Origin of the sequence: Pseudomonas sp. B21-053 (genome assembly GCF_026016365.1) — a bacterium.
In the GTDB taxonomy this organism is placed as follows: domain Bacteria; phylum Pseudomonadota; class Gammaproteobacteria; order Pseudomonadales; family Pseudomonadaceae; genus Aquipseudomonas; species Aquipseudomonas nunensis.
Genome location: NZ_CP087205.1, coordinates 285,454 through 746,826, shown reverse-complemented (window position 1 = coordinate 746,826; position 461,373 = coordinate 285,454). Strand labels below are relative to the sequence as shown.

Here is a 461,373-nt window from a genome sequence, read left to right as displayed (position 1 = left end):
GGTGACGCTGGTCGACAGCACCGTCATCGGGCACTTGCCCCACGCTCATCAGTTGGGCGCCGTCGCGGTGGGCGCCAGCCTGTATACCTTTCTGGCCTGGGGCATGGGTTTTCTGCGCATGGGTACGACCGGGTTCGCCGCACAAGCGGCCGGGCGCGGGGATGGTGCGGCGTTGCGGCAGATCTTGTTGCAGGGTCTGTTGCTGGCGATGGGCCTGGCCATCGTGCTCGGGGCGGCGGGGATTCCGTTGAGCGGTGTCGCACTGCACTTCATGCAACCCTCGGCGGAACTGGATCAACTGACCCGGGATTTCTTCCACACCCGGTTATTCGGCCTGCCCGCCGCGCTGGCCAGTTATGCGCTGGTCGGCTGGTTCCTCGGCACCCAGAACGCCCGGGCGCCGTTGGCGATTCTGCTGGGCACCAACCTGGTGAACATCGCGCTGAACCTGTGGTTCGTCCTCGGACTGGACTGGGGCGTGGTCGGCGCGGCCCGGGCATCGGTGATCGCCGAGTGGACCGGCGCCCTGATCGGCCTGTGCATGACCCGCAAAGCCCTGCGCGCCTATCCCGGCCATATCGCCTGGGCCGCCCTGGGCATATGGCAGAGCTGGCGCCCGTTGCTGGCGGTCAATCGCGACATCTTCATTCGCAGCCTGGCGCTGCAATCGGTGTTTTTCCTGATCACCGTGCAAGGCGCGCGACTGGGCGACGCTACGGTCGCCGCCAATGCGCTGCTGCTCAACGGTTTGCTGCTGACCGCACACGCCCTTGATGGTTTGGCCCACGCCGTGGAAGCCCTGTGCGGCCACGCCATCGGCGCGCGGGATCGAGATTCGCTGCGCCGTTCATTGGTGGTGGCCGCCGGTTGGTCATTGATCGCCAGCCTCGGTTTTGCCGCGCTGTTTCTGTTTGCCGGGCACTTGTTTATCGAGATGCAAACCAACATCCAGAGCGTGCGCGACACCGCGTTCATCTACCTGCCCTACCTCGCCGCCCTGCCGCTGATTGCGGTCTGGAGTTACCTGCTCGACGGGCTGTTTATCGGCGCCACCCGCGCCCGGGAAATGCGCAACGGCATGCTGTTGACCGTTGCGCTGTTGCTGCCCTTCGCCTGGGCGCTGCAAGGCCTGGGCAATCATGGGCTGTGGATAATTTTCCCGCTGTTCATGTTGCTGCGCAGCCTGACCCTCGGCGTAATTGCCTGGTATTTGCGCAATAACGACGGCTGGTTTACCGGCCGTGCTCACTGAGTCGGCGTGGCCTTGATGAAGGAAGTGACTTCGTCCAGCACCGGCGCCAAACCGCGCATTGGCCGGGACAGCGTCGCCACCAGCGTGGCGTGGCCGGTGCGCGAATAATACCGATCCTGAACCGGCACCCCGGCCGCGCGCAGTTTGCTCGCCAGACCGCTGGTGTTGCGGGTCGGGTTGACCACCTCATCGTCTCTGGACGCGATCAACAACGCCGGCGGCGCTGCGTGACTGACATGATTGATCGGCTGGGATTGCGGCGGTGAGTCCGGCCAGAAAAACACCGGGCGCACCTCGGGATTCTGGATCGGCAGGAAGTCATAGGGTCCGGCCAGGCCGATCCAGCCACTGAGATCCCCCGGCGACATGCCCACTGCCCCGAGTAACTGTGGGTCCAGCGCCAGCATCGCCACGTTGTAGGCCCCGGAGCTGTGGCCCATCAGGTACAACCGTTTCGGGTCACCAGAAAACTGGCGAATGTGTTCATGGGCCCACGCCACAGCCTTGGCGCCATCCTCAAGAAACAATGGATAACGCACCTGCGGATACAGCCGATAATCCGCCAGCACCGCGACTATCCCTCGGGACGCCAATGCCTCGCCGACAAAGCTGTAGTCGCTGCGAGAACCGCTGTTCCAACTGCCACCGTAGAAAAACACCACCACCGGGGCGTTTTCCGCAGGGTGCAGTGGCACGTACACATCGAGCTTCTGCCGTGGATCACTGCCATAGGCAATGCCTTCGGTTTTGTTGAAGCTGCCGTCGGGTGTCAGGGCATTCAGCATTTTCAGCGACGAGCACGCGCTTATCGCGGCCAGTAAAACCCCGCCGACCAACACACTGAACAACCTGCGAATTGCGCTCGCCATAGGGGTGAATCCTCGTGTTCAGGGTTGATCGCCCTGCCACCGGTTGCGCAGATGATCGAGCCGTTCCTGCTGGGTCAGCCCCGGCCAGGGCTGCGCCGGCAAAGCGCCGGGATGCTGCAAGCGTAGCCACAACCAGCCATCCAGCGCCGGGCGCTCGCTGAAGCCCAGCGCCAGGCCTTCCTGCACATGGGACCACAAGCGGTTGTAATCAGTGCCGGTGGATCGGCTCCAATGCCAGGTGTGTTGCTCCAGCAGACAGGTTTGCAGTTTTTCCCGCTGGCGCAGGCTGAGGGTTTCTTCCACCGCCAACGGACTGACTTCCAGCCCGGGATTGAGCAATCGCTGCCAACCCTGACTGCCGATTGCCCGGTCGGCCCAGGTGCCGCCGAACCAGCGCAACTGGCTGATCGGGCCGAGCCAGCGACTCAATTCCTCGGCATCACAGGCATCAAAGAAGTAGCTGGCGCAATGCGGGTTGTAATAGCTCAGTAATGCCCGGTGATGCAGGCCGAACGTCACTGTAAGCATGCGCCGCAAATGCGCCAGCAAGTGCGCTGCCGGCGCCTCGCTGACCAGCAGCAGGCCTTGCCAGGCATGCGGTTCGCTGTAGCAGAACTCGATCAGCGCCGGACAGTCTCGCAGCTCCACCAGGGCGGGCCCCTGCTCGCGCATCCCGCGCAACTCCGTGCCTTCGAATAACCAGGATGGACGTACATCACGGAATTGCTGCAACAAAGTTGTCGCCGCCAGAGGTGCGCCGGGCACATCCAGCAACAGCCATTGCGAGGTCAGGTCAGGCGTCTGCACGCCGATCATGCGGCACCGCTCTGACCAAACAACGTCGCCGCCCGACAGGCGCAGACCGATTCCCGGCAATGACTGAAACTGCCGCCACCGGGTATCAGGCACAGCAGCACCAAGGGCTCACTCGATTGCAGCAGCGTCAGTAAGCCGTCGGGTGCTTGAGGCTCCGGGGGCGGTACTTCAATGACCTTGACGGCGGGCGGGCGTTGAAGCAGTCCGGTGATCAGCGGTTGATCCGGATCGCCTTCGATGAAACTGACCACCACCTCAGCCCCCGCCAGCCACTGCCCCGCGCCTTTCAACTCAGGGGCCAACGGCAACCAACAATGGCCGGGCGTTGCGCCTTCACCTTGATAAAGCCAGTCGAACTGCACTGCAACCGGTCGCGACGGATCGGGGTGCACCTCTTCGACATCGACAACCCAGGCCCTTTGCAGACTGAGCATTCGCGGTTTCGCCGGCACTTGGGTCGTCATCCAGGGCGCTTCCCATGGCACCGCACGGATGGTGTTGGAATAGGAAAACAGCGGATCCTGGCCGGCCTGATGCTCGACCTCGATCAATCGCCACAGTGCATTCCACTCGCTCACCGGATGTCCGGCCAGTGGCATCAACTGACCACTGCGCAATGTCATCAAGTCCGTACGGGCCTCGGCGACAGGCACCGTCTTCATCCCGACTTGAACTTCGAACCGACACACGGTTTCGTCCTGAAGAACCAACGCTTCAGCGCGGCGCGACACTCCGTGGCCGTCACCGATAACCAGGCAATGCCCGCGACGGGAATGCTCGAAATGGTAGTGAAGGCGTTCCTCGGCGCACAGGCGCTGGAAAAACTGCAAATCCGATTCGCGGTATTGCGTGCAGAAATCCCGGGGCAAGTAGTCGCCACTCAATTCCAGACGCCAATCCTTGCCGGCAATGCCGTGCTCCTTGAGCACCTGGGCAAGAATCTGCGGCACCGATTGCGCGCTGAACATACGCTGGCTGAAACGCTGGGCCAGGCACGCCAGTTTCGGCCGCAGGCGCACACGGCACAGTCGCGACAAGGCGCCGTGCTCGCGCTGGACGAGTTGATGCAATTGCCCGTGGATACCGTTGCCGGCGTCTTCGAATTGCAAGAACGCCGAACGGTACAGCAGGCTGGCAAGGTCCAGGCTCGGGTCATCGATCAGCAGATCCACTTCGAACTCAAACGGCTCGCTAATGGCTTCACTGCCGGTAAAGGCCAGGACCTCAAAGGCGTCGGGCAGGCCCGCTACATCCAGCCGAAAGGACGGCTCGTTGAGTGGATCGAACATCGGCGATTCTCTACAGGAGGGGCGGCTGGGGATTCTCGCTGAGAGACATGGCCGAGTAGAGTGCCGAAATACAACTTAGGAAATGACCTACGCGAAAAGAAGACCACATCGCTTTAATAGCCGTTGATGTCAGTCATTTCGCTTGGAAAGAGAGAAGCGTCTCACCAGGTCATCTGAAATTTCCGCAGTGTACGGAACATTTTCAGACAACCTGATGGGAACGGTGCCTTACCTCAAGAAGACAGGTAAGACGAACGGGTCAGGCCCAGGCGCAGTGCGTCGAGGAACTGGGTCCGCTCGGCCGCGGTGATGCGCGCACTGGCGCACTTGTCACGGTAGTGGGTCATCAACTCTTCCGGCGACAAGTGCACGTAGCGCAGCATGTCTTCGATAGTGTCGTGGGTCTCGATACCGGCGTGGTACACGCTGCCGTCGGCATTCTGGTAGATGTTCACCGAGTCGGTGTCACCGAACAGGTTGTGCATGTCGCCGAGAATTTCCTGGTAGGCGCCGACCAGGAAGATCCCCAGCAGGTAGTCCTCACCTTCATTCAAGCCGTGGACCGGCAGGCTGGTCTCGATGCTTTGCTCGTCGACGTATTGCTTGATCTTGCCGTCGGAGTCGCAGGTCAGGTCTTGCAGTACCGCACGGCGCATCGGCTCTTCGTCGAGACGGTGCAGCGGCAGGATCGGCAGGACCTGGCCGATGGCCCAGGTGTCCGGCAGGCTCTGGAATACCGAGAAGTTGCAGATGTACTTGTCGGCAAGCTTGTCGTTGAGTTCGTCGAGCACTTGGCGATGGGAGCGCTGACGGGCCTTCAACGAGTTGTGCAGGCGACGGCAGACGGCGAAGTAGCATTGCTCGGCCAGGGCTTTTTCCGCCAGGGTCAGCTTGCCATCGGCGTACTGGGTCGCGATGTCACTCATGTAGTGCGTGGCGCGCCAGTAGGTTTCGGTGACCATTTCAATGTCGGTCGGACCCAGCAGGTCAACCAGCCATTGCACGGTTTCCGGCAGCGATTCCTTGTTTTCGATGACTGGCACGTCGTCGTTATGTTTCTCGACGTCAGTCACCTGCACCACCAGCATGGCGTGGTGGGCGGTCAGGGAACGGCCGCTCTCGGAGAAAATGTTCGGGTGCGGCAGGCTCTGCGCGTCGCAGAATTCCTTGAGCATCCCGACCACGACACCGGCGTAATCGTCCATGTCGTAGTTGATCGAGCTGGCGTTACGCGAGTGCGTACCGTCGTAGTCCACGCCCAGACCGCCGCCGACGTCGATATGGTCCACCGGCAGGCCGAGGTTGCGCAGTTCGCCGTAGTAGCGGATCGCTTCCTTGAAACCGTGCTGGTAGTCCGCCAGGTTGGCGATCTGCGAGCCCATGTGGAAGTGCAGCAGGCGAATGCCCTGATCCAGGCCAGCGGCGCGGAAACGCTCGACCACCGACAGCAGTTGCGCCGCCGACAAACCGAACTTGGACTTCTCGCCACCGGTGTCCGCCCACTTGGACGATGCCAGGGACGACAGGCGCACGCGCAGACCGACCTGAGGCTTGACCTTCAGCGAGGCGGCTTCTTCGATCACCAGCTCAACTTCGGATTCTTTCTCGATCACGATGAACACGTTGTGGCCAAGCTTCTGGCCCATCAGCGCCAAACGGATGAACTCACGGTCCTTGTAACCGTTGCAGACGATGGTGCCGCCCTTCGGCGCCAAGGCCAATACGGCCAGCAGCTCAGGCTTGGAGCCAGCTTCCAGGCCGATGGAAACGTCCTGGGTGGCGATGATGTTCTCGATCACCGCTTCTTGCTGGTTGACCTTGATCGGGTACAGCGCGGTGTACTTGCTCTGGTATTCCAGGCGTTCGATGTTGGAATCGAAAGCGCCGGTCAGCTGACGCACGCGGTCTTGCAGGATATCCGGGAAACGCACCAGCAATGGCAAGGACAAACCGCTCTTGCGCAGCTGGTCGACTTGCTCGAACAGGTCGATAGGCGAACTGGTCGGACCGTTCGGACGAACTTCGACGCGACCGGCGTCATTGATCGCGAAATATCCGGCCCCCCAATGGCGAATCCCGTAAACACTGCGGCTGTCCGCAACTGTCCATTGGCTGCCATCGTCTTTGCGTGTGCGTCTTACGGACATCGAAGTCCCCTATAAAGAAGTCATAGAGCGTCGCCTGGGTTCAGGCCGGCGCAGTCTAAAGTATGAAAATGACGGTTCGTCAACGAGGGATAGACCTCGCTGACTGCAGTGAGTTTAGAAACCAGTCAGAACAGGCTCTGTGAAAACCATGTGGGCGACGCCAGGCCTGCTGTCAGGACCGGATCAAGCCGAGGGTGGTTTTCACAGAAGCTGCTAGCCGCCGGACTTCTTCGCCTTGAAACCCAGTTTGATCAGCTCAGCCAAGAGTAGCTCGACATGATCGCCCTGGATTTCGATGATGCCGTCTTTCAACGCACCGCCGGTGCCGCAACGTTTCTTCAACGTGGTGGCGAGAGCCGTGAGCTCGTCGAGGGCCAACGGCACGCCGGTGATGGTGGTCACCGTCTTGCCGCCACGGCCCTTGCTTTCGCGACGTACGCGAGCAATGCCGTCGCCGGCCGGGATCACGGTTTGTTTGCAGATACAGGCGTCCACCGGTTTGCTGCAATCCGGGCAATGACGACCTGCGTCGGTGGAAAATACCAGGCCACCAAGGGCGGCGAAGGATGCGGCTTTTTTGGCCACCGGCAATCCTCTTGGGAGGACAAAGACTGGTCGCGGCAACCTGGGCAGGTGCCATCGACCGCGAAGCCCCACTCAGGCAGGGGCAGCGCTACTGAACCGTTACATCTCTGCGCAGGATCGTAGGATCGTAGGAGCTGACGAGTACAACGAGGCTGCGATCTTTTGATTTTTCTTTTGAATCAAGATCAAAAGATCGCAGCCTCGTTGCACTCGTCAGCTCCTACGGGCCCTACGAGCCCAACAACAAGCCATACCGGTTCAGCTTGAAAAGGTCGCGCAGTGTAACGGCAAAAAGCCGACTTGCTAAGAGCCAATCAGCGCCAATTTATGCCTCTTTTGCGACGCCGGTTTGCTGCGCCTTCAGATAACGCTTCAACGCCGCCAAAGAGTCCGGGCAATAAGGCTTTTGCTGGATTTCCAGCATCACCTGATCGATCGGGATAAACCGCGCTTCGAGCACCTCTTCCGGCTGCAGGATCAATGGACCGTCCCACACCGCCGAAAACGCCGAACACCACAGCCGATTGCCGGTGTCTTCGAAGAAAAAATGATCATGGGCGGTCAATTCCACACCGCTCACACCCAATTCTTCTTCCAGCTCACGGGCGGCGGACTCGGCATAACTCTCGTTAGCCTGAACCATGCCCCCCGCTGCCACGTCCCAATAACCGGGATAAATGGCTTTGCTCAGGGTGCGTCGATGCACGCAAAGCTCACCGGCCGAGTTGAACAGCATGATGTAGGTGCCGCGCCCGATCAGCCCGCGCTCGCGCAAATCGCTGCGCACCAGAGCGCCGAGCAGGTTGTCCTGCTCGTCGACCCAAGCGATCTGTTCGGCATCCGAGGCCGCGCGATGGGCGGCCTCTTTGGCTTTATCGACCATGACTCAGCCCTGATTGAGCAGTTGACGCAGATCGATTACGGCCGCGTTGGCCCGGGAAATATAGTTGGCCATGACCAGCGAGTGGTTGGCCAGCACCCCGAAGCCGCTGCCGTTGAGGATCATCGGGCTCCAGACCGGCTCTTGCGAAGCCTCCAGCTCACGAATGATCTGGCGCACGCTGACCGTGGCGTTTTTCTTCGCCAGTACGTCGGCGAAGTCGACTTCGATGGCGCGCAGCAGGTGGGACAAGGCCCAGGCCTGACCGCGCGCTTCATAGAACACGTTGTCGATCTGCATCCACGGGGTTTCGACGATTTCCTCATCAACCTGCGGCACTTGGCCCGGCACCACCACTTCGGTTTTCAGCGAAGTGTTGAGCTTGACCCGGCCAACACTGGCCGACAGGCGTTGTGACAGCGAACCCAAACGAGTCCCGACGTCACCCAGCCAGTTGTTCAGGTTGTCGGCACGCGCATAGAACAAGGCGTTTTTCTGCGCCGGATCGGACAGGCGCGCCTGGTAGCGACTCAGGGAATTGATGCCTTCCTGATATTCCGACTCACTGGATGGCAACACCCAGCTCTTGTTATCGAAGTTGAAACGCGGCTCGGCCTTGGCCAAATCGGAATCTTCCGCCGACTGCGATTGCGACCGCGCAAAGTCTTTACGCAGGGCGCGGGTCAGGTCGCGGACCTGGACCAGCACGCCATATTCCCAGCTCGGCATGTTGTCCATCCACAGGCCCGGCGGGAAGCGGTCGTTGGAAATGTAGCCGCCCGGTTTGGTCAGCAACGTGCCGGCGACGGTCTTGAGGGTTTCCACCGTGGTGTAGCCGACGACCATTTGCTTGCCTTGTTGCTCAGCAGCCACTTGGGCATTTTGCTGGACCGGAAACAGCGCAGGCTCTTCGCTCCAGTACCAACCCAGGCCAATGGTCACCAACAGGTAAATGACAATCAGAGTGGCCAGCGCCCGGCTGAACAACAGGCCGCTGATATAGCTGCGGGTGGCCGATTTCGGTTCAGCGGCACGTTCAGGTGCGCTGCCCGCGCGGTTCTTCCAGTCCAGCATGGCGATATCCTTTCAATCACTTGAGTTCATCGGTTCGACCACAACCCTACGCCATCGTGCCGCTTTTTACCGCGCCTAAATCCTGCGCGAAACAGCGAGCCATACAATCGCAGTGATCGAGGCGTCACTATAAATGAAGCACAGACTTTGTAGCAGCTGCCGAGCCTGCGAGCCTGCGTTCGGCTGCGCAGCAGTCGTTAAACCTGAGCACTAGGTCTTCCTGGAACACCGAGCGGCCTGATTTCACGACGGCTTCGCCGCCGAACGCAGGCTTCGCCAGCTGCTACAAGGACCTGCGCGACCAGTCGGTCAGGAACTGAATGAGGTCGCTTTGCAGATTATTGACGTACGACACTCATGTTACGGAAAAGAGGTGCTAGCATAGAGCCACCAGTCGATCTCAGCATGCACCCTAACTAGTAGTCAGGATATGACCGAGCCAGAAGACCCCAGCCGTGAGCGCCTCAAGCACCACTTTGCCCAGCGGGTAATTCATCAGGCACGTCAGATTCTTGAGATATGGCAGCGCCTGCAACGCAGCGAGTGGTCCACTACCGATTTGTCCGAGCTGAGCGAGGCCAACCTGCGCCTGCTGCGTTTTGCCGAGCGCTTCGAACAACCGGAACACTCGCAACTGGCGCGCCACATCGGCCAGTCGCTGGAGGCCGTGGACGCCAATCGCGGACGCCTGAGCAGCGGCTTGATCACTGACCTCAATCGTTTGATGCAGCGTTTGTCGCGCACCGGCCTGCGTCACGGCGATCAACTGGACCAGACGTTCCTGCCGCCGCTGCGCAAGCCGATCTACGTGATGCTGCAAGATCACGATCGCGCCGAGCGATTGGCCAAACAACTGGAATTCTTCGGGCTCAGCGCCCAGTCCCTGGACAGCGTGTCGGCGTTTCGCTCCTCGATGGTCGAGCGGTTGCCGGCGGCGATTGTCATGGACGTGGACTTCAGCGGTCCCGGCATCGGCCTGAAACTGGCCGCCGAAGCCCAGGTTGGCCTTGACGAGCCCTTGCCACTGTTGTTTTTCAGCCTGCACGAAACCGACACCCCGACCCGCCTCGCCGCCGTGCGCGCCGGCGGCCAGGAATTCCTCACCGGCACCCTCGAAGCGTCGAGCCTGCTGGAGAAGATCGAAGTCCTGACCTGCGTCGCCCAGTACGAACCGTATAAAGTGCTGATCATCGACGACTCCCGCGCCCAGGCCTTGCACACCGAGCGCCTGCTCAATAGCGCCGGGATCGTCACGCGGACCTTGATCGAGCCGATCCAGGCCATGGCCGAATTGGCAGACTTCCAGCCTGATCTGATCATCCTCGACATGTACATGCCGGCCTGCACCGGGACCGAACTGGCCAAGGTGATCCGCCACAACGACCGTTACGTCAGCGTGCCGATCATTTACCTGTCGGCCGAAGACGATCTGGACAAGCAGCTCGACGCCATGAGCGAGGGCGGCGACGACTTCCTGACCAAACCAATCAAGCCCCGGCACCTGATCACCACCGTGCGCAACCGCGCAGCCCGGGCGCGCAATTTGAAGGCGCGGATGGTCCGTGACAGCCTAACCGGTTTGTACAACCACACTCATATTCTGCAATTGCTCGAAGACTGCTCGTTCCGCGCCCGTCGCGAGAACAAGCCGCTGAGCTTTGCGATGCTCGATATCGATCACTTCAAACGGGTCAACGACAGCCACGGCCACCCCATGGGCGACCGGGTGATCAAGAGCCTGGCGCTGTTTCTCAAGCAGCGGCTGCGCAAGACTGACTTCATTGGTCGTTACGGCGGCGAAGAATTCGCCATCGTCATGCCCGACACCGATGTCGAATCGGCCCACAAGGTGCTGGATGAAATCCGTCAGCGCTTCGCCGAAATTCACTACCCGGCCCAGCCGCAGGACCTTTGGTGCACCTTCAGCGCCGGGGTGGTCGAGCTGCGCGAAGATTCCGACAGCCTGATGATGGCCAGTCAGGCGGACGAGGCGCTGTACCGCGCCAAGGACGCCGGACGCAATCGTGTGCAAGCGGCGCGGGCGTCAAAGCAAAGTGCCACTTTTTCATCGGAATCCACCGAGTCGGTCATAACCCTGTAACACAAACGCAATAAATTCAGGCGCTTACCATTCTGCCGTTGGTAGATCCGCCATGCGCCTGAAGCTGCTGACCAATCTCAATACCCTCCTGCTTGTCGCCGTGTGCGTCGCCCTCGGCGCCACGCTGTGGTGGTCGCAAAAAGCCCTGGAGCGCCCCTATCTGTTGATGGAGCGCTACTTGGGTTTGTCCCAGCAATTTCAAAATGAAGTGGCGCGTAACGTCGAGGATTACCTGTCCAGCGGCGATGCCTTGCGCCTGAGCAGCGCCAGCCAGGCCATCGACGGCTTGCAAAAAGAACTCACCGAACTGCCGCCGGCCTTGGCCGAAACCTTGCGCCCGAGCCTGTCGAGCCTGGAAGAATTCAGCAAGACCGACCTGCTGGCCGCCGGCAAACTTGCGGGCGATCCGCAAGCGCTGTTGCTGCAAGCTGAACGGGAGTTGGGCGCGAGCCTCGATCAACTCAGCCAATACGCCAGCGCCAACGCGACGTATCTGGCGCCGCTGCTCGCCGCCTCCCAGCACTTGGGCAAGCTGTCCCTGGCAAGGGACAAACTGGTCAGCAGCGGTCGCAGCGAACTGGCCGCCGATGTCGAGCGTGAAGTCGCCAACATCCGCACCCAGGCCGAGCAACTGGATGCTTTGCCGCTGCTCGGCGTGACCACCAGCAGCGAATCGAGCACCGATGACTTCGCCTCGCTGATGGGGCTGGAGAATACCGAGAAAGCGGTGGCCGAAGATGCCGGGGTCGGCCTCAAGCGCGAACTCAACAGCCTGCTCACTCGTTACCCGGCGGAACTGGCGCGCACCCGCGATCAGATTCAGAAACGCGCCGACCTGAGCGCCGCGACGCACACGAAAATCACCGCCGTGCAGCAAGCCATCGCCGGCCTCGAACCGGTGGTGCGCGCCCAACACGGGCAGATCCAGGGCGAAGTGCGCTTGATGCAAGGGCTGATGATCGGCCTGATTCTGCTGATCGCGCTGCTGATCGACACCTTGCAACGGCGTCTGGCGCGCACCCTGACCAATCTGGCGCCCGCCCTGTCGACCTGGGCCGAGGGCGACTTCAGCCAAGACATTCAACTGGGCAAGACCAACCGCGAACTGCATGACATCCAGGCTTCGCTCAACCGCTTGCGCGCTTATCTGGTGGATCTGGTGGGGACCATTCGCCTCAATGCCGAACAGGTTGCCGGCAGCAGCCGAACCTTGGCCGAGCTGAGCAACGACCTGCACAGCGGCGCCGAACATCAGGCCGGCGACACCGCGTTGATCCGCGATTCTCTTGGCGAACTTGAAGCCACCATCCAGCAAGTGGCCGGCGATGCCAGCCAGGCCGCCGACGCCAGTCGCAATGCCGGGCTGGCGGTGGAACAAGGGCAGAAAGTCATCGGCCTGAGCCTTACCGGATTGCATGCATTAGTCGGCGAAGTGCAAGGCAACGCGCAGATGATTGAACACCTGGCCGAAGAGTCGGCGACCATCGGCGGCGTGCTGACGGTGATCCGCTCGATTGCCGACCAGACCAACCTGCTGGCGCTGAACGCGGCGATCGAAGCGGCACGCGCCGGGGAGATGGGCCGCGGTTTTGCAGTGGTTGCCGAAGAAGTGCGCTCACTGGCGCAACGCACTGCCGGTGCCACGTCCGAGATCCAGACCTTGATCGCCGGCCTGCAAACCGCCGCGCGGCAATCGGTGGAAGGCATGCGCGCCCAGGTCGAACACGCCGAAGCCACCGCCAACCAGGCGCAAGCGGCGGACGGCGCGCTGGATAAAATCGTCGGGGCGATCCAGACCATTGCCGACACGGCGGTACGCATCGCCGATGTCACGGCACAACAGAGCGGTGCGGTCAGCGAGATCCGCGATCACAGCGAGCGGATTCACCAACTGGGTAGGGATAACTTGCTGAGGATTGGTCAAGGGCGTGAGCAAGGGGAAAATCTGTTGGTGCTGGGCGGGCGACTGCATACCGCCGTCCAAGCCTTCCGCGTCTAACAGAACACCCCATACCCGTAGGAGCGAGGCTTGCCCGCGAACCAGGCGACGCGGTTTTTCAGGCACACCGCGTTATCGTTCTTCGCGGGCAAGCCTCGCTCCTACATTTGGAATGCGTTCCCAATGTGGGAGCGAGCCTGCTCGCGAAGGCGCCAGAACAAGCACCACAACATTCCAGGCCCTGCACACCCGCCGACTGTCCGCTATCATGCCCACACTTTCGATACGCGAGATTGTCATGCGCCGTTTGCTTTGCCTGCTGCTTTTAGTGCTCGCCCTGCCGGCCTCCGCCACCGGGTTGCTGGACAGTCGGCCCAGTTCAACGCTGGGTTCGATCAACAACAGCGCCGATTTCCTGCCGGTACGCGAAGCCTTCCAACTGAGCCTGGTAGACAGCACGCCGCAATCGATCAAGCTGCGTTTCGTCGCCACCGAGGGTTATTACCTCTACCGCCACCGCTTCCAGTTTCGCGCCGATCCGGCCGATGTCACGCTGGGCGCTGCGCAACTTCCCGACGGTGAAAAGAAGCACGATGAGTACTTTGGCGATGTCGAGGTTTACCACCGAATCCTCGACGTAGAGCTGCCACGCACTGATCAACGCGCATTCTCCCTGGCCGTGACTTATCAGGGCTGCGCCGACAAAGGCCTGTGCTATCCGCCGGAAACCGAGCGGTTGAGCATTGACGGCAGTGGTGCGGTGGTCGCCGACAAGGTCGTCAGCACAACCGCGAGCTGGAACTGGCGCGAACTGGCGCTGTTTTTCCTCGCCGGCCTGGGCCTGACGTTTACCCCGTGTGTGCTGCCGATGCTGCCGATTCTTTCCGGCGTGGTGTTGCGTGGCCAGGTCGGCGGGCTGCGTGGTTTCAATCTGTCGTTGGCCTATGTGTTGCCGATGGCCGCGTGTTTCGCCCTGCTCGGTGCGCTGATGGGCATGTTCGGCGCGCAACTCAATCTTCAGGCACGCCTGCAATCGGCCTGGGTGCTGGTGCCGTTCGCGACGTTCTTTGCAGTGTTTGCGCTGGCGATGTTCGGCGTCTTCGAACTGAAACTGCCGCACTTCATCAGCAGCCGACTCGACCGGATTGCCGGACGCACCGAAGGCGGCTCGTTGTGGGGCGCAGCGGTGTTGGGCGTGGTTTCCAGCCTGCTGGTTTCGCCTTGCGTCTCGGCGCCGTTGGCCGGTGCATTGCTGTACATCAGCGCCAGTGGCGATGCCTTGGGCGGCGGTTTGAAACTGTTTGTGCTGGGCCTGGGCATGGGCGCGCCGCTGTTGCTGGTGGCCACCGGCGGCGCGGCGTGGCTGCCGAAAAGCGGGCCATGGTTGATTTACGTAAAAAATGCGATTGGTGTGCTGCTGCTGGGGTTGGCGGTGGGCTTGCTCAGTCGAGTGATACCCGGCCAGATCACCTTGTTGTTGATCGGTTTGTTGGCTGGCGGCGTCGGTTTGTTCATGGGCGCGCTGGAGTTCGTCTACAAACCTCCTCGAAAACGCTTGGGGCAATTGCTGGGGATGTTCCTGGTGTTTTATGCCCTGGCCTGTTGGTACGGCGCCTTCAGCGGCCAGACCGATCCGTTCAATCCCATCGGCCAGCCGCGTACTGTTGTGACCACCGGACAGACGCAAAACACCAGCACCTGGCAAACCGTCAGCACGCCTGGCGACCTTGATCGCGTCCTCGCCGAAGCCAAAACGTCTGGCACCCCGCTGCTGCTGGACTGGTACGCCGACTGGTGCATCAGCTGCAAAGTCATCGAACACGAAGTGCTTAACGACGCCAAAGTCGTCGAAGGCCTCAAGGGTTATCGCCTGATCCGCTTCGACATCACCGCCAGCAACGCCGAGCAACGCGCCCTGCTCGACCGCTATAAATTGTTCGGCCCTCCGGCGCTGATGTTTTTCGGCAAGGACGGCGCCGAACGCGCCGATGTGCGGGTCATTGGCGAGATCAATGCAAAAGACTTCGCCGAACGTGTAGCGAAAGCAAATGACCGGATTTAATAAGCCGGTCACAAATTTCGCGCAAACATCGGCCATCGTGCTGGCTATTGCATAGAACTGGACAGTCACAAAGGCTTTGCGGCATAGTCGCCGGGTTCTGACAATTGCACACAGATAACAAGGAACAGCAGATGGCGACGCTACTGGTTCTGCACGGACCCAACCTGAACTTGCTCGGCACCCGCGAACCGGGCACCTACGGCGCTACGACACTGGCGCAGATCAACCAGGACCTGGAACGCCGTGCCCGCGAAGCCGGCCATCATTTGCTGCACCTGCAAAGCAACGCCGAGTACGAATTGATCGATCGCATCCACGCCGCTCGCGGCGAAGGTGTGGATTTCATCGTGATCAATCCAGCAGCTTTTACACACACAAGCGTCGCATTACGTGACGCGCTGCTGGCGGTGAGCATCCCATTCATCGAAGTGCATTTGTCTAACGTGCACAAACGCGAACCTTTCCGCCATCACTCTTACTTCTCCGATATAGCGGTGGGAGTGATCTGCGGCCTTGGCGCCAGCGGTTATCGACTGGCCCTGGAGGCCGCACTAGAGCAGCTTGAAAGACAGGCAACGGCTTGAACAACAAGCGTTGAACGCCCCTGACCGACCCTTGGGAGTTGATGATTCATGGATATCCGTAAAGTTAAGAAACTGATCGAATTGCTGGAAGAGTCCGGCATCGACGAGCTCGAGATCAAGGAAGGCGAAGAGTCCGTTCGCATCAGCCGTCACAGCAAGACTCCGGCTCAGCAGTACTACGCACCAGCGCCAATGCACGCTCCGGCCCCGGCACCTGTTGCCGCTGCTCCGGTAGCTGCCGCTGCCCCTGCTGCTCCGGCCGCGCCAGTACTGAACGGCACCGTTGCCCGTTCGCCAATGGTCGGCACCTTCTATCGCAAATCTTCGCCAAGCTCGCCGTCCTTCGTTGAAGTCGGCCAGACCGTGAAGAAAGGCGACACCCTGTGCATCGTTGAAGCGATGAAGATGATGAACCACATCGAAGCTGAAACCAGCGGTGTGATCGAATCCATCCTCGTCGAAGACGGCCAGCCGGTTGAGTACGACCAACCGCTGTTCACCATCGTTTGAACCGCGGAGAGACTTTGATGACTGCGAAGTTGGAAAAAGTTCTGATCGCCAACCGCGGTGAGATCGCCCTGCGGATCCTGCGTGCCTGCAAAGAGATGGGCATCAAGACCGTCGCCGTTTATTCCACGGCTGACAAAGAGCTGATGCACCTGGGTCTGGCGGATGAATCCGTCTGCATTGGTCCGGCATCGGCTGCAAAGTCTTACCTGCACATTCCGGCAATCATCGCCGCTGCTGAAGTGACCGGCGCTACCGCCATTCACCCAGGCTACGGTTTCCTCGCGGAAAACGCCGATTTCGCCGAACAGGTCGAGAACTCCGGCTTCGCCTTCATTGGCCCGAAAGCCGACACCATTCGCCTGATGGGCGACAAGGTATCGGCCAAGCACGCCATGATCGCTGCCGGCGTACCGACCGTTCCAGGTTCCGACGGCCCGCTGCCGGAAGACGAAGAAACTGCCCTGCGTATCGGCCGTGAAGTCGGCTACCCGGTGATCATCAAGGCCGCTGGTGGCGGTGGTGGTCGCGGCATGCGCGTTGTGCATAAAGAAGAAGACCTGATCTCCTCGGCCAAACTGACCCGCTCCGAAGCTGGCGCGGCGTTCGGCAACCCGATGGTCTATCTGGAAAAATTCCTGACCAACCCACGTCACGTGGAAGTCCAGGTGCTTTCCGATGGCCAGGGTCACGCGATCCATCTGGGCGACCGCGATTGCTCGCTGCAACGTCGTCACCAGAAAGTGCTCGAAGAAGCGCCGGCACCGGGCATCGACGAGAAGGCTCGTGCCGAAGTCCTCGCTCGCTGCGTCAAGGCGTGCATCGACATCAACTACCGTGGCGCAGGTACTTTCGAGTTCCTGTACGAGAACGGCGCGTTCTATTTCATCGAAATGAACACCCGCGTTCAGGTTGAGCACCCGGTATCGGAAATGGTCACCGGCATCGACATCGTCAAGGAGATGCTCAGCATCGCCGCTGGCAACAAGCTGTCGTACACCCAGGAAGACGTTGTCATCCGCGGTCACGCACTTGAATGCCGGATCAACGCCGAAGACCCGAAAACCTTCATGCCAAGCCCAGGCACGGTCAAGCATTTCCACGCTCCAGGCGGCAACGGCGTTCGCGTCGATTCGCACCTGTACAGTGGCTATGCCGTTCCGCCGAACTACGATTCGTTGATCGGCAAGCTGATCACCTACGGCGCAACCCGTGACGAAGCCCTGGCGCGCATGCGCAATGCGCTGGACGAAATCGTTGTCGACGGGATCAAGACCAACATCCCGCTGCACCGCGACCTGGTCCGCGATGAAGGCTTCTGCAAAGGTGGAATCAACATCCACTACCTGGAACACAAGCTGGCTAACCAGCATTAAGATGTGATCCAGACCAACAAAGCCGCTTTCGAGCGGCTTTGTTGTTTCTGGAGATTACTGACCTCTGTAGGAGCGAGGCTTGCCCGCGAAGAACGATGACGCGCTCTACTTGATAGATCGCGTCGCCTGGTTCGCGGGCAAGCCTCGCTCCTACAAAGAGCACGTCGGCCCGGTATGCACCGACCTTGTCGTCTTCTGCCGCGCGCTCGCGTAAACTTGCGCGCTTCTCGCAGCCCGCTAGGCTGCAATCAATATTTTTCAAAGGTGCCCGCCATGCCTTGGCTGCAAGTCCGTCTCGCCATCAGCCCAGAACAAGCCGAAACCTACGAAGACGCTTTCCTTGAAGTGGGCGCCGTGTCGGTGACCTTCATGGACGCCGAAGATCAGCCGATCTTCGAGCCGGAACTCAACACCACGCCGCTGTGGTCGCATACCCATCTGCTGGCCCTGTTCGAGGATGGCACCGAAGCCGCCAGTGTATTGGCCCACATGGAATTGCTGACCGGCGGCCCACTGCCGGAGCATCACAGCGAAATCATCGAAGATCAGGACTGGGAACGCAGCTGGATGGATGGCTTTCAGCCGATGCGTTTCGGCGAGCGCCTGTGGATCGTGCCGAGCTGGCACGCCGCGCCGGAGCCGGATGCGGTGAATTTGCTGCTCGACCCGGGTCTGGCGTTCGGCACCGGCACCCACCCGACTACCGCGCTATGCCTGGAATGGCTCGACGGCCAGGACCTGAAGGACTGCAATGTGCTGGACTTCGGTTGTGGCTCGGGGATTCTGGCCATCGCCGCCCTGCTGCTGGGCGCCAAGGAAGCTGTCGGTACCGACATCGACGTGCAAGCCCTGGAAGCCTCCCGCGATAACGCCGGGCGCAACAACATTGCAGAAGCGTTGTTCCCGCTGTACCTGCCGGAAGACCTGCCGCAGGTTCAGGCTGACGTACTGGTCGCGAATATTCTCGCCGGCCCGCTGGTTTCACTCGCGCCGCAACTGTCCAGCCTGGTCAAGCCGGGTGGTCGCCTGGCGCTGTCGGGCATCCTTGCCGAGCAAGGTGAAGAAGTCGCCAAGGCCTACGCCCAGGACTTCGATCTGGACCCGATTGCCAATCGTGATGGCTGGGTGCGCATCACTGGCCGTCGGCGCTAGAATGAGCGCCTGCATAATCCGGATCGCCGCATGACCGACAGCTTCGTCACTCAGTGCCCGCATTGCCAAACCAGTTTCCGCGTCAGCCATGCTCAATTGAGCGTGGCCCGTGGGGTGGTTCGCTGTGGCTCCTGCCTGCAAGTGTTCAACGCCGCCAAGCAACTGCTTGAGCAGCGCGCCGGCAAGGACGCGGTCAAACCGGTCGCCCCGGCTGTCGTCGAGCCGCCGGTACGGGCCATCAGCCAAAAGCAGTGGTCAGCCACCGAGATGGATCTGGACAGTCTCGACCTGGATCAGGAGCTCGCCCGACTCGAGCAGCGAGAAATCCAGCCGACCACGGAATTTGGCCGGCACCGCGAAAACGGCCTGAGCGCTCGCCGCGACTCTCTGGAGCACGACGAAGAGCCCTGGTCCGACAGCCTCTTCAGCGAATCGGCGGCGGATCGCGCCCAAGCGGTCGAAGCCGACCAACGGGACACGCAGGCAGAATCGAGCAAGCACTCGCGCACTGAACCTTCGTTCTCGCTGGAACCGGTTGATCTGGACGACGAGCCGCATGTGCCGCAACTGCGCCTGAATGATCCGCTCGATATGCCCCTGCACCACGATCGTCTGTCGGCAACCGATGCACCTGACGACGACCTGCCCCCGATTGCGCCCTTGCGCAAGCGACACGAACGCAGCGAGTCGACGGAACGTGTCGACGCCTTGCAGGACCTGAGCGACGACCCGCTGCAACTCGATTGGCAAAAGCGCCGCTCGCCCTGGGGCCGACGGTTTTTCTGGCTGGTGCTGATCCTGCTGGGCGCCGGCGCGCTGGTCGGTCAGTACGTCGCCTACCATTTCGAAGAACTGGCCCGCCAGGACCAATACCGTCCGTGGTTCCAGCAACTGTGCCCGCAAATCGGCTGCACCGTGCCCTCCAAGGTCGACATCGCCAAAGTCAAAAGCAGCAACCTGGTGGTGCGCAGCCATCCGGACTTCAGCGGCGCGCTGGTAGTGGATGCCATCATTTATAACCGCGCGGCTTTCTCCCAGCCTTTCCCATTGCTGGAACTGCGCTTTGCCGACCTCAACGGCCATCTGATCGCCAGTCGTCGCTTCAAACCCGGCGAGTACCTCAACGGCGACCTCGAAGGGATGGCAGAGATGCCACCACAAACGCCGATCCACATCGCGCTGGATATCCTCGATCCAGGCCCCAAAGCGGTGAACTACAGCCTGAGCTTCCATTCGCCCGAGTGAAACGCTTCAGTGCTCCGGGATTGACGGCGGTTTTCTGACTTTGCCCGCCTGGACCAAACCGCTGGCGATAACAGAATAACTGTTCAGATTTTGTTCAATTCAGCCTTTATCCAGTCATCGAGAGCGGGTATCATGCCAACCCTTTTTCGAACTCTCATGATCCGGCCCCACAACAGGGAAGTCCTATGTCGGCGGTACGCATCGGTCCATATACATTGCACAACGGCTTGATCCTCGCCCCGATGGCGGGGGTCACCGACCAGCCCTTTCGTCAGCTGTGCAAGCGACTGGGCGCAGGACTTGTAGTCTCGGAAATGGTCACCAGCGACATGAGTTTGTGGAACACCCGCAAATCGCGGATGCGCATGATTCACGAAGGTGATCCCGAGCCACGCTCGGTACAGATCGCCGGTGGCGATGCGCAGATGCTGGCGGATGCGGCCCGGGCCAACGTCGAACTGGGCGCACAGATTATTGATATCAACATGGGCTGTCCGGCGAAAAAGGTCTGCAACAAGGCCGCCGGTTCCGCGCTGTTGAAAGATGAAGCACTGGTGACCGAGATCCTGCAGGCCGTGGTGGCTGCGGTTGATGTGCCGGTCACCCTGAAGATCCGCACGGGCTGGGACCGGGACAACAAGAACGGTCTGACCGTGGCGAAGATCGCCGAGCAGGCAGGTATCACGGCGCTGGCGGTCCATGGCCGCACCCGTGCTGACCTGTACACCGGTGAAGCCGAGTACGACACGATTGCCGCGATCAAGCAGGCGGTGTCGATTCCGGTCTTCGCCAATGGCGACATTGATTCACCCGAGAAGGCCCGGTACGTGCTCGACGCGACCGGTGCCGATGGCCTGTTGGTAGGCCGGGCTGCCCAGGGGCGGCCATGGATTTTTCGCGAGATCGACCATTTCCTGCGTACCGGCGAGAAACTCCCGGCGCTGGAACTGATCGAGGTGGAACGCATTCTGCTAGAGCATCTGGCTGCGCTGCACGTCTTCTATGGAGATGTCATGGGCGTACGCATTGCTCGAAAGCATGTGGGCTGGTATCTCGCAACCTTGCCGGGCGCCAGGGAGTTCCGCGCCCACTTCAATCGTTTGGAAGATACGGAAGCACAATGCGCCAACGTTCAGGGCTTCTTCGCCGAACGTTACAAGAGCCTGACAGGGGACGGAGACGAGGTGGCCGCATGACGATGATGACCGAGACTTTAGTGAGTGGAACAACACCCGTGAGCGACAACGTGAATTTGAAACAGCACCTCAATACGCCGAGCGAAGAAGGTCAGACCCTTCGCGGGAGTGTCGAGAAGGCGCTGCACAATTATTTCGCCCACCTTGAGGGCGCTGCCGTCACGGATGTGTACAACCTGGTGCTCTCCGAAGTCGAGGCTCCCCTGCTCGAGTGCGTGATGAACTACGTCAAGGGTAACCAGACCAAGGCCAGCGAGCTGCTCGGACTGAACCGAGGCACGCTGCGCAAGAAACTCAAGCAGTACGATTTGCTGTAAGCATTCAATCAAACCAGAAAGGCGCCCGCGTAAAAACGGTCGCCTTTTTTGCTGACTCCTTTGCTTTTGATGGAAATTGAAATGACCGACCAGACTACCCGCCTGCCGATCCGCCGCGCCTTGATCAGCGTCTCCGACAAGACCGGGATCCTCGAATTCGCCAAGGAGCTTGAAGCCCTGGGTGTCGAGATCCTCTCCACCGGCGGGACGTTCAAGCTGCTGCGCGACAACGGCGTTGCCGCAGTGGAAGTCGCGGATTACACCGGTTTCGCGGAAATGATGGACGGTCGGGTCAAGACCCTGCACCCGAAAATCCACGGCGGGATCCTCGGTCGTCGCGGTATCGACGACGCGATCATGAACGAGCACGGCATCAAGCCGATCGACCTGGTTGCGGTCAACTTGTACCCGTTCGAAGCCACCATCAACAAGCCAGGCTGCGACCTGCCGACCGCCATCGAGAACATCGACATCGGCGGCCCGACCATGGTCCGCTCGGCGGCCAAAAACCATAAAGACGTGGCCATCGTGGTGAATGCCAGCGACTACGCCAATGTCCTGGAAAGCCTCAAGGCCGGCGGCCTGACCTACGCTCAGCGTTTCGACCTGATGCTCAAGGCCTTTGAACACACCGCTGCCTACGACGGCATGATCGCCAACTACATGGGCACCGTGAACCAGGCCGCTGAAACCCTCAGCACCGAAGGTCGCAGCGAGTTCCCGCGCACCTTCAACAGCCAGTTCGTCAAGGCTCAGGAAATGCGCTACGGCGAGAACCCGCACCAGAGCGCGGCGTTCTACGTGGAAGCCAAGCCTGCCGAAGTCGGCATCGCCACCGCGACCCAACTGCAAGGTAAAGAGCTGTCGTACAACAACGTGGCCGACACCGACGCTGCGCTGGAATGCGTCAAGAGCTTCGTCAAGCCAGCCTGCGTGATCGTCAAGCACGCCAACCCGTGCGGCGTTGCCGTCAGCCCGGACGCCGAAGGCGGCATTCGCCAGGCTTACGAACTGGCTTACGCCACTGATACCGAATCCGCATTCGGCGGCATCATCGCCTTCAACCGTGAACTGGATGCCGAGACCGCCAAGGCGATCGTCGAGCGTCAGTTCGTCGAAGTGATCATCGCCCCATCCGTCAGCGAAGAAGCCCGCGCGATCGTGGCCGCCAAAGCCAACGTGCGTCTGCTGGCTTGCGGCGAGTGGTCGGCTGACCGCGCCGCTGCCTGGGACTACAAACGCGTCAACGGCGGCTTGCTGGTCCAGAGCCGCGACATCGGCATGATCGGCAGTGAAGACCTGAAAGTCGTGACCAAGCGTGCCCCGACCGAGCAGGAAATCAACGACCTGATCTTCGCCTGGAAAGTCGCCAAGTACGTCAAATCCAACGCCATCGTCTACGCCAAGAATCGCCAGACCATCGGTGTCGGCGCTGGCCAGATGAGCCGCGTGAACTCCGCGCGTATTGCTGCGATCAAGGCTGAACACGCCGGTTTGCAAGTGGCAGGCTCGGTGATGGCGTCGGATGCGTTCTTCCCGTTCCGCGACGGCCTGGACAACGCAGCCAAGGTTGGCATTACCGCAGTGATCCAGCCAGGCGGCTCGATGCGTGATGCGGAAGTGATTGCAGCAGCTGATGAAGCTGGCATCGCCATGGTATTCACCGGCATGCGCCACTTCCGTCACTGATACACCGCTCCCCCTGTAGGAGCTGCCGCAGGCTGCGATCTTTTGATCTTGATTCTAAAAAACAAAATCAAAAGATCGCAGCCTCGTTTCACTCGACAGCTCCTACGCGGGTTTGCAGCGTCACCCACAGATTTTTGAGGTTTTTGAAATGAATGTTTTGATCATTGGCAGCGGTGGCCGTGAACACGCCCTGGCCTGGAAAGTGGCTCAGGATCCGCGCGTGCAGAAGGTTTTCGTTGCTCCGGGCAACGCCGGCACCGCCATTGAAGCCAAGTGCGAGAACGTCGCCATCGACGTGCTGGCCCTTGAGCAACTGGCTGATTTCGCTGAGAAGAACGTTTCCCTGACCATCGTCGGTCCGGAAGTCCCGCTGGTTGCCGGTGTTGTCGACCTGTTCCGTGCCCGTGGCCTCGATTGCTTCGGTCCGACCGCAGGCGCTGCCCAGCTGGAAGGTTCGAAAGCGTTCACCAAGGATTTCCTGGCTCGCCACAAGATCCCGACCGCCGACTACCAGAACTTCACCGAGATCGAGCCGGCCCTGGCCTACCTGCGCGAAAAAGGCGCACCGATCGTGATCAAGGCCGACGGCCTGGCCGCCGGTAAAGGCGTGATCGTCGCCATGACCCTGGCTGAAGCCGAAGACGCCGTGCGCGACATGCTCGCCGGCAACGCTTTCGGCGACGCCGGTTCCCGCGTGGTGATCGAAGAATTCCTCGACGGCGAAGAAGCCAGCTTCATCGTGATGGTCGACGGCAAGAACGTACTGCCGATGGCCACCAGCCAGGACCACAAACGTGTTGGCGATGGCGACACCGGCCCGAACACCGGCGGCATGGGTGCCTACTCCCCTGCCCCGGTCGTGACCGCTGAAGTTCACAAGCGCGTCATGGACCTGGTGATCTGGCCGACCGTGCGCGGCATGGCCGATGAAGGCAACGTCTATACCGGCTTCCTCTATGCCGGCCTGATGATCGACAAAGCCGGTAACCCAAAAGTTATCGAGTTCAACTGCCGTTTCGGCGACCCTGAGACCCAACCGGTGATGCTGCGTTTGCAGTCGAGCCTGGTGTTGCTGGTTGAAGCGGCCCTGGCGCAAGCCCTGGACAAAGTTGAAGCGCAATGGGATCCACGTCCGAGCGTCGGCATCGTGCTCGCCGCTGGCGGCTATCCTGGCGACTACGCTAAAGGCGTGGCGATCAACGGTCTGGACGCAGCCGCGGCACTGGAAGGCAAAGTCTTCCACGCCGGTACTGCGCTCAAGGACGGTCAGGTTGTAACGGCCGGTGGTCGGGTGCTGTGCGCCACGGCCATGGGCGCCAGCGTTAACGCGGCGCAGCAGCAGGCTTACAAGCTGGCGGCCAAGATCGACTGGGAAGGCAGCTTCTATCGCAAGGACATTGGCTACCGCGCCATTGCCCGCGAGCGTGGCGAAAATCAGGAATAAGGCATCCATTCGGCCAGGCAAGGGCTTGATGCCCTTGCCGGACTATTCCGGCGCCGCGCATAGTTATATTCTGGCATCAACCTACGAAGGGATTTCGCCGTGCGCTGGCTCAGGATTGCCATAGGACTTACCGTCACTCTGTTGACCTTGCTCTGCATGCTCCCGGCCCAGGCCGCGCAAGGCAGTGGCTGGTCGGTATTGCTCGACGAACAGGGCGACCTGGCGTTAAGCGACATCCGCTCCGCACGCTTCATCAATCAATTCAGCCCCATCGAACTCGACCGCCTCACCGCGGCCGAGCCCGACGGAGCGTTATGGCTGCGTTTCAAACTGGCACCCGGCAAACACGAACAATTGCTGCGGGTGTTCGCCCCCGACCTGTCACACCTCAACCTGTATGTGCTGGACGGCGATACGCTGGTCGAGCAACTGAACACTGGCACCCAACAACCTCAGGTTAATCGGCCACTGCCCAGCAGCGACTTCATGTTACCGCTGCCCCTGAGCGACAAAACCCTCGATGTCTACGTCCGGCTGGTTTCGGAGCACCAGTTGCGGCCTTACATCACCCTGCAATCGGCAGTGATGACTGCGGCCAACCAGAACCTCACGCTGATCTACGGCCTGCTGTTCGGCTGCCTCGCCATGCTGATCCTGCACAACATCGTGCGTTACGCCTATACGCGCTCGCGCAGCAGCCTGTGGCTCGCCGCGTGTGAATTCCTGCTGATGCTCAGCCTGATCCTGCTGCTGAACCTGGCCGGGCCGTGGCTGCCGGACTGGCATGCGATCCAGACGCCGGGCGCCTATCTCGCCTTGCTGCTGACCGCACCGTGCGGACTGATGTTCGCCTATCGTTTTTTTGCACCACTGGGCGCGCATCCGCTGAACAAACTACTGCTCGGGGACATTCTGTTCACCGTTGTCGCCGGCCTGCTGTTGTTGTTCGTCAACACCCTGCCGCTGAACATCATCACTTACGCTCTGGTCGCACTCGCCGGCCTGAGCATGTTGTTCGTCAGCGCCTTCCACTGGCAAAAAGGCTATCGCCCGGCCCGGCTGTTCGTCGCGGCGATGGTGGTATTCAACATCGGCGCGCTGATCATATTGCCGGCACTACTGGGGTTGACCCTTGTGGCGCCGCAAGGCCTGATCATTACGCTGCTGGCGTTCATCTGCATCAGTGGCTTGTTGATGAGCATCGCCCTGGGCGAACGTCAGCGCAGCATCACCGAAGACCGTTTCAGCGTCAGCCGCGACCTGGCCGCGAGCAATGCCGAGATCAACGCCAAGGCCGAGTTCCTGGCCAAGATCAGCCACGAAATCCGCACGCCGATGAATGGCGTATTGGGCATGACCGAACTGCTGCTGGGCACACCGCTGTCAGTCAAGCAACGCGACTACGTGCAAACCATCCACAGCGCCGGCAACGAACTGCTCACCCTGATCAACGAGATCCTCGACATCTCCAAGCTCGAGTCCGGGCAGATCGAACTGGACGACGTGCAGTTCGACCTCAATGCCCTGATCGAAGATTGCCTGAGTATCTTCCGCGCCAAGGCCGAACAGCAAAACGTCGAGCTGATCAGCTTTATCCAGCCGCAAGTGCCGCGCGTGATCAGCGGTGACCCGACCCGTCTGCGCCAGACCCTGCTGAGCCTTCTGGAAAACGCCCTGAAGAAAACCGACGAGGGCGAGATCCTGATCGTCGTCGCCCTCGACGACCGCAGCGCCAAACCGCGCCTGCGCATCGCCGTGCAGGACAGCGGCGTGCCGATGGAAGCCGAGGAGCGCGATGCGCTGATGCACGCCGAACTGCACAGCAAGCATTTCCTCTCGGCGACTCGCCTGGGGGGCAACCTGGGGCTGGTGATCGCGCGGCAACTGATTCGCCTGATGCAAGGGGAGTTCGGGATCAAGAGCGGCGCCAACCAGGGCAGCACCCTGTGGCTGACCTTGCCGCTGGACCCGGATCGCCTCGAACACCCGACCTCCGATCTCGATAGTCCGTTGCAAGGTGCGCGCGTGCTGGTGGTGGACGACAACGACACCTGCCGCAAAGTGCTGGTGCAACAGTGCAGCGCCTGGGGCCTGAACGTCAGCGCCGTACCATCCGGCAAGGAAGCCCTGGCCTTGCTGCGCACCAAGGCGCATCTGCGCGATTACTTCGACGTGGTCCTGCTGGACCAGAACATGCCCGGCATGACCGGCATGCAACTTGCGGCCAAGATCAAGGAAGACCCGAGCCTCAATCACGACATCCTGCTGATCATGCTCACGGGCATCAGCAATGCGCCGAGCAAGATCATCGCCCGCAACTCGGGGATCAAGCGCATCCTCGCCAAACCGGTGGCCGGCTACACCCTCAAGACCACCCTGGCGGACGAACTGAACCAGCGCAACAAAGGCCTGGCCGTGTCGCATCACCTGCCGGTCGGCCCTACCCTGCCGGTCAAGGTGCCGAGCGATTTCCGCATCCTGGTGGCCGAAGACAACAGCATCTCGACCAAAGTCATTCGCGGCATGCTGGGCAAACTCAACCTGCAACCGGACACCGCCAGCAATGGCGAAGAAGCCTTGCAGGCGATGAAAGCCCAACGCTACGACCTGGTGCTGATGGACTGCGAAATGCCGATCCTCGACGGTTTCTCCGCGACCCAGCAATTGCGCGCGTGGGAAGTCGGCAATCAGCGGATTCGCACCCCCGTAGTGGCGCTGACCGCGCACATCCTCGCCGAGCATAAAGAGCGCGCACGCCAGGCCGGTATGGACGGACACATGGCCAAACCGGTCGAGCTGTCGCAGTTGCGCGAACTGATCGAACACTGGGTGGCCCAGCGCGATCAGCAGAACCGGGCCGCGGCGCAAACGTCCTGAGCCGACAGACGCTGTAGCGCCTGATAGACTCCCCCTCGACTTCCCCCGCCAGTGAGCTAGCACCCATGCTCCACGTGTTGTTCAGCGTTTACCTGAAGATGCTGGTGCTCTATAGCCCGTTCTTCGTGTTGTCCTGTTTCATCAGCCTGACCCGCGGTTATTCGCGCAAGGAACAACGCCGACTGGCCTGGAAGGTGGCGGTCGCGACACTGGTGTCGAGTGTCTTGCTGTACCTGTTCGGGCGAGTGATTTTCAGCGTGTTCGGGATCACCGTGGACGCGTTCCGCATCGGTGCCGGCAGCGTGTTGTTCATCTCGGCATTGGGCATGGCCCAGGGCAAGTCGGCAGTACAGACCGACAACGTGCAGCAGGACGTCACCATCGTGCCGCTAACCATTCCCCTGACGGTCGGCCCCGGCACCATCGGTGCGCTGCTGGTGATGGGTGTGAGCCAGCCGCACTGGGATGACAAGCTCACCGCGATTCTGAGTATTGCCCTGGCCAGTTTTACCGTGGGGGTGGTGCTTTATCTGTCGAACCGGATCGAGCGGATTCTTGGCGATCAGGGTTTGCAGATTGTCAGCCGCTTGATGGGGTTGTTCGTCTGCGCACTCGCGGCGCAGATTATCTTTACCGGGGTAAAGGGTTATCTGGTGCCCTGAATGCACAAAGCCGAGGAACTTATTGTCCTCGGCCTTGGTTTTATTCTGACTCATCTGAGTGACTTCACATCTTGCGGCGTTGCCCCTTCACACGTCAAAAACCATGCTGTCATACCACAACATCAATTTATGGCCGTCCCTGGCCATGACCTGTTTCCAGACATTGATGTAATCGCGCTGGATCTCCCCGACGCCACCACCGGGCCAGACGAAGTACAGTTTCTTCGGCACTAGCGCTATGGCGCCCTTCAGTGTTTCAACGCTCTGAACCAAGCGGGGGCCGTAGTCGCTGACCTTTTGATGAAGCTCCAGTATCGCCTCGGCAGCGTTGCCGGCAGACCGATCTCCTCGGTGTCCCGACGTTGTCGCACCGGCGGCACCAGCGAACCTAGTGCTTCATTCAGCAATGCCAGTGGGCGAAGCAAGCTCTGGTCATCCCGCGCGTCGATGCCCCCCTGGTAATAACGAAGGATGGCCTCGTACTGGTCAGCCTTCTTGTAGGGCGCCAGTATGCGCTCCAAATCGGAGCGATTTAGAAGTTCGGCAGTGCCGACATATTCACGACTACTAACAACTTCCTGCTGACTCATAGTTAAACATCTATATTTAACAACACGCGGCAGGCGCGACGACTTAAGGCCAAGCTATCGACTCACACCCTCTTATCAAATCGCAAAGATATTCAATTAATGTCTACACAACTTGAAACTCAAGCACCGGAAATCCGGCATTGAATAACCCATACCGGACATAACAGAAGCCCCATAAAAAAACGCCTCAAAAGAGGCGTTTTAATAGTTGGTTAACCGACGGGCTTGTCGCCATACCAGCGCGGCGTATAAACCCACTCGCCCCCCTCTGCACGCGGGAACACGCACGTGGTGGACGAGCCGATCAGCACCATGGTGCGCATGTCCACCTGATCCGGGGTCAACTGCCCCAGCGTGGTCACGCGCAACGTCTGGCCCGGACGGCCAATGTCACGCCCCAACACCACCGGCGTTTCGGCGGTGCGGTGTTGCGCGACGATCTCCAGCGCACGGCCCAATTGCCATGGGCGCGAACGGGAGATCGGATTGTAGAAGGCCAGGGCCAAGTCGGCTTGAGAGGCCAGGTCGAGGCGTTTCTCGATGATCGACCACGGCTTGAGGTTGTCCGACAGCGACATCACGCAGAAGTCATGCCCCAGCGGCGCACCGGCCTGGGCCGCAGTGGCCAGGGACGCGGAAACGCCGGGCAGGATTTGCAGATCGACGTTGTGCCAGTTCGCATCGCTGGATTCGTGCAAGGCTTCGAGCACCGCTGCGGCCATGGCGAACACGCCCGGATCACCGGACGAGACCACCACCACCGAACGCCCTTGAGCCGCGAGTTCGAAGGCGTGGCGGGCACGCTGCATCTCTTCGCGGTTGTCGGTGCAGTGCAGCACCTGATCGGCGCGGAACGGCCCGGCCATGCGCACGTAGGTTTCATAACCCAGCACATCGTTGGCCTGGGCCAGTTCGGCTTTCACCGCCGGCACCATCAGTTCAGCAGCGCCGGGGCCCAGACCGATCACGGCCAGACGACCACGCGGGCGGCCGATCAGCAGTGGATCGAGCGGTTCGGCAGCGACCACGATGGCCATCGAGTCGTTGATTTCGATAGCCGTCAGCAGCGACGGCACAGCATCCCGAGCCTGTTCCAGAGCAGTCCCGGATCGAGCACCAAAACGCAGCGGTACACCCAGCTCCAGCGCCGCTTCGCGCAATGCGCTGCGGGCCATGTCGCGCTCATCGGCCAACAAACAGGCCAGCGATTGCACTGCGATGTTCGCTTCATGCAACGCCGAGCGAATGGCTTCTGCCGTTCCCGTCGTCACCGCCACCAGCACATTGCGCGGGTAGATCAGCAGCTCATTGGCATTCGGCTGACGCTCGGCATGCCCGACATGGATCGCCAGTCGCGCTTGCTGATTCTCCGGCAATTGCGCCTCGGCCAACCACGGCGCCGGACCTTCGATGCGCACCGACTCACCCGCGAGCAAGTCCGACACGAAGCGCTTGCCCAACTCCAGATCGCCGAGGGCATAACCGCTGGGTGGGTTGAGCAGGCAGGTGCCAAAACGCAATTCACCGCTGGTGGTGATCGCTGCGGCGACATCCAGCGCGGCGGCGATTTCCCGCGCCAACACATTCACCCCGCCCAGGCCACCGAGCAGCGGCACCACGGCACTGCCGTCCTCGGCCACGGCCAGCACCGGCGGCTCGGCGCCTTTCTCCAGCAACAATGGCGCCAGGGTGCGGATGACAATGCCAGCCGCGCACAGGGCGATGATCGGTGTGTCCTGCTGATAGAGCTCACGCAGGGTCGCGCCGAACTCGGTATAGGTACGGTCGGCGCCGTCAACCCGCCCGGCCAGACCGTGAATCACGGCGTCCGGGTAACGCTGCTGAATCCTGCGCGCCGTGGCGAGGCTGCCATTGCCAAGGATGACAATCGCTGGTGCAGGACGACCCATCACCCTTGCCACCGTTCACCGGGGACGATGATCAGCGAGAAGTACGGCGAGGACATCGGCTCGACTTCATCCAGCGGGACGATTTTCTGGTTGGCCATGGTTGCGCGTTCGACGTACAGCGCGCGCCCGTCCATGCCGAGTTCTTGCAACACCTGACGCACCTTGGGGAAGTTGCGCCCCAGCTTCATGATCACCGCCGCGTCGGCATCGGCCAGGCGTCGCTTGAGTTCTTCATGAGGCAGCACGCCGGACAACACCGACAAACTCTGATTGCGATACACCAGCGGCGAACCCAGTACCGAGGCGCCGCCGAGCATCGAGCAAACGCCCGGCACCACTTCGGCGACGTAACGCTCGGCCAGGCGATCGTGCAGGTACATGTAGGAGCCGTAGAAGAACGGATCGCCTTCACAGATCACCGCCACATCCCGGCCAGCGTCCAGGTGTTCGGCGAGCTGCTCGGCGGCGGTGTCGTAGAAATCGCTGATCACTTGTTCGTAGGACAACGGCGCCGGCAACGCTTCAGTGGTCACAGGGTAAACCAGCGGCAGCAGGTTTTGCGCTTCTTGCAGGTGCGCTTCGATGATGCCGAACGCGTTGCCCTTTTTGCCTTTGGCCACGAAGTACGCCACCACCGGGGACTCGCGCAGCAGGCGCAAGGCTTTGACGGTAATCAGTTCAGGATCACCGGGGCCCACGCCCAGGCCGATCAAGCGTCCAGGTTGCTGCATCATTCGATCTCCGTGGCGAGGGCGTTGACAGCGGCGGCGGCCATGGCGCTGCCGCCCAGCCGACCTTGCATGATCACGAACGGCACACCGCGACTGTCCGCCGCGAGCATCGCCTTGGATTCGGCGGCACCGACGAAGCCCACCGGGAAGCCGAGGATCAGAGCCGGTTTTGGCGCGCCGGCATCAATCATTTCCAGCAGGTAGAACAGCGCAGTCGGTGCGTTGCCGATCACCACGACACTGCCTTCCAGGTACGGACGCCACAGCTCCAGCGCAGCGGCAGAGCGGGTGTTGCCCAGCTCGCGGGCCAGCTCTGGAACGCTCTCGTCGCGCAAGGTGCAGATCACTTGATTATTAGCCGGCAGGCGCGCACGGGTCACGCCTTCGCTGACCATCCGCGCATCGCACAGGATCGGCGCACCGGCCGCCAGCGCATCGCGCCCGGCCTTGCCGGCGCCTTCGGAGAATTGCAGACCGTCGATGGCCTCGACCATGCCGCAGGCGTGGATCACCCGCACGGCGAGTTTTTCCAGGTCGGCCGGGATGCGCGAGAGGTTGGCCTCGGCGCGAATGATCGCGAAGGAGTTGCGATAGATCTCCTGACCGTCGCGGATGTAATCAAGCATCTAGGGGGCTCCGTGAGCGGGCGTCGAGCAAGGTCGCGACCGCTTCAATAGTAAGGTTGCGTGCGTGCAGCGCGCCGAAACCCGGCAGCGCTGCATCGCGAAAATAGAGGTCGTAATGACCGGGTGACACTGCCAGCAACGTGACTGGCGCAACGTGCGCGGCCGCGCAGGATCGCGGGCAGCCAGACAAATGCACATTCTGGATTTGACCGTGACGTTGCAGCAGTGCCGCCAGTTGCAGGGCATCGCCCTTGGTGTCCGCCAGGCCTTTGCCGCAACCGGCGGAACCGGTGCAAGCGATCAGATGCGCCAAGGCATCGTCGACCGAACAGCGCAGGCCGAGAGTTTCCAGGTTGTGGATAATTTCAGCGGCGTCGCGCTCGTGGATATTGGGCAGTAGCAGACTTTGCCATGGCGTGAAGCGCAGGCTGCCATCGCCATGTAATCGGGCGAGTTTGGCGGCCCCCCGAAGCATGGCGGCGTCGAGTCGGCCCAATGGCGGAACTGCGCCGACATAGACTCGGCCGGGCTCACGCTGTGGATAAGCACCGATCGGCGGCATGCTTGAGGCACGCGGCACGCAGGTGACGGGCACTAGCGGCACACGCTCGGCCAGTTGCGCGATAAACCCGGCCACCGGTTGCTCGGCCAGCAGATGACGCATGCGCGTCTGCTCGGGGCGGGCCAGGTCGAGGAACAGTTCAGGCACCGCAATCACCAGTGCGTGACCATCCTCCAGCCGCACCGCACCGATCGGCATCTCCGTCGGGCATCCGGCCAGACCGAAAGCCAACAGGCACTCGCCATCCTGTTCAACGGCGCTCAGCCACAGGTCATGGTGATGTTCGAGCATCGCCAGCGCTTCGCCGCCATCAAGCTGCACGGCGAACTTGGCGCTCAACTCGTGGAAACGTTCATGGCTCTGCAGGCTGCTGAGGATCTGTTCGGCCAACGGACGCGTATCGATCAGCATCTGCCGGTCTATTCCGGCGCTGGGGCTGAGCATCAGGTTGCGCACATCGTCGCCCGCCGCCGTCCTCGGCCCCAATCCTGCGGCCAACAGTCCCTCGATCAATGCCGTCTCTTCGCTGCCAATCCCGCGAATCTGCAGGTTGGCGCGGTTGGTCGCCTCGATCACGCCGCCAGCGTAGCGCTCGGCTGCATTCGCCACTGCTTCAGCCTGTTCGGCACTGATCGAACCGCCATTCAACTTGATCCGGCAGATCCCGCCATCCAGCGCCTGGACAATACGCAGCAACCCCGGGCAGGCCGAGGGGCGTAAGGCTTGGGACATCGGGCGTTCGTTCAAGGGGGCGGCCGGCTATGTGGGAAAGGCGCTTCGCGGGCGAAGGCGCGGTATTATGCCTGCTTTGTTCGACGGCATGAAAAGCCTGCCCGTCGGAACAGTCCGTTTGCGGACTTTTTTTGAGGACGGTAGATGTCACCCTGGCTGACAGTAGTAGGTATCGGTGAAGACGGCTTCAAGGGCCTGGGCAAGAACGCCCGACGGGCGCTGCTGGGCGCTTCGCGGATCATTGGCGGCCAGCGCCAACTGGATTTGCTGCCGGTGTGCATTCGTGGCGAGCGGCAGTTGTGGCCGAGTCCGTTTTCCCTGGCCCCGGTGCTGGAGCGCCGCGGCGAGCCGGTGTGCGTGCTGGCCAGCGGCGATCCGATGTTCTTTGGCGTCGGCGCCAGCCTGGCGCGGCAAGTGCCTGCGGAGCAGATGCTGATCTTGCCCGCGCCCTCTTCCTGTTCCCTCGCAGCGGCGCGGATGGGCTGGCCATTGCAGGAGGTGGTGACGCTTTCGGTGGTGGCTCGACCGGTTGCGGCGCTCAATGCGCACCTTTTCAGTGGTGTGCGGTTGTTGGTGTTGAGCAATGACGGGCAAAGTCCGGCGGCCATCGCGGCGTTGCTGCGTGAGCGGGGTTTTGGGCCGAGTCGTCTTAGCGTCCTCGAGCATCTGGGCGGTGATGCAGAACGGCGTATCGACGGTGTTGCCAGCGACTGGACCTCCTCCGCCGTTGCCGATCTCAACGTGATCGCCATCGAATGCATCGCCGAACCGCACACATCGCGCCTGTCCCGACTGGCCGGGTTACCCGACTCCGCCTTCCAGCACGACGGTCAACTGACCAAACGCGACATACGCGCCATCACCCTCGCCCGCCTCGCGCCGACACCCGGCGAACTGCTGTGGGACGTTGGCGCCGGCAGCGGCTCGATCGGCATCGAATGGATGCGCGCGCACCCGAGCTGTCGGGCGCTGGCCATCGAGGCAGATGACGGTCGACAATTGTTGATCGAACACAACCGCGATGCCTTGGGCGTTCCGGGCTTGCAACTGATTCGCGGCAGCGCGCCGCAAGCACTCGCCGGGCTCGAACGTCCAGACGCGATTTTCATCGGCGGTGGAGTAACCCGCGAAGGCGTGCTCGACACTTGCTGGGCTGCGCTGGAACCTGGCGGCCGACTGATCGCCAACGCCGTCACCCTGCAAAGCGAAATGACCCTGATGGCCTGGCGCGAACAACATGGCGGCGAGCTGACCCGCATCCACATCGCCCAGGCGCAGCCATTGGGCGAGTTCGATACCTGGCGTCAGGCGCTGCCGATCACCTTGCTCGATGTGACGAAACCGCTCGATGCGTGACGAAACCGCCGAACAACCCGCGCCCCTGCGCAGCGGCCTGACCACCGGCAGTTGCGCCACCGCCACCAGCCTCGCCGCTGCACGCCTGTTGCTCAGCGGCCTATCGGCGGATGCGGTGGAAATCGTCCTGCCCAAGGGCAAACAGGTGCAGATGCGCCTGGAGTTTTGCCGTTTGCGCGACGACGGCGCGGAGGCTGGCACGATCAAGGACGCCGGGGATGACCCGGACGTGACCCATGGCGCGTTGCTGTATTCCCACGTGCGCCTGGGTGCCGAGCCGGGTATTCGTTTTATTGCTGGCCGCGGCGTCGGCACCGTCACCCGGCCGGGTCTGGTGTTGGGCGTCGGCGAACCGGCGATCAATCCCGTGCCGCGCAAGATGATCAGCGATCACCTGACCTTGCTCGCCGAAGAGCTGGGCTACAGCGGCGGTTTCGAAGTCACGGTCAACGTCGAAAACGGCGAAGCCCTGGCACTGAAAACCATGAACCCGCGCCTGGGGATTCTCGGCGGCTTGTCGATCCTCGGCACCAGCGGCATCGTCCGGCCGTTTTCCTGCGCGGCGTACATCGCCTCGATCCACCAGGGCATCGATGTTGCGAAAACCAACGGCTACCTGCACATCGCTGCCTGCACCGGCAACGCCAGCGAAGACACCATGCGCCGGGTCTACGACCTGCCGGAAATCGCCCTGATCGAAATGGGCGACTTTGTCGGCGCGGTGCTCAAACATTTGCGCCGAGTGCCTGTGGATAAACTCAGCCTGTGCGGCGGCTTCGGCAAGATCAGCAAACTGGCGGCCGGGCACATGGACCTGCACAGTCGGCATTCAAGCATCGACCTGCCACAACTGGCGGAATGGGCGGCGGCGATTGGCGCTGATGCGGCGTTGCAGCAGTCGATTCGCGAGGCGAATACCAGTCAGCAGGCGCTGGCCATGGCCAGTGCTGTCGGCATCGCGTTAGGGGATGAAGTGTGTCGGCACGCGCTGGAGTTCGCCCGCAGTGTAGTGCCGGCGCAGGTTCAGGTTGAGGTGTTTGCGATTGATCGCCAGGGCGGGATTGTTGGCCATGCGGGAGCTTTTCAATGAAGCGTGTGTTGCTGCTCGGTGGCGTGACGGAAGCGTTGGCCATCGCCCGGACGTTGGGCCCGGAACATATTTACAGCCTGGCTGGCGTCGGTCGTGTGCCGACGGATTTGACCTGTCAGGTTCGCGTTGGCGGTTACGGCGGCGCGGAAGGTCTGGCGCAATTCATCCGCGATGAAGGTATCGCACTGCTGCTGGACGCCACCCACCCCTACGCCGCGCAAATCAGCCAGAACGCCGCAACCGCAGCGCAGTTGAGCGGCATCCCGTGCTGGGCACTGCGACGTCCGGCCTGGCAACCACAGCCCGGCGATGACTGGCGCGAAGTCAGCGACTGGGCGCAATTGATCGAAGCCCTGAAGCCGTTCCACCGACCGCTGTTCACCCTCGGCCGCGAGCCGCTGCAACACCTGCACGAAATCCCGCCCGAGCAATTCTGGACCCTGCGCGCCCTCGACGTTTACCCCGGCAACGAACGCTGCGAAGTCATCGGCGCACGCGGGCCTTTTGTGATCGAAGATGAACGCGAACTGTTCGAACGTCGGCAGATCGACGTGCTGATCAGCAAAAACAGCGGCAGCACCGCGACTGAGCCGAAACTGGAAGTGGCGCGGGAGCGTGGGGTGCCGGTGTTGGTGTTGAAGCGGCCGGTGTTGGCGGGGGTTGATCGGGAGTTTGGGTCGGTCTCTGAGGTGTTGGACGCATTGAAGTAATCCTTACTGGCCCCAAAAGATCGCAGCCTTCGGCAGCTCCTACAGAGAATCGCGTCCCCCTGTAGGAGCTGCCGAAGGCTGCGATCTTTTGGGGCCAGTAGCTGCGTCGAAGGATCTCTCAATTCAGCCGAGCACTCCGAATCGAAGCCGCTACACTCTTTTGAAAGAGCGCTGCGACACCACACCGCACGCCGCTTTTTTACTTATCGGCCCTGATCAGGCTAAATAGCCGCGCCTGATTGCCCACCCAACCGGATCTGTCCCATGTCCCGACAACGGCTCGCATTTGCCTGGATCGCCTGCTTTGCAGTGCTGTTCAATATGCTCGCCATGCCGATGACGGGTGCGATGGCGCAGTCGGCGAAGTCACCCGCCGAGCAGTTGTTGTGGGGCTCTTTCTGCACGTCCAGCGGCACGAAGATGGTGGCGATTTCCCTGGGCAAAATCGAGCAGAAAGCCCCGCAGAACGACGATCATTCCAACATGCAGCATTGCTGGTGCTGCTCGGGTTCCGCACCGTTGGTAGCTCTGCCTGGGCATGTACCGCAGTTGTATTTCGCGCGGTTCGAGGCCAATCGCAGCCTGCCCGCCGCTTCCCTCGATACACCCACACCGCGCCAGCAATGGCCGAGTCTCAACCCCCGCGCTTCCCCTCTGGTGTGATTCCTTCTCGCAATTGACCTGCGTTTTGAATCGTTCTGGAGAACTGCCATGTTGAACAAACTCATCGTCCTGGCCGCGTTGCTGTTGCCTGCCTGCTTTGCCAATGCCCATGAATACAAGGCCGGCGAACTGGAGATCGCCCATCCGTGGTCGCAAGAGTTGCCTCCCAACGCGCCCACAGTGGCGGCTTACTTCGTGATTCAAAACACCGGCAAAAGCGCTGACCGCTTGCTGAGTGTCGACTCGCCGATTGCCGAAGTCGCCCAGTTGCATGAGCACGTCATGCAGAACGACCTGATGAAAATGCAGCAGGTGCCGAGTGTCGAAATCCCGGCCGGCGGCAACGTCACGTTTGCGCCGATGGCCTATCACGTAATGCTGCTGAACCTGAAGGACCGCAGCCTGTTGAGCGACGGCAAGCGCTTCCCGCTGACCATGCACTTTGAAAAGTCCGGTGACGTCACCGTTGAAGTTTCAGTGCAGAAGAAGCCGCCGGAAGACCTGCAAATGCACGCCCACGCCCAGTAATCGCCTGAGCCGCCAACGCCATGCGCCCGCTTAGCGCCAGGTCCTCCGCACACCGTCGTCAGTCGTCAGGACTGACCCGCGGCAGCTGGATCAGCCTGTTCGCCATGCTGATGATCTTTATCGGTCCACTGATTTCCCAGTCGATGCCGATGGATCAACGCGCCTCAATGTCCATGAGCATGAACATGTCGATGGACATGAGCATGAACATGACCATGGACGGGCACGGTGAACAGGCCAAAGAACACTGCCCACCGCAAGCAGAACACCACGCGCTCTGGGAAAAATGCGGCTATTGCAGCCTGCTATTTAACTGCCCGGCGCTGACTGGAGGGCAGACTTTCGTCGCCTTCGATTCAACGCCTACCAGCACCTTCACCACACCCTCCCCTCGCCTGGGCCACGCCCGGCAAACCTTCTTCCCCGGAGCCCGAACCCGCGCTCCACCCATCGCGTCGTAAACACCCACCCCGATTTCACACGGTTTAGAAGATAGCCCTCGCAACCTGTGGGAGCGGGCTTGCTCGCGAAGAGGGAGTGTCAGTCAGCATCCATGTCGCCTGACACGACGCCTTCGCGAGCAAGCCCGCTCCCACAGGAGATTGCGCAGGCTGTCGGCCGTGTCGTTTACGACTGTTCGATGGAAATTGTCATGTCCAGGTTTTCTGCTGACACACGCTTGAGTTGCACCCACGCCACCGCTGTCCTGTGCGGCGTTTTGCTGTCGCCGATGGTGCTGGCCGATGAACACGCCGGCCACACCGAAGAACTGAGCCCGACGGTGATCACCGCCATCGCCCCAAGTTCGCCGCTGACCATCGTCACCAACCCCAAGGATCCGCGCCAACCGGTGCCGGCCAGCGACGGTGGCGATTATTTGAAGACCATTCCCGGCTTCGCCCTGGTGCGCAACGGCGGCACCAACGGTGATCCGGTGCTGCGCGGCATGTTCGGCTCGCGGCTGAATATCCTCACCAACGGCAGCATGATGCTCGGCGCCTGCCCCGGTCGCATGGACGCGCCGACCTCATACATCTCGCCGGAAACCTACGACAAGCTCACCGTGATCAAAGGCCCGCAAACCGTGCTCTGGGGACCGGGCGCCTCCGCTGGCACGATCCTGTTTGATCGAGAACCGGAACACTTCGGCGAACTCGGCACCCGGGTCAACGCCAGCGTGCTGGCCGGCTCCAACGGTCGCTTCGACAAAGTGGTGGATGCCGCGGCTGGCGGGCCTCTGGGCTATGTGCGGGTGATCGGCAACACCGCGCATTCCGACGACTACAAGGACGGTAACAACGACACCGTGGCGTCGCGCTACGACAAGTGGAACGGCGATGTCGCAGTTGGCTGGACCCCGGACGCCGACACTCTGCTAGAGCTGACCGCCGGCAAGGGCGATGGTGAAGCGCGTTACGCCGGGCGCGGCATGGACGGTTCGCAGTTCAAGCGCGAAAGCCTCGGGCTGCGCTTCGAGAAGTCCAACATCGGCGACGTGCTGGATAAGGTCGAGGCGCAGGTCTATTACAACTACGCCGACCATGTGATGGACAACTACACCCTGCGCACACCATCTGGCACCGGGATGATGGCGGGGCCGATGGCCTCCAACGTCGACCGCCGCACACTAGGCGCACGAATCAAGGCGACCTGGCGCTGGGCCGATATTCAGTTGATCAGCGGCATAGATGCGCAGACCAACGAGCATCGCCAGCGCAGCAGCATGGGCATCGACACCTACAAGGAACTGCCCTACACCAAGGACGCCGACTTCCATAACTACGGCGTGTTCAGCGAACTGACCTGGTACGCCGCCGACCGTGATCGCGTGATCACCGGCGCGCGAGTGGACCGCGCCTCGGCCAAGGATTATCGGCAGACCGTCGATGTCGGGATGATGAGCATGCCGAACCCGACGGCGGACAAGTCCCGCGCCGACACCCTGCCCAGCGGTTTCGTGCGCTACGAGCACGACCTGGCCGACAGCCCGACCACGCTCTACGCCGGCCTCGGTCATGCCCAGCGTTTCCCGGATTACTGGGAGCTGTTTTCACCGGATGCCGGGCCTGCCGGTTCGGTGAATGCCTTCGATTCGATCAAGCCGGAGAAAACCACCCAGCTCGACTTCGGCCTGCAATACAAGACCGAAGACCTCGAAGCCTGGGCCTCGGGTTATGTCGGCCAAGTGCGCGATTACATCCTGTTCAATTACACCCCCGGAATGATGGGCACCACCTCGCAAGCGCAGAACATCGACGCGCGAATCATGGGCGGTGAATTGGGTGCGGCTTACAAACTGACGTCGAACTGGAAGGCCGACGCGACCCTGGCCTACGCCTGGGGCAAGAACAGCAGCGACGGCAAGGCACTGCCACAAATGCCGCCGCTGGATGCGCGTTTCGGCCTGACCTACAGCGAAGACAACTGGAGTGCCGGGGCGCTGTGGCGCGTGGTCGCGGCGCAAAACCGTATCGACCAGAACAAGGGCAACGTGGTCGGCAAGGACTTCGACAAGAGCTCGGGTTTCGGCGTGTTCTCGCTGAACGGCGCGTACCGCATCAACAAGCACTGGAAGGTCAGCAGCGGCGTCGACAACTTGTTCGGCAAGGCGTACGCCGAGCACTTGAACCTGGCGGGGAATGCCGGTTTCGGCTACCCGGCCAATGATCCACAAGCCATCAACGAACCGGGGCGCACGCTCTGGACCAAGGTGGATATGAGTTTCTAAAAAGCTTCGCGGGCAAGCCTCGCTCCTACAGGTTCAACACCGGCCATGTGGGAGCGGGCTTGCTCGCGAAAGCGGTGGGTCAGGCGACATCAATGTTGGCTGTACCGCCGTCTTCGCGAGCAAGCCCGCTCCCACAGGGACAGCGCAAAACTTGAAGGGTGAGCTGGCTCGCGATGGGTTGCGAAGGAACCGCACATCAACAACTAAAACAGATCCATGCCAAAGCGGAGCACAACCGATGAAACAGCCCAAACCGAATTTCTACAACCTGGCCTGGCGCTGGCATTTCTATGCCGGATTATTCGTCGCGCCATTCATGGTCATGCTGGCCCTGACCGGCGTGATCTACCTGTTCAAACCACAACTCGATCCGTTGATGTACGGCAGCCTGATGAACGTTCCGGCCGGGCATCACGCGGTGTCCGCCGATGACCTGCTCAAGCGGGTGAAAGCGGCGTATCCAGAGGGCCAGATCAAACAATACCTGCCGCCGCCTAACGCGGAACGCAGCGCGCAGTTTGTGGTGATCAATGCCGGCCACGAGCTCAACGTCTTTATCGACCCGTACCACGGCGACATCCTTGGCGAGCAAGACGCCAAGAAAAACCTGCAAGCCCTTGCGCGGTCGATTCATGGCGAGTTGATGATCGGCACCGTCGGTGATCGACTGGTGGAACTCGCCGCTGGCTGGGGCGTGGTGCTGGTGGTGTCCGGCGTGTTCCTGTGGTGGCCGCGAGGTCAGTTTGCCGGCGTGCTATGGCCGCGTTTGAACAGTCGCGGTCGTGTGCTGTGGCGTGATTTGCATGCGGTCACCGGGTTCTGGGGTGCGGCATTTCTACTGGTCATGCTGCTCAGCGGCATGACCTGGACCGGCTTCTGGGGCAAGCAATACGCCGAAGTCTGGAACACCTTTCCGGCGGCGATGTGGGACAACGTGCCGAAGTCCGACGTCGAGGCCCGCAGCCTCAACAGCGCTACCCGCCAGACCGTGCCTTGGGCGATGGAAAACACGCCGATGCCGATGTCCGGCGACCACGCCGAACACATGGCCCACGGCGCAGCACCGGCTGGTCCCGCCGCGCCGACCATCAGCCTGCAAGACGTGCAAAACATCGCCGTGCAACGCAAGGTCGAGCCGGGTTACAGCATCACCTTGCCGACCACCGCCACCGGCGTGTTCACCATCGCCGTTTTCGCCGATGACCCGCGCAACGACGCCACCCTGCATGTCGATCAATACACCGGCGACGTCCTCGCCGACGTGCGCTTCGAGCAATACGGCAGCGTCGCCCGCGCCACGGAAATCGGCGTGATGCTGCATGAAGGCAAGATGTTCGGTGTGTTGAATCAGATCATTGTGCTGCTGATCTGCCTGATGATTCTGCTCAGTGCGGTGAGTGGCGTGGTGATCTGGTGGAAGCGTCGTCCACAGGGCAAATTCGGCGTTCCGCCGTTGCGCCATGACCTGCCGAAATGGAAAACAGGCGTGGCAATCATGCTCGCGCTGGCAGTGATTTTTCCGTTGGTAGGCGCTTCGCTGATTGTCGTGTGGGTGCTGGACCGACTGCTGCTGTCGCGTTTCAACCGGCAAACTGAATCCACCTCACCTTCATCATGAATCAGGCGAGATGCGCGCATTAGAGGGATCTGTAGACTTCGCGCGCTTATCTCCCGGTCATTTTTAGTGTTACTGTATAACGCAAATGGACCGCCCTGCCCGCAACAGGATTGTTGCGGGTTTTCTTTGCAGAAGTGATTCACCGCCCCGATGAACAAGTACCTCTTGTCCAGCCTTTGCCTGTTCGCCCTGAATAACAGCAGTGCCCAGGCGCAACCGCTGACCCTGCCCACCGGCACCATCACCGCGCCGGCGGTTGACGATGACAGCGTCAGCCTGAACACGCCGACCACCGCTGGTTCGCGACTCAATCTTACGGCGATGGAAACCCCGGCCAGTGTCGAAAGCCTGACCGGCGAACAGATCCGCGCCCGTGGTGATCGCAGCGTGCAGGATGCGGTGTCGCGCAGCACCGGGATCAGCCGCACCGGCACGCCCGGCGATGGCGGCACGTCGTTGTCGGCGCGGGGGTTTACCGGGCAGGGTTCGGTGATGCAGTTGTATGATGGCAACCGCATGTACTCCGGCATGGGCACGGTGACGTTCCCGGTGGATACCTGGTCGGTGGAGCGCGTCGATGTGCTGCGCGGTCCGGCGTCGGTGTTGTACGGCGAAGGCGCGACCGGCGCGGTGGTCAATGTGATCCCGAAAAAGCCCTTCGACGGCGAAATCGAAAACCACCTGCGGGTCGGCTACGGTTCCTACGACAGTCAGCAGCAAGCCTTCGACAGCGGCGGTTCGCTGACCGACACCCTGAGCTATCGCTTGAACCTCAATCGCCTGCGCAGCAATGGTTGGGTGGATCGCGGTGACTCCTCCAGCGACTTCATCAGCGCCGCCCTGCGCTGGCAGGCGAGCGACGACCTGACGTTCACCCTGGCCCACGATTACGGCGATCAGAACCCGATGAACTACTTCGGCACGCCGCTGATCAACGGCCGTTTCAAGGACAGCCTGCGGAACAAGAACTACAACGTCAGTAACGACAAGCAGCACTACAACGACCAGTGGACGCGCCTGACCAGCGACTGGCAGATCTCCGATAACGTCAGTTCGAGCAACGAACTGTATTACCTCAAGGCCCAGCGCCGTTGGCAGAACGCCGAGAACTACAACTTCGACCGCGACACCCAACAACTGAGCCGCAGCGGTTATTTCGGCATCGGCCACACCCAGGAACAGATCGGTGATCGCCAGACCTTCACCTTCAAACACACCCTGTTCGGCCTCGACAGCCAGACCGTGACCGGCGTCGATTACAACCGCATCCGTTTCCAGCTCGACAGCAACTCGCCGTTCAACGACGTGCTGCCGAACGGGCAACCGGTGGATCTGTATCACCCGCAACCGGGGCGCTTTGAAAGTGCCGATCCGTATCGCAGTCAGTTCCAGTCCACGACCAAACAGATGTCAGTGTTTGCGGAAAACCGCACGCAACTCAGTGAGCGCTGGTCGTTGGTGACCGGTGTGCGCCGCGACTACGTGCATGTGGATCGCGACAACCTGGTGGACGGCAGCCAAAGCGACAAGACCCTGACTGGTAATAACTGGAAGGCCGGGTTGGTGTTTGCCCTGACCCCGGACACCTCGTTCTACGGCCAGTACGCCACCAGCACCGACGGCGTCGGCGGCCTGATTTCCCTGAGCCCGAGCAAGCAGCAATACGATCTCGCCACCGCCAAGCAGACCGAAATCGGTGTGAAGCAATTGTTCTGGGATCAGCGCGGCGAGTTCACGTTGGCGGCGTATCACATCGTCAAAAAGAAACTGCTGACCGATGACCCGGGCAACCCGACGCTCAAGCAACAGGTCGGCCAGCAGTCGTCGAATGGCATCGAAGCCAGCCTCGATCTGCAACTGCCCCATGCCTGGCAACTGCAAGCCAACGCGGCCATCGTCAAGGCCAAGTACGACGATTTTTCGGCGGTGGTGAACGGTGAAACCGTCTCGTACAACGGCAACCGCCCGACGGACGTACCGCGCCGCACCGCCAACCTGTGGCTGAACAAAGCGATCAACCAAGACCTTAAAGCCGGGGCTGGCGTGCGCTATGTCGATGCGCGTTTCGCAGACATGGCCAACCAGAATGAGTTGCCGAGCTACACCGTGGTCGATGCGACGCTGTCCTGGAAAGCGCTGCGCAATACGACGCTGGGGTTGCAGGTGAACAATCTGTTTGACCGGCAGTATGCGCAAAGCCAATACAATGAGGGGCAGCAGTGGATTTTGGGTGAGCCGCGATCTTTTTTTGTCACGGCTGATTACACCTTTTGATTCAATGGCCTCTTCGCGAGCAAGCCCGCTCCCACCTGTGAACGCATTCCAATGTGGGAGCGGGCTTGCTCGCGAAGACGGCATCAGCATCACCGCACCTCTCAGAGTAAATGCATGACCTCGCTCAACCTCACAGACCTCGCCTGGACCCCCCTGGGCCACGGCCACTGCCATCACCAGTTCCGACTGCGTGACGCCTCGCTGCACGTGGCTGCCGGTGAGTTTGTCGGGTTGATCGGCCCCAATGGCAGCGGCAAGACCAGCCTGTTGCGCTGCGCGTATCGCTTCAGCAAACCCGAGAGCGGTGAGGTCCAGCTCGATCACCACAACGTCTGGAAACAATCCTCACGCTGGTGCGCACAACGCATCGCCGTGGTGTTGCAGGAGTTCCCCGACACCTTCGGCCTGACCGTCGAAGAAGTGGTCGCCATGGGCCGCACGCCGCACAAAGGCCTGTTCGACGGTGACACCCTCGAAGATCGAAACCTTGCCAATCAAGCACTGGAATCCGTTGGCTTAAAAGGCTTCGAAGACCATGCCTTCGCCACCCTCTCCGGCGGTGAAAAGCAGCGAGTGATCCTCGCACGCGCCCTGGCCCAGCAACCGCAATTGCTGATCCTCGACGAGCCGACCAACCACCTCGACCCGCGCTATCAGCTTGAGCTTTTGCAACTGGTCAAACGCCTGAACATCGGCACGTTGGCGAGCATTCACGACCTCAACCTGGCCGCTGCTTTCTGCGATCGCTTGTACGTGATCAACCACGGCCGCATCGTCGCCAGCGGCACACCGAAAGAAGTCCTGACCGCCCCGCTGCTGCGCGATGTATTCGGCGTCGAAGCGCTGATCGATGACCACCCCCTCCACGGCTACCCCCGAATCACCTGGATAACCCAACCATGACTGTGCGTTCCCTGCTGTGCGTCGCCCTGTTGCTGGGCGCTGCCCACGCCTCTGCCGAGGCCACGAAATACCCGCTGACCGTCCAGAGCTGCAATCGCGAAGTGACGTTCAAGCAAGCGCCGAAACACGCGGTCAGCCACGACATCAACATGACCCAGATGATGCTCGCCCTCGGCCTCAAGCCGAGCATGGCCGGCTACAGCGGTGTCACGGGATGGAAGTCGGTTACGCCCGAGATGCAGACCATCCTCGACGGTTTGCCAGAACTGGCGGCCAAGTACCCGTCGGTGGAAACCCTGCTCAACGCCAACGTCGATTTCTTCTTCGCCGGTTGGGATTACGGCATGCGCGTAGGCGGTGACCTGACGCCGCAAACCCTGCAACCGCTGGGCATCAATGTCTACGAGCTGACCGAGTCCTGCGCCTTCGTGATGAAGCGCCCGGCGGCCACGCTGGAGGACACTTACAACGACCTGCGCAACCTCGGCAAGATCTTCGACGTGCAGGACCGCGCCAACGCACTGATCGCAGATATGCAGGCGCAAGTCGAAGAGGTGCGCAAGGATCTGCCCGCCGACAAACCTCGCGTCTTCCTATATGACAGCGGCGAAGACCGGGCCATGACCTCTGGCCGTCTCGGCATGCCGCAAGCACTGATCGATGCGGCCGGTGGACAAAACATTCTCGATGACGTCGAGGCCAGTTGGACGCGGGTCAATTGGGAGAACGTGGTCGAGCGCAATCCGCAGGTGATCGTGATCGTCGACTACGGCGAAGTCACCGCCGAGCAGAAAGAACAATTCCTGCTCAACAACAAGGCGCTGCAATCGGTGGACGCGATCAAGAACCAGCGCTTTATCGTCATCCCGTACGTGCAGGCCACGCCGGGGATCGACAACGTGCTCGCGGTTGAAACCCTGGCCAAAGGGTTCCACGGCGAATGATCGAGCGTCGCTATGCCTTGCTGCTGATCGCACTCGGCGCGCTGTTGCTGGTGTCGTGCGTGGTGTCCCTGGGCTTCGGCCCGGCGCGCGTGCCGGTGGACGTGGTGTGGCGGATTTTGCTGCACAAGATCTTCAGTGTCGGCGCGCCAGACTGGGCGGCCGGGCAGGAACACATCGTGTGGCTGATCCGCGTGCCGCGCATGTTGCTCGGGGCATTGGTGGGTGCCGGGTTGGCGTTGATCGGTGCGGTTCTGCAAGCAGTGACGCGCAATCCGCTGGCGGATCCGCACCTGCTCGGCGTGACCTCGGGCGCTACGTTGGGCGCGGTGATTGTGGTGCTGCACGTCGGTGAGATTGTCGGGTTGCTGACCTTGCCGATTGCGGCGTTTATCGGTGCGTTGGCGAGCATGCTGATCGTGCTGATGATCGCCAATCGCAACGGGCGGCTGGACAGTGATCGCCTGCTGTTGTGCGGCGTGGCGGTGTCGTTTGTGATGATGGCGATTGCCAATTTGCTGCTGTTCATGGGCGATCACCGCGCGAGTTCGGCGGTGATGTTCTGGATGCTCGGCGGTCTCGGGTTGGCGCGCTGGGAATTGCTGGCGGTGCCGGCGGCCAGCGTGTTGCTCGGGTTGGTGTTGTTGCTCGGCATGGCGCGGCCGCTGAATGCGTTGATGGCGGGTGAGCAGACGGCAGTGACGCTGGGTTTGAACGCTCGCACGGTGCGGTTGCGGGTGTTCTTGATTGCTTCGCTGATGACTGGGGTGCTGGTGTCGATCAGCGGGTCCATCGGGTTTGTCGGGTTGATGGTGCCGCACATTGCGCGGCGGTTGGTGGGGGCTGAGCATCGCAGGTTGCTGCCTGTCTGCGTCTTGCTCGGCAGTGTTTTCCTGGTCTGGGTCGATGTCGCCGCCCGCACTCTGATCGCCCCGGAAGACCTGCCCATCGGCGTCGCCACCGCAGCCATCGGCGGCCTGTTCTTCATCGGCCTCATGCGCCGCCGCTGATCTTCAGAGCCCCTCATTCCCCTGTAGGAGCTGTCGAGTGAAACGAGGCTGCGATCTTTTGACTTTGATTTTTTAAGATCAAAAGATCGCAGCCTCGTTTCTCTCGACAGCTCCTACACAGTTCATACACAGCACCAACACAGTTCCTGCAGCAGTCTTCGCCCCAATCTGGCGCAAGCAGGCGCACCAGTGCATCCTCGGCGTTCCTTCCTGGTGCGCCGCCATCCCCGCGCAACCGCTCTAACACGACATTTCCTTGCCAAAACCCGACCAGGCACAGCCCTTGCAAAACAGCCTTCAGTAGTCCGCCTCTGCCAATCAAAAAAAATACTAATGTTCATGGAGATCGCACAATGAAGCGTCGCAGCTTGATCAAGGCTTTCACACTCACGGCAAGCATTGCCGCGATGGGCATGACCTGGACTGTCCAGGCCGCCGAGACCATCAAGGTCGGCATCCTGCACTCCCTGTCCGGCACCATGGCGATCTCCGAAACATCCCTCAAAGACATGGCGTTGATGACCATCGACGAAATCAACGCCAAGGGCGGCGTGAACGGCAAGATGCTGGAACCGGTAGTGGTCGACCCGGCGTCGAACTGGCCGCTGTTCGCTGAAAAAGGCCGGCAGTTGCTGACCCAGGACAAAGTGGCCGTGGTGTTCGGTTGCTGGACGTCGGTGTCGCGTAAATCGGTGTTGCCGGTGTTTGAAGAACTCAACGGTCTGCTGTTCTACCCGGTGCAGTACGAAGGCGAAGAGATGTCGCCAAACGTGTTCTACACCGGCGCGGCGCCAAACCAGCAGGCGATCCCGGCAGTGGAATACCTGATGAGCGAAGAAGGCGGCAGCGCCAAGCGTTACTTCCTGCTCGGCACCGACTACGTCTACCCGCGCACCACCAACAAAATCCTGCGCTCGTTCCTGCACTCCAAAGGGGTGGCGGACAAGGACATCGAAGAGGTCTACACCCCGTTCGGCCACAGCGATTACCAAACCATCGTCGCCAACATCAAGAAATTCTCGGCCGGTGGCAAGACGGCGGTCATCTCCACGGTCAACGGCGACTCCAACGTGCCGTTCTATAAAGAACTGGCCAACCAGGGCCTGAAAGCCACCGACGTGCCAGTCGTGGCGTTCTCTGTAGGCGAAGAAGAACTGCGCGGCATCGACACCAAACCTCTGGTGGGCAACCTCGCGGCGTGGAACTACTTCGAATCGGTCGAGAACCCGCAGAACAAAAAATTCGTCGCGGACTGGAAAGCCTACGCCAAGAAACACAACCTGCCGGGCGCCGACAAAGCGGTGACCAACGACCCGATGGAAGCCACCTACGTCGGCATCCACATGTGGGCGCAAGCAGCTGAAAAAGCCAAGTCCACCGACGTCGACAAGGTCCGCGAAGCGTTGGCCGGCCAGACCTTTGCCGCGCCGTCGGGTTACACGCTGACCATGGACAAGACCAACCACCACCTGCACAAGCCCGTGATGATCGGCGAGATTCAGGCCGACGGTCAGTTCAACGTCGTGTGGCAAACCGAAGGCCCGATCCGCGCCCAGCCGTGGAGCCCGTTTATCGATGGCAACGACAAGAAGCCGGATTATGCGGTGAAGAGCAACTAAGCCACTGGGTGTCACGGCCCGGACACGAAGCCCGGGCCTGACGCAAATCCCTGTGGGAGCGGGCTTGCTCGCGAATGCGGAGGGTCAGGCACATTGATGTTGGATGTGCCGCCGTCTTCGCGAGCAAGCCCGCTCCCACATTGTCCGCGCAAGGCCAACGACATGCCGACTGCCCTTTACCGCCTCATCCTCGCCCTCGCGCTGTTACTGCCGATGGCCACCCACGCCGGCGACGCCGAAGACTTCGTCGCGGCCAATCCCGTGCAGCAAGCCAAACTCCTGGAAGCCTGGGCCGCGCAGCCCGATCCGGCCCGTGTCGAACTGATCAACGCCCTGCAACAAGGCGAGTTGACCGTCGACGGCCAACCGAAAACCCTGCGCCTGAATAACCGCCTGCGGGGTCTGATCGACACCGCGCTGGCCAGCCACCAATTGCTCGCCGCCGACGCCAAAATCCGTCTGGCCGCCGCGCAGCAATTGCAGAAAAGCGCCAAACCGGCGCAGCTGAAATTCCTCGACCAGCAACTGGCTGGCGAAAAAGATGAAAGCGTTCACGCCGCCCTCAGCCTCGCACTGGCCAACCTGCAACTGGTGGACACCGACCCCGCCGTGCGCCTCGCCGCCGTGCGTTTGCTCGGTGAAACCGGCGACCCGTTGGCCCGTACGCGCCTCGAAGGTTTGCTCGAACCCGGCGTCGAAGCCGATGCCGGCGTGCGCACCGCCGCCGAAACCAGCCTCGCTCAAGTCAAACGCAAACTGCTGATCGGTGAGTTGCTCGGTCAGGCATTCAGCGGCATGTCCCTAGGTTCGATCCTGCTGCTCGCCGCCCTCGGCCTCGCGATCACTTTCGGCCTGCTCGGCGTGATCAACATGGCCCACGGCGAGATGCTGATGCTCGGCGCCTACTCGACTTATGTGGTGCAGTTGATGTTCCAGCGCTTCGCCCCGCAAGCCATCGAGTTCTACCCGCTGATCGCATTGCCTGTGGCGTTTTTCGTCACCGCCGCCATCGGCATGGCGCTGGAGCGCACGGTGATTCGTCACCTCTACGGCCGCCCGCTGGAAACCCTGCTCGCGACCTGGGGCATCAGCCTGATGCTGATTCAACTGGTGCGTTTGCTGTTCGGCGCACAGAACGTTGAAGTGGCGAACCCGGCGTGGTTGTCCGGTGGGATACAAGTGCTGCCGAATCTCGTGTTGCCCTACAACCGCATCGTGATCATCGCCTTCGCGCTGTTTGTGGTGGTGCTGACCTGGTTGCTGCTGAACAAAACCCGCCTGGGCCTGAACGTGCGCGCCGTCACTCAGAACCGCAACATGGCCGCGTGCTGCGGCGTGCCAACCGGACGCGTGGACATGCTCGCCTTCGGCCTCGGCTCAGGCATCGCCGGCCTCGGTGGCGTGGCGCTGAGCCAGATCGGCAACGTCGGCCCGGACCTTGGCCAGAGCTACATCATCGACTCGTTCCTGGTGGTGGTGCTCGGCGGCGTCGGCCAGCTGGCCGGTAGCGTGTTCGCCGCATTCGGCCTCGGTATCGCCAACAAGATTCTCGAACCACAAATCGGTGCCGTACTCGGCAAGATCCTGATCCTCGCGCTGATCATTCTGTTCATTCAGAAACGTCCGCAAGGCCTCTTCGCACTGAAAGGACGGGTGATCGACTGATGAACCAGCCTCTTATCGTCACAGCCTCACAAAAGGCCGGCCCCAAGGTCACGATGGCCGTGGGTGCGGTGATCCTCGTTTTGCTGTTGGCGTTACCGCTGCTGTCGCTGCTATCGCCGGTCAGTGTCTTCCACGTTTCGGCCTACACGTTGACGCTGGTGGGCAAGATTCTTTGCTACGCCATCGTCGCCCTGGCGCTGGATCTGGTCTGGGGTTACGCCGGCTTGCTGTCCCTCGGTCACGGTTTGTTCTTCGCCCTCGGCGGTTATGCGATGGGCATGTACCTGATGCGCCAGGCCTCGGGCGATGCCTTGCCGGCGTTCATGACCTTCCTGTCGTGGACCGAATTGCCGTGGTACTGGACCGGCACCAGCAGTTTCCTCTGGGCCATGTGCCTGGTGGTTTTGGCACCGGGACTGCTGGCGTTGGTGTTCGGCTTCTTCGCCTTCCGTTCGCGGATCAAAGGCGTGTATTTCTCGATCATGACCCAGGCCCTGACCTTCGCCGGGATGCTGCTGTTTTTCCGCAACGAAACCGGGTTTGGCGGCAACAACGGCTTTACCAATTTCCGCACGATTCTCGGGTTTGGCATTACCGAACCGGGGACGCGCGCGGTGTTGTTTTTCGCCACGGTGGTGTTGCTGGTGACGAGCCTGTTTATCGGCTGGCGCCTGGCGCAGAGCAAGTTCGGCCGCGTGCTGACGGCGCTGCGAGATGCGGAAAACCGCCTGATGTTTTGTGGCTACGACCCGCGCGGTTTCAAGCTGTTCGTGTGGGTGTTGAGCGCGGTGTTGTGCGGTTTGGCCGGTGCGTTGTACGTGCCGCAAGTCGGGATCATCAACCCGAGCGAAATGTCGCCGACCAACTCCATCGAAGCCGCCGTGTGGGTCGCCTTGGGCGGTCGCGGCACGCTGATCGGGCCGTTGCTCGGCGCTGGTGTGGTCAACAGCATGAAGAGCTGGTTCACCGTGGCCTTCCCGGAATACTGGCTGTTCTTCCTCGGGGCCCTGTTCATCGTCGTGACCTTGTATCTGCCTAAAGGCGTGATCGGTCTGCTGAAGAAAAGGGGCGAACAATGAGAGTCACAGCGACGGCGGAATTTATGCTCGAACCCGCGTTTTTCCCGGTGGAACCGAACAAGGACGCGGGCACCAGCCGCGACAGCATCGGCTTCGGCCAACGTGTCGGCCCCGGCCTGGACACGCGCCACGGCACGATCCTGACCCTGGAAGACATCAGCGTCAGCTTCGATGGTTTCAAGGCGTTGAACAGCCTGAACCTGTACATCGGCGTCGGCGAATTGCGCTGCATCATCGGCCCCAACGGCGCGGGCAAGACCACGCTGATGGACGTGATCACCGGTAAGACTCGCCCGAGTCACGGCAAGGCCTGGTTCGGCGAAACCCTGGACCTGACGCAGATGAGCGAAGTGCAAATCGCCCAGGCCGGCATCGGTCGCAAGTTCCAGAAGCCGACGGTGTTCGAAGCCTTGAGCGTGTTCGAAAACCTGGAGCTGGCGCAGAAAACCGACAAATCGGTGTGGGCGAGTTTGCGCGCGCGCCTGACCGGCGAGCAGAAAGATCGCATCAGCGAAGTGCTGGAAACCATTCGCCTGACCACGTCGGTCAATCGCCCGGCCGGGTTGTTGTCCCACGGTCAGAAGCAGTTTCTGGAAATCGGCATGCTGTTGATGCAGGACCCGCAATTGCTGCTGCTCGACGAGCCGGTAGCAGGCATGACCGACGCCGAAACCGAATTCACCGCCGAGCTGTTCAAAAGCCTGGCCGGCAAGCATTCGCTGATGGTGGTGGAACACGACATGGGCTTCGTCGGCTCGATTGCCGACCACGTCACCGTGTTGCACCAGGGCAGCGTGCTGGCGGAAGGGTCGCTGGAACAGGTGCAGGACAATGAGCGCGTGATCGAGGTCTACCTCGGTCGCTAGACCTGCGAATACATCCCACCTGTGGGAGCGGGCTTGCTCGCGAAGACGGCGGCACATCCAACATCTTTGCGACAGATACACCGCATTCGCGGGCAAGCCTCGCTCCTACAGGGGATTTAGGAGAATTTGAAATGCTGCAAGTCGACAAGCTGCACCAGTACTACGGCGGTAGCCACATCCTGCGCGGTCTCTCGTTTGACGTGAAGGTCGGCGAAGTCACTTGCCTGCTCGGGCGCAACGGCGTGGGCAAGACCACCCTGCTCAAATGCCTGATGGGTTTGCTGCCAGCCAAAGAAGGCGCAGTGAACTGGGAAGGCAAGCCGATCACCACGTTCAAGCCGCACCAACGGGTGCATGCCGGGATCGCCTACGTGCCCCAGGGCCGGGAGATTTTCGGGCGGCTGACCGTTGAAGAAAACCTGTTGATGGGCCTGTCGCGGTTTCCCGGCAGTGAAGCCAAGGAAGTCCCGGCATTTATCTACGAGTTGTTCCCGGTGCTGCTGCAAATGAAACAGCGCCGTGGCGGTGACTTGTCCGGCGGCCAGCAACAGCAACTAGCCATCGGCCGCGCACTGGCCAGCCGTCCGCGCCTGCTGATCCTCGACGAACCCACCGAAGGCATCCAGCCGTCGGTGATCAAGGAAATCGGCGCAGTGATCAAGAAGCTTGCCGCTCGCGGCGACATGGCGATTTTGCTGGTGGAACAGTTTTACGATTTCGCCGCCGAACTGGCCGATCAGTACCTGGTGATGTCCCGGGGCGAGATCGTGCAACAGGGTCGCGGTGAAAATATGGAAGCCGAAGGTGTGCGCGGACTGGTTACGATCTAGTCTGTAGCGTCCTAACGATAATAAGACGATATGAATTTACCTGTTCCCACTGTCCTGTTTACCCCGAGCTGGCACGCCGAGCTGGAGCTGGGCTACGCCCGTTTCGGCGACAGCACGCGCCCGGTTCTGCGTCGGCACAAAGGCCCGCTGCGCGTACAAAAACACCTGTACGCCGAAGGGCCCGAGGTGTGCCAGCACATCATCGTCCACCCGCCGGGCGGGATTGCCGGGGGTGATCGGCTGGACATCAGCGCCAGCGTCGGCACCGATGCCTGGGCGCAAATCACCAGCCCCGGCGCCGCCAAGTGGTATCGCGCGGCCGGCCCCGCTTATCAGCAGCTGGACTTGAAGGTGGCGGCCGGTGCGACACTGGAATGGTTGCCCCAGGAGACGATCATCTTCAGCGCCGCTCAGGCCGAACTCAGTACCTCGATCAACCTTGAAGGCGATGCCCGGCTGTTCTACTGGGACGTGGTCGCACTCGGTCGCCCGGCGAGTGGCGAGCGCTTCGACCTTGGGCATTTCCAGGCAAAACTCGATATCCGCCGCGACGGCCAGTTGCTCTGGCACGAACGCCAGCGCATTGTCGGGAACGATGGCTTGCTCGACTCGCCGATTGGCCTCGATGGGCAACCGGTGTTTGCGACGTTGCTGGTGACCGGGGAGATCGACAGTGAACTGCTGGAAACCTGCCGCTCGCTGCCCAATGACGTACGCGGGGATCTGACCCAGTTGCCGGGGCTGTTAGTGGCGCGGTGCCTGGCCAGCGAGGCGTTGTTGGCACGGGGTTGGCTTATAGATTTGTGGCGGTTGCTGAGGCCGGCGTTGCTCGGCCGAGAAGCCCTCCCCCCAAGAATCTGGAGCACCTGAAACACAACTCCCTGTAGGAGCGAGGCTTGCCCGCAAAGGGGACCTCAAGGCCGCCAAAAGCTTCGCGGGCAAGCCTCGCTCCTACAAAAGAATGCGTGACCTTTTAACTGCCGATATGGATTCCCAACGATGGACCTGACCCCACGCGAAAAAGACAAGCTGTTGATCTTCACCGCCGGCCTCGTCGCCGAGCGGCGTTTGGCTCGCGGTGTGAAACTCAACTACCCGGAAGCCATGGCCTACATCTCCGCGGCGCTGCTCGAAGGCGCCCGTGACGGTCGCACCGTGGCCGAGTTGATGCACTTCGGCACCACCCTGTTGAGCCGCGAACAAGTGATGGAAGGCATCCCGGAAATGATCCCGGAGATCCAGGTCGAAGCGACGTTCCCCGACGGCACCAAACTGGTCACCGTCCACCAACCGATCGCTTGAGGCCGCGCCATGACTTATCTCATTCGCGATGCACTGCACGCCGATCTGCCGGCGATCCGCGACATCTACAACGACGCGGTGCTCAACACCACTGCGATCTGGAACGAACAGGCCGTGGACCTGGGCAACCGCCAGGCGTGGTTCAGCGCCCGGCAATCCCAGGGTTATCCGATCCTGGTGATCGTCGACGCTGATAACAGCGTGCTGGGCTACGCTTCATTCGGTGACTGGCGGCCGTTCGACGGTTTCCGCCACACCGTCGAGCATTCGGTCTACGTGCGCAGCGACCAGCGCGGCAACGGCCTCGGCCCGCAATTGATGGCCGAGCTGATCGAACGCGCCAAGGGCTGCGACAAGCATGTGATGGTCGCCGCCATCGAAAGCGGCAACGCCGCTTCTATTCGTCTGCATGAACGCGCCGGTTTCCTGATCACCGGGCAGATGCCCCAAGTGGGCACCAAGTTCGGTCGCTGGCTGGACCTGACCTTCATGCAACTGACCCTCAATCCTGGCGCGGAGCCGCCGAACGCCAACAAGGAGTAACACCGATGAACGCCGCCCAACTGCGTCGCGTCAACGTTGAAAGCTTTGCGCACTATCGCCAGGGTTTGATCGATTTGCTGCTGGACGCCGTGGGTTATGGCGCCAGCGTCGGTTTCATGGCCGACCTCGACGCGACTCAGGCCCGGGCTTATTTCGATGAAGTCCAGGCTAACCTGAACAAGGGCAACGTGCTGCTGTGGGTGGTGGTCAAGGATGAGCAGGTACAGGCCAGCGTCCAGTTGACCCTATGCCAGAAAGCCAACGGCCTGAACCGCGCCGAAGTGCAGAAACTGCTGGTGCGCGAGCATGCGCGCCGTCGCGGCCTCGGCCAGCAATTGATGAGCGCCCTGGAACTCGCCGCCCGCCAGCACAAACGCGGCATGCTTTACCTCGACACCGAGGCCGGCTCCCCCGCCGAAGACTTCTACCAGGCGTTGGGCTACACCCGCGCCGGCCAGATCCCCGACTACGCTTGCGATCCCGCCGGCAACTACCGGCCGACCGCCCTCTACTACAAGATTCTGCAAGGAGTGAATGGATGATTCCCGGTGAATACCAGATCCAGCCCGGCGACATCGAACTCAACGTCGGCCGCCGCACCGTCAGCCTGAAAGTGGCCAACAGCGGCGACCGGCCGATCCAGGTCGGCTCGCATTACCATTTTTTCGAAACCAACGATGCCCTGACCTTCGACCGCGCCGCCAGCCGCGGCATGCGCCTGAACATCCCGGCCGGCACCGCCGTGCGCTTCGAACCTGGGCAGAGCCGCGAGGTCGAGCTGGTCGATTTGGCCGGGCATCGGCGGGTGTTCGGGTTTGCCGGCAGGATCATGGGTGACCTTTAAGTCGTGTGCAGCCCGTACCGGCCTCTTCGCGGGCAAGCCTCGCTCCTACAGAGTTCGTGTTGAATTCCGATTCCGCGAACGACACATGACCTGTAGGAGCGAGGCTTGCCCGCGAATGCGATCTCCCATTCAATTATTTTCCAAGGCAAGCACATGAAAATCTCCAGACAAGCCTACGCCGATATGTTCGGCCCCACCGTCGGTGACAAGGTGCGCCTGGCCGACACCGAGCTGTGGATCGAAGTCGAAAAAGACTTCACCACCTATGGCGAAGAAGTGAAATTCGGCGGCGGCAAAGTCATCCGCGATGGCCAGGGCCAGAGCCAACTGCTCGCCGCTGAAGTGGTCGACACGGTGATCACCAACGCGCTGATCATCGATCACTGGGGCATCGTCAAAGCCGACGTCGGCCTCAAGGACGGGCGCATCGCTGGGATCGGCAAGGCCGGCAACCCGGACGTGCAGCCGGACGTAACCATCGCCATCGGCGCCAGCACCGAAGTCATCGCCGGTGAAGGCATGATCCTCACCGCCGGCGGCATCGATACGCACATTCACTTCATCTGCCCGCAGCAGATCGAAGAAGCGCTGATGAGCGGCGTCACCACCATGATCGGCGGCGGCACCGGCCCGGCCACGGGCACCAACGCCACGACCTGCACCTCCGGGCCGTGGCACCTGGCGCGGATGCTTCAGGCCGCCGATGCGTTCCCGATGAACATCGGCCTCACCGGCAAGGGCAACGCCAGCCTGCCGGAGCCGTTGATCGAGCAGGTCAAGGCTGGCGCCATCGGCCTCAAGTTGCACGAAGACTGGGGCACCACCCCGGCCAGCATCGACAACTGCCTGAGCGTGGCGGATCAGTACGACGTGCAAGTGGCGATCCACACCGACACCCTCAACGAATCCGGTTTCGTCGAAACCACCCTCGCCGCCTTCAAGGGCCGCACCATCCACACCTATCACACCGAAGGCGCGGGCGGCGGTCATGCGCCGGACATCATCAAGGCCTGCGGCTTTGCCAACGTGTTGCCGAGCTCGACCAACCCGACCCGGCCATTTACCCGCAACACCATCGACGAACACCTGGACATGCTGATGGTCTGCCATCACTTGGACCCGAGCATTGCCGAAGACGTGGCCTTCGCCGAAAGCCGCATCCGCCGCGAGACGATTGCCGCTGAAGACATCCTCCACGACCTCGGCGCGTTTTCGATGATCAGCTCCGACAGCCAGGCCATGGGCCGCGTCGGCGAAGTCATCACCCGCACCTGGCAGACCGCCGACAAGATGAAAAAGCAGCGCGGCCCGCTGCCCCAGGACGGTGAAGGCAACGATAACTTCCGCGCCAAACGCTACATCGCCAAGTACACCATCAACCCGGCGATCACCCACGGCATCAGCCATGAAGTGGGCTCCATCGAAATTGGTAAATGGGCCGACCTGGTGCTGTGGCGTCCGGCGTTCTTCGGGGTCAAGCCGACGCTGATCCTCAAGGGTGGCGCGATTGCCGCCAGCCTGATGGGCGATGCCAACGCCTCGATCCCGACGCCACAACCGGTGCACTACCGTCCGATGTTCGCCAGCTACGGCGGCTCGCTGCACGCCACCAGCCTGACCTTTATCAGTCAGGCTGCGCAGGAAGCAGGGTTGCCCGAAGCCTTGGGCCTGAAGAAGAAAATCGCCGTGGTCAAAGGTTGCCGAGAGGTGCAGAAAACCGACCTGATCCACAACGATTATCTGCCCAGCATTGACGTCGATCCGCAGACCTATCAGGTCAAGGCCGACGGTGTGTTGTTGTGGTGCGAGCCAGCGGACGTCCTGCCGATGGCCCAGCGTTATTTCCTGTTTTAAGCCAAAAAAAAAGCCCCGATGCGCACATCGGGGCTTGATCAATAACAAGCTTCATCACGCAAACGGCGCGTCGTCCTTGTCCAGTCGTGCCCAGCCCATGGCGTCCTGAGTCAGTTTTTTCAGTAGCTGATCCATCTCGTCGAGCACGCTCTTGTACTCGCTGTCGAACGCTTCATCGGTCATCACCTGACCCGGTGCGAAGGCGCTTTCCGGCTTGCCCAGTTCAGCGGCCAACACGCGGATTCTTTCCTTCAAACGCTCTCGGGCTTCAGGCGTGAGATCGACTGCGGCAGCCCGTTCGTCCATGGCCATCTTGAAGTCGGTGAGGGCTTCCAGCTTGCGCCGGAATGCGCTGAACAGCCGCCGATTGCTGCCCTCGGTGTAGGCTTTCCAGAAGGGCAGTTCAGCGATCGCATCGCGCAGAAGATCGCCTTCCTCCAGCGCCAATACTCGCTGATAGGCCGTTTCAATCATCGACGGGGTCACGCCGGCTATCTTGCGAAACTGCATGCCCGCGCTTGCCAGGGCAGGTTCAGGCGCTCGGCCAAATCCGTCATGAACGCCAGGTGAACCTCGACTTCATCAATCGTGCCAGTGACCTGACCTTCCGCATTGACCCGTCGGTACGTCTCCCCCGCCGCCAGCCGTTCGGAAATATGCCGACGGGCAATCGCATCGACCTGTTGCAAGCGCGCCTTGCCCTTGGCCAAACGCACCAGTCCGGCCTTGACCAGGTCCGCGTTCTGCAACTGATAAGCCTCGTGGATCATCACCTCGATGCCCATGGCGTTGAACCATTGGGTCAAGCCATCGACGCATTCGGTGGGCGCCACCGCTTCGGCGAAGATCTTGTCGCGCAGCGCAGCATCCTCGGCCATGGCCTCGATCATTCGCCAGACCTTGGCACTAAGGCCGATTCGGTAGGTGCTGTCGGCCGCTTTGAAATCCGCGGTTTTGGTGAGCTGATGGAGCTTTTCGAAAAACGGAAACGAGCTGAACTCGTCTTCCAGGTTGTCCCAGATCGGTTGCAGGGTTTGCCACTGCTGCTCACTCAGGCCCGGGCTCCAACTGATGCTGTCGAGCGGCCCTAACGGCGCAAAAGGGCGTTCCGGGTCCAGCCCCACCGATTCGACGTACAGCTTCAACTGTTCCAGGGTTTGTGCGGACATCCAGCGCGGCTCGAGGCTGATGTGTGTGCGCGCCAGCAGTTCCGCACGGAACGAACCCGGCGCGACCTCGGGGATCAGGTTGATCGGGCATTCGCGCAAATCCAGGAAAAAATGCCGTGGCCGAATTTGCAGGAACAGCCCTGTCGGCCAGGTGTTCACACCGGTATTGCTCATTTGCAGCATGACCAAGTGGCGCATCCGGCTGATATCTGGCAACAGACCCAACGGATTGCCCATCAGCGACATGGAGCGCATTTGCGTCAGGCCCCGCAGGTTATTCACCGCCTCAACGGTCAAGACAATCTGGTTATTACTCAGCAGCAGGTTGGTGAGGTGCCTCATGCCACCGATTACCGATGGCAGGCGGGTCATCCGGTTGTTGCGCAGGTCCAACTGGCGCGCCTGACGGAAGTGATGCAGAAACGTCGCATGGCTGTCGCGCAAGCCATTCCCCGCCAGGTTCACATTCGTCACATGGTCGAAGTTCGCGCTCAGTACCGGCATGCTTTCCAGATGTTTTCCAAGGTCCATGACACTCAGGTCAAGTGCCTGGGAATGCGCTTCACCCATGACCTCGACGCCACGCGGACCGGTACGCTGCCAGCATTGACGCAGGGCCCGGTAGACGTGGTTGCGCGACTCGAACTCGGACAAGCCGCTGCGACTGAAACGAGGCGCCTCGCCGGAGTGGTTGACCCAGCGATTCATGACTCGGTTGAACGCATCGAACTCGTCTTCGAGCGCGCTTATCTGTTGTACGAGCTCGCCCCTTGCAGAAAACCGGCTCATCATCTCGTCAAGATCGGCATCGGTGAATTGGGGATACAAGCAACTGGCACGGTATCGAATCGTGGCCGGAGAAGAATTGAATCGGTATCCCCACATGCCACCGGGGAGCTTCATGTGTTCGGGGTCATAGGCCGGTTTGAACGTGGGGTAATCCTCGAGAATCGAGCTCAGTTCTTCTTGAGCCAGCGGTTGCCTCTGCACCGTTTCCTTGAGCCTGGCGCCTTCGACAATTTCAAAGCCCAACGCCTCGCGTTCGGCATCCGGCAACGCATGCAGCACAGCGCTATAAATATCGTCAGCGCCGTGCAGGTGCTGATCGCGATGATCGCGTGCTTCGAATGCCCCCTCCTCATTGAGTACCAGCACCTTGCGGTTCGCGGCATCCGGCGGTCCGACACTGTCGCGTAGCTTGCCCATGATCGAGAGCTCGCGAACTTCGATGCGCACGGTAGATGACCAGCCGGGCAACGCCGCAATGCTGTGCAGCGCCAGCCGTTCAGTGTCGGCGTTCGCCAGCACCTCCAGGTACAAACCTTCGTAGGCGCGCACCGTCCGCACCTCGGCCATGGCCCGTTTTGCCAGTGCCTTGACCTGCAACGGCAGGCGATCTTTTTGATCGATGAATGCCAGGTCTTCGGGCGAAATCCGTTTCAGCATTTCCCGCGCGACAGCGCTTGGCATCGTCGGATATTCCCGTTGCAGCAGCAGTTGCCGAGCATCCGCCGTCACTTCACCAGCCTTGTACAGCGACTCGAATTTGTTCTGCAGAATCTGCGGCCCCAATGCCTCGGCCTCGCCATAGGCTTTGAACCGCCGCAAAGTGTCGATCAACAACGCTGGCGGACTTTCCTGTTCGACGTGCATCCGGCGCAATCGGGTGTGATCGACGCCACTGACAATCCGCACTTGTTCCTGGCGGGCGCTGGGCAGTTCTTCGAACGCAGTCCCGAAACGCCGCCAGACTTTGGCTTCATCCCAAAGCTGGGGTCGTTCGAGTTCGCTGGTCCAGGCGCCGGCACCGTTGTGGGCCACTTGCGGTTCGTATGCGTTGGCGCGCGAGGGATGGCGGATGCGATGGGCATTGTTGTTCGGGTTTTCTTTGAGTACGTAGTGTTTGCCTTCCAGTGCCAGCACGCTATCGCCGTCGTGCAGCAACAGGCCTATCTCATTCGACCGCGCCTTATTGGGCAGCGGAACCTGGCGTTCGTACGGAATGAGGTCAGGGTTCCACAGGCTTGTCGTGCCGTCGGGCAGCTCCACTGCTTTCAAGTTGTCGACAAACGGCGAGGGCTGTATCGACAGCGCGGCCCCGGTTGGCAGCACATGCCCGGCGCCCATCAGCGCTAGCTGCGCGCCATTGATCAGCACCGAACTGATGTGCCCCGCCGCTTCTTCGCGATCGCCCTTGCTCCAGTCTTCAAAGCCCTCGGCGAGTTCTTCGACCAATTGCGCAACCATGAGAGCGAGCAGCGCTTCGCCCACACCCGGAATCAGCATCCCGGCAAAGTTGAACACGTTCCAGGCGATGTCCAGATAACCGGTCAGGCGCTTCCAGCGTGTTTGCGCATCTTCGTCGCCGGTGGGCACCGCAATACGCCGGGCATCGGCGATGGCTTTGTCCCGTCGGGTGGTGAACAACGCACTCCATACGTTGCCGCTGATGACATGGGTGAGCGGTTCCGGGTTGGCGTTCTCGATGGGTGTCTCACGCCACCAGGGGCCCATGTCCAGAGGTTTGCGTTGCGCCCATTTAAAGGTCTTGAGGCGTTCGTTGACCCGGGCGAAAAATACGCCTTTGTCCTTCTGATCGACGAAACGGCTGAAAAACTGCTGATACTCGACACCGCGCAGTTGACTGACCAGGGTCTGCATAAAGTCGGTGAACGAGTCGTACTCTTTGATCGGGTGTTGCGGGTCGCCGGGTATATAGGCAATCAGCCGTCCCGCCAGGCGGTATTGCCGATGAACATCGTCCTTGCGCGCCAGTTCCTCGGACATGCCCTGGGGACCATTGGCGAAAAACGCCTTGATCAGTTTGAACAGCTCATATTCCTTGCCCGGCAGCACCGGAATGCGATCCGACCATTCGCTTAAGAACTTCAACTCCTCAGGGGTCAGTGCATTAATTGCCTTCTTTAACTGCGATGGTTCGGCCACGGCGCTGAACAGCACGATGCCACCGAGTCTGAAGCCCATCAGCGACAGACGATGGCAGTGCATCGGCGCGCCATACCAAGGATTATCCGGTTCGCCGTCGTGCACCTTGAGCAGTGCGCCGAAACCGTGGGCGCTGACCTCGCCCTTGAGCCGCGCCAACAGTGCGGCCAGTTTGAACGAGGCTTTGTCGCTGGTGACGGACTTCAGTTGCAACTCCATCCGCGCAGCGGCCGACGTCGGGGTCAGGATGCCTTTGAGATGAGTCTGATATTGCGCGCCGAGGTCCAGCGTGCGGCACAGCGTGACAAATTGCGCGACGGTCATGGCGTGGCGCAGGGGCGCGTTTTCCGTATCTCGGGTAAACACGCCAGAGCCGTCGCGGAACGCCGCCGGCTCGGCTTCGTCGGCCTCGAAGTTATGCAGCGCCGCATCGAGCAGGGTCATTTGCTTGAAATGGTCAGCCCCTCGGTCAATGCCGAAGATAATTTTGCTGGGCACATATAAACGCAGTTCGGCCACACGAACATCCAGCTCAACATCCAGCTGATCTTTTAATGCTTTGTTTAATAGTGGCTCGGCGAAGTCTCGAATATCAATTTCAAACTTATCCAACAACTTATCGAGGTATCCCTGAAGCAGCCAGCGCCGGCTGTAAAGATCCTTGAGTGCATCGCGGTCAATCTTTCGAGCCTTGAGATACCACGGCGCAAAGAACTCGGTTACGCCGTCCGCATGCGCCAGCAGGCTATCTGGCGGTGTCATCCCGTGCGAATCCTGGATCGCCTGTTTGATGCGATCGATATGAACACCGAGCGTCATGCTTTCAGTGACGGTCGTTGCTTGCTCCCTGATGTTCCGTATATCAGCCATGTAACAACAACCTTCCATGATTATTGGAGGCATCAGGCTAGCGAACAGGATCCTTTGATAAAAGATCAAAATCCTGCGGACAACAACGTTAAAAACCTGCGGACACTTTAATAAATGAAATACCGGATATATATAAATACCACCTGCCAGGCCATTCACCCTGCACCCACGCATTCAGCAGTGTTTACGCGGCCGTGAAGAGGCTAAGATGCTGCTCCATCAACGGTCATTTTTTGTTCGGAACCATCGTCCATGCGCCTAAGCGAATTCATCGTGGTTGAGGTTGATCGTATCGTCGATGAGTGGGAGCAATTCGCCCGCGTCATCACGCCGGACGAAAACCTTGATCGCATCACCTTGCGCGATCACGCCAGCTCGATTCTTCTGGCGGCCGCGCGGGACATGGACACCGCCCAGACCGCCCAGGAACAAGCCGCCAAGGCCATGGGCGACGGTCCGGAGAAAACCCCCAGCCTGGATCAGGCCGCCGCCAGCCATGGCGAGTTGCGGCACAACGTCGGTTTCGACTTGGTGCAGATGACGTCCGAGTTCCGCCATCTGCGTGCCTGCGTGATTCGCCTGTGGGTCAATAGCCTGCAAGCCCCGGACCTGGCTTATTTCCAGGACATGATCCGCTTTAACGAAGCCATCGACGAAGCCCTGGCCGAATCGACCGCAGCCTATGCCGAGCAGGTCAACCACTCGCGGGACATTTTCCTCGCGATCCTCGGTCATGACCTGCGCGCACCGTTGCAAGCAGTGAGCATGTCCACCGAGTTGCTGCAGCGCAAAGTCAATCTTGAAGGCGACGCCCTGGCCTGTTTGCACCACATCCAGCGTGGCACCCGGCACATGTCGGTGATGGTCGCGGATTTACTGGAATTGGTGCGCAGTCGCCTGGGCAAGAGTCTGCCGATCGAACCTAAACCGATGGACATGGCCGACGCAGCGCATGAAGCGATCGCCCAGGCCTGCGCCGGCAACCCCGAGTGCGATCCCATGCTCACTATCAGCGGCGACACCCGAGGCAACTGGGATGCCGGGCGTATCGCTCAGCTGCTGCAGAACCTGATCGGCAATGCGTTGCAACATGGCACGAACAAGCGCGATGTCACGGTGAACCTCATCGGCGAACCCTACGCAGTGCGCCTCACGGTGCATAACTTTGGCGTACCGATTCCGGAGGATGCGCTCAGCACGATCTTCGACCCGCTGGTGCGCACGGCCAGCGAAGAACTCGGGCAGCCGTCGACCAGCCTTGGCTTGGGATTGTTTATCGTCAAGGAAGTGGTCAACGCTCATCAGGGGACGATAGAAGTCAGTTCCAATGAGGTGGAGGGGACGCTGTTTACGGTGGTGTTGCCGCGCAAGGCTTGAAAGCAATACCCCTGTAGGAGCTGCCGAAGGCTGCGATCTTTTGATCCTGCTTTTGATTTATCGCGCGTTGCCTGTCCTTTGAAAATCAAGATCAAAAGATCGCAGCCTTCGGCAGCTCCTACGCAGGCCCAAGTACAGCCGTCAGTTCAGTGTTATTCGACGACCAACCTTGCGAGCCGCTGCTTGAGCATCCGGTTCTCCGCCCGCAGTTGCTGGACCTCTTCAAGCAGGTCGAGCGCCAGGGCGACGCCTTCCCATTCCAGTTCCAGATCGCGCCGCAGCTTGGCGGCGCGCTTGGCCAGGGCCAGTTCGTAATCGTTGAAACGCCAGTCCTTGGGCGCGGAGCCCTGAGGTTCGAGGATGCCGTGTTCGACGATTTCGATCACGTAGACGTCCGACAGGTCGGTCGCCTCACAGAATTCTGCCATGTCCAGTTGAACGATCAGGGGACTGCTCATAGTCAGTAGCTCCATGGTTCTAGCGGATCAAAAATTTTCTCTCGGGTCGAACGCGGCTTTCTTCGCCAGTTCCTGCCACAACGCCTTGGTTTCATCATCCAGGACTTTAGGCATCACAGCCTTGAGTTGCACGAACAGGAAGCCCCGCTCACCCTTTTTGTTCATCAAACCGTGGCCCTTGGCGCGCATGCGCTGGCCGTTCTGGCTGCCGGCCGGAACCTTGAGGTTGATCTTGCCGGTCAGGGTCGGCACCGCCACTTCCGCGCCCAGCGCCAGTTCCCACGGTGCCAGCGGCAGAGTGATGATCAGGTTTTCGCCTTCGACGTCGAATTTAGGGTGCGGCGCAAAACGGATGATCAGGAACAGGTCGCCATTGGCACCGCCACCGACACCCGGAGCCCCTTGGCCCTTGAGGCGGATACGCTCACCGTCGGTCACTCCGGCCGGGATCTTCACGTTCAGGCTTTTCGGGGTGTTGCTCACATGCTGGCCGGCCGCGTTGTATTGCGGCACCTGAAAGGTGACCTTCTTCGATTCGTTCGAGAGGGTCTCTTCCAGAAAAATCCCAAGTTCCATTTCCACGTCTTGCCCTCGACGTCCGGCACTGCGACGCGACTCACCACCAAAACCAGGACCCCGGTTGCCGAAGATCGAACTGAAGAAGTCCGAGAAATCGCCCGTGTCCTGACCACCACCGAAACCGCCGCCACCGCCACGTCCCTGCCAACCCGGCGGGCCCTGGAACGGCTGGCCATGCTGACCGTACTTGCGCAAGTCGTCGTATTCGGCGCGCTTGTCCGCACTTTTCAGCGCTTCATAGGCTTCCGAGGCGTCCTTGAACTTGGCCTCGGCGTCCTTTTCCTTGCTGACGTCGGGGTGGTATTTGCGAGCCAGCTTGCGATAGGCGGCCTTGATCGTCTTATCGTCAGCGGTCGGTTCCACACCGAGAATCTTGTAATAGTCTTTGAAGTCCATCTAAGGATCACCATCCGTTATCAAAATCGCGCCACTGCCGGCAGCATGCGCGTATTAACAGCCACCGGGTTGACCGATCTCAAGATTGTGACCGGGCAGCGCATCAGAAGTTTACCGGCAGCGGCTGGCGGTTCTTGCGACCGCCAAATGGCTGCCAGGGTCGATGCAGACAAGTTTGGGGCATCCGGCCAGCTTATCAAGGCGCTATTGATGGTGATTTAGCGGATAGTCGGCCTTCGAATCTTCGCCGCACTGACATACACTGCGCGGCCGTTTTTTAACCGGAACTCGAAAGACATGAAAAACGCATCCCCAGCCCGTGCCTGTGGTATCGACTTCGGCACGTCCAACTCCACCGTCGGTTGGCTGCGCCCCGGCATGGAAACGCTGATCGCGCTGGAGGACGACAAGATCACCCTGCCTTCGGTGGTCTTCTTCAACATCGAAGAACGCCGCCCGGTGTACGGCCGGCTGGCGCTGCACGAGTACCTGGAAGGCTACGAAGGCCGGTTGATGCGCTCGCTCAAGAGCCTGCTGGGTTCCAAGCTGATCAAGCACGACACCAGCGTCCTCGGCACGGCGATGCCGTTCAAGGACCTGCTGGGGCTGTTTATCGGCCAGTTGAAGAAGCGCGCCGAAACCGCCGCCGGTCGCGAGTTCGAAGAAGTGGTGCTGGGTCGCCCGGTGTTTTTCGTCGACGACGATGAACTGGCCGACCAGGAAGCGGAAAACACCTTGGTCGACGTGGCCCGGGCCATCGGTTTCAAGGACGTGTCGTTCCAGTACGAGCCGATTGCCGCTGCATTCGACTACGAGTCGACCATCGAAAAAGAAGAGCTGGTGCTGATTGTCGACATCGGCGGTGGTACGTCCGACTTCTCGCTGGTGCGCCTGTCGCCCGAGCGGCGCATGCACGACAACCGCCACGATGACATCCTCGCCACCGGCGGCGTGCACATCGGCGGGACCGATTTCGACAAGCAGTTGAGCCTGCAAGGCCTGATGCCGCTGTTCGGCTACGGCAGCCGCATGAAGAGCGGCGCCTACATGCCGACCAGCCACCACATGAACCTGGCGACCTGGCACACCATCAACTCGGTGTACTCGCAAAAGTCGACCCTGGCCCTGGGCAGCATGCGCTACGACATCGAAGACACCGGCGGTATCGATCGCCTGTTCAAGCTGATCGACCAGCGCGCCGGCCACTGGCTGGCCATGGAAGTGGAAGAAACCAAGATCCAGCTGACCCACGCCGACAGCCGCCACGTACCGTTGGACCGCATCGAGCCGGGCCTGAGCGTCGAACTGACCCGGGCATTATTCGAGTCAGCCATCGACAACCTTCTGGAACGCGTGCGCAACAGCGTCACGCAGTTGTTGAACGATGCCAACGTGCGGGTTGATCAGGTGGATACGGTGTTCTTCACCGGCGGTTCGAGCGGGATTCCGGCGCTGCGCAACAGCGTCTCGGCGATGCTGCCGAACGCGCGGCATGTGGAAGGCAACATCTTTGGCAGCATCGGCAGTGGTTTGGCGATCGAGGCCATGAAGCGTTACGGCTCGATGGACTGATCTGAAACCGCAGTGCGCCCATCGCGAGCAAGCCCGCTCCCACATTTGACCGCATTCCAAATCTGGAACTCGGTCAAATGTGGGAGCGGGCTTGCTCGCGAAGAGGCCAGATCAGGTAACACACCTCTCGAATCAAACCATCCCCGCCAGCTTCAACTCACTCTTCAAATACGCGTAATAAATCGGCCCCGCCACCACCCCAGGCAGGCCGAACGCGGCCTCGAACACCAGCATTGCCAGCAGCAACTCCCACGACTTGGCACTGATCTGCCCGCCAACAATGCGCGCGTTGAGGAAGTATTCGAGCTTGTGGATAAAAATCAGATAACCCAACGCCGCCACGGCGACCCAGATCGACAGCGACAAGCCGACGATGGTGATCAGGGTGTTCGACATCAGGTTGCCGATCACCGGTAGCAGTCCGAGCAGGAACGTCAGCACGATCAGGGTTTTGGTCAGCGGCAGCTTGATGCCGAACATCGGCAGGATCAGTGCAAGGAAGATCGCGGTGAAGAAGGTGTTGAGCAGGGAAATCTTGATCTGCGCAAACACGATGTTACGAAACGCCTGGACCAGCAGGTGCAAGCGGTCGAACAGGGCAGCAGCCAGCGGCTTGCGCTTGGTCACGTCCGGAGCCCGCTGCAAGGCGATGATCGCGCCCAGCACCATCCCGATCAGCAACGTCACGAACATGTGCGCCGCGTCCTTGCCCACCAGTTGCAAGTCGCTGAGGTGCTTGCTCATCCACTCGCCGATGGCCACCCGGAATTCAGCGGCGCTGGCCGGCAGGTAGGCATCGATGAACGGCGGCAGTTGCCCGCGGGCGCGGTCGACCACGTGCATGAATTTGTCGAGGGAAGCGCCGGGGTTTTCCGCTTCGTGCAGCAGGAAGCTGATTGCACCGGCGAAGATCAACGCCAGCACACTGACCACCAACGTGCCGAGCAACGCCACGGCCAGCCAACGGGCGCGGCGACCTTCGATCAGCCGCTGCAATTGCGGCGTGAGCATGTTGACCAGTTCGAACACCAATAGCCCGGCCAGCAGGCTGGGCAACAGGCGCAGAGGGAGGACCAGTAGCAAACCACCGAAGATGATGACCCAACTGATAAACAGCAAGACGTGACGTTGAGAAAACGTTGGCATACAGCCTCAAAACGAACGGCGTAAAAGGATGGGCAGTCTGCCAGCGATCCGGGGCCAGCACTAGGGATTGTGTAGGTCGACCCTGGTCGGGGGACTGACGGCTTTTTTCAGTGCCCTGACTGGCCTCTTCGCGAGCAGGCTCGCTCCCACAGTGGATCGATGTCTGCAGGACTCAATGTGGGAGCGGGCTTGCTCGCGAAAGCGGTGCGTCAGGCGAATAAGGTTCTGAATTGGAGACCGCATTCGCGAGCAAGCCCGCTCCCACAATGGATTGGGTTTAATCCAAAGGCTTACTTTTTCTTCAGGCAATCACTCATGAACGCCTTGCGCGCATCGCCCTTGAGCGCCTGGGTGGCGGCGGTGGCGTTGCAGGTTTTCATCTTCTCTTGCTGCGGGGTCAGGGTTTTCGCGTCATTGGCGGCCGGGGCCGCTTTGAGGCACGTGCTCATGAATGTCTTGCGCTCATCGCCCTTGAGGCTTTTCGCGGTAGCGTCGGCATTGCAGGTGGTCATTTTGTTCTGTTGGGCCGTGGCGGCGAAGCCCTGGGAGCAGAGCAGCAAACCGATCATCAACAAAGGGACACGCAACATCTTCATGGAGTTTTCTCCTTGTTGCCGCACCGATGGATGCGGCCTCGCCCTGAAGTGTAGACAAACCCCGTTACACCTTCACCTTGTCTCAAGATGACTGCGCCGGTACTGCTCCGGTGTGCACCCGGCCTGGCGCTGAAACATCGCGATAAATGCCGAACCGGTGCTGTAACCCATGTCGAAGGCGATGTCCTGAATGCTGCGCTGGCTGTCCAGCGCTTCGATGGCCGCCAGAAACCGCAGGCGTTGCCGCCATTCGCCGAAACTCATGCCCAACTCACGCAAGAACTGCCGGGCGAGCGTGCGTTCACTAACATGAATCTGCGCCGCCCAATCGGCCAATGGCCGGTTATCCCCAGGCTCGGCTTGCAAGGCTTCGAGTATCCCGAGCAAACCCGGATTGCGCGCGTAGGGAAGATAACAGGCGTGTTCGGGCGCCTGTTGCAACTGGTCCACCAGCACTTGGGCCAGGCGCACGTCGGTTTCGTGATCCGGGATTTTCACGTCCCGGGCGGCGAAGTCCTTGAGGATCGCCTTGAGGATGTCGCTGATCGCCAGGGTGCAGGCCTGTTGCGGCAGGTCGCGGCACAGCGACGGCGCCAGGCATACCGCGCGGTAGTTGATCGGCTGGTTACTGTAGAAACTGTGCTCGGTCTGCGGCGGCACCCAGACCGCGTACTGCGGCGGCGACATGAAGCGGCTGTTGCCGATTTCCATGTGCAACACGCCGTTGGCCGAATACTCCAGCGTGCCCCACGGATGGCGGTGGGCCGAGGCGTATTCGTGGGTGTCGAAATCGGCGTAGCGGAAGTACACCGGGGCCGGCAGTTCGCTGAAATCCAGCAGATCAATGTGTTTACTGCTCATGCTGTCCGTCATCCGGGGCCGATTGTCTGGATCGCAGTATAGGCTTGCATCCAGACAAGCGGATAATTGCCCCTCATCAACGTTCTGGTTTTTCCCTCATGCAATACATGTATCCCCTGCTGGCCATTTTTATCTGGGCCGGCAACACCGTGATCACCAAGATGTCGGCCGGCGCGATTTTCCCCGCCGAGATCGGCTTCTATCGCTGGCTGCTGGCCGGGATGCTGTTCACGCCCTTCATGCTCAAATCGGTGATCGCCCACTGGCCGATGATCCGCCCGAACCTGGGCAAGATTTTCATCCTCGGCGTGCTCGGCATGGCGGTTTATCAGAGCCTGGCCTACTTCGCCGCGAGCCTGACCACGGCCACCAACATGGGCATCATTCTGTCGTTGATGCCATTGATGTCCCTGGCGATGGCGATTATCAGCCTCGGCCAACGCCTGACCGCCGGCGCACTGGCTGGTGCGGTGTTGTCGTTCGCCGGTGTGCTGGTGGTGGTGTCATCCGGCAGCCTCGGCGCGCTGCTGGAACATGGGGTGAACCTGGGCGACGCGATGATGCTGATCGCGACCCTGGCCTATGCGATCTACAGCACACTGTTGAAAAAATGGCAGCTACGCCTGCCGCCGTTGGTGTTGTTGTATATGCAGGTGTGGGTGGCGGTGCTGGTGCTGTTTCCGCTGTTTGTGATCTCGCCGAAGACCGGCCTGACCCTGCAGAATATTCCGCTGGTGCTCTACGCCTGCCTGTTGGCTTCGATGATTGCGCCGCTGGCGTGGATGCAAGCCGTGGTACGCCTGGGCCCGAGCCGGACCACGCTGTTCTTCAACCTGCTGCCAGTGATTACCGCGCTGATTGCGGCGGTGGTGCTGCATGAGCAGTTGGCGATGTATCACCTGGTCGGTGGGATGTTGACGTTGGGTGGGGTGATTCTTTCGGAGCGGTGGACCACGGTGTTGGGGCGCAGGATTAGCGTTGCCTGAGCGGACGCCTTCGCGGGCAAGCCTCGCTCCTACAAGGGGTCACCTTACCTGTAGGAGCGAGGCTTGCCCGCGAAGAACGATGACGCGGTCTGAAGGTTAAACCCCGGCGGCCTTCAACCGCGCCGCATGCTCGACAAACAACCGCACCGGATCCGCGCCCTTCCCCACCAGCCCCAGCGACTGGTTGACGATATCGAAGTGGTCCAGCGGATATTCGTCGCCAATCACCGTGCCCAAATGCGAGCTGTAGCGCCCGACCATTCCGTCGCAATGCCCGGCTTCGCGCACGAACGTTGTCGCAAACAACCGGCAAAAACGATTGGTCCCGTCGAACAGATTACCGCCGCGATCGGTCTTGCCCGGCTGCAAGGTGCCGGACCAGGAGTAATAACGCACACCGTTGACCTCTGCCGGCCCCTGTCCGCCCCAGGTTTCAGGCAAGCCCTGTGGATAACGCTGGTTGAACTGCGCCACGCCGTCGGTCGTCAGGGAATGGTGCGAAGCGTTGATGTCCACCGGCAGTTTCGGTCCGCGATAGCCGGTTTCCAGCAGGCTCATCAAGGCGCCGATTATCCGCAGTAAAACGCTGAGCACCCGGCCCTTGGCGCTGTCCGCCGGGTAATGTTTGTGCAGGTAGTCCGCCAGTTCCGAGCCGTGATTGGGCCCGGCCACCGAAGTGACTGAAGCCACGCGGTCCGGGCGTTTGGCGGCGGCGTAGCGCGCGGTCAGCGAGCCCTGGCTGTGGCCGATCAGGTTGACCTTCTCGGCGCCGGTTTCTCGCAAGATCTCGTCGATCCGCGCCAGCAACTGCTCGCCACGCACTTCGGTCGAATTGAGCGGAGACACCTGCACCGCAAACACGCTCGCACCACCCCGGCGCAACGCCGCGACGATCCCGAACCAGTACGGATAAAAAAGCACGCGGATAAACCCGAGCATTCCGGGGACCAGCACCAACGGGTAACGCGTGGCGGAACCTTGCGACATGGGCGGACATCCTTGTGATCGGTGAGGTGACGCAAGGCGGGATGCAAGACATCAGCCAAGCATCGCCAGCGAACATGACCAGTCTATGACATCCGCCAAACACGCTTTACTTCAGCCCCACGACGCCCGTCACGATCAACCCGACCGATATCAGTTTCACCACGGTCAGGGTTTCACCCAACAGCGCAAAGCCGAGAAACACTGTGCCTAGCGAACCAATGGCGGTCCAGATCGGGTAGGCGATGCTCACCGGCAACTCGCGCATGGCCAGGGTCAGGAAGTAAATCCCGGCAATTGCCGCCACGACAGTGATCACCGACGGCCACAGCCGGGTGAAGCCTTCGGCGTACTTCATGCTCATGGCGAAAGTAACTTCGAACCCGGCAGCGATCAGCAAAAAAAACCAGGCCATTTAGAACTCCTCGGCCAAACGCCGGGAATGAACACGCTCGTCACCGCGGCTTACATCAATTACAAGAACTGAACTCATCTGAATCTCCTTAAGAACTACACTTGAATGGCTTGCAGCCTGTCGTGCAAAGCAGTCCCTCTTCAAATGAGCAAAAGTCATTCAGGATGAATCCATTTCATCCATGGAGTATTCAATGTTCGCCTCGCTGCCGCTGACCGCCCTGCGTGCTTTCGAATCGGCTTCGCGCTTGCTGAGTTTTAAGGCGGCCGCCGAGGAACTGTCGGTGACGCCCACGGCGATTTCCCATCAGATTCGCTCGCTGGAGAGCTGGCTCGGCATTGCGCTGTTCGAACGGTTGCCGCGACAGGTGCGCCTCACCGAGGGCGGCGAACGGTTGTTCCAGAGCCTGCACGGGGCTTTGCTGGAAGTGGCTCAAAGCGTCGACACGCTGCGCCCGCAACGCAGCGGCACGAGCCTGACGATCTCCACCATCGCCGCGTTCGCTGCGCTGTGGCTGGTGCCGCGACTGGGGCGCTTCTATGCGCGGTATCCGCATATCAGCTTGCGGCTCGACACCCATTGTGACGTCATCGATTTGCATCAGGACGCCAGTGTCGATCTGGTGGTGCGCTACACCCTCGACGGCTACCCGAATCTCTATGGGCTGTGCCTGTTCGACGAGTCCTTTGGCGTCTATGGCTCCGCCGAACAAGTAGCCCTGGCGGCCAGCCAGGTGCCGACACTCATCAGCGTGCGGTGGTGTCATTCGAAATTTGACGCGTACAGCTGGGAGGCATGGTGTGCACAGTCCGGCGAAACCTGGCTGGCCGGGCATCCGGCGGTGCGTGAATACGACGAAGAGCATTACGCGTTGCAAGCGGCAATTGCCGGGCAAGGGCTGGTACTGGCGAGCAATATCCTGGTGTCCGAGAGCGTCGCCAACGGGTTGCTGGTGCCTTACAAAGGTAAGGTTCAGATCGATGGCGCCGGGTACAGCGCGCTGTGCGTGCCGGGGCGCGAACGGCATCCGCCGGTGCGGGCGTTTTTCGAATGGCTGCGCGAGGAGGCGCGGGCGTCCGGGCATGCCCTGCGTGATCCAGATCAACAAAGGCTGACCGCTGGTTCAATTACATAAAACTTTCTGCAGCGCTCATAACTCACACCTTAAGTAGCGATTACGTCCCCAGAGGCGTGACGCAAACCGGATTAGCCTCCAGGAGATCGAGATGAGCGACATGCATTTGTCTGATGTAACCACCCTGCGTGCACGCGCCCGCCAGAACGTCGAAAACGGTGCCGTGACCGAAAGCTACAGCGCCGACCTAGACGAGGTGCTGCGCCTGCTGAATGAATCGTTGGCCACTGAACTGGTCTGCGTGTTGCGCTACAAGCGCCACTACTTCATGGCCAACGGCCTCAAGGCCCACGTGGCCGCCGACGAATTCCTCGAACACGCGAACCAGGAAGCCGAACACGCCGACCGTCTGGCCGAGCGCATCGTGCAACTGGGCGGTGAGCCGGAGTTCAACCCCGACCTGCTGTCGAAAAACTCCCACGCTCAATACGTGGCCGGCAACAACCTCAAGGAGATGGTCTACGAAGACCTGGTCGCCGAGCGGATTGCCATCGACAGCTACCGCGAGATCATCCAGTACATCGGCGAAAAAGACCCGACCACACGGCGCATCTTCGAAGACATCCTGGCTCAGGAAGAAGAGCATGCCGACGATATGGCCGACATTCTGAAAGATTTGTAACACCTGGTAGATCGCTTTCGCGGGCAAGCCTCGCTCCTACAGGGGATCACCGAACCTGTAGGAGCGAGGCTTGCCCGCGAAGGCGTCTTCACAGACGCCGCCTATTTACTTGGTTGGCTTGACGGTAACCGGCGCCTTGCCCGCCCTCATCTGCTCCAGCAACGGCGCACACTGGTTGGGTTCGCCACCACTCGGCGCCACCAGCGCCAGCAACCCCGCCGCCGGCGCAGCAATCACGCCCAGCGCCACCATCCCCGCACCGCGCAACAGCAAAGGCACGGCTTTCACCCCGGCACTCGGCTTGATGAACTTGCCCTGCACGTACAGCGGCGAGCGCAACGAAATCAAACGCCAGCCCTTGGATTCCGGGGTGATAGTCAAGTCCAGTAGCTCAGTGGCCATGTTCGCGGTGCCATCGATGTAGATGATCGCGTTCTCGGTATCGAAGACAAACAACTGCGTGGTCGCCAGGCCGGTCTTGATGTCGAAGTCCGCCGCGGCGCAGTTGATCTTCACTTCCTTGTCGCCAAAGATCTTGCCGACCACGTAGTTGCCAACGTTGAGCCCAGCCAGCTCCATCAACTCGCGGCTGATCGCACCGTCGTTGATCAACATTTTCAGCTTGCCGTTTGAAGTGCCCAGCAACTTGGCCACCGAGTTACCGCGACCGGAGATATCCGCGTCGCCGTTCAATTCGCCGAAACTGGTTTTCATCGGCTCGAAGGTCGGGAACAACTGCTTCAACTTGAAGCCCCGCGCCGTGAGCTTCGCCTGGCCTTCCAGCGGTTCGGTGCGGCCATTCAGGCGAATCTGCGCATCGAGCTTGCCGCCGGCCACGCCGAAACGCAGGGGCTCCAGGCTCAGCACGCCGTCAGTCAGCACCAAGTGGGTATAGAGATCGGTGAACGGCAGTTTTTCGCTGTGGACGATGCGCTTGCCGGTGAATTCGACATCCGCGTCCATATCCCGCCAGCGCTCGGTCTTGAACTCCTCGACCGGCAGCACTTTGTCCGCTGGCTGCTTGCTTTCACCGCCACGGGCCTTTTGTTTGGCGTTGGAATCGGCGCCGATCAACGGCGCGAGGTCGGCAAACAACAATTGATTGGAGACCAGCGAACCGCTGAGTTTGGGCCGTGGCTGACTGGCGACGTAAGCCAGGTCACCGTGAATGTCGCTATTGCCGATCTTGCCGTTGAAGCCTTCATAGCGGAACTGCGCACCGGCCGGGTCATGCAGCTTGGCGGTCAAGTGACCGTCGGTGGCGTAGGGCGGCGAGTCCGGCAGGGTCACGCCGGTCAGCGGATACAAGTTAGCCAGGCTGCTGCCAGCGAGTTTCAGGCGCAGGTCCAACGCGCCGAGGTTCAGCGGGTCGGTCAGGGTGCCCGCCAGTTCGACGCTGGTGTCGGCGATCTTCACCTGGGCTTGCAGCGGAAACGGCTTGGCCGCGTCTTGCAACGCCAGCAGGCCACCGATCTTGCCTTCACCGGCGAGTTTCTGTTGATGGTATTGGCCCTTCACCTTGATCGCGAACGCGTAGTCCTGAGGCGCACCGCCCTTCTCGACTGCGGTTTTCGCCGCTTTGTCACCGACGATGTCGCTGAACGGAATCGGTTTGCCCAACGGATCAATCAGCACGTCCAGCTGGGTTTTCAGGTTTTGGTCGTCAAGGGTGACGTGGCCCTTGTCGAAGCCGATGGCGCCGATGTCCACCACCCAATTCGACGGTTCGGCGTTCGGGTCTTTGGGGTCGAACTTGAACGTCCAGTTCGCGCGGCCATCGGCCAGGCGCTGGAGGTCGGCGTTCGGCTCGGTCAGGTCAATGCGCGGGATCACTACGCGCTGCGCCAACAAGGCCAGCGGCGAGATGCGCAACTCGACGCGCTTGAGGGTGACCATCTGCGGCTGCTTCGACCAGTCCGGGTTGCCCAGGCTCAAGTCCTCGGCCACCACATGCGGCCACGGCACCCAGGCGCGCCAGCCGCCTTCATCGAGCTCGCGCCGCCACACCACCGCGAGGTTGCCATTAATGGCGAACGGACGATGCAGTTCTTCGGAGACTTTGGCATTGAGCGGCGGTTTGATCCGGTTCCAATCGAAGAACACGATGATCAGAACCAGGATTGCCAGCAGGACAACCAGGCTGGCGAGGGTCCAAGTGATTATTTTTGAAGTGCGCGTCATTGCACAGGGCTCCTGAATACGACTGAGCGCCCTGACTGCGACGCACGTTTGAAACGGTAGGCCAGAACCGGCCTGCCATGAAATCTACGACTGGGAAATGGCTCGCAGGTTTAACTGAAATGCCTCTTAACGCTCAAATAATCGGCCGCGGACACAGTGCGCCCGCTTCTGGCGTTACCGGTCCCGCACTTTTGTGCGGCACGAGTGAGTCGAAAATACCCACCTCAGTGCAAAACGGCCCGCCGGAAACGCCCGTTCTAGAGCCTCTGCGTCAAACAATCAATTCTGTTGATTATTACCATTGCGTTTATGAACTTTTATATCGACTTATCGAGAGTAGCATTGCCCTCGTACCCACTTTATCGCCCTCCCAAGGAGCAACCCATCATGAAACGCCAATTACTGCTTAGCCTGACCCTTTCGATGCTAGCCAGCACTGCTTTTGCTTTGCCAGCTGCTGATCAAGCCACACCACAAGTCAAAGACAGCCACTCGGTGTTCAGCCAAACCGTCGCAGCCGATGGTTCGGATCGCACTCCACAAGGCCAGACCCTTGCCGAAGGTGGTAATGATCGCCTGAAAGAAAAAGGCTTGATCACCCAAGACGGCTACGACAAAACCCCACAAGGTCAAACCCTGGCGGCTGACGGTTCCGACCGCACTCCACAAGGCCAAACCCTTGCTGCTGACGGTTCGGATCGCACTCCACAAGGCCAAACCCTGGCTGCCGACGGTTCCGATCGCACTCCACAGGGCCAAACCCTCGCTGCTGATGGTTCGGACCGCACTCCACAAGGCCAAACCCTCGCTGCTGATGGTTCGGACCGCACCCCACAAGGCCAAACCCTTGCTGAAGGTGGTGGTGACCGTGTAATCGAACGCAACAGCGCTTTGAGCTGAGCCCATGGCGGCCCTGAAAAAAAGCCCAATCCCCGGATTGGGCTTTTGACTTTATATAGAGCCACACTTCTCCTCGCTTGACCCCCCGATCCCCGTTCGACGCCGGCAAAGCCGATTTGCTAGAGTGCGCCGCTGTCCTTTCCAGAAAACACCCTTGCGATGCTGCCCCGCGCCGAACAGAAACAACAGACCCGCAACGCCCTGATGGACGCCGCCCGCCATTTGATGGAATGCGGCCGAGGATTCGGCAGCCTGAGCCTGCGCGAAGTGGCGAAAACCGCCGGGATCGTGCCCACCGGTTTCTACCGGCACTTTGCCGATATGGACGAACTGGGCCTGGTGCTGGTCAGTGAAGTCGGCCAAACCTTCCGCGAAACCATCCGCCTGGTCCGCCACAACGAATTCGTCATGGGCGGCATCATTGATGCGTCGGTGCGGATCTTTCTCGATGTGGTCAGCGCCAACCGTTCGCAATTCCTGTTTCTTGCCCGCGAGCAGTACGGCGGCTCGCTGCCGGTGCGCCAGGCCATTGGCCGCTTGCGCGAAGATATCAGCTCCGACCTCGCGGCGGATTTGTCATTGATGCCCAAGTTGCAGCATCTGGACATTGCCGGCCTGAGCGTGATGGCTGACCTGATCGTTAAAAGTGTGTTTGCGACCTTGCCGGATATCATCGATCCGCCGCTGGAAGCGTTGCCCGAGCACCTGACACCTCAGGCGAAAATCACCCAGCAGCTGCGCTTTATCTTCATCGGCCTCAAACATTGGCAAGGTCTCGGCAGCACGGAGTAATGCCTCAAAAGATCGCAGCCTTCGGCAGCTCCTACATGAATCGCAGTGTTCTGTAGGAGCTGCCGAAGGCTGCGATCTTTTTTTGCGCCGCAAATCAGTGCATGAAGAATCCTTCACGCACCAACATGACTCAAAACCCTGCAACATCCTGCAACAACTACTACGCTCCGACAGGGTTTTCCTACGTATCGCCCGATTGGCAAGCCCCTTGCTCTAGCCTGAGCATTGTCCTTTGCTGGAAGCTTTCCGATGCTGGTGATTCACCGCAGAATCGACCCTCAACCCGTCTGGGCCGCCGAGTTGCACCTGACCTTCGAAGCCCGGAGCAAAAGCCGCTTGCGCTGTTTCAGTGCCGAGCAAGAAGACGTCGGGTTGTTTTTGGAGCGCGGCCAGCCACCGCTGTATGACGGCGAGTGTCTCCAGGCCGAAGACGGGCGCATCGTCCGCGTCTGCGCCCGCCCCGAACAACTGCTGCACGTCACCTGCGCCAATGCGTTCGAACTGACCCGCGCCGCCTATCACCTGGGCAACCGCCACGTCGCCCTGCAAGTTGGTGACGGCTGGTTGCGCCTGCTCGACGATTACGTGCTCAAGGCCATGCTCGAACAGCTGGATGCCAAGGTCGAAAATATCGAAGCGCCGTTCCAGCCGGAACACGGCGCCTACGGAGGCGGCCATCACCACTCGCGCCACGGTGATGAAGACTTCAACTATCCGCCGAAGCTGCACCAGTTCGGCGTACGTCTATGAACCCAGCCTGGGCGCTGCTGCGCCTGGCCAGTCCGCAGTTGCCGATTGGCGGCTACAGCTATTCCCAAGGTTTGGAAATGGCTGTGGATAACGGCCGCGTGACAGATGCCGACAGCGCCCGGCGCTGGATCAGTGATCAGTTGCTGCTCAACCTCGCACGCTTTGAAGCGCCGTTGCTGCTCGCCCATTGCGTGGCCGCCTCGCACGACAACTGGGCCGAACTGCTGCAACGCTGCGAGGAACATCGCGCCAGCCGCGAAACCCGCGAGTTGCATCAGGAAAGTCGGCAGATGGGCTATTCGTTGCAGCAACTGCTCAACGGTTTGCCGGAACTCGATGCGCCGGCCCGGGCCTTTCTCGAACAACGTCCCGAACCGCACCTGGCCCTCGGCTGGGCCCTGGCGGCTCGCGCCTGGGGCATCAGTCCACAAGATGCTTTGGCCGCGTGGCTCTGGAGCTGGCTGGAAAACCAATTGGCGGTGTTGATGAAAACCCTGCCACTGGGCCAGCAAGCCGCACAGCGCCTGACCAGTCAGTTGCTGCCGCTGTTGCAGGAAGCCCAGCACAACGCCACCCGAATCGATCCCGAACACTATGGCAGCGCCGCGTTCGGCCTTTCCCTGGCGTGCATGGCCCATGAGCGCCAGTACAGCCGCCTGTTCCGTTCCTAGGGCCCGTTATTTTGGGCTTTTAATTTTGGAGAAGCTGTATGAACACACAACCTCTGCGCGTCGGCATCGGCGGCCCGGTCGGCTCCGGCAAAACCGCCCTGACCCTGGCCCTGTGCCTGGCCTTGCGCGATCGCTACAACCTGGCGGTCGTGACCAACGACATCTACACCCGCGAAGACGCCGATTTTCTGGTGCGCAATGAAGCCCTGGCGCCAGAACGGATCATCGGCGTGGAAACCGGTGGCTGCCCGCACACGGCGATCCGCGAAGACGCTTCGATCAACCTTGAAGCCGTGGATCAGTTGAACCGGCGCTTTCCGGGACTGGACCTGATCATCGTCGAGTCGGGCGGCGACAACCTCTCGGCGACCTTCAGCCCGGAGCTGTCGGACCTGACGATTTATGTGATCGACGTTTCGGCCGGCGACAAGTTGCCGCGCAAGGGCGGGCCGGGGATCTGCAAATCCGATCTGCTGGTGATCAACAAGGTCGACCTCGCGCCCATGGTAGGTGCCTCGCTGGAACTGATGGACAGCGACACCAAGCGCATGCGCAACGGCAAGCCGTTCGTCTTCAGCAACCAGAAAACCGGCCTGGGCCTGGAAGACATCATCGCCTTCATCGAACGCCAGGGCCTGCTGACCGCAGCCTGATCACGACTTATCAACAAGGAAGCTTATCCATGACACTGAAACACATCCTGGGCGCCCTGGCCCTGCTGCTGACCCCGGCCATCGCCTTCGCCCACCCGGGCCATGGCGATAACGGCTTGATCGCCGGCATCAGCCACCCGATTGGCGGCATCGATCACCTGCTGGCGATGGTCGCCGTGGGATTGTGGGCCGCGCAGCAAAAAGGCGCGGCGCGTTGGGCGCTGCCGTGCACGTTCGTCGGCACCATGCTGATCGGCGGCTTGCTGGGTTTTGAAGGGTTGAACCTGCCGGCGATGGAAAGCGGGATTGCCGCGTCGGTGCTGGCGCTGGGCCTGGCCGTGGCGCTGGCGGTGCGTCCGCCGTTGAGCGTGGCCGTTGGCGCGACGGCGCTGTTTGCGTTGTTCCATGGCGTGGCCCACGGTCTGGAATTGCCGGACATGTCGAGCCCTTGGGCGTATGCCGCAGGATTTGTGGCGGCGACTGCGGCGTTGCATGGTTTGGGTTACGCGGTGGTTCGTGTTCTGCCGCAAGCGGCGGCGCCGTTGATTCGTATGGCGGGTGCGGCTTCGGCGGCGACTGGGGTCTGGTTGTTGGCGGGCTGATTCTTTGTTGGCTGTACTGGCCTCTTCGCGGGCAAGCCTCGCTCCTACATTGGAATGCGTTCCCATGTGAGAGCGAGCCTGCTCGCGAAGGCGGCCTGACAGACACCGCCTCTCTCAGGCTGCTAACATGTCGCGCAATCGCCCCTGCCGTGACGACGCCAGCCAATGCCACCTGTTTCCCGCTCTGCCTCCCAGCCTGAATTGACCGCCCTGTTCGCCTCGGTGCAACAGCACTTCCAGGACGTGATCGTGCCGCTCTGGCAAGGCCCCGGCTGGAATGCCGAGATGGCGCTGCCGTATGAAGCGCTGGACGCCGGGCATCAACCTTTGCCACCGCAACGCTATCGCGCCATGGCCTGCGCCCGTCAGCTGTATCTGTTTTCGAGCCTGATCGGCCAGGTGCCGGCAGCTCAGGAACGTGCGGCGGCGCTGTTCCGTTCCTTGCAGCAGCATTTCCACGACGCCGAGCACGGCGGCTGGTTCTACAGCATCGACCCGCAAGGCGCGCCGCTGGATCAGCGCAAAGACCTCTACACCCACGCCTTCATCCTGTTCGCCTGTGCCCATTACTGGGACAAGGTTCGCGAGCCGCTGGTGGAGTCGGTGCTCAACGCCGCACTGGAAGTCATCTCCCAGCGCTTCGCCACGGACGACGGTCTGTACGAAGCGTGCCTTGAGCGCGACTGGTCCTCGCTCCAGACCGGGCCATTGCAGAACCCGCTGATGCATTTGGCCGAAGCCTTCCTCGCGACCCTTTCCGTTCGCGAAGACGCCGCCGCCCAAGGCGCGCTCGTCGAGTTATGCACAGCCATGCAGAAGCACTTCATCGATCCGCAGACCGGCGTGCTGATGGAAAAACCCCTCGGGGCTGTGGATAACTGGTTCGAACCGGGGCATCAATTCGAATGGTATTTCCTGCTGGAATCCTCGCCATTGCTGCGTGGATCGGCGCTGCATGCTTCTCTGGATCGCGCTTTTGCGCTCACCGAGCAATTGGGTGTCGATCCACAGACCAGCGCGGTTCGGGCGATGCTCGATCTGGATGGCTGCCCGAAGGATGGCACCGAAAGAATCTGGGCTCAGGCCGAGTATCTGCGGGCGCTGACCTTGCGGCCGAGCAGCGAAGTAGCGGTGCTGCGCCAGTTGCAGGCGTTGCAGCAGCAGTTCCTGCATGAGGGTGGCTGGCATGAGTGTCGTGATGCCGTGGGCGAAGTCAGCCGCAAGGACATGCCTTCGACCACGCCTTATCATTTGGCGACTTGTTATCGTGGGTTGGTTGAATATTTGCGCTGAGTTCGAGATCGCTTTCGCGAGCAGGCTCGCTCCCACATTGGAATGCGGTCCCTTGTGGGAGCGAGCCTGCTCGCGAATGACCTCGAAGAGGTCACCGATCTGTCACGCAATCCACTTCCTGTCCCCGGTAAAACTGATGGTCAGCCATCGCGCCGCATCCGCCTGACCCAACTTCGCGGAAATATCCTCGCGCAGCACATCCAGTTGCCCAACGCTTTCTAGTCGGTAATCCGCCGGCAACACCACATGAATCTCGATAAACCGCGCCCGTCCGTGCTTCTGCACGTAAGAGATGTAGTCGTCGAAACCATGCTCGACCTTGGCCGCGTCCATCACTTGGCGCACTTTGTCATTCAGTTGATCCGGCACTATTCCCAACACGTCGCGTAGCGCCGGACGCAGGATCTTGAAGGCCGGTGGCAACATGCTTAGCGCCAACAGAATCAGGATCAATGGGTCGACGTACACCGCCCACTGGCCGTACCCCTGGGACTTGAGCAGCAGCGCGGTGAGGAAACTCACCAGCAGGCCCACCGAAAGCATCGCGTCCACCAGCCAGCTGATGTTATCGAACTGGATCAGCGTGGATTTGAGCTTGCGATTGCGATGGCGCACGTAGAAGAAGTACGCGAACTCGACGACGGTAAATACCGCCGCGTAGATGATCACCAGCCCCAGCTCGATCTCGCGGCCGCCATTGATAATGCCAAACACACCGTTGAGAAAGGCGTAAATCGCGATCAGAAACAGGAAACTGCCTTCGATCAGCAACACCATCGGCTCCAAATGCCAGAAGCCGAACTGGAAGCGGTGGTTGCTTTCCTTGGCGATCAGTTTGGCGGTGATCAGCATCAGGACCTTGATAAAGGTCGCGATCAACGAGAAAAAACCATCGAACAGGATGGACTGGGCACCCGAAATAAAACCGGTAACGATCCCGGCGATCGCCACGGCGAACATCAGGATCGTTGATTGTTTGAGCAGCGACTGCTCACCTCGGTTACTCACGTAGCCTCCTCTGAAAACCTTGAAAACCGCGGGGTGCGGCGGGGTTGTTGGGGGAGGAGTCTACCTTATGCGCTGTTTTGCCAGTTCCGGCCCCTTCGCGAGCAGGCTCGCTCCCACAGGAGAATGCATTCCAATGTGGGAGCGAGCCTGCTCGCGAATAGCCGCTACTCGGTCTTAACCCTTGGCATTACGCTCAATCGAAAAACCCGCCCAGGTCTGGCTCACAGGCATCAGTTCCAGGCTGTTGATGTTGATGTGCGCTGGCGCATTCAAGACCCAGAAAATCGTATCGGCAATGTCCTGCGGCTGGATCGGCTCGGCACCGGCGTAGGTGGCGTTGTAACGCTCCTGGTCACCAGCGAAACGCACCAGCGAAAACTCGCTCTCGCACAGGCCCGGTTCGATGTTGCTGACGCGCACGCCAGTGCCTTGCAGGTCGCAGCGCAGGTTCAGGGAGAACTGTTTGACGAACGCCTTGCTCGCGCCATACACGTGGCTGCCCGGGTACGGATAGTTGCCGGCGATGGAGCCGAGGTTGACGATGCCGGCGCCACGACCATGAGCGATCAGGCGCGGCAGCAGCAGCCGAGTGCTGTACATCAGGCCCTTGATGTTGGTATCGACCATGGTGTCCCAGTCGTCCAGATCGCACTTGGGCGCCGGGTCCACGCCCAGGGCCAGGCCCGCGTTGTTGATCAGCCCGCGCAACTTGGCGAAGGACGGCGGCAGGTTAGCAATCGCCTCCTCCATGGCCTTGCGATCACGCACGTCGAGCACCAGGCCATGCACCTCAGTCTGCTTCGACAACTCGGCGCACAGGGCGTTGAGGCGCTCTTCACGACGGCCAGTCAGCACCAGTTTCCAGCCAGCCTCGGCAAAACGACGGGCACAGGCTTCACCAAAACCGGACGTCGCGCCGGTGATAAACAGGGTGTTGGACATCGTGTTCTCCTTGCTTCGGCTGATCGGCAGCCATTGGAATAGAAAATCAGCAACCAGCATGCCCGGCCTCGCCCGCAGCAGCAACCATCCCGGCGTAGGAGCTGCCGAAGGCTGCGATCTTTTTCCACAGGCCCCACCGAAGCAAAGGCAAGATCAAAAGATCGCAGCCTTCGGCAGCTCCTATATGGATTGTGTTTTCTGGATGAAAAGTGATCAACCGTGGCCACGCCTTATACGCCGTGGCTTGCAGCCATGTGCGCGCACGTTATCCACAGGCCGGTCCACAGTCTTTGGGGGCAAGTGCAAAAGCTGGAAGCCGCTGTGTATAAGGCTTTGCGAGCAGAATAGAAACTTTTTTGCTTGACCCTCAAGAGGCCACCGTGTAGCCCATGGCATTTTGCACGATCCGCCGCACAAACCGACGATGGCGCCAAGCCAGCAACGACGGCCCTCAGCCGAGTCTTTCCAGAGTTTAACCACAGACTTATCCACAGGCTGGCACACCTCGGCTCTGGCACTTTTGACCCACAACAAAAAGGTTGACAACGGCGGCTCATGCCCAGGGAAAAACGCCTGATCAAAAAACAACCACACACCTGCAAGCCACGGTTTTAAAGGCGTGCAGCCAGCTACTCCCACGTTATTCACAGCCAGCTCCACAGCAAACGGGGACAAGTCAAAACTGTGACAAAACAACTATTTGCAGCGGCTTTATGTCGCGGTTTGAGAGCTTGTGAATATTGTTTTCCACAATTTCCCAAAAGCACACCACACACACCTGTGGGAGCGGGCTTGCTCGCGAAGGCGGCGGCACATCCAGCATCAAAGTGGCTGAAACGCCGCCTTCGCGAGCAAGCCCGCTCCCACAGGGGATTTGTAGTGTTCTGAGGATGTAAAAAAGCCCCGGCGATTGCGCGCCGGGGCTTTGTGTTTCTCAGTCGAACTCAGTGCCCGCCGAGATAAGCGTTACGCACTTCCTCATTCACCAGCAGCTCCTTGCCGGTGCCTGTGAGGCGGATCTCGCCGTTGACCATCACGTACGCCCGATCCGAGAGTTTCAGCGCGTGGTTGGCGTTCTGCTCGACCAGGAAGATGGTCATGCCGGTTTTCGCCAGCTCCCGCAGGGTCGCGAAGATCTGTTTCACCACGATCGGTGCCAGGCCCAGGCTTGGTTCGTCGAGCAGCAACAGCTTGGGCCGGCTCATCAGTGCACGCGCGATGGCGAGCATTTGCTGCTCGCCGCCGGACATGGTCATGGCCCGCTGGGTACGCCGCTCTTCAAGGCGCGGAAACAGCTCGAACATGCGCTGCATGTCTTCCTTGGCGTGCTTGTCGCCAATCGGAATCGTGCCCATCAGCAGGTTTTCCTCGACAGTCATGTCGGGGAACACCCGCCGCCCTTCCGGCGATTGCGCAATGCCGTGGGACGCGATGTAGTGGGACGATTTGTGGGTGATGTCCACACCCTGGTAGATGATCTGCCCGTCAGCCGCCCGGGGCTGGCCGAAGATCGACATCAGCAGGGTCGACTTGCCGGCACCGTTGGAGCCGATCAGGCTGACGGTTTCGCCTTCGTTGATGTGCAGCGAGACTTTCTTCAGGGCCTGGATAGGCCCGTAAAACACGTCCAGATCCTTCAGTTCGAGGATGGGTTGGCTCATAGCACCACTTCCTCTTCATCAGCGCCGAGGTAGGCCGCAATCACTTTCGGGTCGTTACGAATGGCGTCAGGCCCACCCTCGGCGATGACGATGCCGTGGTCCAGCACCACGATGTGGTCGGAAATGCTCATTACCATGCCCATGTCGTGTTCGATCAGCACCACGGTCAGATCGTGCTCGTCGCGCAGCAGCCGGATCATCGCGCTCAGCGCTTCGGTTTCCTGAGGGTTGAGGCCGGCGGCCGGTTCGTCGAGGCAGATAATCTGCGGCCGCGTGCACATGGCGCGGGCGATTTCCAGACGGCGTTGCTGGCCGTAAGACAGTTCGCCAGCCAGACGGTTGGCGCAGTCCACCAGATCGACCACTTCCAGCCAGTAGAACGCATGGTCCAGCGCATCGCTTTCGGCCTTGCGGTAACCCTTGGTGTTGAGGATGCCCGCCAGCATGTTGCGGTTGACCCACATGTGTTGGGCCACCAGCAGGTTTTCCAGCACCGACATTTCCTTGAACAGGCGAATGTTCTGGAAGGTCCGCGCCAGGCCGGCCCGGTTCACCAGATGGGTGCCGCCGAACATCTTGTAGTACATACGACTGAAGAAGGATTTCGGCGAAACGAAATCCACCGGTTTGAACGATTCACCCAGCAACTGGATAACATTGGTCTTCTCGCCGCGCACACTGAGTTCGATCTTGCCGCCCGAGGCCTTGTAGAAACCGGTCAGGCAGTTGAACACGGTGGTCTTGCCGGCGCCGTTGGGGCCGATCAAAGCGAAAATCGAGTTGCGGTGGACCTTGAGGCTGACATCGCTCAACGCCTTGATGCCGCCGAAGTGCATCATCAGCTTCTCGACCGAGAGTACGACTTCGCTCATGGCGCTACTCCTTTACGCGGGGTCACACCGGTACGGCTGATCCGAATCAGGCCGCGCGGTCGCCAGATCATCATCAACACCATCAGGATGCCGAACAGCAGCACGCGGTATTCCGCGAAGCCACGCAGCAGCTCCGGGGCAACCGTCAGCACGAACGCCGCGATGACCACACCGATGGTCGAGCCCATGCCGCCGAGTACCACGATGGCGAGGATCAGGGCCGATTCGAAGAAGGTGAACGAGGTCGGGTTGACGAAGCCTTGATAGGTCGCGAAGAACACACCCGCCAAACCGGCAGTCGATGCGCCGATGGTGAACGCCGAGAGCTTGACCAGTACGTGGTTCAGGCCCATGGAGCGACAGGCGATTTCATCTTCACGCAGGGCTTCCCAGGCGCGACCGACCGGCATCTTGACCAGGCGATGCTTGATGTACAGCACGGCCAGAACCACCAGGAACAACACCGCGTAGATGAAGTAATACTTCACGTCCGGGTTGTAGGCGATGCCGAAGAACTCATGGAAAGGCACCCCGCCGTCCTTCGCTCGCTTACCGAACTCCAGGCCGAAGAACGTCGGCAATGGCGCCGGCATGCCGTTCGGGCCGCCGGTCAGGGACAGCCAGTTGTTGAGGACCAAGCGAATGATTTCACCGAAGCCCAGGGTCACGATCGCCAGGTAGTCGCCGTGCAGGCGCAACACCGGGAAACCGAGGATGCAACCGGCCAGGCCAGCGGTGATCGCCGCCAGTGGCAGCACCGTCCAGAAACCCAAACCGAGGTATTGGTAACCGAGCGCCAAGCCATAGGCGCCGATGGCGTAGAACGCCACGTAACCGAGGTCGAGCAGGCCGGCCAGGCCGACCACGATGTTCAGCCCCAGGCCCAACAGCACGTAGATCAACCCGAGGATGACCACTCCCAGCAGGTAGGAGTTGGAGAAGAACGGGAACACCACGGCGATAACGATCACCAGCGGCACGATCCAGCGCAAACGGGTTTTGTAATCGGGCGGCAGTACATGAACCCCGGAGCCGGTGCTTTCAAAGCCTTCGAGGATTCTCAGGCCCTTGGGGGTTTGCAGGAACAGGCTCAAGGCAAAGCGGCCAGCCATGACGATGGCGACAATCCACGCCACCCGTGTCGGTTGCAGGTTGAAGCCGTAGCCGTCGAGGACCACGCCGACAATCGGGCCGAACACAATCAGGGCAACGAGGCCGGCAAGAATCGCGTCAACCAGGCTTCTTTTGAGATCAATGGTTTTTTTAGTGGTTGAAGACATCGCTTACACCTTCGACACAAGAGGACGGCCGAGCAGGCCTTGGGGCCGAAAGACCAGAACGAGAACGAGCAGCGAGAAGCTGAAAACGTCTTTGTAGTCCGAGTTCACCAGACCAGAAAACAGCGACTCGGAAATCCCGAGGATGATCCCGCCGAGCATCGCGCCAGGCAGCGAACCGATGCCACCGAGTACCGCGGCGGTGAACGCCTTGATCCCGATAACGAAGCCTGCGTAGAAGTCGAACGTGCCGTAGTTCATGGTGATCAGCACGCCGGCGAGGGCCGCCATCGCTGCACCGATGATGAACACGTAGGAAATCACGCGGTCGGTGTTGATCCCCAGAATCGAGGCCATCTTGCGGTCTTGCTGGGTGGCGCGGCACATGCGGCCGAGCTTGGTGTACTTGATGACATAGGTCAGCAGGCCCATGCCGACGAACGCTGCCACCAGAATAAAGATCTTGGTGTAGGTCAGCTGGACGAAGCCAGTGCCCACTTCAACGCGCCATGCACCGGTCAGCAGGGTTGGAACACCCTGTTGACGAGCGCCCTGGGCGATCTGTGCGTAGTTTTGCAGGATCAGGGAAATACCGATGGCGCTGATCAGCGGTGCCAGTCGTGTGGAGTTGCGCAGCGGTTTGTAGGCGACGCGCTCGATGACCCAGCCATACACCGCGGTGACGATGATGGTGAAGACCAGTGTGCCGAGCATCAGCAGAGGGAAGGATTCAATACCGAAGTAAGCCAGCAGAGCCAGACTGATTGCCGCGAGGTAAGCGGAAATCATGTAAACCTCGCCGTGGGCGAAGTTGATCATGCCGATGATGCCATAGACCATTGTGTAGCCGATGGCGATCAGGCCATAGACCGACCCGAGGGTCAGGCCGTTGACCAGTTGCTGCAGGAAAATACCATCCATAACGCAATCTCACGCATTTGAGAGACTGCACAGAAGCGGGTTGCAACGGACCGGGGTTCAGCCACCAGTGCAACACGGTTATGTGCAGCTCTACGAGAAAAGACAGGTACTGCACGGACATGTTCTTTGACTGCCCGGCGCACAAGGCGCCGGGCAAATCAGCAGGTCATATCACTTCTGTTTTTCCAGCTGGTGGTATTTGCCGTCCTTGTCCCACTGGTAAACCACGTAGTCGGAGACTTTCAAGTCGCCCTTGCTGTCCCAGGTCTTCTCGCCCATGACGGTCTTGACCGGGTTTTTCTTCAGCCATTCGGCCGCTTTTTCGCCACTGTTGGACTTGGAGCCGTTGAAGGCAGCAGCCAGGGTCTGGACCGAAGCGTAGGCGTACAGGGTGTAGCCTTCAGGCTCGGTGCCGGCTTTGCGGAAAGCGTCTACGACAGTTTTGCTGTCTGGCAGCAGGCGCGGGTCAGCGCCGAAAGTCATCAGCACGCCGTCGACGTATTGCGGGCCGCCAGCGGTGGTCACCAGTTCGTCGGTCACGATGCCGTCATCGGACATGAATTTCACGTCTTTCAGGCCTTCGGTACGCAGCTGTTTAACCAGTGGACCCGCCTCTGGGTGCAGGCCGCCGAAGTAGACCACGTCGGCACCGGCCGCACGGATCTTGGTCACCACGGCGCTGAAGTCTTTCTCGCCGCGGGTCAGGCCTTCGTACAGCACTGGCGTTACGCCGCGCTTGACCAGTTGAGCCTTGGTGGCATCCGCCAGGCCTTGGCCGTAGGTGTCTTTGTCGTGCAGTACGGCAACTTTCTTGCCCTTGAGCACGTCGACGATGTAATCGCCGGCCACGATGCCTTGCTGGTCGTCACGCCCGCACATACGGAACATGGCGCTCAGGCCGCGTTCGGTAACTTGTGGGTTGGTGGAACCTGGAGTGATCGCGATGATGCCCGCTTCGTCGTAGATCTCGGAGGCCGGGATGGTCGACGAGGAGCAGAAGTGACCGACTACGCCAGCGACTTTCTGGTTGGTCAGGTCCTTGGCGACCGTCACAGCCTGTTTCGGTTCGCAGGCGTCATCGCCCTTGACCAGTACGATTTTTTCCCCGTTGACGCCGCCCGATGCGTTGATCGCGTCGGCTGCTGCCTGTGCACCCTTCATGTACTGCTCGCCAAATGCCGCGTTGGCGCCAGTCATTGGACCTGCCACACCGATTTTCACATCAGCTTGTGCAAACGCAGAAACACCCAACGCAGTTGCCACTGCGAGGGCCAGAAAGCCTTTCTTGTAAAACGTCTGGGACATGAGGTGGTGCTCCAAGGTTTTTTTTTAGTTGGCACTGCGACTTCTCTGGTTGCTCAGAGCAAGGGCCGTGCCATCGGTTTTTTATTCTGAAAAAAGTCGCTGCTTTATTGTTATTTCGACTGTTTCGATCCCATTTTCATTGGGCGTGCAACCGTCTAAACCGCGGGAGGTGAAACCATTATTTTAAAAAGGCGCAACCCGCACGCGCCATCATTGCAACCGCGGCACTAAACGACGTGCAACCAGCCTGTAACAACGTGCGTCACCGAAGTGCACACTGCTGGTGCGGTACTGCTACAACCCGCACCATTACAGGCTAGTCGCTACGCGAAAAAGCGCCGCTTCCAGCAACACATTTCAACAATCAAATCACGATCCGCAAGCACTGGCCTGCGTGATACAGCGAAAAACCGGCCTCATACAGACAGCTACGCAAGCCGACACCGGCCAGGGGCTGCATCGGTGCGAACGGAATCGGTAGCGCTTGAGGATTTCCGTTACACAAATAGTCGGCAAAGGCTTTACCGACTACCGTGCCAGTTGTCACGCCCCGGCCGTTGTAACCGGTGACTGCCACTAAACCGGGCGCCGGTTCGAACAGGCGCATCAAGTGATCGGGAGTAAATGCGATGCAACCGGTCCAGGTGCATTCCCACTCCACCGGTTTCAGGTAGGGGAAATAATGCTGCTGGACTCGATCGGCCCAGGCCTTCAGGAACCAGGTCGGCTTCTGATTGCCATTGCCGAGGCTGCCTAGCAGCAGGCGTCCGTCGTTGTCGCGACGGATGCTGCTGAGGACCTGGCGCGTATCCCAGGAGCCCTGGCCACCAGGCAGGATCTGTTGCGCGGCGTCGTCGGTCAGCGGGACCGAGGCCACTTGGTAGTAATAACCGGGGAAGAAATTGCGCCGCAGTTCAGTCCAGTCGCCTTCGGTGTAGGCGTTGGAAGCGATCACGACTTGATCGGCGAGTACCGAGCCTCGCGCAGTCTGCACTGACCACTTTTGGCCCTGACGTTCGAGTCGGGTCACCGGAGAATGATCGAACAGTTGACCGCCGAGGGCGATGGCCGCTTTGGCCAGCCCGGTGGTGTAGGCCATCGGGTTGATCGTGCCAGCACGTCGATCCAGCAACGCGGCAGCGATCTTTTGGTCCCGGTGGCTTGTTCGCAGGCCTGGCCGGTCAACAGTTCGACCGGTGCTCCGCGACGTTTCCATTGTTCTTCACGACTGCGCAGATCCGCTTCGCCACGGCTGTTGTGCGCCATGTGCAGCGTGCCTTCGCGGCGCAATTGGCAATCGATTTTGTACTTGTCCACAAGGCTGAACACCAGGGACGGTGCCGCACCGAGCATGCGGTTGAGCTGACTGCCGACCGCTTCGCCGAACCCGGCTTCGATCTCGTCTGGCGGAATCCACATCCCGGCGTTGACCAGTCCGACGTTGCGTCCGGACCCGCCGTGGCCGGCGCGATGGGCTTCCAGCACGCAGACGCTTTTACCCGCCTCCAACAAATGCACCGCCGCCGACAGCCCGGTAAACCCGGCGCCGATAACGCAGACATCGACCTTCACTTCACCCTTGAGCGCCGCATTGTCGGGCCTTTGTGGCGTCAGTTTTTCCCACAGACACTCTTCGCGTAACGGCATTGCCAGACTCCAATCAGAAACCTAACCAACACACACCTTCCAATGTGGGAGCGAGCCTGCTCGCGAAGACGGCTGCACATCCAACAATGATGTGACTGACAGACCGCATTCGCGAGCAGGCTCGCTCCCACAGGGGGTCACTGTTCGACTTGAGACTTAATCGAACGTAATCCCCTGCGCCAACGGCAACTCCAGCGAATAGTTCACGGTGTTGGTCTGGCGGCGCATGTAGCCGCGCCATGCGTCGGAGCCCGATTCACGGCCACCGCCGGTTTCTTTCTCGCCACCAAACGCGCCGCCGATTTCCGCGCCGCTCGGGCCGATGTTGACGTTGGCGATGCCGCAGTCGCTGCCCACCGCCGACATGAACTGCTCGGCTTCACGCACGTCGGTGGTGAAGATGCACGACGACAGGCCTTGCGGTACAGCGTTGTTCAGGCGCAGGGCCTCAGCGAAATCGGTGTAACCCACCACATAGAGGATCGGCGCGAAGGTTTCATCGCGAACCACGTCGCTTTGCTCTGGCATTTCCACGATCGCCGGGGATACGTAGTAGGCATTCGGGAACTTGTCTTCCAGTTGACGCTTGCCGCCAAACACCCGACCGCCTTCGCTCAAGGCTTGTTCCAGCGCTTCCTGCATGTTCTCGAAGCTGTTTTTGTCGATCAGCGGGCCGATCAGGTTGCCTTCCAGCGGATTGCCGATGCGCACCTTGGAGTACGCAGCCTTCAGGCGAGTGACGATTTCTTCTTTTACCGATTCGTGGGCAATCAGGCGACGCAGGGTGGTGCAACGCTGGCCGGCGGTGCCGACGGCGCTGAACAGGATCGCGCGAACGGCCATGTCCAGGTCGGCGCTTGGGCCGAGGATCATTGCGTTGTTGCCGCCCAGTTCGAGGATGCTGCGAGCAAAGCGCGCGGCGATTTTCGGCGCCACTTCGCGGCCCATACGGGTGCTGCCGGTGGCGCTGATCAGCGCGACACGCGGGTCATCGACCAGCGCTTCGCCGGCATCGCGGCCGCCGATGATCACTTGGCTGAGGTGCGGTGGTGCGTCGGAGAAGTTTTTCAGCACGCGGTCGAACAGTGCCTGACAGGCCAGTGCGGTCAGCGGGGTTTTTTCTGACGGTTTCCAGATCACCGGGTTACCGCAAACCAGCGCCAGCGTGGTGTTCCAGGCCCAGACCGCGACCGGGAAGTTGAACGCGCTGATCACGCCGACAACGCCCAGCGGGTGCCAGGTTTCGCGCATGTGGTGGCCAGGACGCTCGGACGCGATGGTCAAGCCGTACAACTGGCGGGACAGGCCGACGGCGAAGTCGCAGATGTCGATCATTTCCTGAACTTCGCCCAGGCCTTCCTGGGTGATCTTGCCGGCTTCCCAGGAGACCAGCTCACCGAGATCGGCCTTGTATTCACGCAGGATATCGCCCAGTTGGCGCACCAGTTCGCCACGGCGCGGTGCCGGGACCTTGCGCCACAATTCGAACGCATGATCTGCGCGACTGATGTGTTGCTCGACTTCAGCGGCACCTTCCCAGTTCACGGCAGCGATCTGGCTGCCATCGATCGGCGAATGCACGGGCACTTTGCCGTTCTGGTACAGGGCCGGGTTCACACCAAGACGATCAAGCAATGCGGCAACCATGGGTCACTCCTCAAGCAGAAAACGGAAATCGTGCAGCCGGAATTTCACGGCTGATCAGACCTGTAGTTGTAGCGCCCCCGAGACGAGCCAACAAACGACCATTAAGCGAGATATCATTCCGTTTATTCATGCTTCGCATCTGCCGGTTAAGAAAAGCATAGAGATACAAGAAAAAGGACCACCCATGCTGAATAAACGCTACTTGCCGTCGATCACCGCATTGCAGTGTTTCGAGGCCGTGACCCGGCATCTGAGCTTCACCCGGGCCGCCGAAGAGCTGAACCTGACCCAGAGCGCCGTCAGCAAACAGGTCGCGCAACTCGAAGAGCTGCTGCAGCACCTGCTGTTCCGCCGGGTGCGCCGACGCCTGCAAATGACCCCGGCAGGTGATTTGTACCTGGTGGAGGTACGAAAAATCCTCACCCAGGTCGAGATGTCGACCCACTACTTGCGTTCCTACGGCGGTGACACCGAAGTCCTGCGCGTCTCAACGCCACCGACCTTTGGCGCCCGCTGGCTGGTGCCGCGCCTGAAAGGCTGGCGCCTGCGTCATCCGTCGATTCACCTCGATTTGTGCAGCGAGCAGGAAGCCGACGACCTGCTGCAAGGCCGCAGCGACCTGGCGTTCTACTTCGGCCAGGGCTCGCGACCTGGCACCGAAAGCCTGAAGCTGTTCGGCGAAGAGCTGGTGCCGGTCTGTGCGCCGGGCAGCCTGCCGGACACGCCGTTTACCGATCCGACGCAACTCACCGACCTGGTCCTGCTGCAAAACGCCTCCCGGCCCCAGGCCTGGCACGACTGGTTCGACAGCCAGGGCTACCACACCGAACACAGCTACCACGGCCCACGCTTCGAAACCTTTTATATGTGCATCCGCGCCGCGCAAGTGGGCTGCGGCGTGGCGCTGTTGCCACGGTTTCTGGTGGAAGAGGAATTGGCCGACGGCAAACTGGTCATACCCTGGCAGCATGCGATGCCGAGCTCCGACGCGTATTACCTGGCCTACCCCGAACATTCGGCGGAAGTGCCCAAGGTTCGGGACTTTGTGAAGTGGATGCTGGAGCAGATTGATAGCCCGGATACCCCACAAAATTGAGTCCGCACGCGATACCTGTGGCGAGGGGGCTTGCCCCCGTTGGGTCGCGAAGCGGCCCTAAAAAACGACGACTGCTGCGCAGCCGAACGGGGGCAAGCACCCTCGCCACACAAGCCCGCTCCCACAAGGATCTGCTACAGCCAAAAAAATCGCTGGCAATCACCACTGCCGATATGCGCCACTAGCCCCATTCATTGATACAGCTGAAACGTCGCGACCACGGGCCGCGGCCAGCCTGGAGATTCCCTTATGAGCGAGAGCGTATTTGGCGATCGCATCGTGCAGAACCTGCTCGACACCGACTTCTACAAACTGACGATGATGCAGGCGGTGCTGCACAACTACCCTAACGTGGAAGTCGAATGGGAGTTTCGTTGCCGTAACAGTGAGGATCTGCGCCCGTACCTGGCGGAGATCCGTTACCAGATCGAACGCCTGGCCGAGTTGAGCCTGAGCGCCGACCAGTTGAGTTTCCTCGAGCGCATCAGCTTCATGAAGCCGGATTTCCTGCGCTTTCTCGGGTTGTTCCGCTTCAATCTGCGCTACGTCCACACCGGCATCGAAAACGGCGAGTTGTTCATCCGCCTGCGTGGGCCGTGGCTGCATGTGATTTTGTTCGAAGTGCCGATGCTGGCAATCGTCAGCGAAGTGCGTAACCGCTATCGCTACCGCGAAGTCGTCCTCGAGCAGGCGCGCGAGCAGCTCTACCGCAAGTTCGACTGGCTGACCGCCAACGCCAGCAGCGACGAATTATCCGAATTGCAGGTAGCCGATTTCGGCACGCGGCGCAGGTTTTCGTACCGTGTGCAGGAAGAAGTGGTGAACGTGCTCAAGCACGACTTCCCTGGGCGTTTCGTCGGCACCAGCAACGTGCACCTGTCCCGCGAGCTGGACATGAAACCGCTGGGCACCATGGCCCACGAGTGGATCATGGCGCATCAGCAACTTGGTCCACGGTTGATCGACAGCCAGATTGCCGCCCTCGATTGCTGGGTCCGCGAGTATCGCGGTTTGCTGGGGATCGCCCTGACCGACTGCATCACCACCGACGCCTTCCTCGGCGATTTCGACCTGTATTTCGCCAAGCTCTTCGACGGTTTGCGCCATGACTCGGGTGATCCGGTGCTCTGGGCGGAAAAGTCGATTGCCCATTACCACAAGCTCGGCATCGACCCGATGAGCAAGACGCTGGTGTTCTCCGACAGCCTGACGCTGCCCAAGTCGCTGGAAATATTCCGTGCATTACGGGGTCGGATCAATGTCAGCTTCGGCATAGGCACCAACCTGACCTGTGATATTCCGGGTGTTGAACCGATGAGCATCGTGCTTAAAATGACCGCCTGCAACGGCCAACCGGTGGCGAAGATCTCCGACGAGCCAGGCAAGACTCACTGCAAAGACCCGAATTTCGTCGCCTATTTGCGACATGTTTTCAAAGTACCTGCCCTTCCCAGTATTTCTAGCAAGGAGTGAATTCATGCAAGCCGAACAGCGTGAGATTGCTGAACAGCTCAACGTCCAGCCGCCGTTCGCCGACCAGGCCGCCCTCGAGGCTGAAGTCGCCCGGCGGATTACCTTCATTCAGGATTGCCTGGTCAATTCCGGACTCAAGACCCTGGTGCTGGGCATCAGCGGCGGCGTGGATTCCCTGACCGCCGGCCTGCTGGCCCAGCGCGCCATGCGTGAACTGCGCACCCGCACCGGCGATGACAGCTACAAGTTCATCGCCGTGCGCCTGCCGTACGAGACGCAATTCGATGAACACGACGCCCAGGCCTCGGTGGATTTCATCGCCCCGGACGAACGCCACACAGTGAACATCGGCCCGGCGGTCAAATCCCTGGCCGGTGAAGTCGCGGCCTTCGAAGGCCAGCACGCGGTGTCGGTGGATTTCGTGCTCGGCAACACCAAGGCGCGGATGCGCATGGTCGCCCAGTACACCATCGCTGGCGCAGCCCACGGGTTGGTGATCGGTACTGACCACGCGGCGGAAGCGGTAATGGGCTTCTTCACCAAGTTCGGTGACGGTGCCTGCGATTTGGCCCCGTTGAGCGGGCTGGTGAAAAACCAGGTGCGGTCGATTGCTCGCAGCTTCGGCGCGCCGGAATCGCTGGTGGAAAAAATCCCGACTGCCGACCTTGAAGACCTGTCGCCGGGCAAACCGGACGAAGCGTCGCATGGCGTGACCTATGCCGAGATCGATGCGTTCCTGCACGGCGAGCCGGTGCGTGAGGAAGCGTTCAAGATCATCTGTGATACGTACAAAAAGACCCATCACAAGCGCGTGATGCCGTTTGCGCCTTGATTACTGAGGTGTCCGTGCCGACGCCTTCGCGGGCAAGCCTCGCTCCTACAGGGTTTTGTGTCGTTCACAGCCCCCCTGTAGGAGCGAGGCTTGCCCGCGAAGAACGATGACTCGGTCTTTCGGCAGGCACAAAAAAAGCGTCCCAAGTGGACGCTTTTTTTATGCGTGCGATTCGATTACTTCAGGGTAACCGTGCCTTTCATCATCGAGATGTGGCCCGGGAACGAGCAGAAGAAACCGTAGCTTTCGCCAGCCGCCAGTTTCGACACGTCGAAGGTCACCGAATCTTTCTCGCCGGCACCGATGATCTTGGTGTGCGCGATCACACGTGCATCGCCTTCCGGCAGGTAGTTCTTGTCGATGCCGGCGGCCAGGCCTGCGGTGGCGATCGGCTGCATGTCAGCCTCTTTGCTCAGCACCCAGTTATGGCCCATGACGTTTTTCGGCAGGCTGCCCGAATGAGTCAGTTCGACGGTGAAGGTCTTGCAGCTCTTGTCGATTTCAATGGCTTTGGTGTTGAAGGACATCTGGTCAGTGGAGTCGACGGTGGTCTTGCACTCCGCAGCCATCAACTGAGCGCTTGCCAGTGTAAGCAGGGATACCGCAGCAAGTTTTGCAAACATGGTGAATCTCCAAGGCAGGGTTAACAAAATCGCGAATGGACAGAAGACTGCCTGAAAACTTCGCAAGTTCCTATGACCTGAGTCAAAAATTGTATACAACTTTCGGGCTATGACACTCATCGAAACAAACTAACAGCCAGACGTCTGGGTCGGCCCTATCCTCAAGTCTTCATCACTTGGAAGGAGCGCCTGTCATGTCCATCAACAGCTTATTACGCAGTTTGCTCGCCGCCTACGCCTGTGGCGCCAGCGGTACTTACGAAACACCTCAGCGCGAGGTTTAACCCTTGGATCGACGGATTTCTGCCTTTACTCTGTGGCCATTCTGACCACGGAGTAAGGCATGTCTATCGCATCCGTTTGTGTATTTTGCGGTGCCAGTACCGGCACCAACCCGGCTTATCGTGAAGCGGCTGTCGCCCTCGGGCGAGCATTGGCCGAGCGCAAGCTGACGCTGGTCTATGGCGGCGGCGCCGTCGGGCTGATGGGGATTGTTGCCGATGCGGCACTCGCGGCCGGTGGCGAAGTGATCGGGATCATCCCGCAAAGCCTCAAGGACAAGGAAATCGGTCACAGCGGCCTGACGCGTCTTGAAGTCGTGGACGGCATGCATGCGCGCAAGGCGCGGATGGCTGAACTCAGCGACGCGTTTATTGCGCTGCCCGGCGGCCTCGGCACTCTGGAAGAACTGTTCGAAGTCTGGACCTGGGGTCAGCTCGGCTACCACGGAAAACCGCTTGGTTTGCTCGAAGTAAACGGTTTCTATGGCCAATTGACCGCTTTTCTTGATCATATCGTCGGCGAAGGCTTCGTTCGCGCACCACACCGTGACATGCTGCAAGTGAGCGAATCGCCGCAAACCCTGCTCGATGCACTGGACGCCTGGCAACCCTCGATCCTGCCAAAATGGGCCGAGCAAAAACCCAGCTAACGGCTAGGCACCGATACAGGGCAGAATATGCGCCGCTCAACCTCACCTTCGACCCCAGAGGATCGCCCATGGCTAAACCTAATTATTCCTTCGCCAAACGTCAGAGAGACTTGGCCAAGGAGCAGAAGAAAGAGGAAAAGCTTCAGCGCAAGAAAGCTACAGCTGAAGAAGAAGCAGCAGCACTGAACCCGGATGCAGAAGGTGAAGTGGCGGCAGAAGATGATGTTGATGCACCGAAAGATCAGGCGCCCGACGCCTGAGCCCCTCAGGGCCCGATGATCTGATCAGGCTCACCGGATCTGTGTCCAGGGTCAGCAGCCCCGCTGCTGACCCTCACAGGCCCAACGCTTTGTGAATCGAATCGCGATACCCCTTGGGCAAGTTGGCCGGCAGATTCGCCGGATCAAACAGCCCGATCTCTTTATGTTCATGACTGACTTTCGGCACAAAACCGCCCAGCAACTGGCAGCGGTAGGTCGAGATAAATACGTGTTTGCCGGGGATCACCTCGAACAGATACGAATCCAGCGGCTCTCCTACCCCCACTTCGACGTCCAGCTCCTCGGCGATTTCCCGTGCCAGACAGTCCGGCGCCGTCTCACCCAGCTCGATTCGCCCGCCAGGTAATTCCCATTCGTCACGCTCGTTGAGCATCAGCACGATAAGGCCTTCGGGGGATTGCAGGACGCCTTTGATTGAAACCGGGAACATCGGAATTCCTCCTTTTCACTGACACACCATCCAATCCTGTGGGAGCGGGCTTGCTCGCGAATGCGGTGTATCAGTTGATATCAATTTGGCTGACACACCGCATTCGCGAGCAAGCCCGCTCCCACAAGGGGATCTCGGTTAATCCAGTGGCATCACGGTGACTCGAACCTCCGGGTCATGATTGCCGCCCCCCAAGATCACCCCACGCAACGGCGACACATCGGAAAAATCCCGGCCCCAGGCCAAGGTGATGTGTTCCAGCGCCGGTTGCACATTGTTGGTCGGGTCGAAATCCACCCAACCGAGCACCGGGCAAAACACCGACACCCAGGCATGCGACGCATCGGCGCCGATCAGTCGCGGCTGGCCCGGTGGTGGCTGGGTCAGCAGATAACCACTGATGTAGCGCGCCGCCAGACCGCGCGAGCGCACGCACGCGAGCATCAGGTGCGCGAAGTCCTGACAGACGCCACGCCGACGCTCCAGCACTTCCACCAGCGGCGTGGCCACCTGGGTCGCCTCGGCATCGAAGGTGAACTCGCTGAAAATCTTCTCCATTAACGCCTGGACACCCAGCAGCAGCGGCCGTCCCGCAGGAAAACAGCTTTCGGAGAAATCGACGAAGTTGCGCTTCAAATGCACGTACGGAGATTCGAAACGATAACGACAGGCTTCCAGCAGCTCAGGTGAAAGCGGGTGGCTGCTGTAAGTCAGCGCGTTGCGGGTTTCTTCCCAGGCAGGCGACAGATTGAAATCCAGGACCGGCCGGGCCAGTACTTCAACGGTGAGTTCGGCATTCACCAGCAGCTCATCGTGGGGGCGTTCGAAGGCCAGGCGGGTCAGCGGATTGCCGAACACGTCCAGCTCATCACGACGGGTCGTCGGGTCCGGGCTGATCAGCAACGCCTGCGCGGTACAGCGCTGCCAGGTGCAGGGGCGCGGCCACAGGTGTGCCAGTTGCTGGGCCAGGGACACCGGGCTGTCGTAGTGATAATGGGTGTCGTGGAATATCTGGTAACGGGCATTCATCAGACGGACACCGTGCGCTGGCTGACATCATCGACATGGGCAAAATGGCGCAAGGCCAGGCGATCCGAGACCTGGCCGCTGGCATCGGCGATTTCTTGGAGCAAATCGGCCAAGCCCTCGACCGCTGCGTGAACGCTGGCCTCGCCAAACAGCGAGTTCTCCAGGCAGCCCAGATCGAAGTGCATCAAGCGCTCCACCAACCGTGGCAAACCCGCCTCTCGCGGCGCACCGAAATCGTCGTTCAGGCGCTTCAATGTGCGGGTCACCAGTTTCAACTGGAACAACACCGCGTGCGGGTTCTGCTCATCCAGCAGCAACAGGTCGAGCACCGGAATCAACTGCGCCACCGCCAGATAGCGTGAGCGGTAGGTGATGCTGCTGTTGCCCAGTTCCAGCAGCCACTCCAGCCCGGCCTGATCGAAGGCGCCAGCACCGCGCAGGAATGCCGCGAGGCTGCTGCTGAGAAACTGCAAACGCTCGATGCGCCGGCCGATCATCAGGAAACGCCAGCCTTCGTCCCGGGTCATGTCGTCCAGGGCAAACCCGGACAGCGCCGCCAGGGACATCACCAAGCGGTTGAGGAAGTCCAGTAACTCGCCGAAATCCGGCTCTTCGGTTTCCAGTTCCATGGCCTCGCGCTGCAATTCGACCAGCGCCTGCCAGTTTTCCCGGGAGAGCTTGCCGCGCACTTGCGAGGCCGCCCACTGCAGCCGTTGCAGATTGGAACGCAGGCTGAACGGCCAGTCATCGCCGAGCAACGCCGCCAGCAAACGCTCCGGCAACTCACCTTCCTCGGGCAACAGATTCAAGCGTTCGCCGAGGTCCACAGCCGCTTCCAGTGCTTGCGGATCATCGCCATCGACGTAACGCGCCAGCATGACCCGCAGCAACCGCGCACTGTCATCGCAACGCTCACAGTAACGACCAAACCAGAATAGATTCTCTACAACCCGCGACGGCAGATACGGATCGCGCCGCACCAGATCATGAACGCCGATGGTGCGCTGGGTTTTCCATTGTTCGCCGCTTGGCGCCCGTTCACCCAGCACCCAAGTGTCCTTGCTCGCTCCACCGCGCTGCATCGACACCACTTCGGCGTCAGCCTCGGCGGCGACTCGGGTCAGGCCGCCGGGCAATACCCGATAGCCATCACGACTGGCCACCGCGTACACGCGCATGCCGATGGCCCGGGGTTGCAGTTGTCCGTCCTCGGCCTGCCAGATCGGCGCCTGGGACAGCTGCGCCAGTTCTTGCGCGACATAAGCGTAAGGCCGCGCCTGCATGCGCTCAGCCAGCGCCTGACGCTGTTTTTCATTCAGATCACGGCCAAACACCGGGGCGAAGCTCTGGGACGGGAATGCCGGTTTGATCAGCAATTCCGGCAACTTCTCCAAGGCCTGGGCGAGCACCGGCGCTTCACCGCACCACCAGGTCGCAATGGACGGCAGGATCAGTTCTTCGCCGAACAGGAATTGATTGATCCTTGGCAGGAAGCCCAGCAGCCCCGGCGATTCCAGTACGCCGCTGCCCAGGGCATTGGCGACCAGCACCCGACCTTGGCGTACGGCCTCCAGCAAACCCGGTACGCCGAGCGCCGAGTCGGTGCGCAGTTCCAGCGGGTCGCAGAAGTCATCGTCGAGGCGACGCATGATCGCGTGCACTCGGCGCAGGCCGCTCAGGGTTTTCAGATAGACGGTGGCATCGCGCACCGTCAGGTCGCCGCCCTCCACCAGCGGATAACCGAGCTGGCGCGCCAGATACAAATGTTCGAAATAGCTTTCGTTGAACCGCCCCGGCGTCAGCAGCACGATCAGCGGCGCTTCATCGTCACTCGGCGCCTGACGGGCCAAAGTTTCCTGCAACGTACGGAAGAACCCTGCCAGGTGCTGCACCTTCAAATCGCGGTACAACTCGGGAAAGGCCCGGGACACGATGGTGCGGTTTTCCAGCGCATAACCGGCACCGGACGGCGCCTGGGTCCGGTCCGCCGTCACCCACCAGCGACCGTCCGGGGTGCGCGCCAGATCCACGGCGTACAGGTGCAGAAAGGCGCCGTCAGGTGGAGAAATGCCCTGACACGGCCACAGGAAATTGTTGTGCCCGAACACCAGTTCGGCCGGCAGCAGCCCTTCGGCGATCAGACGCTGTGGGCCATACAGGTCCGCCAGTACCGCGTTGAGCAAGCGCGCCCGCTGGGCAATCCCGGCGGACAGTTGCTGCCACTCATCGGCAGCGATCACATGGGGCAACAGGTCCAGTTCCCATGGACGATCGGCGCCCTTGGGGTCGGCGTAGACGTTGTAGGTCACGCCGTTTTCTTGGATTTGCCGGGTCAGCAACGCCTGGCGCTGCACCAGTTGCGTCGGGGTGCTGCGCTGCAATTGGTCAAACAGCCGACGCCAGTGCGGGCGCACCGCGCCGCTGTCGTCGAGCAGTTCGTGATAAGTGCCCGCCGTCAGCGGGTAGCGGTCAAGCAGGTCAGGCATGGAAAGCTCGGCAGACAGCAAAGAACGGTCAGACTAACGCAGGCTCATGACGCTCGGATATACGAAAAATCCGAGCGTCGTGTAGGGCTTAGAAACGTCGCAAATCGAGTGTCATCGGCAGCTCGTCGTTAATCGTCACGTTCGGTATAGGAAGTTTCCCAGGGGTGTGTCCGATTCGGAAGAAACGCGCCATTCGCCGGCTCTCCGCTTCGTTGGCGTTCACCGGCAGGCTGTCGTAGTTGCGCCCGCCCGGATGGGCGACGTGGTACTGACAGCCACCCAGCGATCGCTCCATCCAGGTATCGAGCAGGTCGAACACCAGTGGCGCGTGGACCGGGATGGTCGGTTGCAGGCAGTTGAACGGTTGCCAGGCGCGGAACCGCACGCCCGCGACGAACTCGCCGACCCGACCGGTCGGCTGCAACGGCACCGGAATGCCATTGCAGGTCAGCAGATAACGTTGCGGCGCCAGGCCGGTGACTTTGACCTGCAAGCGCTCCAGGGACGAATCCACATAACGCACCGTGCCACCGACCGCGCCCTCCTCGCCCAGCACATGCCAAGGCTCCAAGGCCTGGCGCACTTCCAGCTCGATGCCACTGACGGCGTAATCGCCGACCTTGGGAAAGCGGAATTCCAGATGCGCGGCAAACCACTCGGCGCGCACCGGGTAACCGGCAGCGTTGAGATCGACGATCACATCGGCGAAATCCTGCTCGATAAAGTGCGGCAACAGGAAACGATCGTGCAGCTCGGTGCCCCAGCGTGCCAGTTTCGGCGGAGCATAAGGCTCGCGCCAGAACCGCGCCACCAACGCCCGCAGCAACAATTGCTGCGCCAGGCTCATGCGCGCATGGGGCGGCATTTCAAAGGCGCGCAGTTCCAGCAGCCCGAGACGCCCGGTGGCGCCGTCCGGCGAATAGAGTTTGTCGACGCAGAATTCGGCGCGATGAGTGTTGCCGGTGACATCGATCAACAGGTTGCGCAACAACCGATCCACCAGCCACGGCGCGCACTCTTCCCCCGGTTTCGGCATCTGTGCGAAGGCGATTTCCAGTTCATACAACGAGTCGTTGCGCGCCTCGTCCACCCGTGGCGCCTGGGACGTCGGGCCGATGAACAGCCCGGAAAACAGGTAGGACAATGACGGGTGGTTATGCCAATAACTGATCAGGCTGCGCAGCAAGTCCGGACGCCGCAGGAACGGTGAATCCGCCGGTGTGGCGCCACCCAGTACGAAATGGTTACCGCCGCCAGTGCCAGTGTGCCGGCCATCGATCATGAATTTTTCAGTGGTCAGGCGAGTCTGGCGCGCTTCTTCGTAGAGAAACTCGGTGCGCTCAACCAGCTCGTCCCACGTGGCGGACGGCTGCACGTTGACCTCGATCACGCCCGGATCCGGGGTGATGCGGAAGTTGCTCAGGCGCGGATCGCTCGGCGGTTCATAGCCTTCAAGCAACACCGGGCAATGCAGTTCCTGCGCGGTGGCCTCGATGGCGGTGACCAGTTCCAGGTAATCCTCGACCCGCTCCAGTGGCGGCATGAACAGGTACAAACGGCCGTCCCGCGCTTCGGCACAAAACGCGGTGCGGGTCAGCCAATCGGCGGATTCGTCGATCTCAATATCCCGTTCAATCGCTTCCGCAGGCGTGCCTGGACTGTTCAGCTGCTGAGTGTCGGGAAGCGCGGGGAACTCCTGGTTCGGGTCGTTAGGGTAGATGAACGGATATTCCGCGGCTTTCACCCAAGGCTGCGACCCTAGCGGCAAGCGATAACCCAGCGCCGAATCCCCCGGCACCAACCGGCAATGTTCATCGCGCAGATACCAGCGACCGCTCTGCCACTGATCACCCTTGGCGGTGCGGGCCAGCGGCAAGACCTGGCCGATGACTTTGTCCAGGCCTTGGCCGAACACTTTGCGCAGACGCGCACGCTCCAACGGTTCTTCCAGCCGTGAGTCTTCGGCGCTGACGTTCAGCGGCAAATTGCCTTCGCGCCAGAGGTAATAGAAATTGTCTTCGTAGGCCGGGAACACAAAGCGTGTCGGAATTTTCAAGCGTTCAGCGACACTCGCTAGAAAACGCCCGGCCAGTTCACCATCGGCGCCGTAGTCTTCCTGCTCATCGGCGATCAGCGCGCTGTTGTGCCAGATCGGCACGCCGTCCCGACGCCAGTAGCAGTTCAGCGACCAACGTGGCAGTTGTTCGCCGGGATACCACTTGCCCTGGCCGAAATGCACCAGCCCTTTGGGCGCGTAGTGCTTGCGCATGCGCTGGAACAGTTCGGCAGACAGCCGACGTTTGTCCGGGCCGAGCGCGGCAGTGTTCCATTCCGCGCCGTCGGGATCATCGATAGAAACAAAGGTCGGTTCGCCGCCCATGGTCAGGCGCACATCGCCTTCCAGCAGGTCGGCATCGATCTGCCGACCCAGCGCCTGGATCGCCAGCCACTGGTCTTCGGTGTAGGGCTTTGTGACCCGTGGCGCCTCCCAAATCCGCTCCACGGACATTTCGTGGGTGAATTCACACTCGCACGGTTCCACCAAGCCACTGATCGGTGCCGCAGAGCCCGGATCGGGACTACAGGCCAACGGAATGTGTCCTTCACCGGCAAACAGCCCTGACGTCGCGTCCAGGCCGATCCAGCCGGCGCCGGGCAAGTAGACCTCGCACCAGGCGTGCAGGTCGGTGAAGTCCACTTCGGTGCCCGAGGGACCGTCGAGGCTTTTGACGTCGGCGGTGAGCTGGATCAGGTAGCCAGAGACGAAACGCGCCGCCAGCCCGAGGTTGCGCAGCAATTGCACCAGCAGCCAGGCTGAATCGCGGCAGGAGCCGGAGGCGTGTTCAAGGGTGTGTTCGGGGGTTTGAACACCGGGCTCCATGCGGATCAGGTAACCGATGTCTTCGCTCAGGCGCTGGTTGAGCGCGACGAGGAAATCCACGCTGGGCAGCGGCGTGCGGTCGATGCCGTCCAGATAGGCCTTGAACTTCGGCGTCAGGGGCAAGGTTTCCAGGTACGGCGCCAGTTCCTTGCGCTCGTCAGCGGCATAGGTGAACGGGATCTTTTCCGCGTAGGGTTCAAGGAAGAAATCGAACGGATTGAACACCGCCATTTCCGCCAGCAGATCGACTTCGATCCGCAGCTCATCGGTTTTCTCCGGGAACACCAGGCGCGCCAGGTAGTTGCCCTGGGGGTCTTGCTGCCAGTTGATGAAATGCTGCTCGGGCGAGACTTTCAGCGCATAGGACAAAATCCGCGTGCGACTGTGGGCTGCCGGGCGCAGGCGAACGATCTGCGGACCGAGCTCGACGGCGCGGTCGTAGCGGTAATGCGTGACGTGATGCAATGCGACATGAATCGACACGGCGTGCCTCCTGCGAGCCTTAAGCGTATTCGACAGCGCGCAAGACTTATGCCATCGCGCAGCGCTGGCGCTTTCATAGATTGCTTAAGGCAGTACAGCACCAAAATCGGGCGACGCGGGAATTTGGTTGGAGGGGATTGCACGCAAATGTCGCAAGGCATGACTGCCGGGGTTCACCGATGGGGTTTCAGGCTGGCTTCAAGACGCTTGATCCGCTGACGGATGCGGGCGCCCACCTGCAACACCAGAATCGCGCGCTGATATCGACGCTTGCTCATCAAGTACAAGCCGATCAGCGACGGAACCGCCGGGATACAGGTAAACCCCACATGGCTTGCTTCGAGCATCGCCAGCAATGTGCTCGACAGGCAGAACACCAGCATGCAGAACAAACCCCAGACCGCTTTGGGGTAACCACGAATCAACGCGATGAAACACCCTGACATCAGCAAACACCCGCCCATCATGCCGATCAGGATGTTCTCCATCATCGGATAATCCCGTGGGAAAAATACCTCGCCGAACACCGTGCCGGTCAACGACATGGCGAAAATCGTCATCATCATGACCGCCACATGAATCCACCCGTAACGCCTCGCATAAGGTTGCCAGGCCAGCCAATGGGCGAATTTCAACTGCATGAGCTTGTCGGCAGTCAGTTGTTGTTGCGATGGGGATTTCTTGCGGCGAGCCATGGATTTCTTCCTTGAAATTGAAAGGCTGGAACGATCAGCAGACAAAAAAACGCCAACCCGAAGGTTGGCGTTTTGTCAGAGCTGGCGAAGCTTAGCGCGGCACAACCGGCTTGCGCGCAGGCTTTGGCCCTTTGCCTTTGGCCGCGTCCTTACGCTCCTTGGCAGCTTGCTGGTTGCGGGCGAACGCCGCAGCCTTGGCTTGTTCACGCTTGTCCCACGGGTTGCCACCATCGCTGGCACGCGGCGGCAGGCCGGTGTGCTGGGTCAGGATCTTGGTGGTCTTCTCGCCTGCCACTTTATGGCTGCCAGCCGGCGTCGAGTTCTTGCGACGGGCGCTCTGGTAGCTGTCGGTCGCCGGCTGATGCAGCGGGATCAACTGGTTCTTGCCCGGCCCGATCAGGTCGGCGCGGCCCATGCGGGTCAGCGCTTCACGCAGCATTGGCCAGCCTTTCGGGTCGTGGTAACGCAAGAACGCCTTGTGCAGGCGACGCTGCTCTTCGCTCTTGACGATGGTCACGGCGTCGCTCTTGTAAGTGACCTTGCGCAGCGGGTTCTTGCCCGAGTGGTACATCGCGGTGGCGGTGGCCATCGGAGACGGGTAGAACGCCTGCACCTGGTCGGCGCGGAAACCGTTGCCCTTGAGCCACAGGGCCAGATTCATCATGTCTTCGTCGGTGGTGCCCGGGTGGGCGGCGATGAAGTACGGAATCAGGTACTGCTCTTTCCCGGCTTCCTTGGAATATTTCTCGAACATGCGCTTGAACTTGTCATAGCTGCCAATGCCCGGTTTCATCATCTGGTTGAGCGGACCTTCCTCGGTGTGTTCCGGGGCGATCTTCAGGTAGCCACCGACGTGGTGGGTCACCAGCTCCTTGACGTATTCCGGCGACTCGACCGCGAGGTCGTAGCGCAGGCCGGAAGCAATCAGGATCTTCTTCACACCCGGCAAGGCACGGGCGCTGCGATACAGCTGGATCAGCGACGAGTGGTCGGTATTCAAATTCGGGCAGATGCCAGGGAACACGCACGATGGCTTGCGGCACGCGGATTCGATTTCCGGGCTCTTGCAGGCGATGCGGTACATGTTTGCGGTCGGGCCGCCGAGGTCGGAAATGACGCCGGTGAAGCCTGGCACCTTGTCGCGGATCTCTTCGATTTCGCGAATGATCGACTCTTCGGAACGGTTCTGGATGATCCGGCCTTCGTGCTCGGTGATCGAGCAGAACGTGCAGCCGCCGAAGCAGCCACGCATGATATTCACCGAGAAACGGATCATGTCGTAGGCCGGGATTTTTTCCTTGCCGTACGCCGGATGCGGAATCCGTGCGTAAGGCATGCCGAACACGTAGTCCATTTCCTCGGTGGTCATCGGAATCGGCGGCGGGTTGAACCAGACGTCGACTTCGCCATGCTTCTGCACCAGCGCACGGGCGTTGCCCGGGTTGGTTTCGAGGTGAAGCACGCGGTTGGCGTGAGCATAAAGAACGGCGTCGCCACGGACTTTCTCAACCGACGGCAGACGAATCACAGTCTTGTCACGCGTCATCTTCGGGCTAGCCAGGATCTGAACGACTTTGGCTTCTTCCGGATCGTCAAGCGGCCCCTTTTCCTGCTCGATGGCGCAGGCCTGGGTGTCCTGGGTATTCACGTACGGGTTGATGATCTTGTCGACCTTGCCCGGACGGTCGATGCGCGTGGAATCGACTTCGTACCAGTCTTTCGGCGTGTCACGACGGATGAACGCGGTGCCGCGCACGTCGGTGATGTCTTCGATCTTGTGACCGTAGGACAGACGCTGGGCGACTTCGACAATCGCACGCTCGGCGTTGCCGTACAGCAGAATGTCGGCGCTGGCGTCGATCAGGATCGAGTTGCGTACCCGGTCCTGCCAGTAATCGTAGTGGGCGATGCGGCGCAGGGAAGCTTCGATGCCACCGAGGACGATCGGCACGTTTTTATAGGCTTCCTTGCAGCGCTGGCTGTAGACCAGGCTCGCGCGATCCGGACGTTTGCCCGCCAGGCCACCAGGGGTGTAGGCGTCATCGGAACGGATTTTCTTGTCAGCGGTGTAGCGGTTGATCATCGAGTCCATGTTGCCGGCCGCGACACCGAAGAACAGGTTCGGCTCGCCGAGCTTCATGAAGTCGTCTTTGGACTGCCAGTTCGGCTGGGCAATGATCCCGACGCGGAAGCCTTGCGACTCCAGCAGCCGGCCGATGATCGCCATGCCGAACGACGGATGGTCAACATACGCATCGCCGGTGACGATGATGATGTCGCAGGAATCCCAGCCGAGCTGATCCATCTCCTCCCTGCTCATGGGCAGGAATGGCGCTGGCCCGAAACATTCGGCCCAGTACTTGGGATAGTCAAATAACGGCTTGGCTGCTTGCATCATGTCGATAACCGGTGTTGGCTTTCATTGAATTTCGCGGGCGCGGAATATAGCACAAAAAATAACCAATTCCGACGGCTATGGTCGGAAATTGCGCGCAACCCCTGTGGGAGCGGGCTTGCTCGCGAAAGCGGTGTGTCATTCAGCAAATAGAGTGAATGTGATACCGCTTTCGCGAGCAAGCCCGCTCCCACAGGTAAATTACTCGTCGTCGAAGTTGTAGCTACCCGGCGCGAGGTTTTCGAATCGGGTGTATTTACCGATAAACGCCAGTCGCGACGTACCGATCGGACCGTTCCGCTGCTTACCGATGATGATCTCGGCGATGCCCTTGTGCTCGGTTTCCGGGTGATACACCTCATCCCGGTACACGAACATGATTACGTCAGCATCCTGCTCGATCGCCCCGGATTCCCGGAGGTCGGAGTTGATCGGGCGTTTGTTCGGCCGTTGCTCCAGGGAGCGGTTGAGCTGCGAGAGCGCCACCACCGGGCAATTGAATTCCTTGGCCAGGGCTTTCAAGGAACGGGAGATTTCGGAAATCTCGTTGGTCCGGTTGTCGCCGCCGGAGCCTGGAATCTGCATCAATTGCAGGTAGTCGATCATGATCAGGGCGACATCGCCATGCTCACGCACCAGGCGCCGGGTCCGCGCGCGCATCTCCGAAGGGCTGATGCCCGCCGTATCGTCGATGAACAACTTGCGATCGTTGAGCAGGTTGACCGCCGAGGTCAGGCGCGGCCAATCGTCGTCGTCGAGGCGACCGGCCCGGACCTTGGTCTGGTCGATACGGCCCAGGGACGACAACATACGCATGATCAGCGATTCACCTGGCATCTCCAGCGAGTAGACCAGGACGCACTTATCGCTGCGCAACACCGCGTTTTCCACCAGGTTCATCGCAAAGGTGGTTTTACCCATGGACGGACGGCCGGCGACGATGATCAGGTCGGACGGCTGCAGGCCGCTGGTCATCCCGTCGAGGTCGGTGTAGCCGGTGGACAGGCCAGTGATGGCGTTGTCGGTGTTGAACAAAGTGTCGATGCGGTCGATGGCCTTGGTCAGCAGGTCATTCACGCTCACCGGGCCGCCGGTTTTTGGCCGGGCCTCGGCGATCTGGAAGATCTGTCGTTCGGCTTCGTCGAGAATTTCTTCAGCGGTGCGGCCTTCCGGGTTGAAGGCGCTGTCGGCAATCTCGCTGGCGATGCCGATCAGTTGGCGCAAGGTCGCCCGCGCACGGACGATCTGGGCATACGCCTTGATGTTGGCGACGGACGGCGTGTTTTTTGCCAGTTCGCCGAGGTAACCGAGGCCACCCACTTGCGAGGTCTGACCTTCCTTGTCCAATTGCTCGGCCAGGGTCACGACGTCGATTGGCGAGTTCATGTCCGCCAGTTTGGCGATCGCACGGAAGATCAGGCGGTGGTCATGTCGATAGAAATCGCCGTCCGATACTTGATCGAGCACGCGTTCCCAGGCGTTGTTGTCCAGCATCAAACCACCGAGCACGGCCTGTTCGGCCTCGATGGAATGCGGCGGCACCTTCAGGGCAGCAGTTTGCAGATCGTATTGCTCAGGAGCGGAGATATCGTTCATGGCCACTTGGTTATTTTATGAAAAGCAGGGATTACAGAAAGACAAAGGGCACGACCTGTAAACAGGATCGTGCCCGATGTTACCGGCAAGCACCCGAGGGTGCCAGCCGACAAGTGCTGCTTAAGCTGCTACCACGACAACGCGTACGGTGGCTTCAACTTCGGCGTGCAGGTGCACGGCTACGTCGAATTCACCTACGTTACGGATAGTGCCGTTCGGCAGACGAACTTCGCTTTTTGCAACTTCAACGCCAGAGGCGGTCAGTGCATCAGCGATGTCGTGAGTACCGATCGAACCGAACAGCTTGCCTTCGTCACCGGCGGTGGCAGTGATAGTCACTTCCAGCTCAGCCAGTTGGGCGGCGCGGTTTTCAGCCGAAGTTTTGCGGTCTGCTGCGGCTTTTTCCAGCTCAGCGCGACGCTCTTCGAACGCAGCCACGTTGGCAGCGGTCGCAGCGGTAGCTTTGCCGTAAGGCAGCAGGTAGTTACGACCGTAACCAGCCTTAACGTTCACTTTGTCACCCAGGTTGCCCAGGTTGGTGACTTTTTCCAGAAGGATCAGTTGCATGTGAAAATCCTCTTAACTTTTAACCTTCACCGTTCGCGTTATCGGCGTCTTTCGACTGCAGACGACCGCGAAAATCAATCAGGCTGTCGACGATGGCCAAGACCACCAGCAACGGATAGATCAGCTGCATGAACAGCAACAGCGTTACGTACAACCCGACCAGCCAGAATCGGCCCAGTCGCTTTTGCGCCACCAGCCCGTGAATCAGGGCCAGCCCGGCGAATACCAGCGGTACACTGCACAACGGCGTCAACATCGCCAACTGGGAACCGAAGTTCGGCCCCAGCAGCATGAACGCCAGCAGTAACATCGCCAGCCCCAGCGGGAATCGGATGGCGCGAAACTCGCGACCAAATCCACCCGGGTTGTACAACAACGCCTGCCAGTAGCGCCCGACAAGCAGGCTCAGCACACTGACGATTTGCAACAAGGCCGCAATCAGGCCGGTCAGGACCGGTGCAATCAGGGACGCGAAACGCGCTTGCTCATCTACCGACAACTTCTGGTAGACATCACCGAGTAGCGACGGCATGACCTTTATCAAGGCCTGCGCCAGCATCTCGATTTGGGGAGCAAAAGCTGTCCCCAGCACCACTGCAAACACCACTCCCATCGCTATGCTGACCAGCAGCACGCGGTTCCAGGACTCGCTTGCGCGCAAAACCAACGCAAGGCTCGAAGACCCCAGCAGCACCAGAAGTGCCCGTGGGTCATCGGAGTAAAGCCACCAGACCAAGGCCGGCAGCAGTCCCAGAGCAAGTACGCCAATGGCGTCCTTCAATCCGCGCCGCAGGAGCACAAGGCATCCAGCGGCAGCACCCAACCAATACAACAACGGCAATGTCGCGCATCCAGCCACTACCAGAGTGGCCTGCACACGGCCGCGCATGATGAACTCAGCTATGGCGCGCATGCATTCAATCCTTTGCTACGTGTCGACTGCCCGGTCTCAGCGGCCGTGGCTGTCGGTGTAGGCCAGCAGGGCCAGGAAGCGGGCGCGCTTGATAGCGGTGGCCAGCTGACGCTGATAACGAGCTTTGGTACCGGTGATACGGCTTGGAACGATTTTGCCGGTCTCGGATACGTATGCTTTCAGGGTGTTGAGATCTTTGTAATCGATCTCTTTCACGTCTTCAGCGGTGAAGCGGCAGAATTTACGACGACGGAAGAAACGTGCCATGTAATAGGCTCCTCAAAAGGTCCGTGGATTACTCGTCAGCGTTATCGCTGTTGTCGCTGTCATCACTGTCAACGCCTTCGGCGTCGGAGTGCTCAGGACGGTCGCGACGCTCACGGCGCTCACTGCGGTTTTCTTCAGCCTTGAGCATCTCGGATTGGCCGGTAACGGCTTCTTCGCGACGGATGACCAGGTTACGGATCACTGCATCGTTGTAGCGGAAGTTGTCTTCCAGCTCGGCCAGGGCCTTGCCAGTGCATTCAACGTTCAGCATCACGTAGTGAGCCTTGTGAACATTGTTGATTGCGTAGGCCAGTTGACGACGGCCCCAATCTTCCAGACGGTGGATTTTGCCGCCGTCTTCTTCGATCAGCTTGGTGTAACGCTCTACCATGCCGCCGACTTGCTCGCTTTGATCCGGGTGGACCAAAAAGATGATTTCGTAATGACGCATGAATGCTCCTTACGGGTTGTAGCCTGCCGCTCAAAAGCGGTCAGACAAGGAGTGAATGACACTTATGGACTTGCTTGCGATAGACACATGCGTGCCTGCCGTCACAGCAAGGGGCGCAATTGTAGAGAAGGGACAGGAGAGGTGCAAGGCAATTGGTGATTATTTGAACAATCACCTGGACTCAATTCCGAACACCTGTAGGAGCTGTAGGAGCTGTCGAGTGAAACGAGGCTGCGATCTTTTGATCTTGCTCTTAAAAAACAACATCAAAAGATCGCAGCCTCGTTTCACTCGACAGCTCCTACGGGTCCCACGGGTCCTGCGTAGTGTCAGGACTTTTTGGTGGCGGCTTTAACGCTGCGCTGGCGCTGGGCTTCGAACAGACAGACGCCAGTCGCCACGGAAACGTTGAGGCTGCTGACGCTGCCGGCCATCGGCAAGTGCACCAGGTAGTCGCACAGATCACGAGTCAGACGACGCATGCCGCTGCCTTCCGCGCCCATGATCAGGATGGTCGGGCCGGTCATGTCATGCTGATACAGGCTCTGCTCAGCCTCGCCCGCCGTACCGACGACCCACAAGCCACGCTGCTTGAGTTTTTCCAGGGTGCGCGCCAGGTTGGTCACGGCAACCAACGGAATCACTTCCGCCGCACCGCAGGCCACTTTACGTACCGTCGGGGTCAGGGTGGCCGACTTGTCTTTCGGCACGATCACCGCCAGCGCGCCGGCCGCATCGGCCGAACGCAGGCAAGCGCCGAGGTTGTGCGGATCGGTCACGCCGTCGAGCACCAGCAGCAGCGGTGCGCCTTCGGAGCGATCGAGCAGCTCGTCGAGCATCGCCTCGCCCCAGACCTGGCTCGGACTCACGTCCGCGACCACGCCTTGGTGCACGCCTTCGACCCAGGCATCCAGCTCGCGACGCTCGGCGTTGCCGACAGGCACACGATTGTCGTTTGCCAGCTGGATCAACGTCTGAACCCGCGGATCGCTGCGGCCTTCAGCTAACCAGATCTGCTTGACGCGTTTTGGGTGGTGACGCAACAACGCTTCTACCGCATGCACGCCGTAGATTTTTTCCAACTGACTCATGACTTGGCCTTAGGTTTACGCGCCCCGCCGCTTTTGGCAGCTGGAGCCGAGCCCGATTTTGGCGGGCCTTTACGGTGTTTGCTCGGCTTGCTGCCGGGAGCCTTGTCAGGCGCCGACCGTCCGGTCTTTCCCCCAGACGCCGCTTTACCGCCGCTTTTCGCTTCAGACAGCAACGCCTGTTTCAGTTCACGACTTTTACGCAGCTCGGCGTTTTTCGCCGCCGCATCGCTCGGGCGATAAGCTTCGGGCGCTTTTTCCTTGGCAGGACGACGACCGGTTTTCGCCGGGGCCGGTTCTGCGGCAGTTTTAGCTGCAGTCCTGGCGGCTGGCTCAGCCCTTTCGTTGCCGCGCTTCTTGCGACCGATCGGCGCGCTGATGGTCTTTTCAGCCATCTCGAAGTCGATCTTGCGTTCGTCGAGGTCGACGCGCATCACGCGCACTTCAACGGTGTCGCCGAGGCGGAAGCTGCGACCGGTACGCTCACCGGCGAGGCGGTGATGCACAGGATCGAAGTGGTAGTAGTCGCCCGGCAGCGCGGTGACATGCACCAGGCCTTCGACGTAGATGTCGGTCAGTTCGACGAACAGGCCGAAACCGGTCACGGCGGTGATCACACCCGGGAACGATTCGCCCACGCGATCTTTCATGAACTCGCACTTGAGCCAGTTCACCACGTCGCGGGTCGCTTCGTCGGCACGGCGCTCGCTCATCGAGCACTGCTCGCCGAGTTGCTCCAGGGCCGCTTCGTCGTACGGATAAATCCGCGCCTTCGGAATGGTCATCGCACCGGCACGGCGAACGTGCGGGGTGTCTTGCTTGGAGTGGATAACGCTGCGGATCGCCCGGTGCGTGAGCAAGTCCGGGTAGCGGCGGATCGGCGAGGTGAAGTGGGTATAGGCTTCGTAATTCAGGCCGAAGTGGCCCTGGTTATCAGCGCTATACACCGCTTGGCTCAACGAACGCAACATGACGGTCTGGATCAGATGGAAATCCGGACGGTCCTTGATGCTCGCCAGCAACGCCTGGTAATCCTTCGGCGACGGGCCGTCCTTGCCTTTGTGCAGGGACAGGCCGAGCTCGCCAAGGAAGGCGCGCAGTTTTTCCAGACGCTCCGGTGGCGGACCGTTGTGCACGCGATACAGCGCAGGAATTTCGTGCTTCTTCAGGAATTCAGCAGTGGCCACGTTGGCCGCCAGCATGCATTCCTCGATCAGCTTGTGCGCATCGTTACGAACGGTCGGACGGATTTCGGCGATCTTGCGCTCGGTGCCGAAGATGATCCGGGTTTCCTGGGTTTCGAAATCGATCGCGCCACGCACGTGACGAGCGCCCAGCAGCACTTTGTACAGTGCGTAAAGCTGCTTGAGGTGTGGCAGAACGTCGGTGTACTCGCCGCGAAGCTGACGTGCTTCGGTAAGTTTCGGCGTTTCGAGCATCGCGCTGACTTTGTTGTAGGTCAGGCGAGCATGGGAGTGAATCACCGCTTCGTAGAAGCAGTAGTCGGTCATCTCGCCGGATTTGGAGATGGTCATCTCGCAAACCATGGCCAGGCGATCGACGTGCGGATTCAGCGAGCACAGGCCATTGGACAACTGCTCAGGGAGCATCGGCACTACGCGCTCGGGGAAGTACACCGAGTTGCCGCGAACCTGGGATTCGTTGTCCAGCGCCGAACCAATCTTCACGTAGCTGGAGACGTCGGCAATCGCCACGTACAACTTCCAGCCACCGGAGAACAGGCGCAGCTTGCCTGGCTTGGATTCGCAGTAAACCGCGTCATCGAAGTCGCGCGCATCTTCACCGTCGATGGTCACGAACGGCAGATGGCGCAGGTCGATGCGCTTCTCTTTGTCTTTCTCTTCGACTTCAGGCTTGAGCTTGGCGGCTTCTTTCAACACCGCCTCAGGCCATACGTGCGGGATATCGTACGCGCGCAGGGCGACATCGATTTCCATGCCCGGCGCCATGTAGTTACCCACGACTTCAACCACGTCGCCTTGCGGCTGGAAGCGTGGCGTCGGCCAGTGAGTGATCTTCACTTCGACGAACTGACCAATCTGCGCGTTGGCGTTGCGGCCCGGGGTGACCAGCACTTCTTGCTGGATCTTCGGGTTATCCGCGACGACGAAGCCGATACCGCCTTCTTCGAAGTAGCGGCCGACGATGGTCTCGTGGGCACGGGACACGACTTCGACGATCATGCCTTCGCGGCGACCGCGACGGTCAAGGCCGGAAACACGCGCCAGGGCACGGTCGCCGTCGAACACCAGACGCATTTGCGCCGGGCTCATGAACAGATCGTCACTGCCGTCGTCCGGGACCAGGAAGCCGAAGCCGTCACGGTGACCGCTGATGCGGCCCAGGATCAGGTCGAGCTTGTCCACCGGCGCATACGTGCCGCGACGGGTATAGATGAGTTGAGCGTCGCGCTCCATGGCGCGCAGGCGGCGACGCAGGGCTTCGATCTGGTCTTCTGTGGTAAGACCAAACTCCTCGACCAGCTGCTCGCGGTTAGCAGGCGAACCTCGATCAGCAAGGTGCTGAAGGATCAGTTCGCGGCTAGGAATAGGGTTTTCATATTTTTCCGCTTCACGAGCGGCCTCGGGATCGAGGGACTGCCAATCGGCCATTAGAGAGTTTTCACCTTGTCTATATGCGGGTTAGTTTGGCATAGGCGTAATGAAACGGGAAATTTCAGACTGTGACAGCCCATCTAAAGCCCTTTATCGACACCGAGAAACCGAATTAAATGCCATTGGCGAAATTTTCCAGGTTTTTTTGGTGGCAGGGGTTTACAGTTAAAAAGACGCTCCGTATAGTGCGCGCCATCGACGACGCACTAGCGTTACCGATACTGCCCAGATGGTGAAATTGGTAGACACGCCAGCTTCAGGTGCTGGTGACCGCAAGGTCGTGGAAGTTCGAGTCTTCTTCTGGGCACCAATTTCGAGCTTGAGATTAGATCAATTTCAAGGCTCACACAAAAACCCGCGAAAGCGGGTTTTTTGCATTCAGGGCTTCTGATTTATTAAAACCAAATCAGGGGTTTACAGATTAAAAAGCTCTCCGTATAGTGCGCCACATCAACAGCGGCAACGTTGCTGATACTGCCCAGATGGTGAAATTGGTAGACACGCCAGCTTCAGGTGCTGGTGACCGCAAGGTCGTGGAAGTTCGAGTCTTCTTCTGGGCACCAATTCAAATTTCAGAGTCGATCTGGAATTTCACAAAAACCCGCGAAAGCGGGTTTTTGCGTTTCTGGCTTTTAAAAACCCCATGGCGCCTATGCCCGCCCCTGTAGGAGCTGCCGAAGGCTGCGATCTTTTGATCTGCAACGATTTCAGCTCCACCAACAATCAAGATCAAAAGATCGCAGCCTTCGGCAGCTCCTACGGGGGTCAGCATTGTGCCCGAGACCGCGCTAGCAGCGCCCTGTCCCTCCCTCAAAGCGCACTTGAGAAACAATATCGTTTATCATTGTTGCAAGTTTTTGCAATGCGACAGTGAGGAACCCTGCGAATGATGTTTCGAAATACCCTGCGCCGAAGCCTGACCTTCACCCTTCTCGGCCTGGCCCTCGCCACTCCCCTCACCCAAGCCGCCGACCCGGTTTCCCTGACGCTGTATAACGGCCAGCACAAGGAAGTCGGCGATGCTGTCGCCAAAGCCTTCGAAGCCAAGACCGGGATTCACGTCAATGTGCGCAAGGGCAGCAGCAACCAGCTCGCCAGCCAGGTCGTCGAAGAAGGTGATCGCTCCCCTGCCGACGTGATCTACACCGAAGAGTCGCCGCCGCTGAACAAACTCGGCGAACAAGGCCTGTTGGCCCAGACCGACGCCGCCACCCTCGCCGTCCTGCCGAAAGATTACGTCGCCGGCAACGGCACCTGGATCGGCATCACTGCCCGGGTCCGCGTGGTCGCTTTCAACCCGAAACTGATCGACGAAAAAGACCTGCCGAAGTCAGTCATGGAATTCTCCGATCCTAAATGGCAAGGCAAGGTCGGCTTCGTGCCTACCAGCGGCGCCTTCCAGGAACAGGCTGTGGCGATCATCAAGACCCATGGCATGGACGCTGCCGAAGAATGGCTGACCGGCCTGCGTGCTTTCGGCAAGGTCTACAGCAACAACATGGTGGCACTGAAAGCCGTGGAAAACGGCGAAGTCGCCACGGTGCTGGTGAACAACTACTACTGGTTTGCCTTGCAGCGTGAAAAAGGCCAGCTCGACTCGAAACTGCATTACTTCACCGGCGGCGACGTCGGCGGCTTGATTACGGTTTCCAGCGCTGCCGTGCTGAAATCCAGCAAACATCCAAAAGAAGCCCAGCAATTTCTCGCCTACATGGCCAGCGAAGAAGGCCAGCGTGTGATCACCCAGACCACCGCCGAATATCCGCTGCACAAAGGCATGGAATCGGATCGCGGGCTCAAGCCGTTCAGCGAACTCGAAGCGCCGAAAGTCACCCCGGCCGATCTCGGCAATGCCGAAGAAGCCCTGGACCTGGAACGTGACGTTGGCTTGAACTGATGAGCGCATCGCTATCCGCCCCCGCCGCGCGCGGGGGTTACGTGCCAAGGCGCAAGCGGCCGTCAATCTGGTTGTTGTTGCCGGTATTACTGCTGGTTGTCCTCAGCCTGTTGCCGCTGGCGTATGTTGGGCTCAAGACCTGGCAAGCAGGCTGGGCGGAAGCATTGCACCTGTTGTGGCGGCCATATGTGTTTGGCCTGCTGCGCAACACGCTGTCGCTGATGGTCGGCGTCACCGTGGCGTGTGGCGTGATCGGTTTGTCGCTGGCTTGGCTGCTGGAGCGCAGCAATCTGAAGGGACGGCGCCTGTGGGGCGTGATCCTGTGCTTGCCGTTCGCTGTGCCGGCGTTTGTCAGCAGCTTCACCTGGGTTTCCTTGAGCGCGCATTTCGAAGGTTTGGGCGGGGCGATTATAGTGATGACCCTGTCCAAGTATCCGCTGGTGTTTCTGCCGGTGGCGGCGACCCTGCGCAATCTTGATCCATCACTGGAAGAGTCCGCCCGCACCCTGGGGCAGAATCGCTGGGGCGTGTTTTTCAGGATCACCCTGCCGTTGCTCTGGCCATCGCTTTTGGCTGGCTCGCTGCTGATTGCGCTGCACATGCTGGTGGAGTTCGGCGCGCTGTCGATCATCGGCCTGCAAACCTTCACTACCGCGATCTATCAACAGTTCGAGCTGGAATTCAGCAACGCCAATGCCGCAATGCTGTCGGCGGTGCTGCTGGCTCTGTGTCTGGTGCTGTTGTGGCTGGAATTGCGCGTGCGCGGCAAAGGTCGGCACGTGCGTACTGGTCAGGGTGCGGCGCGGCATGCAGAACAGGTTCGTCTCGGACCTTGGGCTGCCGCCGGACAGGTTTATTGCCTGGCACTGGCAATCATCGGCAGCGGGATTCCGCTAGGGATGCTGGCGTACTGGTTGGCGGTCGGCTCATCGGCCGCGCTCCCGGTGGCAGCGATCAGCGAGGCTTTGCTGTCGTCACTGGCACTGTCGTTGGGCGGCGCGGCGCTGTGCCTGATTCTGGCAGTGCCGGTTGGGTTGCTGGTGGTGCGCTACAAAGGCCAACTGGCGATCTGGGCCGAGCGTTTGCCGTATCTGCTGCATGCGCTGCCAGGCCTGGTGATTGCGCTGACCCTGGTGTATTTCGCCCTGCACTATGTGCCGGCGCTGTACCAGACGTCGATGTTGTTGCTGATCGCTTACGCACTGTTGTTCCTGCCGCTTGCTCAGGCACCGATTCGCACAGCTCTGAACAAGGCGGCGCCACAGCTGGAAGAGGCGGCTCGCACACTGGGTGCGTCGTCGTTCAGTGCGTTTTGCCGGGTGACCTTGCCGATTATCTTCCCGGCATTGGGCGCGGCGTTTGCGCTGGTGTTTCTGGCTGCGATGAAGGAATTGACGGCGACGTTGCTGCTGAGCCCGACCGGGTTGAATACGCTGGCTACGGAAGTCTGGGCGCATACCGCGAACGTGGAGTTTGCGGCGGCGGCGCCTTATGCGGCGTTGTTGATTTTGGTGTCGGGGTTGCCGGTTTATCTGTTGACGACGCGGATGTATTTGAGCCGCTGAAAAGCTTCGCGGGCAAGCCTCGCTCCTACAGGGGTCGCGTGACCAATGTAGGAGCGAGGCTTGCCCGCGAAGGCGTCAGCCCAACCAATACAAATCCTAAGCCCTGAACTGCCCTAGGCTGGCCTTCAACTGCGCTGCCAACCCATCCAGCACTTTGCCGCTGGCCGTAGTTTCCACCACCGCCTGAGCCGCTTTCTCAGCCTGCGCATGAATCGTCTCAACCCGACCCCGCACCGCTTGCGCGCCCTGCGCCTGATGCGCTGCTGCCTGAGTCGCCAGGCCTATCGCCGCATGCACTTGCTCAACCGAAGCCTGCACCGACTGCTGCAACCGCGCGCTGTCACGCAACACCAGCAACCCTTCGCTGGCCTGGCGTCCGGCCTGACCAATCGCCGCTACCGCCTCACGCGCACCTTGCTGCAAGGCCACGATATGCGCCTGGATGTCGCCGGTAGAACTTTGTGTCTTGCTCGCCAGCGCCCGGACTTCGTCTGCCACCACGGCAAACCCACGACCGGTCTCACCCGCACGTGCCGCTTCGATGGCGGCATTGAGCGCCAACAAGTTGGTTTGCTCGGCAATCCCGTGGATCACCGTCAGCACCACTTCAATCTGCTCGCTCTGCTGCGCCAGACGCTCGATGACTTTCGCACCGGTATCAACCTGCCCGGCCAACGCCTCGATCAGACTGCCGACTTTCGCCGAGGTCCGGGTGTTCTCATCGGTGGCGGAACGAATATCCACCACTTGCTGCAACGCGGCTTGCATCGCGTGGCTTTCCGACTGCGCTTCATCGGCCATTTGCGACAACGCGCGCAGGCTCTCGGCCACTTCATCGCGCTGCATGCCCGCAGCCGCGTCGGCCCCGGCATTGCGCAAGGTCATGGCGCCGATTTCCACACCGGTACGCTGGGCCACATCGCCCGCCTCGCGCACGATCGGCTGCAACTTATCCACAAAGCGATTGACCGCCGAGGCCATGTCGCCGATTTCGTCCTTGCTGTTGATCTGCACACGCTTGGTCAGGTCACCTTCGCCCGCCGCCAGATCATCCATGGCGGCAATCAGCATTTTCAGGCGATTGACTACGCGACGACCCAACACCACGGCCAGCAACAGCAACACGCCGAAACCAACCACCGCCAGGCCCATGCCGATGCGCCAGCGCAAAGTGCCCGCCGCTTGCTGCACGGTGCTAGTCGTGTTGGCCTGCATTTCAGACGCCGTGGACTGCGCCGACTTCAGACGCGCGCCCATCGCCGCTGCGCTATCAGCCGCCGCGCCTTTGAGGCTGTCGCCGACCAGTTGATCACTGCTGGCGATCAGCGCGGTGAAGCGCTTGTCCAGAGCTGCCAGATCGACCTCTACCGAAGCGGTAGAAACGCCCATCAATACCTTGCCGATTTCCACGCCATTGGGGCTGATCGAGGCTTCGAGGTAGTAGACCGATGGATCGTTCTTCGCCGCATCCAGCACTTTGTCCAAGGCGCGCTCGCCCTGGCCTTTCTCCAGCAACGCTTTGTTGATCGGGTTTTCGCGATTCAAATAGCGGGTCAGGTGCTGGCCGGTGGCGTCGTCGTAGATCACGAACAACACATTCGGATTGCGCTGGGCCCGGCGGGCGAATTCGGACAGGGTTGGAACGTCGCTGTCCCACATGGCGCGGGGTGCGACCGAGGCAAGAAGCTGCGCCATATCATTGGCGGAGTCCTTCAGGTCTTTTTCCAATGTCCCACGCAATTGCGCCTGCTCGTCCTTCAGACGCGAGGACAGGCCGGCGGTGAGTCGCTGACGGGTATTGGTCGAAAGGCTGTCCAGGCTCGACGTGACTTCACGCCCCGCCTGCTCCAGTTCACCAGAGAGTTTTTGACTGTCAGCACCCAGGCGCACGCCTAGATCGGCCTCCAGCGCGGTGACTGTGCTCCGGGTCAGGGCGACGGCGACCAGCACTTGCACCAAAAGGGCGATACCAAGGGTAACGAACACGGGCCGCAGGAGACGGCTTTGTAACAGTGAGAGAATGGCTGACACGGGATTATCCCTCTGCTTTGACGCCATTAAATTGATGGCACGCCAGAAGGCATAATTACAGCAAAGGTCGTGCCGCCCAACGGGCATAAACGACAAAGGCCCCGGTTAAGGGGCCTTTGTGTTTTACATCAACGACTTATTAAGCGAACGGGTGACGCAGAACGATGGTTTCGTTGCGGTCCGGGCCCGTCGAAATAATGTCAATCGGCGCACCGACCAACTCTTCAACGCGTTTGATGTAGTTGCGAGCGGCTTGCGGCAGCTCTTCCAGGGTCTTGGCACCGACGGTGGATTCGGTCCAGCCTGGCATCTCTTCGTACACTGGCTCGAGGCCGATGTAGCTGTCGGCGTCGGTCGGTGCGTCGATCACTGCACCATCCTGGTTCTTGTAGCCAACACAGATGTTGATGGTTTCCAGGCCGTCCAGCACGTCCAGCTTGGTCAGGCACAGGCCCGAGATGCTGTTGACGTCGATAGCGCGACGCAGGATGACGGCATCGAACCAGCCGCAACGACGGGCACGGCCGGTAGTAGCGCCGAACTCGTGCCCACGCTTGGCCAGGAACGCACCGACGTCGTCGAACAGCTCAGTCGGGAACGGACCCGAACCAACGCGAGTGGTGTAGGCCTTGGTGATGCCGAGGATGTAATCCAGGTACATCGGACCGAAACCCGAACCGGTGGCGATGCCGCCCGCAGTGGTGTTGGAGCTGGTGACGTACGGGTAGGTCCCGTGGTCGATGTCCAGCAGGGAGCCTTGAGCGCCTTCGAACATGATGTCTTTGCCAGCGCGACGCAGCTCGTGCAGCTCGGCGGTGACGTCGAGCATCATCGGCTTGAGCAGCTCGGCGTATTCCATGCACTCGTCGAGAGTCTTCTGGAAGTCGATCGCTGGCTCTTTGTAGTAATTGACCAGGACGAAGTTGTGGTAATCCAGCAACTCGCCCAGCTTGGCGGCGAAACGCTCACGATGGAACAGGTCACCGATGCGCAGACCGCGACGGGCGACTTTGTCTTCGTAAGCCGGGCCGATACCGCGACCGGTCGTACCGATCTTCAGCTCGCCACGGGCCTTTTCACGCGCCTGGTCCAGCGCTACGTGGTAGGACAGGATCAGCGGGCAGGAAGGGCTGATACGCAGGCGCTCGCGCACCGGTACACCTTTCTCTTCCAGCTTGATGATCTCGCGCAGCAGAGCGTCCGGTGCAACCACCACGCCGTTGCCGATCAGGCACTGCACGCCTTCGCGCAGCACGCCCGACGGGATCAGGTGCAAGACGGTTTTTTCGCCGTCGATCACCAGGGTGTGACCCGCGTTGTGGCCACCTTGGTAGCGCACTACGGCGGCAGCATGTTCGGTCAGCAGATCAACGATCTTGCCTTTGCCCTCATCACCCCATTGGGTGCCCAGGACTACGACATTCTTACCCATAACACTTGTCCTCATTCGCGCAAACTTGGTGCCGGCAGCCGCCGGCAGGAAAACTCAAGAAGCCAGCGGCAATACTTGCCAAAGCCCGTTCTGCTGAATCAATTGCCGGTCGCAGTCCGCTTCACGGGCGGCGGCCAATGGTTGCCCAGGCAAAGCCTGAACGACACGCTGACCCTCACTGCGCAACTGGCAAACCTGCTGCCAGAGTGCCGCATCCGTACTGTCAGGCATCCAGATACCGCCAGACGGTAACTCGATCTCAGCACGCCCCAGGGTCACCAGGGTTTTCAAATCGGTGGAGAAGCCGGTTGCCGGACGAGCACGACCGAAGTCGGCGCCGATGTCGTCGTAACGACCGCCCTGGGCAATGGACTGGCCAACACCCGGGACGAACACCGCGAACACTACACCGGTGTGGTAGTGGTAGCCGCGCAACTCGCCCAGATCGAAGTAAAGCGGTAATTCAGGGAAACGCGTGGACAGTCGGTCGGCAATCGCCAACACGTCTTCCAGAGCCGCCAGTACCGGCGCCGGCGCATTGGCCAGACGCTCACGGGCAGCGCTCAATACTTCACGACCGCCACACAGGTCGACCAACGCGCGCAGCATGCCCGACAGATCGGCAGGCAAACCTTCGGTCAAGGTAATGACCTCGTCGATGGCTTTGCGTTGCAATGCATCGAACAACTGTTGCTCGACTTCACCGGACAAACCGGCGGCGCGGGCCAGGCCGCGGTAGATGCCAACATGACCGAGGTCCATGTGCACGTCCGGCACATCGGCCAGTTGCAGCATGGCCAGCATCAGGCTGATGACTTCGACGTCGCTGCTCGGGCTGGCATCGCCGTACAACTCGGCGCCCAACTGAATCGGGCTGCGAGACGACGACAAGGCGCGCGGCTGAGCATGCAGAACGCTGCCGGCATAGCACAGGCGGCTCGGACCTTCACGGCGCAGGGTGTGCGCATCGATGCGCGCCACTTGCGGCGTGATGTCGGCACGGAAACCCATCTGCCGGCCCGATTGCGGGTCGATGACCTTGAAGGTACGCAGATCCAGGTCCTGGCCCGCGCCGGTCAGCAGGGATTCCAGGTACTCGATATGGGGAGTCACGACAAACTCGTAACCCCAGCTCTGGAACAGATCCAACACCTGGCGGCGCGCTACTTCAATGCGCGCTGCCTCCGGTGGCAGTACTTCTTCGATGCCATCTGGCAGCAGCCAGCGGTCTACCGTTGCCATTACGCCATTCCCCTATGATCCGGGCGGCCAGCCGTTGGGCGAGCCTTGAGTGAAGCAGAAAATGTCCGGCCCATGCGCAAAGCACGCGCATGAACGACGTGGCAAAAAGCCTGAAACCGGCTTCGCCAATCACTTTCCTCGAAAAACCTGTCGAGTCATTCAACTCGGTCGCCTGCGTGAAAACCACAATCAAACGTGCAGACGCAAAAAAGCCGGGAATTTCCCGGCTGCCGCATCATACACACGTTTTCCCAAAGGATCACCCCGCCCGAGGTTTTAGCCGCCGGGCGGGGGATGATTCAGGTCAACGCAGTATCAAGGCTTGGCTTTTTCCAGGTAACGGAAGAAGTCGCTGCTTGGGTCGAGGACCATGACGTCGGTTTTGTTCGCGAAGCTTTCACGGTAGGCACGCAGGCTACGGTAGAAACCGTAGAACTCCTGATCCTGGCCGTAGGCCTTGGAGTAGATCGCAGCAGCCTGGGCGTCACCATCACCGCGAACCTCTTCAGATTCACGATAGGCTTCAGCCAGCAATACGCGGCGTTGACGATCGGCGTCGGCACGGATGCCTTCGGCCAGTTCGTTACCCTTGGCGCGGTGCTCGCGAGCTTCACGCTCACGCTCGGTGCTCATACGTTCGAACACGCTGCGGTTCACTTCTTTCGGCAGGTCGATGGCCTTGACCCGAACATCGACAACTTCGATGCCCAGCTCTTTTTCCGCCATCTTGTTCAGCGAAGCGGTGATATCCGCCATCAACGCGTCACGTTCACCGGAAACCACTTCGTGCAGGGTGCGCTTACCAAACTGGTCACGCAGGCCCGATTCCAGACGACGGGACAGACGCTCGTCGGCAATCTGCTTGAGGCCGGAAGTTGCGGTGTAGAAGCGCTCGGCATCTTTCACGCGCCACTTGGCGAAGGCATCAACCATGACGGCTTTCTTTTCCAGCGTCAGGAAGCGTTGTGTCGGTGCATCCAGCGTCATCAGGCGTGCGTCGAATTTGCGCACCTGGTTAACGTAAGGCACTTTCACATGCAGGCCCGGCTGAACATCAGTCTGGACCACGCGACCGAACTGCAGCATCACCGCACGCTCGGTCTGAGCCACGATGTAGAAGCAGTTCCAGGCTGCGATCGCCACGACGACGCCGACAATAAGGGCGATCAGCGATTTATTGCTCATCAGCGACTCTCCCTGGTACGTGCTTGCTGTTGCTGCAGATCTGCTGCCGCACGCGCATTCGCTTCATTGCTGCTGGCTGCCGCGCCCGTTACCGGTGCGCTGGTGCTGCGGCCACCGTCGATCATCTTGTCCAGCGGCAAGTACAGCAGATTGCTCTGGCCGTTCTTGTTGCCGGTCACGAGAACCTTGCTGGTGTTGGTGAAGACTTCCTGCATGGTGTCCAGGTACAGACGCTCACGAGTCACTTCAGGGGCCTTGCGGTACTCGGCGACCAGTTTGGTAAAGCGATCCGCCTCACCCTTGGCGCGCGATACCGTTTCGTCACGGTAGCCGTTGGCATCTTCAAGGATGCGCTGGGCCTGACCACGGGCTTCCGGCACGACGCCGTTGGCGTAGGTTTCAGCCTGGTTGCGCGAACGCTGCTCGTCTTCACGGGCGCGGATCACGTCATCGAAGGCTTCCTGGACTTCACGCGGTGCGGCTGCGTTCTGTACGTTGACCTGGGTAACGGTGATACCGGTGCGATAGGTGTCGAGGAAACGTTGCAGACGCTCCTTGATTTCGCTGGCCATCAACTCACGACCTTCGGTCAGGACCTGGTCCATGGCGGTGGAACCCACCACATGGCGCAAGGCGCTGTCGGTCGCTTGCTGCAGGCTGATTTCCGGCTGATCGACGTTCAGCACGAAATCCTGCAGGTTGCTGATCTTGTACTGCACGGTCAGCGGCACTTCGACGATGTTCTCGTCTTCGGTCAGCATCTGGCCCTGCTTGGTGTACGAACGCTCACGCGTCACGTTCTCCATGTACTTTTTATCGATCGGAGGGAAATAGATGTTCAGGCCCGGGCCGACCGTTTCGTAGTACTTGCCGAAACGCAGCACAACGGCTTGCTCCTGCTCGTCGACCACGTAGACCGCGCTGTACAGCCACACGGCCGCCAGCACGACGAGGCCGATGCCGAGCAGGCCTCCGAAGCCGCCACTCTTGCCCGAACCTCCGCCGTCGTCACCGCGTTTCTTTCCACCACCGAACAACCCGTTCAGGCTTTCCTGCAGCTTTCGGAAGGCCTCGTCGAGATCCGGTGGTCCCTTGCGGTCGCCGTTATTGCGGCGCTTGCCACCCCAAGGATCCTGATTATTCGAGTTGCCACCCGGCTCATTCCAAGCCATAGCGCTCTCCATCTGATAAAGCAAAGACGCACCCACGGCGCGCCGACCAATGCTACAGAATGCCTGTCACCACGGCACAACCGCTTTCTCAGGCTTTTATTGCAAAGTGTGTTGCTCGATGAAATCCATCGGTTGCAGGCCTTCGCGGCTCACCAGTCGATTCAACTCGACCCGTGGCAAGCGAACGGCCAGCAGGCAGATGCCTTCTTCGTCGTGTTCTTCTTTCTGCACCGCACCAAGCTCGAAAAACTGCGCACGCAGTCGAGCAAAACGCTGCGGCAAGCGCAAGGTCCCCACAAACAAATCACCGCCCAGCAACTCGGCAATGGCTTGTTCAAGCAATTCCAGACCACTGCCATCACGCGCCGACAGCCAGACCCGTTGGGGCTTGCCGTTTTCGTCGCGCTGGATTTGTGGCTCGACGCCTTCAAGCAAATCGAGTTTGTTATAGACCTCGAGTATCGGCAAGTCCTGGGCACCGATCTCGCCCAGCACCACCATCACCTGCTCGATCTGCAACATGCGATCCGGTTCGGCCGCATCGATCACGTGCAACAGCAGGTCCGAGTTACTCGACTCTTCGAGCGTAGACCGAAATGCCTCGACCAGTTTGTGCGGCAAGTGGCGTATGAAACCCACCGTGTCGGCCAGGACAATCGGCCCCAGGTCGTCCAGTTCCAGACGGCGCAAGGTCGGGTCCAGCGTGGCAAACAACTGGTCAGCCGCGTACACGTCGGATTTCGTCACGTTATTGAAGAGCGTGGATTTGCCGGCGTTGGTATAGCCCACCAGAGACACGGTAGGAATATCCGCACGTGTACGGCCGCGTCGCGATTGTTCGCGCTGACTGCGTACTTTTTCGAGTCGGCCCTTGATCTGTCGCAGGCGAACCCGCAGCAAACGGCGGTCGGTTTCAAGCTGGGTTTCACCCGGGCCGCGCATACCGATACCGCCACCCTGACGCTCAAGGTGAGTCCAGCCACGAACCAGCCGGGTGCTCATGTGGTCAAGCTGGGCCAGTTCGACCTGGAGCTTGCCTTCATGGGTACGGGCGCGTTGGGCGAAAATATCGAGAATCAGACCGGTACGGTCAATCACGCGACACTCGAAAACACGTTCGAGGTTACGTTCCTGACTGGGCGTGAGGATGTGATTGAAGATGACCAGATCGGCCTTCTCGGCATGGACCAGGTCGCGCAGTTCCTCGACCTTGCCGCTGCCAATCAGGAATTTGGCGGTTGGCCGATGACGCGGCACGTTAAAAAACGCAACGGTCTCGGCGCCGGCCGAATTAGCCAATTCCTGAAACTCCTGCGGATCTTCGCGCGCCTCAGGGTCCTGTCCATCCAAGTGAACGAGGATTACTCGCTCACCACCACCGTGGCGCTCAAAGAACAAAGGAGACTCCTATCAGGCGTTACCTGGCTCAGCGTCGCCTGCTTCGGATTCGGTTGCGCTAGGCAGACGAATTGGACGAACCGGCACCACTGTAGAGATAGCGTGTTTGTAAACCATCTGGCTAACGGTGTTTTTCAGCAGGATAACGAACTGGTCGAAAGACTCGATCGTGCCTTGCAGTTTGATCCCGTTGACCAGGTAGATGGAAACCCCAACTTTCTCTTTACGTAAAGTATTCAAGTAAGGGTCTTGTAGCGAATGCCCTTTTGACATGTGCCGCACTCCTTTAAGGATTCAATAATAAAAAATAGGTAATTCAGATGGCTCTGGCCGTCACACCCCCAAGGATAGACGGCAATTGCAAGGACTCAGCTCAATATGGAGATGGTCCCGAGGTATTTCAAGGCGCGCGGCAGATTGTCGCAATCGAGGCTGTCCAGCCAGTGTAAATCAGCCCAACTGCGTAGCCAGGTGAACTGGCGCTTTGCCAATTGGCGCGTGGCTATGATTCCACGTTCCTGCATCTCGGCTTGCGTCAGCTTGCCATCCAGGTAATCCCAGACTTGTCGGTACCCAACAGCGCGTATGGATGGCAACCCGGCATGCAGGTCACTTCTCTTACGCAGGGCTACGACCTCGTCGATGAATCCCTGTTCCAACATAATTGTGAATCTTTGTTTAATGCGCTCGTGCAGTACTTGGCGATTTGCCGGAGCGATGGCCAAGTTCGCGACAGTATAGGGCAATTGTTGCAGTCCCGAAGCGGCTGCTTCAGTACTTTGCGCAGATTGTCTGAGCCGCAGCTCGGTCATGCTCTGACCACTCACGCGGTAAACTTCCAGCGCACGACTCAGACGTTGCGGATCGTTCGGGTGAATTCGCGCTGCCGACACCGGATCAATCACCGCCAATTGGTCGTGCAGGGCTTGCCAGCCAAGGCGTTCAGCCTCTTCTTCGATTTGCGCGCGAACCTCGGGATCGGCCGCCGGCATTTCTGCCAGTCCTTCGACCAAAGCCTTGTAGTAGAGCATCGTGCCGCCTACAAGCAGCGGGATTTTTCCACGCGAAGTGATCTCGGCCATCGCCTCAAGGGCATCACGACGAAAATCCGCCGCCGAATAGCTCTCCGCCGGGTCGAGAATATCGATTAACCGGTGTGGGAATTCGGCCAAAATCTCTTTTGAAGGCTTGGCGGTGCCGATGTCCATGCCACGGTAAACCAGCGCCGAATCGACACTGATCAGCTCACACGGCAGAACTTTGGTCAGTTCGATGGCCAGGTCGGTCTTGCCCGCAGCGGTCGGGCCCATCAGGAAAATCGCTGGAGGGAGCTGGCTCATCAACGACCGCGCAAGAACAGTTTGTCCAGATCGTCCAGGCCCAATTGGGTCCAGGTCGGTCGGCCATGGTTGCATTGACCGCTGCGTTCGGTGTTTTCCATGTCCCGCAGCAGACCGTTCATTTCCGGCAGCGCCAGGCGCCGATTAGCCCGGATCGCGCCGTGACAGGCCATGGTGCCGAGCAATTCGTTCAGGTGCGCTTGAATCCGGTCACTTGTGCCGTATTCCATCAGGTCCGCCAGTACGTCGCTGACCAGGCGATTGGCTTCTGCCTGCTTGAGCAGCGCCGGAATTTGCCGGATCGCCAGGGTTTCCGGGCCCAGGCGTTGCAATTCAAAGCCCAGACGCTGGAACCATGCGACGTTCTCTTCGGCGCAATCGGCTTCGCGCTGGCTCACGGCCAGGGATTCCGGCACCAGCAGCGGCTGGCCGCTCAGACCTTCGCTGGCCATGGCGACTTTCAGTCGCTCATACATGATCCGCTCGTGAGCGGCATGCATGTCCACCAGCACCAAGCCTTGGGCGTTTTCCGAAAGGATATAAATGCCCTTCAGCTGCGCGAGCGCATAACCCAACGGCGGAATGTCGTCCTGGCCGGCTGGCAACGCGACCGCATTGGCTTCGGGCAACGGCGCGAAAAATTCGCGGTACGCCGCTTGGGCTTCCGCCACCGGCACACCGGATTGAGGCTTCGGCGTGTATTGATACTGATAACCGGCGCCAGCGCCCGAGCCCGCCACCGTATTGAAGGTCGGTTGCCCTTGAGGCTGTTCCAGCAACGCATTGGCTGCCAGGCGCATTTCGCCCTGCGGGCCGAATTCGCCAGCATCAATGCCGGTAGGTCGAACAATGGCTGTCGCGACCGGCGCTGCCAGATGATCTTCCGGCCGCACATCGCCCAAGGCGCGGTGCAAAGTGCCGTAGAGGAAATCGTGAACCATGCGCCCGTCACGGAAACGCACCTCGTGCTTGGTCGGGTGCACGTTGACGTCGACGCCCGCCGGATCGACTTCGAAAAACAGCACGAACGTCGGGTGCCGGCCGTTGAACAGCACGTCGCGATACGCCTGGCGCACCGCGTGGGCCACCAGTTTGTCGCGCACCGCACGGCCATTCACAAAGAAATACTGCAAGTCCGCCTGGCTGCGGTTGAACGTCGGCAACCCGACCCAACCCCACAAATGCAGGCCATTGCGCTCGATTTCGATCGGCAACGCCTGCTCCAGGAAACCCGAGCCGCAGATCGCCGCCACACGCCGGGCGCGGGCCGCATCATCGCGGGCCTCGTGCAGGCTGAGGATGGTCTTGCCGTTGTGGCGCAAATGGAACGCCACATCGAAACGCGCCAGAGCCAGGCGCTTGATCACTTCTTGCAGGTGATCGAATTCGGTTTTTTCAGTCTTGAGAAACTTGCGCCGGGCCGGGGTGTTGAAGAACAGGTCGCGCACTTCCACCGAGGTGCCCACCGGGTGAGCCGCCGGTTGGACGCGAGGCGCCATGTCCCGGCCTTCGGTTTCGACTTGCCAGGCCTGATCGGCATCCTTGGTACGGGACGTCAACGTCAGGCGCGCCACGGAACTGATCGACGCCAGGGCTTCACCGCGAAACCCGAGGCTCATCACCTGCTCGAGGTCTTCGAGGTTACGAATCTTGCTGGTGGCATGTCGCGCCAAGGCCAGCGGCAGGTCATCGGCAGAAATACCGCTGCCATCGTCACGCACCCGCAGCAGCTTGACGCCGCCCTGTTCGACATCGACATCAATACGCCGGGCACCGGAGTCGAGGCTGTTTTCCAGCAGCTCCTTGATCACCGAGGCCGGACGCTCAACCACCTCACCGGCGGCAATCTGGTTCGCCAGTCGCGGGCTGAGCAGCTCGATGCGAGCAGTATTGGTCAGCGCCTGATTCATTCTTTGGCCGCCAGTTCAGTGCCGGGAATGGTCAGGGTCTGACCAATTTTCAGCTCGTCGCTTTTCAGGTTATTGGCGCTGCGCAGGGTCGCCGGGGACACCTGATAGCGCACGGCAATCATCGCCAGCGTCTCGCCCGGGCTCACGCGATGGTCACGCGGGCCCTGGACAATCTTGCCGGAGTCGCGCAGCCAGGCGATGTAGGTGCCCGGCGGCGGGTTTTGCTGGAAGAACTGACGAACACCGGCGCTGATGGAACGCGCGAGCGCTTGCTGGTGGCTGGCCGCCGACAGTTTCGAGGCTTCGTTGGCGTTGGAGATGAAGCCGGTTTCCACCAGGATCGACGGAATATCCGGGGACTTCAGAACCATGAACCCGGCCTGCTCTACGCGTTGTTTGTGCAACGGCGTGACGCGGCTGATGTTGCTCAAGACTTTTTGGCCAACGTTAAGGCTGGAGGTCAGGGAAGCCGTCATCGACAGGTCGAGCAGCACGCCGGCCAGCATGCGGTCTTTGTCGTCGAGGCTGACGCTGCCGGCACCACCGATCAAGTCGGAACGGTTTTCGCTGTCGGCCAGCCAACGGGCTGTCTCGGAGGTCGCGCCGCGATCAGACAAGGCGAACACCGACGCACCGAAGGCAGCCGCTGACGGCGCGGCGTCGGCGTGGATCGACACGAACAGGTCGGCGCCTTTCTTGCGCGCAATCTCGGTACGGCCACGCAGCGGAATGAAGTAGTCGCCGGTGCGGGTCAGTTCGGCGCGGAAGCCTTTCATGCCGTTGACCTGGCGCTGCAGCTCACGGGCGATGGCCAATACCACGTCTTTCTCATGCTGACCGCGAGAGCCCGAGGCACCCGGGTCTTCGCCGCCGTGACCGGCATCAATCACCACAATAATGTCGCGCTTGCCGGCCGGAGCGGGCGGCAGTTTCACCGGAGGATCGATAGGAGTGACCGGCACCGGGGCCACAGTGGCTACGTTGGTCGGCGGCGGGATCGGCGCGGCGGCGTCGGCGCTGTCGAACAGATCGACCACCAGGCGATTGCCGTACTGGGCGTTCGGCGCCAGGCTGAAACTTTTCGGCGTGACGGCTTTTTTCAGGTCGATGACCACCCGCAGGTCGGTCGGTGTGCGTTGGGCCGAACGCATCGCGGTAATCGGCGTGTTGGACGTGTTGACGTTCAGCGGCGCACCGAGGCTCGCGCCATTGATGTCGATAACCAGCCGATCCGGCGAGGTCAGGGTAAAGACACTGTGCTGCACCGGCCCCGTGAGGTCGAACACCAGTCGTGTGTTATCCGGAGCTCGCCACAGGCGAACGCTGTTGACCTTCGATTCGGCCACAGCGTCGACGGTCACCGCCAAAAACAACAATCCTACGGCAGCTACCATCGCGCGAAAGCGCATACCTGACCCCATCATTTAATTGGATTCCAATGCCAAAGCGGCACACCACGACTCGCCACGCGAGCCCTGGGACAAAATATTCAGCGAACGACCGCTGTCTTGCGGGCTAATGGTAATGGTCAGGTCGGGCTTTGGCAAAAAGCCTGCACCCTTCTGGGGCCATTCGATCAAACACAAAGCATCGTCGTCGAAGTAATCGCGGATGCCGAGGTACTCCAGCTCTTCCGGATCGACCAGTCGATAAAGGTCAAAGTGGAAGGCGCGGATGTCGCCGATCTCGTAGGGTTCGACCAAAGTGAAGGTCGGACTTTTTACCGCGCCCACATGCCCCAAGCCACGGATGATGCCTCGGGACAACGTGGTTTTACCCGCCCCCAGATCGCCTTCGAGAAAAATCAGACCGTGCCCTTGGGTGGTTTGCGCTATGCGAGCACCAAATGCGGTCATCGCCTCTTCATCAGCCAGGTACAGGGTTACTTCAGACACGGTGTTTGCTCCTCCAACAACTGACGAATGGCTGGAATCAGATCACTGGCCGCCAGCCCACGGCCCGATTTACTTTGTTGCGCGCCGGCATTGGCATGGAGCCAGACCGCCAGGCACGCCGCGTCGAACGCTTGCATGCCCTGGGCGAGCAAGGCACCGACCAGACCGGCCAGCACATCACCCAAACCGGCAGTGGCCATCGCCGGATGGCCCTGATGACACACCGCCAGTCGCCCATCGGGGCTGGCAATCAGGCTACCGGCGCCTTTCAGAATCACTACAGCTGTATATTTTTTGCTCAATGCTTGAGCGGCGGCGGGACGATCGGCCTGCACTTCGGCGGTGCTTATCCCCAGCAATCGCGCTGCTTCGCCGGGATGCGGGGTGATGATGCAATCGGCGGGCAGCTTCACCTGCTCTGCGGCCAACAGATTCAACGCATCGGCGTCCCAGACCTGCGGCAGCGGCGCGTTGGCAGCGGCAGACAACAAACTGCGTCCCCATGCGGCCTGACCGAGGCCTGGACCGACCACTAGGACCGAAACCTTTTCCAGCAAGCCCATCAGTTGATTGGCCGACGACGCGCCGAGCACCATGGCTTCGGGGATTCTGGCCAACGCGGCCGGCACATGTTCGCTACGCGTAGCCACGGACACCATGCCGGCGCCACTGCGCAGCGCACTTTGCGTGCTCAGCAGGATTGCACCACCGAAACCACGATCACCTCCGATCAGCAGGACATGACCGAATTGGCCTTTATGTGAAGTCGGAGGCCGAGCCGCCAGTCGCGGCAGGTTACCGGTCGTCAGGCGACGAGCACTGGCGACGGCATTGTTGAACGCTTCGGGATCGGCTTGCAGGTCATTGAAAACCAGCTCACCCACCACATCCGCCGCTTCGCCAATGAACAGACCCAACTTCAAACCAATAAGGGTCACGGTCAAGTCCGCCCGAACCGCCGCGCCGAGCAGACGACCGGTATCGGCGCACAGCCCCGAAGGAATATCCACCGCCGCCACCGGCAAGCCACTGGCATTGAGCGCCGCGATGACGCTGGAATACGGCTCACGCACCTCGCCCGTCAAACCGGTGCCGAGCAAGGCGTCCAGTACGATACCGCGCAACTCGGAATGGGCGTTCCAGGCTTGAATCGCGACGCCTTCGGACACGGCTTCAGCGTGGGCCGATGCAGCATCACCCTGCAAACGCTGGGGATCACCGGCGGCCACCACCCGCACATGCCAACCGGCACGCCGCGCCAGCACCGCCACCAGATAGCCGTCGCCAGCGTTGTTGCCGTGACCGGCCAGCACCGTCAATTCGTTGGCCGTCGGCCATTGCCGGACCAGCGCACGCCAGGTCGCCCGCGCTGCACGATGCATCAATTCGAAGACCGGCGTGCCGGCCGCGATCAGGCTCGCATCGAGCCCTCGCACTTGCGCGGCGCTGTACAGCGCGTCGGGTAAATCATCTTTAGTGTGCGGCATGCGTCTTCGGGCTCCGATGTCTGGCAGAATTATACGCACCTCAGCTCCGGTTTCTCTCGTCTCATGCCCGCTATTACTACAGACCTGCCCGCCCTCGCCCAATCCATCAAGGACTGGGGCCGCGAGTTGGGCTTCCAGCAAGTCGGCATCAGCGGCCTGGACCTCGCCGAGCATGAGCAGCATCTGGAGCGCTGGCTCGCCGCCGGCTACCACGGCGAAATGGAATACATGGGTGCCCACGGCAGCAAACGCTCGCACCCGGAAGAGCTGGTGCCCGGCACTTTGCGTGTAGTGTCCCTGCGCATGGACTACCTGCCCGGCGACACGCAAATGGCGCAATTACTGGCCCAACCGGAAAAAGCCTACGTGTCCCGTTATGCCTTGGGCCGCGATTACCACAAATTGATCCGTAAACGTGTGCAACAACTGGCAGATAAAATTCAGGCCGAGATCGGCCCCTTCGGTTTCCGCGCGTTTGTCGACAGCGCCCCGGTGCTGGAAAAAGCCATCGCCGAGAAGGCTGGTCTTGGCTGGATCGGCAAAAACACCTTGGTCTTGAATCGCAAGGCCGGCAGTTACTTCTTCCTCAGCGAACTGTTTGTCGATCTGCCGCTGCCGGAAGACCCGCCCCACTCCACCGAACATTGCGGTCGCTGCACCGCGTGCCTGGACATCTGTCCGACCAATGCCTTCGTCGGTCCTTACGTGCTGGATGCCCGACGCTGTATTTCCTACCTGACCATCGAACTGAAAAGCGCGATCCCCGAAGACTTGCGGCCATTGATCGGCAATCGGGTGTTTGGTTGCGATGACTGCCAGATCGTCTGCCCGTGGAACCGCTTTGCCCGTCCGTCGGGCGAAAGCGACTTCAAGCCACGGCACAATCTGGACAACGCAGAGTTGGCGGAACTGTTCATGTGGGATGAGGACAAGTTTCTCAGCAGCACCGAGGGCTCGCCGCTACGCCGGGCCGGTTACGAGCGCTGGTTGCGCAATCTGGCGGTGGGGTTGGGCAATGCGCCGTCGAGCATTCCGGTGCTGGAAGCGTTGAAGGCGCGGCGGGAATATCCGTCGGAGTTGGTGCGTGAGCATGTTGAGTGGGCGCTGAAACAGCACGGCTTAGCGTAGAAAATATGTAGGAGCTGTGTAGGAGCTGTGTAGGAGCTGTCGAGTGCAACGAGGCTGCGATCTTTTGACTTTGTTGTTTAGAAGCAAGATCAAAAGATCGCAGCCTTCGGCAGCTCCTACAGGGGACCGCGTGATTTCAGGCTTCGTCGTTGTAGACGAACTTTGGCATTTCCCAATGAAAACGGATCGCCAGCAACCGCAGCAAAAACCCGCCAAACAAGGTGATCAAGATCGCCTGCTCACCCGGTAATTGCAGATAAATGCAGAGCATGTAGCACCACGCCGCCGCGAACGAGACGCTGGCGTAGAGCTCACGGCGGAAGATCAGCGGGATGTCGTTGCAGAAGATGTCGCGCAGGATGCCGCCGAACACCCCGGTGATCACGCCGCTGACCGACGCGACCAACATGCCGTGGCCCATTTCCAGGGCGGTCATGCAGCCGATCAGGGTGAACGCCACCAGGCCGACGGCGTCGAGCACCAGGAACAGCGAGCGCAGGTGACGCATCCAGCGAGCAGTGAAGACCGTGAACATCGCCGCGACCGAGGTCAGCACCAGGTATTCCGGGTGTTTGACCCAAGTCAGCGGGTAGTGCCCGAGCAGCACGTCGCGCACCGAACCGCCGCCCAGGGCCGTGACGCAGGCGATCAGCACCACGCCAAACCAGTCCATGCCACGCCGGCCAGCAGACAAGGCACCGGTCATGGCTTCGGCGGTGATAGCGATCAGGTAGAGCATCAGCAACATGGCGGCGGTCCTGGCAGGAAGGCGCGCAGTCTACTCACTTCGCTGAAGCCCCAAAAGGGGGCAGCCGTTACGCGCGCCATAGGCCGGGCTGCCAGATCAGAACTTGATGAAATGCTTGCGGTAGTGCTGCAACTCGGCAATCGATTCGCGGATATCGTCCAGCGCCAGGTGCGTGCTGCCCTTCTGAAAGCTGTCACGCACGTCCGGTGCCCAGCGTGCGGCCAGCTCTTTGAGCGTCGACACGTCGAGGTTGCGGTAGTGGAAGTAGCTTTCCAGGGATTTCATGTGCGTATAAAGGAAGCGGCGGTCCTGGCAGATGCTGTTGCCACAGATCGGCGACTTGCCCTTTGGCACCCACTTTTCCAGGAAGGCGATGGTTTCGGCTTCGGCTTCGGCCATGCTGATGCGGCTGTCGCGAACCCGTTGGGTCAGGCCCGAACCGCCGTGTTGACGGGTGTTCCACTCGTCCATGCCAGCGAGAATCGCGTCGCTGTGGTGGATCGCGATCACCGGGCCCTCGGCCAAAGTGTTCAGATCACTGTCGGTGACAATGGTCGCCATCTCGATGATGACGTCGGTATCAGGGTTCAGACCGGTCATTTCCAGGTCGATCCAGATCAGATTCTGCGGGTTTTGCATGTGTCGGCTCCTAGGCAATGCTGCGCAGTTTAGCCTAGGGAAGTAGCCGGGCGTGCTAAACTCGCGGCCGTTTTACCTAATCGCTGCATTCTTGATACGGAACACCCATGGCCAAACGCCAACTCAATCGTCGTCAAAACTGGCGCATCGAAAAGATTCAGGGCGAACGCGCTGCCCGCGCCGCCAAACGCGAGTCCTCGGCTGTCGAGGCACTTGAGGGCGGCGACCTGGGTCCGGAACAGACCGGCCTGGTGATCGCCCACTTCGGTGTGCAGGTCGAAGTCGAAGCCCTCGAAGGCGAACTGGCCGGCCAAGTGTTCCGCTGTCACTTGCGCGCTAACCTGCCAGCACTGGTGACCGGCGATCAGGTCGTCTGGCGTGCCGGCAACCAGGGCATCGGTGTGATCGTGGCGCAACTGCCGCGAAAAACCGAACTCTGCCGCCCGGACAGCCGTGGCCAGCTCAAGCCTGTAGCCGCCAACGTCGACATGATCGTCATCGTCTTCGCCCCGCTGCCCGAGCCCCACGCCAACCTGATCGACCGTTACCTGGTCGCTGCTGAACACGCCGGGATTCGTCCGCTGCTGCTGCTCAACAAATTCGACCTGATCGACGAGCAGAACGCCCCGGCGCTGAATGCCTTGCTGGCGGTCTACCGCACGCTAGGTTATCCGGTGCTGGAAGTGTCGGCCCACCACGGCAACGGCATGGAGCAATTGCAGGAACAACTGGACGGACGCATCAGCGTCTTCGTCGGCCAGTCTGGCGTCGGTAAATCCTCGCTGGTCAACAGCCTGCTGCCGGAAGTCGAAACCCGCGTCGGCCCGCTGTCCGAATTGTCCGGCCAGGGCACCCACACCACCACCACCGCGCGGCTGTTCCACTTCCCCGGCGGCGGCGAACTGATCGACTCCCCGGGCATCCGCGAATTCGGCTTGGGCCACGTCAGCCGTGCCGACGTCGAAGCCGGCTTCATCGAATTCAACGACCTGATCGGCACCTGCCGCTTCCGCGACTGCAAACACGACCGCGAACCGGGATGTGCACTGCTCAAGGCGTTGGAAGATGGGCGTGTGCAGCAACAACGGATGAACAGCTATCGCTCGATCATCGCGAGCTTGCCTGAGACCAGCTACTAGACCGCCACAAAACCTGTGGGAGCGAGCCTGTTCGCGAAGGGGTCATCAGCTTCAACATCACTGTTGACTGACATACCGCTTTCGCGAGCAGGCTCGCTCCCACACGGGTTAAGCGCTACAAAAAAAGCCGCGATCATCTCGCGGCTTTCTGCTTTTCAGGCTTCTACCTTTTCCATACAGAACATCACACACCCCAAAACAATCAGGTCGGCTATCAAGCCGCCTTCGCGGGCAAGCCTCGCTCCTACAGAGACCGTGCCCACGCTGAAAATGGACCCGGAAAACACACACCGCAAACAATCAGGCCGGCTATCAGGCCGCCTCGCGGCGCTGTTGCGGTGTACGCCCCCTCGAGAGGCCGAGTGGAGGTTCTGCGCAGTGGGCAACCCGGCATGGATGCCGGGTTAGCCGCCCCCGGCCAGGGATGGCCGATGGCGGCGGGCCCACGGAGCAGGACCGCAACGAGGGCATGCCGAGCCTGGGCGAGGCACCGAACGAAAGGGGCAAAAGCGCTTTGGTTACTTTGGCGCTCTTCCAAAGTGACCCGCTGTAAGAGCGGAACCCAAAGCAGCCGTTACCGCAGAAACGGATATGCACACCATCCTCATATTCCTCGTCGCCTGACACAAAGCCTTCGCGAGCAGGCTCGCTCCCACAATTGATTGATGTACATCTGCAAAAGGTGGGTCGGCTATCAGGCCGCCTTCGCGGGCAAGCCTCGCTCCTACAGAGATCGTGCCCAAGCTGAGCATGGAGTGACCAAATCAAAGTGGCACAAAAAAGCCGACATCGCTGTCGGCTTGATTGTTATGGATCACTGCTTGGGAGGTTCCGTGGGCTTCGGTGCCGCATCTTCAAACAGATTCAATCGCTCACGCAGCTCATGCGCCGGCACCGGTTGCTTGTCCGCAGGCAAAGCATTCGGATCAACCGGCGTAGCTGGCGCATTCGGCGCTTCACCCGGCGCACCCTGCCCCGGTGTCGTGGTTGGATCAGCACCTTGCGCCCCTTCAATGGCCGCTTGAGCCTTCTTGGTCAGCACAACGATGTCGATACGGCGGTTGACCGGATTGAACGGATGCTCCCGATCAAACAACGCCGACGAGGCATAACCCACGACCCGCGCCACTTGCGATTCCGGGTAGCTGCCAGCGACCAGCGCACGGCGAGCCGCGTTGGCACGGTTGGCCGACAATTCCCAGTTACCGAAATCACCAGTGCCGGTGTAAGGCTTGGCATCGGTGTGACCGCTGATGCTGATCTTGTTCGGCACCGCTTTAATGGTGTCGGCCATGGCCAGCAGGATGTCTTCGAAGTAAGGCTTCAAACGCGCCGAACCCGAGTCAAACATCGGCCGGTTGTCGGCATCCATAATCTGAATGCGCAGTCCATTCGGCGTGATTTCAAACAGGATCTGGTCCTTGAACTTCTGCAGTTGCGGGTTCTCTTCAACCTTGTTTTGCAGTTCTTGCAGCAGCAGTTCCAGGCGTTCTTTCTCGACCTGTTCGGCCATGCCTTCGACCTGCTCGGTATCGACAGTCACCTTGTCCGGCTGCGGTTGGGATTTCACCTCGGGGTTGAGGGTGTTCTCCGGCGCCAGGGTCGGTGTGCCGCCCAGATCGATGATGTACGGCGTGCCGCTTTCGGAGAAGCCGACCGGGTCCTTGAAGTAACCGGCGATGGCGATCTTCTGTTCCGGCGTGGCGGTGGACAGCAGCCACAACACCAGGAAGAACGCCATCATCGCCGTCGCGAAGTCAGCGAAGGCGATTTTCCAGGCGCCCCCGTGATGCCCGCCCGCGATGCGCTTGACGCGCTTGATAATAATCGGCTGATTATTTTCCATAACTTAACGACCGCGAACCGCTTGTTCCAGCTCAGCGAAGCTAGGACGGTGCGCCGGGTACAGAACCTTGCGACCGAACTCCACCGCCAACGATGGCGGCATGCCGGAAGCCGACGCCACCAGCGAGGCCTTGATGGCTTCGTAGACGTTCAGTTCTTCCTTGGCATCGTGGGCCAGGGAATGCGCCAGCGGGCCGAAGAAACCGTACGCCGCGAGAATACCGAAGAAGGTACCTACCAGTGCCGCACCCACGTGCAGGCCGATGGACTTCTGGTCGCCTTCGCCAAGGGAAGCCATGGTCACCACGATACCGAGTACCGCCGCGACGATACCGAAACCCGGCATGGCGTCGGCGATGCCGTTCACCGCGTGGGACGGGTGCTCCAGGTCTTCCTTGAGGCTGTAGAGTTCCATGTCGAACAGGCCTTCCAGCTCATGCGGAGCCATGTTGCCGGAGGACATGATGCGCAAGTAATCGCAGATGAACGCGGTCATGCGCTCGTCTTTCAACACTGCGGGGTACTTGGCGAAAATCGGGCTCGCGGAGGCATCTTCGATGTCGCCTTCGATGGCCATCATGCCCTCGCGGCGGCTCTTGTTGAGGATCTCGTAGATCAGGCCCAGCACTTCAAGGTAGAAGGTGTGGGTGAAGCGCGAACTGAACATGCTCAAGGATTTCTTGAGCACGTGCATGGTCATGTAACCGGGGTTGGCCTGCAGGAATGCACCGAGGGCCGCACCACCGATAATCATCACCTCGAAAGGCTGAATCAGGGCGGCAATTTTGCCATGGGAGAGCACGTATCCGCCGAGCACGCTCGCGAATACGACGATGATGCCGATTAATTTAGCCATAGGTAGGAGAGCACTTACTGAGTCGGGTTCAAGGTCATATTCGGAAGTTAAAAAATCTCTTCTTCTACTTATCGGCAAAACTGCGCCAGACTATAGCCAGTTCAGGCGAAAAGCCAATTTAGCCCGCGCCGGGCGTGTTTACAGCCAATGATGATCCCGTCCAGCCATGGCTAATGAAACGAACGTTCCACCTCTAAAACCGACCACTCTTGAAGGCTGGGTCAAGCTTCTCGATGGCGTGCGCCTGCCGGTTCCGCAAGAGAGTCATGACCGTGTCTGCAAAGCCATTCGCAATAACCGCAGCTCGCTGCGCGACATTGCCGAATTGATGCAGGAAAGCCCGGCCCTGGCCTTGAGCGTGATTCGCGAAGCCAACCGCCACACCCACGGCAGCATGACCGAGCCTGCGGAAAACCTTGATGTGGCGCTCAATCGCCTCGGGTTGAAACGCACCGAAGAACTGCTCGCGCGCCTGCCCGCCGAACCACAGTCCGAGATCCCGAAAGCGCTGCGCCAGCTGCAATTGATCAGCCAGCACGCGACGCAACAGGCCAACGGTTTCTTCGCCAATCGCCTGGCGCGACTGTGGCAGGACATTCATTGGGGCAGCCTGCTGTTTCTCTCGCCGTTGTGGCCGATGGCATTGACCCATCCGCACTTGCTCGAAGAATGGGAACTGCGGGTGATTCATAAAGGCGAGTCGGCGCGCAAAGTCGAAAAGCAGTTGTTCGGCGTGCGCCTGCTGGACATCTGCCTGGCACTGGTGGACATCTGGCGATTGCCGATCTGGGTGCAGCAGGGTTATCGCCTGCTATTGAACGAGCAACGAGAGCTGGTGAAGGTCCTGCGTATTGCCCGAGACAGCGATTATCCGCTGCGCCAGCAAAACCGCCTCGACGATGATCCGACTTTGCGCCGCTGGCTCAACCAACCGGCAAACACCGTGCTGCTGGCCAACGGTCTGGCGCTGTCGGCGCAACAGGCCTGGGACTGCCCGCACAGTGAACGCTGGCAGTACCTGACCAGCCTTTACCTGCAAATCCCGATGGATGAAGTGCAACAACAGTTGCACCAACAGGCGGCCAACAGCGCTCGCCAACATGCGATGCCGGACCTCTGGCACCCGGCGGTGTCGTTGCTTTGGCCGTGGGGCATGAACCGGGTCCACGCCGGTCTGCTGCCGGCCCCGGCGCCAACCACTGAAGACCTGACCAACTGGCGCAAGCAATGCGCAGCGCTGCTGGTGGAGCCAAGTCGCTTCACCAACGCGATGCACCTGACCACCTCGGCACGCGACGCCCTGGTTGCCTGCGGCATGCGTCGGGTAATGATCCTGATGGCTGACCGCACCCACGCCAATCTGCGGGTGCACCAGACCGCCGGAGTGCCGAAAGAAGCCGCCGGCCTGAATTTTGTGGTCAGCCAGAGCAGCGTGCTGCAACGTCTGCTCTCGCAACAGGCTCAGGTGCGTATTACGCCGGCCAACAATGCCCAGTTTTCTGCCCTGCTGCCTGCCAGCCTGCGTGCGCAGTTCGGTGGCGAACACCTGCTGCTGCGCTCATTGGTCAACAATGGCCGGGTGATTATGGTCGTAGTGGCGGACCAGGGCGGCGGGCCGTTCTCGGAAATCACCGTGCAAGCCTTTGGCAAAACCGCGCAGTGCATTGAAAAGGCCCTGCATAGCTTTAGCACCCGCGGCCAATAAGGCTGCGCTACAATCCTCCCCTTTGTGCTCTGGAGACCTCACATGTCTGCCTTCTCTGGCTTGCCGCTGGTGATCGAGCCGAGCGACTTGCTCCCGCGTCTCGACGCCCGCGAACTGATTCTGGTGGACCTGACCAGCAGCGCCCGCTATGCCGAAGGGCATCTGCCCGGTGCGCGTTTTGTCGATCCCAAACGCACGCAACTCGGCCAGGCGCCAGCGCCGGGACTGATGCCGCCGCAAGCGGCACTTGAAGCGTTGTTCGGTGAACTGGGGCATAACAAGGATGCGGTCTACGTGGTCTATGATGACGAAGGCGGCGGTTGGGCCGGGCGCTTTATCTGGCTGCTGGATGTCATCGGCCACAAGCACTATCACTACGTCGACGGCGGTCTGCCAGCATGGCTGGCGGAAGGTTTGCCGATGTCGATCCAGATCCCGGCCCCGGTCGGCGGCCCGGTTTCACTGACATTGCACGATGAACCCACGGCCACCCGTGAGTACCTGCAAAGCCGTCTCGGTGCCGCCGACCTGGCGATCTGGGACGCCCGTGGGCCGCTGGAATACTCCGGCGAGAAAGTCCTGGCAGCCAAGGCCGGGCACATCCCCGGCGCCGTGAATTTCGAATGGACCGCTGGCATGGATCAGTCGCGCAACCTGCGCATCCGCACTGACATGCCGCAGATCCTCGACCAGCTCGGCATCACCAAAGACAAGGAAATCATCACCCACTGCCAGACTCACCACCGTTCTGGCTTCACTTATCTAGTGGCCAAGTCCCTCGGTTATCCGCGGGTCAAGGGCTACGCCGGCTCCTGGGGCGAATGGGGCAACCATCCCGACACCCCGTAGAGATTTAAGGTTTTTAAGGACAGTTAATGAATAAGCGTTTGTTTATCCTCAGCCAATACCTGCTGCCCCATCACTTGCTCTCGCGACTGGCCGGCTGCATTGCCGAATGCCGCGTGCGCTGGTTCAAGAACGCCTTTACCGCGTGGTTCGCCAAGCGTTATCAGGTGGACATGTCCCAGGCGCTGGTCGAAGACCTGACTGCCTACGAGCATTTCAATGCGTTCTTCACCCGTGCTCTGAAAGATGGCGCGCGCCCTCTGGACGAAACCCCGGGTGCGATCCTCAGCCCGGCCGACGGTGCGGTCAGCCAACTTGGCCCGATCGAACACGGTCGCGTGTTCCAGGCCAAGGGCCACAGCTTCAGCGTGCTGGAATTGCTGGGTGGCGATGCCGCGAATGCCGCGCCGTTCATGGGCGGTGACTTCGCGACTATCTACCTGTCGCCGAAGGACTACCACCGTGTGCACATGCCGCTGGCCGGCACCCTGCGCGAAATGGTCTACATCCCGGGCCGGATCTTCTCGGTCAACCAGACCACCGCCGAAAACGTCCCGGAACTGTTCGCCCGCAACGAGCGTGTAGCGTGCATTTTCGACACCGAGCGCGGGCCGATGGCCGTGGTGCTGGTGGGCGCGATGATCGTAGCGTCGATTGAAACCGTGTGGGCAGGACTGGTCACGCCGCCGAAACGCGAGCTGAAAACCTTCCGTTACGACGAAGCTGCACGTGCGCCGATCCATCTGGAGAAAGGCGCGGAGCTGGGTCGTTTCAAACTGGGCTCAACCGCTGTCGTGCTGTTCGGGCCGGACCAGGTCAAGTGGGTTGAAGGCCTGGGCGCAACGTCGCCGGTCCAAATGGGCCAGGCGTTGGGTTTGCCGAACGCTTGATTCCCTGAGCCGAACCCCACGGGGTTCGGCGCTTCCGGCCTCATACCCTCTTCTGTAGGAGCACGGCTTGCCGGCGAAGGCGTCCTTGAGATCGCCTTCGCGGGCAAGCCTCGCTCCTACAGGGGTCAGGTCAGCGAAAATACCTCTCACCGCCATAACTGCTACAGTCAGGTCATTCACTGCCCATTTCCCGGTTGGAGTTTTTCCACGGCATGAATGAGACCAGCCCCCCACTGTTGCTTCGCGCGCCGACCCCAGTTGGCTTGCGCCTGTCATTCTGCGAACCCACTCCGCGCGACCTCAAGCGCTGGATCGCCAACCTGCCCAAAGCCAATATCGGCGAAACCGCTCGCCAGTTGTATCAAGGCTTGAGCGAACTCAACCAGCTGCTGACCCCCAGCGACAATCGCCTGCAACTGCTCGAGCTGCTGCGGCCCGAGGTGTATTACGTCTGCAAGCACCTGGAGCGGCATTTCCTGCATCAGGCGATTGTCCTCGACGAACGTTCGCGCAAGATCGCCAACCTTTGCCAGGCGCTGCAAAGCCATTTGGCGATTGGCTATAAACAGATCGTCCTGCGCATCGCCCCACGCTTTACCAAGGATCGCGCGCCGCTGCTCACCCAAGCGTTGCAACGGGCGATCCATTGCCTGAACGGCCCGTTGGTCCGCGCCACCCAGCTCTATTGCCCGGTGCCCGAAGGCGTGTGGCTGGAACTGCATCAGCTGTATCGCATCGCCTGCGAACATCGGCTGCAAAACCTCAGCGTGCGCGATCAACTGGCCAGCCAGACCCAAGACCTGAGTATCGAACAGACCTACGTCGCCGCGCTGCTGTTGGGCGCCTCGCGTTGCAATCAACTGCGCCAGAACCAGATCGCCCGGCTCGCCGAGGTGCTGGAACCCTGGAGCAAATGGATCAAGTTGCAACCCGGCAAACCCGGCAATGAACTGTTTGCGGTCGCACCGGACATTGATACCGGGCCGCGCTATCGGTCCAAGTTTCGTGCCGAACAGCAAGCAACGTTGCTCGGGATCGATCCGCAACCGCTGGTGGCGGCGATTGAGGCTCGCTTGCTCAATCCGGACGACAATGCGTTGTCCATACCGGCCGGGCTGACCCTGGACACTTTGCAACACTTGCACGCGGCTTGGGGTCAGGCCGCGGAGCGCAGTTTCCAGCGCACCGTTGGCCAGGGCACCCTGACCCTGTGCGTGGGCATGAGCGCGTTGCACTTTTATCTGGGCGGGCAACGTTCGTTCAGCGACATCCTGAAAAACCCCGCCGGACGGCTGGCGCAGTTTTCCGCGATGTCCCCGGTCGGTGGTGGCAAAGACAATTGGAGCCATGCCTTTGACGCCGCGCCCAATGGCACCGGCGATGCGCTGCTGCCTTACGAAGAAATCGAATACCCGACCTTGCAGAACGATGACAGCCACGAGGCCGCCGACCGTAATCAGAGTTTCCCGACCTACGCCCTGCCGATCATCAATCACAGCCCAGGCGGTTATTGCCTGGCATGGCCCGGCGCCGTGCCCGCCGAGCTACAGGCTGGCGAAATGGTTGGCATCGAAGATGCGGCCGGCCAAGGCTGGAGCATCGCCGTGGTGCGCTGGATTCGTCAGGTGCGTGGCGGCGGAACGCAGATGGGGATCGAACAGGTTGCGCCGTATGCCGAGCCTTGCGGCTTGCAACTGGTGCGCACGCGGGACGATCACAGTCAGTACCTGCGCGGATTATTGCTACCGGCGATCAGCGCGATTGACTTGCCCGCCACCCTGCTCGCCCCGCGCCTGCCGTTCCAGGAGGGCAACAAGGTGCTGATCAACACCAATGGCCAGGAACGCCGCGCCGGGCTGGATCGACGGGTGTCGAGCACCAACAGCTTTAACCAGTTTGCTTACCGTTCACTGGAGGCGAGTAAAAGCGAAAACGCCGCGGGAAGCGGCGTGATCGGGGCAGAAGAGGATTTTGATTCGTTGTGGAAGTCGTTGTGAGTCTGTGAGACGGCGGCGCGGCCTTCGCGGGCAAGCCTCGCTCCTACAGGGAACGCATTTCAACCGTAGGAGCGAGGCTTGCCCGCGAAGAGGCCCTTTCAGTCAATACAAGACTCAGAGCTGCCCGTCACGATCCCGGAAGCCCAGCAAATACAGGACGCCATCCAGCCCAAGGGTGGAGATCGCCTGTTTCGCCGACTGTTTCACCAATGGCTTGGCCCGAAACGCCACGCCCAGCCCGGCAATCGCCAGCATCGGCAAGTCGTTGGCGCCGTCGCCGACCGCGATGGTCTGCTCCAGACGCAAACCTTCCTTGTGCGCCAGCTCTTTCAGCAGATCCGCTTTGCGCTGGGCGTCGACAATCGGCTCGACCGCTACGCCAGTGACCTTGCCGTCCACCACTTCCAGTTCGTTGGCGAATACGTAGTCGATGCCCAGTTTCGCCTGCAATTGCTTGGCAAAGTAGGTGAAGCCGCCGGACAGGATCGCGGTCTTGTAACCCAGACGCTTGAGTTCGGCGAACAGGGTTTCGGCGCCTTCGGTCAGGCGCAACGACGCGCCAATCGAGTCCAGCACGCTGACGTCCAGCCCTTTGAGCAAGGCCAGACGTTCCTTGAAGCTGGCGCGGAAGTCGAGTTCACCGGCCATCGCCCGTTCGGTGATTTCGGAAACCTGATCACCCACGCCCGCCGCTTTGGCCAGTTCGTCGATGACTTCGGCTTCGATCAGCGTCGAATCCATGTCGAACACCGCCAGACGGCGGTTGCGACGGAACAGCGAATCTTCCTGGAAGGCGATGTCGACGTTCAGTTCCTGGGCCACGCTGAGGAATTCGGCGCGCAGGGCCTGCGGATCCGCCGCCTCGCCACGTACGGAAAACTCGATGCAGCCCTTACCCTTGTCGGCCGGGGTGTCCAGCGGCATGCGTCCGGACAAACGATCGATATGGTCGATGTTCAGCCCGTATTTGGCGGTGATCGAGCTCACAGCCTGCAATTGCCCGGCGGTCACTTTGCGGGTCAACAGGGTGACGATGTGGCGCTTTTTCCCCTGATTGCCGACCCACTGCTGGTAATCCTCTTCGGACACCGGCGTGAAACGCACCTGCTGATCAAGTTCATAGCCCTTGAACAGGATGTCCTTGAGCACCGACTTGCCTTGCTCGGTGTCAGGAATTTCAACCAGGATGCCGAACGACAGGGTGTCGTGGATCACCGCCTGACCAATGTCGAGAATGTTCACACCACCCTGGGCCAGAACGCCGGTAATGGCCGCAGTCAGACCCGGTCGGTCGACTCCCGTGATGTTTATCAGGACGATTTCGCGCAAGGCGCACCCCCGCAGGTGGAAAAAAACCGCATTCTACCCACTTTCAGTGACCATCGGGCACCGTCAGCGCTTTGCCGGTCTAGGGCCTGTCGCTATACTGCGCGTCAACTTCACGGACAAAAGAGCCGAGCTCAGTGAACCGGCCCACGCCAGTAAAAACCGATAACTTCTTCCTGCTGATCTTCCGGGCACTGCGCCACCGCCGTGTACCGATCGCATTACGCATTGCCAGCCATAACGTGATCCTGGTCGCTCTGGCCCTGGTTATCTATGCCTGTGTGATGGGTTTGCAATTCAAGCAGGCCATGCACGAGCAGGCCGATGCGCTGGGCGAAAGCCTGACCACGCAGACCGCCACCTCGGCCACCGAGCTGTTGGTGTCCAACGACATCCTCAGCCTCAACGTGCTGCTCAACAACCTGACCAAAAACAAGTTGGTGGCCCACGCCGCCATCTATAGCGTGGATAACCGCATCCTCGCCGAGTCCGGTCAGCGTCCCAAGCACAGCCTGCTGGGCGAAGCCGAGGGCATGTACGAGAGCAAGATTACGTTCCAGGACGTGACCGCCGGGCAGCTGCGCATCAGCCTGGACATGGATCAGTTCCAGCAGCCGATGACCATCAGCCTGCAAAGCATGGGCATCCTGAGTGCAATTCTGCTCGCGTTGTCCCTGGCCTTGAGCCTGCGCCTGGGCCGACATATCTCCACGCCGCTGATGCAATTGCGGGTGTGGCTGCGCAATATCGACGAATACACCCCGGCCACCGAGCGTCAGGATGAGATCGGCGACCTGGCGCGCCAGCTGCACGCCAACTTCGCCCCGGAGCCGGCCGAGCCTGAGCCAGTGCCGGAGCCTGAGTTCGACGACGCCGATTACGATGAAGAGGCTGATCCGGCCTTCGAAGTGCGCAATCTGCGGGACCCGAGCTTTGACGAGAGCAAACCGGTTGCCGGCCTCAAGCCTGCGCCGAAGCGCATTGTCAGCACCGTCGAAGACGATGACGATGATGACGCTTTCGCCGACCTGCGCGATGAGTCGGCAGACCACGCGCCGATAACGCTGGCCAAACCGGTGATTTCGAACGTGCCGCAGCACAGCGCGGTACTCGCCGTGCAACTGGGCGCCCAGGATCAACTGCGTCGCCTGCCGCGCACGCGCCTTGAGGAATTGCTCAAGCGCTACCGCGACTGCCTCGATCAGGCCGCTTCGCTGTATCAGAGCGAATTACACACCCTGAACGATGGCAGCACGCTGATGCTGTTCCACACCGAAGACAGCGGCGACGACTACCTGACCAACGCCATCTGCTGCGGTGAGTTGCTGCGCGCCCTGGGCCATCAGTTGCAGATCGAAGTCGCCGACAGCGGCATCACCCTGCAATTGCAGCTGGGCCTGACGCTGGGCGACGAGTTGTTCGGCCTGAGTCAGATCGACTTGCTGCTGACCGAGTCGGCCCAGGACGCTTTGGCCCTGTCGCAACACAGCCGCAACCTGCTGCTGGTGGAGCGCAAGATCGGCGACGACGCCCTGATCCGCCAGCGTGCGCGGATCCGGCCGATCGCCAGCCCTGAAGGCGCTTGCTGTGTAGAGCGGTTGATGGAGCCTTATCCGTCGATGCTGGAACGGCAACTGGCGCGGATGCACGAACGCCGGGCGTAACCGCCCTGTAATGAAAAAACCCGCAGACGAGTGATCGTCTGCGGGTTTTTTGTTGCCACCCGAATCTTGTAGCAGCTGCCGAGCCTGCGAGGCTGCGTTCGGCTGCGCAGCAGTCGCAGATCAGCCAGCGTGCGAAGTGACGTTGTAAACCGTATAGACCATTGGCGAGGACTTCGTCCTCGAACGCAGCCTCGCAGGCTCGACAGCTGTTACAGCGAAGAGGCCGCCAGCAACACCGTAGATCCCAACCCGCAGAAACAACAAAGCCCGCATCGCTGCAGGCTTTGGGTTGAATCCATCCAGGCTTTAGAACCTGAACACTTCCATATCGGTCCGAATCGGCGAAGCCATCGGGATCTTCGGTTGCTTGTCCTGCTCCGCTGCCGGCGCGACTGGCTTGGGCGCCGGTTTACGTGGGGCTTCAGCAATCGGCGGCTGGTTGGCCAGTGGCTTCAGCGCCACGGACAATTGCTCGGCCAAACGCTGCAACAACACACCCTGGGCCTGGACCTGAGCCGCTGTTCCGCCTGCGTGTTGCTCTTGCAGGTGGATGATGCGGTTATCGCGAACCTGGCCGCGACGGTCGATCAGACGCCATTGCGCATCCAGGATCGCCGGTTGCGACTCACCCGAGTCCAGGCGAGTAATCGTCAGCAGCACCTGCACATCCGGGGTAAACCCCAATGTTGCCGGTGCCAGCACGACGCGCTGGCTGTCCAGATGACCGGCAACCTGACGCAGCAGCAGCTGATCAATGTCCGAAGACAGGCTACCCGCCCAACGACCATCTTCCGACGCCTGGAGGCTGCCATCCGGCTGACGCTGCAGCAGGGTTTCGCGTTGCAGGTAGTCGGCAATCGTTACCGGGCCCAGCAATACGGCCATGCCAGCGCTTTGCGCAGGCTGAACCGGACTTCCGCTGTCCAGTTGATACAGCGACACCGGTTGGTGAACGCTGCAACCCGCCAGGCCAAGAACGCCAGCGAGCATCAAAATAAAAGGAAGGCGCAGAGCAGTCATCGTCCCATCCAGGTGGTTGCCACAAGGCTAACCACAGTGAAAATACTCAATAAATATGAAGAACGCTCGGCCACGCCGGCGCTTGAAAGGCCATATCATCCGTGAATATGCGTTCCGACTCCAGCGGCAAAGCGTCGATCTACGCGTTAAATCGTAGATCGAGCGCTCTAGGACGCTTAATTGAGGTTTTCGACGAGCAGCGCATCTACCCTCTGGAAGCCACGTGGCAGTTTATTACCACGACGCCCACGCTCACCTTTGTAGTGTTCGAGGTCGTCCGCCTTCAGTGACAAGGTACGTTTTCCGGCCTGTAGCACCAAGGTGGCGCCATCCGGCAGCACGGCGATGTCCGTGACATATTCTTCGCGACTGGCAACCCGCTCACCGGAAATACCGATGATCTTATTGCCTTTACCTTTACCTAATTGTGGCAGGTCGCTGATTTTGAAGATCAGCAGGCGACCTTCGGTCGTGACCGAGGCCAGCCAATTGTTCTCGCGATCGGTTACCGGGCGCGGAAGAATGACTTTCGAATTGTTCGGCAAACTCAGCAGCGCTTTACCGGCCTTGTTCTTGGCCTGGAAGTCTTCGCCTTTCACCACGAAACCGTAACCGGCGTCAGAGGCGATCACGTACAGCGAGTCGTCTTCAGGCATCAGCACGCATTCAAACGTCGCCCCTGGCGGCGGGGTCAGGCGACCGGTCAACGGTTCGCCTTGGCCACGGGCCGATGGCAGCGTGTGGGAAGCCACCGAATAACTGCGACCGGTGGAGTCGATAAACACCGCAAACTGGTTGGAACGACCCGGCGCCAACGCCTTGAATCCGTCCCCGGCCTTGTAAGAGAGCCCGGTGGCGTCGATTTCATGGCCCTTGGCCGAGCGAACCCAGCCTTTTTCCGACAGCACGACCGTCACTTTCTCGTTTGGCAGCAGATCGTGCTCGGTCAGGGCTTTGGCTTCGGTGCGCTCGACGATTGGCGAGCGGCGGTCGTCGCCATAGGTTTCGGCGTCCTTGATCAGCTCGGTGCGCACCAGTTTTTTCAGCTTGGCTTCGCTGCCCAGCAAGGCTTGCAGCTTGGCTTGTTCCTTGAGCAGTTCATCCTGCTCGGAACGCAGCTTCATTTCTTCCAGTCGCGCCAATTGACGCAAACGGGTGTCGAGAATGTAGTCGGCCTGGATTTCGCTCAGGGCGAAACGCGCGATCAGTGCGGCTTTCGGGTGTTCCTCGGTGCGGATGATGTGGATCACTTCATCCAGGTTGAGGTAGGCAATCAACAAACCGTCCAACAGGTGCAGGCGACGCTCAACCTTGTCGAGGCGGAATTGCAGGCGACGACGCACGGTCTGCACCCGGAATTCCAGCCACTCGACCAGCAATGCCCGCAGGTTTTTCAGCTGCGGCTTGCCGTCAAGGCCGATGATGTTGATGTTGACCCGGTAGCTCGACTCCAGCTCGGTGCTGGCGAACAGGTGCTGCATCAACGCATCGTGGTCGAAGTTTTTGCGCGCGCCGGGAATGATCACGATCCGGCACGGGTTTTCGTGGTCGGACTCGTCACGCAGGTCAGCGATCTGTGGGGCCTTGGAGGGCTTGGCCTGCATCATCGCGGCGATCTGTTCCAGCACTTTGGCACCGGACACCTGATGCGGCAGCGCGGTGACGATGATGTCGCCGTCTTCGATGTGGTAAACGGCGCGCATACGCACCGAGCCCTTGCCGGTTTCGTACATTTTCAGCAGGTCGGCGCGGGGCGTGATGATTTCCGCTTCGGTCGGGTAATCCGGGCCCTGGATGTGTTCACAGAGCTGTTCGACCGTGGCTTTCGGCTCATCGAGCAAACGCACGCACGCTGTAGCAACTTCGCGCAGGTTGTGCGGCGGCACGTCGGTGGCCATGCCCACGGCGATACCGGTGGTGCCGTTGAGCAGGATGTTCGGCAAACGTGCCGGCAACACCAGCGGTTCGTCGAGGGTGCCGTCGAAGTTCGGGCCCCAGTCCGCAGTGCCCTGGCCCAGCTCGCTGAGCAGCACTTCGGAATAACGCGACAGCCGCGCCTCGGTGTAACGCATGGCGGCGAAGGACTTGGGATCATCCGGCGCACCCCAGTTACCCTGGCCGTCCACCAGCGTGTAGCGGTAGCTGAACGGCTGGGCCATCAGGACCATGGCTTCGTAGCAGGCCGAATCGCCGTGCGGGTGGAATTTACCGAGCACGTCACCGACGGTACGCGCCGATTTCTTGTGCTTGGAATCGGCGTCCAGCCCCAACTCGCTCATCGCATAGATGATGCGCCGCTGTACCGGTTTCAGGCCGTCGCCGATATGCGGCAAGGCACGGTCCATGATCACGTACATGGAGTAGTTGAGGTAGGCATTTTCGGTGAAGTCAGCCAGTGACCGGCGTTCTACACCGTCCAGGCTGAGATCAAGGGAGTCGCTCATGCGGGCCTCATCATTTCGTTGTCTGGCGCAGCAGCATGGTGCCACCGCGCTGGGTAAATTCAAGTTTGTTCAGTGCGCTCATACCGAGCAGCACTTGATTGCCATCCAGGCCTGGCACGACGATGGCGCGCACATCACGCAGCACAATGTCGCCCAGTTGCAGCCGGTCAACGCGGGTTCGATAACCCTCGGTGCGACCATTTGCAGTGCTCAGGGTCACCCCGAAGCCTTGTTCAAGTTTCAGCCGTTCGGCCATTTCTGCCGGGATCGCCACATCGGTCGCCCCGGTATCGAGCATGAAATTCACCGGCTGACCGTTGATCTGGCCGCTGGCGACGAAATGTCCCTGGGTGTTGCCCACCAGTTTCACTTCGATAAAACCTTCGCCCTGCTCCGACGTGACCACCACGTTGGGATTTTGCTGCCGCTCTTCCAACTGCCCGAAAAACCGCGTCGCCAGAAACAACGCCGCGCACCAGGCCAACACCATAAACACCCGACCGGCGCGTTTGCCCGGCGTTTGCTGGCTCATGGCTTGGCGCTCCAGCCACCTTCAGGCGCCGCGAAGCGCCAGACAATCGGGCGAACCTCGCCGTCGGCGCGGGGGCCAAAGTTATTGTCGACCCCCATCCACGCACCGTCGGCGTCGATGATCAATGCCTCTTCCAAGCCGTAGTTCTGCGCATAACGCCGGTTTTTCTGTAACAGCTCGGCGGCATACGACCAGCAGCGCTCGACCTTGGCGGTCTGCGGGTCGCGACGACATATCTGAAAGGCGTTGCGTTCAAGGGTAAACAGCTTGCCCTCGAACAATGACAAGTCGGAAAAATCCCGGTTGACCGCTTTCGCGTGAGGAAACTGCGGCGGCTGCATTTCCTTGCCGGCTTCGCTCAACAGCACACAGCGACCGTCGCAATCCCAGACCGTCTGTTGGCGCTTGATCAGCAACAAACCACGGCTTTGACGCTCTGCGGCGAGCCACATCTGATCGCCTGCAGGGTTGATCGCCAGGCCTTCGAATATCGCATTGAATTTCAGCAGCATGCCCTTGGCCCGCGCTTCGCGAACCATCATGGGCGAAATTTTCAGCCAGTTTGCCGGGCCCGTTGGCGGTACTTGCAGGACAGCCGCATGGCCTTCGCTGACGATGTAGCGATTGCCGGCGCTGTCGCAGGTGATGCCTTCGAAATCGAGGTCGCCGCCGCGCACGAAAGAGGCCGCCCAGTTCCGCGAACGCAAACCCCAAGGCAAACCGGTGTCCGGCACGGGAGGAACGTCGATGCGCACCACTTCGGCTTGCCAAGTGCTGGCGGTCGTGTCGAGACGGTAGATTTGATCATCGTCGCGATCGGAAACCGTCCACAGGTCCTTGCCGCACTGGGCCAGCCCCGACAGGTTGCCGCCGCGCATGCCATCGACGGCATGCTCGGACACCACGCGCAACTCTGGCAACGGCTCGGCAGACACCGTTAACGAGGTCAGCAGCAACGCACACGCCATGGCAAAGCCAAAGCGCATCAGCCCAGAACCTCGGCCAGGTTGCCCTTGGACTCCAACCAGGACTTACGATCACCGGCGCGTTTCTTCGCCAGCAGCATGTCCATCATTTCCGAGGTCGCTTCGAAATCGTCCAGCGTCAGCTGCACCAGGCGCCGCGTGTTCGGGTCCATGGTGGTTTCGCGCAACTGCGGCGGGTTCATTTCACCCAGGCCTTTGAATCGAGTGACCTGCGGCTTGCCGCGTTTCTTCTCGGCCACCAGGCGATCGAGGATGCCATCGCGCTCGGCTTCGTCGAGGGCGTAGTAAATCTCTTTGCCCAGGTCGATACGGTACAGCGGCGGCATCGCGACGTAGACGTGACCGGCATCCACCAACGGGCGGAAATGCTGGACGAACAACGCGCAGAGCAAGGTTGCGATGTGCAGACCGTCGGAGTCGGCGTCGGCGAGGATGCAGATCTTGCCGTAGCGCAACTGGGCGATGTCCGTCGAGCCTGGATCGACCCCGATGGCCACGGCGATGTTGTGCACTTCCTGGCTGGCCAGCACTTCGCTGCCGTCGACTTCCCAGGTGTTGAGGATCTTGCCGCGCAACGGCAGGATCGCTTGAAACTCTTTGTCCCGCGCCTGCTTGGCCGAACCGCCGGCGGAATCACCTTCCACCAGGAACAGCTCGGAACGCATCGGATCCTGTCCGGCGCAGTCAGCGAGTTTGCCCGGCAACGCCGGCCCTGCTGTGACGCGCTTGCGCTCGACTTTTTTACTGGCCTTCAGACGACGGCCGGCGTTGTTGATCGCCAGCTCCGCCAGCAGCATGCCGGTTTCCGGGTTAGCGTTGAGCCACAGACTGAACGCATCCTTGACCACCCCGGAAACAAACGCCGCCGCTTCACGGGACGACAAGCGTTCCTTGGTCTGGCCGGAGAATTGTGGTTCCTGCATCTTCATCGACAGGACGAAGGCAATACGTTCCCAGACGTCTTCCGGCGCCAGCTTCACGCCGCGCGGCAACAGGCTGCGGAATTCGCAGAACTCGCGCATGGCATCGAGCAAACCCTGGCGCAAACCGTTGACGTGGGTGCCGCCCTGGGCCGTCGGGATCAGGTTGACGTAGCTTTCCTGCACGCTGTCGCCACCTTCCGGCAACCACAGCAGCGCCCAATCGACTGCTTCTTTATTACCGGCCAGGCTGCCGCAGAACGGCTCGTCCGGCAGGCGTTCGAAGCCGTTGACTGCATCGACCAGGTAGGAACGCAGGCCGTCTTCGTAATGCCATTCGACTTTTTCGCCGGTGGCCTTGTCTTCAAAACTGACCAGCAGCCCCGGGCACAACACGGCCTTGGCCTTGAGCACGTGCTTGAGGCGGCTGATGGAGAATTTCGGTGAATCGAAGTATTTCGGGTCAGGCGCGAAGAACACGCTGGTGCCGGTGTTGCGCTTGCCGACGGTGCCAATCACTTCCAGCTCGGTTTTCTTGTAACCGTCAGCGAAAGTCATCTGGTATTCGTTGCCGTCCCGCTTTACGCGCACCCGGACTTCGTTCGACAGGGCGTTAACCACGGAAATACCCACCCCGTGCAGACCGCCGGAGAACTGGTAGTTCTTGTTGGAAAACTTGCCGCCCGCATGCAGCTTGGTGAGGATCAGCTCAACCCCGGAAACACCCTCTTCCGGGTGAATGTCCACCGGCATGCCACGGCCGTCATCGCTGACTTCCAGGGAGTGATCGGCGTGCAGGATGACCTGCACCGACGTCGCGTGCCCGGCCAAGGCTTCGTCGACGCTGTTGTCGATGACTTCCTGGGCAAGGTGGTTCGGCCGACTGGTGTCGGTGTACATGCCGGGGCGTTTGCGCACCGGGTCGAGGCCCGAGAGGACTTCGATGGCGTCTGCGTTATAAGAGCTAGCGCTGGGAGTGGCCATGGGGTCTCGTCGTCAATGTTCTGTGAAATAGGGGCGAGGGTTCACAGTGCTGTGAAATCAATCGCCTGATACAAATCTGCGCCGATGCCGGCAAAACTCAGCATTGCCGGCAATTGCCCGGCAAAGCCCTGAAAACTATGGTCGCCGCCGGCCTGGATGCGCAAGGCACAGGCGCGGTAATACTGCTGGGCGAGGCGGTAGTCCAGCGTTTCGTCGCCGGTCTGCAACCACACCTGATACCGCTGCGGATCCTGGGGCGCCGGCACTTCCAGCTCGGCCAGGGCCGTCACATGGTCGTGGGTCAATTCCCAGGCTTCATCGGTATACAGGTTTTTCTGCATCCCTAGATACCCGTCAAACATCCGGTGCGGACTGACGGCAGGGTTGATCAACAGAGCCTTGAGACCATGCTGCTCGGCCAGGTGAGTCGCATAGTAGCCGCCGAGTGAGCTGCCGACCAGCAGCGGCCGCCCCAGCTCCTCAATCGCCCGATTCAACTGACCGATGGCCTCGCGCGGGTGGTGGTGCAACGCCGGAACCCGCAACTGATCGCTCAAGCCCAGGCGCTCCATCACTGCCATCAACTGAGTCGCCTTTTTTGACGAAGGCGCGCTGTTGAAACCGTGGATATAAAGGATCGAACCGGACATTAGAACTCCCTGAGCGTCGGGTAAAGAGGCGCAGTTTACAGGGAGACGGGGGGATCGGGGATATCCTGGGGATTTGCGGTGCCTGAACTGACGTTTTCGCGAGCAGGCTCGCTCCCACAGTTTTGACCGCGTACAGCCGGGAGAAATGGGTCGGCTGGCAGGGCGCCTTCGCGGGCAAGCCTCGCTCCTACAGTTTGATCGAGTGCATTCGGGAGAGATTGGTCGTCTGGCAGGACGCTTTCGCAGGCAAGCCAGCTCCCACAGTTTTGACCGCGTACAGCCGGAAGAAATGGGTCGGCTGGCAGGGCGCCTTCGCGGGCAAGCCTCGCTCCTACAGTTTGATCGAGTGCATTCGGGAGAGATTGGTCGTCTGGCAGGGCGCCTTCGCAGGCAAGCCAGCTCCCACAGTTTTGACCGAGTACGAGCAGGAAGAAATAGGTCGTCTGGCAGGACGCCTTCGCAGGCAAGCCAGCTCCCACAGTTTTGACCGAGTACAGCCGGAAGAATAGGTCGTCTGTCAGGACGCCTTCGCGGGCAAGCCATGCTCCTACACAAGCGGCCCACCGCACACCGCCCCGCTTCTAACCACTCAAGGCCGAGCGTTAGCTCGCCTGCCCTTGATCTTGCCCTACCCGCCCCTTCGGGAGGCTGAGTGGAGGTGTTCATCTGGGGGGTGGGCGCGTAGCGCCGTGCGGCGCAGCCGCACACATCGAGAGGAGGTCGAAGCGAAGCCGACCGTAGGCGATGCCCCCAGATGGACACCGGAACGAAGGCACGCCGAGCCTAAGCGAGGGGCCGGACGCCGGGGCGAGACCTTTTGGTTCCTTTTGGGGCGTTTGCCAAAAGGGACTCGCCGTAAGGGCGAAACCCTAAGCCGCCGTTACCGCAGGAATGGATATACACACAGTAGAAATCAATAACCGTCAGACCCGTAATCAACCGTGAAGTCAAACCCGGTAACCCGCTCAACACCCGTCTCAAGAACCCCATCAGGCAAAAGCCGCAACCACCGATACCCAGGCGCCTGCTCCCCAACCTTAAAGTCCTCACTCCCAGGCTCAAACTGAATACACGTCGAAGGCGAAGCCATCAACCGCACCCCATTGCGATCCTGATCAAACTCCTGATGCACATGCCCCCACAAAACCGCGCGCACCTGAGGAAACCGATCCAACACCGCAAACAACCCCTCAGGATTACGCAACCCGATCGGCTCCATCCAAGCACATCCAATCGACACCGGATGATGATGGAAGCACACCAGATGATGCCGCTCCGGCGCCTCACTCAAAGAACGCGCCAACAACTGCAACTGCTCATCCTGCAAATACCCCGGCACCGAACCCGGCACCGCCGAATCAAGCAAGGTAATCCGCCAGTTGGCCAGATCCACCACCGACTCCAACAGCGCGCTTTGCACCGCTGCCTCGGCCATGACCATAGGCTCATCGTGATTCCCCGGAATCCAGCGTGCCGGAGCATCAAGCTGTCGGGTCAGATTGCGAAACTGCTGATACGACTCCAACGTCCCGTCCTGGGAAATATCACCGCTCGCAACAATCAGATCGATCTGCGGCTGCTGCCGGCGCACCAGCTCGATGACCTTTTGCAGGCTGTCCCGCGTATTCATGCCCAGCAACGTACCGTCCGCCTCGGCGAACAAGTGGCTGTCGGAGATTTGCACCAGCAACGCCGAATCGGCGGTGGTCAATGTGGATACGCTCGGCAAGGCGTTCTCCCGGGGCTGAATCACGGAATTGGATAGAGGCCGCAATTATGCTGGGGGAAGGTCAAAAGAGGAAACGTATGAACCGGACGCAGTTCACATCTATCGAACGACTGCGTACTCGTGCCCACACGCCAGACAGTGACTCAGCCATTCCCCCAGGAACAGATTGAGCTGGGCCTTTTCATCCGGCTGATGCATCGCGGCATTCGGATAAGGATAGATGCCACGGAAGCGTCTTGCATGTTCGGCGCTGACAACCTCGGCCATGCAGGCGTCGTGGTAGACCTGAACTTCCAGTTGCGGCACCGGCAGCCATGGCAGGCTGTGCTCCTGGCGCACTTGCAGGGTCGTGGTGTACGGGTTGACTTGCAGTACCTCCAGGGCCAGTACGCCGAGCATCTGGTCACCCTGGGTCACGGCGATGCGCCGTGCCTCGGGCTCGCTGCGCATGTCCGGCAGCAGTCGCATCAAACGCGCGTAGTTTGCCTCGCAGGAGGCTTGCAGCCCCACGAGGTCCACCCGATAGCGATCGCGCAGCTTGTTTACGACCATAACCCCCTCACTTCAGCGCGGTTCAAAGCAAGCCATTGCAAAGCAATGATGCTGGCCGCGTTGGCAATTCGTCCGTCGCGTACGGCCTGCAGGGCATCTTCAAAGGCCCAGACCGTGACGCGGATATCTTCCGCTTCTTCTGCCAGTCCATGCAGCCCCCCTACTCCAGTGCTGTCGCAACGCCCCAAGTACAAATGCACGAATTCGTTGCTGCCACCCGGGGACGGGAAATACTTGGTCATTGGCCAAAGTGCCCCGAACACAAGCCCAGCTTCCTCCTGCGCTTCGCGGTGAGCAACTTCTTCCGGTTCTTCGTCTTTATCGATCAGACCGGCGACCAATTCGATCAGCCACGGGTTAGTCGTCTTGCCCATGGCGCCGACGCGGAACTGCTCGATCAACACCACTTCGTCGCGCTGCGGATCGTAAGGCAGCACGCACACCGCATCGTGGCGCACGAACACTTCACGATTGATTTCGCGACTCATGCCGCCAGCGAATAATTCATGGCGCAAATGCAGGCGATCGAGCTTGTAGAAACCCGCGTAGCACTGTTCGCGTCGAACGATCTCAACGTTGGTTGGAATGGCGTTGGCAAAATCAGTCATGACAATCCTCTCTACTGCAATCCGTTACGAGGCTCCTTTTTGTTACGTGCAACCTCGACTTCGCGCCATCCTAACGCGCCCGCGACCTTTGATGCAGCCCCTTTACCTTCAGCGGGATAGACGGTGAGGGCGAAACCAACTCTAATTAGCTTAGTGGCGAACTGACTGCTCCGTTGATAGTCGAAGCGGTAACTTTTCGCCTTTCCCTGTTTTATGAAGGACGCCCATGTCGCTTTTTAAAATCGCCTCCGTGGCCGCTATCGCCCTGACCCTGGGCGCTTGCCAGAGCCTGTTCCAACCCAACTACCGGACGCCGCTGGAAACCACCCGCGATGCTTCGGAAATCCTGAAGCCGGGTTGCACCACGCCTGATTGCCCGTTGGTGAACATCGACACCCTGCGTTTCCCGGACGAGCCTCAGCTGGACGGCATCGTCGAAAAGAACCTGCTGCAATTGACCCGCACCCCGGACGCCCCGGCAGCGCCGACCCTGGCCGCCTATCGCGATCAGTTTTTGCGCACCGCCGCACCGCGTTCCAGCAGCTATTTGCAAGCCAAGGTACGTGAGCAGCATGACGGCTTGGTGATCGTTGAATTTTCCAGCTACCTGGACACCGGCGGCGCGCATGGCACACCGGGCCGCAGCTTTATCAACTATTCGCGCCAGCAGCATAAAGTGCTGAGCCTGTCGGATATGTTGCTGCCGGGTCAGGAAGAAGCGTTCTGGAAAGCCGCGCAAGTGGCGCACAACAGCTGGCTGATCAGCACCAAGCTCGATCAGGAAGCGGACTTCCTGAAAACCTGGCATTTCCAGAAAACCCAGAACGTGGCACTGACCTACGGTGGGGTGATCCTCAAGTACGAAGTGAGCACCATCGCGCCTTACGCGTTGGGCCACATCGAACTGAAGATCCCCTACCCGCGCCTGAATGGCATTCTCAGGCCCGAGCTGTTTCCCGGCCGTAACTGAAGGCTCGACCGAGCACAAGCTGCAGCAGCCCTGCCAGTACCAGCGACGGCAGGGTTGCGCCGACATCCGGATACAGATTAGCCAGCAAATGATAGGTGCTCACCCCGCCCAACCAGGCGAGCAACGCTGGCCAGCGCAATGCGGCTGACGCGACCTGGGCACTGCGTTTGCGCAGGATGAAGTGATCCACCAGCACCACGCCGAACAACGGCGCAAACACCGAACCGATCAACAACAGGAAGTTCTGGTACTGGGCCAACGGCGCCAGGCACGCGATCAGTGTGCAGATCACGCCAATCGCCAACGCCAGATGCTCGACCTTCAGGCGCAACAGAATCCCGCTCGACACCGCCGCCGAGTGAATATCGGCAAAGGCGTTTTCCGACTCGTCCAGCAGAATCAGCAACAGCGGAATCCCCAGGCCGGCACCCGCCAGCGCCAACAGCAAGGCATTCACTTCACCGCTCGGCGCGAACGCCAGGGTGTAGGCCACGCCCAGGCTCATCAGCCAGAAGTTACCGATAAAGAAACCCAGCGCGGTGCCGCCGAACACGTTTTTCGCACGCTTGCCGAAACGCGAGTAGTCGGCAATCAGCGGCAGCCAGGACAGCGGCATCGCGATCGCAATGTCGAAGCCCACGGCGAACGGCATCGAACCATCACCGGCCTGGTGCCACAACGCCGCCAGATCGGCTTTGGTGAACAGGTTCCAGGTCAGCCAGATGCAAGCCGCCAGCAACAGCCAGATGCCCCACTTGCGCAGGATTTGCCGCACGAATGTCAGCGGGCCGCTCACGGCCAACAAGGTCGCCAAGCCACCGAAAAATACGGTCCAGAGCAGCGGATTCGACAGCAGGCTGCCTTCGCTGAACGCCTTGGCGCCAAGCAGGCTGGCGGCGTCGCGCATGACGATGATTTCAAACGAGCCCCAACCGATCAGTTGCAGCAGGTTCAACACCGCCGGCAGGCTTGCACCGCGTTTGCCGAGGCTGAGTTTGAGTGCGGCCATCGACGACAGGCCGGTGTCGCTGCCGATCACGCCGACGGCGGCCAGCAGCAAAACGCCGACCAGGGTGCCGAGGAAAATCGCCAGCAACGAGCCGGACAGACCCAGACCTGGCGCGAGCAAAGCGCCGGTCTGCAAGACCATCAGGCCGATGCCGAGGGAGAACCACAGGGAAAACAGATCGCGGCCGCCAAAGACACGTTTGTCTTTTGGCACCGCGATGTCAGGAGAATAGGTGCTGGGTTGAATGCTCAAGGGTGTTATCTCAGAGGGACATTTGTTGTTGTGTTGATCATCACCAACTCTGTAGGAGCGAGGCTTGCCCGCGAAGGCGGTGTGTCACTCAACATTGATGTTGAATGGGATGACGCCTTCGCGGGCAAGCCTCGCTCCTACAAGAGCAGCGCCAAAATGGCGCTGTGGGTCAGATCAAACCTTCTTGTACAGCTGACTGCCTTCCTGCTTGAACCGCTCTGCCTGGTCCGCCAATCCCTGGGCGACTTCGGCGTCTACTGTTTCGATCCGCTGGTTGGCCGCGTATTCACGGACTTCCTGGGTGATTTTCATCGAGCAGAATTTCGGCCCGCACATGGAGCAGAAGTGCGCGACCTTGGCCGAATCCTTCGGCAGGGTTTCATCGTGATACGAGCGTGCGGTATCCGGGTCGAGGCCCAGGTTGAACTGGTCTTCCCAACGGAATTCGAAACGCGCCTTGCTCAACGCATTGTCACGAATCTGCGCGCCCGGATGGCCCTTCGCAAGGTCGGCGGCGTGCGCGGCGATCTTGTAGGTGATGATCCCGGTCTTCACGTCATCCTTGTTCGGCAGGCCCAAGTGTTCCTTCGGCGTGACGTAGCAAAGCATGGCGCAACCGAACCAGCCGATCATCGCCGCACCGATGCCGGAAGTGATGTGGTCGTAGCCCGGCGCGATGTCGGTGGTCAGCGGGCCGAGGGTGTAGAACGGCGCCTCGTCGCAGCACTCGAGCTGCTTGTCCATGTTCTCTTTGATCAACTGCATCGGCACGTGGCCGGGGCCTTCGATCATGCACTGCACGTCGTGCTTCCAGGCAATCTTGGTCAGCTCGCCGAGGGTTTCCAGCTCACCGAATTGCGCAGCGTCGTTGGCGTCGGCAATCGAGCCCGGACGCAGGCCATCGCCCAGCGAGAAGCTGACGTCGTAGGCCTTCATGATTTCGCAGATGTCTTCGAAATGCGTGTAGAGGAAGTTCTCTTTGTGATGCGCCAGGCACCACTTGGCCATGATCGAACCGCCACGGGACACGATGCCGGTCACGCGCTTGGCGGTCAGCGGCACGTAACGCAGCAACACGCCGGCGTGGATGGTGAAGTAATCGACGCCCTGCTCGGCCTGTTCAATCAGCGTGTCGCGGAACAGCTCCCAGGTCAGGTCTTCGGCAGCGCCGCCGACTTTTTCCAAGGCCTGGTAGATCGGCACAGTACCGATCGGCACCGGCGAGTTGCGGATGATCCACTCGCGGGTTTCGTGAATGTGTTTGCCGGTGGACAAGTCCATGACCGTGTCCGAACCCCAGCGAATGCCCCAGGTCAGTTTCGCCACTTCTTCTTCGATGGACGAACCCAGCGCGCTGTTGCCGATGTTGCCGTTGATCTTCACCAGGAAGTTACGGCCGATGATCATCGGTTCCAGTTCGGTGTGGTTGATGTTGGCCGGAATGATCGCGCGGCCACGAGCGATTTCGTCACGGACAAATTCCGGGGTGATGATTTTCGGCACGCTGGCGCCGAAGCTGTGACCGGCATGTTGCTGGTCCAGCAGCCCGGCGGCACGGGCCACTTCGAGCTTCATGTTTTCACGGATGGCAACGTATTCCATCTCGGCGGTGATAATGCCTTTGCGGGCATAGTGCATCTGGCTGACGTTGGCCCCGGCCTTGGCGCGGCGCGGGTTGTTCACGTGGGCGAAACGCAGCTTGGTCAGTTCGGCATCGGCGAGGCGTTCCTGGCCGAAGTTGGAGCTCAGGCCCGGCAGGCGCTCGGTGTCGCCACGGGATTCGATCCACGGCGAACGCACATCAGCCAGGCCTTTGCGCACGTCGATGATGACGTTGGGATCGGTGTAAGGGCCCGAGGTGTCGTACACAACCACAGGCGCATTGATCTCGCCGCCGAAGTCGGTCGGGGTCACATCAAGGCTGATTTCGCGCATTGGCACGAGGATGTCCGGGCGGGAACCCTGAACATAGATTTTTTGCGAGCGGGTAAACGGTTGAACCGACTGTTGATCGACTTGGGCCGAATCACTCAGGTTCGTCGTATTTTTTAGTTTTATCGTCATCACGGGCTCTCCAGACAGCATCCAGCAGTGGATTTTTGTCGGAGCGAACCTGTAACGAATGGACGCGACCAATCAGCCAAGAAAATGCTGTTGGTGCTGTGCTCTGTGCTCGAGGGCTGTCGACTGTCGATTGTCGAACAACATCCCGGACGAAGCACAAGAGGACTCGCCGGGTGACGAGAAATCTTGTTCCCTACGCAGGCGCTAACCTGATCAGGTTCAACGGGATCCGAAATTATTCGATCTCAGCCTCATAGCAAGGCACCCCGACAAGAACCCGGCCAGTCTAGACACAACTGGCAAAGAACGCCAACACCGCGGTAAACACCATGATGAATGGCGCAATTAGCAGATTGTTGCGGTACGCGCGTACAACTACACTCGCTACGCCGTGCTGCGTCTTGACGCTATGCGGGCCGCGCCTTACCTTTGGCGCTCAAATTATCAGCGTAATTTTTTAGGGATGGCCTCATGCTGCGCAAACTCTCACTGGCCCTTGCCGTGTCTTGTGCGTCCAATGGAATGGCCTGGGCAGCTGAAGCGCCCTTATCCACCAAGACCGACCTTGTCAGCGTCTATCAGGAAGCGGTGGACAACAACGCCGACCTGGCTGCCGCCCGCGCGCAATACGGCGCGCAAAAAGAAGTTGTGCCCCAGGCCCGTGCCGGCCTGCTGCCTAACCTGTCGGGCGGGGCCAACCTGAGTTCCATACGCACCCAGCTCGATCAGCCGTCCGGCACCGCCAATCGCGATGCCCACTCCTATCAGGCGACGTTGGCTCAGCCACTGTTCCGCGCTGATCGCTGGTTCCAGTTCCAGGCCGCCAAGGACGTCAACGAGCAAGCCTCGCTGCAACTGTCGGCCACCGAGCAGAATCTGATCCTGCAATCGGCGGAAAGCTATTTCAACGTGCTGCGCAGCCAGGACAACCTGGCCTCGACCAAGGCTGAAGAAGCAGCGTTCAAACGCCAGCTCGACCAGTCCAACGAGCGCTTCGATGTCGGCCTGTCGGACAAGACCGACGTGCTGCAATCCCAGGCCAGCTACGACACTGCGCGGGCCAACCGGATCCTCGCGCAACGCCAGGTGGACGATGCGTTTGAAGCGCTGATCACCCTGACCAACCGCCAGTACAACTCGATCCAGGGCATCGTCCACACGTTGCCGATCCTTCCGCCAGCGCCGAACGACGCCAAGGCCTGGGTCGACACCGCCGCCAAACAGAACCTGAATCTGCTGGCCAGCAACTACGCGGTCAGCGCCGCCGAAGAAACCCTCAAGCAACGCAAGGCCGGCCACGCGCCGACCCTCGATGCGGTAGCGAAGTACGAAAAGGGTGACAACGACGCGCTGGGCTTCAGCAACCCGAGCGCCTTCGGCCAACCTTACGGTGGCAACGTCGAACAGACTACTGTCGGCCTGCAAGTGAACATCCCGATCTACAGCGGCGGCCTGATCAACTCACAAGTGCGCGAGTCCTACTCACGCCTTGACCAGAGCGAACAACAGCGCGAGCAACTGCGTCGGCAAGTGGTGGAAAACACCCGCAACCTGCACCGCGCGGTGAACACCGACGTCGAGCAGGTGCAGGCTCGCAAGCAGTCGATCATCTCCAACCAGAGCGCGGTGGAAGCGACGGAAATCGGTTATCAGGTGGGGACGCGCAACATCGTCGACGTGCTCGATGCCCAGCGCCAGCTGTACACCTCGGTGCGCAACTACAACAACACCCGCTACGACTACATCCTCGACAACCTGCGCCTGAAGCAAGCGGCCGGCACGTTGAACCCGGGGGATTTGCAGGATTTGTCGCGTTATCTCAAGGCGGACTACAACCCGGATAAAGACTTCCTGCCACCGGATCTGGCCAAGGCTGCGGCTGAGCAACTCAAAGCCCGCCCTTAAAAAGCAAAAGATCGCAGCCTTCGGCAGCTCCTACATTGGGATTGATGTACACCCTGTAGGAGCTGCCGAAGGCTGCGATCTTTTCGTTTCAGCCATCCCGGTCTAACGATCGATCAACCGCCCCAACCCGTCCAGCAACCGCTGCAACGCGCCCTGATTGGTGCGCATCACCTTCAACCCCGCCTCTGCCATCCGTTGCGCATCGCGCGGCAATTCGAACAAGCGCTGCACCGCCACCGCCAATCCTTCCGCATCATCGACTTCAGCCAACGCCCCGGCACTGCGCAATTGCGCGGCGATTTCGAGAAAGTTGAACAAGTGCGGCCCGCTCAAAACCGGCTTGGCCAGCGCCGCCGGTTCCAGCAGGTTATGCCCGCCATTCGGCACCAGACTGCCGCCGACAAACGCGCTGTCGGCCAAGGCATAGAGAAACAGCAACTCACCCATGGTGTCGCCCAGCAGCACCGAAGTATCGGCAGTCACCGGTTCACCCGTGGAGCGCCGAACCGTGGAGAAACCTTGCTGCTTGCACAGCTCGAAAACCGAATTGAAACGCTCCGGGTGACGCGGCACCAGAATCAGCAAGGTATCGGGATGACTGGCCAGCAATTGACGATGGGCCGCCAGCACCACTTCGTCTTCGCCTTCGTGGGTACTGGCGGCGATCCACACCGGACGCTCCAGCGCCTGCCACTGACCGCGTAACTCGGCGGCGCTCTGAAGCAGTTGCGGGTCGATGGTCAGGTCGAATTTGATCGAGCCAGTGACCTCGACGGTTTCCGCACGCGCACCGAGTGAACGGAAGCGCTCGGCCTCGGCTTCGGTCTGCACCGCGAACAGGCTCATCTCGGCCAGCATCGGCCCGGTCAGTTTATGGAAGCGGCCATAGCCCTTGGCCGAGCGCTCGGACAATCGCGCGTTGGCCAACGCCACCGGAATCCCGCGCTTGGCGCACTGGTGAATGTGGTTGGGCCACAGTTCGGTTTCCATGATCACCGCCAGTGTCGGCTGGACCCGATCCAGGAACCGCGCCGCTGCGCACGGCAGGTCGTAAGGCAAATAGCAGTGCTGAATGCGCGGTTCGTTGGCGAACAGGGCGTGGATGCGCTCCGAACCGGTCGGGGTCATGCAGGTCACGGTGATCGGCAGCGTCGGATAGCGCTGCAGCAAGGCACGGATCATCGGCGCCGCCGCGATGCTTTCGCCCACGGACACGGCGTGCACCCAGATGCCGCCCGGCTTCATGACCGGCAACCCGTAGGAGAACCGCTCGCCAATGCGCTTGGCATACGCCGGCGCCTTGCGCGAACGCAGCCACAGTCGAATCGCTACCAGTGGCAGCCCCAGATAAAACAGCGCGGTGTAGAGAGTTCTATTCATGGCGGCGGAGTTTATCGGGTTTTCAGCCGATCGCCTGCAAGTGCACGGCAAAACGTTCGGCCAACCAACGCGCCGCCGGCCCGAGCGGTTCGTCGCGACGCCAGACCAGCTCCACCACCAGCGCCGGTGGCGTCCATTCGCTGACCAGTTCGACCATCTGCCGTTGATACCCCGAGTACTGCACAACGTTGCGCGGCAACCACGCCCAGCCGAGGCCGCGCATCAGCAATTCGGCGATGACATAGAAGCTGTCAGCGCGCCAGACCTGCGGGCTGGCCGGCTCGCTACCGGGATAGACGCTGGACTGAGCGGCCATCAGCAGTTGGCGATGTTGGGCCAGTTGCTGGCAGTTGACCTCATCCAGCGCCGCCAACGGATGGCCGACGCCACACACGGTGACCATTTCGATACTGCCCAATACCCGCCGCTCCAGCGCCTCGGGAATCTGATCGTGGTAGAACAACAAACCGAGGTCGGCGCGGCGCTCCAACAATTTTCTCGCCACATCGCCCTGGGTGCCGTTGGACAATTGCACTTCCAGGCTGGGGAACTGCACCGCGAGCGCGCTGAGACTGTCGACGATCGGCTGAAAAGGCATCGCCTCATCCTGGGCCAGACGGATGCGCGCTTCCTGGCCGCGCATCATTGCCAGCGCCCGGCCGTTCAAACGCTCGCACTGTCGCAGCACCTCCCGCGCTTCTTCGAGCAAGGCACTGCCGGCCTCGGTCAGCTTCGGCTGGCGGCCGCTGCTGCGGTCGAACAGGCTCACGCCGAGGTCTTCCTCCAGCAACGCAATCGAACTGCTGACCGCCGACTGCGCCTTGCGCTGATCCCGCGCCACCGCCGAAAACGAGCGCTGCTCCGCTACGCTGACAAACAGGCGCAGCTGTTCCAGGTTCCATTGCATGTTCATGGCTCGACCTATCTCGATGGCAGATAGGTAATGACTTTACCGCATCTGGGGAATCTCTAGAATGCCGACCTCAGAAAGCAACACTTCACACGAGGATTACCCCATGACCGCTTACTACTACCTGGCCATCGCCATCTGCGCCGAAGTGATCGCCACTGTTTCGATGAAAGCGGTCAAAGGTTTCAGCACGCCCCTGCCGCTGATCCTGGTGATCGTCGGTTATGGCATCGCGTTCTGGATGCTGACCCTGGTGGTGCGCAGCGTGCCGGTGGGTGTGGCCTACGCGGTATGGGCCGGCATGGGGATTGTGATGGTCAGCGTCGCGGCGCTGTTTATCTATGGGCAGAAGCTGGATGTGCCGGCAATGTTGGGGATGGCGTTGATCGTGCTGGGCGTCGTAGTGATCCAGCTCTTCTCCAAAACCGCCGGGCACTAACTGCCGAAATCCAATCAACTGTGGGAGCGGGCTTGCTCGCGAATGCGGTGTATCAGGCAACTTCAATGTCGACTGGTACACCGCTTTCGCGAGCAAGCCCGCTCCCACAGGGGTTTTGCATCCACCCGATTGATCACCGACAAATCCCCTCTTCTTCGAGTCTGTATACTGCGCCCTCGTCTTGAACACTGAGGTCGCTGCATGCCATCCGTTATTTCCACCGACGTTCTGATTGTCGGCGCTGGTGTCGCCGGCCTCTGGCTCAACGCGCGTCTGCGTCGCCAGGGTTTTTCGACCGTGCTGGTGGAAAGCGCCACCCTCGGTGGCGGGCAAAGCGTGAAGTCCCAGGGCATCATCCACGGCGGCGCCAAGTACGCGCTGCATGGCGCCCTGACCGGTGCTTCGGAAGCCATCGCCGACATGCCGCGCCGCTGGCGTGAAGCGCTGGCCGGTGACGGCGAATTGGACCTGAGCGGCGTGCGCCTGCTGTCCGAAGCCCATTACCTATGGTCCCCGGGCACAATCGCCGGCAACCTCACCAGTTTCTTCGCCAGCAAAGCCGTGCGCGGGCGGGTCGATCAGGTCAAGGGCGATCAATTGCCGCCGGCCCTTCAAGACAAGCGCTTCAAGGGCAAGGTGTATCGCCTGGCTGAACTGGTGATCGACGTGCCGAGCCTGATCCAGCGCCTCGCTGACCTGGCCGGTGATGGCTTGCTTGCCGGGCAAAGCATCGAACCGTTGCTGGAAGGTGGCGTTCTGGTGGGCCTGACTGTCGACGGTCGCGACATCCGCGCCCAGCGCATCGTCCTCAGCGCCGGTGCCGGCACCGCCACGCTGCTCGAAGCATTGGGGTTGAGCCAACCCGCGATGCAGCGCCGACCGTTGCACATGATCATCGCCAAAGGCCCGAGCCTGAAACCGCTGTACGCCCACTGCCTGGGCGGCGGGACCAAACCGCGCATCACCGTCACCACCCATCCGGCCGCCGATGGCCAATGGGTCTGGTACTTGGGCGGTGACATTGCCGAAGCCGAAGGCGTGGCCCGCGAACCAGCGGAGCAAATCGCCACGGCGCAGAAAGAGCTCGGCCAGTTGCTGCCGTGGATCGATCTGAGCACGGTGCAATGGGCGACCCTGCGCGTGGATCGTGCCGAGCCGCTGCAAACCGGCCTGACCCGCCCGGACAATGCGTTCCTGGCCGAAGAGGGTCGGCTGCTGGTCGGTTGGCCAACCAAACTGGCGCTGGCGCCGGACTTCGCTGACCGCGTCATCGCCAGCCTGGCCCGCGACGGCATTCAACCCGGCCCGTCGGCACCATTGCCCGATCTGCCAAAACCACCGATGGGCGTTCCTGCCTGGGAGCAACTGCTGCCATGAGCGTAAAAACCTTGCACGACTTGCATCGCCCGCTGGGCAGCACCGGCCTGTTGGTCTCGCCCTTGGGTCTGGGCACGGTAAAACTCGGTCGCGATCAAGGCGTGAAATACCCCAACGGTTTCCAGATTCCTGGCGATGACGAAGCGCGAATGCTGCTCAAGCTCGCCCGCGACATGGGCATCAATCTGATCGACACCGCCCCGGCCTACGGTCGCAGCGAAGAACGACTCGGCCCGTTGCTGCGCGGTCAGCGTCAGGAGTGGGTGATCGTCAGCAAGGTCGGCGAAGAGTTTGCCGATGGCCAGTCCCGCCACGATTTCAGCGCTGCCCACACCCGCCTCTCGGTGGAGCGCAGCCTGCAACGTCTGGAAACGGATTTTATCGACCTGGTGCTGGTGCACTCCGACGGCAACGACCTTGCGATCCTCAACGACTGCGAAGTCTACGAGACACTCGCCGAGCTCAAGGCCGAAGGCAAGATTCGCGGTTTCGGTTTTTCCGGTAAAACCGTCGAAGGCGGCTTGAAGGCTCTGGAACAAGGTGATTGCGCGATGGTCACCTACAATCTCAACGAGCAAAACGAGAAAGCCGTCATTGACTATGCTGCTTCCCACGGCAAAGCGATCCTGGTGAAAAAAGCCCTCGCCAGCGGTCACGTCTGCCTTAGCCCCGGCGTGGACCCGGTGCGCGCCAGCTTCGAGTTGTTGTTTGAACATCCGGGCGTTGCCAGTGCTATTGTCGGGACCATCAATCCGCTGCACCTCGCCCACAACGTCGCGACCGTTGCCCAGGTCCTTCGTAGTAACTGACGCCGCCCACGCGGCCTTAAGCAGGAGCCGACATGCCGCGTACGCTCATTAGAAAGAATCCGAGCAACTTCAAGACCCTGCCGTTGTACGTCGAAGCGACTCCCGAAGGCCTGAGTTATCAAAGCGTCGGGATGCCGCTCAATTTCTCCCAGACCCTGCAACGCCGTCGCCCGGTCGCCGTGGCTGACAGCGAACGGTTCGCCGTGGAACTGGCGAACCTCGGGGTTTCGGTGCGCCTGACCCTGCATTGGCAGAACCGCGATTATTGGGTGCTGGTGCGTCAGCGTCGGCAGGATCGCGGCGACGTGGTGCTCAAGCTGATTTCCGGTTACGTGCCGGCCCACGAGTTGAACCTGCCGCTGCACACGGCGATCCAGGAGATTGCGGAAGAGTGCCTGCTGGAAACCCCGGAAGGCTGGCTGGGTGGGCGTTTCAACGACACTTGGCTGCCGGCGCCCTACTCGTCCGCCCTGCATTATCGCGAAGCCCTGCCGTTTCGCCTGTCGCCACTGTCCGGTTCGGCGCGGCCGGTGCGTTGCGCCAACATGCAGTTGATCGAACGGCCCCGGGCCTACGTGCATCTGCCGACCGCCTCCTTGCAACTGATCTATGACTTACGCCTGGACGTGCCCAAGGAGGCCAAGTCCCTGAGCCTGTTTCATGTGGACGAACGCCTTGAAGGCGATCAGTTAGTGGCACGGCTGGATCGTAAACGGCCGGACTTGTACCTGATGCCATTGCAGGATGGCCAGCCGATGGCTGAGCTCTACACGCTGAAAAAAGATCAACTGTACCCGGCGAGCACCCGTGGTTTGTACCTGGCCGAGAGCTTTGCCCAGCAGGAAGGCTGGCTGGTGCGCGATGAGCGGATTCGCTGGAAGGATTGGGTGCGGCAACAGGGGTTGGCGCCGCCGGGGAAGGACTCAGGGTTGGCGCGGTTGCGGGGGAAGGCGAAGCAGTTGCTGAAGAAAATCGTGCCGCGTAAAAAAGTCGGTTCTTAAAAGCAAAAGATCGCAGCCTTCGGCAGCTCCTACAGGGTTATGAGTACACCTATAGGAGCTGCCGAAGGCTGCGATCTTTTGATCTTGCAATTGATCGTTCCCACGCTCCGCGCGGGAACGATCATCCCGAGTCAGTTATTGCGGATCTTCTCGACAATCGCGGTCGTCGAGCTGTTTTCCACCAGCCCCAACACTTTCACTGTCCCGCCGTAGGCCGAGACGATGTCCGCGCCGACCACCTGGTCGATCCCGTAATCCCCGCCCTTGACCAACACGTCCGGCTTGACCTCGCGCAGCAGGTTTTCCGGGGTGCCTTCAGCGAAGCTGATAACCCAATCCACCGCGCCCAGACCGGCCAGTACCGCCATGCGCCGGTCAACGCTGTTGATCGGACGACCCGGCCCTTTCAGGCGGCTCACCGACGCATCGTCATTGACGGCGACGATCAGGCGATCGCCCTGGGCCCGCGCCTGTTCGAGGTAGGTCACATGGCCGGCATGCAGAATGTCGAAGCAGCCGTTGGTGAAGACGATCCGCTCGTTGTGCGCACGGGCGTCATCGACGGCCAGCAACAGCTGTTCGAGGCCGAGTACACCGCGCTCGGAACCTTCTTCACGCTGGATCGCGCGACGCAGTTCCGGCGCGCTGATGCACGCCGTACCGAGCTTGCCGACCACAATGCCCGCCGCCAGGTTGGCCAGGGCCACCGCGTGGGGCAGTTCTTCGCCAGCGGCAATCGCCGCCGCCAGGGTAGAAATCACCGTGTCGCCGGCGCCGGTCACGTCAAATACTTCACGGGCGCGGGCTGGCAGGTGCAACGCCGGATGATCCGGGCGCAGCAAGGTCATGCCGTGCTCGCCACGGGTCACCAGCAAGGCGCCGAGGTCGAGGTCGTGCATCAGGGTCGCGCCCTTGCTCACGAGTTCGTGCTCATCGGCGCAACCGCCAACGATGGCTTCGAACTCGCTGAGGTTCGGCGTGATCACGGTCGCACCACGGTAGATCGAGAAATCCTTGCCCTTGGGGTCGGCCAGCACCGGAATGCCACGGGCACGAGCGGCCTGGATCAACACCTGATGGTTTTTCAGCGCGCCTTTGCCGTAATCGGACAGCACCAGCACCTTGATGCCTTCGAGCAATTCGTCGACCTGCTCGCCGAGCGCCAAGGCGTCGGTGGCGAACGGTTCTTCGAAGTCGATACGCAGCAATTGCTGGTGACGGCTCATGACCCGCAACTTGACGATGGTCGGCTGGTGCGCAATGCGCTGGAACAACGCGCGCACACCGGCACCCTTGAGGCTATTGGCCAGGCTGTCGGCGGCTTCATCGTCGCCGGTCACGCCGACCAGCGAAGCCGGGGCGCCGAGTGCGGCGATGTTGAGAGCAACGTTGGCGGCACCGCCCGGGCGGTCCTCGATTTGCTCGACCTTGACCACCGGTACCGGCGCCTCAGGGGAAATCCGTGAGGTACCACCATGCCAGTAACGGTCGAGCATGACATCGCCGACCACCAAGACAGGGGCTTGATCGAATCGCGGCATGGACAACTTCATGGAGCAACCCACATACAAAATGAACAGGGGCGCGATATTAACACAGGGTTGGCGCAGGCTTGTGCGGCGGCTGCAACAGGATGAATTGACGGGGTTTTCTGATCATTTATTGAGCAAACAATGTCACTAACCGGGCGCAGGCGTCTTCCAACTGCAGATTCTGGGTATCGATCTCGCACTCGGCCTTCAGCGGCGCCTCGTAAGGGCTGTCGATACCGCTGAAGTCCTTGATCCGCCCTTGCAGGGCCGCCTGATACAGACCTTTGGGGTCTCGTTGCGCGCAAATCGAGAAGGGTGTGCTCACGTAAACCTCGATGAAGTCGCCCTCGGCAAACAATCGCCGCGCGGCCTCCCGCTCGGCGCGGAACGGCGAAATCGCCGCCACGATCACGATCAGCCCGGCATCGACCATCAGCCGCGCGACCTCCGCCATGCGCCGAATGTTTTCCCGGCGACAATCAGCCCCCATGCCCAAGTCGCTGCACAGGCCACCGCGCAGGTTGTCGCCATCAAGGATAAACGTGTGAAAGCCGCGTTGATTGAGTTGCAACTCCAGGGCATTCGCCAGCGTCGACTTGCCCGCCCCGGACAAACCAGTCAACCAGAGGCAGCGCGCACGCTGCGACTTGAGCGCGGCCCGGGCGTCGCTCGACAGCGCCAACGCGTAAGGACGGATCGTTGGCGTCGGCGTGGGCATCGATTGGGCTTTATTCATAACCGAGCATCTCGTAGTCGCGTTGATACACCCGACGCACCAGCCGTCGGGTCCGCACGGAACAGAAATCACGCGCCGGTCTTGGCAGGCGCTGCTGTGAGCTGTTGACATAAGGCAGCGTCACCGGGTGCTTCAACTGCTCGCACACCAGTGCGAAATCCCGCGCCAAGTGCTCCTGGTAGCCGATGAAGTCCAGGGTCAGGTGCCCGAGGGAGTCGGTGAGAAAATCCGTCTGAGCTGCAAAATGCAGCTGGCGGCTGATCGTCTCCGGATGCAGCCAGCGCGCCACGAAGTCGTCGAAATCGCGGTACTGACTCACCAGTTTCTGCGCCGCGTGGTCACGCCGTCCCAGCTCGTTCCCCCTCAGAAAAGCGTAAGCCGAGTAGGCTCGTTCCAGTGGGTCGCGGACGAAAGCGAACTTGAAACTGGCGGCAAACTGTTCGGGAAACTGTTGCTCGTACCAGTACAACGGCAAGTGTCCGGGGCTCCAGTCGTCGAACAACGCCGCGCACACACTGCTGCCGGCGCATTTGGGCACATGGATGAACAGGCAACCATGCTGTGCGAAGGACGAGGGGAATTGCAGATTGGCTGACATCGACTTGTTCACCACCTGACGGTCCACGACCGACAGGCGCCCCAGCAGGAAGGCTCGCTGCTGCTTGGGCAATAGTTTCCAGAGATATCGTTGCAACATTGCGGTACCCGCGCGAGGGGGATGGCCCCTTCGATTGAAGTCAAAAGTTCGTTCAGGAACCTTAACAAGCGCGGTGCGGAGTTTTATTCAGGTTTGGTCAAGAAGGGTAAGGATTCGGACACAAATCACCGGGCGCATTGCACGTCCGGTGAGCGCGAGGGTGAGCCGGGCTCACCCTCGTACCCGATCAGGCGATGTCTTCAGCCGGGGCATCGAGGCCCATGGCGTTCAAGCGAGCGTAGTAACCGTTCTGCGCCAGCAGTTCGGCATGGGTGCCGCGCTCGACGATGCGGCCCTGATCCATGACCAGAATCAGGTCAGCCTTCTCGATGGTCGACAGCCGGTGGGCAATCACCAGGGTGGTCCGGCCTTTCATGACCTGATCCAGCGCTGCCTGGATATGCCGCTCCGATTCGGTATCAAGGGCCGAGGTGGCCTCGTCGAGGATCAGCAGTGGCGCGTTCTTCAGCAGTGCCCGGGCAATCGCCAGACGCTGGCGCTGGCCACCGGACAGCAACACGCCGTTCTCGCCGACCTGAGTGTCCAGGCCTTCCGGCAACTGCGCGATGAAGTCCATGGCGTAAGCGTCTTTCGCCGCTTTCTCGATGTCTTCACGGGGCGCGCCGGCCAGATCGCCATAAGCGATGTTGTTGGCCACGGTATCGCTGAACAGCGTCACATGCTGGGTCACCTGGGCGATGTGCTTGCGCAGGTTCAGCAGTTTGTATTGTTCCACTTCAACGCCATCGATCAGGATCTCGCCCTTGTCGTGGTGATAGAAGCGTGGAATCAGGTTGGCCAGGGTCGATTTGCCACTGCCCGAGCGTCCCACCAGCGCCACCATTTGCCCCGGTTCGACCGAGAAGCTGATGTCGTTGAGCACCTGGCGATCGGTGTCCGGATAGGTGAAGCTCAGGTTGCGCACGTCCAGGCGACCGCTGACCGAGTCGCGCTCGACGGTGCCGTTATCGACTTCCGGCTCGACGTCCAGCTGCTCGAAAATGCTTTCGGCACCGGCCACGCCTTTCTGGATGGTGGAGCTGACTTCAGACAACTGACGGATCGGCTTGGGCAGCAGGCCGGCCAAAGTGATGTAGGCGATCATGTCACCGGCAGAAGCATCACCGCGCAGGTACAGCACCAGGAACATCAGCACCGCCATGGCGCTGTAGATCACCAGTTGCAGCAGCGGCGTGTAGATCGCGCCGGTACGGGTCATGCGCAGTTGCTTGTCTGTGTTGCCCTGGCTCGCTGCCAGGAAACGATTTTGCTCGTAGACTTCGCCGCCGAAACTGCGAACCACGCGATAGCCCTGGATCGTTTCCGAGGACACGTGGGTCACATCGCCCATGGCCGTCTGGATTTTCTTGCTCTGCTTGCGGAATTTCTTGCTGGCGGTGCGCACCATGACGGCGATCAGCGGCAGGATCGCGACCATCACCAGCGTCAGGCGCCAGTTCATGATCAGCAGCGAGCCAAACAGGAAGATCACCGTCATGCCTTCACGGATTACGACCTTGATCGCATCTGTCGCCGCCCCGGTGACCATGGTCACGTTGAAGGTGATACGCGAAATCAGATGACCCGAGTTATGCTTGTCGAAGTAACGGTTCGGCAAGACCAGCAGGTTGTTGAACAGTTGCACCCGCAGGTCGTGGACCAGCCCGAGGGAAACCTTGGCCAGGAAGTAGTTACCCAGGTAAGAACCCAACCCCTGCCACGCCGCGATCAGGATGATCAGCAACGGCACCGCCTGCAGCAGTTGCAGGTCGCGCAGGTAAGGCACCGTCGGAAACAGCACGGCCTCTGGATTGGACAGACCGTCGACGAAGTACTTGAGGATGTAGCCGAGCATTGGCTGCGTCGAAGCGAAAATCAGAAAACCGACAATGCTGATCAGGAAAAGACTGATGTACGGCCGGACATAGCCGAGCAGACGGAAGTAGATTTTCAAGCTCGATGGGCTTGCGGAGAGACTGGAGTCGGTCATATCACGCGAATGTCGATAAAAAGGACGCTGACTTTAGCACAGCTTCTTCAGGGTTCTGGCAAACGCATAAAGGCTGTTATTGTTAGGCACTGCATTCGGCATCAAATAGCCATCACACCGAAATGGCCGATCAACTTCAGGATTGAATCTCTCAGCATGCAACTCAGCGGTTTCAACAATACGTCCAATCGAATCTTCGATTTCATTTGCCTGTGGATTCTTCCACTGGGCTATCTCTTGCTCCTGTGTGCGCTGTTCTTCCTGCCCGGACGCAGCCTTCACCACAAACTGTTTTATGGTCTTTTCAGCATTCCATCGCTGATTGCCCTGTGTCTGCGCCCGCGGGAACTCAAGGAGTTGATACGCGAACCGGTGTTCATTGCACTGCTGATGTTCGCCGCCTGGGCCTTGCTGAGCCTGTGCTGGGGACCGCAAGACAACGAAAGCATTCCCGGCCAGTCCAAGCCAGCACTGCATACGCTGCTGTTGTTTGCCGGCTCCTACCTGCTGGTGCGCTACCGCAGCGAGATCATCCAGCCGTTGCTGTTCAGTGCCGCAATCGTCGGGCTGATCGCTTCGGTCTACAACCTGTACATGTTTGCGCATATCTATGAGCCCGGCATGCGGCTGATTGGTGCCGGCGCGTTTGACAACCCGTTGCTCAGCTCGCATATCTTCGGTTTTTTCTGTGCCTACTGGCTAAGCCTGAGCATGACGTGCAAGCGTCGCCAGGTGCTCTGGCTCAGCCTTCCGGCCATGGGGGTCATGTTCATTGCGGTGATCGCCACGGGGTCCCGAACCCCGCTGGTTGCACTGACGCTGGCCGCGCTCTGGTTGTGTTTCATCTGCTGGAATCGCCGCTCGGTCGTATTGCTCGCAGCGCTGGCAGCCAGCGGGTTAGGCGTCATCGTGCTGTTTTCGCGGATGCTCATCGAGCGAGGCGACTCCTTCCGCCTCGAAATCTGGCAAATGGTCCTGCAGCGGATCGCTGAACACCCTTGGATTGGCCATGGCTACAACGCCAGCCTGGCACTCGACCCCGGCGTCGGCTACAACCTGCAGGAACCCCATAGCTTTGTACTTGGCGTGCTCTATTACGTCGGTATTTTCGGCTTGTTGCCCTGGTTGTTCTTTCAGGCCTGGGGCTTGCTGAGCAGCTGGCGCTATCGCGTCCAGCCGCTGTTTATTATCGCTTCGACCTGGTTGATATTCGGCATCGGCGCCGGCCTGACCGAGGGTGGCGGGATCATTTCGCGCCCCAAAGAGCACTGGTTCCTGTTGTGGATTCCCCTGGCGCTGATCGCCGCGCTAAGCATCAACCAACGCGCCAGACGCCTGCTGACCCTACCGGTCAAAACGCTGAAGCCGGCGGCTTTCGAGCAAATGACCGCCAATGCTCAAATGATCGAAGAAGACGGGCTGGGGCCTAAAGTGCTGCGTTTGGCCGATGGCAGTTTCCTCAAGCTGTTCCGCCGTCGTCGCTGGTACACCTCGGGCAGTTTCAACCCCTATTCCGAACGCTTTGCGGTAAACAGCGAGCAACTGCGCACCCTGGGCATTCCAACACCACTGACCCTGGGCCTTTTCCGCCTCAAAGACGGCAGCAGCGCGGTGCATTACTCGCCACTACCCGGCAACACCCTGCGTCAGGTTCTGCAAGGGATCACCGCGCCAGCGGTGCGTCAGGCACTGGTCGAGCGTTTCGGCAAGTTCATGGCGCAGTTACATGAGCAAGGCGTGTACTTCCGCTCCCTGCACCTGGGTAACGTACTGGTGCTGGAGGACGGCGAGTTCGGCCTGATCGATCTGGCCGATATGCGCATCTACCCGTCCTCATTAAGTCTGTCCTTGCGTCAGCGTAATTTGCGTCACATGCAACGCTACACCGAGGATCGACGCTGGCTGTTCGAGGATCACTTCGAAGCGCTGCTCCAGGGGTACGCCGTGACAGCGTCCAAATCCGCCGTAAGCAACCTGCACAAGCAAGTGCTGGCCGCCAGCCAACCGGCCCGAGCTCACTGATGAACGAAACCAACCCCCTCATTGCGCTGGCAGCCTATCTGCTGGCCATCGTGACCGCCGCACTGCTATTGCGCGCCGTTCCGAAAATCGCCCGGCACCTGCAGCATTCCGGTGAAAGTCGCTATGGCAGCATCGACGGCCTGCGTGGCTATCTGGCGTTTGGTGTGTTCGTGCACCACTCGATCATTACCTGGATCTTTTTACGCACCGGCATCATTGATTTCCCACCGAGCAACTTCTATTCGCAGCTCGGCCAAGGCAGCGTTGCGCTGTTTTTCATGATCACCGGTTTTCTGTTCTGGAGCCGATTGCTCGCCCAAGGGCGCAACCACGACTGGCTGGCCTTTGCGGTATCCCGGCTGTTTCGCCTCTACCCGTTGTATTTGCCACTGATGGTGATCGTGTTCGTCTCAGTCTTCTATCTGCAAAATTGGGAGCTGAAAGATTCCGGCATCAGGCTTGCCGGCCAGATCCTGGCCTGGCTGACCTTCGACCGACCGGACGTCAACCAGTACCACCAGACCGGCATGCTGATCTCCAACGTCACCTGGACTCTGGGTTACGAAGTGTTTTTCTACCTGGCATTGCCGCTGGCCGGCATGGTGTTCATCTATCGCGGCAACTGGCTGCAAGTGGTGTTGTGCCTGATCGGCATTTACGCCCTGTACCAGGTCGTCGGCTGGGAACACTCGCTGAAGAAACACTTCCTGGCCAGCTTCCTCGGGGGTATCGGTGCCGCCTACTGGGTTCGCCGGCCGCAACTGGTGGCCTGGAGTCAAACGCGCTTGGCCGGCATCATCGCGCTGATCGCGCTGGCGATTGCCTTCACCGCCTACAGCCGTGCCTTCAGCCTGATGCCGTTGCTGCTGCTGTCGGTGTTTTTTGTGATCGTGGCATCCGGGCACACGCTATTCGGCGCCCTGAAACCACGCAGCATCCGCTGGCTTGGAGAAATCAGCTACAGCACCTACCTGCTGCATGGTTTCCTGATCTGGGCGATGGTGCAGCGCCTGCCGCATATATTGCCCATCGATACCCGTGAAACCTGGGTCTTCCTGCCGATGATGGCGCTGTGCGCTTGCCTGCTGATCATCATCAGCAGCCTGACCTTCCTGTACATCGAGAAGCCAGGCATCAACGCAGGCAAGAAAGTCTTGCAGTGGCTGCGCCAAGGGCGCGAGGCCGACAAGCGCCTGGCGGAAAAGATCGCCCGCTAGCCGCGAGCGATCCACCCGGCCGGTATCAGTCTTTTTCCAGCGGCGAGAAGTACAGCCGCCCCAGACCACGCCAGGTCTTCTTGTTCCAGGCCTTGAACGGGATCTGCGCCAGCAGCTCCCGCGCCAGCGTGCGGTCACGGTTGGCGGTTTTCAGGAACATCGAGCTGAGGAACTTGTAGCGCACCTCGTCGTACAGCGGGTGATCGCTGAACAGCGCGTAGGAACGCAGGATGTTGTCGATCATGAAGCGGTGGTTCTTGTAGGAATTGGTGGCGTGCTTGCGATAGCGCGCCATCAGCACGTTCAGGCCATCGATGAAATAACCGGCATGGGTCACCTTCAGCTCGATCAGCAAGTCTTCCAGACGAATGTTCGGATCGAACCCGCCCACCTTGTCCAGCGCCTCGCGGCGGATCATCAGGGTCGGCGCCGGCGGGTAAGGCTTGCGCTCCAGAAACATGTCATCGAAGTCCAGGCGACGGAACGGCACGTCCCGGCGCTGGCGCTTCTCCGGGTACAAGTTGCCGTCAGCGTCGATCAGCTCGATATTGCCGGCGCAAATGCCGACCTCTGGCTTGCCGTCCATGTACGCCACCTGAGTGGCTATACGCTCGGGCAACATAATGTCATCTGAACCGAACGGCACAATCAGGCTGCCCTTGGAGCGAGCGATCGCGCCATTGAGCGTGTTGGTCAGCCCCTGGTTTTCCTGCACCCGGAAGTCGAAGCCATGCTGCGCCTGCAACGCCTTGATGCGCTCGACACTGTCGTCCTTGGAACCGTCATCGACCACCAGCAACTCGATGTTCGAGTAGGTCTGGTTGATAACGCTGAGGATGCTTTCCTCGATGTAGGGCGCGTGGTTGTACGACGCAATGATGACGGTGACGATCGGTTGCGCGTCGCTCATTTTGGTTCCTTGCGGGCCTGTTCCAGGCCGGAGTCGATCAGGTTCAGGTATTCCTGGCGGAACACCTCGATGTCATGTTCTTTCTGCAGATAACGGAAGGCCTGTTCGCCCTTGGCCTTGAGTTCGTCATCCGACAGCGCGAGGTAGTTATCCAGCGCCGCGACCAGGCTCGGCACGTCCTTTGGCGTAATCGCCAGACCGCCGGCGCCCTCGATCAGCGGCAGCATGGCCGGTACGTTCGAAGCGATCACCGGCAGATGCCCGCTCATGCCTTCGAGCAGCGCCAGACCCAAACCTTCGGCCAGGGACGGCATGGTCCAGACGTCGAAAGCGCGAATGTACTGCAAGGCAATTTCCCTGAACCCCAACAGGTGTGCACGACCGGTCAGGCCCAGGCGTTCGATCTCCGCCGCCAGTTTCGACTCTTCGCGGCCAGCACCGATGATCGCCAGTTGGGTGTTCGGGTATTTGTCCTTGAGTGCGGCAAACGCCTGCAACAGGTAGGTGTGCCCCTTGACCGGCACCAGCCGGCCCAATGCGCCGATCAAGCGTACCGACGGATCAATGCCCAGCATTTCACGGGCGCGCTCGCGGCTGTGCTGCAAGCCCTCGGCCTGTTCGATGTCGATGGCATTGGTAATCGCGTAGGTGTTCTGGTCGGTAAAGCCGCAGTCGCAGTCCAGCAGGTACTGTTTAACCGCTGGCGAGACACCGACGAAGCGCCAGTGACGATCGATCAGGCGCTGGGTCTGGCGGCGCCGGTAAAACCGGTCGTACTCGCCGAAGCCGTGGGAGATGCCGATGCACAGCGGCACTTTCAGCCAGCGGTTGAGCGTCAGCATCATGTTCACGGGCTTGAAGCGGTTGCAGATCACCACGTCGAATTTTTCAGCACGGCAGAATTTGAACAACTGCCACATGGCGCGCAGGCGCATGCCTTTGAGGGATTTGTCGGAAAACTCGAAATACACCGAACGGTCGGCACGGCTCACTGCCTCGCCAGGCCCTGGCTTGCCACGCAGGAACGCGGCGGTCACCTCGTAGCGATCGCTGGGCAGCGCCTTGACGATCTGCTCTGCCAGGTCGGCAAAATCATGGGCTTTGACGTTGTAGTCAGGCTGCAGTTGCAGAACCTTTGACCGTTGACTCATAACTCTCCCCGTGGAAACCAGTCGCATCGATGACCCAGACCGGTTCGGCGGCGATGCGCCTGACCTCGGCCGGATCGGGTGGGGGCAACCGTGACCACTCGTTGCGCTTCCAGCAAACGAAGTGGAAATACGGAAACCGGCGATCGCCATCGCGATCATTGCTCAAACAGCCATCACGCCAATACCAGCGGCGCGGAAAATCGTCTGTGCCGTCATGCCACTTGATGCAGCCACCCGGCGTGCTGAACGCTTCGGTGAACTCGCTGCGGCGACGCCACGGATTGAGCTTGCCCACCAGGGTGAACAAAGGCTCGGGAAAATTCTTGCGCCAGAGGAAGATGCGGCTGAATGCCCCCTCGTCCAGCGCGTGATGTTCCTGATCGGTAAAACGCTTTTGCCAGCCCCTGATCTGCATGAACAACTCACGCTTGCGCGCGGTGTTGCGCATCAGGCAAAGGTGCCCTGCGACCCGCCGTTCATGAGTGGAAAACAGGTCATAAGCGGCCAGCCGATCCGGGGTGAAATAACTTCGCAGGTCACCATACACCAGATCAATATCGCCGAATGCCCAGAAATCATAGCCTTGCAGGCGGTCAGCGTGAATGTGTCCCAGCGCCGGTTTGATGTCGCACAGCTTGTAAGCCGCACCGGGCGCGAAATCGATGTTCAGGCGCCGGGACACCAGCGCGCAGTAATCGCTGAAGCTCATGCTCTCGACGGAGACATTCGGCGGCAGGTTCTCGGGAATCCCGCAGTCACTGAACAACAACCAGTCGATATCCGGATTACGCCTACAGCTCTCCAGAAAGAACGGCATCCAGAACGGCCAATGGCCGAAATACGGAATCAGAAAAAGAATACGCGGGCTCGGACTCATCACAGAAACTTCACTGCGGCAGGTTAATTTGCCGCCATGCTAAACCGGGTCATGCTTCATTTTTACTGTGCAGATGTATCGTTATGCTTCAAAACCCACAACAATTCATGGCGCCTGACGGCCTTGCGAAAGAACTCGTTCTCGCCATAAGTCGGCGCAACCCGTCTAGCCAGCAGGCGTTGTATGCAGCGGCGCAATCGGCGCTTGAACGGCATGGGCGGTTGCAGGTCATGCATCATGCCCAACGCCATTGCCTTGTCCCGCTGTTGCTCGATGGACATCGGCAGGCAGCACGGCTGCATCGCCAGGGTCGAATCGAACGCCGGGGGCAACGTGATGCCATCGCCCTCGTTGCCCATCGGCCAACGATCGTTGTCGTGCAGGTGATTGGCGTAGCCGAGCAGAGTCGGCTGCCAGTCCAGGCCTTTGAGCGCTTCGAGGACCGCTTCCTGAGCACAGATATGATCAGGGTGAGGATCGAGGGTCGGGTGCGGCAGCACAATCACGTCCGGGCGTGCTCGCAACAGCACTTCGCGAAGGTCGGCCAGCAGGTTGTTCCAGGTCGGTGCGCCGTCGACATCACCGGGCAACATGAACGGGTTCAACTGACGAAACAGGCGGGTGTCGCCCCACTCGGCTTCTCGCGAGCCCATCGGCTGGGAAGGCGCGGCTTTCATCGCCGCCAGTTGCATGCAGAAATAGCCCAGTTGCACGCAATGCGCCTCAGGCACACCGGCCCAACGCGGCACGGCGATGCTGTCCCAGGCGCGCAAGCGACCCTTGAGCCGCGCGGCCTCGGCCTTGTTCAGACCCATACGCTGATAGTGTTCGGCTTCGATTTCGCCGGCGGTCAGGGTGACGATCCAGGCTTCACTGGCCTGGCTGTATAAACCGTAGGCGGCCAATTCGGCATCGTCAGCGTGGGGCGCGATCACCATGACCCGCTGGCGGTGATAGTCCGGTTGTTCGAAAGCCCAGAGCACTGGCTCACCGAACACCTTGCAGAAGCGCCCGCGCAAACGCAGTTGCCCTTGGGATAGAACGTGCACCTGACCGCTGAGGTTCAGGTAACGCAGGCCATTGACGCCGCGCTCAAACGTTTGCCGATCCGGGTGGTTACCACCCTCCAGCTCGACCACCGGGTCGAAAAAGCGCCCCAGCCAGGTACTTTTCACCCGCAGCGCCAGTACCAGCGTAGCGTCGTCGACCAGCATCACACCTTCGTCCAGCCGCAGATGCTCGCCCACCAAATGAACCTTGGGCTGCTGGGTGTAGGGCGGGAAGCTGTACTGGTAATCGTCGCTGGGCGAATAGAACAAATGGTCGGCAAACCAGGCTTCGTGAGCAATCCAGCCCAGCACCGCGAGCACCAACGGCAGCCACCAGGCCACCAGCATGCCGATGACAATCAACAGCGCCAGCGCGATCAGCAGGCCGATGCGCTTGGTGCGACGGTGACGCTTGAGCAGTTGCTGTTTTCGGCTCATGGATGGGCTCATACGGTGAAGACCGGCACAGGATTGCACCAGCGGTCCTTGTATTCACGGTCGGCCCGACCGAAGGAAAACCGCAGGGGTTTATCCAGGGCTCGGGCGTGTTCCCAGGCGCTTTGGGTGTTGAGGAAACTCAGCACGCTGCCAGGGCTGAACTCGCGGGTTTGCGGGTCGACGCCGCCATTGATGTACTCGACGCTGATCCACTGCGGCGCTTCGACGCGGTACACCAGTTGAATTGCAATCGGCGCATCGTTGAGGAAGATCACCGAGCCGATCAGCAGCTCGCGCAGCAACTCGATCACCTCGCCCATGCGCGCCGCACCGGTGGCCGGAAAGCCCCAGCGGCGTTGGAACAGGTCGCAGTAGATCGCTGCCAGCTCGCTGCTGGAAAACTCGCTGACCGACCGCACCACCCCGCCCGCCTCTTCCAGCAAACGCAGTTCGCGGCGCTGGTTGTAGCGAAACTTCTTCGACAGTTCTTCGGGCGTGCGCGCCATGGCCAGCTGCTCGGTCTGCAACTTGATGCCGGTGAAGCGGCCTTCGTTCAGGGCAGACAGGTAACGCCCACGATGCCGCAAAGGAGCCTGGGCATCGGCGGCGGCCGGCAGGATCAGCTCGGCATTGCCGAGATCGAACAGGCCTTTTTTACCGCTGCGCTTGAGCACATCTTTGGACAGAGCGAGGTCGCGGCCCCAGGTCGGGATCGCGGCTTTGACTTCGCCGTTTTGTTCCCAGGCCAGGTAACGCACCGGGATGTCCGCCAGCGCTGCCAGCCGTTCGACGACCATTGGATGAGTCGCGACGCTGCCGCCAAAACGCTGCCAGGCATCGGCATACGTCGAGGCGTCGACAGACGCCCAGCCACGTTCGCGCCAGCCTTGAAATCGGTTGAGCATCAGCCCCTCTGTGCCAGTTCGGTAACGTGTGGCAAATGCCAGAAAGTGTCGCGCACGGCGCGGTCGCTGAAGCGCTCACGCAAGCGATCGAGCATCAGCTCGGCGCACTGGCGACGTTGCTGCTCGTCCATCGCGGCCAAATGCTGCAGCCCTTGCGCCAGGTGTTCGGCATCGCCCAGCGGGAACAGAATGCCCACGCCTTCGACCACTTCCTTCGCCCCGCCGCAGGCAGTCGCCAGCAACGGCACGCCGGCAGCCATGGCTTCAAGCAGCACCATGCCGAACGGTTCGTGATCGGAGCTCAAGGCAAACACATCGAAGGCACGGAAGTAGCGCCGGGCTTCCGGCACCTGGCCGAGGAACAGCACGCGGTCACCGATCCCGAGTTCACGGGCCAGATCCTTGAGGCTTTGCTCGAGGCGACCGGAACCGAGAATCACCAGTTGGCTATTGCCCGGCAACCCCGGCAGTGCTGCGGCAAAACCATGCAGCAACGTGGTCTGATCCTTGTCCGGATGCAGCCGCCCGACGTTGCCGACCACCCACGCATCCGCCGCCAGACCGAGGGTTTCCCGGGCTTCGCGAGCCGACACTTGAGTGACCTGCAAGCCTTGCACATCAATACGGTTGTAGAGCGTCTGAATCCGCGCCGCCGGCCATTTAGGCAAGCACTTGCGCATGTCATCGCGCACCGCATCGGACACGCCGAGCAGGCTCAAGCGCTTGCGGAAAATGTGCGCGAACAGTTTGCGCGTGCCGCGTTTGTAATCATCAAACGCGTGGTGCACACCAATCACCGGCAACGACGTGCCGAGCAAGGCGATGTAAATCGGCTTGAAGCGATGGGCAATGCAGAAACTGAAGTTGCGCGAAGCGGCGATCTTGCGCAGATCGCCGATGGCGCCCAGCTTCAGGCCACGAATGGCCTTGGAGCTGTATTCCATGAACAGCACTTCGTCGGAAGCGCAGCCCGCGGCGACTTCAGCATCGGCGGCCCCGGTCAGAAAGACCGTGGTCACTCGATAACCAGTCCCCGCGAACAGGCTGGCGTACTGCCGGGCGCAGTCCAGGAACGGCCCGTCATAGCCGTGACAGAACTGCAGCACATGGCGTTCAGCCGAGCGTGTCATAAGCGTCCGCGCCTTCTTTGACCACCAGAATGTCTTCCATGATCAGGTATTGCAGGTCGGAGCCGAAGAACATGTTCAGGGCGTCGGTCGGCGAGCAAATCATTGGCTCGCCACGACGGTTGAGCGAGGTGTTCAGCGACACGCCGTTGCCGGTCAGTACTTCCAGCGCTTTCATCATGTCGTAGTAGCGCGGGTTGTATTCGCGCTTGAGCACCTGGGCTCGGGACGTGCCGTCTTCGTGGACGACTTCCGGCACGCGGGTTTTCCACTCTTCAGCCACTTCAAAGGTGAAGGTCATGAAGGGTGCCGGGTGATCGACCTTGATCATCTGCGGGGCCACGGTGTCGAGCATCGACGGGCAGAAAGGCCTCCAGCGCTCGCGGAACTTGATCTGGTGGTTGATGCGGTCAGCCACGCCGGTCGCACTCGGGCAACCAATGATCGAACGACCGCCCAAGGCACGTGGACCGAACTCCATGCGCCCCTGGAACCAGGCCACCGGGTTGCCATCGACCATGATCTTGGCGATGTTTTCCGGCATGTTCTCGAGCTTGCGCCAGGTCGGCTTGCTCGGGTGACGGGCGCACGCAGCGATCACGTCTTCGTTGCTGTAGGACGGGCCGAGGTAGACGTGTTCCATCTTCTCGACCGGTACGCCACGGGCGTGCGACACGTAGGCCGCGGCGCCCACTGCGGTGCCGGCATCGCCGGACGCAGGCTGGACGAACAGTTCTTTCACGTCGTCGCGGGCAATGATTTTCTGGTTCAGCTTGACGTTCAACGCACAGCCGCCGGCGAAGGCCAGCTTGCCGGTTTCCTTGAGCACGTCGCCCAGATAGTGGTCGATCATCTGCAGCGAGATCTTTTCGAACAGCGCTTGCATGCTGGCGGCGTAGTGGATGTACGGCTCGTCGGCGATGTCGCCTTCGCGCTTCGGACCCAGCCACTCGATCAGCTTCGGCGAGAAGTAGAAGCCTTTGCCCTTCTCTTTGTAGCGACGCAGGCCGATGACGTTGGCGTAGTCGGTGTTGATCACCAGCTCGCCGTTTTCAAACGAGGCCAGGCGCGAGAAATCGTACTTGGTCGCGTCGCCATAAGGCGCCATGCCCATGACCTTGAACTCGCCGTCGAGCATCTCGAAACCGAGGAACTCGGTGATCGCGCCGTACAGGCCGCCGAGGGAGTCAGGATCGAAGAATTCCTTGATCTTGTGGATCTTGCCGTTCTCGCCGTAACCGAAGAAGGTCGTGGCGTACTCACCCTTGCCGTCGATCCCGAGGATCGCGGTTTTCTCTTTGAAACCGGAGCAGTGGTAGGCGCTGGAGGCGTGGGCCAGATGATGCTCGACCGGTTCGATCTTGATTTTCTTCGGGTCGAAGCCCAGTTGCTCAAGACAGAACACGATCTTGTTGCGATAGCGCTTGTAGCGACGGTTGCCCATCAGGATCGCGTCGAGGGCGCGGTCCGGGGCGTACCAGTAACGCTTGGCATAGTGCCAGCGCGCTTTACCGAACAGGCTGATCGGGGCGAACGGGATCGCCACCACGTCAACGTCGGACGGCTTGATGCCTGCCTGTTCGAGGCAGAACTTCGCCGATTCGTAGGGCATGCGGTTCTTTGCATGTTTATCGCGTACGAAGCGCTCTTCCTCAGCCGCCGCGACCAGCTTGCCGTCGATGTACAAGGCTGCGGAAGGATCATGGCTAAGGGCGCCGGACAGGCCAAGAATCGTCAATGCCACAGGGGTCTAGCCTCTTTAGTCTGCATTCAGGCGACAAGCGCCTCAAAAATTAATGTGCCCTCGCAGGGGGCGAGAGACAGCTAAAGGGCGGGATTATAGCGTAAACATGGCGGGAATGACCCTGCGGTTATCAGCCGCTGAAGAAGCGACTGGCCAAACGTTGCTGGCGCTGCTTATCCGCGACCCGACCGCCAATAAATATTGATATTGCCGTCCACACCTTGCCGATAAATCGTGTACGGCAAGACCACCGTGTCCAGCACGCCCGACAGGCCCAAATCCAGCAATACCAGCGGTACCAGGACTCCGGTGGGGTCGGGGGGTGCGTTCAATACGCAGAAGTCGTAGGCCAGGCCGCTGTAGATGCGGGGGATGGACTGGCAGTAGGTCTTTTGTTTGCGCAGGCCGCGGGCGGCGTCGGCGTCGTCTTGCAGGACGGTGACCGCGGTGCCGCAGCCGGACAAGGTCAGCGAACAAGCGCCCAGCAGCATGACCATTTTTTTCATCTGAATTTGCCTTTCGGGATCGTCAGGCAAACTAGCATCGGGGTTATTCAGGGCACAGTTCATGGGGTCTGTGGATTGTGTAGGACGGTTCTTAAGAACTTGTCCTCCGATGACCGACCGGGGGATTTTTGCTGAATGTAAGGGCCTCTTCGCGAGCAGGCTCGCTCCCACAATAGTTCTCGGCCATACACAAAACAGGTGTGCGACACAGATCTAATGTGGGAGCGAGCCTGCTCGCGAAGGTGATTCAGGCAGCGCTGGAGATGTCTTTCGGCAAGCGCTGATCGATCACCTGATACAGCGCACTGCTCTCAGGCCAGTTGCGCATAAACCGCGCGCGATCCCGCGCATACGCCGGGGCAAAGCTGCCCAGCGAGCCGTGCTGACACATGGAATCCAGGTCAATCAACGCCCAACGATCCTGCTGCCAGAACAGGTTGTGGCCCTTGAAATCCCCATGACTGATCCGCTCGCGAATCAGTTCGGCGAACAGATGATCCAGGGCCAGCAACTCAGCCTCCGGCGCTTCACCGCTTTCAACGTAGGGCGCAAACCGTTCGATGATGTCCGGTCCCGCCAGGTACTCGGTCACCAGATAAGCCCGGCTGCGCAGCCACAGAAAGCGCTTTTCCAGCACGGCCAACGGCTTCGGTGTAGCGATACCGAGGAACGCCAGGCGATTGCCTTCGCGCCAGGAATGCCAGGCGCGGCTCGGGCGCCAAAAACGCTTGAGCCAATGGGCAAAACCCTTGATGTTGTAGCGCTTGATCACCAGCGGGCGCCCCGCCACTTCGACCTTGCCGACGCTCGCCGCGCCACCGGTCTTGTACAAGTGGCCCCGGTCGAGCAAGTCATCGGCCTGCTCCAGCACCGGCGCCATCGCCGCTTCTTCCTCGCGTCGAATCGCACGCAAACCGAACGCCCCACGCTGGACGCTGAACAGCGTGCATTCACGGCCGCACTTGATCAGGAAGTCCCTCAAGCGCCAGCGGCGCACCTTGTCGATTTGCTTCTGCAGGGCTTCCATCGGCAAGGCGTGCTCGCCGTTGCTCAACAGGTAATACACCAGCAACTCTTCGGTGAACGGCTCCAGCGACTTGGGCAACTGGGCGAAAAACACCCCGAGGTTTTCCAGGACTTTCTGGCGTGACAGCGGCTGGCCAGGGGTTTCGGCACAGACGCCGCCGCCATCGATCAAATACAACCTACCGCGCTGGTGCAGGAGATTGTCCAGATGCAGGTCTTCCTGCCACAGGCCCTTGCGATGCATTTGGCCGATGGCGCCCAACGCCTCGGCCAGCACCGCGCCTTGCATATCCGCCAGCACCGGCAAGTGCTCGACCTGTTTCCAGGTGTCGCCCAGGCTCTCGGCGCCTTCGATGAAATCGAACAACAGCCAACCGCCCTCGCCGTCCTTCAAGCCATCCGCCAACAGTTGCGGCGTGGTCAGGCCCTGATCGGCGAGCAGGCGCACGCCATCGCGCTCACGCTGAAAGTGGCGTGCCGCTTTGCTGCCGACCAACAACTTGGCCAACACCGGTCGGCCGCGCCAGACACCGGCACCGACGTAACGCTGGCCGGGCAATACGCGCAAAAGCGTTAACAGCTGCAAGTCAGCAGGTCCAGCGGCATCCGCCAGTGGAATGCTCAGCGGCAGGCTCGGGCTACGACCGGCATTTTTCAGTTCGGACAAACGCATCAACGCGTCTCCTTGTGACTGCGCCGCGCGGTCAGTCGCGAAACCCAGTTGTCCACCAGCGAACTGTCTTTGGACTGATCCACATAACTCGCCAACAACTCGCGCAATTGGCCTTCGTCCCACTCCGGCGCCCGGCGCACCAACGGTTCCAGATCCTTGATCCGGTCACGCTGGCCGAACAGCAACGGCCGGGTCTTTTCCAGGTCGATCAACTGCGCCTGGTAACCGTCGCCGGTGGCCCGCAGGAAAATGTGCTTGGGATAGAAGCAACCGTGGACCTGGCGCACACCGTGCAGGTGCCGCGCCAGTTGTCCGCAAGCGTGCAGGATCGCCGAATGCTGCGCTTCGCTCAGCTCCGACCAACGCTGCAACAGCGAATCCAGGTCGTCCCAGCCATCCAGCGCCCGAGTCAGCAGAATCGCGCGGACTTCGCCGTCGACTTTACGCTCACCGAAGAACGCCGCTTGCAGCGCCGGGATGCCCATTTTTTGATAGCGGGTGATGTTGCGAAACTCGCGGGCAAAACTCGGCTCGCCGAACGGCGCGTGGAAGGTGCGCGTCAGGTAGTTGCTCTGGCGCTTGAGGTAAAAGCCCTGACCCTCCAGGTCCAGCCGAAACACACTGCTCCAGCCGCCGCGCGCGGTGTTGGGTTCATCCACCGCGTCGAGCTGCTTGGCCCACAGGGCGTCGAAGGTGCCGAGGCCGTGACGCTCAAGCAGCGCACGGTCTTCAGCGGCCAGAAAATCAGTCATTCGCGTCCCTCGAAAAATCTCACCACGTGCCGAATACGCTTCTTGTCGGCGGCATTCAGGCGTTCACGCCCACGGTATTGCAGGTAAAAGCGCAGGCGCTGGGTGGCCGACAGGTGATACTTGGCCACCTTGTCGAGACAGGCCAGGTCCTTGGTGATCCGGTACTTGAGCCAGAAACCGCGCCAGAAATCGCCGTTGGGGCAATCGATCAGGAACAGCTTGTCGTCATCGTCGATCAGCAGGTTGCGCCACTTCAAATCGTTATGGGTGAAGCGATTGTCGTGCATGGTCCGGGTGTAACCCGCCAGTTGCCGACTGATGTTATCGACCCAGGCGCGGTCCGCCAGTTTCGGGTCATGCCGGTCGGCCAGGGCCGACAGGTCTTCGGTATTCGGCAATTCGCGGGTGATCATCGCCCCACGGTCGTACGCCGCGCCGCGACGCTCCAGGCCCCAGGCCACCACTTCGGCGGTCGGGATGCCCCACTTGGCGAAGCGCTTGAGGTTTTGCCACTCGGCTTTCACCCGTGGTTTGCCCAGATAGCGGCGCAGGCCTTTGCCGGCGCCGACGTAACGTTTGACGTAGTAGTTGACGCCGTTGCGCTTGACCCGGATGACCTCGGACAACGGGTCGCGGGTCAGGCGCTCGCCCTGTAGGGCAAACACTGCCTCCAGACTGCCGAAGTCTTCGGCGAGATCACTGTAGGCAGGTTCGAGTTTCCAACCCGGCATCAGAGCGCATCCCCGTATCGCTGTTTACGGTCGTAGAGCTTGTTGGCCTTGCCTTCGAGCCACGAGAGCAGCGCCGCTTCCTCGGCCAGGATCTGGCGCAACGGCTGCTGGAAGTAGCCCTTGAGGAAACGCAGTTTGTCGCGCTGGGTCAGGCCGATGTCCAGGGCCGAAAAGTACAGCGCCGCCAGATCCTTGTTGCGCCAGCGCTGGGTAATCGCCGGGCGGGTCTGGGCACGGTGCAGGTCGATCACCGAGAGCTTGAAGTCTTCAGCCGTCACCGGTTTATCGGTGTGCAGCAGAAAGTGGCAGATATAGCAGTCGCGGTGGTTGACCCCGGCGCGGTGCATCATGCCGGTCATGCGCGCGACTTCGGCGATCAGCGCTCGTTTGAGTTTCGGCTCAGGCGGGCTCTTGACCCAGTCGATGCTGAAATCTTCCAGGCTGACGGTCGGCGCCAGTTCTTCGGTGACGATGAACGAGTGCTGGTCCGCCGGGTTGCTGCCCTTCTCGCCGTAAGCCACGGCGGTCATGGTCGGCACACCGACATCTTGCAGGCGCTGAATGGCCTTCCACTCCTGGCCCGCGCCGAGTACCGGCAGCTTGGCGGTGAGCAGGTTCTTGAAGATTTCGCCCCAGCCGATGCCACGGTGGATCTTCACGAAAAACCCGTTGCCGTTCACTTCGGTGCGCAAGGTCCGGCGTGCTTCGAGCTCGCGGTATACCTCGCCCTGCAAGCCCTCGACTTCGGCGAACGGGTCGCGTCCGGCCCAGAGGCTTTTGAACGGTTCAGCCAGCATCAACTTCATTAAGCGTGCTCCGCCAGAATCACATCGGCCGCGTGTTGCGGCATGCTGTAGAGGTCGGCCGTCTCGGCGAAGGCCAGACCGTTGCGGCTCCAGGCCGCCCGTGCTTGAGCGTCATTCAACATGCCGGTCAGGTATTGCGTGAGCTGCGCCTGATCGAAGGGTTCGTCCAGCACCAGGCCGGCATCGGCCTCGGCGATGTAATGGGCGTAACCACACACCGCGCTCACCAGTACCGGCAACCCGGCGACCAGCGCTTCAAGCAGCACCGTGCCGGTGTTTTCGTTGTAGGCCGGGTGGATCAACAGGTCGGCGCCCAACAGGAAACGCGGGATATCACTGCGGCCCTTGAGGAACGTCACGTTATCGCCGAGCCCCAGTGTGGCGCTCTGCATCTGGAATAATTTGGGGTCGTCCTGGCCAATTACAAATAGCCGGGTGCGTTTTTTCAGTTCCGACGGCAACGCCGCCAGCGATTTGAGGCTGCGATCCACGCCCTTGGTCTTGAACCCGGAGCCGATCTGCACCAGCAGCAAATCGTCATCCTTGAGGTTGAACTCACGGCGGAACTCGGCGCGAATCTCGGCCGCGTTCGCCGGTGCGCGACGGTCCTGGGAGATGCCCGGCGGCAGCAAATGGAAGCGTTCCAGCGGCGTGTCGTAATGCTTGATGAACAGCGGCTGCTGGACTTCGGAAATCATCAGTACTTCGGTCTTGGCGTCCTTGGCGAACACCGCGCGCTCGTACTCGGCGAAGTGCCGGTAGCGGCCCCACCGACGGTACAGCGAGTTGCGCAGGTTCTGCGCCTTGTCTTCGAAGCAGCCGTCGGCGGCGTAGTAGACGTCCAGGCCCGGCATCTTGTTGAAGCCGATCAGGCGATCCACCGGACGCTTAGCCAGGTCGGCCTCCATCCACTCGGTGAGTTTTTCGTTGCGCCGATGATTGAAGAACGCCTTGACCGGCGCCACCAGCACTTCGAAACCCGGCGGCACGTCGCCCTCCCAGATCAGCGTGTAGACGCGGATCTTGTGACCGCGCTGCTGACACTCCAGGGCGATGCGCATGAAATCGCGCTGCAAACCACCAAACGGGAAATACTTATAAAGGACAAAAGCCAATTGCATCAGCGCAGCTCCTCAGCCAGTAACAACGTGCTCAGTCGGCTGGCGACACGCTGGGGATTCAGACGCGTGAAGCACAGGGGCCACTCGCGTTTCAGGTCAAACTGACGGGCGTCTTCGGCCGTCGGTTGATAGGTGCATTTCTTTTGCAGGCACGGCGCGCAGGGGAAGTCGCTGGCGATATGAATCTGCGCCTTGCCGTAGGCGCCGGTCAGGCCCGGATTGGTCGGGCCGAACAGCGACAGCGTCGGCACGTCCAGCGCGGCGGCCAGGTGACCGAGGCCGGTGTCCACCGCCACGCAGGCCTGGGCGCCGGCCAATACCTTGCCGACACCGGCCAGGTTCAGTTTCGGCAGCACTTCGACATGCCGGAACCCGGCGGCGATGCGCTCGGCCCGGGCTTTCTCGATCGGGTTGCCCCACGGCAGTTTTACCGCCACGCCGAGGTGCCCGACGCGTTCGGCCAGTTCACGCCAATAGGCTTCAGGCCAATGCTTGGTGTCCCAAGTGGTGCCGTGCAGGAACAGTACGTACGGATTTTTGCGCGGCAGCTCGACCAGACGCTCGACGCTCAGGCCGTAATCGCCCAAGCCTTTGGGCAAGTCGTAGCCCAGTGCCAACGCGAACAACTGGCGCACGCGCTCGACCGCATGCTGGCCACGACCGACCGCGAGGCGCCGGGAATAGAAGCGTGCAGCCATCGGTTCGCGCGCCGAATCTTTATCCAGGCCGGCCACCGGGGCTTTGACGTAGCGCGTTAGCCAGGCGCTTTTCAGCAAGCCCTGAGCGTCGATCACCAAGTCATATTTGGTGGCGCGAACACTTTGCTTGAAGCGCTTCCACTCGCCACTTTTAATCGTCTGCCAGATGTTTTTGCGCCAGCGACGGATCGCCACCGGGATCACCTTGCCCACGGCCGGGTGCCAGGTCGGAATCTCGGCAAAGCCTTCTTCCACCACCCAGTCGAACGTGATGCCGGGGATCGCCCGCGCCGCGTCGGTCAGCGCCGGCAACGCATGAATCACGTCGCCCAGCGAAGAAGTCTTGATCAACAGTACCCGCAAACTAATTGACCTCGACCACAGTGCCCTGCAACCGCTGCAAGGCTTCATTCACAGGTTGCGGCGCCAACTGACGCAGGCAGTTGTAATGGCCGAAGCGGCAGGTGCGATCAAAGCACGGGCTGCAATCGAGGCCCAGGCGCACGATCTCGACGTGCTCGGCCAGCGGCGGCGTGAAGCCCGGCGAGGTCGAGCCGTAGACGGCAACCAGCGGACGGTTCAGCGCCGCAGCAACGTGCATCAGGCCGGAATCGTTGGAGACCACCGCGTCGGCGCAGGACATCAGGTCGATCGCTTCGGCCAGGGACGTGCCGCCGCTGAGGTTCACCGACTCTTCACGCAAACCGGGAATCAGCCGTGCGCGGATGTCTTCGCCGACTGCGTGATCGTTTTTCGAACCGAACAGCCAGACCTGCCAGCCTTCGCGGATCTTCGTTTCGGCGACCTTGGCGTAGTGCTCGGACGGCCAGCGCTTGGACTCGCCGAACTCGGCGCCAGGGCATAGGGCCAACACCGGGCGATCCAGGGTCAGGCCGAACTTGGCCAGCGCCGCTTCGCGGGTGACCGCGTCGATTTGCAGGCTCGGACGTGGATAAGGTTGTGGCAGATCAGCGCCCGATTCATAGGCCAAGGCCATGAAGCGTTCGATCATCAGCGGGTAACGTTCTTTATCCAGCGTGCGCACGTCATTGAGCAGGCCGTAGCGGAACTCGCCACGCCAGCCGGTGCGTTTCGGGATGCCGGCGAAGAACGGCACCAGCGCCGACTTCAGGGAATTGGGCAGCAGGATCGCCTGGTCGTACTGGCCGGCCAGGGATTTGCCGATGCGCCGACGGGTCGCCAATTCGAGGGCACCGTGGCCGAGCGGAAAGCTCAAGGCCTGACGCACTTCGGGCATACGCTCAAGGATCGGCCGGCTCCACTCGGGGGCCAGGACGTCGATTTCGCATTGCGGGTGGCGTTGCTTGAGACACTGAAACAGTGTCTGCGCCATCACCATGTCACCGACCCAACTGGGCCCAACGATCAGAATTTTCATGTGGTTTCCAAAAACGAACCGGGGAGGCATACGCCTCCCCGCCTCGAGAATCACTGCGCGAGCAAGACGGCTTGCGATGGGTCATCACCTTCAACATTGCTGTCGACTGTCACTCCGCTATCGCGAGCAGGCTCGCTCCCACATTGGGTATTGGTGCACATCCAGTGCGGTGTAGCTTAGCTAATCCAATCTACCAAACACTGCGAATCTACCTGGGATGCTGGTACCTAAATTTCCCAAGCACTGTAGATCTACTGTGGGAGCGGGCTTGCTCGCGAAGGGGCCATAACATTCAACATTGATGTTGACTGCCACTCCGCTTTCGCGAGCAAGCCCGCTCCCACATTTGAATCTCATCGCCTCAACGATCGGGTTTCAGCTTAACCCCATCTCTTTCCAGATTCGCAACACCTGGCGCCGTTCGTCTGCGAACTGGTCGCCCGGTATCACCCCGGGATCCTTCTGCAAGGCCTGCCGGTGTGCGGCGGAGCGGTAGGCTTTATAGGCCTCGCGCAACAGACTGGCGTCCTCGACGGGCATCAGCCCGGCCTGTTCCAACTCTTCCAGAATGCGGATGTTATCGGTCCAGCGCAGCAATGACGGGTGCTGTTCGGACCACGCCAGGGCCGCGTATTGCACCATAAATTCAATATCGACGATACCTCCGGCGTCCTGCTTGAGATCGAACGGCGCCGTGGCCTCGAAGGCGTTTGCCGCAGTGCCGGCGGCGGTGCTCTTGCTGCCAAGGTTATCGCGCATCTTGGCGCGCATCTCGCTGACCTCCTGGCGCAAGGTCGGCAAATCCCGGGGCTTGCCCAAAATCGCCGCGCGGACCTTCTCGAACGCCTGGCCGACATCCTGACTGCCCACCAGCACCCGCGCCCGCACCAGCGCCTGATGTTCCCAGGTCCAGGCTTCGTTTTCCTGATAACGGGCAAACGCCCCCAGGGAACTCACCAGCAACCCGGACGCACCGGACGGTCGCAGACGCATGTCCACTTCATACAACTGGCCGGAGTTGGTCTGCGCCGTGAGCAAGTGAATGATCCGCTGCCCCAACCGCGTGAAGAACTGCGCGCCGTCGATGGGTTTCGCCCCGTCGGTTTCCGCCTGCGGATCGCCGTCGTGGATAAACACCAGGTCCAGGTCGGAACCATGCCCCAATTCCAGGCCACCGACCTTCCCATAACCGACAATCACGAAGCCCGGATCGCACAACGTGCCATCGTTGCGCAGCGGCGTGCCGTATTTGGCCACGGTTTGACGCCAGGCCAGGGCCAGCACTTGTTCGAGGATCGCTTCGGCGAGCCAGGTCAGGTAATCGCTGACTTTCATCAACGGCAGGCTGCCGGAGATTTCCGACGCCGCCACGCGCAAGCGATGCGCCAGTTTGAAATGCCGCAGGGCTTCCATTTGCTGTTCGAGGTCGTCCTCGGGAATTCGCGTCAGGCGTTCGCGCAATTCGGCCGCCAACTCTGGCGCCAGCGGCGGTTTGAACAGTCGGCCTTCGTTGAGCAATTCATCGAGCAACAGCGGGAAACGGGTGATCTGCTCGGCAATCCACGGGCTCGCGGCGCACAAGGTCAGCAAGCGACGCAGGGCGCCGGGGTTTTCCGTCAGCAGCACTAAATAAGCCGAACGCCGGGCCACCGCCTCAACCAGCGGCAGCACCCGCTCCAGCACCAGATCCGGATTGGCGTGTTCTACAGCCTGGGCCAGCAAGCGTGGAATAAAAGCATCGAGACGTTCACGCCCCAAGCGTTGCATGGCCCGCAATTGCGGACTGCCACGCAGGCTGGCCAAGGTTTTCAGGGCCTTGGAAGCATCGGCAAAACCGCCCTGCTCCAACTGCCGGCAAGCGGCCTCTTCGTCCTGGGACTCTTCCCACAACGGCAGCCATTCACCGCCGACCACCACTTCGGCCTCAGTGCCTTCCTCTTCGTCAGGGTCAGCAATCACCTGCGCGAAGTGCCAAGCCACGCGGCCGCGCCAATACATCAGCCGCTCATGGAACGCGTCCCAATCGGCAAAGCCGAGCATGAATGCAATCCGCGCCTGATCCTGGGCGCCGTCCGGCAGCATCTGGGTCTGGCGGTCGGCAATCGCCTGGATCGCGTGTTCGGTGTAACGCAGGAATTCGTAACCGTCGCGCAACTCGCTGATCACCGGCGCCGGCAGGTAACCCTGGCCTTCCAGTGTGCTCAGTACTTTTAATAGCGGACGCTGTTGCAGGCTCAGGTCGCGCCCGCCGTGGATCAACTGGAAGGCCTGGGCGATGAACTCGACTTCACGAATGCCGCCGGAGCCAAGCTTGATGTTGTCGGCCATGCCTTTGCGCCGGACTTCCTGCTGGATCAGCTGCTTCATGGTGCGCAGCGCTTCGATGGCAGAGAAGTCGAGGTAACGCCGGTAAACGAACGGGCGCAGCATTTCCTGCAATTGCGCGCCGGCTACTTGATCGCCGGCCACCACCCGCGACTTGATCATCGCGTAGCGTTCCCAGTCGCGGCCCTGGTCCTGGTAATACTGTTCCAGCGCGTTGAAGCTCAAGACCAGCGCACCGGCCGAGCCGTAAGGACGCAGGCGCATGTCGACGCGGAATACAAAACCGTCGACGGTCATCGGGTCGAGGGCCTTGATCAGGCGCTGGCCGAGGCGAATGAAAAATTCCTGGTTATCCAGCGAGCGTTTCACGCCGACGGTTTCGCCGCCCTCGGGATAGGCGAAGATCAGGTCGATGTCCGACGACAGGTTCAGCTCCACCGCGCCGAGCTTGCCCATGCCGAGGATGACCATTTGCTGCGGCTCGCCGCTGCGCCGGCCGGTGGGCACGCCGAATTGTTGGCAATGCCGCGAGTACAACCACTGATAGGCCTGATCGATGCTGGCATCGGCCATGTCCGAGAGGTCGCGGCAGGTTTGGACCAGATCCGCCTGGCGGGTCAGGTCGCGCCAGATGATCCGCACTTGCTGACGAGTGCGCTGGCGGCGCAGGGCGCGGCCGAGTTCGTCTTCGCTTTCAGCGGCGTTTACCGCTGTGGCGATCTGCGCGCACAACTCGCCGGGGGCGAAGCTGCGATCCAGTTCGCCGGACTGCACCAGCCCCAGCAACATCAAAGGGTCACGAACGCTCTGTTCAATCACGAAGTCGCTGGCCGCAGCGATGCGGGCGAATTGCGCCCAGCGTTCCGGCGTCCAGGCAGACAGGCCATGTTCGTCTTCTAATAAGGCCACCGCCGCACGGAACGACTGCTCGGCACGAGTGACCAACGGCTGGAGAATGGCGGGCAGTTCGGCAAGCGAAGGCAGGGTCATGGTCTATCCTTGATCGGCGTGTGAAGGGCTGCATGTAGTGAATTTTGAAAACACGCTACGTGACCGACTGTCGAACAAAGGTTAGAAATAGCTGAAATTTCTTTTATTTTGGCAGCCAACATCAAGCTTTCACCTTTTCTGGTTGGCAAAAGACCAACCTTAACGATTATTCTCACAACGCAGCCGGAGGCCACAAGCCATTCATCTGTAGTTTTACTACTCGTCTATACATTCGAAAGGCTGAAATGCCCGTTGATTTGTAGTAAAACTACACGCCGCCGGAACAACCTCTCGGCAATCCAAGAATTTATATCGTCTGCCCACAAGGCCAGTCGCAAACTCAGGCAACCGATTCTGGAAGCCTTTCCGCCCTGGAGCAAGCCATGCAAGACCTCGATCCCGTCGAAACCCAGGAATGGCTGGACGCCCTGGAATCGGTTCTCGACAAAGAAGGCGAAGACCGCGCTCATTATCTGATGACCCGTATGGGCGAATTGGCGACCCGCAGCGGTTCGCAATTGCCTTACGCCATCACCACGCCATACCGCAACACCATTCCTGTTACCCACGAAGCACGCATGCCTGGCGACCTGTTCATGGAACGCCGCATTCGCTCGTTGGTACGCTGGAACGCGATGGCCATGGTGATGCGTACGAACCTGAAAGATTCGGACCTGGGCGGTCACATCTCCAGCTTCGCCTCCAGCGCCACCCTGTATGACATCGGCTTCAACTACTTCTTCCAGGCCCCGACCGACGAACACGGCGGCGACCTGATCTACTTCCAGGGCCACACCTCGCCAGGCGTTTACGCCCGTGCGTTCATGGAAGGTCGCATCACCGAAGACCAGATGAACAACTTCCGTCAGGAAGTCGATGGTCACGGCCTGTCGTCCTATCCACACCCGTGGCTGATGCCTGATTTCTGGCAGTTCCCGACCGTATCCATGGGTCTGGGCCCAATCCAGGCGATCTACCAGGCACGTTTCATGAAGTACCTGGAAGCCCGTGGCTTCATTCCTGAAGGCAAGCAGAAAGTCTGGTGCTTCCTGGGCGACGGCGAGTGTGACGAGCCGGAGTCCCTGGGCGCCATCTCGCTGGCTGGCCGCGAGAAACTCGACAACCTGATCTTCGTCATCAACTGCAACCTGCAGCGCCTCGACGGCCCGGTTCGCGGCAACGGCAAGATCATCCAGGAACTCGAAGGCGTGTTCCGCGGTGCTCAGTGGAACGTGACCAAAGTCATCTGGGGCCGTTTCTGGGACCCACTGCTGGCCAAAGACGTCGACGGTATCCTGCAACGTCGCATGGACGAAGTCATCGACGGCGAGTACCAGAACTACAAAGCCAAAGACGGCGCGTTCGTACGTGAACACTTCTTCAACTCGCCAGAACTCAAGGCGATGGTTGCTGATCTGTCCGACGACGAGATCTGGAAACTCAACCGTGGCGGCCACGACCCGTACAAGGTCTACGCGGCGTACCACGAAGCGGTCAACCACAAAGAACAACCCACCGTCATCCTGGCCAAGACCATCAAGGGTTATGGCACCGGTGCCGGCGAAGCGAAGAACACCGCGCACAACACCAAGAAGGTTGATGTTGAAAGCCTGAAGCTGTTCCGCGATCGTTTCGACATCCCGGTCAAAGACGAAGAGCTGGAGAACCTGCCGTTCTTCAAGCCAGAGCCAAACAGCGCCGAAGCCCGTTACCTGAGCGAGCGCCGCACTGCACTGGGCGGTTTCGTGCCTCAGCGCCGCGCGCAGAGCATCAGTGTTCCGACCCCGTCCCTCGACACCCTCAAGGCGATCCTTGACGGCTCGGGCGACCGTGAAATTTCCACCACCATGGCGTTCGTGCGGATCCTCGCGCAACTGGTCAAGGACAAGGAAATCGGCCCGCGCATCGTTCCGATCATCCCGGACGAAGCCCGTACCTTCGGTATGGAAGGCATGTTCCGTCAGTTGGGCATCTACTCGTCCGTCGGCCAGCTCTACGAGCCAGTCGATAAAGACCAGGTGATGTTCTACCGCGAAGACAAGAAGGGCCAGATCCTCGAAGAAGGCATCAACGAAGCGGGCGCCATGAGCTCCTTCATCGCTGCCGGTACTTCGTACTCCAGCCACAACCAGCCAATGCTGCCGTTCTACATCTTCTACTCGATGTTCGGCTTCCAGCGTATCGGCGACCTCGCCTGGGCCGCTGGCGACAGCCGTACCCGTGGCTTCCTGATCGGCGGCACCGCCGGCCGGACCACGCTGAACGGCGAAGGCCTGCAACACGAAGATGGTCACAGCCACATCCTGGCCGGCACCATCCCGAACTGCCGCACCTTTGATCCAACCTACGGCTATGAGCTGGCGGTGATCATCCAGGACGGCATGAAGAAGATGACCGAAGAGCAGCAGGACGTTTTCTACTACATCACCGTGATGAACGAGTCCTACCAGCAGCCAGCCATGCCGGCCGGTGTCGAGGAAGGCATCATCAAGGGCATGTACCTGCTCGAGGAAGATACCCGCGAAGCGGCGCACCACGTTCAGCTGATGGGCTCCGGCACCATCCTGCGTGAAGTCCGTGAAGCGGCGAAGATCCTGCGTGAAGAGTTCAACATCGGTGCTGACGTCTGGAGCGTTACCAGCTTCAACGAACTGCGTCGCGACGGCCTGGCCGTTGAGCGCACCAACCGTCTGCACCCCGGCCAGAAGCCGAAGCTGAGCTACGTCGAAGAGTGCCTGAACGGCCGTAAAGGTCCGGTCATCGCCTCTACCGACTACATGAAGCTGTTCGCCGAACAAATTCGTCAGTGGGTCCCGTCCAAGGAATTCAAAGTCCTGGGCACCGACGGTTTCGGTCGCAGTGACAGCCGTAAAAAGCTGCGTCACTTCTTCGAAGTCGACCGTCATTTCGTGGTGTTGGCAGCCCTGGAAGCCTTGGCTGACCGTGGTGATATCGAACCTAAGGTGGTGGCCGAGGCTATCGTCAAGTTCGGGATCAACCCGGAAAAACTCAACCCACTGGACTGCTGAGGAGACAATCTGTGAGCGAACTCATTCGAGTACCTGACATCGGCAGCGGTGAAGGTGAAGTAATCGAACTATTTGTGAAGGTCGGCGACCGTATCGAAGCCGACCAGAGCATCCTGACGCTTGAGTCGGACAAGGCGAGCATGGAGATTCCTGCTCCCAAGGCCGGTGTCGTCAAAAGCCTGAAAGTGAAAATCGGCGATCGCCTGAAAGAAGGCGACGAACTGCTGGAGCTGGAAGTCGAAGGTGCCGCTGCTGCGGCCCCTGCGCCTGCCGCTGCTGCACCGGCTGCCAAAGCTGAAGCGGCACCGGCGGCTGCACCTGCCGCCGCTGCTGCTCCAGCCGCCGCGCCAGTTGCTGCAACCACCCAGCAAGTACACGTGCCGGACATCGGTTCGTCGGGCAAGGCCCAGATCATCGAGATCCAGGTCAAGGTCGGCGACACCGTCGAGGCTGATCAATCGCTGATCACCCTGGAATCCGACAAGGCAAGCATGGAAATCCCATCGCCTGCCGCTGGCGTGGTCGAAAGCATCAGCGTCAAGTTGAACGACGAAGTCGGCACCGGCGACCTGATCCTGGCGTTGAAAGTGGCGGGTGCTGCGGCTCCTGCTGCTGCCGCGCCGACCCAGGCTGCCGCTCCGGCCGCCGCCGCTGCTCCAGCGCCAGCCGCTGCGGCTCCGGCTCCGGCTGCACCGGTGGCCGACACTGTCCAGGACATTCACGTCCCGGACATCGGCTCGTCGGGCAAGGCCAAGATCATCGAAGTACTGGTCAAGGCTGGCGACACCGTCACCGCCGACCAGTCGCTGATCACCCTGGAATCCGACAAGGCGAGCATGGAAATCCCGTCGCCTGCCGCTGGCGTGGTGGAAAGCGTTTCCATCAAGCTGGATGACGAAGTCGGTACCGGCGACCTGATTCTGAAGCTGAAAGTCAAAGGCGTTGCGCCTGCCGCTGCTCCAGCACCTGCCGCTGCAGCCCCGAGCGCGCCTGCTCCAGCCGCTGCTGCACCGGCTGCTGCCGCTCCGGCTCCGGCGGCACCGGCTGCGGCTCCAGCCAAGCCTGGCGCCAAGGTTCACGCCGGCCCGGCCGTTCGCCAACTGGCCCGTGAATTCGGCGTCGAGCTGAGCGCGGTCAGCCCAAGCGGTCCGCACGGTCGTGTGCTCAAAGAAGACGTGCAGGTTTACGTCAAAGCCATGATGCAGAAGGCCAAGGAAGCACCGGCCGCTGGTGGCGCAACCGGCGGCGCGGGCATCCCGCCGATCCCGGTCGTGGACTTCAGCCGCTTCGGTGAAACCGAAGAAGTGCCGATGACTCGCCTGATGCAAATCGGCGCGTCGAGCCTGCACCGCAGCTGGTTGAACATTCCGCACGTGACTCAGTTCGATTCGGCTGATATCACCGACCTGGAAGCGTTCCGCATCGCGCAGAAAGCCGTCGCAGAGAAGGCTGGCGTCAAGCTGACCATCCTGCCGCTGCTGCTCAAGTCGTGCGCGCATCTGCTCAAGGAACTGCCGGACTTCAACAGTTCGCTGGCCCCAAGCGGCAAGGCGATCATCCGCAAGAAGTACGTGAACATCGGCTTCGCGGTCGACACCCCGGATGGCCTGCTGGTACCGGTCATCAAGAACGTCGACCAGAAGAGCCTGTTGCAACTCGCAGCCGAAGCCGCTGTGCTGGCCGCCAAGGCCCGCGACAAGAAGCTCACCGCTGACGACATGCAAGGCGCCTGCTTCACCATTTCCAGCCTCGGCCACATTGGCGGCACCGGCTTCACGCCGATCGTCAACGCGCCGGAAGTGGCGATCCTCGGTGTTTCCAAGGCAACCATCCAGCCAGTCTGGGACGGCAAAGCCTTCCAGCCGAAACTGATGCTGCCACTGTCGCTGTCCTACGATCACCGTGTGATCAACGGCGCCGCTGCTGCACGCTTCACCAAGCGTCTGAGCGACCTGCTGGCGGACATCCGCACCATCCTGCTGTAAACCCGACGGCCCTCCTTCACCGGAGGGCCTGTCGCGTTCCACGTTTTCCGAGCGCCACGCTCGTACCTCAACCCCGCCAATTTGGCGGGGCTTTTTTTTGCCTGGCGGAAAATGCCCGCCACTTTCCTACAACTGCGGCTTACTTCGCCCACAGCTCAAGTCCACTTCGGCTCGATATTTTTTGCCAGCCAATAACTAGGCTTAGTTCCACGAAGTTCAAGACGAACTTTGACACTCTCAATCGCTTAGTTAGCACTACTTCGAACGGATTCGAATATGTTTAAACCGACTGTCGGCCCGATTATTGGCCACACTACAACTAATCATGTGCGCATTTTTTTGCGCGGTGATATTCAAGATGACGCCCTGGTATTTGCCGGCATCCGTTATCGCCGCCTGGGTGAAGAACGCTGGAGCAAAGGCGTGTTTGCCAAACTGTCGATCTTGCGGGATATGTCTGATGTCATTGGGTTAAATCAGCTGTACGAAAATACCGCGTATGAATACCAGGCGGGATGGTTCAGCCCCATGAGCCCGGTGCATACCGTGGAAACCGTGCAGGAGTTGCCGTTGCAATGGCCACGGGAGATTTATCGTTTTCGCACCCGTTCCAGCAAGGCCACCCTGCCCCGCGCGTACATCGTCGGGTCGTGTCGTTATTTACGCATGACCGCAGGCATCGCGTCGGCTCCGCATCGGGGCGACCGGATCTTCGCGTCGATCACGCAACTGGCGGAACAGGCCATCCCGCCAATCAGCGCCATGCTGATGACCGGCGACCAGATCTACGTCGATGACTTGAACCGCATTGCGCCCGACCGGGAATATAAGGAGATACTCAGCAAGTACCGCGTGGCTTTTTCGCAGCCCAATATCAGCAAGTTGATGTCAGGCACGTCGACTTACATGATCCTCGACGACCATGAAATCGAAGACAACTGGCCCACCAATAAGAGCAAAGGTGACGATTACTTGTATAAAAATGCCATCGCAGCCTATGAACTCTATCAAGCCAGCCACAGCCCGGCACATGAACTACTGGCCAACGGGCAAATAAGTCGCCATGCGGAACAGTATTGGTATCAGTTTGCCGAAGGCGATATTGAATGGTTTGTCACCGATAGCCGGACCCGACGTAATCTGTCCGCTGATGACCGACGAATCCTCGACGATGAACAGGAGCAAGCGCTGCTCAAATGGCTGATTCATAGCCCGGCGCGGGTCAAGTTCGTGGTCACCAGCGTGATGTTCTACCCCGACCGGAAAAAACTCGGCGACGACGCCTGGAAAGCCTTCCCGGAACAACGCCTGCGACTGCTGGAGACAATTCGTACACAACGCATCCACAACGTCATCTTCGTTTCCGGCGATGTCCACGGCTCACTCACCAGCCGTCTGACCCACAGCGAGGATCGGGACTTTGAGGTTCACACCATCGTCTCTTCGCCGCTGTGCAACAGCAAGTTGCTGCCATATGCCAGCGAATCGACGTTCATTCTTGATAAGCCACTGGCGCGGACGGCGACTGGCGAGTATCGGCATGAACTCACCAGTAAGGTAGTGAGCCAGGATAATTTTGCGCATTTGGTGGTGGAGGCGGAGCGGGTTCGCGTCAGTTACCACGATAGGGAGGGCAAGCTGTTGCAGTCGATCAGTATTCCATTACGGTAAAGATCAAAAGATCGCAGCCTTCGGCAGCTCCTACGCGCCTGTGGGCGCTGCCGAAGGCTGCGATCTTTTTAACCAAAACAACCAATTTCAGGCATGCACTGGAGAAATCCTCCCTCCTGCCGACATATTCTTATAGCACTTGGCCTTCATGTCTCTTGTCAGTCGGGGCCGCAATGATGCAACCTTGCCGCAGGCAGCAGTTAAGAGGGCGAGAGCCCGGCGCGATCAGCATATTCGAAGCGAGTTTCCCTCAATGAAAAGCCAACCCGATGCCGCCAGCCGTATGGTGGCCGAGGTAGTGACGCAGTTGCCTGTGCCCTCGCGGCTCGGCATGCTGCGTTTCGAACGGCTGAATGAAGCTAGCTGGGCGCTGCTGTTTCTCGATCCCAATTGCGAACGACAGTTCGGTCTGCCGGCGGTGGAGCTTTGTGCGCTGGTCGGCTCGCCCTACGCGAGCCTGATGGAGCCCGAAGCGCGCTATCAACTGCATGACACGATCCAGCTGCAACTCGCCGACAGCCCGCATTACCAGATCCGCTACACCCTGCACACCGCCGCCGGCACCTTGAGCTTGCTGGAACTCGGCGAAGCCTACAAACAACACAATCGACACCTGCTGCGCGGCTACCTGATGGTAGTGGATGGCCTGTTCGAGAATGAGCCGCTGTTGCCGGCCCTCGACCTGGAAACCCAGAACTCGCGCCTGCAAATTGCCCTGGAACTTAACCAGCGTGCCCAGCAGGAACAACTGCAGCACCTGGACCGGGTGCGCGCCCAGCAAGATTTGATTCTGCTGCTGACCCGTCAGCGCTACAGCACCGGCAACTCCCTGCAAGAAGCTGCCGAACTGATCGCCCGCTGCGCGTGCGATATCTACGAAATCGACTGCGCCAGCTTGTGGAACCTCGAAGGCTCCATGCTGGTGCCGATCTCGGCTTATCACCGCGCGACTCAGGAATACCTGATGCCGGAGCCGATCGACGTCAGCAGCTTCCCCGATTACCTGGAGGCCTTGCACACCAGTCGCGCCATCGATGCCCACAACGCCATCCGCGACCCCCGCACCCGAGACATGGCCGAGAGCCTGCGCCCGCGTGACGTCAACGCCATGCTCGACGCCAGTATCCGCGTCGATGGCCAGGTGGTCGGCGTGTTGTGCCTGGAGCAAACCGGTGCAACCCGCGCCTGGCAGTCCGATGAAATCGCCTTTGCCGGCGAGCTGGCGGATCAGTTCGCCCAAGTCATCAACAACCACAACCGCCGCGCCGCCACCAGCGCCCTGCACTTGTTCCAGCGTGCGGTCGAGCAAAGTGCCAACGCCTTTCTGCTGGTCAATTGCGACGGCGTGGTCGAATACGTCAACCCGAGCTTCACCGCGATCACCCAGTACAGCACCGAAGAAGTCCACGGCCAGCGACTGTCGGAACTGCCGGCGCTGGAAAACCTCAGTGAATTGCTGTTCGACGCGCCCTCGGCGCTGGCCAAGAGCAACAGTTGGCAGGGCGAGTTCAAGAGCCGGCGCAAAAACCTCGAACCCTACTGGGGTCAGTTGTCGATCTCCAAGGTGTATGGCGATAACCGTGAGCTGACGCATTACATCGGCATCTACGAAGACATCACCCAGACCAAGCTCGCGCAGCAGCGCATCGAGCGCCTGGCCTACACCGACAACCTGACCAACCTCGGCAACCGCCCGGCGTTTATCCGTAACCTGGACGAACGTTTCGCCCGGGACACCGACACACCGATCAGCCTGTTGTTGGTGGACATCGACAACTTCAAGCGGATCAACGACAGCCTCGGCCACCAGACCGGCGACAAACTGCTAATCAGCCTGGCCCGGCGCCTGCGCAACAGCCTGAGCCCGAGCGGCAGCCTGGCGCGTTTCGCCAGTAACGAATTCGCCGTGCTGCTGGACAACACCGACCTCGCGGCCGGCCAGCAAGTCGCCAACCAATTGCTGGCGACCCTCGACAAGCCGATGTTCGTCGACAACCAGTTGATCAGCGTCACCGGCTCCGTGGGCTTGGCCTGCGCGCCGCTGCACGGTCGCGATCCGCAAACGCTGATGCGCAACGCCGGTCTGGCGCTGCACAAGGCCAAGGCCAACGGCAAGCATCAGGTCCAGGTGTTCACCGAAGCACTCAATGCTGAAGCCAGTTACAAACTGTTCGTCGAGAACAACCTGCGCCGCGCCCTGACCCAGAACGAACTGGACGTGTTCTACCAGCCCAAGCTGTGCCTGCGCAGCGGTCGCTTGCTGGGGATGGAAGCGTTGCTGCGCTGGAATCATCCGGAAAAAGGCATGATCCGCCCGGACCAGTTCATCAGCGTTGCCGAAGAGACCGGCCTGATCATTCCGATTGGCAAATGGATTGCCCGTCAGGCCTGCCGCATGAGCAAGGAACTGACCGCCGCGGGCCTGGGCAACCTGCAAGTGGCAATCAACCTGTCGCCCAAGCAGTTTTCCGACCCGGACCTGGTGGCGTCCATCGCCAGCATCCTCAAGGAAGAAGCGCTGCCGGCGAACCTGCTGGAGCTTGAGCTGACGGAAGGCCTGCTGCTGGAAGCCACCGAAGACACGCACTTGCAGCTCGACCAGCTCAAGCGCCTGGGCCTGACCCTGGCCATGGATGACTTCGGCACCGGTTATTCATCGCTCAGCTATTTGAAAAAATTCCCGATCGACATCATCAAGATCGATCGCAGTTTCATCCACGAAATCCCGGACAACCAGGACGACATGGAAATCACCTCCGCCGTGATCGCCATGGCCCACAACCTGAAACTCAAGGTCGTGGCGGAAGGCATCGAGACTGCCGAGCAGTTGGCGTTCCTGCGCCGCCATCGTTGCGACGTCGGCCAGGGCTACCTGTTCGACCGCCCTATCCCCGGCTCCGAGCTGATCGAAAAGCTCAAACGCTACCCGCGCGGCCCGATTGCCTGACGGCCCACCGCAAATCCCTTGTGTCCCCCCAATACCTGTGGGAGCGAGCCTGCTCGCGAAAGCGGTGTGTCAGGCAACAATCATGTCGACTGTCACACCGCATTCGCGAGCAGGCTCGCTCCCACAGGGATATTTGGGCAAACTGGCGGTCTGATTTTCTACATTCAAACCTGACTGAGAGGACTGATCATGGTCTTGCGCTCGGAAATTCTGGTGAACAAAAACGTGCTCCCGACTAAAGAACAAGCTCTGCCCGGCCGTGAAACCCCGATGAACCTGCCGGAAAAACACTTCGTTCACGATGCACCGCTGCTGGGCCCTTTCGCCATGGACGTGGATTTCGCAATCTTCGGCCTGGGCTGTTTCTGGGGCGCCGAGCGCAAGTTCTGGCAGCGCGAAGGCGTGGTCAGCACGGTGGTGGGTTACGCCGGCGGCTTTACCCCGAACCCGACCTATGAAGAAGTCTGCTCAGGCCTGACTGGCCACAGCGAAGTGGTTTTGGTGGTCTACGAACCAGCAAAAGTCAGCTACGAAGAACTGCTGAAGATGTTCTGGGAATTGCACAACCCGACCCAGGGCATGCGTCAGGGCAATGACATCGGCACCCAGTACCGCTCGGTGATCTACGCCACCAACCCGACTCAACTGGCAGCCGCCAAACACAGCGAGCAAGTGTTCCAGGCCGAGTTGACCAAGGCTGGCAAAGGCACCATCACCACCGAAATCGAAGAAGCCCCGACGGTCTACTTTGCCGAGGCCTATCACCAGCAGTACCTGGCGAAAAACCCTGAAGGGTATTGCGGGATCGGCGGTACAGGCGTGACTTGCCCGATCTGACGCCATAAAGCAAAAGATCGCAGCCTCGTTGCACTCGACAGCTCCTACGGGTTTACGCATTCCCTTGTAGGAGCTGTCGAGTGAAATGAGGCTGCGATCTTTTGATCCTGCCTATCGATAGACCTTATTCGGCAATCAACCAATCCATCTGCCACCCACCCTGAGTCTGCCCAAGCTTCTTGGACAACCACGGCAGCAGCTCACGCAATTCTTCTTCCAGGCCCCACGGCGGATTCGCGATCGCCAACCCCGAGCCATTCAGGCTGTTCGGCGTATCCAGCGGATGCACCAACAACTCCACGCGCAACAACTTCGGCGCGCCCGTGCCGGCCAGGTCCTGATAGAAACGACGCAACATGCGCTGGTCCTTCACCGGGTACCAGATCGCCGCCACCGTCTGGCGCATCCGCCCAATCGCCTCTTTCAGCGACGCCGCACAACGCTGCATCTCATCCAACTGCTCGAACGGCGGATCAATCAACATCACCGCGCGCTTCTCCTGCACCGGCAACATCGCCCGAGGCACATGCCAGCCTTCGCCCAGGTGAACCTTCACCCGACGATCACCGGCCATGTTGTCCTTGAGCAGCACGCCGTCTTCAGGGTGCTTCTCGTTGAGCATCACCCGATCCTGCGGCCGCGTCAGGCGCCGCGCCAGTTCCGGCGACCCCGGGTAATAGCGCAACTGGCCATCCGGGTTCATGTCGTGCAACACCTTCATGTAATCGGCGGTCAATTCCGGCAGATCCGGCTGATCCCACAACCGCGCGATCCCTTCCAGATACTCACCGGTACGGCTCGCCTGATCACCCTGCAGGTCATACAGACCAATACCGGCGTGAGTGTCGAGATAGGCAAACGGCTGCTCCTTGCGCGACATCAAGGCGATGAGGCGGGTCAAAGTCAGGTGTTTGAACACATCGGCGTGATTGCCGGCATGGAAGGCGTGACGATAATTCATGATTGCTCCTGCGAAGGCCGGGAAGTTTACCTTGTACCGAGCCTAACGTCAGGGGTTGGTGGCTGAGCGGCTATGTCAGGCAACCACACTCCCCCGTAGGAGCTGCCGAAGGCTGCGATCTTTTGATCTTGCTTGGCATTTGTGGCGACTGAACCATCCACCCCTCTCCCTAACCCTCTCCCCAAAGGGGCGAGGGGACTGACCGAGTTGTATGGGTGATCTACGGCGACCTGCGACTGCGCGGCGCTCTTGGCTTGGCTAAGCCTGAGTTCACCTTGATCGTTCAGGTCGACGGCAGCCGGAAGATCACCACAATCAGTCCCCTCGCCCCTTTGGGGAGAGGGTTAGGGTGAAGGGTGGATCTAAACCCCTACCCTATTCCGGCGACCGAGCCCGCAACCGCTTCCCAAGCACATCCAGCACATCACACCCATCGCGCAACGGAATGGCGCAAAGCAAGGCAAAGTCACTGAGAATCATCGAATCACACTCAATCGAGCCGCGCATGGACAGGTTCTCAAGCACTTGGGTAACGGCGCGGATCCGATAACCGGCAGCGTCACACAAAACATCGAGCGGGGCGTGGGTGTCGACGAATAAGGTGGGCATTTCACTGCAATTGCTGGTGAGCGCCATGTAGCGGTTATCGGGATGGGGAACTGGTTTTTCGTAGGGTGGGTCGGGGTGAAGAGTTTTCATTGTTTATAGACCTTGGTGGATAAATTTAAGCTACCAACGGCCTTTCCTACGGGCTTGGGTGGCAGCCGTGCACGGGAGTAGGAAACTGAGGAAATCCACCAAACTCAGCCACACCGAAGCGTGTCCCGCACACAACCGCCGCGAACAATCTTACGGACACGAATTAAGTGCCGCAATCAGACGACAGCGCAGATGCGCGGTGAATATCCAAGGGTTCCTACGCCCTGCCCCTGCTTTCGCAGCGACAGCCAAAGACTATCCATCGATCTCACTGCGCACCAGTTCATGGAAGCCGCCACAGCTTGAAGGAAACTTCCGATGGGCTTGTCCGGAAATTTCGCTTCTCAATCAGAATGCCACATCAATTCTGTCCACCCTGATCTTGACGAATTGCTCATTAAGCGCTGGATAGTCGTAGTGGATTTCCTGATCCGTAAAGTCAACGAAGGATCGGAAAATACTGTCATCCAAATAGCCATATAGAAAGCATGAAAAGCTATCGCTTATCACTTCAATCAGTGAGTCGGCTCGCTTTTCTGCAACAGCAATAAAGTTATTATCAGGAAGGACTATCTCGAACTCAACCTCATAGGATCCCCCCACCTCGATTTTTTCAGGGCAGCAGTTCGCAAAGCATCTAACTTTCACACCATTTACAAGCAATAAAACTTCTTCTTCAACGAAAGGACCTACTGCCATAACAATTACAGCATATTTATCTATCACTCGCCCCCTAAAAAACGCATAAAAAACGGGCAGATTCATTTATTATTTAGCTGAGGCATTAGCGTTTACCAGTTTGAAAAATCCTCTTGACTGGCTTTATATAGATCATCATGCCACGCTTCGGATAGCTTAATATATACATCTTCAAAAAACGCCTTTGGATCTATCATTTCACTCCACCCAATAGGAAGCAAAGAATGAGCCATCGGATCATGGGCAAAGATTTCAGGGAACACACTCGAGTCACCGTCAAGAGCCTCACCCAGCACAAAAACCAAAACAAATTTGTGCCGATAACTCAACCCAGCAAAGCGCCTAACAATAAACCGAGATATTAAAGACCCTCTATCCAAAGGACAGTCTGGATCGTACGCCGACAACTCAACACCAAGACTCTCCTCGCGATCATATATATCAAACCCACCGAGAAAGTGTCCTAAGCTTGGATTATATGGAGCATTCAGATACGGATGCATCAGCATTTAAATTTTCTCTATCGGATACAGCGCTATAGGCTGTAACGTTTCAAAGTCGAATTTCATCTCAAAAGCATTCATCTTAGGAATGAAACGCGGATTAGCGGGATCTAATGGATTAGGCGTATATCCGCTACCTATATTTTCAGCCTCCATTTGCACTAATAGATTTCCTTTGCTGTCCTCCCCGGTAAAGCGCGACATTTTTCTGGCCTCCCTCGTCGTCGCTTCATTATATGCATTCAACTGCGCTCTATAGCTTGAAAATTTAGAGCTATTAACGGCTCTCCATTCTCTACTTCCAAAATCAAGTTCGCGACTGGTGGTTTGTTCCTCAGTTGCAGAGCCCGAATTTCCCGCCTGATGATTATCCGCATTCTTCATCGTAGTCATCCTTTTTTATCGTTACTAAAAATTCGAATCTTTGAAAAACCCGACGGAATTATTTGCTCTCAAGCATATCCGCAACATGCTCCAACCAAGCTTTCCCTGACGGCCACGCATGGGGGTAATAGTAGGAGCATCCAATTTCTTCAAATAAAAACGCCTGTATTTCCTCTTCACCGTTAATAGTGCGCAATACAAATTGCAACTCGTCCTTCACCCGCAAAACGGTTTCTGGAGATGCCTCTGCAATAAACAACCTAATAACGTCGTCCTCAGTGTCATGATCACAATTCCAATCCTGGTGAAAGTAGCCAGCCAAAAATTGAAATAAGTCCGGGAATTTTTCGCTCATTATTCTGCATACCCTGTATGTATTCGATAGCCATCAGGCATTGTGTTGTCCCTCCGTAAAAGCAGATACACACCGGAAACAGGCGTTACGGCAGAGGCATTGCGCCTTAAAACGACGCCAACCGGGTAAGAGACAGTGTCATTAAGAATAATCTGCCTATCTCGGCCCTTCATGAATTTTTCTATCACAGCCTTATTGCTCGCCATCACACTGGAAATTGCTTTTTCCGCGGTTGCTCGATCATAGAAAGTCGACACCCTGCCAAGCCATGGCTCGTCTTTAAGCCTCTGCGCAAGTTGAGCATCAGAACGACCAATGTGTTTTTTAATCAGATGTCCTCCCCGTGCCTCATGCGCATCCAGTCCGCCACCCGGAACAATTTCACTGTACGGCCCTTCAATGTCCCCCGGACATGGCCCACATGCCAACCCCAACGGATCAACCCACCCCGTTGGATTCGGCGTGTACTGATACTGGTTGATCCCACCCGCCAACTTGATCGGATCGGGCGTCAGGTATCGGCCAATATCCGGATCATAGTACCGATGCCGGTTGTAGTGCAGACCGCTCTCGGCGTCGAAGTATTGCCCCTGAAACCGCAAGGGCTGTTCAAGTTGTTCACCCGCGCCATGGGTCAGGCCGGAGACCTTTCCGTAAGCGTTGTACTTCGCCGCCCAGACAATCTCGCCACCAAAATCCGTCAGTTCCTGCGGTGTGCCGAGATGATCAAGTTGGTAGTAGAAGGGACAGGCCTGGCGCGGGCCTTTGCCGTCGAGCATGGCCAGCGGACGGAAGGTGCCAGGTTCATAAACATAGCTGCGGTAATGCTCGCGGCTGCTTTCGGCAACAACTTGATCGCCTTGCCAGAAGAATTCGGTGGTCTTTCCATCGACGGTTTTGGCGATGCGGCGGCCGAAGGCGTCGTAGCGATAATTCGCACAACTTCCATTCGGCGAAGTGACGGCAATCAACCGGTGCTGGCAGTCGTATCGATATTCGGTGACGAGTTTTTGCGCGGTGCCACGCCGTTCGCGGATGAGGTTGCCGAAGACGTCGTAGTCGTAATGGCGGTCGCCCTGCATCAGCAGGCGATTGCCTTTTACGCTGGCCAGACCGGGACGGTCTTGCATCAGCAGGTTGCCCGCCGGGTCGTGGGCGAAGCTTTCCGGTGGGTTGTCGCGGGTGTGGCGGACGCGGGTCAGGCGGTTCAGGGCGTCGTAGACATAGCTGCGCTGGCCGTGTCGGGTGTCCGCGATGCTGTCGAGATTGCCGTTGGCGCTGTAGGCGTAGTCGCGGCGATACAGCGGTTGGCGTTGTTGACTGACAGCGTGAGCCTTCAAACGTCCTTGATCGTCGTAGGCATATTCGCTGAGCAGCAAGCCTTGTTGGCGTTGTTGCTCACGGCCGAATCGGAACTGATGGGTGGTGAGTTGCGCGCCGTTGAGGTCGATGCCGGTGAGTGCGCCGCCCTTGGCGTGGTGGTAATCGAGTTTGCTGTTGTCCGGCAGGCGCAGGCGTTTGAGTTGGCCGCAGGCGTCGTAGCTGTAGTGCAAGGTGCCCCAGCCTTGGTGTTCGATGATGAGGCGGTCCTGCTTGTCGTAGGAAAATTCCAGTGGATGGTCGTGACCATCATCAACGCTGACCAGGCGCCCGAGGCTGTCATAGCGGTATTCGACCTTGATGCCGTCGGGCAGCGTCTTGACCAGCAAGCGCCCGGCCAAGTCTCGCTGGTAACCGGTGATGAGTGTCGAGCCGTCATCGCCGAACTCGGTTTTCTCCAGCAATTGCCCATTGAGGTCGTAGGCATACGCCGTGCGTTGCCCGTCGAATCCGGTTTCCTGTCGGATCAATCCGTTGGGCGTGTAGTCCAGCTGATATTTTTCGCCGGATTCGTTTTCGATCTCGGTCAGAAGTAGCTGCGCATTGTCGTAGCGATACTTCAGCTGAGTGCCGTCGGGGTTGATGCGGCGGCTGACCAGATGCAGGTCGTCGGTATATTCGTAGCGAGTGACGCGACCGAGTTCGTCCTGTTCGGCGGTGATCTGGCTGTAGGCGTTGTAGCTAAAAGCGCGATTGGCGCCTGTAGGTAAAGTCGTCTGAATCAGTCGGCCAATGTCATCCCATTGATACCGCGTAACAGCGCCATGTTCGTCCTGACTGGTAATCCGCCGCCCCAACTCGTCGTAGGAGAACTGCTGTTGGCCGCCGTCCGGCAAGGTCTCTCCGACCAGTTGCCCCAAGCCGTTCCAGACGAACACATGCCGACTGGTGTCCGGGTAGCGGATGGTCAGCAACTGCCCTTGAGCGCCGTAGTAGTAATGGGTGACTTGCCCATCCGGGTCGACAGCCTCGGTGACGTCGCCCTGGGCATTACGCCGATAGGTCCACACCGCCTCCCCGCGATACCGCGCATGCAGGAAACCGTTGCGATACTCGTAGGCCGTTGGTTCGTCTTCCGGCGGAATCAGCGCCACGAGGCGTCCGACTTCGTCATAGCGGTATTGCGTGACCGCACCGAGCGGGTCCTGCTCGACAATCAGGCGACCGCTGTCGTCGTAGGACTTGAGGTGTTCACCACCGTCCAGCTCAACCTTGCGCACCAGCCGCGCCCGGTCGTCGTGGACGTAAACCTCTTCGCTGCCGTCGATGTTTTTAACGGTGACGCTGCCTTTGTCATCCCAGACGTAACGCGTGTCCATCTGCGAAAACGACGCCCAATGTCGGACGCATCGCGCAGCCTTGCCGGACCTTTCCCACTCCCAAAAGAAACTCGCCCCACCGGTCAGTTGCCGCTGCAGGATCACGTGTTGATCGTCGTAGTCGTAACGCTCGCTTTCGCCGGCAGCGTTGATGGCGGCAATCAGTTGATCGCGCTCGTCGTAGTCATAACTGACCAGCGTCTGCTCGGTGTGCCAGGCGTCATCGAGGGTCTGGGCGGGGCGAAAAACCTGGTAATCGACGGCAATCAAATGCCTGCGGACATAGCGCAACAGCAGCGCGCGACCGGCGCCGTTGTCGAGGCGTTTGATCCGGTCCTGGCGGTCGCGGGTAATGCGCAGACGGTTGTCGTATCCGTCGCTGATCGCTGTCAGAAAACCGTTATGAAAGTGATAGAAACGGGTTTCTTCGCCGGCCTGGGCGAGGATCAGTTCGTCAGGTTCTTCGCCAAGATAAATCGCTGCACGCGACAGGCTGTTATGAATCGCCGGGCGTTCGGTATTCGGCAGCGGAAACGTGGTGCGACGGTTTTCGTGGTCAATCCAGACGACGTTTTCGCCATCGATTTCCAGGTGATGCGCGAGGGTGTGGCTCCAGCCGAAACCGAGGCCGCTGTCGATTTCGGCGGCGCTGGTGCGATAGAGCCGGGTGAAATCGAAGGGCAGGATTCCGTCTAGGGTGCCGTCGGTAAGGGTCAGCAGTTCTTCGCCAGTGACCATCGATACCGGGCAGCCATTCTTGCAAGTCGACGGTGCGCAAGTGGCAGCTTCACCGTTGGGGTTTTTCGCCTGGTCGGGGGCGTCGTCGTGGTGTTCGTCTTTCTTCAATGAAGTGTTGCGACGTGCGCTCCAGTTCAACTGCATCCGGCCTTTTTTCATACCGGCGGCGATGCCTCGGGCGGCGACTTTTTTGTAGCGATCGACGTAGCTGATGAAGGTGTCGATGATCGAAAAGATCGCCTTCACCAGACGCAGAACCGCACTGAGCAGCTGCGCGGCCCGGTCCGCCAGACGTATCGTCAGATAAGCGATACCGGCGCCCGCCCCGGCGAACGTAAGAACGATGCCGATCAGGATGTCGATCAACAGCTGCACCACCACCATCGAGACGGCTTCGGCGGTTTTGCCGGCGATTTCGCCCGGTGGCAGCATGTCCAGCCAGAGACTGGCGGAGCGCACCAGCAGGCATAACGCCGCTTCGTCACTTGCCAGCAACTGGGCTTTTTCCATGACGTCCGGTGCAGTCTTCGCAAGCTTCTCCAGCTCCGCGGCACTCTCGCCCAACTGCGTTGTGAACTTGGCCGGATCCTTGAGAATGTCCGAAAGCAGGCTGATGCCGTCCCACACGCCCTCGATCGCTTCCCAACTTCCCGCAAGCAATCCATTGCCTACAGCAGCCGAAGACGATTCCGACCACTTTGGTTTAAACGTCTTCCACTCATCACGCAGCCAGCCTTCAAGCTGCGTCGTCAAACCGTCATAGGAAGAGAAAAGATCATCGACTTGCTGCGGCGTGACCTCACTGTGAACATGAACTCGGTAAAACTTGCCCTCGACCCCTCTGAACGTCCCTTTGCCATGTTCATCCAGCGTGACCGGCGTCACCTCCCCGCTCTCAGACGCAATCACATCGACCTGAATATTTCCCACAGGGATGTCATAAACCGATTCAAACTTGCTCTCGATCTCCAGCGCCCCACCCTTCGGGCACTGCACGACGGTAGAAGAAAAATCGTCATCGCCGCTGCTCACGATGGTGCTGGAATGACCGAACCGAACGATCCGTTCCATCCCCATCAACGAAGGCAAATCAGCGGCATGACTTCCCTTGTCCGCCGCCCTGCTCAACCAGTGCTTCAGCTGTTCACGATAGAGGGAAAGAGTGTTCGGGAAACTGTCGAGCTCCTGCTCGATGCGCACAATCTGGTCCATCAGTTCAGCTCCGCCATCAGGTAATCCACCAGGGCTTGTTTCGATGCCTGGGGCAGGTCCTGCGCTTCAAGAAAACTCGCGACCTTGCGTCGCAATACGCTGTCGGAAAAAGCCTCGAACAGGTCCGGAAGGTCCTCGCTCAGCCACTTCAGCAGGTTGTTGATTCGGGTGACGGAAGACTACGCGGCGAGCTCTTCGAGCAATGTCTCGGGGACGTTCCACCACGGAAAAACCTGGGAGCTTTTCAGGGCACGACCGCCGATTTCCAGCGCTCGGCCATTGACCAGGCAACGCCCAATGACCGGCAGCAGCTTCGCGGTATCGACAGCGGTGGATTGCAACATTGGCAGCAGATAGCGCCCGTCCCAGAAACGAAAAAACACCTTGTCGTTATTGGGCAGCAGGGCTTGCGTAAGACTTCGCAAGTGATCGACCACGGCTTCCAGGCTGGCCGACGAAATAGCCAACCATCCCCAGTCACAAGAATCAGTGGCGGCGACCCACTCCAGAAACTCACCGTCAACGGCGACGATTCCCACGAAAGGCATCACCGCTTCCCACTCGGCATAGGACGTGTCGGCCCAAATCGGACTCGGTGCTTGAGCGGTGAGCGAGCGCTGCCAGGCTTTGAACGGCTCAGCCGCGCTGGCATTGCTGAAGATCGCGAACAGTTGTTCCGAGGGTTTCAGCGGTTGCTGCTCCAACCAGGTGTGAGGCGAAAAGTGATCAGGCTGCACAGACACCGTCCTTGCAACGCTCACACTCTTCACAGAACGGCGCATCACCTTTCAGGCTCTGTATCTGCGCCGCACTGAGCAACGCCGCCGGGGCCGCGGCGAGCTTCAAAGGCACGTCCGGGGAAATCGCCACGGCTGACATGGCCGCCATTGGCGCGCCACCGACCATAATCGGCACGCTGCTGAAAATACCGCCGGGGCCGATGTTGATCCACTGCCCGCCCGCCTGAATGGTCGCGCTGGCACCGCCGTCGATCACCACTTGCTGGCCGGCGCTGACATGGAATTGCTGACTGGCGTTGAGTGCCTGATTGGTCACGCGGATGTGCCGGTCGCCGGTCACCAGCAGGTGATCGTCTTGCCTGATTTCGGTCTGGCGCTGGCCATGGGTGATGCGTTGTTCGTCGGCCTTCAGTTCGTGGCGGGCGATGCCGGAGACTACGATGCTGCGGGCGTTATCGACCTGAACCTGTTGATCATTCAGCACGTGCTGGGTCCAGTTTCGCTGGGCGCGCAGGTAAATTTCCTCTGCGCCTTTGCGATCCTCGATGCGCAACTCGTTGTAGCCACCGCCGCCGGGACTGCTCTGGCTGCGGAAAATGCTGCGGGTCTTGTCGGCGGGCAGGTCCAGCGGAACGGGCGTCGCGGCGTTCGGCAGGCAGCCCATCACCAGCGGTTTGTCAGCATCGGCATCGATGAAACCCACCAGCACTTCCATGCCGACTCGCGGAATCAATACGCTGCCGTAACGGTCGTGTGCCCAACCGGTGGCGACTCGCAACCAGCAACTGGAGTGCTCGTTAAGTTGGCCGTCACGGTCCCAGGCGAGCTGGACTTTGACCCGGCCAAATTCATCGCAGTGGATTTCGCTGTCGCTCGGCCCGGTGACCACGGCGGCTTGGTAGCCGAGCATGCGCGGCTTGTCAGGTCCCAGTGGTGGTCGGAACGAAACGTCCCACGGCGTTGCGAGAAAGGTATTTCGATAACCCTGGAATTCACCGTCGTCGGTGGCGGACTCTTCCAGCACTTGCGGCTGACGACCATGGTGTTCGATTTCAGTGATCAGCCACAGGTCATTCCAGACGTGGCGCGGATGCTCGGCCAGTTGCAGGAAATGTCCGCTGGCCAGTGTCGATTGATCGCTGCGACCTTCAGCCTGGCGGTAATCCGCGCCATGACGTTCCAAGGCTCGCTGGGTCAGTTGCTTGCCGGACTCACGGTCGCTGAATTGACCGGGAAAGTGGTAGTCCTCCAGCACCGGGCGCTGTTCGCTATCGACGCGGCTTTCGAGTGGCAGGCGAGGTTTGCGGAAGTCGTAGTCCCGGCGAGCCACGGCTGTCGTCCGGGTCTCCAGACGCACGTTGAAACGCTTGATCGCCGGGGCGGTGGCGGCCATGCCGCTGCCAGGCAGATACAGCGTGGGCTCGGGCAGACGCGGGAAAACCGTCTGATCGTCGCCGAACACCAGTAGATGGCCGTCGGGGCTGTGCTGGAAATGGAAGTGAATGCCGATCTCGGCGCACAGGCGCTGGATGAACGCCAGATCGCTTTCCGCGTATTGCACGCAGTACTCACGTTCGGGGTAGTCGCTGCCGAGTTGAAATTCAAAGGCATCGCGCTGGATCCCGTGATCCTTGAGGACTTGCGAGATGATCGCCGGCACGCTCTGGTGCTGGAAGATTCTTTGATTGATGCGCTGGCCGAGGTAGGTCAGACGCGGGACAAGGCTGACTTGATAGCGTGTCAGACGTATACCGGAATCCCCTTGGCCGACCCGAAAAATCTGACCGTGAATACCGGAACCCTCTCCGTCAAAACTCAGAAATGCCTGACGATGCAGGAGGCTCTCAAGGTCGAGGTCCGGCTGTTCGCTGACCAGTTCCAGGTCGAAACGAAAGGGTTGGCTGATGGCTTCCTTGCCCGTGAACTCAAGCACCTTGAGCTCATTCTGGACACCGTCGAGGGTCAACGTGAAACGCGGTTGATTGGCTGGCGCGAACATCCGATGTGTCTCTGCAGAATGAAGGCGGGCGATTCTGCATGAGCAACAAGGTGGGTTGAGTGGAGGTCAGGAAAATCAGATTTACCCTACGTTTTTAGGGATTTTTCCTGCAAGAATTAGTTCATTTGGCTACAGACATTTCGCTTTGGAAGAAGTGTGTTGGAGCTGAAGCCGACTTCGCGGGCAAGCCTCGCTCCTACAGGTTTGCGCGAACTGAACCCTGTAGGAGCGAGGCTTGCCCGCGAAGGCGGCTCCGATAACACCCATTTCTTTCCCGCTAGCAAAAAAAACGGCCCGCCTCCAACAGGAGACGGGCCGTTTTTATGTCAGCGAAAGATCAGAGCTTCAGCCCCTCCCCATCACTTGTTCAAGCGGAAATCCGCTTCGGCTGCAGCAAAGCGCATCAGCATGCCTTTGGTCGGCGCGCCCAGCTTGCTGACGATGTAGATCGCCAGGCTAGCAAAGATGAAGCCCGGGATAATTTCGTACAGACCCAGCAGTTCGAAATGTTTCCAGACGATCACGGTGACTGCACCGACCAGGATGCCGGCCAGTGCGCCGTTGCGGGTCATGTCTTTCCAGATTACCGAGATCAGCACAACCGGACCGAACGCGGCACCGAAACCGGCCCAGGCGTAGCTGACCAGACCCAACACGCGGTTGTTCGGGTTAGCGGCCAATGCGATGGCGATCAGAGCAACCAGCAACACCATGGCGCGGCCGACCCAGACCAGTTCAACCTGAGAAGCGGATTTACGCAGGAAGGTTTTGTAGAAGTCTTCGGTCAGGGCGCTGGAGCACACCAGCAACTGGCAGCTCAGGGTGCTCATCACCGCCGCCAGAATGGCCGACAGCAACACACCGGCAATCCACGGGTTGAAGAGGATTTTCGCCAGTTCGATAAATACGCGCTCATGGTTTTCGGTCACAGGACCGGCCACTTCAGGGTGCGCCGAGAAGTAAGCGATACCGAAGAAACCAACAGCAACGGTGCCGCCCAGGCACAGGATCATCCAGGTCATGGAAATGCGGCGAGCGTTAGCGATCGACTTGACCGAGTCCGCCGCCATGAAACGCGCCAGGATGTGCGGTTGGCCGAAGTAACCCAGGCCCCAGCCCATCAGCGAGATGATGCCGATGAAGGTGGTGTTTTTCAGCATGTCGAAGTTGCTTGGGTCTTGCGCTTCGATGGCCAGGAACGTGGTGTCGACGCCGCCGGTGGCCAGCAACACGATGATCGGCGTCAGCAGCAGGGCGAAGATCATCAGGGTGGCTTGTACGGTATCGGTCCAGCTCACTGCCAGGAAACCACCGACGAAGGTGTAGGCAATCGTCGCCGCAGCACCGGCCCACAGCGCAGTCTCGTAGGACATGCCGAAGGTGCTTTCGAACAGACGGGCGCCGGCCACGATGCCGGAGGCACAGTAAATAGTGAAGAACACCAGGATCACGATGGCGGAGATGATCCGCAGCAGACCGCTTTTGTCTTCGAAACGGCTGGAGAAGTAATCCGGCAGGGTCAACGCATCGCCGTTGTGCTCGGTCTGCACGCGCAGACGGCCGGCGACGAACAGCCAGTTCAGATAAGCACCGACGATCAGGCCGATGGCGATCCAGCTTTCAGACAAACCGGACATGTAGATGGCGCCCGGCAGGCCCATCAACAACCAGCCGCTCATATCGGAGGCACCGGCGGACAATGCCGTCACCACGCTGCCGAGGCTGCGACCGCCCAGAATGTAGTCAGAAAGGTTGTTGGTGGAGCGATAGGCCATGAAGCCGATCAGCACCATTGCTGCGATGTAGATCACGAACGTGATCAGTGTTGGATTACTTACGCTCATTCGAGTGGTGCCCTGGCTTTGTTTTTATGTAGCGGCGAAGTGTGAAACGCCGACAAACGACAACGTTTGTTGAAACGATTTCCAGCCCCGCGCATTTATGACTGATGTTTCCCCAGGAAAGCCATCAGCCGGTGCACCTGTCTTTTTTTAACGGTTGCACCTTGGGCGCGAATCCTATTCAACAACGCAAATGAGGTGCAACCTGTTTCTTGAGAATAAGTTGCACCTAGTCCGATTTTCATGAAAAAGCCCTGTTTTTGCTCCCTTTTAGGGCAGTCAGGATCATTTACTAGAAGTAAAAGCACCAAGCAGGAGCGGTACGTTCGTACCGGAATTTAATTCCTGACGAGCCGCTTATTATTCCGACAAAAAAGGGTTGCACCCGGTTGCACCTCGACCAGCGCACAGCTAATCTTGCCGCCAGCTGATGCCACGCGGTCGTGGCAAACATGAGGATAAAAATATGGCTACCACCACCCTTGGGGTCAAACTTGATGACCCAACCCGCGAGCGCCTCAAGGCCGCCGCGACCTCGATTGATCGCACGCCGCACTGGCTGATCAAGCAGGCAATTTTCAATTACCTGGAAAAACTCGAGGGTGGTGCAACCCTGACCGAGCTGAGTGGCTTGACCGGCAAAGACGCCGATGATGCTGGCGAAGTGCATGCCGATCACGCCCACCAGTGCTTCCTCGAATTCGCCGAAAGCATTCTGCCGCAATCGGTCCTGCGCGCTTCGATCACCTCTGCTTACCGTCGCCCGGAACCGGAAGTGGTGCCGATGCTGATGGAACAGGCACGCCTGCCTGCGGCGATGGCCGAAGCCACCAACAAGCTCGCTTCCTCGATTGCCGACAAACTGCGCAATCAGAAAAGCGCCGGCGGCCGTGCCGGGATTGTTCAGGGCCTGTTGCAGGAATTTTCCCTGTCGTCCCAGGAAGGCGTAGCGCTGATGTGCTTGGCCGAAGCGCTGCTGCGCATCCCGGACAAAGGCACCCGTGACGCCCTGATCCGCGACAAAATCAGCACCGGCAACTGGCATCCGCACTTGGGCAACAGCCCGTCGCTGTTCGTCAACGCCGCCACTTGGGGCTTGTTGCTGACTGGCAAACTGGTCGCTACCCATAATGAAGCCGGCCTGACTTCGTCCCTGAGCCGCATCATCGGCAAGAGCGGCGAGCCGATGATCCGCAAGGGCGTCGACATGGCCATGCGCCTGATGGGCGAGCAGTTCGTCACCGGCGAAACCATCGCCGAAGCCCTGGCCAACGCGAGCAAGTTCGAATCCAAGGGTTTCCGCTATTCCTACGACATGCTGGGTGAAGCCGCACTCACCGAGCACGACGCCCAGAAGTACCTGGCCTCGTACGAACAAGCCATTCACTCGATCGGCAAAGCCTCCCACGGTCGTGGGATTTATGAAGGCCCGGGCATTTCCATCAAGTTGTCGGCACTGCACCCGCGTTACAGCCGTGCGCAGTACGAGCGTGTGATGGACGAGTTGTACCCGCGCCTGTTGTCGCTGACCTTGCTGGCCAAGCAATACGACATCGGCCTGAACATCGACGCCGAAGAAGCCGACCGCCTCGAGCTGTCGCTGGACCTGCTGGAACGCCTGTGCTTCGAGCCGCAACTGACGGGCTGGAACGGTATCGGTTTCGTGATCCAGGCGTATCAAAAACGTTGCCCGTATGTGATCGACTACGTGATCGACCTGGCTCGCCGCAGCCGTCATCGCCTGATGATCCGCCTGGTGAAAGGCGCGTACTGGGACAGCGAAATCAAGCGCGCCCAGGTCGAAGGCCTGGAAGGCTATCCGGTCTACACCCGCAAGGTGTACACCGACGTTTCCTACATCGCTTGCGCCCGCAAACTGCTGTCGGTGCCGGAAGTCATCTACCCGCAATTTGCGACGCACAACGCCCACACCCTGTCGGCCATTTACCACATCGCCGGTCAGAACTATTATCCCGGCCAGTACGAGTTCCAGTGCCTGCACGGCATGGGCGAACCGCTGTATGAACAGGTTGTAGGCAAAGTTTCCGACGGCAAGTTGAACCGTCCGTGCCGCGTGTACGCACCGGTCGGGACGCACGAAACACTGCTGGCGTACCTGGTACGTCGCCTGCTGGAAAACGGCGCGAATACCTCGTTCGTCAACCAGATCGCCGATCAGTCCATCTCGATCCAGGCGTTGGTCGCCGATCCAGTGGCCAGCATCGAGCGCATGGCGACGACGGAAGGCGGTTTCGGCTTGCCGCACCCGCGCATCCCGCTGCCGCGCGACCTTTATGGTGCCGAGCGCGCCAACTCCAGCGGCATCGACATGGCCAACGAACATCGTCTGGCGTCGCTGTCCTGCGCATTGTTGGCCACCGCCCACAACAACTGGAAAGCCGCGCCGATGCTCGGTTGCGTCTCCAGCACTGAAACCCCCGCGCCGGTACTGAACCCGTCGGATCTGCGCGACGTGGTCGGTCACGTTCAAGAAGCCACCATCGAAGACGTCGACAACGCGATCCAGTGCGCCCTGAATGCCGGTCCGATCTGGCAGGCCACCCCGCCCGCCGAACGCGCCGCGATCCTGGAACGTGCCGCCGATTTGATGGAAGGCGAGATCCAGCCGCTGATGGGCCTGTTGGCTCGTGAAGCCGGCAAGACCTTTGCCAACGCCATCGCCGAAGTCCGTGAAGCCGTGGATTTCCTGCGCTATTACGCGGTGCAGGCACGCAACGATTTCACCAACGACGCCCACCGCCCATTGGGCCCAGTGGTCTGCATCAGCCCGTGGAACTTCCCGCTGGCAATCTTCAGTGGTCAAGTCGCCGCTGCATTGGCTGCCGGTAACCCGGTACTGGCCAAGCCTGCGGAACAAACTCCGCTGGTAGCCGCTCAAGCCGTGCGTTTGCTGCTCGAAGCCGGGATTCCGGAAGGCGTGCTGCAACTGCTGCCGGGCCGTGGCGAAACCGTTGGCGCTCGCTTGGTCGGTGACGATCGGGTTAAAGGCGTGATGTTCACCGGTTCGACTGAAGTCGCTCGCTTGCTGCAACGCAACGTCGCGGGTCGCCTTGATGCACAAGGTCGTCCGATTCCGCTGATCGCTGAAACTGGCGGCCAGAACGCGATGATCGTCGACTCCTCGGCACTGACCGAACAGGTTGTGATCGACGTGGTTTCGTCCGCGTTCGATAGCGCCGGTCAGCGCTGCTCGGCACTCCGCGTGCTGTGCTTGCAGGAAGATTCCGCCGACCGTGTCATCGAAATGCTCAAGGGCGCCATGGCTGAATGCCGTCTCGGCAACCCAGAGCGCCTGTCCGTGGACATCGGCCCGGTGATCGACGCCGAAGCCAAGGCTGGCATCGAGAAACACATTCAGGCCATGCGCGACAAAGGTCGCAACGTGTATCAGGTGGCTATCGCCGACGGAGAAGAAGTCAAACGCGGCACCTTCGTGATGCCAACCCTGATCGAACTGGAAAGCTTCGACGAACTGCAACGGGAAATCTTCGGCCCGGTGCTGCACGTGGTTCGCTACAAACGCAAAGACATCGATCAACTGATCGGCCAGATCAACGCTTCCGGCTACGGCCTGACCCTGGGCGTGCACACCCGCATCGACGAGACCATCGCCAAGGTGATCGACAACGTCAATGCCGGTAACGTCTATGTGAACCGCAACATCGTTGGCGCCGTGGTTGGCGTGCAACCATTCGGTGGTGAAGGCCTGTCGGGTACCGGTCCGAAGGCGGGTGGTCCGCTGTACTTGTACCGTCTGCTGTCGACCCGTCCTACGGATGCGATCGAACAATCCTTCGCTCGCGGTGATGCCATCGCTGCGCCGGACGTGCGTTTGCGCGATGCCATGAGCAAGTCGCTGACCGCCCTGAAAACCTGGGCCGACAGCAACCAGTTCGCCGACCTGAGCACCCTGTGCGTGCAGTTCGCCGCACAATCGCAAAGCGGGATTACCCGCGTGCTGGCCGGCCCGACCGGCGAGCGCAACAGCTACGCGATCCTGCCGCGTGAACACGTTTTGTGCCTGGCAGAAGTCGAAGGCGACCTGCTGACGCAACTGGCGGCGGTGTTGGCCGTCGGTGGTTCGGCAGTGTGGCCGGAAGCTGACGTGACCAAGGCATTGTTCGCACGTCTGCCGAAGGAAATTCAGGCGAAGATCAAGCTGGTTTCCGACTGGAACAAGGACGAAGTGGTGTTTGATGCGGTTCTGCATCATGGCCATTCCGATCAGCTGCGCGCGGTGTGCCAACAAGTGGCCAAGCGTGCCGGGGCGATTGTCGGGGTTCACGGCTTGTCCCAGGGCGAGACCAACATTGCGCTGGAGCGTCTGGTGATTGAGCGGGCGTTGAGTGTTAACACTGCGGCGGCGGGTGGTAATGCGAGCTTGATGACTATCGGCTAAACCGCAACAAAACAGGCGCCCGCAATGGGCGCCTGGAATGCAAAACCCTTGTGGGAGCGGGCTTGCTCGCGAATGCGGTGTGTCAGTCGACATCAATATTGACTGTTACACCGCATTCACGAGCAAGCCCGCTCCCACATTTGATTAGCGGTGCCCGCACCACACCATCACGCTCATCAATCATCCTGTTCAGCCTTTATTCCCACGCCTAGACTCGGTCCATTCCAAAAAAAGGTAGGCCGACATGTCCGAGACGTTGCTCAGTTCCCGCAATCTGGCTTTCGAGCTGTACGAAGTCCTCGATGCCGAGGGCCTGACCCAGCGTGAGCGGTTCGCCGAGCACAATCGTGAGACCTTCGACGCCGCCATCGGCACCGCCCGCAACATCGCCGAGAAGTTCTTCGCCCCGCATAACCGCAAGAACGACGAGAACGAGCCGCGTTATGAGAACGGTCAGGCGATTCTGATTCCTGAAGTGAAACCGGCGGTTGATGCGTTCCTCGAAGCCGGTTTCCTCAACGCCGCGCGAAGTTTCGACGCCGGCGGCATGCAACTTCCTACATTGTTGTCCCAGGCCTGTTTTGCGCACTTCCAGTCGGCCAACGCGGCGTCGACCTCGTATCCGTTCCTGACCATGGGCGCGGCCAACCTGATCGAGAGCTTCGGCACCGAAGAGCAGAAGCAGCGCTTCCTGCAACCGATGATCGATGGGCGTTTCTTCGGCACCATGGCGTTGACCGAACCTCACGCCGGGTCGTCGCTGTCGGATATTCGTACACGCGCAGAGCCGGCGTCTGACGGCACCTATCGACTCAAGGGCAACAAGATCTTCATCTCCGGTGGCGATCACCCGCTGTCGGAAAACATCGTGCACATGGTGCTGGCCAAGTTGCCGGACGCACCGGCCGGGGTGAAAGGGATTTCGCTGTTTATCGTGCCCAAGTTTCTGGTCAACGATGACGGCAGTCTCGGCCAACGCAACGACGTGTTGCTGGCCGGGTTGTTCCACAAGATGGGCTGGCGCGGCACCACCTCCACCGCGTTGAACTTCGGCGATAACGGCGAGTGTGTCGGCTATCTGGTGGGCAAGCCGCACCACGGTTTGAGCTACATGTTCCAGATGATGAACGAGGCGCGGATCGGCGTCGGCATGGGCGCGGTGATGCTCGGTTACGCCGGGTATCTGTACTCGCTGGAATATGCCCGCGAACGTCCACAAGGCCGGGTGCCGGACAGCAAGGATCCGAACACCGCTCCGGTGGCGATCATTCAACACGCCGACGTTAAACGCATGTTGCTGACGCAAAAGGCCTACGTCGAAGGTTCGTTCGATCTGGGGCTGTACGCAGCGCGGCTGTTCGATGACACCACGACTCTGGAAACCGAAGAGGCGCGCAAACAGGCCCATGAGTTGCTGGATTTGCTCACGCCAATCGTCAAATCCTGGCCATCGGAGTTCTGCCTGAAGGCCAACGAACTGGCGATCCAGATTCTCGGCGGCCATGGTTACACCCGCGAGTATCCGGTGGAGCAGTACTACCGCGACAACCGCTTGAACCCGATTCACGAAGGCACCCACGGCATTCAGTCGCTGGACTTGCTCGGGCGTAAATTGGCGCAGAACGGTGGTGCCGGGCTCAAGCAATTGATTCGGCTGATCGCCAACACCGCCGAACGTGCTCAGGCGTATGAATCGCTGACTGCGTTGCGTGAGCCGTTGGAAAAACTGGTGGCGCGCCTGCAAACGGTGACCATCGGATTGCTGACGGACCTGGGCCAGGGCAAGGTCAACAGCAGCCTGGCGAACTCGGCGCTGTACCTGAAAGTGTTCGGGCACACGGTGATTGGCTGGCGTTGGCTGGAACAGGCGATTCGTGCTGAAGAAGGGTTGGCGAAAGGGAATGCGGCGGATGTGAGCTTCTATAAAGGCAAGCTGCAGGCGGCGCGGTATTTCCTGACCTGGGAAGTGCCGGGGTGCCACCATGAGCTGGCGATTCTGGAGGCGCGGGATGATGTGTGCCTGACCATGCAAGATGAGTGGTTCTGATTAGATCGTAGATCGGTGTAACGGCCACAAAAAGATCGCAGCCTCGTTTCACTCGACAGCTCCTACAAAGGATCCACGTAAACCTGTAGGAGCTGTCGAGTGAAACGAGGCTGCGATCTTTTGATCTTGATTTCTTAACTCAACTTGAACCCACCCATCTGCCGCGCCAAATCATCCGCCAATCGCTGCAACGTCTGGCAATCCTCACGACAAGCCCTGACTTCCCCCGCCGTCGCCCGAGCCAGGTCAGAAATCCCCTGCACGTTGCGGTTGATCTCTTCGGTCACCGCCGACTGCTCTTCCGTCGCGGTCGCCACTTGATGGTTCATGTCACTGATGCGCTCGATCTGTCCGGTAATCGCGGTCAACGACGTCCCGGTGCGCTGGCTCGACTCAACCCCAGTACCCGTCGCCGCCTGCCCCGAATGCATGGACGACACGGCATTTTCCGCGCCCTGCTTGAGGCTGCCGATCATCTGCTGAATCTCGTCGGTAGAAGACTGAGTCCGTCGCGCCAACGTCCGCACTTCATCCGCAACCACCGCAAACCCGCGGCCCATATCACCGGCGCGCGCCGCTTCAATCGCCGCGTTCAGCGCCAACAGGTTGGTCTGCTCGGAAATCCCGCGAATCACTGCGAGTACCTGATCGATCGACGCCACCTGGTGCGCCAACTCCCCCACCGCCGTGGCGGCGACGCCGATTTCGTCGGACATGCTTTCTATATGGCGGATCGAACCACCGACCACTTCCCGGGCCTGCAGCGCTTCATCGCGAGCGGTTTGCGAGGCGACCGCTGCGTTGCCTGCGTTCTGGGCGATTTCCTGTACGGTCAGGCCCATCTCGTGAACGGCGGTGGCGACCATGTCGGTCATTTCCTGCTGACGCCCGGAGCGTTCGGCGGTGTTATCCACCACCTTCGCCACTTGGCCGACGGCGGTGCGCAGACGTTCGCTGGTGGTCAGCACTTCGCCGATCATGTCGCGCTGGCTTTCGAGGAATCGATTGAAGCCCCGCGCCAGGTCGCCCAACTCATCGGCGCGGCTGGAATCTAACCGGTGGGTCAAATCTCCACCACCGCTACCGATAGCTACCAGCGCCGCTGTTACCTGACGGATCGGTCGAACCATCCCACGGGCCAGCAACACCACCAGCAACAGGCACACTATTGCAACGGCGAGACCAATACCGCTGCTCATCCACATCGCTCGGCGGGCTTCGGCGTAGATCTGCGACTGTGGCACTTCGGCCACCAGGGTCCAGCCGAGATCGCGCAGTGGCAGGCTTAGCGCCAGAAAGTCTTCACCATCGCGTGCAAAACCGCTGCTGGTGGCAGCTTTTTGACCCATGACCGCTTGCGCCGCCGGAGCGCCGATTTGCTCGGCCAACGTACGCTTGCCGCTGAATTGCGCTTCGGGGTGAACCTGGATCAAACCGTCGGAACGCACGAGATAGACCTTGCCGCGTTCACCGAAGTTGAAGTTGTGGATCAGCTCCGACAGCTCTTTCATGCTCAGCCCTAGCCCGGCAACGCCCACGACTTTGCCGGCCTGCTCGACCTTGAGGTCGATGAACAGCGCCAATTCTCCGGTCGCGGTGTCATTGTCGATATTGAGGGTGCGCGGCTGGTTGCTGTCGAGAAAGGAATAGAACCAGGCGTCCTTGGGGTTGGAGCGGCTGAGGGTCCGGTCCAGGCCTTTTTCGGTGAGATAGTGATTGGAAGCGGTGCCGACGATCAGCGCGGTAAAGGCTTTGTGCTCGGCGCGAATGCCTTCCAGATACTTCACGAACGTGTCGGTCTGGGCACTGTTTTCACCCCCGGCCAACCAGTCGCGCACCATGCTGTTGCTGGCGATGTCCTTGGCGGCGGTGAGGGGCTGGACGAGGATGCGCTCGATGTCGTTGCGCATCGCTTCGATGCTCGACGGCAGCGCTTGTTCGACCAGATAGCTCTGGGCGAGGCGGTTGACCACCAGGGTATAAACGCCAACCACGATCAGAATACTGACCAGCAGGGCGGTGCCCATACTCAGGATCAACTGCCATTGAATACTGCGTCGCCAGAACTGCATGGAACACCCCCAAAGAATAAGTGGCTGAAACACTGCAACAGCCGTGCCGATTGTATACAACACAGTCGACAAATTTATTCTTTGGTTGTGCTCAAAGCCGATCAGGCCTGATTGATCGTCTTGGCGATCACTTCAACCGTGGCGCTGACTTGCTCTTGGTAACGGTCGAGTTCCTGCTGGTGCTGCTTTTTCATTTCGATCTGCTGGGAGCACAGATTCATTGCTGCCAGTACCAACAAGCGGTCACCGATCAGTGTCGGGTATTTCTTTTTGGTGTCGGCCAGGGCCGCCTTCAACATCATGGCGGCGTCCAGCAGGGTCTGCTCTTCCCCGGCCGGCGCCTTGATCGAATAGTCCTCCCCCAGGATCGAGACGACTTTTACCCCTGCGGCGCCCTGATTCATGCGCTGACAGGGCCGGCGCTGACGCGCTCAACCAAGGCCTGGATACGTGCGGCGGTAGCGCCTTGTTTCTCTTCCTGTTCCATCAGGCTCAGTTGCAGGCTTTCGTTTTCATCCTTGGCCTGGGCCAGTTCGGCGCTCAGGGTCTGGTTGGTGCCGAGCAGGCTCTGGTTCTGTTGCACCAGGTCGCTGACCAGTTGTTCCAATTGACTCAGGGATGCTTCCAACATTTTGATTTTCCAGGCTTTTTCAAAGGGCGCGTACGATAAAGAAAAGTCACCACGGATGCCAGGGTTATTGGGGCGCAAAGCCTTGATTTTCCTGACGGGCGACCTTCCTCGCGAGTTTTAAAGACTGTGATTGGCAGATCTGGTTCCTGCACTTCGTCGCCGGAAAACGCATGCGACAAATACGCGCAGGGGCTCAAGACTTTAGTCGTAGAACCGATAAGCCATGCATACAGCAGTCTCAGCCCCGCACGGATGCGCTTTTCCCGGTAAACACCATGTCCCTCCGTAATATGAATATCGCCCCGCGGGCGTTCCTCGGGTTTGCCCTGATTGGCACTCTGATGCTGATCCTGGGGGTATTTTCCCTGAACCAGATGAGCAAGATTCGCGCAGCCGGTGAAGACATCGCCAACGCCAGCGTGCCGAGCATCAAGAGCCTCGACGAATTCACTCAGTTGACCCTGCGTCTGCGCGTGCTGTCCTACCGTTTGCTGATCAATCGTGAACCGGACGTGCAGCAAAAAACCATGGAGCTGTTCGACCAGCGCAACCAGCAGATCCGTGATGCTCAACGGGTCTACGAACCGTTGATCGACGGCCCGCAGGAACGCGCGGCGTATGACCAGTACGTGCAGTTGCTGGCGCAGTACCGTCAACTCGAAGACCGGATGAAGAGCCTGTCGCGCAACAATCAGGTGGATGAGCTGAGCAAAATGCTCAACACCGAACTGCTGACCAACTCTGAAGCGGTCAACAAGGCCCTCGCGAAGTTGCTGGAGATCAATACCCAGCAAATCGCCGAAACCGATAAAGACGCGAACGATCAATATTCGGCGTCCTTCAACCTGGTCATCACCCTGTTGGTCATCGCCACCGGCCTGACCCTGCTGTTCGCCTGGCTGCTGACCAACAGCATCACCAAGCCGATCGCCAACGCCTTGAGCGCTGCCGAAGACATCGCCGAAGGCAACCTGACCCGCCCGATTACCGTCGATGGCGAAGATGAAGCAGGCCGTTTGCTGCTGGCCATGTCGAAGATGCAGGAAAAGCTGCGCGACACCCTGCAACGGATTTCCGGCTCGGCTACACAATTGGCGTCCGCCGCTGAAGAGCTGAACAGCGTCACCGACGAAAGCGCCCGGGGCCTGACCCAGCAGAACAACGAAATCGAACAGGCCGCCACTGCGGTCAACGAAATGACCAGCGCCGTGGAAGAAGTCGCGCGCAACGCCGTGAGCACCTCCGAAGCCTCGAAAAACGCCACCACCTCCGCCGGTGACGGCCGTGACCTGGTGCAGGAAACCGTCAGCGCCATCGAACGCATGAGCGCCGACGTGCAGAGCACCGCGACGCTGATCGGTGACCTGGCCAACGAATCCCGCGACATCGGCAAGGTGCTGGACGTGATCCGTGGTTTGGCGGATCAAACCAACCTGCTGGCCTTGAACGCAGCGATTGAAGCAGCCCGTGCTGGTGAAGCCGGGCGTGGTTTTGCGGTGGTCGCGGATGAGGTTCGGGCCTTGGCGCACCGTACCCAGCAATCGACCAGCGAAATCGAACGCATGATCGGGAGTATCCAGAGCGGCACCGAGCACGCCGTGGATTCGATGCGCAACAGCACCGAACGCGCGGAATCGACACTGAACATCGCCCGTGGGGCAGGGATGTCGCTGGACACGATCAACAGTGCGATTGTCGAGATCAACGAACGCAACCTGGTGATCGCCAGCGCGGCGGAAGAGCAGGCACAAGTGGCTCGCGAAGTGGACCGCAACCTGGTGAACATCCGCGATCTGTCGGTGCAATCGGCGACCGGCGCCAACCAGACCAGCGCGGCCAGCAGCGAACTGTCGCGCCTGGCGCTGGACCTGAACAATATGGTTGGGCGGTTTAGCCTCTAAACGAAGATCGCATCACTGCCGAAAAGATCGCAGCCTCGTTTCACTCGACAGCTCCTACAGGTTTACGCAGATCCTTTGTAGGAGCTGTCGAGTGAAACGAGGCTGCGATCTTTTGATCTGCAAAAGCTTTTTGACAGCATCACATTTCAACAGGTTAGAATCGCTGGCACGCAGACTGCATGGTCAGTTTGTGCCCGCCTTTCAGCTTTCTGGAGTATTGCCTTTGAATGCGACGACCATCAACAGCCTGTTCTTGATCGGCGCGTTGCTGGTGGGTGCAAGCATTCTGGTGAGTTCCCTTTCGTCCCGCCTCGGTATCCCGATTCTGGTGATTATCCTGGCCGTGGGCATGGCTGCTGGCGTTGACGGCGGCGGCATTATTTTCGATAACTACCCAACGGCCTACCTGGTCGGCAACCTCGCGTTGGCGGTGATCCTGCTCGACGGCGGCTTGCGCACTCGGGTCGCGAGTTTCCGCGTGGCGTTATGGCCGGCGTTGTCGCTGGCCACGGTCGGGGTGCTGATTACCACCGGGCTGACCGGCATGGCGGCAGCGTGGCTGTTCAACCTGAACATCATTCAGGGCTTGCTGATCGGCGCCATCGTCGGCTCCACCGATGCTGCGGCGGTGTTCTCGCTGTTGGGCGGCAAAGGCCTGAACGAGCGGGTGACCGCCAGCCTCGAAATCGAATCCGGCAGCAACGACCCAATGGCGGTGTTCCTCACCGTGACCCTGATCGACATGCTCGCCAGCGGCCAGACCGGCCTGCATTGGAGCCTGCTCGGGCACTTGGTGCGTGAATTCGGTATCGGTGGCGTCGTCGGCCTCGGCGGCGGCTGGGTCATGTTACAACTGGTCAACCGCATCAATCTGGCCAACGGCCTCTATCCAATCCTGGTGATTGCCGGCGGCCTGCTGATCTTCGCCCTGACCAACGCCTTGCACGGCAGCGGTTTCCTCGCCGTTTACCTGTGCGGCCTGGTGATCGGCAACCGCCCGGTGCGCAGCCGTCACGGCATTCTGCACATGCTCGACGGCATGGCCTGGCTGGCGCAGATCGGCATGTTCCTCGTGCTGGGCTTGCTGGTCACGCCGCATGACTTGCTGCCCATCGCCCTGCCCGCCCTAGGTTTGGCGCTGTGGATGATCCTGTTTGCAAGGCCACTGTCGGTGATGGTCGGCCTGCTGCCGTTCAAAGCGTTCCACGGTCGCGAGAAAGCCTTTATTGCCTGGGTCGGCCTGCGCGGCGCGGTACCGATCATTCTGGCGGTGTTCCCGCTGATGGCCGGCCTGCCGCACGCTCAGCTCTATTTCAACCTCGCGTTCTTTATCGTGCTGGTGTCGCTGCTGGTGCAGGGCACGAGCCTGCCGTGGGTCGCCAAGCTTCTGAAGGTCACCGTGCCGCCGGAGCCCGCGCCGATCTCCCGTTCGGCCCTGGAAGTCCACGTCACCAGCGAGTGGGAACTGTTCGTTTATCGCCTCGGTGCCGAGAAATGGTGCATCGGCTCCCCGCTTCGCGAGCTGAAAATGCCCGAAGGCACCCGGATCGCGGCCCTGTTTCGCGGCCAGCAACTGCTCCATCCGTCGGGTAGTACGGTGCTCGAAGTCGACGATTTGCTCTGCGTGATCGGCCATGAACACAACCTGACGGCCCTCGGAAAACTCTTCAGCCAAGCCCCGCAACGGGGTCTCGATCTGCGTTTCTTCGGCGACTTCGTACTCGAAGGAGACGCCCAGCTGGCCGCGGTTGCGGCGCTGTACGGGTTGAAAGTCGAAGGCATCGATCCGGACATGTCCCTGGCCCGCTTCATTGCCCAGAAAGTTGGCGGTGCGCCAGTTGTGGGCGACCAGGTGGAGTGGAACAACACCATTTGGACGGTTGCGGTCATGGACGGGAACAAGATCGGCAAAGTCGGCGTCAGATTCCCCGAAGGAAGTCGCCCGGGTCCCGGCTTGTTCCTCTAAACTGCCATTCTTTTCACCTAGTTCCAGACCGGTATCTATGCCAACCCTGCGCTCTTTGTTCACCATTGCCCTGTTGGGCCTGAGTCTCTCCATTGGTACGTTGCAAGCCGGCGAACCGCCGTCCAGCGAAGCTGTGCAGGGAAGCCTGGACAGGATCGCCGACCGCAAATTGCCGGAAGCCGACCAGAAAGCCCTGCAATCGATTCTGCAGAACACGCTGACTCAGCTCACCAGTAAAAGCGATTACGATCAGAAACTGATCGATCTGAAGCAGCAACTGGCCACCGCGCCCAAGCAGAACATCGAGAATCAGCGTGAACTGGCCCGACTCAAGGCCACCAAGGTTGCGCCGATCGAGCAGCGATACGCCAACTCGTCGATCCAGCAACTCGAGCAGATGCTGACCGAGCGCTCTACCCAGCAAGGCGAGCTGCAAAAAGCCCTGGCCGAGGCCAACAGCCTGATCATCACCGCCCAGACCCGCCCCGAGCGCGCCCAGGCCGAGATCGCCACCAGCCAGACGCGCATCCAGCAGATCAACAACATCCTCAAGGCCGGCAAAGACAACGGCAAGACCTTGAGCATCGAGCAGCGTGACCAGCTCAACGCCGAACTCGCGGCCCTGAATGCCCTGATTCCGCTGCGCCGCCAGGAACTGGCCGGTAACAGCCAGTTGCAAGACCTGGGCAACAGCCAGCACGACTTGCTATCGGAAAAAGTCGCGCGCCAGGATCAGGAAATCCAGGAACTGCAAACCCTGATCAACCAGAAGCGCCTGGCCCAGTCCCAAGAGACCGTGACCCAACAGTCCATCGAAGCCCAGAAGTCCGGCAGCAGCAGCTTGCTGGCCACTGAAAGCGCGATGAACCTGAAACTCTCCGACTACCTGCTCAAAAGCACTGACCGCCTCAACGAAGTCACCCAGCAAAACCTGCAAACCAAGCAGCAGCTGGACAGCGTGACCCAGAGCGATTCGGCCCTGGACGAGCAAATCAACGTGCTCAAGGGCAGCCTGCTGCTGTCCAAGATTCTCTATAAACAGAAACAGGCCCTGCCGCGCCTCAAGCTCGACCGCGACCTGGCGGACCAGATTGCCGACATTCGCCTGTATCAGTTTGAAGTCAGTCAGCAACGGGAACTGCTCAGCAACCCGGCCACGTACGTCGATAACCTGCTGGCGACCCAACCGCCAGAGCAAGTCACCCCGCAGTTGCGCAAGAACCTGCTGGAATTGGCCAACACTCGCGCCGACCTGCTGGAGCGACTGAATCGCGAATTGAGCGCAGTGCTCAACGAATCCATCACGCTGCAACTCAACCAGAAGCAATTGCTCAGCACCGCGCAAAGCCTGCGGGCGACCCTCGACGAGCAGATGTTCTGGATTCCAAGCAACAAGCCGCTGGACCCGGAGTGGATGCGCGGCGTGCCGGAGCGCCTGCAACGTCAGGTCACCACGCTGCCCTGGACCTCAAGCCTGAGCGAATTGAGCGATGGCCTGGTCCAGCGTCCGCTGCTGTTCCTGCCCCTGGTGTTGTTGATCGGTGCCCTGCTGTGGCGGCGCAAGAGTCTGTACGCCCGCCTGAACAAGGTTCACCAGGACATCGGCCACTTCAAGCGTGACAGCCAGTGGCACACGCCGCAGGCGATTCTGATCAATATTCTGCTGGCGATGCCGGTCTCTCTGGGTCTGGCCTTGTGTGGCCTGGCCTTGCAGATCGATGCACGCGGGCAGAACGCCAACATGGGCGCGGCCCTGATACAAATGGGCCAGGCCTGGCTGGTGTTCTACACCGCTTACCGGATCCTCGCGCCGGGTGGCGTGGCCGAACTGCATTTCCGTTGGGAAAAACCTCAGGTCGAGTTCCTGCAGGGTTGGGTTCGACGTCTCGGATTGGTGGTCATGGCGCTGGTTGCCGTGGTGGCGGTCGCTGAATTGCAACCGGCGGCACTGGCTGATGACGTGCTCGGCATGCCGGTGGTGCTGACCTGTTATGCCTTGATGGCCTGGTTGCTCAGTCGCCTGCTGATCAGCAGCCCGACCCATAAAAGCGCTTCGCTGTTCCGCAAGGCCGTGGGGGTCATGTTCACGGTCCTGCCCGTCGCGTTGTTCGTGGCGGTGTGCTTCGGCTATTACTACACCGCGCTGAAACTCAGCGACCGGTTGATCAACACCTTGTACCTGCTGATGTTCTGGCTGGTGATCGAAGCCACGTTCGTCCGTGGTCTCAGCGTTGCGGCACGCCGCCTGGCCTACCAGCGCGCCCTGGCCAAACGCCAGGCGGCCAAAGAGGCCGGCGACGGCGAAGCAGTGATCGAAGAACCGACCCTGGACATCGAGAAGGTCAACGAACAGTCGTTGCGCCTGATCCGCCTGGCACTGCTCGGCGGTTTCATCGCGGCGCTGTACTGGGTCTGGTCGGACCTGATTTCGGTGTTCTCGTACCTCGACAACGTCACCCTCTACGAATACACCAGCGGCACCGGCGCCAACATGAGCATGGTGCCGATCAGCATCGGCGACATGCTCGGTGCGCTGATCATCATCGGCATCACCTTCGCCCTCGCGCGCAACTTGCCGGGTCTGTTGGAAGTATTGGTGCTGTCCAAGCTGAATCTGGCCCAAGGCAGCGCCTACGCGACAACCACGCTGCTGTCCTACGTGATCGCCGGGATCGGTTTCGTCTCAACCCTGTCCACCCTCGGCGTGAGCTGGGACAAGTTGCAATGGCTGGTGGCGGCGCTATCGGTGGGGTTGGGCTTCGGGATGCAGGAGATTTTCGCCAACTTCATCTCCGGCATCATGATCCTGTTCGAACGTCCGGTACGGATCGGCGACACCATCACCATCGGCAACCTGTCGGGCACGGTCAGCAAGATCCGCATCCGCGCCACGACCATTACCGACTTCGACCGCAAGGACATCATCGTCCCGAACAAGACGTTCATCACCGGGCAACTGATCAACTGGTCGCTGACCGACACGATCACCCGGGTGACCCTCAAGCTCGGCGTCGACTACGGTTCGGACCTGGACCTGGTCAAATCCCTGTTGCTGCAAGCCGCACGGGATAACCCGCGAGTGCTCAAGGAACCCGAGCCTCACGTGTACTTCCTGAACTTCGGCGAAAGCACCCTCGACCACGAGTTGCGTATGCATGTGCGCGATCTCGGCGACCGTAACCCGGTGCTCGATGAGGTCAACCGCTTCATCAACCACGAGTTCAAGAAGCAGCACATCAACATCTCGTTCCGGCAGATGGAGGTTTACCTGAAGAACCTGCACGGGCAGGAATACAAGTTGGTGCCGGTCGAGGAAGAGAAAAAAACCATCATCTCCCGCGAAGCGCCCCACGAGGCCCTGCGCGACGACCCGATGCAAGAGCCGCCCGAGACCAAACTCGACTAACCGCCTTATCCCTAGCAGAATGCTCGGACATTCTGCTGGAGATGGCCGTTGAAACCCCTCGACGAACTGACCTTCGATAATCGCTTCGCCCGCCTGGGCGACGCGTTTTCAACCCATGTGCTGCCGGAGCCTATTGCGAATCCGCGACTGGTGGTCGCCAGCCCCGCCGCCATGGCGCTGCTGGACCTGGACCCGGCAGTGGCCGAAACGCCGGTGTTCGCCGAACTGTTCGGCGGCCACAAGCTCTGGGCCGAAGCCGAACCGCGGGCGATGGTCTATTCCGGGCATCAATTCGGTTCCTACAACCCGCAGTTGGGCGATGGTCGCGGCTTGTTACTGGGCGAGGTCTACAACGAGGCTGGCGAGCACTGGGACTTGCACCTCAAGGGTGCCGGCCAGACGCCCTACTCGCGCATGGGCGATGGACGCGCAGTACTGCGCTCCTCGATCCGCGAGTTTCTCGCCTCCGAAGCACTGAATGCGCTGAACATCCCGACCACTCGCGCCCTGTGCGTGATCGGCTCCGACACGCCGGTCTGGCGTGAGAAACAGGAGCGCGCGGCCATGGTCCTGCGCCTGTCGCCGAGCCATGTGCGCTTCGGGCATTTCGAATATTTCTACTACACCAAGCGCCCCGAGCAGCAAAAAGCACTCGGCGAGCACGTGTTGGCCATGCACTTTCCCGAATGCCTGGAACAGCCGGAACCGTATCTCGCGATGTTCCGCGAGATCGTCGAGCGCAACGCCGAACTGATCGCCAAATGGCAGGCTTATGGTTTCTGTCATGGCGTGATGAACACCGACAACATGTCGATTCTGGGCATCACCTTCGACTTCGGCCCGTTCGCGTTCCTCGATGACTTCGACGCCAATTTCATCTGCAACCACTCCGATGATCAGGGCCGCTATTCCTTCAGCAATCAAGTGCCGATCGGCCAATGGAACCTCAGCGCCCTGGCCCAGGCCCTGACGCCGTTCATCAGCGTCGAAGCCCTGCGCGAAACCCTCGGCCTGTACTTGCCGCTGTACCAGGCGCATTACCTCGACCTCATGCGCCGCCGCCTCGGGCTGACCATTGCCGAAGACGACGACCAGAAACTGCTGGAGCGTTTGCTGCAATTGATGCAGAACAGCGGCGTTGATTACACGTTGTTCTTCCGTCGCCTCGGGGATGAATCACCGGAACTGGCCGTCGCCCGTTTGCGCGATGACTTTGTCGACATCAAGGGCTTCGATGCCTGGGGCGAACTGTATATCGCCCGGGTGGCCCGTGAAGGCGCGGTCGATCAGGAACAGCGTCGGAGTCGGATGCACGCGGTCAATCCGCTGTACATCCTGCGTAACTATCTGGCGCAGAAGGCTATCGATGCAGCAGAGAGTGGCGACTATGCGGAGGTTCGCCGTTTGCATGCAGTCTTGAGCAATCCGTTCGAAGAGCAGCCGGGGATGGAGAGCTACGCCGAGCGGCCGCCGGAGTGGGGCAAGCATCTGGAGATCAGTTGTTCGTCGTGAGGTCCGCCAGCTAACCGTTTATCAAATGAACAGGGACGTTCCATGCATTACCAACAGCATCTCAGCGTTGGCGAACTGATCGGTATTCTCAGGAAACAGGAAAAAAACCTGCATTTCTGTGTCTATGGCGCTCAAGACTCCAGCACTATCACCTTGCAAACCTTATGCGTGATCGAAGCCTTTCCCCGGATCACCGACAACGACGAAGAAATCTACCCGGACTTTGTCGTCCGCCAGGGTCTTGAGTTCTGGTTCAGCGACGAGCTTCTGGAAGATGTGGTGATGAGTGCTCTGCATCACAAACCGTCGGTGACGGACCCCGAGTTGCTGGAGGCGATCGGGTATTACGCCGAGCACGATTGCTTCATGAGTTTCGACTGATCCCCTTTCAGAAAACCCGTGAAATTTCACGACAAGGACGTTTCCGTGCATTTCTCTAACACCCAGCGGCAAGACGAGGGATCGGTGTGATCAGCAAAAGCGACTTTGAAGGGCTGCTGATCCTCGGATTTGGAATGCTCGTGCTCTACAAGGTGATTCCCATCGCCTGGAAATATTTCTCCCTGGCCAGATCAACCCGACGCTTTATCAGGAACGCGGTGCCGGTTCGTCAGCTCAGCGACGAGGAGAGGGCCGCGCTCAAATTTCTCGGCGGACCCGCCAGAGGGTTTATTCATCTGGTCGGGGTCACGCAACTGCCGCTGCACAAGCTGGCTAACGTGCAAGGCGCGAAAGCCGCGGTTTATCAACTGCGCGGACCGTTAGGCGGATGGGGCTACCAGATGCATCCGGGAGGAGAGGTGCATTACGCGATCCAGCATGTAGAAGTGTTCATGCCGCTGGAAGACATTACCGCCTGCACGACAACGGACAATCTGGTCGAGGTGGTGTTCTGCAAGAAGATCGGAGTCATCCTCACCTGCAACGACCAGTATTCCCTCGTCGACACCAGCGCTAAATGGCAGACATTGTTGCTGCAGCAAAACGATGAACCCTCGTCGTGATGAGCCCCTCTGAGCACAAGGACTTCGTCGCCCACGAACCGGACTCGATCATGCCCGCACTCATGACCTGGTCGGTCAAGGTGCAGACCCAGCCGGCCGGAGCATGGGATATCGCCATGGCGTTGCTGGTGCTGCCTGGAATCGCCGCCCTGGCCAACGGCCTGTATGAAGATCACTTCGCCCTACCCGGCCATGCGGAAAAATCCGTGCTGTTCAGCAGCATCTTTGGCGTGGTCTGGTTGCTGATCGTGGGCTACATGTGGCTCATGGTGGTTCGCCGCAAGACTGTCCATCACTACGGCATCCACCCCCGTAATGGCTGGCACCTGCATTTATTGGCCGTCCCACAACATGGCCGCCTGATCCTCAATCTGCTGCGGACCGGCGTCCCGCTACTGAGCCTCGTTCTGGTACTCGGCAACCCGCCGCTGGCCTGGTTACTTGCTCCGCCCGTTGCAGCGATAATGTTGGGCCCACGCTCTTGGCTAGGGCTGGACATCGACACGCACACGCAGATCTCGGCGCCCTGGAGTTCATATCAGCAAGTGCTGATCGACCGCCAAAACAACCGGGTTGTCGCCAGTCACTCGGACCTCGGTGACGGGTTCGAGGCGCATCTGCCAGAGCACCTGCTGGACAGCTACCTCAATACCCTGAGGTCGTTATTGCCGGACAATGCGCTGTTCGTGCACAACCGCTGACATCCAGTGCAACTTGAAATGCGCCCACGCGCCACCACTTAACCTACTACTTATCGATTTTTGCGGAGCTGTACGCATGTCCGAGCCAATGCTGATCCCCTGCCCCCACTGCAACGGCCTCAATCGCATCCCAGCCGAACGCCTCAGCGACCATCCGAAATGCGGGCGCTGCAAGGCAGAGGTGTTGCTGAGCAAACCCTTCGAATTGCAGCAGGGCGATTACGCCAGCCAGATCAAGGGCGATCTGCCGCTGCTGGTGGACGTGTGGGCGGAGTGGTGTGGGCCGTGCAAGTCGTTCGCGCCGGTGTTCGAGCAGGCGGCGGGGCAGTTGGCGGGCAAGTGTCGGTTGGCCAAGCTCGATAGCGAGGCGAACCAGCAGTTGTCGGCGCAATTGGGGATTCGCTCGATTCCGAGTTTGATTCTGTTCAAGAACGGCCGGGAAGTGGCGCGCCAGAGCGGGGCGTTTCCGCTGCCGCAGTTGATGAGTTGGTTGCGTAGCCAGGGAATCTAAAGCCACCCCGAATCAAAACTGTGGGAGCGGGCTTGCTCGCGAAGGCGGTGTGTCAGTCGACATCAACTTTGACTGACACGACGCCTTCGCGAGCAAGCCCGCTCCCACATGTGTTCTGTGTTGCCTGTAAGGATCAGGCGTTTTCCAGCAGGTTGTGCAGCTCGACAAACTGCTGAGTCAGTTTGTGTCGCGGATCAAGGTGAATCAGCGGTGTGTTGGCCTGGTGGGATTCGCGCATGCGCACCGAGCTGCCCAGGTACACCGGCAACACCGGCAAGCCTTCGGCAATCAGCTCGTCGAGGATTTGCTGGGGCAAACTCGCGCGAGCCTGGAACTGGTTGACCACGATGCCTTCGACTTCCAGGCCTTCGTTATGGTCTTCCTTCAACTCTTCGATTTCCGCCAGCAGGCCATACAGCGCCTGGCGCGAGAAGCTGTCGCAGTCGAAAGGGATAAGTACCCGATCAGCGGCAATCAACGCCGATACCGCATAGAAGTTCAGCGCTGGCGGGGTATCGAGGTAGATCCGGTCGTAGTCTTCGCTCAACTCGTCGAGCAATTTACGCAGCTTGTTGATCTTGTGTTTCGCCTCAAGCTTGGGCTGCAAGTCGGCCAGCTCGGCGGTGGCGGTGATGACGTGGAGGTTGTCGAACGGGGTTTCGTAGATATCGACCTGGTTTTTCTTCGAGAACGGCCCGGACGACAGGGTCTGCTTGAAGAAGTCGGCGATCCCCATGGGGATGTCATTACCGGTCAGGCCGGTGAGGTACTGAGTGGAGTTGGCCTGGGCATCGAGATCCACCAACAGGGTGCGATAACCCTCACTGGCACTGACCGCAGCCAGATTGCAGGCAATGCTCGACTTACCCACCCCACCTTTCTGATTGAACACCACGCGCCGCATGTCAAAACCTCCGTGTATCAAAGAATGACCGAGTGTAGTAGTCCACGGCGTCGCTTAGCTACCTCGCAGGCATGGGGACTACACAGTCAGGAGCAATCTCCTGATGAAAAAAGCCGCGAACTCACGCGTTGATCGCAGACAGAACCGACAGACTTGCCCGCCCCGACGTGGATAATGGCCATACGACAGCTTTTTCACGGACCAAACGGTACATTTGATTGCGCAAAATGTAACCAGCATTTGCTACACGCCCGTCGCACCGGGATAATGCGCGCCACTCGGCGTTAAGCGCCACGTCAGGTCGGCCGCAGATTTTGCGACTCACCGCGTCAAGGAAAGCCCGCAGGGGCGGGATGAATCTTTGTGATCAACTTCAACATCGCCCAATGGCGCGCATGGGCCCCTGGGCTCGAAAGCGTGGACGATTGGCAGGCCTGGAGCCGACAACCGGTCGTGCTCCCGTGCAGCGATGCCGCCCCCGACGTATCGTTTCTGCCGGCCATGCAGCGCCGGCGACTCAGCCGCCTGGCGCGGATGGCCTTCAGCGTTGGCTGGCCGTTGGCCGATGGTCGGCAGGACCTACCGTTGGTCTTTATTTCCCGTCACGGCGAGACCCCGCGCACCTTCGATATTCTCAGCGACCTGGCGGCCGATCAGCCTCTGTCGCCGACCCAGTTCAGCTTGTCGGTGCACAACGCGATCATTGGCCTGTGGTCGATCATGCGCGGCGAAACCAGCGAAATGACCGCCCTCGCCGCCGCTGGTGACGGGCTTGAACACGGCATGCTTGAGGCTGCGGCGCTGCTTTCGGAAGGTGCGCCCGCCGTGCTGCTGGTGGTCACTGAAGAACAACCGCCAGAAGCCTATTCGGCCTGGATCGACGATGTGCCGTTTCCTTATGCGGTCGGTCTGTTGCTCACCCCCGGCACCGACTGGCGGCTGTCCCTGAACAGCAACCCGGATGAGCTGTCCAACGCTCACTGGCCCCATGCCTTGAATCTATTGCGTACCCTGCTCGGCCAGCAGTCAACCTGCCAACATGCCTGGAAAAATCGTGTATGGACCTGGCAACGCAACCCGTAATCGATAAAAACCGCGACGCCTACTACTGGCGCCTGCTGGCCACCGCCGCGAGCTTCACCCTGTTCGGGTTGGGCGGGCTGTGCCTGCGTCTGCTGGTTTTCCCGCTGCTCGGCTGCCTGCCCGGCGATGCCCAGGCCCATCGGCTGCGCGCGCGGAAAATCGTCAGTCGCTGTTTCTGGTTTTTTGTCCGTTTCATGGCCCGCACCGGCGTGCTGACCTACGACATTCAGGGCGCCGAAAAACTCGGGCGACCGGGGCAGATGATCATCGCCAATCACCCGTCGTTGATCGACGTCGTGTTTTTGATTGGTCTGATGCCGCACACCAATTGCGTCGTCAAAAAGAGCCTGTGGGAGAACCCGTTTACCCGTGGCCCGTTGCGCCGTACCGAATACATCAGCAACGACGGCAGCATGGACATGCTCGACGCCGCTGCCGACGCGCTGAAAAGCGGCCAGTCCTTGATCATTTTCCCAGAAGGCACGCGCACCCAACCGGGCCAGCCGCCGGCCTTTCATCGGGGTGGCGCGGCCATTGCCCTGCGGGGTGCGAAAATCCTCACCCCGGTGATTATCAAGGTCAGCCCGACCACATTGACCAAGGCCGAGCCCTGGTATCGGATCCCAAAACGCCGCGTGCACTTCAGTTTCCGTGTCGGGGCCGATATAGACCCACAGGCCTTTGCCGCACAAGGCCCTGCGCCCCAGGCGTCGCGCAAGCTCAACGATTACCTGCATCACTACTTTATTAAGGAGCTCGCCGAAGATGAGCGATCTGCACCGTGAGATAAAAAACCTGATCATCGAAGCCCTGGGCCTCGAAGACATCAGCGCCGATGACATCGGCGACGACCAGACCCTGTTCGGCGAAGGCCTGGGTCTGGACTCGGTAGACGCTCTGGAACTCGGCCTGGCGATCCAGAAAAAGTACGGCATCAAGATCGATGCCGACGCCAAGGACACCCGTAACCACTTCAGCAACGTGACGAGCCTTGCGGCATTCGTCACTGCAAAACAGGCAGCTTGAGACCGGACCATGCAAACTCGTGACGATATCTTCAACACCCTGCGCGATGCCCTGGTCGAACTCTTCGAGCTGGACCCTGAGCGCGTGAGCCTGGAATCCAACCTGTATCAGGACCTGGAAATCGACAGCATCGACGCCGTCGACCTGATCGATCACATCAAGCGCCAGACCGGCAAGAAAATCGCCGCCGAAGAATTCAAATCGGTGCGTACCGTCAGCGACGTGGTCGAGGCGGTCTACCGTCTGGTTCAACCGGCCGCATGAGCCGAGTGATCGGCCTCGGCCTGCTGCTGGCGGGCCTGCTGTACCCCTTTGCGGTGTATTTCGGCATGGAGCACTTCGCGCCGTGGCAGTTCGGCCTGTTGCTCGGCAGCCTGTGGCTGGCGCGCGCACTGACCGGCGTACGCCGACCAGGCAGCCTGTGGATGGCCATCGTGGCCATCGTGTTTTGCCTGTTGCTGGCGGTGTTCGATAGCCCGGCGCTGCTGCGTTGGTACCCGGTGCTGATCAGCGGTTTCATGCTGGCGCTGTTCGGGCTGAGCCTGAAATACGGCCCGCCGATGGCCGAACGCCTGGCCCGCCTGCGTGAACCGCAGTTGCCGGCCAAGGCAATTGTTTATACGCGCCAGGTCACGCTGGCCTGGAGTGTGTTTTTTTTCTGCAACGGTTTGTGCGCCGCCGCGCTGACCCTTTGGGCGCCGCTGAGTTGGTGGATGTTGTACACCGGCCTGATCTCCTACGGGTTGATCGGCCTGATGTTTGCCATTGAATGGCTAATACGACAACGGGTACGAGGCCACCCATGACTTGGATAACACTTGAGCAATTGTTGCTCAAGGCTCAGCCGGAACGCGCCTTGACGGCCGAGCCGGCGTTGAATCACGCGCAACTCTGCGAACAGGCCCTGAGCCTCGCCGCCGGCCTGCAAGCCCAGGGCGTGCGGCGCATTGCCGTGCACCTGGAAGATGCCGCCGACCTGGCGATCGCGCTGCTGGGCGCCTGGCGTGCCGGGGTCAGCGTGTTGCTGCCCGCCGATTTGCAGCCGCAAACGCGCCAGCGCTGGTCGACGGAAGTCGATCTGTGGCTGACCGATCAGGCTGACGATGCGCATTTGGCCGATTATCAGCATTCGCCGATGCCCGCCGCCGCGCTGGATCTGGATCGCTGTCAGTTGAGCCTATGCACCTCCGGCTCCAGTGGCGAACCCAAGCGCATCGACAAGACCCTGCGGCAACTGGCCAATGAAGTCGAAGCCCTCGAACAGCTGTGGGGCGCGGATCTGGGCCAGGCTTGCATCATCGGCAGCGTCGGCACCCAACACATCTACGGTTTGCTGTTCCGCGTGCTTTGGCCGCTGTGCGCTGGGCGCCCATTCGTGCGCAAGCAACTGGCGTTCCCGGAAGACTTGCAGCGTGCCAGCCGCGAACATCCGGCGTTCGCCTGGGTTGCCAGTCCGGCGCTGCTCAAGCGCATGGGCGACAACCTCGACTGGCCGGCCTTGAGCGCGGTGCGCCGGGTGTTTTCCTCCGGTGGCGCCCTGCCCGCCGAGGCTGCGCAAAGTCTGTTCGAACGCCTGGAACAATGGCCGACGGAAATCCTCGGCAGCTCGGAAACCGGCGGCATCGCCTGGCGCCAAGGGCAAGACCTGTGGCAGCCGTTCGCCGACGTCATGCTGAGCCAGGACAGTGACGGCGCCCTGCTCATCGCCTCGCCGTACCTGCCCGCCGACCACATCGAACACACCGCCGACGCCGCACGGATCGCCGCTGACGGCCGTTTCGAACTGCTGGGACGGCTGGACCGGATCGTCAAACTGGAAGAAAAACGTATCTCGCTACCGATGCTGGAACAGGCACTGATGGCCCACGATTGGGTCGCCGAAGCGCGCCTCGGCGTGGTTCAGGAAAACCGCGCCTCGCTGGGCGCACTGCTGGTGCTCAGCCAACAGGGGCTGCATGCCTTGCGCAATCAGGGGCGACGCACCCTCACTCAAGAATTGCGTCAGCACCTGAGTCAGCATTGCGAAGCCCTGGCCTTGCCTCGGCGCTGGCGCTTGCTGCGACAACTGCCGTTGAACGCCCAGGGCAAACTGCCCCAGGCCGACGTCGAAACCCTGTTGCTGGCCCCGCGCCCCAAAGCGCCGGACGTGCTGCAACAGGTTGAAACCGATGGCGAGTGGAGCCTGCAACTGGCGGTGCCGCCGGACTTGGCCTACTTCAGTGGCCACTTCCCACAAGCACCGGTTTTGCCCGGTGTAGTGCAGGTGGATTGGGCGCTGAGCCTCGGCCAGCAACTGATGGACCTGCCGACCAAATTCGCTGGCATGGAAGTGCTGAAATTCCAGCAACTGGTGCGCCCTGGCGATGAAATCCAGTTGCACCTGCGCTTCGACCCGGTGCGCAGCAAGTTGTATTTCGCCTACCGCAACGACACCGCCACCTGCTCCAGCGGGCGGATCGTGCTGGAGGCAGCGCATGCATAGGTTTGGTGAGTGCTGCGCACTCATTCGCGAGCAAGCCCGCTCCCACATTGGATCCGGGAATGACACAGTCCCCATGTGGGAGCGGGCTTGCTCGCGAAGCAGGCGCCTCGGTCCGTCAGGTGTACGCAACCATGCATAACCCCTGCGCCGTCATCCCGGTCTACAACCACGAAACCGCCATCACCCCCGTGGTCGAGGCCCTCCTCGCCCAAGGTTTGCCGTGCATTCTGGTAGACGACGCCAGCACCCAGGCCTGCGCAAAAGTACTCGATCAACTGGCGCTGCGCGACAACACCCACCTGATCCGCCTCACCGTCAATCAAGGCAAGGGCGGCGCGGTGATGACCGGTTTTCGCGAAGCCGCGCGTTTAGGCTTCAGCCACGCCTTGCAGGTGGATGCCGACGGCCAGCATGACCTCGCCGACGTCGCGACCTTCATCGAACAATCCCGCGCTTATCCCGAAGCGGTCATTTGCGGTTATCCGCTCTACGACGCCAGCGTGCCCAAGGGCCGTTTGTATGCGCGTTACCTGACCCATGTGATGGTGTGGATCAACACCCTGTCGTTGCAGATCCGCGATTCAATGTGCGGCTTTCGCGTCTATCCATTGCCACCGACCCTGGCGCTGATCAGTTCGGCGAAGATCGGCAAACGCATGGACTTCGACTCGGACATTCTGGTGCGGCTGGCCTGGCGCAATCTGCCGATGCAGTGGCTGCAAACCAAGGTTCATTATCCGCTGGACGGCGTCTCGCACTTTCGACTGTTCCGCGACAACGTGCTGATTTCGAGCATGCACACCCGGCTGTTCTTCGGCATGTTGCTGCGCGCTCCGGTGATCCTCTGGCGGCGGTGGCGCACATGACCGTTAACACGGACAAAAAACACTGGGCCGACCGCGAAGAGCGCGGCAGTTTCTGGCTGATGAAATTCACCGCTTTCTGCGCCAAAGTGCTGGGTCGGCGGCTGTTGAGCCCGTTGCTGTATGGCATCGTTTTGTACTTTTTCCTGTTCGGCCGCAGCGCACGCAAAAGTGCCTGGCAATACCAGCAACGCCTCGCCGACTGGAGTGGCAACAGCGAATTGCGTCCGACCCATTGGCGCGTGTTCGGCCAGTTCATGGCCTTCGCCGATTCCATGCTCGACAAGCTCGATGTATGGAACGGCAAGCTGCGCCTCGAACAGATCGAAATCATCGACCCGGCGCTGTTGCGCACTCAACTACGCGGCGCTCGCGGGCAAATGCTGGTGGGCGCGCACCTGGGCAATCTGGAAGTCTGCCGCGCCCTCGCGGAGATCGGTGAAAAGGTCACCATGAACGTGCTGGTGCACACCAAGCACGCGGAGCAGTTCAACCGTTTGCTCGGCGAAGCCGGGGCGACCAACCTGCGGCTGATCCAGGTCAGTGAGCTGGACCCGGTGATCATGCTGCAACTGCACGAACGCCTGGAGCGCGGTGAGTGGCTGGCGATTGCCGGCGACCGCGTGCCCTTGCATGGCGGGCGTAGCGTGACCGTGGATTTCCTCGGGCATCCGGCGGCATTCCCCCAAGGCCCGTGGCTGCTGGCGGGTTTGCTCAAGTGCAAAGTCAATTTGCTGCTGTGCCTGAAGAAACCCACCGGTGATTATCGACTGACCCTCGAACCGTTCACCGAAGCGGTGGTGTGGAAGCGCAGCGACCGCGAACAGGTCATTCATCAGTGGGCCTCCCGCTACGCCGAACGCTTGGGTCACTATTGCCTTGAAGCGCCTCAACAATGGTTCAACTTTTACCCTTTCTGGAAGACCGATGACGACGCCAACGCTTGAGCCGGTAACCTTCGGCGAACTCCCTTTGCGCATCGAAGACGTGCTGGCCCTGGCCAACCGTCAGGCGCCGACCCGGTTGCAGGCTGACCCTGAATACCGCGAGCGCATCGCCAAGGGTGCGCGCTTCCTCGATTCCCTGCTGGACAAGGAAGGCGTGATCTACGGCGTGACCACCGGTTATGGCGATTCCTGCGTGGTCGCGGTGCCGCTGCATCACGTCGAAGCGCTGCCGCGTCATCTGTACACATTCCATGGTTGCGGCCTGGGCAAACTGCTGGATGCCCAAGCGACCCGCGCGGTACTCGCGGCACGTTTGCAGTCGTTGTGCCACGGCGTGTCCGGGGTGCGCGTGGAACTGCTGGAACGCCTGCAAGCGTTCCTTGAACACGACATCCTGCCGCTGATCCCGGAAGAAGGTTCGGTCGGCGCCAGCGGTGATTTGACGCCGCTGTCCTACGTCGCCGCGACCTTGTCCGGCGAGCGCGAAGTGATGTTCCGTGGCGAACGCCGCGAGGCCGCCGATGTGCATCGCGAACTCGGCTGGACGCCGCTGGTGCTACGCCCGAAAGAAGCTTTGGCACTGATGAACGGCACCGCCGTGATGACCGGCATCGCTTGCCTGGCTTTCGCCCGCGCCGATTACTTGCTGCAACTCGCCACGCGCATCACCGCGTTTAACGTGGTCGCGCTGCAAGGCAATCCGGAGCATTTCGACGAACGCCTGTTCGCCACCAAGCCGCACCCGGGGCAGATGCAAGTCGCCGCGTGGTTGCGCAAGGATCTGGCGATCGACGCGCCCACCGCGCCACTGCATCGCCTGCAAGATCGCTATTCCCTGCGCTGCGCACCGCATGTGCTCGGCGTGTTGGCCGACAGCCTGAACTGGTTGCGCTCTTTCATCGAGATCGAGCTCAACAGCGCCAACGACAACCCGATCATCGACGCCGAAGCCGAACGCGTGCTGCACGGCGGGCACTTCTACGGCGGCCACATCGCGTTCGCCATGGACAGCCTGAAAACCCTCGTCGCCAACGTGGCTGATTTGCTCGATCGGCAACTCGCGCTGCTGGTGGACGAGCGTTACAACCACGGCTTGCCGAGCAACCTGTCCGGCGCCAGCGCTGACCGGGCGATGCTCAATCATGGTTTCAAAGCCGTGCAGATCGGCACCAGCGCCTGGACCGCCGAAGCGCTGAAAAACACCATGCCGGCCAGCGTGTTCTCGCGCTCCACCGAGTGCCATAACCAAGACAAAGTCAGCATGGGCACCATCGCTGCTCGTGATGCAGTCCGCGTGCTGGAACTGACCGAACAAGTCGCCGCCGCGACCCTGCTCGCCGCCAATCAAGGCGTCTGGCTGCGCAGCCAGGCCGAAGACGCACGCCCGTTGCCGCCATCACTCGCCGCCATGCACGAAGAACTGGCCAAGGACTTCCCGCCGGTCATCGAAGACCGTGCCCTGGAAGGCGAATTGCGCCTGTGCCTGAAACGGATCGCCGAGCAACACTGGAGGCTGCATGCGTAGCAAGGGAGTGCTTCACGCCGATACGGAAATCCTCGTGCCGTTCTTTGACGTCGACACCATGAACGTGGTGTGGCACGGCCATTACGTCAAATACCTGGAAGTCGCCCGCTGTGCGCTGCTCGACAAGCTCGGCCACAACTACACCGCGATGGTCGAGTCGGGTTTTGCCTGGCCGGTGATCGACCTGCAACTGCGCTACGTGCGCGGTGCGGTGTTCGGCCAGAAGCTCAATGTGCGCGCCAGTCTGGTGGAGTGGGAGAACCGGTTGAAGATCAACTACCTGATCAGCGACCTGCAAACCGGAGAGCGCCTGACCCGCGCCAGCTCGGTGCAGGTTGCGGTCGATATGAGCAGCCGCGAGATGCAATTGGCCTCGCCGAAAGTGTTCACCGACGCTGTTGAAAGGATGCTGCCATGATTTTCCGGATATTCACCTGTAGCAGCTGGCGAAGCCTGCGTTCGGCTGCGAAGCAGTCGCCTCGCGTTTTACCTGATACACCGCACACACAGGTTTTACGACGGCTTCGCCGCCGGACGCAGCCTCGCGGGCTCGGCAGCTGCTACGCGATTGCGGTGCTGTTGATGGTGGGTTTCGCTTCGCAGGCGCAGGCGTTTGATTTGCAACAGTTGAGCGATCAACTGGCCAAGCCGGATGTGATCCACGGCCGCTTCATCCAGGAAAAACACCTGCGCGCCCTGCCCCAGCCGCTGGTCAGCAAAGGCACCTTCGTCCTCGCTAAAAACCACGGCTTGCTGTGGTTGCTGAAAACTCCGCTGCAACAGGATTACCGGATCAACGCCAAGGGCATTGCCCGGCGCGACGCCAACGGCTGGCAATTGCTGCCGGGCAAGAGTGCCGGTGCCGAACAGAACCGTTTGTTCCTCGCCGTACTGCAAGGTGACAGCAGCGGTTTGCAACGGGATTTCGAGCTCGCGCTGAGTGGCGATGCACAGAAATGGAAGCTGACCCTGACCCCGCGTTCGATGCTGCTCAAGCAAGTGTTCAACCAGATCAACATCGACGGTGGTGATTTGGTGAACACCATCGAGCTACTGGAAACCCAGGGCGACAGCACCCTGTTGCGCATGCAGGACAGCACCAGCGCCCAACCGTTGAGCGACGCGGAGCAACATGACTTTGCCGAGTGAACGGAGTCTCCCGCGGCTGTTCGTGATCCTGCTGCTGGCGGTGCTCGCACTCGCCGGTTGGCAATGGCGTGACGGCGCACCTCTGTCGGCCAACCTGATGGAACTGGTGCCGGGCACGGCACCGGACGCGCTGGAACTGCGCGCCGAACAACGCATGCAAGAACCGCTGAACCGCGAAATGCTGGTGCTGGTCGGCCATACCGATCGCCAGCAAGCCGTGGCCATGGCGCAGAAACTCGGCGAGCAGTGGCAGGCCAGCGGCCTGTTCGAAAAAGTCCAATGGACCTTGCAAGCCGACCTCCCGGCCCTGCGTACGCAGTTGCTGCAAGGCCGGTTGGCGATGCTCTCGGACGTGGATCGGCAACAACTCATCGAGCATCCCGACGCGTTCATCCAACAGCGCGTACAAGCGCTGTTCGACCCCTTCACCGGCTTCAGCCTGGTGCCAAGCCAGGACGACTGGCTGGGCCTGACCGGGCGCATCCAGAACAGCCAGCCGCAACACGGCGCGGTGCAACTGGACATCGGCAGCGGCGCGTTGATTGCCGATGCCGACGGCAAGAGTTGGGTGCTGCTGCGCGCGCGCACCACCGGCAACGCCTTCGACATGAACCTGCCACTGCAAGTGGCCGATTTGCTCAAGCACAGTCGCGAAGAAGCGGCCCAAGGCGACGTGCAATTGCTCGCTGCCAGCGGCTTGCTTTACGCGGCCAACGGTCAGCAACAAGCGACCCGGGAAATGACCTGGGTCGGTGGCGGCGCCACCCTCGGCATCCTGTTGTTGCTGTTGCTGGCGTTCCGGCGTTTGCGCGTGTTGCTCGCGTTCGTCCCGGTGCTGGTGGGGATGCTGTTCGGCATGGTGGCGTGCGTGGCGCTGTTCGGCCATATGCATGTGATGACCTTGGTGCTCGGCTCCAGCCTGATCGGCGTCGCCGTGGATTACCCGCTGCATTACCTGTCCAAGAGCTGGAGCCTGAAACCCTGGAAAAGTTGGCCGGCGCTGCGCCTGACCCTGCCGGGGCTGACGCTGAGCCTGATCACCAGTTGCATCGGCTACCTCGCCCTGGCCTGGACACCGTTCCCGGCGCTGACGCAAATCGCCGTGTTCTCCGCCGCTGGGCTGCTCGGTGCTTATCTGTCGGCGGTGTGCCTGTTGCCGGCGTTGCTCAAGGGTGCGGACCTGCGCCCGGCGCAATGGCCGCTGCGAGTCGCCGAGTGTCTGGTGAACCTGCGTGAAACGCTGCTCAAGCATGTCCGCACGCCGGTGTTGCTGGCGCTGTTGATTGCCTTCTGTGTTGGTGGTCTGTTGCAGCTCAGCACCAAGAATGACATTCGCCAATGGGTCGGCATGCCACAACATCTGACCGACGAAGCCCAAGCGATCGCGCGCATCACGGGCTTCCAGCCCACCAGCCAGTTTTTCCTGATCCGGGCCGCCAATCAGCAGGAATTGCTGGAGCGCCAGGGCGCGCTGAATGATCGTCTGGAACAACTGGTCAACCTCGACAAACTACAGGGCTTCTTGTCCCTCAACCAACTGGTCAGCCAGCCGAGCGAACAGCAGCAAGTGCGCGAGGCGTTGAACAAACTGCCGCAGTTCTGGCAGCCATTGCTCGACGTCGGCGTACCGGTTGAAGCACTGCAAGCCGAGCTGACCAAGTTGCAGGCGCTGCCTGTCGAAGACATCGACGCCGCGCTGGTCGGGCCATTGGCCGAACCCTATCGCACCCTGTGGCTGGGGCCGACCGATGACGGCGGCGTGGCGGCCATGGTCAGCCTGCAAGGCTTGAACAACCCGTCGCTGCTGCGGGTCCAGGCCCTAGACTTGCCGGGCGTTGAACTGGTGGATCGCCTCGGCGAACTGAACAATGTCTTCGCCCAGACCCAGATCAGCGCCGCTGAACTGAAACTGGCTTCCTGCGTGCTGATCGTACTGGTGCTGATTCTGCCGTTCGGCCTCGGCGGTGCGCTGCGAATCGTTGCGCTGCCGCTGCTCGCCGCGCTGTGCAGCCTCGCGTGCCTCGGTTGGCTCGGCCAGCCGCTGACGCTGTTCAGCCTGTTCGGCCTGTTGCTGGTGACGGCCATCAGCGTCGATTACGCGATCCTCATGCGCGAACAAGTCGGCGGCGCCGCTGTGAGCCTGCTGGGCACGTTGCTGGCGGCGCTGACCACTTGGCTGTCGTTCGGCTTGCTGGCGGTCTCCAGCACGCCGGCGGTGAGCAACTTCGGGCTGTCGGTGAGCCTGGGTCTGGCGTTCAGCTTCATCCTGGCGCCGTGGGCTGGACGTCACGTCCACGCCATCCCGGCCGCGGAGCAGACGGCATGATGATCGTGCTGTTCTGGGCGATGGCCCTGGGCATGTTTGCCGTCGCAACTCGCGTCGGCCGGTATTTCGGCTTGATCCCGATTGTCAGCCAGTTGCTGCTGGCGACATTCGGATTGCCGCTGCTGATGTACTTCTGGATCGAGCCGGGCTGGCAGCTCAGCGGCGCGGATCTCATCTCGCCGGTGTGGCTGAAAAATCTCTACAGCCTGAGTTTCGCCTTGCTGCTGGGGCACATTCTCAGCGACGTGATCGACCTGCAACTGGATCGCCAGAGCCTGAAAATCGCCCTGCCGAGTTTCTGTCTGCCGTTCGCCTGCGGCTTGGCGACGGCGGTCTGGATACTGCCGCCGCAATCGTGGCTCAGCTCGTTGGCGGTCGGTCTGGTGTTCGCCATCACCGCGATCCCGGTGTTGTACCTGTACCTGCGGCACATCAACTATCCGCCCGACGCCACACGGCGCCTGGTGCAAACCGCGATCCTGATCGACCTCACGTGCTGGACGCTGTTCGGCTTTGCTCAGGGCAGCCTGCACCTCAGCAGTCTTTTGCTGCCATTGGCCGGCGCCTGTTTGCCGGTGCTGTTGCGCTTGCTCGGTCTGCGCCAGCAGTTGTTGTACAGCGGCGGTTTCTTCGCGCTGCTGGTAGTGGCGGAACACTTCAAACTCAATGCACTGATTTTCGGCATCGGTTATCTGCTGTGCATGGCCGCGCTGAAAATCCCGCTGGTATTGCCGCTGCCGGCGATCTGGATGCATCGCTTGCAGACCTGGATCGCCATCCCGCTGATCCTCACGTTCGGCATCGTGCAGATCAACGTGCACAGCGCCATGGCCAGCCTTGGCTGGTTGCAACTGGCGGCGCTGCTGCTGTTCCCAATCCTCAGCAAACTGCTGGGCAATTGGCTCGGTCTGGGTTGGGCCGGTGTCTCGTCTGACGGTGCCAGCCGCTGGCGCGAAAGCGTTTTACTGAATATTCGCGGGTTGAGCGAGATCGTCTTTCTCAACCTGCTGCTGCAACAACAACTCATCAGCCCGCCGCTGTATTTCGCGCTGATGCTGATGGGTCTGATCGCCACACTGCTGCCGGCACTCGCCGGCATGCACCGAATCCCGCTGAATATCGCCGCCCCGGCAAGGAGCCCCCGTGCCAACCGTTGAAATGGAACATCGTCAGGTCGTCATCATCGGTGCCGGTCCTTCGGGCGCCATCGCCGCCGCACTGCTCAAGCGCAAGGGTCACGATGTACTGGTGATAGAGCGCCAGCACTTCCCACGGTTCTCCATCGGTGAAAGCCTGTTGTCCCATTGCCTGGATTTCGTCGAAGAAGCCGGCATGCTCGACGCGGTGAACGCCGCCGGGTTCCAAGTGAAAACCGGTGCCGCGTTCGCCTGGGGCGATGAATACACGGCCTTCGATTTTGGTGACACCTTCAGCAACGGCAAGCCGACGACGTTCCAGGTGCAGCGCGCCGATTTCGACAAACTGCTGGCCGATCAGGCGGCGTTGCAAGGCGTGGAATTGCGCTACGGCGAAGCCATTGTCAGCGCCGATTTCAGCCTGTCGAAACCGCAGCTGAATGTGTTGCGCGAGGACGGTAGCGAGTACCGCGTCGAAGCGGATTTCGTGCTCGACGCCAGCGGCTATGGCCGCGTGCTGCCGCGCTTGCTCGACCTGGAAGCGCCGTCGAATTTTCCGGTGCGCCAAGCGGTGTTCACCCACGTCGAAGACCACATCGACAACCCGACTTTCGACCGCACCAAGATCCTCGTCACCACCCACCCGGTCCATCGCGACATCTGGTTCTGGACCATCCCGTTCAGCAACGGCCGTTGCTCGGTGGGCGTGGTCGCTGCCGCTGAACATTTCGCCGGTCGCACCGATGATCTGGACCAGTGCCTGCGCGGTTTCATCGCCGAAACCCCAAGCCTCGCCGGCGTGCTGAACAACGCCGTATGGGACACCCCGGCGCGCACCATCGGCGGCTATTCGGCCAACGTCAAAACATTGCATGGCCCAGGCTTTGCGCTGTTGGGCAACGCGGCCGAATTCCTCGACCCGGTGTTCTCCTCCGGCGTGACCATCGCGATGCGTTCGGCGAGCATGGCCACCGGCGTACTGCACCGCCAATTGCAGGGTGAAAGCGTCGACTGGCAAACCGAATTCGCCGACCCGCTCAAGCGCGGCGTCGATACGTTCCGTTGCTACGTCGAAGGCTGGTACACCGGGACCTTCCAGGACGTGATTTTCCATAAGGGCAGCTCGCCGGAAATCCGCCGCATGATCGCCTCGATCCTCGCCGGCTACGCCTGGGATGAACGCAACCCGTTCGTCAGCGAAGCCAAGCGCCGCTTGAAGGTGATTTCGGAATTTTGCGCAAGGGATGCCACATGAGTTACTTGAGCGACAACTACGTCGAAGAAACCCGATTCGGTTTCTGGTTCCTGCGCAGCCACACCTGGCAGCACCATGTGTTGCGGGTCGCGATCAATGATCTGCGGGGGTTGTTCAGTGAGTCGCTGCCGAGCAACCCAGTGTTGCTGGATGCCGGTTGCGGCCAGGGCAAGTCGTTCCAGTATCTGCGCCAGACCTTTGCGCCCCAGCGCTTGATCGGGGTCGATGCGGATCCGCAGAGTTTGAATCTCAGCGCCGAAGAAGCGGCGCGTCAGGACATGACGGTTGAGTTGATCGGCAGTGATTGTGCGACGCTCAACGTGCCGGATGCCAGTGTTGATCTGCTGTTCTGCCACCAGACTTTTCATCATCTGGTGGAACAGGATCAGGCCCTCGCCGAGTTCTATCGCGTGCTCAAGCCCGGCGGCTATCTGCTGTTCGCCGAGTCCACCGAGGCTTACATTGATACGTGGGTGATTCGCTGGTTGTTTCGGCATCCGATGCATGTGCAAAAGAGCGCTGCCGGGTATCTGGAAATGATTCGCCAACAGGGTTTCGAGTTCAGCCCGCAGAACGTTTCTTACCCGTACTTGTGGTGGAGCCGCGCCACGGATTTCGGTTTGCTTGAACGCTTCGGTTTGCGTAAGCCCAAACCCTTTGGCCAGCGGGAAGAAACGCTGGTCAATGTGGTGGCGCGCAAGCCGCTTGAAGGTGCTGTTTGATGTCTAGCGCAATTCAACAAACCTGTGCAAACCCCTGTGGGAGCGGGCTTGCTCGCGAAAGCGGTGGGTCAGTCGACAACAGTGCTGGATGTGCCTACGCCTTCGCGAGCAAGCCCGCTCCCACAGGGTTTGTGGTGTTGCGGCACTTTGTATTGGTGGCTTGTGCTTTGCTGTTGAGCGCTTGCGCCAGCCGCGCGCCGTTGCCTGAACACAACCCCACACTGGCATTGCCGCTGCAATTGCACATCCAGCGCCTGATGGCTGACGATCGCCAGGATTGGGTGTTGGTGATCCAGCAGGAAGGCCCGGCGCTGCGTTGGTCGATGATGGATTTGCTCGGCATTCCCCAGGCCCGGCAGAAACTGGTCGGTGGCGACTGGCAGGCCGATGGGCTGCTGCCGCCGAACCCCGAGGCTCGCGAGTTGTTCGCCGCGCTGTTGTTTGCCCTGACGCCCGAAGGCGAGTTGCAAAGCAACTACCCCGCCGCGTGGCAGCATGGCGGGCAGCGCTCGTTGCCAGAGCATTGGGACGTCCGTTATTCACGACCGCTGAGCTTTGAATTGAATCTGCCCAAAGGTCCGATATACCAGGTCACGCCGCTGAGCGGAGACACGCCATGACCGCCTATTTGAACGCCTTGGGGCTGATCTGCGCCCTGGGTCGCGACAAACGGGAAGTCGCCCGCAACCTGTTTGCCGGCGATTGCTCCGGCATGCGCAGCGAGGCGGGTTGGGTAGTGGAACGTTCGCTGCCGGTGGCCGCCGTGCGCGGAGAGCTGGCACCGATTCCGCCAGAGATGACCCAGCAACGCAGCCGCAACAATCAACTGTTGCTGGAAGCAGCGCTGCAAATTCGCCCGGACATCGATCGCGCGATCCAGACCTACGGCCCTGGCCGCGTCGGCGTCGTGCTCGGCACCAGCACGTCGGGCATCGACGAAGCCAGTCGCGGGCTGGCTCATTACGTCCGCGAGCATGCATTTCCCGACGACTACGACTATCAGCAACAGGAACTCGGTGCGCCGGCGAATTTCCTCGCCGACTGGCTGCAATTGAGCGGCCCGGCCTATGTGATTTCCACGGCGTGCACCTCCAGCGCCCGAGCCTTGATGAGCGCCCAGCGGTTGTTGGACCTGGGAATGTGCGACGCGGTGCTGTGCGGCGGGGTCGACAGTTTGTGCAAGCTGACCCTCAACGGTTTCTCGGCGCTGGAAGCGGTGTCCGAGCAGCGCTGCAATCCGTTCTCGGCCAACCGCAACGGCATCAATATCGGCGAAGCGGCGGTGCTGTTTTTGATGAGCAAAAGTGCCAGCGACGGTCAATCGATTGCCCTGCTCGGCAGCGGCGCCAGTTCCGACGCGCACCACATTTCCGCGCCGGAACCGACCGGCCGTGGCGCCCAGCAAGCGATGCATAAAGCCTTGAGCCGCGCGCATCTGCAACCGTCGCAAATCGGCTACCTGAACCTGCACGGCACCGCTACCCAACACAACGACGCCATGGAAAGCCTGGCGGTCTCCGCGCTGTTCCCGGACGGCGTGCCCTGCTCGTCGACCAAACCGATGACCGGCCACACCCTCGGCGCCGCCGGTGCCCTGGAAGCGGCGTTCTGCTGGCTGAGCCTGAGCGCGGACAATCCCGCACACGCCCTGCCGCCCCACGTCTGGGACGGCCAGCCCGACCCGGACCTGCCGCCACTGAACTGGGTGACCCCGGCCCATCGCCTGGCGTCCATTGCACCCCGCTACCTGATGAGCAATTCGTTTGCCTTCGGTGGCAATAACGTCAGCCTGATTATCGGAGACGCCCCATGATTGACTGGCCGCTCGCCGAACTGCTGCCTCACGCTGGCGACATGATCCTCATCGAGCAGATCCTGTCGTTCGATGACGAGCAGATTCACACCCGCCTCACCGTCAAGCCCGGTGGCCTGTTCAATCGGCCCGACGGCAGCCTGCCGGCCTGGGTCGGCATCGAGTTGATGGCGCAAAGCGTCGCCGCTTATGCCGGTTGTCATGCCCGCGCCCGTGGCGATGCAGTGGAGCTGGGCTTCCTGCTCGGCACGCGTAAATTCGAATGCAACGTCGAACACTTCCCCGCCGGCACCGAGCTGACCATCCATGGGCTGCGCTCCCTGGAAGACGACAGCGGCATGGGCGTGTTCGAATGCCACATCAACGCCCCCGGCATCCACGCCACCGCGCGCCTGAACGTGTACCGTCCGCCCCAGGCCGCGCAATATCTTCAAGAAATCCAAGGAGTCGAGTGATGACTGAATCCGTACTGGTCACCGGTTCCAGCCGTGGTATCGGCCGCGCCATCGCGTTGCGTCTGGCCCAGGCCGGGCACGACATCGTGCTGCATTGCCGCAGCGGTCTGGCCGAGGCTGAAGCGGTTAAAACCGAAGTCGAAGCCTTGGGCCGCAATGCCCGCGTCCTGCAATTCGACGTGTCCGACCGCGCCAGTTGCAAAGCCATTCTCGAAGCCGACGTCGAAACCCACGGCGCCTATTACGGCGTGGTGCTCAACGCCGGGCTGACCCGCGACGGTGCTTTTCCGGCGCTGAGCGAGGATGATTGGGATGTGGTGATGCGCACCAACCTCGACGGTTTCTACAACGTGCTGCACCCGGTGATGATGCCGATGATTCGTCGTCGCGCCGCCGGGCGGATTGTGTGCATCACCTCGGTGTCCGGCTTGATCGGCAATCGCGGGCAGGTCAACTACAGCGCTTCCAAGGCCGGGTTGATCGGCGCGGCGAAGGCGTTGGCGATCGAACTGGGCAAGCGCAAGATTACCGTCAACTGTGTCGCACCCGGCCTGATCGACACTGCCATGCTCGACGAAAACGTGCCGGTGGAAGAACTGATGAAAATGATCCCCGCACAACGCATGGGCACCCCTGAAGAGGTGGCCGGCGCGGTGAATTTCCTGATGTCGGCGGAAGCCTCGTACATCACCCGGCAGGTTCTGGCCGTCAATGGAGGCCTGTGCTGATGAAGCGCGTCGTCGTCACCGGCATGGCCGGCATCACCTCACTGGGCAGCGACTGGGCCACCATTGCCGCCAACTTCGCGGCCAACCGCAGCGGCATTCGCCGCATGGACGAGTGGGATCGGTTCACCGAACTCAACACACGTCTGGCCGGGCCGATCGATGACTTCAAGGTCCCGAGCCACTGGACCCGCAAGCAACTGCGCAGCATGGGCCGCGTCTCGCGCCTCGCTGTCGGTGCGGCTGAGCAAGCGCTGGCCGACGCCGGGCTGTTGGGCGATGAATCGATCAAGGACGGGCGCATGGGCGTCGCGTGCGGCTCGTCCACCGGCAGCACCGATGAGATCAAAGCCTTCGGCAACATGCTGCTCAACTCGGTGGCGGAAGGCCTGAACGCCAACTCCTACGTGCGGATGATGCCGCACACCACGGCGGCGAATATCAGCATCTTCTTCGGCCTCACCGGCCGGCTGATCCCGACGTCCAGCGCCTGCACCAGCGGCAGCCAAGGCATCGGCTATGCCTACGAGTCGATCAAATTCGGACGCCTGCCGCTGATGCTCGCCGGCGGCGCCGAAGAGTTGTGCCCGACCGAAGCCATGGTCTTCGACGCGCTCTACGCCACCAGCCTGAAAAACGACGCCCCGCAAACCAGCCCACGCCCGTATGACAAGGGCCGCGATGGCCTGGTGATCGGCGAAGGCGGCGGCATGCTGGTGCTCGAAGAACTCGAACACGCCCTGGCACGTGGCGCGCACATCCACGCCGAACTCGTCGGCTTCGGCAGCAACGCCGACGGCCAACACACCACCCGCCCAGAACAGGCAACCATGCGCCGAGCGATGGAACTGGCGCTGGAAGACGCCGGTTTGCAGCCGTCGGACATCGGCTATGTGAACGGTCACGGCACCGCGACTGAACAAGGCGACATTGCCGAAACACTGGCGACCAGTGCGCTGTTCGGCGAGCACATGCCGATCAGCTCGCAGAAAAGCTTTCTCGGCCACACCCTCGGGGCCTGCGGTGCGCTGGAGTCCTGGTTCAGCATCGAAATGATGAACCGTGACTTGTACGCCCATACGTTCAACCTCGACGAGATCGACCCGCACTGCGGCAAGCTCGACTACCTGCGCGGCGAATTCCGCCAGATGAGCAACCAATACGTGATGAACAACAACTTTGCCTTCGGCGGCGTCAACACTTCGCTGATCTTCCGCCGCTGGTCGTAACCGATTTAATCAGGGTCAAGGAGACCTCCATGCACTTCAAGAAACTCGCTGCCGCCGCCACCCTGCTGATCTGCGCCATCCCGGCGGTCAGCCAGGCCCGTGATACCCCGGTGTACCTGCCCTTCGACAAGGCCGTCGCCGAAGCCACCCGCACCGGCAAAATCGATGGCAGCGTCAAGTTCTACCTGGCCGGCAACAACCCGGCCGGCAACGTCACCGTCCTCACCGCCGGTTCCGTGACCAACAAGAAAACCAACGCTTTCAACAAGACCGACGCAGTCGCCTGCGAATGGGTCGCGCAATCGGCAATCATCAGCTTGTTCCAGGCCGCCAAAAGCGCCGGGGCGAATGCGGTGACCAACATTGTGAGTTTCTATAAGAGCAATGAGCGTAAAGACGCCAAGAACTATGAGTGCCACGCTGGCGCAATCATGGCCGGTGTTGCGTTGAAAGGGGATTTGGTGAAGGTTCAGTAAGGACCTTGCTGCCCATTGAGGCAATCCTGTGGCGAGCGAGCTTGCTCGCGCTGAACTGCGCAGCGGCCCCAAACTCTGACAGTCACTGAAGATTTTGTGAGTGCTGCGCACTCAAGCGGGAGCAAGCTCCCTCGCCACAATGACAAAGGGCGCCTTTTGGGGCGCCCTTTTTGCAAACTGAAATCCACGAAAACGACTTTCACGCCTTTAACGGTTCAACCTTCCTCGTCAACAACTCCACAAACGCCTTCGCCATCGGCGATTTCTGATCTTTGCGCTGCACCAGCCACACCGCCGACACCGCTTCCGGATCAAGCAGCGGTCGATAGACCACGCCGTCAATCCGCATCCGCTGATACGACGCCGGCAGCACCGACACCCCCAACCCCGCCGCCACCAATCCAATGATGGTCATCGCCTCGCCCGCCTCTTGGGCGAAGTGCGGGCTGAAACCGGCATCCCGCGCCAGGCTCAGCAACTGGGCGTACAGACCACTGCCATAACTGCGTGGGAAAAACACGAAAGGTTCGAGGGCCAGGGCTGACAGGAACAGGCCTTCTTCACTGCCATTCACCAGCGGATGCTTGGAGCTAAGCACGGCCACTAGCGGCTCGCGCATCAATTCCACGACGCTGAGGGAATCCGGTAAGCCGAGTGGTCGCATGATCCCGACTTCGATCGATTCATCCACCAGCGCATCGGCGACTTGGGTGCTGCTCATCTCCCGCAGGTTCAGGTGCACCGCCGGGAAGCGCTGGCGAAACGAGAAGATCGCCTGGGGGATGGTCGAGTTGAACGGTGCCGATGAGGTGAAGCCGATCTTCAGTTCGCCCAACTCGCCAAGTTGCGCTCGTCGGGCGACATCCGCCGCTTTGTCGACTTGCGCCAGCACCAGCCGCGCCTCTTCCAGAAACAACCTACCGGCCTCACTGAGCTCGACCCGACGATTGGTACGCTCGAATAACCGTGCGCCGACTTCCGCTTCCAATGCCTGAATCTGCTGGCTCAGGGGCGGTTGGGAAATGCCCAGGCTTTGAGCGGCGCGGCCGAAGTGCAGTTCTTCGGCGACGGCGATGAAGTAGCGCAGGTGGCGCAATTCCATGAAAACTCCATTAGGTCGTAAAAGCTCTTAAACAGGTCGAATAATATATTGGATTGAATCGTTAGGCAGCTATATGCTTTTTTCATTGCCTGACCGGCTGCGCCCTCCGAGGTCCGAAGTGAAAACTGCTGTCGCCCCACTCGCCCATGAAGTTCCGCCCACTGTGCTGGACGATGTCGTCGCCGAGCTGAACGAGATCTACATCGAAAAAGGCACGCCGATGTTCATGCGCACGGTGCTGGCGCTGTTTTCCGGCGGCTTCGCGACGTTCGCCCTGCTGTATTGCGTGCAGCCGATGATGCCGTTGTTGTCCCACGAATATTCGATCAATGCGGCGCAGAGCAGCCTGATCCTGTCGGTGGCCACTGGCATGCTCGCCATTGGCCTGCTGATCACCGGGCCGATTTCTGACCGGGTCGGGCGCAAACCGGTGATGGTGACGGCGTTGTTCGCCGCCGCGCTGTGCACCATGGCGAGCGCGATGATGCCGAGCTGGGAAGGCGTGTTGATCATGCGCGCGTTGATCGGGTTGTCGTTGAGCGGACTGGCGGCGGTGGCCATGACTTATCTGAGCGAAGAGATCCACCCGCAGCACATCGGTCTCGCTATGGGTTTGTACATCGGTGGCAACGCGATTGGCGGCATGAGCGGACGCTTGATCACGGGTGTCCTGATCGACTTCGTCAGTTGGCACACGGCGATGCTGGTGATCGGTGGCTTGGCGCTGATCGCAGCGACGGTGTTCTGGAAAATCCTCCCGGAATCGCGCAACTTCCGCGCTCGCTCGATGCACCCTCGCAGCCTGCTCGACGGCTTCACCATGCACTTTCGCGATGCCGGCCTGCCGTTGCTGTTCGTTGAGGCTTTTGTGCTGATGGGCGCGTTCGTCACGCTGTTCAACTACATCGGCTATCGCCTGCTGGCCGGGCCTTACAACATGGACCAGGCGTTTGTCGGGTTGCTCTCGGTGGTGTACCTGTCGGGGATCTATAGCTCGGCGAAGATTGGTTCGCTGGCGGACAAACTGGGCCGACGCAAAGTGCTGTGGGCGACGATTGTGCTGATGCTCGCGGGCCTGGCGCTGACCATGTTCACGCCGCTGTCGTTGGTGATCATCGGCATGTTGATCTTCACGTTTGGCTTCTTCGGCGCGCATTCGGTGGCGAGTAGCTGGATCGGGCGCCGGGCGATCAAGGCCAAGGGGCAGGCTTCATCGTTGTATCTGTTCAGCTATTACGCCGGGTCGAGCATTGCGGGGACGGCGGGCGGGGTGTTCTGGCACATCGGTGGATGGAACGGGATTGGGTTGTTTATTGGTGGGTTGTTGGTGATTGCGTTGTTGGTGGCGTTGAAATTGGCGAAGCTGCCGCCGTTGGGCGGTGTAAAGGCCTGATTCGGCCAGCCACAAACAACTGTGGGAGCGAGCTTGCTCGCGATGAGGGCTTCACATTCAACATCTCTGTCGAATGATCTGCCGCCATCGCGAGCAAGCTCGCTCCCACATTAAAACCGAGCGTTTATCAGACTACGAAGATCACTCGTGATACTGCGCCGACAGCTCATGCACCGCGCGGAGGAACGCGCCTGCATGCTCCGGATCAACTTCCGGGGTGATGCCATGGCCGAGGTTGAAGACGTGGCCGCTGCCCTTGCCGTAGCTGGCGAGGATGCGGCCCACTTCGGTGCGGATGGCTTCTGGCTTGGCGTAGAGCACCGTCGGGTCCATGTTGCCTTGCAGGGCGACTTTATTGCCGACGCGATCACGGGCGTTGCCGATGTCGCAGGTCCAGTCCAGGCCCAACGCATCAGCGCCAGCATCGGCAATGCTTTCCAGCCACAGCCCACCGTTCTTGGTGAACAGGATGACCGGAACCTTGCGGCCGTCGTGTTCGCGGATCAGGCCGCTGACGATTTTGCGCATGTAGGCCAGGGAGAATTCCTGATACGCCGCCGCCGAGAGGTTGCCGCCCCAGGTGTCGAAGATCTGCACCGCTTGGGCGCCGGCCATGATCTGGCCGTTGAGGTAGCTGGTGACCGACTGCGCGAGCTTGTCGAGCAGCAGGTGCATGGCTTGCGGGTTGTCGTAGAGCATGGCCTTGGTCTTGCGGAAGTCTTTCGACGAGCCGCCTTCGACCATGTAGGTGGCCAGGGTCCATGGGCTGCCGGAGAAGCCGATCAGCGGCACGCGGCCGTTCAGTTCGCGACGGATGGTGCTGACCGCGTCCATCACGTAGCCGAGGTCTTTGTGCGGATCAGGGATCGGCAGGGCTTCGATGTCGGCCAGGGTGCTGACGACTTTCTTGAAGCGCGGACCTTCACCGGTTTCGAAGTACAGGCCTTGGCCCATGGCGTCCGGGATGGTCAGGATGTCGGAGAAGAGGATCGCCGCGTCCAGTTGCGGATAGCGGTCGAGCGGTTGCATCGTGACTTCGCAAGCGAACTCCGGGTTCATGCACAGGCTCATGAAGTCACCGGCCTTGGCACGGCTGGCGCGGTATTCAGGCAGGTAGCGACCGGCCTGACGCATCATCCATACCGGCGTGACGTCTACAGGTTGCTTGAGCAGGGCGCGAAGGAAACGGTCGTTCTTCAGGGCAGTCATGTCGGCATCCGGAAAAAAAGTGCGGGCATTTTCTCAGAGCGCGACGCAAAAGGCACGGCAAGCGCCGCACCTTTTGTCTATCGGGTCAATTTGTCGCGGTGGAATGCGGTGTTTGGCAACACCCGGAAACCAATGTGGGAGCGAGCCTGCTCGCGAAGAGGGCTTCACATTCAACATCTCTGTTGGCTGATCCACCGCTTTCGCGAGCAGGCTCGCTCCCACAATTAATCCCATTCCAATTTTGGAAAGTGATTAGACGCCCAGGTAATCCAGGATCCCTTCAGCGGCATTACGCCCTTCGAAGATCGCTGTCACCACCAGGTCAGAACCGCGAACCATATCGCCACCGGCGAAGATTTTCGGGTTGCTGGTCTGGTGTTTGTACTTGCCTTGTTCCGGGGCCACGACGCGGCCCTGGCTGTCGGTCTGGATCTCGAACTGTTCGAACCACGAGGCCGGGCTTGGACGGAAACCGAACGCGATGACCACGGCGTCAGCCGGGATGATCTCTTCGGAGCCCGGGATCGGCTCGGGGCTGCGACGGCCACGGGCGTCCGGTTCGCCGAGACGGGTCTCGACCACTTTCACGCCTTCGACGCGGTCTTCACCGACGATGGCGATCGGCTGGCGGTTGTAGAGGAATTTCACGCCTTCTTCCTTGGCGTTCTTTACCTCTTTGCGCGAGCCCGGCATGTTCGCTTCGTCGCGACGATAAGCACAGGTCACCGACTTGGCGCCCTGGCGGATCGACGTGCGGTTGCAGTCCATCGCCGTGTCGCCGCCGCCGAGTACCACGACCTTCTTGCCTTTCATGTCGACGAAATCTTCCGGCGACTTTTCAAAGCCCAGGTTGCGGTTGACGTTGGCGATCAGGAAGTCGAGCGCGTCATGCACGCCCGGCAGGTCCTCACCGGCAAAGCCGCCCTTCATGTAGGTGTAGGTGCCCATGCCCATGAACACGGCATCGTATTCTTCGAGCAGTTGCTCGATGGTCACGTCCTTGCCCACTTCGGTGTTCAGGCGGAATTCGATACCCATGCCGGTAAAGACTTCGCGGCGACTGCTCAACACGGTCTTTTCCAGCTTGAACTCGGGGATGCCGAAGGTCAGCAGACCACCGATTTCCGGGTTCTTGTCGAACACCACCGGGGTCACGCCGCCACGCACCAGCACGTCGGCACAGCCCAGACCGGCCGGGCCTGCGCCGATGATCGCGACACGCTTGCCGGTCGGCTTGACCTTGGACATGTCCGGGCGCCAGCCCATGGCGAATGCGGTGTCGGTGATGTACTTCTCGACCGAACCGATGGTCACCGCGCCGAAGCCGTCGTTGAGGGTGCAGGCACCCTCGCACAGACGATCCTGCGGGCACACCCGGCCGCACACTTCCGGCAAGGTGTTGGTCTGGTGCGACAGCTCAGCGGCCTGGAGGATGTTGCCCTCAGCCACCAGTTTCAGCCAGTTCGGAATGAAGTTGTGCACCGGGCACTTCCATTCGCAATACGGGTTACCGCAACCCAGGCAGCGGTGGGCTTGATCGGCCGAGTGCTGGGGTTTGAAGGGTTCGTAGATTTCCACGAACTCTTTCTTGCGTTGACGCAACAGTTTCTTCTTCGGATCTTTGCGCCCGACATCGATGAACTGGAAGTCGTTATTCAGACGTTCAGCCATTGTTAAAACCTCATCAAACTCTTCAGGCGCATATCACTGCGGATTGGCACGGGTGCTGGAAAGCAACGATTTCAAGTTGGCAGCCTTAGGCTTGACCAACCAGAAACGGCGCAGATAGTCGTCGAGGTTTTCAGCGAGGTTACGACCCCATTCGCTGTCGGTTTCCGCGACGTATTCGTCCAGCACGCGTTGCAGGTGGCTGCGATAGGCTTCCATCGCTTCGCCGCTGATCCGCTGGATTTCCACCAGTTCGTGGTTGACCCGGTCAACGAAGGTGTTGTCCTGGTCGAGCACGTAGGCGAAACCGCCGGTCATGCCTGAGCCGAAGTTGTAACCGGTCTTGCCCAAAACGCAGACGAAACCACCGGTCATGTACTCGCAGCAGTGATCGCCGGTGCCTTCAACCACGGTGTGAGCACCGGAGTTACGCACGGCGAAACGCTCGCCCGCGGTGCCAGCGGCGAACAGCTTGCCGCCAGTGGCGCCGTACAGGCAGGTGTTGCCGATAATGGCACTGTCCTGAGTCTTGTAGACGCTGCCCTTGGGCGGCACGATGACCAGTTTGCCGCCGGTCATGCCTTTACCGACGTAATCGTTAGCGTCGCCTTCCAGGTACATGTTCAGGCCGCCGGCGTTCCACACACCGAAGCTCTGACCGGCCGTCCCTTTGAAGCGGAAGGTGATCGGCGCGTTCGCCATGCCTTGGTTGCCGTGCTTGCGGGCGATTTCACCGGAGATCCGCGCGCCGATCGAACGGTCGCAGTTGCAGATATCCAGGGCGAACTCGGCGCCGCTCTTGTCGTTGATGGCAGAAGTGGCCAAGTCGACCATTTTCTCGGCCAGCAGGCCTTTGTCGAACGGCGGGTTGCGGTCCACCTGGCAGAATTGTGGCTTGTCTGCCGGGATGTGATCGCTGCCGAGCAACGGGGTCAGGTCCAGGTGTTGCTGCTTGGCGGTCTGGCCTTCGAGGATTTCCAGCAGATCGGTACGGCCGATCAACTCTTCGAGGGAGCGCACGCCCAGCTTGGCCAGCCACTCACGGGTTTCTTCGGCGACGTAGGTGAAGAAATTCACCACCATGTCGACGGTGCCGATGTAGTGATCCTTGCGCAGCTTCTCGTTCTGAGTCGCAACGCCGGTGGCGCAGTTGTTCAGGTGGCAGATGCGCAGGTATTTGCAGCCTAGGGCGATCATTGGCGCGGTGCCGAAGCCGAAGCTTTCAGCGCCGAGGATCGCAGCCTTGATCACGTCGAGGCCGGTTTTCAGGCCGCCGTCGGTTTGTACCCGGACTTTGCCGCGCAGGTCGTTGCCACGCAGGGTCTGGTGGGTTTCGGCCAGGCCGAGTTCCCACGGTGCGCCCGCGTATTTGATCGAGGTCAGCGGCGATGCACCGGTGCCGCCGTCGTAGCCGGAGATGGTGATCAAGTCCGCGTAGGCCTTGGCCACACCGGCAGCGATGGTGCCAACGCCGGCTTCTGCAACGAGTTTCACCGAGACCAGGGCCTTCGGGTTGACTTGTTTCAGGTCGAAAATCAGCTGCGACAAATCTTCGATCGAATAGATGTCGTGGTGCGGCGGCGGCGAAATCAGGGTCACGCCCGGCACTGCGTAACGCAGCTTGGCGATCAGACCGTTGACCTTGCCACCAGGCAGCTGACCACCTTCGCCGGGCTTCGCGCCCTGAGCGACTTTGATCTGCAGCACTTCAGCGTTGACCAGGTATTCCGGAGTTACACCGAAACGGCCAGTCGCGACTTGCTTGATTTTCGAGCTCTTGATCGTGCCGTAGCGCGCCGGGTCTTCGCCGCCTTCGCCGGAGTTGGAACGCGCACCGAGGCGGTTCATGGCTTCGGCCAGGGCTTCGTGAGCTTCCGGCGACAAGGCGCCGAGGGAGATGCCCGCAGAGTCGAAGCGCTTGAGCACCGATTCCAGGGGTTCGATCTCGCTGATGTCCAGCGCAGTGTCCAAGGTCTTCACTTTGAACAAGTCGCGGATCATCGACACCGGACGGTTGTCCACCAGCGCCGTGTATTCCTTGAACTTGCTGTAGTCGCCCTGCTGCACAGCGGCTTGCAGGGTGCTGACCACGTCCGGGTTGTAGGCGTGATATTCGCCACCGTGGACGAACTTCAGCAAACCGCCCTGCTGGATTGGCTTACGCGGGCTCCAGGCTTCGGCGGCGAGGGCTTTCTGTTCGGCTTCGATGTCGACGAAACGCGCACCCTTGATGCGGCTCGGCACGCCACGGAAGCTCAGTTCGCAAACTTCTTCGGACAGGCCGATGGCTTCGAACAACTGCGCACCGCGGTACGACGTAATGGTCGAGATGCCCATCTTCGACAGGATCTTCAGCAGACCTTTGGTGATGCCTTTGCGGTAGTTCTTGAACACCTCATAGAGGTCGCCCAGCACTTCACCGGTACGGATCAGGTCGCCCAGCACTTCGTAGGCCAGGAACGGATAGACCGCCGAGGCGCCGAAACCGATCAACACCGCAAAGTGATGCGGATCGCGGGCGGTGGCGGTTTCAACCAGGATGTTGGAGTCGCAACGCAGGCCTTTTTCGGTCAGGCGGTGGTGCACCGCACCGGTAGCCAGCGAAGCGTGGATCGGCAACTTGCCCGGAGCAATGTGACGGTCACTCAATACAACCTGAGTACGACCGGAGCGCACGGCTTCTTCAGCCTGATCAGCGACGTTGCGGATGGCCGCTTCGAGGCCGATGCTTTCGTCGTAGTTGAGGTCGATGATCGCGCGCTCGAAGCCCGGACGATCGAGGTTCATCAGCGAGCGCCACTTGGCCGGGGAAATGACCGGCGAGCTGAGGATTACGCGCGAGGCGTGTTCCGGCGACTCCTGGAAAATGTTGCGCTCGGCACCGAGGCAGATTTCCAGCGACATGACGATGGCTTCACGCAGCGGGTCGATCGGCGGGTTGGTGACCTGCGCGAACTGCTGGCGGAAATAGTCGTACGGCGTGCGCACGCGCTGAGACAGCACGGCCATCGGCGTATCGTCGCCCATCGAGCCAACGGCTTCGTAGCCTTGCTCGCCGAGCGGACGCAGCACCTGATCGCGTTCTTCGAACGTGACCTGGTACATCTTCATGTACTGCTTGAGTTGGTCGACGTCATAGAAAGCCGAACCGTGGTCGTTGTCTTCCATGGTCGCCTGGATGCGCAGGGCATTCTTGCGCAGCCATTGCTTGTACGGATGACGGGACTTCAAGCGGTTATCGATCGCGTCGGTATCGAGGATCTGACCGGTTTCGGTGTCCACGGCAAAGATCTGGCCCGGGCCCACGCGGCCCTTGGCAATCACGTCTTCAGGCTGGTAGTTCCAGACACCGATTTCCGAGGCCAGGGTGATGAAGCCGTTCTTGGTGGTGACCCAACGCGCCGGACGCAGACCGTTACGGTCGAGCAGGCACACCGCGTAGCGACCGTCGGTCATTACCACGCCGGCCGGGCCGTCCCACGGTTCCATGTGCATCGAGTTGTATTCGTAGAATGCCCGCAGATCCGGGTCCATGGTTTCGACGTTCTGCCACGCAGGCGGAATGATCATCCGCACGCCGCGGAACAGGTCGATGCCGCCGGTGACCATCAGCTCGAGCATGTTGTCCATGCTGGAGGAGTCGGAACCCACGCGGTTGACCAATGGGCCGAGTTCTTCCAGATCCATCAAGTCGTTGGTGAACTTGGTGCGACGGGCCACGGCCCAGTTACGGTTACCGGTGATGGTGTTGATCTCGCCGTTGTGGGCGAGGAAGCGGAACGGCTGCGCCAACGGCCATTTCGGCAGGGTGTTGGTCGAGAAGCGCTGGTGGAACACGCAGATCGAGGTTTGCAGGCGCTGATCGCTGAGGTCTGGATAGAAGGCGGTCAAATCCGCCGGCATCATCAGGCCTTTATAAATGATGGTCTTGTGCGAAAAGCTGCAGATGTAGTGATCGACGTCGGCGGCGTTGGCCACGGACGAGCGACGACGCGAAGTGAACAGCTTGATCGCCATGTCCTGATCGCTCAGGCCTTCACCGCCGATGTACACCTGTTCGATCTGCGGCAGGCGCTCAAGGGCCAGGCGGCCGAGGACGCTGGTGTCGATTGGCACTTTGCGCCAGCCGACGAGTTGCAGGCCCGCAGCGAGGATCTCGCGGTTCATGTTCTCGCGAGCAGCTTCGGCTTTGACCGGGTCCTGGTTGAAGAAGACCATGCCCACGGCATATTGCTTGGGCAGTGCAACGCCGAAGGTTTCCTGGGCAATGGCTCGCAGGAACACATCCGGCTTTTGAATCAGCAAGCCGCAACCGTCACCGGTCTTGCCGTCGGCGTTGATCCCACCGCGGTGGGTCATGCAGGTCAGGGCCTCAATGGCCGTTTGCAAAAGGGTATGACTGGGCTCGCCCTGCATATGGGCTATCAGGCCAAAACCGCAGTTATCCTTGAATTCATCTGGTTGGTACAGACCTGCTTTCATAGACACTTTCTCACCAGGCTGCCTCTTATCGAGGCAAATTTCTTTTCAATTCAACCACTTGCCATCCACGCCGAACGTACGTCGGCTTTGCGGGGGCAAAAGGGAGGTCATTGTACACACCGACACTTACGCTCACAAATTTGACGACGAAATGTCGCAAATCTATGTCGCATTTGTGAAAGGTTTAAAGCGATATGCTGTGCTAGTCAAAACTTTTTTAATTTTGACCGCAACGACTCAAAGACCACTATGACGCAGACACCACAAGGCACGCGGCCTGTAGAGGCGGCATGCGCTTGTAGAAATTTTGAGGTGCCGAGAGAGGCGGCCTGGGTAAGGCCGCCGAATCTTCAGCGAGCTGTTGCCAGTTCCTGTTGGACGCTGGCGACGGAGCGAGGCCAAGGTTTACCAGCCTGAACCTTCGCTGGCAAGGCCTTGATGGCGCTAACGGCTGCATCGCGGTTAGCGAAGCTGCCGTAGGTGATGACGAAAAGCGGTTTGCCGTTGAGGACTTTCTTGAAATAACGGTACTCGCCGCCCTGCTCCTTGACGAAGGTTTGCGCGGCGGCTTCGGAGCTGGTGCCGAGGATCTGCACCACGTAGTTGCCCGGTGCTTGCCCGGCATACCAGCTGCCACCGGCGGCTTTGGCGACGGTCACCGGCTTCTCGGCCGGTTTGGCCGCGACAACAGGCTTGGCTGGCGCTGGGGCCGGTTTGGCGGCTGGCGCAGGCGCTGGCTTGGCGGTAGCGACCTGAGTCGGTGCTGGTGCAGGTTTGGCGGCCGGCGTTGGTGTTGGCGCAGGGCCAGGCTGGATGCCGGCAGGCGGCGCAACCGTGGTCACGGTTGGCGGTGTAGCGCTGGAGCCTTCGACCGGCACGCCGTCGTCGCCTTCAGTAATACCACCGGCCGCTTCGGCCAGCGGGCTGCGCATGACCGGTTGCGATTGGCCGACCAGCGGCAACGGCATCGGTTGCGTGTTGCCAGCGAACTCTACCGAAGGAGCGCCCCCGGCAGCGTTAGGTTTTGGCGTGCCCAGTGGCAGTTGGGCTTGTTCGTTGGCCGGTGCGCCGGTGGTCGGTGTCTTGCTGCGGCCCGGCATCAACCAGGCGGCGGCTACCGCGACCACGACTACGGCGGAAATCGCCAATACGTGTTTCTTCGGCATGTTGAACCCCATACTTGGACGCTTCACCGCTGTGCGGCTGGCAATCATGGCTTCGATCATCGCATCGCGGGCGACCTGGTTGATGTTGCCAGGCCAACCGTCGGAGCTTTCGTGAATATCAGAGATCTGATCCGCGGTAAAAAGTTCGATACCCCGACCGGCGCCTTCGAGACGCTGATCCAGGTATTCGCGGGTTTCTTCTTCGGTGTACGGCTGCAGTTCGATGACGTGGAAGCGCTCTTCCTCAAGGCTCAGCGCCTCAAGTTGCGCAATCAGCGACGACTCGCCGAACAGGAACACATGCGGGCGACCCTCCGGTGCGCCGGCCGCCAACGCCATCAAGGCTTCGAGGGCGGATTCGTCGAGTTGCTCGGCGTCGTCCACCAGCAAATAGACTTCCTGCCCCGTCAGCGCGAGCTGCACCACTTGGGCCAGAATCGCGTTGATCTCGGGCTGGGCCACGTTCAGCGCCTGGGCGACTTGACGCAACACGCCAGCGGCATCGCCGGCGCCACGGGCGGAAACCACCACGCTTTGCACGGATTGCTTGTTGGTGCTGGCCACCAGGGCCTGACGCAACAGGGTCTTGCCGCTGCCTTGCGGGCCAGTGACTACCAGCAGCAACTGGCTGTAGCGCGCCAGGTGATGCAGTTGCCCCAGCACCGGCTTGCGCTGGGCCGGGAAAAATTTGAAGCCAGGCACCCGTGGAGCAAAAGGGTCATGACTTAACTGGAAATGGCCGAGGAAAGCCTCGTCGGCATGCAAACTAGTCATCGGGATCTTATTAACCTTTAAGCTGAGCCAGGGCGCGGTAATCCGCTCCCAGCGTGGCCTGTAGAACCTCTTTCGGATAATCGTCGGTCACCACCGCTTCGCCCATGTGGCGCAGCAGCACCAGGCGCAAACGACCGTCGATCACTTTCTTGTCAATTGCCATGTGTTCGAGAAAATCGGCTTCAGTCATCTCTTCAGGCGGCACGACCGGCAGGCCGGCGCGCTGGAACAGGCGAATACCGCGATCGCGCTCCTGCTCGCTGATCCAGCCCAGGCGCGCGGACATTTCCAGCGCCATTACGGTGCCAGCAGCGACCGCTTCACCATGTAGCCACACACCATAGCCCATGTGGGTTTCGATGGCGTGGCCGAAGGTGTGCCCCAGGTTCAGCGTGGCGCGCACGCCGGTTTCTTTTTCATCGGCGCCCACCACTTCAGCCTTGGCCTCGCAGGAGCGCTTGATAGCGTACGTCAGGGCGACCTGATCGAGGGCGCGCAGGCGATCGACGTTTTCTTCGAGCCAGGTGAGGAACGGTTCGTCGCAGATCAGCCCGTACTTGATGACTTCAGCCAGGCCCGCAGACAGTTCGCGCGCCGGCAGCGTATTCAGGGTGGCGGTATCGATCAGCACCACATTCGGCTGATAGAAGGCGCCGACCATGTTCTTGCCCAGCGGATGATTGATCCCGGTCTTGCCGCCCACCGATGAGTCGACTTGCGACAGCAATGTGGTCGGCACCTGGATGAAATCGACGCCGCGCTGGTAGCAGGCAGCGGCAAACCCGGCCATGTCACCAATCACGCCGCCGCCGAGGGCGATCACCGTGGTGCGGCGATCGTGGCGGGCGGTCAGCAGACCGTCGAAAATCAGTTGCAGGGTTTCCCAGGTCTTGAAGGCTTCGCCGTCGGGCAGCACCACGGAGACAACCGAGAACTGAGCGAGGCTTTTGGTCAGACGCTCGAGATAGAGCGGCGCAACGGTCTCGTTGGAGATGATTGCCACTTGCCGCCCGCGAATGTGCGGGGCCAGCAACTCGGGCTGATCCAACAAACCTTCGCCAATATGAATCGGGTAGCTGCGCTCGCCTAGATCGACCTTGAGTGTCTGCATGTGTCCCCACAGTGAAGATGGAATCAGGCGTCCTGCCTTGAGTTAACGAAGGTGCGCGGCGCCTGCTGGTGTGACGCCGTTTGATAGCCATCCGCCACAACCTTGAGCGGCCATGACAGGACGCCGAGGATAGCGCATTTCGCGCTGCGCTTTAACGGGGAGGAAGCTGCTGCAAACGTTCGAGAATGTCGAGCACCACCATTCGTGGCGGCCGCTCATCGGTTTCCACCACCAGATCGGCGATTTCCCGATAAAGCGGATCACGGATCGCCAGCAGATCCCGCAGGGTCTTGGCCGGATCGGCGGTGCGCAACAACGGACGATTGCGGTCACGGGAAGTGCGGCCGACTTGCTGCTCGACAGACGCGTGCAGATACACCACGTGTCCCCCGGCATGCAGGGCCCGACGATTGGCTTCGCGCATCACTGCACCTCCACCGGTCGCCAGCACCACGCCGTCGCAGCCGCACAGCTCTTCGATCATCGCTTGCTCGCGATCACGAAAGCCGGGCTCGCCTTCCTTATCGAAGATCCACGGGATATTGGCGCCCGTGCGCAATTCAATTTCCTTGTCGGAATCTTTGAACGGCAGGCGCAGCTCTTTGGCCAGCAAACGGCCGATGGTGCTTTTTCCAGCCCCCATCGGTCCAACAAGAATCAAATTTCGCACAGAATCAACGACTCACAGCAATCGCCTGGTTATTCATGATACGCGGAGTGAGAAATACCAGCAGCTCGGATTTTTTCTCCGAAACCACGTCACGCCGGAAAAGGCGGCCAAGATACGGCACATCGCCGAGAAATGGCACCTTATCTACAACCTTGCTCTGAGTATTTGAGAAAACCCCGCCAATGACGATGGTCTCGCCGTCGTTAACCAGCACCTTGGCGTTGACCTCGTTTTTCTTGATCGGCGGTACATCCTGCACTTTGTTGAGGTAGTCCGGTTCGTCCTTGGTGACCTTGACCTCCATGATGATGCGGTTATCCGGGGTGATTTGCGGCGTCACTTCCAGGGACAGCGAAGCCTCTTTGAACGACACCGACGTCGCACCACTGGAGCTGGCCTCCTGATACGGAATCTCGGTGCCCTTGAGGATTTTCGCGGTTTCCTTATCGGACGTGACCACTTTGGGCTGCGAGACGATTTCGCCGTTGCCGGTTTTTTCCATGGCCGTCAGCTCAAGATCCAGCAGCACATTGTCGGTGATGAAGGCGATGCCGAGCCCCGAGGTGTTAGCCGCCGTGCCCATGTCGACGAACGGCGAGTTGGTGCTGGTGCTGCCGGGCGTGCCGATGGTGTTCGAAGCATTGGCGCCATTACTGACACCCGAGGTGTTCCAGTTGCCCTTGTTCTGGATCGAGCCGCCCCAGCGCACGCCGAGACTCTTGTCGTAATCGACGTTGGCTTCGACGATCCGCGCTTCGATCATCACCTGGCGCACCGGGATATCCAGTTGCGCAACGATGCGGCGAAGCTCGTCGAGGCGATCCTGGGTCTGGTAGGCGATGATGTTGTTGGTGCGCTCATCGACCGTGATCGAACCCCGCTCATCGATTTTCGCCTCGGCACTGGTCACCGAAGTGAACAGCTTGGCGATGTCGGCGGCCTTGGCGTAATTGACCTGCAACAGCTCCCGCCGCAGCGGCGCCAGTTCGGCGATCTGTTTTTGCGACTCCAGTTCCTGACGCTCACGGGCGGCGATTTCATCCGCTGGCGCGACCAGCAAGACGTTGCCGATCTTGCGCTTGTCCAGGCCTTTGGTTTTCAGCACCAGGTCCAGCGCCTGATCCCACGGCACGTTCTGCAGACGCAAGGTGATGCCGCCCTGAACCGTGTCACTGGCCACGAGGTTGAGGTTGGTGAAGTCGGCGATCAGTTGCAGCACCGAGCGCACATCAATGTCCTGGAAGTTCAGCGAGAGCTTTTCGCCGGTGTAGGCAAAGCGCTCGGCGTTGCGCTTCTGCAAGTCATCGACGGTCATCGGACGGATGCTGACGGTCAGCTTGTTGTCGGTCTGGTAGGTCGAGTATTCGAAAGCGCCGCTCGGCTCGATGCTGATCACCGCGCGGTCACCGGTGGCACTGGCGTTGACGAACTGCACCGGAGTCGCGAAATCCTTGACGTCCAGGCGCACCCGTAACGGGTCAGGCAATTGGGTCCTGGCGAAACCGAGGATGATCTTGCCCTCGCGCTCCTGAATATCCGGTGCAATGGATGGATCCGACAAGTCGATCACCACATTGCCTTCACCTTGGGTGCCGCGCTGAAAATCCACGCCGCGAATGGCCTTGCCGACGGGCGCATAGGCCTTGGCGGGCGCCGGTTTTGCGGTAGCTGGGCGGGGTGCGCTGGCGACGGGTTTGGCCGCCGTGCTTTTCGCGCCTTGCCCAACGACCACGAACAGATTGTTGCCCTCAACCCTGGAGCTATAGGGCGTCAGTTGAGTCAGGTTGATGATCAGCCGCGTGCGGTCCTTGGCTTCGACCACCGTGGCGCTGCGGGCATTGCCGCCACCGAGGTCACGGTTTTTGTTGGCCAGTTTGCTGACCACGCCCGGCAGATCCAGCGCGATGCGCGCCGGTGATTCGGTGGTGTAGCCGTGGGGCGGAGGTGGCGGCCCATCGAAGGTCAACTTCAACTCGACGCGATCACCCGGCAGCGCGGCGACATCCAACGCGTTGAGGGTGGCCGCTTGTACCATCGGCGACAGCAGCGCTATCCATAGCGAAATACCGAGGGTTGAGAAAATCCTGTTCATTATTCGAGTTCCACTATGAGTGCTCTTTCAAAGGGATGGTCCGCGGCCGTTCCAGCCAGGCGCCTTCGCCGTCGGGAACGATTTCGACCACATCGACTTGCGAGCCGCTGATGGCGACGATCCGCCCATCGTTACGCCCCAGGTAATCGCCGACTTTCAACCGGTGCACCCCGCCTGCCCCGCGCAGCAGCGCAAAGGAGCCAGAGGCATTCGAGATCGTGCCGACCATTTCAAACTGCTCGATGTTGAAACCTTCGAGGTACTGCTTGACCCGATTGGGGTCGGGCTTGACGTTGCGCGAGCCGTGCTTCTGGCCGGCCAGGTCGTTCCTGACTTGTCGGGAAAACGGGCTGCGCAGGTTGGCGGCGCTGTAGGTGAATGTTGGGTAAGACCGGAATGTCGGCGTTGGTTCAATCTTGCCGGGTGGACGCAGGCGCACTTCGTTCAGGTAAGCGTCCAGATCGCCGAAGCCATTGTCGCCGCCGCAACCGCCCAGTCCGGCCAACAACACGACCATGGGTAAACAACGAATCGGGGTCATTTTTGCAGCCCCTTGTCGTTGTAGCGGTACGTCTTGGCGAGGATGCTCATGCGCAGCTTCGTACCGCCGTCGGGGTTGGCCGGCGCGAGGTCGAAGTCATGCAGGGTGACGATGCGCGGCAGCCCGGCCACGCCACTGACGAAGGTCGCCAAGTCGTGATAGGCGCCGGTGACGGTGATCTGGATCGGCAACTCGATGTAGAACTGCTGGGTGACTTCCGGCAGCAATTTGATCTCTTCGAATTCCAGGCCGCTGCCCAGGCCGGTGCGGGTGATGTCTTCCAGCAGGCCGGGGACTTCGGTGTCGCTGGGCAATTGCCGCAACAGCACGCCGAAGGAGTTCTCCATCTCTTTCATCTGCTGGGTGTAGAGCTCCAGGTTCGCCGCCATGCCGGCCTTGCTGGCAAACTGATCCTTGAGCGTCGATTCTTCCGCACGCTTGAGGTCGAGTTCGTTCTGCATGTCGCTGATGAAAAAGTTGTAGCCCAGCCCCAGCACCAGAACCATCAGCAGAATGCCCGCCAAAGCCTTGATTGCCGGGGGCCAGGAGCCGATGTTGTTGGTGTCCAGATCATTGATGTCGATCTTGCGCAGCCCTTCGAACCATTCGGACGGCCTCATTTAGCGACCTCCAGGGTGGCGGGCTGAGTCTGACGAACGGTCAGCTGAAACACATTGGCCTGATCCAGTTGACCAGCTGTCGTCGCCTTGACCTCGGTCAGGCTTGGCGCGTCGAACCAGTCCGAGGCATCGAGATTGCGCATCAGCTCCGACACCTTGTTGTTCGACTCTGCCGCACCGGTGATCGCCAGGCTCTTGCCCTGCATTTTCACTTCGGTGAAATACACCCCGTCCGGCAGGGTACGCGCCAACTGGTCGAAAATTCGCCCGCTGATCTGCCGGTTGCCTTGCAGGTCCTGGATGATGCGCATGCGCTCCACCAGTTGCTGGCGCCGGGCCTTGAGCTCGCTGATTTGCTTGATGCGCTCATCGACGACGGCAATCTGTTTGCCAAGGTAATCGTTGCGGGCCACTTGCTGACTGATGGCGCCGCTGATGACCTGGTCGACAATCAGCACCAAGCCCACCGAACCGACCAGCACGCCCACCAGCGCCAGCAGAAAGCGCTTGCGACGCTCTTCACGCAGTTCTTCACGCCAGGGTAAAAGGTTGATCCGCGCCATCAGTCGAAACTCCTGAGGGCCAGGCCGCAGGCAATCATCAAGGCCGGGGCATCGCTGGCGAGGGCGCCGGCGTTGACCTTGCTGCTCAGCGCCATGTCCGCGAATGGGTTGGCGACCTGGGTCGGCGTGCCCAGCCGCTGCTCGATCAATCGATCAAGCCCGGGCACCGAGGCGGTGCCGCCGGCCAGCAGGATATGGTCGACCGCGTTGTACTGCCCGGACGCAAAGAAAAACTGCAATGAGCGAGAGACCTGCTGCACCAGCGCATCGCGAAACGGCTGCAACACCTCGCTGACATAGTCGTCCGGCAAACCGCCCTGCTTCTTTGCCAGCCCGGCCTGCTCAGTGGTCAGGCCATAGCGGCGCTGGATTTCTTCAGTGAGTTGGCGACCGCCGAACAATTGTTCGCGGGTGTAGATGATCCGGCCGTTATGCAGCACGCTCAGGGTGGTCATGGTCGCGCCGATGTCCACCACCGCGACGGTCGGGCGTTCTTGATTGGAGGCCAGTTGGGTCGCCAGCAGGCCAAAGGAACGTTCGAGGGCATAAGCTTCGACGTCCACCACCTTGGCGGTCAGCCCGGCGAGAGCCAGCGCCGCCTCGCGAACTTCGACGTTTTCTTTCCGACAGGCGGCCAGCAGCACATTGACCCGCTCGGGGTTGCGCACCGATACACCCTGGACTTCGAAATCGATGGCGACTTCGTCCAATGGATAAGGAATGTATTGGTCGGCTTCGATCTTGAGCTGGTTTTCCATCTCTTCGTCGGACAGCCCGGCGTCCATCTCGATGGTCTTGGTAATCACCGCCGAACCGGCCACCGCAACCGCGACGTTCCGGATACCGGTCCGAGCCTTGAGAAGCACGCGTGACAACGCCTGGCCCACACCTTCAAGCTCGGCGATGTTCTTCTCGATGACCGCGCTGGCCGGCAGCGGTTCGACCGCGTAGGCCTCGACCCGGTATCGGTCGCCCTGGCGGCTGAGCTCCAGAAGCTTCACCGACGTGGAGCTGATGTCGATCCCCAGAAGCGTTCTGGTCTTTTTATTGAAGAGTCCTAGCACTACCAATTCCCTATGACTATCCGTGAGTTACGGACTCTGTAATGTGCATTGCGTTCAATCACCCCGTCTTGACAGAAGCGCAAATGACGCCCATCACGGAAAAATGCTTATAATGCCCAGCGTTTTTTTCCGCTTTTACTGCCAGCGCGGGTCGTTCTCTGTGTAATCGGGACCCTGACGCCAAATTCATTCTTTACCCTGGATGTTCAAACGCCTTGATTCGTCTGCTGAAATTTTTCGGTTGGTCCATCGTCGCCGTTTTCTGCGGACTGCTTTTAGGTCTCAGTGGCGCCTATCTTTACCTTAGTCCGGGTTTGCCGTCCGTGGAGGCGCTGAGAAGCATTCAGTTGCAGATTCCTCTGCGGGTCTACAGCAGCGATAACAAGTTGATCGCAGAATTTGGCGAAATGCGCCGGACTCCGATCCGTTTCGCCGACATTCCGCCCAATTTCATCAATGCGTTACTAAGTGCTGAAGACGACAACTTCGCCAACCACTATGGCGTCGATCCGAGCAGCCTGATGCGTGCCGCGACCCAACTGGTCAAAAGCGGCCACATCCAGTCCGGCGGCAGCACCATCACCATGCAGGTGGCGAAGAACTTCTTCCTGACCAGCGAACGCAGCTTCTCGCGCAAAACCACCGAAATTCTTCTGGCCCTGCAGATCGAACGGCAGCTGACCAAGGACGAAATCCTTGAGCTGTACGTCAACAAGATCTACCTGGGTAACCGCGCCTACGGCATCGAGGCAGCGGCGCAGGTCTACTACGGCAAATCGATTCGAGATGTGAGCCTGGCGCAGATGGCGATGATCGCCGGCCTGCCAAAAGCCCCTTCGCGCTTCAACCCGCTGGCCAACCCGGCCCGTAGCAAGGAACGTCGCGACTGGATCCTGGGGCGCATGTACAAGCTCGGGAAAATCACCGAAGCCGACTACACCACCGCGATCAACGAACCGCTGAACGCCAGCTATCACGTGCCGACCCCGGAAGTGAACGCGCCGTACATCGCTGAAATGGCCCGCGCCGAAATGGTCGGTCGTTATGGCAGCGACGCCTACACCGAAGGTTTCCGCGTCACCACGACCGTGCCGAGCAATCTGCAGGAAATGGCCAACACTGCGGTCCACGAAGGCTTGATGACCTACGACCAGCGTCACGGCTATCGCGGTCCTGAATCGCGCCTGCCGGGCAAGACCCGTGAAGCCTGGGCCACCGAACTGACCAAGCAGCGCACCATCAGCAGCCTGGAGCCGGCCATCGTTACCCAGGTCGACAAAAACGGCCTGCAAGTGATGACCCGCACCGGCGACGAACACGTTAGCTGGGACACCATGAAGTGGGCACGCCCCTTCCTGAACACCAACAGCATGGGCGCCAATCCGAAGCAGCCGGCGGACGTGGCCCAGGTCGGTGACCTGATTCGCGTCCAACGCCAGCCGGACAACTCGCTGAAGTTCAGCCAGATTCCTCAGGCCCAGGGTGCATTGGTCTCCCTGGATCCGCAGAACGGTGCGATCCGTTCGCTGGTCGGCGGCTTCGCGTTCGAGCAGAGCAATTACAACCGTGCCCTGCAAGCCAAGCGTCAGCCGGGCTCGAGCTTCAAGCCGTTCGTCTACAGCGCCGCCCTGGATAACGGCTACACCGCCGCGACCCTGGTGAACGACGCGCCGATCGTGTTTGTCGACGAGTACCTGGACAAGGTATGGCGTCCGAAGAACGACACCAACACCTTCCTCGGCCCGATCCGCTTGCGTGAAGGTCTGTACAAGTCGCGCAACCTGGTGTCGATCCGGTTGGTGCAGGCGTTGGGCGTTGATCGCACCATCGACTACATCAGCAAGTTCGGCTTCAACAAGCAGGACTTGCCGCGCAACCTGTCCCTGGCGCTGGGCACCGCAACCCTGACACCAATGGAGATCGCCACCGGTTGGAGCACCTTCGCCAACGGCGGCTACAAGATCACCCCGTACATCATCGACAAGATCGAAAGCCGCAACGGTGACACGCTGTTCGTCGCCAACCCGCCGAGCGTGCCTCAGGGCGATACGGCGACCGCTGGCCTGGCCGCACCGGTTGCGCAGCCGTTCACGGTCAACGCGACCCCGGGCGAAGCGCCAGCCGCACCTGGCACGCTGCCGCAAACCCCAGCCCTGGCCGAGCGGATTGTCGATGGCCGCACCACGTTCATCCTCAACAGCATGCTTGAGGACGTGATCAAACTGGGCACCGGCCGCCGCGCGCTGGCCCTGGGCCGTCCCGATATCGCGGGCAAGACTGGTACGACCAACGAATCCAAGGATGCCTGGTTCTCCGGCTACAACGCCGATTACGTGACCACGGTCTGGACCGGTTTCGACCAGCCAGAGAGCCTGGGTCGCAAGGAATTCGGCGGCACCGTCGCGCTGCCGATCTGGATGAACTACATGGCCGCCGCGCTCAAAGGCAAGCCGCCACATACGCAAGCGGAGCCGGAAGGCATCCTCAGCCTGCGGGTTGACCCGGTCAGCGGCCGTGCGGCCACGCCAAGCACGCCTGGGGCTTACTTCGAGCTGTTCAAGGCCGAGGACACGCCACCGTCGGTGAACGAGCTGGGCAACGGCACAGCGCCGGGCAGCCCATTGCCAGCGGATGAAGCGGCACCGATCGATTTGTTCTGATCGGCTGACGCAACAAAAAGCCCCGCCTTCGAGAGAAGTGCGGGGCTTTTTGTTGCACGCAAGATCAAAAGATCGCAGCTTTCGGCAGCTCCTACAGGGGAACGCATTCTCATGCAGGAGCTGCCGAAGGCTGCGATCTTTTGATCTTTATCCCCATAAAAAAACCCGGCCAATGGCCGGGTTTTTCATGCGCTACAGCTTAGCCGTTGAACACGTCATCCACGCTTTTCAGCGGGTAGTTCTTCGGATACGGCAGGGTCGCTACGCCGGTCTCGATGGCGGCCTTGGCCACGGCATCGGAGATCACGGTGATCAGGCGGGCATCCATTGGTTTCGGGATGATGTACTCACGACCGAATTCCAGTTTGATACCGCCGTAGGCGTCGCACACTTCCTGAGGAACCGGCAGCTTGGCCAGTTCGCGCAGGGCGTTGGCCGCGGCCACTTTCATTTCTTCGTTGATGCGCTTGGCGCGAACGTCCAGGGCACCGCGGAAGATGAACGGGAAGCCCAGTACGTTGTTGACCTGGTTCGGGTAGTCCGAACGGCCGGTAGCCATGATCACGTCGTCACGGGTGGCGTGAGCCAGTTCCGGGGAGATCTCTGGATCCGGGTTGGAGCACGCGAACACGATCGGGTTGGCCGCCATGGACTTCAGGCCTTCGGCGCTGAGCAGGTTCGGGCCGGACAGGCCGACGAACACGTCTGCACCGGTCAGAGCGTCAGCCAGGGTGCGCTTTTCAGTCGCGTGAGCGAACACAGCCTTGTACTGGTTCAGGTCGTCACGGCCGGAGTGGATCACGCCGGTACGGTCAACCATGAAGATGTTTTCGATGTTGGCGCCCATGCTCACCAGCAATTTCATGCAGGAGATGGCGGCCGCACCAGCGCCCAGGCAGACGATCTTGGCGTCAGCCAGGGTTTTGCCAGCGATTTCCAGGGCGTTGATCATGCCGGCCGCAGTAACGATCGCGGTGCCGTGCTGGTCATCGTGGAATACCGGAATGTCGCACTGCTCGATCAGAGCACGTTCGATCTCAAAGCACTCAGGTGCCTTGATGTCTTCCAGGTTGATGCCACCGAAGGTGATGGAGATACGCTTGACGGTGTCGATGAAGGCTTGCGGGCTTTCGGAGTCGACTTCGATGTCGAAAACGTCGATGCCGGCGAAGCGCTTGAACAGCACGCCTTTACCTTCCATCACTGGCTTGGAAGCCAATGGGCCGAGGTTACCCAGGCCGAGAATCGCGGTGCCATCGGAAATGACTGCAACCAGGTTGCCTTTACCGGTGTATTTGTAGGCCAGTTCAGGATCGCGGGCGATTTCGCGTACTGGTTCGGCTACGCCGGGGCTGTAGGCCAGCGACAGGTCGCGGGCGGTAGCGGTGGCCTTGGTGAGCTCGACACTCAGCTTCCCTGGACGAGGATGGGCGTGATATTCGAGAGCGGCAGTTTTCAAATCAGACATGTGGGCATTCCGCTTTTTACTGTTGGACAGACGGACCGCCGAGGATACGCGTGTCGTAAAGTCCCTACAAGACTGACCGGTCACCCCTGTCAAGCGCCCTGCCCTACGACTTTGGGCCAAGAGCCACGGAACACAAGGGCTCGACTGTTCACAATCCATCAAAAAAATGTCTACAACTTTTTATCACTGCCCTGCTTGAAGCATCGAAGGGTCGCTTAGCGGGAGCAGCCAGCGTGCCTGACCGTCATCGAGTCCACTACGGCGCGAACGGTCAAGCACCCAGCCGCGAGCCTCGATTTGCTTGCCCTTCAGCCGTTCCAGCGATCTGACATCGAACCGCCCGAGCACATTGGGTGCAACGCGCAATACAACCGAATCCTGCAACTCGATCCAAACCCCGCCGCGATTGCGTTGAACCTTGCTCACACGACCACTGAGCACAGCAAAACCGGAGGCCTTGATCTGATCCGCTTTCAGCACAGGTGACTGGCGCCACAGCCCGAGGCCGGCCTGTCGAGCCGTGCGCTCCGCTGATTGCTGGCAACTGACCAAATCGATATTCGGCGCAATCGCGACCTGAAAACCGAGGCCTTCGGCAAGCATCTGCGCTTCCAGGTTGGCGCCATTGGCGCTATAGACATGCGCCAAGGTGCGGCCGTAGCGATCCTTGGCCTCTTTACCCGGCAACAAACCCACCCGGCCATCACTGGCAGCGACCAGCGCTTCGAGGCGTTTGCGCGCCGCCACGGCGAACGGCTCGTCGGTGCGCCCCTGTCGGCCCAGTTCCGGGGTGTTCAAGCCGATCATGCGCACATTGCGGCCATCGCTCAGGCGCAGGGTGTCACCGTCCACCACCCGCTGCACGGTGGCCGGCGTCAAACCGCTAGGCGCCGGGCAAAAGGCCTGGGCACCAGAAAGCCAAATCGCAGACACAAAAAAGGCGCCCGCAAGGGACGCCTTTTTCGTTAGCAAGGTAAAGCCCATAGGGCTTGGGAACCTTACTCTGCTGCAGCAGCAGGTTTCTTGCCGAAGGCACCGAAACGGTCTGCGAAGCGCTGTACACGGCCGCCAGTATCCAGAGTCTTCTGCTTACCGGTGTAGAACGGGTGGCACTCATTGCATACGTCGATCGCCAGAGGCTTGGCCAGGTTCGAACGAGTTTCGAACTTGTTGCCACAGCTGCAGGTAACTGCGGTGACTTCGTATGTTGGATGGATATCGGCTTTCATGGTGTATTCCTCGGGCTAGCGTGCCGCCACTCAACACTATTGTTGAATACCGCACGTAATTAGGCCGCGGATTCTACCAGACAATGACAATCACGCAAGCTGTCCCTTCTACCGACCGTCTGCTAGGCTCCCGACCAAATCGCCGCCCTTGTAGGAGCGAGCCTGCTCGCGAAAGCGTTGTATCAGACACCATAAATGCTGACTGACACTCCCTTTTCGCGAGCAGGCTCGCTCCCACAGGTCATGGCTCTGCTGTTAATTTTTCCGTTTATCGAGATCCCCCCGCGTGCCCGACGCCATTTTGCGCCTCGCCCTGCCCTCGCCGCTGCGCCGCCTGTTCGATTACCGCGCCCCGGCCGGGGTCCTGCGCGCCCAGTTGCAACCGGGTATGCGCCTGCGGGTGCCGTTTGGTCGACGGGAGATGATCGGCATTCTGGTAGAAGTCACCGACACCAGCGAAGTCCCGGTGGAAAAGCTCAAACCGGCCCTGGCCCTGCTCGATGCCACGCCGCCGCTGCCGCCAGCGCTGTTCAAGCTGTGCCTGTGGACGTCCCAGTATTACCAACACAGTCTCGGCGACACCTTGAGCTGGGCGCTGCCGGTGTTGTTGCGCCAGGGCGAACTGGCCGAAGCACGCCAGGAACGGTTCTGGTCGGCAGCGCCCGGCGCCAGCCTGGATGATCCACGCATCGCCCGCGCCCCGCGCCAACGTGAAGCCCTGGCGACATTGGCCCAGCACCCCCATGGCGTCGCTCATCAGTTGCTGAGCAAACTGATGCTGAGCAAGGACAGCCTGGACCTGCTGCTGGCCAAAGACCTGGTGCAAGTCGAAATCCGCAAGCACGCACCCGACGCCCGCCATGAGCATTGGCTGGCCCAACCGGAGTTGCCGCTCAACCCGGAACAACGCGCCGCCTATGAAGCGATCCGCGCCGGGTTCGACAGTTATCACGCGTTCCTGCTCGCGGGCGTCACCGGCAGCGGCAAGACCGAAGTCTATTTGCAACTGATCCGCGAAACCCTTGAGGCCGGCAAGCAAGCGCTGGTGTTGATCCCGGAGATCAACCTCGGCCCGCAAACTCTGGCGCGCTTCGAGCAGCGCTTCAATGCACGCATTGCGCTGATTCACTCGGCGGTCAACGATCGCGAGCGCCTGGAAGCCTGGCTCGCCGCCCGTGACGGCGACGCCGACATTATTATCGGCACCCGTTCGGCACTGTTCACGCCGATGAAAAACCCCGGCCTGATCATCATCGATGAAGAGCACGACGGCTCTTATAAGCAGCAGGAAGGCTTGCGCTATCACGCCCGAGACCTGGCGCTGGTCCGCGCTCGGCAGGAAAACATCCCGATCGTGCTCGGATCCGCCACGCCTTCGCTGGAAAGCCTGCACAACGCCTACACAGGTCGTTACGGCCTCCTACGTCTGAATGAGCGCGCGGGTGGCGCCAAGCAACCGCGTTTCCTGCGCCTGGACGTAAAAAGTCGTCCGCTGGACAGCGGCATTTCCGGGCCGATGCAGCAAGCCATCGGCCAGACCCTGGCGGCCGGCCAGCAAGTCCTGGTGTTCCTGAACCGCCGTGGTTTTGCGCCGACCCTGCTTTGCCACGATTGCGGCTGGATGTCCGAATGCCAGCGTTGCGATGCGCGGATGACCGTGCACCAGCGCTCCGGCGAATTGCGCTGTCACCACTGCGGCTACGTCGAGCGCGTGCCCCGGCATTGCCCGAAATGCGGCAAGGTCGATTTGCGGCCCGTGGGCGCGGGTACCGAGCGCGCCGAGGAACGCTTGGCGATCCTGTTCCCGGATGTACCAGTGCTGCGGGTTGACCGCGACAGCACCTCGCGCAAGGACGCGATGAATCAGCTGTTCGCGACGATCCAGAAAGGCCAGCCGTGCATTCTGGTCGGCACGCAGATGCTTGCCAAAGGGCACCACTTCCCTCGGGTGACGCTGGTGTCGATTCTCGATGCCGACGGCGGGCTGTTCTCCGGCGACTTCCGCGCCAGCGAGCGCATGGCGCAGTTGATCGTGCAGGTCGCAGGCCGCGCGGGCCGGGCCGAAGAGCCGGGTCGAGTGATCATCCAGACCCACCTGGCCGACCATCCATTGCTGGTGCAACTGACCGAACAGGGTTACTTCGCCTTTGCCGAACAGGCTTTGAGCGAGCGTCGCGCCGCCGGTTTGCCGCCGTTTGCGCATCTGGCGCTGCTACGGGCCGAAGCGCATAAACCGGGGCAAGCCGAAGGTTTTCTCGATGAAGCGTGCAGCGAGGCGGAACGATTGCTGGCTGAGCAGAATCTGAGCGGTATCGAGTTGCTCGGGCCGGTGCCGGCACCGATGGAGCGTCGGGCCGGGCGCTATCGCGCGCAGTTGTTGTTGCAGGCGACGGCACGCGCACCGTTGCATCGGTTGCTGAGCAGTTGGTTGCTGGCGCTGGAGCAGATGCCGAGCGGGCGGGCGGTGCGCTGGTCTTTGGATGTTGATCCGGTCGATTTATATTGATTGGGAGATTGCCTTCGCGGGCAAGCCTCGCTCCTACAGGTCATGTGGCGTTCGAAAATGATGCGCACGCCCCATAACCTGTAGGAGCGAGGCTTGCCCGCGAAGAGGCCCTAATTGTCACCACATATCCATAACCTGCCCGCTATAGTTGGCAAGCACGTCTATGCCACGGATAATGCCCAGTTTTTCCACTAGCGCATCCAGGCGCCGCCGCGCTTGCGGTCGAAAGAGAACACCATGAAAGACACCATTCGCCAGCTGATCCAACAAGCCATCACCCAACTCGTCAACGAAGGTGTGTTGCCTGAAGGCCTGTCGCCGGCGATCCAGGTGGAAAACTCCCGCGACAAGAAGAACGGCGACTTCGCCAGCAATATCGCGATGATGCTGGCCAAACCGGCGGGCATGAAGCCCCGCGACCTGGCCGAGAAAATCATCGCCGCCCTGCCGGCTGACGAAAACGTCACCAAGACCGAAATCGCCGGCCCGGGCTTCCTGAACTTCTTCCAGAACACCCAAGCCCTGGCCGCGCGCCTGGACGCCGCCCTGGCCGACGACCACGTCGGTGTGCGCAAGGCTGGCCCGGTGCAGCGCACCGTGGTTGACCTGTCCGCACCCAACCTGGCCAAAGAGATGCACGTCGGCCACTTGCGCTCGACCATCATCGGCGATGGCGTGGCGCGGGTCCTGGAGTTCCTCGGCGACACCGTGATCCGTCAGAACCATGTCGGCGACTGGGGCACCCAGTTCGGCATGCTAATGGCGTACCTGCAAGAAAACCCGATCACCAGCGACGAGCTGTCGGACCTGGAAAACTTCTACCGCGCCGCCAAGCAGCGCTTCGACGGCTCCGAAGAGTTTGCCGACCGTGCCCGTGGCCTGGTGGTCAAGTTGCAGGCCGGCGACGCCGAGTGCCTGGCGCTGTGGTCGCGCTTCCGCGATATCTCGCTGTCCCACTGCCAGGCAATCTACGAACAACTGAACGTCAAACTGACCATGGCCGACGTGATGGGCGAAAGCGCCTACAACGACGACCTGATCAACGTGGTCAACGACCTCAAGGCTGCCGGCCTGCTGGTCGAGAGCAACGGCGCCCAGTGCGTGTTCCTCGACGAATTCAAGAACGCCGACGGCGATCCGCTGCCGGTGATCATCGTCAAGGCTGACGGCGGTTACCTCTACGCCACCACCGACCTGGCGGCCGTGCGTTATCGCAGCGGCAAACTGAAGGCTGATCGCGCGCTGTACTTCGTCGACCAGCGTCAGGCCCTGCACTTCCAGCAAGTGTTCCAGGTCGCGCGCCTGGCCGGTTTCGTCACGCACCCGATGGAAATGGAACACATGGGCTTCGGCACCATGAACGGTGCCGATGGCCGTCCGTTCAAGACCCGTGATGGCGGCACCGTGAAACTGGTGGACCTGCTGAACGAAGCCAAGGACCGCGCCTACACCCTGGTGAAAGAGAAGAACCCGGAGCTGGCCGAAGACGATCTGCGCAACATCGCCAAGGTCGTGGGCATTGGCGCGGTGAAATACGCCGACCTGTCGAAGCACCGCACCAGCGATTACAGCTTCAACTTCGACCTGATGCTGAACTTCGAAGGCAACACCGCGCCGTACCTGCTGTACGCCTACACCCGCGTGGCCGGCGTGTTCCGCAAGCTCGGCAAGGACTTCAGCGAAGTCGAAGGCCAGATCGTTCTCGAAGCCGCGCACGAACATGAACTGGCGGCCAAACTGGCGCAGTTCGGCGAAGTGCTGAACAACGTTTCCGACAAAGGAACGCCGCACATCCTGTGCACCTACCTGTACGATGTCGCCGGCCTGTTCTCCAGCTTCTACGAGAACTGCCCGATCCTCACTGCCGATACCCCGGCGCAAATGCAAAGCCGTCTGCGCCTTGCCGCGCTGACCGGTCGCACACTCAAGCAAGGCCTGGAACTCTTGGGTCTGGAAACTCTGGAGCGTATGTAAGTTGGCTGCCAAGAAAAAACCTGCACCCAAGCGTGGCGCCAGTCGTTACACCGCTCCTGCCAAGCAGCCGATTCCGGGCTGGCTGTGGATGGCCATCGGCCTGACGGTCGGCGCGTTTATCGTGTTCCTGATGAAGCTGGAGCCGGGCAAGGGCAGCGAAAGCGTCAAGCGCGAGAAGATCGAACAGCAGAAAGCCACCAAGATCGCCGAGGCCAACAAGACCCCGCCGAGCCCGACGCAACCGGTGAAGCCGAAGTACGACTTCTACACTTTGCTGCCGGAATCGGAAGTGATCGTGCCGCCAGACGCGGTGCCGGAGAAAACCCTGCCGACACCACAAGTGCCGACCGTGCCGACTACCCCGGTGACGCCGGAGCAAGCGGCGAAAATCGACACCGCGCGGGCCCAGGCCGCGCTGGCGGGGATTACTCCGCCACCACCGCCACCGGTATCAAAAGCGGCGCCAGTGACCAAGTTCTTCTTGCAGGCCGGTTCGTTCCGCAAGGAAGCCGATGCCGACAAGGTACGTGCGCAGATCATCTTGCTCGGTCAGGCGGTGGCGGTTGAGTCCGGCATGGTCAAGGACGAGACATGGTATCGCGTATTGGTCGGGCCGTTCAGCAACCGCGAACAACTGACCACCGCCCAGAAACAACTGGCGGGCAGCGGTTTCAGCAACCTGTTGTTACAACAACGCCAGAGCCGCTGATTTCGTCGGAAATACCGCGTTATCGTTCTTCGCGGGCAAGCCTCGCTCCTACAGGTTTACGTCGTCCACACGATGCATTCCTTGTAGGAGCGAGGCTTGCCCGCGAAGGCGCCAGAACAGCCAACACACCTTTCCCCGCTTGAACACCGCTCGTCCCCTCTCCCGCCCCACAGTTGAAAAATTCTCCACCACCCCCATATGAGTTGGCATAAGGCATTTTCGCCCCGCTGCGTGGAGACTCTCCCTTGACCACCATCGTTTCAGTTCGCCGCCACGGCAAAGTCGTCATGGGCGGCGACGGCCAGGTTTCTCTCGGCAATACCGTGATGAAAGGCAACGCGAAGAAAGTTCGTCGCCTGTACCACGGTCAGGTCATCGCCGGTTTTGCCGGGGCCACCGCCGACGCCTTCACCCTGTTCGAGCGTTTTGAAGGCCAGCTCGAAAAACATCAGGGTCACCTGGTTCGCGCCGCTGTCGAACTCGCCAAAGAATGGCGCACCGACCGCTCCCTGAGCCGTCTCGAAGCCATGCTCGCGGTCGCCAACAAAGACGCCTCCCTGATCATCACCGGCAACGGTGACGTGGTCGAACCCGAAGAAGGCCTGATCGCCATGGGTTCCGGCGGCGGCTACGCTCAAGCGGCAGCCAGTGCCTTGCTGAAGAAGACCGATCTGTCGGCCCGGGAAATCGTCGAAACCGCGCTCGGCATCGCCGGCGACATCTGTGTATTCACCAACCACACCTTCACCATTGAGGAGCAGGACCTCGCCGAGTAAGCCTGTTTCGGCCTAGCGCCACGGCTCACTTTTGCCAGAGGACCGCCAATTACTATGTCCATGACTCCCCGTGAAATCGTCCACGAACTCAATCGCCATATCATCGGCCAGGACGATGCCAAGCGCGCCGTCGCCATCGCGCTGCGTAACCGCTGGCGCCGGATGCAGCTGCCGGAAGAGCTGCGTGTTGAAGTAACGCCAAAGAACATCCTGATGATCGGCCCGACCGGTGTCGGTAAAACCGAGATCGCCCGTCGCCTGGCCAAACTGGCCAACGCGCCGTTCATCAAGGTCGAAGCGACCAAGTTCACCGAAGTCGGCTATGTCGGCCGTGACGTTGAATCGATCATTCGTGACCTCGCCGACGCCGCGATCAAGCTGCTGCGCGAACAGGAAATGACCAAGGTTCGCCACCGCGCCGAAGACGCCGCCGAAGACCGTATCCTCGACGCGCTGCTGCCACCGCCACGCATGGGCTTCAGCAACGAGGACTCGGCCTCCGCGTCCGATTCCAACACCCGTCAGCTGTTTCGCAAGCGCTTGCGTGAAGGTCAGCTGGATGACAAAGAGATCGAAATCGAAATCGCCGAAGTGGCGGGTGTCGACATCTCCGCACCGCCGGGCATGGAAGAGATGACCAACCAGTTGCAGAGCCTGTTTGCCAACATGGGCAAGGGCAAAAAGAAGAGCCGCAAGCTCAAGGTCAAGGAAGCGCTGAAACTGGTGCGTGACGAAGAAGCCGGGCGCCTGGTCAACGAAGAAGAGTTGAAGGCCAAGGCACTGGAAGCAGTCGAGCAGCACGGCATCGTGTTCATCGACGAAATCGACAAGGTCGCCAAGCGCGGCAACTCCGGTGGCGTCGACGTGTCCCGTGAAGGTGTGCAACGTGATTTGCTGCCGCTGATCGAAGGCTGCACCGTCAACACCAAGCTGGGCATGGTCAAGACCGACCACATCCTGTTTATCGCTTCCGGCGCGTTCCACCTGAGCAAACCGAGCGACCTGGTGCCTGAGCTGCAAGGTCGCCTGCCGATCCGCGTTGAACTGAAGGCGCTGACCCCGGAAGACTTCGAGCGCATTCTCAGCGAACCGCATGCGTCGCTCACCGAGCAATATTGCGCGCTGCTGAAAACCGAAGGCCTGGCGATCGAATTCCAGCCGGACGGGATCAAGCGCATCGCCGAGATCGCTTGGCAGGTCAACGAGAAAACCGAGAACATCGGCGCCCGTCGCCTGCACACGCTGCTTGAGCGTCTGCTGGAAGAGGTGTCGTTCAGCGCCGGTGATCTGGCCAGCGCCCACGATGACAAGGTGATCCTGATCGACGCCGACTACGTCAACAGCCACCTCGGCGAATTGGCGCAGAACGAAGACCTGTCCCGTTATATCCTGTAGGTCACCTACTTTCCCGTAGGAGCTGCCGCAGGCTGCGATCTTTTGATTTTGCCCCTTAAAATCAAGATCAAAAGATCGCAGCCTGCGGCAGCTCCTACAGGACGCTTCACCAGACGGATGACCTGTCATGACCCAACTCCCCACCGACATCAAGCTGCACAAAGCCTCGAAAACCCTGTCGCTGAAATACGCGTCCGGCGAGGAATATCACCTGCCCGCCGAGTTCCTGCGCGTGCACTCTCCTTCCGCCGAGGTCCAGGGCCACGGCAAACCTATCCTGCAATTTGGCAAGATCGCCGTCGGCCTGAGCAAGGTAGAACCGGCCGGTCAGTACGCACTGAAATTGACCTTCGACGACGGCCACGACAGCGGCCTGTTCACTTGGGAATATCTCTATCAGTTGGCGGTGCGCCAAGAGGATCTCTGGAACGATTATCTTGCCGAGCTCAAAGCGGCCGGCAAAACCCGCGATCCGAGTCAGTCCGTCGTCAAGCTGATGCTCTAGGTCAGGCCTCTTGCTCTTTAGAGGGCATTTTCTAATTTCATCTGTTTGAATGCTCCGCTGCGGCGCCGAGGATCGGCCCGCTTGCGAAAAAAATTAAACTCGGGTAACCAATGGAACTGGCAAGTTCCCTGCAGTGCTCGTTGTGTTGAAAAAGCAGCGATGCAGTATTAACGGTCACCCGAGCAGCAGTACCTGGTATTGGTTGTGTGACTACACGGCTGGGCCCGGGTACTCGTCTCAGGACAATGGAGCGTCGTAGATGAGTAACAAGAACAACGATGACCTGAAGTATCAAGCCTCGGAAAACACCCTGGGGCTTAATCCTGTTGTTGGACTGCGTGGCAAGGATCTACTGGCTTCTGCTCGGATGGTGCTCAGGCAGGCCATCAAACAACCGATTCACAGCGTCAAGCATGTCGCTCATTTCGGCCTCGAACTCAAGAACGTGCTGTTCGGCAAATCCGAGCTGCAACCGCCGGGCGATGACCGTCGCTTCAACGATCCGGCCTGGAGCCAGAACCCGCTCTACAAACGTTATCTGCAAACTTACCTGGCGTGGCGCAAGGAACTCCACGACTGGATCGACGACAGCAGCCTGTCGCCCAAAGACGTCGCTCGCGGGCACTTCGTGATCAACCTCATGACCGAAGCCATGGCCCCGACCAACAGTGCGGCCAACCCTGCGGCAGTCAAACGCTTCTTCGAAACCGGCGGCAAGAGCCTGCTCGACGGTCTCTCTCACCTGGCCAAGGACATCGTGCACAACGGCGGCATGCCGAGCCAGGTCAACATGGGCGCGTTCGAAGTCGGCAAGAGCCTGGGCGTGACCGAAGGCGCGGTGGTATTCCGCAACGACGTACTGGAGCTGATCCAGTACCGGCCGATCACCGAGCAGGTGCACGAACGCCCATTGCTGGTGGTGCCGCCGCAGATCAACAAGTTCTACGTATTCGACTTGAGCCCGGACAAGAGCCTGGCGCGCTTCTGCCTGCGCAACAATGTGCAGACCTTCATCGTCAGTTGGCGCAACCCGACCAAGGAACAACGCGAGTGGGGCCTGTCCACCTACATCGAGGCGCTCAAGGAAGCGGTCGATGTGGTCATGGCGATCACCGGCAGCAAAGACGTGAATATGCTTGGCGCCTGCTCCGGCGGCATCACCTGCACCGCCCTGCTGGGCCACTACGCCGCGATCGGCGAGAAGAAGGTCAACGCCCTGACCTTGCTGGTGAGCGTGCTGGACACCACCCTGGACAGCGACGTGGCCCTGTTCGTCGACGAGCAGACCCTCGAAGCCGCCAAGCGCCATTCCTACCAGGCCGGTGTGCTGGAAGGCCGCGACATGGCGAAAGTCTTCGCCTGGATGCGCCCCAACGACCTGATCTGGAACTACTGGGTCAACAACTACCTGCTGGGCAACGAGCCGCCGGTGTTCGACATCCTGTTCTGGAACAACGACACCACACGGTTGCCGGCGGCGTTCCACGGCGACCTGATCGAGATGTTCAAAAGCAATCCACTGATCCGCCCCAACGCTCTGGAAGTGTGCGGCACAGCGATTGACCTGAAACAGGTCACCGCCGATATCTTTTCCCTGGCCGGCACCAACGACCACATCACACCGTGGAAGTCTTGCTACAAGTCGGCGCAGTTGTTTGGCGGCAAGGTTGAATTCGTGCTGTCCAGCAGCGGGCACATCCAAAGCATTCTGAACCCGCCAGGTAATCCGAAGTCACGCTATATGACCAGCACCGAGATGCCGGTTAAGGCCGAGGACTGGCAAGAGAACTCCACCAAACACACCGATTCCTGGTGGCTGCACTGGCAGGCATGGCAAGCAGAGCGTTCGGGCAAGCTGAAGAAATCCCCGACCGTACTGGGCAACAAAACCTACACGGCGGGCGAAGCTGCGCCGGGTACCTACGTGCATGAGCGGTAACTGACACACCCCGCGCTCTTGTAGGAGCGAAGCTTGCTCGCGAAAGCGGTCATTCATTCAACTTAGATGTCGACTGAAGTGACGCCTTCGCGAGCAAGCTTCGCTCCTACAAGGGGCGGGGATGAATTAACCCACAGGGCCTGAAGCATGCCGCAACCGTTCATTTTTCGTACCGTCGACCTGGATGGCCAGACCCTCCGCACCGCGGTACGCCCCGGCAAGCCTCACTTGACGCCCTTGCTGATTTTCAACGGCATCGGCGCCAACCTGGAGCTGGTGTTTCCGTTCGTCGCGGCGCTGGACCCGGACCTGGAGGTCATTGCTTTCGACGTTCCCGGTGTCGGCGGCTCGTCGACGCCGAATCGGCCCTATCGCTTTCCGGGATTGGCAAAACTGACGGCACGGATGCTCGACTATCTGGACTATGGACAGGTCAACGTGATCGGCGTGTCGTGGGGCGGCGCGCTGGCGCAGCAATTCGCCTACGACTACCCCGAGCGCTGCAAGAAACTGGTGCTCGCCGCCACCGCTGCCGGTGCGGTGATGGTGCCGGGCAAGCCGAAAGTACTGTGGATGATGGCCAGTCCCCGACGCTACATCCAGCCGTCCCACGTGATTCGGATTGCGCCGATGATCTACGGCGGCTCATTCCGTCGCGATCCGACGCTGGCTGCCAGCCACGCGGCGAAGGTGCGTTCGGCGGGCAAGCTCGGTTACTACTGGCAACTGTTCGCCGGTCTCGGCTGGACCAGCATTCACTGGCTGCACAAGATTCACCAGCCGACCCTGGTGCTGGCCGGCGATGACGATCCGCTGATCCCGCTGATCAACATGCGCATGCTTGCCTGGCGAATCCCCAACGCCCAGTTGCACATCATCGATGACGGGCATCTGTTCCTGATCACCCGCGCCGAGGCGGTGGCGCCGATCATCATGAAATTCCTCGAGGAAGAGCGTCAGCGGGCAGTGATGCATCCGCAGCCGTCACCATTGGGCAGCTAATCAACCCAATGTCGGACGGCAGGACGCCGTTCCGCGCAACAACCCGCAACAGCGTCTATGGTGTTCTGGTTCGGTGTGTTTGTTTTTGGCCTGAAGACGAAGGAGTGTTGATTCATGCGCGAAAAACCAGCGAGGGAGTTTTTGCCCACTCCCGCCGCGTTCATCAACGCACAGAGTGCGATTACCGGCCTGCGCGGCCGGGATCTGTTTTCAACCCTGCGGAGCGTAGCCGCCCACGGTTTGCGCAACCCGGTGCACAGTGCCCGGCACGCACTGAAGCTGGGTGGCCAGTTGGGCCGTGTGTTGCTGGGCGAAACCCTGCATCCGACCAACCCGCAGGACGGTCGCTTTGCCGACCCATCATGGAGCCTCAACCCGTTTTACCGGCGCAGTTTGCAGGCGTACCTGAGCTGGCAGAAACAGGTCAAAAGCTGGATCGACGAGAGCGACATGAGCCCGGACGATCGCGCCCGCGCCCACTTCGCTTTCGCCCTGCTCAACGACGCCGTGTCGCCCTCCAACACCCTGCTCAATCCGCTGGCGATCAAGGAGATTTTCAACTCCGGCGGCCACAGCCTGGTGCGCGGTGTCGGGCACCTGATCGATGATTTCCTGCACAACGATGGACTGCCCCGGCAAGTCACCAAGCAAGCCTTCGAGGTCGGCAAAACCGTCGCCACCACCACCGGTTCCGTGGTGTTCCGCAACGAGTTGCTGGAGCTGATCCAGTACAAGCCGATGAGCGAAAAACAGTATTCCAAGCCGCTGCTGGTGGTGCCGCCGCAGATCAACAAGTACTACATTTTCGACCTGAGCCCGCACAACAGCTTCGTCCAGTTCGCCCTGAAGAATGGCCTGCAAACCTTCATGATCAGCTGGCGCAACCCGGATGTGCGCCATCGCGAATGGGGGCTATCGACCTACGTCGAAGCGGTTGAGGAAGCGATGAACGTATGCCGGGCGATCACCGGCGCGCGGGAAGTGAACTTGATGGGCGCCTGCGCTGGCGGACTGACGATTGCCGCGTTGCAGGGGCATCTGCAGGCCAAGCGGCAATTGCGACGGGTGTCGAGCGCGACTTACCTGGTGAGCCTGCTCGACAGTCAGATGGACAGCCCGGCCACGCTGTTCGCCGACGAGCAGACTCTGGAGGCAGCCAAGCGCCGCTCTTATCAGAAGGGTGTGCTGGACGGTCGCGACATGGCCAAGGTGTTCGCCTGGATGCGTCCCAACGATTTGATCTGGAGTTATTTCGTAAACAACTACCTGCTCGGCAAGGAGCCGCCGGCGTTCGACATCCTCTACTGGAACAACGACAACACGCGCCTGCCCGCGGCGTTCCATGGCGACCTGCTGGACTTCTTCAAGCACAACCCGCTGAGCCATCCGGGCGGCCTGGAAGTGTGCGGCACGCCGATCGATTTGCAGAAAGTCACGGTCGACAGTTTCAGCGTGGCCGGCATCAACGATCACATCACTCCGTGGGATGCGGTGTATCGCTCGACCCTGCTGCTGGGTGGCGAGCGGCGTTTCGTCCTATCCAACAGCGGTCATGTGCAGAGCATTCTCAACCCGCCTTCGAACCCGAAAGCCAACTTCGTCGAAAGCCCGAAACTGAGCAGCGACCCACGGGCCTGGTATTACGACGCCAAGCAAACCGATGGCAGTTGGTGGACGCAATGGCTGACCTGGATTCAGGAACGCTCCGGCGCACAGAAAGAAACCCACATGGCCCTCGGCAACCCGAACTATCCACCGATGGAAGCCGCACCCGGCACTTACGTTCGCGTGCGCTGACGCTCAACCAACCACGGCCTACGTCGGCCGTGGCATGACCCGACCATTAAGAAGACTGGATGAAAACCCGCGACCGGATCCTCGAATGTGCCCTGCAGTTGTTCAACTGCAAGGGCGAACCGAACGTTTCCACCATGGAAGTTGCCAATGAAATGGGGATCAGCCCCGGCAACCTCTACTACCACTTCCACGGCAAGGAACCGCTGATTCTGGGGTTGTTCGAACGCTTCCAGAATGAGCTGGCGCCGCTGCTCGATCCACCTTCCGATGTGGAACTGGGGCCTGAAGATTACTGGTTGTTCCTGCACCTGATCGTCGAGCGCCTGGCGCATTACCGGTTCCTGTTCCAGGACCTGTCGAACCTGGCCGGACGCCTGCCGAAACTGGCCAAGGGCATCCGCAATTTGCTCAATGCCTTGAAGCGCACACTGGCCTCGTTGCTGGCGCGGCTCCAGGCTCAGGGGCAGTTGGTCAGCGACACCCAGGCCTTGGGGCAACTGGTGGAACAGATCACCATGACGTTGCTGTTCTCGCTGGACTATCAGCGGATTCTGGATCGCGAGGGGGAAGTCAGGTTGGTGGTGTATCAGATCATGATGCTGGTGGCGCCGCATCTGCTGCCGCCGATCAAGGCTGCGACTGAGCAGTTGGCGTTGCAGTATCTAGAGGAGCACGACTAACCCCTTGTGGGAGCGAGCCTGCTCGCGAATGCGGTTTTTCATTCAATAGTGATGTCGACTGACACGCCGCATTCGCGAGCAAGCCCGCTCCCACATGGGAATCTGCCGTGTTCATGGAATCGCGCATAAAAAAACGCCCGACCTTTGCAGGCCGGGCGTTTTCTTGAGCCCTGAAAATCAGGACTGACTGGTTGGCGTCGATGGAGCTGGCGCGGCAGTCGGGGTCACAGCAGGGGTCGGCGCTGCAGCGGAGTTCGCTGTAGTGGCCGGGGTTGCCGGTTTGGCGGCAGCCACTGCTGGTTTTGGTGCGGCGGCTTTTGGAGCGGCCGGCTTTTTCACTGCAGGCTTTTTAGCGGCGGCAGGTTTTGCCGCTGGCTTGGCTGCAGGTTTAGCTGCTGCAGTTTTGGCAGCCGGCTTAGCAGCAGGTTTGGCGGCGGCCTTGGCGGCGGCGACCGGTTTGGCGGCTGCTTTGGTAACGGCCTTGGCAGCCGGTTTAGCGGCAGCGGTTTTAGCCGCGACTTTAGCAGCAGGCTTGGCAACTGCTTTGGCCGCGGCCTTCACCAGTGGCTTGGCAGCGGTTTTGGCTGCCGGTTTGGCGGCCGCAGTTTTAGCAGCAGGTTTGGCCGCCGCGGTTTTCGCCGCAACAGGCGCAACCTTGGCACCGGTGAGTTTTTCGATTTGCTTGGTCAGGGTATCGACCTTGCTGTGCAGCGCTTTGACTTCGTTGCGGCTCGGAACACCGAGGCGCGAAATGGCGCTGTTCAGACGCTTGTCGAAAGCACCTTCCAGCTCATCCCACTTGCCCAGTGCGCGATCTTTCACGCCGCTGATGCGCGACTTGGCCGACGAAGCGGAATCCTTGACGTCATCGACTTTCTTGCCGACAGCGCTCTTGGTGAGCTTCTCGGCTTTCTCGCCGTCTTTAACCAATGTATCGAAGAGCTTGCTGCCGTCAGTGTCGATCTTCGAGTACACGCCTAAACCAGCCAGCCAGATTTTGCGGGAGTAGTCTTCGACTTTCCCGATCCACGAGCTGCCTTCTTTTTCGGTGTTCTTTTTACCAGCCATCCCGTTCTCCTTAAGATTTACGCGCGACGCGTTCGAGCAATGCCGTCAGCTCATCGAGCTTAGCAGAGAGTGTCTCAACGTCATGTTTAGACGGAATGCCGATACGATTCAAGGCACTTGCGACACGCGAGTCAAAAGCCTTCTCGACCTTGTCGAGTTGAAGTTCGACCTTGCCTTTGAAAGTGCTCACTTCACTCTTGGCTTCTTCGATCTCTGAGTTAGCGGCTTCAAGTTTCTCGGCAACTGCTTTTTTGCCTTTGGTTTCAACAGTTTGACCAGCCTTGATCAACTCTTGAAAGTACTCGCTGCCCTCTTGGCCGACCTTGGTGTAGGCCCCCAGGCCTGCCAGCCAGATCTTGCGGGCATAGGATTTGACGTCGCCCAGAGCAGTGGTCGATGCGTCGATTTTTTTCTTCAAAATAACTTTGGCCATGGTGCACCTCACGCGCAGAAGGTTTGAGGAACTGCCCGCGAAAGTGTCGGGCTCATGCACAAAGTAGGGAGAAAAATTAGAAACGGCACCCTAACAACTGACATAAACAGATGGTGCCCGATGGAAGAGATCGCAGCCTCGTTTCACTCGACAGCTCCTACAGAGGGTGGCGGCGTGCATCTGTAGGAGCTGTCGAGTGAAACGAGGCTGCGATCTTTTCGGCGTCACACCAACGCTTTATCCAGCGCCTTTTCGATTTCCGATTTGATCGTGCCGCTCATGGCCGACATCAACAGGCCCAGCTCGACATCGATCTTGATCGAATCCTCGCCCACCAACACCGCGCCTTTCACACCCGAACGCTTGAGGTTCAGGGTATCGCCGGACCACGACGGCTCCAGGCCATATTGCTCGGACAGTTTCTGCGCCAACAGATTGGCCTTCTCGCGGGCTGCTTCCTTGCCCAGGCTGTGGGCACGTTCAACACTAATTCGGGCCATCGAATGACTCCTGCTTTATGGATACTTTCCTGAAGCATCTTGACCGTCTCTGCGGCAAAACGTCCCGGCGGTTGCCTATCTTACCTTCAGTGTTGCCAAGACAAAGCAGGCCACCGGGATTAGAATGTCCCGCATTCTCTTCTGGTGACAGCGATATGACTGATCAGCGCAAAGGCAGCGATGCCGAACCCACCACTCACTTCGGTTTCAAAAACGTTCCGGAAAGCCAAAAAGCGGAAAAAGTCGCTGAGGTTTTCCACTCGGTAGCCGCCAAGTACGACTTGATGAACGACCTCCTGTCGGGCGGCATGCACCGTCTGTGGAAGCGTTTCGCGATCGAACTGTCAGGCGTTCGCACCGGTAACCGCGTGCTAGACATTGCCGGCGGTACTGGCGACCTGACCAAGAAGTTCTCGCACCTCGTGGGCCCGACCGGCCAGGTGGTGTTGGCCGATATCAACGAATCCATGCTCAAGGTCGGTCGTGACCGCCTGCTGGACCTCGGTGTCGCCGGCAACGTCGAATTCGTCCAGGCCGACGCGGAAAAGCTGCCGTTCCCGGACAACCATTTCGACTGCGTGACCATCGCTTTTGGTCTGCGCAACGTTACGCATAAAGAAGACGCCCTGCGCTCGATGCTGCGCGTGCTGAAACCGGGTGGCCGTTTGCTGGTGCTGGAATTCTCCAAGCCAACCAACGCGCTGATGTCCAAAGCCTACGACGCCTACTCGTTCGCCTTCATGCCGCTGATGGGCAAGCTGATCACCAACGACTCGGAAAGCTATCGCTACCTGGCCGAATCGATCCGCATGCACCCGAATCAGGAAACCCTGAAGTCGATGATGGTCGAGGCCGGTTTCGACCGCGTGACCTACCACAACATGACCGCAGGCATCGTCGCCCTGCACCGCGGCATCAAACCCTGATGTTGCTGGCCGGCCTGCTTGCCAGCGTTGAACTCGGTCTGAACCGGGTGCTGCGTCTCGACAGCACGGCGCTGCCGCGGCTGGCGCATTTGAGCGGCCGGGTGATTGCCGTCGATTGCCGCAGCCCGGCGTTGCAGCTGTTCATCCTGCCCAGCGATGAAGGCCTGATGCTCGCCTCCCAGTGGGAAACCGGCGCCGATTGCACTTTGCGTGCACCGGCCTCGAGCCTGTTGAAACTGGCGCTGAGCAAGGACAAGACTTCGGTGCTGCACGGCCCCGAAGTCGAGCTCGACGGCGACAGCGGCGTGCTGTTGGAGCTGGCTGCAATCCTGCAAGACCTTGAGCTGGACTGGGAGTACGAACTCTCGCGCTGGCTCGGTCCGGTGGCCACGCAACTGGTCGGCGGTCACCTGCGCAGCCGCGCGCGTTTTTATCAGCAAGGGTTCGCCAGCCTGAACCAGAACCTTGGCGAATACCTGGCCGAAGAATCGCGCACCCTCGTCGGGCAGCGCGAAGCCGAAGCCCGTTTCAGTGAACTGGACCAGATCAAACTCGATCTGGAACGTCTCGAGGCGCGTTTCGAGCGCCTTTCCCGATCCCTCGACCCAAGCGATAACGCATGAAGCTGCTTGCCGTCCGCCGTTTGTTGCGCATCCAGCGCGTCGTGATCCGCTACCGCCTCGATGACCTGCTGTTCGCCCTGCCGCTGCCCTGGTTTCTGCTGGCGCTGCGCTATGCCTTGCCGTGGCGCTGGTTCCCACGCAAGACCCTGGACCTGAGCCGTGGCGCGCGATTGCGCCTGGCCTTGCAGGACCTGGGGCCGATTTTCATCAAGTTCGGGCAAATCCTGTCCACCCGCCGCGACCTGCTGCCGGAAGACATCGCCGATGAGCTGATGAAACTGCAGGACCGGGTGCCGCCATTCGACTCCCAGGTGTCGATCAAACTGATCGAAGAGCAGCTCGGCAAAAAGATCAGCGAAGTGTTCAGCCGTTTCGACGTTGAGCCGCTGGCCTCGGCCTCGGTGGCGCAGGTGCATGCCGCGCAACTGAAAACCGGCGAAGAAGTCGTCGTTAAAGTAATCCGCCCGGGACTCAAACCGATCATCGCCCAGGATCTGGCGTGGCTGTTCATCCTCGCCCGCGCCGCCGAAAAGCTTTCGGCCGATGCGCGTCTGCTGCATCCAGTGGACGTGGTTCAGGATTACGAAAAAACCATCTACGACGAACTCGACCTGTTGCGCGAAGCGGCCAACGCCAGCCAGTTGAAGCGCAACTTCGAAGGTTCAGACCTACTTTACGTACCGCAAGTCTATTGGGACTGGTGCCGGCCGAAAGTGCTGGTGATGGAGCGCATCTACGGGATCCAGGTCACCGACCTCGCGACCCTGGCCGACCAGCGCACCGACATGAAAATGCTCGCCGAACGCGGCGTGGAGATCTTCTTCACCCAGGTGTTCCGCGACAGTTTCTTCCACGCCGACATGCACCCGGGCAACATCTTCGTCAGCACCGTGAACCCGTGGAGCCCGCAGTACATTGCGATCGACTGCGGCATCGTCGGCAGCCTGACGCCGGAAGACCAGGACTACCTGGCGCGCAACCTGTTCGCCTTCTTCAAGCGTGACTACCGGCGTGTGGCGCAACTGCACATCGATTCGGGCTGGGTACCGGCGGAAACCAAACTCAACGAATTCGAAGCGGCGATTCGTACCGTTTGCGAGCCGATTTTCGAAAAACCGTTAAAAGATATTTCCTTCGGCCAGGTGCTGATGCGCCTGTTCCAGACCGCTCGACGCTTCAATATGGAAGTGCAGCCGCAACTCGTGCTGCTGCAAAAAACCCTGTTGAACATCGAAGGCCTCGGCCGTCAGCTGTACCCGGACCTTGATCTGTGGAACACCGCCCAGCCGTTCCTCGAACGCTGGATGCGCGAGCGCGTCAGCCCGAAAGCCTTGATCGGCAACGTGCAGAGCCAGTTCGAACAACTGCCGCACTTGGCCAACATGGCCCGTGACCTGCTGGAACGCATGTCCCAACCTCACGCCTATGATCCGCCGCCGCCGTGGCATCGACGCAAGGACGACTGGTTCCTGCGCCTGCTCGGTTGCGCGCACCTGGGCGGTGGCGCGGTACTCGCCGCCGGTGGCCCGCTGAATGAACTGGGGCATTGGCCGGCCGGGATCATGATGATTGTCGGTTTGTATCTGGTCGTTCGCCGATAGCCAGAGCCATCGCACGCTGGCACACTGTTTCAACGCCTGCCCGACTAATGAAGTGTCGGGCCCGCTGTCGGAGTCGAAGATGAAAAACTGGCTGGACGAGATCAAGTGGGATGCTGACGGCCTGGTGCCGGCGATTGCCCAGGACCACAAGACCGGGCGCGTCCTGATGATGGCCTGGATGAACCGCGAAGCGCTGGAGCTGAGCGCTGCCGAGAACCGCGCCATTTACTGGTCGCGTTCGCGTGGCAAGTTGTGGCGCAAGGGCGAAGAGTCCGGCCACGTACAGACCCTGCATGAGATGCGCCTGGACTGCGACGCCGACGTGATCATCCTGATGGTCGAGCAGATCGGCGACATCGCCTGCCATACCGGCCGCCAGAGCTGCTTCTACCGCGTCTTCGAGAACGGTGACTGGAAAACCGTCGATCCGGTCCTGAAAGATCCGCACGCCATCTATTCCGCAGGACACACACATGAGTGACACTCTGACCCGTCTGGCTGAAGTGCTGGAAGAGCGCAAAGGCGCCGCTGCCGACAGCTCGTATGTCGCCAGCCTGTACCACAAGGGCTTGAACAAGATTCTGGAAAAAGTCGGCGAAGAATCGGTCGAGACCATCATTGCCGCCAAGGACGCCGCCATCAGCGGTGACTGCAGCGACGTGATCTACGAGACCGCCGATTTGTGGTTCCACAGCATGGTCATGCTCGCCCAACTGGGGCAGCATCCACAGGCTGTGCTCGATGAACTGGACCGTCGCTTCGGTCTGTCCGGACACGCCGAGAAAGCCTCGCGTCCGTCCGCCTGAATAACTATTTGAGAGGAGCAGTAACATGGGCATTTTTGACTGGAAACACTGGATCGTCATCCTGGTTGTCGTGGTGCTGGTGTTCGGCACCAAGAAACTGAAAAACCTCGGCACTGACGTCGGCGAGTCGATCAAGGGCTTTCGCAAAGCCATGAACGATGATGAAAAACCGGCCGACCCGACCGTGACCCCGGCGCAACCGGTGCCACCTGCTCAACCAACCACGACCTCGCCACTGAACCAGCCGCACACCATCGACGTGCAGGCGCAGAAAGTCGAAGAGCCGATCCGCAAAGACGTGTGAGCACTGACTAATGTTTGGTATCAGCTTCTCTGAACTGCTGCTCGTCGGCCTCGTTGCCCTGCTGGTGCTGGGCCCCGAGCGTTTGCCGGGCGCTGCGCGCACCGCCGGTCTGTGGATCGGGCGGCTGAAGCGCAGCTTCAACGCGATCAAACAGGAAGTTGAACGTGAAATCGGTGCCGACGAAATTCGTCGGCAACTGCACAACGAGCACATTCTGTCGCTGGAGCAGGAGGCGCGGAAGATTTTCACGCCGACCCAGCAGGAGCCCACGCCGGTGCCGCCGGTTGAACCGGTGGCCGAGCCGACGATTCATGCGCCGGGCACCGAATCCGTGCCGACCATGGGCGGTGTCGAACCCGCGCCTGTGATCCCCACGCCAACGCCCGTAGAACCTGTTGCGCCTGCCGCCGCGCCGACAACGCCGGCTCCTCACGACCCAACACTGCCGCCGCGAGCCCCATGAGCGAACTTCCTGAAAACGACCAGCACATGCCGCTGGTTTCGCACCTCACCGAGTTGCGTACCCGCCTGCTGCGCTGTGTAGCGGCGATTTTCATCATCTTCGCCGGGCTGTTCGCGTTCACCCAGCAGATCTACACGTTCGTCTCGACGCCGCTGCGGGCTTACTTGCCCGCCGGCGCAACGATGATCGCCACCGACGTGTCGTCGCCGTTCCTGACGCCGCTGAAACTGACGATGATGGTCTCGCTGTTCCTGGCGATCCCGGTGATCCTGCACCAGATCTGGGGCTTTATCGCGCCAGGCCTGTACAAGCATGAGAAACGCATCGCGGTGCCGCTGCTGATCTCCAGCATCATGCTGTTCTACACCGGCATGGCGTTCGCCTATTACCTGGTGTTCCCGCTGATCTTCAAATTCTTCGCCGCCGCCACCCCGGCCGGCGTGGAAATGATGACCGACATCACCAGCTACCTCGATTTCGTCATGACGCTGTTCTTCGCCTTCGGCGTGGCGTTCGAGATCCCGGTGGCCGTGGTGCTGCTGGTGTGGATCGGCGTGGTCGACGTCAAATACCTGAAGAAGATCCGCCCCTACGTGATCATCGGCTGCTTCGTGGTCGGCATGATCCTGACCCCGCCGGACATCTTCTCCCAGACGCTGTTGGCCGTACCGATGTGGCTGCTGTTCGAGATCGGCATCCTGTTCGGTGGCCTGGTCAGCAAGCGCGGCGAACACCCGGACGACCAACCGGTTGACGATCACAACGACCAGCCGCCAGCGACCCAGCCGTGAATCTGCTGCTTCTCGAAGAAGCCGATTTCATTGCGGCTGACCGGGTGATCCTGCGTGATCGACGGCTGACCCATATGCAGGAAGTGCATCGCTGTGAAGTCGGCGACAGCATGCGCGTTGGCCGGATCGGCGGGTTGATGGGCTCAGCCGAGGTGCTGCGCCTGGACGCCGGTGAAGCTGAATTGCGCGTTGTTCTTGATCAACCGCCACCGACCAAGCTGCCGCTGACCCTGGTGTTGGCCCTGCCACGCCCGAAAATGCTGCGCAGGGTGTTCCAGACCGTGGCCGCCATGGGTGTGCCGCGCATCGTGCTGGTGAACAGCTATCGTGTCGAGAAGAGCTTCTGGCAAACGCCATTCCTGGAGCCGGAAGCGATTCGCGAGCAATTGATCCTTGGGCTGGAACAGGCTCGGGACAGTGTGCTGCCAGAGGTTGTCATCGAGAAGCGCTTCAAGCCGTTCGTTGAGGACCGTCTGCCCGCAATTACTGAAGGCACTCTCGGTCTGGTTGGCCATCCCGGGAATTATCCGCCCTGCCCCCGTGGCCTGGACGAACCGGTGACTCTGGCGATCGGCCCGGAAGGTGGATGGATTCCCTACGAAATCGAATTGCTGGGCAAGTCTGGCCTGCAACCGGTGCAACTCGGCGATCGAATCCTGCGCGTCGAGACCGCCGTTACCGCCCTGCTCGCGCGCCTCTTCTGACCCTACACAATCCGGTGTAGGAGCTGCCGAAGGCTGCGATCTTTTGATCTTGGCAACGGTGAGATCGACGAAGATCAAGATCAAAAGATCGCAGCCTTCGGCAGCTCCTACATAAATCCGCGTTCCGTCAGATAAACCACATCGCGAGTGAGCTCGGCGCCTACAGATTCCCACTCAACAGCCGATAACGTCCCCATAAAACCAAATTGTGGTTCAGGGGAGTAGCAGCATGCACCGTTGGCTAGCCGAGAAACTGGGAAACGTAAGCGTTAATCGCAAACTGGGTGTCGGCTTCGGTCTCGTCCTGCTCCTGACCCTATTGATCACCTTCACCGGCTGGACCGGCCTGACGGGCGTGATGAGCCGTGGCGACAAGCTCGGGTTCATCGCCAGCCTCAATGATCTGACCAAGGACTTGCGCCTGGCGCGCCTGGACTACGAAATGCGCCGTGGCGAGCAAGGTCCCGGGGCGGTCAACGACTTGCTGGGCCAGCTCGACGCCGGCCTGCAAACCGCACGCAAGTTGATCGAACAACCCGCCGACATCGCGATGATCGACCAGCAACTGGCAGCGGTCAGCCAGTACAAGCAAGCCTTCATCGCCATGACCCAGGCCGGTGCCAATCGCGAAGACGCGCGCAGCAAACTCGGCGCCACCGCTGACAACGCCGTGGCCAAGGTATCGGAAGTGGAGAAAGCCCTGCTGCAAGGCGACAGCGTTGCCCAGTTCAACAATGTGGTCGACCTGAGCAAACTGATCCAGCAAGCGCGCTTCCAGGTGCGCGGCTACACCTACAGCGCCAAGACCGAGGCCGAACAGCCTGCGCTGGACGCCATCGACAACGCCCTGAAAAACCTCGAAAGCCTGCCGGGCAAAGTGCCGGAGCAGTACGCCGCCAACCTGCAACAGGCCACCGAATCCCTCAAGGCTTATCGCGCCGCCGTCAGCCAGTACCGCGACTCCCAAGTGGCGAGTGCCGCCGCGCTCAAACGCATGACCGAGCAAGGCGACATCTTGTCCGATGTGAGCAAGAAACTGACCGTGTCGCAAACCGTCGTGCGTGACACCGATGCGGCCCACGCCAAAAACCTGCTGCTGATGGCCAGCCTGCTCGCCCTGGCGGTTGGCTTGCTCGCCGCCTGGGCGATCACCCGTCAAATCATCATTCCTCTGAGCCAGACCCTGAAAGTGGCCGAGCGCGTGGCCGCTGGCGACCTGACCCACAACCTGATCTCCGAACGCCAGGACGAACTGGGCCAGCTCCAGCGCGCCATGCAAAGCATGACCCTGGGCCTGCGCGAGTTGATCGGTGGTATCAGCGACGGCGTCACGCAGATCGCCAGCGCCGCTGAAGAACTGTCCGCTGTCACCGAGCAAACCAGCGCCGGGGTCAACAGCCAGAAGGTGGAAACCGACCAGGTCGCCACCGCCATGCACGAGATGACCGCCACCGTGCAGGAAGTCGCGCGTAACGCCGAAGAAGCTTCCGAAGCCGCAGTCGCCGCCGATCAACAGGCTCGCGAAGGTGACAAGGTTGTCGGTGAAGCCATCGCCCAGATCGAGCGTTTGGCCATCGAAGTCGGCAACTCCACCGTCGCCATGAGCGACTTGAAGCGCGAAAGCGACAAGATCGGCAGCGTGCTCGACGTGATCAAGTCCGTGGCGCAACAGACCAACCTGCTGGCGCTCAACGCCGCCATCGAAGCGGCGCGCGCCGGTGAAGCCGGACGCGGTTTTGCGGTGGTCGCCGACGAAGTCCGCAGCCTGGCCCAGCGCACCCAGAAGTCCACCGAAGAAATCGAAGAGCTGATCGTCGGCCTGCAAACCGGCACCCAGCAAGTCGCGACCATCATGGACAACAGCCGCAGCCTGACCGACAGCAGCGTCGAACTGACCCGCCGCGCCGGTGGCTCACTGGAAAGCATCACCCGCACGGTGTCGGCGATCCAGTCGATGAACCAGCAGATCGCCGCAGCGGCTGAGCAACAGAGCGCCGTGGCCGAAGAGATCAACCGCAGCGTGCTGAACGTGCGCGATGTATCCGAGCAGACCTCGGCAGCGAGTGAAGAGACCGCGGCGTCCAGCGTTGAGCTGGCGCGGTTGGGCACGCATTTGCAGATGTTGGTTGGCAGGTTCAAGGTTTGAGGTGATGCCATTCGCGAGCAGGCTCGCTCCCACATTGATCGGCGGCGTACACAAAATTTGTGCCTGACGCACAACCCCTGTGGGAGCGAGCCTGCTCGCGAAAGCGGTCTGACTGGCGTCGAGGTCAGAGGACCTGCCGCAAAAACGCCTGCGCCCGAGGATCCTTCGGCGCATCGAAGAATTCGGCCGGCGAGGCGTCTTCCAGCAACTTGCCGTGATCGAAGAACAGCACCCGATCCGCCACTTCCCGGGCAAAGCCCATTTCGTGGGTGACGCAGACCATGGTCATGCCTTCCACGGCCAGGGTTTTCATCACGTCCAGCACTTCACCGACCATTTCCGGGTCCAGCGCCGAGGTCGGCTCATCGAACAACATGACCTTCGGTTCCATCGCCAATGCCCGCGCGATGGCAACACGCTGTTGCTGACCGCCGGACAAGCGTGACGGAAACTCGTTGGCCTTCTGCGCGATACCGACCTTTTTCAGCAGTTCCATGGCCTTGGCCTCGCGCTCCTTCTTGCCGCGCTTGCGCACGACTTTCTGGGCCAGGCAGAGGTTTTCCAGCACAGTCATGTGCGGGAACAGGTTGAAATGCTGGAACACCATGCCGACTTCCCGGCGATAGGCATTAACGTCGGTTTTCGGGTCGGCCAGTTGCAAGCCGTCGATGCTCACCGAGCCCGAATCGAATTCTTCCAGGCCATTGAGGCAGCGCAGGAAGGTCGATTTGCCGGAGCCAGACGGGCCGATCACCACCAGCACTTCGCCCTTGGCCACGGTCGTGGACACGTTATCCACCGCGCGCACCACCTGGCCACGGGTGTCGAAGACTTTTACCAGATCGCGGACTTCAATCACTTTGCGCGAGCCTCCGCTCAAGCCGGCTGGCGATTTTCGACAGCGGCAGGTTGATCAACAGGTACAGCCCGGCCACGCAGAACAGGATTTCGAACGGCGAGAACGAAGTGGTGATGACTTCGCGGCCGCTTTTCAGCAGCTCGGTAATCGCGATCACCGACACCAGCGAGGTGTCTTTCACCAGACTGATAAACTGCCCGGCCAGCGGCGGCAGCACACGTTTCAACGCCTGCGGTAACACCACATGGCGCATCGACTGGCCAGCGCTCAAGCCCAACGAACGCGCGGCTTCGTTCTGGCCACGGGCAATCGACTGCACGCCGGAACGGATGATCTCTGCCACATAGGCGCCAGTGAACAGCGACAACGCGGCGATCCCGGCGAACTCCCGGGACAGGTTCATCACCGTGCCGATGAAGAAGTAGAAAATGAAGATCTGCACCAGCAACGGCGTACCGCGCACCAGCTCGACGTAAATGGTCGAGAGGTCGCGCAAGGTCGGGTTATTCGACAGCCGGCACAGGCCAGTGGCCAGACCGATCAGCAGCCCGAGCACGCCAGACACCACGGACAGCCACAACGTGGTCCACAGGCCCCACAGCAGCGGTCCGGCGGCCCAATGCCGGGTGACACCGATCACGTCGCCTTCCGCCACGTCATCGCCCTGAGCGACTTGCAGGCTGTTTTCGTCGACGGTCAGGCGTTGTTCTTCGCCGGCGTCATTGCGCAGGGTGACTTCGGCCTTCTCGCCTTGGCGCACCAGTTCGCTGACCGTGGAGATGTCGGCGGCGCGCTGGGACTCTTCGGCGTGGTAGGCGAAGTATTGCGGCACACGATTCCAGCGCCATTCGTAGGACATCAGCGAGGTGGCGTAATACAACGCGCCGGCCAGGCCGATGAGCACGAGCACGGTCAGGACGTGCCAGGGCAGTTGGGATTTTTTCTGTTTCATTTGCGTTGGAGGTTCCGAATTCTGTGTCGCCGGGGAGGACGCCTTCGCGGGCAAGCCTCGCTCCTACACTGGAATGCATTTCTCTGTAGGAGCGAGGCTTGCCCGCGAATGAGGGCGACGCGGTCTATCTGACCGGGCCTTATTCCATGTCCTTGAGCCAGGCGGTGTCTTTAAACCACTTGTCATGAATGCGGTCGTAGGTGCCGTCTTCGTGGATCTGGTGCAGGAAGTTGTTGATGAAGTTGAGGCTGTCGTAATCACCCTTCTTCAGGCCGAAGGCCAGCGGCTCGTAGGTGAACGGTTTGTCGAGGAACACCAGTTTGCCGGCGCCGACCTTGTTCACCGCCACAACGTTGTACGGGGCGTCGTAGATGAAGGCGTCGGCCTTGCCGTTGACCACATCGAGCACGGCTTCCTGCTCGTTGTCGTAGCCGTGGTATTTGGCTTTGGAGATCAACTTCTTGGCGACCATCTCGCCGGTGGTGCCGAGTTTGGAGGTGATGCGGTAGTCGTCGGTGTTCAGGTCTTTATAGGACTTGATGGTGCCTTCCAGGTCCTTGCGGATCAGCAGGGTCTGGCCGACTACGATGAACGGTTCGCTGAAGTTCAGGCGCAGATTGCGCTCCTGAGTCAGGGTCATGCCGCTGCCGATCATGTCGAACTTGTCGGTCATCAGGGCCGGGATGATCCCGTCGTAGCCGGTGGACACCAGCTCCAGTTTGACGCCCATGGCCTTGGTCATGGCCTTGAGGATGTCGACTTCGAAACCGATGATCTCGCCGCGCTTGTTGGTCATTTCGAAGGGCATGTAGGTCGGGTCCATGCCGACTTTCAGCGTGCCACGCTTGACCGCGTCATCAATGGCACCGGCCTGCGCCGCGTTGACTGCAACCAATGCCGTGACGCCGACCAGCAGCATCGACAGATACTTCTTCATCTTCAAGCCCCCAAAACCATTGCGTTGTGAGGCGCGCAATCGACGATTTTCCTTGGAAAACCGACAGATACGAACAGAAAGCTGCCCGGGCGCACCAATTCGGGGACGGATGCTAACGCACTGGGTTGTTTGCACAAGGGTTTACGCAGGATTTGTTGCTTTGTGGCGGGACCGAAAAGCAAAAGATCGCAGCCTTCGGCAGCTCCTACACGGTGTACATCCGTAGGAGCTGCCGAAGGCTGCGATCTTTTGGGAAGCGCCCCGCTTCTGAAGGAAGCGGGGGTTTTTATCAGGCCAACTGAGGCTGTGCGCTCAGTGGCTTGAGCGGTAGCAGTGGCGCATGCGGATCGGCTTTCACCGATTGCCGCCAGGCGTCCAGCCACTCGGCGTGGCCTTCGCTCCAGACTTGCTCATGCAAGCGACCCAACGCCACCGGGTCACTCAGCAGTTGCAGGCGCTCATGGTTGTTCAGCCCGGCAGGCCCGGCCTTCAACGCATGACGAACACGCTCCACACGCAACCACTCGATCGGCTCGGCCTGACCGTGACGGGACGTCGCCAGCGAGCACGCCAGGGCGTTCTGCTGCGGGTCGACCACGGCGCGGATGAAGCCGTCTTTCAACTGGTGATAACGGTTTTCATGGGTGTACTGATCGGTGGCCAGCAGCGCTTGTGGCGGATTGTATTCCTCAGGGATCAGGAACAGGCTCTCGTCACGGGACTTCAGGCCCAGACCAACACGGCTGGAAATCACCGACACCGGGATCGACAGCATCAGCGAACCGACGATCGGCACCAGCCACCAGAGGAAGCTCGGGTTCAGCCAGATAACCAGCAGGGCCCAGAAGAAGCCCAGCAAGGTTTGCGGACCGTGGCGCTTGACCGCTTCGCTCCATGGCGTGGAGTCGTCGTCACGTTGCGGCGAGTTCCAGGTCGCGGCCCAGCCGAGGAACGCGGCGAGTACGAAACGGGTGTGGAAAATCATCCGCACCGGCGCCAGCAGCATGGAGAACAGCATCTCCAGCAGCATCGAGAACGTCACCTTGAACTTGCCACCGAACTCTTTCGCGCCCTTGGCCCAGATCAGGATGATGCTCAACAGCTTCGGCAGGAACAACAGCACGATGGTCGTCGAGAACAACGCCACGGCTTTGTCCGGATGCCATTGCGGCCACAGCGGATACAGCTGTCGCGGCTCCATGAAGTACTGCGGCTCCATCAACGTGTTCACCGCCAGCAACGCCGTCGACAACACAAGGAAGAAGAACCACAACGGCGCCGACAGGTAAGACATCACACCGGTCAGGAACACCGCACGGTGCACCGGGTGCATGCCCTTGACCAGGAACAGGCGGAAGTTCATCAGGTTACCGTGGCACCAGCGACGGTCACGCTTGAGTTCGTCCAGCAGGTTCGGCGGCAGTTCTTCGTAGCTGCCTGGCAAGTCGTAGGCAATCCACACGCCCCAGCCGGCACGGCGCATCAGCGCAGCTTCGACGAAGTCGTGGGACAGGATCGCACCGGCAAACGCACCTTTACCCGGCAACGGCGCCAAGGCGCAGTGCTCGATAAACGGCTTCATGCGGATGATCGCGTTGTGGCCCCAGTAGTGGGATTCGCCCAACTGCCAGAAGTGCAAACCGGCGGTGAACAGCGGACCGTACACACGGGTCGCAAACTGCTGCATGCGCGCATAAAGGGTGTCCATGCCCGACGCACGTGGCGCGGTCTGGATGATCCCGGCGTCCGGCGTGGCTTCCATCAAGCGCACCAGACTGGTCAAGCAGTCGCCGCTCATCACGGAGTCCGCGTCGAGCACGACCATGTACTTGTAGTCACCGCCCCAACGACGGCAGAAGTCGTCGAGGTTGCCGCTTTTACGTTTGACGCGACGGCGACGGCGGCGATAGAAGATCTTGCCGAAGCCCTTGGCTTCGCGGCAGACGTCCAGCCAGGCCTGTTGCTCGGCCACGCAGATATCGGTTTCGTTACTGTCGCTGAGGACGAAGAAGTCGAAACGGTCCAGGTCACCCGTGGCCGCCACCGACTCGAAAGTCGCCCGCAGACCGGCAAATACACGCGGCACGTCTTCGTTGCAGATCGGCATCACCAGTGCGGTGCGTGCGTCCTTGGCAATCGGCTCGTTGCCGGCGCTTTTACCGGAGATACGGTATTTATCGTGACCGGTGAGCAACTCGAGGAAGCCCATCAGTGCGGTCCAGAAACCGGCCGACACCCAGCAGAACAGAATCCCGAACAGAATCAGGATGCTGGTTTGCAGCGCATACGGCAGCACTTGCGTGGCGGTTTGCAGTAGCGGTTGGTGCAGCACTTCGTTCAGGTCGACGAACGACCAGCCCTGGTACGGCATGATGCCTTTCATGTACCAGCCAGCCACGATGGTCTGGCCGAGCATCAGCACCAGCAGAATGTAACGACGGATCGAACCGACGGTGCGCCAGCGAGCCGCCGGCAACACGCGTTCATCCTTCGGCGGTGCCGGCGGATTGGTGCGACCGGTCATCCGGCGCCAGCCACGCACCAGAATATTGGTGCGCCACGGCTCAGGCACAACCTTGGTCCGGCGAATCGGCGGGGTCGCCTTGAGGACGACACGACCACTGGCGTCAAGCGCCAGCATCTCCGCTTCTTCCAGTTCTTCGGCACTGTTCAGGAGCAGGCGCTTGCCCACCGAGGCTTGCACAGCCTCGGTCGGTGCGTCGAATGTCGAGGACGAAAGACGCTGGTGCAGTTCACTGAAGGACTGGCAGCCCGCGAGTTCCGCGCGCTGCTCGTCGGTCATCGGTAAATGCGCCAGATACTCCGACAGAGTCTCTGGCTTTACTTGAGAATTACTCATCGGCAGGCAACTGGTAGCTCCAGGTTTCGGTCAGGACTTCTTCAGTCGCCGCCGAATCCGGTGTGGCTGGGGCCGCGTCCGCAGCAGCAGGCTGCTTGGCGTCTTTGTTGTCCTTGGCATCGGCAACCGGCTTGGCATCGGCCTGTTTGGCGTCAGCCTGCTTGGCGTCCTTGGTTTCCTTGTCCGCTTTCTCCTGTTGCTTGGCGGCGACTTTGTCGGCCTTGGCAACGGAGGAATTGGAAGCTGGAATCGACGACTTGGCCAGATCCTCAGGCACGATTTTCTCGACCAGGGATGCACGCATCTCGGTGGCCTTGCTCGCGTCCTTGATTTTCATGCGTAGCGTCAGGCGCCAGCCCTTGGTTTCAGGGTTGTAGCGCACGGAGTTCTCGACCAGCTCGGCATTGTCGCCAACGCTGACCTGGCTGCGCACATCGGCAGTTTCCGGCAAAGCGGCCAGGGACGGGCCTTCGAAGTCCACCAGATAGGCAACGGTGCCGTCCGGCTGACGGATCAGGTTCGACTGTTTCACGTCACCAGTGGAACGCAGGGTCTGTTTGACCCAAGCGCTGTCCGGAGCGTGGATAGCGGCTTCGTCGATGGTCCAGTGCATGCGATAAGCGACGTCAAGCGGCTGGCCTGGCTCCGGCAGTTTTTCCGGGCTCCAGAAAGCCACGATGTTGTCGTTGGTTTCGTCGGCGGTCGGAATTTCCACCAGGTCTACAGAACCCTTGCCCCAATCGCCTTTTGGCTCGATCCAGGCACTTGGGCGCTTGTCGTAGCGGTCGTCGAGGTCTTCGTAGTGGCTGAAGTCACGACCACGTTGCAGCAAGCCGAAGCCACGTGGGTTCTCGATGGCGAAGTTGCTTACCGCCAGGTGTTTCGGGTTGTTCAATGGACGCCAGATCCACTCGCCGTTACCGGCATGGATCGACAGACCGCTGGAGTCGTGCAGTTCGCGACGATAGTTCAGCACTTTGGAAGGCTGGTTGGCGCCGAACAGGAACATGCTGGTCAACGGCGCAACGCCGAGCTTGGTGACCTTGTCACGCAAGAACATGCGGGCTTTAACGTCAACTACAGTGTCACTGCCTGGACGCAGGGTCAGGCGGTACGCACCGGTCGCACGCGGCGAATCCAGCAGCGCGAAGATCACCAGGTGCTTGTCACCCGGTTTTGGCTGTTGAATCCAGAACTCGGTGAAACGCGGGAATTCTTCGCCGGACGGCAATGCGGTATCGATGGCCATGCCGCGAGCGGACAAACCATAGGTGTGACCCTTGCCGACAACGCGGAAGTAACTCGCGCCGAGCATGGTCATGATTTCGTCTTGCTTGTCAGCCTTGTTGATCGGGTACAGCACACGGAAACCGGCATAACCCAGTTGCTCGGTGGCTTTAGGATCGAACTTGACGTCGCCGAAATCAAAACGACTTGGGTCGTATTTGATCTCTTCGACGTTGTTGGCCGTGATTTCGTTGATTTTCACCGGGGTGTCGAAGTGCATGCCCTGGTGATAGAACGAAAGCTTGAACGGGGTTTTCTGATCGGCCCACTCGGCTTTTTCAGTGCGGAAACGAATTTTCTGATAATCCGCGAATTTCATTTCGCGGAATTCGTTCGGCAGGTTACTGCGCGGGGCTTCGAATTTCTGCCCGGCCAGCTCTTTCGCCTTGACCGACACATCATCCAGGTTGAATGCCCAAAGCTGGCCGGCGCTGAGCAGACACAGCAGTGCAGAGCCCGCTACCAGAGCGCTTCGGAACCGTTGGGCAGACAATTTTGGTGCATTACAGGGACTAACAATCACGAGCAACCCTCGCCGAAAACAGATCAAAAAACCAACGGCCAGCTATCTATATGCCAGGTTGGCGAGCATTGTTCCGACTCCTCTGGGGCTAAATGATTCCCCAACAGGTTCCGGGCAAGTCTCTACCTAAGTCAAAATGGGCCAACGAACGCTGATCCCCGTAGCGCGCGATTATCTAGTAGGCCGCGTTACAACGCATCAGGGGTAACAAAGTATTTATCGCGAAAAACCCCTGTTTTCAGTCGAAATGCCCTTAAAAACATGTTTCAGGGGCTTTCAGGTCTGTAACAGGAAGGTTACCGGGCCATCATTGACCAGGTGCACCTGCATATCCGCGCCGAATCTACCTGATGCCACAGTGCCATGCACCTCTTTCGCTCTGCCTAATAGATAGTCGAAAAGTTCTTCACCGAGGGCCGGAGGCGCCGCCGTCGAAAAACTCGGGCGCAACCCGCTCTTGGTGTCGGCCGCCAGGGTGAACTGCGAGACCAGCAGCAGGCCACCACCGACATCCGCCAGGGACAGATTCATCTTGCCTTCTGTATCACTGAATACACGATAGTTAAGCAGTTTATGCAGAAGTTTGTCGGCGCTGGCCCGCGTGTCCTCGGGCTCGACCGCCACCAGAACCAGCAAACCCTGGTCCACCGCGCCAACGACCTCCCCCGCTACCTCGACTCGCGCGCCACGCACGCGTTGCAGCAGGCCTTTCATGCTTCTTCAGGCGGCAGATCAAGCAAGCGCCGGGCCATCTGACCAGCGGCACGCACCAAGGCATCGGTGATACCCGGTTCAGACGCAGCGTGGCCGGCATCGCGGATCACCTGCAACTCGCTGTTCGGCCAGGCTTGATGCAGTTCCCAGGCATTGTCCAACGGGCAGATCACGTCGTAACGGCCATGCACGATCACGCCGGGCAAATGGGCGATCTTGCCCATGTCACGAATCAGCTGGTTCGGCTCGAGGAACGCATTGTTGGTGAAGTAGTGGCATTCGATCCTGGCAATCGACAGCGCGCGCTGCGGCTCGGAGAAACGATCGACCACCAGCGGGTTCGGGCGCAGGGTCGCGGTCCGGCCTTCCCAGGTGGACCAGGCCTTGGCCGCGTGCATCTGGGCGATCTGATCGTTGCCGGTCAGACGTTTGTGAAAAGCCGTGAGCAAGTCGCCGCGCTCGTCCAGCGGGATCGGCGCGATGTAGTCCTGCCAGTAGTCGGGAAACAGACGACTGGCGCCGGCCTGATAGAACCACTCGATTTCCTGCGGACGGCAAAGAAAAATCCCGCGCAGGATCAGACCGTGCACACGCTCCGGGTGGGTTTGCGCGTAGGCCAGGGCCAGGGTCGAACCCCAGGAGCCGCCGAACAGCACCCATTTCTCGATGTTCAGGTGTTTGCGGATCCGCTCAAGGTCGGCGACCAGATCCCAGGTGGTGTTGTTTTCAAGGTTGGCGTGGGGCGTGGAGCGACCGCAGCCGCGCTGGTCGAAGGTGACAATGCGATACAGGTTGGGATCGAAGTACCGACGGCTCTGTGCATCACACCCGGCGCCGGGGCCGCCGTGGATGAACACCACCGGCAAACCTTCCGGTGAACCGCTTTCGTCGACATACAGCGTGTGGGTTTTATCGACGGCCAGATCGTGCCGGGCGTAGGGTTTGATCTGCGGGTACAAAGTCTGCATTGCACGCTCCGTAAGGGGTCGAGGTCATCCCTGGGGGGACTTCAATTATTCTGCCGTCCGGCATCATAAACCCGAATTACGTCAATGAGCATGCACTTGCAACGTCAGAGTCTGTCAGCCAGAAACCCGAGCAGGTTTTCATAGAGCCGGTCGACCTCCGCGACCTGCCTGCGAGCGCGTAAACAGCCGTGAACCAGCCCTTCGCCGTAGTACAACTTCGCGCTCACGCCAGCGGCGTTGAGTTGCTCGGCATAGCGCACACCGTCGTCGCGCAGCGGGTCGAATTGCGCCACGGCGATCAGCGCGGGGGGCAAACCGCTGAAATCGTCGGCAAGCAATGGCATGGCATAGGCGCTCGTTTGTCCGGCGCCACGCAAATAGAGCGCGTGATAACAATCCACGTCGCTGCTGCTGAGTAACGGCGCGTCGGCACATTCGCTGCGCGACGGTGATTGATGATCGCCGCCCAGGCCAGGATAAATCAGCACTTGTGCGCAGGGCATCGGCTCGCCTGTATCGCGCAAGGCCAGGCATAACGCCGCGGCCAGATTGCCGCCAGCGCTGTCCCCGGCGACCAGCATCCGCTCTGGATCGAACCAGAACGGTCCTGAACGCAAGGCGCGCCAGACTTTCAGGCAATCTTCAAAACCTGCCGGGAATGGATGCTCGGGCGCCAGCCGATAATCCACGGCCACCACCATCGTCCCCAACGCCGCCGCCAACTCGGCGCAGATGAAGTCATGGGAGTCCAAATCCCCGACCACCCAACCGCCACCGTGCAGGTACAAAATGCACGGCCAGCCGCTGGTCGGTGGCGTCACCGGCGGTCGATAGGAGCGCACCGCCACGCCCGCCAGCGTGAAGTCGGTGACCTCCAGCCCGGCGGGACGCGGCGGGGTAAACGCCCGGCACATCTCGCTGTAGGCCTGGCGCAACCCAGTGAGGCTGCTGTCGGTGCTGTTGAAGCCGAGGGTTTTCTCGACGAAGGCCGACATCTGGTCAGAGAGGGGGTAAGTAGACATGGGCCTGCCGCCGATTCTTCAAGGGTTTGAGATAACCCTGTGGGAGCGGGCTTGCTCGCGAAGGCGGTGTGTCAGTCGACACAACTGTTGCCTGACACACCGCCTTCGCGAGCAAGCCCGCTCCCACAGGTTCTTCATTCCAAGTCAGGGTTTCAGGCTGGCCTGCACGGTCGCCACGCCATCCTTGCCATCAAAACTGCTGACACCCGCCAGCCAGCGCTGAAGGTCTTCCGGGTGATCGCGCAGCCAGGCCTTGGCAACCTCCTGCGGCGTTTTGCGCTCCATGATCGGCACCATCAACTGGCTTTCCTGGGACGCGGTAAACGTCAGGTTTTGCAGCAGGCGATTCACGTTCGGGCAGCGTTCGGCGTAGTCCGGGGCGGTCACTGTGGAGACAGTCGCCGCACCTTCGTTCGGGCCGTACACATCTTCACTGCCGGTCAGGTAGGCGATTTTCATGTTGATGTTCATCGGGTGCGGGGTCCAGCCGACGAACACTACGAACTCCTTGCGGTTCACCGCCCGCTGCACGGCGGCGAGCATGCCGGCCTCACCGGACTCGATCAGTTTGAAATCCTTCAGGCCGAAGTGATTGGTTTCGATCATGGTTTTGATGGTGGTGTTGGCGCCGCTGCCCGGCTCGATGCCGTAGATCTTGCCGCCGAGCTGATCCTTGAACTTGGCGATATCGGCGAAGGTTTTCAGCCCCGCCGCTGCGACGTATTCCGGTACGGCGAGGGTGGCCTGGGCGTCGGCCAGGCTCGGTTTGTCCATGACCTTGACTTGATTGGCGGCGATGAACGGGGCGATGTTCTTGTCCATCGCCGGTTTCCAGTAACCGAGGAAAATATCGAGGCGCTTGTCGCGGATGCCGGCGAAGATGATCTGCTGCACGGCGCTGGTTTGTTTGCTTTCGTAGCCCAGGCCATTGAGCAACACATCGGCCATGCCGCTGGTGGCGATCACATCGGTCCAGTTGACCACGCCCATGCGCACAGCTTTGCAGGAAGGGTCTTCACTGGCCAGGACGCTGGTACTCAAAAGAGCGGTGCCGCAGAGGATGGAGAGACAGCGGGTGAACAAACTTTTGGTGCTTGTCATGAATGGCGTTCTCGTGCGGCAGATTATTGTCGGGGCCGGTGTCTTCACGCACCGTGCCCGGAACATTACGCAGCGCCGAGAAGGTAAAAGCGAACTGTAGCGACCGAGATTTGCACGGTGGCGACAGTGATGGCCTTAAAAGATCGCAGCCTTCGGCAGCTCCTACAGGATCGGGTTTTCACACGATCAATGTAGGAGCTGCCGAAGGCTGCGATCTTTTGATTTTATGCGTTGTAGTGCTTTTGGCCCCACGCCAACAACCCTTGCAGCAACTCCTTGAGCACCACTTGCGTCGGTTCAGCCAGATCAGGTCGATAGCGGAACGGTTCAAACTCTTCCATGTACGTGCACTGCCCCAGTTCCAGTTGCACCGCGTGGATGTTTTCGGCCGGGTTGCCGTAATGCCGGGTGATGTGGCCGCCCTTGAAGCGGCCGTTCAGCACGTGGCTGTAATCGGTGTGTTTCGCGCAGATGGCTTCCAGTTGCGTGGCCAACTGAGGATCGCAACTAGCGCCGTTGAAGGTGCCGAGGTTGAAGTCCGGCAGTTTGCCGTCGAACAGGTGCGGGATGATCGAGCGGATCGAGTGCGCATCGAACAGCAGCGCGTAGCCGAACTCGGCTTTGAGTCGCGCCAGCTCGTTCTGCAACGTGCTGTGATACGGCGTCCAGATTTGCTCCAGATAGGTCGCGCGCTCGGCTGCCGACGGTTCCATGCCCTCGCGAAACAAGGGAATGCCGTCGAACAGGATCGATGGGTACAGACCGGTGGTGGCGCCGACGTACATCGGTTTGTCGTCGGACGGTCGGTTCAGGTCGATGACAAACCGCGAGTACTCGGCGGCCAGGGTGCTGGCGCCCAGTTCTGCGGCAAATTCATACAGCTGCGGAATGTGCCAATCGGTATCGGGCAAGCTGCGTGCGTCGGGGATCAACCCGGCCTCGACCGCCGGGGTCAGGCGCAGGCCGGCGTGGGGCATGCTGATCAGCAGCGGCACGCGGCCTTGTTTGAAGTTCAGAACCTTATCCACAACCGTTCTCCTAAACGCTAATTTCGACGCCGTGACGCACGACGCGTTTTTCCAGGTCACCGCCCAGCCAGTACGACAAGTCGGCGGGACGATCGATTTGCCAGGCCACAAAGTCGGCGACCTTGCCGACTTCCAGCGAACCGTGAGTCTCGGCCATGCCCAGCGCGGTGGCGGCATGAATCGTCGCGCCGGCCAGGGCTTCTTCCGGGGTCATGCGGAAACAGGTGCAGGCCATGTTCAGCATCAGACGCAGCGACAGCGCCGGCGAGGTGCCGGGGTTGAGGTCGCTGGCGATGGCGATTTTCACGCCGTGTTTGCGCAAGGCGTCCATCGGCGGCAATTGGGTTTCGCGCAGGAAGTAGAACGCTCCCGGCAGCAACACTGCGACGGTGCCGGACGCGGCCATGGCGATGGCATCGTCTTCATCCATGAACTCCAGGTGATCGGCGGACAGCGCGTGATAACGCGCGGCCAGGCTCGAACCGTGGAGGGACGACAACTGCTCGGCGTGCAGCTTCACCGGCAAACCGAGTTCCTGGGCGGTGATGAAGACGCGCTCGACCTGCGCCGGCGAGAACGCCAGGTACTCACAAAACGCATCTACCGCATCGACTAGCCCTTCGGCCGCCAGGGCCGGGAGCATTTCAGCGCAGATGTGATCGATGTAGTCGTCGGCGCGATCCTTGTATTCCGGCGGCAAGGCGTGGGCCGCCAGGCACGTGCTGCGCACGCTGACCGGCAGCTCGGCGCCGAGGCGACGGATGACCCGCAGGATCTTGCGTTCGCTGGCCAGGTCCAGGCCGTAGCCGGATTTCATTTCGACCGTGGTCACGCCGTCGCGCATCAGGCTTTTCAGGCGCTTGGCGGCGCTGGCAAACAGTTCGTCTTCACTGGCGGCGCGGGTGGCGCGCACGGTGCTGGCGATGCCGCCACCGGCCGCGGCGATTTCCGAGTAGCTGACGCCTTGCAGGCGCTGCTCGAATTCACCGCTGCGGTTACCGCCGAACACCGTATGGGTGTGGCAGTCGATCAGGCCCGGGGTAACCCAGGCCCCTTTCAAATCGTTGACCGCCGGATATTCACCGGACGGCAGTTCAGCACGTGGGCCGATCCACTCAATGTGCGCACCGGACGTCACGATGGCCGCATCCTCGATGATCGAGTAGACGCCTTGCGCCATGGTTGCGACGTGGCAGTGTTGCCAGAGAGTTTTCATCCCTTAGTCTCCACAAAATTCAAAATCGATTCGCGAGCAAGCCCGCTCCCACATGGGAATGCGTACTCCTGTGGGAGCGGGCTTGCTCGCGAAGAGGCCATTACAGGCTAGGCAGCAACTTCGCCGACACCAGCTCATTCAGGCAGCGGGTCGCCAACAACTCGCTCGCGGCGTTGATGTCCGGTGCAAAGAACCGGTCTTTCTCATAGAACGGCACTTCAGCGCGCAGGATGGCGCGAGCCTTTTCCAACTTGGCCGAAGTCTTCAGGCCTTCACGCAGATCCAGACCCTGGCACGCCGCCAGCCATTCCACGGCCAGCACGCCGCGAGTGTTCTCGGCCATTTCCCACAGACGCTTGCCAGCGGCCGGGGCCATCGACACGTGGTCTTCCTGGTTGGCGGAGGTCGGCAGGCTGTCCACCGAATGCGGATGGGACAACGCCTTGTTCTCGCTGGCGAGTGCCGCTGCGGTCACTTGAGCGATCATGAAACCGGAGTTCACGCCGCCATTGGCCACCAGGAACGGCGGCAGTTGCGACATGTGCTTGTCCATCATCAGCGAGATGCGGCGTTCGCTCAGAGAACCGATTTCGGCGATGGCCAACGCCATGTTGTCAGCGGCCATGGCCACTGGTTCGGCGTGGAAGTTACCGCCAGAGATCACGTCGCCTTCAGCGGCGAAAACCAACGGGTTGTCGGAAACGGCGTTGGCTTCGACGGCCAGCACTTCGGCAGCCTGGCGGAACTGGGTCAGGCAGGCGCCCATGACTTGCGGCTGGCAGCGCAGGGAGTACGGGTCCTGAACCTTCTCGCAGTTCTCGTGGGAAGCGGACACTTCACTGCGCTCACCGAGCAAATCACGGTAAGCGGCAGCGGCGTCGATCTGGCCTTTCTGGCCGCGAGCCGCATGGATGCGCGCGTCGAACGGCGAGCGCGAGCCCAACACCGCTTCAACCGTCATGCCACCAATGGCCAGGGCGCCAGCGAACAGGTCTTCGCCTTCAAACAGACCGCGCAGTGCGTAAGCGGTAGAAACCTGAGTGCCGTTGAGCAGCGCCAGGCCTTCTTTCGCAGCCAGGGTCAGCGGAGTCAGACCGGCGACTTTCAGCGCTTCGGTGGCTTCCATCCATTCGCCCTTGTAGCGAGCCTTGCCTTCGCCCAGCAGCACCAGGGACATATGGGCCAAAGGCGCGAGGTCACCGGAAGCACCGACCGAGCCTTTCAATGGAATGTGCGGGTAAACCTCAGCGTTGATCAGCGCGATCAGCGCATCAATGACCACGCGACGAATACCGGAGAAACCACGGCTCAGGCTGTTGACCTTGAGCACCATGACCAAGCGTACCAGCGCGTCGCTGATTGGCTCGCCAACACCGGCGGCGTGGGACAGCACCAGCGAGCGCTGCAGGTTTTCCAGGTCTTCGCTGGCGATGCGGGTCGAGGCCAGCAGGCCGAAACCGGTGTTGATGCCGTAGGCGGTGCGGTTCTCGGCGAGGATCTGTTCCACGCAGGCAACGCTGGCTTCAATCTGGGCCGAGGCGCTGTTGTCGAGGGTGATTTTGACCGGTTGCTGATAGATATCACGCAGTTGGGCAAGGCTCAGTTGCCCGGGAATCAAATTTAGCGCAGTCACTTTTATTCTCCTTTTGAGAGTTTTTATTAACTAACCAGACGCTCCGGAAATGTCCGTTGTCCGTCGCTTCCCGACTTTGTGAGAGGGGCTGGCGCCTTGGCACGCTGGTGTTGTGGATTTCAGTTCAGATTGGGTAAAGCCTTGTGCAGCAAAATCGGGTCTTTCAACACGCTGGCAGCGGCGGCGATATCTGGCGCCAGCCAACGGTCCTGGTCGTAGGCCGGAACGCGTTCGCGCAGCAGACGCCACGCCGAATTGGTGCCAGCGCCAAAGCGCTGCTCTTTCAAGAATTCAAACGCCTGGGCCGCCAACAGGTACTCGATGGCGAGGATCTGCGTGACGTTTTCCAGGGCGCGATGCAGCTTCAGAGCGGCGTTGGTACCCAGGCTCAAATGGTCTTCCTGCAAACCGGAAGTGACATAGTTATCGAGCACCGCCGGTTGCGCCAATTGGCGGTTTTCCGCACACAACGAAGCGGCGACATACTGGACGATCATCATCCCGGAGTTAACCCCCGGATTGGCCACGAGGAATGCCGGCAAACCGCTGACGTGCGGGTTGATCAAACGGTCCAGACGCCGCTCGGCGATGGAGCCGATTTCGGCCATGGCAATCGCCAGCAAATCCGCCGCCATTGCCACGGATTGACCGTGGGGGTTGGCCTGGGACATCACGCGATAGTTATCCGGCGTGCCCAGCAGCATCGGGTTATCGGTGACCGAGTTGAGTTCGGTTTCGATCTGCTGCCGGGCGTGCTCCAGTTGATCGCGCGCAGCGCCGTGGACTTGCGGGATCGAACGGATGCTCAACGCATCCTGAGTGCGAATACCTTTGCTCGAAGCAATCACTTCACTGCCATCCAGCAACGCCCGCAGGTTGATGCCGACTTGCTGCATGCCCGGGTGCGGTTTGAGCGCGATGATCTCGGCGTCGAATGCTGCGATCTGACCGCGTTGGGCTTCGAAACTCATGGCACCGATCACGTCGGCCCATTGCACCAGGCGCGTCGCGTCGGCCAGCGCCAGACAGCTGAGGCCGGTCATGCACGGCGTGCCGTTGACCAGGCACAAACCGTCCTTGGCGCCGAGCTGAACCGGCTCCAGGCCTTCTTCGGCCAGGGCTTGTCGCGCGGAGACGATCTGCCCGCGATAGCTGACATTGCCGACACCCAGCAGCGCAATGCTGATGTGGGCCATGTGGGTCAGGTAACCCACCGAACCTTGGGACGGCACTTGCGGGGTGATGCCGCGATTGAGCAACGCGAGCAAGGCTTCAACGACCCGGCGATGGATGCCGGATTTGCCATGGCTGTAGTTGCGAATGGCGGCGCAGATAATGGCGCGAGTCTGTTCGTCGGCCAATGGTGCGCCGACGCCACAGGCGTGGCTGAGCAAAGTATTGCGAGACAACTGGCTGAGTTGTTCGTCTTTCAGCGAGACGTTGCACAAGGCGCCGAGGCCGGTGTTGACGCCATACGCACGCTCGCCGCTGGCGACGATGCGTTGGACGATGGCCTGGGCATTGTCGATCCGTGCCCAGGTCGCGGGCGACAGCTCAAGCTGCGCGCCATGACGGGCGACGGCCACCACATCCTGCCAACGCAGCGGGGCGTCGGCGATAACGATTTTTTCAGCCTGGGACATCTTTGACCTCAATCGTGAATCCTGAATATTTGTGCAGCTTCACCGCCGCTTTCGCGAGCAGGCTCGCTCCCACAGGGGATATGCATTCCATTGTGGGAGCGAGCCTGCTCGCGAAGGGGCCGGCCCAGCCACCACACACTTCTCAGACCACCGCAGCCCGCCGCTGCACGAACCGGTCGACATATTCATCCGCCGGCGAGTGCAGGATCTCTCTTGGCGTGCCGACCTGGATCAGGCGCCCGTCCTTGAGAATCGCGATGCGATTGCCGATGCGCACAGCCTCGTCGAGGTCGTGGGTGATGAACACGATGGTCTTGTGCAGGGTCTTTTGCAGTTCCAGCAACTGGTCCTGCATCTCCGCGCGAATCAGCGGGTCGAGGGCGCTGAACGCTTCGTCCATCAGGATGATGTCGGTGTCCGCCGCCAGGGCGCGGGCCAGGCCTACACGTTGGCGCATGCCGCCCGAGAGCTGGTGCGGGTATTTGTTTTCGTAGCCCTTGAGGCCCACGGTGTTGATCCAGTGCAGCGCGCGTTCGGAGCACATTTGCTTGCTCTCGCCACGCACTTTCAAGCCGTAGGCGACGTTGTCCACCACGGTCTTGTGCGGCAGCAGGCCGAAGCTCTGGAACACCATGCTGATCTTGTGCCGGCGAAATTCGCGCAGGGCTTCCATGTCGTATTGCAGGATGTCCACGCCATCCACCAGGATCGCGCCGCTGGTCGGGTCGATCAGGCGATTGAAGTGGCGCACCAGGGTCGATTTGCCGGAACCCGACAGGCCCATGATCACGAAGATCTCGCCGGTGCCGATGCTCAGGGACAAGTCGTTCACGCCGACCACGCAGCCGGTCTCTGCCAGCACCTGATCCTTGGTCTTGCCCTGGCCAATCATGCCCAGTGCTTCCTTGGAACGGTTGCCGAAAATCTTGAAGACGTTTTTGACTTCGATTTTGCTCACGGTTGCGTCGTTCATTTGCTCACCTCATGCCGTGGCCGACCATACGCTTGAGTAATGCGGTCGATCACCACTGCTAGAATCACGATCGCCAGACCGGCTTCGAGGCCACGTCCGACGTTGAGGGTCTGAATCCCCACCAACACGTCTTCGCCCAAGCCACGGGCACCGATCATCGAGGCGATTACCACCATCGACAGGGCCATCATGGTGGTCTGGTTGATCCCGGCCATGATGCTCGGCAGGGCCAGCGGCAGTTGCACGCCGAACAGTTGCTGCCAACGGTTGGCACCGAAGGCGTTGATCGCTTCCATCACTTCACCGTCTACCTGGCGGATGCCCAGGTCGGTCAGGCGGATCAGCGGTGGCGCGGCGTAGATCACGGTGGCGAAAATCGCCGGGACCTTGCCCAGGCCGAACAGCATCAGCACCGGGATCAGGTACACGAAACTCGGCATGGTCTGCATGATGTCCAGCAACGGCATCAGCACCGAACGCAGGCGATTGCTGCGTGCCGAGAGAATGCCCAGCGGAATGCCGATCAGCACCGAAATGACCGTCGCCACCATCATCAGCGCGAGGGTCTGCATCAGCTTGTCCCAGAGCCCGACGGCGCCAACCAGGAACAGCAGACCGACGATCACTGCCGTGGTCACGACTTTACGGGTCGCGTGCCAGGCCACGCCCGCCACGATTGCCAGCATCAGCCACCAGGGCGCCGCACGCAGCAAGCCTTCAAGATTGACGATGGCCCACAACAGGGTGTCGGAGATGTGCCGGAACACGTCGCCGTAGTTGGTGACCAGCGAATCGACCCAACCGTTGACCCAGTCGGCGATGGAAAAGGTAAAGCTTTCGGGAAACATAAGAGACTCTCAATCAAGGGGTTGCGATCAAGCGTCCGACTGCCGTTGCCGACAGTCGGAGAGGCCTAACCTACAAGGCCGCGTCGATTTTCTTGGCTGCGTCTTCGCTCACCCATGCGTGCCAGACTTCAGGATGTTCCTTCAAGAAGATCTTGGCCAGTTTTGGCGATTCGATCCGCTCTTTGGTCATGCGCCCGAGGTTCTGGTTGAGGATGTCGATTGGCAGATTGACCTTTTCCAGCACGGCCACCAGTTCCGGGGCTTCGTCGTGGAAAGTCTTGGACAGGCCGACCTTGATGGTCACGCTTTTGTCCACGCCTGGCTTCTCTTCGAGTTTGACCAGGTCAACCTGACCCATCAGCGGCGTTGGCGACCAGTAGTAAAACAGGATCGGCTCGCCGCGCTTGTAGCTCGACAGCACCGCCGCATCCAGCGCCGGGCCAGTGCCTGGGCGGAAGTTGGTGTAGGTGCTTTCCAGACCGTAGCTTTTCAGCATTTCGCTGTTGTCGAGTTCACAGGTCCAGCCGGCCGGGCAGTTGTAGAAACGACCCTTGGATGGCTCTTCCTGATCCTTGAACACGGCCGAGTATTTGGCCAGGTCGGCAATGTTTTTCAGGTCCGGTGCCTTAGGCTCCAGCTTGCGCTTGGCATCGCCTTCGATCACGTAGCGCGGCACGTACCAGCCTTCGATTGCACCCACAACCGGAGCGCCGACGCCGACGACTTTGCCGGCCTTCTCGGCCTTGTTCCAGACTTCGCTGCGGCCGACCCACTCTTCGGCAAACACTTGGATGTCGTTGCTGCTCAGGGCGTTTTCCATGGTGATGGAGTTGCCTGGCAAGCTGTCGGTCTTGCAGTCGTAGCCTTTCTCCAACACGACTTGCAGCACGTCGGTCAGCAGCATGGCGCTTTCCCAGTTCAGGCCGGCAAATTTCACCGGTTTGCCCGACTCGCACCAACCGGCCGCCTGGGTGGCTCCGGCGCTGGCCAGCAGGCCCATGGAAAGCAATGTGGTCAGCAGGGTCTTGTTCGATTTCATTGTTGTGACGCTCCTAATCATGAGTTGGCTTACGGCAGTCAAGAGGCATCCAGCCCTGTCCACGTCCAATCAGGCCTGCGCCGCAGCGCGACCGGCCCCGCTTGTTTTAGGTTGTACAACGCTGTCCTGCTCGACCGGCAGAATCAGTTGATCGGGCACTGTGCCGTGCCATTTTTTGGCGCACACGTAATACAGGGCTGCGGGAAGCACCAGACCGATGATCCAGGAAATATCCACATCGCCCAAAGCTGCCACCAGCGGACCGGTATAGAACTTGGTGGAAATGAACGGCAACTGCACCAGCACACCGAACACATAGATGCTGATACCGAGCATGTTCCAGCGGCCGTAGCGACCGTTCGGATCGGCCAGCGCCGGCACGTCATAGCGCTCACGGGTGATGCAGTAGTAGTCCACCAGGTTGATCGCGCTCCATGGCGTAAAGAATGCGAGCAGGAACAGGATGAAGGACTTGAACGCACCGAGGAACGAGTGTTGGCCGAGCAGCGCCATCAGGGTCGCAGCTCCGACGATGACCAGCACGAAGACCAGACGCTGCAAGCGCGTGACCTTCAGCTCACCACGGAAACCGCTGATGATGGTCGCAATGCACATGAAGCTGCCGTAGGAGTTCAGCGTGGAAATGGTGACTTTGCCGAACGCGATGCTGAAGTACAGCAGCGCAGCAGTGGCACCGGTACCGCCCAGACCCACGATATAGGCCACTTCGTGACCGACGAATTGCCCGTTGGCCGACGCAGCGGCAAACACGCCGAGGATCATCGCCACCTGCGCGCCAATCACCGAACCCGCACCGGCGGCGAAAAAGGTTTTGACCGAGGAAGTCTTGCTCGGCAGGTAGCGTGAATAGTCAGCCACGTAAGGACCGAATGCGATCTGCCAGGACGCCGCGAGCGACACCGCCAGCAGGAAGCTGCTCCAGCTGAAGTGGCGGATTTGCAAGAGTGCGCCAACGTCTGTCTGGCTGATCAGGCGACTGAACAGGTAAACAAAGGCAATCACACCAATGACACTGGCAATGCGGCCAATCCAATGGATCACCCGATAACCGAGCACCGTGACCAGCACGATGACACTGGCGAAAATGAGGATACCGACGGTGTCACTGACACCAAACAACTGGCCCAGGGCCTGGCCGGAAAGCACGGTCCCCGTTGCGGTGAAACCGAGGTACATCAAACACACCAGCACGATCGGGATGGCCGCGCCATACACGCCGAACTGCACGCGGCTGGAGATCATTTGCGGCAGGCCAAGCTTGGGCCCTTGCGCGGCATGCAGCGCCATCACGCCGCCGCCGAGCAATTGCCCGATCAGCAAACCGATCAACGACCAGAACACATCACCACCGAGCACGACGGCGAGAGCGCCCGTCACGATGGCGGTGATTTGCAGGTTGGCACCCATCCACAAGGTGAACTGGCTCAACAGACGACCGTGTCTTTCCGCTTCCGGGATGTAGTCGATCGAGCGCTTCTCGATCAACGGTTTACTGCCTGCACGATCGCTGTTAACAGCCATGATTCAACCTCTGTGGATTGTTGTCGGTGTTGGTGTGATCCCCTGTAGGAGCTGTCGAGTGAAACGAGGCTGCGATCTTTTCAAGATCAAGATCAAAAGATCGCAGCCTTCGGCAGCTCCTACAGGGTTTTGCATCAGGGCAAAGCCTGTTTTTATTTGCCGGTGATCATCGGCAGATTCAGGCCCTGTTCCTTGGCGCAGTCGATCGCGATCTGGTAACCCGCATCGGCGTGACGCATAACGCCGGTCGCCGGGTCGTTGTGCAGCACGCGAGCGATACGCTCGGCCGCTTCGTCCGTACCGTCGCAGACAATCACCATGCCCGAGTGCTGGGAGAAGCCCATGCCGACGCCGCCGCCGTGGTGCAGAGAAACCCAGGTCGCGCCGCTCGCGGTGTTGAGCAGGGCGTTGAGCAGTGGCCAGTCGGACACAGCGTCGGAACCGTCCTGCATCGACTCGGTTTCGCGGTTCGGGCTGGCGACCGAACCGGAGTCCAGGTGGTCGCGACCGATCACGATTGGCGCGGACAATTCACCGCTGCGCACCATTTCGTTGAACGCCAGGCCAAGCTTGGCGCGCAGGCCCAGGCCAACCCAGCAGATACGTGCCGGCAGACCCTGGAAGCTGATGCGCTCGCGGGCCATGTCCAGCCAGTTGTGCAGGTGGGCGTCGTCCGGGATCAGCTCTTTTACTTTAGCGTCGGTCTTGTAGATGTCTTCCGCGTTACCCGACAGCGCAGCCCAACGGAACGGGCCGATGCCACGGCAGAACAGCGGACGGATGTAAGCCGGTACGAAGCCTGGGAAATCGAATGCGTTTTCCACGCCTTCTTCCTGGGCCATCTGACGGATGTTGTTGCCGTAGTCGAAGGTCGGAATGCCCATTTTCTGGAATTCGAGCATCGCTTTAACGTGCACGGCCATCGATTGCTTGGCGGCTTTCACGACAGCAGCAGGCTCGGTCTTGGCGCGAGCGCGGTACTCTTCCCAAGTCCAGCCAGCCGGCAGGTAACCGTTGAGCGGGTCGTGGGCGCTGGTCTGGTCGGTGACCATGTCCGGGCGTACGCCGCGCTTGACCAGTTCCGGCAGGATTTCCGCCGCGTTACCCAGCAGTGCGATGGAGATCGCCTTGCCTTCTTTGGTGTATTTCTCGATGCGGGCCAGAGCGTCGTCGAGGTCGGTGGCTTGCTCGTCGACGTAGCGGCTGTTCAGGCGGAAGTCGATGCTGACCTGCTGGCATTCGATGTTCAGCGAGCAAGCGCCGGCCAAAGTTGCAGCCAGAGGCTGAGCGCCGCCCATGCCGCCGAGGCCGGCGGTCAGGACCCAACGACCTTTCAGGTCATCGTTGTAGTGTTGGCGACCGGCTTCGACGAAGGTTTCGTAGGTGCCTTGGACGATGCCTTGGCTGCCGATGTAGATCCAGCTGCCGGCGGTCATCTGGCCGTACATGGCCAGGCCTTTGGCGTCGAGTTCGTTGAAGTGCTCCCAGCTCGCCCAGTGTGGCACCAGGTTGGAGTTGGCGATCAGTACGCGCGGTGCATTGGTGTGGGTCTTGAACACGCCGACCGGCTTGCCAGATTGCACCAGCAGGGTCTCGTCGTCATTCAGGTTGGTCAGGCTTTCGACGATCTTGTCGTAGCACTCCCAGTTACGCGCCGCACGACCGATACCACCGTAAACCACCAGTTCTTTAGGGTTCTCGGCAACTTCCGGGTCGAGGTTGTTCATCAACATGCGCAGCGGCGCTTCGGTCAGCCAGCTCTTGGCGGTCAGCTTGTTACCGCGTGCGGCGCGGATTTCTACGTCACGGTACTTAGTGGGCTTATTGTCAGTCACGAAAAAGACTCCTCAGCGATCAATTCAAACCAACCCTGGCAGTGGGCAAGCCAGCCTGTGCGCGTCGTTGCGCCACAAGCGAATCAGTGGACGCTGCGAGGAGTCTCGGTCGACTCATACGCATACGTCTTTACTTGTACATACAAGCATATGCAATCAAGCGGCCAACTTATTGGATGGGCATTCAAGAAAAGTTTTCTGGGACGCTGGAAGGCCCATGGAACAAGGGTTTTGACGAAGATGAAATTTTTGGTGGGGGATTTTGCGGAGGGGAGGCAGCTGTTACTTGAGCGGGGTTTTGCGCCACGCTGGGGCGTTCGGTAACAAAATGGTGCGCGATTTGGAACGTCGGAAAGCAAAAGATCGCAGCCTCGTTTCACTCGACAGCTCCTACGCGGGATGGCGCTCATCCTGTAGGAGCTGTCGAGTGAAACGAGGCTGCGATCTTTTAAAAATCTTGAATCAGCGTGCAGTCAGCTCAATCACGCAGCATTGGCCGTTACTGGAGACTTCCAGCAAACCAGCATTACCATCAAGTTGCAGGCAATCATGGCGACCCAATTGTGCATCGCTGTTACCCACTTTCACGTCCAGCGCCTCGGTGACACTGAACACCAGCACCGTCCCGGCCGAACTGAAAAACCGCTGCTCGCCTTCCAGCCACTGCAACCGCGCGCTGTAACGCCGCGGCGCGTAGATCAGGTTGAAATCGCGAATTGGCCCGCCGAGCAAGGCGCACGACACCTGGCTCTCACCGCTAAAGGCAAATGGGTCCAGCGGTAACAACGGCCGCGTGTCTTGGCCATCGACGCGCAAGGTCATGCCGTCGCCTTGCAGCACGGTGATCACACGCTCATAGCCGGCGAACGTCGAGAAGCCGCCCGACTCACCGATATCGGCAATCGACAGGCGCCAGCCGAAACCATCGAGGCCTGTGCCCGCATCGCGGGTGATTTCTTCAGTGCTGCCGCCGCCGTTTTTCCACGGCATGCGCGGGTAGTCTTTGGCGCGTAAAACCTTCATTTTCATTTATGGAACCGACCTTCCAGACGATGACGGGAACCGGGGTGGATCAAACGAGCGGCGGTCACTGGCTGACGGCCGGACCAGGTGCGGCGACGGATCAGCAGGCACGGCTCGCCCTTTTCAATCTGCAGCAATTTGCACTCGGAGGCTTCAGCCAGTATCGCCTCGACCACGTGCTCGCCTTCGGTCAGCGGCGCGACCTGGTTCAAATAGGCATAAGGCGTTTGCAGGGTGAAGTCCTGCTTGAGGTAATCCGGGGCCACCAGCGCGTTGACGAAACGGTCTTCGATTTGCACCGGAATGTCGTTTTCGAAATGCACGATCAGCGAGTGGAAGACCTTCTGGCCTTCGCGCATGTCCAGAGCCAGGGCGCGCTCGGAACCGGCGGCCTCCTCTTCGAGGGTAATCACCTGGCAGGTGTGGCGGTGACCGCGGGAGGCGATTTCGTCGGCGATGTTGTGCACTTCAAACAGGGCAGACTGGCTTTTCGGCTCGGCGACAAACGTGCCGACACCTTGCATGCGCACCAACAGACCGTCGGCGGTCATCTCGCGCAGGGCGCGATTGATGGTCATGCGGCTGAAGCCCAGTTGATTGACCAGCTCGCTTTCCGACGGAACGCGGTAGTGCGGCGGCCAGTTTCCACTGTCGATTTGCTGGGTGATCATCTGTTTGACGCGGGCGTACAAGGGCGCCGGACTGTCGCCCATGTTCGCGGCCAACGGTGACACTGCAGGCGGAGTCGGCACGGTTAATCCTTGTTCGTTTGGAATAGGTTGCTAGCTTGCCGGAGTTTACCGAGCAGGCAAACGTCTGTATATGTATATACAAATAACACACGATGGGGTGCTGAACCATGTCCGCCTTCTTTGCCGAACGCGCGCTGCTGCCTAGTGGATGGGCCAACAATGTACGTCTTGAGGTCAGCGCCGATGGCGTCTTGACCCATATCCAGGCCGATTCCCACGCAGATGGCGCCGAACGGCTAAGCGGTCCGCTGCTGCCGGGCATGCCGAATCTGCATTCCCACGCCTTCCAGCGAGCCATGGCCGGGCTGGCGGAAGTGGCGGGCAATCCGAACGACAGTTTCTGGACCTGGCGCGATTTGATGTATCGCCTCGTCGGAAAAATCAGCCCGGACCAGCTCGGCATTATCGCCCGTCAGCTGTACATCGAAATGCTCAAGGCCGGTTACACCTCGGTCGCGGAATTTCATTACGTACACCACGACACCAATGGCCAGCCCTACGCTGACCCGGCCGAACTGGCGCTGCGCATCAGCCAGGCCGCGAGCTCCGCCGGTATCGGTTTGACCTTGCTGCCGGTGCTCTACAGCCACTCCGGTTTCGGTGGCCAGGCCCCGAACGATGGCCAGCGGCGCTTTATCAACAGCACCGAAAACTACCTCACGCTCCAGTCGCGTTTGCAGCCAATCCTGGCGCAGCAACCGGCGCAATCGCTTGGCCTGTGTTTCCACTCGCTGCGCGCGGTCACCCCGCAGCAAATCAGCGAAGTGTTGGCCGCCAGTGACAAGCAATGCCCGGTGCACATCCACATCGCCGAACAGCAGAAGGAAGTCGATGACTGCCTGAGCTGGAGCGGCCGCCGTCCGCTGCAATGGCTGTACGAAAACACCGAAGTCGATCAGCGCTGGTGCCTGGTCCACGCAACCCACGCCAACCCGGAAGAAGTCACGCTGATGGCCAAGAGTCGCGCCATCGCCGGCCTGTGCCTGACCACCGAAGCCAACCTCGGCGACGGGATTTTCCCCGCCGTTGATTTTCTCGCCCAGGGCGGACGCATGGGCATCGGGTCCGACAGCCATGTGTCATTGAGCGTGGTGGAAGAATTGCGTTGGCTGGAATATGGCCAGCGGTTGCGGGATCAGCGGCGTAATCGTTTGTATGGCGCGGAGCAGCCGATGGTGGGCCGCACGCTGTATGACGCGGCGCTGGATGGCGGCGCTCAGGCATTGGGGCAGCCGATTGGTGCACTGGAAGTCGGCAAGCGCGCGGACTGGTTGGTGCTGGACGGTAATGATCCGTATCTGGCGACGGCCAGTGGTGACGGGATTTTGAATCGCTGGTTGTTTGCTGGCGGTGATCGCCAGGTACGTGATGTGCTGGTTAACGGCCAGTGGGTTGTGCGGGATGGGCGTCATGCGGGCGAAGAAGAAAGCAACCGGGCGTTTACCCAAGTCCTGCGCGACCTTTTGGGCTAACACAAAAACAAATGTGGGAGCGGGCTTGCTCGCGAAGGCGCTGTGTCAGTCAACATCAATGTTGAATGAACAACCGCTTTCGCGAGCAAGCCCGCTCCCACATGGGTGATGCGCTAGCCGTCAGTTCGAGGTCTTGGCCATCTTCGTATCCGACGCACGCCAGATCAGTCGCGTGGTGTCGTAACCCTGCTGACGCGCCTTGCTCAGCAGTTCTTCACGCACCACGCCGTTGACCGTCGGGGTCCGGGACAGCAGCCACAGATACTTGCGGCTCGGGTCGCCAACAATGGCGGTCTTGTAGTCGTCGCTGACGTACAGCACCCAGTATTCGCCCTTCGCCACACCCGGAATCAGCCGCGAAAACCAGTTGTCGAACTCGACCCATAGCTTGTCGGTCTTGCCCGGCACCTGTGGATAAGCCGTGCCCTTGGCCTCTTCCCATTGCCAGTCCGGCGTCAGGCAGCGGTTGAGCACTGCCACATTACCGTCCGGCTTGAGGGTGTAATGCGCTTCGGATTGCGCGCAGTTGCGCTGGAAGTACATCGGCAGGCGGGCCAACTCGTACCAGGTGCCCTGGTAACGCTTGAGGTTGACGCTGTTGGCCGTCTTGGGTGCTAACGGATCTACACCAGAAGAGGCGCAGCCAGCCAATACCAGGCCAGCGAAAAGAACTATCAATAACCGCTTCATTGTTTTTCTCCCGTGGGCGCATCGCCCCGGTTTACTTCAGGCCTTGGCCGGAAAACATCAGCACTTTGTCACCGGCGTACTGCACGCTGATAAAGCTGTTTTTGTCGCCCCAGGTGCAACTGGACATACCAAGCGCGCCCGAACAATCGGCGGGTTTGCCCAGCAAGGTTTCAACCTCGGCCTTGGCCATGCCGGCCGACAGCTTGGAGTAATTCTCCTGATTGACCTTGCTGCATGCGACCAACAACACGCAGAACGAGAGCAAGGCGATAGATCGCAGCGACATGGTGTAGCTCCTGGAGCGAAGGGGGGTTGGCAGGTGCCAAGCTGAAGCTTAGAAGAGAAAACCCCTATCTGGTTCCCCGACCGCCCGGCTATTTATTGAGCCGCTCGTCTGGGTTTTTTCGATAAATCAGCCACTTTCTCGCGCTATTCGGCATTTCGTCGGTATTTGCAGAAAATCGCCTAATCTTTGGCGTCGAGCAGTCGACATAACAGCAGCGTTAAGCCCACTCCTGTGGCAAATTGACGCCCCTTGTTGACCAGCCCCCTCCGCGGTAGCTCATTTAATGACCAGAAACATGAAGTTCAGCCACAAGATCTTGCTGGCTGCTGCCCTCGTAGTGGCCGTTGCATTCGCGTGCTTCATCCTCTTCAACGACTACCGCCAGCGCCAGACCCTGCGCAGCAGTACCGAGTCCTCAATGCAGGAACTCGGCAGTCTGACCACGAGTAACATCCAGACCTGGCTGGAAAGCCGCATCCAGTTGCTGCAATCGCTGTCCCAGCAGATCGCCGTGGATGGCAGCGCGCCGGCCAGCCTGAAACGCGCCATCGACCTGCCGGCCTACACCGGCAATTTCCAGTTGAGCTACTTCGGCAGCACCGAAGGCGTGATGACCTCGATTCCGGCCGGCAACCGTGCCGCCGACTACGACCCGCGGGCCCGTGGCTGGTACAAAGCCGCCGACAGTGCGCGGCAAACCATCGTCACCGAACCGTACATCGCCGCCTCGTCCGGCAAACTGGTGATCACCGTCGCCACCCCCGTGCAGCATGAGAACAAGATGATCGGCGTCGCCGGTGCGGACATTGACCTGTCCAGCGTCAGCGCGATCATCAACTCGCTGAACTTCGGCGGTCACGGCCACGCGCTTATCGTCAGCGCCGACGGCAAGATCCTGATCCACCCGGACAGCAAACTGGTGCTCAAGACCCTCGCTGAGGCCTACCCGAACGGCGCGCCGAAAGTCAGCCCAGGCCTGAAAGAAGTCGAGCTCGACGGCAAGTCCCAGTTCATCTCCTTCACCCACGTCAACGGCGTGCCGTCGGCCGACTGGTACGTGGCGCTGGTGCTGGACCAGGAAACCGCGTTCGCGATGCTCAGCGAATTCCGCACCTCGGCGATTATCGCCATGGTCATCGCCGTGGTGATCATCATTGCGCTGCTGGGCATGCTGATCAGCTTCCTGATGCAACCGTTGCTGACCATGGGTCGCGCGATGCATGACATCGCCGAAGGTGAAGGCGATTTGACCAAACGCCTGACCATCCACGGCCACGATGAATTCGGCGCGCTGGGCACGTCGTTCAACCGTTTTGTGGAGCGGATCCACACCTCGATCCGCGAAGTCGCCTCGGCCACCGGCCAGGTTAACGAAGTCGCCTTGCGTGTGGTCGCGGCCTCCAACTCGTCGATGTACAACTCCGACCAGCAAGCCTCGCGCACCAGCAGCGTGGCTGCCGCGATCAACGAGCTGGGCGCCGCTGCCCAGGAAATCGCGCAGAACGCCGCCCTCGCCTCCCAGCATTCGAGCGACGCCCGCGCGCTGGCCGAAGACGGTCAGCAAGTGGTGGATAAAACCATCGCAGCGATGCAGCAGCTGTCGGCGAAGATCAGCGATTCGTGCGGCAACATCGAGACGCTCAACAGCAACACGGTGAACATCGGGCAGATTCTGGAAGTGATCACCAGCATCTCGCAGCAGACCAACTTGCTGGCCTTGAACGCCGCCATCGAAGCCGCGCGTGCCGGTGAAGCCGGGCGCGGTTTCGCGGTAGTTGCCGATGAAGTGCGCAACCTCGCCCACCGCACCCAGGATTCGGCGCAGCAAGTGCAGAAGATGATCGAAGAGCTGCAAGTCGGCGCCCGGGAAGCCGTGAGCACCATGACCGACAGCCAGCGCCAGAGCGAAAGCAGCGTCGGCATCGCCAACCAGGCCGGCGAACGCCTGGGCAGCGTGACGCAGCGTATCGGTGAAATCGACGGCATGAACCAGTCCGTGGCCACCGCGACCGAAGAACAGACCGCTGTGGTGGAGTCGATCAACGTCGACATCACCGAGATCAACACGCTGAACCAGGAAGGTGTGGAGAACTTGCAGGCGACGTTGCGTGCGTGCTCGGACCTTGAGCAGCAGGCTGCGCGGTTGAAGCAGTTGGTGGGTAGCTTCAGGATTTAAGCCGTTTTTGAGGGCCCCTTCGCGGGCAAGCCTCGCTCCTACAGGATTACAGAGCGTTACCTGTAGGAGCGAGGCTTGCCCGCGAAGGCGGCATCAGCAACAACGAAAATTCAGAACCTTGATCCCGGCCCCGAAAGAAACTCAATTTCCTCCGCCGTAGACTCCCGCCCCAACACCCCATTGCGATGCGGAAACCGTCCAAACCGCGCAATCACTTTCTGATGCCGCTCGGCATAGTCCAGGTTATCGGCAAACACTGCGCGATCGGCTTCCGGCTGTTCATCAACCAGCGCGATAAACCGCGAAACCGCCTCGTTTTGCACCGCCAGATTCTCGCAATGCTCGAACACCAGGTAGATGAAAACCCTCTGGATAGGCTTTAACTGCCGATCAAAATCTGCGGCAATGCCTTGCGCCACCAGGGCTTGAGCCCGGAGATCGCCAGAGAAGGATTTGGGGGTGTCGCGAAAGATCATTCGCGGGAGTTGGTCGAGTAGCAGCACCAGGGCCAGCCAACCTTCGGGGCGTTGCGCCCAGTCGGTCAAACCGCCAGCCAGTGCCTGCTCGACCCAGTCCCCGAAACGCTCACGCGCTTCGAGGTCCTGGCTGTCGCGCTTGCCGAACCATAACTTTTCCCTGTCAGCCGCTACGTCGTTGGGGGCTTCGGCTGATCCGAACCACCATTCGAGCAACGGCTGCCAGGGCGCGGTCATGGGTTTATTCCTTGTGGTAAGCCGTGACGCGTGCGACTTCTTCTTTCGAGCCCAGGAACACCGCTACGCGCTGGTGCAGGCCGTCCGGCTGGATGTCGAGGATGCGCTGGTGACCATCGGTGGACGCGCCGCCGGCTTGTTCGACCAGGAAAGACATCGGGTTGGCTTCGTACATCAAACGCAGTTTGCCCGGCTTCGACGGCTCACGGCTGTCGCGTGGGTACATGAACAGACCACCACGAGTCAGGATACGGTGCACGTCGGCAACCATCGCGGCCACCCAGCGCATGTTGTAGTTCTTTTTCAGCGGGCCTTCATCGCCTGCCAGCAATTCGCCAACGTAGCGTTGTACCGGGGCTTCCCAGTGACGCTGGTTGGAGGCGTTGATTGCGAATTCCTGAGTGGATTCCGGGATCGTGATGTCTTCGTGGGTCAGCACGAAGCTGCCCATTTCACGGTCCAGGGTGAAGCCTTTGACGCCATTGCCCAGGGTCAGCACCAGCATGGTCTGTGGACCGTAAATCGCATAACCGGCGGCAACCTGCTGAGTGCCTGGCTGCAGGAAGGCCTTTTCGTTCAAAGGCTCGTTCTGGGTCAGGTATTCGTTCGGGCAACGCAGCACCGAGAAGATAGTACCGACCGGCGCGTTGATGTCGATGTTCGACGAACCGTCCAGTGGGTCGAATACCAGCAGGTACGCACCTTTCGGGTATTTGCCCGGGATCTGGTAGGCATTGTCCATTTCTTCGGACGCCATGCCGGCCAGGTGACCACCCCATTCGTTGGCTTCGAGCAGGATGTCGTTGGACATCACATCGAGCTTCTTCTGCACTTCGCCTTGGACGTTTTCAGTGCCCATGCTGCCCAGAACACCACCGAGGGCGCCCTTGGAGACGGCGTGGCTGATTTCTTTACAGGCGCGCGCCACCACTTCGATCAGGAAACGCAGATCGGCAGGGGTGTTGTTGCTACGGGTCTGCTCAATCAAATAGCGACTCAGGGTAACGCGGGACATGGAAGGCTCCGGTGGAATGGGGGGCTAAAAACCCGCGCAGTTTAACGCGAGTCGGGGCGCATTTCCTTCTATCAGACGTGATACGCCCAATAGAGTTCATGTGCGGGGTTTAGCGTAGTTCGAAACCGACATCTTTACCGGCCGGCACATCGCTATTCGCGAGCAGGCTCGCTCCCACAGGAGTACGCATTCCAATGTGGGAGCGAGCCTGCTCGCGAATGGCGCGGCACCCACCATTCTTAAGGTTTGACCGGCGGCTTGCGCAGCAGACTAAACGCCATCACCGCCAGAAACAGCACACTTAGCAACAACACTGCCCACAACCCGAATTTCTTCCAGTTGGTGTCAGCCGTGGCAGCAGCCACCGCCGTCGGCGCCTGTGTTACCGCTGCCCCGCTATCAACCGTAGCCTTGCCCAAGGCCGAGAACTTCGCCGGGCTGTAGTCCGGGATCAACGTCGACAACGGCAAGTTCGCCGTCTTCACCGTCGCACTGCCCAGCGCCAGGGTATACGGCCCGGCGCCACGCGCCAGGAACACCACTTGCGTCGAGCGCACGGCAAATTTCACGGTCGGTGCTTCAGCACCCAAGCCTCCGCCGCGTTCATCCACGGTCAGTTTCAATTGCTGCACGGTTTGCCCCGACAGCTGCAATTCGTTCTGCACCACGTCCTGGCCATTCTGAGTCAGGCGATAGAGCAGACCGCCGCTCAGTGACTGCCACGGCAAACTGCTTTCGCGACGACCGGACAGGGTCACCGGCGCCAGACTGTTGGGCTGGCTCAACTCGACCTGCACCCGCTCGAGATTCAGCCCCATCGGTAATTGCCAGGTGTATTCACCGTCCTTCAACCGTATGCCGGCCAACGGTTGCGACCAGACCAACGGCAACGGCAGACTGCGGGTGCTGGCGCTTTCCAGTTGCGCCGAGGTCAGCACCGGCGCCGACTGCGGAGAGTTCCACAGCAATCGCAGATAGCGCGCCGATTGCCCCGGCAGACCGACTTCGTGTTGCTCGACTCGCTCATCGGCAAACGACAACCGCGCCACTTGCCCTTCGCCCCACGACTGCCAATGCTGCAAGTCGTCGCTGGCTTCGATGCTGAACCGCTGGAAGCCGTCGCGTTCGCTGGTCCAGTCGAGGATCAACTGCTGCAACGGCGCCTTGATCCCGCTGGCGTCGAGCAACCAGCCACGCAACACTTCTTCCCCCGCCTCCAACTGAGTGGACGGCTGCACTTCCACCAGCGTGCCGTTGGCACTCGATTGCACGCGCACGCTCGGCGCGCGCTCGGTGGCGTCCGCCGAGCTGTACAGCGGGAACCACTTCACGTCAGTGGTGCTACGGTTTTCGGCGGATTGCGCGGTTTCCCTGGCCAAGGCATAGGCCTGGGCTTCGCCGGCCGCGTTGAACACGCGCACATCGCTCAGATCGGTTTGCCGTGCGTTCAATTGCACGCTCAGCGGCAATTCGAGGCGATACCACGGCCCCTCGCCGCTCACGGACAACGGCACTTGAGTGCTGAAGTCCGAAGGTTTCTCCTGGGCGCTGGCCGACAGCGCCACGCCCATCGCAACAGCGCCCAACCAACCCAGGTTCAGCTTCTGACTCAAGACGACACTCCTTCGGTTTCAGGGGCCGGACTTTCAGATTCCGGCGCAGCCTCGGCACGCTTGGGCGGCAGCGGGGCGAAATAGCCCACCACCAGCAACAACACGCCAACGCCGATAAACGAGACGATCCGCGCAAGTCCGCCACGGTTACTCAATTCGACAAAGAACAGTTTGGCCACCACCACGCCAATCAGCGCGGCGCCGATCAGCCAGACTTCACGGCGATGACGCAGATGGCCGCCGATCATCAAGCCCAGCGCCATCAAGGTCCAGACGATCGACAGACCAGCCTGCACCTGCATCGACGCCAGCAGTTGATCCAGCTCGAACGGTACGCCGCCCCAGTGGTGCGCGGTGCGCGTGACCACGGCGGAGAAAAACACGAACAGCGAAGCGCCGGCGATCAGCTGCGTGGCGTTCTCTGCGTACACCTTCGGCAAGGCAAATTGCGCCACCGCGCTGCGCGACCACACGTAAACGCCGAACAGCGCAAACAGCAGGCCCAATTCCAGCGGGTTGATCAGCGGCACATAAGGCAGCGGCTCGGCGGTGCCGTCGCTGACACCGTTCGCCAGCCAGAACCAGCCGAGCATCAGCAAGGCCAACGGCGCGGCGGCGTAGACACGGTATTCACGGGAATACGCCGACACCGGCCATGGGAAGTTACGCGGCGCGGCGGCCAGCTCCAGATACAGGCTCGGCAGAATCGCCCAGCCCAACCAACGCCAGGCGTTGTACTGCTCGGACAACAGCAGCAAGCCGTAACGCAGCTCCAGCGCCAGCACACCGATCAACAGCCAACAGCCGAGCACATGCGCGGTGCTGAGGGCGCGCGCCGGCAGCATCGGCGCCAAACGCCGCAGGGAAATGAAGTGCACGACGAACACCGCCGCCCACACCAGCCAGCCAAAGTCGGCCGCCGGGTGATATCGCGAATGCCACGCAGAGAGCAACACCAGCCCCGCCGCCGGAATCAGGAAGGTGCAGACCAAGCCCAGCGACGGCCATTTCAATCGCAGCGACAACAGCGTCCACAGCGCCACACTCAGCGCCGCGACGGCCAACAACAATGTCGCTTGCAGGTTAAGCGGAGCAAAGCGCAGCACTTCGCTGATCCACGCCAGCGCCCACCAACCCACGCCCCACACCAGCAACAATTCGGACAAGCGATTCAGGCTCAATGCATCGAACGACGAAGCGTGATTACCCAACTGCAAGCGCCAGGCACCGACCAGCGCGGCCAGGCCGAGCACCAGCGGTGTCCAGAAACCGCTGTGGGCCAGAGGTTTCAAACCTTCACTGGCCAACGGCCCCAGCAGATCCGGCCCGGCGTACAGGAATGCCGCGCCGCCGATCACTTGCAACAGCAAGCCAAAGACAAAACTCACGCGCTGCTTGAGGTACAGACTCAGCCAGATGATGAACAACCCGCTGGCCGCCCACACCGCACTCGCGGTTTGCCATGGCAGCACGAACAGCACCGCGAGGTTGATCAGCACCAGGCCGGCGAGCAGCACCACCGACAAGCCGCGCAGCAACCGGACATCGTTGCGCACCATCTCGTCACGGGCTGCGAGCAACATGCCGGCGATCAACGCCAGGCCAATCAGCGAGGCGCTAAGCAGCCCGCTCCATCCGGCGCTGAACACAGCAGCGGAATCCCCGCTCGCCCCTTTCAGGCGCAACAGGAACAACGCACCGCCCAGCAACTGCACGGCAAACGCGGTGAACAGGAACGTACGCGATTGCAGGCGCAAGCCAACGAACAGCGTCGCCAACCCGGCCAGCGCCCAACTGATCGCCGTGCCGTGGGTCAGGAAGAACAACGGCGCCAGCAGATAAAGGAAGGTCAGGCCGAGACACGCCAACACCGGCAGGCCCTGGCGCTCCCACGCCGACGCCTGTTCCGGCAAGGCTTTGCGCAACTGGTAGAAACTGAAAAGCAACGCGACGCCGAGCATCAATGCACCCAGCCATGAACCGTCCAGCAGGCTGCTTTCGCCGGGCTGCAATTTGCTGAGAAACGCGAGTGCCGAACCCAGTTGCAGCAACAAGGCAAAGGCGCGGGCCAGCGGTCGTTGCTGACGCAGGCCGAGCCAGAAGATCCCTGCGCCTTCCACGGCCCAGGCCGCAGCAGTCCAACGTGCATCTAGCCCCAGCGGAATCGCCAGGCTCGCGAAGATCACGCCCAGCGCCAGACAGGTTTCCGCCAGCAACAACGCGCGGCCGCCCATCAGCAAACGAGCCAGGGCCATGTAGATCATGCCCAGTGCCAGCGCGCTGAACGCGGCCGCGAATTCCAGATGCTGGACCAACGCGAACTGCAAACCGAAGCCCACCAGCGGCGGCCCGAACAGCATCGTGCCGTCGACGTAATCGCCCTTGCGCGCCGACCAATTCAGCAGCGCCTGGCGATCGTCGTTCGCCGGTGCATCGGTCATCTCCAACAGCTTGCGCCGGGTGAACAACAGGCCGATGCCCAGGTACATCAGGAAGAACAGAATCAGGAACGGTTCGGTGCTCCACAGCAACTCGGGCGTGTAGGAGCGCAGGCCCCAGGCGAAGCCGATGCCGAACGTGCCGACAAAACCGATCAGGTTGAGCGGTCGCCACGCCTTGAACCAGGCGATGGCGAGGATGCCGGTGTTGAGCAACGCGAAGTAACTGAACAGCGCGACGTGGTTGCCGGCGCCGGTCGAGGTCAATATCGGCGCGGCGAAACCGCCCAGCGCGGCGGCGCAGGCCAGTGCCAGGGAATCCTGGGTGATCGCCAGAATCGCCGAGAACACCGTCACCGCCACCAGCAGGCCCAAGGCTGCCGTGGGGTCGAGCAGCGGGTGCAAGCGCATCGCGGCGAACACCGTCAGGTACAACACGGCAATCCCGGTGCCTTGCAGCATCAGCGCGTAATGGTTGTTGCGATGGCGCAGCCACCAGCCCAGGCCAAGCAAGCCCAACGCACTGGCGGCAACCCCGGCGTAACGCATTTCGATCGGCACGACCATGCCTTCGGTGGCGTAGCGCAGCAGGAATGCCAGGCCGAGAAACAAGAGCACCACACCGACTCGCAGCACGGTGTTGCCACCGAACAGCCAGTTGCGCGCACCGGTGACGGCGCGGTCGAAAATGTTGGGTTCGCGAGGTGCGGCGGGTTTTCGGGGTTCGCGGGCGACCGGTTCCGGGGTCCACACATCGGCGGGCAGCGGACGGCTGGCTTCGCTAGCGGCGCCGGTGATCGATTCGAGTTCGGGCGGGAGTTCCCAGATCAGTTCCGGAGCTTGGACAGGGATTTCGTCGAGAATGAATTCCGGGGGTGCAACGGGCTCGCTGACTTCAGGGTGAATCGCTTCGGGCTGACTGGCCTCTGGCGCTTTGACGCCGGACATCTCCAACAACGCCAGGCGTTGCTGCACCGCATTCAGCGCCACCTGTGCCTGTTCAAGCAGCAGGCGTTGCCGGTCCGATTGCGAACTCAAGCGGCCAATGCGAAAGGCCTGGCCGATGCCCAACCCGAGCAGCGCACCCAACAGCGCATCGCTGAACGACTCATCGAGCATCCAGCCCAGCGCCAAACCAATCAGCATCAAGATCCATTGCATGGTCGATATCCCTAAGCACAGAGGCCAATCCGATAGGATTGGCGCAGCCCGAACAGCAAAGATCGCAGCCTGCGGCAGCTCCTACACCGACCGCGTCCCACCCATATTAGGTGAACACTGACTGTAGGAGCTGCCGAAGGCTGCGATCTTTTCGGGGCGCTAGTATATCGAGCCGATCGAGAAGTTACTCCAAAGCCTTCCAGATTTCCGTGGCGTACTCACGAATCGTCCGATCCGACGAGAACCAGCCCATGCGCGAGGTGTTCAACACCGCCGAACGCCACCATTCCTGGGAATCGTGCCAGTGCGCCTCAACGCGCATCTGCGCGTCCCAGTAAGAGTCAAAATCGGCGCAAACCAGGAAGCGGTCGTAGTCCACCAGCGAATCGATCAACCCGGTGTAACGGGACGGATCATCCGGCGAGAACACCCCGCCGCGAATCGCTTGCAGCACGTCATTAAGACGATGGGACGCCGCAATATCCGGTGCGGCATTGAACTCGTGGTTTTGCTTGCGCGCTTCAACCTGCTGCGCACTGAGGCCGAAGATGAACATGTGCTCCGCGCCAATGCGCTCACACATTTCGACGTTGGCGCCATCGAGCGTGCCGATGGTCAGCGCGCCGTTGAGGCCGAACTTCATGTTGCTGGTGCCCGACGCCTCGAAGCCCGCCGTGGAAATCTGCTCCGACAAATCCGCCGCCGGAATAATGCTTTCCGCCAGGCTGACGTTGTAGTTAGGCAAGAACACCACCTTGAGCAAACCGCGCACGGTCGGGTCGTTGTTGACCACCCGGGCGATGTCGTTGGTCAGCTTGATGATCAACTTGGCCTGGTGATAACTGGCCGCAGCCTTGCCAGCGAAGATTTTTACTCGCGGTACCCAGTCGATTTCCGGCTCGGCACGAATCGCCTGATACAGCGCAACCGTGTGCATCAGGTTGAGCAACTGGCGTTTGTATTCGTGGATCCGTTTGACCTGCACATCGAACATCGCCGCCGGGTTGACCGCGATGCCCAGCCGTTCATGAATCAGATACGCCAGGGCTTTCTTGCTGTGCAGACGTTGATCGGCGAAGGCTTTGCGGAAAGCGGTCTTCTCGGCGAACGGCTCCAGATCAAGCAAGCGCTCTTCCGGGTTATCCAGCAAGTCCGGCCCGAGGGCATCGACCAGCATCGACGTGAGTTCGGGGTTGGCCTGGTAGAGCCAGCGGCGGAAGGTGATGCCGTTGGTTTTGTTGTTGATCCGCTCCGGGTAGAGCTTGTGCAGTTCGGAGAACACGGTTTTGCGCATCAGCTGCGTGTGCAGCGCGGACACGCCATTGACGCTGTGGGAGCCGAGGAACGCCAGGTTGCCCATGCGCACGCGGCGGCCGTTGTCTTCCTCGATCAACGACACTGCGCGCAGCACGTCGAAATCGTGAATGCCTTTGGCCCGCAGCGAGTCGATGTGTTGGGCGTTGATCAGATAGATGATCTGCATGTGTCGCGGCAGCATGCGTTCCATCAAACCGACCGGCCAGGTTTCCAGGGCTTCTGGCAACAGCGTGTGGTTGGTGTACGACAGCGTATCGACCGTCACCTGCCACGCGGCATCCCACGCGACATCGTAGACGTCGACCAGTTGCCGCATCAGCTCGGCCACAGCGATCGACGGGTGAGTGTCGTTGAGCTGGATCGCCGCGTGGTCGCCCAGGGTCAGCACCGAGGTGTGCATGTTGCGATGGCGGCGCAGCAAATCCTGCAGGGACGCGGCGACGAAGAAGTATTCCTGACGCAGGCGCAATTCCTGGCCGGCTTCGGTGCTGTCCGCAGGATAGAGGACACGGGAAATACTTTCGGCCCGGGCCACTTCGGCCACAGCGCCCAAGTGGTCGCCGGCGTTGAAGCGTTCCAGGTGTAAATCTTCGACGGCGCGGGCACGCCACAGACGCAGGGTGTTGACGCTCGCACCGCGCCAGCCGACCACCGGAGTGTCGTAGGCAATCGCCCGCACGGTTTCCGCCGGGGTCCAGACTTGCTTGGTCTTGCCGGCTTCGTCGGTAACGGTTTCAACGCTGCCGCCAAAGCCGATCGGGTAGACCACTTCTGGGCGTTCGAACTCCCACGGGTTACCGAAATCCAGCCAGTGTTCGGTCTGCTCTTGTTGCCAGCCATCGACGATGGCCTGGCGGAACAAGCCGTGTTCATAACGAATGCCATAACCATGGCCGGCGATGCCGAGGGTCGACATGCTTTCCATGAAGCACGCAGCCAGGCGACCGAGGCCACCGTTGCCCAGGGCCGCATCGGGCTCCAGCAGGCGAATGCGTTCCAGGTCGACACCGAGTTCGGTCAACGCTTCGCGGGCGACGTCGAGCAGGCCGAGGTTGCTCAGGCTGTCGTAGAGCAAGCGGCCGATAAGAAATTCCAGGGAGAGGTAGTAAACCCGCTTCTGGCCTTTGCGGTAGATCTGCCGCGTGTGATCCATCCAGTGCTCGACCATGTGGTCGCGCGCTGCCAGCGCAATAGCTTCGAACCAGTCGTGGTCGAAGGCGTGATCCGGGTCTTTGCCCACCGCGTAGGTGAGTTTGGTCAAGACGGCGTCGCGGAATGCGGCCACCTCTGCTTCGCGAACAAGTGGTTCTTGAGTCATCGATAGGACCTCGAGCGAGCTTTGAGTTGTCTGAGCCTAGACGGTCTGACAGGCGGTATGGGCTCTGGTTCGGCAGTTTTTCCTGATAGTGCGAGATAGGCCGGCATTACATTGTCATGTACCTGAATCAATGCAGGGGCCGTGCCGGATTAACGGCAATTATTGGGCGATCCTGAAAAAAACTGGCGAAAGGTTGTTCAAAAATCCACCAGTCCCGGTATGATCGCGCGCCCTGATGCACACGCTGGTAACAACCGATGATGAAGTCCAACCTGATCGCCGCCGCGGAGATCGACCGCCTCGATACCTGGGCCAAATATTCTGCCCCGATGTGCGGTTCCTGCGTGTCGAGCTGCTGCACCTTGCCGGTCGAGGTCAAGATCAAGGATCTGATCCGCATCGGCATCGTCGACGAGTTCGAGCGCGGCGAGCCGGCGAAAAACATCGCCAAGCGCCTGCAGAAGGAAGGGATCGTCGAGCGTTACAGCCAGAAGACCGAGATCTTCACCCTCCAGCGCATGAGCAACAACGATTGCCTGTACCTGGATCGTAAGAGCCGTCTGTGCACTATTTATGAAAAGCGCCCGGATACTTGCCGCAACCACCCGAAAATCGGCCCGCGGCCGGGGTATTGCGCTTACAAGCCCAAAGAAATTGTGCGTGAGACCAGCGCCAGTCGCCGTACCCTCGAGAAGTTCTGATCCGAAATCTCGCTGCCTGATAGATTGCTTTCGCGGGCAAGCCTCGCTCCTACAGGGGTATTACGTCGTTCGCGGCAATCGCGTATCACCCGAACCTGTAGGAGCGAGGCTTGCCCGCGAAGAGGCCGACACAAACACCGCACAAACCCCAGACAAACAAAAACGCCCCCGACCTTGCGGTCGGGGGCGTTTTTTTGTCAGCTAACTAAATAACTCAGTTACCGGACTTCTTGGCAGCGCGGGTACGCTCGCTTTCGCCCAGGATCTTCTTACGAAGACGGATGGACTTAGGAGTGACTTCGCACAATTCGTCTTCTTGAACGAATTCCAGAGCTTGTTCCAGGGTGAAACGGATAGGCGGAACCAGAGCGATGGTTTCGTCTTTACCCGAGGCACGCATGTTGTCGAGCTTCTTGCCTTTGGTTGGGTTAACGCCCAGGTCGTTGTCGCGGCTGTTGATGCCGACGATTTGACCTTCGTACACGTCTTCACCGTGACCGAGGAACAGTTTGCCGCGAGCTTGCAGGGTTTCCAGCGAGTAAGTCAGAGCCTTACCGGTAGCAACCGAAACCAGCACGCCGTTCTGACGGCCGGACATGTCGCCGGACTTCATCACGTCGTAACGGTCGAAGATCGAGGTCAGGATGCCTGCACCGGAGGTCAGGGTCAGGAACTCGTTACGGAAACCGATCAAGCCACGAGCCGGGATGTTGTACTCAAGGCGCACACGGCCCTTGCCATCCGGAACCATGTTGGTCAGGTCGCCTTTACGGATACCGATCTGTTCCATGATCGAACCTTGCGATTCTTCTGGCAGGTCGATGGTCACGTTTTCGTACGGTTCGTGCTTGACGCCGTCAACCATGCGGATGATCACTTCCGGACGACCAACACCCATTTCGAAGCCTTCGCGACGCATGGTTTCGATCAGTACCGAGAGGTGCAGCTCACCACGGCCGGAGACTTTGAACTTGTCGGCGGTGTCGCCTTCTTCAACGCGCAGGGCAACGTTGTAGAGCAGTTCTTTGTCCAGACGCTCCTTGATGTTACGGGAAGTCACGAACTTGCCTTCTTTACCGCAGAAAGGCGAGTCGTTTACCTGGAAGGTCATGGAAACGGTTGGTTCGTCAACGGTCAGCGGCTTCATCGCTTCGACGTTCAGTGGGTCGCACAGAGTGTCGGAGATGAACAGCTGGTCGAAGCCGCTGATGCAGACGATGTCGCCGGCAGCTGCTTCTTCAACGTCGATACGGTGCAGACCGTGGTGACCCATCAGCTTCAGGATACGACCGGTACGCTTCTTGCCGTCGGCGTCGATAGCGACAACCGGAGTGTTCGGCTTGATGCGGCCACGAGCGATACGGCCAACGCCGATAACACCCAGGAAGCTGTTGTAGTCCAGAGCCGAGATTTGCATCTGGAACGGACCATCACGGTCGACTTTCGGCGCAGGTACGTTGTCGACGATCGACTGGTACAGCGGGGTCATGTCTTCAGCCATGTCGGTGTGTTCCAGACCGGCAATGCCGTTCAGGGCCGAGGCGTAGACAACTTTGAAGTCCAGCTGTTCTTCGGTAGCACCGAGGTTGTCGAACAGGTCGAAGATCTGGTCCAGAACCCAGTCCGGACGCGCGCCTGGACGGTCAACCTTGTTGATGACCACGATTGGACGCAGGCCGGCTTCGAAAGCCTTCTTGGTCACGAAACGGGTTTGCGGCATAGGGCCGTCTTGAGCGTCAACCAGCAGCAGAACGGAGTCAACCATCGACATTACGCGTTCAACTTCGCCGCCGAAGTCGGCGTGGCCCGGGGTGTCCACGATGTTGATGTGGTAGCCGTTCCAGTTGATGGCGGTGTTTTTCGCCAGAATGGTAATACCGCGCTCTTTCTCCTGGTCGTTGGAGTCCATCACGCGCTCGTCGTTGAGCTCGTTGCGCTCCAGGGTGCCGGATTGACGCAAGAGTTTGTCTACCAGGGTGGTTTTACCATGGTCAACGTGAGCAATGATGGCGATGTTGCGTAGATTTTCGATCACTTGTGTATCTCGATCAGAGGATTCGGTGTGCTGACAAGTCTTGGCAGCGATTAACAGTAGAGTCCGGCAAAGCCGTTACAGCTTGACGGCGGCGTCGGGGGGCCGGTGACGCAGGCCACAGGCAAACAGCCCCGGGCACTTAGCTCGGTCGATAAACGCGCACATTGGCATGCCCCTCACTGAGCAAATGGTGGGCATGCAGGCGACTCATCACGCCTTTGTCGCAATACAGCAGGTACTGGCGAGTAGGGTCCAGTTCCTTGAAACGAGCGTTCAATGCATAAAACGGCATCGTCTGTACCTCAATGCCAGCAAGTTCCAGCGGCTCGTCTTCAGCGGCATCCGGGTGACGGATGTCGATGATGATCTGGCCCGCCAGTGCTTCGCTGACTTCTTCGATCTGCAAGTCCTGGCCCAATTCGTCGATCACGCGATCGATCGGCACCAGTTTGGCGTTTTCGAGCGCACGCTCGAGGACCGCCATGTCGAACTGTTGTTCTTCGTACTCCACGCGGTTGCGCTTGGCGTGGGTCTTGGGGTTCACCGAGATGACCCCGCAGTATTCCGGCATGTGCTTGGCGAAGTCGGCAGTCCCGATTTCGTTGGCCAGATCGATGATGTCCTGCTTGTGACTGGCGATCAGCGGGCGCAAGACCAGCTTCTCGGTCACACAGTCGATCAACGACAGGTTCGGCAACGTCTGGCTCGAAACCTGGGAGATCGCCTCACCGGTGACCAGCGCATCGATGTCCAGCCGATCGGCAATCTTCGACGCAGCGCGCAACATCATACGCTTCAAAACTACGCCCATATGACTGTTATCGACTTTCCCGAGAATTTCTCCCAGTACTTCCTCGAATGGCACACTGACAAATAACACGCGTTGGGAGCTGCCGTACTTCTTCCAGATGAAGTGCGCGACTTCCATGACGCCCAGTTCATGGGCCCGTCCGCCCAGATTAAAGAAGCAGAAATGGCTCATCAGGCCACGGCGCATGATCTGGTAGGCGGCGACTGTCGAGTCAAAGCCGCCGGACATCAATACAAGCGTCTGTTCCAGCGCTCCCAGCGGATAACCGCCGATGCTGTTGTGCTGGCTGTGGATCACATACAACCGTTGGTCGCGAATTTCGATGCGAACTTCGATTTCCGGCTCTTTCAGCGAAATCCCGGCGGCGCCGCACTGACGACGCAGCTGGCTGCCGACGTATTTCTCCACGTCCATGGACGAGAAGGTGTGATGCCCGCCGCGCTTGCAGCGCACCGAAAAGATCTTCCCGGCCAGTGCATCGCCGTAGTGCTGCTTGCACTTGGCAACGATGTCGTCGAAGTCACCCAGCGGGTATTCATCGACCTGCAGGAAATGCGCGATGCCCGGCATGCAGCTCAGGCGCTCGGTCATCTCCTTCAGGGCCCGGGGCTCAGTGACGCGGGTTTCCAGCTCGAGGTTGTCCCACACACCGTTCACCACCACAGCCGGGTCCAGATCGCGGAGCACGGCACGGATGTTCTTGGCCAATTGGCGGATGAAACGCATCCGTACCGGGCGGCTCTTGATGGTGATCTCGGGGAAGACTTTTACGATTAGTTTCATGAAAACAGCGCGCGCTGGGCCAGCCGAAAAAGGGGGGCGCGGATTATAGCGGAAATTGCTCAAGGTTTAACCAGTTAATATGCAGAAGGTTTCGCGCGCACCAAAACGGGTCATTTGTTGAAATAGACGCTACATTACGGGGCAGTTATTTCAGCTTTGCGGCGCAATGCACCTCTATAAGCGTGATATTGGGGCAAAAAACCCATGGTGGGGCACTGGCATGCAATTTGCTCCCTTGTGAGGCAGGTTGCCTTGGCAGAGTATTCGCGCCGGCATCACCCACATTCTAAGGGCATCCACTACTAAGCCCGAAGCCACCCGGAGGACACTATGTCGAAGTCGGTTCAACTCATCAAAGATCATGACGTCAAGTGGATTGATCTGCGCTTCACGGACACCAAAGGCACTCAGCACCACGTGACCATGCCGGCTCGCGACGCGCTGGATGACGCTTTCTTCGAAGAAGGCAAAATGTTCGACGGTTCCTCCATTGCTGGCTGGAAAGGCATCGAAGCCTCCGACATGATCCTGATGCCGGACGACAGCACTGCCGTCCTCGACCCGTTCACCGAAGAGCCGACCCTGATCCTGGTTTGCGACGTGATCGAGCCTTCGACCATGCAAGGCTACGACCGTGACCCACGTGCGATCGCCAAGCGTGCCGAGGAATACCTCAAGTCGACCGGTATCGGCGACACCGTATTCGTTGGTCCAGAGCCAGAATTCTTCATCTTCGACCAGGTTAAGTTCAAGTCGGACATCTCCGGCTCGATGTTCAAAATCTACTCCGAACAAGGTTCGTGGATGTCCGACCAGGACGTGGAAGGCGGCAACCGCGGCCACCGTCCAGGTATCAAAGGTGGCTACTTCCCGGTTCCGCCATTCGACCACGACCACGAAATCCGTACCTCCATGTGCAACGCCATGGAAGAAATGGGCCTGACCATCGAAGTTCACCACCACGAAGTGGCGACTGCTGGCCAGAACGAAATCGGCGTGAAGTTCAACACCCTGGTCGCCAAGGCTGACGAAGTTCAGACCCTGAAGTACTGCGTACACAACGTTGCTGATGCATACGGCCGCACCGCGACCTTCATGCCTAAGCCTCTGTACGGCGATAACGGTTCGGGTATGCACGTTCACTTGTCCATCGCCAAAGATGGCAAGAACACCTTCGCTGGCGAAGGTTATGCCGGCCTGTCCGACACTGCCCTGTACTTCATCGGCGGTATCATCAAGCACGGTAAGGCCCTGAACGGCTTCACCAACCCGTCGACCAACTCCTACAAGCGTCTGGTCCCAGGTTTCGAAGCTCCGGTAATGCTGGCCTACTCGGCTCGTAACCGTTCCGCTTCGATCCGTATTCCTTACGTGTCCAGCCCTCGCGCTCGCCGTATCGAAGCTCGCTTCCCGGATCCAGCAGCTAACCCATACCTGGGCTTCGCTGCACTGTTGATGGCTGGCCTGGACGGCATCCAGAACAAGATCCACCCTGGCGACGCAGCTGACAAAAACCTGTACGACCTGCCGCCTGAAGAGGCGAAAGAGATCCCACAAGTTTGCGGCAGCCTGAAAGAAGCCCTGGAAGAGCTGGACAAAGGTCGCGCGTTCCTGACCAAAGGCGGCGTGTTCTCCGACGACTTCATCGACGCTTACATCGCTCTGAAAAGCGAAGAAGAAATCAAGGTCCGCACCTTCGTACACCCACTGGAATATGAGCTGTACTACAGCTGCTGATCCGGTAGCGTCGGCTGCACGCGGCGCGACAAAAAGAGGCCTCCTTCGGGAGGCTTTTTTGTGGGCAAAATCAAAAGATCGCAGCCTTCGGCAGCTCCTACATTGGAACGCGTACACCGTGTAGGAGCTGCCGAAGGCTGCGATCTTTTGATCCTGCTTTTCCATACCAAAATGTTAACGACTTGGGTCTATCGCCAGCCCTGACCTATGCTGCAACCCAACACCTTCGCTTCCGGTCGATTTTATGGGTCGTGGTTTTCTCCTGATGTTGCTGCTGATCGCCCTGCCCGCCGCAGCGCAGATTTATAAGTACACCGACGCCAACGGCAACACCGCCTACAGCAATCAACCGCCGGATGGGGTCAAGGCGCAGCCGGTGGAGTTGCCGCCACTCAACAGTGTCCCGCCCTCGGCGCCTGTCACCCCACCTGCCGAAGCCAGCAGCCGCGAACAACCGCACAACGCCTACGAGGTGTTGGAGTTGACCGGCCTGCCCACCACCGAAGCCCTGCGCGCCAACAACGGCACCTTCACCGTCAGCGTGCTAATCAAACCGCGCCTGCAAGGCACGCATTTGTTCAGGCTGTTGCTGGACGAACAACCTTATGGCCAGCCGAGCAACGTGCCGATCCTGCAACTGGTGAACATCGATCGCGGCGAGCACAGCCTCGCAGTCCAGGTGATCAACGGCGAAAGCGTCGTGCAGCAAAGCCCCAGCGTGACGCTCACTGTGCAACGGGTACACACGCCTTGAAGGGCTGGCTGTTGATCATCTGCCTGATCGCCTTTCCGGCAATGGCCGACGTCTATACCTACGTCGACGCCCAGGGCAATCGAGTCTTCACCGACCAACCGCGCCCCGGCAATGCCAAGCGTGTGCCGCTGGCCACCAGCAATCGAATGTCCGCCAACCCGACCAACGCTGCGCCGGTGATCGCCGCGCAAAAGCCGGAAGAACAACCGCTGTTCCACTACGACATGCTGCGGGTACTGGTGCCGGAACCAGACACCACGGTCCGCAGCAGTGCCGGCGAGTTGATCGTCAGCGTTACCAGCGAACCCGGCTTGCAGCGCGGTCATCGCTACCGTTTGTTACTCGACGGCCAGCCCACCGCTGAACCTGGCATCAGTCCGGTGTTCGCCTTGAGCAATATCGATCGCGGCAGCCATAACCTGTCGGTGGAAATCCTCGACGAACAGGGTCGCACCGTCGAACGCACAGCCAATCAGCCGTTCCACATGCTGCGCATTTCCCTGGCGCAGAAGCGCAAGGTCAAGCCTTGCACCCTCACCGACTACGGCCAACGGCCGGAATGTCCACTCAAAGACAAACCTCCTGAAGAAAAAAATCCCTTCCTGAAGTTCTTCTAACCTCGTTCAGGTTTGCGCACTATATTGGTGCGATAGGGTGCACCGTACCCACATCCAAGCCCATTTTGGTTCGAAAGTACCCGCAAAAGCTGGCAGAACGCCACGCGATCGAGCGTCAAACGCCCGTTTCAGGCCTCAAACGCTTCTTTTCGGAGCTTTGGTTTGGTTTTTGCATTTTCCCCGCATCAGCGCTCATTTGTTGCGCGCACCCTGCTCCAAAAGAGGGTGTAGGGCGTGCTCACCGTAAATGGCGATCGCGCAAAGCCCCACGAGACGCAAGACTAGGCATGAGGAGAGAAGTTTGGTCGCTCCAAATGAACGACGAATAACAACGGATTGCGTCTCGTGGGGCTTTGCCCTTCGGGTTGGCGCTGTGATCGCGCCATGCTGCGTTGCAGGACTTGAAAAGGGAACGTCATTCTCTGCGTCCTGCGCCTTGCCTGGCGCGATCACAGCGCCAACGCGATTCGCCATTTACGGTGAGCACGCCCTACTATGACCATTAGCGACGCACTGCATCGACTATTACTCGACAACCTGACCACCGCCACCATCCTGCTCGACGCCGAACTGCGCCTCGAGTACATGAACCCGGCGGCGGAAATGCTCTTGGCCATCAGCGGCCAGCGTAGCCATGGGCAGTTCATCAGTGAGTTGTTCACCGAATCTACTGAAGCCTTGAATTCCCTGCGCCAGGCCGTCGAGCAAGCGCATCCGTTCACCAAGCGCGAAGCGATGCTCACCGCCCTCACCGGCCAGACCCTGACCGTTGATTACGCGGTCACGCCGATCCTGAGTAACGGCGACACGATGCTGCTGCTGGAAGTCCACCCCCGTGACCGCTTGCTGCGGATCACCAAGGAAGAGGCGCAGCTGTCGAAGCAGGAAACCAGCAAGATGCTGGTACGCGGCCTCGCTCATGAGATCAAGAACCCGCTGGGCGGGATTCGCGGTGCCGCGCAATTGCTCGCCCGCGAGCTGCCGGAAGAAAGCCTGCGCGACTACACCAACGTGATCATCGAAGAAGCCGATCGCCTGCGAAACCTCGTGGACCGGATGCTCGGCTCGAACAAACTGCCGTCCTTGGCCATGTGCAACATCCACGAAGTACTGGAGCGGGTCAGTCAGTTGGTTGAGGCCGAAAGCCAGGGCTGCATCACCTTGGTGCGCGACTACGACCCAAGCATTCCCGACGTGTTGATCGATCGCGAACAGATGATCCAGGCCGTGCTGAACATCGTGCGCAACGCGATGCAGGCCATCAGCAGCCAGAACGAGCTGCGCCTGGGCCGCATCAGTTTGCGCACCCGCGCCATGCGCCAGTTCACCATCGGCCACGTGCGACATCGCCTGGTGACCAAGATCGAGATCATCGACAACGGTCCGGGCATTCCTGCGGATTTGCAGGAAACCATCTTCTTTCCAATGGTCAGCGGCCGCCCGGACGGTACCGGGCTGGGCCTGGCCATTACCCAGAACATCATCAGCCAGCACCAGGGCTTGATCGAGTGTGACAGCCACCCAGGCCACACCACTTTCTCGATCTTTCTGCCACTGGAACAAGGAGCCACATCGACATGAGCCGTAGTGAAACCGTGTGGATCGTCGATGACGACCGTTCTATCCGTTGGGTCCTGGAAAAAGCCTTGCAGCAAGAAGGCATGACCACGCAAAGCTTCGACAGCGCCGATGGCGTGATGAGCCGCCTGGCGCGCCAGCAGCCGGACGTGATCATCTCCGACATCCGCATGCCGGGTGCCAGTGGCCTGGACCTTTTGGCGCGGATTCGCGAACAACACCCACGGCTGCCGGTCATCATCATGACCGCCCACTCCGACCTGGACAGCGCTGTCGCCTCCTACCAGGGCGGCGCGTTCGAATACCTGCCCAAGCCGTTCGATGTCGACGAAGCGGTGTCCCTGGTCAAGCGTGCCAACCAGCACGCCCAGGAACAGCAAGGCCTGGAAGTCCCGGTCGCCTTGACCCGCACCCCGGAAATCATCGGTGAAGCGCCGGCGATGCAGGAAGTGTTTCGCGCCATCGGACGCTTGAGCCACTCCAACATCACCGTGCTGATCAACGGCGAATCCGGCACCGGTAAAGAACTGGTGGCCCACGCCCTGCACCGCCACAGCCCACGCGCGGCCTCGCCGTTCATTGCGCTGAACATGGCGGCGATCCCGAAAGACCTGATGGAATCCGAGCTGTTCGGCCATGAGAAAGGCGCGTTCACCGGTGCGGCCAACCTGCGTCGCGGGCGCTTTGAACAGGCTGACGGCGGCACGTTGTTCCTCGATGAAATCGGCGACATGCCGGCGGACACCCAGACCCGTTTGCTGCGGGTGTTAGCGGACGGCGAGTTCTACCGCGTTGGCGGTCATACGCCGGTGAAGGTCGATGTGCGCATCATCGCCGCGACCCACCAGAACCTGGAAACCCTGGTGCACGCCGGGAAATTCCGTGAGGACTTGTTCCACCGCCTCAACGTGATCCGCATTCATATCCCACGGCTGTCGGACCGTCGCGAAGACATCCCGACCCTGGCCAAGCACTTCCTCAGCCGCGCCGCGCAAGAACTGGCGGTGGAGCCGAAGCTGCTGAAAAGCGAAACCGAGGAATACCTGAAGAACCTGCCGTGGGGCGGCAACGTTCGTCAGTTGGAGAACACCTGCCGCTGGATCACGGTGATGGCTTCGGGTCGCGAAGTGCACATCAGCGACCTGCCACCAGAGCTGCTGAACCTGCCGCAGGATTCGGCGCCGGTGACCAACTGGGAGCAAGCGCTGCGCCAGTGGGCTGATCAGGCGTTGGCTCGTGGTCAATCGAGCCTGCTCGACAGCGCCGTGCCGGCGTTCGAGCGGATCATGATCGAAACCGCCCTCAAGCACACCGCCGGCCGCCGTCGCGATGCTGCGGTTTTGCTGGGTTGGGGGCGTAACACCCTGACGCGCAAGATCAAGGAATTGGGGATGAAGGTCGATGGTGGGGATGATGATGAGGGGGAAGAGGGTTAAGCAGCCCTTAGCTCTTCGCTAACCGTTAGATCCTTTCGCGGGCAAGCCTCGCTCCTACGGGGTTTGCGCCATTTCAAAATTGGCGCATCACCTGTAGGAGCGAGGCTTGCCCGCGAAGGGGCCATAACATTCAACATCATCGTTGACTGTTACACCGCTTTCGCGAGCAGGCTCGCTCCCACATTAAGAGCTTCGTGCACCGCAGCAATGCACCGTGAACCGCAATCGCGCACAGCCTCCCTCCTGAAATCCCGTCGTTAATCGTTAGAAAACCCACCCAACAAAAACACAAAAGCCGCGAATAACGGGGCCTCCAGCGCATCAGCACAACTTTCTGTTTCAACTTGTTAAAACCTGGCACGCCCCCTGCAATAGTCCATTCAGTGATTCAGTTCACTACCCGGTTTCGGGGACCTTGGTACAGGCAGGCCGGGGATTCCCCTCTTTACATCGGGCTCACACCGCCAACGCGACGAGCCCAACCCGTTTTGGGGCCCTTGATACAGGCAGGTCAGGGGTTCCTTCTTTACACCGGGACTTGCACGCAATGCGTAAGTCCCTGCCGTTTTGGGAACCTTGGTACAGGCAGGCCGGGGATTCCCTCTTTTATTGCTCCCGGAGATGGATCTCCAGCCGCCAGCGATCATCGACCTCGCTACCGGCCCACTCACCTTGCAGTGGCCGGGCCGCCACCACCGTCAGCAACAACCCCCCATCACTCAAACGCACGCGCCAGTTCACGTCTTTGCCGTTGATCTTGAGCTGGCCTTTCTGCGCCTTGCCTTCGGCCTCGAACAGCAACGCGACACTGCCATCCACGACTTCGCCATGGGTCTTGGGCTCGTTGTTGAACCACACCACCAACCCATCGTCGGTGACCTCGACCTGCTGCAGTTCAGTGGGGTCGGGCGTGGTCAGGCGACCGATCATCAACCCGACCATCAGCCCGACAATCGCCAGCGAACCTATCACTCGCGGGAATAGTTTCGAACGGTTGTCCACGGGCGGCGTAGAATGCCGCTCATCTTTACCTTCGGAGCCGTGCATGTTTCACGTCATCCTCTTCCAACCAGAAATTCCGCCGAATACCGGCAACGTTATCAGGCTGTGCGCCAACAGTGGCTGCCACCTGCATTTGATCGAACCGCTGGGCTTCGAGATGGACGACAAGCGCTTGCGCCGGGCCGGCCTCGATTACCACGAGTACGCCACCCTGCAACGCCACGCCGACCTGGCCAGTTGCCTGGAAAGCCTCGGTCATCCACGGCTGTTCGCGTTCACCACCAAGGGCTCGCGGCCGTTCCACGATGCCAGCTTCGCCGAGGGCGACGCCTTCCTGTTCGGCCCGGAAAGCCGTGGCTTGCCAGCGGAGGTACTCGATGCTCTCCCAGGCGAACAACGCCTGCGCCTGCCGATGCGCGAAGGCTGCCGCAGCCTGAACCTGTCGAACACCGTGGCCGTCGCGGTATACGAAGGCTGGCGCCAACTAGGCTTTAAATAACACCACAAACAAATGTGGGAGCGAGCCTGCTCGCGAAAGCGGTGTGCCAGACGACAATGTTGTCACTGACACTCCCATTCGCGAGCAGGCTCGCTCCCACATTGAAACTGCTTTGGTGCTCGGGACCGTTTATTGAACGGTTGGAGTCTCGCCAGCCGCCTGCATGCGTTGCAGTTCTTGTGCGTACAGCGCGTCGAAGTTCACCGGAGCCAGCATCAGGGCCGGGAACGAACCGCGGGTCACCAGGCTGTCCAGGGTTTCGCGAGCGTACGGGAACAGGATGTTCGGGCAGAACGCGCCGAGGGTGTGGCTCATCGAAGCGTCGTCCAGGTTCTTGATCAGGAAGATCCCGGCCTGTTGCACTTCAGCGATGAACGCTACTTCTTCACCGTTTTTCACGGTAACCGACAAAGTCAGCACGACTTCGTGGAAGTCACCTTCCAGAGCCTTTTGACGGGTGTTCAGATCCAGACCGACGCTCGGTTCCCACTGCTGGCGGAAGATCGCCGGGCTTTTCGGGGCTTCGAAGGACAAGTCACGTACGTAGATGCGCTGCAAGGAGAATTGCGGTGCGGTTTCTTCTTCGCTAGCTGCAGTGTTCTGTTGGTCAGTCATCTCAGATCCTTTCTGATCTTTGGTCTTTTAGGGTTTGCTGTTCTTGGGTGCTTAAGTCAGGCCTTGAGCATGGCGTCGAGCTTACCGGCACGCTCAAGGGCAAACAAATCATCACAGCCACCGATGTGGCGCTCGCCGATCCAGATCTGCGGCACGGACGTACGCCCGGCTTTCTGGGCCATGGCGGCACGCACCTGCGGCTTGCCATCGACCTTGATCTCTTCGAAGGCCACACCTTTGTTCTCGAGCAAGTACTTGGCTCGCGAGCAATAAGGGCAGTAATCGCTGGAATAGACGACGACGTTGCTCATATCACTTCACCAGCGGCAGGTTGTCGCCCTTCCAGCTGGAAATCCCGCCGGAGAGCTTGGCGGCGGTGAAGCCGGATTTCATCAGTTCGCGGGCATGGGTGCCGGCGGTCTGGCCCTGGGCATCGACCAGAATGATGGTCTTGGCCTTGTGCTTTTCCAGTTCGCCAACGCGAGCGGTCAACTTGTCGTGAGGAATGTTCAACGCGCCAACGATATGGCCGGCGGCGAAATCCTTGGTCGAACGAATGTCGATCACCACGCCTGCGTCCTTGTTGACCAGCCCGGTCAGCTCGCCGGTGCTCAGGCTGCGACCGCCGCCTTTCATCTCATGGGCGATCAGCAGAGCCAGCAGAACAACGAAAATACCGGCCAGCAAATAGTGGGTGGTGGCAAATGCAATCAGGTGATCAAGCATTTAAGGTGGTTCCAGGGCGTTAAAAGTGGGCCAGTATACACAGCCCCTAGGGTGGGCCAAACCCCGTCCGGCGGTGACGCGGTGTGAACTTCGCTTTAAACTGCCACTCCCTTTTCCATCGCCCTCTTTTTAACTCAGCCACGAGTGGAATCCATGACTACCACGCCTAAACCTTTGGTCCTGATCATTCTCGATGGCTTCGGTCACAGTGAGAGCCACGAAGCCAACGCCGTGTACTCGGCGAAGAAGCCAGTCCTGGACCGTCTGACCGCCAGCGTGCCGAACGGCCTGATCTCGGGCAGCGGCATGGACGTCGGCTTGCCGGACGGTCAGATGGGCAACTCCGAAGTCGGCCACATGAACCTCGGCGCGGGCCGCGTGGTGTATCAAGACTTCACCCGCGTGACCAAATCGATCCGCGACGGCGAGTTCTTCGAGAACCCGACCATCTGCGCCGCCGTCGATAAAGCCGTTGCTGCTGGCAAAGCCGTGCACTTCATGGGTCTGCTGTCCGACGGCGGCGTGCACAGCCACCAGGATCACCTGGTCGCCATGGCCGAACTGGCCTTCAAGCGCGGTGCCGAAAAAATCTACCTGCACGCTTTCCTCGACGGTCGCGATACCCCGCCGAAAAGCGCCCAGTCGTCCATCGAACTGCTCGACGCGACGTTCCAGGCCCTCGGCAAAGGCCGGATCGCCAGCATCGTCGGCCGCTATTTCGCCATGGACCGTGACAACCGTTGGGACCGTGTAGCCCAGGCCTACAACCTGATTGTCGACGGCAACGGCGAATTCAACGCCGCCACCGCCCAGGAAGGCCTACAAGCCGCTTACGAGCGTGGCGAGAGCGACGAATTCGTCAAAGCCACCTCGATCGGCGAACCGGTGAAAGTCGAAGGCGGCGACGCCGTGGTGTTCATGAACTTCCGCGCTGACCGCGCCCGTGAACTGACCCGCGTGTTCGTCGAAGACGATTTCAAGGACTTCGAACGGGCTCGCCAGCCAAAACTGGCCGGCTTCGTGATGCTGACCCAATACGCCGCCAGCATTCCTGCACCGTCGGCCTTCGCTGCCGGCAGCCTGGAAAACGTGCTCGGCGATTACCTGGCGAAAAACGGCAAAACCCAACTGCGTATCGCTGAAACCGAAAAATATGCCCACGTGACCTTCTTCTTCTCCGGCGGCCGCGAAGAACCGTTCCCGGGCGAAGAACGCATCCTGATCCCGTCGCCAAAAGTCGCCACCTATGACTTGCAGCCCGAGATGAGCGCCCCGGAAGTCACCGACCGCATCGTCGACGCCATCGAAAACCAGCGTTACGACGTGATCGTGGTCAACTACGCCAACGGCGACATGGTCGGCCACAGCGGCAACCTTGAAGCTGCGGTGAAAGCTGTGGAATGCCTGGACCTGTGCGTCGGTCGCATCACCGCCGCGCTGGAAAAAGTCGGCGGCGAAGCGCTGATCACTGCCGACCACGGCAACTGCGAAAAAATGTCCGACGAAGAAACCCACCAGGCACACACCGCTCACACTACCGAGCCGGTGCCGTTCATCTATGTCGGCAAGCGTGACTTCAAGGTCCGCGATGGCGGCGTATTGGCGGATGTCGCGCCGACCATGCTGATGCTGATGGGCCTGGAAGTCCCGAAAGAAATGACCGGGACTTCGATTCTGGTGTAATCCGGTTTCCAAAACACCGAAAAAACCTGTGGGAGCGAGCCTGCTCGCGAAGAGGGAGTGTCAGTCGATATCGATGTTGACTGACACACCGCTTTCGCGAGCAGGCTCGCTCCCACATTGGTTTTCAGCGTTTTTCGGGCCAGTTATCACACAGTCCCAATTGGGCATTTTTTTTGCGGCGCTTGCCGGGCATACTAGGCCGTCCCTTTCCCTGGTATCACCCGCCTCTATGCTTCGCGTCCTGATAGCCCTCGCTCTGACCTGCCTGCTCCAACCGGCCTTTGCTGACGAGCGCGCGCAAACCCAACAACAGTTGGACGCCACGCGTCAGGACATTGCCGAGCTGAAAAAACTGCTGAGCAAGGTGCAGGAAGAAAAATCCGGTGTGCAAAAGGACCTAAAGGGCACCGAGACCGAGATGGGCAAGCTCGAGAAGCAGGTCGATGCCCTGCAAAAAGAGCTGAAGAAAAGCGAATCCGAGCTGCAGCGACTCGATGGTGAGAAAAAAAAACTCCAGAGCGCGCGCATTGAACAGCAACGACTGATCGCCATCCAGGCCCGCGCGGCCTATCAGAATGGCCGTCAGGAGTACCTTAAGCTGCTGCTCAACCAGCAAAATCCTGAAAAATTCGCCCGCACCCTCACTTATTACGACTACCTGAGCCAGGCCCGCCTGGAGCAGCTGAAGAACTTCAACGAAACCCTGCGCCAATTGGCCAACGTCGAAAAAGACATTTCGATGCAACAGGCTCAGTTGCTGGTGCAAAAAAGCAGCCTCGACAGCCAGCGTGACGAACTCGACAAAGTTCGCCAGGAACGCCAAAAGGCCCTGGCCAAGCTCAACGACGACGTCAAGGCACGCGATCAGAAGCTCGCCGCCCGCGAGCAGGATCAGGCAGACCTGTCTAAAGTCCTTAAAACCATCGAAGAAACCCTGGCTCGCCAGGCTCGTGAGGCAGAAGAAGCGCGACAAAAAGCGCTGATTGCCCAGCAGGAAGCCGAAAAAAAGCGTTTACGTGAGGCTCAGGAACAGGCCGACGCCAACACTGATGCCCCACGCAAACCCGCTAAACCGACACCTGGCGCGCTGGTTTCCAGTTCAGGCGAGACCTTTGGCGGCGCATTTGCTTCAGCCCGCGGCAAACTTCCATGGCCGGTTGATGGTCGACTGTTGGCGCGCTTCGGCGAAAGCCGCGGCGATGATGCCCGGACCAAGTGGGACGGCGTGATGATCAGCGCCTCCGCCGGCAGCCAAGTGCATGCCGTTCACGGTGGCCGTGTAGTGTTCGCCGATTGGTTGCGCGGTGCCGGGCTGCTGGTGATTCTGGACCACGGCAACGGTTTTTTGAGTCTTTATGGTCACAACCAGACGCTGCTCAAGTCTGCGGGTGATGTGGTTAAAGCCGGTGAGTCCATCTCCACTGTCGGTAACAGTGGCGGCCAGGACACACCAGCGCTGTATTTCGCAATTCGTCAGCAGGGTCACCCGAGTGATCCAGCGCAATGGTGCCGTGCGCAAGGATAAGCACGGCATCTAATTCAGGAGTTCGTTCGACATGCTGCATTTGTCCCGCCTTACCTCGCTGGCCCTGACGATCGCCCTGGTGATCGGCGCGCCTCTGGCGTTTGCCGCTCAGCCTGCCCCGGCGGCTGCGCCAGCTCCTGCACCTGCGGGCACCGCTGCAACCACCAAGGCGCCATTGCCTCTGGAAGAGTTGCGCACCTTTGCCGAGGTCATGGACCGGATCAAAGCCGCGTATGTCGAACCGGTAGACGACAAGACCCTGCTGGAAAATGCCATCAAGGGCATGCTCAGCAATCTCGACCCGCACTCCGCCTACCTGGGCCCGGAAGACTTCGCTGAACTGCAGGAAAGCACCAGCGGCGAATTCGGCGGCCTGGGCATCGAAGTCGGTGCCGAAGACGGCTTCATCAAAGTGGTGTCGCCAATCGACGATACCCCGGCCTCCAAGGCCGGCATTCAGGCTGGCGACTTCATCGTCAAGATCAACGGTGCACCGACTCGTGGCCAGACCATGACCGAAGCCGTGGACAAGATGCGCGGCAAGATCGGCCAGAAAATCACTCTGACTCTGGTCCGCGACGGTGGCACGCCATTCGACGTGGTACTGACCCGCGCCACGATCCAGGTCAAGAGCGTCAAGGCGCAGCTGCTGGAATCGGGCTACGGCTACATCCGCATCACCCAGTTCCAGGTCAAGACCGGCGAAGAAGTTTCCAAGGCCCTGGCCAAGCTGCGCAAGGACAACGGCAAGAAGCTCAATGGCATCATCCTCGACCTGCGTAACAACCCGGGCGGCGTGCTGCAAGCCGCGGTGGAAGTGGTCGACCACTTCATCACCAAGGGCCTGATCGTCTACACCAAGGGCCGCATCGCCAACTCCGAACTGCGCTTCTCCGCTACCGGCAAAGACGAAAGCGAAGCGGTGCCAATGGTTGTGCTGATCAACGGCGGCAGCGCCTCGGCTTCGGAAATCGTCGCCGGCGCCTTGCAGGATCAGAAACGCGCTGTGCTGATGGGCACCACCAGTTTCGGCAAAGGTTCGGTACAAACCGTGCTGCCGCTGAACAACGATCGCGCCCTGAAGATCACCACCGCGCTGTACTTCACGCCGAACGGTCGCTCGATCCAGGCGCAGGGCATCGTCCCGGACATCGAAGTGCGCAAGGCCAAGATCACCAACGAACAGGACGGCGAGTACTTCAAGGAAGCCGATCTGCAAGGTCACTTGGGCAATGGCAACGGCGGCGCCGACAAGCCGACGTCCAGCAGCAAAGCCAAGGCAATGCCGCAGGATGACGATTACCAATTGGCCCAGGCCCTGAGCCTGCTCAAAGGGCTGAGCATCACCTCCGGCCGCTGAGATGCGCTTGCGCTTCATCCTCGGTTTGTTGTGCTGTCTGGCGGGTGCTGCTCACGCAGAGCCCGCCAAGACCTCCCCGCACAAGGCTTACCTGACACTGATCATCGATGACCTGGGGCAGAACCTGCCCCGGGATCGTCGCGTGCTCGCCCTGCCCGGCCCGGTGACCACGGCGATCATGCCCGATACACCCCACGCCGCCGAATTCGCCCGCGAGGCTCATCGCGCCGGCAAAGTCGTCATCCTGCACATGCCCATGGACCCGGCCACCGGTCCGTTCGCCTGGCATCCTGACCTGCCCATCGAAGAGCTGGAAAAGCGCCTCAACGCCGCGTTCAAGGCTGTGCCGTACACCGCCGGCATCAACAATCACATGGGCAGTCGCATGACCGCCCAGCAACCGGCCATGGCCTGGTTGATGGCGGACTTGCAGCGCCGGCATAAATTCTTCGTCGACAGCCGCACCAGCGCGCAAACCGTGGGCGCGGCCGAAGCGCAGAAGATTGGCTTGGCGAGTGTTTCGCGGGATGTTTTTCTCGATGATGAGCGAACTGAAGCGGCGATCTTCACCCAGCTGCAAACGGCGATCAGCCTGGCGCATAAGCAAGGTTCGGCGGTGATGATCGGGCATCCGTATCCGCAGACGCTGGCGGTGCTGGAGCGTGAACTGCCGAAGCTGAAGGCTCAGGGAATTGACTGGATCGACATCAAAATGATGATCAGCGTGCGCAGCAATCGGGCGACGGCTGCGCATGGAAAGGATGGAGTGTACCGCTGAAAAGATCGCAGCCTTCGGCAGCTCCTACGCCGAACGCGTTCCCCTGTAGGCGCTGCCGAAGGCTGCGATCTTTTGATTCACCTTAGAGATACTTCGCCATGATGTCGTCCACCACGCCTTCCTTGCGCATCTGATCCAGCGCCGCCTGAAGCTTGGCGACAATCTCATCCGGCACGTCTTTATTCAGCGCCAGGTACAACTCGGCGCTGTTGAAGCGCAGCACGGTCTTGAGTCCGGTCACGCCGTCCTGACGGGCCAGATAACGACCAGCCGGATCGCCCGTGGCCCACAGATCAATCTGGCCGCTGACCAGTTTCCTGGCGTTGTCCTGATCCCGCAGCACCACAATCGGCTTCAAACCCTGCTTGGCCAATGTCTCGGCAATCGCATCGCCCTTGTAGGCGCCGATCTTGTACTTGCGCGCCTGATCCAGCGTCTCGAGGGTGATCTTGCTGTCCGCCTTGGCCAGCATGATCCAGTCATCCGGGCCGATTGGGCCGACCCACTTGAAGAGCTTCTCGCGATCCGGCAGCCGCGCCATCACAAACACGCCATAACCGGGTTTCTCCAGGGCGAGTTTGTAGATGCGCTCCCAGGGGAACCGCAGGGTCAGGCTGTAGGTAATGTCGGTGCGCTTGAACATCTCGCGGACGATGTCCACGGCGATGCCGTTGATGTTCTCGTCCTGAGCGAAGTTTTTGCCGTTCTTTGCCATGTTGTATGGCGGGAAGTTTTCCGTCAGCAGCACCAGATCGGTGGCGGGACTTTCTTCGGCGCGGGCTCCGTTGATGAGCAACAGAGAAGCGCTGGCGAGGACGAGAAGAAAACGTTTGAACATGTCGGGCTACCGGAATCCATGGCGTGCCCAAGAGTGCCCTGAGCCCGCCATGCTGTCCACTGGCCTGTATCGCTTTGTTTAGCGCATCACGATTCCGCGATGGGCCATGTAGGCCTTGGCTTCCTGCACGGTGTATTCGCCGAAGTGGAAAATACTCGCCGCCAGCACCGCGCTGGCGTGGCCTTCGATGATGCCGTCGGCCAAATGCTGCAGGTTGCCGACGCCGCCGGAAGCGATCACCGGAATACCCAACGCATCGCTGATGGCACGGGTGACGCCAAGGTCGAAACCGTTTTTCATGCCGTCCTGATCCATGCTGGTCAGCAGGATTTCACCAGCGCCCAAACCTTCCATCTTCTTCGCCCATTCAACGGCGTCGAGACCGGTCGGCTTGCGCCCGCCGTGGGTGAAGATTTCCCAGCGCGGAGTTTCGCCCGGACCGGAGACCTTCTTCGCGTCGATGGCGACGACGATGCACTGCGAACCGAAATGCTGCGCCGCTTCACCGACGAATTCCGGGTTGAACACGGCAGCAGTGTTGATCGAGACCTTGTCCGCGCCGGCATTCAGCAAGTTGCGAATGTCCTGCACGGTGCGCACGCCGCCACCCACGGTCAGCGGGATAAACACCTGGCTGGCCATGCGCTCGACGGTATGCAGCGTGGTGTCGCGACCATCGACGCTAGCGGTGATGTCGAGGAAGGTAATCTCGTCGGCACCCTGCTCGTCGTAACGACGGGCGATTTCCACCGGGTCACCGGCGTCGCGGATGTTTTCGAACTTCACACCTTTGACGACCCGGCCGTTATCCACGTCCAGGCAAGGGATGATGCGTTTGGCCAGCGCCATGGTCAGTCCTCAGCCTTTGTACGAATCGCAGAAAGCTTGCGCTTCAGCGACGTCGAGGGTGCCTTCGTAGATCGCCCGGCCGGTGATGGCGCCGATGATGCCTGGCGCCTTGGCGTCGAGCAGCGACTTGATGTCACCCAGGTTGTGAATACCGCCAGAAGCGATCACAGGAATACGCGTGGCAGCGGCCAGCGCAGCAGTGAACGGAACGTTGCAGCCCTGCATCATGCCGTCTTTGGCGATGTCGGTATAAACGATCGCGGACACGCCGTCGGCTTCGAACTGCTTGGCCAGGTCGATCACCTGAATGGTGCTGATTTCAGCCCAACCGTCGGTGGCGACAAAACCGTCTTTAGCGTCGAGGCCAACGATGACCTTGCCCGGGAACGCGCGGCAGGCTTCTGCGACAAAGGCCGGATCTTTCACAGCCTTGGTGCCGATGATCACGTAGCTAACGCCAGCCTTGACGTAGTGCTCGATGGTTTCCAGGGAACGGATACCGCCGCCGATCTGGATCGGCAGGTTCGGGTAGCGCTTGGCAATCGCGGTGACCACTTCGCCGTTGACCGGTTGGCCTTCGAACGCGCCGTTCAAATCGACCAGATGCAGACGACGGCAACCGCCCTCCACCCACTTGGCAGCCATGCTCACCGGGTCATCGGAGAACACCGTGGAATCTTCCATGCGGCCCTGGCGCAGACGAACACAGGCACCGTCCTTGAGATCGATAGCGGGAATAATCAGCATCTGGCAAACCTTCAAATTCGATTGTTCAGCTTCGCTCGGAAATCAGTTTTTCTCGAGCGCCCACAGGTCGCTTTCGATGCTTTCGAACCTTTCTTTTAGGTGCGTCTGCACATCGAAAATCGCCCTGTTGTAATAGTGCGGCGCAATTTCGCGGGTAAACAGCTCAAGAATTTCCGCCGCTTCGAACGAACCCAGGTCCAGTTCGAAGCGATCCTCCATGAACCGCTTGATCTTGTGATTGGCCTCGTTCTCCTGTTCGGGAGTGAGGGTCAGGATCGGCGGTTTGGACTTCTTGACGGCCATTTACCAGCGACCATCCCACGCGGCGAAGTTCTGCAGCAATTGCAGGCCATGGGTATGGCTTTTCTCCGGGTGGAACTGCACGGCGAAACGCGAGCCATCGGCCAGCGCCGCAGCGAAATCGACACCGTAATGACCGCCACCCACCACTTGCCGCGGGTTGCCGGCAGCGATGTAGTAGCTGTGCACGAAGTAGAAACGCGCCAGGTCCGGAATGTTGTGCCACAGCGGATGACTCACCGTCTGCTTCACTTCGTTCCAGCCCATGTGCGGGACTTTCAGGTGTTCGCCGTCTTCATGCAGGTCTTTGCCGAAGAACTTCACCGCGCCCGGGAACAGGCCGATGCAGTCCACGCCGTCGTTTTCTTCACTGCTGTCGAGCAAGGCTTGCATGCCGACGCAGATGCCGAGGAACGGACGGTCCTGACTGACTTCACGCACGAGGGAGTCGAAACCCAAACGACGGATCTCCGCCATGCAGTCGCGAATCGCGCCGACGCCGGGAAAAACCACCCGGTCGGCTTCGCGAATCACATCGGCATCGCTGGTGATCAAGACCTTGCCGGCACCGACGTGCTCGAGGGCCTTGGCCACCGAGTGCAGGTTGCCCATGCCGTAATCGATAACCGCGACCGTCTGCATTACAGAACGCCCTTGGTCGATGGCATTTGCCCGGCCATGCGGTCATCCAGCTCTACCGCCATGCGCAGGGCGCGGCCGAAAGCCTTGAACACGGTTTCGATCTGGTGGTGAGTGTTGGTGCCGCGCAGGTTGTCGATGTGCAGGCTGACGAGCGCATGGTTAACGAAGCCCTGGAAGAATTCCTGGAACAGGTCAACGTCGAAGCCGCCAACGGTGGCGCGGGTATAGGGAACGTGCATCTGCAGGCCAGGACGGCCGGAGAAGTCGATCACTACGCGCGACAGCGCTTCATCGAGCGGCACGTAGGCGTGGCCGTAGCGACGGATGCCTTTCTTGTCGCCGATGGCTTTGGCAAAGGCCTGACCCAGGGTGATACCGACGTCTTCCACGGTGTGGTGGTCGTCGATATGCAGGTCGCCCTTGCTGACAATATCCAGGTCGATCAGCCCGTGACGGGCGATCTGGTCCAGCATGTGCTCAAGAAAAGGAACACCGATATCAAATCGGGCCTTTCCGGTGCCATCCAGGTTGATCGAGGCTTTGATCTGGGTTTCCAGAGTGTCGCGCTCGACAGACGCCTTACGTTCGGCCATCACCAGCTCCGCAAAATCATTGGGCGAAAAAGGCAGCCATTATAGGGGCGCGGGCCGGAAACAGAAACACGAGACGTGATATGGCTGACGGACAGACTCCCGGGTTGTCGGGGATAGACATGTCCATACAAGCCATTTGCCGCACACACAAAACAAATGTGGGGGCGGGCTTGCTCGCGAATGCGGTGTGTCAGCCAACATTCATGTCGACTGACACGCCCTCTTCGCGAGCAAGCCCGCTCCCACAGGGGTAGTGCGTTTACAGACTTAGTGGAACAGAACCGCTGTCTTCTGCAAGGTCACCCACACACCCCACGCCAACGGAATCCCCACCACCAGCCAAGCGGCAATCGCCAATGGCTTGGTGCCCGGCGCAGCTTTCCACTCCAGCACGGTGCTGCTGTCAGCACCTTTGTCGTGGCCCAGCGCCTGTTCGGCGGCCAGTTCAGCGTCGGTCATGAAGTACTTGTCGGCCACCGGACGCACCAGCAGGTTGCACAGGAAACCCAGCACCAGCAGGCCCGCGAGGATGTACAGCGTGATGTCGTAAGCCGCGGCACGTTCAACGCCGATGCTCAGTTGATACTCACGCAGGTAGTTCACCAACACCGGACCCAACACGCCCGCCGCTGCCCACGCCGTCAGCAGACGACCGTGGATCGCGCCGACCATTTGTGTACCGAAGAGGTCAGCCAGGTAAGCCGGAACGGTCGCGAAACCGCCGCCGTACATCGACAGGATGATGCAGAACGCCGCCACGAACAGCGCAACGTTACCCAGGTGACCGAGGTTCGGGATCAGCGCGTACAGGGCAAAGCCCAAGGCGAAGAACACGAAATAGGTGTTTTTACGACCCAGGTAATCGGAGAACGAAGCCCAGAAGAACCGGCCGCCGATGTTGAACAGGCTCAGCAAGCCAGTGAAACCGGCCGCAATCGCTGCGATCGAAGCCAGTTGCCCGGCGTCCAGTTGACCGAACGGCAGGTCTACACCAATCAATTTGCCGCCGAACACTTCCTGCAACAGTGGCGAAGCCATGCCGAGGATGCCGATACCGGCGGATACGTTCAGGCACAGCACCAGCCACACCAGACGGAATTGCGGGGTTTTCCAGGCGACGTTCACGTGGACGTGACGATGAGTGATCATCGCGTTCGCCACTTTTTTCGCCGGAGCGGTCCAGCCTTCAGGCTTCCAGCCGGTTGGCGGAACGCGGTAGGACAGCGCGCCACCGATCATGAACACGAAGTAGATCGCGGCCATCACCAGGAAGCTCTGCCACACGCCCACGCCGGTCGGCGAAGCAAAGTGGCCCATCAGGGCCGCTGCCAGCGGAGCGCCAACCATCGCGCCACCACCGAAACCCATGATCGCCATGCCCGTCGCCATACCGCGCTTGTCCGGGAACCACTTGATCAGGGTCGAGACCGGCGAGATGTAACCCAGGCCCAGGCCGATACCGCCAATGACCCCGGAGCCAACCCACATCAGCCAGATCTGGTGGGTATAAATCCCCAGCGCCGAAATCAGCAGACCACCGCACCAGCACAGCGCCGATACAACGCCAGCCTTACGCGGCCCGGCGTGTTCCAGCCAGCCACCCCAGATCGCTGCCGAGCAGCCGAGGAAGATGAAGAACAGGGTGTAGATCCAGCCGAGCATCGAGATCGGCCAGTCACATTGGGACGAGAAGATTTGCGAGATGAAGCTCATGTCCGGCGCACAAGCGACCGGAGCGGTGACGCCCAGAGCCTTGGACAGCGGCAACCAGAACACCGAGAAGCCGTAGGCCATGCCGATGCACAGGTGAATGGCCAAAGCGGCCGGTGGTACCAGCCAACGGTTGAAACCGGGCTTGGCGATAATGCGCTCCTTAGACAGGAACGCGGGCTGGCCGGCTACTACGCCGTCCGCCGTGATGCTCGTGCTCATTGTGTATCCCCCAATTATTAGTATGGTTCGCCAGCCACTCCTCACCTCCGGCCTTTATGCACGCAGGCATGACCTTTTTTAAGTGAAGCTCCATTTAGGCGCGACGTTAAGTCGCAGAAGGACGGACGAACCCGCAGAGGTTACCATTTGCTCGTGACAGAAAAACCAAACTGACATCACCTTTTGTATGTCGTCTGACCTCTTTTCTCTGTAGGCGCAGCCTTCGGCAGCGCCTACAGAGGTGATATCTGTAAAAATTTCTTACAGGAACCGCCATGCCGATCATCGTCGAGCCGCTGAACGAAGCCACTTACCAGGATCAGCAAGATCTGCAAAAGATCTACCGCGACGCGCCGGACTGGCTGTTTGCGCCATTTGCCGGTGAAGTGCAGTTGATTGAGGGTTGCCTGCGGGACGGCTCGCTGATCGCCGGGCGCTTCAACGATCGGCTACTCGGTGCGGCACGTCTGCAACGTCAACAGGACGTCTGGCATCTGTCGCAAATTTGCGTGAGAAAAATTACCCGTCGCCGTGGGGTGGCGGAGCGCCTGGTGAACGAAGCACGGAAAATGGCGTCGCAATCGGGCGCGACATTACGTTTGCTGGCGCCTGCCGGGCACTTGGAAGCCCAGGCACTGGCGGCCAAACTGAACGTGCCGCTGGACGTGCTGCCCATATGAACTGACCGGTCGTCAGTTTCGGAGCGCTATACTCCCCGGCTAAATTTTGAATTCGACTAACTACAAGGACTCGCCCATGAAAGCGTTCGGCAAAATCCTGGGTCTGGTACTTCTCGGGCTGTTGCTGATCATTGTGGCGCTGGGCTTTGCCCTGACGCACCTCTTCGATCCCAACGACTATAAAGACGAGATTCGCCAGATTGCCCGCGACAAGGCCCACATCGAGCTGACGCTCAATGGCGACATCGGTTGGAGCCTGTTCCCGTGGCTAGGCCTGGAATTGCACGAAGCCAGTGTCGCGACCCTGGTCAAACCCACCGAACCGTTCGCTGACCTGCAAATGCTCGGCCTGTCGGTGCGCGTGCTGCCGCTGCTGCGCCGTGAAGTGCAGATGAGCGATGTCCGCGTCGAAGGCCTGAACCTGCGCCTGAACCGCGACAAGGACGGCCACGGCAACTGGGAAGACATCGGCAAGATCCCGGCCCCGGCGAATACCGGTGCGACCCCGCCCGCCGTTCCCGCTGGCGAACCGGCCCCGGAAGCCCCGGTCGTCGCGGAAAAACCACCGCAGCCGATCCGCCTGGACATCGACAGCCTGACCGTGAACAACGCGCGGGTTGAATACAACGATGAGAAAACCGGCAAGAGCTACACCGCCGAAAGCATCCAGATGAGCACCGGCGCGGTTCACGACTCGACCAATATTCCGCTCAAACTCACCGCGTTCCTGTCCTCCAACCAGCCGGCGTTGCGTGTGCGTACCGAGCTGAACGGCGAGTTGCGCATTGCCCGCGCGCTCCAGCGTTACCAGTTCGAAGACATGAAGCTGTCGGGCGAAGTGACCGGCGACCCGCTGCAAGGCAAGACCATGACCTTCGCCGCCCAAGGTCAGTTGCTGCTGGATAAAGCAGCCAACGTCGCCGAATGGACCGGTATCAAGATCTCCGCCAACCAATTGCGTGCCTTGGGTGAACTGAAGGTCAACGACCTCGACAAGACGCCGCAGATCAATGGCGGTCTGTCGATTGCCCAGTTTGACCTGGCGAAATTCGTCGACAGCATCGGCCAGAAACTCCCAGCCATGGCCGAGGGCAGCCTGAGCAAAGTCGAACTGGTCAGCCGTCTGGCCGGCACGCCGACCAGCCTGTCGTTCGACAACATCAACCTGAAAGTCGATGACAGCAGCTTCAGCGGCCGCATCGCCATCGAGGACTTCGCCAAACAATCGCTGCGCGCCATCCTCAAGGCTGACACGTTCAACGTCGACCGTTACCTGCCACCAAAATCCGCCGAAGCGAACAGCGCCACGCAAGTGCGTCAGGCCGAAGTGGCCAGCACCGAGGCCGATGCCATGGCCGGCGCGGGCAGCACACCGCTGCCGGAATCACCGACCAAAGGCGCGTGGAGCACCGAGCGCCTGTTGCCGGTGGAACGCCTGGCTAAACTCGACGTGGATGCCGACCTGACCTTCGGCCAACTGACCCTCGACAAACTGCCGATCCAGAACGCAGCGCTCAAGGCCAACGGCCAGGGCGGCCTGCTGACACTGGAGAACCTGCGCGGTGACTTGTACAACGGCAACTTCGAAGCCAAGGGCACCCTCGACGTGCGTCAGCAAGTACCAGCGCTGAGCATGCAGACCCACATCACCAAAGTGCCGGTGGAAAAAATCCTCGAAAGCCAGGGCAAGAATCCGCCCGTCAAAGGCCTGGTGACGCTCACCAGCGCACTGACCGGCAGCGGCAACAGCCAGAAAGCGCTGGTCGAAACCCTCAACGGCAACGCCAGTTTTGTCATCAACAATGGCGTGCTGCTCAACGCCAACCTTGAGCAACAACTGTGCAAAGGCATCGCCACCCTGAACCGCAAAAGCCTCAGCGGCGAACCGCGGGGCAAGGACACACCGTTCCAGGAACTCAAGGGCAACCTGACCTTCCGCAACGGCGTGGCCAGCAACCCGGACATGAAAGTGCGCATCCCGGGCATGACCGTCAACGGTGACGGCGACGTCGATCTGCGGGTGTTGGGCATGGACTATCGCGTCGGCATCATCGTCGAAGGCGACACCAGCGCGATGCCCGATCCGGCTTGCCAGGTTGGCGAGAAGTTCGTCGGCATCGAGTGGCCGCTGCGCTGCCGTGGCCCGCTGGAACTCGGCGCCAAGGCGTGCCGCGTGGACAACGAACGCATGGGCCAGGTCGCCGCCAAACTGGCGGGCGAGAAGCTCAGCGACAAGATCGACGAGAAGCTCGGTGACAAGGTCAGCCCGGAACTTAAAAACGCGTTGAAGGGGCTGTTCAAGCGATGAGAGCCGAGCAGTTTTCATCGGCGGTGCTGGATTGGTACGACCGCCACGGCCGCCACGATTTGCCCTGGCAACAGGGCATCACCCCGTATCGGGTGTGGGTCTCGGAAATCATGTTGCAGCAGACCCAGGTCAGCACCGTGCTGAATTACTTCGACCGCTTCATGGCCTCGCTGCCAACGGTCGAAGCCCTGGCCGCCGCAACGGAAGACGAAGTGCTGCACCTGTGGACAGGCCTCGGTTACTACACCCGTGCGCGCAACTTGCAGAAGACCGCGAAGATCGTCGTCGCTGAATATGGCGGCGAGTTTCCCCGGGATGTGGAAAAACTGGTTGAGCTGCCGGGCATCGGTTTGTCCACGGCCGGCGCCATCGCCAGCCTGAGCATGGGCTTGCGCGCGCCGATCCTCGACGGCAACGTCAAACGCGTGCTGGCGCGCTTTACCGCGCAAGAGGGCTATCCGGGCGAGCCGAAGGTCGCGAAACAGCTCTGGGCGAACGCTGAGCGCTTTACGCCGCATGATCGGGTCAACGCCTACACCCAGGCGATGATGGATCTGGGCGCCACACTCTGCACCCGCAGCAAACCGAGCTGCCTGCTCTGTCCGCTGGAAAAGGGCTGCGAAGCGCACATGCTCGGCCTGGAAACCCGCTACCCGATCCCCAAGCCGCGCAAAGCCGTACCGCAGAAGCGCACGCTGATGCCAATGCTCGCCAACGGCGAAGGCGCGATTCTGCTTTACCGTCGCCCTTCCTCGGGCCTGTGGGGCGGTTTGTGGAGCTTGCCGGAACTCGATGACCTCGACGACCTGCAACACCTCGCCACGCAGCATTCGCTGGAGCTGGGCAGCCAACAAGCGCTGCCGGCCCTGGTGCACACGTTTAGCCACTTCCAGTTGTCCATCGAACCCTGGCTGGTCCAGGTCCAGGAGGCCGGCCATCACGTGGCCGAGGCCGACTGGCTCTGGTATAACCTCGCCACCCCGCCGCGCCTGGGCCTTGCCGCCCCGGTCAAAACCTTGCTCGAACGCGCGGCCGCCGTATTGAACGCAGGAGAGTCGTCATGACCCGCACCATCATGTGCCGCAAGTACAAAGAAGAATTGCCCGCCTTGGAGCGCGCTCCGTTCCCTGGCGCAAAAGGCCAGGACATTTTTGATCACGTCTCCGCCAAGGCCTGGGCCGACTGGCAGAAACACCAGACCCTGCTGATCAACGAAAAACGCCTGAACATGATGAACGCCGAAGATCGCAAATATCTTCAGGGCGAGATGGACAAGTTCTTTTCCGGCGAGGAATACGCTCAGGCTGAAGGCTACGTTCCGCCAGCTGAATAATCCCGTTGTTGTGGGGGTCGGAACGTAAGCGACGGTAATAATTAAAATTTTTTTGAAAACTTTCTTGACGACCCCCTGAAAAACCAGTTTAATGCGCCCCGTTGCCCAGATAGCTCAGTCGGTAGAGCAGGGGATTGAAAATCCCCGTGTCGGCGGTTCGATTCCGTCTCTGGGCACCAAATACCGAAAACCCTGAATCGCAAGATTCAGGGTTTTTTTATGCCTGCGATTTGATCAGGCACGGTTTAACGGGACTGCTGATCGCCGCAAACGCCCTATCCGTTTACTCATCACCATTCCAGTGGAAAACCAGATTCCTCGCTGTTCCGCTGCCGACATCGGTTGTGTCGTGCTTCGCCTCACCATTACGGGTCGCAACGACCGTGTATTTGCCGGCGGGCAACTGAACGTACACCAAGGGGCCTGCCTGGCTCAGGGTCAGCACTGTTTGTCCTTGGGCTTTCTGAATGACCACATCCACATCGGGAATGTATTTGTTATCCACGCCGACAGAGAACGTCATGTGCAGGTTGTAACCCTTGGCCTGCTGAATGGCTTTGGATTCGTCCTCGCCGATACCACCGGACAGGTAGCTAATCCCGTTTTGTTGCTGCGGTTGGACTTGCACGCCTGAGCTGTCGATTGGATCAAGGCTGGCGGCATGCAACAGGACTGGGAACATCAACACGCCAACGGCGGCGAGTGACAATACGAAGGAATGAGCGTGCTTCATGATGACGACTCCCGGGCTTCATAGAACCCATTCGCTACTCCCTTTAGATTTCGGGTGGGATGCTCAAGTTTTAGATTGATTGGGACTTGGGGTCACTGCGAATGGGACTACATGCTTTATTCCAAATGCCTCGGGCGTCGTCGGCCTGATCCCGCGAAACGAATCTGGCATTTCCTTCCAATCTCTCAGCCGCGCCCGGCATCGCTGACCAATGCGTCGTTGGCATTCTTTTCCGTCAGTTCATCCAGCTGCGGAAGACTTCATGAGCAACCTCAAACCCGACGACACTCAAGACCCACATCTCGCCTCACTGCTCGGCAATCTTGGCGAGCTGATTCGCCAGGCGCGCCAGAAAGTGCTGAGAGCGGTCGATACGGCTCAGGTGCAAACCTGTTGGCAGATTGGGCGACATATTGTGGAGTTCGAGCAGCAAGGGGCTCGGCGGGCGGTGTATGGCAAACAGTTGTTGTTGACGCTTTCACAGAGTTTGACAGCGGAGTTCGGAAAGGGCTTTGACGAGACTAACTTGCGGAAAATGCGCCTGTTTTATCAGACGTTTCCAATTCGAGACGCACTGCGTCTCGAATTGAGCTGGACCCACTACCGCCGGTTGCTGCGAGTCGACAGTGACAGCGCCCGCCAGTGGTACATGGACGAAGCCGCCAGCCAGAACTGGTCAAGCCGCGCCCTGGAGCGCCAGATCAACACCCTCTACTACGAGCGCCTGCTGATGAGTCGGGACAAGTCTGTCGTCATGGCCGAAGCCGCCACCAACATCCATGCGATGCTCGAAAACCCTCGGGAATTCATCCGCGATCCCGTGATGCTGGAGTTTGTCGGCTTGCCCAATGCAGGACTGGTTCTGGAAACCGAACTTGAACAAGCACTCATCGAGCAACTCCAGGGCTTCCTGCTTGAGCTGGGCAAAGGCTTTGCCTTTGTCGCCCGCCAGCAACGCATCAGCACCGAAGGCAGAGACTTCTACATCGACCTGGTGTTCTACAACTACCTGCTCAAATGCTTTGTCATCGTCGATCTCAAGCGCGGTGAATTGACCCATCAGGATGTCGGGCAAATGGACATGTATGTCCGCATGTACGACGACCTCAAGCGCAGCGACGAAGACGGACCAACCGTCGGCATCATTCTTTGCGCGCAAAAAAACGAGTCCGTGGTGCGCTACTCGGTGTTACAGGGCAACGAACAACTGTTCGCCAGCAAGTACAAACTGGTGTTGCCGAGCGAGGAGGAATTGCGGGCGGAGCTGGATCGAGAGCGGGCGGCAATTGAAGAGCGGTTACTCGACAAGCAAACACAGTAGAGGTGATGGATTGTTCATAAGCTGTGCGAAGACTATCGTTGGCAGCCACCCGCAAAGGTTCGAAGTCGATGAATTTGCAGGACACGCCCTCACCGGCATCCACTCAAATTGAGCTGTCACTGGCCACCTCCGCTTCCGGCGAACCGTTCAAAGAGCCCGCCGCAGACAGCTTCATCCTCGGCGGTTTCACTTGGCAGCACGCCCAGCACGACAGCGCCCGCCCAGTCGTGATCATCAACGCCGCCACCTCGGTCCGCTGCCGCCACTACTCGCGCTTCGCCGATTACCTGTTCGCCAACGGCTTCGACGTCATCACCTACGACTACCGTGGCATCGGTGAATCGCGGCCGGCTTCTTTGAAAGGACTCGACGCCACATGGACCGACTGGGGCGCGCTGGACTTCGAAGCGATGCTCAAGCGCGCACAGCGGGATTTCCCCGGCCAGCCGATCGACGTGGTCGGCCACAGCTTTGGCGGCTGTGCGGCGGGTCTGGGAGCCTCTGGGCACCTGATCCGGCACTTGGTAACCGTCGGCGCGCAGTTCGCTTACTGGCGCGACTACGCGCCGGCCCATCGCTGGCGGATGTTCGGCAAGTGGCATCTGGTGATGCCGTTGGTGACGATGATCTGCGGCTACTTCCCCGGCAAACGCCTTGGCTGGCTTGAAGACACGCCCGCCGGTGTCGTCCGCGATTGGAGTACGCCTACCGACCGCTACGAGAAGCGCCCCAGCGGCCGTGTGATCCACGCAAAACACGGCCGGCTGCCGTTCGCCAACGTCAGCGCGAAAACCCTGGCCATCAGCATCAGCGACGATCCTTACGGCACCATCCCGGCCATCGAACGCCTGCTCGGTTACTTCACTGGCAGCATGACCACCCATCTGCGAATCGAGCCGAAAGACATCGGCGAAGAAGAAGTCGGACATTTCGCCTTTTTTCGTAGCCCATACCAAGCCACACTATGGCCCATTGCATTGTCCTGGCTGCAAAACGGCGAACTGGCCCCCGATACCCCCGGGCGGCGAGTGCCCCGCAGCTGAGTGACCTGCCCTCTCAACGAAATACGGAACGATGCCCATGGCCTCCGCCAACAAGCAGCAAAAACGCGCCACCCGCGCCAAAGCCAAGGCCAAGCAGAACCGCACCCAACGAGCTGCTGCGCCGGTCGAGCTGGACCCGAACGATGATCGCATCGACTTCGAATCGGTGGACCTGACCGAGCTGTTCAAGACCATGATCGACGCTGAAAAAATCAGCCAGCAAGCGATGTGCACGGCCTTCCTTGAAGACCCGTTGCTGACACTGGTTTACGAACAAGAAGGCGAAGAAGGCGCGATGGACTTCATCCTCGCGGCACTGATCGAGTACCGCCAGTGGTCCACCGAAGCGGACGAAGCCGCCGCACTGGCGTGGATCGAATCCCCGGCCTTCCAGGCTGACTACGTGGCGGCGTCCGACGCCATCGCGGCCCAAACACAACCGAAAGCGAACTGAGTTCCCATGGCATCCCTGAACAAGCAACAGAAACGCGCCAAACGCGCCAAGATCAAAGCCAAGCAAATCAACATCCACGGGCGCAAACCCGCCGCGCTGGACGATGACATGGACGAAATCGGCGAGCCGATCCCGGAATACACCCTGGCGATGTTCAGCAAAATGCGTGACGCCGAAGCCATCGGCCGCAACGACATGCTGCTGACCCTGCTATCGGACCTCGCTGGCATCATCAGCGACCATCCAGAACTGCTGGACATGGAAAACGCCGACAACGAAGCCATGGCCGCCACTCACCTGGCTGCCGACATGCTGATCGACTACCGCATGTGGGCCGACGGCATGGACCGCGACACCGCCCAGGCCTGGCTGACCGATCCGCAGTTCATCACCGACTTCGGCACCGCGCTCGACAGCTATCGCGAGTCGCTGGACGCGCAGGAAGAAAAGGCTGAGTAATCCGCCTTCGAGTAGAAACAAAAACGGCCGCTTGTCATCACTGACAGCGGCCGTTTTGCATTACGCGATGTGAATCAGTTCAACACCACCGCGCCAACCTTTTGCAGCTTGCGACGACGAGCCACGAACAACCCGACCGCCACGACCAGCAAACTCAGGAAGCCGGTCGCGAGGATTTCCACGCGGTGGGCTTCCTGGAACAGCATGATGGTCAGGGCCGCGACGATGAAGATGATCACCGCGTAGGTCAGACCCGGGAACAGCCACATGCTGAAGGCGATTTTTTCGCCGCGTGCCATGCGCTGTTTGCGCATACGCAGTTGCGAGATGGCGATCACCAGGTACACCAGCAGCGCGATGGCGCCGGAGGTGGCCAGCAGGAATTCGAACACGGCGGCCGGGGCCACGTAGTTGGCGAATACCGCGACGAACGCTGCGCCAGTGGACAGGATAACGGCCCAGTACGGCGTGCCGCTTTTGCTGGTGCGTTGGGAAACGGCCGGCGCATCGCCGCGCTTGCCCAGGGAGAACATCATGCGCGAAGCGGTGTACAGCGCCGAGTTCAGGCAGCTGGTTACAGCGACCAAAACGACGATGTCGACGATCAGCTTGGCGTTCGGAATGCCCATGCGTTCAAGTACAGTCTGGTAGGAGCCGACAGCGGCCAGGACCGGGTCATTCCATGGCACCAGTGCCACGACGATGAAGATCGACACGAGGTAGAACAAGCCGATCCGCCAGATCACCGAGTTGGTGGCCTTGGAGATTTGCTGGCCAGGGTTCTTCGATTCCGCGGCCGCGATGGTCACGATCTCGGTGCCCATGAAGGAAAACATGGTGGTCAGGATTGCGCCCAGTACAGCGCCCATGCCGTTTGGCAGGAAGCCTTGGGTGTCGAACAGGTGCGAAACGCCGCTGACCTGGCTGTTCGGCAGGAAGCCGAAAATCGCCATGATGCCGAGGCCGATGAAGCCAATGATCGCGATGACTTTGACCAGGGCGAACCAGAATTCGAACTCACCGTAGTTCTTCACGCTGAACAGGTTGGTCACGGTCAGCAGCAGCGTAATGACCAGGGTGAAGGCCCAGATCGCCACGTTCGGGAACCAGGCATGCAGGATCGTTGCGGCAGCGTTGGCTTCCAGCGGAATCACCAACACCCAGAACCACCAGTACAACCAGCCGATGGTGAAACCGGCCCAGTGACCAATCGCGCGATCGGCGTATGTCGAAAAGGAACCTGTGTCCGGCGAGGCAACAGCCATTTCGCCGAGCATGCGCATGACCAATACAACCAGAGCGCCTGCGGCGGCGTAGGCCAGCAGCACGGCTGGACCGGCAGCGGCAATGGCATGACCCGAGCCGACGAACAGCCCGGCGCCGATAACCCCGGCGATCGACAACATAGTCACATGACGCGGTTTGAGCCCCTGTTCGAGGCCATTAGAGCTTTGGGTACTGCTCATCGAAACTACCTTTGCAAAGAAAGCGATTCAGTCCACCGCGTCTGGCATTTCTCTCTCGTAAAAAGAATCCAACGGGGCGTTCCTTATTCTGCACGCAATAATTGCGCCAAAATGTTACAGACTCCCCAGAACCGCGGCTCTCCGCCTGACCGGATGGTCATCGCAAGTCATTGAGATTAATGGCAATTCGCCAGAGCGTTACCCAGCGACCCACTTGTAGAACGAACCAGCGCACCAGAAACACACTGAAAAAATGTGGGACGCACAATAAAAGTGCAGATCAGGAACGTTTGGCCGGTTAGCGCTTCCAACACCCCGCCAAAGCTGGCAACATCGCGCCTTTTTTTACGCGACACCCGCCGGGCAACTGGTTCAAACGGCTGTTCGGTTGATAGCAGCGCGACAGTCTGCTGTAGCGATGCGACAACCTGCCACATGCCATCCGTTTACCGCCCGTAGCGCTGTTGGCTGCCATTCGAACGCTATGCTAGCTTGGCCGCCTCGCCAGGAAGGCCGCCAACAGCAGGAGCGAAACACTATGAGGAACGCACATGGCTGAGGCCACGCCCGCGCTTGAAATCCGCAACTTGCACAAACGCTACGGACAGCTTGAGGTGCTCAAAGGCATCTCGCTGACCGCCCGCGACGGCGACGTGATCTCGATCCTGGGTTCCTCCGGTTCCGGCAAGTCCACGTTCCTGCGTTGCATCAACCTGCTGGAAAACCCGCATCAGGGCCAGATCCTGGTAGCCGGCGAAGAACTCAAGCTCAAAGCCGCGAAAAACGGCGAACTGGTTGCCGCCGACGGCAAACAGATCAATCGCCTGCGCAGCGAGATCGGTTTTGTGTTTCAAAACTTTAATCTGTGGCCGCACATGAGCGTGCTCGACAACATCATCGAAGCCCCGCGCCGGGTGCTCGGCCAGAGCAAAGCCGAAGCCATCGAAGTCGCCGAAGCCCTGCTGGCCAAGGTCGGCATCGCCGACAAGCGACACGCCTACCCGGCGCAATTGTCCGGCGGCCAGCAACAACGGGCGGCGATTGCCCGCACGCTGGCGATGCAGCCCAAGGTGATCCTGTTCGACGAGCCCACCTCCGCCCTTGACCCGGAAATGGTCCAGGAAGTACTTAATGTCATCCGCGCCCTGGCCGAAGAAGGCCGCACCATGTTGCTCGTCACCCACGAAATGGGCTTTGCTCGTCAGGTGTCCAGCGAAGTGGTGTTCCTGCACCAGGGTCTGGTAGAAGAACAAGGATCGCCGCAGCAGGTGTTCGACAACCCGTTTTCGGCACGCTGCAAACAATTCATGTCCAGCAACCGCTAACGGAGCTACCCGCATGCAGAACTACAAAAGAATCTTCCTGGCGGCTGCCGTCACCCTGGCCTTCAGCGCCGGTGCCGTCGCCGAGACCTTGAAGATGGGCATCGAAGCGGCCTACCCGCCGTTCAACAACAAAGATGCCAGTGGCAATGTCGTCGGCTTCGACAAAGAAATCGGCGACGCCCTGTGCGCCAAGATGAAAGTCGACTGCACCGTGGTCACGTCCGACTGGGACGGCATCATTCCGGCCCTGAACGCCAAGAAGTTCGACTTCCTGATCTCCTCGATGTCGATCACCGACGAGCGCAAGCAAGCGGTGGACTTCACCGATCCGTACTACTCCAACAAGCTGCAATTCATCGCCAAGAAAGACGTCGACTTCAAAACCGACAAGGCTTCCCTGCAGGGCAAAGTGATCGGCGCACAACGTGCGACCCTCGCCGGCACCTGGATGGAAGACAACATGGAAGGCGTTGAAGTCAAACTCTACGACACCCAGGAAAACGCTTACCTCGACCTGACTTCCGGTCGTCTGGACGGCATCCTGGCGGACAAGTACGTCAACTACGAGTGGCTGAAAAGCGACGCCGGCCGCCCTTACGAATTCAAAGGCGACCCGGTGGAAGAAAGCGACAAAATCGGGATCGCTGTGCGAAAAGGCGACACTCTGCGCGCGAAGCTGAACCTCGCCCTGAAAGAAATCGTTGAAGACGGCACCTACAAAAAAATCAACGACAAGTACTTCCCGTTCAGCATCTATTGATTCTGACCTGCCTGACTGGCGCCGTTCGCTGACGGCGCCAGTCTTTGGCATTGCCTGCCGCGATTTGAAAAGAAATCCATGATTATCGACCTCTACGGATTCGGCCCGGCGCTTGCCGCTGGCGCGCTGATGACTGTGAAACTGGCACTCTCGGCTCTGTGCCTGGGGCTGGTGCTCGGTCTGCTCGGCGCCTTGGCCAAGACTTCCCCGCACAAGCCGTTGCAATGGCTGGGCGGCACTTATTCGACATTGGTTCGCGGCATCCCGGAATTGCTCTGGGTGCTGCTGATCTACTTCGGCACCGTCAATCTGATGCGTGCCCTGGGCGAGTTTTTCGGCAATCCCGACCTCGAACTCAATGCCTTCGCTGCTGGCGTGATCGCGCTGGGCCTGTGCTTCGGCGCCTACGCCACGGAAGTGTTTCGCGGCGCGATTCTAGCGATCCCGAAGGGCCACCGTGAAGCTGGCGTGGCCCTGGGCCTGTCGAAATTTCGCATCTTCACCCGATTGATCATGCCGCAGATGTGGCGCATCGCCCTGCCAGGCTTGGGCAACCTGTTCATGATCCTGATGAAAGACACCGCGCTGGTGTCGGTAATCGGCCTGGAAGAAATCATGCGTCACGCGCAAATCGGTGTGACCGTGTCCAAACAGCCGTTCACCTTCTTTATGGTGGCAGCGTTCATGTACCTGGGCCTGACCATCCTGGCCATGACCGGCATGTACTTTCTGGAACGACGCGCCGCTCGCGGCTTCGCGAGGAGCACCCAATGAACTGGGAAGTCATTATCAAGTGGCTGCCGAAACTGGCCCAAGGCGCGACGCTGACCCTGGAACTGGTGGCCATCGCCGTGATCGCCGGGTTGCTGCTGGCGATTCCGCTGGGCATCGCACGCTCATCGCGACGCTGGTATGTGCGCTCTTTGCCCTACGCGTACATCTTCTTTTTCCGTGGCACGCCGTTGCTGGTTCAGCTGTTCCTCGTTTATTACGGCCTGGCGCAGTTCGATGCGGTGCGTAACAGTTCGATGTGGCCGTACCTGCGCGATCCGTTCTGGTGTGCCACGGCGACCATGACCTTACACACGGCAGCCTACATCGCCGAGATCCTGCGTGGAGCAATCCAGGCGATTCCACCGGGCGAGATCGAAGCGGCGCGGGCGCTGGGCATGTCCAAGCCCAAGGCGCTGTTCTACATCATCCTGCCCCGAGCCGCGCGCATCGGCCTGCCGGCCTACAGCAACGAAGTGATCCTGATGCTCAAGGCCAGCGCCCTGGCCAGCACCGTGACCTTGCTGGAACTGACCGGCATGGCCCGTACCATCATTGCCCGCACCTACCTGCCGGTGGAGATCTTCTTCGCAGCGGGCATGTTCTATCTGCTGATGGCTTACGTGCTGGTACGCGGCTTCAAGCTGCTGGAGCGCTGGTTACGCGTCGATGCCTGCCAGGGGCGTTGATTCTTCCTACGTGCTGACGGGCGAGGCCCTACTCGCCCGTTTCGCAGCGCTGGATGCTTTTCTGATTGAGCATCAGGCGCTGTGGAAGCCACGACCGTTTACTCATCTGCGGCTTCCTTGGGAAACGTCCTACCCATCGCTGTCTTCCTGGCTACGTGGACGATCGCTGGAGGATGCGGAAAACAGTCATAACCAACCTTGCTTACTGAACGCGCCGGAGCCGTTTGCTTCCTTGGCGGCGTTGTCGCTTGAGTTGAGTTCGGTAGGCGAGTTGCCGGGGCATGCACTGGCGGTGGCCGGGCATCGGTTGAACGTCGATGTGCCGGGGCGCAAGTGGCAGCAGATCGAGGCGTTTGCCAGTCGTCTGCAGTTTGCTGAAGCGCCGAAGCATTGGCTGGATTGGTGTTCGGGCAAAGGCCACTTGGGCCGACGTCTGCTGCAAACAGGGCAACAACTGACCTGTCTGGAATATGACCCAACGCTGGTGCTGAGCGGCCAGGCACTCAGCCAACGTCATCAGATGCATGCGCTGCATGTTGAGCAAGATGTGCTCGCGGCTGACGCAGCTTCCTTATTGAATGCCGAACACACGCCAGTGGCGCTGCATGCCTGCGGTGATCTGCATGTGCGATTGCTCCAGCTCGCCAGCGCCGTCGGCTGCAAACAACTGGCTGTCGCGCCCTGCTGTTACAACCGGATCAGTCTGGCCACGTATGAGGCGCTTTCCTCGGCAGGTTCGCGATCCGGCCTACAACTGTCCCTCGAAGATCTCGCACTGCCGATGAGCGAAACCGTCACCGCCGGTGCCCGGGTCCGACGTCAGCGCGACACGTCCATGGCCCGACGCTTGGCCTTCGACCTGCTGCAACGGCAACTGCGCGGCATCGATGAATACCTGCCCACGCCCTCCCTGCCCAGCGCCTGGCTGGATAAATCCTTCACAGACTACTGCCATCATTTGGCCGCACTGAAGGAGTTATCCACAATCGGCCCGCAGGATTGGCCGGCGCTTGAAGTGGCCGGTTGGCAACGACTGGCTGAAGTGCGCAATCTGGAGCTGCTACGGGGACTTTTCCGACGCCCGTTGGAGCTGTGGCTGGTACTGGATCGAGCACTTTTCCTCAACGAGCAGGGTTATACCGTTCGTCTTGGCACCTTCTGCGAAACCCCGCTCACACCGCGCAATTTCCTGCTCCTGGCTGAACGCACTTAAACAGTCGCAGCCTGTGGATAACTCTGTTGATGAAAATCTCGTGGATCCAATAAATGCACTGTTTCGCGGCTGAAACATAACTGTTCATTTTTCGTACACATGAATAAAAAACCTTAAAAACAGGGATTTGCGAACAAATGAGAACAAGTCCACAAAAGCGGCGCAGATAGGGCTCAACGGACGCCCCGTTGTGCATAAGCATTCAACCGAAAGGACATAACCGCCGAATTCCGGACGTCGTGGCCGGAAAATTGCGCCCAGCAATCGCCCTTGTTATACAGGCAGACAAACCGACTGACAGGAAGCCACAGTGACCTTCATTTCTTACGCACAGAATTTCGAAGACATCCGCCTGTGGCGCGCCCTCAAACAGTTCGAAAACGGCTTCTACATCGACGTCGGCGCCAACGACCCCGTCCACGATTCCGTCACCAAAGCCTTCCACGACCGTGGCTGGACCGGCATCAACGTCGAGCCGATGCAAACCTACTACGACGCCCTCTGCCAACAACGCCCCAACGACACCAACCTGCAATGCGTGGCCAGCGACAGCGCCGACGAACTCACCCTCTACGGCATCCCCGGCACCGGCCTCTCCACCGTCGACCCGGCCACCGGTCAGGAACGCACGGCCCTCGGCATGGACGTCCACCGTCAAACCGTCAAAGCCCGCACCCTCACCTCCATCTGCGAGCAGCACGCTCAAAACCGCCCCATCCACTTCCTGAAAATCGACGTCGAAGGCCACGAAGAAACCGTCCTGCGCGGCATGGACTTCGCCTCATGGCGCCCCTGGATCATCCTCATCGAAACCCCATGGGCCCGCGACCACACCTGGGAACACCTCGTCACCGACGCCGGCTACGAAGCCATCCTGTTCGACGGCATCAACACTTGGTTCCTCGCCAACGAACACCTGAACCTAAAACCCGCCTTCTACATCCCGCCGTGCAACCTCGACAACTTCCAACTGTGCCACGGCCACGCCCTCAGCTACCCCGTCAGCAACGCCGAACAGCAGCTCGCCACCGCCCTGCAACGGGCCGAACACGCCGAAGCACAGCTGCGCGCGATGCAAAATAGCCGGGGCTGGAAAGCGCTTCAGAAACTCAGAAAAGCACTGGTTCGCGGGTAACCTGAGGGTCGCGTAAAAATAGTCTGAATTCAGGGGTTTACAGAACCAACGCAATCGCTATAATCGTCGCCCTAACACGCCGGTATAGCTCAGTTGGTAGAGCAACTGACTTGTAATCAGTAGGTCCCGGGTTCGACTCCTGGTGCCGGCACCATACAAAACGAAGCCCCTGCAGAAATGCAGGGGCTTTGTTGTTTCTGGGGCTTGTAAAACTAGAGTTTTTTCTGCCATTCCACTTCAAAAATTACGTCTAGCTTTCGTAGTGGACGAGCTCAAGCCGTTTTGCTAGCGTCAGTGTCTATCACAAAGACGAGGGCTGAAACCTAATGAGCAATCCAAGCTTTTTTAGCAGAAGCATATTCAGCTACCGAAGTCAAAATTTAGTATATAACTCACTTAAATAGATCCACATAAAAACTGGAAACAGTTTTTAATATTAGCAATTATGCATTGCTGGCCTTTCAAGAATCTGCTTACAGAGAGAACAGCACTAAAATAAAAAATAAGCCAAATAAGAAATGAGGGATCATATGATTAGTTGGGAAAAGTTACTGAACCATTCGCGCCGCAAGGAACTTCACGGATCAAAGGAGTCAATGGGTACCGGCGCAGGAAGAACAGAGATCGAAAGAGACTACGACAGGATACTCTTCGCCACACCGACGCGACGGCTTGCGGATAAAACTCAAGTTTTCCCTATGGAAGAAAATGACTCTGTTCGAACAAGACTCACCCACTCTTTTGAAGTTAGCAATTTGGCTAGAAGTATAGGTGTACGCCTAGCATTTGACTATGCAGAAAAAGTGTTCGGGCCAGAACATGACTCTCTGCAAGTGAAAAGAAACGTGCCATCATTATTGGCCGCTGTCGGACTAGCACATGACTTAGGAAACCCACCTTTTGGCCACCAAGGTGAGTTAGCAATGCAGCAATGGTTCAGCGAAAAAAACTTAGAGGGTGAAATTGCCATTGACTTCCTAAGCTTTGATGGAAATGCACAAACCTTTCGACTTCTAACGCGCCTTCAGCTACTAAATGACCAGTTTGGATTAAACTTAACTCTAGGTACTCTAGCAGCTCTTATTAAATATCCTAGCGTATACGGATCTACCAATAAGGGTGGATTTAAAAAATACGGCATTTTCAAAAGTGAAGAAGCTATAATTCAAGAGATATGGTCTCACACTGGACTATCAGAAGGAATTAGACATCCGCTGGCCTACATAATGGAGGCATGTGATGATATCGCCTACTCCGTTATCGATGCAGAAGACACAGTAAAAAAAGGCTACGCTTCTTTTTATGACCTAATGGATTATTTAGAAAGCCATAGTAAAACCGACCAAACTATAAAAACCGTAGTTGAGTCCTCACGCAGATACAACAATGACTTTAAGAAAGAACAACTTAGCTCTCGTGAATTAAATGACATTTCTATGCAAATGTTTAGAGTCAAAGCCATCTCCGAGATGATTACGGCAGCAACAGAAGTTTTTGTGAAAAATATTGACAACATGATGTCAGGAAAATTAGAACCTGGCTTCGAACTAATAAAAAACTCTAGTTGCGCAGACCTTTGCAAAGCAACCAAAGACTTTGACTACAGATATGGCTTTCAACACAAAGAGGTTTTACGTCTCGAATTACGAGGCAACAACTACATCAAAAGTATGATGACAATGCTGTGGAATGCTGTAGATAAAGGAGACAACCCAGACTTTCCTTTCGAACGCTATGTATTTGGAGGAATATCTGAAAATTACAGAAGAATTTATATGGCATCTGACAAGTCCACATATTCAAAATGCCAACTAGTCTGTGACGTTCTATCAGGAATGACTGAATCATACCTGATAAAAAAACATGATGAATTCAGCTCGTTAAAAAAATGCTAACCAAAAAAAAACCCGTAGCTTCTTTTGACAAATTAAACAGTCGCGTCAGAAGCCTATTCAAATCTCCAAACAAGAAAGTCCGCAGCGGCGCGCAATTAAAATTAAACTTTAAAAATTTAACCCCTGAAAAATATAGAGCCCCTTTGAGAAACGAGGTAGCCGAATTCATAACGCACGTTTCTAACTCGCTAGCATATGGAGATATTTATTTATTCGGCGGGGTTCTTCGCGACTTAGCACTACTGGGAAGAGGAGGTTTCAACTCGGATATCGATTTAGTGGTAGATGGGGATTGGAATGGATGCGCCAAAATTCTTTTAGCATATGGAGCTCGGAAAAATAAATTTGGTGGCTATAGATTAGACATTTCAGGTTGGCCGATAGATATTTGGAGCGCAAAAGAAACCTGGGCTATAAAGCAAGGACTAGTAGAATACAAGGACATTTCATCATTAACAAATACGACAGTTCTAAACTGGGATGCCATATTGATGAACTGGAGAACCGGAGAGTTTATTTGTCGAGAAAATTATCTAGATGAATTAAAGGAAAGAATGATGGACATTGTTCTTATAGACAATCCCAACCCTGTAGGCATGATGGTTCGAGTTCTGCGACACCTTTGTACAAAGGATGCTAAAAGTATTACGCCTGCTGTAGCAGAATATTTGGCAAACTGTTCAAATCAATATACTTTCGAGGAAATCCAACACAGTGAGTTCGCAAGCTACGGAAGCACCGTTATTGAACCGGCAATATATCGTTTTTTTGAGAAACTAAAGCAGCTTGAGAAGCTAGATATGAGAACAAGATTTAAAACTGCAAGCGAAGTCTTAGCACAGGAAGGAGCAGCACTTTCATTCCAACAACTTGAATTTAAATTTTGACAACCCCAGAAAGTTAAATACTTATATATAACTATAGCAAGACTAATTTTCGGCCTCTTCACACGAGCCTATATCAACGTAAAATCCCCGTCCCTCATACTACCTCGCCCATCATCACCAACTAATCCAAGCAAATTATCAGACTGAGGCTTAACCATAAGCTCAATAAATGGCGCGGCACTAACCCACAACTTTGTTGCTTCATCTAAACTTAGACCTAAACTACCAAAGCGCCACTCAGACTCGCTCACCCACCAAGGGGATGACGATAAATCATTCGTCATTGCGCTTTCGAAATAAAAGCTTGCCCACCCCAATGCTCGTTCGGAAACCCCTAAATCTAAAGCAACTCGGCGAAAAGCTTTCTTCCCTTGCGGTGTATGTTTGTCTACCGCAACCCAGAAAGGGAATGGGGCAGAAGGTAGAATTTTCGACAACTGAGTCTGTGGAACCTTTCCACTACAACTTAGATACGCGCCTGCCACCATAAATGCTTTATCCCAAGGCCATGAAGCTTTAGATATAAAGCGCTGAGAGGCCAGCACGACCGCTAGTTGTTCTTCATCGTTACACTGAGATATAGCCCATTTAAAAAAACTGTCAGGCCTTTTAAGCGCTGCCGCGACAATTTTCACAGCGATTGGATCTATTGAATTTTGAATGGCGTATAAGTCTCCCTCTGACGCAGCATACGCCAGAGAACCGAGACCTGCTGCATTCTTATTCTTCCTCATAGCTGTCACACTCTCTAATGTCACAGCTGAAGGGGTTCCATCAGTGAGTAAGCTTGCACATGGCCAACACTCCTCGAAGACGATGACACCAGCTCGCGTGTGTAACCATGTCGAGTCGCCACGCTCAGCTAAGGCAAAGACGACCTTTTGAACCAGCTCTACATAACCACGACGCACAGCTTTCTGCAGTAAAGACCGTAATAACGGTCTCACTGGATTGTTATCTGATAATTTATTAATTTTCAACGGGTCCTATAGAACCAAGGGATACGAGTCGCTGGCGCGCTGTAGCTCGAGACACAACCGCAGGGGGCACAGAGCCTTTGCGAAGTTTTAACTCCTAAACCATTTACTAGAAGAGCTGCGTTCAATTCGGTCTCTGCAGTACTAAACTCTGGGCTTTTGCCAGAACTGAGCTTCGGCTCATCAAGAATTACTGCTTGTAGGTAATTTCCAAAATGGACAATTTTATCGTCAGTTCTGACTACAAGCATTTGATCAAAATTGCCGACATCCAATCCCGCAATCAGATCCGCCGAGGTCAGGAAATAACGCTGGGCATCGTTGATAGTATTATCCCATTTTGAAGGGTTCAAACGCGTAATCAGAACCTGCGCAGTTGAAGGTAAAGCAGCCAAGACGGCGATATCCATCACAAACATAACTGGTCCATATTTATTTCTGTTACTCACCCTTTGATGAATATCTACCGTATCCATAAATACATCCCCCAAAATTCCATATTTACGATCTATGGGGTCTGTAATCTGACTGGTTTGACCAAGCCCCGAGCTCTCAACAAGCTCTCGCGAAGCTAGTCCGCCTAGACCTAGAAGGCTCAGACTAGTTTTAACGCTATTTGCATGGAATAACTTGGTTACGTTACGCGCAACCAGAATATTGTACACTTCTTGCCCTGTCATCTCACAACTCCCTGTAACGTACCGGATTAGCACTTCGACATCAAAAAATATCACACATAGAAATATGCTAATAATTCAGGTTGAAAATATAAATTTTTATATAAACATCAACCAACCTTTACATAGCCTTTTACCATCATTAAAAGAAAAGAACAATCATAATTTTCACATAGAAATAACTGAAATGCATCAGCGCAGCGCGCTATAGCCGCTTACATCTCTTCAATGCCACACAACCCGCGACCTTTAGCGCAAAATTTGTTTTTCACAACCCATAAGGGTATTAGACCATTTCCGTTACACGATTCACCTTCAACCTTATTAACCGCTGTTCTACCTTCCCCCTCTTTCCAAGTGGCAGCTCCCGCATATTCAACCTACTTGAAGTCGCTAATATTCCCACCGGTAAAATGGCAAAAGCTTTTGACATCGACTGCTTCGTAGACTATGTATTATTTGCGCGAAACGAGTCAGATGTTTATTTTGATTGGAGAACAGTCTGGATGTGCCAGAGAGCACTCTTTCAGCACTGGAAGTGTTTTTGCATCATTCATGAAAAAGCCCTCAAAGCAATGTGAGGGCTTTTTTTGTTCGGCTTTTAATGGCCTGCACTCTGCCCACCATCCACATGCAGAATCTCGCCAGTAACAAAGTTCGCGCCATCCAGATAAACCACAGCCTTCGCGATGTCGCTGATCTCCCCCATACGCCCAACCGGATGCAGATTCCCCAGCGCTTCATGAGTCTCCTCACCATGCATCGGCGTCTTGATGATGCCAGGGCTTACCGCATTCACCCGAATCCCACGCTTGGCGTACTCAATCGCCAGCGACTTGGTGGCCGCATTCAAGCCACCCTTGGTCAATGAAGCCAGCACCGAAGGCACGCCATCAATCGCATGGTCCACCAAACTGGTAGTGATGTTGACGACATGACCGCTGCCCTGCTTTTCCATCTCGGTAATCGCAAGTTGGGTGATGTAGAAGAACCCATTCAAGTTCACCGACAACACGGTGGCGTAGTCTTCAGGGGTGTACGCAGTGAACGGTTTGGCGACGAAGATCCCGGCGTTGTTGACCAACGTATCGACACGGCCAAAACGCTCAATCGCTTCACGGATAACTTGCTGCGCTACTGCCGGGTCGCCGATGTCGCCCGCCACGGTGTGAATGTCCGGGTCTGTGGACGGTTTGATCGAACGCGAAGTGGCGACGACTTTGTAATCCAGTTCACGGAACGCTTTAACCATGCCTGCGCCGAGACCTTGGGAGGCGCCAGTGATAACGATGACTTTTTTCGAATTGCTCATGATGAACCTCAACTAATAAATAATGGTTTGGATAAGTGATGAATCAGGCTTCAACGGGCGCCTGTGCCATTTGTCTCAATATCTGTTCGTAGTACTCGACCGACTGCGAACCGGACACCAGGTGGCGACCGTTCAGCACCATGGCCGGGACCGAGTTGATGCCGCGCTGGCGATAAAACGCCTCTAGCTCACGTACTTCCGTGGCGAACGCCCCGGACGCCAACACCTCGCGGGCGGCCTCCGCCTCCAGCCCCACTTCCTCCGCCAGTCGAACTAGCGTCTCGCGATCGCTCGGGTTCTGGCCGTCGGTGAAATAACCACGCAGCAAGGCTTTCTTCAGTCCGACCTGCCGCCCTTGCTGTAACGCCCACATCAGCAAGCGGTGCGCATCAAAGGTGTTGTAGAAGTGGCTGCGTTTCTCCAGATCGAACGTGAAACCGAGGGCCTCGCCGCGAGCGATCTGCATCGCTTTGCCGGCAGCGACGTCTTCGGCGGTGCGTCCATATTTGCGCATCAGGTGTTCGACGGCTTTTTCGCCGACTGCCGGCATGTCCGGGTTCAACTCGAAAGGCTTGTAGGTCAGCTCGACCGAGATTTCACCGGCCACGTTCTCGATCGCTTGCTCCAGCGCCGTCGCGCCCAACGCGCACCACGGGCACACCATGTCGGAGATGAAATCGATAGAGACGGAAGCGGTCACGATTTGCCCTCCGCGTCAGCCAGTTGCTTGCGGTATTTGGTCGTGGTCATCCCGGCGTAACCCCAGTTATCGGTGTCGACTTCTTCGATCACGATGTGGGTCAGGTGCGGGTCCTTCTTGAGGACGCGTTCCAGGGTTTCAGTGATTTCGGCGATCACCTGAGCTTTCTGCTCCGAGGTAACACCATCGCGAGTGATGCGAACGCTTACGAAAGGCATGAGGAAAATCTCCAGTGACCTGCCCCGTCGGGATGATGGGGAGGCGTTGGAGATGAATGTAGGGGGTTGGGTCAGGGGGATAAAGGTGGGGGCGGGAACATCATTAGTTACGCGGTGTAATGAGTTACGACTTCAGGTGGAAAAAGTTTGCCTAGGAAATGATCAATCGGCTAATCTACGATTATCGTAAATTTTAGATATCGCCTGAAATGGAGTAACGGCATATGGCAATTCAATTCTTCGATAGCCCGTTTCACGTCACGCATGACGAGGAAGTCGCCAGCAAAATGGCATTGAAAATGGAGCTTTCAATATTCATCACTGACTTCATCAAAAAACTGGGCCTCAAACAAAATGAGGCCGCTGCCAAACTGGGGGTGACGCAGTCTCGTGTTTCTGAGCTCACAACAGGCAAGATCGAGAAATTCACAATCGATGCAATGATGGACATGCTGGATAAGCTTGGCTTTCGCAGCACGTTTACCCTGCCCTCCAACGATGTTGGCGAGTTACCTCAGATCGTCATTTCACAGGCTCGAGTCTGCTAGACGTTGTGCCCCATCCTTCGAAGCTCTCTTTTCAGTTCCTTCAACCGATCCTCCGCAACCCCCATCGCATGACGATCGGTTCGATTTGTGGTTTTCACGAAAGAATGCAGGACGAAAATGGTGTCCGCATACTTTGCAATATAGACGCATCGATATGCCGGGCTGCCGTTGATGATCAGCTCAATGGCACCGGCCCCCACGGAACTCAGCTGCTTTACTGACAGCTCAGGATCCCCACTGTATTGCACACGCATCAGATCCTTCCCAAACTCATCTTGTACCCAGCTTGGCAAGTCCCTGTACTCACGCACTGCCGCCTCACTTACAAACGCAAATCTCTTCAAAAGATGAATTCCTACCAAACAGTCGGTGCTTTCCGAATGTCTCAGTAGACGATTGATGACGTGTTGTTGAGTAGTTATCACGGACTGATTGAGCAATAGGACCTAGCCCCTTTTTTTGTAGTCCGTTCAGTTATGTGTCGCCGACGAAACTTGAGTTTCAAAGCGCCCTAAAAATCAGAGCAAAGCAATCATCGATGACGTGGTAAAGGTGGCTCGACGCTCCGGGGAATAATTGCCGCAGTAACGTCGCCTCATAATCCACTCTGCACGCATGAAAAAGCCTCGCATTGCTCGAGGCTCCTTGGCTTGATGAATATCGTTAGAAATCCAGTTTCCTGCATAAAATCGATTATTGCTGCTCAAAAACGATCATAAATCAGGCCTTTTGCATAAAAACGTTTAGAAATCGGCCAAATCAGTCGCAATTCCTAACAATCTCGGGCCTCCCCGCTCAAACCTCACTCACTTCAAACACAAACGAAATCCTCCGACTACTCGCACTCCAAACATACCGAATGTGCTTCCCCTGCTTCGGAATCGACACCGCTGGCGGTCGAAACGCGGCAACACATTCATGCCCCGGCAACCGAACGCTGTTGTAGAGCAATCCCCACGACAACGTTTCGCGCAATTGCCTCGCGAACGCTTGAGACGGGCCATACGCAGTAGGGTCTGGATCATGAAGGTGCGGATAGTTCTGGCGAATGTCATGCAGCGGTTTGACGACCTTGTTGACGTAAGTCCGCATGGTCAACTCAAGATCTGGCTCATTGGTCGCAGCGAGAAATCGTTCTTGGTGATAGCTCGTCTCGGCAATGGCAGCCGCCTGGCTACTGGCCGCGTAATAGACGCCAAACGTGCCATCCGTAAAGCGACTGGTTTTGCCGATGTGCGTAAACGCAGCCATAACCGGCGTAGAGCCGGGGCCTGAAATTCGGTCTTCGGGACGGACTCGGGAGAGTACACCCGCCTCTTCCATCAACCGATCATTGGTCAGCGCTTCCAGCGCATAAGCGGTGGGCAAGTCTTCCGGATCGAGCACATCTTCAAACAACGAGATCGGCGGAAAGCAGCTGTTCACAATCCGATAGGCACGCGGCCATTGCGGATCGACCAGTTCCGGCGTCATCAACCGCGCACTCCGTCGAGGTAGCGGCGCACGTCAGCTATGTCTACCACGCGCCCGACCAGCATGTAATCCAAAGCAGTTTGGCCATTGAACGGTGCAGCGGTGTTTGGGCTGCTGACCCATTTGTAGGCGCGCTCGCGGCTGTTGCTGAAGATGATGCTCAGCGCTTTGTGGATGCCCATCAGATAGGAAATGCGTTCCAGGGTGTCGTGGGGCAAACGCACATTGGGCGGTAGGTGTTTGTACTTGTAGAACGTGGTGTTGCCGACTTTGCCCAGTAGCGTGCGCTGTTGCTCGGCGCTGCAGCCCCAGCGTTCCATGAGGTTGAAGAAAAACTTGAGCGCGACCCGGCCGGCTTCGGGCGAGTCGAGTTGTTGCTGCGGGCTGAGGGCAGGTGATGAGGTAGGCATGAAAAGCCTCCGCTGTAATGTCTTAGCCTCAGACTAGTACAGATACGGACTACTATGTGAAATTAATCCGCAAGTGAATATCCAGCGCTTAAATTGTCAGACCTAAAAACCCGCATGCCCCTCGCTTTTTTTGATCCCCATCACTCCAGAGCCACCAAAAACCCCGATCCTGTGTAAGCCTCCAGCCATCGGCTGCGGAATCAATTCGCTACTAAACCCGCGACAACTATGCTCAGGTGCAGGAATATAGCCGGCATAGGCGCAGGATCGGCCGCTGAGTACACAACAATTGCCAGCCCACTTTAGAGGGCATTACCCCATGGATAGCAGAACCTTACGCAACCTCATGCGCATTGTGCAGACCGGCTCGTTGTCGGCGGCGGCAGAGCATTCCTGTTTGACGGTGCAGGCGTTGGCCGCGCAGTTGAACAAGGTCGAAGAGCAGTTTGGTTTTCGCCTGTTTCGACGTTCCAACAAAGGCTTGACCCTGACCACCCAGGGCACGGAGCTCACGCCTTATATCGACAAGGTGCTGGTTGCCACGCGGCAGATGGAAGAGAAAGTCGCCGCGTTGAAAGTGCCCGGTCAGCGCACGCTGAAGGTGGCGCTGAATACCACGCTGTCGGAGGATTTCAATCGGCGAATGATCGGACGCCTGTTCGAGGTGTTTCCGGATCATCAACTGGAGTTCTCCTACGCCGAGTCGATGGAAAACCTCAGCAAGCTGAAGAATGAAGATTTCGACCTGGCCGTGTTGATCGGCCCGCAAAAGCCTGGGTTGCCGAGTATTTTGCTGCCGGACGTGCACGTTCAGGTGGTCGGTGCGCACTGCGGCCAGGAGAACGATCCGCTGGTGATGCTGGGCGACAAGCTTCAGGTTCGTCCGGCGGACGATTGTCCGTATTCCCACAGCTTCTTGCGCTTTCTCGACGCGGGCCTGGGCAATTACGAAACCGGGCAACGGACGATTTACTCCTGCAGCGAAACCCTGACCCTGTCGCTGATCCCGCAAATGGACGGCATCGGCATGGTGTCCCGCGAGGCCGCCCAGCGTAACGGCTTGACCATTTTCCCGGATTTCGAGGATTTCCTCGAAGTGCGGCTGGCGGTCAATAACCCCGAGCTGTCAGGCCAGGCGCTCAGCGATGTGGTCGACCTGCGCCTACAGGAACGAGCCGAGCGCAATGTACGCAGCCGTCCCAACCGCCACACTGAGAAAGAGGTTTTTGCTGAAATACGCACATAACAACGTCGGAATCGCGGCATAGAATTCCGGGCGATCGAGCTGCACATGCTGGTCCTTGATCAACAAGGGCGTGAGGCTGATTGCAGCCACGATCGCCACCGGCAGGTATTCCAGCGCCCGCGCGACGAAGGGCGGCCAATGATCGGTGTTGACCTGCAACGGCAACGCGCGCGGCAGGAAGGTCACGGCCATCATCAGTACGACGACCAGGATCAGGAACGTTTGGTCAGGCATACACCCACCCCGCAACCCACGAATGTGGCGATAAACACGTTGAACGGCGAGCTGCCGACCAGGCTCAAGGCGCCCATGCAGGCGACCGCGGCCGCAGCGGCGATCAGCTTGTTGCGGGTGTTGCACAGCGACACCAGCACGTAGAGCATCATCGCGGTCAGGGCATAGTCGAGTTGATACTTGATCAAGTGCGAGGCGTACTGCGCGCAGATCGCCCCGAGCAAACCGCCGAGCACCCATGAGGTGTGGCAAAACAGATTGAAGCCGATCAGGTAACGCACGTTGACCGGTGCGCCGCTGCCCAGTTTGACGCTGTGGAAGGCGAACGATTCATCGGTCAGCCCGCCGGCGTAACACCAGCGCTCGAAACGACTGAGGCCCAGCGCCCGCAATGCCTTGGCCATGTAGACCGACATCAGCATGTGCCGCGCGTTGATCAAAAACGTGGTGAGGATAATCGTGGTCAGCGAAGCGCCACTGGAGATCAGCGCCAACGCGGCGAACTGCGAAGCGCCGGCATACACGAACAGGCACATCGCGACCGGCAACCACACGGGCAACCCGGCGTTGACGGCCATCAAACCAAACACAAACGACACCGTGAAGTAACCGGCCACGACCGGGCTGGCTTCTGCAAAGGTGCGCGAAGGCTGCGGCTCGACCATCAGCGGCTGGCTGCTGGACGTCTCATTCATAGGTCCCTCTCAAAGGTCGTTTCGCCACGCGGCTCGCAAAAACCCTGGGCAGTCCAAAATCGCTTGCCGGCAAGGTTAGCATCGTCGACAAACAGGAACATCCGCAGTACGCCCACGCGTTTCATATCCGCCGACGCCGCTTCCACCAAACGTTGGCCCACGCCTTGGGCGCGATATTGCGGGCTCACCGCCAAGTGGTTGATGGTGCCACGGCTGCCGAGCATGCCGCCCAGCACCGCGCCGACCACTTCGCCATTGAGGTCGAGCGCCAGGTACGTGGTAGTGGTCTTCTGGACCAGCACACCGCGCAGGCATTTGGCGTCCTGCCATTCGCAGAACGACACTTCGTCGAACTGCCGGAAAAAGCGCTCCAGGCGCAGCGCATCCTTGGCATTCGCCCGCCACAGCATCACTGATGCCGAGGCGCTGTCCATGAGGTCGAGCTGTTCAGCGAACAATGTCGAAAGCGGTCCCGGGCCGCGAGAAAGAAATCGCCAGGATTTGCCGGTACGCCATGTCGTGGGAATGCACATTGCGCGCCGGGGTCACGTAGTGGCGCATATCGCGATCGAGGAAGAACGTGGTGTCGAGGATTTCCTGATAGGTCGTCGACGCCAACTGCTCTTCGTGCGAACTGTAGAGACGACTCTCGGCCCCCTCCACGTTGTTGCGTCCCCAGAAGTGCACGCCGCTGAACGGATAACCGTCGCAATGAATGCCTTCAGGGGTGATTTCCAGTTGCTTGCCCGGCTTGATCTCGATACGGATCTGATGGATCTGGCATTGCCAGATTTCATCGTGCAGCTCCGGCGGCAGGACGTTTTTGTACACTTCAAAGTCGATGTCGATGAGGCTGCGCATCACCGGCGAATTAATCACTTCATCGGAGAAGTCCTGGAAGTGACGAATCATTCCGCCGACGTAGCTGTTGTTGGCCTTGGATTGAACATAGGCACGGTGTTCCAGCTGCTTCAGATCGCGGGTCACCGGGTTGTATTCAAAATCGCTGTAGCGACGGAAACGCATACCGGATTCGGCCTGGCCGTAATAGCTGTCCGGCTCCATGTTTTCCCAACTTCTGGTCAGTCTGACGAAGTCGGCGAAATGACCGTAGAGATTGAAGTCACCACCCTGGACGTTGACAAATTTGTCGCGCCTTAGCGATTCGCCAACTTCTCTGTTTAAAACGATCATTACTAGTCTCCGCTGCGTTGAGCGGCCTAATCTATTAGGTGCAGGATTTCCGTCCCATGAGAAAGAATTTCAGGCATCTCAAGCGTTGCTTGAAGCGCGGTAAAAAGATGCTTTGAATCGACTTTTTTATGCTCAAAAAAGTGTTTTTAGAACGTTTTTACCAAAATTCCGCCAAAAAAAACCCCGAACCAGTCGGGGTTTTTAGTGAGTTTTATCAACTCAAGCGATCATCAGAAGATGTTGATCGGGTAATCCACGAACACGCGCACTTCATTACCGCTGACGTTGTACTCGCTGGATTTCTGCGACACGCGCAGGATCGAGCTGCGCAACTTCACGCTCAGGTCTTTGGCCGGGCCACTTTGCACGACGTACTTGAACTGGTTGAAGATCTCACGCTCGGTGCCGCCTTCGCTAGTGGACGTGGTGATGTTGTCACCGCGCACATAGGCGAAGTTGTAGCTCAGGCCCGGAACACCGAAAGTGCTGAAGTCCAGGCCGTAGCCCAGCTGCCAGCTGCGTTCGTCTTCGGCGTTGAAGTCGGACCAGTAGGAGTTGGCCAGGTAGATGGTGTTGCCGCCATCGCCGACGCGACCCTGATCTTTCTGATAGCCGCCGTAGGCGTAGCCCAGGTTGCTGTCACCAGTACTGCGCTGGTGAGCGAGCGTGAACGAGTGCGGGCCGGTGGCGAAGGTCGCTGCCAGGCTCCAGATCTTGTTGTCGTCGCCGGTGATACCGTTTTCGCGGACGTAGGAATTGTCCAGCTTGGTGCGGTAGCCGTTGAAGTCCAGGGTCAGGGACTGATCCTTGTCGATCGGGAACACGTAGTTAGCGTTCACGTATTGCTTCTTCAGCACGTCTTCGACGTCGGAAGCGTAGACCGAAGCCTTGAATTGTTCGGTGAACTGGTAGCTACCGCCCAACACGTTGATCGACTTCAAGCCACCGCTGTCACGGCCTTCAGCGCTTTTACGCGATTCGGCGGTGAAGCGACCGGCGTTCAGGACCAGACCTTTGATCTCCTTGGAAGTGATCAAGGTGCCGGTGTAGCTTTCTGGCAGCAGGCGCGAATTGTCGTAGTTCAGCACCGGCAATTCCGGCATCTGGTCGCCGTAGGTCAGCGTGGTGCTCGACAGACGGAATTTGACGGCTGCGCCGCCCTTGGACAGGTCGTTGGCCGGGTTGCCGCTGTCGCCCTTCTTGAAGAAGTCGATGCCCTGGGCACCGCTGCGGTCTTCACTGCGCTCCAGATTGAGGGCGTACAGACCGAAAGCGTTTACGCCGACACCAACGGTGCCTTGGGTGAAACCGGACGAGAACGTACCGATGGCCGCTTGGCCCCACTCGGATCTGTCCGGGTTGCCGTCTTTGTAGTCACGATTGATGTAGGCATTGCGCAGCAGCACTTTGAGGCTGCTGTCTTCAACAAATCCCTTGGCTTCGGCCTGGTCGTTAGCCATGGCCTGTGTAGCGCTCAACATCCCCAGAGCGATCAGGCTGATTCGCTTGTTCAACATATTATTTTCCTTATTACCGGTTGATACGCGCTGTGCCGAACGGCTGAAACGGCGCTGTTGCGCTCTTTTTTCACCCTGAAACAAAAAGGCCCGCCCACGAGCAATCGCGGCGGGCCTTTTATTGTTTTGTGAGTCGTGGCGGTTGGCCACAGGCGTTGGCGCGAATCCTAGCCGCGCCCTCAAGGTTATGTCAATTTCATGAATCGTCTGAGAATAGGCAAAAATCGTCTAAGAAATCCGTGTCCGCGAGCGTCAGTTGCACGATTCGACGGGAATTCAGTGGATGCAGCCGTCGAGACCACAGGCTTGAAACTCTGTCGCCGGGGCTTGGGCTGGAAGGGATTGACTGAGCCATGCGGCAAACGCTTCAGGCTTACCCAGCCACGGGCCGATGTCGATCAAGGTGAATTGGCCGTTCAGTTCCAGGGCAAACGTTGGAAAGCCTTGGCCGACGACATTGGCCAGGAGTGCTCGGCTTTCCTTGATGTGGCGATCCGTGTCGACTTCTTTAAAAGCGCTTTGGAAAATTTGCGGTTCGAGACCGATGGCGCTCGCCAGCTCCAGCAAAACCGCTTCGTCAGCGATGCGGCGCCCTTCCAGGTAATGAGCACTCTGCAAACGACCCAGCAATTCAAGTCCGCGCCCGGCGATCTGCTCGGCCGCCAGCACCGCAGCAATTGGCGGTGCGGAATCGAAGACAGCGGTTTCGTCGCGCAGCAACCCTTCGAAATACGCCTCGCCAAACGGCTGGCCGGTGAACTCGGCGATGCGTCGGTCGTGGGGCATCACGTAGTTGCGCAGTTGTGGCGAAACGGTCTGGCGATTCGCGCCGGTCATCATGCCGCCGCCGTGGGCGATCACCGGCAGTACGGTTTGGGCGGCCTGCACCAGAGGTTTGGCGCCGTAGCACCAGCCGCACAACGGGTCGTAAATGTAGTGAAGGTTCATGGGAAGACTCCGGCGAAGAGGTGGGAAAAATCGATGCCGGCAGACTAGTCCCAAGACCGTTTCGGAAAAACGCTGGAATGGTTTTCAGTCTGTTTCATGAGTCGGTCGAATGCTTGCTGCGACTCACTGTAGCAATCAAGACACAATTCGAAACAATCAAACCGCCGCCTCTATCAGGAATAATTAACGGAAGTAAATAGTAAGCATTACCATTCGCGCACTACACGATACCGCCTAAATTCCTACGGACGCGTCCTTCAATGCCTGCCCCCTTTCGTCTTACTACTTACAGTTTTGGCCTCTCTGCTCTGCTGTCTGCCGGTTTTTCCTACGCTGCGCCTACAACCTTGCCCGAAACATCCATCAGCGCCGAATCAGCTGAAGCCGACGACCCACGGGTAAAAGAAACCAGTACCGCCACGCGCACGGCAACCCCGGTGCGCTATGTGCCGCAGGCCATCGACTCGATAAAAACTGCCAACGTCGCGGATTACGGCACCAATGACCTGGGCACTGCGCTCAGCGGCATTCCCAACGTCAGCAGCGGCGCCGACACCCGCTTCGACAGCCTGCGCATCCGTGGTTTCGACGCCAGCAACGACTTCTACCTCGACGGCATCCGCGACGACAGCCAATACGTGCGCGACTTGCACAACATCGAGCGCATCGAAGTGCTCAAGGGCCCCGCCGCCGTGTTGTATGGCCGTGGCAGCCAGGGCGGGATCGTCAACCGCGTCAGCAAGCTGCCGGAATTCGGGCGTCGCTCGACCATTGAAGCCCAGGGCGGCAGCGAAGATTTGCGCAGCCTTTATGCCGACCTCAGCACCGACCCAAGCGAGAACATCAGCCTGCGCCTGAACATGGGCAACATGGACGAGAACAGCTTCCGCGATGGCGTCAGCGGCAACCGCAAACTGTTCGCGCCATCCATGAGCTGGAAATTGACGCCGGACCTGAACTGGCTGGTGCAGTACGAATACAGCCGCTACAACCGTACGCCGGATCGCGGCGTTCCCGGTGTCAACGGACGCCCGGCGGATGTAGGACGGGATACGACCTACGGCAACGATCACGATTTCATCGACGACAAGTCGCAATCCCTACGCTCGAAACTCAGCTATGAGCTCAGCGATAACTGGCAACTGCGTCATACGCTGGGTGTGTTCAAGCTCGACAGTGATTTCGACAACACCTACCAGACGGGTTACGACCCGAAGACCAACAAGGTCACCCGCCAGCACTGGCAGCAGGACTTGACCACGCGCAACGTGTTCAACAACGTCGAGCTGGAAGGTGGCTTCGACACCTTCGGCCTTGAGCATCGCCTACTCACAGGTATCGAGATCGGCAGCCAGCGCCGCGATCCGAAGCTGTACAACGCCGCCACATCCGAGGCTGGCAGCTCTCCGGTGCCGGCGCTGGATCTGTACAACCCGAACCGCGACTTGCGCCATACCGGACGCATGCAGGTGTCCAGCGACAACCACACCGAAGTCGAAAGCCGTGCGGTGTACGTGCAGGACCAACTGCGCCTGAACGATCAGTGGCAACTGCTGGCCGGTTTGCGTTACGACACCTTCGACATCGAGTCGACCAACAAGCTGCGGAACATTTCCGAAGATCGCGACAGCCACAGCACCAGTCCGCGTGTAGGAATTGTCTGGACGCCGCTGCAGAATCATTCCTTCTACGCTTCCTGGACCAAGACGTTCTCGCCTGTGGGCGGCGGCCTGATCGGCATCACCCCGGGCGTGGCCGGCAACAGCAACGACTTGAGCCCGGAGCTGACCAAGCAAAAGGAAATCGGCGTGAAGAGCGACTGGCTCGACGATCGCCTGAGCACCACCCTGGCGATCTACGAACTGGAACTCTACAACCGCCGCACCAGCGATCCGCTCAACCCGACCATCACCTTGCTCACCGGCAAGCAACGCTCCCGTGGTATCGAGCTGACCGGTACCGGCAAACTCGGTGGCAACTGGTATGTGCGCGGTGGCGTGGGCGTGCAGGACGCGACCGTCGTAAAAGACAACAATGGCTTCGAAGGCAAACGCGTCAGCAACGTGGCCAAACACAACGGCAGCCTGTTCCTGACCTGGAAACCGGAGATGGGCTGGTACGCCGAGACCGGCCTGACATTTGTCGGCGAGCGCTATGCTGACAACCTCAACACCACGGTTCTGCCAGGTTATGGACGTTGGGATGCACTGGCCGGGTTCCGGCAGAAGGACTGGGACTTGCGCGCGGCGTTGAACAACATCAGCGACAAGACCTATTACTCGTCGGCTACCAGCCAATATCAGATTCAGCCGGGTGCGCCGCGTAGCCTGGTGGTGACCGGGACCTACAGCTTCTAAACACCGATCGCGATTATTTGGACCCCATCAATCCAGTGGGAGCGAGCCTGCTCGCGAAGGCGATATGTCAGTCAACGAAGTTGTTGAATGTGACGGCCCCTTCGCGAGCAGGCTCGCTCCCACATTGGGTCTTCAGTGTTCATAAAACCTTCGCCCATAAAAAAGCGCCGCCCTCCCGGCAGCGCTTTCGGCAATCCTTTGTTGTTCTTTTTATCCTTCCATCACATCCCACAACGCTTCCAGTTCCGCTTCGCTGAATAAACCAGCGGGGTAGCGCTCGATCATCATCCGGCGCGGATCAGGTTCCCTGATCTGACGCGTTCCATTGGATTTCAACCAGTGCGCAAGGACCTGCAGCGATTCGCCATTGACTGCCAGGGGATGCAATGCCCGCTCGCTCACTACGTTCACTTCGGCGTTCATTTCGGCGCTCTCTCCCGGTTTGTGAGCGGCTAACTTATCCAAGGTTTATGACAGAACATCGCAGTTCTCCCCTCCCTGTATTGCGCCATGACAGATACAAGAGCTGTGCCAATGTTTCCGACCTGTCGATGAGCGGATACAAAAAAGCCCGCGGTCCTCACGGGCTGCGGGCTTCCTGTCAAACAGAGCGGGGAAACGTTTGCGAGAGCGAATAAGCAATCAACTCAAGCTGTTACAACCCCACTCACTCGTTGTGCGGCGCGGGCTGTTGTTGAGTAAGGCAGTGGATGTTACCGCCGCCCAGTAACAGTTCGCGGCCCGGCACCATCACCACTTCGTGCTGTGGGAACAAGCTCTGCAGAATCTCTTTGGCCGGGCCGTCCAGCGGATCGTCGAAGCTCGGCGCAATGATGCCGCCGTTAACGATCAGGAAGTTCACGTAGGAACCAGCCAGACGCACGGTAGGATTACGTTCCTGGGTGCCGTCCACCGGATCGACACCGGCGCACTCTTCTTCGGTCGCATACAGCGGCCCCGGAATCGGCATCTTGTGCACCGTGAATGGGCGCCCTTTGGCGTCGGTGCTGCTTTCCAGCACTTTCATCGCCGCCTGGCAGCGCGGGTAGTTCGGATCCTGCGGATCATCGGTCCAGGCCAGCAATACTTCGCCCGGGCGCACGTAGCAGCAGAAGTTATCCACATGCCCGTCCGTTTCGTCGTTGAACAAACCGTCCGGCAGCCAGATGATTTTATCCACAGCCAGATTCGCGCTGAGCACCGCTTCAATGTCCGCACGATTCAGGTGCGGATTGCGATTGCGGTTGAGCAGGCATTCTTCGGTGGTGATCAGCGTGCCTTCGCCGTCGACGTGAATCGACCCGCCTTCGAGCACGAAGCCTTCGGTGCGGTAGCGTTGGTTGCGCTCGATCTCGAGGATCTTGCCTCCGACCTGGGAATCGCGATTCCACGGCGAATACAAACCGCCGTCAAAACCGCCCCACGAATTGAAATCCCAGTTCACACCACGGACTTCGCCGCTGTTGTTGATGACGAAAGTCGGGCCGGTGTCGCGCACCCAGGCGTCATCGCTGGACATCTCGACCACGCGGATATTCGGCACGTCGAGACGGGCGCGGGCGTTTTCATACTGGCCGGCGGATACCGCCACGGTCACCGGTTCAAAACGCGCGATGGCCTTGGCCACCGCAACGTGTGCGGCTTGCGCCGGTTTGCCGCCCAGGCGCCAGTTGTCCGGGCGCTCAGGCCAGATCATCCAGGTTTGGGTTTGTGGCGCCCACTCGGCGGGCATGTAGAAGCCGTCGGCGCGCGGGGTGCTGTTTAAAGTGGTCATGCGGTCAGGACTCCAGGGAACCGTCGAGGGTTTTCAGCGCATTGTATAGGTTCGGGCGACGATCACGGAACGAACCCCATGCGCTGCGGATGTGCTCGAGTTCATCGAGGTCGAAGCTGTGAACCCGCACACCCTCTTCGGTCTGGTCGAGTTCCTGGACCTTTTCGCCGAACTGGTTGGCGATAAACGACGAGCCGTAGAAGGTAATGTCGTAGCCGTCCTGCTCTTCGTTACCGATGCGGTTGCTGGCGATCAGCGGCATCAGGTTGGCGCCGGCATGGCCCTGTTGCACGCGCTGCCAGTGGTCGCGGGACGAGATGGTCTTGTCATGGGGCTCGCTGCCGATAGCGGTCGGATAGAACAGGATTTCCGCGCCGAGCAACGCCATGCTGCGCGCACATTCCGGGAACCACTGGTCCCAGCAAATGCCCACGCCGATTTTCGCGTAACGGGTGTTCCAGACTTTGAAGCCGGTATCGCCCGGGTTGAAGTAATACTTTTCGTGATAGCCAGGGCCGTCCGGGATGTGGCTTTTCCGATAAATCCCGAGGTTGGAGCCGTCGGCATCGATGATCGCGATGCTGTTGAAACGCGCGCGGCCGGCCAGTTCGTAGAAGCTGATTGGCAGCACCACTTGCAGTTCTTTGGCGACTTTCTGGAAATGCTTGATGGCGACGTTGTCTTCAACGGTCGTGGCCAGTTGCAGGTAATCCGGGTTCGGCTTCTGGCAGAAGTACGGCGCTTCGAACAATTCCTGGACCAGGATGATCTGCGCACCTTTGGCCGCGGCCTCACGGACCAGCTTCTCGGCGGTCTCGATATTCGCTTCGAGATCCCACGAACAAGCCATCTGGGTGGCGGCGACGGTAACGATACGGCTCATGAATCATCTCCTGGGTCATTTTTATAGGAAGGCAATGGCGACTTTATAGCCGATAAATATCGGCTTTAGAAGCTTGCTATATGCCTTCCGTCTAAATATCGTCAGAACATGCCGATAATAATCTGGATTACAATTTTTTTGAGGACGCCTTCGCGGGCAAGCCTCGCTCCTACAGGGGAATGCGATCAACCTGTAGGAGCGAGGCTTGCCCGCGAAAGCGATATCAAGCCTTACAACCCCTCCCCCAGCACCTTCGAAAGCATATCGACAAAGAAATCCACACTCTGCCGCGAGGTCACCATCGGCGGTTTGATCTTGAGGACGTTCAGGTAATCCCCCGTCGGCTGCATGAAAATCCCCAGCTCACGCAGTCGATCACACAGCGCCGTGGTTTCTTCGGTCGCCGGCTCCAGGGTTTCTCGGTTGCGGATCAGCTCGACGCCCAGGTAGAAACCGGAACCATGCACCGCGCCCACCAGCGGGTGAACATCGATTAGCGCTTCGAGCCGCTCTTTGAAATAGCCGCCGACGATCTGCGCGTTTTCCCAGAGCTTTTCCTCTTCCATCACATCCAGCACCGCCATGCCGATCTGGCAACTGACCGGACTGCCGCCCGCCGACGAGAAGAAGTAACCCTCGGCCTCCAGCGCTTCGGCGATTTCCCGGCGGGTGATCACCGCGCCCAATGGCTGGCCGTTGCCCATGCCCTTGGCCATGGTAATGATGTCCGGCACCACGCCTTGCTCTTCGAAGCCCCAGAAGAAGTGGCCCATGCGGCCATAACCGACCTGCACTTCATCGGCAATGCACACGCCGCCCTGGGCGCGGACTAGTGCATACACCTGCTGCAAATACCCCGGCGGCAACGAGATCCCGCCCGCATTGCCATACACCGGTTCACAGATGAAACCGGCCAACTGGCGTTTCTGTTCGGCGATTTTCGCCAGGTTATGTTCGACGCTGCGCACATAATCCGGCGCACTGTCCGGGCCACGGAATTCGCCGCGATAGGTGTTCGGCGCGATGACCGGATGCACCCAATCCGGACGACTGCTCAAGGCCTTGGGGTTGTCGGCAATCGACGTCGAGACTGCGTCCGCGCCCACCGTCCAGCCGTGATAGGCCTCGAGCACGCTGAGCATGTCGCGCCCGCCGCTGTAGGCCCACGCCAGGCGAATCGCCAAGTCGTTGGCCTCGCTGCCGCTGTTGACCAGGAACACGCGGTCCATGGAATCCGGCGCCAACTTCAACAAGCGCTCGGAGAACTCGGCCACCGCCGCGTAGTTAAACCGGGAGTTGGTATTGAGCAGCGACCACTGACGACTGGCGACAGCAGCCATGCGTGGATGACCGTGGCCGAGCACCGCGACGTTGTTGAGCATGTCGAGGTAGGAGCGACCCTGCATGTCGATCAGGTGATTGCGCCAGCCGCGCTCAATGCGCGGCGGATCAACGTAATAGTGTTTTTGAGTGCGCGCGAAACTGGCATCGCGACGGGCCAGCAAGGTCTGCGAATCGAGTTCTTCTTCAGCATCACACGCCAGCCCCAACAGCACCGCTGGCGACGGACACAACGCTTGCCAGGCCAATGCGCGTGACGGCGTGCAAAACAGTGGCGCATCGAACGAAGCCCCTCGGCACAACTGCACGATCAGCGGCCCGTTGACCGAACCCAGCACCTGGCCTTTGACCAGCGCCGCACCGACGTGCAGCGACGGGGTCACGCCCCACAGGCGCACGCTCAGTTGCGGGCCATCGAGTTGCAATACGCCTGCGGTCGGCTGGTGAACAACCCCGGCAAACGGCGATTCGACTGCGGTGCCATGAGGCACGCGCAACTCGACGTGCAACGGGCAGGTGTCTGGCTCAGTGGCGCTGTCCGGCCGAGTGCGGGACAAACGGTATTGGCCGTAACGACTGGCCGCCAGACCGTGAGTCGCAGCGGCTTCGGTCAGTAGACGCTGATCAATGCCTTCTTGCTCCCAGTTACCAGCCTCGACATGCGGACTGAGCACGCCCAGGTCAATCAGGGCAAACTCACGACCGACCAGGCTCGGCAGTAAAGGTGCGAAACCTTCACTGCCAATAGTCGGCAGGTGCTGGCCGACGGCGGTCAGAATCGCCGCTTCCATCAACTCCAATGGCACCGAAGTCGCAACGCGGAAAATTTCCCATTCGTGGGTCAGATTGTCGCGACTGTATTGATTGCCCGGGTCAACGCTGACCTGCTGCTCGCCACTGAGCACCAGCACTGCCGCGCGGGCCACGATCAACGGCCACAACGCTTGCAACTCTTCATGCTGCAACGGGTTGATCGCGTGATAAGCCTGGACCGCCGGCACTATGTAGAACGGATCGCCATCGGCGTGGTGCAGCAACGCCGCGCAGGTCACCGACAGATCGGTAATGCGCCAGGTGCGGATCAGATCACCGAAATCGATCACCCCTTGCAACTGCCATTGGCGTTGCGAATCGCGGTGCCAGACCACGTTGTCATCGGTGATGTCCATGTGAATCGCCTGCACCGGCAGCTTCGCCATCAACGGCAGCAAGCGGCGTTCAGCGTGTGCGGCGGCATCGGCAATCAACGCGCGTTGCTGATCATTCTCAATGACCGGCAGCAGATGGGTGATCAAGGCGTTGGCGTGGCGAGCATCCCATTGCAACGTGCGCTCCAGCCCGGCATGGTCGAAACCGGCCAGGGCCAGGTCCATTTCACCGCAGAGCCGACCGAAACCGGCGACCACTGCACCCGGCAAATGATCGAGATGCGTCAGCGACTGGCCGTCGATGTACTCCAGCAGGCGCACATGCACCGCCTGCCCGCCGACTTCCAGCGACAGCAGGTCTTCACCATTAAGCGCTGGCATCACTTTCGGCACCGGCACGTCCGAATGTTCGGCCAAATGCTTGAGCCCCGCGTGCTGGGCCTGCAGTTCCAGCGCCGAATAATCACCTCGGCAGATTTTCAGGACGAAACGGCCGCGCTCAGCGTCGACGCGAAAGTTGAGGTCCTGCTGGCTGCCCAGGGACTGCAATGAACCGCTCAACCCGTAATGTGCCTGCAACAGCTCTAGCGCTTGATCCGCAGACACTTGCGGGCTGGGCAAACTGGCGCGGTGAATCAACGTGGCGAGCGGCATACAACGACCCCTGAGATTTTATTAGGCGCTTATATCGCCACTGCTTGCAGCGATACGCAACCCCCCAGCCACCGGCCACAAACATCAAAAGACAATGCAGCCCTCGCGCCAGACGGTACTTTGCGTAAGAATGTCGGCCATCAACGCCTATTGCTGGAGAAACCTCATGAATGTCGTCACCACCGACCTGCCAGGTGTTCTGATCATCGAGCCCAAGGTATTTGGTGACGAGCGCGGCTTCTTTTATGAAAGCTTCAACGCCAAGGATTTCGAAGAAGCGACTGGCCTGAATACGCAGTTCGTTCAGGACAACCATTCCCGCTCGCAAAAAGGCGTGCTGCGCGGCCTCCACTACCAGCTGGAAAACACCCAGGGCAAACTGGTACGCGTCACCGCCGGTGAAGTGCTCGATGTAGCCGTGGACATTCGCCGCAGCTCGCCACACTTCGGCCAATGGATCGCCGTTCGACTGTCCGCTGACAATCACCGTCAACTGTGGATTCCGAAAGGTTTCGCCCACGGCTTCCTGGTGCTGAGCGAGTTCGCCGAATTTCTCTACAAAACCACCGACTACTACACCCCGGCGGCCGAGCGCGCCATTCGCTGGGATGACCCGGACCTGGCCATCGACTGGCAACTGGACGAAGCGCCGAAATTATCCGGCAAGGATCAGGCTGCCGCGTTCTTCAAGGACGCTGACGTCTTTTCCTGAAGCGTTGTCTGAATCTTCTCCACAACAGCGCGCTCGACTCCGGGTGCGCAGACTGCGCCCACAACCCTAGGCATAATGCACCTGTACCCCCAGGCGCTCGATGCTCATGACTCCGACCCTCCCCCGCAGACCCCGCTGGCGCAGCCTGGCCCTGCTTGCCCTGTGCCTGGCGCCGTTGTTGTGGCCGTTGGAGCATCTGGCCGAGCGCTATTACCGCAGCGAACTGGCCGGGCAGAACCGTCAGACCCTCGACCTCTATGTCGCCAACCTGCTCGGCACCCTGCACCGTTATGAAGTATTGCCGCAGATTCTCGGCGATCTGCCCGCCCTGCGCGCCGTGCTCGGTGCGCCTGACGACGGCGTCACCCAAGGCAATGCCAATCGTCTGCTGAAAAACATCAGCGCCCAGACCGGCGCTGAAGTCATGTACCTGATGGACACCAGCGGCAAGACCCTGGCGGCGTCCAATTGGGATAAACACGACAGTTTTGTCGGGCGTAATTTTTCTTTCCGTCCGTACTTCAGTGAAGCGATGGCTGGGCGGCTCGGACGCTTTTTCGGACTGGGCACCACCTCGGCCAAACGCGGTTACTTCTTCGCCGCCGCCGTGCGTGAAGGTGAGAAAGTCATCGGCGTATTGGTGGTCAAAGTCGATCTGGACCATACCGAAAGCCTCTGGGGCAAAACTCCGGAACAACTGCTGCTCACCGACCATAACGGCGTGGTCATTCTTACCTCGCGGCCAGAATGGCGCTTTCGCTCGACTCGCACCTTGAGTGACGACGAGAACAGAGCAATCAGCGCGATCCAGCCCTACCCGACCCGCAACCCCAAGCCGTTGAAGCTCAATCCCAACGCCTGGCTGACCCAGACCCAATCGATCGCGGAAACCGGCTGGAACGTCAGCATCCTCGCGCCCCGCACACTGATTGATCGCCCGGTGCGCACCGTCGTGGCCATCGGTGGCGCGACGCTGCTGGTGTTGATGTTGTTGCTCGGCCTGATGATGCAGCGCCGCCGCCATTACCTCGAACGAATCGCCTTCGAAGCCAAGGCCCGCCGCGAACTGGAAGGCCGGGTGGCCGAGCGTACCAGCGACCTTGAAGGCCTCAACCGACGCCTGAAGCAGGAGGTGCTGGAGCGTGAACAAGCCCAGCAAGAACTCGTGCGTGCCCAGGATGACCTGGTGCAGGCCGGCAAGCTCTCGGCGCTGGGGACGATGTCGGCCAGCATCAGTCACGAACTCAACCAGCCGTTGGCGGCGATCCGCAGCTACGCGGAAAACGCCGAAGTGTTGCTCGATCATCAACGCACCGACGATGCCCGGGGCAACCTCAAGCTAATCAGCGAACTGACCGGGCGCATGGCCTCGATCATTGCGCATCTGCGCGCCTTCGCCCGCCGCGATCGCCACGCACCGGAAAGCGTCGCGCTGCAACCGGCGCTGGACGATGCCCTGGCGCTGCTGGCCAAACGTCGCCGGAGCATGGAAGTCGAGCTGATCCGCGATTTGCCGGCCGCCACCTTGTGGGTCGAGGCCGGTGAAACCCGTTTGCGCCAGGTGCTCGGCAACCTGCTGGCCAACGCCCTCGACGCCCTCACCGAAAAAGGCCCGCCGCGTAAACTCTGGTTGAGTGCCCAATCCACCACCGACGGCGTCAACCTGTACATTCGCGACAACGGCCCCGGGTTTTGCCTGGAAGCGCTGGGTCGCGCCGGCGAGCCCTTCTACACCACCAAGACCCGCACACAGGGCCTTGGGCTGGGGCTGGCGATCTGCGACACCCTGATGCGCGCCTTCGGCGGTGAACTGTCGTTCGCCAACCACAAGGAGGGCGGCGCCCTGATTACCCTGAAGCTACGCGCCGGCGCGCCGGGTGTGAGCCTGCAACCGTCCGAGGACCGAAGTGCATGACCATCGATAACCGCATCCAGGTCGTGTTGATCGACGACGATCCCCATCTGCGTCAGGCCCTGAGCCAGACCCTGGACCTGGCCGGCCTGAAAATCCTGCCGCTGTCCGAAGCCAAAGGCGTGGTCGGGCAACTGGAGCGTGACTGGCCGGGCGTGGTGGTCAGTGACATCCGCATGCCGGGCATGGACGGCCTCGAACTGCTGACCGAACTGCACGCCCAAGACCCCGAACTGCCGGTGCTGCTGATCACCGGCCACGGCGATGTGCCGCTGGCCGTACAAGCGATGCGCGCCGGGGCTTATGACTTTCTCGAAAAACCCTTCGCCAGCGACGCCCTGCTCGACAGCGTGCGCCGCGCGTTGGCCTTGCGCCGACTGGTGCTGGACAACCGCAGCCTGCGTCTGGCCCTGAGCGATCGCAATGAATTGAGCACCCGACTGGTCGGGCAGTCGGCGCCGATGTTGCGCCTGCGCGAGCAGATTGGTGCATTGGCAGCGACCAAGGCCGACGTGCTGATCCTTGGCGAAACCGGTGCCGGCAAAGAAGTGGTGGCGCGGGCGCTGCACGATCTGTCGAGCCGTCGTAACGGTCCGTTCGTGGCGATCAACGCCGGGGCCCTCGCCGAATCGGTGGTGGAAAGCGAGCTGTTCGGTCATGAGCCCGGCGCCTTTACCGGCGCGCAAAAACGCCGCATCGGCAAGTTCGAATTCGCCAACGGCGGCACGCTGTTTCTCGATGAAATCGAAAGCATGAGCCTGGATGTGCAGGTCAAATTGCTGCGCATGTTGCAGGAGCGTGTGGTCGAACGCCTTGGCGGTAATCAGCTGATCCCGCTGGACATTCGCGTCATCGCCGCCACCAAGGAAGACCTGCGCCAGTCTGCCGATCAGGGCCGCTTCCGTGCCGACTTGTATTACCGGCTGAACGTCGCGCCACTGCGCATTCCACCACTGCGCGAACGCGGCGAAGATGCGTTGATGCTGTTCCAGCATTTCGCCGACGAAGCCAGCACCCGCCACGGTTTGCCGCCCCACGAACTGCAACCGGGGCAACGGGCCCTGCTGCTGCGGCACTCCTGGCCGGGCAACGTGCGCGAATTGCAAAACGCCGCCGAACGCTTCGCCCTGGGTCTGGAACTGGCCCTGGACAACAGCGCGCCGGACGGCGGTGTGAGCACCACAGTGGAAGTGGTCAGCGGTGGTCTGAGCGAGCAGGTGGAAAACTTCGAAAAGTCCCTGATTGCCGCCGAACTGGCTCGCCCCCACAGCTCGGTGCGCAGCCTGGCCGAAGCCTTGGGCATTCCGCGCAAGACCTTGCACGACAAGTTGCGCAAGCATGGGCTGAACTTCGCTGACAGCGGCGCCCACAGCCACACTGATGAGCTCGATTGAGCTACCGTCAAATCATCACTTCCCAACAAGAGACTCGTGAATGAGCCGCGACAGTCGTCACCTGGAATCTGTTCTCCATCGCGACATTCCCCTGACACGGGAGATGGGCGTGAAAGTGCTCGACTGGCACGACCAGCAACTGCGCCTGCACTTGCCGCTGGACCCCAACGTCAATCACAAAAGCACCATGTTCGGCGGCAGCCTGTACTGCGGCGCGGTGCTGGCGGGTTGGGGCTGGCTGCATTTGCGTTTGCGGGAAGAGGGAATTGAAGACGGGCACATCGTGATTCACGAAGGGCAGATCAACTATCCGCTGCCGGTGACCAGCGATGCTGTCGCGATTTGCCAGGCGCCGAGTGCGGCGGTCTGGAAGAAGTTTCTGGCGATGTACAAGCGCTATGGCCGAGCGCGGCTGGCGCTGCATTCGCGGGTTGTGAATGTGGGTGCGGAGGAGGATGCGGTGACATTTACCGGGCAATATGTTTTGCATCGGTGAAGCAAAGATCGCAGCCTCGTTTCACTCGACAGCTCCTACAGGACGCGTGTTTCTCTGTAGGAGCTGTCGAGTGAAACGAGCTGCGATCTTTTGATCTTTCAGCCCCAAACCAACCCCAACAGCTCCTACAGAATGCGTGTTTCCCTGTAGGAGCTGTCGAGTGAAACGAGGCTGCGATCTTTTGATCTCTCAGCCCCGAGCCAACTCCAACAACGCCTACAGGATGCGCGTTTCTCTGTAGGAGCTGTCGAGTGAAACGAGGCTGCGATCTTTTGATCTTTCAGCCGCGAGCCAACTCCAACAGCTCCTACAGGATGCGCGTTTCTCTGTAGGAGCTGTCGAGTGAAACGAGGCTGCGATCTTTTGATCTTTCAGCCGCGAGCCAACTCCAACAACTCCTACAGGATGCGTGTTTCTCTGTAGGAGCTGTCGAGTGAAACGAGGCTGCGATCTTTTGATCTTTCAGCCGCGAGCCAACTCCAACAACTTCTCACGCCACGCAGCTTTCGCCGGCAACGCCAAAAAGAATTCATTCAGCAGCGATTCCCGCGCCGGATAACAAAACGGCGCACCGCTCAAATCCAGCACTTCACCACCCGCCCCTTCCAGCACACCTTGTGCCGCTGCGGTGTCCCACTGGGAGGTCGGTGCCAGGCGCGGATAACAATCTGCCGCCCCTTCCGCCAACATGCAGAATTTCAGCGAACTGCCGAAATTCGCCAATTGCAGCTCACCCAGACTGGCACTCAACCCAGCCAGCAAGCGCTCCTGCTCAGGGCTGGAATGCCGACGACTGGCGACCACGGTAAACGCCTCGCCTGCCGCCGGCACTTCGCGCACCTGAATCGGCAGCGGCGTCGCGCCTTGATCGCCGCGCCACGCGCCCAGCCCGGCGCCACCGACATAGAAGCGGCCATTGGTCGGCATCGACACCACGCCAAACACCACGCGGCCCTGCTCGATCAGCGCGATGTTAACGGTAAATTCTTCGCTTCCAGAGATAAATTCCTTGGTCCCGTCCAACGGGTCCACCAGCCACCAGCGCTGCCATCCGGCGCGCACGCTCTGGGGGATGTTGGCGTCTTCTTCGGACAGTATCGGAATGCTCGGGTCCAGCGCTGTCAGCCCGTCGACGATCACATGGTGGGCCGCCAGATCGGCGGCCGTGACCGGCGAATCATCGGACTTGGCGGTCACCGCCGTGCCAGTGCGCCAGAACGGCAGGATCGCTTCACCCGCCTTCAATGCCAGCTCAACCACCGGCGCCATCAACGGATGGGGAAAATTCAAACTCATGGCAAAAACACCCCACGTTGGGTCAGTAAGTCTCGGGCCAGATACAACGCCGCCAAGGCGCGGCCCTCGGTGAATTGCGGGTTCTGGGCCAGGGCCGACAGCTCGCGCAGGTTAACCTTGTCCACTCGCATGGGCTCGGGCTCGTCACCCTCAAGGCTTTCTTCGTACAAGTCGGTGGCCAATACCACCTGGATTTTCTGGCTCATGTAACCGGGCGACAACGACAACTCGGTCAAATGCTCCAACTGCCGCGCGCCATACCCGGCCTCTTCCTTGAGCTCCCGCTCGGCCGCCGCCAGCACGTCTTCGCCAGGCTCGATCAAGCCTTTGGGCAAGGACAATTCATATTCATCGGTGCCGCCGCAATATTCTTCGACCAACACCGCGTGGTCCGCATCGAGCATCGCCACAATCATCACCGCGCCATACCCGGCGCCTTTGCCGACCAAACGCTCGTACGTACGCTCCACGCCATTGGAAAAGCGCAGCTTCAGCTCTTCGACGCAGAATAAACGGCTGGTGGCGACAATCTCGCGGGCGAGTACGGTGGGTTTCTGGCGCATATAAGGCTCCTTGGCATAAGCGCGTTACTATACAGGCTGTTTGAAAGCTGCTGCGCTCGGGATTGCTGCTTCAAAAACAGGCTCGGACGGGTCATTTACAACTCGTAAACTCCCCGTCCTCGCCTGTTTTTTCCTTGCACTCCCTTCGCTCGCGACGCTTTCAAATCAGCCTGTGCCCCGGCCTATCCTGATTGTTTACCTCGGATATCTTTTTTACCGCTGGAGAAGTTTTTTATGTCCCTGCTGCCCTGGCGCGACATCGACACCGTTCTGCTGGATATGGACGGCACGCTGCTGGACCTGCACTACGACAACCATTTCTGGATGGAACACCTGCCCCAGCGTTATGCCGAGTTGCACGGGGTGAGCCGGGCCATGGCCGAGATGGAATTGCAGCCGTTGTTCGAACGTAACGCCGGCCAGTTGCAGTGGTACTGCCTGGACTTCTGGAGCGCCGAGCTGAAGATCCCGGTGCGCGAGCTGAAACTGGAAACCGCGCACCTGATCGCCCTGCGGCCAGATGCAGACACCTTCCTGGCGGCGATTAAACAGGCCGGCAAGCGGGTGGTGATGATCACCAATGCCCATCGTGATTCGCTGTCATTGAAGCTGGAGCGGATTGAACTGGCGCCGTATTTCGAGCGACTGATCAGCTCCCACGATTACGGTTTCGCTAAGGAAAACCCGCAGTTCTGGGATGCGCTCCAGGCGGACATCGGTTTCGATCCGGCGCGTAGCCTGTTTATTGACGACACCTTGCCGATCCTGCGCAGTGCGCGCAATTTTGGCGTGGCACATTTGCTGGCCGTGAGCGAGCCGGACAGTCGCAAAGGACCGAAGGACACGGCGGAATTTGCGGCGGTGGGGGATTATCGGGAGTTGATTGAGGGGCTCTAGACCGAGTCGCCTGCTTCGCGGGCAAGCCTCGCTCCTACAGAATTTGGGTCGTACGCACATTACGAGACCGACACAAAACCTGTAGGAGCGAGGCTTGCCCGCGAAAGCGATCTCAAACCTTATTCAGGAATCCGCAACGATTGCCCCGGATAGATTTTGTTCGGATCCTTGAGCATCGGTTTGTTGGCCTCAAAGATTTTGTTGTACTTGTTGGCATCGCCATACACACGCTTGGAAATGGCGCTGAGCGTGTCGCCTTTCTCCACCGTGACAAACTTCGCCGGTGTAGCCACCGGACCAGTCACGGTGATCTGGTCATCCACGCCGCTGATACCGGCCACGTTACCGAGGGCCAACAGGATTTTTTCTTTCTCTTCCTGACTGGCGGCTTCGCCCGTGGCAATGATTTTCTCGCCTTCGACCTTCACTTGAATTTTCGAAGTGTCGATGCCCGTCAGTGCATCCTTCACATGCTTGGTCAGCGCCTCGCTATTGGCTTCGGCCTTGTCCGGCGTCAGCGCATCAAGGATTTTTTCTCCGGCATCTTTTAAAAAGCTGAAAAGGCTCATCGTTTTCTCTCCATGGGATAAGGGTCCAGACGCAAAAGACTAGACCAGACTCCTGAAGCCCGGTTCCCAGCCGACCAATGACCCCATCTCGCGCAAGCGCTAGAATCGCAAACCCTGCCCACGCCCTGGAGCGAAGATGGACATCAAGCAGCTCAAATTCCTCATCGCCCTCGACGAAACCCGACACTTCGGCCAAGCCGCCGCGCGCTGTCACATTACCCAGCCGACCCTGTCGATGCGCCTGCGCAGCCTCGAAGAAGAACTCGAGTTGCCGCTGGTCAATCGCGGCCAGCGCTTCGAAGGCTTCACCGCGCCGGGCGAGCGGGTGCTGGCCTGGGCGCGCACGGTGCTGGCGGCTTACGACGGTTTGCAGGCCGAAGCCGCTGCTTGTCGCGGCAATTTGGTGGGTACGTTGCGCTTGGGCGTGGTGCCGCTGTCGAGTTTCGATCCGCTGCCCTTGATGCAGCGCCTGCACGCCGAACACCCGAATCTGCGCTTCGAACTCTCGGCGTTGAGTTCCGAGCAGATCCTCGAACAACTGGCGAACAATCGCCTGGACCTTGGCGTCTCCTACCTGGAACGTCTGGATGGCGAGCGCTTCGATTCCCTGGCCTTCAGCGAAACCCGCATGGGCCTGCTCTACGATCAGCGTTTTTACAACTTTGGAGAGGCGCCGCTCAGTTGGGAATCGCTGATCGAACTGCCCCTGGGCATGCTCACCAGCGGCATGCACTTTCGTCAGTCCATCGACCACAATTTCCACAGTCGCGGGCTGACTCCCCAGCCGTTACTGCAAACGGATGCGGTCCATCAATTGTTACAAGCGGTGCATGGTGGGTTTTGTTGCGCGGTGATGCCTCTGGACAGCGGTTTGGAAAACCTCACCGACCATTTGCGCCTGCACCCCATCGAAAACGCGCAAACCCTTAGCCGGCTGGGGCTGATCATGCGTCGCAGCGCCCCACGCTCAGCATTGGCGGAGGCCTGTTTCGCGATCTATCAGAAATCGCAGAGCGAGTCTTGATCGACGGCATCTATCGGTAGATCAGTAATAGCGATTAGACGCGACAAGTTGACGCGCATAGGCTTAGAGCTGATCAAACCGTCGGTGAAGTCATGAACGCCAAGCGCCCTGCAAGCGCGGCGCCCGCACTCGAAACGCCCGCGCCCGCCGCCAGCCAGACCTACAGTTACAGCGACCTTCAATACACCGAATCGGCCAGCACCGCGCTTGCCGAAGAAGTGGCGTTGGCGATCGCGTACAACGGCATCAGCCAGGCCGTGATGCTGGTCACCCCGACGGACCTTGAAGATTTCATCGTCGGTTTCAGCCTTGGCAGCGGCATCATCGAAGACGCTACCGACATCTATGACCTGCAATTGACCGGCGAGGGTTCGGCGCAATACGCGCAAGTGACCATCGCCAACCGCGCCTTCTGGAACCTCAAGCAGCAACGTCGGCAACTGGCCGGCACCAGCGGCTGTGGACTCTGTGGCGTGGAAGCGGTCGAGCAGGCCTTGCCCGATCTCAAAGTGCTGCCCGGTGCCCCGCTGCCGCCCGCCGAATGGCTCGACGGCTTGCGCCAGCGCATCGGCGCGTTCCAGCCGCTGGGCCAACATTGCGGCGCAGTGCATGCGGCGGTGTTCATGAACGGCCAGGGCGAGTTGCTGCTGGGCCGCGAAGACATCGGCCGGCACAACGCCCTCGACAAGCTGATCGGCGGCTTGATCCGCCAGAACATCCCGACGGCTGGCGGACTGGCGATTGTCACCAGCCGTTGCAGCCTCGAATTGATCCAGAAAGTGCTGCGCGCAGGCATCCAGACCCTCGTCAGCCTGTCGTCGCCCACAGGCCTTGCCGTGCAATGGGCCCGTCGTCACAACCTCAATCTCATCCACCTGCCGCAAAAAAGTGCGCCGCGGGTCTACAGCCCTGCGTTGGAGAATCAAGCGTGAGTCAACACAATCAAGCCGACCAGAAACCCGTTCCGCGTTACAAGCCTTACAAAGGTCCGGCCGGTGGTTGGGGCGCGCTGGCCAGCGTTGCCCGCGCCTGGTTGACCAGCGACAACGCGCTGAAAAACCTGCGCATGATGCTCAAGACCAACAAGAACGGCGGGTTCGACTGCCCCGGTTGCGCTTGGGGCGATTCCAATGAAGCCGGCATGGTCGCGTTCTGCGAGAACGGTGCGAAAGCGGTGAACTGGGAAGCCACCAAACGGCGCGTCGATGGCGCGTTCTTCGCCAAGCACAGCGTCACGGCGTTGCTGGAGCAAAGTGATTACTGGCTCGAGTACCAGGGCCGTTTGACCGAGCCATTGAGCTACGACGCTGAAACCGATCGCTACAAGCCGATCAGTTGGGAAGCGGCGTTCGCCTTGATCGCCAAGCATTTGCAGGGCCTGTCGAGCCCTAACCAGGCCGAGTTCTACACCTCGGGCCGCGCCAGCAACGAAGCGGCGTACCTCTATCAATTGTTCGTGCGCGCCTTTGGCACGAACAATTTCCCCGACTGCTCGAACATGTGCCACGAAGCCAGTGGCGTGGCGTTGGCGCAAAGTGTCGGCGTCGGCAAAGGCACCGTGACCTTCGACGACTTCGAACACGCGGATGCGATTTTCGTCTGGGGCCAGAACCCCGGCACCAACCACCCGCGGATGCTCGAACCGCTGCGCGAAGCGGTGAAACGCGGCGCTCAGGTGGTGTGCATCAACCCGCTCAAAGAGCGTGGCCTGGAACGTTTCCAGCACCCGCAACACCCGATCGAAATGCTCACCAACGGCGACAAGCCGACCAACACCGCGTACTTCCGTCCGGCATTGGGCGGCGACATGGCGATCATGCGTGGCATGGCAAAATTCCTGCTTCAATGGGAACGCGATGCGCAGAAGGCCGGTGAGCCTGCGGTGTTCGACCACGACTTCCTGAATGAACACAGTGCCAACGTGCTGGAATACCTCGGCATCGTCGACGACACCTCGTGGGAGCAGATCGTCGAGCAATCCGGCCTGCCGCTGGTGGAAATCGAGCGAGCGGCGCGGATGTACGTCAAAGGCAAGAACGTGATCATGTGCTGGGCGATGGGCATCACCCAGCATCGCCATTCGGTCGCGACCATCCAGGAAATCGCCAACCTGATGCTGCTGCGCGGCAACATCGGCCGGCCGGGCGCCGGTCTGTGCCCGGTGCGTGGCCACAGTAACGTGCAGGGCGACCGCACGATGGGCATCAACGAACGTCCGCCGGTGGCGTTCCTCGATTCCCTGGAGCGGCGCTTCCAGTTCAAGGTGCCGCGTGAAAACGGCCATAACGTGGTCGAGGCGATTCACGCCATGGCCGAAGGTCGCGCCAAAGTCTTTATCGGCCTGGGCGGCAACTTCGCCCAAGCCACCCCAGACAGCCCGCGCACCTTCCAGGCCCTGAGCAATTGCGACCTGACCGTGCAAATCAGCACCAAGCTCAACCGCAGCCATCTGGCCCACGGGAAAGAAGCGCTGATCCTGCCGTGCCTGGGCCGTACCGACATCGATATCCAGACCGAAGGCGCACAAGCGGTGACGGTCGAAGACTCGTTCAGCATGGTTCACGCCTCCAACGGCCAGTTGCAGGCACTGTCGACCCAGATGCGTTCGGAGCCGGCAATCATCGCCGGCATCGCCGCCGCGACCCTGGGCAGCAAACCGGTGGACTGGAACTGGCTGGTGGCCGATTACGACCGCATCCGCGACCTGATTGCCGACACCATTCCGGGCTTTCGCGACTTCAACGAGCGGGTCAAACATCCGGGCGGTTTCTACCTCGGCAACAGCGCCGGCGCGCGCAAGTGGAACACGCCGTCGGGCCGGGCCAATTTCCGGCCGAACGCGCTGCCCAAAGACTTGGTGCATGAACGCACGCGCGCCACGGGTGTGCTGCCAGACCTGATCATGCAATCGTTGCGCTCCCACGATCAGTACAACACCACGATTTATGGTTTGGACGACCGTTATCGCGGGGTGAAGGGTCAGCGGGATGTGTTGTTCGTCAACGAGGCGGACATCATTCGCCTAGGGTTCAAACCGGGGCAGAAAGCGGACATCGTTTCGATCTGGGACGATGGCCGTGTGCGTCGGGTGAAAGGCTTTACGTTGCTGGCGTTTGATATTCCTGCCGGGCAGGCTGCGGCGTATTATCCGGAAGTGAACCCGCTGGTGCCGCTGGAAAGCACCGGGGATGGCAGCCATACGCCGACGTCGAAGTTTGTGGCGATCCGGTTGGAAATGGCCAGCGAGACAGGTTTGATTTTGGCCAAGTCGGCTTAAGACAAGATCAAAAGATCGCAGCCTTCGGCAGCTCCTACAGAGATCGGCGTAGGAGCTGCCGAAGGCTGCGATCTTTTGACGATTTCACAGGCACACCGCTTTCCAATCGCCCACAAAAAAGGCCGTTTCTGTATAGAAACGGCCTGTCTGAAGTAGCTAAAGACCGGCAAAAAAGCCTTAAGTTCCGCCCAAAAAACAGCAACTTATAGAATTGTGTACAAGTCGTGTTACTCGTCGGATTTCGATTGTCACAATCAGGACACAGCCTCAGGATCGCGCCGTCATCCCCTTGAGGTTCCTCTATGAAGTTCTCCTCGATTCTCTTGTTGTCCCTTAGCCTGGCCAGTGGCTTTGCTTCTGCCGGAGGCACCACCGAAGCAGGTGTGGGCGGCGCATTGGGCGGGGTTTTGGGCTCGGTCGTCGGTCAGTCACTAGGCGGCAATACAGGTTCCACCATTGGCGCGGCCCTGGGCGGCGCGGGTGGTAGCGCAGTTGGCGCAGACAAACGCAGCCGTGGCGAAGCCGCCATTGGCGGTGCGTTGGGCGCGGCAGGCGGTAACGTAGTCGGTCGCAGCCTGGGCGGCAGCACCGGCAGCCTGATCGGCTCGGCAGCCGGCGGTGGCGCCGGTGGCGCACTGGGCAACTACATGGGCAACAAGAGCGATGAGGATGACGATCGTCGTTCCTATCGCGGCGGCCGTGATGATCGTCGCTACTACCGCGATGATCGCCGTCACCGCGGCCATGCCTACGGTCACCGCAAGCATCACAACTATCGTCATCGTTGATTGCTGATTGCTGATTGCTGATTACTCAGCAAGCAGTTCAAAAGATCGCAGCCTTCGACAGTTCCTACGGGTGTAAATAAATCCCTGTAGGAGCTGTCGGAGGCTGCGATTTTTTCGTTTCAGAGCACCAGCCGCTCCAGTGCCGCGCGCAACCCGGCAGGAATCGACACCGGTTCATTGGACGCCCGATCCACAAACACATGCACGAAACGCCCGGCCGCACTGGCTTCATCGTCGCCGTGCTTGAACACCGCCAGTTCGTATTGCACCGAACTGTTGCCCAACTTGCCGACCCGTAGGCCGATCTCGATGCGATCCGGGAAAGCGATCGACGCAAAGTAATCACACGCCGAACTCACCACAAAACCCACGACTTCACCGTCATGAATATCCAGCCCGCCGACTTCGATCAGGTAGGTATTCACCGCCGTGTCGAAAAAGCTGTAGTAGGTGACGTTGTTGACGTGACCGTAGGCATCGTTGTCGTGCCAGCGTGTGGTGATGGGTTGGAAGTGCGGGTAATCGGTGCGTTGGGGCATCGGGTTGGACATTGGTGTGGGTTCCTGGGTTGGGTGGCCAGTCTAAAGCGAAAACCGCATTATCGTTTTCGCGAGCAAGCCCGCTCCCACAGGGAATCGCATTCCTCCTGTGGGAGCGAGCCTGCTCGCGAAGGCGTCCTCACAGACGCCGCATCACTCACTTGTCAGCAAACCCCTTCCCAACCGCCGCCAACTCCCCGATCAACCGCGCGGGCTTCCACTGATCCCCTTGTCGGGTCTCCAGCGCCAGCAACCGCTGATGAATATCTGCCAATCCTTGCTGATCCGCCCAGGCCATCGGCCCGCCCTTGTCCGCCGGGAAGCCATAGCCGTTGAGGTAAACCAGATCAATGTCATGGGCCGACCCGGCAATGCCTTCCTCAAGGATCTTCGCCCCTTCGTTGACCAATGCCAGCAAGCAGCGCTCCAGAATCTCCTCAGGGCTGATCTCGCGCCGCTGGAAGCCCAATCCCTCGCTGACCTCCAGCACCAGCGCATCGACCTCTACATCGTGCTCAGCCTGCCGACTGCCCGGCTCATAGTGGTAATAACCGTCGCCACTCTTCTGGCCGAACCGCCCGAGCTCACACAGCCGATTGTCGACCTGGACTTCCGGCGCATCCTGGCCTGTGCCTGCCAGTTCGCGAGCACGCCATCCCAGATCAATGCCGACCACGTCATACATGCGAAACGGCCCCATGGCGAAACCGAACCCTTGCAGCGCGGCATCCACCTGATACGGGAATGCCCCTTCAAGCAGCATCTTGCGCGCCTCAAGCACGTAGGTATTGAGCATGCGATTACCGATAAACCCGTGGCAGTTGCCCGCCACCACGCTGACCTTGCCCATGCGTTTGCCCAGATCCATCGCTGCATCAAGCACTGCCGGAGCGGTTTGCGCGCCACGGACGATTTCCAGCAGTTTCATGATGTGCGCGGGGCTGAAGAAGTGCAGGCCCAGGACCTGCCTTGGGCGGCGAGTGGCGGCGGCAATCGCGTCGATATCCAGCGCCGAAGTGTTGCTGGCCAGAATAGCTTCGGGTTTGAGCAAGCCGTCGAGCTCGCGGAAGATTTTCTGCTTCAGCTCGAGGTTTTCGTAGACCGCTTCGATCACCAGATCAACATCGCGGATCGCCGCGTAATCGGCTGCGCTGGTCAATCGCGCCAGGCGAGCGTCTGCCTCGGCCTGATCGATCCGGCCCTGGCGCACGTTGTGGGCGTAAGTTTCGGCGACTGCGGCCAATGCCTGTTCAAGCATCTGCGGATTGTTATCGACCCATTGCACCGGCACCCCGGCGTTGGCCAGGCACATGACAATCCCACGACCCATGGTGCCCGCCCCGATTACGGCGGCGCGCTGAATATTGAACGGCGTCTGGCTCATTGTTGTTCTCTTGTTGGCGATCCAAAGACAGCCTTCACCATAGTCAGCCGCCACAGGTTTTTGAAATTTATTCCTGTGATGGGGGACATTCAGCGGATGGATGCAGCCCGCAAGATCACCGCGAATTCCCTTGTGGGAGCGGGCTTGCTCGCGAAGGCGCAGTGTCAGTCGACATCATCGCTGGCTGTCACACCGCCTTCGCGAGCAAGCCCGCTCCCACAGGGGTAGGTGTTTCAACCGGACAAATGCGCCTGTGCCCAGTCGCGCACTTCGGCATACGGATAATCCTCAAGCACACCAAAACCCGGAATCGCCCGCGCCTTGAGCTTGGTAAACAACGGCACACTGATCCCGCACAAAAACCGCGTCACCCGCTCCGCCGACGGGACATGCCCGGTGTACTGCTCATGCCTGTGGATAAAATCACCGCACATCGCTTCGAAGTTTTTATCCACAAGCGCCGGCAACTCCGGCGGCGCAGGCAGTCGCGCCACATCTCCGTGACAGACTGAACAATGCCCACATTGCCGAGGCGCGTTTTCGTCGCCGAAATATTCGGCCAGGCGATAACCCAGGCAATGATCCGTGGCGAACAAATCGAGCATGGCGTGAATCCGCGCGATCTCGGTCTGTTCATGGCGAGTGAAATAGGCGTGCAGTTCTTCGCTCAAAGCCTGGGCATCAAAACCAGTTTGCAGCAGGCTGTAGACCTCAGTCATCTGCTTGCTTTCAAGCTCCACCCAGCCCTTCTCCTGGAAGTAATCCAGCGCCTTGACCACCCGATTACGCTCGGCCGAATGCTGCTCGTACAGCGCATCGAAATTCACCGTCGCCCAGGTGCGTGCGCGACTGGAGGTCTGGATGATCGCCGCGACGAAGTCCTTGCGCTCACCCTCGAAACGGGCGAGCAACGCTTCGGGCTCCTGCAAGTACTTGAAGCGGTATTCCGCGTAATAGGCATAACGCGGCGCGATGATCCCGCGCAGCTCCAACTGCACCAGCAAGGTCTTGAGCGGCAGCTGACGAATATTGCTCTGATCCGCCAACGGTCCCAGCAGAAACTCCCACTGCCCTTCCGGTGCGGCGGCTTGCAGTTCGTCGAGCACACAGCGGATGCCGTCCAGTTCCGGCGTGTCGCCGTAAACGAAGTTTTCCAGCACGTTGAGGCTGTCGCGATTCGCCAATACCAGGCAGTCGGAAGGCTCCCCGTCACGCCCGGCGCGGCCGATTTCCTGGCTGTAGTTTTCGATGGATTTGGGCAGGTCGAAATGCACAACGTTGCGGATGTCGCTTTTATCGATGCCCATGCCGAAAGCGATGGTCGCGACGATGCAATTGGACTGGCCACCCATGAAGCGCTTCTGAATCGCCTCACGTTGTTCGTGGGGCAAACCAGCGTGATAAGCCTCGGCCTGGATGCCGTTACGGCCAAGATGCTCAGCAATGTGCTCGGCGGTTTTCTGCAGGGTGACGTAGACGATGCTCGGCTGGTTCGGGCGCTGGCTCATCCATTCGACAAGACGTCGGCGCTTGTCCTGACCGCGCACCGGTTCCACCAGCAGATTGAGGTTGGGCCGATAGAAACCGGTGGTCACCACGTCTTCGGCGGCGATGGCGAATTTCGCCTCCATGTCCGCGATCACTTTCGGCGTCGCCGTGGCGGTCAGCAGCAGGGCTTGAGGAATGTTGAACTGGCGCTGGTAGTCCGGAAGCTTGAGGTAGTCGGGACGGAAGTTGTGGCCCCACTCCGAGATGCAGTGCGCCTCGTCCACCACCAGCAGCGAGATCGGCACCTGCTGCAAGAAATTGCGAAAGCGCTCGTTCTTCAGGCGCTCCACGGAAATCATCAAGATCTTCAACTCGCCGGACTTGGCGCGGGCCATCACGTCACTCGCGTCATCGCGGCTTTGCGCCGAATCGATACTGCCCGCCGAAATGCCGTGGCGTTGCAGGAACGCCAACTGATCCTGCATCAGCGCCAGCAGTGGCGACACCACCAACGTCAGGTGCGGCAGCAACAGCGCCGGCAATTGATAACACAGGGACTTGCCCGAGCCGGTGGGGAAAATCGCCGCCGCCGAACGCCCGGCCAACACCGCGCTGACCGCCGCCTCCTGGCCGGGCCGAAACTGTGGATAACCGAAAACCTGTTCCAGGGTGTTGTGCATAAGCTGTCACTCCGTTGACTGCTGCGATGCCAAAAGCCTAGCCGGCGATTGCAGCGAGTCGAGAAAAGGTCGGGACCAAAACGATACGGGATGATACAGCCTTGCCGCCCTGGCTCCTTGCCACAGGATGAAACAAACGAAACACATTCTTGCTCACCGAGCCGCTCGGTCAGGAGGTAAGGTTCACCTCCTCAAAACCACCATTCGCGTATTTCACATCACGGCAGGACGCCTGATGGGCGCGGATTTTCACGAAGGAACGAGCATGTCCCACACTTCGATTTTCGCCCTGGTTCTTGCATCGCTGTTGCTGAGCGGATGCGGCAAATTCCCTGACGAACCGCCGCTGCTTGCGGTGCATTCCACTGCTCAGCCAGACATCGCCAGCTGACTACGGCACCAGCACCGCCACGCGCAGTTGCTCATTCAATGCCTGCTCATGAAACACCCGGCTCTTGCTGGCCCACGCAGCATAGGCCGGGCTGATTTCGCCCGTGAACGCCGCCGCCAACTGACGTAAATCAGCGACGCTGCGCACACGCGGGCAGAAGGGTTGGCCATCACAGTTCTGGCCGGCATTGCGGTAGGTGGTCAGTAACCGATCCCACAACCCGTCACGCACTTGTCGTACCGACTTGAGCTTCACCGTGTGCACGCCCAAGCGTTGTTTCAGGCCGGGTTCGTCCAGCGCTTCGCTGTCCAGCAACGCCTTGCCGACCATCAGCACTTCGGCACGGGACGCAGTATCGACGTCAGCCTGGCTGGTAAGCGCATCCGGCCAACCAGTGCGATCCATATTGTCCTGAACCATCGAACCGGCCACGTCGATGGCGCCCGCCAAACGACAAACACCTGCCGCCAACAACAAAATCGAGGCCATACGTAGCCATTGCATACCTAATTCCCTTTAAGCGTTGGTCAGACGTTTGGAAACGCCCTACAGAATCTGGCGCGCACCTTACAGAGGTTCACTGCGTAATGCCTGACAAACCCGTGGGAAATTTTACTGGTAAGGGTTTTGCGGCCAAAAACCTCGGGGAATGCGTAGGCCGGGTCCGAAAACACGGGTAAAACCCCTACGAATCCTGTCCATCGTGGCCATATTGCCGCGCCGTTCCAGGCCCTTCTATAGTCTGCGGCGCGGCTGAAACGGTGTCTCGGCCTGCCGTGATTTCACACAGGAGAAACCTCGATGGACACACCTTGCACGCTGACAAATCGCTTTCACCCACTCAAGTCCAGTTACAGCGACACCCCCGTGCTGGTCATCGACACCGAAGCCGATCCATACGAAATCCTCGACGCCGCCCGCCAACGCATCCGCGCCGCCAGCGATTTGCTTGAGACGCTTTATTGCCAAAGTTTCAAAGAAGCCGACCCGAGCGACATCCCAAACATCATCAACGCCCTGTACTTGCTTACCCAGGACGGCAACGAACTCCTGGAAGTTGCCCGGCAGCGCTTGCCGAAAATCTCAGCGATCTGATGCATGAACAAAGATCCCTGTGGGAGCCGGGCTTGCCCGCGATGAACGATGACACGGTGCACGTGATGAAAACCAAAATGCCCGGCCCCCAACAACTGCTCGAAAAAGAAGCCTATGACGCCTGGTTCAAAGCCCAAGTACAAGCCCGCCTCGACGACTCACGGCCCAGCATTCCAGATGAAGAAGCCAGGCGCATATTTGCAATCAAACGAGATAAATTGCGACAGGGAAAAAAGCTGTAGGCAACGCCTTGCCGAAGCTTCATCCCGTTCCTACAACCGAAGACACCTTGTCTGCTATCACTGGTCCGCGGCTCAAACCTATAGTCGGACTGTCGCTGCCAATCAGCGACTCGGGCTTGGTCACCCGAAAGAGAGGACGCATATTTCCAACTCAATAGAGGTGTTCCTCAGTGACATCATTAAATTCGTTGTTTGATCGCTACCGCCCACTACAAACCAACCTCACCGATTCCCCGCCCCTGATCATCGACACAGAAGCAAACCCCCAGGACATACTCGAAGCCGCCCTCCAGCGAATCCGAGCCTCCAGCGACCTCCTCAAAACCCTGCACTGCACCCGCTTCAAACACGGCGACGTTGAAGACATCCCGCACATCACTCACGCGCTCTACTTACTGAACCAGGACGGCTGCGACCTTCTGAAAGTCGCCCAGCAGCGCATGATGGGCTGGAAAGCACCTGCCTGACACCGAGCGAAGATCGTTCCCACGCTCCGCGTGGGAACGATCAAAACCTGAGCATAACCATGAGCCATTTTTTTGATGACCTAATGGAAAGCATGCAACAGATGAACGAAATCCTACGCGGCGAGCGCCAGCCTTCCCGCGAATATCAGGTTCGCTGTGTTGATCAACATCCAACACGCCGCGAAATCAGGCTTAATCCACCTCATCGAACTGCCCCTGACGGAACACGCACCATGAACCTCGCCCCCAACTTCCCCGACGACCACGCCATGCACCTGCTCATGCAGCTGCTGCACGAAGAACTCGGCCTGCCCGAACGTAAAACCATCAGCCTCACCACCTCGATCAACTTTGACCTGGGCTGCGACGGCGCCGATGCGCGAAACCTGATGGAGGCGCTGGAAGAACAGTTTGGGATCGACTTCATCGACTACGACGACTATCGCTACTTCCAACCCGAAGGCTACGATGTGTTCCTCAAACGCAGGGCCAAGGGTCGCGGCGACAAAGTCCCGTTGACTATCGGCATGCTCTACCAGGCCATCAAGGCCCAACGCTGGGACACTCAGGAGCTGGAAAGCCTCTAAACGTGCGCAGCGAACACCTATAAGGACATAGCGTGGACGTACTGATGGGTTTACTCGCCGCCCTGCTCTGGGGTGGTACAGATTTTCTCGTGGGCCTGAATGCCCGCGCAGTCGGCGTCAAACGGGCCGTGTATTTCGGGCAAGCACTGGGCTTCACGATCATGAGCCTGTTGCTGATCGCCGTTCCCAGCTTCATCTTCAAATCCATGGCTGCACCACTCAACGTCTGGCTGATCGGCATCGCCGCCGCCATCCTGACCGTGTCCGGTGCCCTGGCGCTGTCCAAAGCCTTCGCCCTCGGCAAAGCCTCCATTGTCGCGCCGCTGGTGACGTCCTACGGCGTGGTCACGACATTGCTGTCCTGGGCTGGCGGTGAGCAGATCAGCTTGATTCAACTGCTATGCATTGGCCTGTGCGTACTCGGGGTGATTCTTTCCAGCATTCACTCTGACCCGAAGATTCCACACACCACACAAGCCAGCAGTTCGATTGCCTACGCATTGTTGGCAGCCGGTTTCTACGGCACCAGTTTTTGGTTGCAAGGACACTTCGTCCTTCCTGTTCTTGGGCCGGTGACGATGCTCTGGCTCGCTTATCTGGTTGGGCTGATTGTGCTGGTGCTCATCGTGATCAAAATAAAGGACGGCTTGAAAATCCCTCCCCTGAAAAACTGCATGACGCTGACGGGTGCAAGCCTGATGAACCTGGGTGGCTTTTCGTCATTCGCCTGGGGTGCGGTAGCCGGATCAGTTTCGGTTGTGACCGTGATCAGCACATTGTCGGGCGGGATTGCGGCGATTTTGGGCTATGTGTTTTTCAAGGAGCGATTGGCCAAGGTACAAGTGCTGGGGGTTGTTTTGGTCTTGGTTGGCGCATTAGTTCTGCACCTGAAAACCTGAAATGCACGCCAATTCCTGTGGGAGCGGGCTAGCTCGCGAAAGCGGTGGAGCCGTCAGCATCAATGTTGAATGAATAACCGCATTCGCGAGCAAGCCCGCTCCCACAAGTGATCTCCGTTACCTTCAGGACTAAACAGCGCCCACAAAAAAGCCGCCCCTAAGGGCGGCTCTTTAACTGCGTCAGACCAAGCCTTACAGCTTAGGCCCAGCAGCCTTGATCGCGTCGCTCACTTCAAACTTCTTGAAGTTCTCAACAAACAACCCGGCCAACGCCTTGGCAGCTTCATCGTAAGCAGCCTTGTCAGCCCAGGTATTACGCGGGTTCAACAGGCCAGTCTCGACACCAGGAACAGCCAACGGCACGTCCAGGTTGATGGTGTCCAGGTGCTCGGTTTCAACACCGATCAACGCGCCGCTCTGGATCGCTGCAATCACGCCACGGGTGGTCGGGATGTTGAAGCGTTTGCCGACGCCGTAGCCGCCGCCGGTCCAACCGGTGTTAACCAGGTAAACCTTGGAGCCGAAGCCGCGGATGCGCTTGATCAGCAGTTCTGCGTATTCGCCAGCCGGACGCGGGAAGAACGGTGCGCCGAAGCAGGTGGAGAAGGTCGATTTGATGCCGCTGCCGGAACCCATTTCGGTCGAGCCCACCAGTGCGGTGTAGCCGGACAGGAAGTGGTAGGCCGCTTGTTCTTCGCTGAGGATCGAGACTGGCGGCAGGACGCCGGTCAGGTCGCAGGTCAGGAAGATCACAGCGTTTGGCTCGCCACCGAGGTTTTTCTCGGAGCGCTTGGCAACGTGCTCCAGCGGGTAGGCGGCGCGGCTGTTCTGGGTCAGGCTGACATCGGCGTAGTCGGCGTGCTTGGTGTCGTCGATGACGACGTTTTCCAGTACAGCACCGTGCTTGATGGCTTTCCAGATGACCGGCTCGTTCTTCTCGGACAGGTCGATGCACTTGGCGTAGCAGCCACCTTCGATGTTGAAGACAACGCCTTCGCCCCAGCCGTGTTCGTCGTCACCGATCAGGTAACGGCTTTCGTCGGCGGACAGGGTGGTTTTGCCGGTGCCGGACAGACCGAAGAACAGGGTCACGTCGCCTGCTTCGCCGATGTTGGCGGCGCAGTGCATCGGCAGCACGTCAGCGGCCGGCAGCAGGAAGTTCTGCACGGAGAACATGGCTTTCTTCATCTCACCGGCGTAACGCATGCCGGCGATCAGCACTTTCTTCTGTGCGAAGTTGAGGATCACGCAACCGTCGGAGTTGGTGCCGTCACGCTCAGGCACGCATTCGAAGTTGGCTACGTTGAGTACTTGCCACTCGTCACGGCCAGCCGGGTTGTACTTTTCCGGGTTGATGAACAGGCAACGACCGAACAGATTCTGCCAGGCAGTCTGGGTGGTCATCTTCACGGCCAGGTAGTGGTCTTCAGCCGCACCTACATGCACGTGGGAAACGAAATGCTCTTGCGCGTTGTTGAACGCCTCGACGCGAGCCCACAGGGCATCGAACTTGTCGGCCGGGAACTTGCGGTTGATCGGGCCCCAGGCGATGGAAGCCGAAGTGGACGGCTCGTCAACGATGAAACGATCGACTGGCGAGCGGCCGGTGCGGTGACCGGTGCGAACAACCAGCGCGCCGGTATCGGCAAGCTCGCCTTCACCGCGATTCAAGGCTTCTTTTACCAGATCATCAACACTCAGATCGGTGTACACGGCGTTATTGGCTTGCGTCATGAGATTCCCCGTCGGCCAGTGGCCGAGTGTGCTCCAAACGTTTTGTAGTAGAAAGTCGTGCACTACTACCGCGACAAAAAGTGGGCCGGATTATGCCAGAAAAGCCCAAAAAGAGTAGGGCCCTCCCGTCGTAACGGCGTTATTCCGGCGCTAACCAGTGAATTTACCTGCGCTGAACCGTTTTAGTGCCGGGTATCTGACGGCGTATCGACACCCGCGCCAGCGAACAATTGAGTGATATCCGCTGCATCGAACAGGTAGCGCTGGTTGCAAAACTGGCAATCAATCTCGATGTGGCCGCCGTGTTCGATCACCAGCGACTGGGCATCTTCCAGACCCAAGCTGACCAGTGCATTGGCAGAACGTTCGCGCGAGCAACTGCAACGGAAGCGCAGTCTTTGCACATCGAACAGGCGCACTTGCTCTTCGTGGTAGAGGCGATGGAGCACGGTTTCGTTGTCCAGGCTGAGCAATTCATCGGCGGTCAGGGTGCTGCCCAGCGCGGTGATGTGCTGCCAGCTGGCGGCGCGTTCTTCTTCGTCTTTCAGACGGTCGGCGGGCAATTGCTGCAGCAGCAGGCCACGGGCACGACGGCCATCGGCGTACAGCCAGAAGCGCGTGCCGACCTGCTGGGACATGACGAAATAGTTGGTGAAGCACTCGGACAGGGTTTCGCCGTCGAGGTCGACGATGCCTTGGTAACGCTGGCCCTGGGTCGGGTCGATGGTCAGCGCCAGCACGCCGTTGGGCATGAGGTCGGCGAGGGTCGCGTCGGGGGCGATCTGGTCGGCTTCGTACCGGGCCAGGCCACGGATTTCGCGCTCGCTGGAGCACTCGATCATCAGCAACGGGATCGGTCCATCGGAACGCGCTTGCAGGATTAGCAGTCCATCGAACTTAAGGGTGCCGACCAGCAACGCGGCGGCGGCCATCAGCTCGCCCAACAGTTGCGCGACCGGCTCTGGGTAGGGGTGTTTTGCCAGCACTTCGGCATAGCTACGTTCCAACGCCACCAGCTCGCCGCGGGTGTCGCTGTCATCGAAGATGAAGCGTTGGGTGAAGTCGGAATCCGGTAGATCGGTCATAGGTCTGGGTATCTGAAGTGATGACAATTTAGTTACAAGTAGTGACAATTACGCTTTGCGGCACCGCTTTGGTGCGCAATGTTCAGCCATTGGAGGCATTTTATGAACAATCCGGGTTTGTTCCAAGCAAGGTGGAACCTGCGCCGGCTGGTTTTGTGCAATTTTGTGCCTTTGGCACTGTTGGCATTCTGGTTATGGCCTACGGGTCAGATGTTGTGCGTGATTTTCGACGAGTGGCTGTTTCACCTGCTTAACGCTCCATTGGCCAGCAACCCGATATGGCTCCACATCTGGGCAATTGCAAGTCTGCGTCCATTTGATGCGGTGGTCGGGGTGATTCTGCTGACGCTGCTGATCAAGGGCGACTGGGTGTTCGACGCCATCGACGTACGCCGGGCGTTTTTCGGCTTCCTGGCGATTCTGCTGTTGCTGCTGTTTATCCGCATGCTGTTCTCGAAATTCGCCGACTACATGGACTGGCAGCACAGCAGCCCGTCGATGATGATCAACGGCGCCGTGCACATGAGCGACTATTTCCCCGAGCTTGAGAGGACGTGGCAACTGAAGGACCGCTCGAGCCAGAGCTTCCCCGGTGATCACGCTTCCGTGCTGTTGATCTGGGCGATGTTCATGACGGTATTCAGCCGTGGCTCCGGACAGACCCTGACGATCTGGGGCCTGGCGCTGCTGTTCATGATGCCGCGACTGGTAGCGGGCGCGCATTGGGGCCAGGACGATTACATCGGCGGCGTGTTGCTGGCGGTGTGGGCGTTGGGCTGGGGTTACTACACGCCGTTTGCGTATCACGTTTCGGAATTTTTCCTGAAAGTGACGGCGCCGCTGTTTGGGCTGCTGGGGAAATTGCCGGTGGTTTCGCGGATGAGTGTGGTGCGTAGCGCCTGATACTCTGCGGCGTCCAGCGAGTGCTGCGCACTCGTTCGCGAGCAGGCTCGCTCCCACAGGTGATCACCGAACCTGTAGGAGCGAGGCTTGCCCGCGAAGGCGTCAGCCCAGCCAACACATAAACAATTGACTCACTCGTCGTTGCTACTGCCGCGAAACTTGAACAAATCCCGCCGCTGTTTCTTGCTCGGTTTGCCATCGGTGCTCACACCCAGCGAGCCGGCCTTGCGCATCGCCGCAGCCGCTTCGCGCTTGGCGACGCTCGCTTCGGTCTCCGCATACAACGTCTGCGCCTCGGGCGCGCCACGGCGCACGATCGACAGAGCCTGGACCACCACGGTCTTTTCCTCGAACCCTACGCGGATCTGAAACTCGTCGCCGATGCGCGGTTCCTTGCCCGGTTTGCAACGCTCGCCCCGACAGTGCACCTTGCCACTCTCGATCGCCGATTTGGCCAACGCACGGGTTTTGTAAAAACGCGCGGCCCACAACCATTTATCGAGACGGACCTTGTCGTCCTCTTCCTGTTTTTGTGCCATATGAATTCCTCTATCCGCCAGTAGTCCGAACTGTACTACCGTTTCTGTCGGGCGCAAGAACTGGGCCCTCCAGATAGAATGTGATCGTGGCCGGTTCACCGGCATGGAGTGATCGAGTGACTATATTCCCCTCTTCTTTGACCTCACCCAAAACCGGTTGCCAGGGCTGCCAGCAAAGCGAGGCGCTGGGCTTCGATTTTGCCTTCGCCTACCAACCGATCGTCGACCTGCGTGACCAATCGATTTTCGCCCACGAAGCGCTGGTCCGTGGGCTGGCGGGTGAAGGTGCGTTGTCCGTGTTAGATCAGGTTACAGAAGAGAACCGTTACCGCTTCGACCAGCTCTGCCGGACCCGCGCCATCGAAGGCGCGGCGAATCTAAATATGCAGACACACTTGTCGATCAACTTCATGCCCAACGCCGTCTATCGTCCAGAGCTATGCATTCGCAGCACCCTGGAGGCGGCGAAAAAACACAATTTCCCGATTGACCGACTGATTTTCGAAACCCTGGAAAGCGAGCACGTAGATAACTATCGCCATTTGACCAATATTCTGCGTGAATACCGCGAATTCGGCTTCAAGACCGCCATCGATGATTTCGGTGCCGGTTATTCGGGGCTCAATCTGCTGGCTGATTTCCAACCGGACCTGATCAAACTCGACATGGCGCTGATCCGCGACGTCGATCGCGACCGTGTTCGTCAGGCTATCGTTCGGGGGATTGTCACAATCTGTGCGGAGTTGGACGTTACAGTCATTGCCGAAGGCATTGAGAGCGCCGGTGAACGGGATTTCCTGGCGGACTGTGGAATATTTCTGATGCAGGGTTACTGGTTCGCCAAACCTGCATTCAAAGCGTTGGCTCAGGTAACGCCTGAAGCCTGGACGCGTTAATCGCCGGTTTTTTCCTATTGAAGACATTTGACCATTTGACCGTTGTCGGTCTGCGCGAGTGGGTGGCGCTCCCGGATCTGGGAGTCGCGGGCCTTCGGGCAAAAATCGACACCGGCGCCAGCACCTCCAGCCTGCACGCCACCGACATCGAGACATTCGAGCGCGACGGGCAGGAATGGGTGCGCTTCACCGCGCATCTAGGCACGGTGGTGCAATTGCGCCACCGCCGCTGCGAGGCGCCGCTGGTGACGATGAAAACCATTAAAAGCTCCAACGGCCATGCGCAGATGCGCTACGTGGTCAGCACCACCCTGGCCCTCGGTGATCGGGTCTGGCGGGTCGAGTTCACGCTCGCCTGCCGCAAGTCCATGCGTTATCGCCTGTTACTCGGTTCCAAAGCCCTGATCGACGGCCAGTTGGTGGTCAATCCGGGAATCAAATATGTACAAGACAAGCCGGTGTTCCCGGTATCTACCTCCTCCACAGGTGTTGCATGAAGATCGCTGTGCTGTCGCGAAACCCGCGTCTGTATTCCACCCGTCGTCTGGTCGAAGCCGGTATCGAGCGTGGCCATGAAATGGTGGTGATCGACACCTTGCGCGCCTACATGAACATTGCCAGCCACAAGCCGCAGATCCACTACCGCGGCAAACCGCTGGAAGGTTTCGACGCGGTGATCCCCCGGATCGGTGCCTCGGTGACGTTTTACGGCTGCGCGGTGTTGCGCCAGTTTGAAATGATGGGGGTGTTCCCGCTCAACGAATCGGTGGCCATCGCCCGTTCGCGGGACAAGTTGCGCTCGTTGCAATTGCTGTCGCGCCGGGGGATCGGTTTGCCGGTCACCGGGTTTGCCCACTCGCCGGATGACATTCCCGACCTGATCGACATGGTCAACGGCGCACCGCTGGTGATCAAGGTGCTGGAAGGCACCCAAGGCATCGGCGTGGTGCTGTGTGAAACCGCCACGGCGGCGGAGTCGGTGATCGAAGCGTTCATGGGCCTGAAGCAGAACATCATGGTCCAGGAATACATCAAGGAAGCCGGCGGTGCGGACATTCGCTGCTTCGTGGTCGGCGACAAGGTGATCGCGGCGATGAAGCGCCAGGCCAAGCCTGGGGAGTTCCGCTCCAACCTGCATCGCGGCGGCAGCGCGAGCCTGATCAAAATCACCCCGGAAGAACGCATGACGGCGTTGCGGGCAGCCAAGGTGATGGGTCTGGCGGTGGCGGGTGTGGATATCCTGCGTTCCAATCACGGGCCGCTGGTGATGGAAGTGAACTCGTCGCCGGGGCTGGAAGGGATTGAAACCACCACCGGCAAGAACGTGGCGGGGATCATCATTGAGCATCTGGAGAAAAATGGCGGGCCGAATATGACGCGGACCAAAGGCAAAGGCTAAAGCGAAAGATCAAAAGATCGCAGCCTGCGGCAGCTCCTACATGGGAATGCGTACCCTGTAGGAGCTGCCGCAGGCTGCGATCTTTTTTCAGCCGTTAAACCGCATCCCGAGGCAACATCAACCCAAGCGGCAATCGCACCCGAGCCTCAAGCCCGCCACCCGACCGGTTACGCAACTCAACATTCCCGCCATGCATCGAAGCAATCCGCTTCACGATCGCCAGGCCCAACCCGGTGCCCTTGCCGCCCCGCGCCCGATCGCCACGGGTAAACGGATTGAAGATCGCCTCCAGCTCCGACGGATCAATCCCCGCCCCACGGTCCATCACGCTCAGCACCACATACGGCGCACTGGTGTCGCCGGACACATAGGCCGCCACCTCAACGCCACTGCCCGCATGGTGCAAGGCGTTACCGATCAGGTTGTTCAGCAAGCGTTTCATCGACACCCGACGCAACGGAAACGGCTGGATCGGTTCCAGGCGCAAGCGGACTTTTTCTTCGTTCTGGTTGTACGGCGCGGCGACTTCGCGCACCAGATCGCTCAGGTCCACCTCTTCCACCGACTCGTCACGACCGTCGCGAATGAACGCCAGGAACTGGTCGAGAATCGCGTCCATGTCCTCGATATCGCGGACCATGTCGTCCGACAGATCGCTGTGATCACCCATCAACTCCAGGGACAAGCGTAAGCGGGTCAGCGGCGTACGCAAATCGTGGGACACGCCGGCCAGCATCAACTCACGCTCGCGACCGGCCTGCTCGACGTCTTCGGCCATCTGGTTGAAGGCGCGGTAAACCTCGGCCATTTCACTCGGCGTGTCGCTGATCGGCAGGCGCACGCTACGGCCCTGGCCGAGTTGCCTTGCGGCGTAGACCAAACGCTTCAAAGGTTGATTGAGCTGGCTGACGAAAATCCACGCCGAGGCGGTGGACAGCAAGCCGATGGCGAGGAACCAGCCGAGTACGTTCCAGATTTTCTGGCCACGCAACGGATGCGGGTACAGCGGTACTTTCAGCCAGCCATCGCCCAGGCTCGGCGCCCGGACCCACAGCGCCGGCGGGGAATGCATGCGTAACCGGACTTCGGTGTCGGCACCCAGCTCCGCCTGCATTTGCCGCTGATAAATCTCGCTGTACGGCCAGTGTTGTTCGCCTTCCGGCACACCGGCGCCAACCACTCGGATCAGGGTCGCGGCATCCGCGATTTTCGTGCGATTTTCTTCATCGGCGGCCCAATAAGCCCGTAGCGTCAGGGCGACGCCGTGGCTGTATTGGCGGTCCACCAGCACGTCCTCGTTCATCAACAGATAAACCAGGGTCAGCGCTTTGGAGAACAGCACGACGATCAGCACCAGCCACAGGGTGCGGGAGAAGAAACTCTGGGGGAACCAAACGGGGGTTTTCATGGATAACCGCTACACACTTGCAGGAGCGAGCGATGCTCGCATATTGCGGATCGCGAGTCTGCGGACAAACTCGTCCGCAAGACCCGCTCCTACAAATCGCCGATCACTTTGTGGCGGCGCCATCCGGAACGAACACGTAGCCCACGCCCCAGACAGTCTGGATGTAGCGTGGTTTGGATGGATCAGGCTCGATCATCCGGCGCAGACGGGAAATCTGCACGTCGATGGAACGCTCCAGGGCATCCCACTCGCGGCCACGGGCCAGGTTCATCAACTTGTCGCGCGTCAGTGGCTGACGAGCGTTCATGACCAGGGCCTTGAGCACCGCGAACTCACCGGTGGTGAGCATGTGCACTTCATCGCCGCGCTTCAGTTCGCGGGTGGCCAGGGACAGTTCGTAGTCACCGAAGGTCACGCTTTCATCTTCGCTGCCCGGTGCACCCGGCACTGGCGCAGCCTGACGACGCAGGACCGCTTTGACCCGAGCCATCAGCTCGTCCGGGTTGAACGGCTTGGCCAGGTAATCGTCGGCGCCCAGTTCCAGACCCTTGATGCGGCTCAGCTCATCACCCTTGGCGGTGAGCATGATGATCGGAATCTGATTGTTCGCGCCACGCAGACGGCGGCAAGCGGTCAAACCGTCTTCGCCCGGAAGCATCAGGTCGAGGACAACCAGATTGAACACTTCACGCGCCAGCAAGCGATCCATTTGTTCGGTGTTCGGTACGGCGCGGGCACGGTAGCCCTTGCTGACGAAAAAGCGTTCCAGCAGGCTGCTCAGCCCTGGATCGTCATCAACAATAAGAATTTTTTCGCCTTCAGCATTGTTTGCAGTGCTGCTCATTAGATGCTCCTTTTAGCTCGGCGCGCATTATGGCGTAGCTGCCGTTATACGCACCGTGTGCATTGTTAGCAGATTTTTCCTTCACTGCCAGAAAACCGGCCTTTTTGCCTACAGAGCGCAATGCCCCCGAATGACAGAACGCTGGTTATAATGCGCGGCGTTTTGTGTCAGGCAACGTCTGATCGTTACTGTGGATGGCCGTTTTTTATTTTCATGGCCGGCGCAGTAATTGTTCGATTTCACGGGTCAACGGGATGCCTGTTGACCCAGGTAGCGGCGCAGGCCAGGCCGCTCAACCAGTCTCGCCGAGCCTTTATCCCTGCGCCTGCGAGCCTGCTTTCACAATTTGTCAGGTGGTTTTATGGACAGCATCAACAGCCGCATCGCCGAGGAACTCGGTGTACGCCCACAACAGGTCGAAGCGGCCGTCGCGCTACTCGATGAAGGCTCTACCGTTCCCTTCATCGCCCGCTACCGGAAAGAAGTGACCGGCAGCCTCGATGACATCCAGTTGCGGCATCTGGAAGAGCGCCTGCGCTACCTGCGAGAACTCGACGAACGGCGCATCAGCATCCTGGCGAGCATCCAGGAACAAGGCAAGCTGACCCCGCAACTCGAGCGCGACATCAAACTCGCCGACACCAAGACCCGCCTCGAAGACTTGTACCTGCCGTACAAGCAGAAGCGCCGCACCAAGGGTCAGATTGCCCTGGAAGCCGGCCTCGGCGACTTGGCCGACGGCCTGTTCAACGACCCGAGCCTGACCCCGGACGCCGAAGCCGCACGCTTTGTCGACGCCGAAAAAGGCGTGGCCGACGTGAAAGCCGCGCTCGAAGGCGCCAAATACATCCTGATGGAACGCTTCGCCGAAGACGCCGGCCTGCTGGACAAGCTGCGCAGCTACCTCAAGCAGGAAGCCACCCTCAGTGCCCGCGTAATTGCAGGCAAGGAAGAGGAAGGCGCCAAGTTCCGCGACTACTTCGAACACGATGAACCACTGAAAAGCATGCCGTCGCACCGCGCGCTGGCGATTTTCCGTGGCCGCAACGAAGGCATTCTCAGCTCCGCGCTGAAGGTCGGCGACGAGCTGCCGGGCACCATGCACCCGTGCGAAGGCATGATCGGCCAGCAATTCGGCATCCAGAACCAAAACCGCGCCGCCGACAAATGGCTGGGCGAAGTGGTGCGCTGGACCTGGAAGGTCAAGCTCTACACCCACCTGGAAACCGACCTGCTGGGCGAACTGCGCGACGGCGCCGAGACCGAAGCGATCAACGTGTTCGCGCACAACCTGCACGACTTGTTGCTGTCGGCCCCGGCCGGCCCGCGCGCTACTTTGGGCCTCGACCCGGGCCTGCGCACCGGTTGCAAGGTCGCCGTGGTCGATTCCACCGGCAAGCTGCTGGATCACGCCACGGTTTACCCGCACGTGCCGCACAACAAGTGGGACCAGACCATCGCGATTCTGGCTGCCCTGTGCGCCAAGCACGCGGTTGACCTGATCGCTATCGGCAACGGTACCGCCAGCCGCGAAACCGACAAACTGGCCGCTGAACTGATCAAAAAATACCCAGCGATGAAAATGACCAAAGTCATGGTCTCCGAGGCCGGTGCATCGGTTTACTCGGCGTCGGAACTGGCTTCCAAGGAATTCCCGGACCTCGACGTGTCGATCCGTGGCGCGGTCTCCATCGCCCGTCGCTTGCAGGATCCACTGGCCGAGCTGGTGAAGATCGATCCGAAATCCATCGGCGTCGGCCAGTACCAGCACGACGTGTCGCAGCTGAAACTGGCGCGCGGCCTGGACGCTGTGGTCGAGGACTGCGTAAACGCCGTGGGCGTGGACGTGAACACTGCTTCCGTGGCGCTGCTGGCGCGCATCTCCGGCCTCAACGCGACCCTGGCGCAGAACATCGTCAGCCACCGCGACGAGCACGGTGCGTTCAAAACCCGTGCAGCGCTGAAGAAAGTCGCGCGTCTTGGCGAGAAAACCTTCGAACAGGCCGCCGGTTTCCTGCGCGTCATGAACGGCGACAACCCGCTGGATTCGTCGGCGGTTCACCCGGAAGCCTATCCGCTGGTGCAGCGCATTGCCGCTGAAACCGACCGTGATATCCGTTCGCTGATCGGCGACGCGAGTTTCCTCAAGCGCCTCGATCCGAAGAAGTACACCGACGAGACGTTCGGTCTGCCAACGGTCACCGACATCCTGCAAGAGCTGGAAAAACCCGGTCGCGACCCGCGTCCCGAGTTCAAGACTGCCGAGTTCCAGGAAGGCGTCGAAGACCTCAAGGACCTGCAACTGGGCATGATCCTCGAAGGCGTGGTAACCAACGTGACCAACTTCGGCGCGTTCGTCGACATCGGCGTGCATCAGGACGGTTTGGTGCACATCTCCGCGCTTTCGGAGAAGTTCATCAAGGATCCGCGTGAAGCGGTGAAGGCCGGTGATGTGGTGAAAGTGAAAGTCATGGAAGTCGACATCCCGCGCAAACGCGTTGGCCTGTCGATGCGCATGAGCGACACCCCGGGCGAGAAAATCGACGGTGCCCGTGGTGCGCGCCCGGGATCGGCGCCGCGCCAGTCCCAGAACAACGCACCGCGCAAGGAAACCACGGCCCCGGCCCCGGCCAATAACGCCATGGCGTCGCTGTTTGCCAACGCCAAGCAGTTGAAGAAACGCTGATGGAAATCCCTGCCGGGCTGACCGAAAGCGCTTTCTTCAAGTTGCTGGGGTGTCGCTTGCACAGCCTGGAAACCGGGGTGGCGCAAGTCGCCCTGGGGCTTGAGCCAGAGCTGCGCAATCGCGGCGGCAAGCTGCACGGCGGAGCGTTGTTCAGTCTGGTGGACATTGCCATGGGGCTGGCCTGTTCCAGCACCCACGGCTTTGACCAGCAGAGCGCGACCATCGAATGCAAGATCAACTACATTCGCGCGGTTTCCGAGGGCGAAGTGATGTGCACGGCGCGGGTGATCCACCCGGGCCGGCGTACGTTGGTGGTTGAAGCCGACGTGATGCAAGGCGACAAACTGGTCGCAAAAGCACAAGGCACGTTCGCAGTCCTGTAGCTAGATGTCATCGATTTGAGTTAATTTCAGCGCTGTGACCGCAGCGCCGAAATTCCCTGTGGGAGCGGGCTTGCTCGCGAAGGCGGTGTATCAGGCAATTTATGTGTTGACTGACACTCCCTCTTCGCGAGCAAGCCCGCTCCCACATTGATTGCAGCTCGTTCCAAAACCAGGCGAAAACGCCAGTTTTAACTTCACCCTTGTAGACCGTCTTGCCCACCCCCATATTGGGGCGACTGACGCGTGAAGGAATCCAACTTGAGCGAACTTCTCAACCGCCGCCTGGCTCTGCTTGGCGAGCGCGCTAACCTCTCTCTGCTCGAACAGTGCCTTCACGGCATCGAACGTGAATGCCTGCGCGTGACCGACGAAGGTCGCCTGGCGCAAACGCCGCACCCGGAAGAATTGGGTTCCGCGCTGACCAACGAACAAATCACCACCGATTATTCCGAATCGCTGCTGGAGTTCATCACGCCTGCCCTGCCCGATCCGGCAGACACCCTGGCGAGCCTCGACAGCATTCACCGTTTTGCCTACAGCAAGCTCGGTAGCGAGTTTCTGTGGAGTCCATCGATGCCGTGCCCGTTGCCGGCCGAGGAAGACATCCCGATCGCCTATTACGGCACCTCCAACATCGGTCAGCTCAAGTACGTCTATCGCAAGGGCCTGGCCCTGCGTTACGGCAAGACCATGCAGTGCATCGCCGGGATTCACTACAACTTTTCCCTGCCGGAAAAGCTCTGGCCGCTGCTCAAAGAGGCTGAAGGCTTTGTCGGCACCGACCGCGACTATCAGTCGTCGGCCTATATCGCGCTGATCCGCAACTTCCGTCGCTACAGCTGGCTGCTGATGTACCTGTTCGGTGCCTCCCCGGCCCTGGACGCCGGTTTCCTGCGCGGTCGTTCGCACCAGTTGGAACAACTGGACCCGGACACCTTGTACCTGCCGTACGCCACCAGCCTGCGCATGAGTGACCTCGGTTACCAGAGCAACGCCCAGGCCGGCCTGACGCCGTGCTACAACGATCTGGCAAGCTACACCGACAGCCTGCGCAAAGCGGTGGCCACGCCTTACGCGCCGTACGTTGAAGTCGGCACGCACAAGGACGGTGAGTGGGTTCAGCTCAACACCAACATCTTGCAGATCGAAAACGAGTACTACTCCAACATCCGCCCGAAACGCGTGACCTACACCGGCGAACGGCCGATCCAGGCGCTCGTGGCCCGTGGTATTCAGTACGTCGAAGTGCGCTGCCTGGACATCAACCCGTTCCTGCCGATGGGCATCGACCTGACCGAATCGCGGTTCCTCGACGCGTTCCTGCTGTACTGCGCGCTGAACGACAGCCCGCTGCTGACCAATGGCAGCTGCGGTAACGCGACTTCGAACTTCCTCAGCGTGGTCAAGGAAGGTCGCCGTCCGGGCCTGCAATTGCAGCGCGACGGTCAGCCGGTGGACATGAAGGAATGGGCCACCGAACTGCTGGAGAAGATTGCCCCGCTCGCCGCGCTGCTCGATCAGAGCCATGGCGGCGATGCGCACAGCAAGGCGCTGGACGTGCAGCTGGAGAAGGTCAAGGATTCGTCCCGCACACCGTCAGCCCAGGTGCTGGCAGCGATGGCCGAGCATAAGGAAAGCTTCGCCCAGTTCTCCTTGCGTCAGAGCCGGGTGCATGCGGAGTATTTCCGCAGCGAGCCGTTGAGCATTGAAGACCAGGCGAAGTTTGAATCGCGAGCGCGTTCGTCCCTGGCCGAACAGGCGGAGCTGGAGCAGAACGAAGTCGGCGATTTCGATGTGTTTGTCGGGTCGTATCAGGCGAGTATTCTGGCGATCAGTAACTAAGCGGCGCCTGTTAAAAGATCGCAGCCTGCGGTAGCTCCTACGGGACGGTGCCGGGGCTGCGATTTTTTTTGCCCGCACAACGCAATATCGGATCCACACGCTACCTTTGTAGGAGCTGCCGAAGGCTGCGATCTTTTGATCCTTTAGAATTTTCCGCTCATAAGCTCATTCGAAAAAGTTATTTATTTTTGGATTCTTATATCATTTAGTCTCCTTTTCACGCCGATCCTCGGTCGCCTGACAAGGAGCTTCTCCAATGAAACTGAATTTCCCTCTTCGCCTACTGGCGGCCGCGTCTTTGGCTGCGGCGAGTTTGTTTGCCCAGGCGGCTGACGTCACCGTCGCCTACCAGACCACCGTGGATCCGGCCAAAGTCGCCCAGGCCGACGGCGCGTACGAAAAAGCCACCAACGCCAAGATCGACTGGCGCAAATTCGACAACGGTGCCGACATCATCGCCGCCATCGCTTCCGGCGATGTGCAAATCGGCTACCTCGGTTCCAGCCCGCTGACCGCCGCGATCACCCGCAAAGTCCCGGTTGAAACCTTCCTCATCGCCACCCAGATCGGCGCCGCCGAAGCACTGGTCGCCCGCGACGGTTCCGGGATCAAGACCCCGCAAGACCTGATCGGCAAGAAAATCGCCGTGCCATTCGTTTCCACCGGCCACTACAGCTTGTTGGCCGCGCTGAAGCACTGGAACATCGATCCGTCGAAAGTCACCATCCTCAACCTCGCACCGCCAGCCATCGTTGCTGCGTGGAAACGCGGTGACATCGACGCCACTTACGTCTGGGACCCAGCCCTCGGCGTGGCCAAGGAAAACGGCAAAGTACTGATCACCTCCGGCGAACTGGCCAAGTTCGGCGCGCCGACTTTTGATGCCTGGATCGTGCGTAAAGACTTCGCCGAGAAGCACCCGGAAATCGTCACCGCGTTCGCCAAAGTGACCCTCGACGCCTACGCCGAGTACCGTAAGGATCCGAAAACCTGGCTTGCCAACCAAAGCAACGTCGACAAACTGGTGAAGCTCTCCGGCGCCAAGGCCTCTGACATTCCATTGCTGCTGCAAGGCAACGTCTACCCGCTGGCGGCTGATCAAGTGATCACCCTCGGCGCGCCGACCACCAAGGCCATCACCGACACCGCCGTGTTCCTGAAAGAACAAGGCAAGGTCGAGGCCGTGCTGCCGGACTACGCCCCGTATGTCAGCGCCAAATACATCACCAACTGATCGGAGTTAACTGCGATGGCTTTGCTACAGCTGGAGCGCATCAGCGCACAGTACCCCGGCAGTCCGGAACCGGTACTGACGGATATTTCCTTGAGCCTGGGGCCCCAGCAATTGCTGGTGGCCCTCGGCCCGTCCGGCAGTGGCAAGACTTCGCTGTTGAACCTGATTGCCGGTTTCGTCGAGCCCAGCGCCGGGCGCATTACCCTTGACGGCGTGCCGGTCAAAGGCCCGAGCGCCGAACGCGGCGTGGTGTTCCAGGACGACGCGCTGCTGCCTTGGCAGGACGTGTTGGCCAACGTAGGTTTCGGTCTGGAACTGGCCGGCATCGCCAAAGACAAACGCGAAATCCGCGCGCGAGAAATGCTCGCGCTGGTGGACCTTTCCGGTTTTGAAAATCGCCGCATCTGGCAGCTCTCGGGCGGCCAGAAGCAACGCGTCGGCCTCGCCCGTGCGCTCGCCGCCGATCCGCGCGTGTTGCTGATGGACGAACCCTTCGGTGCCCTCGACGCCTTCACCCGCGAACAGATGCAGGAGCTGCTGCTGCAAGTCTGGCAGCGCACCGCCAAACCGGTATTCCTGATTACCCATGACATCGAAGAAGCGGTGTTCCTCGCCACGGACCTGATTCTGCTTGCGCCGAACCCCGGGCAAATCGTCGAGCGTTTGAGCCTGGATTTCGGTCAGCGTTATGCCGCTGGCGAGTCGGCACGGGCGATCAAATCCGACCCGCGCTTTATCGAAACCCGCGAACACGTGCTCGCCAAAGTGTTCTCCCAACGCAGCGCCGCCACGCGGCAGGAGCGCGCATGAGCAGCTATGAAATTCCAGCCGTGACGGTGAAACCCGGTTCGACAGTGATTCCGGTGCGCCGCAGCCTCAATACTCGTTGGATCAGCGTGCTGACGCTGTTCGCCTTGGTGTTTATCTGGTGGGCTGTCACGGCCACTGGAATGATCGAACCCCTGTTCCTGCCGCCGCCCTCCTCCGTGCTGCAAAAAGGCTGGTTGCTGGCGACCACGGGCTACATGGATTCAACCTTGTGGCAGCATTTGGGCGCGAGCCTGAGTCGCATTGGGCTGGGCCTTGGCTTCGCGGTACTGACCGCCGTGCCGGTCGGGATTGCCATCGGTCACAACCGCATCGCCCGCGGGATTCTCGATCCACTGATCGAGTTCTACCGCCCGATTCCACCGCTGGCCTACCTGCCGCTGATCGTGATCTGGTGCGGCATCGGTGAGCTGTCGAAAGTCTTGTTGATCTACCTGGCGATCTTCGCCCCAATTGCCATCGCCACCGCGACGGGCGTGCGCACGGTCGATCCGGCCAAGTTGCGTGCGGCGCAGTCCTTGGGCGCGTCCCGGGCGCAGCTGATTCGGCATGTGATTCTGCCGAGTGCGCTGCCGGATATTTTGACCGGCGTGCGCATTGGTCTGGGCGTGGGTTGGTCGACGCTGGTTGCCGCCGAGTTGATCGCCGCCACCAGTGGCCTGGGCTTTATGGTGCAGTCGGCCGCGCAGTTCCTGGTCACCGATGTGGTGGTGCTGGGGATTCTGGTGATCGCGCTGATCGCCTTCGCCATGGAAATGGGCCTGCGCACACTACAACGCAAACTGGTGCCGTGGCACGGCCAGGCGCACTAAAACGTTTGAATGTGGGGATCAACTGTCTTGATCCCCACGTTTTTGGATCAACCCTGTAGGAGCTGCCGAGTGAAACGAGGCTGCGATCTTTTGATCTTGCTCTCTAAAAACAACATCAAAAGATCGCAGCCTCGTTTCACTCGACAGCTCCTACGGGTGCGGTGTCGTTCACAACATTCATGTACGACACCCAGAATTGAAGAGAACCACCATGAGCAACTTGACCATCGTTCCCCTGAGTTCGGCCCTCGGTGCGCAAATCAGCGGCATCGACATCAGCCAGCCGCTGGACCAGGAACAGCGCGACGCCATCGAACAGGCACTGCTCAAGCACCAGGTGCTGTTCTTCCGCGACCAGCCGATCACGCCACAGCAGCAAGCGCGTTTCGCCTCGAATTTCGGCGACCTGCACATCCATCCGATCTACCCGAATGTGCCGGAACAACCGGAAGTGCTGATCCTCGACACCGCCGTCACCGACGTGCGCGACAACGCGATTTGGCACACCGACGTAACCTTCCTGCCAACCCCGGCCCTGGGCGCGGTACTCAGCGCCAAGTTGCTGCCGGAGTTCGGCGGCGACACCTTGTGGGCCAGCGGGATCGCGGCGTATGAGGCGTTGTCGGCGCCGATGAAAACCTTGCTCGAAGGCCTGACCGCGACTCACGATTTCACCCGGTCGTTCCCGCTGGAACGCTATGGCAACACGCCTGAGGCACTGGCGCAGTGGGAAGAAGCCCGGCGCAAGAATCCGCCGCTGTCGCACCCGGTGATCCGCACGCACCCGGTGAGCGGGCGCCGTTCGTTGTTCGTCAATGAAGGGTTCACGTCGAAGATCAATGAATTGTCGGAGACCGAAAGCGAGGCGATTCTGAAGCTGCTGTTCGCCCACGCGACCCGGCCGGAATTCACCATTCGCTGGCGCTGGCAGAAAGACGACGTGGCGTTCTGGGATAACCGCGTGACCCAGCATTACGCGGTGGACGACTACCGCCCGGCGCGGCGGGTGATGCAGCGGGCGACGGTGTTGGGGGATGTGCCGTTTTTTTAAGATCAAAAGATCGCAGCCTTCGGCAGCTCCTACAGTGACCGCGTTCGCCGCAAATATTGCGGTCGAACATCAATCCCGTAGGAGCTGCCGAAGGCTGCGATCTTTTGCTTTTTAAAGGTTACTCAGCCGTCGAAGGCTTCTCCCAAAGATTGATCCCGCCCTCTTGGGCAAACCGATCGATCTCCGCCAGCTCTTCTGCGCTAAAGCTCAGGTTCTTCAACGCCCCGACGTTTTCGATGATCTGCTCCGGCCGACTTGCGCCGATCAGGGCCGAGGTCACGCGTGGGTCGCGCAGGGTCCAGGCCAACGCCAGTTGCGCCAGGCTCTGGCCGCGACGCTTGGCAATCTCATTGAGCCCACGCACATGGGCGATGTTGGCTTCGGACAGGTGCGATTCCTGCAACGAACCACCGCCCGGACGATTGACCCGCGCGTCCTTCGGAATGCCGTTGAGGTATTTGTCGGTTAACAGGCCTTGAGCCAGTGGAGTGAAGGCAATCACGCCGGCGCCGAGTTCGTCGGTGACATCCAGCAGATCCTTTTCCACCCAGCGGTTGAGCAGGTTATAGGCCGGTTGGTGAATCAGCAGCGGCACTTTCCACTCTTGCAACAGCGCGGCGATTTCGCGGGTTTTTACCCCGGAATACGACGAGATGCCGATGTACAACGCCTTGCCCTGCTGCACCGCAGTGGCCAATGCGCTGGCGGTTTCTTCCAGCGGAGTGTCCGGGTCGAAGCGGTGGGAATAGAAGATATCCACGTAATCGAGGCCCAGGCGTTGCAGGCTCTGGTCGAGGCTGGCCAGCACGTATTTGCGCGAACCACCGCCCTGGCCGTACGGGCCTGGCCACATGTCCCAACCGGCCTTGCTGGAGATGATCAACTCGTCGCGGTACTGCTTGAAGTCTTCGCGCAGCAGGCGACCGAAGTTGATTTCGGCGCTGCCATACGGCGGGCCGTAGTTGTTGGCCAGGTCGAAGTGATTGATGCCCAGGTCGAATGCGGTGCGCAACAGCGAGCGCTGGGTGTCGATCGGCGTGCTGTCGCCGAAGTTGTGCCACAGGCCCAGGGACAGCGCCGGCAGCACCAGCCCGCTGCGGCCTACGCGGCGGTAAGGGATGGAGTCATAGCGGTTTTCGGCAGCGGTGTAAGTCATCGAATCCTCTCTTGTCTGTTTTGTCTGGAGTCTGTGGGAGCCAAGCTTGCTGGCGAAGGCGTATTCAAGATTGTCTTCGCGGGCAAGCCTCGCTCCTACAGGGTGTTACGCAAATCTATTGCCTGGCCTGGCGAGTCCAAGGTTCTGGCGCAAGGTCCGGCCTTCGTACTCTGTTCTGAACAAGCCTCGGCGCTGCAGTTCCGGAACCACGCCATTGGCAAAGTCTTCCAGCCCACCCGGCAGGTGCGGCACCAGCACATTGAAGCCGTCCGCCGCGCCTTGTTCGAACCATTCCTGCAAGCGGTCGGCAATCTGTACCGGCGTGCCCACCAGGCTGTAATGCCCGCGACCGCCGGCAATCTTGCGGCCCAGTTCGGCGAGGCTGAGGTTTTCCCGGCCTGCCAATTCGGTCAGCAGTTTCTGACGGCTTTGCTGGCCGCTTTCGGTCAATGGTAATTCCGGCAGCGGTCCGTCCAACGGGTACTTCGACAAGTCGAAGTTGCCCAGCATACGCCCAAGTAATGCGACGCCAACCCCGGGTTCGACTAATTGCTGAAACGTTTCATGTTTCTCCTGCGCCTCGCTTTCGGTCTGCCCGACCACAACAAAAACACCGGGCATGATTTTCAGTGAATCGGCACTGCGACCGTAGCGACTCAAGCGTCCTTTGAGGTCCGCATAAAACGCCTGTGCATTGGCCAGAGAAGTCTGCGCGGTGAACACCACTTCAGCAGTTTGCGCCGCCAGTTCACGACCGAGTTCGGAAGAACCGGCCTGCACAATCACCGGTTGTCCCTGGGGCGAGCGCGCCACGTTCAGCGGGCCTTTGACCCGGAAGTGCTCACCGACATGATCCAATACGTGTACTTTTTCCGGGTGGTAGTACGTACCGCTAACTTTGTCGCGCACGAAAGCATCGTCTTCCCAGCTGTCCCACAATCCGGTAACCACCTGATAAAACTCCCGAGCCCGGCTGTAGCGGTCGGCGTGACCGATATGCTCGTCACGACCAAAATTCTGCGCTTCGGCGGCATTGTCGGAAGTCACCAGATTCCACCCCGAGCGCCCCCCGGAAAGATGGTCCAGGGAGGCGAACTTTCGTGCTACGTGGTACGGCTCGTTATAGCTGGTTGTAGCGGTGGCAATCAGCCCGATACGCTCGGTCACAGCGCTCAATGCAGCGAGCAAAGTCAGGGGTTCAAAGTGGTCTGAGCGCGCCATGTGGCTGGCAATCGCTCCGGTTGGCGCCGCCAGGCTGTCGGCGATGAACAACGCGTCAAACTTCGCCGCCTCGGCAATCTGCGCCAGGTGCTTGTAGTGGGCGAAGTCGAGTCCGGCGTCGGCCGGCACATCGGGGTGACGCCAGGCAGCGACGTGGTGCCCGGTGGCCATCAGGAACGCGCCGAGCTTGAGCTGTCGAGACATGGTCAGAAGTCCTTGCGCAGTTGCACGCCGAAGTAGCGCTCATCGTCCCGTGGCACGGCGCGGTAGATGTAGCTGCCACCGCTGGCCAACAATGGCGAGTAGGACTTGTCGGCGAGGTTCTTGCCCAGCAGCGCGACGCGCCAGCCGTTGCTGTAATCCGCCAGGGCCACGCTGGCGTTCCACAAACCGTAGGCGCCCTGCTTGGTATCGACGTTCTGGCTGATGTCGTACTGCACTTCGCTTTGCCAGCTGTAGTCGGTGCCGAGCTCGATATCCAGGCCGCTATCCAGCGGGATGCTGTAGTCGGCACGCACGTAGCTTTTCCAGTCAGGACTGAACGGCAGCGGCTTGCCGTTGACGTTGCACGACGCCGCCGCGCCGGCCGGGCAAGCGAACTCGTCGATGCGCGCGCGGGTGTAGGCCAAGGCGCCGGAGAACTTCAGTTGCTGGGTGGCCTGCAAGGCGTAATCGAGCTCGACGCCTTCGGTGCTGACGCTGCCGGCGTTGATCAAACGGGTCACCACCTGCCCGGCAACGGTGTCGAAGAAGTTCGCCTGATAGTTGTCGTAATCGCTGTGGAAAATCGCGAGGTTGGTGGTCAGGCGATTGTTCCAGGAAGTGGCTTTGATCCCGGCCTCCCAGGTGTTGGAAGTCTCCGGTTTCAGCGCCTCGGTGTCCCGTGGCTGCATGTTGAAGAACACGTTGTAGGCCGGGCCTTTGTAGCCGCGCGAATAGGTCAGGTACGTGGTGACCGTGTCGCTCAAGTCGTACTGCACACCGAGCCGCCCGGACCAGCCGTCCTCGTCCACCGAACCCGAACTGCTGGTGCCCGGCTGAATGCCGCTGACGGTGGTGGCCGACGTGGAGACCCGGCGGTGATCGTATTCCAGATCATCGTGGGTCCAGCGCAGGCCGGCGATGCCACGGAAATTCGAGGTGAAGTTGAGGGTGCTTTCGCCGAACACCGCGTAGCTGTCGCTGGTGGTGCTGTAATCGGCGACACCACGGTTGACGCTGGTCGGCGTGGTCAGCGTGCGCTGATAGGTCTCCTCATCCTTGCCGTGCATGTAGAACAGGCCGCCAACGTATTCGAGGAATTCGCCTTTTGGCGACGCCAGACGCAGCTCCTGGGAATACTGATCGAACGCCAGATCGCCCTTGTCGGCGGTACCAGGGAACGCCGCGGTCACGGTGCCGAGGCGATCGCCGTCCTGATACTGCGTGTTGTCCCAGCCACGCCACGCAGTGATCGAGGTCAGGGTGTAATCGCCGAGGTTCCAGTCGAGCTGGCCGGACAGGCCCTTGTTGATGTCATCGACGTGGCTGCGGGTGTCGGTGTTGATGTCGCGGTTGTCGCTGGACGCCCGCACCGAGTTCAAGGCATTGGCGAACGCCGGGGTCAGGGATTTGCTGACCACGCCGTTGGGCGCGTCGTCGTGGGACTGCATGTAGTCGGCAATCAGGGTGAATTTGAGGTCGTCGTTCGGGGTGAATTCCAGTTTGCCGCGCACGCCTTTGTGGTTGTAGCCGTTGACCTCCTGGCCGTTGTGCTCGTTGTCGACGTTACCGTCGTAGCTGCCGAACAACGTGGTGATCGAGCCCTTCAGCGTGTCCGGAATCAGGCTGCCGCCAATGCCGAATCGGGTGCGGCTTTCGTTGCCGCTGTAGTACGACTGATCGATGAAACCGTGGGTCTCGGCGGTCGGCGCTTTGCTGGTGATGTTGAGCACGCCGGCCGAGGCATTCTTGCCGAACAGCGTGCCCTGAGGGCCACGCAGTACTTCGATGCGCTCCAGGTCCAGCAGGTCGAGGGTCGCCTGGCCCGGACGGGCATAGACAACGCCGTCAATCACCGTGGCCACGGTCGGCTCGACGCCTGGCGAAGTGGAAATCGTGCCGACACCGCGGACGAACAGCGAGGTGTCCTTGTTCGACGCGCCAGTACGGAAATTCAGCGACGGCACCTGCTGCACGATGCTCGCCACGCCGTTGCGGTTGTCGCGCTCAAGCTGCTCGCCATCCAGCACCGATACCGCCACCGGGACTTTCTGCAACGACTCTTCGCGACGAGTAGCGGTGACCGTGACGGACTTGAGGGTGGGTTCCTGATCCGCGCTGTCGGCGGCGAATGCGCCAGGCACAGGCAGCGCGGTCAAACCCGCGAGCAGCCAGCCCAGATGCGGCCGGCGTGGTGTAGCGGCGCGAATCGATCGCGCCAATTTGTGTGATTCCCCAGGAATGCTGTGCATGGTCTGCCCGCTCGAAAAATTGCCCTGAACCGCTGCCCTTCTGCGAAGACAGCGCCTGTGAATGTGTCTTGGGCATTCGCTCGAGCGAGTAGCAGACAGAACGCTTTGTTAGCGCTAACATCGCCAGTATCGGCAAGCCGGACATAGACCGTCCAATACTGAAAAATTACTTTTATATGCGTTTTGGTTTTTAAGAGGGATCACCCATTGAGTGAAGACAAGCCCCGCAAACGCCGTGGCGCTGGCCGTGTAACGCTCAATACCGTGGCGCGGCAGGCCGGGGTTTCGGCGATCACCGTGTCGCGTTATTTCAATCAGCCGGAACAGGTATCGCCGGAGCGGCGCGAGCGCATCGCGGCGGTGGTGGCAGAGTTGGGTTACGTGCCGAACCTGGTGGCCGGTGGGCTGGCATCGGCGCGCGGCAAGATTGTCGGCATGGTGATCCCGAACATCTCCGGGCCGATCTTCGCCAACACCATCCAGGGCTTCAGCGACACCCTGAGTCGCCATGGCTATCAACTGTTGCTGGCGTCGAGCTACTTCAGCGCCGAGCAGGAAGAAAGCGCCGTGCGGGCGTTCCTCGGCTGGTCGCCGGCAGCGCTGGTGCTGACCAGTCACTTCCACAGCGCCGGCACCGAAAAGATGATTGCCGAAGCGGATATCCCGGTAATCGAAACCTGGGATTACCAACCCGAACGCGAGCCGCTGCAGATCGGTTTTTCGCATTTTGAGGTGGGCGTGACGGCTGCGCGGTATCTGCATGGCAAAGGCTATCGGCGGATAGCCTTCGTGCAGAACAGCGCGCCCGGGGATCTCAGTGCATTGGAGCGACGGGATGGCTACGCGGCCACCGTTCGCGAGTTGGGGCTGGAACCGTGGGTGTTCGCCCCGGATGCGGACCGCGCGCCGTTCGAGGCCGGCAAACAGACGATGGAAGCCCTGATGAACGCCTCACCCCGCCCTGACGCCATCATCTTCGCCAACGACAACCTCGCCGCCGGTGGCTTGCTGGCCGGGCAACGTGCGGGGCTGAAAATCCCTGAGGACTGCGCGGTCCTCGGGTTCGGCGATTACCCGTTCGCCGAAATGCTACTGCCGAGTTTGAGCACCATCAAACCGCCCGCGCTGGAGATCGGCGTACTGGCGGCGACGCGAGTGCTGGAGAGCCTCGGGGTGTTGCCGGTGGAAGATGAGGTGCAGCGGTTGAACCTGCTGGAATGCCACGTGATCGAGCGCGAAAGCGCCTGACGGAACTCCACAATACCTGTGGGAGCGGGCTTGCTCGCGAAGGCGGCGTGTCAGACGATATCAATGTTGAATGCCAGGACGCCTTCGCGAGCAAGCCCGCTCCCACAGGTTTATTTGCCAGGCTTTATAGTCGTGGCTACCGCGCCCCCGCAAACACTTCCCCCAACCAATCCACAAACACCCGGACCCGTGGCGACATGTGGCGGTTGTGTGGGTACAGCACTGAAACCGGCATCGGTGGCGCCGGTGTGGCGGTGAGGATTTCCTGCACCAGGCCTTGGGTGATCTGGGTTTCCATCCGGTAGTGCGGGCACTGGATGATGCCGAGTCCGGCAATCGCCGAGGCGGCGTAGATCTCGGCGCCGAACACGGACAGTGCGCCATCGATGGTCACTTCCTGCAGTTCGCCATCGACCATGAATTCAAACGGGAACTGCTTGGCGGTGGTGCGCGACACGTAGTTCACCGCGCGGTGATTTTTCAGGTCTTCGAGGCTTTTCGGTTCGCCGTATTTGCGCAGGTACGCGGGGCTGGCGCAGGTGATCTGGCGCAGGTTGGCCACGCGTTTGCCGATCAATGCCGAGTCACTCAGCGTGCCGGCGCGCAGCACGCAATCGACGCCTTCAGCGATCAGGTCGACAAAGCGGTCGGCCTCGCTGATCGACAGCTCGATGTCCGGATAACGCGCCATGAATTGCGGCAGCGCCGGGATCACAAAGTGCTTGGCCAGGGTGCCATGCAGATCCACGCGCAGCCGCCCTTTCGGCGCCACGCCGCGAAACGCCAGTTCGGCTTCTTCGAGCTCCGCCAGCAACTGCACACAACGTTGGTAATACGCCTCGCCATCCAGGGTCGGGCGCACTTTGCGTGTGCTGCGCTCCAACAATCGCGTGCCGAGCCAGGCTTCGAACTGGTTCAGCGTATGGGTCAGCGTGGCCCGTGGCAGGTTCAGGTCATCGGCGGCCAGGGTAAAGCTGCTGCGCTCGTAGATCCGCACGAAAACCTTCATCGCTTTGACTTGATCCACGTTCGGCTCCTGAGCTTCGATTGTTGGTGATTATTGAACAGTCAAGGCAACTCTCGTGCATTTATCGCCCTGAGTAAACATGTGAAATTGGCTCCACCCCAAGCCAATCACTTCACAGGAACCACCGCCATGACCACTCAAACTTCGAAAGTAGCCATCGTCACCGGCGCCTCCCGCGGCATCGGCGCGGTGATCGCCAGGCAACTGGCCAGCGAAGGTTTTGCCGTCGCGATCAACTACGCCAGCAGCGCCACCGAAGCCTCGAAACTGGTAGTCGAGCTGCGTCAGGCCGGCCACCAGGCCATAGCGATCAAGGCTGATGTTTCCAGCGCCGACGACGTTCGCCGTTTGTTCGACGAGACCGAAGCGCAACTGGGCAAGGTCGATGTGCTGGTCAACAACGCCGGCATTCTCAAGGTGCTGCCACTGGCCCAGCACAGCGACGAGCTGTTCGACCAGAACTTCAACATCCACACCCGCGGCACGTTCAACGCCCTGCGTGAAGCCGCCACGCGCCTGAACAGTGGCGGCCGGATCATCAACTTCTCCAGCAGCACCGTCGGCCTGAACCTGCCGGGTTACGCGGTGTACATCGCCAGCAAAGCGGCGGTGGAATCCCTGACCCAAGTGTTCGCCAAGGAAATGCGCGGTCGCAACATCACGGTCAACGCGGTCGCACCGGGCCCGGTCGCCACCGACCTGTTCCTGCACGGCAAGAGCGAAGAACAGATCCAGACCTTCGCCAAAATGGCGCCGCTGGAACGCCTGGCTCAGCCAGAAGATATCTCCCGCGTCGTGTCTTTCCTGGTCGGCCCGGATTCGAGCTGGGTCAACGGGCAAATCCTGCGGGTCAACGGTGGTCTGGTCTAAGCCAGCCGAATCAAGGAGAACCTTATGAAAAACGTCATCCTCATCACGGGCGCCGGTACCGGTATTGGCAAAGTCGCCGCTGAATCCCTCGCCCGGGCTGGGCACATCGTCTACGCCAGCATGCGTGATGTGAACGGACGCAACGCCACACGGGCCGATGCTATTCGCCAATGGGCGAAGGCGCAGAACGTCGAGTTGCATCCACTGGAACTGGACGTGTTATCCCAGGATTCGGCCGACGCTGCGGTCGCCTCCATCGTCAAGGATCAAGGTCGCCTCGACGTGGTGATCCAGAACGCCGGGCACCTGGTGATCGGCCCGAGCGAAGCCTTCACCGCCGAAGAAATCATGAAAGTCTTCGACACAAACTTCTACGGTGCCCATCGGGTCAGCCGCGCGGTGTTGCCACAGATGCGCGCCCAGGCTTCGGGGTTGGTGTTGTGGATCAGCAGCTCCACGACCAAGGGTGGCTTCCCACCGTTCCTCGGGCCTTATGCCGCCGCGAAGGCGGCGATGGATTCCCTGGCGGTGAGCATGTCCTATGAACTGACCCGCTTCGGCATCGAAACCTCGATCGTGGTGCCCGGCGCGTTCACCCGTGGCACCGATCATTTCCCGAGCGCAGGCAAACCGGCCGACATCGCGCGCAGCGACGCCTATGCTCGATATGACGGGGTGATGGATAAAGTCGGCGAACGATTGAGCGCATTGACCCCGGACGATGCCGATCCGCAAGCAGTGGCCGATGACATCGTACGCATCGTCGGACTGCCGCAAGGCTCACGGCCGGCGCGCTCGGTGATCGATTTTGTCGGAGATGGCGCGGCTGAGGTGCTGGAAGTGTCGGAGCGGGTGCGGATCGAGTTTGCCAAGCGGATCGGGATTGATGATTTGCTTCGTGTGAGTCAGTAAGGACGCCTTCGCGGGCAAGCCTCGCTCCTACGGAACGCGCGCCCCCTTGTAGGAGCGAGGCTTGCCCGCGAAAGCGGCCTATCAGGCACCAAACATCTAAAGGACGGACCACACCATGCACACCACCATCATCATTTTCTTCGGCCTGGTCCTGCTGGCGCTGATGCTCTACATCGGCGAGCGAATCGGCTTCAGCCGCCAGACGCTGACCTACAGCTTCGTCGTGCTGTGGCTGGCCCTGACGGTGATCAATGGCGCGGTGGGCGTGGTCACCGCCGGCCAATCCGTGAGTTCGGAACTGGTGGTCGGCACGGTGGTGTTCAGCGTGCCGGTGGCGGCGCTGGTTCTGTTCATGGTGCTGAGCAAAACCTAGACGCCACCGGCTCCCGATCAACGAACCAAATGCAGGAACTGCATGTGCCGTTCGTACTGGTCGAGGATGTCGTTGATGATCTGTTCCTTGGTGTAACCCACCAGATCGTAGTCCTGACTGCCCTCGCTCAAATGCACTTCGGCCCGGTAGTAACGACGGTTGTTAAGTTGCTTGGAACCCATGCCGCCACGGGCGAAGGACGGCGTGAAGTAACCACGCATCTGCACCTGATAGATAAACGGATGCTGCTCGCCATGGCCGATTTCCAGGCTGACGCTGTCGTTCGCCGGATCCGGCTGAGCGACCACGTTCAAACCCTTCTCGACGAACACCGCCGTCACTTCTTCAATCGCCGGACGCACCGTGGTTTCGAGGAAGCGATAGACCTCATCCCGCGATGGGAAATGCACCGCCTGACTCAAACGCTGACGCCAGCCGCCACGCTTGGAACCGGAGACCGGTGCCAGGGAGTGCATCTGCGCAATCTGCTTCTGGGACTCCAGGTAGAACGCCTTGTGCAGCCCCCACATCATCAGCAGCAGGATCATCGAGAACGGCAACGAGGTCAGCACAACGGCTGACTTCAACGCATCGATGCTGCCCGAGAACAGCAGCGCACTGGTCACCAACGCAGTCATTGCACCCCAGAACACCCGCAGCCATTTCGGCCCGTCTTCATCCGGGTTACCGCCCTTGGCAGAGAGCGTCGACAACACCACAGTGCCCGAGTCGGCGGACGTGACGAAGAACACGAAGCTGATAAAAACCGTCACCGCGATTACGGTTTTGCTCCACGGATAGGTTTCCAACAGCAGGTACAAGGTCATCGACGGGTTATCGATGGCCGACATACCGAGCGCCGTCATGCCGTGGTTGAGGACTTGGTCGATCGCGCTGTTGCCGAAGATCGACATCCACGCCAGGGTGAAACCGAGCGGGATCAGCAACACGCCGAAGACGAATTCGCGGATGGTCCGGCCACGGGAAATCCGTGCGATGAACAGGCCCACGAACGGCGACCATGCAATCCACCAGGCCCAGTAGAACACCGTCCAACCGCCCAGCCAGTCGCTGGGTTTGTCGTAGGCGTAAAGGTCGAAACTCTTCATCGGCAACGCGCCGAGGT

Annotated in this window: 396 protein-coding genes, 4 tRNA genes, 5 pseudogenes and 1 riboswitch (2 of these 406 cut by a window edge); of the genes and pseudogenes, 199 read left to right on the top strand and 206 right to left on the bottom strand. The window is 60.1% G+C overall.

The genetic code is table 11. The annotated features are described in order from the left end of the window. A protein-coding gene (locus LOY68_RS03245) for an MATE family efflux transporter (protein WP_265042833.1) crosses the window boundary here: on the top strand, positions 1–1,252 show its 3' portion. The gene continues 98 nt to the left of window position 1, outside the view; 1,252 of the gene's 1,350 nt are visible here — the last part of the coding sequence; its start codon lies off the left edge, out of view; the stop codon is at positions 1,250–1,252. On the opposite strand, the gene LOY68_RS03240 is transcribed toward LOY68_RS03245, so the two are convergent. From LOY68_RS03240 to LOY68_RS03210, 7 genes are all read right to left on the bottom strand, one after another. Beyond that, positions 1,246–2,121, bottom strand: a complete 876-nt coding sequence (locus tag LOY68_RS03240) for an alpha/beta hydrolase (protein ID WP_265042831.1) — start codon at positions 2,119–2,121, stop codon at positions 1,246–1,248. The genes LOY68_RS03245 and LOY68_RS03240 overlap by 7 nt on opposite strands. 18 nt (positions 2,122–2,139) lie before the next feature. Beyond that, complete coding sequence (locus LOY68_RS03235; protein ID WP_265042829.1) at positions 2,140–2,937, bottom strand: DUF4123 domain-containing protein; 798 nt, start codon at positions 2,935–2,937, stop codon at positions 2,140–2,142. Next, positions 2,934–4,226 carry a contractile injection system protein, VgrG/Pvc8 family gene (locus tag LOY68_RS03230; RefSeq protein ID WP_265042828.1) on the bottom strand — a complete coding sequence of 431 codons (1,293 nt, stop codon included), beginning with the start codon at positions 4,224–4,226 and terminating at the stop codon, positions 2,934–2,936. Before LOY68_RS03230 ends, LOY68_RS03235 begins: the two co-directional genes overlap by 4 nt. A gap of 233 nt (positions 4,227–4,459) precedes the next feature. Then, positions 4,460–6,373, bottom strand: coding sequence for an arginine decarboxylase (gene speA, locus LOY68_RS03225; RefSeq protein WP_054044016.1), 1,914 nt, complete (start codon positions 6,371–6,373; stop codon positions 4,460–4,462). A gap of 213 nt (positions 6,374–6,586) precedes the next feature. After that, entirely contained in the window at positions 6,587–6,958 is a 372-nt protein-coding gene (locus LOY68_RS03220; RefSeq protein WP_054044017.1) for a translation initiation factor Sui1, read from the bottom strand. A 325-nt stretch (positions 6,959–7,283) separates the two neighbouring features. Then, positions 7,284–7,841: an NUDIX hydrolase gene (locus tag LOY68_RS03215; RefSeq protein ID WP_265042824.1), complete on the bottom strand. Its 558-nt coding sequence runs from the start codon at positions 7,839–7,841 to the stop codon at positions 7,284–7,286. A gap of 3 nt (positions 7,842–7,844) precedes the next feature. Further along, positions 7,845–8,912: a DUF2333 family protein gene (locus LOY68_RS03210; protein WP_054044019.1), complete on the bottom strand. Its 1,068-nt coding sequence runs from the start codon at positions 8,910–8,912 to the stop codon at positions 7,845–7,847. Positions 8,913–9,342: 430 nt separating this feature from the next. Between LOY68_RS03210 and gcbA the strand changes: the two genes are divergently transcribed. The 14 genes from gcbA (at position 9,343) to LOY68_RS03140 (ending at position 28,063) form a co-directional block, all read left to right on the top strand. After that, positions 9,343–11,013 carry a diguanylate cyclase GcbA gene (gene gcbA, locus LOY68_RS03205; RefSeq protein WP_054044020.1) on the top strand — a complete coding sequence of 557 codons (1,671 nt, stop codon included), beginning with the start codon at positions 9,343–9,345 and terminating at the stop codon, positions 11,011–11,013. Positions 11,014–11,065: 52 nt separating this feature from the next. Beyond that, positions 11,066–13,012, top strand: a complete 1,947-nt coding sequence (locus LOY68_RS03200) for a methyl-accepting chemotaxis protein (RefSeq protein ID WP_265042821.1) — start codon at positions 11,066–11,068, stop codon at positions 13,010–13,012. Between the two features lie 238 nt (positions 13,013–13,250). Next, positions 13,251–15,014 carry a protein-disulfide reductase DsbD gene (locus tag LOY68_RS03195; protein WP_265042819.1) on the top strand — a complete coding sequence of 588 codons (1,764 nt, stop codon included), beginning with the start codon at positions 13,251–13,253 and terminating at the stop codon, positions 15,012–15,014. Positions 15,015–15,145: 131 nt separating this feature from the next. Then, positions 15,146–15,598 (top strand): type II 3-dehydroquinate dehydratase, encoded by a 453-nt coding sequence (aroQ, locus tag LOY68_RS03190; protein ID WP_054044023.1) that lies wholly within the window; start codon positions 15,146–15,148, stop codon positions 15,596–15,598. 48 nt (positions 15,599–15,646) lie between these two features. Beyond that, the gene (gene accB / locus LOY68_RS03185) at positions 15,647–16,108 is read left to right on the top strand and encodes an acetyl-CoA carboxylase biotin carboxyl carrier protein (RefSeq protein ID WP_054044024.1); all 462 of its coding nucleotides are present in this window, start codon (positions 15,647–15,649) and stop codon (positions 16,106–16,108) included. 17 nt (positions 16,109–16,125) lie between these two features. Continuing rightward, on the top strand, positions 16,126–17,481 hold the full coding sequence (gene accC, locus LOY68_RS03180) for an acetyl-CoA carboxylase biotin carboxylase subunit (protein ID WP_054044025.1): 1,356 nt from the start codon (positions 16,126–16,128) through the stop codon (positions 17,479–17,481). 273 nt (positions 17,482–17,754) lie between these two features. Further along, a complete protein-coding gene (gene prmA, locus LOY68_RS03175) occupies positions 17,755–18,633 on the top strand; it encodes a 50S ribosomal protein L11 methyltransferase (protein ID WP_054044027.1) in 879 nt (292 codons plus the stop codon). A 30-nt stretch (positions 18,634–18,663) separates the two neighbouring features. Then, complete coding sequence (locus LOY68_RS03170) at positions 18,664–19,878, top strand: DUF3426 domain-containing protein (protein WP_265042816.1); 1,215 nt, start codon at positions 18,664–18,666, stop codon at positions 19,876–19,878. A gap of 185 nt (positions 19,879–20,063) precedes the next feature. Beyond that, complete coding sequence (dusB, locus tag LOY68_RS03165; RefSeq protein ID WP_008153758.1) at positions 20,064–21,074, top strand: tRNA dihydrouridine synthase DusB; 1,011 nt, start codon at positions 20,064–20,066, stop codon at positions 21,072–21,074. Continuing rightward, positions 21,071–21,391: a DNA-binding transcriptional regulator Fis gene (gene fis / locus LOY68_RS03160; protein WP_007907419.1), complete on the top strand. Its 321-nt coding sequence runs from the start codon at positions 21,071–21,073 to the stop codon at positions 21,389–21,391. Before dusB ends, fis begins: the two co-directional genes overlap by 4 nt. Before the next feature lie 81 nt (positions 21,392–21,472). Next, positions 21,473–23,080: a bifunctional phosphoribosylaminoimidazolecarboxamide formyltransferase/IMP cyclohydrolase gene (purH, locus tag LOY68_RS03155; protein WP_163908102.1), complete on the top strand. Its 1,608-nt coding sequence runs from the start codon at positions 21,473–21,475 to the stop codon at positions 23,078–23,080. Positions 23,081–23,228: 148 nt separating this feature from the next. Continuing rightward, positions 23,229–24,524, top strand: coding sequence for a phosphoribosylamine--glycine ligase (gene purD, locus LOY68_RS03150; protein ID WP_265042807.1), 1,296 nt, complete (start codon positions 23,229–23,231; stop codon positions 24,522–24,524). A gap of 99 nt (positions 24,525–24,623) precedes the next feature. After that, on the top strand, positions 24,624–27,401 hold the full coding sequence (locus LOY68_RS03145; RefSeq protein ID WP_163908100.1) for a hybrid sensor histidine kinase/response regulator: 2,778 nt from the start codon (positions 24,624–24,626) through the stop codon (positions 27,399–27,401). Between the two features lie 65 nt (positions 27,402–27,466). After that, positions 27,467–28,063 (top strand): MarC family protein, encoded by a 597-nt coding sequence (locus LOY68_RS03140; protein ID WP_054044032.1) that lies wholly within the window; start codon positions 27,467–27,469, stop codon positions 28,061–28,063. A gap of 87 nt (positions 28,064–28,150) precedes the next feature. Here the strand turns inward: LOY68_RS03140 and LOY68_RS03135 are convergent, their stop codons facing one another. From LOY68_RS03135 to cobG, 6 genes are all read right to left on the bottom strand, one after another. Beyond that, positions 28,151–28,294 carry a TcdA/TcdB catalytic glycosyltransferase domain-containing protein gene (locus LOY68_RS03135; protein WP_265042805.1) on the bottom strand — a complete coding sequence of 48 codons (144 nt, stop codon included), beginning with the start codon at positions 28,292–28,294 and terminating at the stop codon, positions 28,151–28,153. A gap of 17 nt (positions 28,295–28,311) precedes the next feature. Continuing rightward, the gene (locus LOY68_RS03130; protein WP_265042804.1) at positions 28,312–28,653 is read right to left on the bottom strand and encodes a hypothetical protein; all 342 of its coding nucleotides are present in this window, start codon (positions 28,651–28,653) and stop codon (positions 28,312–28,314) included. A 212-nt stretch (positions 28,654–28,865) separates the two neighbouring features. Further along, the gene (gene cobJ / locus LOY68_RS03125; protein WP_265042802.1) at positions 28,866–30,563 is read right to left on the bottom strand and encodes a precorrin-3B C(17)-methyltransferase; all 1,698 of its coding nucleotides are present in this window, start codon (positions 30,561–30,563) and stop codon (positions 28,866–28,868) included. Continuing rightward, positions 30,563–31,297 carry a precorrin-2 C(20)-methyltransferase gene (locus LOY68_RS03120; RefSeq protein WP_265042800.1) on the bottom strand — a complete coding sequence of 245 codons (735 nt, stop codon included), beginning with the start codon at positions 31,295–31,297 and terminating at the stop codon, positions 30,563–30,565. The genes cobJ and LOY68_RS03120 overlap by 1 nt, the downstream gene beginning before the upstream one ends. Then, a complete protein-coding gene (locus LOY68_RS03115) occupies positions 31,294–31,920 on the bottom strand; it encodes a precorrin-8X methylmutase (protein WP_054044035.1) in 627 nt (208 codons plus the stop codon). Before LOY68_RS03115 ends, LOY68_RS03120 begins: the two co-directional genes overlap by 4 nt. Continuing rightward, positions 31,913–33,214, bottom strand: a complete 1,302-nt coding sequence (gene cobG / locus LOY68_RS03110) for a precorrin-3B synthase (RefSeq protein WP_320110088.1) — start codon at positions 33,212–33,214, stop codon at positions 31,913–31,915. Before cobG ends, LOY68_RS03115 begins: the two co-directional genes overlap by 8 nt. 144 nt (positions 33,215–33,358) lie before the next feature. Here cobG and cbiE point away from each other — a divergent pair, with 144 nt between their 5' ends. The 23 genes from cbiE (at position 33,359) to ureC (ending at position 57,637) form a co-directional block, all read left to right on the top strand. Continuing rightward, positions 33,359–34,570 (top strand): precorrin-6y C5,15-methyltransferase (decarboxylating) subunit CbiE, encoded by a 1,212-nt coding sequence (cbiE, locus tag LOY68_RS03105; RefSeq protein WP_265042798.1) that lies wholly within the window; start codon positions 33,359–33,361, stop codon positions 34,568–34,570. Further along, a complete protein-coding gene (locus LOY68_RS03100; RefSeq protein ID WP_265042796.1) occupies positions 34,563–35,660 on the top strand; it encodes a cobalt-precorrin-5B (C(1))-methyltransferase in 1,098 nt (365 codons plus the stop codon). The genes cbiE and LOY68_RS03100 overlap by 8 nt, the downstream gene beginning before the upstream one ends. Next, the gene (locus LOY68_RS03095) at positions 35,657–36,370 is read left to right on the top strand and encodes a cobalt-precorrin-6A reductase (protein ID WP_265042794.1); all 714 of its coding nucleotides are present in this window, start codon (positions 35,657–35,659) and stop codon (positions 36,368–36,370) included. The genes LOY68_RS03100 and LOY68_RS03095 overlap by 4 nt, the downstream gene beginning before the upstream one ends. Positions 36,371–36,634: 264 nt before the next feature. Next, entirely contained in the window at positions 36,635–37,033 is a 399-nt protein-coding gene (locus LOY68_RS03090; protein ID WP_054044040.1) for a DUF2946 domain-containing protein, read from the top strand. A 48-nt stretch (positions 37,034–37,081) separates the two neighbouring features. Next, the gene (locus LOY68_RS03085; protein WP_163908085.1) at positions 37,082–37,561 is read left to right on the top strand and encodes a copper chaperone PCu(A)C; all 480 of its coding nucleotides are present in this window, start codon (positions 37,082–37,084) and stop codon (positions 37,559–37,561) included. A 20-nt stretch (positions 37,562–37,581) separates the two neighbouring features. Next, positions 37,582–38,022, top strand: a complete 441-nt coding sequence (locus LOY68_RS03080) for a DUF2946 domain-containing protein (RefSeq protein ID WP_265042792.1) — start codon at positions 37,582–37,584, stop codon at positions 38,020–38,022. 191 nt (positions 38,023–38,213) lie between these two features. After that, a complete protein-coding gene (locus tag LOY68_RS03070; protein ID WP_265042790.1) occupies positions 38,214–40,289 on the top strand; it encodes a TonB-dependent copper receptor in 2,076 nt (691 codons plus the stop codon). 238 nt (positions 40,290–40,527) lie between these two features. Then, complete coding sequence (locus LOY68_RS03065) at positions 40,528–41,907, top strand: PepSY-associated TM helix domain-containing protein (RefSeq protein ID WP_265042788.1); 1,380 nt, start codon at positions 40,528–40,530, stop codon at positions 41,905–41,907. 150 nt (positions 41,908–42,057) lie between these two features. Continuing rightward, positions 42,058–44,181 carry a TonB-dependent receptor gene (locus LOY68_RS03060; protein ID WP_265042787.1) on the top strand — a complete coding sequence of 708 codons (2,124 nt, stop codon included), beginning with the start codon at positions 42,058–42,060 and terminating at the stop codon, positions 44,179–44,181. A 114-nt stretch (positions 44,182–44,295) separates the two neighbouring features. Next, a complete protein-coding gene (locus tag LOY68_RS03055) occupies positions 44,296–45,084 on the top strand; it encodes an ABC transporter ATP-binding protein (RefSeq protein ID WP_265042785.1) in 789 nt (262 codons plus the stop codon). Next, positions 45,081–46,028 carry an ABC transporter substrate-binding protein gene (locus LOY68_RS03050; protein WP_265042783.1) on the top strand — a complete coding sequence of 316 codons (948 nt, stop codon included), beginning with the start codon at positions 45,081–45,083 and terminating at the stop codon, positions 46,026–46,028. Before LOY68_RS03055 ends, LOY68_RS03050 begins: the two co-directional genes overlap by 4 nt. Further along, positions 46,025–47,035, top strand: a complete 1,011-nt coding sequence (locus LOY68_RS03045) for a FecCD family ABC transporter permease (protein WP_265042781.1) — start codon at positions 46,025–46,027, stop codon at positions 47,033–47,035. The genes LOY68_RS03050 and LOY68_RS03045 overlap by 4 nt, the downstream gene beginning before the upstream one ends. 353 nt (positions 47,036–47,388) lie before the next feature. Continuing rightward, entirely contained in the window at positions 47,389–48,654 is a 1,266-nt protein-coding gene (urtA, locus tag LOY68_RS03040) for an urea ABC transporter substrate-binding protein (protein ID WP_054044050.1), read from the top strand. Positions 48,655–48,816: 162 nt separating this feature from the next. Next, positions 48,817–50,319, top strand: coding sequence for an urea ABC transporter permease subunit UrtB (gene urtB, locus LOY68_RS03035; protein ID WP_163908070.1), 1,503 nt, complete (start codon positions 48,817–48,819; stop codon positions 50,317–50,319). After that, positions 50,319–51,398 (top strand): urea ABC transporter permease subunit UrtC, encoded by a 1,080-nt coding sequence (gene urtC, locus LOY68_RS03030; protein WP_265042779.1) that lies wholly within the window; start codon positions 50,319–50,321, stop codon positions 51,396–51,398. The genes urtB and urtC overlap by 1 nt, the downstream gene beginning before the upstream one ends. Beyond that, on the top strand, positions 51,395–52,264 hold the full coding sequence (gene urtD / locus LOY68_RS03025; RefSeq protein ID WP_054044053.1) for an urea ABC transporter ATP-binding protein UrtD: 870 nt from the start codon (positions 51,395–51,397) through the stop codon (positions 52,262–52,264). The genes urtC and urtD overlap by 4 nt, the downstream gene beginning before the upstream one ends. Before the next feature lie 131 nt (positions 52,265–52,395). Beyond that, positions 52,396–53,094: an urea ABC transporter ATP-binding subunit UrtE gene (gene urtE / locus LOY68_RS03020; RefSeq protein WP_007950600.1), complete on the top strand. Its 699-nt coding sequence runs from the start codon at positions 52,396–52,398 to the stop codon at positions 53,092–53,094. A 30-nt stretch (positions 53,095–53,124) separates the two neighbouring features. Continuing rightward, complete coding sequence (locus tag LOY68_RS03015; protein WP_265042775.1) at positions 53,125–53,964, top strand: urease accessory protein UreD; 840 nt, start codon at positions 53,125–53,127, stop codon at positions 53,962–53,964. A 129-nt stretch (positions 53,965–54,093) separates the two neighbouring features. Further along, positions 54,094–54,396 (top strand): urease subunit gamma, encoded by a 303-nt coding sequence (gene ureA / locus LOY68_RS03010; RefSeq protein WP_033055605.1) that lies wholly within the window; start codon positions 54,094–54,096, stop codon positions 54,394–54,396. 9 nt (positions 54,397–54,405) lie between these two features. Further along, positions 54,406–54,939: a GNAT family N-acetyltransferase gene (locus tag LOY68_RS03005; RefSeq protein WP_054044055.1), complete on the top strand. Its 534-nt coding sequence runs from the start codon at positions 54,406–54,408 to the stop codon at positions 54,937–54,939. A gap of 5 nt (positions 54,940–54,944) precedes the next feature. Then, entirely contained in the window at positions 54,945–55,481 is a 537-nt protein-coding gene (locus LOY68_RS03000; RefSeq protein WP_265042771.1) for a GNAT family N-acetyltransferase, read from the top strand. After that, entirely contained in the window at positions 55,478–55,783 is a 306-nt protein-coding gene (locus tag LOY68_RS02995) for an urease subunit beta (RefSeq protein WP_008146494.1), read from the top strand. The genes LOY68_RS03000 and LOY68_RS02995 overlap by 4 nt, the downstream gene beginning before the upstream one ends. A 153-nt stretch (positions 55,784–55,936) precedes the next feature. Further along, positions 55,937–57,637 (top strand): urease subunit alpha, encoded by a 1,701-nt coding sequence (ureC, locus tag LOY68_RS02990; RefSeq protein WP_265042765.1) that lies wholly within the window; start codon positions 55,937–55,939, stop codon positions 57,635–57,637. A 54-nt stretch (positions 57,638–57,691) separates the two neighbouring features. Here ureC and LOY68_RS02985 read toward each other — a convergent pair whose 3' ends face one another. Further along, positions 57,692–58,147 (bottom strand): hypothetical protein, encoded by a 456-nt coding sequence (locus tag LOY68_RS02985; RefSeq protein WP_265042764.1) that lies wholly within the window; start codon positions 58,145–58,147, stop codon positions 57,692–57,694. Continuing rightward, the gene (locus LOY68_RS02980) at positions 58,129–62,514 is read right to left on the bottom strand and encodes a dermonecrotic toxin domain-containing protein (protein WP_265042762.1); all 4,386 of its coding nucleotides are present in this window, start codon (positions 62,512–62,514) and stop codon (positions 58,129–58,131) included. The genes LOY68_RS02985 and LOY68_RS02980 overlap by 19 nt, the downstream gene beginning before the upstream one ends. A gap of 360 nt (positions 62,515–62,874) precedes the next feature. Between LOY68_RS02980 and LOY68_RS02975 the strand changes: the two genes are divergently transcribed. Further along, positions 62,875–63,999, top strand: coding sequence for a sensor histidine kinase (locus LOY68_RS02975; RefSeq protein ID WP_265042760.1), 1,125 nt, complete (start codon positions 62,875–62,877; stop codon positions 63,997–63,999). A 152-nt stretch (positions 64,000–64,151) separates the two neighbouring features. On the opposite strand, the gene LOY68_RS02970 is transcribed toward LOY68_RS02975, so the two are convergent. Continuing rightward, complete coding sequence (locus LOY68_RS02970; RefSeq protein WP_163908060.1) at positions 64,152–64,457, bottom strand: chaperone modulator CbpM; 306 nt, start codon at positions 64,455–64,457, stop codon at positions 64,152–64,154. Between the two features lie 27 nt (positions 64,458–64,484). After that, complete coding sequence (locus LOY68_RS02965; RefSeq protein ID WP_054044062.1) at positions 64,485–65,432, bottom strand: DnaJ C-terminal domain-containing protein; 948 nt, start codon at positions 65,430–65,432, stop codon at positions 64,485–64,487. Positions 65,433–65,729: 297 nt separating this feature from the next. Here LOY68_RS02965 and LOY68_RS02960 point away from each other — a divergent pair, with 297 nt between their 5' ends. Further along, positions 65,730–67,004 (top strand): Hsp70 family protein, encoded by a 1,275-nt coding sequence (locus LOY68_RS02960; RefSeq protein WP_265042758.1) that lies wholly within the window; start codon positions 65,730–65,732, stop codon positions 67,002–67,004. 132 nt (positions 67,005–67,136) lie between these two features. On the opposite strand, the gene LOY68_RS02955 is transcribed toward LOY68_RS02960, so the two are convergent. From LOY68_RS02955 to LOY68_RS02945, 3 genes are all read right to left on the bottom strand, one after another. Next, the gene (locus LOY68_RS02955) at positions 67,137–68,150 is read right to left on the bottom strand and encodes an AI-2E family transporter (protein ID WP_054044064.1); all 1,014 of its coding nucleotides are present in this window, start codon (positions 68,148–68,150) and stop codon (positions 67,137–67,139) included. Positions 68,151–68,440: 290 nt separating this feature from the next. Continuing rightward, positions 68,441–68,746, bottom strand: coding sequence for a PsiF family protein (locus LOY68_RS02950; protein WP_054044065.1), 306 nt, complete (start codon positions 68,744–68,746; stop codon positions 68,441–68,443). Between the two features lie 72 nt (positions 68,747–68,818). After that, a complete protein-coding gene (locus tag LOY68_RS02945) occupies positions 68,819–69,607 on the bottom strand; it encodes an AraC family transcriptional regulator (RefSeq protein ID WP_265042754.1) in 789 nt (262 codons plus the stop codon). 98 nt (positions 69,608–69,705) lie between these two features. Here LOY68_RS02945 and LOY68_RS02940 point away from each other — a divergent pair, with 98 nt between their 5' ends. Beyond that, complete coding sequence (locus tag LOY68_RS02940) at positions 69,706–70,593, top strand: DMT family transporter (RefSeq protein ID WP_265042753.1); 888 nt, start codon at positions 69,706–69,708, stop codon at positions 70,591–70,593. A gap of 96 nt (positions 70,594–70,689) precedes the next feature. Here LOY68_RS02940 and LOY68_RS02935 read toward each other — a convergent pair whose 3' ends face one another. Continuing rightward, positions 70,690–71,580 (bottom strand): esterase/lipase family protein, encoded by an 891-nt coding sequence (locus LOY68_RS02935; RefSeq protein ID WP_265042751.1) that lies wholly within the window; start codon positions 71,578–71,580, stop codon positions 70,690–70,692. A gap of 106 nt (positions 71,581–71,686) precedes the next feature. Further along, a complete protein-coding gene (locus tag LOY68_RS02930) occupies positions 71,687–71,992 on the bottom strand; it encodes a DMT family transporter (protein WP_163908052.1) in 306 nt (101 codons plus the stop codon). A 181-nt stretch (positions 71,993–72,173) separates the two neighbouring features. Between LOY68_RS02930 and LOY68_RS02925 the strand changes: the two genes are divergently transcribed. After that, a complete protein-coding gene (locus LOY68_RS02925) occupies positions 72,174–73,127 on the top strand; it encodes a LysR substrate-binding domain-containing protein (protein WP_265042749.1) in 954 nt (317 codons plus the stop codon). A 91-nt stretch (positions 73,128–73,218) separates the two neighbouring features. After that, on the top strand, positions 73,219–73,749 hold the full coding sequence (locus tag LOY68_RS02920) for a ferritin-like domain-containing protein (protein WP_054616379.1): 531 nt from the start codon (positions 73,219–73,221) through the stop codon (positions 73,747–73,749). 105 nt (positions 73,750–73,854) lie between these two features. Here the strand turns inward: LOY68_RS02920 and LOY68_RS02915 are convergent, their stop codons facing one another. Beyond that, a complete protein-coding gene (locus LOY68_RS02915) occupies positions 73,855–75,930 on the bottom strand; it encodes an AsmA family protein (RefSeq protein ID WP_163908048.1) in 2,076 nt (691 codons plus the stop codon). Positions 75,931–76,317: 387 nt separating this feature from the next. Here LOY68_RS02915 and LOY68_RS02910 point away from each other — a divergent pair, with 387 nt between their 5' ends. From LOY68_RS02910 to LOY68_RS02880, 7 genes are all read left to right on the top strand, one after another. Further along, positions 76,318–76,830, top strand: coding sequence for a hypothetical protein (locus LOY68_RS02910; RefSeq protein ID WP_163908047.1), 513 nt, complete (start codon positions 76,318–76,320; stop codon positions 76,828–76,830). Between the two features lie 159 nt (positions 76,831–76,989). Then, positions 76,990–77,622, top strand: a complete 633-nt coding sequence (locus tag LOY68_RS02905) for a TetR family transcriptional regulator (protein ID WP_054044074.1) — start codon at positions 76,990–76,992, stop codon at positions 77,620–77,622. 249 nt (positions 77,623–77,871) lie between these two features. Further along, the gene (ureE, locus tag LOY68_RS02900; RefSeq protein WP_054044075.1) at positions 77,872–78,372 is read left to right on the top strand and encodes an urease accessory protein UreE; all 501 of its coding nucleotides are present in this window, start codon (positions 77,872–77,874) and stop codon (positions 78,370–78,372) included. Further along, the gene (locus tag LOY68_RS02895; RefSeq protein WP_265042745.1) at positions 78,369–79,043 is read left to right on the top strand and encodes an urease accessory protein UreF; all 675 of its coding nucleotides are present in this window, start codon (positions 78,369–78,371) and stop codon (positions 79,041–79,043) included. Before ureE ends, LOY68_RS02895 begins: the two co-directional genes overlap by 4 nt. A 38-nt stretch (positions 79,044–79,081) precedes the next feature. Beyond that, complete coding sequence (ureG, locus tag LOY68_RS02890) at positions 79,082–79,696, top strand: urease accessory protein UreG (protein WP_054044077.1); 615 nt, start codon at positions 79,082–79,084, stop codon at positions 79,694–79,696. A gap of 29 nt (positions 79,697–79,725) precedes the next feature. After that, positions 79,726–80,298, top strand: a complete 573-nt coding sequence (locus tag LOY68_RS02885) for a HupE/UreJ family protein (RefSeq protein WP_265042743.1) — start codon at positions 79,726–79,728, stop codon at positions 80,296–80,298. 165 nt (positions 80,299–80,463) lie between these two features. Beyond that, positions 80,464–81,591: an AGE family epimerase/isomerase gene (locus LOY68_RS02880; protein WP_265042742.1), complete on the top strand. Its 1,128-nt coding sequence runs from the start codon at positions 80,464–80,466 to the stop codon at positions 81,589–81,591. Between the two features lie 102 nt (positions 81,592–81,693). Here the strand turns inward: LOY68_RS02880 and LOY68_RS02875 are convergent, their stop codons facing one another. The 9 genes and pseudogenes from LOY68_RS02875 to LOY68_RS02835 all read right to left on the bottom strand — a co-directional run bounded on the left by LOY68_RS02875 (position 81,694) and on the right by LOY68_RS02835 (position 92,871). Further along, entirely contained in the window at positions 81,694–82,599 is a 906-nt protein-coding gene (locus tag LOY68_RS02875) for a cation diffusion facilitator family transporter (RefSeq protein WP_163908038.1), read from the bottom strand. Between the two features lie 174 nt (positions 82,600–82,773). Further along, complete coding sequence (locus LOY68_RS02870) at positions 82,774–83,541, bottom strand: SDR family oxidoreductase (protein WP_163908036.1); 768 nt, start codon at positions 83,539–83,541, stop codon at positions 82,774–82,776. Positions 83,542–84,485: 944 nt separating this feature from the next. Then, positions 84,486–85,202 carry an ABC transporter ATP-binding protein gene (locus LOY68_RS02865; protein WP_054044082.1) on the bottom strand — a complete coding sequence of 239 codons (717 nt, stop codon included), beginning with the start codon at positions 85,200–85,202 and terminating at the stop codon, positions 84,486–84,488. Beyond that, the gene (locus LOY68_RS02860; protein WP_054044083.1) at positions 85,199–86,074 is read right to left on the bottom strand and encodes an ATP-binding cassette domain-containing protein; all 876 of its coding nucleotides are present in this window, start codon (positions 86,072–86,074) and stop codon (positions 85,199–85,201) included. Before LOY68_RS02860 ends, LOY68_RS02865 begins: the two co-directional genes overlap by 4 nt. Next, complete coding sequence (gene livM / locus LOY68_RS02855) at positions 86,071–87,354, bottom strand: high-affinity branched-chain amino acid ABC transporter permease LivM (RefSeq protein WP_265042737.1); 1,284 nt, start codon at positions 87,352–87,354, stop codon at positions 86,071–86,073. The genes LOY68_RS02860 and livM overlap by 4 nt, the downstream gene beginning before the upstream one ends. Before the next feature lie 3 nt (positions 87,355–87,357). After that, on the bottom strand, positions 87,358–88,272 hold the full coding sequence (locus LOY68_RS02850; protein ID WP_054044085.1) for an ABC transporter permease subunit: 915 nt from the start codon (positions 88,270–88,272) through the stop codon (positions 87,358–87,360). A 171-nt stretch (positions 88,273–88,443) separates the two neighbouring features. Beyond that, positions 88,444–89,577 carry a branched-chain amino acid ABC transporter substrate-binding protein gene (locus tag LOY68_RS02845; protein ID WP_054044086.1) on the bottom strand — a complete coding sequence of 378 codons (1,134 nt, stop codon included), beginning with the start codon at positions 89,575–89,577 and terminating at the stop codon, positions 88,444–88,446. Between the two features lie 364 nt (positions 89,578–89,941). Beyond that, a pseudogene (locus LOY68_RS02840) lies at positions 89,942–91,224 on the bottom strand (NAD(P)/FAD-dependent oxidoreductase). Positions 91,225–91,380: 156 nt separating this feature from the next. Continuing rightward, the gene (locus LOY68_RS02835) at positions 91,381–92,871 is read right to left on the bottom strand and encodes an aldehyde dehydrogenase family protein (protein WP_054044088.1); all 1,491 of its coding nucleotides are present in this window, start codon (positions 92,869–92,871) and stop codon (positions 91,381–91,383) included. 184 nt (positions 92,872–93,055) lie between these two features. On the opposite strand from LOY68_RS02835, the gene LOY68_RS02830 reads away from it, so the two are divergent. From LOY68_RS02830 to nadE, 3 genes are all read left to right on the top strand, one after another. Then, complete coding sequence (locus LOY68_RS02830) at positions 93,056–93,967, top strand: LysR family transcriptional regulator (protein WP_265042734.1); 912 nt, start codon at positions 93,056–93,058, stop codon at positions 93,965–93,967. 249 nt (positions 93,968–94,216) lie between these two features. Further along, positions 94,217–95,440, top strand: a complete 1,224-nt coding sequence (gene pncB, locus LOY68_RS02825) for a nicotinate phosphoribosyltransferase (RefSeq protein WP_054044090.1) — start codon at positions 94,217–94,219, stop codon at positions 95,438–95,440. 4 nt (positions 95,441–95,444) lie between these two features. After that, positions 95,445–96,272 carry an ammonia-dependent NAD(+) synthetase gene (gene nadE, locus LOY68_RS02820; protein ID WP_054044091.1) on the top strand — a complete coding sequence of 276 codons (828 nt, stop codon included), beginning with the start codon at positions 95,445–95,447 and terminating at the stop codon, positions 96,270–96,272. Between the two features lie 176 nt (positions 96,273–96,448). Here the strand turns inward: nadE and azu are convergent, their stop codons facing one another. Next, positions 96,449–96,895 carry an azurin gene (azu, locus tag LOY68_RS02815; protein ID WP_265042732.1) on the bottom strand — a complete coding sequence of 149 codons (447 nt, stop codon included), beginning with the start codon at positions 96,893–96,895 and terminating at the stop codon, positions 96,449–96,451. Between the two features lie 343 nt (positions 96,896–97,238). Between azu and LOY68_RS02810 the strand changes: the two genes are divergently transcribed. Both LOY68_RS02810 and LOY68_RS02805 read left to right on the top strand, forming a co-directional pair. Continuing rightward, positions 97,239–97,826, top strand: coding sequence for a TIGR00730 family Rossman fold protein (locus LOY68_RS02810; protein WP_054044093.1), 588 nt, complete (start codon positions 97,239–97,241; stop codon positions 97,824–97,826). A 68-nt stretch (positions 97,827–97,894) separates the two neighbouring features. Then, positions 97,895–98,086 (top strand): hypothetical protein, encoded by a 192-nt coding sequence (locus LOY68_RS02805; RefSeq protein WP_163908026.1) that lies wholly within the window; start codon positions 97,895–97,897, stop codon positions 98,084–98,086. Between the two features lie 73 nt (positions 98,087–98,159). Here LOY68_RS02805 and LOY68_RS02800 read toward each other — a convergent pair whose 3' ends face one another. From LOY68_RS02800 to rnr, 13 genes are all read right to left on the bottom strand, one after another. Beyond that, complete coding sequence (locus tag LOY68_RS02800; RefSeq protein ID WP_265042729.1) at positions 98,160–98,537, bottom strand: NUDIX hydrolase; 378 nt, start codon at positions 98,535–98,537, stop codon at positions 98,160–98,162. Between the two features lie 138 nt (positions 98,538–98,675). Next, the gene (locus LOY68_RS02795) at positions 98,676–99,566 is read right to left on the bottom strand and encodes a transglutaminase family protein (RefSeq protein WP_265042727.1); all 891 of its coding nucleotides are present in this window, start codon (positions 99,564–99,566) and stop codon (positions 98,676–98,678) included. After that, positions 99,566–102,052 carry a circularly permuted type 2 ATP-grasp protein gene (locus LOY68_RS02790; RefSeq protein ID WP_265042726.1) on the bottom strand — a complete coding sequence of 829 codons (2,487 nt, stop codon included), beginning with the start codon at positions 102,050–102,052 and terminating at the stop codon, positions 99,566–99,568. Before LOY68_RS02790 ends, LOY68_RS02795 begins: the two co-directional genes overlap by 1 nt. A gap of 88 nt (positions 102,053–102,140) precedes the next feature. After that, on the bottom strand, positions 102,141–105,416 hold the full coding sequence (locus tag LOY68_RS02785; protein WP_265042724.1) for a DUF2126 domain-containing protein: 3,276 nt from the start codon (positions 105,414–105,416) through the stop codon (positions 102,141–102,143). Between the two features lie 173 nt (positions 105,417–105,589). After that, positions 105,590–106,111, bottom strand: a complete 522-nt coding sequence (locus LOY68_RS02780; RefSeq protein WP_265042722.1) for a hypothetical protein — start codon at positions 106,109–106,111, stop codon at positions 105,590–105,592. Positions 106,112–106,202: 91 nt separating this feature from the next. After that, positions 106,203–108,506, bottom strand: coding sequence for a YgiQ family radical SAM protein (locus tag LOY68_RS02775; RefSeq protein ID WP_054044106.1), 2,304 nt, complete (start codon positions 108,504–108,506; stop codon positions 106,203–106,205). A gap of 201 nt (positions 108,507–108,707) precedes the next feature. After that, the gene (dnaB, locus tag LOY68_RS02765) at positions 108,708–110,102 is read right to left on the bottom strand and encodes a replicative DNA helicase (RefSeq protein ID WP_054044099.1); all 1,395 of its coding nucleotides are present in this window, start codon (positions 110,100–110,102) and stop codon (positions 108,708–108,710) included. A gap of 120 nt (positions 110,103–110,222) precedes the next feature. Next, positions 110,223–110,669 carry a 50S ribosomal protein L9 gene (rplI, locus tag LOY68_RS02760; RefSeq protein ID WP_054044100.1) on the bottom strand — a complete coding sequence of 149 codons (447 nt, stop codon included), beginning with the start codon at positions 110,667–110,669 and terminating at the stop codon, positions 110,223–110,225. Between the two features lie 19 nt (positions 110,670–110,688). Continuing rightward, positions 110,689–111,582, bottom strand: coding sequence for a hypothetical protein (locus LOY68_RS02755; protein ID WP_054044101.1), 894 nt, complete (start codon positions 111,580–111,582; stop codon positions 110,689–110,691). A gap of 36 nt (positions 111,583–111,618) precedes the next feature. Next, the gene (gene rpsR, locus LOY68_RS02750; RefSeq protein ID WP_002551829.1) at positions 111,619–111,849 is read right to left on the bottom strand and encodes a 30S ribosomal protein S18; all 231 of its coding nucleotides are present in this window, start codon (positions 111,847–111,849) and stop codon (positions 111,619–111,621) included. 28 nt (positions 111,850–111,877) lie between these two features. Then, positions 111,878–112,300, bottom strand: a complete 423-nt coding sequence (gene rpsF, locus LOY68_RS02745; RefSeq protein ID WP_007939579.1) for a 30S ribosomal protein S6 — start codon at positions 112,298–112,300, stop codon at positions 111,878–111,880. Positions 112,301–112,629: 329 nt separating this feature from the next. Then, positions 112,630–113,391 carry a 23S rRNA (guanosine(2251)-2'-O)-methyltransferase RlmB gene (gene rlmB, locus LOY68_RS02740; protein ID WP_054044102.1) on the bottom strand — a complete coding sequence of 254 codons (762 nt, stop codon included), beginning with the start codon at positions 113,389–113,391 and terminating at the stop codon, positions 112,630–112,632. Beyond that, a complete protein-coding gene (gene rnr, locus LOY68_RS02735) occupies positions 113,388–116,021 on the bottom strand; it encodes a ribonuclease R (RefSeq protein WP_265042716.1) in 2,634 nt (877 codons plus the stop codon). The genes rlmB and rnr overlap by 4 nt, the downstream gene beginning before the upstream one ends. 226 nt (positions 116,022–116,247) lie before the next feature. Between rnr and LOY68_RS02730 the strand changes: the two genes are divergently transcribed. Continuing rightward, positions 116,248–116,334: transfer RNA gene (locus LOY68_RS02730), tRNA-Leu, on the top strand. 166 nt (positions 116,335–116,500) lie between these two features. Further along, positions 116,501–116,587 (top strand) — tRNA-Leu (locus tag LOY68_RS02725). Positions 116,588–116,589: 2 nt separating this feature from the next. Here LOY68_RS02725 and LOY68_RS02720 read toward each other — a convergent pair. Continuing rightward, positions 116,590–116,796, bottom strand: coding sequence for a hypothetical protein (locus LOY68_RS02720; RefSeq protein ID WP_265042714.1), 207 nt, complete (start codon positions 116,794–116,796; stop codon positions 116,590–116,592). Positions 116,797–116,910: 114 nt separating this feature from the next. On the opposite strand from LOY68_RS02720, the gene LOY68_RS02715 reads away from it, so the two are divergent. Beyond that, on the top strand, positions 116,911–117,921 hold the full coding sequence (locus tag LOY68_RS02715; RefSeq protein WP_054053374.1) for an extracellular solute-binding protein: 1,011 nt from the start codon (positions 116,911–116,913) through the stop codon (positions 117,919–117,921). Then, entirely contained in the window at positions 117,921–119,486 is a 1,566-nt protein-coding gene (locus LOY68_RS02710) for an ABC transporter permease (protein ID WP_265042712.1), read from the top strand. Before LOY68_RS02715 ends, LOY68_RS02710 begins: the two co-directional genes overlap by 1 nt. A gap of 96 nt (positions 119,487–119,582) precedes the next feature. Here the strand turns inward: LOY68_RS02710 and LOY68_RS02705 are convergent, their stop codons facing one another. From LOY68_RS02705 to LOY68_RS02650, 12 genes are all read right to left on the bottom strand, one after another. Further along, the gene (locus LOY68_RS02705) at positions 119,583–121,517 is read right to left on the bottom strand and encodes a methyl-accepting chemotaxis protein (RefSeq protein ID WP_163908009.1); all 1,935 of its coding nucleotides are present in this window, start codon (positions 121,515–121,517) and stop codon (positions 119,583–119,585) included. 139 nt (positions 121,518–121,656) lie between these two features. Further along, on the bottom strand, positions 121,657–122,949 hold the full coding sequence (locus tag LOY68_RS02700; protein WP_010464193.1) for an adenylosuccinate synthase: 1,293 nt from the start codon (positions 122,947–122,949) through the stop codon (positions 121,657–121,659). Positions 122,950–123,003: 54 nt separating this feature from the next. Continuing rightward, positions 123,004–124,191, bottom strand: a complete 1,188-nt coding sequence (locus tag LOY68_RS02695; RefSeq protein ID WP_054616397.1) for an ATP phosphoribosyltransferase regulatory subunit — start codon at positions 124,189–124,191, stop codon at positions 123,004–123,006. 315 nt (positions 124,192–124,506) lie between these two features. Beyond that, positions 124,507–125,376 (bottom strand): protease modulator HflC, encoded by an 870-nt coding sequence (gene hflC, locus LOY68_RS02690; RefSeq protein WP_054053366.1) that lies wholly within the window; start codon positions 125,374–125,376, stop codon positions 124,507–124,509. After that, positions 125,376–126,548, bottom strand: a complete 1,173-nt coding sequence (gene hflK / locus LOY68_RS02685; RefSeq protein WP_265042708.1) for an FtsH protease activity modulator HflK — start codon at positions 126,546–126,548, stop codon at positions 125,376–125,378. The genes hflC and hflK overlap by 1 nt, the downstream gene beginning before the upstream one ends. A gap of 96 nt (positions 126,549–126,644) precedes the next feature. After that, positions 126,645–127,946 (bottom strand): ribosome rescue GTPase HflX, encoded by a 1,302-nt coding sequence (gene hflX / locus LOY68_RS02680; RefSeq protein ID WP_054053361.1) that lies wholly within the window; start codon positions 127,944–127,946, stop codon positions 126,645–126,647. 12 nt (positions 127,947–127,958) lie between these two features. Continuing rightward, positions 127,959–128,219, bottom strand: coding sequence for an RNA chaperone Hfq (gene hfq / locus LOY68_RS02675; RefSeq protein WP_007902656.1), 261 nt, complete (start codon positions 128,217–128,219; stop codon positions 127,959–127,961). Between the two features lie 95 nt (positions 128,220–128,314). Further along, positions 128,315–129,286 (bottom strand): tRNA (adenosine(37)-N6)-dimethylallyltransferase MiaA, encoded by a 972-nt coding sequence (gene miaA, locus LOY68_RS02670; RefSeq protein WP_054053359.1) that lies wholly within the window; start codon positions 129,284–129,286, stop codon positions 128,315–128,317. Continuing rightward, on the bottom strand, positions 129,286–131,196 hold the full coding sequence (gene mutL, locus LOY68_RS02665) for a DNA mismatch repair endonuclease MutL (RefSeq protein WP_413787168.1): 1,911 nt from the start codon (positions 131,194–131,196) through the stop codon (positions 129,286–129,288). The genes miaA and mutL overlap by 1 nt, the downstream gene beginning before the upstream one ends. After that, positions 131,193–132,620: an N-acetylmuramoyl-L-alanine amidase gene (locus tag LOY68_RS02660; RefSeq protein ID WP_163908006.1), complete on the bottom strand. Its 1,428-nt coding sequence runs from the start codon at positions 132,618–132,620 to the stop codon at positions 131,193–131,195. Before LOY68_RS02660 ends, mutL begins: the two co-directional genes overlap by 4 nt. Further along, complete coding sequence (gene tsaE, locus LOY68_RS02655; RefSeq protein WP_163908003.1) at positions 132,621–133,091, bottom strand: tRNA (adenosine(37)-N6)-threonylcarbamoyltransferase complex ATPase subunit type 1 TsaE; 471 nt, start codon at positions 133,089–133,091, stop codon at positions 132,621–132,623. It lies immediately after the preceding gene. After that, positions 133,079–134,578, bottom strand: coding sequence for an NAD(P)H-hydrate dehydratase (locus tag LOY68_RS02650; protein WP_265042705.1), 1,500 nt, complete (start codon positions 134,576–134,578; stop codon positions 133,079–133,081). Before LOY68_RS02650 ends, tsaE begins: the two co-directional genes overlap by 13 nt. Positions 134,579–134,641: 63 nt before the next feature. Between LOY68_RS02650 and queG the strand changes: the two genes are divergently transcribed. Then, positions 134,642–135,706, top strand: coding sequence for a tRNA epoxyqueuosine(34) reductase QueG (queG, locus tag LOY68_RS02645; protein ID WP_163908000.1), 1,065 nt, complete (start codon positions 134,642–134,644; stop codon positions 135,704–135,706). A 136-nt stretch (positions 135,707–135,842) separates the two neighbouring features. Here the strand turns inward: queG and LOY68_RS02640 are convergent, their stop codons facing one another. Next, positions 135,843–136,454: a trimeric intracellular cation channel family protein gene (locus LOY68_RS02640; RefSeq protein ID WP_054053347.1), complete on the bottom strand. Its 612-nt coding sequence runs from the start codon at positions 136,452–136,454 to the stop codon at positions 135,843–135,845. 96 nt (positions 136,455–136,550) lie between these two features. After that, positions 136,551–137,093, bottom strand: a complete 543-nt coding sequence (orn, locus tag LOY68_RS02635; protein WP_054053345.1) for an oligoribonuclease — start codon at positions 137,091–137,093, stop codon at positions 136,551–136,553. A gap of 107 nt (positions 137,094–137,200) precedes the next feature. Between orn and rsgA the strand changes: the two genes are divergently transcribed. Beyond that, entirely contained in the window at positions 137,201–138,232 is a 1,032-nt protein-coding gene (rsgA, locus tag LOY68_RS02630; protein ID WP_054053342.1) for a small ribosomal subunit biogenesis GTPase RsgA, read from the top strand. A gap of 814 nt (positions 138,233–139,046) precedes the next feature. Here the strand turns inward: rsgA and motB are convergent. Next, complete coding sequence (motB, locus tag LOY68_RS02625) at positions 139,047–140,078, bottom strand: flagellar motor protein MotB (RefSeq protein WP_054053341.1); 1,032 nt, start codon at positions 140,076–140,078, stop codon at positions 139,047–139,049. A 3-nt stretch (positions 140,079–140,081) separates the two neighbouring features. Further along, positions 140,082–140,933: a flagellar motor stator protein MotA gene (gene motA, locus LOY68_RS02620; protein ID WP_163907998.1), complete on the bottom strand. Its 852-nt coding sequence runs from the start codon at positions 140,931–140,933 to the stop codon at positions 140,082–140,084. 166 nt (positions 140,934–141,099) lie between these two features. Between motA and LOY68_RS02615 the strand changes: the two genes are divergently transcribed. The 4 genes from LOY68_RS02615 to LOY68_RS02600 all read left to right on the top strand — a co-directional run bounded on the left by LOY68_RS02615 (position 141,100) and on the right by LOY68_RS02600 (position 146,371). Continuing rightward, positions 141,100–142,638 (top strand): HDOD domain-containing protein, encoded by a 1,539-nt coding sequence (locus tag LOY68_RS02615; RefSeq protein WP_265042704.1) that lies wholly within the window; start codon positions 141,100–141,102, stop codon positions 142,636–142,638. 42 nt (positions 142,639–142,680) lie between these two features. Continuing rightward, positions 142,681–143,487: a rhodanese-like domain-containing protein gene (locus LOY68_RS02610; protein ID WP_265042703.1), complete on the top strand. Its 807-nt coding sequence runs from the start codon at positions 142,681–142,683 to the stop codon at positions 143,485–143,487. A gap of 26 nt (positions 143,488–143,513) precedes the next feature. Continuing rightward, positions 143,514–144,374 carry an archaetidylserine decarboxylase gene (gene asd / locus LOY68_RS02605; RefSeq protein ID WP_054053334.1) on the top strand — a complete coding sequence of 287 codons (861 nt, stop codon included), beginning with the start codon at positions 143,514–143,516 and terminating at the stop codon, positions 144,372–144,374. A 212-nt stretch (positions 144,375–144,586) separates the two neighbouring features. Then, a complete protein-coding gene (locus LOY68_RS02600) occupies positions 144,587–146,371 on the top strand; it encodes a molecular chaperone (RefSeq protein ID WP_265042702.1) in 1,785 nt (594 codons plus the stop codon). Positions 146,372–146,485: 114 nt separating this feature from the next. Here LOY68_RS02600 and serB read toward each other — a convergent pair whose 3' ends face one another. Further along, positions 146,486–147,700: a phosphoserine phosphatase SerB gene (serB, locus tag LOY68_RS02595; RefSeq protein ID WP_054053330.1), complete on the bottom strand. Its 1,215-nt coding sequence runs from the start codon at positions 147,698–147,700 to the stop codon at positions 146,486–146,488. Between the two features lie 134 nt (positions 147,701–147,834). Here serB and LOY68_RS02590 point away from each other — a divergent pair, with 134 nt between their 5' ends. Further along, positions 147,835–149,361 (top strand): AhpA/YtjB family protein, encoded by a 1,527-nt coding sequence (locus tag LOY68_RS02590; RefSeq protein WP_163907991.1) that lies wholly within the window; start codon positions 147,835–147,837, stop codon positions 149,359–149,361. Positions 149,362–149,667: 306 nt separating this feature from the next. Here the strand turns inward: LOY68_RS02590 and LOY68_RS02585 are convergent, their stop codons facing one another. The 9 genes from LOY68_RS02585 to LOY68_RS02545 form a co-directional block, all read right to left on the bottom strand. Further along, positions 149,668–150,381 (bottom strand): membrane integrity-associated transporter subunit PqiC, encoded by a 714-nt coding sequence (locus tag LOY68_RS02585; RefSeq protein WP_163907989.1) that lies wholly within the window; start codon positions 150,379–150,381, stop codon positions 149,668–149,670. A gap of 176 nt (positions 150,382–150,557) precedes the next feature. Then, positions 150,558–152,825: a DNA topoisomerase IV subunit A gene (gene parC, locus LOY68_RS02580; protein ID WP_054053324.1), complete on the bottom strand. Its 2,268-nt coding sequence runs from the start codon at positions 152,823–152,825 to the stop codon at positions 150,558–150,560. Between the two features lie 10 nt (positions 152,826–152,835). Beyond that, positions 152,836–153,357, bottom strand: a complete 522-nt coding sequence (locus LOY68_RS02575) for a TIGR02281 family clan AA aspartic protease (RefSeq protein ID WP_054053322.1) — start codon at positions 153,355–153,357, stop codon at positions 152,836–152,838. Further along, the gene (locus LOY68_RS02570; RefSeq protein ID WP_265042701.1) at positions 153,354–154,343 is read right to left on the bottom strand and encodes an esterase-like activity of phytase family protein; all 990 of its coding nucleotides are present in this window, start codon (positions 154,341–154,343) and stop codon (positions 153,354–153,356) included. The genes LOY68_RS02575 and LOY68_RS02570 overlap by 4 nt, the downstream gene beginning before the upstream one ends. Further along, on the bottom strand, positions 154,343–156,247 hold the full coding sequence (gene parE / locus LOY68_RS02565) for a DNA topoisomerase IV subunit B (RefSeq protein WP_163907983.1): 1,905 nt from the start codon (positions 156,245–156,247) through the stop codon (positions 154,343–154,345). The genes LOY68_RS02570 and parE overlap by 1 nt, the downstream gene beginning before the upstream one ends. Positions 156,248–156,288: 41 nt before the next feature. Beyond that, complete coding sequence (locus LOY68_RS02560) at positions 156,289–156,897, bottom strand: YqiA/YcfP family alpha/beta fold hydrolase (protein WP_265042700.1); 609 nt, start codon at positions 156,895–156,897, stop codon at positions 156,289–156,291. Positions 156,898–157,810: 913 nt separating this feature from the next. Further along, on the bottom strand, positions 157,811–158,626 hold the full coding sequence (gene cpdA / locus LOY68_RS02555; RefSeq protein WP_163907979.1) for a 3',5'-cyclic-AMP phosphodiesterase: 816 nt from the start codon (positions 158,624–158,626) through the stop codon (positions 157,811–157,813). 99 nt (positions 158,627–158,725) lie between these two features. Next, positions 158,726–159,178 carry a DUF1249 domain-containing protein gene (locus LOY68_RS02550; RefSeq protein WP_054053309.1) on the bottom strand — a complete coding sequence of 151 codons (453 nt, stop codon included), beginning with the start codon at positions 159,176–159,178 and terminating at the stop codon, positions 158,726–158,728. Beyond that, positions 159,169–159,786, bottom strand: coding sequence for an NUDIX domain-containing protein (locus LOY68_RS02545; protein WP_163907977.1), 618 nt, complete (start codon positions 159,784–159,786; stop codon positions 159,169–159,171). The genes LOY68_RS02550 and LOY68_RS02545 overlap by 10 nt, the downstream gene beginning before the upstream one ends. A gap of 226 nt (positions 159,787–160,012) precedes the next feature. On the opposite strand from LOY68_RS02545, the gene LOY68_RS02540 reads away from it, so the two are divergent. Further along, the gene (locus LOY68_RS02540) at positions 160,013–160,756 is read left to right on the top strand and encodes an RsiV family protein (protein ID WP_054053306.1); all 744 of its coding nucleotides are present in this window, start codon (positions 160,013–160,015) and stop codon (positions 160,754–160,756) included. On the opposite strand, the gene cytX is transcribed toward LOY68_RS02540, so the two are convergent. Together cytX and thiC are read right to left on the bottom strand one after the other, a co-directional pair. After that, positions 160,725–162,017: a putative hydroxymethylpyrimidine transporter CytX gene (gene cytX, locus LOY68_RS02535; protein WP_163907976.1), complete on the bottom strand. Its 1,293-nt coding sequence runs from the start codon at positions 162,015–162,017 to the stop codon at positions 160,725–160,727. The two genes, LOY68_RS02540 and cytX, sit on opposite strands and share 32 nt — an antisense overlap. 174 nt (positions 162,018–162,191) lie before the next feature. Further along, positions 162,192–164,081: a phosphomethylpyrimidine synthase ThiC gene (gene thiC, locus LOY68_RS02530; RefSeq protein WP_054053301.1), complete on the bottom strand. Its 1,890-nt coding sequence runs from the start codon at positions 164,079–164,081 to the stop codon at positions 162,192–162,194. Positions 164,082–164,254: 173 nt separating this feature from the next. Continuing rightward, positions 164,255–164,360: riboswitch (TPP riboswitch) on the bottom strand. Positions 164,361–164,552: 192 nt separating this feature from the next. Between thiC and LOY68_RS02525 the strand changes: the two genes are divergently transcribed. Next, a complete protein-coding gene (locus LOY68_RS02525) occupies positions 164,553–165,986 on the top strand; it encodes a TolC family outer membrane protein (protein ID WP_265042699.1) in 1,434 nt (477 codons plus the stop codon). Between the two features lie 102 nt (positions 165,987–166,088). Here LOY68_RS02525 and waaA read toward each other — a convergent pair whose 3' ends face one another. Beyond that, positions 166,089–167,366: a lipid IV(A) 3-deoxy-D-manno-octulosonic acid transferase gene (gene waaA, locus LOY68_RS02520; RefSeq protein ID WP_163907972.1), complete on the bottom strand. Its 1,278-nt coding sequence runs from the start codon at positions 167,364–167,366 to the stop codon at positions 166,089–166,091. 22 nt (positions 167,367–167,388) lie between these two features. Then, a complete protein-coding gene (locus tag LOY68_RS02515) occupies positions 167,389–168,279 on the bottom strand; it encodes a LysR family transcriptional regulator (RefSeq protein ID WP_054053295.1) in 891 nt (296 codons plus the stop codon). 103 nt (positions 168,280–168,382) lie between these two features. On the opposite strand from LOY68_RS02515, the gene LOY68_RS02510 reads away from it, so the two are divergent. From LOY68_RS02510 to LOY68_RS02495, 4 genes are all read left to right on the top strand, one after another. Next, complete coding sequence (locus LOY68_RS02510) at positions 168,383–168,715, top strand: DMT family transporter (RefSeq protein ID WP_008027887.1); 333 nt, start codon at positions 168,383–168,385, stop codon at positions 168,713–168,715. Positions 168,716–168,916: 201 nt separating this feature from the next. Next, the gene (locus LOY68_RS02505) at positions 168,917–170,092 is read left to right on the top strand and encodes an NAD(P)/FAD-dependent oxidoreductase (RefSeq protein ID WP_265042698.1); all 1,176 of its coding nucleotides are present in this window, start codon (positions 168,917–168,919) and stop codon (positions 170,090–170,092) included. Continuing rightward, the gene (locus LOY68_RS02500; RefSeq protein WP_054616413.1) at positions 170,089–170,901 is read left to right on the top strand and encodes an aldo/keto reductase; all 813 of its coding nucleotides are present in this window, start codon (positions 170,089–170,091) and stop codon (positions 170,899–170,901) included. The genes LOY68_RS02505 and LOY68_RS02500 overlap by 4 nt, the downstream gene beginning before the upstream one ends. Positions 170,902–170,933: 32 nt before the next feature. Continuing rightward, positions 170,934–171,902: a hypothetical protein gene (locus LOY68_RS02495; RefSeq protein WP_054053289.1), complete on the top strand. Its 969-nt coding sequence runs from the start codon at positions 170,934–170,936 to the stop codon at positions 171,900–171,902. Positions 171,903–172,033: 131 nt separating this feature from the next. Here LOY68_RS02495 and hldE read toward each other — a convergent pair whose 3' ends face one another. The 4 genes from hldE to msbA all read right to left on the bottom strand — a co-directional run bounded on the left by hldE (position 172,034) and on the right by msbA (position 176,857). After that, on the bottom strand, positions 172,034–173,455 hold the full coding sequence (gene hldE / locus LOY68_RS02490; protein WP_163907966.1) for a bifunctional D-glycero-beta-D-manno-heptose-7-phosphate kinase/D-glycero-beta-D-manno-heptose 1-phosphate adenylyltransferase HldE: 1,422 nt from the start codon (positions 173,453–173,455) through the stop codon (positions 172,034–172,036). Positions 173,456–173,561: 106 nt separating this feature from the next. After that, the gene (cysC, locus tag LOY68_RS02485; RefSeq protein ID WP_265042697.1) at positions 173,562–174,170 is read right to left on the bottom strand and encodes an adenylyl-sulfate kinase; all 609 of its coding nucleotides are present in this window, start codon (positions 174,168–174,170) and stop codon (positions 173,562–173,564) included. Continuing rightward, on the bottom strand, positions 174,163–174,867 hold the full coding sequence (locus tag LOY68_RS02480) for a sulfotransferase family 2 domain-containing protein (RefSeq protein ID WP_163907962.1): 705 nt from the start codon (positions 174,865–174,867) through the stop codon (positions 174,163–174,165). The genes cysC and LOY68_RS02480 overlap by 8 nt, the downstream gene beginning before the upstream one ends. Before the next feature lie 187 nt (positions 174,868–175,054). Further along, on the bottom strand, positions 175,055–176,857 hold the full coding sequence (gene msbA, locus LOY68_RS02475) for a lipid A export permease/ATP-binding protein MsbA (protein WP_054053280.1): 1,803 nt from the start codon (positions 176,855–176,857) through the stop codon (positions 175,055–175,057). A gap of 156 nt (positions 176,858–177,013) precedes the next feature. On the opposite strand from msbA, the gene LOY68_RS02470 reads away from it, so the two are divergent. Together LOY68_RS02470 and LOY68_RS02465 are read left to right on the top strand one after the other, a co-directional pair. After that, the gene (locus LOY68_RS02470; RefSeq protein WP_265042696.1) at positions 177,014–178,879 is read left to right on the top strand and encodes a bifunctional O-antigen ligase/aminoglycoside phosphotransferase family protein; all 1,866 of its coding nucleotides are present in this window, start codon (positions 177,014–177,016) and stop codon (positions 178,877–178,879) included. Continuing rightward, positions 178,879–180,096 carry an acyltransferase family protein gene (locus LOY68_RS02465; protein ID WP_163907959.1) on the top strand — a complete coding sequence of 406 codons (1,218 nt, stop codon included), beginning with the start codon at positions 178,879–178,881 and terminating at the stop codon, positions 180,094–180,096. The genes LOY68_RS02470 and LOY68_RS02465 overlap by 1 nt, the downstream gene beginning before the upstream one ends. 25 nt (positions 180,097–180,121) lie before the next feature. Here LOY68_RS02465 and LOY68_RS02460 read toward each other — a convergent pair whose 3' ends face one another. The 16 genes from LOY68_RS02460 to glnE all read right to left on the bottom strand — a co-directional run bounded on the left by LOY68_RS02460 (position 180,122) and on the right by glnE (position 199,324). After that, positions 180,122–181,006, bottom strand: coding sequence for a glycosyltransferase (locus LOY68_RS02460; RefSeq protein WP_163907957.1), 885 nt, complete (start codon positions 181,004–181,006; stop codon positions 180,122–180,124). After that, positions 181,003–182,157 carry a glycosyltransferase family 4 protein gene (locus tag LOY68_RS02455; RefSeq protein WP_054053272.1) on the bottom strand — a complete coding sequence of 385 codons (1,155 nt, stop codon included), beginning with the start codon at positions 182,155–182,157 and terminating at the stop codon, positions 181,003–181,005. Before LOY68_RS02455 ends, LOY68_RS02460 begins: the two co-directional genes overlap by 4 nt. Continuing rightward, entirely contained in the window at positions 182,120–183,037 is a 918-nt protein-coding gene (locus tag LOY68_RS02450; protein WP_265042695.1) for a DUF6625 family protein, read from the bottom strand. Before LOY68_RS02450 ends, LOY68_RS02455 begins: the two co-directional genes overlap by 38 nt. Positions 183,038–183,096: 59 nt before the next feature. Then, a complete protein-coding gene (locus LOY68_RS02445) occupies positions 183,097–184,521 on the bottom strand; it encodes a PIG-L deacetylase family protein (RefSeq protein WP_265042694.1) in 1,425 nt (474 codons plus the stop codon). An 8-nt stretch (positions 184,522–184,529) separates the two neighbouring features. Then, a complete protein-coding gene (locus LOY68_RS02440) occupies positions 184,530–185,426 on the bottom strand; it encodes an antimicrobial resistance protein Mig-14 (RefSeq protein ID WP_265042693.1) in 897 nt (298 codons plus the stop codon). Then, positions 185,426–186,556, bottom strand: a complete 1,131-nt coding sequence (locus tag LOY68_RS02435; RefSeq protein WP_054053265.1) for a glycosyltransferase — start codon at positions 186,554–186,556, stop codon at positions 185,426–185,428. The genes LOY68_RS02440 and LOY68_RS02435 overlap by 1 nt, the downstream gene beginning before the upstream one ends. Continuing rightward, positions 186,540–188,297 carry a carbamoyltransferase gene (locus LOY68_RS02430; RefSeq protein WP_054053263.1) on the bottom strand — a complete coding sequence of 586 codons (1,758 nt, stop codon included), beginning with the start codon at positions 188,295–188,297 and terminating at the stop codon, positions 186,540–186,542. Before LOY68_RS02430 ends, LOY68_RS02435 begins: the two co-directional genes overlap by 17 nt. Positions 188,298–188,470: 173 nt before the next feature. Next, positions 188,471–188,803, bottom strand: coding sequence for a YceK/YidQ family lipoprotein (locus LOY68_RS02425; RefSeq protein ID WP_265042692.1), 333 nt, complete (start codon positions 188,801–188,803; stop codon positions 188,471–188,473). Between the two features lie 247 nt (positions 188,804–189,050). Then, on the bottom strand, positions 189,051–190,502 hold the full coding sequence (locus LOY68_RS02420) for a lipopolysaccharide kinase InaA family protein (RefSeq protein WP_265042691.1): 1,452 nt from the start codon (positions 190,500–190,502) through the stop codon (positions 189,051–189,053). After that, positions 190,502–191,254, bottom strand: coding sequence for a lipopolysaccharide kinase InaA family protein (locus LOY68_RS02415; protein ID WP_054616421.1), 753 nt, complete (start codon positions 191,252–191,254; stop codon positions 190,502–190,504). The genes LOY68_RS02420 and LOY68_RS02415 overlap by 1 nt, the downstream gene beginning before the upstream one ends. Continuing rightward, positions 191,251–191,985, bottom strand: a complete 735-nt coding sequence (locus LOY68_RS02410) for a lipopolysaccharide kinase InaA family protein (protein WP_054616422.1) — start codon at positions 191,983–191,985, stop codon at positions 191,251–191,253. Before LOY68_RS02410 ends, LOY68_RS02415 begins: the two co-directional genes overlap by 4 nt. After that, positions 191,985–192,791, bottom strand: coding sequence for a lipopolysaccharide core heptose(I) kinase RfaP (gene rfaP, locus LOY68_RS02405; protein WP_265042690.1), 807 nt, complete (start codon positions 192,789–192,791; stop codon positions 191,985–191,987). The genes LOY68_RS02410 and rfaP overlap by 1 nt, the downstream gene beginning before the upstream one ends. Beyond that, positions 192,791–193,912 (bottom strand): glycosyltransferase family 4 protein, encoded by a 1,122-nt coding sequence (locus tag LOY68_RS02400; RefSeq protein ID WP_265042689.1) that lies wholly within the window; start codon positions 193,910–193,912, stop codon positions 192,791–192,793. The genes rfaP and LOY68_RS02400 overlap by 1 nt, the downstream gene beginning before the upstream one ends. Further along, on the bottom strand, positions 193,912–194,973 hold the full coding sequence (gene waaC, locus LOY68_RS02395; protein WP_054616424.1) for a lipopolysaccharide heptosyltransferase I: 1,062 nt from the start codon (positions 194,971–194,973) through the stop codon (positions 193,912–193,914). The genes LOY68_RS02400 and waaC overlap by 1 nt, the downstream gene beginning before the upstream one ends. Position 194,974: 1 nt before the next feature. Then, positions 194,975–196,009, bottom strand: a complete 1,035-nt coding sequence (waaF, locus tag LOY68_RS02390; RefSeq protein ID WP_265042688.1) for a lipopolysaccharide heptosyltransferase II — start codon at positions 196,007–196,009, stop codon at positions 194,975–194,977. Positions 196,010–196,384: 375 nt separating this feature from the next. Continuing rightward, positions 196,385–199,324: a bifunctional [glutamate--ammonia ligase]-adenylyl-L-tyrosine phosphorylase/[glutamate--ammonia-ligase] adenylyltransferase gene (gene glnE, locus LOY68_RS02385; protein ID WP_265042687.1), complete on the bottom strand. Its 2,940-nt coding sequence runs from the start codon at positions 199,322–199,324 to the stop codon at positions 196,385–196,387. A 383-nt stretch (positions 199,325–199,707) separates the two neighbouring features. Between glnE and aceE the strand changes: the two genes are divergently transcribed. The 5 genes from aceE (at position 199,708) to msrA (ending at position 209,793) form a co-directional block, all read left to right on the top strand. Next, entirely contained in the window at positions 199,708–202,353 is a 2,646-nt protein-coding gene (gene aceE, locus LOY68_RS02380) for a pyruvate dehydrogenase (acetyl-transferring), homodimeric type (RefSeq protein ID WP_054053243.1), read from the top strand. A gap of 11 nt (positions 202,354–202,364) precedes the next feature. Beyond that, positions 202,365–204,338: a dihydrolipoyllysine-residue acetyltransferase gene (aceF, locus tag LOY68_RS02375; protein ID WP_265042686.1), complete on the top strand. Its 1,974-nt coding sequence runs from the start codon at positions 202,365–202,367 to the stop codon at positions 204,336–204,338. Positions 204,339–204,614: 276 nt separating this feature from the next. After that, complete coding sequence (locus LOY68_RS02370) at positions 204,615–206,009, top strand: alkaline phosphatase D family protein (RefSeq protein ID WP_265042685.1); 1,395 nt, start codon at positions 204,615–204,617, stop codon at positions 206,007–206,009. A 253-nt stretch (positions 206,010–206,262) separates the two neighbouring features. After that, the gene (locus tag LOY68_RS02365) at positions 206,263–208,956 is read left to right on the top strand and encodes a GGDEF and EAL domain-containing protein (RefSeq protein WP_163907931.1); all 2,694 of its coding nucleotides are present in this window, start codon (positions 206,263–206,265) and stop codon (positions 208,954–208,956) included. A gap of 189 nt (positions 208,957–209,145) precedes the next feature. Continuing rightward, entirely contained in the window at positions 209,146–209,793 is a 648-nt protein-coding gene (gene msrA / locus LOY68_RS02360; protein WP_054053236.1) for a peptide-methionine (S)-S-oxide reductase MsrA, read from the top strand. A 124-nt stretch (positions 209,794–209,917) separates the two neighbouring features. Here msrA and LOY68_RS02355 read toward each other — a convergent pair whose 3' ends face one another. The 10 genes and pseudogenes from LOY68_RS02355 to putP form a co-directional block, all read right to left on the bottom strand. Next, complete coding sequence (locus tag LOY68_RS02355; protein WP_008025084.1) at positions 209,918–210,754, bottom strand: 23S rRNA (adenine(2030)-N(6))-methyltransferase RlmJ; 837 nt, start codon at positions 210,752–210,754, stop codon at positions 209,918–209,920. Positions 210,755–211,129: 375 nt separating this feature from the next. Then, the gene (locus LOY68_RS02350) at positions 211,130–211,453 is read right to left on the bottom strand and encodes a hypothetical protein (protein ID WP_054053232.1); all 324 of its coding nucleotides are present in this window, start codon (positions 211,451–211,453) and stop codon (positions 211,130–211,132) included. A 348-nt stretch (positions 211,454–211,801) separates the two neighbouring features. Then, positions 211,802–212,218, bottom strand: coding sequence for a hypothetical protein (locus tag LOY68_RS02345; RefSeq protein WP_265042684.1), 417 nt, complete (start codon positions 212,216–212,218; stop codon positions 211,802–211,804). A 26-nt stretch (positions 212,219–212,244) separates the two neighbouring features. Continuing rightward, a complete protein-coding gene (locus tag LOY68_RS02340) occupies positions 212,245–212,661 on the bottom strand; it encodes a hypothetical protein (RefSeq protein WP_054616432.1) in 417 nt (138 codons plus the stop codon). After that, positions 212,662–213,039 carry a hypothetical protein gene (locus LOY68_RS02335; protein ID WP_265042683.1) on the bottom strand — a complete coding sequence of 126 codons (378 nt, stop codon included), beginning with the start codon at positions 213,037–213,039 and terminating at the stop codon, positions 212,662–212,664. 58 nt (positions 213,040–213,097) lie between these two features. Beyond that, positions 213,098–213,394, bottom strand: coding sequence for a contact-dependent growth inhibition system immunity protein (locus tag LOY68_RS02330; RefSeq protein WP_265042682.1), 297 nt, complete (start codon positions 213,392–213,394; stop codon positions 213,098–213,100). Then, positions 213,394–218,043, bottom strand: a complete 4,650-nt coding sequence (locus LOY68_RS02325; RefSeq protein WP_265042681.1) for an RHS repeat-associated core domain-containing protein — start codon at positions 218,041–218,043, stop codon at positions 213,394–213,396. The genes LOY68_RS02330 and LOY68_RS02325 overlap by 1 nt, the downstream gene beginning before the upstream one ends. Beyond that, a pseudogene (locus LOY68_RS02320) lies at positions 218,043–218,780 on the bottom strand (DUF4123 domain-containing protein). The gene LOY68_RS02325 and the pseudogene LOY68_RS02320 overlap by 1 nt, the downstream one beginning before the upstream one ends. Then, complete coding sequence (locus tag LOY68_RS02315) at positions 218,770–220,782, bottom strand: type VI secretion system tip protein VgrG (protein ID WP_265042680.1); 2,013 nt, start codon at positions 220,780–220,782, stop codon at positions 218,770–218,772. The pseudogene LOY68_RS02320 and the gene LOY68_RS02315 overlap by 11 nt, the downstream one beginning before the upstream one ends. Positions 220,783–221,141: 359 nt before the next feature. Continuing rightward, on the bottom strand, positions 221,142–222,626 hold the full coding sequence (gene putP / locus LOY68_RS02310) for a sodium/proline symporter PutP (protein WP_265042679.1): 1,485 nt from the start codon (positions 222,624–222,626) through the stop codon (positions 221,142–221,144). Positions 222,627–223,089: 463 nt separating this feature from the next. Here putP and putA point away from each other — a divergent pair, with 463 nt between their 5' ends. Further along, positions 223,090–227,043, top strand: coding sequence for a trifunctional transcriptional regulator/proline dehydrogenase/L-glutamate gamma-semialdehyde dehydrogenase (gene putA / locus LOY68_RS02305; protein ID WP_265042678.1), 3,954 nt, complete (start codon positions 223,090–223,092; stop codon positions 227,041–227,043). A gap of 244 nt (positions 227,044–227,287) precedes the next feature. After that, positions 227,288–229,090, top strand: a complete 1,803-nt coding sequence (locus LOY68_RS02300; protein WP_265042677.1) for an acyl-CoA dehydrogenase — start codon at positions 227,288–227,290, stop codon at positions 229,088–229,090. Between the two features lie 134 nt (positions 229,091–229,224). On the opposite strand, the gene LOY68_RS02295 is transcribed toward LOY68_RS02300, so the two are convergent. The 3 genes from LOY68_RS02295 to LOY68_RS02285 all read right to left on the bottom strand — a co-directional run bounded on the left by LOY68_RS02295 (position 229,225) and on the right by LOY68_RS02285 (position 231,793). After that, complete coding sequence (locus LOY68_RS02295; RefSeq protein ID WP_265042676.1) at positions 229,225–231,162, bottom strand: methyl-accepting chemotaxis protein; 1,938 nt, start codon at positions 231,160–231,162, stop codon at positions 229,225–229,227. 101 nt (positions 231,163–231,263) lie between these two features. Further along, positions 231,264–231,566, bottom strand: coding sequence for a cell division protein ZapA (locus tag LOY68_RS02290; RefSeq protein ID WP_054053209.1), 303 nt, complete (start codon positions 231,564–231,566; stop codon positions 231,264–231,266). Next, complete coding sequence (locus LOY68_RS02285; protein ID WP_054053207.1) at positions 231,563–231,793, bottom strand: hypothetical protein; 231 nt, start codon at positions 231,791–231,793, stop codon at positions 231,563–231,565. Before LOY68_RS02285 ends, LOY68_RS02290 begins: the two co-directional genes overlap by 4 nt. A gap of 170 nt (positions 231,794–231,963) precedes the next feature. Between LOY68_RS02285 and LOY68_RS32185 the strand changes: the two are divergent. From LOY68_RS32185 to trxC, 9 genes and pseudogenes are all read left to right on the top strand, one after another. Continuing rightward, a pseudogene (locus tag LOY68_RS32185) lies at positions 231,964–232,839 on the top strand (MCP four helix bundle domain-containing protein); the annotation flags it as partial. After that, on the top strand, positions 232,822–233,694 hold the full coding sequence (locus tag LOY68_RS32180; protein ID WP_401327203.1) for a methyl-accepting chemotaxis protein: 873 nt from the start codon (positions 232,822–232,824) through the stop codon (positions 233,692–233,694). The pseudogene LOY68_RS32185 and the gene LOY68_RS32180, both read left to right, overlap by 18 nt. 223 nt (positions 233,695–233,917) lie before the next feature. Further along, positions 233,918–235,660, top strand: coding sequence for a potassium/proton antiporter (locus LOY68_RS02275; protein ID WP_054053202.1), 1,743 nt, complete (start codon positions 233,918–233,920; stop codon positions 235,658–235,660). 37 nt (positions 235,661–235,697) lie between these two features. Then, positions 235,698–239,066, top strand: a complete 3,369-nt coding sequence (mscK, locus tag LOY68_RS02270; RefSeq protein WP_163907911.1) for a mechanosensitive channel MscK — start codon at positions 235,698–235,700, stop codon at positions 239,064–239,066. A 48-nt stretch (positions 239,067–239,114) separates the two neighbouring features. After that, on the top strand, positions 239,115–240,578 hold the full coding sequence (selO, locus tag LOY68_RS02265; protein WP_265042674.1) for a protein adenylyltransferase SelO: 1,464 nt from the start codon (positions 239,115–239,117) through the stop codon (positions 240,576–240,578). Between the two features lie 42 nt (positions 240,579–240,620). Then, positions 240,621–240,959, top strand: a complete 339-nt coding sequence (locus LOY68_RS02260) for a hypothetical protein (protein WP_265042673.1) — start codon at positions 240,621–240,623, stop codon at positions 240,957–240,959. 86 nt (positions 240,960–241,045) lie between these two features. After that, positions 241,046–241,582, top strand: coding sequence for a hypothetical protein (locus LOY68_RS02255; RefSeq protein ID WP_265042672.1), 537 nt, complete (start codon positions 241,046–241,048; stop codon positions 241,580–241,582). Next, the gene (locus tag LOY68_RS02250; RefSeq protein WP_265042671.1) at positions 241,582–242,283 is read left to right on the top strand and encodes a hypothetical protein; all 702 of its coding nucleotides are present in this window, start codon (positions 241,582–241,584) and stop codon (positions 242,281–242,283) included. Before LOY68_RS02255 ends, LOY68_RS02250 begins: the two co-directional genes overlap by 1 nt. A gap of 76 nt (positions 242,284–242,359) precedes the next feature. Next, complete coding sequence (trxC, locus tag LOY68_RS02245) at positions 242,360–242,794, top strand: thioredoxin TrxC (protein ID WP_265042670.1); 435 nt, start codon at positions 242,360–242,362, stop codon at positions 242,792–242,794. Between the two features lie 133 nt (positions 242,795–242,927). Here trxC and LOY68_RS02240 read toward each other — a convergent pair whose 3' ends face one another. Beyond that, positions 242,928–243,698 (bottom strand): ParA family protein, encoded by a 771-nt coding sequence (locus LOY68_RS02240; protein ID WP_054053184.1) that lies wholly within the window; start codon positions 243,696–243,698, stop codon positions 242,928–242,930. A gap of 357 nt (positions 243,699–244,055) precedes the next feature. Here LOY68_RS02240 and LOY68_RS02235 point away from each other — a divergent pair, with 357 nt between their 5' ends. The 21 genes from LOY68_RS02235 (at position 244,056) to LOY68_RS02135 (ending at position 262,910) form a co-directional block, all read left to right on the top strand. Then, positions 244,056–244,781 (top strand): beta-ketoacyl synthase chain length factor, encoded by a 726-nt coding sequence (locus LOY68_RS02235; protein ID WP_265045742.1) that lies wholly within the window; start codon positions 244,056–244,058, stop codon positions 244,779–244,781. Continuing rightward, entirely contained in the window at positions 244,757–245,566 is an 810-nt protein-coding gene (locus LOY68_RS02230) for a lysophospholipid acyltransferase family protein (RefSeq protein ID WP_163907907.1), read from the top strand. Before LOY68_RS02235 ends, LOY68_RS02230 begins: the two co-directional genes overlap by 25 nt. Further along, a complete protein-coding gene (locus LOY68_RS02225) occupies positions 245,547–245,807 on the top strand; it encodes a phosphopantetheine-binding protein (RefSeq protein WP_265042668.1) in 261 nt (86 codons plus the stop codon). Before LOY68_RS02230 ends, LOY68_RS02225 begins: the two co-directional genes overlap by 20 nt. Before the next feature lie 9 nt (positions 245,808–245,816). Further along, complete coding sequence (locus LOY68_RS02220) at positions 245,817–246,071, top strand: acyl carrier protein (protein ID WP_007992314.1); 255 nt, start codon at positions 245,817–245,819, stop codon at positions 246,069–246,071. After that, entirely contained in the window at positions 246,068–246,613 is a 546-nt protein-coding gene (locus tag LOY68_RS02215) for a hypothetical protein (RefSeq protein ID WP_265042662.1), read from the top strand. The genes LOY68_RS02220 and LOY68_RS02215 overlap by 4 nt, the downstream gene beginning before the upstream one ends. Beyond that, entirely contained in the window at positions 246,610–248,289 is a 1,680-nt protein-coding gene (locus tag LOY68_RS02210) for an AMP-binding protein (protein WP_265042660.1), read from the top strand. Before LOY68_RS02215 ends, LOY68_RS02210 begins: the two co-directional genes overlap by 4 nt. Positions 248,290–248,420: 131 nt before the next feature. Continuing rightward, positions 248,421–249,155: a glycosyltransferase family 2 protein gene (locus tag LOY68_RS02205; protein WP_265042659.1), complete on the top strand. Its 735-nt coding sequence runs from the start codon at positions 248,421–248,423 to the stop codon at positions 249,153–249,155. Further along, positions 249,152–250,099 carry a glycosyl transferase gene (locus LOY68_RS02200; RefSeq protein WP_163907899.1) on the top strand — a complete coding sequence of 316 codons (948 nt, stop codon included), beginning with the start codon at positions 249,152–249,154 and terminating at the stop codon, positions 250,097–250,099. Before LOY68_RS02205 ends, LOY68_RS02200 begins: the two co-directional genes overlap by 4 nt. Beyond that, the gene (locus LOY68_RS02195; protein ID WP_265042657.1) at positions 250,080–251,624 is read left to right on the top strand and encodes an HAL/PAL/TAL family ammonia-lyase; all 1,545 of its coding nucleotides are present in this window, start codon (positions 250,080–250,082) and stop codon (positions 251,622–251,624) included. The genes LOY68_RS02200 and LOY68_RS02195 overlap by 20 nt, the downstream gene beginning before the upstream one ends. Next, positions 251,617–252,042, top strand: coding sequence for an acyl-CoA thioesterase (locus tag LOY68_RS02190; RefSeq protein WP_265042656.1), 426 nt, complete (start codon positions 251,617–251,619; stop codon positions 252,040–252,042). Before LOY68_RS02195 ends, LOY68_RS02190 begins: the two co-directional genes overlap by 8 nt. Positions 252,043–252,206: 164 nt before the next feature. Next, on the top strand, positions 252,207–252,773 hold the full coding sequence (locus LOY68_RS02185) for an outer membrane lipoprotein carrier protein LolA (protein ID WP_163907898.1): 567 nt from the start codon (positions 252,207–252,209) through the stop codon (positions 252,771–252,773). Then, positions 252,757–255,099 (top strand): MMPL family transporter, encoded by a 2,343-nt coding sequence (locus LOY68_RS02180; RefSeq protein ID WP_265042654.1) that lies wholly within the window; start codon positions 252,757–252,759, stop codon positions 255,097–255,099. The genes LOY68_RS02185 and LOY68_RS02180 overlap by 17 nt, the downstream gene beginning before the upstream one ends. After that, entirely contained in the window at positions 255,096–256,256 is a 1,161-nt protein-coding gene (locus tag LOY68_RS02175) for a sodium:proton antiporter (RefSeq protein ID WP_265042653.1), read from the top strand. Before LOY68_RS02180 ends, LOY68_RS02175 begins: the two co-directional genes overlap by 4 nt. Beyond that, positions 256,243–257,490 (top strand): NAD(P)/FAD-dependent oxidoreductase, encoded by a 1,248-nt coding sequence (locus LOY68_RS02170; RefSeq protein ID WP_265042652.1) that lies wholly within the window; start codon positions 256,243–256,245, stop codon positions 257,488–257,490. The genes LOY68_RS02175 and LOY68_RS02170 overlap by 14 nt, the downstream gene beginning before the upstream one ends. Continuing rightward, complete coding sequence (locus LOY68_RS02165) at positions 257,487–258,212, top strand: class I SAM-dependent methyltransferase (protein WP_265042651.1); 726 nt, start codon at positions 257,487–257,489, stop codon at positions 258,210–258,212. Before LOY68_RS02170 ends, LOY68_RS02165 begins: the two co-directional genes overlap by 4 nt. Continuing rightward, positions 258,212–258,832, top strand: coding sequence for a hypothetical protein (locus LOY68_RS02160; RefSeq protein ID WP_265042650.1), 621 nt, complete (start codon positions 258,212–258,214; stop codon positions 258,830–258,832). Before LOY68_RS02165 ends, LOY68_RS02160 begins: the two co-directional genes overlap by 1 nt. Further along, positions 258,829–260,025, top strand: a complete 1,197-nt coding sequence (locus LOY68_RS02155) for a beta-ketoacyl-[acyl-carrier-protein] synthase family protein (RefSeq protein WP_265042649.1) — start codon at positions 258,829–258,831, stop codon at positions 260,023–260,025. Before LOY68_RS02160 ends, LOY68_RS02155 begins: the two co-directional genes overlap by 4 nt. Continuing rightward, positions 260,022–260,480: a hotdog family protein gene (locus LOY68_RS02150; RefSeq protein ID WP_054053151.1), complete on the top strand. Its 459-nt coding sequence runs from the start codon at positions 260,022–260,024 to the stop codon at positions 260,478–260,480. Before LOY68_RS02155 ends, LOY68_RS02150 begins: the two co-directional genes overlap by 4 nt. Further along, positions 260,480–261,208, top strand: coding sequence for a 3-oxoacyl-ACP reductase FabG (gene fabG, locus LOY68_RS02145; RefSeq protein ID WP_054053149.1), 729 nt, complete (start codon positions 260,480–260,482; stop codon positions 261,206–261,208). The genes LOY68_RS02150 and fabG overlap by 1 nt, the downstream gene beginning before the upstream one ends. After that, positions 261,208–262,434, top strand: coding sequence for a beta-ketoacyl-ACP synthase (locus tag LOY68_RS02140; RefSeq protein WP_054616452.1), 1,227 nt, complete (start codon positions 261,208–261,210; stop codon positions 262,432–262,434). The genes fabG and LOY68_RS02140 overlap by 1 nt, the downstream gene beginning before the upstream one ends. Before the next feature lie 29 nt (positions 262,435–262,463). Beyond that, positions 262,464–262,910: a hypothetical protein gene (locus tag LOY68_RS02135; RefSeq protein ID WP_054053145.1), complete on the top strand. Its 447-nt coding sequence runs from the start codon at positions 262,464–262,466 to the stop codon at positions 262,908–262,910. A gap of 199 nt (positions 262,911–263,109) precedes the next feature. Here the strand turns inward: LOY68_RS02135 and LOY68_RS02130 are convergent, their stop codons facing one another. After that, a complete protein-coding gene (locus LOY68_RS02130; RefSeq protein WP_265042644.1) occupies positions 263,110–264,012 on the bottom strand; it encodes a LysR family transcriptional regulator in 903 nt (300 codons plus the stop codon). A gap of 118 nt (positions 264,013–264,130) precedes the next feature. On the opposite strand from LOY68_RS02130, the gene LOY68_RS02125 reads away from it, so the two are divergent. Then, positions 264,131–265,405, top strand: coding sequence for an MFS transporter (locus LOY68_RS02125; RefSeq protein ID WP_265042642.1), 1,275 nt, complete (start codon positions 264,131–264,133; stop codon positions 265,403–265,405). Between the two features lie 141 nt (positions 265,406–265,546). Here LOY68_RS02125 and hemE read toward each other — a convergent pair whose 3' ends face one another. The 11 genes from hemE to LOY68_RS02070 all read right to left on the bottom strand — a co-directional run bounded on the left by hemE (position 265,547) and on the right by LOY68_RS02070 (position 281,365). Next, a complete protein-coding gene (gene hemE / locus LOY68_RS02120; RefSeq protein WP_265042641.1) occupies positions 265,547–266,614 on the bottom strand; it encodes a uroporphyrinogen decarboxylase in 1,068 nt (355 codons plus the stop codon). 252 nt (positions 266,615–266,866) lie between these two features. Continuing rightward, a complete protein-coding gene (locus tag LOY68_RS02115; protein ID WP_265042640.1) occupies positions 266,867–268,285 on the bottom strand; it encodes an FAD-dependent oxidoreductase in 1,419 nt (472 codons plus the stop codon). Between the two features lie 33 nt (positions 268,286–268,318). Beyond that, positions 268,319–272,764: a glutamate synthase large subunit gene (gene gltB / locus LOY68_RS02110; RefSeq protein ID WP_265042638.1), complete on the bottom strand. Its 4,446-nt coding sequence runs from the start codon at positions 272,762–272,764 to the stop codon at positions 268,319–268,321. A 350-nt stretch (positions 272,765–273,114) separates the two neighbouring features. Then, a complete protein-coding gene (locus LOY68_RS02105) occupies positions 273,115–274,704 on the bottom strand; it encodes an AAA family ATPase (RefSeq protein WP_265042636.1) in 1,590 nt (529 codons plus the stop codon). A gap of 10 nt (positions 274,705–274,714) precedes the next feature. Beyond that, positions 274,715–275,815, bottom strand: coding sequence for a 3-dehydroquinate synthase (gene aroB, locus LOY68_RS02100; protein ID WP_265042635.1), 1,101 nt, complete (start codon positions 275,813–275,815; stop codon positions 274,715–274,717). A gap of 151 nt (positions 275,816–275,966) precedes the next feature. Then, positions 275,967–276,485 (bottom strand): shikimate kinase AroK, encoded by a 519-nt coding sequence (gene aroK, locus LOY68_RS02095; RefSeq protein WP_265042634.1) that lies wholly within the window; start codon positions 276,483–276,485, stop codon positions 275,967–275,969. A gap of 4 nt (positions 276,486–276,489) precedes the next feature. Next, positions 276,490–278,577 (bottom strand): type IV pilus secretin PilQ, encoded by a 2,088-nt coding sequence (pilQ, locus tag LOY68_RS02090; RefSeq protein WP_163907876.1) that lies wholly within the window; start codon positions 278,575–278,577, stop codon positions 276,490–276,492. Between the two features lie 13 nt (positions 278,578–278,590). Then, on the bottom strand, positions 278,591–279,118 hold the full coding sequence (locus LOY68_RS02085; protein WP_265042632.1) for a pilus assembly protein PilP: 528 nt from the start codon (positions 279,116–279,118) through the stop codon (positions 278,591–278,593). After that, positions 279,115–279,738, bottom strand: coding sequence for a type 4a pilus biogenesis protein PilO (pilO, locus tag LOY68_RS02080; protein ID WP_163907874.1), 624 nt, complete (start codon positions 279,736–279,738; stop codon positions 279,115–279,117). The genes LOY68_RS02085 and pilO overlap by 4 nt, the downstream gene beginning before the upstream one ends. Continuing rightward, a complete protein-coding gene (locus tag LOY68_RS02075; protein WP_265042631.1) occupies positions 279,735–280,301 on the bottom strand; it encodes a PilN domain-containing protein in 567 nt (188 codons plus the stop codon). Before LOY68_RS02075 ends, pilO begins: the two co-directional genes overlap by 4 nt. Continuing rightward, entirely contained in the window at positions 280,301–281,365 is a 1,065-nt protein-coding gene (locus tag LOY68_RS02070) for a pilus assembly protein PilM (protein WP_163907870.1), read from the bottom strand. Before LOY68_RS02070 ends, LOY68_RS02075 begins: the two co-directional genes overlap by 1 nt. A 218-nt stretch (positions 281,366–281,583) precedes the next feature. Between LOY68_RS02070 and LOY68_RS02065 the strand changes: the two genes are divergently transcribed. After that, the gene (locus LOY68_RS02065) at positions 281,584–284,025 is read left to right on the top strand and encodes a penicillin-binding protein 1A (protein WP_413787185.1); all 2,442 of its coding nucleotides are present in this window, start codon (positions 281,584–281,586) and stop codon (positions 284,023–284,025) included. A 199-nt stretch (positions 284,026–284,224) separates the two neighbouring features. Here LOY68_RS02065 and LOY68_RS02060 read toward each other — a convergent pair whose 3' ends face one another. The 3 genes from LOY68_RS02060 to rpmE all read right to left on the bottom strand — a co-directional run bounded on the left by LOY68_RS02060 (position 284,225) and on the right by rpmE (position 286,722). Then, positions 284,225–285,493 carry a malic enzyme-like NAD(P)-binding protein gene (locus tag LOY68_RS02060; protein WP_163907866.1) on the bottom strand — a complete coding sequence of 423 codons (1,269 nt, stop codon included), beginning with the start codon at positions 285,491–285,493 and terminating at the stop codon, positions 284,225–284,227. Between the two features lie 183 nt (positions 285,494–285,676). Continuing rightward, a complete protein-coding gene (locus LOY68_RS02055) occupies positions 285,677–286,477 on the bottom strand; it encodes a thermonuclease family protein (protein ID WP_265042628.1) in 801 nt (266 codons plus the stop codon). A 14-nt stretch (positions 286,478–286,491) separates the two neighbouring features. Next, the gene (gene rpmE / locus LOY68_RS02050; RefSeq protein WP_054054615.1) at positions 286,492–286,722 is read right to left on the bottom strand and encodes a 50S ribosomal protein L31; all 231 of its coding nucleotides are present in this window, start codon (positions 286,720–286,722) and stop codon (positions 286,492–286,494) included. A 286-nt stretch (positions 286,723–287,008) separates the two neighbouring features. On the opposite strand from rpmE, the gene LOY68_RS02045 reads away from it, so the two are divergent. The 10 genes from LOY68_RS02045 to LOY68_RS02000 all read left to right on the top strand — a co-directional run bounded on the left by LOY68_RS02045 (position 287,009) and on the right by LOY68_RS02000 (position 300,005). Further along, a complete protein-coding gene (locus LOY68_RS02045; RefSeq protein ID WP_054054617.1) occupies positions 287,009–289,228 on the top strand; it encodes a primosomal protein N' in 2,220 nt (739 codons plus the stop codon). Positions 289,229–289,465: 237 nt separating this feature from the next. Beyond that, positions 289,466–291,202 carry an arginine--tRNA ligase gene (gene argS, locus LOY68_RS02040; RefSeq protein ID WP_163907862.1) on the top strand — a complete coding sequence of 579 codons (1,737 nt, stop codon included), beginning with the start codon at positions 289,466–289,468 and terminating at the stop codon, positions 291,200–291,202. 1 nt (position 291,203) lies between these two features. After that, complete coding sequence (locus tag LOY68_RS02035; protein ID WP_054054622.1) at positions 291,204–291,911, top strand: SPOR domain-containing protein; 708 nt, start codon at positions 291,204–291,206, stop codon at positions 291,909–291,911. 245 nt (positions 291,912–292,156) lie between these two features. After that, positions 292,157–292,687, top strand: a complete 531-nt coding sequence (gene hslV, locus LOY68_RS02030) for an ATP-dependent protease subunit HslV (protein ID WP_007899242.1) — start codon at positions 292,157–292,159, stop codon at positions 292,685–292,687. 54 nt (positions 292,688–292,741) lie between these two features. Then, on the top strand, positions 292,742–294,082 hold the full coding sequence (gene hslU / locus LOY68_RS02025) for an ATP-dependent protease ATPase subunit HslU (protein ID WP_054616464.1): 1,341 nt from the start codon (positions 292,742–292,744) through the stop codon (positions 294,080–294,082). A 127-nt stretch (positions 294,083–294,209) separates the two neighbouring features. Continuing rightward, positions 294,210–294,587 carry a DUF971 domain-containing protein gene (locus LOY68_RS02020; RefSeq protein ID WP_265042623.1) on the top strand — a complete coding sequence of 126 codons (378 nt, stop codon included), beginning with the start codon at positions 294,210–294,212 and terminating at the stop codon, positions 294,585–294,587. A gap of 259 nt (positions 294,588–294,846) precedes the next feature. Further along, complete coding sequence (phaC, locus tag LOY68_RS02015; protein WP_054054629.1) at positions 294,847–296,526, top strand: class II poly(R)-hydroxyalkanoic acid synthase; 1,680 nt, start codon at positions 294,847–294,849, stop codon at positions 296,524–296,526. A gap of 147 nt (positions 296,527–296,673) precedes the next feature. Beyond that, complete coding sequence (gene phaZ, locus LOY68_RS02010; RefSeq protein ID WP_054054631.1) at positions 296,674–297,528, top strand: poly(3-hydroxyalkanoate) depolymerase; 855 nt, start codon at positions 296,674–296,676, stop codon at positions 297,526–297,528. A 114-nt stretch (positions 297,529–297,642) separates the two neighbouring features. Continuing rightward, a complete protein-coding gene (gene phaC, locus LOY68_RS02005) occupies positions 297,643–299,325 on the top strand; it encodes a class II poly(R)-hydroxyalkanoic acid synthase (RefSeq protein WP_265042621.1) in 1,683 nt (560 codons plus the stop codon). A gap of 59 nt (positions 299,326–299,384) precedes the next feature. Then, positions 299,385–300,005 (top strand): TetR/AcrR family transcriptional regulator, encoded by a 621-nt coding sequence (locus LOY68_RS02000; protein ID WP_054054634.1) that lies wholly within the window; start codon positions 299,385–299,387, stop codon positions 300,003–300,005. 177 nt (positions 300,006–300,182) lie between these two features. On the opposite strand, the gene LOY68_RS01995 is transcribed toward LOY68_RS02000, so the two are convergent. The 3 genes from LOY68_RS01995 to LOY68_RS01985 form a co-directional block, all read right to left on the bottom strand. Beyond that, positions 300,183–301,073, bottom strand: coding sequence for a phasin family protein (locus LOY68_RS01995; protein ID WP_265042619.1), 891 nt, complete (start codon positions 301,071–301,073; stop codon positions 300,183–300,185). A 10-nt stretch (positions 301,074–301,083) separates the two neighbouring features. After that, on the bottom strand, positions 301,084–301,506 hold the full coding sequence (locus LOY68_RS01990) for a phasin family protein (protein WP_054054637.1): 423 nt from the start codon (positions 301,504–301,506) through the stop codon (positions 301,084–301,086). A 224-nt stretch (positions 301,507–301,730) separates the two neighbouring features. Then, positions 301,731–302,006, bottom strand: a complete 276-nt coding sequence (locus LOY68_RS01985; protein ID WP_054616468.1) for a polyhydroxyalkanoic acid system family protein — start codon at positions 302,004–302,006, stop codon at positions 301,731–301,733. A gap of 155 nt (positions 302,007–302,161) precedes the next feature. Between LOY68_RS01985 and ubiE the strand changes: the two genes are divergently transcribed. The 11 genes and pseudogenes from ubiE (at position 302,162) to LOY68_RS32170 (ending at position 310,370) form a co-directional block, all read left to right on the top strand. Further along, positions 302,162–302,932, top strand: a complete 771-nt coding sequence (ubiE, locus tag LOY68_RS01980) for a bifunctional demethylmenaquinone methyltransferase/2-methoxy-6-polyprenyl-1,4-benzoquinol methylase UbiE (protein WP_007948968.1) — start codon at positions 302,162–302,164, stop codon at positions 302,930–302,932. Further along, positions 302,932–303,555: an SCP2 domain-containing protein gene (locus LOY68_RS01975; RefSeq protein WP_054054641.1), complete on the top strand. Its 624-nt coding sequence runs from the start codon at positions 302,932–302,934 to the stop codon at positions 303,553–303,555. Before ubiE ends, LOY68_RS01975 begins: the two co-directional genes overlap by 1 nt. Further along, on the top strand, positions 303,552–305,156 hold the full coding sequence (ubiB, locus tag LOY68_RS01970) for a ubiquinone biosynthesis regulatory protein kinase UbiB (protein WP_054054643.1): 1,605 nt from the start codon (positions 303,552–303,554) through the stop codon (positions 305,154–305,156). Before LOY68_RS01975 ends, ubiB begins: the two co-directional genes overlap by 4 nt. A gap of 79 nt (positions 305,157–305,235) precedes the next feature. Then, entirely contained in the window at positions 305,236–305,637 is a 402-nt protein-coding gene (hisI, locus tag LOY68_RS01965; protein WP_054054645.1) for a phosphoribosyl-AMP cyclohydrolase, read from the top strand. Next, a complete protein-coding gene (locus LOY68_RS01960; RefSeq protein WP_008047820.1) occupies positions 305,630–305,962 on the top strand; it encodes a phosphoribosyl-ATP diphosphatase in 333 nt (110 codons plus the stop codon). Before hisI ends, LOY68_RS01960 begins: the two co-directional genes overlap by 8 nt. Before the next feature lie 25 nt (positions 305,963–305,987). Next, on the top strand, positions 305,988–306,266 hold the full coding sequence (locus LOY68_RS01955; RefSeq protein WP_054054647.1) for a twin-arginine translocase TatA/TatE family subunit: 279 nt from the start codon (positions 305,988–305,990) through the stop codon (positions 306,264–306,266). A gap of 10 nt (positions 306,267–306,276) precedes the next feature. Beyond that, positions 306,277–306,729 carry a Sec-independent protein translocase protein TatB gene (gene tatB / locus LOY68_RS01950; protein ID WP_054054648.1) on the top strand — a complete coding sequence of 151 codons (453 nt, stop codon included), beginning with the start codon at positions 306,277–306,279 and terminating at the stop codon, positions 306,727–306,729. Then, positions 306,726–307,520, top strand: a complete 795-nt coding sequence (gene tatC, locus LOY68_RS01945) for a twin-arginine translocase subunit TatC (RefSeq protein ID WP_265042603.1) — start codon at positions 306,726–306,728, stop codon at positions 307,518–307,520. Before tatB ends, tatC begins: the two co-directional genes overlap by 4 nt. Then, positions 307,517–308,224, top strand: a complete 708-nt coding sequence (locus tag LOY68_RS01940) for a 16S rRNA (uracil(1498)-N(3))-methyltransferase (RefSeq protein WP_054616470.1) — start codon at positions 307,517–307,519, stop codon at positions 308,222–308,224. Before tatC ends, LOY68_RS01940 begins: the two co-directional genes overlap by 4 nt. A 229-nt stretch (positions 308,225–308,453) precedes the next feature. Then, positions 308,454–309,512 (top strand): annotated as a pseudogene (locus LOY68_RS32175) (methyl-accepting chemotaxis protein); the annotation flags it as partial. Next, on the top strand, positions 309,498–310,370 hold the full coding sequence (locus LOY68_RS32170; RefSeq protein WP_372242344.1) for a methyl-accepting chemotaxis protein: 873 nt from the start codon (positions 309,498–309,500) through the stop codon (positions 310,368–310,370). The pseudogene LOY68_RS32175 and the gene LOY68_RS32170, both read left to right, overlap by 15 nt. A gap of 124 nt (positions 310,371–310,494) precedes the next feature. Here LOY68_RS32170 and LOY68_RS01930 read toward each other — a convergent pair whose 3' ends face one another. From LOY68_RS01930 to hutC, 20 genes are all read right to left on the bottom strand, one after another. Then, positions 310,495–311,229, bottom strand: a complete 735-nt coding sequence (locus LOY68_RS01930; RefSeq protein ID WP_054054656.1) for an amino acid ABC transporter ATP-binding protein — start codon at positions 311,227–311,229, stop codon at positions 310,495–310,497. Continuing rightward, a complete protein-coding gene (locus LOY68_RS01925) occupies positions 311,222–312,181 on the bottom strand; it encodes an amino acid ABC transporter permease (RefSeq protein ID WP_265042600.1) in 960 nt (319 codons plus the stop codon). Before LOY68_RS01925 ends, LOY68_RS01930 begins: the two co-directional genes overlap by 8 nt. A 139-nt stretch (positions 312,182–312,320) precedes the next feature. Further along, positions 312,321–313,118: a transporter substrate-binding domain-containing protein gene (locus LOY68_RS01920; protein WP_163907845.1), complete on the bottom strand. Its 798-nt coding sequence runs from the start codon at positions 313,116–313,118 to the stop codon at positions 312,321–312,323. Between the two features lie 289 nt (positions 313,119–313,407). Further along, on the bottom strand, positions 313,408–315,978 hold the full coding sequence (mdoH, locus tag LOY68_RS01915) for a glucans biosynthesis glucosyltransferase MdoH (protein ID WP_265042599.1): 2,571 nt from the start codon (positions 315,976–315,978) through the stop codon (positions 313,408–313,410). Then, positions 315,971–317,788, bottom strand: a complete 1,818-nt coding sequence (locus tag LOY68_RS01910; protein WP_265042598.1) for a glucan biosynthesis protein G — start codon at positions 317,786–317,788, stop codon at positions 315,971–315,973. The genes mdoH and LOY68_RS01910 overlap by 8 nt, the downstream gene beginning before the upstream one ends. Before the next feature lie 276 nt (positions 317,789–318,064). After that, entirely contained in the window at positions 318,065–318,502 is a 438-nt protein-coding gene (gene dtd / locus LOY68_RS01905; protein WP_054054664.1) for a D-aminoacyl-tRNA deacylase, read from the bottom strand. Further along, on the bottom strand, positions 318,499–319,470 hold the full coding sequence (pip, locus tag LOY68_RS01900; protein WP_054054666.1) for a prolyl aminopeptidase: 972 nt from the start codon (positions 319,468–319,470) through the stop codon (positions 318,499–318,501). Before pip ends, dtd begins: the two co-directional genes overlap by 4 nt. Positions 319,471–319,574: 104 nt before the next feature. Then, positions 319,575–320,492 (bottom strand): alpha/beta hydrolase, encoded by a 918-nt coding sequence (locus LOY68_RS01895; RefSeq protein WP_265042596.1) that lies wholly within the window; start codon positions 320,490–320,492, stop codon positions 319,575–319,577. A gap of 144 nt (positions 320,493–320,636) precedes the next feature. Next, complete coding sequence (locus LOY68_RS01890; protein WP_265042594.1) at positions 320,637–321,593, bottom strand: choline ABC transporter substrate-binding protein; 957 nt, start codon at positions 321,591–321,593, stop codon at positions 320,637–320,639. Positions 321,594–321,817: 224 nt separating this feature from the next. Next, positions 321,818–322,621: an N-formylglutamate deformylase gene (hutG, locus tag LOY68_RS01885; RefSeq protein WP_265042592.1), complete on the bottom strand. Its 804-nt coding sequence runs from the start codon at positions 322,619–322,621 to the stop codon at positions 321,818–321,820. 10 nt (positions 322,622–322,631) lie between these two features. Next, a complete protein-coding gene (hutI, locus tag LOY68_RS01880) occupies positions 322,632–323,837 on the bottom strand; it encodes an imidazolonepropionase (protein WP_265042591.1) in 1,206 nt (401 codons plus the stop codon). Between the two features lie 100 nt (positions 323,838–323,937). Further along, positions 323,938–325,470 (bottom strand): histidine ammonia-lyase, encoded by a 1,533-nt coding sequence (hutH, locus tag LOY68_RS01875; RefSeq protein ID WP_265042589.1) that lies wholly within the window; start codon positions 325,468–325,470, stop codon positions 323,938–323,940. A gap of 119 nt (positions 325,471–325,589) precedes the next feature. After that, positions 325,590–327,113, bottom strand: a complete 1,524-nt coding sequence (gene hutH / locus LOY68_RS01870) for a histidine ammonia-lyase (protein WP_265042587.1) — start codon at positions 327,111–327,113, stop codon at positions 325,590–325,592. A gap of 142 nt (positions 327,114–327,255) precedes the next feature. Continuing rightward, positions 327,256–328,086, bottom strand: a complete 831-nt coding sequence (locus tag LOY68_RS01865) for a quaternary amine ABC transporter ATP-binding protein (protein WP_054616477.1) — start codon at positions 328,084–328,086, stop codon at positions 327,256–327,258. Beyond that, entirely contained in the window at positions 328,083–328,934 is an 852-nt protein-coding gene (locus LOY68_RS01860; protein ID WP_010464518.1) for an ABC transporter permease, read from the bottom strand. The genes LOY68_RS01865 and LOY68_RS01860 overlap by 4 nt, the downstream gene beginning before the upstream one ends. 70 nt (positions 328,935–329,004) lie before the next feature. After that, positions 329,005–329,973 (bottom strand): ABC transporter substrate-binding protein, encoded by a 969-nt coding sequence (locus LOY68_RS01855; RefSeq protein WP_054054682.1) that lies wholly within the window; start codon positions 329,971–329,973, stop codon positions 329,005–329,007. 69 nt (positions 329,974–330,042) lie between these two features. Beyond that, a complete protein-coding gene (locus LOY68_RS01850) occupies positions 330,043–331,515 on the bottom strand; it encodes a purine-cytosine permease family protein (protein WP_054616479.1) in 1,473 nt (490 codons plus the stop codon). Between the two features lie 152 nt (positions 331,516–331,667). Beyond that, a complete protein-coding gene (gene hutU / locus LOY68_RS01845; RefSeq protein WP_054616480.1) occupies positions 331,668–333,350 on the bottom strand; it encodes a urocanate hydratase in 1,683 nt (560 codons plus the stop codon). Between the two features lie 462 nt (positions 333,351–333,812). After that, positions 333,813–334,379: a HutD family protein gene (locus tag LOY68_RS01840; protein WP_265042585.1), complete on the bottom strand. Its 567-nt coding sequence runs from the start codon at positions 334,377–334,379 to the stop codon at positions 333,813–333,815. Then, positions 334,376–335,086, bottom strand: coding sequence for a histidine utilization repressor (gene hutC, locus LOY68_RS01835; protein WP_177331472.1), 711 nt, complete (start codon positions 335,084–335,086; stop codon positions 334,376–334,378). The genes LOY68_RS01840 and hutC overlap by 4 nt, the downstream gene beginning before the upstream one ends. 146 nt (positions 335,087–335,232) lie before the next feature. Between hutC and LOY68_RS01830 the strand changes: the two genes are divergently transcribed. Then, complete coding sequence (locus tag LOY68_RS01830) at positions 335,233–336,597, top strand: formimidoylglutamate deiminase (protein WP_163907824.1); 1,365 nt, start codon at positions 335,233–335,235, stop codon at positions 336,595–336,597. Between the two features lie 120 nt (positions 336,598–336,717). Here LOY68_RS01830 and LOY68_RS01825 read toward each other — a convergent pair whose 3' ends face one another. Beyond that, positions 336,718–337,287 (bottom strand): lipocalin family protein, encoded by a 570-nt coding sequence (locus tag LOY68_RS01825; RefSeq protein ID WP_054054694.1) that lies wholly within the window; start codon positions 337,285–337,287, stop codon positions 336,718–336,720. Positions 337,288–337,318: 31 nt separating this feature from the next. Next, on the bottom strand, positions 337,319–337,573 hold the full coding sequence (locus LOY68_RS01820) for a hypothetical protein (RefSeq protein WP_054054697.1): 255 nt from the start codon (positions 337,571–337,573) through the stop codon (positions 337,319–337,321). A gap of 283 nt (positions 337,574–337,856) precedes the next feature. On the opposite strand from LOY68_RS01820, the pseudogene LOY68_RS32165 reads away from it, so the two are divergent. Next, positions 337,857–338,891 (top strand): annotated as a pseudogene (locus tag LOY68_RS32165) (cache domain-containing protein); the annotation flags it as partial. A gap of 93 nt (positions 338,892–338,984) precedes the next feature. Next, positions 338,985–339,749 (top strand): methyl-accepting chemotaxis protein, encoded by a 765-nt coding sequence (locus tag LOY68_RS32160; RefSeq protein WP_375538756.1) that lies wholly within the window; start codon positions 338,985–338,987, stop codon positions 339,747–339,749. A gap of 110 nt (positions 339,750–339,859) precedes the next feature. On the opposite strand, the gene LOY68_RS01810 is transcribed toward LOY68_RS32160, so the two are convergent. The 5 genes from LOY68_RS01810 to LOY68_RS01790 all read right to left on the bottom strand — a co-directional run bounded on the left by LOY68_RS01810 (position 339,860) and on the right by LOY68_RS01790 (position 349,324). Beyond that, positions 339,860–340,462 carry a DUF924 family protein gene (locus LOY68_RS01810; RefSeq protein ID WP_163907820.1) on the bottom strand — a complete coding sequence of 201 codons (603 nt, stop codon included), beginning with the start codon at positions 340,460–340,462 and terminating at the stop codon, positions 339,860–339,862. 4 nt (positions 340,463–340,466) lie between these two features. After that, positions 340,467–341,477, bottom strand: coding sequence for a class 1 fructose-bisphosphatase (locus tag LOY68_RS01805; protein ID WP_054054707.1), 1,011 nt, complete (start codon positions 341,475–341,477; stop codon positions 340,467–340,469). Positions 341,478–341,716: 239 nt separating this feature from the next. Then, positions 341,717–343,090 carry a DUF3999 domain-containing protein gene (locus LOY68_RS01800; protein ID WP_265042578.1) on the bottom strand — a complete coding sequence of 458 codons (1,374 nt, stop codon included), beginning with the start codon at positions 343,088–343,090 and terminating at the stop codon, positions 341,717–341,719. After that, entirely contained in the window at positions 343,087–346,689 is a 3,603-nt protein-coding gene (locus LOY68_RS01795; protein ID WP_265042577.1) for a DUF2339 domain-containing protein, read from the bottom strand. Before LOY68_RS01795 ends, LOY68_RS01800 begins: the two co-directional genes overlap by 4 nt. Before the next feature lie 184 nt (positions 346,690–346,873). Further along, positions 346,874–349,324 carry a glycogen/starch/alpha-glucan phosphorylase gene (locus LOY68_RS01790; protein ID WP_054054715.1) on the bottom strand — a complete coding sequence of 817 codons (2,451 nt, stop codon included), beginning with the start codon at positions 349,322–349,324 and terminating at the stop codon, positions 346,874–346,876. Positions 349,325–349,584: 260 nt separating this feature from the next. Here LOY68_RS01790 and LOY68_RS01785 point away from each other — a divergent pair, with 260 nt between their 5' ends. Beyond that, positions 349,585–350,025, top strand: coding sequence for a YkgJ family cysteine cluster protein (locus tag LOY68_RS01785; RefSeq protein WP_054054719.1), 441 nt, complete (start codon positions 349,585–349,587; stop codon positions 350,023–350,025). Between the two features lie 214 nt (positions 350,026–350,239). Here LOY68_RS01785 and typA read toward each other — a convergent pair whose 3' ends face one another. Together typA and thiI are read right to left on the bottom strand one after the other, a co-directional pair. Beyond that, positions 350,240–352,060, bottom strand: a complete 1,821-nt coding sequence (gene typA, locus LOY68_RS01780) for a translational GTPase TypA (RefSeq protein ID WP_054055316.1) — start codon at positions 352,058–352,060, stop codon at positions 350,240–350,242. Positions 352,061–352,199: 139 nt separating this feature from the next. Then, on the bottom strand, positions 352,200–353,654 hold the full coding sequence (gene thiI / locus LOY68_RS01775; RefSeq protein ID WP_054055314.1) for a tRNA uracil 4-sulfurtransferase ThiI: 1,455 nt from the start codon (positions 353,652–353,654) through the stop codon (positions 352,200–352,202). Between the two features lie 330 nt (positions 353,655–353,984). Here thiI and glnA point away from each other — a divergent pair, with 330 nt between their 5' ends. The 5 genes from glnA (at position 353,985) to ntrC (ending at position 359,776) form a co-directional block, all read left to right on the top strand. Further along, complete coding sequence (gene glnA, locus LOY68_RS01770; protein WP_054055312.1) at positions 353,985–355,391, top strand: glutamate--ammonia ligase; 1,407 nt, start codon at positions 353,985–353,987, stop codon at positions 355,389–355,391. 244 nt (positions 355,392–355,635) lie between these two features. Then, the gene (locus LOY68_RS01765) at positions 355,636–356,145 is read left to right on the top strand and encodes a DUF4124 domain-containing protein (protein WP_265042574.1); all 510 of its coding nucleotides are present in this window, start codon (positions 355,636–355,638) and stop codon (positions 356,143–356,145) included. Then, positions 356,142–356,762, top strand: a complete 621-nt coding sequence (locus LOY68_RS01760; RefSeq protein ID WP_054055308.1) for a DUF4124 domain-containing protein — start codon at positions 356,142–356,144, stop codon at positions 356,760–356,762. The genes LOY68_RS01765 and LOY68_RS01760 overlap by 4 nt, the downstream gene beginning before the upstream one ends. A gap of 495 nt (positions 356,763–357,257) precedes the next feature. Then, the gene (gene glnL, locus LOY68_RS01755; RefSeq protein WP_054055306.1) at positions 357,258–358,343 is read left to right on the top strand and encodes a nitrogen regulation protein NR(II); all 1,086 of its coding nucleotides are present in this window, start codon (positions 357,258–357,260) and stop codon (positions 358,341–358,343) included. After that, on the top strand, positions 358,340–359,776 hold the full coding sequence (gene ntrC, locus LOY68_RS01750; RefSeq protein ID WP_054055303.1) for a nitrogen regulation protein NR(I): 1,437 nt from the start codon (positions 358,340–358,342) through the stop codon (positions 359,774–359,776). Before glnL ends, ntrC begins: the two co-directional genes overlap by 4 nt. 606 nt (positions 359,777–360,382) lie before the next feature. Here ntrC and LOY68_RS01745 read toward each other — a convergent pair. Continuing rightward, on the bottom strand, positions 360,383–360,823 hold the full coding sequence (locus LOY68_RS01745; protein ID WP_265042571.1) for a hypothetical protein: 441 nt from the start codon (positions 360,821–360,823) through the stop codon (positions 360,383–360,385). Here LOY68_RS01745 and LOY68_RS01740 point away from each other — a divergent pair. After that, entirely contained in the window at positions 360,822–361,277 is a 456-nt protein-coding gene (locus LOY68_RS01740; RefSeq protein WP_007949025.1) for a tRNA (cytidine(34)-2'-O)-methyltransferase, read from the top strand. The two genes, LOY68_RS01745 and LOY68_RS01740, sit on opposite strands and share 2 nt — an antisense overlap. Before the next feature lie 129 nt (positions 361,278–361,406). Here the strand turns inward: LOY68_RS01740 and secB are convergent, their stop codons facing one another. From secB to LOY68_RS01725, 3 genes are read right to left on the bottom strand one after another with little or no spacing between them, the layout of a single operon-like run. Then, positions 361,407–361,892, bottom strand: a complete 486-nt coding sequence (gene secB / locus LOY68_RS01735) for a protein-export chaperone SecB (RefSeq protein ID WP_007897410.1) — start codon at positions 361,890–361,892, stop codon at positions 361,407–361,409. A gap of 56 nt (positions 361,893–361,948) precedes the next feature. Next, the gene (grxC, locus tag LOY68_RS01730; protein ID WP_010464569.1) at positions 361,949–362,203 is read right to left on the bottom strand and encodes a glutaredoxin 3; all 255 of its coding nucleotides are present in this window, start codon (positions 362,201–362,203) and stop codon (positions 361,949–361,951) included. Position 362,204: 1 nt separating this feature from the next. Beyond that, entirely contained in the window at positions 362,205–362,618 is a 414-nt protein-coding gene (locus LOY68_RS01725; protein ID WP_054055299.1) for a rhodanese-like domain-containing protein, read from the bottom strand. 153 nt (positions 362,619–362,771) lie between these two features. On the opposite strand from LOY68_RS01725, the gene gpmI reads away from it, so the two are divergent. The 4 genes from gpmI (at position 362,772) to LOY68_RS01705 (ending at position 367,964) form a co-directional block, all read left to right on the top strand. Next, entirely contained in the window at positions 362,772–364,301 is a 1,530-nt protein-coding gene (gene gpmI, locus LOY68_RS01720) for a 2,3-bisphosphoglycerate-independent phosphoglycerate mutase (protein ID WP_265042565.1), read from the top strand. Between the two features lie 229 nt (positions 364,302–364,530). Then, positions 364,531–365,826, top strand: coding sequence for a murein hydrolase activator EnvC family protein (locus LOY68_RS01715; RefSeq protein ID WP_054055294.1), 1,296 nt, complete (start codon positions 364,531–364,533; stop codon positions 365,824–365,826). A 31-nt stretch (positions 365,827–365,857) separates the two neighbouring features. After that, positions 365,858–367,186: a S41 family peptidase gene (locus LOY68_RS01710; protein ID WP_054616492.1), complete on the top strand. Its 1,329-nt coding sequence runs from the start codon at positions 365,858–365,860 to the stop codon at positions 367,184–367,186. A 1-nt stretch (position 367,187) separates the two neighbouring features. Further along, entirely contained in the window at positions 367,188–367,964 is a 777-nt protein-coding gene (locus LOY68_RS01705) for a divergent polysaccharide deacetylase family protein (RefSeq protein ID WP_054616493.1), read from the top strand. A gap of 82 nt (positions 367,965–368,046) precedes the next feature. Here LOY68_RS01705 and LOY68_RS01700 read toward each other — a convergent pair whose 3' ends face one another. From LOY68_RS01700 to LOY68_RS01670, 7 genes are all read right to left on the bottom strand, one after another. Beyond that, the gene (locus LOY68_RS01700; RefSeq protein ID WP_054616494.1) at positions 368,047–368,802 is read right to left on the bottom strand and encodes a substrate-binding periplasmic protein; all 756 of its coding nucleotides are present in this window, start codon (positions 368,800–368,802) and stop codon (positions 368,047–368,049) included. Between the two features lie 78 nt (positions 368,803–368,880). After that, positions 368,881–369,651, bottom strand: coding sequence for an imidazole glycerol phosphate synthase subunit HisF (gene hisF / locus LOY68_RS01695; RefSeq protein ID WP_007972752.1), 771 nt, complete (start codon positions 369,649–369,651; stop codon positions 368,881–368,883). A gap of 9 nt (positions 369,652–369,660) precedes the next feature. After that, the gene (gene hisA, locus LOY68_RS01690) at positions 369,661–370,398 is read right to left on the bottom strand and encodes a 1-(5-phosphoribosyl)-5-[(5-phosphoribosylamino)methylideneamino]imidazole-4-carboxamide isomerase (protein WP_010464588.1); all 738 of its coding nucleotides are present in this window, start codon (positions 370,396–370,398) and stop codon (positions 369,661–369,663) included. A 42-nt stretch (positions 370,399–370,440) separates the two neighbouring features. Then, positions 370,441–370,701, bottom strand: a complete 261-nt coding sequence (locus LOY68_RS01685; RefSeq protein WP_054616495.1) for a DUF2164 domain-containing protein — start codon at positions 370,699–370,701, stop codon at positions 370,441–370,443. Next, positions 370,702–371,340 (bottom strand): imidazole glycerol phosphate synthase subunit HisH, encoded by a 639-nt coding sequence (gene hisH, locus LOY68_RS01680; protein ID WP_033058292.1) that lies wholly within the window; start codon positions 371,338–371,340, stop codon positions 370,702–370,704. After that, positions 371,340–371,933, bottom strand: a complete 594-nt coding sequence (gene hisB / locus LOY68_RS01675) for an imidazoleglycerol-phosphate dehydratase HisB (protein ID WP_003218037.1) — start codon at positions 371,931–371,933, stop codon at positions 371,340–371,342. The genes hisH and hisB overlap by 1 nt, the downstream gene beginning before the upstream one ends. Before the next feature lie 267 nt (positions 371,934–372,200). Continuing rightward, positions 372,201–373,865 carry an OFA family MFS transporter gene (locus LOY68_RS01670; RefSeq protein WP_265042537.1) on the bottom strand — a complete coding sequence of 555 codons (1,665 nt, stop codon included), beginning with the start codon at positions 373,863–373,865 and terminating at the stop codon, positions 372,201–372,203. A gap of 275 nt (positions 373,866–374,140) precedes the next feature. On the opposite strand from LOY68_RS01670, the gene LOY68_RS01665 reads away from it, so the two are divergent. The 5 genes from LOY68_RS01665 to LOY68_RS01645 all read left to right on the top strand — a co-directional run bounded on the left by LOY68_RS01665 (position 374,141) and on the right by LOY68_RS01645 (position 378,365). After that, on the top strand, positions 374,141–374,545 hold the full coding sequence (locus tag LOY68_RS01665) for an acetyl-CoA sensor PanZ family protein (RefSeq protein WP_163907801.1): 405 nt from the start codon (positions 374,141–374,143) through the stop codon (positions 374,543–374,545). 76 nt (positions 374,546–374,621) lie between these two features. Then, positions 374,622–376,853 (top strand): AsmA family protein, encoded by a 2,232-nt coding sequence (locus LOY68_RS01660; protein ID WP_054054385.1) that lies wholly within the window; start codon positions 374,622–374,624, stop codon positions 376,851–376,853. Beyond that, positions 376,850–377,917, top strand: coding sequence for an A/G-specific adenine glycosylase (mutY, locus tag LOY68_RS01655; protein WP_265042536.1), 1,068 nt, complete (start codon positions 376,850–376,852; stop codon positions 377,915–377,917). Before LOY68_RS01660 ends, mutY begins: the two co-directional genes overlap by 4 nt. Beyond that, positions 377,914–378,186: an oxidative damage protection protein gene (locus tag LOY68_RS01650; RefSeq protein WP_054054381.1), complete on the top strand. Its 273-nt coding sequence runs from the start codon at positions 377,914–377,916 to the stop codon at positions 378,184–378,186. The genes mutY and LOY68_RS01650 overlap by 4 nt, the downstream gene beginning before the upstream one ends. Positions 378,187–378,289: 103 nt before the next feature. Further along, positions 378,290–378,365 (top strand) — tRNA-Phe (locus LOY68_RS01645). A gap of 104 nt (positions 378,366–378,469) precedes the next feature. Here the strand turns inward: LOY68_RS01645 and LOY68_RS01640 are convergent. Further along, the gene (locus tag LOY68_RS01640; protein WP_265042534.1) at positions 378,470–378,919 is read right to left on the bottom strand and encodes a carboxypeptidase regulatory-like domain-containing protein; all 450 of its coding nucleotides are present in this window, start codon (positions 378,917–378,919) and stop codon (positions 378,470–378,472) included. A 262-nt stretch (positions 378,920–379,181) separates the two neighbouring features. Between LOY68_RS01640 and LOY68_RS01635 the strand changes: the two genes are divergently transcribed. From LOY68_RS01635 to LOY68_RS01620, 4 genes are all read left to right on the top strand, one after another. Further along, positions 379,182–380,240 (top strand): PDDEXK nuclease domain-containing protein, encoded by a 1,059-nt coding sequence (locus LOY68_RS01635; RefSeq protein WP_265042533.1) that lies wholly within the window; start codon positions 379,182–379,184, stop codon positions 380,238–380,240. Between the two features lie 68 nt (positions 380,241–380,308). Further along, positions 380,309–381,283 carry an alpha/beta fold hydrolase gene (locus LOY68_RS01630; RefSeq protein WP_265042532.1) on the top strand — a complete coding sequence of 325 codons (975 nt, stop codon included), beginning with the start codon at positions 380,309–380,311 and terminating at the stop codon, positions 381,281–381,283. Between the two features lie 37 nt (positions 381,284–381,320). Then, the gene (locus LOY68_RS01625) at positions 381,321–381,737 is read left to right on the top strand and encodes a hypothetical protein (protein WP_054054374.1); all 417 of its coding nucleotides are present in this window, start codon (positions 381,321–381,323) and stop codon (positions 381,735–381,737) included. A gap of 6 nt (positions 381,738–381,743) precedes the next feature. After that, positions 381,744–382,196, top strand: coding sequence for a hypothetical protein (locus LOY68_RS01620; RefSeq protein WP_054054373.1), 453 nt, complete (start codon positions 381,744–381,746; stop codon positions 382,194–382,196). Between the two features lie 74 nt (positions 382,197–382,270). Here the strand turns inward: LOY68_RS01620 and gabP are convergent, their stop codons facing one another. Beyond that, positions 382,271–383,662: a GABA permease gene (gabP, locus tag LOY68_RS01615; protein WP_265042531.1), complete on the bottom strand. Its 1,392-nt coding sequence runs from the start codon at positions 383,660–383,662 to the stop codon at positions 382,271–382,273. 551 nt (positions 383,663–384,213) lie between these two features. Here gabP and LOY68_RS01610 point away from each other — a divergent pair. The 9 genes from LOY68_RS01610 (at position 384,214) to LOY68_RS01570 (ending at position 392,337) form a co-directional block, all read left to right on the top strand. Next, on the top strand, positions 384,214–384,987 hold the full coding sequence (locus LOY68_RS01610) for an ABC transporter ATP-binding protein (RefSeq protein ID WP_265042530.1): 774 nt from the start codon (positions 384,214–384,216) through the stop codon (positions 384,985–384,987). 13 nt (positions 384,988–385,000) lie between these two features. Continuing rightward, positions 385,001–385,747 carry an ABC transporter substrate-binding protein gene (locus tag LOY68_RS01605; protein WP_054054366.1) on the top strand — a complete coding sequence of 249 codons (747 nt, stop codon included), beginning with the start codon at positions 385,001–385,003 and terminating at the stop codon, positions 385,745–385,747. Positions 385,748–385,825: 78 nt separating this feature from the next. Beyond that, positions 385,826–386,521 (top strand): ABC transporter permease, encoded by a 696-nt coding sequence (locus LOY68_RS01600; protein WP_054054364.1) that lies wholly within the window; start codon positions 385,826–385,828, stop codon positions 386,519–386,521. Continuing rightward, positions 386,518–387,207, top strand: coding sequence for an ABC transporter permease (locus LOY68_RS01595; RefSeq protein ID WP_054054362.1), 690 nt, complete (start codon positions 386,518–386,520; stop codon positions 387,205–387,207). The genes LOY68_RS01600 and LOY68_RS01595 overlap by 4 nt, the downstream gene beginning before the upstream one ends. Beyond that, positions 387,188–388,420 carry an SAM-dependent methyltransferase gene (locus LOY68_RS01590; protein ID WP_265042529.1) on the top strand — a complete coding sequence of 411 codons (1,233 nt, stop codon included), beginning with the start codon at positions 387,188–387,190 and terminating at the stop codon, positions 388,418–388,420. The genes LOY68_RS01595 and LOY68_RS01590 overlap by 20 nt, the downstream gene beginning before the upstream one ends. Positions 388,421–388,730: 310 nt before the next feature. Continuing rightward, on the top strand, positions 388,731–389,555 hold the full coding sequence (locus LOY68_RS01585) for an FkbM family methyltransferase (RefSeq protein ID WP_265042528.1): 825 nt from the start codon (positions 388,731–388,733) through the stop codon (positions 389,553–389,555). 78 nt (positions 389,556–389,633) lie between these two features. After that, positions 389,634–389,709: transfer RNA gene (locus LOY68_RS01580), tRNA-Thr, on the top strand. A 376-nt stretch (positions 389,710–390,085) separates the two neighbouring features. Continuing rightward, positions 390,086–391,450, top strand: coding sequence for a deoxyguanosinetriphosphate triphosphohydrolase family protein (locus tag LOY68_RS01575; protein ID WP_265042527.1), 1,365 nt, complete (start codon positions 390,086–390,088; stop codon positions 391,448–391,450). Continuing rightward, positions 391,444–392,337 (top strand): nucleotidyltransferase domain-containing protein, encoded by an 894-nt coding sequence (locus LOY68_RS01570; protein WP_265042526.1) that lies wholly within the window; start codon positions 391,444–391,446, stop codon positions 392,335–392,337. The genes LOY68_RS01575 and LOY68_RS01570 overlap by 7 nt, the downstream gene beginning before the upstream one ends. 68 nt (positions 392,338–392,405) lie before the next feature. On the opposite strand, the gene LOY68_RS01565 is transcribed toward LOY68_RS01570, so the two are convergent. The 5 genes from LOY68_RS01565 to LOY68_RS01545 all read right to left on the bottom strand — a co-directional run bounded on the left by LOY68_RS01565 (position 392,406) and on the right by LOY68_RS01545 (position 396,221). Then, the gene (locus LOY68_RS01565) at positions 392,406–393,317 is read right to left on the bottom strand and encodes a hypothetical protein (RefSeq protein WP_265042525.1); all 912 of its coding nucleotides are present in this window, start codon (positions 393,315–393,317) and stop codon (positions 392,406–392,408) included. Continuing rightward, positions 393,314–393,994, bottom strand: a complete 681-nt coding sequence (locus LOY68_RS01560; protein ID WP_265042524.1) for a hypothetical protein — start codon at positions 393,992–393,994, stop codon at positions 393,314–393,316. Before LOY68_RS01560 ends, LOY68_RS01565 begins: the two co-directional genes overlap by 4 nt. Positions 393,995–394,592: 598 nt before the next feature. Further along, entirely contained in the window at positions 394,593–395,303 is a 711-nt protein-coding gene (locus LOY68_RS01555) for an SDR family NAD(P)-dependent oxidoreductase (protein WP_163907772.1), read from the bottom strand. Positions 395,304–395,346: 43 nt separating this feature from the next. Continuing rightward, entirely contained in the window at positions 395,347–396,003 is a 657-nt protein-coding gene (locus tag LOY68_RS01550; RefSeq protein ID WP_265042523.1) for a DsbA family oxidoreductase, read from the bottom strand. Beyond that, complete coding sequence (locus tag LOY68_RS01545; RefSeq protein ID WP_054616509.1) at positions 396,000–396,221, bottom strand: tautomerase family protein; 222 nt, start codon at positions 396,219–396,221, stop codon at positions 396,000–396,002. The genes LOY68_RS01550 and LOY68_RS01545 overlap by 4 nt, the downstream gene beginning before the upstream one ends. A gap of 224 nt (positions 396,222–396,445) precedes the next feature. Between LOY68_RS01545 and LOY68_RS01540 the strand changes: the two genes are divergently transcribed. Then, positions 396,446–396,769 (top strand): helix-turn-helix domain-containing protein, encoded by a 324-nt coding sequence (locus tag LOY68_RS01540; protein WP_265042522.1) that lies wholly within the window; start codon positions 396,446–396,448, stop codon positions 396,767–396,769. Here the strand turns inward: LOY68_RS01540 and LOY68_RS01535 are convergent. From LOY68_RS01535 to LOY68_RS01525, 3 genes are all read right to left on the bottom strand, one after another. Further along, positions 396,766–397,080, bottom strand: a complete 315-nt coding sequence (locus LOY68_RS01535; protein WP_265045741.1) for a type II toxin-antitoxin system RelE/ParE family toxin — start codon at positions 397,078–397,080, stop codon at positions 396,766–396,768. The genes LOY68_RS01540 and LOY68_RS01535 overlap by 4 nt on opposite strands. A gap of 484 nt (positions 397,081–397,564) precedes the next feature. Next, positions 397,565–398,242: an RES family NAD+ phosphorylase gene (locus tag LOY68_RS01530; protein ID WP_265042521.1), complete on the bottom strand. Its 678-nt coding sequence runs from the start codon at positions 398,240–398,242 to the stop codon at positions 397,565–397,567. Then, positions 398,242–398,652 carry an MbcA/ParS/Xre antitoxin family protein gene (locus tag LOY68_RS01525; RefSeq protein ID WP_149659072.1) on the bottom strand — a complete coding sequence of 137 codons (411 nt, stop codon included), beginning with the start codon at positions 398,650–398,652 and terminating at the stop codon, positions 398,242–398,244. The genes LOY68_RS01530 and LOY68_RS01525 overlap by 1 nt, the downstream gene beginning before the upstream one ends. Positions 398,653–398,971: 319 nt before the next feature. Here LOY68_RS01525 and LOY68_RS01520 point away from each other — a divergent pair, with 319 nt between their 5' ends. Beyond that, positions 398,972–399,898: a LysR family transcriptional regulator gene (locus LOY68_RS01520; protein ID WP_054054338.1), complete on the top strand. Its 927-nt coding sequence runs from the start codon at positions 398,972–398,974 to the stop codon at positions 399,896–399,898. Here LOY68_RS01520 and LOY68_RS01515 read toward each other — a convergent pair. The 6 genes from LOY68_RS01515 to LOY68_RS01490 form a co-directional block, all read right to left on the bottom strand. Continuing rightward, positions 399,815–400,132 (bottom strand): AzlD domain-containing protein, encoded by a 318-nt coding sequence (locus tag LOY68_RS01515; RefSeq protein ID WP_054054336.1) that lies wholly within the window; start codon positions 400,130–400,132, stop codon positions 399,815–399,817. The genes LOY68_RS01520 and LOY68_RS01515 overlap by 84 nt on opposite strands. Further along, a complete protein-coding gene (locus LOY68_RS01510) occupies positions 400,111–400,827 on the bottom strand; it encodes an AzlC family ABC transporter permease (RefSeq protein ID WP_054054335.1) in 717 nt (238 codons plus the stop codon). The genes LOY68_RS01515 and LOY68_RS01510 overlap by 22 nt, the downstream gene beginning before the upstream one ends. Next, the gene (locus LOY68_RS01505) at positions 400,824–401,261 is read right to left on the bottom strand and encodes a GNAT family N-acetyltransferase (RefSeq protein ID WP_265045740.1); all 438 of its coding nucleotides are present in this window, start codon (positions 401,259–401,261) and stop codon (positions 400,824–400,826) included. Before LOY68_RS01505 ends, LOY68_RS01510 begins: the two co-directional genes overlap by 4 nt. Positions 401,262–401,274: 13 nt before the next feature. Continuing rightward, a complete protein-coding gene (locus LOY68_RS01500; protein WP_054054332.1) occupies positions 401,275–402,021 on the bottom strand; it encodes a 2OG-Fe dioxygenase family protein in 747 nt (248 codons plus the stop codon). Positions 402,022–402,251: 230 nt separating this feature from the next. After that, the gene (locus tag LOY68_RS01495) at positions 402,252–403,538 is read right to left on the bottom strand and encodes an OprD family porin (RefSeq protein WP_054054330.1); all 1,287 of its coding nucleotides are present in this window, start codon (positions 403,536–403,538) and stop codon (positions 402,252–402,254) included. 276 nt (positions 403,539–403,814) lie between these two features. Continuing rightward, entirely contained in the window at positions 403,815–404,486 is a 672-nt protein-coding gene (locus tag LOY68_RS01490) for a DsbA family protein (RefSeq protein WP_265042517.1), read from the bottom strand. A 260-nt stretch (positions 404,487–404,746) separates the two neighbouring features. Here LOY68_RS01490 and LOY68_RS01485 point away from each other — a divergent pair, with 260 nt between their 5' ends. Beyond that, the gene (locus tag LOY68_RS01485; protein ID WP_265042516.1) at positions 404,747–406,843 is read left to right on the top strand and encodes a TonB-dependent receptor; all 2,097 of its coding nucleotides are present in this window, start codon (positions 404,747–404,749) and stop codon (positions 406,841–406,843) included. Between the two features lie 210 nt (positions 406,844–407,053). Here the strand turns inward: LOY68_RS01485 and LOY68_RS01480 are convergent, their stop codons facing one another. The 4 genes from LOY68_RS01480 to LOY68_RS01465 all read right to left on the bottom strand — a co-directional run bounded on the left by LOY68_RS01480 (position 407,054) and on the right by LOY68_RS01465 (position 412,643). Continuing rightward, positions 407,054–407,266, bottom strand: coding sequence for a hypothetical protein (locus LOY68_RS01480; RefSeq protein ID WP_265042514.1), 213 nt, complete (start codon positions 407,264–407,266; stop codon positions 407,054–407,056). Positions 407,267–407,510: 244 nt separating this feature from the next. After that, entirely contained in the window at positions 407,511–408,617 is a 1,107-nt protein-coding gene (gene aguA / locus LOY68_RS01475; protein WP_265042512.1) for an agmatine deiminase, read from the bottom strand. Between the two features lie 4 nt (positions 408,618–408,621). Beyond that, positions 408,622–409,500 carry an N-carbamoylputrescine amidase gene (aguB, locus tag LOY68_RS01470; protein ID WP_265042510.1) on the bottom strand — a complete coding sequence of 293 codons (879 nt, stop codon included), beginning with the start codon at positions 409,498–409,500 and terminating at the stop codon, positions 408,622–408,624. Positions 409,501–409,730: 230 nt separating this feature from the next. Further along, positions 409,731–412,643 (bottom strand): aminotransferase, encoded by a 2,913-nt coding sequence (locus LOY68_RS01465; RefSeq protein WP_265042509.1) that lies wholly within the window; start codon positions 412,641–412,643, stop codon positions 409,731–409,733. 166 nt (positions 412,644–412,809) lie between these two features. Between LOY68_RS01465 and rfbC the strand changes: the two genes are divergently transcribed. The 4 genes from rfbC to LOY68_RS01445 all read left to right on the top strand — a co-directional run bounded on the left by rfbC (position 412,810) and on the right by LOY68_RS01445 (position 417,157). After that, on the top strand, positions 412,810–413,355 hold the full coding sequence (gene rfbC / locus LOY68_RS01460) for a dTDP-4-dehydrorhamnose 3,5-epimerase (protein ID WP_265042507.1): 546 nt from the start codon (positions 412,810–412,812) through the stop codon (positions 413,353–413,355). A gap of 106 nt (positions 413,356–413,461) precedes the next feature. Beyond that, positions 413,462–415,270, top strand: a complete 1,809-nt coding sequence (locus LOY68_RS01455) for a sensor histidine kinase (protein WP_163907750.1) — start codon at positions 413,462–413,464, stop codon at positions 415,268–415,270. Then, complete coding sequence (locus LOY68_RS01450; protein ID WP_163907749.1) at positions 415,267–416,661, top strand: sigma-54-dependent transcriptional regulator; 1,395 nt, start codon at positions 415,267–415,269, stop codon at positions 416,659–416,661. The genes LOY68_RS01455 and LOY68_RS01450 overlap by 4 nt, the downstream gene beginning before the upstream one ends. Positions 416,662–416,701: 40 nt before the next feature. Continuing rightward, positions 416,702–417,157: a YiiD C-terminal domain-containing protein gene (locus tag LOY68_RS01445; RefSeq protein ID WP_163907748.1), complete on the top strand. Its 456-nt coding sequence runs from the start codon at positions 416,702–416,704 to the stop codon at positions 417,155–417,157. 462 nt (positions 417,158–417,619) lie between these two features. Here the strand turns inward: LOY68_RS01445 and cysQ are convergent, their stop codons facing one another. Further along, entirely contained in the window at positions 417,620–418,453 is an 834-nt protein-coding gene (gene cysQ / locus LOY68_RS01440; RefSeq protein WP_163907747.1) for a 3'(2'),5'-bisphosphate nucleotidase CysQ, read from the bottom strand. After that, a complete protein-coding gene (gene nudE, locus LOY68_RS01435; RefSeq protein ID WP_054047735.1) occupies positions 418,450–419,016 on the bottom strand; it encodes an ADP compounds hydrolase NudE in 567 nt (188 codons plus the stop codon). The genes cysQ and nudE overlap by 4 nt, the downstream gene beginning before the upstream one ends. Positions 419,017–419,250: 234 nt before the next feature. On the opposite strand from nudE, the gene yrfG reads away from it, so the two are divergent. After that, a complete protein-coding gene (gene yrfG / locus LOY68_RS01430) occupies positions 419,251–419,913 on the top strand; it encodes a GMP/IMP nucleotidase (RefSeq protein WP_163907746.1) in 663 nt (220 codons plus the stop codon). Positions 419,914–420,032: 119 nt separating this feature from the next. Here yrfG and lysM read toward each other — a convergent pair whose 3' ends face one another. Continuing rightward, positions 420,033–420,482, bottom strand: coding sequence for a peptidoglycan-binding protein LysM (gene lysM / locus LOY68_RS01425; protein ID WP_054047738.1), 450 nt, complete (start codon positions 420,480–420,482; stop codon positions 420,033–420,035). Between the two features lie 136 nt (positions 420,483–420,618). Between lysM and LOY68_RS01420 the strand changes: the two genes are divergently transcribed. From LOY68_RS01420 to LOY68_RS01405, 4 genes are all read left to right on the top strand, one after another. After that, the gene (locus LOY68_RS01420) at positions 420,619–421,506 is read left to right on the top strand and encodes a LysR family transcriptional regulator (RefSeq protein ID WP_163907745.1); all 888 of its coding nucleotides are present in this window, start codon (positions 420,619–420,621) and stop codon (positions 421,504–421,506) included. A 92-nt stretch (positions 421,507–421,598) separates the two neighbouring features. Then, positions 421,599–422,438, top strand: a complete 840-nt coding sequence (fdhD, locus tag LOY68_RS01415) for a formate dehydrogenase accessory sulfurtransferase FdhD (protein WP_054047742.1) — start codon at positions 421,599–421,601, stop codon at positions 422,436–422,438. Further along, entirely contained in the window at positions 422,435–424,783 is a 2,349-nt protein-coding gene (locus LOY68_RS01410; RefSeq protein ID WP_163907744.1) for an FdhF/YdeP family oxidoreductase, read from the top strand. The genes fdhD and LOY68_RS01410 overlap by 4 nt, the downstream gene beginning before the upstream one ends. A gap of 302 nt (positions 424,784–425,085) precedes the next feature. Continuing rightward, a complete protein-coding gene (locus LOY68_RS01405; protein ID WP_054047746.1) occupies positions 425,086–425,571 on the top strand; it encodes a glycine zipper domain-containing protein in 486 nt (161 codons plus the stop codon). Between the two features lie 119 nt (positions 425,572–425,690). Here LOY68_RS01405 and LOY68_RS01400 read toward each other — a convergent pair whose 3' ends face one another. The 3 genes from LOY68_RS01400 to LOY68_RS01390 form a co-directional block, all read right to left on the bottom strand. Further along, positions 425,691–426,122 (bottom strand): acyl-CoA thioesterase, encoded by a 432-nt coding sequence (locus LOY68_RS01400; protein WP_265042501.1) that lies wholly within the window; start codon positions 426,120–426,122, stop codon positions 425,691–425,693. A gap of 145 nt (positions 426,123–426,267) precedes the next feature. Then, positions 426,268–427,494, bottom strand: coding sequence for a 3-hydroxyacyl-CoA dehydrogenase (locus LOY68_RS01395; RefSeq protein ID WP_265042499.1), 1,227 nt, complete (start codon positions 427,492–427,494; stop codon positions 426,268–426,270). Between the two features lie 233 nt (positions 427,495–427,727). Further along, positions 427,728–429,662, bottom strand: coding sequence for an ATP-dependent DNA helicase RecQ (locus LOY68_RS01390; RefSeq protein ID WP_265042498.1), 1,935 nt, complete (start codon positions 429,660–429,662; stop codon positions 427,728–427,730). A 265-nt stretch (positions 429,663–429,927) separates the two neighbouring features. Between LOY68_RS01390 and LOY68_RS01385 the strand changes: the two genes are divergently transcribed. Continuing rightward, positions 429,928–430,053, top strand: coding sequence for a hypothetical protein (locus tag LOY68_RS01385; protein WP_265042497.1), 126 nt, complete (start codon positions 429,928–429,930; stop codon positions 430,051–430,053). Here LOY68_RS01385 and LOY68_RS01380 read toward each other — a convergent pair whose 3' ends face one another. Beyond that, complete coding sequence (locus LOY68_RS01380) at positions 430,054–430,557, bottom strand: polysaccharide deacetylase (protein ID WP_265042496.1); 504 nt, start codon at positions 430,555–430,557, stop codon at positions 430,054–430,056. 297 nt (positions 430,558–430,854) lie between these two features. Between LOY68_RS01380 and LOY68_RS01375 the strand changes: the two genes are divergently transcribed. From LOY68_RS01375 to LOY68_RS01355, 5 genes are all read left to right on the top strand, one after another. Further along, positions 430,855–431,148 (top strand): hypothetical protein, encoded by a 294-nt coding sequence (locus LOY68_RS01375; RefSeq protein WP_163907739.1) that lies wholly within the window; start codon positions 430,855–430,857, stop codon positions 431,146–431,148. 41 nt (positions 431,149–431,189) lie between these two features. After that, complete coding sequence (locus LOY68_RS01370; RefSeq protein WP_265045739.1) at positions 431,190–431,390, top strand: hypothetical protein; 201 nt, start codon at positions 431,190–431,192, stop codon at positions 431,388–431,390. 170 nt (positions 431,391–431,560) lie between these two features. Continuing rightward, complete coding sequence (locus LOY68_RS01365) at positions 431,561–431,857, top strand: type I-C CRISPR-associated protein Cas8c/Csd1 (protein WP_265042495.1); 297 nt, start codon at positions 431,561–431,563, stop codon at positions 431,855–431,857. Positions 431,858–432,090: 233 nt separating this feature from the next. Then, entirely contained in the window at positions 432,091–432,444 is a 354-nt protein-coding gene (locus LOY68_RS01360; protein WP_265042494.1) for a DUF1493 family protein, read from the top strand. A 44-nt stretch (positions 432,445–432,488) separates the two neighbouring features. Next, positions 432,489–433,343 (top strand): DMT family transporter, encoded by an 855-nt coding sequence (locus LOY68_RS01355; RefSeq protein ID WP_265045738.1) that lies wholly within the window; start codon positions 432,489–432,491, stop codon positions 433,341–433,343. Between the two features lie 192 nt (positions 433,344–433,535). On the opposite strand, the gene LOY68_RS01350 is transcribed toward LOY68_RS01355, so the two are convergent. Continuing rightward, complete coding sequence (locus tag LOY68_RS01350) at positions 433,536–435,077, bottom strand: phosphoenolpyruvate carboxykinase (RefSeq protein WP_265042492.1); 1,542 nt, start codon at positions 435,075–435,077, stop codon at positions 433,536–433,538. 182 nt (positions 435,078–435,259) lie between these two features. After that, positions 435,260–436,162 (bottom strand): Hsp33 family molecular chaperone HslO, encoded by a 903-nt coding sequence (hslO, locus tag LOY68_RS01345; RefSeq protein ID WP_054616534.1) that lies wholly within the window; start codon positions 436,160–436,162, stop codon positions 435,260–435,262. A gap of 102 nt (positions 436,163–436,264) precedes the next feature. On the opposite strand from hslO, the gene LOY68_RS01340 reads away from it, so the two are divergent. Further along, entirely contained in the window at positions 436,265–437,065 is an 801-nt protein-coding gene (locus tag LOY68_RS01340) for a phosphatase PAP2 family protein (RefSeq protein ID WP_265042491.1), read from the top strand. A 131-nt stretch (positions 437,066–437,196) separates the two neighbouring features. Here LOY68_RS01340 and LOY68_RS01335 read toward each other — a convergent pair whose 3' ends face one another. Beyond that, positions 437,197–437,604 (bottom strand): RNA-binding S4 domain-containing protein, encoded by a 408-nt coding sequence (locus LOY68_RS01335; protein ID WP_123402683.1) that lies wholly within the window; start codon positions 437,602–437,604, stop codon positions 437,197–437,199. A gap of 116 nt (positions 437,605–437,720) precedes the next feature. Between LOY68_RS01335 and LOY68_RS01330 the strand changes: the two genes are divergently transcribed. Genes LOY68_RS01330 through rimK form a run of 3 tightly spaced genes read left to right on the top strand, consistent with a single transcriptional unit; the run spans position 437,721 to position 439,899 of the window. After that, positions 437,721–438,500, top strand: coding sequence for an EAL domain-containing protein (locus LOY68_RS01330; protein ID WP_054047775.1), 780 nt, complete (start codon positions 437,721–437,723; stop codon positions 438,498–438,500). A 35-nt stretch (positions 438,501–438,535) separates the two neighbouring features. Next, positions 438,536–438,997 (top strand): ATP-dependent zinc protease, encoded by a 462-nt coding sequence (locus LOY68_RS01325; RefSeq protein WP_177331474.1) that lies wholly within the window; start codon positions 438,536–438,538, stop codon positions 438,995–438,997. After that, positions 438,994–439,899 (top strand): 30S ribosomal protein S6--L-glutamate ligase, encoded by a 906-nt coding sequence (gene rimK / locus LOY68_RS01320; RefSeq protein ID WP_054047778.1) that lies wholly within the window; start codon positions 438,994–438,996, stop codon positions 439,897–439,899. Before LOY68_RS01325 ends, rimK begins: the two co-directional genes overlap by 4 nt. A gap of 94 nt (positions 439,900–439,993) precedes the next feature. Here rimK and LOY68_RS01315 read toward each other — a convergent pair whose 3' ends face one another. After that, positions 439,994–441,307, bottom strand: a complete 1,314-nt coding sequence (locus tag LOY68_RS01315) for an ATP-binding protein (RefSeq protein WP_054047782.1) — start codon at positions 441,305–441,307, stop codon at positions 439,994–439,996. Positions 441,308–441,410: 103 nt separating this feature from the next. Beyond that, positions 441,411–442,151 (bottom strand): two-component system response regulator OmpR, encoded by a 741-nt coding sequence (gene ompR, locus LOY68_RS01310; RefSeq protein WP_054047784.1) that lies wholly within the window; start codon positions 442,149–442,151, stop codon positions 441,411–441,413. 361 nt (positions 442,152–442,512) lie between these two features. Here ompR and LOY68_RS01305 point away from each other — a divergent pair, with 361 nt between their 5' ends. The 7 genes from LOY68_RS01305 to tauD all read left to right on the top strand — a co-directional run bounded on the left by LOY68_RS01305 (position 442,513) and on the right by tauD (position 450,987). Further along, positions 442,513–444,837, top strand: coding sequence for a Tex family protein (locus tag LOY68_RS01305; protein WP_265042485.1), 2,325 nt, complete (start codon positions 442,513–442,515; stop codon positions 444,835–444,837). Next, positions 444,837–445,220, top strand: coding sequence for a PaaI family thioesterase (locus LOY68_RS01300; protein ID WP_054047788.1), 384 nt, complete (start codon positions 444,837–444,839; stop codon positions 445,218–445,220). The genes LOY68_RS01305 and LOY68_RS01300 overlap by 1 nt, the downstream gene beginning before the upstream one ends. A 258-nt stretch (positions 445,221–445,478) precedes the next feature. Further along, positions 445,479–447,062 carry a glutamate--cysteine ligase gene (gene gshA, locus LOY68_RS01295; protein WP_265042483.1) on the top strand — a complete coding sequence of 528 codons (1,584 nt, stop codon included), beginning with the start codon at positions 445,479–445,481 and terminating at the stop codon, positions 447,060–447,062. A 256-nt stretch (positions 447,063–447,318) separates the two neighbouring features. Next, positions 447,319–448,296 (top strand): taurine ABC transporter substrate-binding protein, encoded by a 978-nt coding sequence (gene tauA / locus LOY68_RS01290; RefSeq protein WP_054047792.1) that lies wholly within the window; start codon positions 447,319–447,321, stop codon positions 448,294–448,296. Between the two features lie 15 nt (positions 448,297–448,311). Next, positions 448,312–449,106 (top strand): taurine ABC transporter ATP-binding subunit, encoded by a 795-nt coding sequence (gene tauB, locus LOY68_RS01285; RefSeq protein WP_054047794.1) that lies wholly within the window; start codon positions 448,312–448,314, stop codon positions 449,104–449,106. Beyond that, on the top strand, positions 449,103–449,936 hold the full coding sequence (gene tauC / locus LOY68_RS01280; RefSeq protein WP_265042481.1) for a taurine ABC transporter permease TauC: 834 nt from the start codon (positions 449,103–449,105) through the stop codon (positions 449,934–449,936). The genes tauB and tauC overlap by 4 nt, the downstream gene beginning before the upstream one ends. Positions 449,937–450,147: 211 nt before the next feature. Next, a complete protein-coding gene (gene tauD, locus LOY68_RS01275) occupies positions 450,148–450,987 on the top strand; it encodes a taurine dioxygenase (protein ID WP_265042480.1) in 840 nt (279 codons plus the stop codon). 118 nt (positions 450,988–451,105) lie between these two features. Here tauD and mgrA read toward each other — a convergent pair whose 3' ends face one another. From mgrA to LOY68_RS01260, 3 genes are all read right to left on the bottom strand, one after another. Further along, positions 451,106–452,143, bottom strand: a complete 1,038-nt coding sequence (gene mgrA, locus LOY68_RS01270) for an L-glyceraldehyde 3-phosphate reductase (RefSeq protein WP_054047800.1) — start codon at positions 452,141–452,143, stop codon at positions 451,106–451,108. Between the two features lie 105 nt (positions 452,144–452,248). Next, a complete protein-coding gene (locus tag LOY68_RS01265) occupies positions 452,249–453,568 on the bottom strand; it encodes an LLM class flavin-dependent oxidoreductase (protein ID WP_265042478.1) in 1,320 nt (439 codons plus the stop codon). 2 nt (positions 453,569–453,570) lie between these two features. Then, positions 453,571–455,817, bottom strand: a complete 2,247-nt coding sequence (locus tag LOY68_RS01260; RefSeq protein WP_265042476.1) for a TonB-dependent receptor — start codon at positions 455,815–455,817, stop codon at positions 453,571–453,573. 207 nt (positions 455,818–456,024) lie between these two features. Between LOY68_RS01260 and LOY68_RS01255 the strand changes: the two genes are divergently transcribed. After that, positions 456,025–457,065 (top strand): LacI family DNA-binding transcriptional regulator, encoded by a 1,041-nt coding sequence (locus LOY68_RS01255; RefSeq protein WP_265042474.1) that lies wholly within the window; start codon positions 456,025–456,027, stop codon positions 457,063–457,065. 136 nt (positions 457,066–457,201) lie between these two features. Here the strand turns inward: LOY68_RS01255 and LOY68_RS01250 are convergent, their stop codons facing one another. After that, positions 457,202–458,092 (bottom strand): LysR family transcriptional regulator, encoded by an 891-nt coding sequence (locus LOY68_RS01250; RefSeq protein ID WP_265042473.1) that lies wholly within the window; start codon positions 458,090–458,092, stop codon positions 457,202–457,204. Positions 458,093–458,221: 129 nt separating this feature from the next. Between LOY68_RS01250 and LOY68_RS01245 the strand changes: the two genes are divergently transcribed. From LOY68_RS01245 to LOY68_RS01235, 3 genes are all read left to right on the top strand, one after another. Beyond that, positions 458,222–458,962, top strand: a complete 741-nt coding sequence (locus tag LOY68_RS01245; protein ID WP_265042472.1) for an SDR family oxidoreductase — start codon at positions 458,222–458,224, stop codon at positions 458,960–458,962. 24 nt (positions 458,963–458,986) lie between these two features. Then, positions 458,987–459,874 (top strand): SDR family oxidoreductase, encoded by an 888-nt coding sequence (locus tag LOY68_RS01240; protein ID WP_265042471.1) that lies wholly within the window; start codon positions 458,987–458,989, stop codon positions 459,872–459,874. Positions 459,875–459,989: 115 nt separating this feature from the next. Next, a complete protein-coding gene (locus LOY68_RS01235; protein WP_163907718.1) occupies positions 459,990–460,247 on the top strand; it encodes a hypothetical protein in 258 nt (85 codons plus the stop codon). Between the two features lie 17 nt (positions 460,248–460,264). Here LOY68_RS01235 and betT read toward each other — a convergent pair whose 3' ends face one another. Further along, positions 460,265–461,373 carry the 3' portion of a choline transporter BetT gene (gene betT / locus LOY68_RS01230; RefSeq protein ID WP_204280807.1) on the bottom strand. It continues 847 nt past the right edge of the window, so 1,109 of the gene's 1,956 nt are visible here — the last part of the coding sequence; its start codon lies off the right edge, out of view; its stop codon occupies positions 460,265–460,267.

Bases quoted from the DNA above. Each gene is read 5' to 3' on its own strand.
- LOY68_RS02850 (WP_054044085.1), bottom strand. From the start codon at position 88,272: ATGGATGGTATTTTCCTGCAGCAACTGGTCAACGGCCTGACCCTCGGG.
- LOY68_RS02415 (WP_054616421.1), bottom strand. From the start codon at position 191,254: ATGACTGATTTTCTGGCCGCTGAAGACCGTGCGCTGCTTGAGCGTCAC.
- LOY68_RS02995 (WP_008146494.1), top strand. From the start codon at position 55,478: ATGATTCCCGGTGAATACCAGATCCAGCCCGGCGACATCGAACTCAAC.
- LOY68_RS01605 (WP_054054366.1), top strand. From the start codon at position 385,001: ATGCAGAACTACAAAAGAATCTTCCTGGCGGCTGCCGTCACCCTGGCC.
- LOY68_RS02865 (WP_054044082.1), bottom strand. From the start codon at position 85,202: ATGAGCCAACCCATCCTCGAACTGAAGGATCTGGACGTGTTTTACGGG.
- LOY68_RS03210 (WP_054044019.1), bottom strand. From the start codon at position 8,912: ATGCTGGACTGGAAGAACCGCGCGGGCAGCGCACCTGAACGTGCCGCT.
- hflC (WP_054053366.1), bottom strand. From the start codon at position 125,376: ATGAGCAATAAATCGCTGATCGCCCTTATTGTCGGCGTCGTCGTGGCG.
- LOY68_RS02220 (WP_007992314.1), top strand. From the start codon at position 245,817: ATGCAAACTCGTGACGATATCTTCAACACCCTGCGCGATGCCCTGGTC.
- LOY68_RS02940 (WP_265042753.1), top strand. From the start codon at position 69,706: ATGCAATACATGTATCCCCTGCTGGCCATTTTTATCTGGGCCGGCAAC.
- hldE (WP_163907966.1), bottom strand. From the start codon at position 173,455: ATGAAGTTGTCCATGCCGCGATTCGATCAAGCCCCTGTCTTGGTGGTC.
- LOY68_RS02775 (WP_054044106.1), bottom strand. From the start codon at position 108,506: ATGCAAGCAGCCAAGCCGTTATTTGACTATCCCAAGTACTGGGCCGAA.
- LOY68_RS02315 (WP_265042680.1), bottom strand. From the start codon at position 220,782: ATGTTCGCGCCAGCCAATCAACCGCGTTTCACGTTGACCCTCGACGGT.
- ureE (WP_054044075.1), top strand. From the start codon at position 77,872: ATGCTGGTGATTCACCGCAGAATCGACCCTCAACCCGTCTGGGCCGCC.
- LOY68_RS01420 (WP_163907745.1), top strand. From the start codon at position 420,619: ATGGACATCAAGCAGCTCAAATTCCTCATCGCCCTCGACGAAACCCGA.
- LOY68_RS02925 (WP_265042749.1), top strand. From the start codon at position 72,174: ATGGAGTATTCAATGTTCGCCTCGCTGCCGCTGACCGCCCTGCGTGCT.
- LOY68_RS02355 (WP_008025084.1), bottom strand. From the start codon at position 210,754: ATGAATTATCGTCACGCCTTCCATGCCGGCAATCACGCCGATGTGTTC.
- LOY68_RS01305 (WP_265042485.1), top strand. From the start codon at position 442,513: ATGGACAGCATCAACAGCCGCATCGCCGAGGAACTCGGTGTACGCCCA.
- LOY68_RS01840 (WP_265042585.1), bottom strand. From the start codon at position 334,379: ATGAAAATGAAGGTTTTACGCGCCAAAGACTACCCGCGCATGCCGTGG.
- ubiB (WP_054054643.1), top strand. From the start codon at position 303,552: ATGAAGCTGCTTGCCGTCCGCCGTTTGTTGCGCATCCAGCGCGTCGTG.
- asd (WP_054053334.1), top strand. From the start codon at position 143,514: ATGAATAAGCGTTTGTTTATCCTCAGCCAATACCTGCTGCCCCATCAC.
- phaZ (WP_054054631.1), top strand. From the start codon at position 296,674: ATGCCGCAACCGTTCATTTTTCGTACCGTCGACCTGGATGGCCAGACC.
- LOY68_RS02215 (WP_265042662.1), top strand. From the start codon at position 246,068: ATGAGCCGAGTGATCGGCCTCGGCCTGCTGCTGGCGGGCCTGCTGTAC.
- LOY68_RS02195 (WP_265042657.1), top strand. From the start codon at position 250,080: ATGACGACGCCAACGCTTGAGCCGGTAACCTTCGGCGAACTCCCTTTG.
- argS (WP_163907862.1), top strand. From the start codon at position 289,466: ATGAAAGACACCATTCGCCAGCTGATCCAACAAGCCATCACCCAACTC.
- LOY68_RS02185 (WP_163907898.1), top strand. From the start codon at position 252,207: ATGGTGGGTTTCGCTTCGCAGGCGCAGGCGTTTGATTTGCAACAGTTG.
- hisF (WP_007972752.1), bottom strand. From the start codon at position 369,651: ATGGCGCTGGCCAAACGCATCATCCCTTGCCTGGACGTGGATAACGGC.
- LOY68_RS01445 (WP_163907748.1), top strand. From the start codon at position 416,702: ATGAGCCGCGACAGTCGTCACCTGGAATCTGTTCTCCATCGCGACATT.
- LOY68_RS02240 (WP_054053184.1), bottom strand. From the start codon at position 243,698: ATGCGGCGCGTGGTGTTCAATCAGAAAGGTGGGGTGGGTAAGTCGAGC.
- LOY68_RS01610 (WP_265042530.1), top strand. From the start codon at position 384,214: ATGGCTGAGGCCACGCCCGCGCTTGAAATCCGCAACTTGCACAAACGC.
- LOY68_RS02135 (WP_054053145.1), top strand. From the start codon at position 262,464: ATGCACTTCAAGAAACTCGCTGCCGCCGCCACCCTGCTGATCTGCGCC.
- LOY68_RS01300 (WP_054047788.1), top strand. From the start codon at position 444,837: ATGGAAATCCCTGCCGGGCTGACCGAAAGCGCTTTCTTCAAGTTGCTG.
- LOY68_RS01920 (WP_163907845.1), bottom strand. From the start codon at position 313,118: ATGAAGAAGTATCTGTCGATGCTGCTGGTCGGCGTCACGGCATTGGTT.
- LOY68_RS03090 (WP_054044040.1), top strand. From the start codon at position 36,635: ATGTCCCGACAACGGCTCGCATTTGCCTGGATCGCCTGCTTTGCAGTG.
- LOY68_RS01745 (WP_265042571.1), bottom strand. From the start codon at position 360,823: ATGCACGGCTCCGAAGGTAAAGATGAGCGGCATTCTACGCCGCCCGTG.
- tatB (WP_054054648.1), top strand. From the start codon at position 306,277: ATGTTTGGTATCAGCTTCTCTGAACTGCTGCTCGTCGGCCTCGTTGCC.
- aroQ (WP_054044023.1), top strand. From the start codon at position 15,146: ATGGCGACGCTACTGGTTCTGCACGGACCCAACCTGAACTTGCTCGGC.
- aguB (WP_265042510.1), bottom strand. From the start codon at position 409,500: ATGAGCCGTATCGTTACCGTCGCCGCCACCCAGATGGCTTGTTCGTGG.
- orn (WP_054053345.1), bottom strand. From the start codon at position 137,093: ATGCAAAACCCGCAGAATCTGATCTGGATCGACCTGGAAATGACCGGT.
- msrA (WP_054053236.1), top strand. From the start codon at position 209,146: ATGGTCTTGCGCTCGGAAATTCTGGTGAACAAAAACGTGCTCCCGACT.
- LOY68_RS02160 (WP_265042650.1), top strand. From the start codon at position 258,212: ATGTCTAGCGCAATTCAACAAACCTGTGCAAACCCCTGTGGGAGCGGG.
- LOY68_RS01710 (WP_054616492.1), top strand. From the start codon at position 365,858: ATGCTGCATTTGTCCCGCCTTACCTCGCTGGCCCTGACGATCGCCCTG.
- LOY68_RS02965 (WP_054044062.1), bottom strand. From the start codon at position 65,432: ATGGACTTCAAAGACTATTACAAGATTCTCGGTGTGGAACCGACCGCT.
- rfbC (WP_265042507.1), top strand. From the start codon at position 412,810: ATGAATGTCGTCACCACCGACCTGCCAGGTGTTCTGATCATCGAGCCC.
- LOY68_RS01315 (WP_054047782.1), bottom strand. From the start codon at position 441,307: ATGAAAACCCCCGTTTGGTTCCCCCAGAGTTTCTTCTCCCGCACCCTG.
- LOY68_RS03000 (WP_265042771.1), top strand. From the start codon at position 54,945: ATGAACGCCGCCCAACTGCGTCGCGTCAACGTTGAAAGCTTTGCGCAC.
- LOY68_RS02445 (WP_265042694.1), bottom strand. From the start codon at position 184,521: ATGAGCCGAAAACAGCAACTGCTCAAGCGTCACCGTCGCACCAAGCGC.
- LOY68_RS01790 (WP_054054715.1), bottom strand. From the start codon at position 349,324: ATGACTCAAGAACCACTTGTTCGCGAAGCAGAGGTGGCCGCATTCCGC.
- LOY68_RS02950 (WP_054044065.1), bottom strand. From the start codon at position 68,746: ATGAAGATGTTGCGTGTCCCTTTGTTGATGATCGGTTTGCTGCTCTGC.
- ureA (WP_033055605.1), top strand. From the start codon at position 54,094: ATGGACCTGACCCCACGCGAAAAAGACAAGCTGTTGATCTTCACCGCC.
- aguA (WP_265042512.1), bottom strand. From the start codon at position 408,617: ATGACCACTTTAAACAGCACCCCGCGCGCCGACGGCTTCTACATGCCC.
- LOY68_RS01985 (WP_054616468.1), bottom strand. From the start codon at position 302,006: ATGGCCCGAATTAGTGTTGAACGTGCCCACAGCCTGGGCAAGGAAGCA.
- LOY68_RS01570 (WP_265042526.1), top strand. From the start codon at position 391,444: ATGCTAACCAAAAAAAAACCCGTAGCTTCTTTTGACAAATTAAACAGT.
- tauD (WP_265042480.1), top strand. From the start codon at position 450,148: ATGAGCAACTTGACCATCGTTCCCCTGAGTTCGGCCCTCGGTGCGCAA.
- LOY68_RS01525 (WP_149659072.1), bottom strand. From the start codon at position 398,652: ATGCCTACCTCATCACCTGCCCTCAGCCCGCAGCAACAACTCGACTCG.
- LOY68_RS02800 (WP_265042729.1), bottom strand. From the start codon at position 98,537: ATGTTCCCGGTTTCAATCAAAGGCGTCCTGCAATCCCCCGAAGGCCTT.
- ubiE (WP_007948968.1), top strand. From the start codon at position 302,162: ATGACTGATCAGCGCAAAGGCAGCGATGCCGAACCCACCACTCACTTC.
- pilQ (WP_163907876.1), bottom strand. From the start codon at position 278,577: ATGAACAGGATTTTCTCAACCCTCGGTATTTCGCTATGGATAGCGCTG.
- LOY68_RS02955 (WP_054044064.1), bottom strand. From the start codon at position 68,150: ATGCCAACGTTTTCTCAACGTCACGTCTTGCTGTTTATCAGTTGGGTC.
- LOY68_RS01805 (WP_054054707.1), bottom strand. From the start codon at position 341,477: ATGTCCCGCGTTACCCTGAGTCGCTATTTGATTGAGCAGACCCGTAGC.
- hisB (WP_003218037.1), bottom strand. From the start codon at position 371,933: ATGGCCGAACGTAAGGCGTCTGTCGAGCGCGACACTCTGGAAACCCAG.
- LOY68_RS02510 (WP_008027887.1), top strand. From the start codon at position 168,383: ATGACCGCTTACTACTACCTGGCCATCGCCATCTGCGCCGAAGTGATC.
- LOY68_RS02845 (WP_054044086.1), bottom strand. From the start codon at position 89,577: ATGTCCCAGACGTTTTACAAGAAAGGCTTTCTGGCCCTCGCAGTGGCA.
- queG (WP_163908000.1), top strand. From the start codon at position 134,642: ATGCCCGCTATTACTACAGACCTGCCCGCCCTCGCCCAATCCATCAAG.
- LOY68_RS01830 (WP_163907824.1), top strand. From the start codon at position 335,233: ATGTCCGCCTTCTTTGCCGAACGCGCGCTGCTGCCTAGTGGATGGGCC.
- pncB (WP_054044090.1), top strand. From the start codon at position 94,217: ATGAGCGAGAGCGTATTTGGCGATCGCATCGTGCAGAACCTGCTCGAC.
- rnr (WP_265042716.1), bottom strand. From the start codon at position 116,021: ATGGCCGATTGGCAGTCCCTCGATCCCGAGGCCGCTCGTGAAGCGGAA.
- LOY68_RS01490 (WP_265042517.1), bottom strand. From the start codon at position 404,486: ATGAACCTTCACTACATTTACGACCCGTTGTGCGGCTGGTGCTACGGC.
- LOY68_RS02560 (WP_265042700.1), bottom strand. From the start codon at position 156,897: ATGTCCGGTTCGATCCTTTATATCCACGGTTTCAACAGCGCGCCTTCG.
- LOY68_RS02790 (WP_265042726.1), bottom strand. From the start codon at position 102,052: ATGCCTGACCTGCTTGACCGCTACCCGCTGACGGCGGGCACTTATCAC.
- LOY68_RS03200 (WP_265042821.1), top strand. From the start codon at position 11,066: ATGCGCCTGAAGCTGCTGACCAATCTCAATACCCTCCTGCTTGTCGCC.
- LOY68_RS02585 (WP_163907989.1), bottom strand. From the start codon at position 150,381: ATGACTGCTCTGCGCCTTCCTTTTATTTTGATGCTCGCTGGCGTTCTT.
- fabG (WP_054053149.1), top strand. From the start codon at position 260,480: ATGACTGAATCCGTACTGGTCACCGGTTCCAGCCGTGGTATCGGCCGC.
- LOY68_RS02230 (WP_163907907.1), top strand. From the start codon at position 244,757: ATGGACCTGGCAACGCAACCCGTAATCGATAAAAACCGCGACGCCTAC.
- LOY68_RS02895 (WP_265042745.1), top strand. From the start codon at position 78,369: ATGAACCCAGCCTGGGCGCTGCTGCGCCTGGCCAGTCCGCAGTTGCCG.
- dtd (WP_054054664.1), bottom strand. From the start codon at position 318,502: ATGAAAGGCCTGCTGCAACGCGTGCGTGGCGCGCGAGTCGAGGTAGCG.
- LOY68_RS02935 (WP_265042751.1), bottom strand. From the start codon at position 71,580: ATGTCGCAAGGTTCCGCCACGCGTTACCCGTTGGTGCTGGTCCCCGGA.
- ompR (WP_054047784.1), bottom strand. From the start codon at position 442,151: ATGAGCAGCACTGCAAACAATGCTGAAGGCGAAAAAATTCTTATTGTT.
- LOY68_RS01530 (WP_265042521.1), bottom strand. From the start codon at position 398,242: ATGACGCCGGAACTGGTCGATCCGCAATGGCCGCGTGCCTATCGGATT.
- LOY68_RS01390 (WP_265042498.1), bottom strand. From the start codon at position 429,662: ATGCACAACACCCTGGAACAGGTTTTCGGTTATCCACAGTTTCGGCCC.
- LOY68_RS01350 (WP_265042492.1), bottom strand. From the start codon at position 435,077: ATGACGCAAGCCAATAACGCCGTGTACACCGATCTGAGTGTTGATGAT.
- LOY68_RS03070 (WP_265042790.1), top strand. From the start codon at position 38,214: ATGTCCAGGTTTTCTGCTGACACACGCTTGAGTTGCACCCACGCCACC.
- LOY68_RS01240 (WP_265042471.1), top strand. From the start codon at position 458,987: ATGAAAAACGTCATCCTCATCACGGGCGCCGGTACCGGTATTGGCAAA.
- LOY68_RS01665 (WP_163907801.1), top strand. From the start codon at position 374,141: ATGCCGATCATCGTCGAGCCGCTGAACGAAGCCACTTACCAGGATCAG.
- putP (WP_265042679.1), bottom strand. From the start codon at position 222,626: ATGAGCGTAAGTAATCCAACACTGATCACGTTCGTGATCTACATCGCA.
- pip (WP_054054666.1), bottom strand. From the start codon at position 319,470: ATGCAGACTTTGTACCCGCAGATCAAACCCTACGCCCGGCACGATCTG.
- LOY68_RS02200 (WP_163907899.1), top strand. From the start codon at position 249,152: ATGACCGTTAACACGGACAAAAAACACTGGGCCGACCGCGAAGAGCGC.
- LOY68_RS02930 (WP_163908052.1), bottom strand. From the start codon at position 71,992: ATGGCCTGGTTTTTTTTGCTGATCGCTGCCGGGTTCGAAGTTACTTTC.
- LOY68_RS02830 (WP_265042734.1), top strand. From the start codon at position 93,056: ATGCTGAATAAACGCTACTTGCCGTCGATCACCGCATTGCAGTGTTTC.
- LOY68_RS01725 (WP_054055299.1), bottom strand. From the start codon at position 362,618: ATGCTTGATCACCTGATTGCATTTGCCACCACCCACTATTTGCTGGCC.
- LOY68_RS02465 (WP_163907959.1), top strand. From the start codon at position 178,879: ATGAACGAAACCAACCCCCTCATTGCGCTGGCAGCCTATCTGCTGGCC.
- fdhD (WP_054047742.1), top strand. From the start codon at position 421,599: ATGAACGCCAAGCGCCCTGCAAGCGCGGCGCCCGCACTCGAAACGCCC.
- LOY68_RS02225 (WP_265042668.1), top strand. From the start codon at position 245,547: ATGAGCGATCTGCACCGTGAGATAAAAAACCTGATCATCGAAGCCCTG.
- grxC (WP_010464569.1), bottom strand. From the start codon at position 362,203: ATGAGCAACGTCGTCGTCTATTCCAGCGATTACTGCCCTTATTGCTCG.
- rpmE (WP_054054615.1), bottom strand. From the start codon at position 286,722: ATGAAAGCCGATATCCATCCAACATACGAAGTCACCGCAGTTACCTGC.
- glnL (WP_054055306.1), top strand. From the start codon at position 357,258: ATGACCATTAGCGACGCACTGCATCGACTATTACTCGACAACCTGACC.
- LOY68_RS02130 (WP_265042644.1), bottom strand. From the start codon at position 264,012: ATGGAATTGCGCCACCTGCGCTACTTCATCGCCGTCGCCGAAGAACTG.
- nadE (WP_054044091.1), top strand. From the start codon at position 95,445: ATGCAAGCCGAACAGCGTGAGATTGCTGAACAGCTCAACGTCCAGCCG.
- cysQ (WP_163907747.1), bottom strand. From the start codon at position 418,453: ATGAGTTTGAATTTTCCCCATCCGTTGATGGCGCCGGTGGTTGAGCTG.
- trxC (WP_265042670.1), top strand. From the start codon at position 242,360: ATGTCCGAGCCAATGCTGATCCCCTGCCCCCACTGCAACGGCCTCAAT.
- glnE (WP_265042687.1), bottom strand. From the start codon at position 199,324: ATGACCCTGCCTTCGCTTGCCGAACTGCCCGCCATTCTCCAGCCGTTG.
- accB (WP_054044024.1), top strand. From the start codon at position 15,647: ATGGATATCCGTAAAGTTAAGAAACTGATCGAATTGCTGGAAGAGTCC.
- LOY68_RS02715 (WP_054053374.1), top strand. From the start codon at position 116,911: ATGATGTTTCGAAATACCCTGCGCCGAAGCCTGACCTTCACCCTTCTC.
- pilO (WP_163907874.1), bottom strand. From the start codon at position 279,738: ATGAGGCCGTCCGAATGGTTCGAAGGGCTGCGCAAGATCGACATCAAT.
- hisI (WP_054054645.1), top strand. From the start codon at position 305,236: ATGAAAAACTGGCTGGACGAGATCAAGTGGGATGCTGACGGCCTGGTG.
- parE (WP_163907983.1), bottom strand. From the start codon at position 156,247: ATGGCCACTCCCAGCGCTAGCTCTTATAACGCAGACGCCATCGAAGTC.
- LOY68_RS02805 (WP_163908026.1), top strand. From the start codon at position 97,895: ATGGCTAAACCTAATTATTCCTTCGCCAAACGTCAGAGAGACTTGGCC.
- LOY68_RS01705 (WP_054616493.1), top strand. From the start codon at position 367,188: ATGCGCTTGCGCTTCATCCTCGGTTTGTTGTGCTGTCTGGCGGGTGCT.
- LOY68_RS01495 (WP_054054330.1), bottom strand. From the start codon at position 403,538: ATGTTGAACAAGCGAATCAGCCTGATCGCTCTGGGGATGTTGAGCGCT.
- secB (WP_007897410.1), bottom strand. From the start codon at position 361,892: ATGACTGACCAACAGAACACTGCAGCTAGCGAAGAAGAAACCGCACCG.
- LOY68_RS01540 (WP_265042522.1), top strand. From the start codon at position 396,446: ATGGCAATTCAATTCTTCGATAGCCCGTTTCACGTCACGCATGACGAG.
- hutI (WP_265042591.1), bottom strand. From the start codon at position 323,837: ATGAAAACTCTCTGGCAACACTGCCACGTCGCAACCATGGCGCAAGGC.
- phaC (WP_054054629.1), top strand. From the start codon at position 294,847: ATGAGTAACAAGAACAACGATGACCTGAAGTATCAAGCCTCGGAAAAC.
- putA (WP_265042678.1), top strand. From the start codon at position 223,090: ATGGCTACCACCACCCTTGGGGTCAAACTTGATGACCCAACCCGCGAG.
- LOY68_RS01355 (WP_265045738.1), top strand. From the start codon at position 432,489: ATGGGTTTACTCGCCGCCCTGCTCTGGGGTGGTACAGATTTTCTCGTG.
- LOY68_RS02210 (WP_265042660.1), top strand. From the start codon at position 246,610: ATGACTTGGATAACACTTGAGCAATTGTTGCTCAAGGCTCAGCCGGAA.
- LOY68_RS01640 (WP_265042534.1), bottom strand. From the start codon at position 378,919: ATGAAGCACGCTCATTCCTTCGTATTGTCACTCGCCGCCGTTGGCGTG.
- urtD (WP_054044053.1), top strand. From the start codon at position 51,395: ATGAGAGTCACAGCGACGGCGGAATTTATGCTCGAACCCGCGTTTTTC.
- glnA (WP_054055312.1), top strand. From the start codon at position 353,985: ATGTCGAAGTCGGTTCAACTCATCAAAGATCATGACGTCAAGTGGATT.
- LOY68_RS01600 (WP_054054364.1), top strand. From the start codon at position 385,826: ATGATTATCGACCTCTACGGATTCGGCCCGGCGCTTGCCGCTGGCGCG.
- phaC (WP_265042621.1), top strand. From the start codon at position 297,643: ATGCGCGAAAAACCAGCGAGGGAGTTTTTGCCCACTCCCGCCGCGTTC.
- LOY68_RS02975 (WP_265042760.1), top strand. From the start codon at position 62,875: ATGCGCCTAAGCGAATTCATCGTGGTTGAGGTTGATCGTATCGTCGAT.
- LOY68_RS01500 (WP_054054332.1), bottom strand. From the start codon at position 402,021: ATGATCGTTTTAAACAGAGAAGTTGGCGAATCGCTAAGGCGCGACAAA.
- LOY68_RS01555 (WP_163907772.1), bottom strand. From the start codon at position 395,303: ATGAGCAATTCGAAAAAAGTCATCGTTATCACTGGCGCCTCCCAAGGT.
- urtA (WP_054044050.1), top strand. From the start codon at position 47,389: ATGAAGCGTCGCAGCTTGATCAAGGCTTTCACACTCACGGCAAGCATT.
- LOY68_RS02325 (WP_265042681.1), bottom strand. From the start codon at position 218,043: ATGGACCAGATTGTGCGCATCGAGCAGGAGCTCGACAGTTTCCCGAAC.
- mgrA (WP_054047800.1), bottom strand. From the start codon at position 452,143: ATGACTTACACCGCTGCCGAAAACCGCTATGACTCCATCCCTTACCGC.
- LOY68_RS02205 (WP_265042659.1), top strand. From the start codon at position 248,421: ATGCATAACCCCTGCGCCGTCATCCCGGTCTACAACCACGAAACCGCC.
- LOY68_RS01795 (WP_265042577.1), bottom strand. From the start codon at position 346,689: ATGCAATGGATCTTGATGCTGATTGGTTTGGCGCTGGGCTGGATGCTC.
- LOY68_RS01620 (WP_054054373.1), top strand. From the start codon at position 381,744: ATGGCATCCCTGAACAAGCAACAGAAACGCGCCAAACGCGCCAAGATC.
- LOY68_RS02155 (WP_265042649.1), top strand. From the start codon at position 258,829: ATGACCGCCTATTTGAACGCCTTGGGGCTGATCTGCGCCCTGGGTCGC.
- LOY68_RS03230 (WP_265042828.1), bottom strand. From the start codon at position 4,226: ATGTTCGATCCACTCAACGAGCCGTCCTTTCGGCTGGATGTAGCGGGC.
- LOY68_RS03065 (WP_265042788.1), top strand. From the start codon at position 40,528: ATGAAACAGCCCAAACCGAATTTCTACAACCTGGCCTGGCGCTGGCAT.
- LOY68_RS02345 (WP_265042684.1), bottom strand. From the start codon at position 212,218: ATGAATCTGCCCGTTTTTTATGCGTTTTTTAGGGGGCGAGTGATAGAT.
- LOY68_RS01820 (WP_054054697.1), bottom strand. From the start codon at position 337,573: ATGTCGCTGCGATCTATCGCCTTGCTCTCGTTCTGCGTGTTGTTGGTC.
- urtB (WP_163908070.1), top strand. From the start codon at position 48,817: ATGCCGACTGCCCTTTACCGCCTCATCCTCGCCCTCGCGCTGTTACTG.
- LOY68_RS02695 (WP_054616397.1), bottom strand. From the start codon at position 124,191: ATGGCAACGGTAGACCGCTGGCTGCTGCCAGATGGCATCGAAGAAGTA.
- lysM (WP_054047738.1), bottom strand. From the start codon at position 420,482: ATGAGCCTTTTCAGCTTTTTAAAAGATGCCGGAGAAAAAATCCTTGAT.
- LOY68_RS02575 (WP_054053322.1), bottom strand. From the start codon at position 153,357: ATGAGCCAGCAAACGCCGGGCAAACGCGCCGGTCGGGTGTTTATGGTG.
- LOY68_RS03100 (WP_265042796.1), top strand. From the start codon at position 34,563: ATGCGTGACGAAACCGCCGAACAACCCGCGCCCCTGCGCAGCGGCCTG.
- LOY68_RS02905 (WP_054044074.1), top strand. From the start codon at position 76,990: ATGCTGCCCCGCGCCGAACAGAAACAACAGACCCGCAACGCCCTGATG.
- LOY68_RS01385 (WP_265042497.1), top strand. From the start codon at position 429,928: ATGTCCCACACTTCGATTTTCGCCCTGGTTCTTGCATCGCTGTTGCTG.
- tauA (WP_054047792.1), top strand. From the start codon at position 447,319: ATGAAACTGAATTTCCCTCTTCGCCTACTGGCGGCCGCGTCTTTGGCT.
- hfq (WP_007902656.1), bottom strand. From the start codon at position 128,219: ATGTCAAAAGGGCATTCGCTACAAGACCCTTACTTGAATACTTTACGT.
- LOY68_RS02115 (WP_265042640.1), bottom strand. From the start codon at position 268,285: ATGGCTGAACGTCTGAATAACGACTTCCAGTTCATCGATGTCGGGCGC.
- hutC (WP_177331472.1), bottom strand. From the start codon at position 335,086: ATGGGCGACAGTCCGGCGCCCTTGTACGCCCGCGTCAAACAGATGATC.
- LOY68_RS02105 (WP_265042636.1), bottom strand. From the start codon at position 274,704: ATGACTAGTTTGCATGCCGACGAGGCTTTCCTCGGCCATTTCCAGTTA.
- LOY68_RS01235 (WP_163907718.1), top strand. From the start codon at position 459,990: ATGCACACCACCATCATCATTTTCTTCGGCCTGGTCCTGCTGGCGCTG.
- LOY68_RS02295 (WP_265042676.1), bottom strand. From the start codon at position 231,162: ATGCAGTTCTGGCGACGCAGTATTCAATGGCAGTTGATCCTGAGTATG.
- LOY68_RS03055 (WP_265042785.1), top strand. From the start codon at position 44,296: ATGACCTCGCTCAACCTCACAGACCTCGCCTGGACCCCCCTGGGCCAC.
- LOY68_RS02435 (WP_054053265.1), bottom strand. From the start codon at position 186,556: ATGACACGCTCGGCTGAACGCCATGTGCTGCAGTTCTGTCACGGCTAT.
- rlmB (WP_054044102.1), bottom strand. From the start codon at position 113,391: ATGAGTCAGTTGGAAAAAATCTACGGCGTGCATGCGGTAGAAGCGTTG.
- LOY68_RS02060 (WP_163907866.1), bottom strand. From the start codon at position 285,493: ATGTCTGATTTGAAAACTGCCGCTCTCGAATATCACGCCCATCCTCGT.
- tatC (WP_265042603.1), top strand. From the start codon at position 306,726: ATGAGCGAACTTCCTGAAAACGACCAGCACATGCCGCTGGTTTCGCAC.
- LOY68_RS03005 (WP_054044055.1), top strand. From the start codon at position 54,406: ATGACTTATCTCATTCGCGATGCACTGCACGCCGATCTGCCGGCGATC.
- LOY68_RS01635 (WP_265042533.1), top strand. From the start codon at position 379,182: ATGAGCAACCTCAAACCCGACGACACTCAAGACCCACATCTCGCCTCA.
- LOY68_RS02180 (WP_265042654.1), top strand. From the start codon at position 252,757: ATGACTTTGCCGAGTGAACGGAGTCTCCCGCGGCTGTTCGTGATCCTG.
- LOY68_RS02920 (WP_054616379.1), top strand. From the start codon at position 73,219: ATGAGCGACATGCATTTGTCTGATGTAACCACCCTGCGTGCACGCGCC.
- LOY68_RS01260 (WP_265042476.1), bottom strand. From the start codon at position 455,817: ATGCACAGCATTCCTGGGGAATCACACAAATTGGCGCGATCGATTCGC.
- LOY68_RS01400 (WP_265042501.1), bottom strand. From the start codon at position 426,122: ATGTCCAACCCGATGCCCCAACGCACCGATTACCCGCACTTCCAACCC.
- cysC (WP_265042697.1), bottom strand. From the start codon at position 174,170: ATGAATAAAGCCCAATCGATGCCCACGCCGACGCCAACGATCCGTCCT.
- LOY68_RS01335 (WP_123402683.1), bottom strand. From the start codon at position 437,604: ATGGCACAAAAACAGGAAGAGGACGACAAGGTCCGTCTCGATAAATGG.
- azu (WP_265042732.1), bottom strand. From the start codon at position 96,895: ATGTTTGCAAAACTTGCTGCGGTATCCCTGCTTACACTGGCAAGCGCT.
- motB (WP_054053341.1), bottom strand. From the start codon at position 140,078: ATGGAAAATAATCAGCCGATTATTATCAAGCGCGTCAAGCGCATCGCG.
- urtE (WP_007950600.1), top strand. From the start codon at position 52,396: ATGCTGCAAGTCGACAAGCTGCACCAGTACTACGGCGGTAGCCACATC.
- LOY68_RS02600 (WP_265042702.1), top strand. From the start codon at position 144,587: ATGAATGAGACCAGCCCCCCACTGTTGCTTCGCGCGCCGACCCCAGTT.
- LOY68_RS02420 (WP_265042691.1), bottom strand. From the start codon at position 190,502: ATGCGTTTGTCCGAACTGAAAAATGCCGGTCGTAGCCCGAGCCTGCCG.
- LOY68_RS02720 (WP_265042714.1), bottom strand. From the start codon at position 116,796: ATGCTGACCCCCGTAGGAGCTGCCGAAGGCTGCGATCTTTTGATCTTG.
- LOY68_RS01515 (WP_054054336.1), bottom strand. From the start codon at position 400,132: ATGCCTGACCAAACGTTCCTGATCCTGGTCGTCGTACTGATGATGGCC.
- LOY68_RS01405 (WP_054047746.1), top strand. From the start codon at position 425,086: ATGAAGTTCTCCTCGATTCTCTTGTTGTCCCTTAGCCTGGCCAGTGGC.
- LOY68_RS01850 (WP_054616479.1), bottom strand. From the start codon at position 331,515: ATGGCTGTTAACAGCGATCGTGCAGGCAGTAAACCGTTGATCGAGAAG.
- LOY68_RS03060 (WP_265042787.1), top strand. From the start codon at position 42,058: ATGAACAAGTACCTCTTGTCCAGCCTTTGCCTGTTCGCCCTGAATAAC.
- LOY68_RS01860 (WP_010464518.1), bottom strand. From the start codon at position 328,934: ATGTTTCCCGAAAGCTTTACCTTTTCCATCGCCGACTGGGTCAACGGT.
- yrfG (WP_163907746.1), top strand. From the start codon at position 419,251: ATGTCCCTGCTGCCCTGGCGCGACATCGACACCGTTCTGCTGGATATG.
- LOY68_RS02910 (WP_163908047.1), top strand. From the start codon at position 76,318: ATGAAACGCCAATTACTGCTTAGCCTGACCCTTTCGATGCTAGCCAGC.
- hemE (WP_265042641.1), bottom strand. From the start codon at position 266,614: ATGACTGCCCTGAAGAACGACCGTTTCCTTCGCGCCCTGCTCAAGCAA.
- rimK (WP_054047778.1), top strand. From the start codon at position 438,994: ATGAAGATCGCTGTGCTGTCGCGAAACCCGCGTCTGTATTCCACCCGT.
- LOY68_RS02300 (WP_265042677.1), top strand. From the start codon at position 227,288: ATGTCCGAGACGTTGCTCAGTTCCCGCAATCTGGCTTTCGAGCTGTAC.
- LOY68_RS01590 (WP_265042529.1), top strand. From the start codon at position 387,188: ATGCCTGCCAGGGGCGTTGATTCTTCCTACGTGCTGACGGGCGAGGCC.
- LOY68_RS02500 (WP_054616413.1), top strand. From the start codon at position 170,089: ATGAGCGTAAAAACCTTGCACGACTTGCATCGCCCGCTGGGCAGCACC.
- LOY68_RS02980 (WP_265042762.1), bottom strand. From the start codon at position 62,514: ATGACACCGCCAGATAGCCTGCTGGCGCATGCGGACGGCGTAACCGAG.
- LOY68_RS02945 (WP_265042754.1), bottom strand. From the start codon at position 69,607: ATGAGCAGTAAACACATTGATCTGCTGGATTTCAGCGAACTGCCGGCC.
- livM (WP_265042737.1), bottom strand. From the start codon at position 87,354: ATGTCTTCAACCACTAAAAAAACCATTGATCTCAAAAGAAGCCTGGTT.
- LOY68_RS01575 (WP_265042527.1), top strand. From the start codon at position 390,086: ATGATTAGTTGGGAAAAGTTACTGAACCATTCGCGCCGCAAGGAACTT.
- LOY68_RS03195 (WP_265042819.1), top strand. From the start codon at position 13,251: ATGCGCCGTTTGCTTTGCCTGCTGCTTTTAGTGCTCGCCCTGCCGGCC.
- prmA (WP_054044027.1), top strand. From the start codon at position 17,755: ATGCCTTGGCTGCAAGTCCGTCTCGCCATCAGCCCAGAACAAGCCGAA.
- LOY68_RS01450 (WP_163907749.1), top strand. From the start codon at position 415,267: ATGACCATCGATAACCGCATCCAGGTCGTGTTGATCGACGACGATCCC.
- LOY68_RS02370 (WP_265042685.1), top strand. From the start codon at position 204,615: ATGTTTAAACCGACTGTCGGCCCGATTATTGGCCACACTACAACTAAT.
- mdoH (WP_265042599.1), bottom strand. From the start codon at position 315,978: ATGAGTAATTCTCAAGTAAAGCCAGAGACTCTGTCGGAGTATCTGGCG.
- purD (WP_265042807.1), top strand. From the start codon at position 23,229: ATGAATGTTTTGATCATTGGCAGCGGTGGCCGTGAACACGCCCTGGCC.
- LOY68_RS02330 (WP_265042682.1), bottom strand. From the start codon at position 213,394: ATGAGCGAAAAATTCCCGGACTTATTTCAATTTTTGGCTGGCTACTTT.
- LOY68_RS02885 (WP_265042743.1), top strand. From the start codon at position 79,726: ATGACACTGAAACACATCCTGGGCGCCCTGGCCCTGCTGCTGACCCCG.
- LOY68_RS02700 (WP_010464193.1), bottom strand. From the start codon at position 122,949: ATGGGTAAGAATGTCGTAGTCCTGGGCACCCAATGGGGTGATGAGGGC.
- cobG (WP_320110088.1), bottom strand. From the start codon at position 33,214: ATGTCCCAAGCCTTACGCCCCTCGGCCTGCCCGGGGTTGCTGCGTATT.
- LOY68_RS02615 (WP_265042704.1), top strand. From the start codon at position 141,100: ATGGCTAATGAAACGAACGTTCCACCTCTAAAACCGACCACTCTTGAA.
- LOY68_RS02365 (WP_163907931.1), top strand. From the start codon at position 206,263: ATGAAAAGCCAACCCGATGCCGCCAGCCGTATGGTGGCCGAGGTAGTG.
- LOY68_RS01825 (WP_054054694.1), bottom strand. From the start codon at position 337,287: ATGAAGCGGTTATTGATAGTTCTTTTCGCTGGCCTGGTATTGGCTGGC.
- LOY68_RS02795 (WP_265042727.1), bottom strand. From the start codon at position 99,566: ATGAATGCCCGTTACCAGATATTCCACGACACCCATTATCACTACGAC.
- LOY68_RS01855 (WP_054054682.1), bottom strand. From the start codon at position 329,973: ATGAAATCGAACAAGACCCTGCTGACCACATTGCTTTCCATGGGCCTG.
- LOY68_RS01465 (WP_265042509.1), bottom strand. From the start codon at position 412,643: ATGCCGCTCGCCACGTTGATTCACCGCGCCAGTTTGCCCAGCCCGCAA.
- LOY68_RS03240 (WP_265042831.1), bottom strand. From the start codon at position 2,121: ATGGCGAGCGCAATTCGCAGGTTGTTCAGTGTGTTGGTCGGCGGGGTT.
- LOY68_RS02550 (WP_054053309.1), bottom strand. From the start codon at position 159,178: ATGGTCGTAAACAAGCTGCGCGATCGCTATCGGGTGGACCTCGTGGGG.
- dnaB (WP_054044099.1), bottom strand. From the start codon at position 110,102: ATGAACGATATCTCCGCTCCTGAGCAATACGATCTGCAAACTGCTGCC.
- LOY68_RS02290 (WP_054053209.1), bottom strand. From the start codon at position 231,566: ATGAATCAGGGCGCCGCAGGGGTAAAAGTCGTCTCGATCCTGGGGGAG.
- LOY68_RS01265 (WP_265042478.1), bottom strand. From the start codon at position 453,568: ATGTCTCGACAGCTCAAGCTCGGCGCGTTCCTGATGGCCACCGGGCAC.
- LOY68_RS32160 (WP_375538756.1), top strand. From the start codon at position 338,985: ATGTACAACTCCGACCAGCAAGCCTCGCGCACCAGCAGCGTGGCTGCC.
- LOY68_RS01340 (WP_265042491.1), top strand. From the start codon at position 436,265: ATGAACAATCCGGGTTTGTTCCAAGCAAGGTGGAACCTGCGCCGGCTG.
- rpsR (WP_002551829.1), bottom strand. From the start codon at position 111,849: ATGGCACGTTTCTTCCGTCGTCGTAAATTCTGCCGCTTCACCGCTGAA.
- LOY68_RS03050 (WP_265042783.1), top strand. From the start codon at position 45,081: ATGACTGTGCGTTCCCTGCTGTGCGTCGCCCTGTTGCTGGGCGCTGCC.
- LOY68_RS02480 (WP_163907962.1), bottom strand. From the start codon at position 174,867: ATGTTGCAACGATATCTCTGGAAACTATTGCCCAAGCAGCAGCGAGCC.
- motA (WP_163907998.1), bottom strand. From the start codon at position 140,933: ATGGCTAAATTAATCGGCATCATCGTCGTATTCGCGAGCGTGCTCGGC.
- LOY68_RS03170 (WP_265042816.1), top strand. From the start codon at position 18,664: ATGACCGACAGCTTCGTCACTCAGTGCCCGCATTGCCAAACCAGTTTC.
- LOY68_RS02870 (WP_163908036.1), bottom strand. From the start codon at position 83,541: ATGTCCAACACCCTGTTTATCACCGGCGCGACGTCCGGTTTTGGTGAA.
- LOY68_RS01925 (WP_265042600.1), bottom strand. From the start codon at position 312,181: ATGAAACAGAAAAAATCCCAACTGCCCTGGCACGTCCTGACCGTGCTC.
- LOY68_RS01370 (WP_265045739.1), top strand. From the start codon at position 431,190: ATGAACGATGACACGGTGCACGTGATGAAAACCAAAATGCCCGGCCCC.
- LOY68_RS01810 (WP_163907820.1), bottom strand. From the start codon at position 340,462: ATGACCGCGCCCTGGCAGCCGTTGCTCGAATGGTGGTTCGGATCAGCC.
- LOY68_RS02985 (WP_265042764.1), bottom strand. From the start codon at position 58,147: ATGCAGTTTCGCAAGATAGCCGGCGTGACCCCGTCGATGATTGAAACG.
- LOY68_RS03015 (WP_265042775.1), top strand. From the start codon at position 53,125: ATGAATTTACCTGTTCCCACTGTCCTGTTTACCCCGAGCTGGCACGCC.
- hslO (WP_054616534.1), bottom strand. From the start codon at position 436,162: ATGACCGATCTACCGGATTCCGACTTCACCCAACGCTTCATCTTCGAT.
- LOY68_RS01380 (WP_265042496.1), bottom strand. From the start codon at position 430,557: ATGCAATGGCTACGTATGGCCTCGATTTTGTTGTTGGCGGCAGGTGTT.
- LOY68_RS01990 (WP_054054637.1), bottom strand. From the start codon at position 301,506: ATGGCCAAAGTTATTTTGAAGAAAAAAATCGACGCATCGACCACTGCT.
- LOY68_RS01245 (WP_265042472.1), top strand. From the start codon at position 458,222: ATGACCACTCAAACTTCGAAAGTAGCCATCGTCACCGGCGCCTCCCGC.
- LOY68_RS03140 (WP_054044032.1), top strand. From the start codon at position 27,467: ATGCTCCACGTGTTGTTCAGCGTTTACCTGAAGATGCTGGTGCTCTAT.
- LOY68_RS01700 (WP_054616494.1), bottom strand. From the start codon at position 368,802: ATGTTCAAACGTTTTCTTCTCGTCCTCGCCAGCGCTTCTCTGTTGCTC.
- LOY68_RS02525 (WP_265042699.1), top strand. From the start codon at position 164,553: ATGCTGCGCAAACTCTCACTGGCCCTTGCCGTGTCTTGTGCGTCCAAT.
- ureG (WP_054044077.1), top strand. From the start codon at position 79,082: ATGAACACACAACCTCTGCGCGTCGGCATCGGCGGCCCGGTCGGCTCC.
- LOY68_RS02860 (WP_054044083.1), bottom strand. From the start codon at position 86,074: ATGAGCGAAGTCGTACTCTCGGTCGAGAAGCTGATGATGCACTTCGGC.
- LOY68_RS01360 (WP_265042494.1), top strand. From the start codon at position 432,091: ATGAACCTCGCCCCCAACTTCCCCGACGACCACGCCATGCACCTGCTC.
- LOY68_RS02640 (WP_054053347.1), bottom strand. From the start codon at position 136,454: ATGTTGCTGATGCTCTACCTGATCGCTATCACCGCCGAAGCCATGACC.
- LOY68_RS02440 (WP_265042693.1), bottom strand. From the start codon at position 185,426: ATGCTCAACCGATTTCAAGGCTGGCGCGAACGTGGCTGGGCGTCTGTC.
- tauB (WP_054047794.1), top strand. From the start codon at position 448,312: ATGGCTTTGCTACAGCTGGAGCGCATCAGCGCACAGTACCCCGGCAGT.
- tauC (WP_265042481.1), top strand. From the start codon at position 449,103: ATGAGCAGCTATGAAATTCCAGCCGTGACGGTGAAACCCGGTTCGACA.
- gcbA (WP_054044020.1), top strand. From the start codon at position 9,343: ATGACCGAGCCAGAAGACCCCAGCCGTGAGCGCCTCAAGCACCACTTT.
- LOY68_RS02495 (WP_054053289.1), top strand. From the start codon at position 170,934: ATGCCGCGTACGCTCATTAGAAAGAATCCGAGCAACTTCAAGACCCTG.
- LOY68_RS01685 (WP_054616495.1), bottom strand. From the start codon at position 370,701: ATGGCCGTCAAGAAGTCCAAACCGCCGATCCTGACCCTCACTCCCGAA.
- LOY68_RS02545 (WP_163907977.1), bottom strand. From the start codon at position 159,786: ATGACTGATTTTGCCAACGCCATTCCAACCAACGTTGAGATCGTTCGA.
- msbA (WP_054053280.1), bottom strand. From the start codon at position 176,857: ATGACCGACTCCAGTCTCTCCGCAAGCCCATCGAGCTTGAAAATCTAC.
- LOY68_RS32180 (WP_401327203.1), top strand. From the start codon at position 232,822: ATGTCGAAGATGCAGGAAAAGCTGCGCGACACCCTGCAACGGATTTCC.
- accC (WP_054044025.1), top strand. From the start codon at position 16,126: ATGACTGCGAAGTTGGAAAAAGTTCTGATCGCCAACCGCGGTGAGATC.
- LOY68_RS01520 (WP_054054338.1), top strand. From the start codon at position 398,972: ATGGATAGCAGAACCTTACGCAACCTCATGCGCATTGTGCAGACCGGC.
- LOY68_RS01480 (WP_265042514.1), bottom strand. From the start codon at position 407,266: ATGAACGCCGAAGTGAACGTAGTGAGCGAGCGGGCATTGCATCCCCTG.
- nudE (WP_054047735.1), bottom strand. From the start codon at position 419,016: ATGCGCCAGAAACCCACCGTACTCGCCCGCGAGATTGTCGCCACCAGC.
- LOY68_RS01955 (WP_054054647.1), top strand. From the start codon at position 305,988: ATGGGCATTTTTGACTGGAAACACTGGATCGTCATCCTGGTTGTCGTG.
- LOY68_RS03045 (WP_265042781.1), top strand. From the start codon at position 46,025: ATGATCGAGCGTCGCTATGCCTTGCTGCTGATCGCACTCGGCGCGCTG.
- LOY68_RS02335 (WP_265042683.1), bottom strand. From the start codon at position 213,039: ATGAAGAATGCGGATAATCATCAGGCGGGAAATTCGGGCTCTGCAACT.
- LOY68_RS01890 (WP_265042594.1), bottom strand. From the start codon at position 321,593: ATGACAAGCACCAAAAGTTTGTTCACCCGCTGTCTCTCCATCCTCTGC.
- LOY68_RS02000 (WP_054054634.1), top strand. From the start codon at position 299,385: ATGAAAACCCGCGACCGGATCCTCGAATGTGCCCTGCAGTTGTTCAAC.
- LOY68_RS01375 (WP_163907739.1), top strand. From the start codon at position 430,855: ATGGACACACCTTGCACGCTGACAAATCGCTTTCACCCACTCAAGTCC.
- LOY68_RS01625 (WP_054054374.1), top strand. From the start codon at position 381,321: ATGGCCTCCGCCAACAAGCAGCAAAAACGCGCCACCCGCGCCAAAGCC.
- LOY68_RS02880 (WP_265042742.1), top strand. From the start codon at position 80,464: ATGCCACCTGTTTCCCGCTCTGCCTCCCAGCCTGAATTGACCGCCCTG.
- LOY68_RS02260 (WP_265042673.1), top strand. From the start codon at position 240,621: ATGCATTACCAACAGCATCTCAGCGTTGGCGAACTGATCGGTATTCTC.
- LOY68_RS01715 (WP_054055294.1), top strand. From the start codon at position 364,531: ATGCTTCGCGTCCTGATAGCCCTCGCTCTGACCTGCCTGCTCCAACCG.
- LOY68_RS02340 (WP_054616432.1), bottom strand. From the start codon at position 212,661: ATGCTGATGCATCCGTATCTGAATGCTCCATATAATCCAAGCTTAGGA.
- LOY68_RS02780 (WP_265042722.1), bottom strand. From the start codon at position 106,111: ATGGCTCGCCGCAAGAAATCCCCATCGCAACAACAACTGACTGCCGAC.
- dusB (WP_008153758.1), top strand. From the start codon at position 20,064: ATGTCGGCGGTACGCATCGGTCCATATACATTGCACAACGGCTTGATC.
- LOY68_RS01595 (WP_054054362.1), top strand. From the start codon at position 386,518: ATGAACTGGGAAGTCATTATCAAGTGGCTGCCGAAACTGGCCCAAGGC.
- LOY68_RS02540 (WP_054053306.1), top strand. From the start codon at position 160,013: ATGTCGCTTTTTAAAATCGCCTCCGTGGCCGCTATCGCCCTGACCCTG.
- LOY68_RS02410 (WP_054616422.1), bottom strand. From the start codon at position 191,985: ATGCCGGGTTGGAAACTCGAACCTGCCTACAGTGATCTCGCCGAAGAC.
- LOY68_RS02610 (WP_265042703.1), top strand. From the start codon at position 142,681: ATGTCTGCCTTCTCTGGCTTGCCGCTGGTGATCGAGCCGAGCGACTTG.
- LOY68_RS01865 (WP_054616477.1), bottom strand. From the start codon at position 328,086: ATGAACGACGCAACCGTGAGCAAAATCGAAGTCAAAAACGTCTTCAAG.
- LOY68_RS01650 (WP_054054381.1), top strand. From the start codon at position 377,914: ATGACCCGCACCATCATGTGCCGCAAGTACAAAGAAGAATTGCCCGCC.
- LOY68_RS02960 (WP_265042758.1), top strand. From the start codon at position 65,730: ATGAAAAACGCATCCCCAGCCCGTGCCTGTGGTATCGACTTCGGCACG.
- urtC (WP_265042779.1), top strand. From the start codon at position 50,319: ATGAACCAGCCTCTTATCGTCACAGCCTCACAAAAGGCCGGCCCCAAG.
- LOY68_RS02455 (WP_054053272.1), bottom strand. From the start codon at position 182,157: ATGAGTCAACGGTCAAAGGTTCTGCAACTGCAGCCTGACTACAACGTC.
- LOY68_RS03115 (WP_054044035.1), bottom strand. From the start codon at position 31,920: ATGCTTGATTACATCCGCGACGGTCAGGAGATCTATCGCAACTCCTTC.
- LOY68_RS01545 (WP_054616509.1), bottom strand. From the start codon at position 396,221: ATGCCTTTCGTAAGCGTTCGCATCACTCGCGATGGTGTTACCTCGGAG.
- rfaP (WP_265042690.1), bottom strand. From the start codon at position 192,791: ATGAAGTTGATGCTGGCTGAACCGTTCAAAAGCCTCTGGGCCGGACGC.
- LOY68_RS02505 (WP_265042698.1), top strand. From the start codon at position 168,917: ATGCCATCCGTTATTTCCACCGACGTTCTGATTGTCGGCGCTGGTGTC.
- LOY68_RS02165 (WP_265042651.1), top strand. From the start codon at position 257,487: ATGAGTTACTTGAGCGACAACTACGTCGAAGAAACCCGATTCGGTTTC.
- gabP (WP_265042531.1), bottom strand. From the start codon at position 383,662: ATGAGCAGTACCCAAAGCTCTAATGGCCTCGAACAGGGGCTCAAACCG.
- LOY68_RS02085 (WP_265042632.1), bottom strand. From the start codon at position 279,118: ATGACCCCGATTCGTTGTTTACCCATGGTCGTGTTGTTGGCCGGACTG.
- LOY68_RS32170 (WP_372242344.1), top strand. From the start codon at position 309,498: ATGCAAAGCATGACCCTGGGCCTGCGCGAGTTGATCGGTGGTATCAGC.
- LOY68_RS03120 (WP_265042800.1), bottom strand. From the start codon at position 31,297: ATGATGCAGCAACCTGGACGCTTGATCGGCCTGGGCGTGGGCCCCGGT.
- LOY68_RS02755 (WP_054044101.1), bottom strand. From the start codon at position 111,582: ATGCGCGCCATAGCTGAGTTCATCATGCGCGGCCGTGTGCAGGCCACT.
- LOY68_RS02810 (WP_054044093.1), top strand. From the start codon at position 97,239: ATGTCTATCGCATCCGTTTGTGTATTTTGCGGTGCCAGTACCGGCACC.
- parC (WP_054053324.1), bottom strand. From the start codon at position 152,825: ATGAGCGACTCCCTTGATCTCAGCCTGGACGGTGTAGAACGCCGGTCA.
- LOY68_RS02150 (WP_054053151.1), top strand. From the start codon at position 260,022: ATGATTGACTGGCCGCTCGCCGAACTGCTGCCTCACGCTGGCGACATG.
- LOY68_RS03215 (WP_265042824.1), bottom strand. From the start codon at position 7,841: ATGGTCGATAAAGCCAAAGAGGCCGCCCATCGCGCGGCCTCGGATGCC.
- aroB (WP_265042635.1), bottom strand. From the start codon at position 275,815: ATGCAGACACTCAAGGTCGATCTAGGCGAGCGCAGCTACCCGATTCAT.
- LOY68_RS01975 (WP_054054641.1), top strand. From the start codon at position 302,932: ATGTTGCTGGCCGGCCTGCTTGCCAGCGTTGAACTCGGTCTGAACCGG.
- LOY68_RS01785 (WP_054054719.1), top strand. From the start codon at position 349,585: ATGAAGTCCAACCTGATCGCCGCCGCGGAGATCGACCGCCTCGATACC.
- hisA (WP_010464588.1), bottom strand. From the start codon at position 370,398: ATGCTGATTATTCCCGCTATCGATCTCAAGGACGGTGCCTGTGTTCGT.
- mscK (WP_163907911.1), top strand. From the start codon at position 235,698: ATGCCAACCCTGCGCTCTTTGTTCACCATTGCCCTGTTGGGCCTGAGT.
- fis (WP_007907419.1), top strand. From the start codon at position 21,071: ATGACGATGATGACCGAGACTTTAGTGAGTGGAACAACACCCGTGAGC.
- waaF (WP_265042688.1), bottom strand. From the start codon at position 196,009: ATGAAAATTCTGATCGTTGGGCCCAGTTGGGTCGGTGACATGGTGATG.
- LOY68_RS02140 (WP_054616452.1), top strand. From the start codon at position 261,208: ATGAAGCGCGTCGTCGTCACCGGCATGGCCGGCATCACCTCACTGGGC.
- LOY68_RS01765 (WP_265042574.1), top strand. From the start codon at position 355,636: ATGGGTCGTGGTTTTCTCCTGATGTTGCTGCTGATCGCCCTGCCCGCC.
- LOY68_RS01960 (WP_008047820.1), top strand. From the start codon at position 305,630: ATGAGTGACACTCTGACCCGTCTGGCTGAAGTGCTGGAAGAGCGCAAA.
- thiC (WP_054053301.1), bottom strand. From the start codon at position 164,081: ATGACGATAAAACTAAAAAATACGACGAACCTGAGTGATTCGGCCCAA.
- LOY68_RS03235 (WP_265042829.1), bottom strand. From the start codon at position 2,937: ATGATCGGCGTGCAGACGCCTGACCTGACCTCGCAATGGCTGTTGCTG.
- LOY68_RS02075 (WP_265042631.1), bottom strand. From the start codon at position 280,301: ATGGCGCGGATCAACCTTTTACCCTGGCGTGAAGAACTGCGTGAAGAG.
- ntrC (WP_054055303.1), top strand. From the start codon at position 358,340: ATGAGCCGTAGTGAAACCGTGTGGATCGTCGATGACGACCGTTCTATC.
- LOY68_RS03095 (WP_265042794.1), top strand. From the start codon at position 35,657: ATGAAGCGTGTGTTGCTGCTCGGTGGCGTGACGGAAGCGTTGGCCATC.
- aceE (WP_054053243.1), top strand. From the start codon at position 199,708: ATGCAAGACCTCGATCCCGTCGAAACCCAGGAATGGCTGGACGCCCTG.
- LOY68_RS02425 (WP_265042692.1), bottom strand. From the start codon at position 188,803: ATGAAAAAAATGGTCATGCTGCTGGGCGCTTGTTCGCTGACCTTGTCC.
- LOY68_RS01395 (WP_265042499.1), bottom strand. From the start codon at position 427,494: ATGAGCCAGACGCCGTTCAATATTCAGCGCGCCGCCGTAATCGGGGCG.
- hslU (WP_054616464.1), top strand. From the start codon at position 292,742: ATGTCCATGACTCCCCGTGAAATCGTCCACGAACTCAATCGCCATATC.
- LOY68_RS02285 (WP_054053207.1), bottom strand. From the start codon at position 231,793: ATGTTGGAAGCATCCCTGAGTCAATTGGAACAACTGGTCAGCGACCTG.
- LOY68_RS02460 (WP_163907957.1), bottom strand. From the start codon at position 181,006: ATGAGCGACGCGCAACCGATCGTCACCGTCATCATTGCGTCGTACAAC.
- hutH (WP_265042587.1), bottom strand. From the start codon at position 327,113: ATGTCCCAGGCTGAAAAAATCGTTATCGCCGACGCCCCGCTGCGTTGG.
- LOY68_RS01740 (WP_007949025.1), top strand. From the start codon at position 360,822: ATGTTTCACGTCATCCTCTTCCAACCAGAAATTCCGCCGAATACCGGC.
- rsgA (WP_054053342.1), top strand. From the start codon at position 137,201: ATGGCCAAACGCCAACTCAATCGTCGTCAAAACTGGCGCATCGAAAAG.
- LOY68_RS02055 (WP_265042628.1), bottom strand. From the start codon at position 286,477: ATGGGCTTTACCTTGCTAACGAAAAAGGCGTCCCTTGCGGGCGCCTTT.
- rpsF (WP_007939579.1), bottom strand. From the start codon at position 112,300: ATGCGTCATTACGAAATCATCTTTTTGGTCCACCCGGATCAAAGCGAG.
- LOY68_RS02470 (WP_265042696.1), top strand. From the start codon at position 177,014: ATGCAACTCAGCGGTTTCAACAATACGTCCAATCGAATCTTCGATTTC.
- cobJ (WP_265042802.1), bottom strand. From the start codon at position 30,563: ATGGGTCGTCCTGCACCAGCGATTGTCATCCTTGGCAATGGCAGCCTC.
- gpmI (WP_265042565.1), top strand. From the start codon at position 362,772: ATGACTACCACGCCTAAACCTTTGGTCCTGATCATTCTCGATGGCTTC.
- LOY68_RS03080 (WP_265042792.1), top strand. From the start codon at position 37,582: ATGCGCCCGCTTAGCGCCAGGTCCTCCGCACACCGTCGTCAGTCGTCA.
- LOY68_RS02350 (WP_054053232.1), bottom strand. From the start codon at position 211,453: ATGAAAACTCTTCACCCCGACCCACCCTACGAAAAACCAGTTCCCCAT.
- LOY68_RS02835 (WP_054044088.1), bottom strand. From the start codon at position 92,871: ATGGTTGCCGCATTGCTTGATCGTCTTGGTGTGAACCCGGCCCTGTAC.
- rplI (WP_054044100.1), bottom strand. From the start codon at position 110,669: ATGCAACTGATCCTTCTGGAAAAAGTCACCAACCTGGGCAACCTGGGT.
- thiI (WP_054055314.1), bottom strand. From the start codon at position 353,654: ATGAAACTAATCGTAAAAGTCTTCCCCGAGATCACCATCAAGAGCCGC.
- mutL (WP_413787168.1), bottom strand. From the start codon at position 131,196: ATGAATCAGGCGCTGACCAATACTGCTCGCATCGAGCTGCTCAGCCCG.
- ureC (WP_265042765.1), top strand. From the start codon at position 55,937: ATGAAAATCTCCAGACAAGCCTACGCCGATATGTTCGGCCCCACCGTC.
- hisH (WP_033058292.1), bottom strand. From the start codon at position 371,340: ATGCAGACGGTCGCGGTTATCGATTACGGCATGGGCAACCTGCACTCG.
- LOY68_RS01670 (WP_265042537.1), bottom strand. From the start codon at position 373,865: ATGAGCACGAGCATCACGGCGGACGGCGTAGTAGCCGGCCAGCCCGCG.
- LOY68_RS01505 (WP_265045740.1), bottom strand. From the start codon at position 401,261: ATGGACAGCGCCTCGGCATCAGTGATGCTGTGGCGGGCGAATGCCAAG.
- LOY68_RS02710 (WP_265042712.1), top strand. From the start codon at position 117,921: ATGAGCGCATCGCTATCCGCCCCCGCCGCGCGCGGGGGTTACGTGCCA.
- hflK (WP_265042708.1), bottom strand. From the start codon at position 126,548: ATGGCTTGGAATGAGCCGGGTGGCAACTCGAATAATCAGGATCCTTGG.
- LOY68_RS01995 (WP_265042619.1), bottom strand. From the start codon at position 301,073: ATGGCTGGTAAAAAGAACACCGAAAAAGAAGGCAGCTCGTGGATCGGG.
- waaA (WP_163907972.1), bottom strand. From the start codon at position 167,366: ATGAATAGAACTCTCTACACCGCGCTGTTTTATCTGGGGCTGCCACTG.
- LOY68_RS01630 (WP_265042532.1), top strand. From the start codon at position 380,309: ATGAATTTGCAGGACACGCCCTCACCGGCATCCACTCAAATTGAGCTG.
- LOY68_RS03130 (WP_265042804.1), bottom strand. From the start codon at position 28,653: ATGAGTCAGCAGGAAGTTGTTAGTAGTCGTGAATATGTCGGCACTGCC.
- LOY68_RS02250 (WP_265042671.1), top strand. From the start codon at position 241,582: ATGAGCCCCTCTGAGCACAAGGACTTCGTCGCCCACGAACCGGACTCG.
- LOY68_RS02660 (WP_163908006.1), bottom strand. From the start codon at position 132,620: ATGATGGGGTCAGGTATGCGCTTTCGCGCGATGGTAGCTGCCGTAGGA.
- LOY68_RS02915 (WP_163908048.1), bottom strand. From the start codon at position 75,930: ATGACGCGCACTTCAAAAATAATCACTTGGACCCTCGCCAGCCTGGTT.
- miaA (WP_054053359.1), bottom strand. From the start codon at position 129,286: ATGAGCCAGCTCCCTCCAGCGATTTTCCTGATGGGCCCGACCGCTGCG.
- LOY68_RS01485 (WP_265042516.1), top strand. From the start codon at position 404,747: ATGCCTGCCCCCTTTCGTCTTACTACTTACAGTTTTGGCCTCTCTGCT.
- LOY68_RS01660 (WP_054054385.1), top strand. From the start codon at position 374,622: ATGAAAGCGTTCGGCAAAATCCTGGGTCTGGTACTTCTCGGGCTGTTG.
- LOY68_RS03085 (WP_163908085.1), top strand. From the start codon at position 37,082: ATGTTGAACAAACTCATCGTCCTGGCCGCGTTGCTGTTGCCTGCCTGC.
- LOY68_RS02515 (WP_054053295.1), bottom strand. From the start codon at position 168,279: ATGAACATGCAATGGAACCTGGAACAGCTGCGCCTGTTTGTCAGCGTA.
- mutY (WP_265042536.1), top strand. From the start codon at position 376,850: ATGAGAGCCGAGCAGTTTTCATCGGCGGTGCTGGATTGGTACGACCGC.
- LOY68_RS01455 (WP_163907750.1), top strand. From the start codon at position 413,462: ATGACTCCGACCCTCCCCCGCAGACCCCGCTGGCGCAGCCTGGCCCTG.
- purH (WP_163908102.1), top strand. From the start codon at position 21,473: ATGACCGACCAGACTACCCGCCTGCCGATCCGCCGCGCCTTGATCAGC.
- LOY68_RS02175 (WP_265042653.1), top strand. From the start codon at position 255,096: ATGATGATCGTGCTGTTCTGGGCGATGGCCCTGGGCATGTTTGCCGTC.
- LOY68_RS02650 (WP_265042705.1), bottom strand. From the start codon at position 134,578: ATGCCGCACACTAAAGATGATTTACCCGACGCGCTGTACAGCGCCGCG.
- LOY68_RS02400 (WP_265042689.1), bottom strand. From the start codon at position 193,912: ATGCAATTGGCTTTTGTCCTTTATAAGTATTTCCCGTTTGGTGGTTTG.
- LOY68_RS02570 (WP_265042701.1), bottom strand. From the start codon at position 154,343: ATGCGCTTTGGCTTTGCCATGGCGTGTGCGTTGCTGCTGACCTCGTTA.
- speA (WP_054044016.1), bottom strand. From the start codon at position 6,373: ATGTCCGTAAGACGCACACGCAAAGACGATGGCAGCCAATGGACAGTT.
- LOY68_RS01895 (WP_265042596.1), bottom strand. From the start codon at position 320,492: ATGTCTACTTACCCCCTCTCTGACCAGATGTCGGCCTTCGTCGAGAAA.
- LOY68_RS02190 (WP_265042656.1), top strand. From the start codon at position 251,617: ATGCGTAGCAAGGGAGTGCTTCACGCCGATACGGAAATCCTCGTGCCG.
- LOY68_RS01560 (WP_265042524.1), bottom strand. From the start codon at position 393,994: ATGACAGGGCAAGAAGTGTACAATATTCTGGTTGCGCGTAACGTAACC.
- LOY68_RS01510 (WP_054054335.1), bottom strand. From the start codon at position 400,827: ATGAATGAGACGTCCAGCAGCCAGCCGCTGATGGTCGAGCCGCAGCCT.
- cbiE (WP_265042798.1), top strand. From the start codon at position 33,359: ATGTCACCCTGGCTGACAGTAGTAGGTATCGGTGAAGACGGCTTCAAG.
- gltB (WP_265042638.1), bottom strand. From the start codon at position 272,764: ATGAAAGCAGGTCTGTACCAACCAGATGAATTCAAGGATAACTGCGGT.
- LOY68_RS02020 (WP_265042623.1), top strand. From the start codon at position 294,210: ATGACCCAACTCCCCACCGACATCAAGCTGCACAAAGCCTCGAAAACC.
- LOY68_RS02970 (WP_163908060.1), bottom strand. From the start codon at position 64,457: ATGAGCAGTCCCCTGATCGTTCAACTGGACATGGCAGAATTCTGTGAG.